This is a genomic window from Pseudomonas sp. H1_A03 (assembly GCF_054685145.1).
This window is the reverse complement of the sequence record NZ_CP162829.1, coordinates 5,210,498-5,668,169: the sequence shown is the minus strand read 5'-3', so window position 1 is coordinate 5,668,169 and position 457,672 is coordinate 5,210,498. Positions and strand designations below refer to the sequence as shown.

Annotated in this window: 412 protein-coding genes, 11 tRNA genes, 12 pseudogenes and 1 riboswitch (2 of these 436 cut by a window edge); of the genes and pseudogenes, 252 read left to right on the top strand and 183 right to left on the bottom strand. The window is 59.9% G+C overall.

Annotated features, from left to right (window positions below; genetic code table 11):
- From AB4O35_RS26190 to yegS, 36 genes and pseudogenes are all read left to right on the top strand, one after another.
- Positions 1-963 carry the 3' portion of a sigma-54-dependent transcriptional regulator gene (locus AB4O35_RS26190; protein ID WP_065873750.1) on the top strand. It extends 414 nt beyond the left edge of the window, so only the last 963 of its 1,377 coding nucleotides appear in the window; the start codon falls outside the window, past its left edge; its stop codon occupies positions 961-963.
- 144 nt (positions 964-1,107) lie between these two features.
- On the top strand, positions 1,108-1,437 hold the full coding sequence (fliE, locus tag AB4O35_RS26185) for a flagellar hook-basal body complex protein FliE (RefSeq protein WP_049712148.1): 330 nt from the start codon (positions 1,108-1,110) through the stop codon (positions 1,435-1,437).
- Positions 1,438-1,453: 16 nt separating this feature from the next.
- Entirely contained in the window at positions 1,454-3,235 is a 1,782-nt protein-coding gene (gene fliF, locus AB4O35_RS26180; protein ID WP_065873749.1) for a flagellar basal-body MS-ring/collar protein FliF, read from the top strand.
- On the top strand, positions 3,228-4,244 hold the full coding sequence (gene fliG, locus AB4O35_RS26175) for a flagellar motor switch protein FliG (protein ID WP_015885192.1): 1,017 nt from the start codon (positions 3,228-3,230) through the stop codon (positions 4,242-4,244). Before fliF ends, fliG begins: the two co-directional genes overlap by 8 nt.
- Before the next feature lie 10 nt (positions 4,245-4,254).
- A pseudogene (gene fliH / locus AB4O35_RS26170) lies at positions 4,255-5,007 on the top strand (flagellar assembly protein FliH); the annotation flags it as partial.
- Entirely contained in the window at positions 5,008-6,366 is a 1,359-nt protein-coding gene (fliI, locus tag AB4O35_RS26165) for a flagellar protein export ATPase FliI (protein ID WP_065873747.1), read from the top strand. It abuts the pseudogene before it with no gap.
- Between the two features lie 3 nt (positions 6,367-6,369).
- Complete coding sequence (gene fliJ, locus AB4O35_RS26160) at positions 6,370-6,819, top strand: flagellar export protein FliJ (RefSeq protein WP_065873746.1); 450 nt, start codon at positions 6,370-6,372, stop codon at positions 6,817-6,819.
- A 273-nt stretch (positions 6,820-7,092) separates the two neighbouring features.
- Positions 7,093-7,398: an STAS domain-containing protein gene (locus tag AB4O35_RS26155; protein ID WP_049712153.1), complete on the top strand. Its 306-nt coding sequence runs from the start codon at positions 7,093-7,095 to the stop codon at positions 7,396-7,398.
- Entirely contained in the window at positions 7,395-9,113 is a 1,719-nt protein-coding gene (locus tag AB4O35_RS26150; RefSeq protein ID WP_065873745.1) for an ATP-binding SpoIIE family protein phosphatase, read from the top strand. The genes AB4O35_RS26155 and AB4O35_RS26150 overlap by 4 nt, the downstream gene beginning before the upstream one ends.
- Before the next feature lie 30 nt (positions 9,114-9,143).
- Positions 9,144-9,491, top strand: coding sequence for an Hpt domain-containing protein (locus tag AB4O35_RS26145; protein WP_065873744.1), 348 nt, complete (start codon positions 9,144-9,146; stop codon positions 9,489-9,491).
- A gap of 540 nt (positions 9,492-10,031) precedes the next feature.
- Complete coding sequence (locus AB4O35_RS26140) at positions 10,032-11,372, top strand: flagellar hook-length control protein FliK (RefSeq protein WP_065945453.1); 1,341 nt, start codon at positions 10,032-10,034, stop codon at positions 11,370-11,372.
- Positions 11,373-11,591: 219 nt separating this feature from the next.
- The gene (gene fliL, locus AB4O35_RS26135; RefSeq protein ID WP_065873742.1) at positions 11,592-12,092 is read left to right on the top strand and encodes a flagellar basal body-associated protein FliL; all 501 of its coding nucleotides are present in this window, start codon (positions 11,592-11,594) and stop codon (positions 12,090-12,092) included.
- A gap of 9 nt (positions 12,093-12,101) precedes the next feature.
- Positions 12,102-13,070 (top strand): flagellar motor switch protein FliM, encoded by a 969-nt coding sequence (gene fliM, locus AB4O35_RS26130; protein WP_010208755.1) that lies wholly within the window; start codon positions 12,102-12,104, stop codon positions 13,068-13,070.
- Positions 13,071-13,116: 46 nt separating this feature from the next.
- Positions 13,117-13,584 (top strand): flagellar motor switch protein FliN, encoded by a 468-nt coding sequence (gene fliN, locus AB4O35_RS26125; protein ID WP_049712158.1) that lies wholly within the window; start codon positions 13,117-13,119, stop codon positions 13,582-13,584.
- Position 13,585: 1 nt separating this feature from the next.
- Positions 13,586-14,017: a flagellar biosynthetic protein FliO gene (gene fliO, locus AB4O35_RS26120; protein WP_049712159.1), complete on the top strand. Its 432-nt coding sequence runs from the start codon at positions 13,586-13,588 to the stop codon at positions 14,015-14,017.
- Complete coding sequence (gene fliP / locus AB4O35_RS26115; protein ID WP_049712160.1) at positions 14,017-14,760, top strand: flagellar type III secretion system pore protein FliP; 744 nt, start codon at positions 14,017-14,019, stop codon at positions 14,758-14,760. The genes fliO and fliP overlap by 1 nt, the downstream gene beginning before the upstream one ends.
- A gap of 4 nt (positions 14,761-14,764) precedes the next feature.
- Positions 14,765-15,034, top strand: coding sequence for a flagellar biosynthesis protein FliQ (gene fliQ / locus AB4O35_RS26110; protein WP_010208761.1), 270 nt, complete (start codon positions 14,765-14,767; stop codon positions 15,032-15,034).
- 4 nt (positions 15,035-15,038) lie between these two features.
- Positions 15,039-15,824 (top strand): flagellar biosynthetic protein FliR, encoded by a 786-nt coding sequence (fliR, locus tag AB4O35_RS26105; RefSeq protein WP_049712161.1) that lies wholly within the window; start codon positions 15,039-15,041, stop codon positions 15,822-15,824.
- 3 nt (positions 15,825-15,827) lie between these two features.
- On the top strand, positions 15,828-16,964 hold the full coding sequence (gene flhB, locus AB4O35_RS26100) for a flagellar biosynthesis protein FlhB (protein ID WP_065873741.1): 1,137 nt from the start codon (positions 15,828-15,830) through the stop codon (positions 16,962-16,964).
- Positions 16,965-17,253: 289 nt separating this feature from the next.
- Positions 17,254-17,628, top strand: a complete 375-nt coding sequence (locus AB4O35_RS26095; RefSeq protein ID WP_460149369.1) for a cold-shock protein — start codon at positions 17,254-17,256, stop codon at positions 17,626-17,628.
- A gap of 44 nt (positions 17,629-17,672) precedes the next feature.
- Complete coding sequence (locus tag AB4O35_RS26090; protein WP_065873740.1) at positions 17,673-17,876, top strand: cold-shock protein; 204 nt, start codon at positions 17,673-17,675, stop codon at positions 17,874-17,876.
- Positions 17,877-18,066: 190 nt separating this feature from the next.
- Entirely contained in the window at positions 18,067-20,181 is a 2,115-nt protein-coding gene (gene flhA, locus AB4O35_RS26085; RefSeq protein ID WP_189683241.1) for a flagellar biosynthesis protein FlhA, read from the top strand.
- Positions 20,182-20,193: 12 nt separating this feature from the next.
- Positions 20,194-21,510, top strand: coding sequence for a flagellar biosynthesis protein FlhF (gene flhF, locus AB4O35_RS26080; protein ID WP_065891081.1), 1,317 nt, complete (start codon positions 20,194-20,196; stop codon positions 21,508-21,510).
- Between the two features lie 106 nt (positions 21,511-21,616).
- Positions 21,617-22,450, top strand: a complete 834-nt coding sequence (fleN, locus tag AB4O35_RS26075; protein ID WP_003192912.1) for a flagellar synthesis regulator FleN — start codon at positions 21,617-21,619, stop codon at positions 22,448-22,450.
- A complete protein-coding gene (gene fliA, locus AB4O35_RS26070; protein ID WP_049712165.1) occupies positions 22,447-23,187 on the top strand; it encodes an RNA polymerase sigma factor FliA in 741 nt (246 codons plus the stop codon). Before fleN ends, fliA begins: the two co-directional genes overlap by 4 nt.
- Positions 23,188-23,356: 169 nt before the next feature.
- Positions 23,357-23,731, top strand: coding sequence for a chemotaxis response regulator CheY (locus tag AB4O35_RS26065; protein WP_015885173.1), 375 nt, complete (start codon positions 23,357-23,359; stop codon positions 23,729-23,731).
- An 18-nt stretch (positions 23,732-23,749) separates the two neighbouring features.
- On the top strand, positions 23,750-24,538 hold the full coding sequence (locus tag AB4O35_RS26060) for a protein phosphatase CheZ (RefSeq protein ID WP_065873738.1): 789 nt from the start codon (positions 23,750-23,752) through the stop codon (positions 24,536-24,538).
- An 11-nt stretch (positions 24,539-24,549) separates the two neighbouring features.
- On the top strand, positions 24,550-26,766 hold the full coding sequence (locus AB4O35_RS26055; protein WP_220074771.1) for a chemotaxis protein CheA: 2,217 nt from the start codon (positions 24,550-24,552) through the stop codon (positions 26,764-26,766).
- A gap of 47 nt (positions 26,767-26,813) precedes the next feature.
- Positions 26,814-27,944 (top strand): protein-glutamate methylesterase/protein-glutamine glutaminase, encoded by a 1,131-nt coding sequence (locus tag AB4O35_RS26050; RefSeq protein ID WP_065873416.1) that lies wholly within the window; start codon positions 26,814-26,816, stop codon positions 27,942-27,944.
- The gene (locus AB4O35_RS26045; protein ID WP_033900785.1) at positions 27,944-28,684 is read left to right on the top strand and encodes a flagellar motor protein; all 741 of its coding nucleotides are present in this window, start codon (positions 27,944-27,946) and stop codon (positions 28,682-28,684) included. The genes AB4O35_RS26050 and AB4O35_RS26045 overlap by 1 nt, the downstream gene beginning before the upstream one ends.
- 15 nt (positions 28,685-28,699) lie before the next feature.
- Positions 28,700-29,587 (top strand): flagellar motor protein MotD, encoded by an 888-nt coding sequence (gene motD, locus AB4O35_RS26040; RefSeq protein WP_049712169.1) that lies wholly within the window; start codon positions 28,700-28,702, stop codon positions 29,585-29,587.
- 51 nt (positions 29,588-29,638) lie between these two features.
- Entirely contained in the window at positions 29,639-30,427 is a 789-nt protein-coding gene (locus AB4O35_RS26035; protein ID WP_065873415.1) for a ParA family protein, read from the top strand.
- Positions 30,427-31,218: a CheW domain-containing protein gene (locus AB4O35_RS26030; protein WP_065873414.1), complete on the top strand. Its 792-nt coding sequence runs from the start codon at positions 30,427-30,429 to the stop codon at positions 31,216-31,218. Before AB4O35_RS26035 ends, AB4O35_RS26030 begins: the two co-directional genes overlap by 1 nt.
- Before the next feature lie 80 nt (positions 31,219-31,298).
- A complete protein-coding gene (locus AB4O35_RS26025; RefSeq protein WP_003236843.1) occupies positions 31,299-31,781 on the top strand; it encodes a chemotaxis protein CheW in 483 nt (160 codons plus the stop codon).
- Positions 31,782-32,174, top strand: coding sequence for a DUF2802 domain-containing protein (locus AB4O35_RS26020; RefSeq protein WP_065873413.1), 393 nt, complete (start codon positions 31,782-31,784; stop codon positions 32,172-32,174).
- A gap of 222 nt (positions 32,175-32,396) precedes the next feature.
- A pseudogene (yegS, locus tag AB4O35_RS26015) lies at positions 32,397-33,316 on the top strand (lipid kinase YegS).
- On the opposite strand, the gene AB4O35_RS26010 reads toward yegS, so the two are convergent.
- From AB4O35_RS26010 to AB4O35_RS26000, 3 genes are all read right to left on the bottom strand, one after another.
- Positions 33,275-33,934 carry a response regulator transcription factor gene (locus tag AB4O35_RS26010; RefSeq protein ID WP_065873411.1) on the bottom strand — a complete coding sequence of 220 codons (660 nt, stop codon included), beginning with the start codon at positions 33,932-33,934 and terminating at the stop codon, positions 33,275-33,277. The pseudogene yegS and the gene AB4O35_RS26010 overlap by 42 nt on opposite strands.
- Positions 33,931-34,824: a sensor histidine kinase gene (locus AB4O35_RS26005; RefSeq protein ID WP_065873410.1), complete on the bottom strand. Its 894-nt coding sequence runs from the start codon at positions 34,822-34,824 to the stop codon at positions 33,931-33,933. Before AB4O35_RS26005 ends, AB4O35_RS26010 begins: the two co-directional genes overlap by 4 nt.
- A 355-nt stretch (positions 34,825-35,179) precedes the next feature.
- Positions 35,180-35,629, bottom strand: coding sequence for a hypothetical protein (locus tag AB4O35_RS26000; RefSeq protein WP_175403045.1), 450 nt, complete (start codon positions 35,627-35,629; stop codon positions 35,180-35,182).
- Positions 35,630-36,168: 539 nt separating this feature from the next.
- Here AB4O35_RS26000 and AB4O35_RS25995 point away from each other — a divergent pair.
- Together AB4O35_RS25995 and AB4O35_RS25990 are read left to right on the top strand one after the other, a co-directional pair.
- A complete protein-coding gene (locus AB4O35_RS25995) occupies positions 36,169-37,107 on the top strand; it encodes a chemotaxis protein CheV (protein WP_065873409.1) in 939 nt (312 codons plus the stop codon).
- 45 nt (positions 37,108-37,152) lie between these two features.
- Positions 37,153-37,959 (top strand): MOSC domain-containing protein, encoded by an 807-nt coding sequence (locus AB4O35_RS25990; RefSeq protein WP_065873408.1) that lies wholly within the window; start codon positions 37,153-37,155, stop codon positions 37,957-37,959.
- 67 nt (positions 37,960-38,026) lie between these two features.
- Here the strand turns inward: AB4O35_RS25990 and ppnP are convergent, their stop codons facing one another.
- The 8 genes from ppnP to AB4O35_RS25950 all read right to left on the bottom strand — a co-directional run bounded on the left by ppnP (position 38,027) and on the right by AB4O35_RS25950 (position 47,488).
- The gene (gene ppnP, locus AB4O35_RS25985; RefSeq protein ID WP_058424671.1) at positions 38,027-38,311 is read right to left on the bottom strand and encodes a pyrimidine/purine nucleoside phosphorylase; all 285 of its coding nucleotides are present in this window, start codon (positions 38,309-38,311) and stop codon (positions 38,027-38,029) included.
- A gap of 63 nt (positions 38,312-38,374) precedes the next feature.
- Positions 38,375-38,917 carry a 3'-5' exonuclease gene (locus AB4O35_RS25980; protein WP_065873407.1) on the bottom strand — a complete coding sequence of 181 codons (543 nt, stop codon included), beginning with the start codon at positions 38,915-38,917 and terminating at the stop codon, positions 38,375-38,377.
- 73 nt (positions 38,918-38,990) lie between these two features.
- The gene (locus tag AB4O35_RS25975) at positions 38,991-40,874 is read right to left on the bottom strand and encodes an acetyl-CoA carboxylase biotin carboxylase subunit (RefSeq protein WP_065946141.1); all 1,884 of its coding nucleotides are present in this window, start codon (positions 40,872-40,874) and stop codon (positions 38,991-38,993) included.
- A gap of 368 nt (positions 40,875-41,242) precedes the next feature.
- Entirely contained in the window at positions 41,243-42,004 is a 762-nt protein-coding gene (locus AB4O35_RS25970; RefSeq protein WP_065873405.1) for an enoyl-CoA hydratase/isomerase family protein, read from the bottom strand.
- On the bottom strand, positions 42,001-43,158 hold the full coding sequence (gene atuD, locus AB4O35_RS25965) for a citronellyl-CoA dehydrogenase (RefSeq protein WP_065873404.1): 1,158 nt from the start codon (positions 43,156-43,158) through the stop codon (positions 42,001-42,003). Before atuD ends, AB4O35_RS25970 begins: the two co-directional genes overlap by 4 nt.
- A 44-nt stretch (positions 43,159-43,202) precedes the next feature.
- A complete protein-coding gene (gene atuC, locus AB4O35_RS25960) occupies positions 43,203-44,819 on the bottom strand; it encodes a geranyl-CoA carboxylase subunit beta (protein WP_065946140.1) in 1,617 nt (538 codons plus the stop codon).
- Between the two features lie 3 nt (positions 44,820-44,822).
- A complete protein-coding gene (locus AB4O35_RS25955; protein WP_065873402.1) occupies positions 44,823-45,695 on the bottom strand; it encodes an SDR family oxidoreductase in 873 nt (290 codons plus the stop codon).
- A 14-nt stretch (positions 45,696-45,709) separates the two neighbouring features.
- Positions 45,710-47,488, bottom strand: a complete 1,779-nt coding sequence (locus tag AB4O35_RS25950) for an acyclic terpene utilization AtuA family protein (protein ID WP_065880789.1) — start codon at positions 47,486-47,488, stop codon at positions 45,710-45,712.
- A 153-nt stretch (positions 47,489-47,641) separates the two neighbouring features.
- On the opposite strand from AB4O35_RS25950, the gene AB4O35_RS25945 reads away from it, so the two are divergent.
- Both AB4O35_RS25945 and AB4O35_RS25940 read left to right on the top strand, forming a co-directional pair.
- Positions 47,642-48,265 (top strand): TetR/AcrR family transcriptional regulator, encoded by a 624-nt coding sequence (locus AB4O35_RS25945; protein ID WP_460149368.1) that lies wholly within the window; start codon positions 47,642-47,644, stop codon positions 48,263-48,265.
- A gap of 93 nt (positions 48,266-48,358) precedes the next feature.
- A pseudogene (locus AB4O35_RS25940) lies at positions 48,359-49,148 on the top strand (substrate-binding periplasmic protein).
- 128 nt (positions 49,149-49,276) lie between these two features.
- On the opposite strand, the gene AB4O35_RS25935 reads toward AB4O35_RS25940, so the two are convergent.
- Entirely contained in the window at positions 49,277-49,828 is a 552-nt protein-coding gene (locus AB4O35_RS25935; RefSeq protein ID WP_027603895.1) for an RNA polymerase factor sigma-70, read from the bottom strand.
- Between the two features lie 302 nt (positions 49,829-50,130).
- Between AB4O35_RS25935 and AB4O35_RS25930 the strand changes: the two genes are divergently transcribed.
- The 5 genes from AB4O35_RS25930 (at position 50,131) to AB4O35_RS25910 (ending at position 72,530) form a co-directional block, all read left to right on the top strand.
- Positions 50,131-50,883, top strand: a complete 753-nt coding sequence (locus AB4O35_RS25930; RefSeq protein WP_460149366.1) for a thioesterase II family protein — start codon at positions 50,131-50,133, stop codon at positions 50,881-50,883.
- A 51-nt stretch (positions 50,884-50,934) separates the two neighbouring features.
- Positions 50,935-63,816, top strand: coding sequence for a non-ribosomal peptide synthetase (locus tag AB4O35_RS25925; protein WP_460149364.1), 12,882 nt, complete (start codon positions 50,935-50,937; stop codon positions 63,814-63,816).
- Positions 63,817-63,947: 131 nt separating this feature from the next.
- Complete coding sequence (locus tag AB4O35_RS25920; protein WP_256530425.1) at positions 63,948-66,650, top strand: hypothetical protein; 2,703 nt, start codon at positions 63,948-63,950, stop codon at positions 66,648-66,650.
- Positions 66,651-66,824: 174 nt separating this feature from the next.
- On the top strand, positions 66,825-69,542 hold the full coding sequence (locus AB4O35_RS25915; RefSeq protein WP_065880793.1) for a hypothetical protein: 2,718 nt from the start codon (positions 66,825-66,827) through the stop codon (positions 69,540-69,542).
- A 321-nt stretch (positions 69,543-69,863) separates the two neighbouring features.
- On the top strand, positions 69,864-72,530 hold the full coding sequence (locus tag AB4O35_RS25910; protein WP_065880794.1) for a hypothetical protein: 2,667 nt from the start codon (positions 69,864-69,866) through the stop codon (positions 72,528-72,530).
- A 55-nt stretch (positions 72,531-72,585) separates the two neighbouring features.
- Here the strand turns inward: AB4O35_RS25910 and dsbG are convergent, their stop codons facing one another.
- The 3 genes from dsbG to dsbD are packed head-to-tail and all read right to left on the bottom strand — an operon-like array spanning position 72,586 to position 75,896.
- Positions 72,586-73,347 (bottom strand): thiol:disulfide interchange protein DsbG, encoded by a 762-nt coding sequence (gene dsbG / locus AB4O35_RS25905; RefSeq protein ID WP_065945308.1) that lies wholly within the window; start codon positions 73,345-73,347, stop codon positions 72,586-72,588.
- On the bottom strand, positions 73,323-74,168 hold the full coding sequence (locus AB4O35_RS25900) for a TlpA disulfide reductase family protein (protein WP_065873394.1): 846 nt from the start codon (positions 74,166-74,168) through the stop codon (positions 73,323-73,325). The genes dsbG and AB4O35_RS25900 overlap by 25 nt, the downstream gene beginning before the upstream one ends.
- Positions 74,169-75,896, bottom strand: a complete 1,728-nt coding sequence (gene dsbD / locus AB4O35_RS25895) for a protein-disulfide reductase DsbD (protein ID WP_065945309.1) — start codon at positions 75,894-75,896, stop codon at positions 74,169-74,171.
- Between the two features lie 162 nt (positions 75,897-76,058).
- Here dsbD and AB4O35_RS25890 point away from each other — a divergent pair, with 162 nt between their 5' ends.
- The 5 genes from AB4O35_RS25890 to AB4O35_RS25870 all read left to right on the top strand — a co-directional run bounded on the left by AB4O35_RS25890 (position 76,059) and on the right by AB4O35_RS25870 (position 80,959).
- On the top strand, positions 76,059-76,739 hold the full coding sequence (locus tag AB4O35_RS25890; protein ID WP_065873392.1) for a response regulator: 681 nt from the start codon (positions 76,059-76,061) through the stop codon (positions 76,737-76,739).
- Positions 76,736-78,058, top strand: coding sequence for an ATP-binding protein (locus tag AB4O35_RS25885; protein ID WP_065873391.1), 1,323 nt, complete (start codon positions 76,736-76,738; stop codon positions 78,056-78,058). The genes AB4O35_RS25890 and AB4O35_RS25885 overlap by 4 nt, the downstream gene beginning before the upstream one ends.
- A 124-nt stretch (positions 78,059-78,182) precedes the next feature.
- Positions 78,183-78,950, top strand: coding sequence for an N-acetylmuramoyl-L-alanine amidase (locus tag AB4O35_RS25880; protein ID WP_065873390.1), 768 nt, complete (start codon positions 78,183-78,185; stop codon positions 78,948-78,950).
- Between the two features lie 310 nt (positions 78,951-79,260).
- Entirely contained in the window at positions 79,261-80,655 is a 1,395-nt protein-coding gene (locus AB4O35_RS25875; RefSeq protein ID WP_065891073.1) for an aspartate aminotransferase family protein, read from the top strand.
- 82 nt (positions 80,656-80,737) lie between these two features.
- Positions 80,738-80,959: an MbtH family protein gene (locus AB4O35_RS25870; protein ID WP_065873388.1), complete on the top strand. Its 222-nt coding sequence runs from the start codon at positions 80,738-80,740 to the stop codon at positions 80,957-80,959.
- Positions 80,960-81,103: 144 nt separating this feature from the next.
- Here the strand turns inward: AB4O35_RS25870 and AB4O35_RS25865 are convergent, their stop codons facing one another.
- The 8 genes from AB4O35_RS25865 to minC form a co-directional block, all read right to left on the bottom strand.
- On the bottom strand, positions 81,104-82,441 hold the full coding sequence (locus tag AB4O35_RS25865) for an amidohydrolase (RefSeq protein ID WP_065873387.1): 1,338 nt from the start codon (positions 82,439-82,441) through the stop codon (positions 81,104-81,106).
- A gap of 17 nt (positions 82,442-82,458) precedes the next feature.
- On the bottom strand, positions 82,459-84,624 hold the full coding sequence (locus AB4O35_RS25860; protein ID WP_065873386.1) for a mechanosensitive ion channel family protein: 2,166 nt from the start codon (positions 84,622-84,624) through the stop codon (positions 82,459-82,461).
- A gap of 52 nt (positions 84,625-84,676) precedes the next feature.
- Positions 84,677-84,853 carry a hypothetical protein gene (locus AB4O35_RS25855; RefSeq protein ID WP_175402976.1) on the bottom strand — a complete coding sequence of 59 codons (177 nt, stop codon included), beginning with the start codon at positions 84,851-84,853 and terminating at the stop codon, positions 84,677-84,679.
- A 146-nt stretch (positions 84,854-84,999) separates the two neighbouring features.
- Positions 85,000-86,289: a M18 family aminopeptidase gene (locus tag AB4O35_RS25850; protein ID WP_065873385.1), complete on the bottom strand. Its 1,290-nt coding sequence runs from the start codon at positions 86,287-86,289 to the stop codon at positions 85,000-85,002.
- Between the two features lie 196 nt (positions 86,290-86,485).
- Entirely contained in the window at positions 86,486-87,121 is a 636-nt protein-coding gene (locus tag AB4O35_RS25845; protein ID WP_065873384.1) for an RluA family pseudouridine synthase, read from the bottom strand.
- A 95-nt stretch (positions 87,122-87,216) separates the two neighbouring features.
- Complete coding sequence (gene minE / locus AB4O35_RS25840; protein ID WP_003175252.1) at positions 87,217-87,471, bottom strand: cell division topological specificity factor MinE; 255 nt, start codon at positions 87,469-87,471, stop codon at positions 87,217-87,219.
- Between the two features lie 3 nt (positions 87,472-87,474).
- A complete protein-coding gene (gene minD, locus AB4O35_RS25835) occupies positions 87,475-88,287 on the bottom strand; it encodes a septum site-determining protein MinD (RefSeq protein ID WP_017737535.1) in 813 nt (270 codons plus the stop codon).
- Between the two features lie 200 nt (positions 88,288-88,487).
- A complete protein-coding gene (minC, locus tag AB4O35_RS25830; RefSeq protein WP_065873383.1) occupies positions 88,488-89,225 on the bottom strand; it encodes a septum site-determining protein MinC in 738 nt (245 codons plus the stop codon).
- A 118-nt stretch (positions 89,226-89,343) separates the two neighbouring features.
- Between minC and AB4O35_RS25825 the strand changes: the two genes are divergently transcribed.
- Together AB4O35_RS25825 and AB4O35_RS25820 are read left to right on the top strand one after the other, a co-directional pair.
- Positions 89,344-90,276 (top strand): lipid A biosynthesis lauroyl acyltransferase, encoded by a 933-nt coding sequence (locus AB4O35_RS25825; RefSeq protein WP_065873382.1) that lies wholly within the window; start codon positions 89,344-89,346, stop codon positions 90,274-90,276.
- A gap of 33 nt (positions 90,277-90,309) precedes the next feature.
- A complete protein-coding gene (locus AB4O35_RS25820; RefSeq protein ID WP_065873381.1) occupies positions 90,310-91,458 on the top strand; it encodes a patatin-like phospholipase family protein in 1,149 nt (382 codons plus the stop codon).
- 48 nt (positions 91,459-91,506) lie between these two features.
- On the opposite strand, the gene AB4O35_RS25815 is transcribed toward AB4O35_RS25820, so the two are convergent.
- From AB4O35_RS25815 to puuE, 7 genes are all read right to left on the bottom strand, one after another.
- Positions 91,507-92,292: an outer membrane protein OmpK gene (locus tag AB4O35_RS25815; RefSeq protein WP_049712208.1), complete on the bottom strand. Its 786-nt coding sequence runs from the start codon at positions 92,290-92,292 to the stop codon at positions 91,507-91,509.
- Positions 92,293-92,729: 437 nt separating this feature from the next.
- Entirely contained in the window at positions 92,730-94,076 is a 1,347-nt protein-coding gene (locus tag AB4O35_RS25810; protein ID WP_065873380.1) for a nucleobase:cation symporter-2 family protein, read from the bottom strand.
- A gap of 182 nt (positions 94,077-94,258) precedes the next feature.
- Positions 94,259-95,542, bottom strand: coding sequence for a urate hydroxylase PuuD (locus tag AB4O35_RS25805; RefSeq protein WP_065880802.1), 1,284 nt, complete (start codon positions 95,540-95,542; stop codon positions 94,259-94,261).
- Between the two features lie 51 nt (positions 95,543-95,593).
- Positions 95,594-96,097 carry an ureidoglycolate lyase gene (locus AB4O35_RS25800; RefSeq protein ID WP_065873378.1) on the bottom strand — a complete coding sequence of 168 codons (504 nt, stop codon included), beginning with the start codon at positions 96,095-96,097 and terminating at the stop codon, positions 95,594-95,596.
- A 184-nt stretch (positions 96,098-96,281) separates the two neighbouring features.
- Positions 96,282-97,277, bottom strand: a complete 996-nt coding sequence (gene alc / locus AB4O35_RS25795; RefSeq protein WP_065873377.1) for an allantoicase — start codon at positions 97,275-97,277, stop codon at positions 96,282-96,284.
- A 41-nt stretch (positions 97,278-97,318) separates the two neighbouring features.
- Complete coding sequence (gene uraD / locus AB4O35_RS25790) at positions 97,319-97,834, bottom strand: 2-oxo-4-hydroxy-4-carboxy-5-ureidoimidazoline decarboxylase (RefSeq protein ID WP_065873376.1); 516 nt, start codon at positions 97,832-97,834, stop codon at positions 97,319-97,321.
- Entirely contained in the window at positions 97,831-98,757 is a 927-nt protein-coding gene (gene puuE / locus AB4O35_RS25785; protein ID WP_065873375.1) for an allantoinase PuuE, read from the bottom strand. The genes uraD and puuE overlap by 4 nt, the downstream gene beginning before the upstream one ends.
- Positions 98,758-99,143: 386 nt before the next feature.
- Between puuE and uraH the strand changes: the two genes are divergently transcribed.
- The 3 genes from uraH to AB4O35_RS25770 all read left to right on the top strand — a co-directional run bounded on the left by uraH (position 99,144) and on the right by AB4O35_RS25770 (position 104,915).
- On the top strand, positions 99,144-99,497 hold the full coding sequence (gene uraH, locus AB4O35_RS25780; protein ID WP_065873374.1) for a hydroxyisourate hydrolase: 354 nt from the start codon (positions 99,144-99,146) through the stop codon (positions 99,495-99,497).
- 155 nt (positions 99,498-99,652) lie between these two features.
- Positions 99,653-100,438, top strand: a complete 786-nt coding sequence (locus AB4O35_RS25775) for a hypothetical protein (protein WP_460149362.1) — start codon at positions 99,653-99,655, stop codon at positions 100,436-100,438.
- A gap of 454 nt (positions 100,439-100,892) precedes the next feature.
- On the top strand, positions 100,893-104,915 hold the full coding sequence (locus tag AB4O35_RS25770) for a dermonecrotic toxin domain-containing protein (protein WP_460149361.1): 4,023 nt from the start codon (positions 100,893-100,895) through the stop codon (positions 104,913-104,915).
- Here the strand turns inward: AB4O35_RS25770 and AB4O35_RS25765 are convergent.
- From AB4O35_RS25765 to AB4O35_RS25755, 3 genes are all read right to left on the bottom strand, one after another.
- The gene (locus AB4O35_RS25765; protein ID WP_065945311.1) at positions 104,902-105,537 is read right to left on the bottom strand and encodes a LysE family translocator; all 636 of its coding nucleotides are present in this window, start codon (positions 105,535-105,537) and stop codon (positions 104,902-104,904) included. The genes AB4O35_RS25770 and AB4O35_RS25765 overlap by 14 nt on opposite strands.
- A gap of 11 nt (positions 105,538-105,548) precedes the next feature.
- A complete protein-coding gene (locus AB4O35_RS25760; RefSeq protein WP_065873371.1) occupies positions 105,549-106,895 on the bottom strand; it encodes an NCS2 family permease in 1,347 nt (448 codons plus the stop codon).
- A 169-nt stretch (positions 106,896-107,064) separates the two neighbouring features.
- A complete protein-coding gene (locus AB4O35_RS25755) occupies positions 107,065-107,499 on the bottom strand; it encodes a MarR family winged helix-turn-helix transcriptional regulator (protein WP_065873370.1) in 435 nt (144 codons plus the stop codon).
- Positions 107,500-107,580: 81 nt separating this feature from the next.
- On the opposite strand from AB4O35_RS25755, the gene AB4O35_RS25750 reads away from it, so the two are divergent.
- The 7 genes from AB4O35_RS25750 (at position 107,581) to AB4O35_RS25720 (ending at position 113,765) form a co-directional block, all read left to right on the top strand.
- Positions 107,581-108,747 (top strand): aminotransferase-like domain-containing protein, encoded by a 1,167-nt coding sequence (locus AB4O35_RS25750; protein ID WP_065945312.1) that lies wholly within the window; start codon positions 107,581-107,583, stop codon positions 108,745-108,747.
- Positions 108,748-108,757: 10 nt separating this feature from the next.
- Positions 108,758-109,360, top strand: coding sequence for a glutathione S-transferase family protein (locus AB4O35_RS25745; RefSeq protein WP_065945313.1), 603 nt, complete (start codon positions 108,758-108,760; stop codon positions 109,358-109,360).
- 179 nt (positions 109,361-109,539) lie between these two features.
- Entirely contained in the window at positions 109,540-110,499 is a 960-nt protein-coding gene (locus tag AB4O35_RS25740; protein ID WP_065873367.1) for a 3-oxoacyl-[acyl-carrier-protein] synthase III C-terminal domain-containing protein, read from the top strand.
- Complete coding sequence (locus AB4O35_RS25735; RefSeq protein WP_065945314.1) at positions 110,474-110,734, top strand: acyl carrier protein; 261 nt, start codon at positions 110,474-110,476, stop codon at positions 110,732-110,734. Before AB4O35_RS25740 ends, AB4O35_RS25735 begins: the two co-directional genes overlap by 26 nt.
- Positions 110,727-111,371 (top strand): acyl-CoA dehydrogenase family protein, encoded by a 645-nt coding sequence (locus AB4O35_RS25730; protein ID WP_065873365.1) that lies wholly within the window; start codon positions 110,727-110,729, stop codon positions 111,369-111,371. The genes AB4O35_RS25735 and AB4O35_RS25730 overlap by 8 nt, the downstream gene beginning before the upstream one ends.
- On the top strand, positions 111,368-112,720 hold the full coding sequence (locus tag AB4O35_RS25725) for an MATE family efflux transporter (RefSeq protein ID WP_065873364.1): 1,353 nt from the start codon (positions 111,368-111,370) through the stop codon (positions 112,718-112,720). The genes AB4O35_RS25730 and AB4O35_RS25725 overlap by 4 nt, the downstream gene beginning before the upstream one ends.
- Positions 112,710-113,765, top strand: coding sequence for an alpha/beta hydrolase (locus AB4O35_RS25720; RefSeq protein WP_065945315.1), 1,056 nt, complete (start codon positions 112,710-112,712; stop codon positions 113,763-113,765). The genes AB4O35_RS25725 and AB4O35_RS25720 overlap by 11 nt, the downstream gene beginning before the upstream one ends.
- 243 nt (positions 113,766-114,008) lie before the next feature.
- Here AB4O35_RS25720 and AB4O35_RS25715 read toward each other — a convergent pair whose 3' ends face one another.
- The gene (locus AB4O35_RS25715; protein ID WP_065873362.1) at positions 114,009-114,554 is read right to left on the bottom strand and encodes a helix-turn-helix transcriptional regulator; all 546 of its coding nucleotides are present in this window, start codon (positions 114,552-114,554) and stop codon (positions 114,009-114,011) included.
- A gap of 427 nt (positions 114,555-114,981) precedes the next feature.
- Between AB4O35_RS25715 and AB4O35_RS25710 the strand changes: the two genes are divergently transcribed.
- Genes AB4O35_RS25710 through AB4O35_RS25695 form a run of 4 tightly spaced genes read left to right on the top strand, consistent with a single transcriptional unit; the run spans position 114,982 to position 120,885 of the window.
- The gene (locus tag AB4O35_RS25710; protein WP_065873420.1) at positions 114,982-116,232 is read left to right on the top strand and encodes an efflux RND transporter periplasmic adaptor subunit; all 1,251 of its coding nucleotides are present in this window, start codon (positions 114,982-114,984) and stop codon (positions 116,230-116,232) included.
- A gap of 44 nt (positions 116,233-116,276) precedes the next feature.
- The gene (locus tag AB4O35_RS25705; protein ID WP_065873361.1) at positions 116,277-116,993 is read left to right on the top strand and encodes an ABC transporter ATP-binding protein; all 717 of its coding nucleotides are present in this window, start codon (positions 116,277-116,279) and stop codon (positions 116,991-116,993) included.
- 1 nt (position 116,994) lies between these two features.
- On the top strand, positions 116,995-119,424 hold the full coding sequence (locus AB4O35_RS25700; RefSeq protein WP_065880805.1) for an ABC transporter permease: 2,430 nt from the start codon (positions 116,995-116,997) through the stop codon (positions 119,422-119,424).
- 48 nt (positions 119,425-119,472) lie between these two features.
- On the top strand, positions 119,473-120,885 hold the full coding sequence (locus AB4O35_RS25695; RefSeq protein WP_065873359.1) for a sigma-54-dependent transcriptional regulator: 1,413 nt from the start codon (positions 119,473-119,475) through the stop codon (positions 120,883-120,885).
- A gap of 10 nt (positions 120,886-120,895) precedes the next feature.
- Here the strand turns inward: AB4O35_RS25695 and AB4O35_RS25690 are convergent, their stop codons facing one another.
- On the bottom strand, positions 120,896-121,246 hold the full coding sequence (locus AB4O35_RS25690; protein WP_274611402.1) for a hypothetical protein: 351 nt from the start codon (positions 121,244-121,246) through the stop codon (positions 120,896-120,898).
- Here AB4O35_RS25690 and AB4O35_RS25685 point away from each other — a divergent pair.
- Complete coding sequence (locus AB4O35_RS25685; RefSeq protein WP_256534315.1) at positions 121,229-122,203, top strand: sensor histidine kinase; 975 nt, start codon at positions 121,229-121,231, stop codon at positions 122,201-122,203. The genes AB4O35_RS25690 and AB4O35_RS25685 overlap by 18 nt on opposite strands.
- Positions 122,204-122,222: 19 nt before the next feature.
- Positions 122,223-122,924 (top strand): 4'-phosphopantetheinyl transferase family protein, encoded by a 702-nt coding sequence (locus AB4O35_RS25680; RefSeq protein ID WP_225930648.1) that lies wholly within the window; start codon positions 122,223-122,225, stop codon positions 122,922-122,924.
- Here AB4O35_RS25680 and AB4O35_RS25675 read toward each other — a convergent pair.
- From AB4O35_RS25675 to AB4O35_RS25580, 20 genes are all read right to left on the bottom strand, one after another.
- A complete protein-coding gene (locus AB4O35_RS25675; protein ID WP_065873356.1) occupies positions 122,861-123,526 on the bottom strand; it encodes a GIN domain-containing protein in 666 nt (221 codons plus the stop codon). The genes AB4O35_RS25680 and AB4O35_RS25675 overlap by 64 nt on opposite strands.
- 14 nt (positions 123,527-123,540) lie before the next feature.
- Positions 123,541-124,611 carry a MupA/Atu3671 family FMN-dependent luciferase-like monooxygenase gene (locus AB4O35_RS25670; protein WP_065873355.1) on the bottom strand — a complete coding sequence of 357 codons (1,071 nt, stop codon included), beginning with the start codon at positions 124,609-124,611 and terminating at the stop codon, positions 123,541-123,543.
- Positions 124,595-125,902, bottom strand: a complete 1,308-nt coding sequence (locus tag AB4O35_RS25665; RefSeq protein ID WP_065873354.1) for a cytochrome P450 — start codon at positions 125,900-125,902, stop codon at positions 124,595-124,597. The genes AB4O35_RS25670 and AB4O35_RS25665 overlap by 17 nt, the downstream gene beginning before the upstream one ends.
- Positions 125,892-126,839, bottom strand: a complete 948-nt coding sequence (locus AB4O35_RS25660; protein WP_065873353.1) for a beta-ketoacyl-[acyl-carrier-protein] synthase family protein — start codon at positions 126,837-126,839, stop codon at positions 125,892-125,894. Before AB4O35_RS25660 ends, AB4O35_RS25665 begins: the two co-directional genes overlap by 11 nt.
- Positions 126,836-127,627, bottom strand: coding sequence for a hypothetical protein (locus AB4O35_RS25655; protein ID WP_189683649.1), 792 nt, complete (start codon positions 127,625-127,627; stop codon positions 126,836-126,838). The genes AB4O35_RS25660 and AB4O35_RS25655 overlap by 4 nt, the downstream gene beginning before the upstream one ends.
- A 59-nt stretch (positions 127,628-127,686) precedes the next feature.
- Positions 127,687-128,901 (bottom strand): acyl-CoA dehydrogenase family protein, encoded by a 1,215-nt coding sequence (locus AB4O35_RS25650; protein ID WP_225930647.1) that lies wholly within the window; start codon positions 128,899-128,901, stop codon positions 127,687-127,689.
- A complete protein-coding gene (locus AB4O35_RS25645; RefSeq protein WP_225930646.1) occupies positions 128,846-129,850 on the bottom strand; it encodes a 3-oxoacyl-[acyl-carrier-protein] synthase III C-terminal domain-containing protein in 1,005 nt (334 codons plus the stop codon). Before AB4O35_RS25645 ends, AB4O35_RS25650 begins: the two co-directional genes overlap by 56 nt.
- Positions 129,816-130,637 (bottom strand): alpha/beta fold hydrolase, encoded by an 822-nt coding sequence (locus AB4O35_RS25640; protein ID WP_065873349.1) that lies wholly within the window; start codon positions 130,635-130,637, stop codon positions 129,816-129,818. Before AB4O35_RS25640 ends, AB4O35_RS25645 begins: the two co-directional genes overlap by 35 nt.
- A gap of 9 nt (positions 130,638-130,646) precedes the next feature.
- A complete protein-coding gene (locus AB4O35_RS25635; protein ID WP_065873348.1) occupies positions 130,647-131,126 on the bottom strand; it encodes a hypothetical protein in 480 nt (159 codons plus the stop codon).
- Complete coding sequence (locus AB4O35_RS25630; RefSeq protein ID WP_065873347.1) at positions 131,123-132,250, bottom strand: acyl-CoA dehydrogenase family protein; 1,128 nt, start codon at positions 132,248-132,250, stop codon at positions 131,123-131,125. Before AB4O35_RS25630 ends, AB4O35_RS25635 begins: the two co-directional genes overlap by 4 nt.
- Positions 132,247-132,651 (bottom strand): VOC family protein, encoded by a 405-nt coding sequence (locus AB4O35_RS25625; protein WP_065873346.1) that lies wholly within the window; start codon positions 132,649-132,651, stop codon positions 132,247-132,249. The genes AB4O35_RS25630 and AB4O35_RS25625 overlap by 4 nt, the downstream gene beginning before the upstream one ends.
- A 122-nt stretch (positions 132,652-132,773) precedes the next feature.
- Complete coding sequence (locus AB4O35_RS25620) at positions 132,774-134,291, bottom strand: AMP-binding protein (protein WP_065873345.1); 1,518 nt, start codon at positions 134,289-134,291, stop codon at positions 132,774-132,776.
- A complete protein-coding gene (locus AB4O35_RS25615; RefSeq protein WP_225930708.1) occupies positions 134,260-135,780 on the bottom strand; it encodes an AMP-binding protein in 1,521 nt (506 codons plus the stop codon). Before AB4O35_RS25615 ends, AB4O35_RS25620 begins: the two co-directional genes overlap by 32 nt.
- Positions 135,781-135,813: 33 nt before the next feature.
- A complete protein-coding gene (locus AB4O35_RS25610; RefSeq protein WP_065873343.1) occupies positions 135,814-136,068 on the bottom strand; it encodes a phosphopantetheine-binding protein in 255 nt (84 codons plus the stop codon).
- Entirely contained in the window at positions 136,046-137,641 is a 1,596-nt protein-coding gene (locus AB4O35_RS25605) for a class I adenylate-forming enzyme family protein (RefSeq protein ID WP_256530426.1), read from the bottom strand. The genes AB4O35_RS25610 and AB4O35_RS25605 overlap by 23 nt, the downstream gene beginning before the upstream one ends.
- Positions 137,642-137,652: 11 nt before the next feature.
- Positions 137,653-138,630 (bottom strand): beta-ketoacyl-[acyl-carrier-protein] synthase family protein, encoded by a 978-nt coding sequence (locus AB4O35_RS25600; protein WP_065945316.1) that lies wholly within the window; start codon positions 138,628-138,630, stop codon positions 137,653-137,655.
- 1 nt (position 138,631) lies between these two features.
- Positions 138,632-139,540: a hypothetical protein gene (locus tag AB4O35_RS25595; RefSeq protein ID WP_065873340.1), complete on the bottom strand. Its 909-nt coding sequence runs from the start codon at positions 139,538-139,540 to the stop codon at positions 138,632-138,634.
- Between the two features lie 10 nt (positions 139,541-139,550).
- A complete protein-coding gene (locus AB4O35_RS25590) occupies positions 139,551-140,858 on the bottom strand; it encodes a type III PLP-dependent enzyme domain-containing protein (protein ID WP_065873339.1) in 1,308 nt (435 codons plus the stop codon).
- Complete coding sequence (locus AB4O35_RS25585) at positions 140,839-141,144, bottom strand: hypothetical protein (protein WP_065873338.1); 306 nt, start codon at positions 141,142-141,144, stop codon at positions 140,839-140,841. The genes AB4O35_RS25590 and AB4O35_RS25585 overlap by 20 nt, the downstream gene beginning before the upstream one ends.
- A gap of 193 nt (positions 141,145-141,337) precedes the next feature.
- Positions 141,338-142,225 carry a LysR family transcriptional regulator gene (locus AB4O35_RS25580; RefSeq protein WP_065880813.1) on the bottom strand — a complete coding sequence of 296 codons (888 nt, stop codon included), beginning with the start codon at positions 142,223-142,225 and terminating at the stop codon, positions 141,338-141,340.
- Positions 142,226-142,336: 111 nt separating this feature from the next.
- Here AB4O35_RS25580 and AB4O35_RS25575 point away from each other — a divergent pair, with 111 nt between their 5' ends.
- From AB4O35_RS25575 to AB4O35_RS25565, 3 genes are read left to right on the top strand one after another with little or no spacing between them, the layout of a single operon-like run.
- A complete protein-coding gene (locus tag AB4O35_RS25575; RefSeq protein WP_065880814.1) occupies positions 142,337-143,629 on the top strand; it encodes a CitMHS family transporter in 1,293 nt (430 codons plus the stop codon).
- A gap of 1 nt (position 143,630) precedes the next feature.
- Positions 143,631-144,956, top strand: a complete 1,326-nt coding sequence (locus AB4O35_RS25570) for an acyclic terpene utilization AtuA family protein (protein ID WP_065945317.1) — start codon at positions 143,631-143,633, stop codon at positions 144,954-144,956.
- Positions 144,953-145,273 carry an AtuA-related protein gene (locus AB4O35_RS25565; protein ID WP_065873334.1) on the top strand — a complete coding sequence of 107 codons (321 nt, stop codon included), beginning with the start codon at positions 144,953-144,955 and terminating at the stop codon, positions 145,271-145,273. The genes AB4O35_RS25570 and AB4O35_RS25565 overlap by 4 nt, the downstream gene beginning before the upstream one ends.
- Before the next feature lie 110 nt (positions 145,274-145,383).
- Here AB4O35_RS25565 and AB4O35_RS25560 read toward each other — a convergent pair whose 3' ends face one another.
- From AB4O35_RS25560 to AB4O35_RS25540, 5 genes are all read right to left on the bottom strand, one after another.
- On the bottom strand, positions 145,384-145,755 hold the full coding sequence (locus AB4O35_RS25560) for a glutathione S-transferase N-terminal domain-containing protein (RefSeq protein WP_065873333.1): 372 nt from the start codon (positions 145,753-145,755) through the stop codon (positions 145,384-145,386).
- Positions 145,756-145,857: 102 nt separating this feature from the next.
- Positions 145,858-146,403, bottom strand: a complete 546-nt coding sequence (gene folE / locus AB4O35_RS25555; protein ID WP_003442011.1) for a GTP cyclohydrolase I FolE — start codon at positions 146,401-146,403, stop codon at positions 145,858-145,860.
- Positions 146,404-146,481: 78 nt separating this feature from the next.
- A complete protein-coding gene (locus tag AB4O35_RS25550; RefSeq protein WP_065873332.1) occupies positions 146,482-147,039 on the bottom strand; it encodes a Smr/MutS family protein in 558 nt (185 codons plus the stop codon).
- A 75-nt stretch (positions 147,040-147,114) separates the two neighbouring features.
- Positions 147,115-147,435 (bottom strand): hypothetical protein, encoded by a 321-nt coding sequence (locus tag AB4O35_RS25545; RefSeq protein WP_065873331.1) that lies wholly within the window; start codon positions 147,433-147,435, stop codon positions 147,115-147,117.
- A 142-nt stretch (positions 147,436-147,577) separates the two neighbouring features.
- Complete coding sequence (locus AB4O35_RS25540; protein WP_065880816.1) at positions 147,578-148,168, bottom strand: cysteine hydrolase family protein; 591 nt, start codon at positions 148,166-148,168, stop codon at positions 147,578-147,580.
- 239 nt (positions 148,169-148,407) lie between these two features.
- Between AB4O35_RS25540 and prmB the strand changes: the two genes are divergently transcribed.
- Positions 148,408-149,316: a 50S ribosomal protein L3 N(5)-glutamine methyltransferase gene (gene prmB, locus AB4O35_RS25535; RefSeq protein WP_049712228.1), complete on the top strand. Its 909-nt coding sequence runs from the start codon at positions 148,408-148,410 to the stop codon at positions 149,314-149,316.
- A 72-nt stretch (positions 149,317-149,388) separates the two neighbouring features.
- Here the strand turns inward: prmB and AB4O35_RS25530 are convergent, their stop codons facing one another.
- On the bottom strand, positions 149,389-150,195 hold the full coding sequence (locus AB4O35_RS25530; protein ID WP_065880818.1) for a hypothetical protein: 807 nt from the start codon (positions 150,193-150,195) through the stop codon (positions 149,389-149,391).
- A 99-nt stretch (positions 150,196-150,294) separates the two neighbouring features.
- Positions 150,295-151,257 (bottom strand): alpha/beta hydrolase, encoded by a 963-nt coding sequence (locus tag AB4O35_RS25525; RefSeq protein WP_065910856.1) that lies wholly within the window; start codon positions 151,255-151,257, stop codon positions 150,295-150,297.
- A 143-nt stretch (positions 151,258-151,400) separates the two neighbouring features.
- Between AB4O35_RS25525 and aroC the strand changes: the two genes are divergently transcribed.
- From aroC to AB4O35_RS25505, 4 genes are all read left to right on the top strand, one after another.
- A complete protein-coding gene (gene aroC / locus AB4O35_RS25520; RefSeq protein WP_049712231.1) occupies positions 151,401-152,492 on the top strand; it encodes a chorismate synthase in 1,092 nt (363 codons plus the stop codon).
- A 55-nt stretch (positions 152,493-152,547) separates the two neighbouring features.
- The gene (locus AB4O35_RS25515) at positions 152,548-153,711 is read left to right on the top strand and encodes an MFS transporter (protein ID WP_065945330.1); all 1,164 of its coding nucleotides are present in this window, start codon (positions 152,548-152,550) and stop codon (positions 153,709-153,711) included.
- Positions 153,708-154,238, top strand: a complete 531-nt coding sequence (locus AB4O35_RS25510; RefSeq protein ID WP_065873327.1) for a 1,2-dihydroxy-3-keto-5-methylthiopentene dioxygenase — start codon at positions 153,708-153,710, stop codon at positions 154,236-154,238. Before AB4O35_RS25515 ends, AB4O35_RS25510 begins: the two co-directional genes overlap by 4 nt.
- A gap of 211 nt (positions 154,239-154,449) precedes the next feature.
- Positions 154,450-154,719: a response regulator transcription factor gene (locus tag AB4O35_RS25505; RefSeq protein ID WP_049712233.1), complete on the top strand. Its 270-nt coding sequence runs from the start codon at positions 154,450-154,452 to the stop codon at positions 154,717-154,719.
- Between the two features lie 59 nt (positions 154,720-154,778).
- On the opposite strand, the gene AB4O35_RS25500 is transcribed toward AB4O35_RS25505, so the two are convergent.
- Positions 154,779-155,057 carry a DUF3509 domain-containing protein gene (locus tag AB4O35_RS25500; RefSeq protein ID WP_010208870.1) on the bottom strand — a complete coding sequence of 93 codons (279 nt, stop codon included), beginning with the start codon at positions 155,055-155,057 and terminating at the stop codon, positions 154,779-154,781.
- A 352-nt stretch (positions 155,058-155,409) separates the two neighbouring features.
- Here AB4O35_RS25500 and AB4O35_RS25495 point away from each other — a divergent pair, with 352 nt between their 5' ends.
- The 5 genes from AB4O35_RS25495 (at position 155,410) to AB4O35_RS25475 (ending at position 161,123) form a co-directional block, all read left to right on the top strand.
- Positions 155,410-157,236 (top strand): long-chain-acyl-CoA synthetase, encoded by a 1,827-nt coding sequence (locus tag AB4O35_RS25495; RefSeq protein ID WP_065873326.1) that lies wholly within the window; start codon positions 155,410-155,412, stop codon positions 157,234-157,236.
- Between the two features lie 111 nt (positions 157,237-157,347).
- Positions 157,348-157,863, top strand: coding sequence for an ankyrin repeat domain-containing protein (locus tag AB4O35_RS25490; RefSeq protein WP_065873325.1), 516 nt, complete (start codon positions 157,348-157,350; stop codon positions 157,861-157,863).
- 42 nt (positions 157,864-157,905) lie between these two features.
- Complete coding sequence (locus tag AB4O35_RS25485) at positions 157,906-158,436, top strand: hypothetical protein (protein ID WP_065873324.1); 531 nt, start codon at positions 157,906-157,908, stop codon at positions 158,434-158,436.
- Between the two features lie 67 nt (positions 158,437-158,503).
- A complete protein-coding gene (locus AB4O35_RS25480; protein WP_003172956.1) occupies positions 158,504-158,695 on the top strand; it encodes a PLDc N-terminal domain-containing protein in 192 nt (63 codons plus the stop codon).
- 340 nt (positions 158,696-159,035) lie between these two features.
- The gene (locus AB4O35_RS25475; protein WP_065945318.1) at positions 159,036-161,123 is read left to right on the top strand and encodes an LTA synthase family protein; all 2,088 of its coding nucleotides are present in this window, start codon (positions 159,036-159,038) and stop codon (positions 161,121-161,123) included.
- A gap of 68 nt (positions 161,124-161,191) precedes the next feature.
- On the opposite strand, the gene AB4O35_RS25470 is transcribed toward AB4O35_RS25475, so the two are convergent.
- On the bottom strand, positions 161,192-161,344 hold the full coding sequence (locus AB4O35_RS25470; protein WP_065873322.1) for a DUF3309 family protein: 153 nt from the start codon (positions 161,342-161,344) through the stop codon (positions 161,192-161,194).
- Between the two features lie 328 nt (positions 161,345-161,672).
- Between AB4O35_RS25470 and AB4O35_RS25465 the strand changes: the two genes are divergently transcribed.
- Together AB4O35_RS25465 and csrA (AB4O35_RS25460) are read left to right on the top strand one after the other, a co-directional pair.
- Positions 161,673-162,488, top strand: a complete 816-nt coding sequence (locus AB4O35_RS25465; RefSeq protein ID WP_065873321.1) for an SDR family oxidoreductase — start codon at positions 161,673-161,675, stop codon at positions 162,486-162,488.
- 127 nt (positions 162,489-162,615) lie between these two features.
- Positions 162,616-162,813, top strand: coding sequence for a carbon storage regulator CsrA (gene csrA, locus AB4O35_RS25460; RefSeq protein ID WP_049712242.1), 198 nt, complete (start codon positions 162,616-162,618; stop codon positions 162,811-162,813).
- A gap of 7 nt (positions 162,814-162,820) precedes the next feature.
- On the opposite strand, the gene AB4O35_RS25455 is transcribed toward csrA (AB4O35_RS25460), so the two are convergent.
- The 5 genes from AB4O35_RS25455 to mnmC form a co-directional block, all read right to left on the bottom strand.
- A complete protein-coding gene (locus AB4O35_RS25455; RefSeq protein WP_003192759.1) occupies positions 162,821-163,048 on the bottom strand; it encodes a YheU family protein in 228 nt (75 codons plus the stop codon).
- Between the two features lie 59 nt (positions 163,049-163,107).
- Complete coding sequence (locus tag AB4O35_RS25450) at positions 163,108-164,292, bottom strand: osmoprotectant NAGGN system M42 family peptidase (protein ID WP_065873320.1); 1,185 nt, start codon at positions 164,290-164,292, stop codon at positions 163,108-163,110.
- Positions 164,293-164,437: 145 nt separating this feature from the next.
- The gene (gene ngg / locus AB4O35_RS25445) at positions 164,438-166,183 is read right to left on the bottom strand and encodes an N-acetylglutaminylglutamine synthetase (protein WP_065891058.1); all 1,746 of its coding nucleotides are present in this window, start codon (positions 166,181-166,183) and stop codon (positions 164,438-164,440) included.
- A gap of 3 nt (positions 166,184-166,186) precedes the next feature.
- Positions 166,187-167,959 (bottom strand): N-acetylglutaminylglutamine amidotransferase, encoded by a 1,773-nt coding sequence (locus tag AB4O35_RS25440; RefSeq protein WP_460149357.1) that lies wholly within the window; start codon positions 167,957-167,959, stop codon positions 166,187-166,189.
- A gap of 158 nt (positions 167,960-168,117) precedes the next feature.
- Positions 168,118-170,106, bottom strand: a complete 1,989-nt coding sequence (gene mnmC / locus AB4O35_RS25435; RefSeq protein WP_065873317.1) for a bifunctional tRNA (5-methylaminomethyl-2-thiouridine)(34)-methyltransferase MnmC2/FAD-dependent 5-carboxymethylaminomethyl-2-thiouridine(34) oxidoreductase MnmC1 — start codon at positions 170,104-170,106, stop codon at positions 168,118-168,120.
- Between the two features lie 141 nt (positions 170,107-170,247).
- Between mnmC and pap the strand changes: the two genes are divergently transcribed.
- The 3 genes from pap to AB4O35_RS25420 all read left to right on the top strand — a co-directional run bounded on the left by pap (position 170,248) and on the right by AB4O35_RS25420 (position 174,354).
- Positions 170,248-171,756 (top strand): polyphosphate:AMP phosphotransferase, encoded by a 1,509-nt coding sequence (gene pap / locus AB4O35_RS25430; RefSeq protein ID WP_065945319.1) that lies wholly within the window; start codon positions 170,248-170,250, stop codon positions 171,754-171,756.
- Positions 171,757-172,027: 271 nt separating this feature from the next.
- Positions 172,028-173,212 carry a thiolase family protein gene (locus tag AB4O35_RS25425; RefSeq protein ID WP_065873315.1) on the top strand — a complete coding sequence of 395 codons (1,185 nt, stop codon included), beginning with the start codon at positions 172,028-172,030 and terminating at the stop codon, positions 173,210-173,212.
- A gap of 185 nt (positions 173,213-173,397) precedes the next feature.
- The gene (locus AB4O35_RS25420) at positions 173,398-174,354 is read left to right on the top strand and encodes a DMT family transporter (protein ID WP_065873314.1); all 957 of its coding nucleotides are present in this window, start codon (positions 173,398-173,400) and stop codon (positions 174,352-174,354) included.
- Here the strand turns inward: AB4O35_RS25420 and AB4O35_RS25415 are convergent.
- A complete protein-coding gene (locus AB4O35_RS25415; RefSeq protein ID WP_460149356.1) occupies positions 174,351-175,733 on the bottom strand; it encodes a class II fumarate hydratase in 1,383 nt (460 codons plus the stop codon). The two genes, AB4O35_RS25420 and AB4O35_RS25415, sit on opposite strands and share 4 nt — an antisense overlap.
- Before the next feature lie 193 nt (positions 175,734-175,926).
- On the opposite strand from AB4O35_RS25415, the gene AB4O35_RS25410 reads away from it, so the two are divergent.
- The 7 genes and pseudogenes from AB4O35_RS25410 to AB4O35_RS25380 all read left to right on the top strand — a co-directional run bounded on the left by AB4O35_RS25410 (position 175,927) and on the right by AB4O35_RS25380 (position 183,649).
- Positions 175,927-176,448 (top strand): DUF2059 domain-containing protein, encoded by a 522-nt coding sequence (locus AB4O35_RS25410; protein WP_010208895.1) that lies wholly within the window; start codon positions 175,927-175,929, stop codon positions 176,446-176,448.
- Between the two features lie 12 nt (positions 176,449-176,460).
- A complete protein-coding gene (locus tag AB4O35_RS25405; RefSeq protein WP_065873312.1) occupies positions 176,461-176,757 on the top strand; it encodes a BolA family protein in 297 nt (98 codons plus the stop codon).
- 118 nt (positions 176,758-176,875) lie between these two features.
- Positions 176,876-177,817: an oxygen-dependent tRNA uridine(34) hydroxylase TrhO gene (gene trhO / locus AB4O35_RS25400; RefSeq protein WP_065873311.1), complete on the top strand. Its 942-nt coding sequence runs from the start codon at positions 176,876-176,878 to the stop codon at positions 177,815-177,817.
- Positions 177,818-177,820: 3 nt separating this feature from the next.
- Positions 177,821-178,456, top strand: a complete 636-nt coding sequence (locus AB4O35_RS25395) for a DsbA family protein (RefSeq protein ID WP_065873310.1) — start codon at positions 177,821-177,823, stop codon at positions 178,454-178,456.
- The gene (locus tag AB4O35_RS25390) at positions 178,449-180,266 is read left to right on the top strand and encodes an ABC transporter ATP-binding protein (RefSeq protein ID WP_065873309.1); all 1,818 of its coding nucleotides are present in this window, start codon (positions 178,449-178,451) and stop codon (positions 180,264-180,266) included. Before AB4O35_RS25395 ends, AB4O35_RS25390 begins: the two co-directional genes overlap by 8 nt.
- Before the next feature lie 71 nt (positions 180,267-180,337).
- Positions 180,338-182,801, top strand: a pseudogene (locus AB4O35_RS25385) (EAL domain-containing protein).
- An 80-nt stretch (positions 182,802-182,881) separates the two neighbouring features.
- The gene (locus AB4O35_RS25380) at positions 182,882-183,649 is read left to right on the top strand and encodes a TenA family transcriptional regulator (protein ID WP_258407178.1); all 768 of its coding nucleotides are present in this window, start codon (positions 182,882-182,884) and stop codon (positions 183,647-183,649) included.
- Positions 183,650-183,721: 72 nt separating this feature from the next.
- Here the strand turns inward: AB4O35_RS25380 and AB4O35_RS25375 are convergent, their stop codons facing one another.
- Both AB4O35_RS25375 and lldD read right to left on the bottom strand, forming a co-directional pair.
- Positions 183,722-184,648 (bottom strand): GGDEF domain-containing protein, encoded by a 927-nt coding sequence (locus AB4O35_RS25375; RefSeq protein WP_065873306.1) that lies wholly within the window; start codon positions 184,646-184,648, stop codon positions 183,722-183,724.
- Positions 184,649-184,944: 296 nt separating this feature from the next.
- Complete coding sequence (gene lldD / locus AB4O35_RS25370; protein WP_065945320.1) at positions 184,945-186,096, bottom strand: FMN-dependent L-lactate dehydrogenase LldD; 1,152 nt, start codon at positions 186,094-186,096, stop codon at positions 184,945-184,947.
- Between the two features lie 100 nt (positions 186,097-186,196).
- On the opposite strand from lldD, the gene AB4O35_RS25365 reads away from it, so the two are divergent.
- Positions 186,197-187,093 (top strand): LysR family transcriptional regulator, encoded by an 897-nt coding sequence (locus AB4O35_RS25365; protein WP_065873304.1) that lies wholly within the window; start codon positions 186,197-186,199, stop codon positions 187,091-187,093.
- A 60-nt stretch (positions 187,094-187,153) separates the two neighbouring features.
- Positions 187,154-187,229: transfer RNA gene (locus tag AB4O35_RS25360), tRNA-Asn, on the top strand.
- A gap of 60 nt (positions 187,230-187,289) precedes the next feature.
- Here the strand turns inward: AB4O35_RS25360 and AB4O35_RS25355 are convergent.
- The 4 genes and pseudogenes from AB4O35_RS25355 to AB4O35_RS25340 form a co-directional block, all read right to left on the bottom strand.
- Positions 187,290-187,690, bottom strand: a pseudogene (locus AB4O35_RS25355) (transposase); the annotation flags it as partial.
- A 156-nt stretch (positions 187,691-187,846) separates the two neighbouring features.
- Positions 187,847-188,368, bottom strand: coding sequence for a membrane dipeptidase (locus AB4O35_RS25350; protein WP_460149658.1), 522 nt, complete (start codon positions 188,366-188,368; stop codon positions 187,847-187,849).
- 16 nt (positions 188,369-188,384) lie between these two features.
- Positions 188,385-188,858: a membrane dipeptidase gene (locus tag AB4O35_RS25345; RefSeq protein ID WP_460149353.1), complete on the bottom strand. Its 474-nt coding sequence runs from the start codon at positions 188,856-188,858 to the stop codon at positions 188,385-188,387.
- Positions 188,859-188,888: 30 nt separating this feature from the next.
- Positions 188,889-189,836, bottom strand: a complete 948-nt coding sequence (locus AB4O35_RS25340; RefSeq protein WP_065873303.1) for an ornithine cyclodeaminase family protein — start codon at positions 189,834-189,836, stop codon at positions 188,889-188,891.
- 187 nt (positions 189,837-190,023) lie between these two features.
- Here AB4O35_RS25340 and AB4O35_RS25335 point away from each other — a divergent pair, with 187 nt between their 5' ends.
- A complete protein-coding gene (locus AB4O35_RS25335; protein ID WP_065873302.1) occupies positions 190,024-190,647 on the top strand; it encodes a helix-turn-helix transcriptional regulator in 624 nt (207 codons plus the stop codon).
- Here the strand turns inward: AB4O35_RS25335 and AB4O35_RS25330 are convergent.
- Positions 190,642-191,604, bottom strand: coding sequence for a DMT family transporter (locus AB4O35_RS25330; RefSeq protein WP_065873301.1), 963 nt, complete (start codon positions 191,602-191,604; stop codon positions 190,642-190,644). The genes AB4O35_RS25335 and AB4O35_RS25330 overlap by 6 nt on opposite strands.
- Before the next feature lie 222 nt (positions 191,605-191,826).
- Here AB4O35_RS25330 and AB4O35_RS25325 point away from each other — a divergent pair, with 222 nt between their 5' ends.
- Positions 191,827-192,714: a LysR substrate-binding domain-containing protein gene (locus AB4O35_RS25325; RefSeq protein ID WP_065945322.1), complete on the top strand. Its 888-nt coding sequence runs from the start codon at positions 191,827-191,829 to the stop codon at positions 192,712-192,714.
- 587 nt (positions 192,715-193,301) lie between these two features.
- Here AB4O35_RS25325 and AB4O35_RS25320 read toward each other — a convergent pair.
- Positions 193,302-194,192: a LysR family transcriptional regulator gene (locus tag AB4O35_RS25320; RefSeq protein ID WP_065880832.1), complete on the bottom strand. Its 891-nt coding sequence runs from the start codon at positions 194,190-194,192 to the stop codon at positions 193,302-193,304.
- Between the two features lie 169 nt (positions 194,193-194,361).
- Between AB4O35_RS25320 and AB4O35_RS25315 the strand changes: the two genes are divergently transcribed.
- Positions 194,362-195,324, top strand: coding sequence for an alpha/beta fold hydrolase (locus tag AB4O35_RS25315; RefSeq protein ID WP_083207051.1), 963 nt, complete (start codon positions 194,362-194,364; stop codon positions 195,322-195,324).
- A 299-nt stretch (positions 195,325-195,623) separates the two neighbouring features.
- Here the strand turns inward: AB4O35_RS25315 and AB4O35_RS25310 are convergent, their stop codons facing one another.
- From AB4O35_RS25310 to AB4O35_RS25295, 4 genes are all read right to left on the bottom strand, one after another.
- Positions 195,624-196,868, bottom strand: coding sequence for an OprD family porin (locus tag AB4O35_RS25310; RefSeq protein WP_371913950.1), 1,245 nt, complete (start codon positions 196,866-196,868; stop codon positions 195,624-195,626).
- Positions 196,869-196,963: 95 nt separating this feature from the next.
- Positions 196,964-198,268 (bottom strand): CitMHS family transporter, encoded by a 1,305-nt coding sequence (locus tag AB4O35_RS25305; protein ID WP_065873296.1) that lies wholly within the window; start codon positions 198,266-198,268, stop codon positions 196,964-196,966.
- Positions 198,269-198,398: 130 nt separating this feature from the next.
- Positions 198,399-199,712 carry a dicarboxylate/amino acid:cation symporter gene (locus AB4O35_RS25300; protein WP_065873295.1) on the bottom strand — a complete coding sequence of 438 codons (1,314 nt, stop codon included), beginning with the start codon at positions 199,710-199,712 and terminating at the stop codon, positions 198,399-198,401.
- 43 nt (positions 199,713-199,755) lie between these two features.
- Positions 199,756-200,838, bottom strand: coding sequence for a 4-oxalomesaconate tautomerase (locus tag AB4O35_RS25295; protein WP_065873294.1), 1,083 nt, complete (start codon positions 200,836-200,838; stop codon positions 199,756-199,758).
- A 165-nt stretch (positions 200,839-201,003) separates the two neighbouring features.
- On the opposite strand from AB4O35_RS25295, the gene AB4O35_RS25290 reads away from it, so the two are divergent.
- Positions 201,004-201,894 carry a LysR family transcriptional regulator gene (locus AB4O35_RS25290; protein WP_065873293.1) on the top strand — a complete coding sequence of 297 codons (891 nt, stop codon included), beginning with the start codon at positions 201,004-201,006 and terminating at the stop codon, positions 201,892-201,894.
- A gap of 69 nt (positions 201,895-201,963) precedes the next feature.
- On the opposite strand, the gene AB4O35_RS25285 is transcribed toward AB4O35_RS25290, so the two are convergent.
- A complete protein-coding gene (locus tag AB4O35_RS25285; RefSeq protein WP_065873292.1) occupies positions 201,964-202,869 on the bottom strand; it encodes a LysR family transcriptional regulator in 906 nt (301 codons plus the stop codon).
- 96 nt (positions 202,870-202,965) lie between these two features.
- Between AB4O35_RS25285 and AB4O35_RS25280 the strand changes: the two genes are divergently transcribed.
- The 4 genes from AB4O35_RS25280 (at position 202,966) to AB4O35_RS25265 (ending at position 207,495) form a co-directional block, all read left to right on the top strand.
- Entirely contained in the window at positions 202,966-203,751 is a 786-nt protein-coding gene (locus AB4O35_RS25280; RefSeq protein WP_065873291.1) for an SDR family NAD(P)-dependent oxidoreductase, read from the top strand.
- Between the two features lie 237 nt (positions 203,752-203,988).
- Positions 203,989-205,389, top strand: a complete 1,401-nt coding sequence (locus tag AB4O35_RS25275; RefSeq protein ID WP_065945323.1) for an aspartate aminotransferase family protein — start codon at positions 203,989-203,991, stop codon at positions 205,387-205,389.
- Between the two features lie 69 nt (positions 205,390-205,458).
- A complete protein-coding gene (locus AB4O35_RS25270; RefSeq protein ID WP_065945324.1) occupies positions 205,459-206,826 on the top strand; it encodes a glutamine synthetase family protein in 1,368 nt (455 codons plus the stop codon).
- 210 nt (positions 206,827-207,036) lie between these two features.
- Positions 207,037-207,495, top strand: coding sequence for an Hsp20 family protein (locus AB4O35_RS25265; RefSeq protein ID WP_049712265.1), 459 nt, complete (start codon positions 207,037-207,039; stop codon positions 207,493-207,495).
- Between the two features lie 51 nt (positions 207,496-207,546).
- Here AB4O35_RS25265 and AB4O35_RS25260 read toward each other — a convergent pair whose 3' ends face one another.
- The 3 genes from AB4O35_RS25260 to AB4O35_RS25250 all read right to left on the bottom strand — a co-directional run bounded on the left by AB4O35_RS25260 (position 207,547) and on the right by AB4O35_RS25250 (position 210,801).
- Positions 207,547-208,824: a cation:dicarboxylate symporter family transporter gene (locus AB4O35_RS25260; protein ID WP_065945325.1), complete on the bottom strand. Its 1,278-nt coding sequence runs from the start codon at positions 208,822-208,824 to the stop codon at positions 207,547-207,549.
- A 94-nt stretch (positions 208,825-208,918) separates the two neighbouring features.
- Positions 208,919-210,127, bottom strand: a complete 1,209-nt coding sequence (locus tag AB4O35_RS25255) for a pyridoxal phosphate-dependent aminotransferase (RefSeq protein ID WP_065945326.1) — start codon at positions 210,125-210,127, stop codon at positions 208,919-208,921.
- Between the two features lie 11 nt (positions 210,128-210,138).
- A complete protein-coding gene (locus tag AB4O35_RS25250) occupies positions 210,139-210,801 on the bottom strand; it encodes an RraA family protein (protein WP_065873286.1) in 663 nt (220 codons plus the stop codon).
- Between the two features lie 123 nt (positions 210,802-210,924).
- Between AB4O35_RS25250 and AB4O35_RS25245 the strand changes: the two genes are divergently transcribed.
- Positions 210,925-211,821 carry a LysR family transcriptional regulator gene (locus AB4O35_RS25245; RefSeq protein ID WP_065873285.1) on the top strand — a complete coding sequence of 299 codons (897 nt, stop codon included), beginning with the start codon at positions 210,925-210,927 and terminating at the stop codon, positions 211,819-211,821.
- A gap of 40 nt (positions 211,822-211,861) precedes the next feature.
- Here the strand turns inward: AB4O35_RS25245 and AB4O35_RS25240 are convergent, their stop codons facing one another.
- The 4 genes from AB4O35_RS25240 to AB4O35_RS25225 all read right to left on the bottom strand — a co-directional run bounded on the left by AB4O35_RS25240 (position 211,862) and on the right by AB4O35_RS25225 (position 216,698).
- A complete protein-coding gene (locus AB4O35_RS25240; protein ID WP_065945327.1) occupies positions 211,862-214,267 on the bottom strand; it encodes a TonB-dependent siderophore receptor in 2,406 nt (801 codons plus the stop codon).
- Positions 214,268-214,342: 75 nt separating this feature from the next.
- Positions 214,343-215,293 (bottom strand): FecR family protein, encoded by a 951-nt coding sequence (locus AB4O35_RS25235; protein ID WP_460149351.1) that lies wholly within the window; start codon positions 215,291-215,293, stop codon positions 214,343-214,345.
- Positions 215,290-215,811: a sigma-70 family RNA polymerase sigma factor gene (locus tag AB4O35_RS25230; RefSeq protein ID WP_065874236.1), complete on the bottom strand. Its 522-nt coding sequence runs from the start codon at positions 215,809-215,811 to the stop codon at positions 215,290-215,292. The genes AB4O35_RS25235 and AB4O35_RS25230 overlap by 4 nt, the downstream gene beginning before the upstream one ends.
- 182 nt (positions 215,812-215,993) lie before the next feature.
- Positions 215,994-216,698: a TetR/AcrR family transcriptional regulator gene (locus AB4O35_RS25225; protein WP_065946200.1), complete on the bottom strand. Its 705-nt coding sequence runs from the start codon at positions 216,696-216,698 to the stop codon at positions 215,994-215,996.
- Positions 216,699-216,819: 121 nt separating this feature from the next.
- Between AB4O35_RS25225 and AB4O35_RS25220 the strand changes: the two genes are divergently transcribed.
- From AB4O35_RS25220 to AB4O35_RS25200, 5 genes are all read left to right on the top strand, one after another.
- Positions 216,820-218,031 carry an MFS transporter gene (locus AB4O35_RS25220; protein ID WP_065880839.1) on the top strand — a complete coding sequence of 404 codons (1,212 nt, stop codon included), beginning with the start codon at positions 216,820-216,822 and terminating at the stop codon, positions 218,029-218,031.
- 62 nt (positions 218,032-218,093) lie between these two features.
- Entirely contained in the window at positions 218,094-218,528 is a 435-nt protein-coding gene (locus AB4O35_RS25215; protein ID WP_065874233.1) for a hypothetical protein, read from the top strand.
- Positions 218,525-219,985, top strand: coding sequence for an ATPase domain-containing protein (locus AB4O35_RS25210; protein ID WP_065946201.1), 1,461 nt, complete (start codon positions 218,525-218,527; stop codon positions 219,983-219,985). The genes AB4O35_RS25215 and AB4O35_RS25210 overlap by 4 nt, the downstream gene beginning before the upstream one ends.
- An 8-nt stretch (positions 219,986-219,993) precedes the next feature.
- Positions 219,994-221,013: a sensor histidine kinase gene (locus tag AB4O35_RS25205; protein ID WP_065946202.1), complete on the top strand. Its 1,020-nt coding sequence runs from the start codon at positions 219,994-219,996 to the stop codon at positions 221,011-221,013.
- A 133-nt stretch (positions 221,014-221,146) separates the two neighbouring features.
- Positions 221,147-221,944: a DNA/RNA non-specific endonuclease gene (locus AB4O35_RS25200; protein ID WP_065880841.1), complete on the top strand. Its 798-nt coding sequence runs from the start codon at positions 221,147-221,149 to the stop codon at positions 221,942-221,944.
- 770 nt (positions 221,945-222,714) lie between these two features.
- On the opposite strand, the gene AB4O35_RS25195 is transcribed toward AB4O35_RS25200, so the two are convergent.
- Positions 222,715-222,876 (bottom strand): DUF2986 domain-containing protein, encoded by a 162-nt coding sequence (locus AB4O35_RS25195; protein ID WP_065874229.1) that lies wholly within the window; start codon positions 222,874-222,876, stop codon positions 222,715-222,717.
- Between the two features lie 150 nt (positions 222,877-223,026).
- Between AB4O35_RS25195 and panB the strand changes: the two genes are divergently transcribed.
- Positions 223,027-223,842 (top strand): 3-methyl-2-oxobutanoate hydroxymethyltransferase, encoded by an 816-nt coding sequence (gene panB / locus AB4O35_RS25190; protein ID WP_065874228.1) that lies wholly within the window; start codon positions 223,027-223,029, stop codon positions 223,840-223,842.
- Here the strand turns inward: panB and AB4O35_RS25185 are convergent.
- From AB4O35_RS25185 to AB4O35_RS25175, 3 genes are read right to left on the bottom strand one after another with little or no spacing between them, the layout of a single operon-like run.
- Positions 223,830-225,224, bottom strand: coding sequence for an aminotransferase-like domain-containing protein (locus tag AB4O35_RS25185; RefSeq protein ID WP_065874227.1), 1,395 nt, complete (start codon positions 225,222-225,224; stop codon positions 223,830-223,832). The two genes, panB and AB4O35_RS25185, sit on opposite strands and share 13 nt — an antisense overlap.
- Positions 225,225-225,278: 54 nt before the next feature.
- Entirely contained in the window at positions 225,279-225,797 is a 519-nt protein-coding gene (locus AB4O35_RS25180) for a DUF2569 domain-containing protein (RefSeq protein WP_065874226.1), read from the bottom strand.
- 37 nt (positions 225,798-225,834) lie between these two features.
- The gene (locus AB4O35_RS25175) at positions 225,835-226,869 is read right to left on the bottom strand and encodes an alpha/beta hydrolase family protein (protein WP_065946203.1); all 1,035 of its coding nucleotides are present in this window, start codon (positions 226,867-226,869) and stop codon (positions 225,835-225,837) included.
- Positions 226,870-227,114: 245 nt separating this feature from the next.
- Between AB4O35_RS25175 and AB4O35_RS25170 the strand changes: the two genes are divergently transcribed.
- Both AB4O35_RS25170 and AB4O35_RS25165 read left to right on the top strand, forming a co-directional pair.
- Positions 227,115-227,621 (top strand): hypothetical protein, encoded by a 507-nt coding sequence (locus tag AB4O35_RS25170; RefSeq protein WP_139132525.1) that lies wholly within the window; start codon positions 227,115-227,117, stop codon positions 227,619-227,621.
- A 102-nt stretch (positions 227,622-227,723) separates the two neighbouring features.
- Complete coding sequence (locus AB4O35_RS25165) at positions 227,724-229,070, top strand: hypothetical protein (RefSeq protein ID WP_139132526.1); 1,347 nt, start codon at positions 227,724-227,726, stop codon at positions 229,068-229,070.
- 91 nt (positions 229,071-229,161) lie between these two features.
- On the opposite strand, the gene AB4O35_RS25160 is transcribed toward AB4O35_RS25165, so the two are convergent.
- Entirely contained in the window at positions 229,162-231,183 is a 2,022-nt protein-coding gene (locus AB4O35_RS25160) for a methyl-accepting chemotaxis protein (protein ID WP_065946205.1), read from the bottom strand.
- 270 nt (positions 231,184-231,453) lie between these two features.
- On the opposite strand from AB4O35_RS25160, the gene msrA reads away from it, so the two are divergent.
- Positions 231,454-231,960 (top strand): peptide-methionine (S)-S-oxide reductase MsrA, encoded by a 507-nt coding sequence (gene msrA, locus AB4O35_RS25155; protein ID WP_065874221.1) that lies wholly within the window; start codon positions 231,454-231,456, stop codon positions 231,958-231,960.
- Positions 231,961-232,097: 137 nt separating this feature from the next.
- Here msrA and AB4O35_RS25150 read toward each other — a convergent pair whose 3' ends face one another.
- Positions 232,098-232,409, bottom strand: a complete 312-nt coding sequence (locus tag AB4O35_RS25150; RefSeq protein WP_065874220.1) for a hypothetical protein — start codon at positions 232,407-232,409, stop codon at positions 232,098-232,100.
- A gap of 149 nt (positions 232,410-232,558) precedes the next feature.
- Positions 232,559-233,800, bottom strand: coding sequence for an acyl-CoA dehydrogenase family protein (locus tag AB4O35_RS25145; RefSeq protein WP_065890407.1), 1,242 nt, complete (start codon positions 233,798-233,800; stop codon positions 232,559-232,561).
- Between the two features lie 240 nt (positions 233,801-234,040).
- Between AB4O35_RS25145 and AB4O35_RS25140 the strand changes: the two genes are divergently transcribed.
- Positions 234,041-234,964, top strand: a complete 924-nt coding sequence (locus AB4O35_RS25140) for an ABC transporter substrate-binding protein (RefSeq protein WP_065874218.1) — start codon at positions 234,041-234,043, stop codon at positions 234,962-234,964.
- A 60-nt stretch (positions 234,965-235,024) separates the two neighbouring features.
- A pseudogene (locus tag AB4O35_RS25135) lies at positions 235,025-235,186 on the top strand (helix-turn-helix domain-containing transcriptional regulator); the annotation flags it as partial.
- Positions 235,187-235,331: 145 nt separating this feature from the next.
- Here the strand turns inward: AB4O35_RS25135 and gudD are convergent.
- Complete coding sequence (gudD, locus tag AB4O35_RS25130; RefSeq protein ID WP_065946206.1) at positions 235,332-236,657, bottom strand: glucarate dehydratase; 1,326 nt, start codon at positions 236,655-236,657, stop codon at positions 235,332-235,334.
- Positions 236,658-236,676: 19 nt separating this feature from the next.
- The gene (locus tag AB4O35_RS25125) at positions 236,677-238,032 is read right to left on the bottom strand and encodes an MFS transporter (protein ID WP_065946207.1); all 1,356 of its coding nucleotides are present in this window, start codon (positions 238,030-238,032) and stop codon (positions 236,677-236,679) included.
- 339 nt (positions 238,033-238,371) lie between these two features.
- Between AB4O35_RS25125 and AB4O35_RS25120 the strand changes: the two are divergent.
- The 4 genes and pseudogenes from AB4O35_RS25120 (at position 238,372) to AB4O35_RS25105 (ending at position 244,239) form a co-directional block, all read left to right on the top strand.
- Positions 238,372-239,090, top strand: a pseudogene (locus AB4O35_RS25120) (FadR/GntR family transcriptional regulator).
- On the top strand, positions 239,087-239,782 hold the full coding sequence (locus tag AB4O35_RS25115; protein ID WP_065910864.1) for a tRNA (adenine(22)-N(1))-methyltransferase: 696 nt from the start codon (positions 239,087-239,089) through the stop codon (positions 239,780-239,782). The pseudogene AB4O35_RS25120 and the gene AB4O35_RS25115 overlap by 4 nt, the downstream one beginning before the upstream one ends.
- 436 nt (positions 239,783-240,218) lie before the next feature.
- Positions 240,219-242,276 (top strand): methyl-accepting chemotaxis protein, encoded by a 2,058-nt coding sequence (locus tag AB4O35_RS25110; RefSeq protein WP_065946208.1) that lies wholly within the window; start codon positions 240,219-240,221, stop codon positions 242,274-242,276.
- A gap of 235 nt (positions 242,277-242,511) precedes the next feature.
- On the top strand, positions 242,512-244,239 hold the full coding sequence (locus AB4O35_RS25105; protein ID WP_065910865.1) for an OPT family oligopeptide transporter: 1,728 nt from the start codon (positions 242,512-242,514) through the stop codon (positions 244,237-244,239).
- 38 nt (positions 244,240-244,277) lie between these two features.
- On the opposite strand, the pseudogene AB4O35_RS25100 reads toward AB4O35_RS25105, so the two are convergent.
- Positions 244,278-244,412, bottom strand: a pseudogene (locus AB4O35_RS25100) (DUF4442 domain-containing protein); the annotation flags it as partial.
- Positions 244,413-244,575: 163 nt separating this feature from the next.
- Here AB4O35_RS25100 and AB4O35_RS25095 point away from each other — a divergent pair.
- Both AB4O35_RS25095 and AB4O35_RS25090 read left to right on the top strand, forming a co-directional pair.
- Entirely contained in the window at positions 244,576-245,202 is a 627-nt protein-coding gene (locus tag AB4O35_RS25095; protein WP_065890397.1) for a glutathione S-transferase family protein, read from the top strand.
- 315 nt (positions 245,203-245,517) lie between these two features.
- Positions 245,518-246,252, top strand: coding sequence for a BPL-N domain-containing protein (locus AB4O35_RS25090; RefSeq protein WP_460149347.1), 735 nt, complete (start codon positions 245,518-245,520; stop codon positions 246,250-246,252).
- Between the two features lie 156 nt (positions 246,253-246,408).
- On the opposite strand, the gene AB4O35_RS25085 is transcribed toward AB4O35_RS25090, so the two are convergent.
- Positions 246,409-247,272, bottom strand: a complete 864-nt coding sequence (locus AB4O35_RS25085; RefSeq protein WP_065874203.1) for a LysR family transcriptional regulator — start codon at positions 247,270-247,272, stop codon at positions 246,409-246,411.
- Positions 247,273-247,384: 112 nt separating this feature from the next.
- Between AB4O35_RS25085 and AB4O35_RS25080 the strand changes: the two genes are divergently transcribed.
- A complete protein-coding gene (locus AB4O35_RS25080) occupies positions 247,385-247,993 on the top strand; it encodes a LysE family translocator (protein ID WP_065946217.1) in 609 nt (202 codons plus the stop codon).
- A 199-nt stretch (positions 247,994-248,192) separates the two neighbouring features.
- Here the strand turns inward: AB4O35_RS25080 and AB4O35_RS25075 are convergent, their stop codons facing one another.
- Positions 248,193-248,714: a hypothetical protein gene (locus AB4O35_RS25075; RefSeq protein WP_065874202.1), complete on the bottom strand. Its 522-nt coding sequence runs from the start codon at positions 248,712-248,714 to the stop codon at positions 248,193-248,195.
- Positions 248,715-248,771: 57 nt separating this feature from the next.
- Positions 248,772-249,026 carry a hypothetical protein gene (locus AB4O35_RS25070; RefSeq protein ID WP_065874201.1) on the bottom strand — a complete coding sequence of 85 codons (255 nt, stop codon included), beginning with the start codon at positions 249,024-249,026 and terminating at the stop codon, positions 248,772-248,774.
- 343 nt (positions 249,027-249,369) lie between these two features.
- Here AB4O35_RS25070 and AB4O35_RS25065 point away from each other — a divergent pair.
- Positions 249,370-249,488: pseudogene (locus AB4O35_RS25065) on the top strand (magnesium chelatase subunit ChlI family protein); the annotation flags it as partial.
- 9 nt (positions 249,489-249,497) lie between these two features.
- Here AB4O35_RS25065 and AB4O35_RS25060 read toward each other — a convergent pair.
- From AB4O35_RS25060 to AB4O35_RS25045, 4 genes are all read right to left on the bottom strand, one after another.
- On the bottom strand, positions 249,498-250,712 hold the full coding sequence (locus AB4O35_RS25060; protein ID WP_065874200.1) for an aldose 1-epimerase family protein: 1,215 nt from the start codon (positions 250,710-250,712) through the stop codon (positions 249,498-249,500).
- Positions 250,713-250,943: 231 nt separating this feature from the next.
- Positions 250,944-251,804, bottom strand: coding sequence for an SMP-30/gluconolactonase/LRE family protein (locus AB4O35_RS25055; protein WP_065876150.1), 861 nt, complete (start codon positions 251,802-251,804; stop codon positions 250,944-250,946).
- Positions 251,805-251,843: 39 nt separating this feature from the next.
- Positions 251,844-252,317 (bottom strand): DMT family transporter, encoded by a 474-nt coding sequence (locus AB4O35_RS25050; RefSeq protein ID WP_015371102.1) that lies wholly within the window; start codon positions 252,315-252,317, stop codon positions 251,844-251,846.
- Positions 252,318-252,328: 11 nt separating this feature from the next.
- Positions 252,329-253,726, bottom strand: coding sequence for an amidohydrolase family protein (locus AB4O35_RS25045; RefSeq protein ID WP_053139078.1), 1,398 nt, complete (start codon positions 253,724-253,726; stop codon positions 252,329-252,331).
- Between the two features lie 145 nt (positions 253,727-253,871).
- Here AB4O35_RS25045 and AB4O35_RS25040 point away from each other — a divergent pair, with 145 nt between their 5' ends.
- Positions 253,872-254,783 (top strand): LysR family transcriptional regulator, encoded by a 912-nt coding sequence (locus AB4O35_RS25040; protein WP_015371104.1) that lies wholly within the window; start codon positions 253,872-253,874, stop codon positions 254,781-254,783.
- Here AB4O35_RS25040 and AB4O35_RS25035 read toward each other — a convergent pair.
- A complete protein-coding gene (locus AB4O35_RS25035) occupies positions 254,696-255,943 on the bottom strand; it encodes an MFS transporter (RefSeq protein ID WP_065881602.1) in 1,248 nt (415 codons plus the stop codon). The genes AB4O35_RS25040 and AB4O35_RS25035 overlap by 88 nt on opposite strands.
- 88 nt (positions 255,944-256,031) lie before the next feature.
- Here AB4O35_RS25035 and AB4O35_RS25030 point away from each other — a divergent pair, with 88 nt between their 5' ends.
- The 5 genes and pseudogenes from AB4O35_RS25030 (at position 256,032) to AB4O35_RS25010 (ending at position 258,746) form a co-directional block, all read left to right on the top strand.
- Positions 256,032-256,826: an AraC family transcriptional regulator gene (locus tag AB4O35_RS25030; RefSeq protein ID WP_041931406.1), complete on the top strand. Its 795-nt coding sequence runs from the start codon at positions 256,032-256,034 to the stop codon at positions 256,824-256,826.
- A gap of 117 nt (positions 256,827-256,943) precedes the next feature.
- Positions 256,944-257,564: a tyrosine-type recombinase/integrase gene (locus tag AB4O35_RS25025; RefSeq protein WP_015371100.1), complete on the top strand. Its 621-nt coding sequence runs from the start codon at positions 256,944-256,946 to the stop codon at positions 257,562-257,564.
- Positions 257,565-257,711: 147 nt separating this feature from the next.
- Positions 257,712-257,956 (top strand): annotated as a pseudogene (locus tag AB4O35_RS25020) (GNAT family N-acetyltransferase); the annotation flags it as partial.
- A gap of 55 nt (positions 257,957-258,011) precedes the next feature.
- Entirely contained in the window at positions 258,012-258,491 is a 480-nt protein-coding gene (locus tag AB4O35_RS25015) for a hypothetical protein (protein ID WP_065874198.1), read from the top strand.
- 12 nt (positions 258,492-258,503) lie between these two features.
- Entirely contained in the window at positions 258,504-258,746 is a 243-nt protein-coding gene (locus tag AB4O35_RS25010; RefSeq protein WP_065874196.1) for a hypothetical protein, read from the top strand.
- Between the two features lie 166 nt (positions 258,747-258,912).
- Here AB4O35_RS25010 and AB4O35_RS25005 read toward each other — a convergent pair whose 3' ends face one another.
- The 5 genes from AB4O35_RS25005 to AB4O35_RS24985 form a co-directional block, all read right to left on the bottom strand.
- Entirely contained in the window at positions 258,913-259,269 is a 357-nt protein-coding gene (locus AB4O35_RS25005) for an antibiotic biosynthesis monooxygenase family protein (RefSeq protein WP_065880860.1), read from the bottom strand.
- Positions 259,270-259,340: 71 nt separating this feature from the next.
- Positions 259,341-260,042 (bottom strand): glutamine amidotransferase, encoded by a 702-nt coding sequence (locus tag AB4O35_RS25000; protein WP_065874192.1) that lies wholly within the window; start codon positions 260,040-260,042, stop codon positions 259,341-259,343.
- A gap of 36 nt (positions 260,043-260,078) precedes the next feature.
- Positions 260,079-261,131, bottom strand: coding sequence for a 2Fe-2S iron-sulfur cluster-binding protein (locus tag AB4O35_RS24995; protein WP_065946210.1), 1,053 nt, complete (start codon positions 261,129-261,131; stop codon positions 260,079-260,081).
- Positions 261,128-262,090 (bottom strand): AurF N-oxygenase family protein, encoded by a 963-nt coding sequence (locus tag AB4O35_RS24990; RefSeq protein ID WP_065946211.1) that lies wholly within the window; start codon positions 262,088-262,090, stop codon positions 261,128-261,130. Before AB4O35_RS24990 ends, AB4O35_RS24995 begins: the two co-directional genes overlap by 4 nt.
- 154 nt (positions 262,091-262,244) lie before the next feature.
- Positions 262,245-263,462 (bottom strand): MFS transporter, encoded by a 1,218-nt coding sequence (locus AB4O35_RS24985; RefSeq protein ID WP_065946212.1) that lies wholly within the window; start codon positions 263,460-263,462, stop codon positions 262,245-262,247.
- A gap of 240 nt (positions 263,463-263,702) precedes the next feature.
- Here AB4O35_RS24985 and AB4O35_RS24980 point away from each other — a divergent pair, with 240 nt between their 5' ends.
- Positions 263,703-265,001 carry a serine hydroxymethyltransferase gene (locus AB4O35_RS24980; RefSeq protein WP_065874184.1) on the top strand — a complete coding sequence of 433 codons (1,299 nt, stop codon included), beginning with the start codon at positions 263,703-263,705 and terminating at the stop codon, positions 264,999-265,001.
- A gap of 10 nt (positions 265,002-265,011) precedes the next feature.
- On the opposite strand, the gene pdxR is transcribed toward AB4O35_RS24980, so the two are convergent.
- Complete coding sequence (gene pdxR / locus AB4O35_RS24975) at positions 265,012-266,508, bottom strand: MocR-like pyridoxine biosynthesis transcription factor PdxR (RefSeq protein ID WP_065874182.1); 1,497 nt, start codon at positions 266,506-266,508, stop codon at positions 265,012-265,014.
- Between the two features lie 136 nt (positions 266,509-266,644).
- On the opposite strand from pdxR, the gene serC reads away from it, so the two are divergent.
- The 6 genes from serC (at position 266,645) to AB4O35_RS24945 (ending at position 272,796) form a co-directional block, all read left to right on the top strand.
- Positions 266,645-267,727 (top strand): 3-phosphoserine/phosphohydroxythreonine transaminase, encoded by a 1,083-nt coding sequence (serC, locus tag AB4O35_RS24970; protein WP_065946213.1) that lies wholly within the window; start codon positions 266,645-266,647, stop codon positions 267,725-267,727.
- Between the two features lie 126 nt (positions 267,728-267,853).
- A complete protein-coding gene (locus AB4O35_RS24965) occupies positions 267,854-269,086 on the top strand; it encodes a benzoate/H(+) symporter BenE family transporter (protein ID WP_065890591.1) in 1,233 nt (410 codons plus the stop codon).
- The gene (locus AB4O35_RS24960) at positions 269,086-269,925 is read left to right on the top strand and encodes a YggS family pyridoxal phosphate-dependent enzyme (protein ID WP_065946214.1); all 840 of its coding nucleotides are present in this window, start codon (positions 269,086-269,088) and stop codon (positions 269,923-269,925) included. Before AB4O35_RS24965 ends, AB4O35_RS24960 begins: the two co-directional genes overlap by 1 nt.
- 29 nt (positions 269,926-269,954) lie before the next feature.
- Positions 269,955-271,136 (top strand): aspartate aminotransferase family protein, encoded by a 1,182-nt coding sequence (locus AB4O35_RS24955; protein ID WP_065946215.1) that lies wholly within the window; start codon positions 269,955-269,957, stop codon positions 271,134-271,136.
- A gap of 26 nt (positions 271,137-271,162) precedes the next feature.
- The gene (gene glyA, locus AB4O35_RS24950; protein ID WP_065874173.1) at positions 271,163-272,428 is read left to right on the top strand and encodes a serine hydroxymethyltransferase; all 1,266 of its coding nucleotides are present in this window, start codon (positions 271,163-271,165) and stop codon (positions 272,426-272,428) included.
- A 62-nt stretch (positions 272,429-272,490) separates the two neighbouring features.
- Positions 272,491-272,796 (top strand): hypothetical protein, encoded by a 306-nt coding sequence (locus AB4O35_RS24945; RefSeq protein ID WP_256532304.1) that lies wholly within the window; start codon positions 272,491-272,493, stop codon positions 272,794-272,796.
- Positions 272,797-273,041: 245 nt separating this feature from the next.
- Here AB4O35_RS24945 and AB4O35_RS24940 read toward each other — a convergent pair whose 3' ends face one another.
- Entirely contained in the window at positions 273,042-273,671 is a 630-nt protein-coding gene (locus tag AB4O35_RS24940) for a DUF3885 domain-containing protein (protein WP_065874167.1), read from the bottom strand.
- Positions 273,672-274,077: 406 nt separating this feature from the next.
- On the opposite strand from AB4O35_RS24940, the gene AB4O35_RS24935 reads away from it, so the two are divergent.
- Positions 274,078-274,533 carry a hypothetical protein gene (locus AB4O35_RS24935; protein ID WP_065890594.1) on the top strand — a complete coding sequence of 152 codons (456 nt, stop codon included), beginning with the start codon at positions 274,078-274,080 and terminating at the stop codon, positions 274,531-274,533.
- Positions 274,534-274,739: 206 nt separating this feature from the next.
- On the opposite strand, the gene AB4O35_RS24930 is transcribed toward AB4O35_RS24935, so the two are convergent.
- Together AB4O35_RS24930 and AB4O35_RS24925 are read right to left on the bottom strand one after the other, a co-directional pair.
- Positions 274,740-275,063 carry a low molecular weight protein tyrosine phosphatase family protein gene (locus AB4O35_RS24930; protein ID WP_065874164.1) on the bottom strand — a complete coding sequence of 108 codons (324 nt, stop codon included), beginning with the start codon at positions 275,061-275,063 and terminating at the stop codon, positions 274,740-274,742.
- A 219-nt stretch (positions 275,064-275,282) separates the two neighbouring features.
- Positions 275,283-275,552 carry a hypothetical protein gene (locus AB4O35_RS24925; RefSeq protein WP_065946353.1) on the bottom strand — a complete coding sequence of 90 codons (270 nt, stop codon included), beginning with the start codon at positions 275,550-275,552 and terminating at the stop codon, positions 275,283-275,285.
- A 219-nt stretch (positions 275,553-275,771) separates the two neighbouring features.
- Here AB4O35_RS24925 and AB4O35_RS24920 point away from each other — a divergent pair, with 219 nt between their 5' ends.
- The 6 genes from AB4O35_RS24920 to AB4O35_RS24895 all read left to right on the top strand — a co-directional run bounded on the left by AB4O35_RS24920 (position 275,772) and on the right by AB4O35_RS24895 (position 281,328).
- Positions 275,772-276,671, top strand: coding sequence for a LysR family transcriptional regulator (locus tag AB4O35_RS24920; RefSeq protein WP_065874163.1), 900 nt, complete (start codon positions 275,772-275,774; stop codon positions 276,669-276,671).
- 119 nt (positions 276,672-276,790) lie between these two features.
- Positions 276,791-277,720, top strand: a complete 930-nt coding sequence (locus AB4O35_RS24915) for a hydroxymethylglutaryl-CoA lyase (RefSeq protein WP_065946354.1) — start codon at positions 276,791-276,793, stop codon at positions 277,718-277,720.
- 25 nt (positions 277,721-277,745) lie between these two features.
- The gene (locus AB4O35_RS24910) at positions 277,746-278,936 is read left to right on the top strand and encodes a CaiB/BaiF CoA transferase family protein (protein WP_065874160.1); all 1,191 of its coding nucleotides are present in this window, start codon (positions 277,746-277,748) and stop codon (positions 278,934-278,936) included.
- A gap of 12 nt (positions 278,937-278,948) precedes the next feature.
- Positions 278,949-279,473: a gamma carbonic anhydrase family protein gene (locus AB4O35_RS24905; protein WP_065874159.1), complete on the top strand. Its 525-nt coding sequence runs from the start codon at positions 278,949-278,951 to the stop codon at positions 279,471-279,473.
- 66 nt (positions 279,474-279,539) lie between these two features.
- On the top strand, positions 279,540-280,856 hold the full coding sequence (locus AB4O35_RS24900; protein ID WP_065874158.1) for an MFS transporter: 1,317 nt from the start codon (positions 279,540-279,542) through the stop codon (positions 280,854-280,856).
- Positions 280,857-281,094: 238 nt separating this feature from the next.
- Positions 281,095-281,328 (top strand): hypothetical protein, encoded by a 234-nt coding sequence (locus tag AB4O35_RS24895; RefSeq protein WP_065874155.1) that lies wholly within the window; start codon positions 281,095-281,097, stop codon positions 281,326-281,328.
- Between the two features lie 3 nt (positions 281,329-281,331).
- Here the strand turns inward: AB4O35_RS24895 and AB4O35_RS24890 are convergent.
- Together AB4O35_RS24890 and AB4O35_RS24885 are read right to left on the bottom strand one after the other, a co-directional pair.
- Positions 281,332-281,457: pseudogene (locus tag AB4O35_RS24890) on the bottom strand (DUF6124 family protein); the annotation flags it as partial.
- Between the two features lie 57 nt (positions 281,458-281,514).
- Complete coding sequence (locus AB4O35_RS24885; RefSeq protein WP_065874154.1) at positions 281,515-282,120, bottom strand: hypothetical protein; 606 nt, start codon at positions 282,118-282,120, stop codon at positions 281,515-281,517.
- Positions 282,121-282,353: 233 nt separating this feature from the next.
- Here AB4O35_RS24885 and AB4O35_RS24880 point away from each other — a divergent pair, with 233 nt between their 5' ends.
- A complete protein-coding gene (locus AB4O35_RS24880; protein WP_065880867.1) occupies positions 282,354-282,926 on the top strand; it encodes a nucleotidyltransferase family protein in 573 nt (190 codons plus the stop codon).
- Here the strand turns inward: AB4O35_RS24880 and chrA are convergent.
- Positions 282,915-284,129, bottom strand: a complete 1,215-nt coding sequence (gene chrA / locus AB4O35_RS24875; RefSeq protein ID WP_065880868.1) for a chromate efflux transporter — start codon at positions 284,127-284,129, stop codon at positions 282,915-282,917. The two genes, AB4O35_RS24880 and chrA, sit on opposite strands and share 12 nt — an antisense overlap.
- Positions 284,130-284,292: 163 nt before the next feature.
- Between chrA and tspO the strand changes: the two genes are divergently transcribed.
- From tspO to AB4O35_RS24850, 5 genes are all read left to right on the top strand, one after another.
- Entirely contained in the window at positions 284,293-284,733 is a 441-nt protein-coding gene (gene tspO / locus AB4O35_RS24870; RefSeq protein WP_065874148.1) for a tryptophan-rich sensory protein TspO, read from the top strand.
- Positions 284,733-285,677, top strand: coding sequence for an alpha/beta hydrolase fold domain-containing protein (locus tag AB4O35_RS24865; protein WP_065880869.1), 945 nt, complete (start codon positions 284,733-284,735; stop codon positions 285,675-285,677). Before tspO ends, AB4O35_RS24865 begins: the two co-directional genes overlap by 1 nt.
- 35 nt (positions 285,678-285,712) lie before the next feature.
- Entirely contained in the window at positions 285,713-286,252 is a 540-nt protein-coding gene (locus AB4O35_RS24860; protein ID WP_256533076.1) for a dsRNA-binding motif domain-containing protein, read from the top strand.
- Between the two features lie 107 nt (positions 286,253-286,359).
- Positions 286,360-286,584, top strand: coding sequence for a hypothetical protein (locus AB4O35_RS24855; protein WP_065874145.1), 225 nt, complete (start codon positions 286,360-286,362; stop codon positions 286,582-286,584).
- Positions 286,581-287,078, top strand: coding sequence for a GNAT family N-acetyltransferase (locus AB4O35_RS24850; RefSeq protein ID WP_065880870.1), 498 nt, complete (start codon positions 286,581-286,583; stop codon positions 287,076-287,078). Before AB4O35_RS24855 ends, AB4O35_RS24850 begins: the two co-directional genes overlap by 4 nt.
- 68 nt (positions 287,079-287,146) lie before the next feature.
- Here AB4O35_RS24850 and AB4O35_RS24845 read toward each other — a convergent pair whose 3' ends face one another.
- From AB4O35_RS24845 to AB4O35_RS24835, 3 genes are read right to left on the bottom strand one after another with little or no spacing between them, the layout of a single operon-like run.
- Positions 287,147-287,911 (bottom strand): ABC transporter ATP-binding protein, encoded by a 765-nt coding sequence (locus tag AB4O35_RS24845; RefSeq protein ID WP_065880871.1) that lies wholly within the window; start codon positions 287,909-287,911, stop codon positions 287,147-287,149.
- The gene (locus tag AB4O35_RS24840; RefSeq protein ID WP_065880872.1) at positions 287,908-288,924 is read right to left on the bottom strand and encodes a FecCD family ABC transporter permease; all 1,017 of its coding nucleotides are present in this window, start codon (positions 288,922-288,924) and stop codon (positions 287,908-287,910) included. The genes AB4O35_RS24845 and AB4O35_RS24840 overlap by 4 nt, the downstream gene beginning before the upstream one ends.
- The gene (locus AB4O35_RS24835) at positions 288,921-289,931 is read right to left on the bottom strand and encodes an ABC transporter substrate-binding protein (protein ID WP_065874138.1); all 1,011 of its coding nucleotides are present in this window, start codon (positions 289,929-289,931) and stop codon (positions 288,921-288,923) included. The genes AB4O35_RS24840 and AB4O35_RS24835 overlap by 4 nt, the downstream gene beginning before the upstream one ends.
- A 116-nt stretch (positions 289,932-290,047) precedes the next feature.
- Positions 290,048-290,242, bottom strand: a riboswitch (cobalamin riboswitch).
- A 118-nt stretch (positions 290,243-290,360) separates the two neighbouring features.
- Between AB4O35_RS24835 and AB4O35_RS24830 the strand changes: the two genes are divergently transcribed.
- A complete protein-coding gene (locus AB4O35_RS24830) occupies positions 290,361-290,804 on the top strand; it encodes a hypothetical protein (RefSeq protein ID WP_065890602.1) in 444 nt (147 codons plus the stop codon).
- Positions 290,805-291,145: 341 nt separating this feature from the next.
- Here AB4O35_RS24830 and AB4O35_RS24825 read toward each other — a convergent pair whose 3' ends face one another.
- The gene (locus AB4O35_RS24825; protein WP_065946356.1) at positions 291,146-292,090 is read right to left on the bottom strand and encodes a DNA/RNA non-specific endonuclease; all 945 of its coding nucleotides are present in this window, start codon (positions 292,088-292,090) and stop codon (positions 291,146-291,148) included.
- Between the two features lie 127 nt (positions 292,091-292,217).
- Between AB4O35_RS24825 and AB4O35_RS24820 the strand changes: the two genes are divergently transcribed.
- Positions 292,218-293,282 carry a M4 family metallopeptidase gene (locus tag AB4O35_RS24820; RefSeq protein ID WP_065880875.1) on the top strand — a complete coding sequence of 355 codons (1,065 nt, stop codon included), beginning with the start codon at positions 292,218-292,220 and terminating at the stop codon, positions 293,280-293,282.
- Positions 293,283-293,296: 14 nt separating this feature from the next.
- Positions 293,297-293,602: a protealysin inhibitor emfourin gene (locus AB4O35_RS24815; protein ID WP_065880876.1), complete on the top strand. Its 306-nt coding sequence runs from the start codon at positions 293,297-293,299 to the stop codon at positions 293,600-293,602.
- Positions 293,603-293,667: 65 nt separating this feature from the next.
- On the opposite strand, the gene AB4O35_RS24810 is transcribed toward AB4O35_RS24815, so the two are convergent.
- Positions 293,668-295,050 carry an aldehyde dehydrogenase family protein gene (locus AB4O35_RS24810; protein WP_065874132.1) on the bottom strand — a complete coding sequence of 461 codons (1,383 nt, stop codon included), beginning with the start codon at positions 295,048-295,050 and terminating at the stop codon, positions 293,668-293,670.
- A 103-nt stretch (positions 295,051-295,153) separates the two neighbouring features.
- Here AB4O35_RS24810 and ptrR point away from each other — a divergent pair, with 103 nt between their 5' ends.
- Positions 295,154-296,026 (top strand): putrescine utilization regulator PtrR, encoded by an 873-nt coding sequence (gene ptrR / locus AB4O35_RS24805; protein ID WP_065874131.1) that lies wholly within the window; start codon positions 295,154-295,156, stop codon positions 296,024-296,026.
- A gap of 272 nt (positions 296,027-296,298) precedes the next feature.
- Here ptrR and AB4O35_RS24800 read toward each other — a convergent pair whose 3' ends face one another.
- On the bottom strand, positions 296,299-296,508 hold the full coding sequence (locus tag AB4O35_RS24800) for a hypothetical protein (RefSeq protein WP_038442076.1): 210 nt from the start codon (positions 296,506-296,508) through the stop codon (positions 296,299-296,301).
- Positions 296,509-296,618: 110 nt separating this feature from the next.
- Positions 296,619-297,815, bottom strand: a complete 1,197-nt coding sequence (locus tag AB4O35_RS24795; protein ID WP_065946357.1) for an amino acid aminotransferase — start codon at positions 297,813-297,815, stop codon at positions 296,619-296,621.
- 342 nt (positions 297,816-298,157) lie between these two features.
- Here AB4O35_RS24795 and uvrB point away from each other — a divergent pair, with 342 nt between their 5' ends.
- The 12 genes from uvrB to AB4O35_RS24735 all read left to right on the top strand — a co-directional run bounded on the left by uvrB (position 298,158) and on the right by AB4O35_RS24735 (position 308,391).
- Positions 298,158-300,173, top strand: coding sequence for an excinuclease ABC subunit UvrB (gene uvrB, locus AB4O35_RS24790; protein ID WP_065880879.1), 2,016 nt, complete (start codon positions 298,158-298,160; stop codon positions 300,171-300,173).
- Positions 300,174-300,379: 206 nt separating this feature from the next.
- Positions 300,380-301,861 carry a glutamate--tRNA ligase gene (gltX, locus tag AB4O35_RS24785; protein WP_065874127.1) on the top strand — a complete coding sequence of 494 codons (1,482 nt, stop codon included), beginning with the start codon at positions 300,380-300,382 and terminating at the stop codon, positions 301,859-301,861.
- 147 nt (positions 301,862-302,008) lie between these two features.
- A tRNA-Ala gene (locus tag AB4O35_RS24780) sits at positions 302,009-302,084 on the top strand.
- Positions 302,085-302,140: 56 nt separating this feature from the next.
- Positions 302,141-302,216: transfer RNA gene (locus AB4O35_RS24775), tRNA-Glu, on the top strand.
- Between the two features lie 50 nt (positions 302,217-302,266).
- A tRNA-Ala gene (locus AB4O35_RS24770) sits at positions 302,267-302,342 on the top strand.
- An 80-nt stretch (positions 302,343-302,422) separates the two neighbouring features.
- Positions 302,423-302,498 (top strand) — tRNA-Glu (locus AB4O35_RS24765).
- Between the two features lie 182 nt (positions 302,499-302,680).
- Positions 302,681-303,220 (top strand): TetR/AcrR family transcriptional regulator, encoded by a 540-nt coding sequence (locus AB4O35_RS24760; protein ID WP_065874125.1) that lies wholly within the window; start codon positions 302,681-302,683, stop codon positions 303,218-303,220.
- Between the two features lie 15 nt (positions 303,221-303,235).
- The gene (locus AB4O35_RS24755) at positions 303,236-304,069 is read left to right on the top strand and encodes an alpha/beta hydrolase (RefSeq protein WP_065890825.1); all 834 of its coding nucleotides are present in this window, start codon (positions 303,236-303,238) and stop codon (positions 304,067-304,069) included.
- Positions 304,070-304,108: 39 nt separating this feature from the next.
- Positions 304,109-304,543, top strand: a complete 435-nt coding sequence (locus tag AB4O35_RS24750) for an acyl-CoA thioesterase (RefSeq protein WP_015884984.1) — start codon at positions 304,109-304,111, stop codon at positions 304,541-304,543.
- A gap of 55 nt (positions 304,544-304,598) precedes the next feature.
- Positions 304,599-305,576, top strand: a complete 978-nt coding sequence (locus AB4O35_RS24745; RefSeq protein WP_065874123.1) for a tRNA dihydrouridine synthase — start codon at positions 304,599-304,601, stop codon at positions 305,574-305,576.
- 560 nt (positions 305,577-306,136) lie between these two features.
- Positions 306,137-307,360 carry a hypothetical protein gene (locus AB4O35_RS24740; protein WP_065890605.1) on the top strand — a complete coding sequence of 408 codons (1,224 nt, stop codon included), beginning with the start codon at positions 306,137-306,139 and terminating at the stop codon, positions 307,358-307,360.
- Between the two features lie 269 nt (positions 307,361-307,629).
- Positions 307,630-308,391: a hypothetical protein gene (locus tag AB4O35_RS24735; protein ID WP_371913943.1), complete on the top strand. Its 762-nt coding sequence runs from the start codon at positions 307,630-307,632 to the stop codon at positions 308,389-308,391.
- Positions 308,392-308,782: 391 nt separating this feature from the next.
- Here the strand turns inward: AB4O35_RS24735 and AB4O35_RS24730 are convergent.
- A pseudogene (locus AB4O35_RS24730) lies at positions 308,783-312,080 on the bottom strand (EAL domain-containing protein).
- Between the two features lie 67 nt (positions 312,081-312,147).
- A complete protein-coding gene (locus AB4O35_RS24725) occupies positions 312,148-313,038 on the bottom strand; it encodes a LysR family transcriptional regulator (protein ID WP_065874116.1) in 891 nt (296 codons plus the stop codon).
- Positions 313,039-313,178: 140 nt separating this feature from the next.
- Here AB4O35_RS24725 and leuC point away from each other — a divergent pair, with 140 nt between their 5' ends.
- The 19 genes from leuC to AB4O35_RS24630 all read left to right on the top strand — a co-directional run bounded on the left by leuC (position 313,179) and on the right by AB4O35_RS24630 (position 332,136).
- The gene (leuC, locus tag AB4O35_RS24720) at positions 313,179-314,597 is read left to right on the top strand and encodes a 3-isopropylmalate dehydratase large subunit (protein WP_049712328.1); all 1,419 of its coding nucleotides are present in this window, start codon (positions 313,179-313,181) and stop codon (positions 314,595-314,597) included.
- A gap of 10 nt (positions 314,598-314,607) precedes the next feature.
- Positions 314,608-315,252, top strand: a complete 645-nt coding sequence (leuD, locus tag AB4O35_RS24715) for a 3-isopropylmalate dehydratase small subunit (protein WP_065874114.1) — start codon at positions 314,608-314,610, stop codon at positions 315,250-315,252.
- Positions 315,253-315,403: 151 nt separating this feature from the next.
- Entirely contained in the window at positions 315,404-316,168 is a 765-nt protein-coding gene (locus tag AB4O35_RS24710) for a class I SAM-dependent methyltransferase (RefSeq protein ID WP_065946359.1), read from the top strand.
- A gap of 53 nt (positions 316,169-316,221) precedes the next feature.
- Positions 316,222-317,304: a 3-isopropylmalate dehydrogenase gene (leuB, locus tag AB4O35_RS24705; RefSeq protein WP_003192555.1), complete on the top strand. Its 1,083-nt coding sequence runs from the start codon at positions 316,222-316,224 to the stop codon at positions 317,302-317,304.
- Positions 317,305-317,368: 64 nt separating this feature from the next.
- Positions 317,369-318,481, top strand: a complete 1,113-nt coding sequence (gene asd, locus AB4O35_RS24700; RefSeq protein ID WP_032859466.1) for an aspartate-semialdehyde dehydrogenase — start codon at positions 317,369-317,371, stop codon at positions 318,479-318,481.
- Positions 318,482-318,730: 249 nt separating this feature from the next.
- Positions 318,731-319,741, top strand: coding sequence for an aspartate-semialdehyde dehydrogenase (locus AB4O35_RS24695; protein WP_065880884.1), 1,011 nt, complete (start codon positions 318,731-318,733; stop codon positions 319,739-319,741).
- Positions 319,742-319,902: 161 nt separating this feature from the next.
- Positions 319,903-322,449 (top strand): FimV/HubP family polar landmark protein, encoded by a 2,547-nt coding sequence (locus tag AB4O35_RS24690; protein ID WP_065910889.1) that lies wholly within the window; start codon positions 319,903-319,905, stop codon positions 322,447-322,449.
- Positions 322,450-322,590: 141 nt separating this feature from the next.
- Positions 322,591-323,415 carry a tRNA pseudouridine(38-40) synthase TruA gene (gene truA / locus AB4O35_RS24685; RefSeq protein ID WP_065946015.1) on the top strand — a complete coding sequence of 275 codons (825 nt, stop codon included), beginning with the start codon at positions 322,591-322,593 and terminating at the stop codon, positions 323,413-323,415.
- A 63-nt stretch (positions 323,416-323,478) separates the two neighbouring features.
- Entirely contained in the window at positions 323,479-324,111 is a 633-nt protein-coding gene (locus AB4O35_RS24680; RefSeq protein WP_065880885.1) for a phosphoribosylanthranilate isomerase, read from the top strand.
- A 244-nt stretch (positions 324,112-324,355) separates the two neighbouring features.
- Positions 324,356-325,276: an acetyl-CoA carboxylase, carboxyltransferase subunit beta gene (gene accD / locus AB4O35_RS24675; RefSeq protein WP_065880886.1), complete on the top strand. Its 921-nt coding sequence runs from the start codon at positions 324,356-324,358 to the stop codon at positions 325,274-325,276.
- Positions 325,273-326,580 (top strand): bifunctional tetrahydrofolate synthase/dihydrofolate synthase, encoded by a 1,308-nt coding sequence (gene folC / locus AB4O35_RS24670; protein ID WP_065880887.1) that lies wholly within the window; start codon positions 325,273-325,275, stop codon positions 326,578-326,580. Before accD ends, folC begins: the two co-directional genes overlap by 4 nt.
- The gene (locus AB4O35_RS24665) at positions 326,564-327,226 is read left to right on the top strand and encodes an SPOR domain-containing protein (protein WP_065874102.1); all 663 of its coding nucleotides are present in this window, start codon (positions 326,564-326,566) and stop codon (positions 327,224-327,226) included. The genes folC and AB4O35_RS24665 overlap by 17 nt, the downstream gene beginning before the upstream one ends.
- A gap of 256 nt (positions 327,227-327,482) precedes the next feature.
- Positions 327,483-328,040 (top strand): CvpA family protein, encoded by a 558-nt coding sequence (locus AB4O35_RS24660; protein WP_003234314.1) that lies wholly within the window; start codon positions 327,483-327,485, stop codon positions 328,038-328,040.
- 41 nt (positions 328,041-328,081) lie between these two features.
- Complete coding sequence (gene purF / locus AB4O35_RS24655) at positions 328,082-329,587, top strand: amidophosphoribosyltransferase (protein ID WP_049712337.1); 1,506 nt, start codon at positions 328,082-328,084, stop codon at positions 329,585-329,587.
- A 65-nt stretch (positions 329,588-329,652) separates the two neighbouring features.
- Positions 329,653-330,864, top strand: a complete 1,212-nt coding sequence (locus tag AB4O35_RS24650) for an O-succinylhomoserine sulfhydrylase (RefSeq protein ID WP_065880888.1) — start codon at positions 329,653-329,655, stop codon at positions 330,862-330,864.
- Between the two features lie 11 nt (positions 330,865-330,875).
- Entirely contained in the window at positions 330,876-331,640 is a 765-nt protein-coding gene (locus AB4O35_RS24645; RefSeq protein ID WP_065874099.1) for an SDR family oxidoreductase, read from the top strand.
- 107 nt (positions 331,641-331,747) lie between these two features.
- Positions 331,748-331,823 (top strand) — tRNA-Val (locus tag AB4O35_RS24640).
- Positions 331,824-331,878: 55 nt separating this feature from the next.
- Positions 331,879-331,955: transfer RNA gene (locus AB4O35_RS24635), tRNA-Asp, on the top strand.
- A gap of 104 nt (positions 331,956-332,059) precedes the next feature.
- A tRNA-Asp gene (locus AB4O35_RS24630) sits at positions 332,060-332,136 on the top strand.
- A 221-nt stretch (positions 332,137-332,357) separates the two neighbouring features.
- Here the strand turns inward: AB4O35_RS24630 and AB4O35_RS24625 are convergent.
- Positions 332,358-333,641 carry an NAD(P)/FAD-dependent oxidoreductase gene (locus AB4O35_RS24625; RefSeq protein ID WP_065880889.1) on the bottom strand — a complete coding sequence of 428 codons (1,284 nt, stop codon included), beginning with the start codon at positions 333,639-333,641 and terminating at the stop codon, positions 332,358-332,360.
- 184 nt (positions 333,642-333,825) lie between these two features.
- Here AB4O35_RS24625 and AB4O35_RS24620 point away from each other — a divergent pair.
- From AB4O35_RS24620 to AB4O35_RS24600, 5 genes are all read left to right on the top strand, one after another.
- Positions 333,826-333,902: transfer RNA gene (locus tag AB4O35_RS24620), tRNA-Val, on the top strand.
- Between the two features lie 394 nt (positions 333,903-334,296).
- Positions 334,297-335,013, top strand: a complete 717-nt coding sequence (locus AB4O35_RS24615; protein ID WP_065874096.1) for a DUF969 domain-containing protein — start codon at positions 334,297-334,299, stop codon at positions 335,011-335,013.
- Positions 335,010-335,960, top strand: coding sequence for a DUF979 domain-containing protein (locus AB4O35_RS24610; protein ID WP_065946014.1), 951 nt, complete (start codon positions 335,010-335,012; stop codon positions 335,958-335,960). The genes AB4O35_RS24615 and AB4O35_RS24610 overlap by 4 nt, the downstream gene beginning before the upstream one ends.
- A gap of 7 nt (positions 335,961-335,967) precedes the next feature.
- Positions 335,968-336,597 (top strand): pyroglutamyl-peptidase I, encoded by a 630-nt coding sequence (pcp, locus tag AB4O35_RS24605; protein WP_065946013.1) that lies wholly within the window; start codon positions 335,968-335,970, stop codon positions 336,595-336,597.
- A gap of 63 nt (positions 336,598-336,660) precedes the next feature.
- Positions 336,661-337,143, top strand: coding sequence for an anti-virulence regulator CigR family protein (locus AB4O35_RS24600; protein WP_460149338.1), 483 nt, complete (start codon positions 336,661-336,663; stop codon positions 337,141-337,143).
- Positions 337,144-337,154: 11 nt separating this feature from the next.
- Here AB4O35_RS24600 and AB4O35_RS24595 read toward each other — a convergent pair whose 3' ends face one another.
- The 4 genes from AB4O35_RS24595 to AB4O35_RS24580 all read right to left on the bottom strand — a co-directional run bounded on the left by AB4O35_RS24595 (position 337,155) and on the right by AB4O35_RS24580 (position 340,393).
- Positions 337,155-338,555, bottom strand: a complete 1,401-nt coding sequence (locus tag AB4O35_RS24595) for a heavy metal sensor histidine kinase (protein ID WP_065874091.1) — start codon at positions 338,553-338,555, stop codon at positions 337,155-337,157.
- The gene (locus AB4O35_RS24590; protein ID WP_049712399.1) at positions 338,552-339,223 is read right to left on the bottom strand and encodes a heavy metal response regulator transcription factor; all 672 of its coding nucleotides are present in this window, start codon (positions 339,221-339,223) and stop codon (positions 338,552-338,554) included. The genes AB4O35_RS24595 and AB4O35_RS24590 overlap by 4 nt, the downstream gene beginning before the upstream one ends.
- A 42-nt stretch (positions 339,224-339,265) precedes the next feature.
- Complete coding sequence (locus AB4O35_RS24585) at positions 339,266-339,511, bottom strand: DUF2790 domain-containing protein (protein WP_049712400.1); 246 nt, start codon at positions 339,509-339,511, stop codon at positions 339,266-339,268.
- A gap of 111 nt (positions 339,512-339,622) precedes the next feature.
- Positions 339,623-340,393, bottom strand: coding sequence for an alpha/beta fold hydrolase (locus AB4O35_RS24580; RefSeq protein WP_065874089.1), 771 nt, complete (start codon positions 340,391-340,393; stop codon positions 339,623-339,625).
- Positions 340,394-340,599: 206 nt separating this feature from the next.
- Here AB4O35_RS24580 and AB4O35_RS24575 point away from each other — a divergent pair, with 206 nt between their 5' ends.
- Positions 340,600-341,277, top strand: a complete 678-nt coding sequence (locus tag AB4O35_RS24575; RefSeq protein ID WP_065874088.1) for an HAD family hydrolase — start codon at positions 340,600-340,602, stop codon at positions 341,275-341,277.
- A gap of 20 nt (positions 341,278-341,297) precedes the next feature.
- On the opposite strand, the gene AB4O35_RS24570 is transcribed toward AB4O35_RS24575, so the two are convergent.
- The 3 genes from AB4O35_RS24570 to csrA (AB4O35_RS24560) all read right to left on the bottom strand — a co-directional run bounded on the left by AB4O35_RS24570 (position 341,298) and on the right by csrA (AB4O35_RS24560) (position 342,332).
- Entirely contained in the window at positions 341,298-341,591 is a 294-nt protein-coding gene (locus AB4O35_RS24570; protein WP_065874086.1) for a hypothetical protein, read from the bottom strand.
- Positions 341,592-341,686: 95 nt separating this feature from the next.
- Entirely contained in the window at positions 341,687-341,926 is a 240-nt protein-coding gene (locus AB4O35_RS24565; protein ID WP_065874085.1) for a hypothetical protein, read from the bottom strand.
- Between the two features lie 211 nt (positions 341,927-342,137).
- A complete protein-coding gene (gene csrA / locus AB4O35_RS24560; protein WP_003192511.1) occupies positions 342,138-342,332 on the bottom strand; it encodes a carbon storage regulator CsrA in 195 nt (64 codons plus the stop codon).
- 263 nt (positions 342,333-342,595) lie between these two features.
- Here csrA (AB4O35_RS24560) and AB4O35_RS24555 point away from each other — a divergent pair, with 263 nt between their 5' ends.
- Entirely contained in the window at positions 342,596-342,961 is a 366-nt protein-coding gene (locus AB4O35_RS24555) for an SPOR domain-containing protein (protein WP_065874083.1), read from the top strand.
- Positions 342,962-342,992: 31 nt separating this feature from the next.
- Here the strand turns inward: AB4O35_RS24555 and AB4O35_RS24550 are convergent, their stop codons facing one another.
- From AB4O35_RS24550 to AB4O35_RS24540, 3 genes are all read right to left on the bottom strand, one after another.
- Positions 342,993-343,682, bottom strand: a complete 690-nt coding sequence (locus tag AB4O35_RS24550; protein WP_065874081.1) for an endonuclease — start codon at positions 343,680-343,682, stop codon at positions 342,993-342,995.
- A 4-nt stretch (positions 343,683-343,686) separates the two neighbouring features.
- Positions 343,687-343,938 (bottom strand): DUF1654 domain-containing protein, encoded by a 252-nt coding sequence (locus tag AB4O35_RS24545; RefSeq protein ID WP_082224448.1) that lies wholly within the window; start codon positions 343,936-343,938, stop codon positions 343,687-343,689.
- Between the two features lie 190 nt (positions 343,939-344,128).
- Entirely contained in the window at positions 344,129-345,217 is a 1,089-nt protein-coding gene (locus AB4O35_RS24540; RefSeq protein ID WP_065880891.1) for an asparaginase, read from the bottom strand.
- A gap of 564 nt (positions 345,218-345,781) precedes the next feature.
- Here AB4O35_RS24540 and AB4O35_RS24535 point away from each other — a divergent pair.
- From AB4O35_RS24535 to AB4O35_RS24505, 7 genes are read left to right on the top strand one after another with little or no spacing between them, the layout of a single operon-like run.
- Entirely contained in the window at positions 345,782-346,741 is a 960-nt protein-coding gene (locus AB4O35_RS24535) for a sugar ABC transporter substrate-binding protein (protein WP_065874076.1), read from the top strand.
- 57 nt (positions 346,742-346,798) lie between these two features.
- Entirely contained in the window at positions 346,799-348,352 is a 1,554-nt protein-coding gene (locus AB4O35_RS24530; protein ID WP_065880892.1) for a sugar ABC transporter ATP-binding protein, read from the top strand.
- Positions 348,349-349,326 (top strand): ABC transporter permease, encoded by a 978-nt coding sequence (locus AB4O35_RS24525; RefSeq protein ID WP_015884943.1) that lies wholly within the window; start codon positions 348,349-348,351, stop codon positions 349,324-349,326. The genes AB4O35_RS24530 and AB4O35_RS24525 overlap by 4 nt, the downstream gene beginning before the upstream one ends.
- 3 nt (positions 349,327-349,329) lie before the next feature.
- Complete coding sequence (locus AB4O35_RS24520) at positions 349,330-350,352, top strand: LacI family DNA-binding transcriptional regulator (protein ID WP_065874073.1); 1,023 nt, start codon at positions 349,330-349,332, stop codon at positions 350,350-350,352.
- Positions 350,353-350,375: 23 nt separating this feature from the next.
- A complete protein-coding gene (rbsK, locus tag AB4O35_RS24515; protein WP_065874072.1) occupies positions 350,376-351,293 on the top strand; it encodes a ribokinase in 918 nt (305 codons plus the stop codon).
- Entirely contained in the window at positions 351,290-351,694 is a 405-nt protein-coding gene (gene rbsD, locus AB4O35_RS24510; protein WP_065874070.1) for a D-ribose pyranase, read from the top strand. Before rbsK ends, rbsD begins: the two co-directional genes overlap by 4 nt.
- A 25-nt stretch (positions 351,695-351,719) precedes the next feature.
- A complete protein-coding gene (locus AB4O35_RS24505; RefSeq protein ID WP_049712414.1) occupies positions 351,720-352,748 on the top strand; it encodes a nucleoside hydrolase in 1,029 nt (342 codons plus the stop codon).
- A gap of 33 nt (positions 352,749-352,781) precedes the next feature.
- On the opposite strand, the gene AB4O35_RS24500 is transcribed toward AB4O35_RS24505, so the two are convergent.
- Complete coding sequence (locus tag AB4O35_RS24500) at positions 352,782-352,994, bottom strand: hypothetical protein (RefSeq protein WP_032886978.1); 213 nt, start codon at positions 352,992-352,994, stop codon at positions 352,782-352,784.
- 171 nt (positions 352,995-353,165) lie between these two features.
- Here AB4O35_RS24500 and AB4O35_RS24495 point away from each other — a divergent pair, with 171 nt between their 5' ends.
- Complete coding sequence (locus AB4O35_RS24495) at positions 353,166-353,474, top strand: hypothetical protein (protein ID WP_065874069.1); 309 nt, start codon at positions 353,166-353,168, stop codon at positions 353,472-353,474.
- A 144-nt stretch (positions 353,475-353,618) separates the two neighbouring features.
- Positions 353,619-353,939 carry an I78 family peptidase inhibitor gene (locus AB4O35_RS24490; RefSeq protein WP_065874067.1) on the top strand — a complete coding sequence of 107 codons (321 nt, stop codon included), beginning with the start codon at positions 353,619-353,621 and terminating at the stop codon, positions 353,937-353,939.
- Between the two features lie 73 nt (positions 353,940-354,012).
- Here the strand turns inward: AB4O35_RS24490 and AB4O35_RS24485 are convergent, their stop codons facing one another.
- Together AB4O35_RS24485 and AB4O35_RS24480 are read right to left on the bottom strand one after the other, a co-directional pair.
- Complete coding sequence (locus AB4O35_RS24485) at positions 354,013-354,225, bottom strand: cold-shock protein (RefSeq protein WP_003234260.1); 213 nt, start codon at positions 354,223-354,225, stop codon at positions 354,013-354,015.
- Between the two features lie 288 nt (positions 354,226-354,513).
- Positions 354,514-354,828, bottom strand: coding sequence for a hypothetical protein (locus AB4O35_RS24480; RefSeq protein ID WP_015884935.1), 315 nt, complete (start codon positions 354,826-354,828; stop codon positions 354,514-354,516).
- Positions 354,829-355,195: 367 nt separating this feature from the next.
- On the opposite strand from AB4O35_RS24480, the gene thrS reads away from it, so the two are divergent.
- The 10 genes from thrS to AB4O35_RS24430 all read left to right on the top strand — a co-directional run bounded on the left by thrS (position 355,196) and on the right by AB4O35_RS24430 (position 364,397).
- Positions 355,196-357,118, top strand: a complete 1,923-nt coding sequence (gene thrS / locus AB4O35_RS24475; protein WP_024076468.1) for a threonine--tRNA ligase — start codon at positions 355,196-355,198, stop codon at positions 357,116-357,118.
- Positions 357,118-357,669 (top strand): translation initiation factor IF-3, encoded by a 552-nt coding sequence (infC, locus tag AB4O35_RS24470; RefSeq protein ID WP_015884933.1) that lies wholly within the window; start codon positions 357,118-357,120, stop codon positions 357,667-357,669. Before thrS ends, infC begins: the two co-directional genes overlap by 1 nt.
- 60 nt (positions 357,670-357,729) lie before the next feature.
- Complete coding sequence (gene rpmI / locus AB4O35_RS24465; RefSeq protein ID WP_002553160.1) at positions 357,730-357,924, top strand: 50S ribosomal protein L35; 195 nt, start codon at positions 357,730-357,732, stop codon at positions 357,922-357,924.
- Between the two features lie 29 nt (positions 357,925-357,953).
- Entirely contained in the window at positions 357,954-358,310 is a 357-nt protein-coding gene (gene rplT, locus AB4O35_RS24460; RefSeq protein WP_003174975.1) for a 50S ribosomal protein L20, read from the top strand.
- 109 nt (positions 358,311-358,419) lie between these two features.
- On the top strand, positions 358,420-359,436 hold the full coding sequence (gene pheS / locus AB4O35_RS24455) for a phenylalanine--tRNA ligase subunit alpha (RefSeq protein ID WP_065874065.1): 1,017 nt from the start codon (positions 358,420-358,422) through the stop codon (positions 359,434-359,436).
- A 26-nt stretch (positions 359,437-359,462) separates the two neighbouring features.
- Positions 359,463-361,841 (top strand): phenylalanine--tRNA ligase subunit beta, encoded by a 2,379-nt coding sequence (gene pheT / locus AB4O35_RS24450; protein ID WP_065874063.1) that lies wholly within the window; start codon positions 359,463-359,465, stop codon positions 361,839-361,841.
- A gap of 3 nt (positions 361,842-361,844) precedes the next feature.
- Complete coding sequence (ihfA, locus tag AB4O35_RS24445; RefSeq protein WP_002553164.1) at positions 361,845-362,147, top strand: integration host factor subunit alpha; 303 nt, start codon at positions 361,845-361,847, stop codon at positions 362,145-362,147.
- Positions 362,128-362,484 carry a MerR family transcriptional regulator gene (locus tag AB4O35_RS24440; RefSeq protein ID WP_003219935.1) on the top strand — a complete coding sequence of 119 codons (357 nt, stop codon included), beginning with the start codon at positions 362,128-362,130 and terminating at the stop codon, positions 362,482-362,484. Before ihfA ends, AB4O35_RS24440 begins: the two co-directional genes overlap by 20 nt.
- 90 nt (positions 362,485-362,574) lie before the next feature.
- Positions 362,575-362,651: transfer RNA gene (locus AB4O35_RS24435), tRNA-Pro, on the top strand.
- A 237-nt stretch (positions 362,652-362,888) separates the two neighbouring features.
- Positions 362,889-364,397, top strand: a complete 1,509-nt coding sequence (locus AB4O35_RS24430) for a hypothetical protein (protein WP_065946012.1) — start codon at positions 362,889-362,891, stop codon at positions 364,395-364,397.
- 32 nt (positions 364,398-364,429) lie between these two features.
- Here the strand turns inward: AB4O35_RS24430 and AB4O35_RS24425 are convergent, their stop codons facing one another.
- Positions 364,430-365,281 (bottom strand): lipopolysaccharide biosynthesis protein, encoded by an 852-nt coding sequence (locus AB4O35_RS24425; RefSeq protein ID WP_065890675.1) that lies wholly within the window; start codon positions 365,279-365,281, stop codon positions 364,430-364,432.
- Between the two features lie 385 nt (positions 365,282-365,666).
- Here AB4O35_RS24425 and AB4O35_RS24420 point away from each other — a divergent pair, with 385 nt between their 5' ends.
- From AB4O35_RS24420 to AB4O35_RS24395, 6 genes are all read left to right on the top strand, one after another.
- A complete protein-coding gene (locus tag AB4O35_RS24420) occupies positions 365,667-366,335 on the top strand; it encodes a GntR family transcriptional regulator (protein WP_065874059.1) in 669 nt (222 codons plus the stop codon).
- A 68-nt stretch (positions 366,336-366,403) separates the two neighbouring features.
- Positions 366,404-367,210 (top strand): ABC transporter substrate-binding protein, encoded by an 807-nt coding sequence (locus AB4O35_RS24415; protein ID WP_065874058.1) that lies wholly within the window; start codon positions 366,404-366,406, stop codon positions 367,208-367,210.
- Between the two features lie 11 nt (positions 367,211-367,221).
- Entirely contained in the window at positions 367,222-367,998 is a 777-nt protein-coding gene (locus AB4O35_RS24410) for an amino acid ABC transporter permease (RefSeq protein ID WP_065874057.1), read from the top strand.
- A gap of 2 nt (positions 367,999-368,000) precedes the next feature.
- A complete protein-coding gene (locus tag AB4O35_RS24405; protein ID WP_015884888.1) occupies positions 368,001-368,780 on the top strand; it encodes an amino acid ABC transporter ATP-binding protein in 780 nt (259 codons plus the stop codon).
- Between the two features lie 37 nt (positions 368,781-368,817).
- Complete coding sequence (locus AB4O35_RS24400) at positions 368,818-370,428, top strand: gamma-glutamyltransferase family protein (RefSeq protein WP_065880895.1); 1,611 nt, start codon at positions 368,818-368,820, stop codon at positions 370,426-370,428.
- Positions 370,429-370,512: 84 nt separating this feature from the next.
- Positions 370,513-372,903, top strand: a complete 2,391-nt coding sequence (locus AB4O35_RS24395; protein ID WP_065890678.1) for a TonB-dependent receptor — start codon at positions 370,513-370,515, stop codon at positions 372,901-372,903.
- Positions 372,904-373,034: 131 nt separating this feature from the next.
- Here the strand turns inward: AB4O35_RS24395 and AB4O35_RS24390 are convergent, their stop codons facing one another.
- Positions 373,035-373,967, bottom strand: a complete 933-nt coding sequence (locus AB4O35_RS24390; protein WP_065945948.1) for an IS110 family transposase — start codon at positions 373,965-373,967, stop codon at positions 373,035-373,037.
- A 342-nt stretch (positions 373,968-374,309) separates the two neighbouring features.
- Between AB4O35_RS24390 and AB4O35_RS24385 the strand changes: the two genes are divergently transcribed.
- A complete protein-coding gene (locus AB4O35_RS24385) occupies positions 374,310-375,593 on the top strand; it encodes a Zn-dependent hydrolase (protein ID WP_065872353.1) in 1,284 nt (427 codons plus the stop codon).
- An 11-nt stretch (positions 375,594-375,604) separates the two neighbouring features.
- Here AB4O35_RS24385 and AB4O35_RS24380 read toward each other — a convergent pair whose 3' ends face one another.
- Together AB4O35_RS24380 and AB4O35_RS24375 are read right to left on the bottom strand one after the other, a co-directional pair.
- Positions 375,605-376,102: an Lrp/AsnC family transcriptional regulator gene (locus tag AB4O35_RS24380; RefSeq protein WP_016974875.1), complete on the bottom strand. Its 498-nt coding sequence runs from the start codon at positions 376,100-376,102 to the stop codon at positions 375,605-375,607.
- A gap of 121 nt (positions 376,103-376,223) precedes the next feature.
- A complete protein-coding gene (locus AB4O35_RS24375) occupies positions 376,224-377,270 on the bottom strand; it encodes an ornithine cyclodeaminase (protein ID WP_065872352.1) in 1,047 nt (348 codons plus the stop codon).
- A 333-nt stretch (positions 377,271-377,603) separates the two neighbouring features.
- Here AB4O35_RS24375 and AB4O35_RS24370 point away from each other — a divergent pair, with 333 nt between their 5' ends.
- Entirely contained in the window at positions 377,604-378,497 is an 894-nt protein-coding gene (locus AB4O35_RS24370) for a GNAT family acetyltransferase (RefSeq protein WP_083207137.1), read from the top strand.
- 143 nt (positions 378,498-378,640) lie between these two features.
- On the opposite strand, the gene AB4O35_RS24365 is transcribed toward AB4O35_RS24370, so the two are convergent.
- The 5 genes from AB4O35_RS24365 to AB4O35_RS24345 all read right to left on the bottom strand — a co-directional run bounded on the left by AB4O35_RS24365 (position 378,641) and on the right by AB4O35_RS24345 (position 384,823).
- A complete protein-coding gene (locus AB4O35_RS24365; RefSeq protein ID WP_065872351.1) occupies positions 378,641-379,660 on the bottom strand; it encodes a branched-chain amino acid aminotransferase in 1,020 nt (339 codons plus the stop codon).
- A gap of 224 nt (positions 379,661-379,884) precedes the next feature.
- Entirely contained in the window at positions 379,885-381,264 is a 1,380-nt protein-coding gene (gene lpdA, locus AB4O35_RS24360; RefSeq protein WP_065872350.1) for a dihydrolipoyl dehydrogenase, read from the bottom strand.
- Positions 381,265-381,267: 3 nt separating this feature from the next.
- Positions 381,268-382,527, bottom strand: a complete 1,260-nt coding sequence (locus AB4O35_RS24355; RefSeq protein ID WP_065872349.1) for a dihydrolipoamide acetyltransferase family protein — start codon at positions 382,525-382,527, stop codon at positions 381,268-381,270.
- Complete coding sequence (locus AB4O35_RS24350; protein WP_049709033.1) at positions 382,528-383,586, bottom strand: alpha-ketoacid dehydrogenase subunit beta; 1,059 nt, start codon at positions 383,584-383,586, stop codon at positions 382,528-382,530.
- Between the two features lies 1 nt (position 383,587).
- Positions 383,588-384,823: a 3-methyl-2-oxobutanoate dehydrogenase (2-methylpropanoyl-transferring) subunit alpha gene (locus tag AB4O35_RS24345; RefSeq protein WP_065872348.1), complete on the bottom strand. Its 1,236-nt coding sequence runs from the start codon at positions 384,821-384,823 to the stop codon at positions 383,588-383,590.
- 195 nt (positions 384,824-385,018) lie between these two features.
- On the opposite strand from AB4O35_RS24345, the gene bkdR reads away from it, so the two are divergent.
- Positions 385,019-385,507, top strand: coding sequence for a Bkd operon transcriptional regulator BkdR (gene bkdR, locus AB4O35_RS24340; protein ID WP_065872347.1), 489 nt, complete (start codon positions 385,019-385,021; stop codon positions 385,505-385,507).
- Positions 385,508-385,644: 137 nt separating this feature from the next.
- Here bkdR and AB4O35_RS24335 read toward each other — a convergent pair whose 3' ends face one another.
- Positions 385,645-386,508 carry an MBL fold metallo-hydrolase gene (locus tag AB4O35_RS24335; protein ID WP_065872346.1) on the bottom strand — a complete coding sequence of 288 codons (864 nt, stop codon included), beginning with the start codon at positions 386,506-386,508 and terminating at the stop codon, positions 385,645-385,647.
- A gap of 168 nt (positions 386,509-386,676) precedes the next feature.
- On the opposite strand from AB4O35_RS24335, the gene AB4O35_RS24330 reads away from it, so the two are divergent.
- Both AB4O35_RS24330 and AB4O35_RS24325 read left to right on the top strand, forming a co-directional pair.
- Positions 386,677-387,921, top strand: coding sequence for an NAD(P)/FAD-dependent oxidoreductase (locus AB4O35_RS24330; protein WP_065872345.1), 1,245 nt, complete (start codon positions 386,677-386,679; stop codon positions 387,919-387,921).
- Positions 387,922-388,728: a sulfite exporter TauE/SafE family protein gene (locus AB4O35_RS24325; protein WP_065872344.1), complete on the top strand. Its 807-nt coding sequence runs from the start codon at positions 387,922-387,924 to the stop codon at positions 388,726-388,728.
- A gap of 42 nt (positions 388,729-388,770) precedes the next feature.
- Here AB4O35_RS24325 and AB4O35_RS24320 read toward each other — a convergent pair whose 3' ends face one another.
- The gene (locus tag AB4O35_RS24320; protein WP_065872343.1) at positions 388,771-389,418 is read right to left on the bottom strand and encodes a YceH family protein; all 648 of its coding nucleotides are present in this window, start codon (positions 389,416-389,418) and stop codon (positions 388,771-388,773) included.
- 115 nt (positions 389,419-389,533) lie between these two features.
- On the opposite strand from AB4O35_RS24320, the gene AB4O35_RS24315 reads away from it, so the two are divergent.
- On the top strand, positions 389,534-390,043 hold the full coding sequence (locus AB4O35_RS24315) for a DUF1993 domain-containing protein (protein WP_065872342.1): 510 nt from the start codon (positions 389,534-389,536) through the stop codon (positions 390,041-390,043).
- Positions 390,044-390,106: 63 nt separating this feature from the next.
- On the opposite strand, the gene sstT is transcribed toward AB4O35_RS24315, so the two are convergent.
- Positions 390,107-391,327, bottom strand: coding sequence for a serine/threonine transporter SstT (gene sstT, locus AB4O35_RS24310; protein WP_065872341.1), 1,221 nt, complete (start codon positions 391,325-391,327; stop codon positions 390,107-390,109).
- A 239-nt stretch (positions 391,328-391,566) separates the two neighbouring features.
- Between sstT and AB4O35_RS24305 the strand changes: the two genes are divergently transcribed.
- On the top strand, positions 391,567-392,721 hold the full coding sequence (locus AB4O35_RS24305; protein ID WP_065910695.1) for an MFS transporter: 1,155 nt from the start codon (positions 391,567-391,569) through the stop codon (positions 392,719-392,721).
- 9 nt (positions 392,722-392,730) lie between these two features.
- Here the strand turns inward: AB4O35_RS24305 and nhaR are convergent, their stop codons facing one another.
- Positions 392,731-393,633, bottom strand: a complete 903-nt coding sequence (gene nhaR / locus AB4O35_RS24300) for a transcriptional activator NhaR (RefSeq protein ID WP_065910742.1) — start codon at positions 393,631-393,633, stop codon at positions 392,731-392,733.
- Positions 393,634-393,767: 134 nt separating this feature from the next.
- Here nhaR and AB4O35_RS24295 point away from each other — a divergent pair, with 134 nt between their 5' ends.
- From AB4O35_RS24295 to mnmH, 4 genes are all read left to right on the top strand, one after another.
- Positions 393,768-394,019, top strand: coding sequence for a hypothetical protein (locus AB4O35_RS24295; protein ID WP_049709023.1), 252 nt, complete (start codon positions 393,768-393,770; stop codon positions 394,017-394,019).
- 41 nt (positions 394,020-394,060) lie between these two features.
- Positions 394,061-394,810 (top strand): TerC family protein, encoded by a 750-nt coding sequence (locus AB4O35_RS24290; RefSeq protein ID WP_065872338.1) that lies wholly within the window; start codon positions 394,061-394,063, stop codon positions 394,808-394,810.
- A gap of 94 nt (positions 394,811-394,904) precedes the next feature.
- Positions 394,905-395,939, top strand: coding sequence for a selenide, water dikinase SelD (gene selD / locus AB4O35_RS24285; protein WP_065872337.1), 1,035 nt, complete (start codon positions 394,905-394,907; stop codon positions 395,937-395,939).
- Positions 395,939-397,042 (top strand): tRNA 2-selenouridine(34) synthase MnmH, encoded by a 1,104-nt coding sequence (gene mnmH, locus AB4O35_RS24280; RefSeq protein ID WP_065872336.1) that lies wholly within the window; start codon positions 395,939-395,941, stop codon positions 397,040-397,042. The genes selD and mnmH overlap by 1 nt, the downstream gene beginning before the upstream one ends.
- Here the strand turns inward: mnmH and AB4O35_RS24275 are convergent.
- Together AB4O35_RS24275 and AB4O35_RS24270 are read right to left on the bottom strand one after the other, a co-directional pair.
- A complete protein-coding gene (locus AB4O35_RS24275) occupies positions 397,032-398,087 on the bottom strand; it encodes a permease (RefSeq protein WP_065945947.1) in 1,056 nt (351 codons plus the stop codon). The two genes, mnmH and AB4O35_RS24275, sit on opposite strands and share 11 nt — an antisense overlap.
- A 44-nt stretch (positions 398,088-398,131) precedes the next feature.
- Positions 398,132-398,836 (bottom strand): histidine phosphatase family protein, encoded by a 705-nt coding sequence (locus AB4O35_RS24270; RefSeq protein ID WP_065872334.1) that lies wholly within the window; start codon positions 398,834-398,836, stop codon positions 398,132-398,134.
- Positions 398,837-399,090: 254 nt separating this feature from the next.
- Between AB4O35_RS24270 and AB4O35_RS24265 the strand changes: the two genes are divergently transcribed.
- From AB4O35_RS24265 to hemB, 3 genes are all read left to right on the top strand, one after another.
- A complete protein-coding gene (locus AB4O35_RS24265; protein ID WP_065889272.1) occupies positions 399,091-399,789 on the top strand; it encodes a glutathione S-transferase N-terminal domain-containing protein in 699 nt (232 codons plus the stop codon).
- Between the two features lie 3 nt (positions 399,790-399,792).
- Positions 399,793-400,635 (top strand): PhzF family phenazine biosynthesis protein, encoded by an 843-nt coding sequence (locus AB4O35_RS24260; RefSeq protein ID WP_065945946.1) that lies wholly within the window; start codon positions 399,793-399,795, stop codon positions 400,633-400,635.
- 114 nt (positions 400,636-400,749) lie between these two features.
- A complete protein-coding gene (hemB, locus tag AB4O35_RS24255) occupies positions 400,750-401,724 on the top strand; it encodes a porphobilinogen synthase (RefSeq protein WP_065872331.1) in 975 nt (324 codons plus the stop codon).
- Positions 401,725-401,791: 67 nt separating this feature from the next.
- Here the strand turns inward: hemB and AB4O35_RS24250 are convergent, their stop codons facing one another.
- Positions 401,792-402,406 carry a LysE family translocator gene (locus AB4O35_RS24250; protein ID WP_065945945.1) on the bottom strand — a complete coding sequence of 205 codons (615 nt, stop codon included), beginning with the start codon at positions 402,404-402,406 and terminating at the stop codon, positions 401,792-401,794.
- Positions 402,407-402,552: 146 nt separating this feature from the next.
- On the opposite strand from AB4O35_RS24250, the gene AB4O35_RS24245 reads away from it, so the two are divergent.
- The gene (locus tag AB4O35_RS24245) at positions 402,553-403,638 is read left to right on the top strand and encodes a DUF1615 domain-containing protein (protein ID WP_065872329.1); all 1,086 of its coding nucleotides are present in this window, start codon (positions 402,553-402,555) and stop codon (positions 403,636-403,638) included.
- On the opposite strand, the gene AB4O35_RS24240 is transcribed toward AB4O35_RS24245, so the two are convergent.
- Complete coding sequence (locus tag AB4O35_RS24240) at positions 403,639-404,433, bottom strand: DUF4349 domain-containing protein (RefSeq protein ID WP_065872328.1); 795 nt, start codon at positions 404,431-404,433, stop codon at positions 403,639-403,641. It abuts the gene before it with no gap.
- Between the two features lie 158 nt (positions 404,434-404,591).
- Between AB4O35_RS24240 and AB4O35_RS24235 the strand changes: the two genes are divergently transcribed.
- The gene (locus AB4O35_RS24235) at positions 404,592-405,008 is read left to right on the top strand and encodes a PaaI family thioesterase (protein WP_065872327.1); all 417 of its coding nucleotides are present in this window, start codon (positions 404,592-404,594) and stop codon (positions 405,006-405,008) included.
- A gap of 136 nt (positions 405,009-405,144) precedes the next feature.
- Here AB4O35_RS24235 and AB4O35_RS24230 read toward each other — a convergent pair whose 3' ends face one another.
- From AB4O35_RS24230 to AB4O35_RS24220, 3 genes are read right to left on the bottom strand one after another with little or no spacing between them, the layout of a single operon-like run.
- Positions 405,145-406,326: an acetyl-CoA C-acetyltransferase gene (locus tag AB4O35_RS24230; RefSeq protein WP_065872326.1), complete on the bottom strand. Its 1,182-nt coding sequence runs from the start codon at positions 406,324-406,326 to the stop codon at positions 405,145-405,147.
- 11 nt (positions 406,327-406,337) lie between these two features.
- Positions 406,338-406,997, bottom strand: a complete 660-nt coding sequence (locus tag AB4O35_RS24225) for a CoA transferase subunit B (RefSeq protein WP_065872325.1) — start codon at positions 406,995-406,997, stop codon at positions 406,338-406,340.
- 34 nt (positions 406,998-407,031) lie between these two features.
- Positions 407,032-407,730: a CoA transferase subunit A gene (locus AB4O35_RS24220; RefSeq protein WP_010211319.1), complete on the bottom strand. Its 699-nt coding sequence runs from the start codon at positions 407,728-407,730 to the stop codon at positions 407,032-407,034.
- Positions 407,731-407,863: 133 nt separating this feature from the next.
- On the opposite strand from AB4O35_RS24220, the gene AB4O35_RS24215 reads away from it, so the two are divergent.
- The gene (locus AB4O35_RS24215) at positions 407,864-408,769 is read left to right on the top strand and encodes a LysR family transcriptional regulator (protein ID WP_065872324.1); all 906 of its coding nucleotides are present in this window, start codon (positions 407,864-407,866) and stop codon (positions 408,767-408,769) included.
- Between the two features lie 61 nt (positions 408,770-408,830).
- On the opposite strand, the gene AB4O35_RS24210 is transcribed toward AB4O35_RS24215, so the two are convergent.
- The 6 genes from AB4O35_RS24210 to AB4O35_RS24185 form a co-directional block, all read right to left on the bottom strand.
- Positions 408,831-409,160 (bottom strand): hypothetical protein, encoded by a 330-nt coding sequence (locus tag AB4O35_RS24210; protein ID WP_025854475.1) that lies wholly within the window; start codon positions 409,158-409,160, stop codon positions 408,831-408,833.
- 544 nt (positions 409,161-409,704) lie between these two features.
- A complete protein-coding gene (locus AB4O35_RS24205) occupies positions 409,705-410,550 on the bottom strand; it encodes an NAD-dependent protein deacetylase (RefSeq protein WP_065872323.1) in 846 nt (281 codons plus the stop codon).
- 8 nt (positions 410,551-410,558) lie between these two features.
- Positions 410,559-410,999: a CBS domain-containing protein gene (locus tag AB4O35_RS24200; protein ID WP_065872322.1), complete on the bottom strand. Its 441-nt coding sequence runs from the start codon at positions 410,997-410,999 to the stop codon at positions 410,559-410,561.
- Between the two features lie 130 nt (positions 411,000-411,129).
- A complete protein-coding gene (locus AB4O35_RS24195; RefSeq protein ID WP_065872321.1) occupies positions 411,130-413,079 on the bottom strand; it encodes a DNA topoisomerase III in 1,950 nt (649 codons plus the stop codon).
- 217 nt (positions 413,080-413,296) lie between these two features.
- Positions 413,297-414,922 carry an MFS transporter gene (locus tag AB4O35_RS24190; RefSeq protein WP_065872320.1) on the bottom strand — a complete coding sequence of 542 codons (1,626 nt, stop codon included), beginning with the start codon at positions 414,920-414,922 and terminating at the stop codon, positions 413,297-413,299.
- A 65-nt stretch (positions 414,923-414,987) separates the two neighbouring features.
- On the bottom strand, positions 414,988-416,634 hold the full coding sequence (locus AB4O35_RS24185) for a GMC family oxidoreductase (protein WP_065945944.1): 1,647 nt from the start codon (positions 416,632-416,634) through the stop codon (positions 414,988-414,990).
- 130 nt (positions 416,635-416,764) lie between these two features.
- Here AB4O35_RS24185 and AB4O35_RS24180 point away from each other — a divergent pair, with 130 nt between their 5' ends.
- The gene (locus AB4O35_RS24180; RefSeq protein ID WP_065872318.1) at positions 416,765-417,658 is read left to right on the top strand and encodes a LysR family transcriptional regulator; all 894 of its coding nucleotides are present in this window, start codon (positions 416,765-416,767) and stop codon (positions 417,656-417,658) included.
- Positions 417,659-417,727: 69 nt separating this feature from the next.
- Here AB4O35_RS24180 and AB4O35_RS24175 read toward each other — a convergent pair whose 3' ends face one another.
- From AB4O35_RS24175 to AB4O35_RS24165, 3 genes are read right to left on the bottom strand one after another with little or no spacing between them, the layout of a single operon-like run.
- A complete protein-coding gene (locus AB4O35_RS24175; RefSeq protein ID WP_065889281.1) occupies positions 417,728-418,825 on the bottom strand; it encodes a DNA alkylation repair protein in 1,098 nt (365 codons plus the stop codon).
- Positions 418,826-418,855: 30 nt separating this feature from the next.
- On the bottom strand, positions 418,856-420,202 hold the full coding sequence (locus AB4O35_RS24170; protein ID WP_065945943.1) for a glutamine synthetase family protein: 1,347 nt from the start codon (positions 420,200-420,202) through the stop codon (positions 418,856-418,858).
- A gap of 11 nt (positions 420,203-420,213) precedes the next feature.
- Positions 420,214-420,771, bottom strand: coding sequence for a helix-turn-helix domain-containing protein (locus tag AB4O35_RS24165; protein WP_065872392.1), 558 nt, complete (start codon positions 420,769-420,771; stop codon positions 420,214-420,216).
- Here AB4O35_RS24165 and AB4O35_RS24160 point away from each other — a divergent pair.
- The 3 genes from AB4O35_RS24160 to AB4O35_RS24150 all read left to right on the top strand — a co-directional run bounded on the left by AB4O35_RS24160 (position 420,760) and on the right by AB4O35_RS24150 (position 422,850).
- Positions 420,760-421,185 carry a nuclear transport factor 2 family protein gene (locus AB4O35_RS24160; RefSeq protein ID WP_256530454.1) on the top strand — a complete coding sequence of 142 codons (426 nt, stop codon included), beginning with the start codon at positions 420,760-420,762 and terminating at the stop codon, positions 421,183-421,185. The genes AB4O35_RS24165 and AB4O35_RS24160 overlap by 12 nt on opposite strands.
- 85 nt (positions 421,186-421,270) lie before the next feature.
- Positions 421,271-421,579 carry an RcnB family protein gene (locus AB4O35_RS24155; protein ID WP_065879977.1) on the top strand — a complete coding sequence of 103 codons (309 nt, stop codon included), beginning with the start codon at positions 421,271-421,273 and terminating at the stop codon, positions 421,577-421,579.
- Between the two features lie 77 nt (positions 421,580-421,656).
- Positions 421,657-422,850 (top strand): MFS transporter, encoded by a 1,194-nt coding sequence (locus AB4O35_RS24150; protein WP_065872313.1) that lies wholly within the window; start codon positions 421,657-421,659, stop codon positions 422,848-422,850.
- Here the strand turns inward: AB4O35_RS24150 and AB4O35_RS24145 are convergent.
- Positions 422,813-423,085 carry a DUF1652 domain-containing protein gene (locus AB4O35_RS24145; RefSeq protein ID WP_065872312.1) on the bottom strand — a complete coding sequence of 91 codons (273 nt, stop codon included), beginning with the start codon at positions 423,083-423,085 and terminating at the stop codon, positions 422,813-422,815. The two genes, AB4O35_RS24150 and AB4O35_RS24145, sit on opposite strands and share 38 nt — an antisense overlap.
- 132 nt (positions 423,086-423,217) lie before the next feature.
- Entirely contained in the window at positions 423,218-424,711 is a 1,494-nt protein-coding gene (locus AB4O35_RS24140; protein WP_065872311.1) for a PAS domain S-box protein, read from the bottom strand.
- A 196-nt stretch (positions 424,712-424,907) separates the two neighbouring features.
- Here AB4O35_RS24140 and AB4O35_RS24135 point away from each other — a divergent pair, with 196 nt between their 5' ends.
- Positions 424,908-425,876 carry a hypothetical protein gene (locus AB4O35_RS24135; protein ID WP_065872310.1) on the top strand — a complete coding sequence of 323 codons (969 nt, stop codon included), beginning with the start codon at positions 424,908-424,910 and terminating at the stop codon, positions 425,874-425,876.
- A 48-nt stretch (positions 425,877-425,924) separates the two neighbouring features.
- Here AB4O35_RS24135 and AB4O35_RS24130 read toward each other — a convergent pair whose 3' ends face one another.
- From AB4O35_RS24130 to AB4O35_RS24120, 3 genes are all read right to left on the bottom strand, one after another.
- A complete protein-coding gene (locus AB4O35_RS24130) occupies positions 425,925-427,088 on the bottom strand; it encodes a hypothetical protein (protein WP_175403024.1) in 1,164 nt (387 codons plus the stop codon).
- Between the two features lie 14 nt (positions 427,089-427,102).
- The gene (locus tag AB4O35_RS24125) at positions 427,103-427,990 is read right to left on the bottom strand and encodes a nitrilase family protein (protein ID WP_065872309.1); all 888 of its coding nucleotides are present in this window, start codon (positions 427,988-427,990) and stop codon (positions 427,103-427,105) included.
- 112 nt (positions 427,991-428,102) lie between these two features.
- The gene (locus AB4O35_RS24120; RefSeq protein ID WP_065872308.1) at positions 428,103-430,052 is read right to left on the bottom strand and encodes a flavin monoamine oxidase family protein; all 1,950 of its coding nucleotides are present in this window, start codon (positions 430,050-430,052) and stop codon (positions 428,103-428,105) included.
- Between the two features lie 261 nt (positions 430,053-430,313).
- Between AB4O35_RS24120 and AB4O35_RS24115 the strand changes: the two genes are divergently transcribed.
- The 7 genes from AB4O35_RS24115 (at position 430,314) to AB4O35_RS24085 (ending at position 440,377) form a co-directional block, all read left to right on the top strand.
- Positions 430,314-430,658: an FKBP-type peptidyl-prolyl cis-trans isomerase gene (locus AB4O35_RS24115; protein ID WP_065872307.1), complete on the top strand. Its 345-nt coding sequence runs from the start codon at positions 430,314-430,316 to the stop codon at positions 430,656-430,658.
- A gap of 12 nt (positions 430,659-430,670) precedes the next feature.
- Complete coding sequence (locus AB4O35_RS24110; protein WP_065872390.1) at positions 430,671-431,270, top strand: GNAT family N-acetyltransferase; 600 nt, start codon at positions 430,671-430,673, stop codon at positions 431,268-431,270.
- A gap of 563 nt (positions 431,271-431,833) precedes the next feature.
- On the top strand, positions 431,834-434,539 hold the full coding sequence (gene mgtA, locus AB4O35_RS24105) for a magnesium-translocating P-type ATPase (RefSeq protein WP_065879974.1): 2,706 nt from the start codon (positions 431,834-431,836) through the stop codon (positions 434,537-434,539).
- Between the two features lie 16 nt (positions 434,540-434,555).
- Complete coding sequence (locus AB4O35_RS24100) at positions 434,556-435,272, top strand: MgtC/SapB family protein (RefSeq protein ID WP_025854501.1); 717 nt, start codon at positions 434,556-434,558, stop codon at positions 435,270-435,272.
- A 293-nt stretch (positions 435,273-435,565) separates the two neighbouring features.
- On the top strand, positions 435,566-436,192 hold the full coding sequence (locus AB4O35_RS24095; RefSeq protein WP_065872305.1) for a response regulator transcription factor: 627 nt from the start codon (positions 435,566-435,568) through the stop codon (positions 436,190-436,192).
- A gap of 1 nt (position 436,193) precedes the next feature.
- Positions 436,194-439,808: a transporter substrate-binding domain-containing protein gene (locus AB4O35_RS24090; protein ID WP_065872304.1), complete on the top strand. Its 3,615-nt coding sequence runs from the start codon at positions 436,194-436,196 to the stop codon at positions 439,806-439,808.
- Positions 439,809-439,942: 134 nt separating this feature from the next.
- Positions 439,943-440,377, top strand: coding sequence for an ANTAR domain-containing protein (locus AB4O35_RS24085; RefSeq protein WP_065872303.1), 435 nt, complete (start codon positions 439,943-439,945; stop codon positions 440,375-440,377).
- Here the strand turns inward: AB4O35_RS24085 and dkgB are convergent.
- Positions 440,374-441,192 carry a 2,5-didehydrogluconate reductase DkgB gene (gene dkgB, locus AB4O35_RS24080; protein ID WP_065872302.1) on the bottom strand — a complete coding sequence of 273 codons (819 nt, stop codon included), beginning with the start codon at positions 441,190-441,192 and terminating at the stop codon, positions 440,374-440,376. The genes AB4O35_RS24085 and dkgB overlap by 4 nt on opposite strands.
- Before the next feature lie 214 nt (positions 441,193-441,406).
- Positions 441,407-442,486, bottom strand: a complete 1,080-nt coding sequence (locus AB4O35_RS24075) for a 3-deoxy-7-phosphoheptulonate synthase (protein ID WP_065872301.1) — start codon at positions 442,484-442,486, stop codon at positions 441,407-441,409.
- 608 nt (positions 442,487-443,094) lie between these two features.
- Here AB4O35_RS24075 and AB4O35_RS24070 point away from each other — a divergent pair.
- The 7 genes from AB4O35_RS24070 to AB4O35_RS24040 all read left to right on the top strand — a co-directional run bounded on the left by AB4O35_RS24070 (position 443,095) and on the right by AB4O35_RS24040 (position 448,085).
- Positions 443,095-443,844, top strand: a complete 750-nt coding sequence (locus tag AB4O35_RS24070) for a carbon-nitrogen hydrolase family protein (protein ID WP_065872300.1) — start codon at positions 443,095-443,097, stop codon at positions 443,842-443,844.
- Positions 443,845-444,276 carry a GNAT family N-acetyltransferase gene (locus tag AB4O35_RS24065; RefSeq protein ID WP_065872299.1) on the top strand — a complete coding sequence of 144 codons (432 nt, stop codon included), beginning with the start codon at positions 443,845-443,847 and terminating at the stop codon, positions 444,274-444,276.
- Positions 444,277-444,368: 92 nt separating this feature from the next.
- Positions 444,369-444,719 carry a helix-turn-helix domain-containing protein gene (locus tag AB4O35_RS24060; protein WP_065872298.1) on the top strand — a complete coding sequence of 117 codons (351 nt, stop codon included), beginning with the start codon at positions 444,369-444,371 and terminating at the stop codon, positions 444,717-444,719.
- A 166-nt stretch (positions 444,720-444,885) separates the two neighbouring features.
- Positions 444,886-445,527, top strand: coding sequence for a response regulator transcription factor GacA (gacA, locus tag AB4O35_RS24055; protein WP_003190387.1), 642 nt, complete (start codon positions 444,886-444,888; stop codon positions 445,525-445,527).
- Position 445,528: 1 nt separating this feature from the next.
- Positions 445,529-447,352 carry an excinuclease ABC subunit UvrC gene (gene uvrC / locus AB4O35_RS24050; protein ID WP_065872297.1) on the top strand — a complete coding sequence of 608 codons (1,824 nt, stop codon included), beginning with the start codon at positions 445,529-445,531 and terminating at the stop codon, positions 447,350-447,352.
- A gap of 33 nt (positions 447,353-447,385) precedes the next feature.
- Entirely contained in the window at positions 447,386-447,946 is a 561-nt protein-coding gene (gene pgsA, locus AB4O35_RS24045) for a CDP-diacylglycerol--glycerol-3-phosphate 3-phosphatidyltransferase (RefSeq protein WP_049708976.1), read from the top strand.
- A gap of 63 nt (positions 447,947-448,009) precedes the next feature.
- A tRNA-Gly gene (locus tag AB4O35_RS24040) sits at positions 448,010-448,085 on the top strand.
- Positions 448,086-448,263: 178 nt separating this feature from the next.
- Here AB4O35_RS24040 and AB4O35_RS24035 read toward each other — a convergent pair.
- The 4 genes in view from AB4O35_RS24035 to AB4O35_RS24020 are tightly spaced (at most 14 nt apart) and all read right to left on the bottom strand, a layout consistent with a single transcriptional unit that may run on beyond the window.
- Complete coding sequence (locus AB4O35_RS24035; protein WP_225930684.1) at positions 448,264-449,622, bottom strand: coiled-coil domain-containing protein; 1,359 nt, start codon at positions 449,620-449,622, stop codon at positions 448,264-448,266.
- A complete protein-coding gene (locus AB4O35_RS24030) occupies positions 449,619-455,930 on the bottom strand; it encodes an AAA domain-containing protein (protein WP_186753050.1) in 6,312 nt (2,103 codons plus the stop codon). Before AB4O35_RS24030 ends, AB4O35_RS24035 begins: the two co-directional genes overlap by 4 nt.
- A gap of 14 nt (positions 455,931-455,944) precedes the next feature.
- Positions 455,945-456,589: a 4Fe-4S single cluster domain-containing protein gene (locus AB4O35_RS24025; protein ID WP_065872295.1), complete on the bottom strand. Its 645-nt coding sequence runs from the start codon at positions 456,587-456,589 to the stop codon at positions 455,945-455,947.
- A gap of 2 nt (positions 456,590-456,591) precedes the next feature.
- Positions 456,592-457,672: the 3' portion of an AAA family ATPase gene (locus AB4O35_RS24020; protein ID WP_065872294.1), read on the bottom strand. The gene runs 752 nt beyond the window's last position; 1,081 of the gene's 1,833 nt are visible here — the last part of the coding sequence; the start codon falls outside the window, past its right edge; its stop codon occupies positions 456,592-456,594.

Here is a 457,672-nt window from a genome sequence, read left to right as displayed (position 1 = left end):
CAGTTGCTGGAGCTGGCGGCCCGCGTGGCGCGCAGTGATTCCACTGTGTTGATCTCCGGCGAGTCCGGCACCGGCAAGGAAGTGCTGGCGCGTTACATCCATCAGCAATCGACCCGCGCCAAACAACCGTTTATCGCGATCAACTGCGCGGCGATTCCTGACAACATGCTCGAAGCCACGCTGTTCGGCCATGAAAAAGGCTCGTTCACCGGCGCCATCGCGGCCCAGGCTGGCAAGTTCGAACAGGCCGACGGCGGCACCATCCTGCTCGATGAGATTTCGGAAATGCCCCTGGGCCTGCAAGCCAAGTTGCTACGGGTGCTGCAGGAGCGTGAAGTAGAGCGTGTCGGCGCACGCAAGCCGATCCAGCTGGATATCCGCGTGGTCGCCACCACCAACCGAGACCTGGCGGGCGAAGTGGCGGCGGGGCGCTTCCGTGAAGACCTGTTCTACCGCCTGTCGGTGTTCCCCCTGGCCTGGCGCCCGTTGCGCGAGCGCCCGGCGGACATCATCCCACTGGCCGAACGCCTGCTGAACAACCACGTCAAAAAAATGAAGCATGCTCAGGCACGGCTGTCCGCCGAGGCCCAGGCTTGCCTGATCAGCTATCCGTGGCCGGGCAACGTGCGGGAATTGGACAATGCCATCCAGCGCGCGCTGATCCTGCAGCAGGGCGGGCTGATCCAGCCGCAGGATTTTTGTTTGGCCATGGGCAGCGGTGTGGCGCCGCTCCCGACCTTGGCGCCTGCGCCCGTGGTGGCTGAAATCGAAACTGCCGGCGCCCTGGGCGACGACCTGCGTCGCCGCGAATTCCAGATGATTATCGACACCCTGCGTTCCGAGCGCGGCCGCCGCAAAGAGGCCGCCGAACGCCTGGGCATCAGCCCGCGCACCCTGCGTTACAAGCTGGCGCAGATGCGCGACGCCGGCATGGACGTGGAAGCGTATCTGTTCGCTACCTAGTTTGATCGCGGCCGTTGGTGTCAAGGCCGACAAGCTTTGTCGCCTTTTCTTACGAGTTGATACAGAGCTGGCACCCTTGTTGCTACTTCCCTAGTAATTGCGGCGTAGCGTCAAAAAACTGCGGGTTGTCGGAGAGAGAAGGTCATGAGCCAGGGTATTGAGTTCAATCGGTTGATGTTGGATATGCGCTCCATGCAAATGGACGCCATGGCTCAACCGAAATCCGTCGCGCCAGCGCCGGAATTGGGCCAAAGCAGTTTTGCCGACATGCTGGGTTCGGCGATTAACAAAGTCAGTAGCACCCAGCAAGCCTCCAGCCAGTTGGCCAATGCGTTCGAGATCGGCAAAAGCGGCGTGGACCTCACCGACGTGATGGTCGCTTCGCAAAAGGCCAGCGTTTCGTTCCAGGCGCTGACCCAAGTGCGTAACAAGCTGGTTCAGGCCTACCAAGACATCATGCAGATGCCGGTTTAAGGACGAGATTTAAGTCATGGCAGAAGCAGTCGTGGACAACGCACCCGCCAAGGCAGACGGCAAGCCGCCGCTGTTTGGCCTGTCGTTCCTGGAAAACCTCTCCGAAATGACCATGTTGCGTCAGGTGGGCCTGTTGGTCGGCCTGGCTGCCAGCGTGGCGATTGGTTTTGCCGTGGTGCTGTGGTCGCAGCAACCTGATTACCGGCCGCTGTACGGCAGCCTGGCGGGCATGGATTCCAAACAGATCATGGAAACCCTGGCCGCCGCCGACATCGCCTACACCGTGGAGCCCAACTCCGGGGCCCTGCTGGTCAAGGCCGACGATGTGGCCCGAGCGCGCATGAAGCTCGCGGCGGCCGGCGTGACCCCGTCCGACAGCAATATCGGTTTTGAAATCCTCGACAAGGACCAGGGCCTGGGGACCAGCCAGTTCATGGAAGCCACCCGCTACCGTCGTGGCCTGGAAGGCGAACTGGCGCGCACTATCTCCAGCCTGAATAACGTCAAGGGTGCCCGCGTGCACCTGGCCATTCCGAAAAGCTCGGTGTTTGTGCGCGATGAGCGCAAGCCAAGTGCTTCGGTATTGGTTGAGCTGTTTTCTGGCCGCTCCCTTGAGCCTGGCCAGGTCCTGGCGATCATCAACCTGGTGGCCACCAGTGTTCCTGAGCTGAGCAAGTCGCAGATCACCGTCGTTGACCAGAAGGGCAACCTGCTGTCCGACATGGCCGAAAACTCCGCGCTGACCCAGGCCGGCAAGCAGTTCGACTACAGCCGTCGCATGGAAAGCATGCTCACCCAGCGTGTGCACAACATCCTGCAACCGGTGCTGGGCAATGATCGCTACAAGGCTGAAGTGTCCGCCGACGTGGACTTCAGCGCCGTCGAGTCGACCTCCGAGCAGTTCAACCCGGACCAGCCGGCGTTGCGCAGCGAGCAGTCGACCAGCGAACAACGCACCGCCGCCAATGGCCCGCCGCAAGGCGTGCCGGGTGCCCTGAGCAACCAGCCACCGGCCCCGGCCTCGGCTCCGCAAACCACAGGTGGCGCTGCCGCTACCGCGGGTGCGATCCAGCCTGGCCAGCCATTGCTGGATGCCAACGGCCAGCAGATCATGGACCCGGCCACTGGCCAGCCGATGCTCGCACCGTACCCGGCGGACAAGCGTAACCAGTCCACCAAGAACTTCGAGCTTGACCGTTCCATCAGCCACACCAAGCAGCAACAGGGGCGCGTCAATCGCCTGTCGGTGTCGGTGGTGGTCGATGATCAAGTCAAGGTCAACGCTGCTGACGGTGCGGTAACCCGCGCCCCATGGAGCGCCGACGAATTGGCGCGCTTCACTCGCCTGGTGCAGGACGCCGTCGGTTTCGACGCCAGCCGTGGTGACAGCGTCAGCGTGATCAATATGCCGTTCTCCGCCGAACGTGGCGAAGTCATCGCCGAGGCTGCGTTCTACACGCAGCCGTGGTTCTGGGACATCGTCAAGCAAGTGCTGGGTGTGTTGTTTATCCTGGTACTGGTGTTTGGCGTGCTGCGCCCGGTGCTCAACAACATCACCGGCAACGGCAAGAAACAACTGGCTGCCTTTGGTGGCAGCGATGTCGAGTTGGGTGGCATGGGCGGCCTGGACGGCGAACTGGCCAACGACCGCGTCAGCCTGGGCGGCCCGCAAAGCATTCTGTTGCCAAGCCCGAGCGAAGGCTATGACGCTCAGTTGAACGCAATCAAGAGTCTGGTAGCAGAAGACCCGGGCCGTGTGGCCCAGGTCGTGAAAGAGTGGATTAACGCAGATGAGTGATCGAGCCGCTGTTGCCAAGCTCACCAAGGTCGATAAAGCCGCAGTCTTGCTGCTGTCCCTCGGTGAAACCGACGCCGCCCAAGTGCTGCGCCACATGGGCCCCAAAGAGGTTCAACGAGTCGGCGTGGCCATGGCGCAAATGCGCAATGTGCACCGCGAGCAAGTCGAGCAGGTGATGAGCGAGTTCGTCGAGATCGTCGGCGACCAGACCAGCCTGGGCGTCGGCTCCGACAGCTACATCCGCAAGATGCTCACCTCGGCCCTGGGCGAAGACAAAGCCAACGGCCTGATCGACCGCATCCTGCTGGGTGGCAATACCAGCGGCCTCGACAGCCTGAAATGGATGGAGCCGCGCGCCGTTGCCGACGTGATCCGCTACGAGCACCCGCAGATCCAGGCGATCGTAGTGGCGTACCTCGACCCCGACCAGGCCGGTGAAGTCCTCGGCCACTTCGACCATAAAGTGCGCCTGGATATCATCCTGCGCGTGTCGTCGCTGAACACTGTGCAGCCGGCGGCCCTCAAAGAATTGAACACCATTCTGGAGAAGCAGTTCTCCGGCAACTCGAACGCCTCGCGTACCACCTTGGGTGGTATCAAGCGCGCGGCCGACATCATGAACTTCCTCGACAGCTCGGTCGAAGGCCAGTTGATGGACTCGATCCGCGAGATCGACGACACCCTGTCCGGCCAGATCGAAGACCTCATGTTTGTGTTCAACAACCTCTCCGATGTCGACGACCGTGGCATCCAGGCGCTGCTGCGTGAAGTGTCGTCTGATGTTTTGGTGCTGGCCCTCAAGGGCTCGGACGAGGGCGTCAAGGAAAAGATCTTCAAGAACATGTCCAAGCGCGCTTCGGAACTGTTGCGCGACGACCTGGAAGCCAAAGGCCCGGTACGCGTCAGCGACGTGGAAACCGCGCAGAAAGAAATCCTCACCATTGCCCGCCGTATGGCCGAAGCCGGAGAAATCGTTCTCGGCGGGAAGGGCGGCGAAGAAATGATTTAAGGCGCTTTCCATGTCGAACAAAGATGAGGCACCCAGCGATCTGATTCGCGCACGGGATGTCGGCGGGTTCGACATCTGGTCGTTGCCCAGCTTCGACCCGCACGTGCCGGAGCCTGAACCGGAACCGGTTGTAGAAGCCCCGGTGGAAATGGAAGAAGTGCCGCTGGATGAAGTCCAGCCACTGACCCTGGAAGAGTTGGAAAGCATCCGCCAGGAGGCCTACAACGAAGGCTTCGCCGCCGGTGAAAAAGACGGTTTTCGCAGCACCACGCTCAAGGTGCGCCAGGAAGCCGAGGCAGCGCTGAGCGTCAAGCTGGCCAGCCTGGAACGCTTGATGGGCTGCCTGTTCGAGCCTATCGCTGAGCAGGATTCGCAGATCGAAAAGTCCATGGTCGACCTGGTGCAGCACATTGCCCGCCAGGTGATCCAGCGTGAGCTGGTGCTGGACTCCAGCCATATCGAAAGCGTGATGCGCGAAGCGCTCAAGCTGCTGCCCCTGGGCGTCGGCAATGTGCGGTTGTACATCAACCCGCAGGATTTCGAACAGGTCAAAGCCCTGCGCGAGCGCCATGAAGAAACCTGGCGCATCGTCGAAGATGCGGCGCTGCAACCCGGTGGCTGCCGTGTCGAGACCGAACACAGCCGCATCGACGCCACGGTGGAAACCCGCATCAGCCAGATCATGGCCAAGCTGCTGGACCAGGCCCACGAGCAGGTGTTGAACCCGGCCGAACCGGACCTGAGCGTGGACCTGGACACCCCGATGCGCCTTGATCGCACCAGCTTCGCCAAGCGCTTGAGCGGTTACGCCGACGCCACAGAGTTGCCCGGCCAGCCAATCCTTGAAGGGCGCCTGCTGCGCATGGTCGGCCTGACCCTCGAGGCCGAAGGCCTGCGCGCCGCCATGGGCAGCCGCTGCATGGTGATCAACGACGACAGTTACCACCCGGTGCAGGTCGAAGCCGAAGTGATGGGCTTTTCCGGCAACAAGATTTTCCTGATGCCCGTCGGCAGCCTGGCGGGCATTGCCCCCGGCGCTCGCGTGGTGCCATTGGCCGACACCGGCCGCCTGCCCATGGGCATGAGCATGCTCGGCCGCGTACTTGACGGTGCCGGTCGTGCGTTGGATGGCAAAGGCGGCATGAAGGCCGAAGATTGGGTGCCGATGGACGGGCCCACCATCAACCCGCTCAACCGTAACCCCATCAGCGTGCCGCTGGATGTGGGCATTCGCAGCATCAACGGATTATTGACGGTCGGTCGCGGCCAGCGCCTTGGCCTGTTCGCCGGTACCGGCGTGGGTAAGTCGGTGTTGCTGGGCATGATGACGCGCTTCACCGAAGCCGACATCATCGTGGTGGGGCTGATCGGCGAGCGGGGCCGTGAGGTGAAGGAATTCATCGAGCACAGCCTCGGCGAAGAAGGCCTCAAGCGCTCGGTTGTGGTCGCGTCGCCGGCGGATGATGCGCCGCTGATGCGTTTGCGCGCCGCCATGTACTGCACCCGCATCGCCGAATATTTTCGCGACAAGGGCAAGAACGTCCTCTTGCTGATGGATTCGCTCACACGTTTCGCCCAGGCCCAGCGGGAAATTGCCCTGGCCATTGGCGAGCCGCCTGCCACCAAGGGCTATCCGCCGTCGGTGTTCGCCAAGCTGCCCAAGCTGGTGGAGCGCGCCGGTAACGCCGAGGCCGGCGGTGGCTCGATCACCGCGTTCTACACCGTGCTGTCCGAGGGCGATGACCAGCAGGACCCGATTGCCGACTCGGCGCGGGGCGTGCTCGATGGTCACATCGTGCTGTCGCGGCGCCTGGCAGAAGAGGGGCACTACCCGGCCATCGACATCGAAGCGTCCATCAGCCGGGTTATGCCGGCGGTGGTCACGCCGGAACACATGGCCCGCGCGCAACAGTTCAAGCAATTATGGTCGCGTTATCAGCAGAGCCGCGATTTGATCAGCGTCGGCGCCTACGTGGCCGGCGGCGATCGCGAGACCGACCTGGCCATCGCCCTGCAACCTCAGTTGGTGACCTACTTGCGCCAGGGCCTCAACGACAAGATCAGCATGGGCGAAAGCGAAGCGCACCTGCAGACGATCTTTGCTCCCGCGCCGGGCGGCTAAGCCATGGCCAACAGCCGCGCTGCGCGCCTGGCTCCGGTGGTGGACATGGCCGAAAAGGCCGAAAAAACTGCCGTTCAGCGCCTGGGTTATTTCCAGGGCCAGGTCCGCCTGGCGGAAAGCAAACTGGGTGACCTGGAGCGCTTTCGCGGCGAGTACCAGCAGCAATGGATCGAGCGCGGCACCAAAGGTGTCTCGGGCCAATGGTTGATGGGCTACCAAGGCTTTCTCAACCAACTGGAAACTGCCGTCGCCCAGCAACGCCAGAGCCTGGCGTGGCACCAGAACAACCTCGACAAGGCCCGCGAGAGTTGGCAGCAGGCATTTGCCCGCGTCGAAGGCTTGCGCAAACTGGTGCAGCGCTACATTGATGAAGCGCGTGCGCTGGAAGACAAGCGCGAGCAGAAGCTGTTGGATGAACTGTCACAGCGCCTTCCACGCCAAGAACAGTATTAATGAGCGGGCTTACCTGCGATGGCCATGGGTATTTACACACTATTGTAGTAAGCGGGCTTGCCCCGCGCCGGGGGGCGAAGCCTCCCCAACAAGGCCATCGGGTTTTTCAGCTAAAACGCGGTGCCAGGTTTTAGGGCCGCTTCGCAGCCCGGCGCGGGGCAAGCCCGCTCACTACGATATTGCATCGCCCACACACATTTGATTCGTTGTGTTGCCCATAGCCGGTTCACCTGCTAAACCTTGTGTCATTGCCAATGACAAGGAAGCAGTCGCATGTCAGTTGAGTCAGAAGTATCCCTGGATGGGAAGAAATTGACGATCGTGATCAAAGGCCGGTTCGATTTCGGCAGCCATCAAACCTTTCGCGACGCCTATGAGCGGTTCTACAAAGTGCCTGAGTTGTACGTCGTCGACTTGAAGGACACCACCTACATGGACAGCTCGGCCTTGGGCATGCTCCTGCTGTTGCGTGATCACGCGGGGGGCGACGAGTCGGAGGTCCGGGTAATCAACAGCAACTCCGATGTGCGCAAGATCCTCGCTATCTCCAACTTCGACAAACTGTTCGACATCAGTTGAGCGTCCTGGCCCCCGTTCTTGAGCCGCTGACGATCCTGATCGCCGAAGACAGCGCCGCTGACCTGCTGTTGCTGGCGACCATCGTACGGCGCCAGGGCCACCACGTGCTGACGGCCACCAACGGTGCGGAGGCGGTCGAGGTGTTTATCCGTGAGCGCCCGCAGTTGGTGTTAATGGATGCGCTGATGCCGGTGATGGATGGCTTTGAGGCCGCGCGCCGGATCAAGCAGTTGGCGGGTGAAGAGCTGGTGCCGCTGATTTTCCTCACCTCCCTGCGCGAGAGCGAAGCCCTGGCCCAATGCCTGGATGCCGGCGGCGATGATTTCCTGCCCAAACCCTATAACCAACTTATTCTCGCGGCGAAGATCAATGCGATGGACCGTCTGCGGCGGTTGCAGGCCACGGTCCTGCAGCAGCGAGACCTGATCGCCAAGCATCATGACTATCTCCTGCATGAGCAGCGGGTGGCCAAGGCGGTGTTCGACAAGGTCGCGCATTCGGGCTGTATCAACGCCGCGCCGAATATTCGCTACCTGCAATCGCCCTATGCGTTATTCAACGGCGACTTGTTATTGGCCGCCTACACGCCCTCCGGCGACATGCATGTGTTGCTCGGTGATTTCACCGGCCACGGCCTGCCGGCGGCGGTGGGCGCCATGCCCCTGGCAGAAGTGTTCTACGGCATGACCGCCAAGGGCTATGGCCTGGCGCAAATCCTGGGCGAGATGAACGCTAAGCTCAAGCGCATCTTGCCGGTGGACATGTTCTGCTGCGCCACGCTGTTGTGCCTGAGCACGCAGCGGCGGGTGGTGGAGGTGTGGAACGGCGGCATGCCCGAAGGGTATGTGCATGAAGTCGCCACCGGCAAGCGTACGCCACTGGCGTCCCGACATTTGCCGTTGGGGGTGCTGGCGGCTGAGGCCTTTGATGATCGCACCGAAGTCTGGCCCATGGCCCTGGGCGACCGGGTGTTCTTGCTGTCCGATGGCGTGTTGGACACCGCTGACGCCAATGACCAGTTGTTTGGCGCAGAGCGTTTGCAGCAGGTGTTCGCTGCCAATCGCGAACCTGACCGTTTATTTGAAGATATCGAACAGGCCCTGGCGGCGTTTCGAGGTGAAGCGCGGGATGACGTGAGCATGGTGGAAATCACCCTGCAAGCCGGCCAGCAGCCGCGTGCCACCGGGCAGTTGTACGCCGACAGCGGGCAGGCATGCCCGCTGGATTGGTCGGTGAGTTTTGAATTCCGCGCCGAAACGTTAAAACGTTACAACCCTTTGCCGTACCTGCTGCAACTGCTGCTGGAAATCCATGGCCTTCGCGAGCAGAGCGGGGCGCTTTACAGCGTGATGGCCGAGCTGTACTCCAATGCGCTTGAGCATGGCGTGCTGGGCCTGGACTCCCGGCTCAAGCGCGATGCCCAAGGGTTTGCCGAGTATTACCACCTGCGCAATGACCGCCTGAACCTGCTAACCAGCGGTTATGTGCGCGTGCATGTGCAGGTGGTGCCGACGCAGGGGGGCGGTCGCCTGAGCCTGAGTATTGAAGACAGCGGCGCGGGCTTTGACGTGGAACAGGTGCTGGCGCGGCCGCTGGACATCGACCGTCTGTCTGGCCGGGGGTTGAGCTTGGTACGGCAGTTGAGCAGCGATGTACGCTGGTCCGACGGCGGGCGCAGTGTCTGCGTGGAGTTTTGCTGGGAGGCTCTGGCATAATCCGCCGATTCTTGATCAAGGAGCGAGCAAGTGGTTGATCTACATCTGGACCCGGATGTGTTGTCGGGTTTGCAGGAAGTCATGGAGGGTGAGTATCCCAAATTGCTTGATACCTTTCTCGATGATTCCCAGAAGCGTGTCGAGGCGCTGCGCAAGGCTAGGGATGATGCGAAGGCGTTGGGGCGGATTGCGCATAGCTTCAAGGGGAGCAGTGGGAACCTTGGGGCGGTGCGGTTGGCACAGTTGTGTCAGCGGTTGGAGGTTGAATCGGTTGGACCTGCGGTTGGGGATTTGGGCGAGTTGGTGGATCAGATTGATCGTGAGTTTGCTTTGGTTAAGCCGATGTATGAGTCGGAGCGGCAGCGGTTTGGGGTTTGAGTTGAGTGTGTGCATATCCGTTATTTAGGTAACGGCCACTATTGGTTCCGCTCTTACAGCGGGTCACTTTTGGAAGGACCCAAAAGTAACCAAAAGGTCCTCGCCCCAACACTCGGCACCTCGCCTAGGCTCGGTGTGCCCTCACTCCGGCTTTGGAGCGTGGGCTACCGCGATGGGCCATCCTTGGCCCAGCGCGGCTAACCCGGCGTCCTGCCGGGTTACCCACGCTCCAAAGCCTGCGTTCGGCCAGCGTGTTTGACGGGGCGCCCCAGATCAAGACCAAAAGCGCGGCGGCCTGAAAGCCGACCGGTTTCTAACTGTCGATCTCGGTTCAAATGTGGGAGCTGGCTTGCCTGCGATGGCATCACCCTGGTTTACCTGATGTACCGAGTTGCCTGCATCGCAGGCAAGCCAGCTCCCACCATTTGGCCGTTACCGAAAAAATGGATATTTACTCGGTCGATATACCAACCTGGCCCAACTCTTGCTGTACCTCCTGATACTGCATCCCCGATCCCCATGCAGTGGAGACCTTTACCTATGCCAGTCGCCCCGAATTCGCTCCTTCAGGCTGCCCCTGCGGCCAAGCCTCAAGCACCCGTCGCCAACCCACCGGCAGCGGCTGCGACCCCACGGGACACGGGCCCTGGCTTCGCTCAAGTGTTCGCCAGCCAAGGCGCCAAACCCACGGTCAAGGCCGACGATAACTCGCCCAAACCCACTGCCGGCAAGTCTTCGGATACAAGTGCCAAACCCGCAGCGGGCAACGACAAACCTGCCGCCAGCACGCCAGCAGTTGCCGATAGCGGCAAACCCTTGCCTGCCACCCCGCCGGCGAAGACCGACGACTCTGCCAGCAAAGACGATGACGCACCGGCCGACCCGACCCTCGTGCAGCAGCCTCCGGCTGATCCGGTGGTCGACCCGGCATTGATTGCCACCGTCACCCCGGTGGCTGTGCCGGTAATACCGGTAGAAACCCCGGCGCCCGTGACCACCGCCAAGGATGACAAGGCTCTGCCGGTAGTCGCGGCACCGATCGCAGCAACCGAGGAGGCCAAGCCGGCCTTCGACCCGCAAGCGGATCCCCTGGATGCCATGCCGGCCGTGCGCCTGGCGATGGAGCAGGGCGGTCATGTCTCAGCCAGCAGCCAGGCGCAGGCGAAAGCGGCCCCGGCCCCGACCCAGGATCAACCGACCGCCGCACAGAATTTCGCTGCTGGCCTGGCCACTATGGTCGACCAGCAAGCCACCAAGGACAGCACTGACCAAGGCGGCGACAAAGCGTTCAGCGGGCTGATCGAAGATGGCCTCAAGGATCTGAAGAACGCCAGCAGCGACACCCGTGTCGATGACTTCGCCAACCGCTTGGCCGCGTTGACTCAAGCCGCCACGCCGAAAACCGCGAATGCCTTGCCGCCGGTGACCAATGCGCCATTGGCCATGCACCAGAGCGGCTGGACCGACGAAATCGTCAACCGCGTGATGTACCTGTCCAGCGCCAACCTCAAGTCGGCGGAGATCCAGTTGCAACCGGCTGAGCTCGGCCGTCTGGATATCAAGGTCAACATGACCGCCGACCAGCAAGCCCAGGTCAACTTCATGAGCGCCCACCCGGTGGTGCGCGAGGCGCTGGAAAGCCAGTCGGGCCGTTTGCGGGAGATGTTTGCCCAGCAGGGCATGGGGCAGGTGGATGTGAACGTGTCTGATCAATCGCGGGGGCAGGAACAACAACAGCAGCAAGCTCAGACCCGTGGAGTGGGCGGCGCCAGCGGGCGTGGTGACAGCGGCGACAACGGCGCTCACGTTGACGTGGCTGAAGCTGTCGCGCCCGTGACCTCTACGGTGATCGGCTCCAGCGCTGTCGATTACTACGCCTGATCCCTGGTTAAAAACACTCAATGTGGGAGCTGGCTTGCCTGCGATGGCGGTGTATCAGTGCAAGAGATGCCAACTGACCCACCGCCATCGCAGGCAAGCCAGCTCCCACATTTGGTTCGCGGTGTCCCTTCTTCCCCGATTGCCAGACAACTCTGGCATAACACTTGCTCTTGCCTTTCCGTAGATCTATGAATCCCCGAATAGTGACGGATTATTGGCATGGCGAAGAGCGACGACGCAGCAAAACCACCCGCAGGCAAAGGTAAGCTCAAGCTTATCCTGTTGATAGTCGTGGGCCTGCTCCTGGCCATCGGCGCCTCGGTGGGTGGCACCTGGTACATCATGCACAGCAGCGCCGCCAAACCGGCAGCCCCCGCTGAAACCGCCAGTAACGTCAAGCAACCGGCAATCTTCGAGCCGATGCTTCCGGCCTTTGTCGCCAACTTCAATCAGAACGGTCGTCAACGCTACCTGCAGGTGAGCATCACCTTGCTGGCGCGTAACCAGTCGGACCTGGATGCCCTCAAGGTGCATATGCCAGTGATCCGCAACAACCTGGTGATGCTGTTCTCCGGCCAGAGCTTCGACACGCTCGCCACCCCGGTAGGCCAGGAAATGCTGCGCCAGAAGGTCACTGCCAGTGTGCAGGAAGTGGCCCAGAAGGAACTCGGCAAAGTCGTGATCGAACAGGCGCTCTTCACTAACTTCGTATTGCAGTAGGATCACGACATGGCCGTGCAAGACCTGCTGTCCCAGGATGAAATCGACGCGCTGCTGCATGGTGTCGACGATGGTCTGGTACAGACCGAAATGGCTGCCGAGCCCGGCAGCGTCAAAAGTTATGACCTCACCAGCCAGGATCGCATCGTCCGTGGACGCATGCCGACCCTGGAGATGATCAACGAACGTTTCGCCCGTTACACCCGCATCAGCATGTTCAACATGTTGCGCCGTTCGGCGGACGTGGCGGTGGGCGGTGTGCAGGTGATGAAGTTCGGCGAGTACGTGCATTCGCTGTACGTGCCCACCAGCCTCAACCTGGTCAAGATCAAGCCGCTGCGCGGCACTGCGCTGTTCATCCTTGACGCCAAGCTGGTGTTCAAGCTGGTGGACAACTTCTTCGGTGGCGACGGCCGTCACGCCAAGATCGAAGGCCGTGAGTTCACCCCCACCGAGCTTCGGGTGGTGCGCATGGTGCTGGAGCAAGCCTTCATCGACTTGAAGGAAGCCTGGCAGGCGATCATGGAAGTCAATTTCGAGTACATCAACTCGGAAGTGAACCCGGCCATGGCCAACATCGTCGGCCCCAGCGAAGCCATTGTGGTGTCGACGTTCCACATCGAACTCGATGGCGGCGGCGGCGACCTGCACGTGACCATGCCGTACTCGATGATCGAGCCGGTGCGCGAAATGCTCGACGCTGGCTTCCAGTCCGACCTGGACGACCAGGACGAGCGCTGGGTCAAGGCCCTGCGCGAAGACCTGCTGGACGTCGACGTACCGCTGAGCGCCACCGTGGCCCGTCGCCAGTTGCGTCTGCGCGATATTTTGCACATGCAGCCGGGGGACATCATCCCTGTCGAATTGCCGGAAGAAATGATCATGCGCGCCAACGGCGTGCCGTCGTTCAAGGTCAAGCTCGGTTCCCACAAGGGCAACCTGGCACTGCAAGTGGTCGAGCCGATCAACCGTCGCTGATTCGCCCTAATTAATTTATGAATGTTTGCTCCGCCGAGGACATGTAATGGCTACCGAACACGAAAACACTTCCGCCGAAGACCAGGCCTTGGCTGACGAATGGGCGGCTGCCCTGGAAGAAACCGGCGATGTTGGCCAAGACGATATCGATGCGCTGCTGGCCGCTGACGCCGCCACTGCACCGGCCGGCAATCGCCTGCAAATGGAAGAATTCGGCAGCGTGCCGAAGAACAACGAACCGGTGACCCTCGACGGCCCGAACCTGGATGTGATTCTCGACATTCCGGTGTCGATCTCCATGGAAGTCGGCAGCACCGAAATCAACATCCGCAACCTGCTGCAACTCAACCAGGGCTCGGTCATCGAGCTCGACCGCCTGGCCGGCGAGCCGCTGGACGTGCTGGTGAACGGCACGCTGATTGCTCACGGCGAAGTGGTCGTGGTCAACGAAAAGTTCGGTATTCGCCTGACGGACGTGATCAGCCCGAGCGAACGCATCAAGAAGTTGCGCTGATATGAAACGGCTGATCGTGGGACTGTTAGTCGCATTGCCCCTGGACGCCTGGGCTGCTGAGCCGGTGGCCCAGGCCGCCGCTGCGCCCGTGGGCAGTGTCGGCGGGCAGCTCACTCAGCTGGTGCTGGGCCTGTTGCTGGTGGTCGGCTTGATTTTTGCGCTGGCCTGGCTGATGCGCCGCGTACAGCGCGTGGGCCCGGGCAACGGCCAGGTGATCGAAATGATCGGCTCCCGCGCCCTCGGCCCGCGTGATCGGCTGGTGCTGGTGCAAGTGGGTGAGGAACAGATCCTGCTGGGCATTACCCCCGGACGTATCACCCCGCTGCACGTGCTCAAGACGCCGGTGAACGTGGATCAGTCCAAGCCCGCCACGCCAGAATTCGCCCAGCGCCTGATGGAGTTGCTGGGCAAGGATCAGAAGGATAAGAAGTAATGCGCGTTTTATTGACGCTCATGCTGTTGCTGGCCGCGCCATTGGCGTTTGGCGCCGACCCGCTGTCGATCCCGGCTATTACGCTGGGCACCAACGCGGACGGGGCGCAGGAGTATTCGGTCAGCCTGCAGATCCTGCTGATCATGACCGCGCTGAGCTTTATCCCGGCGTTTGTCATGCTGATGACCAGCTTCACGCGGATCATCATCGTGTTCTCCATCCTGCGCCAGGCCCTGGGCCTGCAACAGACGCCGTCGAACCAGATCCTGACCGGCATGGCATTGTTCTTGACGATGTTCATCATGGCGCCGGTGTTCGACAAGGTGAACCAACAAGCGCTGCAACCGTACCTGGCGGAGAAAATGACCGCCCAGGATGCGATCGACAAAGCCCAGGTCCCGATCAAGGATTTCATGCTGTCGCAGACCCGCTCCAGCGACCTTGAGCTGTTCATGCGCCTGTCCAAGCGTACCGACATCGCTACGCCGGACCAGGCGCCGCTGACCATCCTGGTGCCGGCGTTTGTCACGTCCGAGTTGAAGACCGCGTTCCAGATCGGCTTCATGATCTTTATTCCGTTCCTGATCATCGACCTGGTGGTGGCGAGCGTGCTGATGGCGATGGGTATGATGATGCTGTCGCCGCTGATCATCTCGTTGCCGTTCAAAATCATGCTGTTTGTGTTGGTGGACGGCTGGGCGCTGATTATCGGCACCCTGGCCGGCAGTTTCGGCGGGGTATAGCGCGATGACACCTGAAGTTGCCGTCGACCTGTTCCGTGAAGCGTTGTGGCTGACCACCGTGATGGTCGCCGTGCTGGTAGTCCCAAGCCTGTTGGTGGGCCTGCTGGTGGCGATGTTCCAGGCCGCGACCCAGATCAACGAGCAGACCTTGAGCTTTTTGCCGCGCCTGCTGGTGATGCTGGTCACGCTGATCGTTGCCGGCCCGTGGCTGGTACAGACCTTCATGGAATACATCCTGCAGTTGTACGGCAGTATTCCGCAGTTGATCGGCTGACCCGATGCAGTCTTTGCTGGCATTGACCGACACCCAGATCAGCACCTGGGTGGCTTCCTTCATCCTGCCACTGTTTCGCGTAACGGCGATGTTGATGGCCATGCCGGTGTTCGGCACGACCCTGGTGCCACGGCGCGTGCGCCTGTACTTTGCGGTGGCGATCACCGTGGTGATCGTGCCGGGTTTGCCGCCGATGCCGCCGGTCAATGCCATCGACCTCAGCGCACTGCTGCTGATTGCCGAGCAGGTCCTGATCGGCGCGATGTTGGGGTTCTCCCTCTCGCTGTTTTTCCAGGCCTTTGTCATTGCCGGGCAAATCATCTCGATCCAGATGGGCATGGGCTTCGCGTCCATGGTCGACCCTACCAACGGTGTGTCGGCGGCGGTGATCGGGCAGTTCCTGACCATGCTGGTGACCCTGCTGTTCCTGGCGATGAATGGGCACTTGGTGGCGTTCGAGGTGTTGACCGAGAGCTTCACCACCTTGCCGGTCGGCTCGGGGCTGGTGGTCAATCACTTCTGGGAAATCGTCGGGCGCCTCGGTTGGGTGTTGGGCGCCTCGCTGTTGCTGGTGCTGCCGGCGATCACCGCGTTGCTGGTGGTCAACATTGCGTTTGGCGTGATGACCCGCGCGGCGCCACAACTGAACATTTTCTCGATCGGTTTCCCGTTGACCCTGGTGTTGGGCATGGGGATTTTCTGGGTCGGCCTGGCTGACATTCTCAATCAGTATCAACCGCTGGCGACCGACGCCCTGCAGTTCTTACGTGATCTGGCACGGGCGCGCTGAGCCATGGCCGAGAGCGAGAGTGGTCAGGACAAAACAGAAGACCCCACGGAGAAACGTAAAAAGGACTCCAGGGAAAAGGGCGAGATTGCGCGCTCCAAAGAGCTCAACACGGTTGCGACCATGATGGCCGGCGCCGGCGCCTTGCTGATCTACGGTGGCGGCCTGGCGCTGGACTTGATGGAGTTGATGAAGCACAACTTCGCCTTGCCCCGCGAGGTGCTGCTCAACCCCGACGCCATGGGCCAGTACCTGCTGCACTCGGGGAAAATCGCGCTCCTGGCGGTGCAGCCGATCCTGATCACCTTGCTGCTGGCCGCGCTGATCGGCCCGGTCGCCCTCGGCGGCTGGCTGTTCGCCGCCGGCAGCATGGCCCCCAAATTCAGCCGCATGAACCCCGGTGCCGGGCTCAAGCGCATGTTTTCCGCCAAGGCCTTGGTGGAACTGCTCAAGGCCCTGGCCAAATTTATTCTGATCTTGTTTGTGGCGCTGATGGTGTTGTCGTCCGACATCGACGACCTGCTGCGCATCGCCCATGAACCGCTGGAGTCGGCAATCATCCACAGCGTGCAGGTGGTGGGCTGGAGCGCGCTGTGGATGGCCGCCGGGCTGATCATCATTGCCGCCGTGGATGCACCGATCCAGCTGTGGGAAAGCCACAAGAAACTGCTGATGACCAAGCAGGAAGTGCGCGACGAGCACAAGGATTCGGAAGGCCGCCCCGAGGTGAAACAGCGTATTCGCCAACTGCAACGGGAAATGTCCCAGCGCAAGATGATGGCCGCGGTGCCCGACGCCGACGTGGTCATCACCAACCCGACGCACTATGCCGTGGCCCTCAAGTACGACCCGGAGAAGGGCGGCGCGCCGATGTTGTTGGCCAAGGGCAGTGACTTTACGGCCCTTAAGATTCGTGAGATCGCGGTGGCCAACGACATCCTGTTGCTGGAGTCGCCGGAGTTGGCGCGGTCGATCTTCTACTCCACCGACCTCGACCAGGAAATCCCGGCCGGGCTGTACCTGGCCGTGGCGCAGGTATTGGCCTATGTCTATCAGATCCGCCAATACCGCGCGGGCAAGGGCAAACGCCCGGACCCGCTCAAAGACCTGCCGATTCCGCCGGATTTGCGTCGCGATTCCTGACCGTCGCGAGCCTGCAATTGTGCGGCTACCTGTCAACGTTGACAGTAGTCAATACGCCGCGCCCACGGTTTGATAGCACGATGAGGCGCGCAGCCTGCGCGGCTCGGGAGGCGGTGATGGATAGGCGTACGGTCAGTTGGTCTGATGCCGTCAAAGGCATCGGCTTTATCGCTCGGGATCGCGATGGCAACGAGGTTGCCGCTCAGTCGACCGGCATTCAGCACAGTGACGTCCCGCCAGCCCCTCCCGCGCCGCGACCCCCCCGCAAACGCAAAAGATCATCGGACGCATGAGCCGCAGAACGTGCCGTCTCCACCCCCTGGATAAGCCGCTGATTGCCACCGTGCCATTCGTCTTGAAATCTCCTCTACCTGTCAACTTTGACAGTAGTCAGTGTTGGACGCTTGCGGTTCCATGGCGCCAGACACTGCGCGCAGGTAATCAAGAGATGCAGGAGGTGATCATGGAAAGGGTGATAGGCACGATCAAATCTTATAGCCGCACCACCGGAGAAGGTCTGATCGAACCGGACGGTGAGCGAGAGCCAGTAATGTTGGATCTCAATAGTTCGGCAGGGCTGTGGTTTAGAAAGGGCCAGCGGGTGCAGTTCTCCAGAATCCACCGCCCCAAGGGCATCTACGCGTATCGCATGAAACTGATCTAGCACGCCCGGCGCAAATCCTTGGAAGTGACGGCAGGAGAACGGTGATGGAAACAGGCACGGTGAAGTGGTTTAACGCGGAAAAAGGGTTTGGCTTTATCACGCCCGAAAATGGCGGTCCGGATGTTTTTGTCCACTACTCAGCCATTCAAAATGCTGGCTATAAAAGTTTGGATGAACATCAAAAAGTGGAGTTCGAAATTACCGAGGGGCCTAAAGGACCACAGGCCGGGAACGTGCGTAAGCTCTAACTCATTCATAAGTCGAACACAGTTAAAGTGTGGAATCGGTTTACACCCTGTGAGCTCGGTCGCTTGTAAGGTTATCCACGCCCGGAACCAAAGTTGGAAGGCTTCTTGCAATACCGCCTCCAGGACGCCTCCCAGCGTCAAAACTTTGCTTCAAGGGATACGAGGAATACCGGTGGTGGATCGCTCTCAAATGCTCGGCACTGCACGTACCACCCTGACTGACCTCTCACGGGGCAATCTGGGTGTGCCGTTGTTGTTGCTGGTGATGCTGGCAATGATGATGTTGCCAATGCCGCCGTTCCTGCTGGACGTGTTCTTCACCTTCAACATTGCCCTGTCCGTCGTCGTCTTGCTGGTGTGCGTCTACGCTCTGCGCCCGCTGGATTTCGCGGTATTCCCGACGATCCTGCTGGTGGCGACCCTGCTGCGGCTGGCGCTCAACGTGGCCTCCACCCGCGTGGTCATGCTCCACGGCCAGGACGGCCACGCCGCCGCCGGTAAGGTGATCCAGGCCTTCGGTGAGGTGGTGATTGGCGGTAACTACGTGGTCGGTATCGTGGTGTTTGCGATCCTGATGATCATCAACTTCGTGGTGGTGACCAAGGGTGCCGGGCGGATTTCCGAGGTGAGCGCACGCTTTACCCTCGACGCCATGCCCGGCAAACAGATGGCCATCGACGCCGACCTCAACGCCGGCCTGATCGACCAGAACCAAGCCAAATCCCGTCGCCTGGAAGTGGCCCAAGAGGCCGAGTTCTACGGCTCCATGGACGGTGCCAGCAAATTCGTGCGCGGTGACGCCATCGCTGGCTTGCTGATCCTGTTCATCAACCTCATCGGCGGCATCGCGGTCGGCATCTTCCAGCACGGCATGACCTTTGGCGATGCGGGCAAGGTTTACGCCTTGTTGACCATCGGTGACGGTTTAGTGGCGCAATTGCCATCACTGTTGTTATCCACAGCGGCAGCGATCATGGTGACCCGTGCTTCGGGCTCCGAAGACATGGGTAAGCAGATCAGCCGGCAGATGTTTGCATCGCCCAAGGCGCTGGCCGTGGCGGCGGGCATCATGGCGATCATGGGTATCGTGCCGGGCATGCCCCACGTCTCGTTCCTGAGCATGGCGGCCCTTGCCGGTGGTGGTGCGTACCTGTTCTGGAAAAAACAAAATGCGGTCAAGGTGCAGGCCTTGCAGGACGTTGCGCGTCAGCAGGAGCTGCTGCCATCCCCGGCCCGCGCCCAGGAAACCAAGGAGTTGGGCTGGGATGACGTGACGCCGATCGACATGATCGGCCTGGAAGTGGGCTACCGCCTGATTCCGCTGGTGGACCGCAACCAGGGCGGCCAATTGCTCGCGCGGATCAAGGGTGTGCGCAAGAAGTTGTCGCAGGACTTGGGCTTTCTGATGCCTACCGTGCATATCCGCGACAACCTCGACCTGGCGCCGAGCGCCTACCGCTTGACCTTGATGGGCGTGATCCTGGCCGAAGCCGAGATTTACCCGGACCGCGAGCTGGCGATCAACCCAGGGCAGGTGTTCGGCAGCCTCAACGGCATCACCGCCAAAGATCCGGCTTTTGGCCTGGACGCGGTGTGGATCGAAATCAGCCAGCGCAGTCAGGCGCAGTCCCTCGGTTACACGGTGGTGGATGCCAGCACCGTGGTCGCCACGCACCTCAATCAGATTCTGTACAAGCACTCCCACGAGCTGATCGGCCACGAGGAAGTCCAGCAATTGATGGGTTTGCTCGGCAAAGCCTCGCCAAAACTCGCCGAAGAGCTGGTGCCGGGCATCCTCTCGCTGTCGCAATTGCTCAAGGTGTTGCAGGCGCTGCTGGCCGAACAGGTACCGGTGCGCGACATTCGCAGCATCGCCGAGGCCATCGCCAACAATGCCGCCAAGAGTCAAGATACTGCCGCCTTGGTGGCTGCGGTGCGCGTCGGATTGTCCCGCGCAATCGTGCAAAGCATTGTAGGGCTTGACTCCGAGCTGCCTGTGATCACCTTGGAACCAAGGTTGGAACAGATTTTGCTGAATAGTATTCAGAAGGCAGGGCAAGGCCAGGAAGAGGGCGTCCTGCTGGAGCCAAGCATGGCTGAGAAGCTGCAACGTTCGTTGATCGACGCCGCGCAGCGCCAGGAAATGCAGGGCCAACCAGTGATCCTGCTGGTGGCGGGCCCGGTCCGGGCGATGTTGTCGCGGTTTGGGCGCCTGGCAGTACCGAATTTGCACGTTTTGGCTTATCAGGAAATTCCTGACAATAAGCAAGTGACTATCGTCGCGACAGTAGGGCCGAACGGCTGAGGGTAGTGGGTTATGCAAGTTAAGCGTTTTTTCGCCGCCGATATGCGTCAGGCCATGAAACTGGTTCGTGATGAGCTGGGCGCCGACGCCGCGATTATCGGAAACCGTCGTATTGCCGGCGGTGTCGAGCTGACGGCTGCCCTGGATTACACCCCCTCGGCACTGGCGCCGCGCGTGCCGAACATGGAGCTCGAAGACGAGCTGCGCAAGACCGCGTCGCGCATTGTCTCGGCCCAGGCTGAACTGAGCATGCGTGGCGACAGCGATGCCACCACCAATCGCCAATTGTTCGCTGGCTTGCCGCTGACGGCTTCCGAGCCGTTGGTTGAGCCGACCTTCAAAGAACCGCCGCGTCCCGCCGCACCAGCCCCGGCTGCTGGCGTCGACCAGCGTGTGTTCGACTCGATGCGGTTTGAACTCAACGGCCTGCGCGAACTGCTCGAAGTGCAGCTAGGCTCGCTGGCCTGGACGCAGTTGCAAGGCAGCAAGCCGCTACAGGCCAACCTGTGGCGCCGCCTGCAACGCATCGGCCTGTCCGGCCCGTTGTCGCGCGACCTGCTGGCCCTGACCACCGAAATCGAAGAGCCACGCCAGGCCTGGCGCATGTTGTTGGCGCACCTGGCGCGGATGATCACCACGCCGGAAATCGAACCTCTGGAAGAGGGCGGTGTGATTGCCATGGTCGGCCCTGCCGGCATGGGCAAGACCACCACCCTGGCCAAGCTGGCGGCGCGTTATGTGCTCAAGTACGGCGCGCAGAATATCGCGCTGGTGAGCATGGACAGCTACCGTATTGGCGCCCAGGAACAGCTCAAGACCCTGGGCCGAATTCTCAATGTGCCGGTGACCCACGTCGATCCGGGCCAGTCCCTGGCCAACGCCCTCGACCCGTTGCTGCGCAAGCGCGTGGTGCTGATCGATACCGCCGGCCTGCAAGCCAGCGACCCGGCCTTGCGCATGCAGCTGGAAAGCCTCGCCGGGCGTGGCATCAAGTCGAAGAATTACCTGGTGCTTGCAACCACCAGCCAGAAACAGGTTCTTACCGCTGCGTATCATAGTTACAAGCGTTGTGGCCTGGCCGGTTGCATCCTCACCAAGCTCGATGAAACCGCGAGCCTGGGTGAAGTGCTGAGCCTGGCCATCAGTCATGAATTGCCGGTCGCCTACCTGACCGACGGGCCGCGGATTCCGGATGATCTGCATCTGCCGCGCCGTCATCAGTTGGTCAGCCGTGCAGTCAGCGTGCAAATGCAAGAAGAGCCTAGCGAGGAAGCGATGGCCGATATGTTCGCCGACCTTTACCACAGCCCCGCAAAACGGGTGGGTTGAGGTCAGGATGAACACAATGAAATGTATCTACATCGATGGTCTGCAAGCGATTCACGCGGCCAAGCCATGTAGCCTGCGTCTAAGCAAGACAAGGTAAAGAAATAAAATGGGCAGCATGCATCCCGTACAGGTGATCGCGGTGACCGGCGGCAAAGGTGGCGTCGGAAAAACTAACGTGTCAGTGAATTTGTCCCTGGCCCTGGCAGAGCTTGGCCGTCGCGTCATGCTGCTGGATGCTGACCTGGGGCTGGCGAACGTCGACGTTCTGCTGGGGCTGACGCCCAAACACACCCTTGCCGATGTGATCGAGGGCCGCTGCGAGCTGCGCGATGTGCTGCTGCAGGGCCCCGGTGGCATCCGCATCGTGCCGGCCGCCTCTGGCACCCAGAGCATGGTGCACCTGAGCCCAGCGCAGCATGCCGGCCTGATCCAGGCGTTCAGTGATATCGGCGACAACCTCGACGTGCTGGTGATCGACACCGCCGCCGGGATCGGCGAGTCAGTGGTCAGCTTCGTGCGCGCCGCGCAGGAAGTCTTGCTGGTGGTCTGCGATGAACCCACCTCGATCACCGACGCCTACGCCCTGATCAAACTGCTTAACCGCGACTACGGCATGAACCGCTTCCGCGTCCTGGCCAACATGGCCCAGAGCCCGCAGGAAGGGCGCAACCTGTTCGCCAAGTTGACCAAGGTCACGGACCGCTTCCTCGATGTCGCCTTACAATACGTTGGCGCAGTTCCCTACGACGAGTGTGTGCGCAAGGCTGTGCAAAAGCAGCGTGCAGTCTACGAAGCGTTCCCTCGTTCCAAATGCGCATTGGCGTTCAAGGCTATTGCCCAGAAGGTCGATACCTGGCCGTTGCCCGCCAACCCTCGGGGGCATCTGGAGTTTTTCGTCGAGCGATTGGTGCATCAGACGAGCGCAGGACCGGTGCTATGACAGCGAACGGCTACAACGCTTACAAGAAGTCTGCCCGTGACAGCCAGGGCGAGTTGATCGAGCGCTACGCGCCCTTGGTCAAGCGCATTGCCTATCACTTGCTGGCACGCCTGCCCGCCAGCGTCCAGGTCGAAGACTTGATCCAGGCCGGCATGATCGGTTTGCTCGAAGTGTCGACCAAATACGACGCGAGCAAGGGGGCGAGTTTCGAGACGTATGCGGGTATCCGTATCCGTGGCGCGATGCTCGATGAAGTGCGTAAAGGCGACTGGGCGCCGCGTTCGGTACACCGCAATACGCGCATGGTCAGTGACGCAATTCGCGCAATTGAAGCAAAAACCGGTCGCGACGCTAAAGATCACGAAGTTGCGGCCGAACTCCAATTGAGTCTCGACGATTATTACGGGATTTTGAACGATACCTTGGGCAGCCGCTTGTTCAGTTTCGACGACCTGTTGCAGGACGGCGAACACGAAGGGCTGCACGAAGACGGCGCGAGCGCTCATATGGAGCCATCGCGCGACTTGGAAGATGAACGCTTCCAGGGGGCGCTGGCGGAAGCGATTGCCAATTTGCCGGAGCGTGAGCGGCTGGTGTTGGCGCTGTACTACGACGAAGAGCTGAACCTCAAGGAAATCGGTGAGGTCCTGGGGGTCAGTGAATCGCGGGTCAGCCAGTTGCATAGCCAGTGCGCAGCCCGCTTGCGGGGGCGTTTGGGAGAGTGGCGAGCGCGCTGACAGGCAGTGTGGGGGGCACTGCAGACGATACCGCGACGGTGATTGACCTTCGCGGGTTCGACCCGTGGTGGCCCCGGCAGTCCTTTTTGTGTAATGCCTGTTGAATGAAATGGCGCGTCCAGGTGCTGGGCGCGTTTAAGACTGCTTGGAGGTCGAATTGGACAAGAACATGAAAATCCTCATCGTTGATGACTTCTCAACGATGCGGCGGATCATAAAAAACCTGTTGCGTGACCTTGGGTTCACTAACACGGTCGAGGCGGATGACGGCATCACAGCCATTCCGATCCTCAACAGCGGCAGCATCGACTTTCTGGTAACAGACTGGAACATGCCGGGCATGACCGGTATCGACTTGCTGCGCCACGTGCGTGCTGACGAAAAGCTGCGCAGCCTTCCTGTGCTGATGGTGACCGCCGAAGCCAAGCGTGAGCAGATCATCGAAGCCGCCCAAGCCGGGGTTAACGGTTACGTGGTCAAGCCATTCACTGCATTGGCCTTGAAAGAGAAGATCGAAAAAATCTTCGAACGCATCCACGGCTAATGCCATCGCGGGGGAGCTATGGAGCATAAAGAAACGTCACAGGGAGACTTTGAGTCGACCCTGAAAAAGCATGCTCACCAGTTGGTCGAAAGCCTTGAAAAAGGCCAGTTCGGCGACGCGGTGCAGTTGATCCATGAGCTCAACCAGACCCGTGACCGCGGCCTGTATCAGGAAGTGGGCAAGCTCACGCGCGAGCTGCACAGTGCGATCGTCAATTTCCAGATTGACCCGCATATGCCCCAGGCCGAAGAAATTTCGCAAATCACCGATGCCACCGAACGCCTGTCCTACGTGGTCAGGCTGACTGAGGCGGCGGCCAACCGCACCATGGACCTGGTGGAAAATGCCACGCCCCTGGTCAATGGCATGGCCACCGAAGCCCAGGCCCTCAGCGTTGACTGGGGCCGCTTCATGCGTCGCGAAGTCGGGGCTGAAGAGTTTCGTGAGCTGGCGCGTCGGGTCGAAGGGTTCTTGTCACGCAGCGAGCAGGAAAACCGCACGGTTTCCAGCAACCTCAACGACATTCTGCTCGCCCAGGATTACCAGGACCTCACCGGCCAGGTGATCAAGCGTGTGACCCAGTTGGTCACCGAAGTGGAAAGCAACTTGCTCAAATTAGTGCTTATGGCAGGCCAGGTAGACCGTTTTGCCGGTATCGAACATGACCGCGAAGCGATCCTCTCGGAAAAAGATCCACAAAAACATCTCGCCAAGGGTGAAGGTCCGCAGATTCATGCCGATAAACGTGAAGACGTTGTATCGGGTCAGGATGATGTTGATGACCTGTTATCCAGTTTAGGCTTCTAAGGAGCACCCACATGAGCTTCGGCGCCGATGAAGAAATCCTTCAGGATTTCCTTGTAGAGGCCGGCGAAATTTTAGAGCAGCTGTCCGAACAGCTGGTCGAGCTGGAAAGCCGACCAGATGATGCGAACCTGCTCAATGCAATTTTTCGCGGTTTTCACACTGTAAAAGGGGGCGCCGGCTTCCTCCAGCTCCATGAGCTGGTGGAGTGCTGCCACATCGCCGAGAACGTGTTCGACATCCTGCGCAAGGGTGAGCGTCACGTTGATTCGGAGTTGATGGACGTGATTCTCGAAGCACTGGATGCGGTCAACGGGATGTTCAGCGAAGTCCGCGAACGTTCCCCGATCACCGCGGCCACGCCGGAACTGTTGGCTGCGCTGGCACGTTATGCGGAGCCCGCCGACCTGTCGGCTGCGCCGGTAGCAGAAGCGGCGCCTGAGCCGTTGGCTGAGGCCGAGCCGGACGTGACCGACAGCGAGTTCGAACAGCTGCTCAACTCCCTCAGTGCCGTCAAGGCCGAGGCAGAAGCACCGGCCGCCGTTGCTCCGGCAGCGGCGCCGACCAGCGAAGACATTACCGACGCTGAGTTCGAGTCCCTGCTCGACCAGTTGCACGGCAAAGGCCAGTTCGCGGCCGACGCCGTGCCACCGGCGGCGGCTGCCGCGGCACCTGCCGCGCCCGTCAGCACTGACATTACCGACGACGAATTTGAAGCGTTGCTCGACCAACTGCATGGCAAGGGCACCTTCGCGGCCGATGCCTTGCCGGCCGTCGCCGCCACGCCTGCAGCGGCTGCCAGCAGTGCAGCGCCTGCCGCTGCTGCACCGGCAGGCGATGGGTTGATTTCCGATCACGAATTCGAATCCCTGTTGGACGAGTTGCACGGCAAGGGCAAGTTCAGCGAAGTTGCTCCGGCCGCTGCGGTGGCCACGGCTGCACCGGTTGCCGCCAAAGCCGCCGCCCCTGCACCGGCCGCCAAGCCTGCGCCCGCACCGGCCGCCGCTCCGGCGCCTGCACGTGCTGCAGCGGCACCGGTTGCCGAGAAGCCTGCCAGTGAAGCCGAAACCACCGTGCGCGTTGATACCGCACGCCTGGACGACATCATGAACATGGTCGGCGAACTGGTACTGGTGCGTAATCGCCTGGTGCGCCTGGGCCTGAGCAGCGGCGATGAAGCCATGCAAAAGGCCGTGTCGAACCTGGATGTGGTGACTGCCGACCTGCAGACCGCCGTGATGAAAACGCGGATGCAGCCGATCAAGAAAGTCTTCGGCCGCTTCCCGCGCCTGGTTCGCGACTTGGCGCGCCAGTTGAAGAAAGAGATCAACCTGGAACTGGTGGGTGAAGAAACCGACCTCGACAAGAACCTTGTCGAGGCCCTGGCCGACCCGCTGGTCCACTTGGTGCGCAACGCCGTCGACCACGGCGTCGAAACCCCGGAAGAACGCGAAGCCTCGGGCAAGTCCCGTGGCGGCAAGGTGATCCTGGCGGCGGAGCAAGAGGGCGACCACATCCTGCTGTCGATCACCGATGACGGCAAAGGCATGGACCCGGCCATATTGCGTAATATCGCAGTCAAGCGTGGCGTGATGGACAAGGACGCCGCCGACCGCCTGACCGATAGCGAATGCTACAACCTGATCTTTGCCCCGGGCTTCTCGACCAAAACCGAGATTTCCGACGTGTCTGGTCGCGGTGTGGGCATGGACGTGGTGAAGACCAAGATCAGCCAGCTCAACGGCTCGATCAACATCTACTCGACCAAGGGCCAGGGCTCGAAGATTGTCATCAAGGTGCCGTTGACCCTGGCGATCATGCCGACCCTGATGGTGATGCTGGGCAACCAGGCCTTCGCCTTCCCGCTGGTCAACGTCAACGAGATCTTCCACCTCGACCTGTCGCGCACCAACGTGGTGGACGGCCAGGAAGTGGTGATTGTGCGCGACAAGGCGTTGCCACTGTTCTACCTCAAGCGCTGGCTGGTCGCTTCGGCTGCCCATGAAGAGCAGCGCGAAGGCCATGTGGTGATTCTCTCCGTGGGCACCCAGCGTATCGGCTTTGTCGTCGATCAGTTGGTTGGCCAGGAAGAGGTGGTCATCAAGCCTTTGGGCAAAATGCTGCAGGGAACCCCGGGCATGTCGGGTGCGACCATCACCGGTGACGGTCGGATCGCGCTGATTCTCGATGTTCCGAGCATGCTCAAGCGTTACGCCGCTCGGCGTATTTGATTCTGGTGGGGCAGGGCGGTTAGCCCGCCCCGCCTAACGGAGTGTTTATGGCAGTCAAGGTCCTGGTGGTGGACGATTCGGGTTTCTTCCGTCGCCGCGTCTCGGAAATTCTTTCCGCTGATCCAACGATCCAGGTGGTCGGCACGGCCACCAACGGTAAAGAGGCGATTGATCAAGCCATTGCGTTGAAACCGGACGTGATCACCATGGACTACGAGATGCCGATGATGGATGGCATCACGGCAGTTCGGCACATCATGCAACGCTGCCCGACCCCGGTATTGATGTTCTCCTCGCTGACCCACGAAGGCGCCCGAGTGACCCTCGACGCGTTGGACGCTGGCGCAGTGGACTTCTTGCCGAAGAATTTCGAAGACATCTCGCGCAATCCTGAGAAGGTCAAGCAGATGCTGTGCGAGAAGGTGCACAGCATTTCGCGCAGTAACCGTCGCAGCTTATTCAGCGCGCCAGCGCCTGCACCGGTGGTGGCCCCTGCTGCACCCGCTAGTTCCTCATTCAGTCGCCCAGCTCCGGCCCCGGCCCCGGTTGCACGGCCTGCGGTGATGCCGGCACGTGCGTCTGCGCCAAGTGCGCATTCGCCTGCACCTAAGCGTAAAGCCTACAAGCTGGTCGCTATTGGTACGTCCACGGGCGGCCCGGTTGCCCTGCAACGCGTATTGACCCAACTGCCGGCCAATTTCCCGGCGCCGATCGTGTTGATCCAGCACATGCCTGCCGCCTTCACCAAGGCCTTTGCCGAGCGCCTGGACAAGCTGTGCCGCATCAGCGTCAAGGAAGCCGAGGATGGCGACATCCTGCGTCCTGGCCTGGCGCTGCTGGCCCCGGGTGGCAAGCAGATGATGGTGGATGGCCGTGGTGCGATCAAAATCCTGCCGGGCGATGAGCGCCTGAACTACAAGCCGTGCGTGGATATCACCTTTGGTTCGGCCGCCAAGTCCTACGGCGACAAAGTTCTGGCGGTGGTGCTCACCGGCATGGGCGCCGACGGCCGTGAAGGCGCGCGCCTGCTCAAGCAGGGCGGCAGCGCCATCTGGGCCCAGGACGAAGCCAGCTGTGTGATCTATGGCATGCCCATGGCCATCGTCAAAGCGGACCTGGCCGACGCGGTCTACAGCCTGGACGACATTGGCAAGCATCTGGTGGAGGCTTGCCTCTGATGGATGTCTTGAGCCTGATCGGCATCATCATGGCGTTTGTCGCGATTATCGGCGGCAACTACCTTGAGGGCGGCCACCTCGGCGCCCTGGCCAACGGCCCGGCGGCGCTGATCGTGATCGGTGGCACCGTGGGCGCGGCGTTGCTGCAATCGCCCATGAGCTCGTTCAAGCGCGCCATGCAGATTCTGATATGGATCATTTTCCCGCCTCGCGTGGACCTGCCAGGCGGCATCGACCGCGTGGTCAACTGGAGCCTCACCGCACGCAAGGAAGGCCTGCTGGGCCTGGAAGGCGTGGCCGATGCGGAGCCCGACAGCTACGCGCGCAAAGGCCTGCAATTACTGGTGGACGGCGCCGAGCCGGAAGCGATCCGCAGCATCCTGGAAGTGGATTTCTACACCCAGGAAAGCCGCGACATCAACGCCGCCAAAGTCTATGAAAGCATGGGCGGCTACGCGCCGACCATCGGCATCATCGGTGCGGTGATGGGCCTGATCCACGTGATGGGCAACCTCGCCGATCCGTCGCAACTGGGCAGCGGTATTGCCGTGGCATTTGTCGCCACCATCTACGGTGTGGCCAGTGCCAACCTGGTGTTGTTGCCGGTGGCCAGCAAGCTCAAGTCGATTGCCATGCGCCAGTCGCGTTACCGCGAAATGTTGCTCGAAGGCATTCTGTCGATTGCCGAGGGCGAGAACCCGCGTTCCATCGAATTGAAGCTCCAGGGCTTCATGGATTGATGGGAGATATCGATTATGAGCCGTCGTCGTCGCGAGCCTGAAGAACACGTCAACCACGAACGGTGGCTGGTGTCCTACGCGGACTTCATCACTTTGCTGTTCGCGTTTTTCGTGGTGATGTACTCGATCTCGTCGATTAACGAAGGCAAGTACAAAGTCATTTCCCAGGCGCTGATTGGCGTGTTCAACGACGCCGACCGCGCCCTCAAGCCGATCCCGATCGGCGAAGAACGGCCCAAGACCGTGACCCCGGCCAAGCCGCTGGTCAACGATAGCGATGAAACCGCTGCCGGCGTCGGTGGCACCAGCGATCCGCTGAAAAGCATCGCCGACGACATCAGTGCCGCGTTTGGCGACTTGATCAGTTCCAACCAGATGACCGTGCGTGGCAATGAGTTGTGGGTGGAGATCGAGCTTAATTCCAGCCTGCTGTTTGCCAGTGCCGATGCGATGCCCAGCGACCAGGCATTCACCATCATCGACAAGGTGGCGACGATTCTGAAGCCGTTCGAAAACCCGATCCACGTTGAAGGCTTTACCGACAATTTCCCGATCGCCACCGCGCAGTACCCGACCAACTGGGAGCTTTCGGCAGCACGGGCGTCGAGCATCGTGCGCATGCTCGCGATGCAGGGCGTGAACCCCGGGCGCCTGGCGTCGGTAGGGTACGGCGAGTTCCAGCCGGTGGCGAATAACGCCACGGTAGAAGGCCGCGCACGCAATCGTCGGGTGGTGCTGGTGGTGTCGCGCAACCTGGATGTGCGCCGCAGCCTGACCGGTACCGGCACTGCCAATGCAACTCCGGATGCGGCGTTGAAGCGGGCTGGCACACAAACTGCACCGGCACCTGCAAAGCCGCCGGTTCGTCAGAGTGCCGTCAATTCTCCGTCGCCGGCTCAATAACCCTATGCAATGTCTCGGTCGCGCCTGTGCCCGCCGGGAGGAACCAACCGAATGAGAGTCTGGGCAGTTGCCAATCAAAAAGGTGGAGTCGGCAAGACCACCACCTCCATCGCCTTAGCCGGTTTGCTCGCTGAGGCGGGCAAGCGTGTGGTCGTGGTGGACCTGGACCCTCACGGCTCCATGACCAGCTATTTCGGCTACGACCCGGATGCGCTGGAACACAGCAACTACGACCTGTTCCTGCATAAAGGCAGCGTGCCGGCCGATTTGCCGGGCCAACTGCTGCTGCCTACCAGCAACGAAAGCATTTCCCTGCTGCCCTCCAGCACCGCCCTGGCCACCCTGGAGCGCCAGTCGCCGGGGCAGAGCGGGCTGGGCCTGGTGATCGCCAAGACCCTGGCGCAACTGTGGCAAGACTTCGACTACGCGATCATCGACAGCCCGCCGTTGCTTGGCGTGTTGATGGTGAACGCCCTGGCAGCCAGCCAGCAACTGGTGATCCCGGTGCAGACTGAACACCTGGCGGTTAAAGGCCTGGAGCGCATGGTCAGCACTCTGGCGATGATCAACCGCTCGCGCAAACAGGCGCTGCCGTACAGCATCGTGCCGACCTTGTTCGACCGTCGCACCCAAGCGTCCCTCGGCACCCTGCGCGTATTGCGCGATGCCTATCCGGAGGCCATCTGGAACGGCTACATCCCGGTGGACACGCGCCTGCGTGACGCCAGCCGTGCAGGCCTCACACCGTCGCAGTTCGACGGCAAGAGCCGTGGCGTCCTTGCCTACCGCGCATTGCTCAAGCACCTGCTGTCCCAGCAGCTTGTGGCGCAGGTGGCGTGATGAACCGGCCCACCAAACTCAAGACCCGGCCGCAACTGGCACTGGAATCCTACCTGGATGCCTTGCTGCAGGATGCGACCGCGCAAGAACTGCCGGAACCGATCCTGGTGCTGGAGCCGGCTGTCGAACCAGTGGCCTTGCTGGATGAATTCCAGTTGGCGGTGCTGGAAGAGCAAGCCCGAGATGCGCAGGTCGTGGTGCCGATTACGCCGGTTGTGACCGCGCCTGTGGTGGTTGCGCCCGTCGTGCTCGAGCCGGTGGTGGAAGTGCACCTGCCACCGAGCATCACGCCGCCGCCGGTGACCGGTGATGGCCGCCCGAGCTGGGCTGCAGAGCCGTTTGAATGCCTGCTGTTCGACGTCGCCGGGTTGACCCTGGCGGTGCCGCTGGTGTGCCTGGGCTCGATTTATTCACTGGAAGGCCAGGAACTGACGCCACTGTTCGGGCAACCGGAGTGGTTTCTCGGCATCCTGCCCAGCCAGGCCGGCAACCTGAAAGTCCTCGATACCGCGCGCTGGGTCATGCCTGACCGTTACCGCGACGACTTCCGCCAGGGCTTGCAATACGTGATCTCGGTGCAGGGCTACGAGTGGGGGCTGGCCGTGCATCAAGTCAGCCGCTCGTTGCGCCTGGACCCGAACGAAATCAAATGGCGCAGCCATCGGGGTCAACGGCCTTGGCTGGCGGGCACCGTGATTGAACACATGTGCGCGTTGCTTGATGTTTCCGAACTGGCCGAGTTGATCGCCAGTGGCGCCGCCAAGTCGATGCCAATAACTAAACGCAGTTGATTGAACAATAAGGGCCGCATGTGAATGCGGTCAGCGAAGCACACACGCCGTGTAAAACGGCATTTGAAGGGGTCAGGGGTATGAACAAGTCAGCGTCCGCACAAGGTTTGGATGATCCGATCCTGCAATGGGTTACCTTCAAACTGGACAACGAGTCCTATGGCATTAACGTGATGCGCGTGCAGGAAGTGCTGCGCTACACCGAGATTGCCCCGGTACCGGGTGCACCGAGCTACGTGCTGGGCATCATCAACCTGCGCGGCAACGTGGTGACGGTGATCGACACCCGCCAGCGTTTCGGCCTGGTGCCGACCGAAGTCAACGACAATACGCGTATCGTCATCATCGAGGCCGACAAGCAAGTGGTCGGGATCATGGTCGATAGCGTGGCCGAAGTGGTCTACCTGCGCCAATCCGAAGTTGAAACCGCGCCGAACGTGGGTAACGAAGAGTCCGCCAAGTTCATCCAGGGCGTGTGCAACAAGAACGGCGAACTGCTGATTCTGGTTGAGCTGGACAAGATGATGAGCGAAGAAGAATGGTCGGATCTGGAGAACATCTGATTGTTTCTTGAAGCAGCGGTAATTGTCCTGGCCCTGTTGTGGGCCGGGACGTTGGCATTCCTGCTGCGCTATGTGCGCCAGCAACGCGAGTTGTTGTTGCAGCAGGCTGAGCGCGATGCTGTGCGTGACCGGCGCGTGCTTGAGTTGGTAAAGCGAGTCGATCATTACCAGCAGAGTGCGGTAAAGGTTGGGGATGAGGTGCATGAACTGCGCGCGATCCTTGCGCCGATCCCGGATAAGCTGGCGCAGATTGAGCAGCGGGATCCCTCGAGTCTGTCGTTTGCCCAGGCCGCCAAGTTGGTGGGGATGGGGGCTACGGTGGATGAGCTGACGCAGTCGTGTGGGTTGACGCAGGCTGAGGCGCAGTTGATGAGTAAGCTGCATAAGAGCTGACTGTGGGCTTTGCTCGGCGTACATATCCATTCCTGCGGTAACGACTACCTATGGTTCCGCTCTTACAGCGGGTCACTTTTGGAAGGATCCAAAAGTAGTGGCCGTTACCTAAAAAACGGATAGGTACTCAGTCATCCAATTATTTTCCCATTCCATGGCTTTTTTCTCCTCGCCAAAGGTCCACATCCTTCAAGCACCTTTGAATCCAGGAGTAACCCACCCATGACCACCCCCAAGGCACTGTTGATCCTCCATGGCAAGCAAGCCCTCAACGAGGATGTGCGCGATGCCGTGAAGGCCCGGCGCGAGCAGGGCGGCGAGCTGGCGGTGCGGGTGACGTGGGAGGGCGGTGACGCCCAGCGCCTGGTCAATGAAGCCCTCACCGACGGCTACACCCATATCATCGCCGGCGGCGGCGACGGTACCTTGCGTGATGTGGCCGAAGCCATGGCCCAGGCCAAAACCGACGCCAGCCTGGTGCTGATGCCCTTGGGCACCGCCAACGACTTCGCCAAGGCTGCCGGTGTGCCGCTGGAACCCGCCCAGGCCCTGGCGCTGCTGGACGTGCCGCCACGGGCCATCGACCTCGGTAAGGTGGGCGGGCAAATTTTCCTCAATATGGCCACCGGCGGTTTTGGCAGCCAGGTCACTGCCAACACTTCCGAAGACTTGAAGAAGGTGCTCGGCGGCGCCGCATACCTGTTCACCGGCCTGTCGCGTTTCAGCGAGTTGAAGGCCGCCTACGCCGAGCTGGATGGTCCCGATTTTCACTGGAAGGGCGAGTTGCTCGCCTTGGGTATCGGCAACGGTCGCCAGGCGGGGGTGGGCATGAGCTATGCCCCGGTGCAATGGCGGATGATGGCCTGCTGGACGTCAGTATCCTGCCCGCGCCGCAGGAAGTGGTCGGCACGCTGCGTGAGCTGATGACCAATGGCTGGGGCCTGGACACCATGTTTGTCCGTGCACGGCTGCCGTGGGTGAATATCAAGGTTGCGCAAGGCTTGTACATCAACTTGGATGGCGAGCCGCTGGAGGGCGACGACCTGCACTTCGAGGCCTTGCCCAAGGCCTTGCGCGTGCACCTGCCGGTAGATTCGCCGTTAGTCGTCCAGGCTGATGATCTGCTCGCGCACGGCAAATAACACCAGGCCGGCCACGTCGAAAATCTGCAGGCGTTTCATGATTTGCGAGCGGTGCGCTTCCACGGTCTTGATGCTCAAGCCCAAGCCGTGGGCGATTTCCCGGGTGGACTTGCCGCGCACGATCAAGCGCAGGATTTCCAGCTGCCGCGCCGTGAGGTTATGGCTGTGCGCGGCGGGCGTGGCGGGCCCCTGGCTACGGACCAGCGCCTGGTTGATCACCGTGTGGGCAATCGCCGGGCTCAGGTAACGTTCGTTGTTGCGCAAGGCCAGCAGCGCGTGTTCCAGCTCGTTGGCGGTGGTGTCCTTGAGCAGGTAGCCATGGGCGCCGGATTCCAGCGCGCGCATGATCAGTTCCGGGTCAGTGTGCATCGACAGGATCAGTACGCGGCTCTTGGGGTAGGCCCGCTTGAGTTGCTGCAAGGCATCCAGGCCGCCGGTGTGCTTCATCGACAGGTCCAATAACACGATATCGGGCAGCAAGGCGCTGAACTGCTCAAGTAGTTGCGCGCCATCGCTGGCTTCGCCGATGACGGTGTAGCCGGGAATGTCCTGGACCAGCGCGCGTACGCCGGCCCGGATCAAAGCGTGGTCATCCACCAGGAGTAATTTGCAGGTCACTCGATAACCTTAGGGGAACTGGCCCGTTCAAGGGCGCGGGGCGCCCAGGGGAAAAGCGCGTCGATCCGTGTCCCTTTGCCTGGCTGGCTGCTGACGGATAATGAACCGCCAAGCTGATCAACCCGCTCGGACATGCCGGCCATGCCCCGTTGGCCTTCCAGGGCAGGGTTGATGGCCGGCGAAAAACCCTGGCCGTCATCGCAGATACTCAGCGAGAGGCCCTCGGGCAGGCGTTGCAGGCGGACCAGCAGGTTACCCGCCTGGGCGTGGCGTAGCATGTTGGTCACCGCTTCTTGGGTGATGCGAAAGGCCGCTACCGCCATTTCTTCCGGAATACCGGTCAGCCGTTGCTGGCATTCCAGGCTCCAGCACACCTGGGTGTTTTCCAGGGTCTTGAGCAGGTGCGCGCGCAGGCTGGCTTCCAGGCCCAGGCTGGCCAGCTGGCGAGGGTTGAGAATGGCGGAGACGTCGCGCACCTTGGCCAGGGTTTCATTCAGGGTGTTGCACAGCACCGTGCACTGGCTTTGCAGGTCGTCCGGCAGGCGGCGCTTGAGCCATTCGCTTTGCAGCTTGGCGGCTGTGAGCAGTTGGCCGATATCGTCATGCAGCTCGCGGCTGAGGCGGTGGCGTTCGTTTTCCTGGACTTGCAGCAGGCGGTCGGCCAATTCCTGGGGCTGGAACTTGATGGATTTGCGCGAGCGCCACTGTTGCAGGCCCATCACGAGCAGGGTGGCCAGGTTGAGCACAATCACCAGCAGCGGCAAGGGCGCAGAACGGGTATAGGTCCAGAGGCTCAGCAACAGCGAGCCAAGGCACAGGGCGAGGATCAAACGGCGTGCATTGCTGCGGGACGCGGACCTTGCGATGAGTGTCTTGAGGCTGGCGTACATAGCGGATGGAGCCAATGAGGGTTCGCTGCGGGAAGACCGGTCATGGCGGCTGACAGGGCTCTGTTTGGAATGCGTTATCGAATCGTTTTCAAGCATGATGAAGTTGGGTCACTTCGAGCGGGGCATAGTACCACCACTATTACCGTTGGTCGCCTGGCTGGGTTATTAAACGTGCAAATGTTCCAGGTGGTATTCCCAGAGTTCATGAAGTGAGGGGTTATATTACTTCCGTGAATTTGTATCGTTATTACCGTTAATGGCTAATTGATATTGCGTGGGTGGGATTCAATTCCATTTGATGGGTGGCGATGTCGTTTTTAGATACCTTCAGGTTTAAACACGACCTGATATCCGCTCAAGACGTGTGGTGCATTCGCTGCTGAGGTTTAAAGCTGAAATCCTTTTGTGGAATATGCAGAGTTACCGTAGCAATCAGCGTCGTTTGCTCCGCTTCATCCAATGCCAGTTGGCCGGTTCTTACATCAATCAACTCCAGCTGCCAGGCGAGCAATTTCAAGCACTCTTCCAGGGCGTCCAAGGCTTGATCATGCAACTGCAAGGGGCTCTCGGCATTGGCGATCAGGTACTGAATATGCCGCGAGAACTCGCTGATCGCCTGCAGTGCAAGGTGATCGGCGCTCTCGGCGAGCTTGATCAGGCTGGCCTTCATGCAGTCGATGGCGTCACTGTCGTTTCGGATCAAATGCAAGTGGCTCAAGCATTCCTCCGATTTGGCCAGCAGCTTTTCCGCCTCGTGCAGGAATTCGGGAAGTGCAAGTTGCCACTCTCTACCGTTGTTCATCATGCAAGTCTCCACAACATAAGGTCGGGTGATGAGATGTCGCACCGGGTGAATGGCTTAAAAGTAGCGCTGAAATATGACTGAAATCTGTAGGTTGGTTCTGAGATTTCAGTAGGACGTTTATTAGAGTGACGGCGACGGCTGTGCGCGGCCCTCATGAATGGGGTCAATTGCACACCTTCAAGTGCCGACATCTGAGTGTCTGGAAGACCCGCGGGCTGAGGGCTTGGGATGGCAAACAAAAGCCTGACTCCATTCATGCATTGAGAATGGCGTCACATTAATGGCTATTAGATATTGCGAATATCAGGTCGGGCCTGATTGCGCATAGGGGAATCCCTTACATGGCGGAACCTTGCGTCGAACTTAATGTCGCGCAACGTCGCTGCACCGCTACTTGTAGAGCCAGAGCAGTAAACCATGATGTCAGTGTGACATCAATGCATTTACGTGGCATTTTACAGGGGTCAAGGTCTGGCGCTCGCCGCCGATAACAAACCTTATGTGAACTGCACAATCCCCTAGCGCATCAGGAGCTTTTAATGGCCGGCATTCTCGACACGGTAGATCAACGCACGCAACTGGTGGGTGAGAATCGCCTTGAGATCCTTATGTTCCGCCTGGCCGGGCGGCAGCTGTTCGCGATCAACGTGTTCAAGGTGCAGGAAGTCCTGCAACTGCCCAAGCTGACGTTGATGCCGCAACGCCACCCGTTCGTATGCGGCGTGGTCAACCTGCGGGGCCAGACGCTGCCGGTGATCGACCTGTCCCAGGCCATCGGCATGCGCCCGCTTGTGCCGGGGCCCAACAGCACCATTATTGTCACCGAGTACAACCGTTCGGTGCAGGCGTTCCTGGTGGGCGGCGTGGACCGCATCGTCAACATGAACTGGGAAGCCATCCTGCCGCCGCCAGCCAGCGCCGGGCGCCAGCATTACCTCACCGCCATCAGCAAGGTCGACGACCAGTTGGTGGAAATCATCGACGTGGAAAAAGTCCTGGCTGAGATCGTGCCGTACAACGCCAAGGTCTCCCGTGAAAAACTCGAAGACCCGGTGCTGGAACGCGCCCGTGGCCGTGAAGTGCTGCTGGTGGATGACTCCAACGTGGCCCTCTCGCAACTGCGCGACACCCTCGGCCAACTGGGCGTGAAGATGCACATCGCCAGCGATGGTCTCAAGGCCTTGAACATGCTCAAGGCCTGGGCCGACAGCGGCCAGGTGATGACCGACAAGCTGTTGATGATCTTCACCGACGCCGAAATGCCCGAAATGGACGGCTACCGCCTCACCACCGAGATCCGCAATGATCCGCGCCTGCGCAGCCTCTACGTGGTGCTGCACACCTCGTTGTCGGGCAGCTTCAACGACTCGATGGTGAAGAAGGTCGGCTGTGACAACTTCCTGTCCAAGTTCCAGCCCGACAAGCTGGTGGACGTGGTGCGCCAACGTCTGATGCTGGACGAAGTGCCCGCCATGTAGTGAGCGGTTATAGTGTGGGCTTTACTCGTTCAGGAATGCAGGCTCATGCTTCGTCTCAGCGCGTTGTACCGTTACCCTTTGAAGTCCGGCAAGGCCGAAATACTGCAACAGGTCGGCCTGGATAAGCTCGGTGTGGACGGGGATCGACGCTGGATGCTGGTGGATGAAGCCAGCGGGCGTTTCCTCACACAGCGCGCCGTGGCGAAGATGAGCCAACTGTCGGCGCTGTGGAACAGCCGCGGTGGCCTCACCCTGAGTTCGCCTGGCTACACGCCGCTGGACGTGGCGCTGCCGGCCAGCGACGACGCGTTGCGGGGTGTGACCATCTGGCGTGACACCCTGCGCGTGCCCGACGCCGGCGACGCAGCGGCTGCCTGGGTCAGTGACTTTATCGGCAAACCGACGCGACTGGTCCACATCCCCCTGGAGCGCGCGCGTACCACCCAGGCGGGTTACGGCAAGGACGATGACCAGGTCGCGTTTGCCGACGGTTACCCCTTGCTCGTGATCGGCCAGGCCTCCCTGGACGACCTCTCGCAACGCATCGGCCGCCCCATGGAAATGCTGCGCTTTCGTCCCAACCTCGTGATCGAAGGCAGCGAAGCCTTCGCCGAAGACGGCTGGAAACGCCTGCGTATTGGCGATGTGGAGTTCCGTGCGGTCAAGCCGTGCTCGCGCTGCATTCTTACCACCATCGACCCGCACACCGGCGAACGCAGCGCCGACCGCGAGCCTTTTGCGACGCTGGAGACTTATCGCAAGACTGAGGATGGCGCGATTTTCGGCCAGAACCTGGTCAATGACGGCGTTGGGCGACTGGAGATTGGAATGCCGGTGACCCTTCTCGAGTAATTCACCCGCCCATAAAAAAATGCCCGTCTCGCAGGAGACGGGCATTTTTTTGAGCCTTGGAAAACCCTTACCCGCGGTATTCGCACAGGTAAGCGGTGTCCACGGCGACCTTGAGCTGGAACTTGCTGTTGGCCGGTACGTTGAACTGGCTGCCGGCAGCGAAGGTTTCCCAGTCGCTGGCGTCAGGCAGTTTGACGGTCAGGGCGCCGGAGACCACGTGCATGATTTCACGCTGCGCCGTACCGAACTCGTATTCACCCGGGGCCATTACGCCGATGGTCGCCGGACCTTCTGCAGTGCCGAAAGCGATCGACTTGACGGTGCCGTCGAAGTACTCGTTGACTTTAAACATGGGCGATTCCTCGGAAAAGGGTCTGGAAAGGTCGGCCAGTATGCCCAAGGGCAGGGGAGCTGCCTAGACCGGCAGAATCAGCGGTAACAAGCGCGCCGTATTGCGCGCATCCTCCAGCGCCCGATGCTGCTGGCCATGGAACTGCATCCCCGCCAATTGCAGGGCGCCGTTGAGGCCCAGAGGCTTGTCCAGACGCCGGGCCTTGGCGAAGCGCTGCTTGAGGTTTACATGGGGCGTGTTGGCGAGCGCGCTGGCCAGGCCATTGCGCTGCCACTCCAGCTCCAACTGCTTGCGATCGTAATCGCCCCAACTGGCCCAGCCTTCCAGGCGCGGCTGATGCTGGCCCAGCCAGCGTTCGAACAGCGGCCACACCTCGGTGATCGGCGCCGCGCCATCGATGTTTGCCTGGGTGATGTGCGTCAGTTGGCGACAGAAAGGCGTCAGCAATGGCCGGCGCAGCGGGCGTACAAAGCGCTGGAAATGATCCAGCTCGCGCCCCTGGCGGTTGACCAGGCTCGCGCCGATCTCAATGACTTCCATCTCCGTCACGGGCCAGCCGCCTTCATCCGTTGTGGCTTCAAGGTCAATAATCAGCCAATGAGGCATCGCGCAGGTTCCCGTACTCTTCCCTTTCTGTTGGGGATAGAGCGTAGCCCGGCCGTGTAGTTCCGCCTAGGGGCTATTCGATCTCCAGTAAAACCTGACGATTACGCACTTGATCTCCGGCAATAACCTGCACGCCCTTGATCACGCCGTCGATACCGGCGGTCAGCGGATGCTCCATTTTCATGGCTTCGAGCACCAGCAGCAGTTGGCCTTTGGTCACGCTGTCGCCGGCGCAAACCCGCACATCGACGATGGCGCCGTCCATCGGTGCCTTGACGGTGCCGCTGCTGGCGTCGGCCTGGCGGCTGGCGACTTGCTGGGTGCGGTTGGTCACCGTGAGGCCGGGCAGCCACAGTTGGTTGCCGTCAAGATGATAGGCAACGCGGCGGCGGATGCCGTTGAGTACCACGGTGGCGTAGCGCCCGTCGGTGGTGAGTGGCAGAGGATCAGCGCTGACGCTGTGGATTTCGCCGTTGACTTCAAGGCGATAGGTGCAGGGGACGCTGGCGGTGTTGCGCCATCCCGCCAAGGCTTGGGGATGCTGGTCGGCGCTGTGTGTGTAAAACAGCGTGGCGGCCAGGGCGAGCTGGTCGTTTGATGCGGTCTGGGGCAGGACTTCGTTGAAGTGTTCTGCGATAAAACCGGTGCTGAAATCTCCAGCGATAAAGTCCGGGTGCTTGAGCATATCGGCCAACAGCTGCCGATTGGTCGCGACCCCCAGCAACACGGTGTCTTCAACCGCGCGCAGCAGTTTGCGCCGCGCCTCTTCACGGGTGGCGCCATGGGCGATGATTTTGCCCAGCATCGGGTCGTAGAACGGGCTGATGCGCTGGCCCTCCACCACGCCATGATCGATGCGCACGCCCACGGCCGGTTCCCAGCGCAGCACATCGCCGGTTTGCGGCAAGAAGCCCTGGGCCGGATCTTCGGCGTACAGGCGCACTTCCATGGCATGGCCGCCCAGGGTTACGTCGGCTTGGGTCAGTGGCAGTGTTTGGCCGGCGGCGATCTGCAGTTGCCAATCCACCAGGTCCAGCCCGGTGATGAGTTCGGTCACCGGGTGCTCCACCTGCAGGCGGGTGTTCATCTCCAGGAAGTAGAACTGACCGTGGCGGTCGAGCAGGAATTCCACGGTGCCCGCACCGACGTAATTCACCGCACGCCCGGCCTTCAGGGCGGCTTCGCCCATGGCTTGGCGCAGTGCTTGGGTCATGACGGGGCAGGGGGCTTCTTCGATGACTTTCTGGTGGCGGCGTTGGATTGAGCAGTCGCGTTCGCCGAGGTAGATCAGGTTGCCGTGGCTGTCGCCGAACAGTTGGATTTCGACGTGGCGTGGGTCGATCAGGGCTTGTTCGAGGATCAGTTCGTCGCTGCCGAAGGCATTTTTGGCTTCAGAGCGGGCGGTGTGCAGGTTGTTCAATAGGTCTGTTGGGTGGTGCACCAGGCGCATGCCGCGACCGCCGCCGCCGGCGCTGGCTTTGATCATGAGAGGGTAGCCGATGCGCTCGGCTTGTTGTTGCAGGGTGGTGTCGTCCTGGGCGCTGCCTTGGTAGCCGGCGATGCAGGGGACGCCGGCTTCGAGCATGGCGAGTTTGGATTGGCGTTTGCTGCCCATCAGTTCGATGGCCTCAGCGCTGGGGCCGATGAAGGTGAGGTTGGCGTCCTGGCAGGCACGGGCGAAATGGGGGTTTTCGGAGAGGAAGCCGTAGCCGGGGTGGATGGCGTCGGCGCCTGTTCGTTTGGCTGCGTCGAGGATGGCCTCGATGTTGAGGTATGACTGGTGGACCGGGGAAGGGCCGATATGGACGGCTTCGTCGGCCATCTGGACGTGCAGGGCTTGGGTATCGGCGTCGCTGTAGACCGCGACCGTGCGATAGCCCAGGGCTTGGGCGGTGCGTTGGATGCGGCAGGCGATTTCGCCGCGGTTGGCGATAAGGATTTTGGTGAGCTGTGGCATTTTTTTGCTCCGTGGGTATATCCGTTATTTAGGTAACGGCTACTTAGGGTTCCGCTCTTACAGCGGGTCACTTTTGGAAAGGCCCAAAAGTAACCAAAAGGCCTTCGCCCCAACACTCGGCACCTCGCCTAGGCTCGGTGTGCCCTCACTCCGGCTTTGGAGCGTGTGCCGCCGCGATGGGCCATCCTTGGCCCAGCGCGGCTAACCCGGCGTCCTGCCGGGTTACCCACGCTCCAAAGCCTGCGTTCGGCCAGCGTGTTTGACGGGGCGCCTCAGATCAAAAGCAAAAGCGCGGCGGCCTTAGGGCCGACCGGCTTTGTGTGTCGTATGCGGTCAAAAATGTGGGAGCTGGCTTGCCTGCGAAGGCGTCATCTGCACCACCCCGGCTTGCGCTTCTGCACAAACGCCTGCGTCCCCTCAATCCCTTCTTCGCTCCTCACCGCCTCGGCAAACCACTGCGCGCCTCGATCCAGCACGCCTTCAAGCGGTTCATCCACACTCGCCAGCAACAGCGCTTTAGTCCGCCCATTCGCGCCCGGCGCACACCGCAGCACTTGCCCCAACACCTCATCCAAACGCTCCGCCAATGCCTGCGGGTCGCGCTCGGTGAAGTGCACGACGCCCAGTCGCTCCGCTTCCATCCCATCAAACCGCGCCGCCGTCAGCGCCAGCCGTCGTGCCTGGGTCAGGCCAATGCGCTTCACCACAAACGGCGCAATCTGCGCGGGTAATAACCCCAGACTGGTCTCCGGCAAACCGAATTGCGCCTGGTGATCGGCAATCGCAATATCACTCACACACGCCAACCCGAACCCACCGCCCAGCACCGCGCCTTGCAGCACTACGATCACTACTTGCGGCACCGCTTCCACTTCTTGCAGTAACGTGCCAAACGCCCGATTCAGCGCCTGTAGTTGGTTGCCCGCAGTGACCAGGTCCTTCACATCCGCCCCGGCGCAGAAATGTCCGCCCGCGCCGCTGATCACCAGCGCGCGCACCTGGCTGTCCAGCTGTGCCAATACGGCGCGCAGTTCGTTGACCATCTCCAGGCTCATCGCATTGCGGCTTTCCGGTCGGTTGAGGGTGATGTGCAGCACGCCGTTGTGCGGTTCCAGCAGCAAGGTATTCATGATTTTTTCCCCGGCAGGGTGCCCATCAGTTTGCAGATGATGCCCAGCATGATTTCGTCGGCGCCGCCGCCAATCGATACGAGGCGCACATCGCGGTAAGCGCGGGCCACAGGGTTGTCCCACATAAAGCCCATGCCGCCCCAGTATTGCAGGCAACTGTCGCTGACTTCGCGGCCCAGACGCCCGGCCTTGAGTTTGGCCATGGAGGCCAGGCGGGTTACGTCCTTGCCTTTGACGTATTGCTCGGTGGCCTGGTAGACCAACGCGCGCAGGCATTCGATTTCGGTGGACAGTTCGGCCAGGCGAAAGTGGATGACTTGGTTGTCGATCAGCGCCTTGCCGAAGGTCTGGCGCTCTTTGCAGTAGTCGATGGTGCTGTCGATGCAATGCTCCAGGCCCTTGATCATATTGGCCGCGCCAAACAGGCGTTCTTCCTGGAATTGCAGCATCTGCATCATGAAGCCTGCGCCTTCGTGGCCGATGCGGTTGCGCTGGGGCACGCGCACGTTGTCGAAAAACACCTGCGCGGTCTCGGAGCTGTGCATGCCGAGTTTTTCCAGGGGCGGGCTGACGCTGATGCCGGGGGTGTTCATCGGCAGCATGATCAGTGATTTGTTGATGTGCGGTTTGTCGTCGGAGGTGTTGGCCAGCAAGCAGATAAAGTCGGCGCTGGGCGAGTTGGTGATCCACATTTTGCTGCCGTTGATCACGTAGTCGTCGCCGTCTTTGCGCGCATGGGTCTTGAGCCCGGCCACGTCGGAACCGGCGCCGGTTTCCGAGACGCCGATGCAGCCGACCTGTTCGCCGCTGATGGCCGGGCGCAGGAATTCGTCGCGCAGTTCATCGGAGCCGAAGCGGGCGAGGGCGGGGGTGCACATGTCGGTTTGCACGCCGATGGACATGGGGATACCGCCGCAACGGATGGTGCCGAACTCTTCGGCGGCGACGATAGAGTAGCTGTAGTCCAGGCCCATGCCGCCGAATGTCTCCGGCTTGGAAATGCCCAGCAGGCCGAGGTCGCCTGCCTTGCGGAAGATCTCGTGGATGGGAAAGCGCCCGGCTTTTTCCCATTCATCCACATGGGGGTTGATCTCGCGGTCGACGAAGGCACGGACGGTGCGGCGCAGTTCCTGGTGTTCCTGGGTGAAGATCATTTTTATTGTTCTCCTGATCGCGACGCGGAGCGTCCCGGCGAAATTTAGAGACGCGCTACACCGAAAGTATTGGCTTGCAACTCACGCACCTCGGCCTCGTGGCAGGTATCCAGCAAAAAGCCCAGCAAGGTCCGCGTATCCCGTGGATCAATCAACCCGTCGTCCCACAGGTTGGCGCTGCCGTACAGCGCGGTGGACTGGCTGTCGAGCTTCTGCGCGGTGACCTGCTCCAACATATCCAGCACTTTGGGATCCGGCACCAGGCCGTCCTTCAACTGCTTGGCCTCGGTGACAATCCGCAGCACCTTGCCCGCCTGCGCGCCACCCATGACCGCGGTGCGGCTGTTGGGCCAGGCGAAGATAAAACGCGGGTCCAGGCCGCGGCCGCACATCGCGTAGTTGCCGGCGCCATAAGAGCCGCCCACCACCACCGTGAGTTTAGGCACGCGGGCATTGGCCACCGCCTGGATCATCTTTGCGCCGTGTTTGATCACGCCTTGTTGTTCCGACTCGGTGCCCACCATGAAACCGGTGGTGTTGTGCAGGAACAATAGCGGCGTGCGGCTCTGGTCGCAGAGCTGGATGAATTGCGCGGCCTTGCTCGCGCCCTTCGGCGTGATGGGGCCATTGTTGCCAATCACGCCGACGGCGCGGCCCTGGATGTGCAGGTGGCCGCAGACAGTGTGCGCATCGAACTCGCCTTTGAACTCGAGGAACTGCGAGCCGTCTGCCAGGCGCGCGAGGATTTCGCGCACGTCGTAGGGTTTTTTCGGGTCGTCGGGGATCAGGCCCAGCAGTTCTTCGATGGGGTACAGCGGCTCTGCGAAGGCGCGTTTCGGCACCGGCGGCAGGCGATCGTCCCAAGGCAACAGGCTGACAATCTCACGAGCGATGCGTACGCCGTCGGCGTCATTTTCCGCCAAGTACTCGGCGGTGCCGGCCGTTTGTGCGTGCATCTCGGCGCCGCCCAGTTCTTCATCGGTCGCCACTTCGCCGGTCGCGGCCTTGAGCAGCGGCGGACCAGCGAGGAACAGTTTGGCGCGTCCGCGCACCACCACCACGTAATCCGACAACCCCGGCTGATACGCACCGCCCGCCGTGGCCGAGCCATGCACCACGGTGATCTGCGGCAAGCCCATGGCCGACATGCGCGCCTGGTTGGCAAAGCTGCGCGCGCCTTCGACGAAAATCTCGGCGGCATAGTTGAGGTTGGCACCGCCGCTCTCGGCCAGGGTCACCACCGGCAGTTTGTTCTCCATGGCGATCTGTTGCAGGCGCAGGGATTTCTTCAAGCCCGTGGGGGAAATGGTGCCGCCCTTGATCGCGCTGTTATTGGCCACCACCAGCATGCGCACGCCGCAGACGTAGCCGATCCCGGCGATCAACCCACCGCCGGCGGCGCTGCCGTCCTTGTCGTCGTGCAGCTTGTAGCCGGCCAGGCTAGCCAGCTCCAGAAACGGCGCGCCGGGGTCCAGCAAAAGGTTGAGGCGTTCGCGGGGCAGCAGTTGGCCGCGCTTGTCGAACTTGGGCTTGGCGTCCTGTGCCTTGCTCAGCAGGGTGTGTTCCAGTTCGCGCACGTGGGCGATGGCGGCGAGCATGGCTTCACGGTTCTGCGCGAACTGTGGGCTGTGGGTATCGATCAGGGATTCAATCACCGGCATGGCTTATTTCTCCGCCTTGAGCACATCCGGCAGGTAGGCGCGGTGGAAGCCGTTGAACGGTTCGCTCGACGGTTGCGCCTTGTGCAACGGCCAGGCGCGGCTGCCGAGGCTGGCGGCGCCGTCAATGCGCAGGGTGCTACCGCTGATAAAGGCGGCGGCGGGGCTGAGCAGGAAGACGATGGCCGCGCTGACTTCCGACTCGGTGCCGATACGCTTGAGCGGCACATGCTCGCGCAGGGTTGGAATCACTGCCTTGAACGCACCTTCGTAGGTGTCCATGCCGCTGGAAGCGATCCAGCCCGGCGCGACGGCGTTGACTCGCACGCCGGCACAACCCCACTCAAAGGCGGCGGTCTTGGTGAAGTTGTCCATGCCGGCGCGCGCCGCGCCCGAGTGGCCCATGCCGGGCATGCCGCCCCACATGTCCGCGAGCATGTTGACGATGGCACCACCGTGCTTGCTCATGGATTGGTTGAACACTTCACGGGCCATCAGGAAACCGCCGACCAGGTTGGTGCGCAGCACGGTTTCAAAGCCTTTCTGGTTGATCGAGGCCAATGGTGACGGGTACTGGCCGCCGGCGTTATTCACCAAACCGTGGATCGGGCCGTGATCACTCAGGATCTGGCTGACCAGCGTCTTCACCGCCTCCTCATCGCGAATGTCGCAGGCCTGCCAATGAGCGATGCCACCGTCTTCAGCGATTTCCGCTGCGACCGCTTGCAGCTTTTCCGGCTTGCGTCCCACCAGAATCACCTGGGCGCCCAAGGCTGCCAATTCGTGTGCAGTGCAACGGCCAATCCCGCTGCCACCGCCGGTGACAATCACGGTTTGCCCCTGAAACAGGTCGGCTTTGAAGATCGAGTCGAAGGCCACGGCAACGCTCCTGGTTATACGAGTTGATCGGCTATGTGCTGCGGCACGGCAATCGGGATTTCCAGCAGTTGCTGGGCGAAGGCTTTACCTTGTGGGTCAATGCGCAGGCTGGCGATGCCACCACCACCGAGTGCGTTTTCCAGCAAAAAGTTGAGGCTGTGGCTGCCGGGCAAATACCAGCGCTCGACGCGGCCATGCACGGGATCCAGTACGTGGCCCATCCAATCGACAATCACCTCCGGGGTCAGCGCCTCGGCGATCCACGGCAGGTAGTCGGGGTCACGGGCGATTACGCCGATGTTGCTGTGGTTACCCTTGTCGCCGGAGCGCGCCACGGCCAGTTTCACCAGAGGCACGCTGGCGTCGGCGCGGCCTTGGGGTTTGGGTGGGACGATCGGTGCAGCGGGCAGGGTGGGGGCGTCGGCAATCGGCAGTGCGCAGGTGTGGCGTTCGCCTCGGAGGTCGATTTCCAGCTCGCAGGCGGATTTGTCGATCAGGAACGAAAACAGCCGAATCAGCGGATACACCGTTGGCCGCCCGCCGACGATGCCGGTCAGCCCTGGCGCCATGCCGGTGGCGGCCTGGGCAATCTCGCGGGCGAACAGCACCAGCGCCTGTTTACTGGGGTGTCGCACCGCCAATTTCACCACCACTTCGCGGCAGTCCTGGCGCATCGCATGGGCGCCATAAGTCGCTTCGCTCCCCAGCAGTTCGATATTCACCTCGGTGTAGGGCGCCCAGCCGCGTTGGCTGAACAGCTCCGAGGTTTTGTTGATGATCGCCTGGCCGACCCGTTCGGCCTTGGCCACCGCATCGATTCCGGCGATCAGGCAACTGGCGGTGCAGCGAAAACCCTCCGGGTAGGTGGCGCTGACTTTGTACTGGTCGGTTGGGGGCGAGCCCTTGGCGCCATGCAGGCGCACCCGGTTCTTACCTTGCTGCTGCAATTTGACCTGGCTGAAATCGCAGATGACATCCGGTAGCAGGTAGGCATGCGGATCGCCGATTTCATACAGCAACTGTTCGGCCACGCTGAGTTCGCTGATCAGCCCACCGCTGCCGTCGACTTTACTCACAATAAACTGGCCGTCGGCGCTGACGTCTACGATAGGAAAGCCGATGTGCTCGTAGTCCGGTACCTCGCGCCAATCGGTGAAATTGCCGCCGGTGCACTGCGCGCCGCATTCGATGATATGCCCGGCCAGTGCGGCCTGGGCGAGGCGGTCGTAATCCTGCCAGGACCAGTTGAACGCATGCACTAACGCCGCGCTGACCACCGCGCTGTCCACCACCCTGCCGGTGATGACGATGTCCGCACCCAATGCCAGCGCCTGCGCAATGCCCGGTGAGCCGAGGTAAGCATTGGCGGACACGCACATCGGCGGCAGCGGTGCGCCATTGAACATATCGGTGATGCCGTGCAGCCGTTTGAACTGAGGCTGCAGGTCATCCCCCAGCAACACGGCGATGTTCAGTGCAACGCCCGCATGGTCACAGGCTGCTTGCAGAGCGGCGGCGCAGGCCTGGGGGTTGATGCCGCCAGCGTTGCTGATCACACGGACGCCCTGGCGTTGGATATCGCCCAGCAACGGCGTGAGCACGTCGACAAAATCCGTGGCGTAGCCGGCCTGGGGATCTTTCATCCGCGCACCGGCCAGGATCGACATCGTGACTTCCGCCAGGTAGTCGAAGACCAGGTAATCCAGCTCACCGCCGTGCACCAACTGCGCGGCAGCGGTACACGTGTCGCCCCAGAAGGCGCTGGCACAGCCGATACGAACCGTCTTGCTCATGAGAAATCCTTCCTCGAATGGCTGTTAGCGAGACTACCAAGCAAGCGCTTGGTTTGTAAACTCCATGCACAAGTTTTAGCCAAGCGCTTGCTTGGGTGGCTGTCACGGCCTAAATTGCCGGCCAAGACGTCCGTGGAAGTAGAGGAGAGAGGCATGGATGAGCATAAAGCCCTGCGGGTGATGCGCACCATGATCGACGGCGGCCAATTGACCGACCCCGAAAGCGCTCGTGGCAAGCTGCTGCAAACGGCGGCCCACCTGTTTCGCAACAAGGGCTTCGAGCGCACCACCGTGCGCGACCTGGCCAGCGCCGTGGGTATCCAGTCCGGCAGTATCTTTCATCACTTCAAGAGCAAGGACGAGATCCTGCGCGCGGTGATGGAAGAAACCATCCACTACAACACCGCGATGATGCGCGCATCTCTTGAGGAAGCCACCGACGTACGCGAACGTGTGTTGGCGCTGATCCGCTGCGAATTGCAGTCGATCATGGGCGGCAGCGGCGAAGCGATGGCGGTGCTGGTGTACGAATGGCGCTCGCTGTCGGCTGAAGGCCAGGCTCAGGTGCTGGCTCTGCGCGATGTGTACGAGGCGCTGTGGCTGCAAGTGCTGGGCGAGGCCAAGGACGCCGGCTATATCCGTGGCGATGTGTTTATCACCCGGCGCTTCCTGACCGGCGCTTTGTCCTGGACCACCACTTGGTCCCGCGCCGAGGGCAGCATGACCCTCGAGCAATTAGCCGAAGAAGCCCTGCTGATGGTTCTGAAGGCCGATTGAGGCGCAAGGTATTAATTTGCCGGAGAAAAGTTGTCTCGCCAGACAAAAACGCCTAGCTTATCGCCATTAGCGTGTTGAACGGTGTGTGCCTTGATGTTTTCGCCATGGCGGCTGGCTGCAGGACTAACTTTTTGGGCAGTGGGCGCCGCGTGGTGGATGCCGGCTTCGGCTGCCCAATTGGTCAGGATCGGCGCGGCGCATTTCCCGCCTTACACCGTGCGTCCGGAGCAGGGCGCTGACACCGGTTTGCTGCCGCAACTGGTCGAGGCCTTGAACGCCTCGCAGACCGATTATAAATTTGTGCTGGTGCCCACCTCAATTCCGCGACGTTTTCGCGATTTCGAGCAGGGCCGGATTGATATGGCCATCTTCGAAAACCCCGACTGGGGCTGGCAGGAGATCCCCCACACGACAGTCGACATGGGCCTGGAAGACGCGGAAATTTTCGTCGCCCAGCGTGAGCCTGGTCGCGACCAGGCCTATTTCGCTGACCTGAACGGCAAGCATTTGGCGGTATTCAGCGGTTACCACTACGCCTTCGCACATTTCAACCCCGATCCCAAGTACATGGCTGAGCACTTCAACGCCACGTTGACCTACTCCCATGACAGCAACCTGTTGATGGTCGCGCGCGGGCGGGCCGACATCGCCTTGGTGACCCGTTCTTACCTGAGTGATTTCATGGTGCGCAACGTGGACATGGCCGGGCAGTTCCTGGTGTCGGAGCGTATCGACCAGGTGTATCACCACTACGCATTGCTGCGCCCCAAAGCGCCGATCACGGGGGGAAGCGTTTTCCGCGTTGCTCAGGCGCTTGCGCGAAAATGGCGAGATGTTGAAGATTTTCGAGCCGTATCGGATTGATGTGACGCCGGTACCCTGAGAGGCACAACACAGATCAAAACTGTGGGAGCTGGCTTGCCTGCGATAGCGGTGTATCAGGGAAAACATGGGTAGCTGACCCACCGCTATCGCAGGCAAGCCAGCTTCCACATTGTTTACAGCGGCGTGTCAGACCCGCCGCGCAAACGTATCGCTGTGGTTGCCCGACACCTTGCGGCAATGCACCAGCGCATCCCGAATCATAAAATTCACCAAGGTCGGCGATACGCCGAGTTCCTTGGCGATATCCTTTTGCGGCACGCCATGCAGGCGGTACATCTCGAACGCGTAGCGGGTGCGCTGCGGCAACTCCGTCAGGGCGTCGGCGATGTTTTCCAGGGTATTGAAATTGATGTGCGAGGTTTCCGGTGAAGCGCCGTGAATAACCACATTCAAGCCTTCCTCTTCGGTGCCTGAGTATTTGAGCTCCAGGGCCTGCTTGCGGTAGTGATCGATCGCCAAGTTGCGCACGATCTGGAACAGATAGCTGAGCTGGGCCTTGAACGATGAGGTGATCGTCGGCGCCGACTGCAGGCGGAAGTAGGCATCCTGCACTACGTCTTCGGCCCGGGAGCGGCACCCGGTAATACGTGCCGCAATCTTCACCAGAATCAGTCGATTATCGACGAACGCCTGGAGAAGCGGTGAGTCGCACCTGCCTGTGGATACTTGTTCCGTCATGGAAATCACCTTGTCGCAAAAGAGGTTAGGGGAGGGCGTCCTTGCTGAGGCCTCCTACACATCGGGCAACAAATTATGCTGAATGATAATGATTGTCAAATGAGAAGGCGAACTAATCTTATGCTTTCTGGTTAGGTGTGAACCGCGTCTCGCTTGTACCCGACGACTAATTATTTGCCGGTGCCGTCCGTTCTTCTGGGTGACAGGTCCGTTAGTAAAACGACCAAGGATCAGCACCCGCAGGAGGACGAGATGGGTTTGCATCGTGCACACAGCGTGTTTCAGTTTGGAGTCGTCGCCTGATGAGTACGCCGGCTCGACTGCGTCTGTTCTGCCTGCCTTATTCGGGCGCCAGCGCTATGGTTTACGCGCGTTGGCGCAGGGCCCTGCCAGAGTGGTTGCACGTTTGCCCATTGGAATTGCCTGGCCGTGGCATGCGCATGGACGAACCGTTGCAGCGCGATATCAAAGCCTTGGCTGCGCAGCTCGCGGATGAAATCAGCCGTGACTTGAACGGCCCTTATGCCTTGTTCGGCCACAGCCTCGGCGGCCTGCTCGCCTTCGAACTGGCCCACGCGCTGAATGCACGCAATGTGCCTGCGCCGTTGGCGCTGTTCGCTTCCGGTACAGCCGGGCCGGCACGTCGTGACGTGAGCGAATACGCCATCGAAAAGACCGACGAACAACTGATCGCCCGCCTGCGCGAGCTGCAAGGCACCGCCGAAGAAGCCCTGGCCAACCCCGAGTTGATGCAGTTGATGCTGCCAATCCTGCGCGCCGATTTTCTCTTGTGCGGCAGCTTCACCTATGGCGAGCGGGCGCCGCTGGGCATGCCGATTCATGTATTTGGCGGCAAACAGGACAGCGTGCGCGCCGACCAGTTGCTCGACTGGCAACTCGACGCCGCCAGTGGCTTTTCCCTGGACATGTTCGACGGCCACCACTTCTTCCTCATCCAACACGAAAGCGCCGTGCTGCGCTGCGTGCGGCGCTACGCCGACGAACACCTGGCCCGCTGGCGCAACGGCGCGGCGCGGCAACTGGCCGCCGGCTAAAAGCCCCCCAATTCCCGAATTTCCCGCAAGCCGATTTCAGGCAGGAACCCCATGATGGACGCCTTCGAACTTCCCCAAACGCTGGTCCAGTCCCTTCAACGTCGCGCCGTGCAGACGCCTGACCAGGTCGCTCTGCGCTTCCTCGCTGAGTCGGCCGAGCACAGCGTTGTGCTCAGTTACCGCGACCTGGACCTGCGCGCCCGCAGCATCGCCGCTGCCTTGCAAGCCAATGCGGACCTGGGCGACCGTGCGGTGCTGTTGTTCCCCAGCGGCCCGGATTACGTCGCGGCGTTCTTTGGTTGCCTGTACGCCGGGGTCATTGCGGTGCCGGCTTACCCGCCGGAGTCGACCCGTCGACACCACCAGGAACGCCTGCTGTCGATCATCAGCGATGCCGAGCCGCGCCTGCTGCTGACCGTCGCGAGCCTTGCCGATGGCCTGGCGCAGATCGAAAACGCCCCAATGGTATTGAGCGTCGATACTCTGGAGAGTGCCGGCACTTGGATCGCCCCCGACCTGCACCCCGACGACATCGCATTCCTGCAATACACCTCCGGCTCCACCGCATTGCCCAAGGGCGTGCAAGTCAGCCATGGCAACCTGGTGGCCAACGAAGTGCTGATCCGTCGCGGCTTTGGCATCGACCTTAACCCGGATGACGTGATTGTCAGCTGGCTGCCGCTGTACCACGACATGGGCCTGATCGGCGGCCTGCTGCAACCAATCTTCAGCGGCGTGCCCTGCGTGTTGATGTCGCCGGCGTACTTCCTCGGTCGGCCATTGCGCTGGCTGGAAGCGATCAGCGAATACGGCGGTACCATCAGCGGCGGCCCGGATTTCGCCTATCGCCTGTGCAGCGAAAGGGTCAGCGAGTCGGCGTTGGAGCGCCTGGACTTGAGCCAGTGGCGCGTGGCCTATTCCGGCTCCGAACCGATCCGCCTCGACACCCTGGAACGCTTCGCCGAGAAGTTCGCGGCCTGCGGTTTTACCCCGAATAATTTCTTCGCGTCCTACGGCCTGGCTGAAGCGACCCTGTTTGTCGCTGGTGGCATTCGCGGCCATGGCATCCCGGCGCTGCGCGTCGACGAGCAGGCATTGGCTGCCAACCGTGCCGAGCCGGGGCAGGGCAGTGCGATCATGAGTTGCGGCACCAGCCAACCCGAACACGCGGTGCTGATCGCCGACCCGCACACCCTCACCGAACTGGCCGAGAATAACGTCGGCGAGCTCTGGGCCACCGGGCCGAGCATCGCCCACGGCTACTGGCGCAACCCCGAAGCCACCGCCAAGACCTTTGTGCGACACGCTGGCCGTACCTGGCTGCGCACCGGCGACCTGGGTTTTATCCGCGACGGTGAGGTGTACATCACCGGCCGCCTGAAAGACCTGCTGATCGTGCGCGGTCATAACCTGTACCCGCAGGACATCGAGCAGACCATCGAGCGCGAAGTGGAAGTGGTGCGCAAAGGCCGGGTCGCGGCATTCGCAGTGAATGACCAGGGCCTGGAAGGTATCGGCATTGCCGCCGAAATCAGCCGCAGCGTGCAGAAAATCCTGCCGCCCGATGCGCTGATCAAGGCGATCCGCCAAGCCGTCGCCGAGGCGTATCAGGAGGCGCCGAGCGTGGTGGTGCTGCTCAACCCGGGTGCCTTGCCGAAGACCTCCAGCGGCAAGGTGCAACGTGCAGCGTGTGCGCTGCGGTATGTCGATGGCAGCCTCGACAGCTATGCGCAGTTCCCTGATCTGCACGTGCAGGTCAGCGATGCAGCGTTGGGCTGCGAACTGCAAAACCAGATCGCCGCGATCTGGTGCGAGCAACTGCACGTCGCGACGGTCGCGGCCGATGACCATTTCTTCCTGCTCGGCGGCAACTCCATCACCGCCACCCAGGTGGTCGCGCGCCTGCGTGAAACACTGGGCCTGGAGCTGAACCTGCGCATGTTGTTCGAAGCGCCAACCCTGGAAGGCTTTGCCGCCAATGTTGCGCGGTTGGAGCAGGACGGCGGCGTCGCCCAAGGCGCCATCCATAGCCTGTCACGCCAGGAAGACCTGCCCCAATCCCTGGCGCAAAACCGCCTGTGGATCACCTGGCAACTGGACCCACACAGCAGCGCCTACACCATCCCCGGCGCCCTGCGCCTGCGCGGCGAGCTGGATGAAGACGCCGTGCGCTTGAGCTTCCAACACCTGGTCCAGCGCCACGAAGCCCTGCGCACCCGCTTCTACGAACGCGACGGCCAGGCCTTCCAGCGCGTCGATGCCAAGGCGGATTTCGAGCTCCAATTCATCGACCTCAGCGACCTGCCCGTGGCCGAGCGTGAAACCCGCGCGCAACAGATTCGCGAAGACGAAGCGCGCACCCAGTTCGACCTGGAAAAAGGCCCGCTGCTGTGGGTGACCCTGGTGCGCCTGGACGATGAAGATCACCAGTTGCTGGTGACGCTGCACCACATCATCGCTGATGGCTGGTCGCTGAATATCCTCATCGACGAATTCTCACGCCTGTACGCCGCCGCAACCCAGGGCGAAACCCTTGAGCTGCCGCCGCTGGCCCTGCAATACGCCGACTACGGTAGCTGGCAGCGCCAATGGCTGGCCGAAGGCGAAGGCCAGCGCCAATTGGCGTACTGGAAAGCGCAACTCGGTGAAGAACATCCAACCCTGAGCCTGGCAACCGACCACCCGCGCTCGGCGCAACACCGGAACAGCGCTTCGCGTCATACCGTACGAACTAGCGTGCACCTCAGCGAAGCGATCCGCCAGACCGCCCAGGCCAACCAATCCACCCCGTTCATGTTGTTACTGGCAGCATTCCAGAGCCTGCTCTACCGCTACAGCGGTCAGCGTGACATTCGCATCGGCGTGCCCAACGCCAACCGTCCGCGCCAGGAAACCCAAGGCCTGGTCGGCTTTTTCATCAACACGCAGGTCATGCGTGCCGAGCTGGACGGGCGTCTGCCGTTCAACGACCTGTTGGCCGCGACTCGCCAGGCTGCGTTGGGCGCTCAGGCCCATCAGGACCTGCCGTTCGAACAACTGCTGGAAGCCTTCCCGCAAGCGCGCGAACAGGGTCTGTTCCAGGTCATGTTCAACCACCAGCAACGCGACCTCAGCGCCTTGCGCCGTCTGCCGGGCATGCTCGCCGACGAGCTGCCATGGCACAGCCGCGAAGCCAAGTTCGACCTGCAACTGCACAGCGAAGAAGACCGTAACGGGCGCCTGAGCCTGTCGTTCGACTACGCCGACGAATTGTTTGACAGCGCGACCATCCAGCGCCTGGCCGAGCACTTCATCAACCTGTTGCAAGCCGTGTGTGACCAGCCGCAGCAAGCCATCGGCGATCTCAAGCTGATGCAGGAAGACGAGCAGCAACCGTGGAGTCAAGCGCCGTGCGCGCCCGCCCAGCAATGGCTGCCAGAGCTGCTCAACAGGCACACCTCGGACAGCCCCGCACTGGTCTGGGAGGGCAGCAGCCTGACCTTCGCGCAATTGCACACCCAGGCCAATCGCCTGGCTCACTATCTGCGCGACAAGGGTGTCGGCCCGGATGTGTGCGTGGCGATCGCCGCCGAGCGTTCGCCGCAACTGCTGATCGGCCTGCTGGCGATCATCAAGGCCGGTGGCGCCTACGTGCCGCTGGACCCGGATTACCCCGCCGAGCGCCTGGCCTACATGCTGGAGGACAGCGGCGTGCATCTGCTGCTGACCCAGACCGCGTTGCTGGACCACGTGCCAGTTGCCTGCGGCGTCTGCGTGATTGCGATGGACAGCCTGCACCTCGACAGCTGGCCGACCCAGCCGCCCGGCCTGCACCTGCACGGCGATAACCTCGCTTACGTGATCTACACCTCCGGTTCCACCGGCCAGCCCAAAGGCGTGGGCAATACCCATGCGGCCCTGGCCGAACGCTTGCAGTGGATGCAGGCCACCTATCAACTGAATGACACCGATGTGCTGATGCAAAAGGCACCGATCAGTTTCGACGTGTCGGTGTGGGAATGTTTCTGGCCGCTGATCACCGGTTGCCGCCTGGTGCTGGCCGGCCCTGGCGAGCATCGCGACCCGCACCGTATCGCGCAGTTGGTGCAGGAACACGGCGTGACCACGTTGCACTTTGTGCCGCCGCTGCTGCAGCTGTTCATCGACGAACCGCTGGCCGCCGAATGCACCAGCCTGCGTCGCCTGTTTTCCGGTGGCGAAGCCTTGCCCGCCGAACTGCGCAACCGCGTCCTGGCGCAGTTGCCGGCGGTGCAGCTGCACAACCGTTATGGCCCGACCGAAACCGCGATCAACGTGACCCACTGGCACTGCCGCGCGGAGGACGGCGAGCGCTCGCCGATTGGCCGCCCGCTGGGGAATGTGATCTGCCGCGTGCTGGACGATCAGCTCAACCCCGTGCCGCGGGGTGTGCCGGGTGAACTGTGCATCGGCGGTATCGGCCTGGCCCGGGGTTATCTGGGGCGCGCCGGGTTGACGGCTGAGCGCTTTGTCGCCGACCACTCGGGTGCGCGACTTTATCGCACCGGTGACCGTGCCCGTTGGAGTGCCGATGGTGTGCTTGAGTACCTGGGCCGTCTCGACCAGCAGGTCAAGCTGCGCGGTTTCCGCGTGGAGCCGGAAGAAATCGAAGCGCGCATGCTGGCCCTGGACGGCATCGCCCAAGCCGTGGTGCTGGTGCGTGACGCGCAGTTGATCGGCTACTACACCGCCCACGGCGAACGGGATGAACAGCAGGTCAAAATTGCCCTGGCCGCCGAGCTGCCGGAGTACATGGTGCCCGCGCTGCTGATGCGCCTGGACGCCATGCCCCTGAGCCCCAGCGGCAAGCTGGACCGTCGCGCGTTGCCTGAGCCGGTGTGGCAAACCCGCGAACACATTGAGCCCGAAACCCCACTGCAACAGCAGATCGCCGCCATCTGGCGCGAAGTCCTCGGCCTGCCAAAAATCGGCCTGCGCGATGACTTCTTCGCCCTCGGCGGCCACTCGTTGCTGGCCACGCAGATCATCTCCCGTACCCGCCAAGCGTGTGACGTCGAGCTGCCGTTACGCACCTTGTTTGAAGCCAGTGAGCTGGGCGCTTTTGCCGAGCAGGTCGGCCTGATCCAGGCGTCGGGCCTACGCAACCAGCAGACGGCTATCGCTAAGGTCGACCGCAGCCAACCGGTGCCGTTGTCCTATTCCCAGCAGCGCATGTGGTTCCTGTGGCAAATGGAGCCGGACAGCCCGGCCTACAACGTCGGCGGCATGGCGCGCTTGCGTGGCGTGCTCGATGTGGGGCGTTTCGAGGCAGCGTTGCAGGCCTTGATCATGCGTCACGAAACCCTGCGCACCACCTTCCCGAGCATCGACGGCGTGGCCTATCAAAAGGTCTCGCCGCAGACCGGCTTGCGCATGGATTGGCAGGATTTTTCAGGCCTGAACGAAACCGAGCGCCAGCAGCGTCTGCAGCAGTTGGCTGATCATGAAGCGCACACGCCGTTCAACCTGGAAACCGGGCCGTTGCTGCGTGCCTGCCTGGTCAAGGCCGGCGAACAGGAACACTACCTGGTGCTGACCCTGCACCACATCGTCACCGAAGGCTGGGCCATGGACATCTTTGCCCGTGAACTCAGCGCGCTGTACGAAGCCTTTATCGACGAGCGCGAATCGCCGCTGGCGCCGTTGCCGGTTCAATACCTGGATTACAGCGTGTGGCAGCGCCAGTGGCTGGAGTCCGGCGAGCGTCAGCGCCAACTCGACTACTGGACCGCGCAACTGGGCACTGAACATCCGCTGCTGGAACTGCCCGGCGACCGCCCACGGCCACCGGTGCAAAGCCATCAGGGCGAGCTGTACCGCTTCGACCTCAGCGATGACCTGGCCGCCCGCGTGCGTACCTTCAATGCCGAGCGCGGCCTGACCCTGTTCATGACCATGACCGCCACCCTGGCCGTGTTGCTCTACCGTTACAGCGGCCAGACCGACCTGCGCATCGGCGCCCCCGTCGCCAACCGCATTCGCCCGGAAAGCGAAGGGCTGATCGGCGCGTTCCTCAACACCCAGGTGCTGCGTTGCCAGCTCAATGGGCAGATGAACGTCGCTGAACTGTTCGAGCACGTGCGCCACACGGTGATCGAAGGCCAGTCCCATCAAGACCTGCCGTTCGACCACCTGGTGGAAGCCCTGCAACCGCCGCGCAGTGCGGCGTACAACCCCCTGTTCCAGGTGATGTGCAACGTGCAGCGCTGGGAATTCCAGCAAAGCCGCCAACTGGCCGGCATGACCGTCGAGTACCTGGCCAACGATGCCCGCGCGACCAAGTTCGACCTCAACCTGGAAGTCACCGACCTCGACCATCGCCTGGGTTGCTGCCTGACCTACAGCACCGACCTGTTCGACGAACCGCGTATTGCGCGCATGGCCGACCATTGGCGCAATCTGCTGGAAGCCTTGATCGCCAATCCGCAGCAACGCCTCAGCGAGTTGCCGTTGCTGAGCGCCGATGAACAGCGTGTGGTGCAAGACAGCCTGGGCGTTGAACAAGGTCAGCACCGTCTCGACCAGTGCATCCATTCACTGTTCAGCGAGCAGGCGATGCATCGCCCTGATGCCCCGGCCCTGACCTTTGCTGGTGAAACGCTCACCTACGCCGAGCTGGACGCCCGCGCCAACCGCCTGGCCTGGATGCTGCGCGAGCGTGGCGTCGGCCCGCAGGTGCGCGTCGGCCTGGCGCTGCCGCGTTCCCTGGAAATGGTCATCGGCCTGCTGGCGATCCTCAAGGCCGGTGGCGCCTATGTGCCGCTGGACCCGGAATACCCGCTGGACCGCCTGCACTACATGATCGAAGACAGCGGCATCGGCCTGCTGCTCAGCGATGCGGCGATGTTCGAAGCCCTCGGCAAGTTGCCGGAGACGGTCGCATGCTGGTGCCTAGAAGATGACTTGCCGGTGCTCGCCAACTACCCGTGCGATGCGCTGCCGTTTATCAGCCTGCCGCAACACCAGGCGTATTTGATCTACACCTCCGGCTCCACCGGCAAGCCGAAAGGCGTGGTGGTGTCCCACGGTGAAATCGCCATGCATTGCGCGGCGGTGATCGAGCGCTTTGGCATGCGTCCCGATGACTGCGAGCTGCACTTCTATTCGATCAACTTCGACGCCGCCACCGAGCGTCTGCTGGTGCCGCTACTCAGCGGTGCCCAGGTAGTGTTGCGTGCCCAGGGCCAGTGGGATGCCGAGGAAATCTGCGGATTGATCCGCACCCATGGCATCAACATCCTGGGCTTCACACCGAGCTACGGCAGCCAGTTGGCGCAGTGGTTGGCGACCCAGCAGCAGACCTTGCCGGTGCGCATGTGCATCACCGGTGGCGAAGCGCTGACCGGCGAGCACTTGCAGCGCATCCGTGCCGCATTTCTGCCTGAGGTGTTCTTCAACGCCTATGGCCCGACCGAAACCGTGGTGATGCCGCTGGCCAGTCTTGCGCCCGAGCAGTTGGAGGAGGGCGCCGCAAGCGTGCCGATCGGCAGCATCATCGGTGAGCGCGTGGCCTACATTCTCGACGCCGACCTGGCGTTGGTGCCGCAGGGTTCGACCGGCGAGTTATACGTCGGCGGCGCCGGTCTGGCGCAGGGTTATCACCAGCGCCCGGGCATGACGTCGGAGCGCTTCGTTGCGGATCCGTTTGCCACGCATGGCGGGCGTCTATATCGCACCGGCGACCTGGTGCGCCAGCGCGCCGATGGCCTGGTGGAGTACCTGGGGCGCATCGACCATCAAGTAAAAATTCGCGGTTTCCGTATTGAACTGGGCGAGATCGAAACCCGCCTGCTGGAGCACGATGGCGTGCGTGAAGCGGTGGTGCTGGCGCTGGATTCGCCAAGCGGCAAACAGTTGGTGGCGTACTTGGTCAGCGACGCAGACCATGGCGCGTTGCGCGACGCACTCAAGGCCCACCTCAAGGCGCAGCTGCCGGACTATATGGTGCCCGCGCACTTGATCGTGCTGGACAGTATGCCGCTGACCGCCAATGGCAAACTCGACCGCCGTGCCTTGCCGCAGCCCGACCCCGAGGCCAATCGCCAACAGTACGTAGCGCCCCGCAATGAGCTGGAAAGCACCTTGGCGGCGATCTGGTGCGCAGTGTTGAATGTGCAGCAAGTCGGCCTGGACGATAACTTCTTTGAACTGGGCGGCGACTCGATCCTGTCGATCCAGGTGGTCAGCCGTGCGCGGCAAGCGGGCATTCACTTCAGCCCGCGCGACCTGTTCCAGCACCAGACCGTGCAAACCCTGGCCGCTGTCGCCACGCGCGCTGAGCACATCAGCGCTGAGCAAGGCGTGCTGACGGGCAGCTCGGGCCTGACGCCGATCCAGCATTGGTTCTTCGACACCGAGATCCCGCAGCGTCAGCACTGGAATCAGGCGCTGCTGCTCAAACCGCTGCAACTGCTTGACCCGCACCGCCTTGAGCAAGCGCTGCTAGCGGTACTGGAACACCACGACGCCCTGCGCCTGAGCTTCACCCGGCGCGATGCGCAATGGCACGCCGAACACCTCGCCGTACCGCAAGGCGGCGTACTGATGCAGGCGCAAGTACGCGACATGGACCAGTGCACCGCGCTGTTCACCGAGACCCAACGCAGCCTCGACCTGGCACACGGCCCGCTGTTGCGCGCTTTGTTGGTGGATGGTCCCGAGGGCCAGCAACGCCTGCTGATCGCGATCCATCACTTGGTGGTGGACGGCGTATCGTGGCGCGTATTGCTCGAAGACCTGCAAAACGTTTACCGCCAACTGAGCGACGGCCAATCCGTCAGCCTGCCAGCCAAGACCAGTGCGCTACGTGATTGGGCCGCGCGTTTGCAGGCCTACGCCGGCAGCGAATCCCTGCGCGAAGAGTTGAGCGTCTGGCAGCACCAACTGGCCGGCCCGCAGGCCGTACTTCCTGTGGCACTCCCGCAAGGCTCGCTGCGCAACCGTGACGCCGACACCGTCAGCGTGCGCCTGGATGCCGAGCACACCCTCCAGTTGCTGCAACAGGCCCCGAGCGCCTACCGCACCCAGGTCAACGACTTGCTGCTGACCGCGTTGGCGCGCGTGTTGTGCCGCTGGAGTGGTCACGCTTCGGCGCTGATCCAGCTGGAAGGGCACGGCCGCGAAGCCCTGTTCGATGAGGTCGACCTGACCCGCAGTGTCGGCTGGTTCACCAGTGCCTATCCATTGCGCCTCACCCCGCAAGCCGGACAGGGCGATTCGATCAAGGCGATCAAGGAACAACTGCGTGCCGTGCCGCATAAAGGTGTGGGCTATGGCGTGCTGCGCTACCTGGCGGATGACGTGTGGAAACGCGCCATGGCTGCACTGCCGAGCGCGCAGATCACCTTCAACTACCTCGGCCAGTTCGACCAGAGCTTTGGCGCCGATGCACTGTTCCACCCGCTGGATGAGTCCCCGGGCCTGGCCCATGATCCGGATGCGCCGTTGCCCAACGAGTTGAGCGTGGACAGCCAGGTGTACGGCGGCGAGCTGGTGCTGCGCTGGACCTTCAGCCGTGAGCGCCACGATCAACAGACCATTCGCGAATTGGCCGATGCGTATCTGGCCGAACTGCGAAGCCTAGTCGCGCATTGCCTTGAGGACACCGCTGGCGGCCTCACACCGTCCGACTTCCCGCTGGCGCACTTGACCCAGTCACAGCTCGACAGCTTGCCGGTTCCGGCCAGTGCCATCGAAGACGTTTACCCGCTGACCCCGATGCAGGAGGGCCTGCTGCTGCACACCCTGCTGGAGCCGGGCACCGGCCTCTACTACATGCAGGACCGTTACCGCATCAACAGCGCGTTGGACCCGGAGCGTTTTGCCCAGGCCTGGCAAGCGGTGATCGCCCGCCACGAAGCCCTGCGCGCCTCGTTCTGCTGGAACGTCGGCGAAGACATGTTGCAAGTGGTCCATAAACCGGGCAGCACGCCGATTGAGTATCTGGACTGGAGCAACGATCCGGAAAGCGAACAGGAACCGCGCCTTCAAGCCTTGCTCAAGCAAGAGCGCGAAGCCGGTTTCGATCTGCTCGAGCAGGCGCCGTTCCACCTGCGCCTGATCCGTGTCGGTGCTGAGCGTTACTGGTTCATGATGAGCAACCACCACATCCTCATCGATGCCTGGTGCCGGTCGTTGCTGATGAACGACTTCTTCGAGATCTACATGGCCCTGGGCGAAGGCCGCGATGCGCAACTGGCCACGCCACCGCGCTACCGCGACTACATCGCCTGGCTGCAGCGCCAGAACCTGAATGAGGCACGCCAGTGGTGGCAGCAGAACCTGCAAGGCTTCGAGCGCACCACGCCGATTCCGAGCGACCGGCCGTTCCTGCGTGAACACGCGGGCCACAGCGGCGGCATGGTGGTGGGCGATTGCTACACCCGCCTCGATGCCTGCGACGGTGTGCAACTGCGTGAACTGGCCCAGGCCCATCAACTCACCGTCAACACGTTTGCCCAGGCCGCATGGGCGCTGGTACTGCGCCGTTTGAGCGGCGATCGCGACGTGCTGTTCGGCGTCACCGTGGCCGGACGCCCGGTGGACATGCCGCAGATGCAACGCACGGTCGGCCTGTTCATCAACAGCATCGCGCTGCGGGTGAAACTGCCCGAGGATGACCAGCGCTGCAGCGTGCGCCAGTGGTTGAGTGGCCTGCTCGACAGCAATATGCAGCTGCGCGAGTACGAATACCTGCCGCTGGTGACGATCCAGGAACACAGCGAATTGCCCAAGGGCCAGCCGCTGTTCGACAGCCTGTTCGTGTTCGAAAACGCCCCGGTGGAAGTCTCGGTGCTGGACCGCGCGCAAAGCCTGAATGCCACCTCGGACTCCGGTCGCACTCACACCAATTTCCCGCTGACGGCTGTGTGTTATCCGGGTGATGACCTCGGTTTGCATCTCTCCTATGACCAGCGTTATTTCGACGAAACCACCGTGCAAGGCATGCTCGGCGAGTTCAAGCGCCTGCTGCTGGCGCTGGTGCAGGGCTTCCATGGCGACATGGCCGACCTGCCGCTGATCGGCGAGCAGGAGCGCGCGTTCCTGGTGGACGGCTGTAATCAGAGCGAACACGCCTATCCGCTGGAGCGCAGCTATATCGAGTTGTTCGAAGAACAAGTGGCCGCGCATCCGCAGCGCATCGCCGCCAGTTGCCTCGACCAGCAGTGGACCTATGACGAACTGAACCGCCGCAGCAACGGTCTGGGTCATGCGCTGATCGCAGCAGGCGTCGACCTGGATCAACCGGTTGCCTTGCTGGCCGAACGTAACTTGGATTTGCTGGGCATGATCATCGGCAGCTTCAAGGGCGGTGCCGGCTACCTGCCGCTGGACCCGGGCCTGCCGAGCCAGCGTCTGCGCAGCATCATCGACCTGAGCCGCACGCCGTTGCTGGTGTGCACTGAGGCCTGTCGCGAGCAGGCCATCGCGTTGCTGGACGGTTTCGACTGCCAGTTGCTGGTGTGGGAAGAAATACCGGCGCGTGGCGAAAATCCTGGCATCTACAGCGGCCCGGGCAACCTCGCCTACGTGATCTACACCTCGGGCTCCACCGGCCTGCCCAAGGGCGTGATGGTCGAGCAGCGCGGCATGCTCAATAACCAACTGAGCAAGGTGCCGTACCTGGCCTTGAGCGACGCGGACGTGATCGCGCAAACCGCTTCGCAGAGCTTCGATATTTCCGTGTGGCAATTCCTCGCTGCACCGCTGTTCGGCGCACGGGTGGATATCGTGCCGAATACCATCGCGCATGATCCCCAGGGCCTGCTGGAGCATGTCCAAGCCCAAGGCATCAGCGTGCTGGAAAGCGTGCCGTCACTGATCCAGGGCATGCTGGCCCAGGACCGTATCAGCCTGGACGGCCTGCGCTGGATGCTACCCACCGGTGAAGCGATGCCGCCGGAGCTGGCGCACCAATGGCTGCTGCGCTACCCGCAGATTGGCTTGGTCAACGCGTATGGCCCGGCGGAATGCTCGGATGACGTGGCGTTCTACCGCGTCGACCTGGCGTCTACCCGCGGTACTTACCTACCGATTGGTACGCCCACCGACAACAACCGTTTGTACCTGTTGGACGGTGCGCTGGAGTTGGTGCCCCAAGGCGCTGTGGGCGAGCTGTGCGTCGCCGGCACTGGCGTCGGTCGCGGCTACGTCAGCGATCCGCTGCGCACCGCCCCGGTGTTCGTGCCCAACCCCTTCGGCGCACCGGGCGAGCGCCTGTACCGCACCGGCGACCTGGCGCGGCGTCGCAGCGATGGCGTGCTGGAGTACGTCGGGCGTGTCGACCACCAAGTGAAGATTCGCGGCTACCGCATCGAACTGGGCGAAATCGAAGCGCGCTTGCACGAACAACCGGAAATACGCGACGCGGCGGTGGGTGTGCAGGAAGGCGTCAACGGTAAGCATTTGGTTGGCTACCTGGTGGCAGCTGATGAAGCGCTCAACCCAAGCGAACGCCTGGACCGCATCAAACAACGCCTGCGCGCCGAACTGCCGGAATACATGGTGCCGCTGCACTGGCTCTGGCTCGACCGCCTGCCGCACAACGCCAACGGCAAACTCGACCGCAACGCCCTGCCGGCCCTGGAGATCGGCCAGTTGCACAACCAGGACTACCTGGCGCCACGCAACGAACTGGAAACCACCCTGGCCGCGATCTGGGCCGAGGTGCTGAAAGTCGAAAGGGTAGGGGTGCAGGACAACTTCTTTGAGCTGGGCGGGCACTCGTTGCTGGCGACGCAGATTGCCTCGCGGGTGCAGAAAACATTGCAGCGCGATGTACCGCTAAGGGCGATGTTTGAGTGCAGTACGGTGGCGGAGTTGGCTGAATATATTGAGGGGTTGGCGGGGAATGAGATCAGTGCGGAGAAGGTGGATCGGTTGAGTGATTTGATGGCGGAATTGGAGGGGCTTTGATGGGGTCGCTTGTCAGAACTGTCAATTCTGACAGTAGGCAAGTGGGCTCATACGAGGTTTAGATAACCATTGTTTCCTGGCCTGCAGAGGCGGGCCGGGTGGTTATCTTTCCTTGGATGGGAGTGCCGATCGTGGCTAAACCGACTAAACCAAACACAACAGGCTCAGCGAATACAACGGCTTCGGGCCGGGGCAGCTCGGCCGGCGTTCCCAAAAAACCAGCCAACCAATACCTGTTGCCGACTGTAAAGAACGCCACGACTAACAACACGTTGTATCCGATAGATGCAACGGCGGGGACGACGGTAACGTGCCCGTCAGCGATTCCCGCAGGCACTCAAATTACGCTGAGCGTGGCGATCAAGGGCCAAGAAGCCAATCCCGTTTTCACCGCCATGACCCAAGGCACCGGAGCGCCCAATGTCGAGGTAAATGTTCCCGCATGGGTCATTGGCTATTGCATCGGCCGGACCGTGATCATTTGGTACAAGACGGCGGCGGGTGAGTCCTTCCGGCTGGAACTCTTCATTGAAGTGATCAAGCCTGATGACATGCCTGTTCCCAGGTTCACCGACCTGTCCTTCGTTGACGGCTCCTGGTGGCTGGACATGGCCACTTTTCCAGGCGATGCCGGCGTCGAATTGTGCGATTTGCCCTTTATCGCTGCCGGGCAGCGCATATGGTTTGAAGCGGTTGGCAATGAACACCATGCACAGCCGCGTTTCTTCTGGATTCTTGAAAATCATGTCGTGACGGAAGAGGAGGCGCAGAGTGGTTTCTGTTTCCTGTTGGGCATCCTGCGCGCGTGGCTGGCTGAAAATGACGATTATTCGTCGGTCACCACGGGGGCGGGCATCATCTACTCAGATGCTGAGGCCACCGCACCTGAGGACCCGCGAATTTCCCGGCTCCCGGGGAACGCGCAGTTGTCTCGACGAGCCACGGCTAACCTGCGAGTGCGTGAGCCGGAGTTGACGCTGTATGCGCCGACTATCCGGGAAGCCGTGTATGTCGAGGGGAAAGGGTATTTGATCAACCCGGCGAATACCGTCAATGGGGCCCATGTCGTGGTGGCGTACGACGGCATTAAACCCGGTGATAAGGTATGTGTAGAGTTGGCAGGTACGCCGGGACCAGGCACTCCGGTATTGGCGTGTCAGGTCGTGCAGCAGGGGGAGACCAGCCTGTTGTTCGGCGTGCCTGCTTCGGCCATCAGTGCGAACTTCGGTAAACCCATTAAGGTGTCTTACACCGTCCTTCGTGGCAGTGTGTGGCCTTCGTCGGAGTTACTGGCTCGGGTGCTTGAACCCACCGGATTGAGCGGTATAGACGTTGATGAAAAAACCGGCGGTAAGATTTGCCTCAACACTTTTCCCGGTGACGCTACGGTCAGGGTTTCGATTTGGGATTACATTGCCTTAGGGCAAACCGTTTGTTTGTGGATAACGGGAGAACTAGGAGACGGCAGCCCATTTCACTGGGACATACTCACTGCTGAGACCGTAAAACCCGAGTGGGTGACCGCTGGCGTGAGTGCGGCACTGATTCGGGATGAGTTGGAAAAACTGGCCGACTGCCAGGTATTCCAGATTCATTTTTCAGTGAGCTTCAGCGGCTCGACCCAGATGGAGGACGCAATTGCATTCCTACCGTTGTCATTGGAAATGGTTCAGAAAGACCTCGAGCTGGTGGCGCCTTCGGTGCGAGAGGCAGTCGGTAATTTATTGACCGTCTGGAATGGCCGTGATGGCGTGACGGTGAGAGTGGCCTATGACGGCATGTGCGATCGCCACACCATCGCGTTGTGCTGGGAGCAAGCGGGTGGTTGCCTGGCGTTAGCTCCCCAGCCGGGAGACTCCGTTGCGGGCTATGTGGACTTCCATATCCCTCGCGCAGCGGTCATTCATGGGATTGGCAAAACAGTGCCGATCCGCTTCAGTGTCGTTAGCCGTTGCAAGCACGCGACGTCGCCGGATCTTGAGTTGGAGATCAGTGTGCCTGTGTGCCTGCCGACGCCGGTAGTGCCTCAAGCTACGCCGCCTGCGACGCAGGGTGGCATTCTGGATTTGGCCTCCTTTCCTGGCGATGCATCAATCACCGTTTCGGCCTGGTGGTTCGCTCTGGCGGGACACCACGCCTGGTTGAAATGCACCGGCACAAATAAGGACGGGAGCCCCCGCACGTTCTACGCGGTGCAAGGCAGACGGCTCACGCACGACGAGGTCCTGAACGGGCTGGCAGCACCTTTGATCCGAGCAGAGCTGGATGGGTTGAAACACGATTCCTCTCTGACCGTCACCTGTCTTGTCGCATCCGATGGCAGCGAGCATGAGAGCGGTGCGACCATTTTCCCAGCGCTGAAGCTGACTATCAAGCGACCTTTGATTTGTGGCATCGAGCGTTTCGAATCACTGCCGCTGGGTACTTTTGGCGTGGGTGGGAGTGTGCAGACTTCTTTGATGAAGATCACCTTTGCGTCGGGCTCTGGTGTGGCGGGTATAGTCACGTACGCTAATGATGAGTTCTATTCGGGCAAGCACTTTGTCATGTGTGAAAACGTCGACAATCAAGTTCCGCCACAACTGCACCGAATTGACTTCGTCCGGCCATTGGAGTCCGTCAAGTTTGCCTGGGCCTGGAAACAACAACCCGCGACGGTCGTCTATTATGATGAAGGCGGTAAGGTCATAACCAGTGTCGATTATCCTGACGATTGGCGAGGAGGTTTCTGGGTCGAGCATGTGACAGAACCGGGGACGGCTATCAGTTGGTTGACCATTCTTGTGCGCGACTATTCGTTTATCGATAACTTCCATGCCTGCTATCGAGACTGAAGTTATGACGTCGAAGATTTTGAGTTTGCCGTTGGTCGGGGAAGTCGTGAGTTGGCGGCAGAACTGTCAGATCTGACAGTAGCCAAGATTTCTCATCCGAGCGTTAGATAACCGAAGTTTCTGGCTGGCCTGGCCAGCCTCGACGGTTATCTAACGTTGGACAGGAGTCTTATCGTGGCTAAAAAACCGATCTCTAAAAAAACCTCCCCAGCTCAGGCTATGAGCGTTGCGCCCGCCCCATCAACCAAGGTGGCCACGGCTGAATTACCCTTTGCAATCATCCAGTACGCTACGAACAATAGTCTGCTTTACCCTCTGGATGCAGCCCAAGGTACGACCGCGACACTGGCGCTTCCCGCAGGGAGCGCGCAGGTCATTGTGCATTTCGCTATTAAAGGCCAGAGCTGCGCGACGTTCCCGCCGATCAGTGTCGCAAGCGGTGATGTAGCCGATATTCCCTGGCAATGGATCAGTACCTGTATCGGGCATACCGTGCTGATCTGGTACGAGGCCGTTGTCGGTGGTGCACACAAAGAGTCACTGGTACTGGAGCTTGAGATTCAGGACGTCCGCGAAGAGGATCTGCGTGCGTCAATGCCTGGGTTCGCGCATGCCGAATTGGAGTGGGGCACGTTGTGGTTGAACATGTTCAATTTCACGGGGAATGAAACGATCCGGGTCAAGGCCTGGCCGATGATTCGGGCGGGCTCGCGATTGTTTGTTGTTGTCGCCGGTAATGAGCAAAATGTACCACCTGAATTTTGCTGGGCAGCCTTTGATCACGTAGTAACTGACGAGGAAGCGCATGAGGACTACGTGTTTGAGTTCTTCTTGTCGCGCCCATGGTTAGCACACTTGGATGATTACACGTCCTGTACCTGCCATCTGGGGGTTATCTGGGACGGTTGTCACCCTGAGGCTCCGGTGTCGAATGTGAACCCGCTGCCTAGAAACGCTCAGGATTTCCACCAGCGTTCTACGGTGCTGCTGCGCGTCGATCCTGCGCTGGATTTGAATCCGCCTCGTCTACAGGAAGCGGTGCAGATATCCCCGGGTAACTGGCAGGTCAACCCGGCCAACACCACCCAGGGCGGCCATGCATTAGTGACCTACCCAGGCATGACCGAAGGTGATCATGTTTGTATGCAAGCCTCGGGGCCGAATTATGGGCCCTTATCGCTCGGTTGCCAGGACGTGAAGCTGGGCGATGTAAGTCTTTCATTCGAAGTCGCCCCTGAGATCTTCGCAGCCCTGTTCTGCCAAACGTTGACACTGATCTATAGCGTTCAATTTAACAATTACCTGCCTCAGAACTCTCCCGGGTGTGTAATCCAGGTGCTTGGTCCTCAGTTGACCAAGCTCTGTATCGAACAAGCAACGGGTGACACCCTCGACCTCAAGACATTCGACGACGATGCAACGGTGCTGGTGCCTATCTGGGACTACGCTGCTGTCGGGCAATGTGTCTGGGTTTGGATTAGCGGAACCCTGGAGGGCGGTAGCCCTTACCAATTCTTCATCCTGATGGATGAGCCGCTGACTGCAGGCTGGATGACTAATGGCGTCGACGCCCCCATTCCCAGGGCTGAACTGCAAAAACTAGAAGATTGCAGTGACTTTGAGCTGCATGCGGCGGTGAGCTTCGATGGCAACTGCGATCTGGCGACGGCCCTCGAATTTCCGGTTCAGACCTTCAGTATCGATCAGGTAGATTTTGCGTTGAATCCGCCTGAAGTGCGCGAAGCTGTGGGCAATCAACTGACGATTTACAACGGGCGGGACGGGGTCACCGTCCGGGTGGCCTACCCACACATGAGCAGCAGGCATCAGATCCAGTTGAACTGGAAACGATCAGATGGCACTGATGTGCCGTTACCCCCCAAACCGGGCAACTCCAATCCGGGTTATGTGGACTTCAGCGTTGCCCGCGAAGAAGTGATTCATGCCGCTGGCAAGACGCTGACGCTCAACTACACCGTTACCAGTGCGTGCAAGCTTCAGACATCGGGGGATTTGGATCTGGAGTTCAGCGTGCCTGTACGTCTGACGACGCCGGAAGTGCAGCAGGCAACGCCACCCGCCACCCAAGGCGGCATTCTGGATTTACGTACGTTTGCCGGGGACGCTCGCATAGGCGTGCCGGACTGGTGGTTCATGCTGGTCGGGCAACGGGGCTGGTTGGAGTGCTCGGGCCCGCTGTGGGATGGATCGGTCCATACCTTTAAGGTGATGGACGCCGAGGTGATTACTGCAACGGATGTCACCAACAGTTTGTCGCGTGTACTCAAACGGCTCGAATTGGATAAATACGAAACCGGCGCTAAATTGACCTTCACATTCAGGCTGACCGCGGATGGCAGCGCTAATATCGATGAGGCCATCCCTTTTCCACCGTTGAAGTTGATCTTTCGCAAGCGCTTGCTTGACCAAACGCCCTTCGATCCAAACAGGAAAGGGTGGAATGGTTGGCAGAGAGGTGCGGGCGCCACCGATCCCAGGGATCTGGTGCTCAAGTACGGTCCTTATCCTTGGGAAACGGGGATGGGTTATTGGTTGGTAGACTGGGGATATACGAATACATCCAACCCGGCAACGCAAAGTGAGAAACTGTTCAGGATTTTCACCAACCTGGAGCCGGGGAACTCCTATACGTTCCATGCATGGATTCGCGATTCTGTTGGCCTACCCTTGCCGCCTCGCATGGCACTCACAGTGAATGGGAAAGACATAACCCCAGTAATCGAACCTGGCACAAACTGGTTTTTACTGGAGGGCAAGTTTGTTGCTGATTCAAGTACGGCCAGGCTTGGCATTGATAATCGCAGGATGGGAATAGATCCCGCCAATGATTTTGATGTGACATGGATCAGGGTGTTTGAGGGAACACTCTGATTTTCCGAGACGATGTAAAGATAGGGCCTTCACTGTGTGAAGGCCCTTTTCGTAAGGCCGTTGAGTAACTTACCTCGGTTCCAAAATCTTCCCCAATTATTCCGCGAAGGCGCTCGTTGCTGATTACTCGATTCACATTGGGGGTAGCACAATAATGAAGTTATGGCGTTGTGGGATGGTCATTGATCGGAGAGCAAGGGAAATTCGTCAAAACTGTTAATTTTGACAGTAGGCGAAGAAGCGTTAAAAGTGCTCACTAATAGGAGACCTCGGCCTTAGACTGGCTTTGGGTTACAACCCTTGGAACACGGAGTTCTGACCATGGCTAAAAAAATAACGGCGCCTAATGCTTCTTTAAAACCGGTTAATACGCGCAAACCCAAGGCTATCGAGGTTTTAGCCCCAGTGGTTTACAAAGGGGAAGGCGGAAGCATATATCCGCTCGATGCGAAAGATGACCCGCACCTGACCACGGATCCGGACATGGATGGCTCGGATATTGTCGTCACAATTTGGGTTGAGGATGGCGGCGGACCCGTATTCGAAGAGATTGTGGATAGAAGTGGTATTGGTGGCGCCCGGAAAATCCCAATCCCCCTGAACATCCTTACATCGGGTATGGGTCACACGCTGTTATTCAAGTATAGAGGGAAGGTGGGAGGGAAGGCCGCAGAGTCTCGGGTAGCAGAGGTGGAAGTACGTTTTTACGATGAAATAGACCTTGAAGGTTATGTGCCCCGGTTTGTCCACTCCAAGTCTGTTCACAACACGGATACCTTGGACATGTATACGTTTACCGGGGATGAAACGATCGTGGCGTATGCCCATCCTCTCGTTAAAGCACGCGATCAACTATTCGTGAACGTAGCGGGTGATCAGGACAGCACGCCCTTTGCATTCAAGACAGTGGCTTTTTCTCGCGTTGTGACTGCTGATGAAGCGGTGCCGGGTCATGAGTTCAGACTTTCTTTGAAACGCAGTTGGATGGGACGTCGTCGACCCTGGGGGGCGTTGACGATTCATTGGGGATGGATTTGCGATGGTCGCCACCCACGCCCTCCGGCTAGTGTCGATCCTATCCATGAGACGCGTCTCCCGGAAAACGCACTTGAAGGTCGTCCTCGCCCTACCAGTGCCCTGATTGTCGATCCTCGCATGGGAAATATGCCGGCCCCTCATCTACGACAGTCGACGTTTTACAACAATGAGTGGTGCCTTAACTCTGCGCTCACCAAAGATCGCGGAAATGTAGACGTCCCCGACTTGGAAACCTATGCAGGCGACCAGATCTGTTTTTATGTGGGCGGGCCCGGTCACGAAAAAAAGCCACTCGGCTGCGTGACAATTAAAAATGACGGGGATCCGGCAACCATCGAGCTTTCTGCCTGTGATATTGCTTGTTTTTTCAGCATGTCGATGACGCTGACTTATACCGTTCAATTCGCCAGTAGCGGTGAAGCACAGCAATCACCTGAGCAGGTGGTCAACGTATTGTTGCCCCAATTCACTCATCCAGGGATTGAAGATGCAACGGGTCATATCCTGGACCTCGGCACATTTACGGAGGAAGCGACAGCTTTTGTGGCTGAATGGGATTATGCCGAGTGCTCGGAATGTCGCTGGATGTGGATCACGGGTGAGCGTGAAGACGGCAGTGCTATCCGCATTGATATTTTGGTGGATGCCCCTGTTAAGGATGCCAGAAAAACTAATGGAGTCGCTGCCTCGATACCAAGGGTCGAGCTGCAAAAGCTGGCAGACTGCAGCGAATTTGAGCTGCACTTTGCGGCGAGTTTCTGTGGCAAGTGTGAGCTGGAGGATGCCCACGAATTTCCTGTTCAGACTTTCAAAATCGAGCAGGAGCCTTTGGCACTGATCGAGCCGTCAGTGAGGGAGGCGGTGGCTGACCAATTGACCGCATACAATGGGCGCAACGGCGTACATGTTGAAGTGAAGTACACCGGCAGCAATCCCAAGCACTCCATCATTATCTGCTGGGAGAGACCGAACGGTTCTTGCTGGTTGGTGACCTCCCAACCTGGTAGCACGACGGGCGCGGTGATCTGGTTGCTGCCGTCGGAGGCCGTGATCGAGAGCTTGGGTAAAGTGGTGGAGATCACGTTTACTGTCACCACCGCCTGCAAGGTGCAGACTTCACCGCCTTTGCACTTGAATATCAGTCTGCCAGTGCGCCTGGAAACGCCGAACGTGCCGGAGGCTACGCCGCCCGAGACTCAGAATGCCTCTCTGGACCTGAGAACATTTGCTGGGAATGCCAATTCACACATGAAGGCTATGTGGTTCTTGCGGGCAGGGCAGAAGTGCTGGCTGCAGGCAGCCGGGACGAATAAAAACGGTAATCCTTACTCGTTCAATGTGTACGCGGCCAGAGCGATTAAGGTGGCAGAGGAGACCGCTGGGGTGGCGAGTCCTGTACTACGATCCGAGCTGGACAAGTTGAAGGACGAAAGCAACCTGACCTTAACTTACAGCGTAGCTACAAACGGCAGTTCGACTGCGAATGTGGTGTGCCCTCAGCGGGTGCTGCAGGTGCTTTCGCCGCTGGATGATTTCACATCGTTTGCCGGCAATAACTGGAACGGATGGATTCCCGGACCAGCAGCCCTTGGCGAGATGAGGTATGCCTCGTTTTTTGGCAAGACCTGCGTGGCAAATGGCACCGCGAGTACTGCTGGCGTGGGCAACGTCCTGTATAAAGTCTTCACGGGGCTAGTAGTCGGTGCGACGTATGATTTCAGCATTCTCGCCTGCACCTACAACGGCGCCGCTCCATTGCCAAGGTTGTCTCTGTGGGCCAGCGCAGGTGCTGTTACGCCGGTCACGACCTTTTACAACATGGCATGGACACTGCTGAGGGGCACGTTTGTTGCGAATGCACCAACGATGCAACTGGAGATACGCAGCCATGAGTCGTCAGGCGCTTCCGGCAATGACTATGCGATCACTGATATTCGAGTGAGCGGATAGTCGAAAAGTCGTTTTACCGTGAAAAATGCTCCTGCCTGTTGCAGGAGCATTTTTCTCACTTGGGCCCCATAATCTTCCCCAACTTCTCCGGCGAAGGCGCCCCTTGCTGTTGCTGTAGCCCGCCCTTGTCATCCAGATAGAAAATCGCCGGCGTCGCCGACAATTCCAGCTCCTCCATCAACTTCATATTGGCATCAAGCTTGGCCTCGATATCCGCCGGAATCTTGTCCAGTGCCTGCAACTTGCTGCCTTTACCGGCGGCTTCATGTTCTTCCAGAGCTTTTTGCGGGTCCTTGGCGGCGAGCAGCGCGGCGGATTTGCCTGGGCTGTCTTCGCGGATGATGCCGACCATGATGTGGCGCAATTGCACCTTTCCGGCTTTTACCCACGGGCGTGCCTGTTCCCAGAACATGTTGCAGTACGGGCAGTTGGGGTCGCTGAACAGGTAGACGGTGCGCGGCGCGTTGACGTCGCCGTCCTGGATCCAGCTGCTTTTTTGCATCTTGGCCCAGACTTCCTTGGCCATCGGTGCGTACACCAGTTTTTCCAGGGGCGCGGTGCTGAGGTCGTTGCCCTGGGCGTCGTACAGGTTGCCGGCGATCACGTTTTTGCCGTCGGCGGTCAGGTACAGGGCCATGCCGCGGTTCTGGTACTGCGCGGCGTAGCCGGTGAGGCCGCTGGGGGCGTCGAATTTGCCGAGGATCTTCGCGCCCCTGGCCTCGATCTGTTTGATCGGCGCCGGCCAGTCTTCGGCCTGGGCCAAGGTGGCGGCGAGCGTCAGCGGCAGCAGGGTCAGCAGGTGGCGGAGGCGGGGCATGTCGGTTTCCTTATTGGAGCGGTATCGAAGGGTTCCATGGCGCGGGCCAGGCTGGCTTGCGACAGTTCGCCCAAGTGGCTGTTGATCAGGCGTCCATCGGCTCTGTAGAACAAGGTGGTTGGCAAGGCCATCGAGCCCACGGCCTGGCCGAGGCGGCCGCTGGCGTCGAACAGCACGTTGTCGAGGGTCAGGCCCTGAGTCGCGAGGAAGGTGCTGACGCTTTGCATGTTTTCTGCCTGGTTGACGAACAGGAAGGTTACGTCGGGGCGTTGGTGTTGGGCGCGTTCCAATACCGGCATTTCGCGACGGCACGGCGGGCACCAGGTGGCCCACAGGTTGATCACCAGCGGGCCGCCCTTGTAGTCGGCCAGTTGCACCACGTCGCCGTTGGCATTGCGCAGGGTGATGTCCGGCAGTTGCGAGCCTTTGTCGTAGAGGCTCAGGGATAAACTGGTCATGCCCCAGAACACCAGGCCGGTGATCACCCCGGCACTCAGGGGCTTGCGCAGGGCCGGACGACGCCAGCCGTAGGCCAGGGCGCCGACGACCAGAGCGATCACGCCGGGCCAGGCGAGGAAACCGCCGTCGCGCAGGTCGACCATCTGCAACGGGTCGTGGCGGTAATCACTCCAGTACATCAGTACAAAGCTGACGCGAGCTACCAGCATCGCCAGCAGGAACAGGCTGAACAGCACCGATTCCGGGTTTTCACCGCCACGCTTGGCCACGCGCCAGCCCACCAGAGTGGCGAGAATCAGCGCGGTAATCAGCAGCAAGTGATTCAGGGCGATGGCGAAGGTGCCGATGGTCAGGGTCAGCATTCAGAGGGCGTCCCGGGTGTGCGTCCAGCGTTGCAGGAAGGTGACGGCATCGACTTCGCCGGTGATGCGTTGGGCGCGGCGCTCTTCACCGTCCGGGCCGATCCACACGAAGCTCGGTGGGCCAGGGACTTTGTAGCGGCCGAGCAGCGCGCGGCTGGCGGCGTTGTCGGCGGTAACGTCCAGGCGCAGCAGGCGCACGTCCTTCAGGGCGTCCATGACCTCGGGTTTGCCGAAGACCTGTTTTTCCATGATCTTGCACGACACGCACCAGTCGGCGTAGTAGTCCACCAGCACCCATTGGCCCTGAGCCTTGGCGCTGTCGAGTTGGGTTTGCAGCACGGCGGGATCGTTGATGGTCATGAACGCGTCGTGGGCGGTCGGTGCAGCGACGGTCCGCGAGCCGCTGTAGACTTTCAGCGGTTGCCACAGGTCATCGCTGCCACCGGCTGCGCCGACCATCAGCACGGCGCCCCACAGGCCCAGCACCAGGGAACCGGCGCCAAACACCTTGGCCGCGAGGCCGTATTCGCGGGCCAGCGTCCAGCCGCAGTAAGCCATCACCAGCGCGAGTACGCCCCACAGGCCGATCCACAGGCTTTCGCCAACCACCGGGCGCAGCATCAGCACGGCGGTGCCGAGGAACAGGAAGCCGAAGACACCCTTGAGCACGTTCATCCAGGTGCCTGGCTTGGGCAGGAAGCGATTACCCACGGTGACCAGCAGCAACAGTGGGATGCCGATGCCGATGCCCATGGCGAACAGGATCAGGCCACCGTGCAGCGCATTGCCGCTCTGGGCGATGTAGAGCAAGGCGCCGGCCAGCGGCGCGGTCATGCATGGGCCCACCAGCAGGCCGGACAGTGCGCCGAGAACCCCGGCGCCGACCAGGCTGCCACCGCTTTGCTGGCGGCTGACGTTGTCCAGGCGGTCGCGCAGGAAGGCGGGCAGTTGCAGTTCAAAGAAGCCGAACATCGGCAGGGCAAGGATCACGAACAAGGCGGCGAAGCTGCCGAGGATCCACGGGGTTTGCAGCAGCGCGGCTAGATTGCTGCCGAGCAGCGCGGCCAACACGCCCAGTGCGGCATACACCAGCGCCATGCACACCACATAGCTGCTGGCCAAGGCAAAACCGCGACGTGGGCTGGCGCCACTGCCGACGACCAGACCGGCGAGGATCGGCAGCATCGGCAGCGAACAGGGGGCAAACGCCAGCAACAGGCCTAGGCCGAAGAACAGCAACAGGCTCCAACCCAGGCTGCGTTGTTGCAGGCCACTGGCCAGGCTTTGGTCCTGAGCTTCGGCGGTCGCTGCGACGGCCGGGTTGCCGCCAAGGTCCACGGTGATCGACTGCGGCGGATAACACAGGCCCGCATCGGCACAGCCCTGCCAGCCGAGCTTGATCTGGCCGGTTGCGCCGGCCGGGATCTTCACTTCCAGGCCTTGGCGATACACCTCTTGGTCACCGAAGAATTCATCGCTATGGGCCTCGCCTTGCGGCAGCGTGGGCTTTTCAGCCAAGCCATCGAACTTCATGCGCTGCTTGTACAGGTAATAACCGTCGGCAATCTGCCAATACAGCTGGGTCTCGCCACTTTCAAGACGTTCGGAGGTAAAGGTGAAGGCTTTGCCCACCGGAAGGAAATCGGGTTTGGTCTCAAACGGGTTACCAGGCGCGGCCTGGGCAAACCCTGCGAACAACACCAGCAGAAAGGTAAACAGATGCCGCATGGTCAAGCCTTAGTTCGATGCAAGTAGGCACACAATGTGTGGCGTTGATTAACCGATGATTAACCGAGGCTATTCTAGAGGGAGTGTGGACCATTTAGCGGCATAATCTGCGCTTAATCCGCTGCACTTCTAATCACCCCCATCTTTCATGAAGGGTTCACCATGCACGTACTGGTCTGTGAAGACGACGAACTGATCGCCAGCGGCATCGTGGCCGGCCTTACCGCCCAGGGTTTTACCGTCGAGCGCGTGGCCTCGGCTGGCGCGGCGCGCGCCATGCTCAAGGCGGCGACATTCGACATCATGGTGCTCGACCTCGGCCTGCCGGACGAAGATGGCCTCAAGCTGCTGCAACAACTACGCAGCCAGGGCCTGGAAATCCCGGTACTGATCCTGACCGCACGGGACTCGGTGACCAACCGCGTCGACGGCCTCCAAGCCGGCGCCGACGACTACCTGCTCAAGCCCTTCGACCTGCGCGAACTTGCCGCGCGCCTGCAAACTCTGCTGCGGCGGATGGCGGGGCGCAGCGTCAACCTGATTGAGCACGGTCGCCTGGCCTACGATCCGAGCAGCCGCGAAACTTTCCTGGGCGGCCAGCCAGTGGACCTGTCACGCCGCGAACAGGCGCTGTTGCAAGCCCTGCTGCATAACAAAGGCCGTGTGCTTTCCAGCGAGCAACTCAAGGACAGCGTCTACGGCTTCAACGATGAGCTGGAAAGCAACGCGCTCAACGTGCATATCCACCACCTGCGGCGAAAATTGGGCAATGGCATTGTCGAGACCGTGCGCGGCCTCGGCTATCGCCTGGGCTCGGCCGACGGGGGCGAGGACGCGTCGTGAAAAGCCTGCGCCTGCGATTGACGTTCAAGCTGGGCGCCGCTTTTGTGCTGATCTGGGCCCTGGCGGCGGCCTGGATGCTCAGTGACCTGCGCAACCAGATGATGTTCTCCCTCGACCAACGCCTGGTGGCGTCGGCGCGCATGGTGGCGGGGCTGACCGAGCAGATGCCGGGCCTCGCCAGTGTGGGCGGCGGCGCGCATTTCCATGGGGCACAACTGAATGTGCCGGGGGGCATGGCGTGCCAGGTCAGCTCCTTGCGCGGTGAAGTACTGGCGCGTAGCCACGCCACGCCGGATGAAGGGCTGGAATCGCGCCAGAGTGGTTTTCGTGACCAGGTGATCGATGGCGTCAACTGGCGCAGTTTTACCCTGTCCCGTGGCGACCTGTTGATCACCACCGCCGACCGCCAAGTGGAACGCGAGGCGCTGAACCTGTCGATCCTGCTGGCCGCGTCGGTGCCGGTGGGTGTGGCGATGCTCGGCTGCCTGTGCTTGTTGTGGCTGGGCATCGGCCAGAGCCTGCTGCCGCTCAACCGCATGCGTGACGCCTTGATGCGGCGCAGCGCCGACTCTCTCGAACCGCTGCAGATCCACCCATTGCCCAGCGAACTCAAACCGCTGCTCGACACTCAGAATCAACTGTTGCAGCGTATCGCCAAGACCATCGAGCGCGAACGCCGCCTCACTGGCGACGCCGCCCACGAACTGCGCAGCCCCTTGACGGCGATCAAGACCCACCTGCAAGTGGCGCGCATGACCGACGGCGCGGCCCGCGATCAGTCCCTGGCCCATGCCGAGGCGGGCGCCGACCGTTTGCATCGCACCCTGGAGCAGTTGCTGTTGCTGGCCCGCGTGGAAGGCAGCCTGTCATTCGACGATGGGCTGCAGTCCAGCGCCGAAGAAGTGGCACGCCTGGCGATCCAGGATGCGAATGCCGGCGACAATTCGCGCATTGACCTGATCCTGCCGGACAACCTTTCGGCCACCCCGGTGGAAATGCCTGTGGGCCTGGCAGTCGCAGCCCTGCGCAATTTGCTGGACAACGCCTTGCGTCATACGCCTGCGGATACGCGGGTGGAACTCAGTGTATTCACCGACACCGACAACGTGGTGTTCCGCGTGCGTGACCACGGCACGCAGATTTCCGCCGATGACCTGCAATACCTGACCCAACGCTTCTGGCGTAATGGCAGCAGCGAAGGCTGCGGCCTGGGGCTGGCGATCGTGCAAGCCATTGTGCAGCGGTGTTCCTGTTCCTTGAAATTCGACAGTCAACCGGATGGCCTGCGCGTCGACCTGGGCATGCCGCTGCGGCGCTGATCACTTTTCTTTCACGTGCCAAATAGTTACCGCCTTCCTGAAGTTCAAGCCTTCAGGATGGCGGTAATTTTTTTGCGCTTGAACGGGCTGAACGACTCTGCCTGTATTGAAAAGGACGGTTCTTATGTTGGTCATCGATACCAGTTTTCCTGCTACAGGCTTCAACGAACGTAACGGCGAGCCTGTGGGGCAGGTCATCCTGCATTACACCGCGGCGCCTTTTGGCTCCTCCCTGCGCACCCTCACCCAGGACGGGGTGAGTGCGCACTACTTGCTGCCCGACCCAAAAGATCCCAGCTACCGCGCGGCTGGCTATGAAGAGTTGCGTGTCTTCCGCTTGGTGGAGGAAGACAAGCGCGCCTGGCATGCCGGGGTCAGCCATTGGGCAGGGCGCGATAACCTCAATAGCCGCTCGATTGGCATCGAGATCGTCAACCTGGCGCGGGATGTCGGCGGCGTGTTCACGTTCCCTGAGTACGGTGAGGAACAAATTGAGGTGTTGATTGCGCTAGTGCGCGACATTCTCGGGCGTTACCCACAGGTTGGGCCCACGGACATCCTCGGGCATTCGGACGTGGCATACGCGCGCAAGAGTGATCCTGGCCCCAGGTTGCCTTGGCAGCGCTTGCATGAAGCGGGGCTGGGGGCCTGGTTTGATGAGGCGACGCGGGCGATGTATCAGCGACGCTTTTGTGTCGGGTTGCCACCGGAAGCCGAGGTGGAGCGGGCGTTTCAGCGGTTCGGGTACGCACCTGCAAAGAACCGGCAGGGGTTTCAACAGCGCACGCGAGCGTTTCAGATGCACTTCAGGGCGCGGGATTATTGTGGGTTTCTGGATGGCGAGACCTGCGCGATTTTGTATGCGCTGAATGAAAAATACCGCGGGCTCTGATACTGGCTGCTCTTCTGTGGGAGCTGGCTTGCCTGCGATGGCATCGACCGGATTTTCCTGATACGCCGAGTTGACCGCATCACAGCATAGGTATCGACACCTCCAAAGCGAGCCACCCGCGTAGCAGTGAGAAATGTGTAGATACGGGTGCCCGAGCTGCGGTCTATAGGCTTTTCGCGACCGGAGGAGTAAATCCCGTCGGCGCTGGTGCGTTTCCAGAACAGTAAATCCGTTCGCACGCTCCCTCGGGGCCAGACGCCAGCGGATCGGCAGTTTGGTCACCACCATCAGCGTATTGAGGGATCGAGAAATGTCAGTCGCTACCAGCCGTATCGAAGACGCCCAGGTGCATGAAACGCTCTACCAGTTCGACGAAACCCCGCTGCTCGCCCGCCAGCGCCAGCAGGAGTCCAACGCCCGCAGTTACCCTCGACGCATTCCCCTGGCGCTCAAACGCGCCAAGGGCATTTACGTGGAAGACGTGGAAGGCCGCAGTTTCATCGATTGCCTGGCGGGCGCCGGCACCCTGGCGCTGGGGCACAACCACCCGGTGGTGATCGAAGCTATCCAGCAAGTGCTGGCCGATGAACTGCCGCTGCACACGCTGGACCTGACGACGCCGGTCAAAGACCAGTTCGTGCAGGACTTGTTCGGCCTGTTGCCACCAGCGCTGGCGCGGGAAGCGAAGATCCAGTTCTGTGGCCCCACCGGCACCGATGCCGTGGAAGCCGCGTTGAAACTGGTGCGCACCGCCACCGGTCGTAGCACCGTGTTGTCCTTCCAGGGCGGTTACCACGGCATGAGCCAGGGCGCCTTGAGCCTGATGGGCAGCCTGGGGCCGAAGAAACCTTTGGGCGCCTTGCTGGGCAACGGCGTGCAATTTTTGCCGTACCCCTACGACTACCGTTGCCCGTTCGGCCTGGGTGGCGCGCAAGGCGTGCGGGTCAACCTGCATTACCTGGAAAACCTGCTGAATGACCCAGAAGCTGGTGTGTTGCTGCCGGCGGCGGTGATTGTCGAGGTGGTGCAAGGCGAGGGCGGTGTGATTCCGGCTGATCTGGACTGGCTGCGCGGCCTGCGCCGCATCACCGAGCAAGCGGGTGTGGCGTTGATCGTCGATGAAATCCAGAGCGGTTTTGCTCGCACCGGCAAGATGTTCGCCTTCGAGCACGCCGGCATCATCCCGGATGTGGTGGTGATGTCCAAGGCCATCGGCGGCAGCCTGCCGCTGGCGGTGGTGGTCTATCGCGACTGGCTCGACACCTGGCTGCCGGGCGCGCATGCCGGGACGTTCCGTGGCAATCAGATGGCGATGGCGGCGGGTTCGGCGGTGATGCGCTATCTCAAGGACCACGACGTGGCCGGCCATGCGTCCGCCATGGGCGAGCGCCTGGGCGAACACCTGCGCATCCTGCAGCGAGACTTTCCGCACCTGGGGGATATTCGCGGTCGCGGGCTGATGCTCGGCGTGGAACTGGTTGAGCCGGATGGCGCACTGGATATCCAAGGCCACCCACCCGTCCATCGCCAACTGGCGCCGCTGGTGCAGCGCGAATGCCTCAAGCGCGGGCTGATCCTGGAACTGGGCGGTCGACATGGCAGCGTCGTGCGTTTCCTGCCGCCGCTGGTGATCACTGCCGCGGAAGTTGATCGGGTGGTGGATATCTTCGGTCGCGCGTTGGCAGCGGCGGTCGCCAGCCTCTAATTTTTTTGCAACTTGATACGTTTCTACAGATATCAGTGCTGCGTGCAGTGCGCAGCCGGCCTTTTAGCGATGGAGAACAGCAATGACCTCAGTATTTGACCGCGACGACATCCTGTTTCAGGTAGTGGTCAACCATGAAGAACAGTACTCCATCTGGCCCGACTACAAAGCCGTGCCGGAAGGCTGGCGGACCGTGGGTAAGAGCGGCATGAAGAAAGAGTGCCTGGCCTACATCGAAGAAGTCTGGACCGACATGCGCCCGCTGAGCCTGCGTCAGAAAATGGACGGTGCCACGCTCGCCTGATCTGTAGTGAGCGGGCTTGCCTCGCGCTGGGGGGCGAAGCCGCCCTAAAACCAGGCGCCTGAATTCTGTCTGGCAGAACGCGGTGGCCGGATTGGGGCGGCTTCGCCCCCCAGCGCGGGGCAAGCCCGCTCACTACAATAGCGGTCAGTTGGCGTACAGGTAATCCGTCGCCAACGACGCCAACGTCCTCACCCCTACCACCAACGCCGACTCATCCACAAAGAACCCTGGATTGTGATTCGGCGCAGCCTTGCTCATGTCCTGATCCCGCGGCGTCACTCCCAGGAACACAAACAGCCCCGGCGCCTCCTTGGCATAAAACGAGAAGTCTTCCGCGCCGCCCACCAGCGGGCCCTGCACCACATCATCCTGGGCCGCCCAGCGCAGGCTTGGCAGCATCTTCTCGGTCAGCGCCGGGTTGTTGATGGTGGGGTCGTACTTCTCGATGATGGTAACTTCAGCCTTGGCACCGCCGCTTTCGGCGATTTTCTCCACGGTCTGTCGTACGTCTGCGTGCAGTTTCTGGCGGATGCCATAGTCGTAGGAGCGAATGGTCCCGGCCATGTCCACCGACTCAGGAATGATGTTGTAGCGCGTACCGCCATTGATGGTGCCAATGCTCACCACCGACGGAAACGACGAGATGTCGGTGCGGCGGCTGACCACGGTTTGCAGGCCGACAATGGTCTGCGCGCCCACGGTAATCGGGTCAATGCCATCCCAAGGGCGACCGGCGTGGGTTTGCTTGCCGAGGATCTTGATGCGCAAGTCATCGGAGCTTGCCAGGGTCGGGCCCGGGCGATACGCAATCCGGCCGGCGGGCACACCGGCCCATACATGCAAGCCAAACACCGCGTCCGGCTTGGGCGCCTTCATCACGCCTTCCTGCACCATCATTTTGGCGCCCCAGGTGTTTTTGCCGTCGGGGATGAAATCACTCGGGCCTTCCTCGGCCGGCTGGAAGTAGAACACCACGTTACCGGGCAGGCGTTCACGCATGCCGGTCAGGATCTTTGCAGTGCTCAGCAGAATGGCAACGTGGGCGTCGTGGCCACAGGCGTGCATCACGTCGACTTCCTTGCCCAGGTAGGTGCCCTTGGCTTTTGAGGCGAAAGGCAGGTCAGCGACTTCCTTGACGGGCAGCGCGTCCATGTCGGCGCGCAGGGCGACGGTCGGGCCGGGCAGGGCACCTTTGAGCACGGCAACAACGCCGGTGCGTGCTACGCCGGTTTTCACCTCGAGGCCGAGGTCGCGCAGCTGCTTGGCGACCAGCTCGGCCGTGCGGGTTTCGGTATTGCCCAATTCAGGGTGGGCGTGAATGTCGCGGCGGGTTTCCAGCAACGCCGGTTCAAGGATTTTTGCCTGCGCGGCGATTTCCTCCCGGGCACTGTCCTGGCCGCTGCTGGCGGCAATCACGGCACTGCTGGCGACCCCGCACAGCATGCCGAAAACCCATGGGTGTGTCAGACCGGTTAAACGCATAAGGACCTCTCCTGAGTTTATTGTTGTAGCGCTTTCTCCTGCACAGTGCCGGCGGTGACCACCTGCACACTCAAGCGCGGCGTCGCCAGGTCCAGCCCGGCTTCATCCAGATGACGCTTGAGCGACAGGTTGAACGCCCGCGACACTTCCCACTGCTTGATCGGCGCCGTCTTGAAGCGCGCACGTAGAATCGCACTGCCTGACTCGAAGCTCTCCACGCCCTGAATCTCCAGCGGCGACCAGATGTTGCGGCGCTGCAGTGGGTCGTTGCGCATTTTCTGGCCGACGTCGCGCATCAGCTTGATGGCGTCGTCGATTTCCATGTTGTAGGGGATCGCCACGCGGAAGATCGCGTAGCCGAACTCCCGCGAGTAGTTCTTGATGCTCTTGATCTCGCTGAACGGGATGGTGTGCACAATGCCGTCGATATCGCGCAGGCGCACGGTGCGGATGGTCAGGCCTTCCACCGTACCGAGGTGGCCGCCGACATCGACATAGTCATCGATGGCCAGGGAGTCTTCGATGATGATGAACAGGCCGGTGATCAAGTCTGCCACCAGCGATTGCGCACCAAAGCCAATGGCCAGGCCGATCACACCGGCACCGGCCAGCAACGGCGTGACGTTCATGCCCATGTTCGCCAGGGCAACAATGGCAGCGATGATAAAGATGGTCACAAACAGCACGTTGCGGATCAACGGCATCATCGTCTGCGCGCGGGCATTGGCCAGGCCTTTGCGCGAGCGGGTGAGCGCGTGGTGGATCGCGGTGTCGCTGAGGATCCAGATCAGCCAGGCAAACAGCAGCGTGCCGCCGAGGCCGAACAGCTTGACGCTGATTTCATGCCCGTCGCCTTCGGTAAAGCGAATCAGCGACAGGCCCCAGACCCGCAGGCCCAGTTCGATAAACACCAGCCAGACCACCAGATGCGCCAGGGTATAGACGAAGCTCTTCAGCCGCTCGGAGTACAACGCATGGCGTTTGTGCCCGCGTTGCGGCTTGAGCGCATGGCGACGAACAAGGCCATTGATCACCATGCACAACACCAACAAAACGGTGCACAGCAGCGACTGGCGCAATGCCGTGCTGGTATCGCCGGCAGACACGAAGGTGGCGAACAGCGAGATGCCCACCAACAGCAAGGCCGGGATGTACCAGAAGGAGCCGATGATTTCGATGGTGTCGCTGAGGGCCCTGCGGGTCAGGCGACGGGACAGCGGCTGGTTGCGGATCAGGTGGGCGATGGGCCGGCGGAAACGCAGGATAAACACACCGGTCGACAGTGCTGCCATGACATTGGCGATCGTCGCGGCAGTGTGTGACAGGTGCTGGCCCAGAGCCAGGACGAGGCGCGGGTCGCTCAAGGCCTCACCGAAGGCGGCAAAGCTGCCGATCCACCACAGGGGGCGGAACGCTTGGTGACGCAGGATGTACAGCGCGCGATGGCGATGCGGGCCGTCGAGCACCGAAAAGGCAATCACGCAGATGGCAGAGAAGCAGGTACCGACCACCAGCGCGTAGGCCAAGACCATCGCCAGGGATTTGCCCAGGGACGAGGGCAGGGCATAGCTCAGGTAGACCGTGATCACCAGCGCGATCAGCCATGGGCCGAGCTTGCGCAGCGCGAAGCGCACCATGTCCCAGGTGCGTGGGTGTTGCGGCAATTCTTCGGGCAGGCCGAAGCGTTCGCGGACGCGGTGGCTGAGCCAGATCAGCGCGGCGGCGAGCAGGCTCCACACCGCCAGGATAAGGGCGAACCCGAAAATGATCGGCAGCCATTCGTTGGCCGGCAGCATCAGCGCACTGAGTTCTTCTTTGGCCAGGTCGACTTCGTTGGACCAACGCCCCACCGGGCTGTCTTCGCCGGAGAACTGCTGCTCAAAGCCCGACAGCGTACTGCCGATGAGCCCTAGTACGCCTTGCTCGGCGGCGGGCTGGGCTTTTTGCGTGGCGGCGCGCAGCTTTTTCAGGTCGCTCAGCAACTGAGTGCGCTGCTGGTCGTTTTCCAGGGTCTTGATCACCTCGTCCAACGACTGCCCCAGTGGCACGTCGGCCTGGGGCTGGGTTTTGCTGTTGTTACCCAATAGGCCGGGCAGGCCCACGGCTTGGGCAGGCGTGAGCGGCAGCAAGGTGAGCAGGGCAATCAGGCAATAGCAGGGCAGGGCAAACAGACGGGAAAGCACGAGGCGGTCAACCTTGAAAACGACGGGTTGAGCGAGTGTACGAGTGCAATCGTCATTCGGCCAGTTTGGCGAGGATCTTGTACACCACGGTGCCCAGGATCAGCAGCATGCCGACCCACATGCCGAAGACGCCGAGGGGCTTGTCACGAAAGTTGAAGCCTACAGCCAACAGGATCATGCCGATCAGAATCGGGATAAGCATGGCGTGGAAAGAGGACATGGAGATCATGGTGCGACGGCCTTGTCGGAGTGGGAATACTGACAAGTCTAGGTCGGATCGCAGAAAGTGCAGGTGATGCAGATCAGGTGTGCACAGAACCAAATGTGGGAGCGAGCAAGTCCGCTCCCACATTTTAAACCCCATCCGGCCCTGAATCAGGGCAGGTCACGGCTCGCATAAAACGCACCCAGTACCTTCACCAAATGCGCCAGGTCATGGCTGCCGCACAGCTCACGAATCGAGTGCATGGCAAACGTCGGCAAACCGATGTCCACGGTGCGCACGCCCAGGTGGCTGGCGGTGATCGGGCCGATGGTGGAGCCGCAACCCATGTCGCTGCGCACCACAAAGCTCTGCACTGGCACTTCCTGTGCCATGCACAAGTGACGGAAGAACCCTGCGGTTTCGCTGTTGGTGGCGTAGCGCTGGTTGCTGTTGACCTTGATCACCGGGCCCGCGTTGAGCTTGGGGCCGTGATTGGCGTCGTGCTTCTCGGCGTAGTTTGGGTGCACGCCGTGGGCGTTGTCCGCAGACACCAACAGAGATTTCTGAATGGTGCGTACGAATTCATCACCCTCTGGTAGCAGGCGACGCAGGGTCTGTTCCAGCATCGGGCCATCCGCGCCGCACGCCGAGCAGGAGCCGACTTCTTCGTGGTCGTTGCACACCAGCACGCAGGTTTCATCGGTCTCGCTGGTGAGCAAGGCTTGCAGGCCGGCGTAGCACGACAGCAGGTTGTCGAGGCGCGCGCCGGCGATGAAGTCACCGTTCAGGCCAATCACGGCGGCACTTTGGGTGTCGTAGAAGCTCAACTCGTAGTCCAGCACTACGTCGGCGTTCAGCCCGTGTTCCCGTGCCAGCTGCTCAGTGAGCACGGCACGGAAGTCTACGCGCTCGTCACCGGCAAATTGCGCGAGGATCGGCGGCAGCTCGGTCTGGGCATTGATCGGCCAACCCTGGTTGGCTTCACGGTTCAGGTGAATGGCCAGGTTGGGGATGATGGCGATGGGCAGCTTGAAATCGATCAACTGGCTTTCGACCTTGCCGTCACGGCGGAAGGTCACGCGGCCAGCCAGGGACAGATCACGGTCGAACCACGGCGCCAGCAGTGCACCGCCATAGACTTCCACACCCAACTGCCAGAAACCCTGGCGTTGCAGCTCCGGCTGAGGTTTGACGCGCAGGCATGGGCTGTCGGTGTGGGCGCCGACCAGGCGAATACCGCCCTGCAGCGGCGAATGGCGGCCAAGCTTGAAGGCAATGATCGAGGAATCGTTGCGGGTCACGTAATAGCGCCCGTTGGCTTCGGTGGTCCAGGTCTCGCGCTCGTCGAGACGCTGGAAACCGGCCGCTTCCAGGCGCTGGGCCAGGGCGGCAGTGGCATGAAAAGGAGTAGGGGAGGCCTTGAGGAAGTCGATCAGGCCTTGATTCAACGCTTCGCGCATAAATAGCTCCAGACAGCAGTGCGCGGAGTTTACCGTATTGGCTCGCGATTTGGCGTGAAGCTACCTTCTTGAGCACCACACAAAACGACTGTGGGAGCTGGCTTGCCTGCGATAGCGGAGGGTCAGCCAATACATTTGGCACAGATAGACCGCTATCGCAGGCAAGCCAGCTCCCACATTGAATGCATTTGCAGCGTTAGAACGGGGCGGAGCACTCGAAGCGCAAGCGCTCGCCGCTCTGCGGATGCGTGAAGCTCAGCATGCTCGCGTGCAGGCACAGGCGCGGCCAGGCAGCCAAGGCTTGTTCGTGGGCATAAAGACCATCACCGAGCAGCGGGTGGCCGATGGAGAGCATGTGCACACGCAACTGGTGCGAACGCCCGGTAATCGGCGTCAGCTCGACGCGGCACCAATCGCCGCAACGTTCCAGCACTTTCCAGAAGGTCAGCGCATGCTTGCCAAACTCGTGGTCGACCACATGGCGCGGCTTGGTCGGCGGGTCGTAGCGCAGGGGCAGGTCGATACTGCCGCTGTCCAGTTCCGGTTGGCCCCAGGCCAGTGCGGTGTAGGCCTTTTCGGTTTCGCGGTCGTGAAACTGGCGGGACAGTTCGCGGTGGGTATCGGCGTCCCGGGCCAGTAGGATAATCCCCGAGGTTTCCCAGTCCAGTCGATGGACGATGCGGGCTTCGGGGTAGCCGTTTTCCTGCAGGCGGGTGATCAGGCAGTCCTTGTTGTCATCGGCACGGCCAGGCACCGAGAGCAGCAGGGTCGGCTTGTTCACCACCAGGACAGCGTCGTCCTGATGGAGGATGTGGATATTGGACAACGGCATTAAACAGCCTCGCAACAAACGCCAACGGCGGCTCGCCCACCCGGCCCTTAAAAGGGATCAGGGTGAACGAGCCGCCGTGGCGGCCGCCTTTTCGATTAACGATCAGGCAGGGTGATATTGAGTTCCAGAATCGAGCAACTGCCGTCATTTTCCAGGGCGACATGCACGTCATCGTTGCCGATATTGACGTACTTGCGGATTACCTCGACCAGTTCCTTCTGCAAGGCTGGCAGATAATCCGGCGTGCTGCGTTGGCCGCGTTCGTGCGCCACGATGATCTGTAGACGCTCTTTCGCTACCGACGCGGTACTTGGCTTTTTGTTGGCGCGAAAGAAGTCGAGAAATTTCATTGTTTAGTTGCCTCCAAAGATACGCTCGAAGAATCCCTTCTTCTTCACATCGAGGAAGCGGTGTTCCACGGTCTTGCCCAGCAAGCGATCGACGGCATCGCTGTACGCCTGGCCGGCGTCGCTCTGGTCGTCAAGAATCACCGGAACGCCCTGGTTGGAAGCCTTCAGGACTGCCTGGGATTCTGGAATCACACCCAGCAGGGTCACTGCGAGGATGTCTTTCACGTCTTCAACACCGAGCATTTCGCCGTTGCTGACGCGCTCAGGGTTGTAACGGGTGAGCAGCAAGTGCTCCTTGATCGGGTCTTCGCCTTTTTCGGCGCGCTGGGACTTGCTGGCCAGCAGGCCGAGCATGCGGTCCGAGTCACGTACCGAGGAGACTTCCGGGTTGGTCACCACGATGGCCTCATCCGCGAAGTACATCGCCAGGTGAGCACCGGTTTCGATACCGGCCGGTGAGTCGCAGACCACGTATTCGAAGGTTTCCTTCAGCTCGGCCAGGACTTTGCCTACGCCTTCTTTGGTCAGCGCGTCTTTGTCGCGGGTTTGGCTGGCGGCCAGTACGTACAGGTTCTCAAGGCGCTTGTCCTTGATCAGGGCCTGTTGCAGGTTGGCTTCGCCGTTGACCACGTTGACGAAGTCGTACACCACGCGGCGCTCGCAGCCCATGATCAGGTCGAGGTTACGCAAACCGACGTCGAAGTCGACGATAACTGTCTTGTGGCCGCGCAAAGCGAGGCCGGTACCGATAGCGGCGCTGGTGGTGGTCTTACCCACACCACCCTTGCCGGATGTAACCACGAGAATCTTGGCCAAGGTGTTTCACCCCTAAGGAAAAAGGACTTTTCGGTCCCTGAAAAACATCTCTTGGAACTCGCCGCAGGCGGACAGCCTTTGCAGGAAAAAGATGTGGTTTCCGCTGGGAAACGCCAACTTCCAATTATTCCTACGCAAGTATTGCCGGTTTCGCTGTGCTATCAGAGTTTAGAGATGCTTGGAAAATGCGGCAGTATCCGTTAAAGACGGATGATGTTCAACACATCGCCCGACAGGTTGATCTGCACCGAAGCCCCCCACAGCGGATCACGGCGCAAATCTTCTGAAACCTTGTACTGGCCTGCGATGGACACTAGCTCAGCGGTCAACTGCTGGCAAAAAATACGCGCCTTGGCATCGCCCTTGATGCCGGCGAGGGCACGTCCGCGCATCGGGCCGTATACATGGATGTTGCCATCGGCAAGAAGTTCCGCCCCCGGGCTGACCGAGGAGATCACGACAAGGTCACCCCCCTGGGCGTAAATCTGCTGCCCGCCGCGTACGGGCGAGGTGATGATCTTTGTCGGCTTGATCGTCGGCTCCGGTGGTTTTTCCGGTTTTTTCTTCTCCTCACCGACCAATGGTTCAAGCGGTCGCTCGCGCGCGCCGGACGGTGGCAGTACTGGCAGTTCAATGGCGATGGCCGCAGCAATGTCTTCAATGCGGCTGGCGCGAATCGCCAACGTGCGCAGGCCATGGGAGCGACAGACGCGCATCAGGCCAGGCAGATCGATACTGCCCTGGCCGGCGGGCAGTTTGTCCAGCGCCAGCACCAGCGGGGCGTTGTTGAAAAAATTCGGCGCCAGGGCGACCTTGGCGGCGAGCTGGCGGTCCAGGGCCTCGAGGTCGTTACGGGCGAGTTCCAGCACGGTGATGGCGAGCATGCTGCCTTTCAGCTGGAACACGGGATCTTGGTCTAGCGGTTCGGTTTGGCTCATGGTCGGCAAAGCGGCTTGTCACGAAAAGTGTCGAGACTTATAACGAGAACACTCACCCGCCGCAAGCCGAGTCGAACCGTTGTAGAATGCGCGGCCCTTGTCTTTACCGGAATCTGTAATGGATCGCCCGCGTTTTCGAGCTGTTTTTTTTCACCCGCGCTTTTGGCTGTTATGGCTGGGGCTCGGCCTGCTGTGGCTGATTACCCAACTGCCATACCGCGCGCTGCTGACCATTGGTCGCCTGCTGGGTGCTGGCATGTACCGCGTGGCGGGCGAACGTCGCCGTATTGCCGCGCGAAACCTGGAACTGTGCTTCCCGGAAAAATCCGCTAAAGAGCGTAAACAATTGCTCAAGGAAAACTTTGCCTCCACCGGCATCGCCTTCTTTGAGATGGCCATGAGTTGGTGGTGGTCGCGCCAGCGCCTGGCGCGCCTGGCCCATGTCGAAGGCCTGGAACACCTCAAGCAGGCCCAACTGGATGGCAAGGGCGTGATTCTCATGGCCCTGCATTTCACCACCCTGGAAATCGGTGCGGCACTGCTTGGCCAGAAGCACACCATTGACGGCATGTACCGCGAGCACGGCAACCTGCTGTTCGACTACATCCAGCGCCGTGGTCGCGAGCGTCACAACCTCGATTCCCTGGCCGTGGAGCGCGAAGACGTGCGCGGCATGCTTAAGCTGCTGCGCGCTGGCCGCGCCATCTGGTACGCACCGGACCAAGACTACGGCGCCAAGCAAAGCATCTTTGTGCCGCTGTTCGGCATCCAGGCGGCCACCGTGCCCGCCACCAGTAAGTTCGCCAAGCTGGGCAAGGCGCTGGTCGTGCCGTTCACTCAACAGCGCCTCGCCGATGGCAGCGGTTACCGCCTGGTGATCCACCCGCCGCTGACTGACTTCCCTGGCGAAAGCGATGAAGTCGATTGCCTGCGCATCAATCAGTGGGTCGAAGCCTCGGTGCGTGAATGCCCTGAGCAATACCTGTGGACTCACCGCCGCTTCAAGAGCCGGCCACCGGGTGAACCCAAGCTGTACGAAAAACGCCGCTGATAAGACCGATTTTTTCCCACATGGAGTGAAGCAATGCGCCCAGCTGAACCGGTTACAGGCTTGATTCTTTCCGGCGGCGGGGCGCGAGCGGCTTATCAGGTGGGGGTGCTGGCGGCCATTGCAGAGTTGTTGCCGCCGGGAGCACCGAATCCTTTTCCGGTGATCGTCGGCACCTCCGCCGGCGCGATCAATGCGGTGAGCCTGGCCAGCGGCGCCATGGACTTCAGGGCCGCGATCCAACGTCTTACCGCCTTCTGGCAGGGCTTTCGTAGCCACCAGGTGTTGCGCAGCGACTGGCCGGGGGTGATTCGCCAAGCGAGCCGCTTCTTTATCCACAGCCTGCTGGGCCTGGGCGCCCGGGTGCCGGTGGCCTTGCTCAACAGCTCACCGTTACGCGACCTGTTGCAAGAGCGCTTGAACCTGGACGGCATCGACGAGGCCATCCGGCATAAACATCTGCACGCGGTAGCAGTGACGGCCTTTGGTTATGAGTCCGGGCAAGCGGTGACCTTTTATCAAGGCGGCGGCACCATCGACGCCTGGTTGCGCCATCGCCGTATCGGCATGCCCACTCAGTTGACCGTTGAACACCTGCTGGCCAGTTCGGCGATCCCTTTGCTGTTTGCGCCGGTCAAACTCGACCAGGAGTTCTTTGGCGACGGCGCCGTGCGGCAATCGGCGCCCATCAGCCCGGCCCTGCATTTGGGCGCCAATCGCGTGCTGGTGGTGGGGGTCAGCGGCAACCCGCGTGGCAATGAACCGGCCGTGCAACGCACCTACACCGGCCAGGAACCGACCCTGGCGCAGATCGGCGGGCACATGCTCAACAGCACGTTCATTGACAGCCTGGAAAGCGATATCGAATTGCTGGAGCGCTTGAACCAGTTCAGCCATTTCCAGCCGGGCGACAGCGCGGCTCAGGGCCTGGCGCCGGTTGAAGTACTGGTGATTGCGCCGAGCCAGCCCATTGATGAGATCGCCGCGCGGCATCGCCAGGAATTGCCGGCGGCGTTGCGCTTGTTTTTACGCGGGCCGGGGGCGACCAAGACCAGCGGGGCAGGGGTGTTGAGTTACTTGCTGTTCGAGGCGGGGTATTGCAGCGAGTTGATTGAATTGGGGCGGCGGGATGCGTTGGCCAAGCGTGAGGAAATCACTCGGTTTTTGAGGTTGCCCCCAAACTAAATGTGGGAGCGAGCAAGCCCGCTCCCACATTTTGTATTGCGGTGTGAGTTAGAAGTGGTACTTGACCAAGAAGCTCGCCGTATCCTGCGTCGTCTTGAACGCACCCGAATCTTCAATCCCGTACTTGTTCTTCCAGTAGTCGTATTCAAAACCGACATACAACTGCTTGTCGCCCCAGTGCAATGCCTTGCCCAAGTCATATTTGACCTGTGGGTTGAAGTGCAGGTTGGCGTGGTAAGTGCCACGGGCATTCTTGTCGTTGTCCACGACCCAGTCCATGAAGCCGTCGATCAACACGTCGGAGTTGCCCACCGGAATCGTGTACGACCAGACCGGCGTGATCTGCCAAACGCCATCACCCGGGCGATTGCCTTCGGTCTGGCGCTGGTAGAAGTTCAGCTGGAAGTAGTCGAAACCCGGAATGTTCAAATCGAAGCCAGGACCGACCAGGTACGATTCGTTATCGCCTTCACCAAACTCGTAAGTCATCGCCAGCAATACATCCTTGATCGGACCAAAGGACAGGTCCTTGTCGAGAATCTTGCCAAACGACAAACGCGGGCTGAACTCGCCGTAATAAGTATTCGGGCCGACGTTGCCATCTTCTTTGCCGTTATAAAAGATGCGGTCGAGGAAGAAGAAGTTGTCGCCGTACTTCCAGGCATCGGCATGTTCGAACGTGACGGTTTGTTGGATCTGCGGGTTGACGGTGAAGCTCTTGCCCCACAAGTAAGTCAGGCTGTTGTTCTGCCACTGCAACAGGTCACCGGCCACGGCTTGACCACCTGCCAGCAGGGATCCCGCCAGCATCAGGCCTTTGAACATAGGTTTCATTCGGTTGCTCCCGAGTTAAAATTTTATGGTTTTTCTTCTACGCAGGCGCTCTGGTGTGGCGCCTTTTGGTCAGCTGCAAAAATCGTCTGTTCGGTCAGCTTTAGTGCATTTAGCAAGAGCTGCGCCAAGGTGTTTAAAAAGCCAAAAAATCCCCGTCGGCTGCATGGGATGCAGTCGAATTCAGGGGACTTTTGCGCACATTGGCCGCAGACATAAGGCCGGGATAAGTTGGCCTTGCAGTCAGCTTTTACATTCGCTGTTTTTTTTTGAGTCGATTCGAGCGGGCGCGGAGAATACTGGCTCTTATGCCTGGGCTCAAGTGCGCTGTAACAGAGCGCGTGGGGCGAGAATGGGGCACGGCTTGTGGCCGGCCCCGGGTGAATGGCGTGCATGTCGTGGTTCCCAGTATCGTTATTGTTTTTGTAAGAACGAAGGAATCAATGCGTAGGCGCGACGGCAGGTCGTTCTGACCCGCCGAGGATGTTGAACAGGATATTCAGCGACAACGCGCTGAGGGTGGCCATGGCGATGCCACTGTGGGTGATCGGGCTCATCCACAGCGGCAGCTGCGCGAAGAACTCCGGGCGCACCACCGGGATCAGGCCCATGCCGATACTCACCGCCACCAGCAGTTGGTTGCGACGGTCGGCGATATCGGCTTCCTGCAGGATCTTGATCCCGGTGGCCGCCACCATGCCGAACATGGCAATCGCCGCACCGCCCAGCACCGCCGGTGGAATCGACGCCACCAGGTATGCCGCTTTGGGCAGCAGGCTCAGCACAATCAGAAAGGCCCCCGCCATGATCGTCACCGAGCGGCAACGCACGCCGGTCATCTGCACCAGGCCGATGTTTTGTGCGAACGAAGAGTGGGTAAATGTGTTGAAGAACCCGGCAAAGAACGACGCGCCGGCATCACACAACAAACCACGGCGCAGCATCTTTGGCGTGACGTCCTGGCCGGTGATCTTGCCCAGCGCGAGGAACATCCCGGTGGACTCGACAAAGATGATCACCACCACCAGGCACATCGAGAGGATTGGCGCCAACTCGAACTTAGGCATGCCAAAGTGCAGCGGTGTCACCACCTGCACCCACGGTGCCTGGGCCAGGCCGCTGAGGTCGACCATGCCAAGCAGGCCGCACAAGGCGTAACCCAGGCCCATGCCGACCAGTACCGAAATGTTCACCCAGAAACCGCGCATGAAGCGGTTGATCAGCAAGATGGTGGCGAGTACCAGCGCGGCAATCGCCAGGTAGATCGGCGAACCAAACGTCGCAGCGGCACTGCCGCCACCGGCCCAGTTCACGGCGACCGGAAACAGCGAGAGGCCAATCGCGGTGATCACGGTGCCGGTCACCAAGGGCGGGAAAAAGCGCACGATCTTGGACATGAACGGCGCGATCAACATACCGAAGAACCCGGCGGCGATGGTCGCGCCGAAGATACCCTGCAAGCCGATACCGGGCATGCCGGCCATGGCGACCATGCTGCCGACGGCGGCGAAACTGGCGCCCATCATCACCGGCATGCGGATGCCCACTGGGCCGATGCCGAACGACTGCACTAGGGTGGCTATGCCGGCTACCAGCAGGTCGGCGTTGATCAGGAAGGCGATTTCTTCACGGCTCAAGCCGGCGGCCTGGCCAATGATCAGGGGCACGGCGACGGCGCCGCCGTACATCAGCAAAACGTGTTGCAGGCCTACCAGAATCAGTTGCAAGAGGGGCAGCCGCACCATCGCGGGCACGGCAGGAATCTGCGGTTCGACTAACTCGGTCATGCAACACCTCGGATCTTTTTTATTTTTGTGTTGTGTGGAACGCAATCTCTACGTCACCACAAATCCCCTGTGGGAGCGGGCTTGCTCGCGAATACGGTGTGTCAGTCACTGAATGTGCTGACTGATCCAGCGCCTTCGCGAACAAGCTCGCTCCCACATTTGGATCTGTGTGAATCAGTTAATTAATTGGTGCGGGCCCCCTGGTTGATCCAGGTACCAATCAAATCCCGCTCCTGCTGGGTCATCTGGGTGATGTTGCCCAACGGCATGATCTGGCTCGCCACGGCTTGCGCTTGAATACGCGCGGCCTGCTGCTGGATCTGCGCCGGTGTGTCAAACATCACCCCGGCCGGAGCGGTGCTGAACAGCGGGCTGGTGGGCTTGGCCGAATGGCACACGGTGCAGCGTTGTTCGATCACGCTGTGCACTTGGCCAAAATCCGTCGTGGCCTGAGCCGGTGCCGGTTCAGCTGCGGGCGCTGGCGGCGCGGCGGGCTTCAAACCACCCCCCAATGCCGTTTCCGGCAGCGGCTGGTACTCAATGGCAGCCGGTGCCTTGGCCACTTCGGCGACGGGCTTGGGACCGGTCACATAGGCCAGGCAAATCATCGCCAGCGCGCCCACCGGCAAGGTCCACGCATACTTCTGGCTGTTATGCCGGGTGTTGAAGTAATGGCGCACCAACACCGCCGCCACCGCGATACCCGCCAGGATCAGCCAGTTGTATTGGCTGCCGTAGGTGCTCGGGAAATGGTTGCTGATCATGATGAACAGCACCGGCAAGGTGAAGTAGTTGTTGTGACGAGAACGCAGCAAGCCTTTGGCGGGCAGCGCCGGATCCGGCGTGCGGTTTTCCGCGATAGCCGCCACGAGCGCGCGTTGCGCCGGCATGATGATGCGGAACACGTTACCGACCATGATCGTGCCGATCACGGCACCCACGTGCAGGTACGCACCACGCCCGCTGAACACCTTGCTGAAGCCATAGGCCGCCGCAATCAACAGCACAAACAGGATGAAACCGAGCAGGGCAGGGCGTTTGCCCAGGGCCGAGTCGCAGAGGAAGGAGTAGATGAACCAGCCGGCGAACAGTGAGCCAATGCCCAGCAATACGCCTTCGGTGCCGCTGAGCGTGCTGCCGGGGGCGAGCAGGTACAGCGTCGGGTTGAGGTAGAACACCACGCACAGCAGCGCGACGCCCGACATCCAGGTGAAATAGGCCTCCCATTTGAACCAATGCAGGTTGTCCGGCATGGTCGGTGGGGCCAGTTTGTATTTTTCCAGGTGGTAGATACCGCCACCGTGGATCGCCCACAAGTCACCGGCCAGGCCGCTCTTGGGGTTGACGCGGTTGAGGTTGTTTTCCAGCCAGACGAAGTAGAAAGAAGCGCCGATCCACGCGACGCCCGTGATCATATGAACCCAGCGCACGCTCAGGTTCAGCCATTCCAACAGATGTGCTTCCACAGTCTTTACCTCTCGCCTGTCACCCTTGTTGTCGGGTGATCCGGCCTTCTCTTATTGGTGGGGGGCGAGGATCAACCGCTCATCCTCTTCAAAAAAATGCTCATCGCAGTTATTGCCTGTGCCACTGCGATCAACCACCAGGAAGTCATCCCGCTTTTCGATCGTCAGCACCGGGTGGTGCCAGACGCCGCGATGGTAATTAATGCCCTGCCTGCCGTTGGTGACGAAGGCGCGGACCAAACCTGATACAGGTGCATCGCCAAGTGGCGCGACCACGATCAGAAAGGGGTTGCCGAGCAGCGGTATGAACGCTTGGCTGCCCAGCGGGTGTCGTTCCAGCATGCACACGGTCAGCGGCATGTCCTGCGCGTCGGCGCGGAAGATGCTGATGATCGCGTTGTCCTCAGGCTGTGCGGTTTCGACCGTCGCCAGCTTATGAAAGCGCATGGTCGACCCGTTGTTGATCATGAAGTGATCGCTGCCATCGGTTTCGATAACGTCTCCGAAAGGGGCGAAGGCTTCTTTGGTCAGGGGTTCGATCATCAGTGTGCGCATGGCTGTCTTCTTATCCAGATTCTATGTGTTTGTTTTGCTTCTGTAGTGAGCGGGCTTGTCCCGCGCTGGGTGGCGAAGCCGCCCCAATCCAGCCACCGCTTTCTGCCAGACAGCACTCAGGCGCCTGGTTTTAGGGCGGCTTCGCCACCCAGCGCGGGACAAGCCCGCTCACTACAGGCAGTGTCTATTTCGCGACCTTGCCGAGGACGCGCAGGCGACTTACACCCCCATCCGGGAACACATTCAGGCGGATGTGGGTAATCGGCCCCAGTGCCTTGATCTGCTCGGCAAAGGTGTGTTCGGCGTGCATTTCCAGCTTTTGCGCCGGCAGCAGTTCGCGCCAGAACAACGATTGAGTTTCGATCTGGCTGTCGGTGCCGCCCTTGACGAACGCGCCCTGGATCGAGCAGGTGTCCGGGTAGTTGCCCTTGAAGTGCAGGGTGTCGACGATGATCTTCTCGATCTCGCCCGGGTGGCCCAGGGCGACGATCACCCAGTCATTGCCCGGTGTACGACGACGTGCGGTTTCCCAGCCGTCGCCCATGTTGATGCCACGGCCTGGGTTGAGAATGTTGCTCATGCGGCCGAAGTGTTCATCGGAGCAGGCCAGCGCGCGGCCACCGTTGAGGGCTGAGGCCAGGTCGACTTGTTCGTTGTCGCCGACCGACGACCAGTCGCGGAATGGAATGCCGTACACACGCAGACGCGCCACGCCGCCATCCGGATAGATGTTGAAGCGCAGGTGGCTGTAGGCCTGGTCGTTGTTGATCTCGTGGTAGTGGTGGCTGTTGCCTTGCAGCTCGACGGCCGACAGCACTTCCACCCACTGGGTGTTCTCATCCGGGTCGCCCGAGGCCAGGAAGCAGGCTTCCAGCGACGCCGACGGCGGGTAGTTGCCGGTGAAGAATGAAGTGTCGATGTCCACGCCTTTGATCGAGCCGGGTACGCCCAGGCGGATGACCGCGCTGTCGTAGCCTTCGAAGCGCTTGCGGCGCGACTCCCAGCCGTCCATCCACTTGCCGTTGTCATCGAAAACGCCCTCCTTCCACACGGCCGGGGTCGGCTGGAACAGGCGGTTGGCGTCAGCGAACCAGTCATCGGTCACCGAAAGGATCTTGGTGCCCAGACGGGCGTCGGCCAGGTTGACGAACTTCTCGAAAGGTACGGCGTAAGCTTTCATTCTTCTTGTCTGCCTTAGATAGAGTGGCTGGGGATGGTCGTTTAGAGGGTCAGTAATCGGAACAATGCGATCTTGTTGATCTCGGCCAGTGCGCACTTGAACTCGGCGTCTGCCGAGTGGTGGATGCGCGTTTCGAACGCGGCCAGGATCTGATGCCGGTTGCTGCCTTTTACCGCCATGATGAAGGGAAACTTGAACGTGGCCTTGTAGGCGTCGTTCAGCTCGGTGAAGCGTGAGAACTCTTCGGCCGTGCATTGGTGAATACCCGCGCCGGCTTGTTCATCGGTGCTGGCTTGGGTCAGTTGGCCCTGGACGGCGGCTTTGCCGGCCAGGTCCGGGTGAGCGTTGATCAGGGCCAGTTGACTGGCATGATCGGCGCTCAACAGGATGTCGCTCATGCGCTGGTGCAGGGTTTCGATCTCGTCGATCGAGGCGTCCTGGCCCAGGTCGAAGGCCTTCTCGGCCACCCATGGCGAATGTTCGTAGATGTCGGCGAAGGCGGCGACGAATTCATCGCGGCTCAGGGTCGATGGTTTAAGGGTTTGGAACGCAGTCATTTCGCTGCTCCCGTGTACGGGTGGGTTTCGTGCCAGTGACGGGCAATGTCCACGCGGCGGGTGAACCACACCTGTTCGTGACCTTTGGCGTACTCGATAAACCGCTTCAACGAAGCCAGGCGCGCAGGGCGGCCGATCAGGCGGCAGTGCAGGCCGATGGAAAGCATCTTCGGCGCCTCGGCCCCTTCGGCGTAGAGTACGTCGAAGGCGTCCTTGAGGTATTCGAAAAAGTCATCGCCCTTGTTGAAACCCTGCACCTGGGTAAAGCGCATGTCGTTGGTGTCCAGGGTGTAGGGGATCACCAGGTGCGGCTTGCCGGTAGGGTTGTTAGGCTCCCAGTAGGGCAGGTCGTCGTCGTAGGTGTCGCAGTCATACAGGAAACCGCCTTCCTCCATCACCAGCCGGCGGGTATTCGGGCCGGTGCGCCCGGTGTACCAGCCCAATGGGCGCTCGCCGGTGAGTTCGGTGAGGATGCGGATGGCTTCGAGCATGTGCTCGCGCTCCTGGGCCTCGTCCATGTACTGGTAGTCGATCCAGCGGTAGCCGTGGCTGCAAATTTCGTGACCGGCCTCGACCATCGCGCGGATCACGTCCGGGTGACGCTGGGCGGCCATGGCCACGGCGAAGATGGTCAGTGGAATATCAAATGCTTTAAACAGCTTGAGGATGCGCCACACGCCAGCGCGGCTGCCGTATTCGTACAGCGACTCCATGCTCATGTTGCGCGCGCCTTGCAGCGGCTGCGCCGAAACCATTTCCGACAGGAAGGCTTCAGACTCTTTGTCACCGTGCAAAATATTACGCTCGCCGCCTTCTTCGTAATTGAGTACGAAAGACAACGCGATGCGCGCCTTGCCCGGCCAGTGGGGGTGAGGAGGGTTACTGCCGTAACCGATCAGGTCGCGTGGGTAGTCAGCGCTCACTGCAGTCTTCCTTCTTGTTCGTGATCATTCATGTGGCGGCCGGGCAGTGAAAAGACTGGGTGGCGTCACGGCGATGAGTGATTGTATACAACTTATCGGCAACTTTGTAAGCCTGCATTTATGCATTTTTTCCGCAGAGCTCTGTGTAAAGGGTGTAGCAAGAAACTTGCCTGACTGGTCAGCTAATGGACAAAAGGTCGTTTAAAAGCAAGGATTACCCATCGATCAGTCTGTCGAGCATCAGCGGTGTGCTGATCCGAGGATTTGTGATTTTTATTGTGTACAATTTTTTTTAAAAGTGTCTTAATCAGTCATCGCCGGCTTTTTCGATGCCCTGAAAAAGTGCGGATCACTCTTCTACTGACCACGGGAGGCGCGTAGACGCCATGGGACGCTTGACCACACACGTTTTGGACGCCGCACACGGCTGCCCCGGCAGCGCGATCAAGGTTGAACTGTATCGCGTCGACGGCACTCAGCTTGAGCGGGTCGCTACCGCCGTGACCAACAGCGACGGCCGCTGCGACGCGCCATTGCTGCAAGGCGACGATTACCGCAGCGGTGTCTACCAGCTGCAATTCAGCGCCGGTGATTACTACCGCGCCCGTGGCGTGCAATTGCCTGAGCCGGCGTTTCTCGATGTGGTGGTGCTGCGCTTCGGCATCAGCGCCGAACAGGATCATTACCATGTCCCGCTGCTGATTTCGCCTTACAGCTACTCCACCTATCGCGGTAGCTGAGCGTCACCTCGCTTCACACCCCCAAAGCTCTTCGTTGGTTTTTCGCCCGCCCACACTGCGGGCTTTTTTTTGCCTGCAGTGGGTTCAATTATCTAGCGCCTTCTGACCGCCTGCGTTGCTTAGGCTGAGTGTTTTCCTCCACGAGAAAAAACACCATGACCTCGGCCACCGAAAGTCAGTCCGCTCCTCCCGTTTCCAGCCCTGCGTCCGACACCGACGACATTGACGACGCCAGCGATGCTGAAGAGACCGTCGACGCCGAGTTACGGGCCATTCGCAACCAGTTGAAAGTACGGATTCGCACCTCTACCCATCCCAGCCGTCTGATCAATCAGATCTGGCTGGCCGACATGCGCTGCCGCGAGTCGGCGCAGACGCTGACACATCTGCTGGGGCGCTCGCCCAAAATCTTGAAGGTGATTCGCGCCGAGCTGTACAAGGAATTCAAGGAGGAACCGGATGATCTGCTGTTTACCGTGCCTGCGAAGGGCGGTGAGCCCGAGAAAGTCGACAGCCTGACCAGTCGGGCATTGTCGTTGCTTTTTGAGCCCTGGACGGCTGCCAGTGTTTCCCCGTCAACCACCCTGACCATCAAAGGAAAGCCCGGCTCTGGATTGACGTTGACGCCGTTGGAAGCCCTTCAACGAGTGGTCGCGATGCGGCTCTATGAGCGATTAATCCACACGGCCGCTCACTATTGGGACACCTTGGCATACGGTTCCTGGCGGACGCGCCGGGAGCGCTGGGTAGCGTTGCACGAGGAACTCTTCGCCGACCGTGCTTTGATCGCGCGGCAACTGGATGAGCTGTCGAGTACCGGAATGGCCATGGTTCAGGCCGTGATTGATGCCCCGAGCGCGCAGGCGCGTCAGGTCGCGGGGGGGATTGGGCCGGTGTGCGAGTGGGCCAGTTACTCTGGCCGGGTACACCTGCGATGGTGATTCCAGGTGCCTTGCATATCTATCGCGAGGGTGACCCCAGTGGTGTGCCGCATATCATTTACCTGCCGGGTGTGGCCCGCAATCTCTACGAGTACCCTTCCTTCGTCGCGCTTCAGTGCGGTGTGCTGGAGCTGAGCAAGTCGCGGTTTGACGAGCTCTGGCAATGCTTGCCTTTAAATCGTCGCCCAGTGTTATGCCGTCCTGCGGACTTGTCCCCGGCGTCCAGCGTTGTGCGTGGCTTGGAGATTTTAGAGGATGCGTTGGCGCTGGGCGCGCAGGAGTTGCTGAGGCAGCAATGGAATAACGAGTTGGCCTGTGTTTCGGTGATTTATCACCCGCACGTATTTGCCACAGAGCGGCCGCAGCCACTTGATGCAGGTTCCTTTCTCAAGCACGTGGAGGGCAACAGGAAACAACTGGTCGGGGGGCTCGGCTCGGCGCGCTGCGTGACGAATTGCTCGATTGGGACCACCAGCGACGAAGCACAGAAATTATCTTTGCCAGTATCGCGCCCGGCTTGGCGCTGCGCACGGCAGAGCAGCAGATCAAGCGTTACGAAAAAGGCCTGGTCGCGCTGCTGGATCCGGATAATCCAAGCGCCGAGACACCGGAATATCAGGAGGTCGTCGCCTGGGTGGACCAACTCAAGGTTCACGCCCAAACCTTGCATGCCTTGTCGCTGGGTGCCGGGCAACGATTGCTTCACGTTGATTTTTGGTCTGAGCGCCCAGGTGGGGAGGGGACGCCCAGGCGGGTTGTGTCGTTTATGCACGCCCAAGCCGAGGCCTTGCGCTGCGAAGTGCAGGTGCAACACAGGCTTAAGTTGCTGAGTGCGGCGCATCGTGACTTGATGATTGAAGTGGTGGAGCAGCCTTTGCCCGCCCGGCGTCCGAACAGTCAAACCCAGGTATTGTCGATCGCCATTGGCAGCGAGCTGGATGCCTTTTATTCGCTCCATAACATCAGGGTGGTGACGACCGCCGCAGCGGTGAGGGTCCCGCTTCGCCAGCTACCCGTGGTGCTGTATGCCTTTGGCGAAGTGGGCGGAGTGATGGCTTTTGCCGGGCTGGACGCCCTCACCCGAAGTGTCAAGGCCAGCCTCGTCAGTCGGGACGATTCCGTGCTGTGGGGCTGTGTCGCGCGCGATAAACGCAATGACTTACGCACACATGCGGCGCGTGAAACCTTAGAGGTGCGCTACGTGCCTATCCCTGGCAAGCCTGCATTGGCCTCCCTCAAGAAACTCATTGGGACTTGTTATCGCTTGTACAACAGCGCCGATGACATCACGCGTATTTTCAGTGAGGTAAAGGATGCCGAGTTGAGTCGTGCGCTGTTGCTGACCGAGCTGGAGCAACACCTGCAGGTTCCCGTCAATAGCGCTCTGAGCCGCGCGCAGGCGAATGTCGAGCTGCTGCGCAAGGTAGCGCTCGAAGCGAAAAAAATGCCGGGATGGTTAACGGGGGCAACCCGTGCGCAGCGAAAACACTTCAGACGCTCGCAGAAGCTTTACATGAGCAGCACCTGGGCATTTTTAGCCCGGCTCGAGCAACGTCTGCCGGACTTGAACACCTATGCCCGCCAAAAGTTGACCGCCCGGTTGCGCCACGAGGGGCTCTCCTTGGGGGTGGAGATAGACGAGCCCTTTATGGCGATGTCCGGAGATATCCACGGCACGTATTGTGATCATAAAGACGCTTGCCGCTTGAAAGACCCGCAAAAGCTACTACCCGCGTCTTCTTCGTGCAGGGCCTTCAGTCTGTTGGAGCTGGCGCTGCACAACCTGGATCCGCTGGCACCGTGGACGAACCATAAATTGAACCGTGCTTGCCCTCTGCGACGGACGTGGCCAGACAGTCTTTCTACCGCGCATTTGAGGCAAATCATCTCTTCGCTGGATATAGGCGGCCAGTACGACGCGTTGATCAATAAGGTGTTTTATCCACCTGTTAACCCCAACCGCCCGCTCAGCGAAGGACGTATTCCCGAGTTATTGAATCGCGTGTTGCGAGCGGGTGGTAAGCATCATCTGTTTTCAGCGGTTCAACAGGGGCTGTCGGCGACAGCACAAAGCGTTTTCAGCACTGCAATGGCCGCACGGACACCGCAGGACCTGATGAAAAACCAGCATGAGTTACAACTGCACGTGGTTCATTTGGTGGGCCATACGATGCAGCATGATCGCTATGTCGCAGGGATAGTGGTCGTGCAAGACAAGCGCTCGGAGCTTTGCGTGGTCTATTGGCCCCAGGCCCCCCTCGCCTTGGTACTCACTGAGTACGGCAACCTTGAAAAGGCCAAGGCTGAATTGAACCGTCTAGGCGCATTGCCCGATAACGTTAAGACGCTGGCACGCCAGGTCGCACCCGGCTGGGCTTTTCAGGCAAAGCATCAGTCCCCGTTCGAACCAAAGGTCTTCAACCTATTTGATGTGCTTCCTGGCAGTTCCCTCGTGAGAGGGATTTGGCGGTTGACCCGCCTGTTCTCCGTCAAGCATCTGGAACCGTCGCTGTTGCTTGATGAGATTGAAGAACAGGTGCTCGAGCAGATTGCCAGTGATCCACGGGATTGGCTGGCGATTGTCGCCACGTCCAACTGCAATGCCCAGGCGTTGCTGTACCACGGCAAAGTGCACGAGTTGCAACGCCAGACACAGGCAGCCAGTTACTCCAATAAAGCGCTGAAGGAATACCGAATCCGCCGCCTTCGCGACGATAGCTTAGCCAAAACACGGATGGTGTTAAGTGCCTTTATTCCAATACTCGGAGTGTTCAGTGACATCTATGAGTTGTACGTTGCAGCGCGGCATTACAAGCGTTATGGCGACACCAGTGATAAGCGCGTGTTGGCCGATACGATTAAATTTTTTATGGTCAACCTGGTAATGACTTTCGTACCCGGCCCCAAGAGGGCGGGCGTTGCGGCAGCTTCCGCGATACGGTCTGCGCTGCCCCCGGCTTTGGGGCGGATACGCCGCTGGCGGGTGGAACCGAGTGGTGTTCCCCGTTCGGCGTCATCCGTGAGGCAACTTCCGGCCCTGGAGCGTTTCAAGACTGCATCGGTGCCGGAGGGGGCCGTGGCGTTGAGGGGGCCGGGTCGGGAAGGTGTCTACGTCAAAAATGGAGAGCTATTTGTGGCGGATGACACACACCATTATCCGGTTTACAAACGGGACAGCGGGCAAGGGTTTCGTCTGAAAAACCAGCAGTCGCCGGGTCAGGACGAACTGATTCTGGATATTCACCAGTCCAGGGAGTGGTTACTCGGCGCGGACGCGCCGCAACCGGTGGCGGGAACGAGTACGAGCCTGCTTACCCCGTGGACACCCCCGGTACCACCGCCGCCGGATTGGTGGCCACCCGTGGTGCGCAGGGCGACGGAAAGCCAGATACGCCAGTCCTCCTCCACGTCCACCCACTGGTTGGATTGGCGTGTGCAGGTTCTGAACCATCAACAATTGACGTCCCCGGCGCCCGGCGTATTTCACGTCCCGGTAGATAGTCGAGGATTTTCCTACAATGTCCTCCGGCTGGCGCCTCCCTATACGGCCCTGAACGATCCTTTGAGCGGTTATTACCGATTGCTCCCCCAGGGTGGGCAGGCACCCTTGGGTTACATAGTGTTTATCACACAGGATGAACCACTGGTTTCATTGGCTCGCGTTGATATTGAGCGTTGGGCAAGCACATCACGTGCTGAACAGCCCCTTCCTGTATCGCGCACGCCAACGGGCGGGTGGCAGCTCCATGCCCCTCTCTTTGACAGGCCGTTGGCGGAGTACGTCGGCACGGCATTCCCCACCATGACCACCAAAAGCCGAGAATTTACAGTGGCACGAATTATTGAGTTATCAGGCCCGGAACGCCCTGCAACGGCCAGTCATATGCTCAATCTCCGTGCGACGTTGAACGATTGGTTGCCAGCGGCCCCCGCGATACCAGGGCAAACGGATGATGTGTTGAGATTGCTGAGGCCTACTGACAGACAAAGTAAATCGATATTCATAGGGGTAGAAGGCAAAGCGCCAGGCTTCACCCGAGTCGACTTCCGGATATCAGGTTTAGATCTAGATCCTGCGCTTCAATTCCGCCTTCCCAAGCGCCCGGTCCAGCGCGGGGTTGCCATGCGCCAGGCGATTACACACGTGTTGCAGCAGCAAGGCTTTGACGTGCATGAAGTGCTGGTGAAGCATTTCAATAAAACCACCCGTGATTTGATCGTGACCCACCCTCTGTCCAATAAGGTTTACTACGTTTCAATCCATTGGACGTACGGTGGGACGATCGAGTTGGATACGCGACTGACGGCTCAGTGGCTCAATGAAACCATTCGCTTTAATCCGGGTGTGCTGCCACTGGTAGACGTCAGCAGCGCCATGAGCGAAAACCGTCTGGTTCTGATCGTAGCAGGCATCCAGTGGCGCGGTATGAGGGGGAGCCGACCGAGTGTCTATTTCGCCAAAGTCAGCCGGTCCTAGCCTTTATCAATGCCATCACGCCAGCGCCACCGAATAGCCCGGCGCTGATGCGGTTAAACCAACTCTGGCCCTTGCCACTGCGCAGGTAGCGAGCAGCGCCGTGGGCACCCAGGCCGTAGGCCAGCTTGCACATCAGGTCGAGCGCCGTCCAGGTGACGATCATGATCAGCAGTTGCGGCAGAAAAGGCTGTTGGCTGTTGAGGAATTGCGGCAGGAAAGCGGCAAAAAACAGGATGTCCTTGGGGTTGCTCGCGCCCAGTACGAACGCCCGGCCAAATAGCGCACGAAAGCGTGGGACGGGGGCGGCGTACGGCACCTCGGCACGCTGGGCCGGTTGCCGCGATTGCTGCCAGCTCTGCCAGGCGAGATAAAACAGGTACACCGCGCCAACAATCTTCAAGGCGCTGAACAGTTGCTCGGAAGCCAGTAACAACGCACCCAAACCCAGCGCCGAGGCGCTGAGCAGGCAGATCGAGGCAAACACCCCGCCAAGAAACGCTGGATACGAGCGGCGCAGCCCATAGTTGAGGCTGTTGCTGATCATCAGCAGGGACAGTGGCCCCGGTATGAGGATCACCACCAATGCTGCGCCGCTGAACAGTAGCCAGGTTTCCAGGTTCATCCGTTGCTCCTTTATAGAAATATGAATTTGGCGATAAAGATCGCGCACAGCACCCACAGGCTGACAGAAATCTCGCGGTACTTGCCAGTGCCAGCCTTGAGCGCCACATACGTGATAAAGCCCAAGGCGATACCGTCGGCGACCGAGAAGGTCAGCGGCATCATGATTGCGGTGACAATCGCCGGGATGCTGTCAGTGGCTTCATCCCAATTGATATGGGCCATGCTCGCCATCATCAGCATCGCGACATAAATCAGCGCACCCGCCGTGGCGTACGCTGGAATCATCCCGGCCAGCGGTGCAAAAAACATCGCCGCCACAAACAGAATGCCCACGGTCACGGCGGTCAGCCCGGTACGCCCGCCAGCGGCCACGCCGGCAGCACTTTCCACGTAGCTGGTCACCGGTGGTACACCCACCATGGCACCGAATACGCTGGAAGCACTGTCGGCTTTCAACGCACGGGACAGGTTATCGATCTTGCCATCGGCATTGACGAGGCCGGCCCGCTGGGCGACGCCCATCAGTGTACCGGCAGTGTCGAACATGTGTACAAAAAGAAATGCAAATACCACGCTGATCATGCTGACATTGAATACACCTTTTACGTCCATCGCCATCCAGGTCGGTGCCAGGCTCGGAGGTGTGGCAAGAATGCCGTTGTAGTGCACCAGGCCCAGGCCCCAACCCGCGATGGTCACGGCGATGATGCTGATCAGGATCGCGCCGAACACGCGGTGGTAGCTGAGGATCGCGATCAGCAAGAAGCACACGGCTGCCAGCAATGGCGCGGGCTCGTGCAACGAACCGAGTTTGATCAAGGTCGCCGGACTGTCGACGATGATCCCCGCAGTCTTCAGGCCGATCACCCCGAGGAACAGGCCGACACCCGCGCCCATCGCATGGCGCAAGCTGACAGGGATGCTGTTGAGCAGCCATTCGCGCACGCGGGACAGGGTCAGGCCCATGAACAGAACGCCGGAAATAAACACCGCGCCCAGCGCAGTTTCCCAGGTGTAGCCCATGGTGCCGACCACGGTGTAGGTGAAAAACGCGTTCAAGCCCATGCCCGGCGCCAGGCCTACCGGCCAGTTGGCGTAGAGGCCCATCAGCAGGCAGCCCAGCGCGGCGGCGATGCAGGTGGCGACGAATGCCGCGCCGTGATCGATGCCGGCGTCGGCCATGATGTTCGGGTTGACGAAAATGATGTAGGCCATGGTGATAAAGGTGGTGAGGCCGGCGATCAGCTCGGTCTTCACTGTGGTGCCATGCAAGCGCAGCTTAAACAGGCGTTCCAGCCAGCCGGTGCGGGTGGGTTGGAGGTCCAGGGGTGAGGCTTCGGATTTGCGGCTGTCCACAGCGAGTACTCCTCAAGCATTTTATTGTTATGGCCAGCGCTTAGGCGCTGTGAGGTACTGGCGGGTTTGTTGACCAATAGGTCAGGAACTCGCACGAGGCGAATTATGCTTTTGTATACAAATAAAGCAAATAATGTTTTCGATCGACTGCGTAAAAGTGGATGAAAGGCTAGTTCAGGCCACTTAGCGCCTGGTTCACCGCTAGCCATCCGGCCACGGCTTCAGCCCCCGCGTCACTGAAGGCGCGTTGCAACAACTTCACCTGTTCGCGGCGCAGGGATTGCTCAAAACGCAGGCCTTCTTCAGTGAGCGCCAGCAGGCGTTTGCGCTTGTCGGTTTCGGAAGCGACGCTGTCGACCAGATGCATTTCCTGCAATTGGCGCAGGGGCATGTTCAGCGCCTGCTTGCTCACACCGAGTAATTCCAGCAGTTCCTTCACGCTCAAGGCGGGGTAGCGCGCGATAAAAAATACGATGCGCTGGTGCACGCGGCTCAGGCCGCGACGTTCGAGCATTTCGTCGGCTTTGGCGGTGAAGGCCTGGTAGCCGAAAAAGAACGCCTCCATGGCCTCTTGTTGGCGGGTCTGGTTTTTAAGGTCAAGCATATTGACGTATCCACTGAAGTCGTCGTAATTTCGGTCAACCAGTTTGACGTATTTAACGCACTCTTCGCTACCGGTGACCCCATGGCCTTCTCTGAACGTGTTACGCGCCTCAAAAGCTCCCTGATCCGTGAAATCCTCGCGGCAGCCCAGCGCCCGGAAGTGATGTCGTTCGCCGGGGGCCTGCCGGCGGAGGCCATGCTGCCAGCATTGAACTGGGATGACATGCCGCTGAACATCGGCCAATACGGCATGAGCGAAGGCGAGCCACAATTGCGCGAGTTGCTCGCCGCCGAGGCCCGAGCCCTTGGCGTGCCGTGCCAGGCCAGCCAGGTGCTGGTGGTCAGCGGTTCCCAACAAACCCTGGACCTGGCGGCCAAGCTGTATATCGACAAAGGCACGCAGATCCTGTTGGAAGGCCCGACCTACCTGGCTGCCTTGCAGATCTTCCAGCTGTTCGGCGCCGAATGCCTCACCGTGTCATTGGAAGCCGATGGCCCCGACTTGGCCGCTCTGCGGGTCAACCTTGAACGCCACCGTCCGGCGTTCATTTACCTGATCCCGACGTTCCAGAACCCGTCGGCCGTACGCTACAGCGAAGTCAAGCGCGCCGCCGTCGCCGCCTTGCTCGACGAGTTTGGCGTGACCCTGATCGAAGATGAGCCCTACCGCGAACTGACGTTCGACGGCGGCAGCGCCAAACCGATTGTCGGACGCCTGAAAAAAGCCAGTTGGATCTACACCGGCACCGTGTCCAAGACCCTGTTGCCGGGCCTGCGCGTTGGCTACCTGATAGCCAGCCCGGACCTGTTCCCGCACCTGCTCAAGCTCAAGCAGTCGGCGGATTTGCACACCAACCGCGTCGGCCAGTGGCAAGCGATGCAGTGGATCGGCACGGAGAAATACCAGCATCACCTGGTGGAACTGCGCAGCTTTTACCGCGAGCGTCGCGATGCGTTCCAAGCCGCATTGGAATGTTATTTCGCCGATCTGGCCGACTGGCAAGTGCCCCAGGGCGGATTATTCTTCTGGCTGACCTTGAAACAGCCGCTCGACACCCGCACCTTGTTGGCTCAAGCGCTCGACCAGAACGTCGCGTTCATGCCCGGTGAACCGTTCTTTTCCGAGCCGGACCAGCACCACGGTTCGCTGCGACTCAATTTCAGCCATATCGACCCGGCCCGTCTCGACGAAGGTCTCAAGCGCCTGGCCGCGGTGGTCCGACAAGCACAGCACGCGAAAGCGGCATAAGGGGAGCCCCATGTACAAGGTTTATGGCGATTACAAGTCGGGCAACTGCTACAAGGTCAAATTGATGCTCAGCCTGCTGGGCATCCCGTATCAATGGATCGATGTCGATATCCTCAACGGCGATACCGAGACCCCGGAGTTCCTGGCCAAGAACCCCAACGGTAAGATCCCGGTGCTGGAACTGGAAGACGGCACCTGCCTGTGGGAGTCCAACGCGATTCTCAACTTCCTCGCCGATGGCAGTGAGTTCCTGCCCACCGAGCCACGCCTGCGCACGCAAGTGTTGCAGTGGCAGTTCTTCGAGCAATACAGCCACGAGCCGTACATTGCAGTGGCGCGGTTTATCCAGTTTTACCTGGGCTTGCCGCAAGACCGCCTCGAGGAATACCAGAAGCTGCACAAGGGCGGTTACAAGGCGCTCAAGGTCATGGAGCGCCAACTGCAACTGACGCCGTATCTGGTGGGCGACCAGTTCTCCATTGCCGATGTGGCGTTGTACGCCTACACCCACGTGGCCCATGAAGGTGGTTTTGACCTGGACGCTTATCCGGGTGTTCAGGAGTGGATGGCGCGCGTCGCCAGTCATCCCCGCCATGTGGCGATGTTGGACTGACCTGCAGGCCGCCAGCGGTCCAGCTGGCGGCCAGTTAGTTGTTAAAAATTCCATTTGTGGGACCAGCAAATGGGAAAAATCTGCCTTTTAAGCAATTTGAGGCAAAAAGCACGACGCGTTTCTGGGACGATGTGGGTAATTGATAGTTGCGTTAAACAATTACTCCATGCGGAAACTGTATGCTGCCACTTAATTATTTATGTTGGTTGCCGGATCGTATTTCTTTAGTCCCCTTGAGTTCGCTTGAGCACTCCCATGATTTAAAACCGGGGGCTGGCAAGGTACTCCAGCGCTATTATTCCTTGGCGTCGGTCGGCCTGTCTTCCACGACACATGCCGAGATGCTGGTGGAAACGTTGCGCGCACTGGTAAGTGCGAACCCCCAGGTCAAACAGTTAAACGGTTGCCTCGTGTATGCCAAGACACAAACACATAACACGTTCTTTGATAATCATTGGTTGGACGATATTGCCCACGCGTGTGGCCTAGCGCATTGGCAAGTATTCAGCGTCAGTTTGAATCATTGTTCGTCTGCCCTGTCGGCCATTCACTTGTTAAAAAGCCGATTGATTAAGAAGGGCGAGCCTATGCTCCTGCTGACGGGAGAGAAGGCTTTTCACAGTGCTGTCAGTCGACTGGATAACAGCGTCCTGGCCGAAGTGCCGGCGGCGATGCTGCTCAATGCCGGGCCAGCGCTGTGGAACTTGAAACACACCGCCGTCAGGCATTTATCGTCTTTTTATGACAATCACCGGGGTGAGTCGGCTGTACGTCGGCGCGAGTTATATGCGTCGCTGGAACAGGAATATTATGATTTTTATCGTTACGCGCTGGATAAATTCAATGTCTCGCCTGACAGCATTGATGCCATCGTTCCGAATAACCTGGATCTGCCGTTGCTGAAAAAAGTGGCCGCCAGGCTGGACTTCAAGGGCGTCATGTTTACCGAACATATTGCCAACTACGGGCATGCGTATTGTGCCGATATCTTGTTTAACTTGTCGGCGCTGTTGGAAACATTCACAGGCAACAGAATCCTCTGCATCACCATGGGCATGGGCGTTACGCTTTCATGCGTGCTAATCGAAAGAAACCACTCCAGCGAGGTTTTACATGTCACACCTTCTCTTGGCTGTTAATGAAGCGCTTAACGATATTATGTCCTCGGCCGTGTCGGTCAATCTGGAAACTGACTTTAACGAAGACCTGGATTTGGACTCGGTGCTGTTTGTGCAGTTCTTATTGACCCTCGAAGAGAAAGTGCCTGGTTTGATGTTTGAGCCTGATCAAATCGACCAGGATGCCTTCACGACGGTGGGTAAATTGATCGGTTGGATCGAGCAGCATGTGCAGTTGGAGAGCTCCTATGCCTGACGGTCTGTTTGACAGGGTTTTTCAGCTGTTTGCGGGCAATGAGCCCGCAGATGCTGTGCGGCTGTTGCGTCTTGAGTCTACCGACCCGGCTCGGTGCGCATTCAGCCAGGGTTATCAACTCGTGCCGAACGAACGAACCGTGGTAGCCGGGCAACCACCGCAGGCGGACAGGGTGCTTGCCGCCCTCGGCTTGGAGCTGAAGTTTTTCGGAGAAAAGCAGACGAGCGCCGCCGACGGCCTCCAACTCATTGTCTCTGTCGCTGCCCGCCTGGGGTTGTTGATGCGCATGCTCGGCATGAGCTGGGCGCACTTGTCCAACCGCAGGAGCTTTGGCGTGAAAGCCACCCGGCATCAGCTGATCAAGGCTGAGTTCGCGGACCTCAGCAGTCAGTGCAACCAGTTGGCTTTGCAGTGGGAAATGCGCATCGCCGCGCAGGACTACCAGGACGCCGAGGAAGACCACTGGCAGATCACGCTGCTGAACAACAGAGCGGAAAAATTGATGGGGGGGCATGGCTACCTGCTGGGTGCGACGCACACGCTGTCCTATCTCTCGATGATGCTCTACAGCCTGTATGGAAAAACGACGGGGCACTACCCCATGTCACGGCGCGACAGCCTGGGAGAGGTCATGTGAATACCTCACCCGGCATAGTTCTGTCGCAACACCAGGGCGCAGGCCGGGATATTGCAGATCTGCTGAAGCTTGCCTGGCCCATGATTGTGGTTGCCGTCGCGGTGTCTTTTTCACAAAACATACAGACTGCCATTTTGGGGCACGGCGCTGAGACAACATCGATTTACTGGCTGTCGATGATCCAGCCGTTCAGCTTTTTGTTCCTGGCGATTCTCGAATGCCTGGCCATCAGTAACCAGGTGTTCAGCGCCCGGTCTGTGAACCTTTGGTCAAAACAGAAAGTATTCAGGGCAACTTCGCTTTTATCGGTGCTGGGTGTTTTGATCGTTGCATTGCTGAGCGGCGCGATTGCGTTGACTTCGCCTTGGTTGGAGAAGTTACTTCCCGTCTCTGGTGGTCGCTTTTATCAAGAGGCACTGCCGCTGTATTTCCTTTCGATGTTGCCGTTCATTCAGTTGGAGATGTGTAACAGCGCGCTCCGGGGGCAGGGCAGGAGCGCGGTGAGCATGCTGCTTGTGATTGCCTATATCATCCTGAACGCCGGCATTTGCTACACCAGCTACCACCTCTACGGTTTGGGCTTTTATTCCATTATCGTCGCCAATGCCCTGGCGTCCGGCTTGTTGATCCCGATCGCGACCTGGCTGGTCAGGCGAGTCAGTTACCTGGAGCAGGATGACCGGCCGCAAGCGTTCATCCCGCGCTTGAAAGGTTTGCTGCAGCAGGTGGGGTTGCCGATTTTTGCGTCTTTCATTGTGGTGTTTTTCAGTTCACTGCTGGTATTTCCACTGATAGGGACCCTGGGTGAGCAATATGTCGCCGCCTTCTTGATCATTACCAAGATCAGGATGTTTGTGGTCATTCCGGCCGTGGCGTGCGGCTCTGCGTTGGCGATATTGATAAATCAGCGCCTGTCGATCAGTAGCGGTGGGGAATTGAAACGGCTACTGCACCGTGGGCTGATGTTTATCGGTGGGCTTTATCTTGTGCTGACCGTCGCGATTTACTTCAGTGAAAAGATGCTGATTGGCCTTCTTTCAGGCGATGGGGCGATCAGAGACGCCAGTAGCCAGATGATGCTGATTTTATTGCCGACGTTTTTTATCACGGCGTTTGTTGCGTCCTTGCAAGCGTTACTTGAGCAACTTGATCAGGCGCGTCGCGTGTTGATTCTGACGGTCATCATAGAGTTACTGATGGTCGTCGTCTTGTTGGTCGGATGGGAGCGGTTCTCTAACCTGAACTCAATCATGAGTATCATCATCCTGTTCAGTACCATCAACTTGTTCGCCTTTGCCAATGAGTATTGGCGGCTGGCGAGCAAGATAGGGAACGAGCATGTTCTTTAGTGTTATCTATCCGCTCTTGCTGGTCGTTTCGCTGATCCATCAGAACTATCTTCGTGTACTGGTGGTGATGCGACTACGGCCTACCTTGTTGATGAAGGCCAGGGTCAGGCCAACGACTCACTATGTTCGTGTGTGTCGTTTCATCAGGTTGTTCGATCTTTACTCGCTGGACATGATGTCTTCCTACCTATCAGCGCTGTATGCGATGCATCTGTTTGAAAAAACCCGACCGTTGCCTTACAAACCCGCAGAGATGATGCTGCTCAGCCAGTGCCGGCAGGAAAACCTCACCTGGCGGCACACGTTCGTGAAGATGTTCGTTTACCCTCAAGCCGAGCAGCAGGCAGAAAAAGTATTGCTGCTGCACGGCTGGGATGGCCGCAGCATCATGCTCAGGCACCTTGCTCAGCGCCTGCAGGCTAAAGGGTATACGGTTTTTGCACCTGACCTGCCGGCACACGGGGTGTCGCCGGGCAAGGGCGTCTCTTTTTACGATCTCTCCCGGGCAGTCATCGATATCGAGCGACAGTGCGGTCCTTTTTCAGTGGTGATCGGGCATTCGTCCGGTGGGTTGGTAGGCTGCATGGCTGCACTGCAAGGGCTGCGGTTCAAGAGAATGGTCTTGATCAGCAGTCCGTGCAGTTTTGGCGAGGTGCTGGACAACTATGTACTCAGCCATAAACTACCCCGGCATATTGCGACGTCAATGAAGAAGCTCTACCAGTTACGCTACGGTGTGAACCCCGATAAGATTGGCCCCGAACTGATCTCCAAAATACAACAGCCAGTGCTGATATTGCATGACCAGGCCGACGTCAGTATTGATTTGGAAGAGGCCATGGTACTCAACCATGTCTTGGGAAGAAGCAAACTGATAGTCACCGAAGGCATAGGACATAATGGCGCACTGCGTGATGCCACGGTGTTCAGCCGTATTTCCAGTTTCCTGGACGCTACTGCGCAAGAAGATTATGCCGCTATGGGGCATCCCGCACTGCGCTTGCGCGCCGCGATTCGTAGACGTGTCAAACATCCAAGGCATTAGCCTTATGCTCGCTGATTGCAGAAAGTCACTAGACTATTCGAGTACCCCCTGTGCACTTTCGTGCATTCCCCTCAAGTACCCATCAAACGTCCACGACGAATGTTAGAATCACTTCATCTGTCGCGCCCACTGTCTCCCGACGCTAGGGGGAGCGGCTGCACAGTGACGTTGATTGTTCTAGCCTTGCCGTATCGAATGGATGAGTGACTTGAGGTTCGTGCGTAGTCGGCTGGTTTTTATTGATCAGAGTGAGTTGATGTTGTTGATCAGCATCGTGCGTGAAAAGCCATTTCTTTGTATGCCAAAGATAAAGTCATATTCCGAAGACTCTTTCTTGGCTTCCGGTCGCGTGGACTTCATGACGCACTGCTTGAGTTTCAGCGGTGTTTCATTATAGGTTTTACTGAAACTACGCGAGAAGTGCGGCAAGGAGGAAAACCCGCAGGCATAGCTTATATCAGTCAATGACCATTCCGGGGCCAGATGAATAAACTCTTTTGCCAGTGCCAGGCGGACCCTCCACATCCATTTGATCGGTGTCACATTGTAGAACAAGTTGAACATCCGACAAATATCAAAGCGGGATTTACCACAAATCTGCTCAAGGTCCTCCAGGGTGATCTCCTCTGAAATGTTTTCCACGATATGGTTAATCACATTGACAATACACAGGGCTTTTTCCATGTGGGCATGTTTGCCGTAGATATCAAAATGACGTTTATACAAATCGTCCATTATGTGTTGTGTAAATAAGGTCTTTTCTGCGTCTGAAATTTTACGTTCCCACATACAGACTCCGTTCTGCAGCGCTCAATGGCGAAGAGATTTATTATGGGTGTTGCGTTTGTCAGCGCAGATGAACAGGCAATTGCTATGCCATTTTTTTAGCCGCCTCAAGTGGCTGTTTGTTAAGTGCTTTTTAAGTGAATCTCGATTCAGGGAAAAGCCAGTCCCATTTTCGAAAGCTTTTTACGCGGTAAGTTGTGTTGCGTCCCGATAGTGGGATCGGCGATTTACAACGGATTGTCCTTGGGAACCCGATAATAGGCGCTGGCATATCGCGTTCGTTCCGAAAGTGAGACGCCCGGCCGTGTGGGGTAGGTCGTATTAATTGGTTCTACGTTTTTACTTTATAAGTATCAATTAGTTATAGGGCTTTCTTATTCTGGCATGGAATATGCTTTTGCTTGGGCAGAACGTTAACTTTGGTGTTGTCATGGATATTTCGATCCCGCAGCCGGGAAATAAGCGCTTATTCAAGAAGCACAGTAAGGCCATTGCGGGTGGCGTGTTTTTGCTGGTGCTATTGCTGGTTATCTATACCTATCGGTTCTCGCCTTACCAGGTTGCCCGTAGCAGCGTGACGGTCGCCGAAGTCAAGTACGGTGAGTTTGCCGTCGAGGTGCGTGGTAATGGCGTACTGTTGCCCTGGGATATCAACTGGGTGGCGGCGAACGTTGATGCTCGGGTGGAGGAAGTTGTCTATAAGGCCGGGATGAAGGTCAGCAAGGGAGAGTTGCTGGTTGTCATGAGTAATCCGACGCTCGAACAGCGACTTCAGGAAAACCAGCTGGAACTTAACGCGCAACGGGCAGAAACCGAGGCAAAAAATGCCGAACTGCAAAATAAAATTCTTAATCAAGAGGCGTTGATGCTGGAGGCCAAGAGTCGCTTGCTGGGCTCGACACTTCGTCTTGCCGCCCAGAAAAAATACATCGCGGCCGTGCCCCGGCTGGAATATGAAACCACGCGCATCCTCACTGAGCAGTACACGCAACAGGTTGTGTTTGAAGAACGGCGGTTGAAGACACTTAAGCTCAGTGTCCAGGCTGATACAAAGGCGAATATCGTGCGCCTTAATAAAATGGAGTCATTGGTTGCGTTGAGTCAGCAGGAGGTTGATTCGCTCAGGGTCAAGTCTCCCATAGATGGCATTCTGCAAGATGTGAAAGTCCAGGTCGGACAACGGGTCACGATAGGCAGCGATATTGCCCGACTGGCCAAGGAGAAGGAGCTGTATGCCGAACTCAAGGTGCCCGAGTTGCAGTCGCGTGATCTGGCGGTCGGCCAGGCTGTCACGATCAACACAGGTCGAAGCCGCTTTACCGGCGTGCTGTCGAGGGTCGATCCTGCGGTTACCAACGGTACGGTCAAGGTGGATGTTACGTTTAATCAACCACTGCCTCAGGAAGCCCGTCCCGACCTGAGCGTCGACGGTTTGATCGCTGTGACGACAATCAATAATTCCTTGTATGTCGAGCGCCCGCCATTCGCGCAGAATAACTTGCCTTCTATGCTCTACCGGCTGGATGACAAAGACCGCTCAGCGACCAAAATGAAAGTGGATTTCGGGCAGGGTTCGGCTGACTACATTCAGATCACCAGCGGGCTCAAGGCTGGCGACAAAATAATTCTCAGTGACAGCACCGCTTGGCAGGGTGCCGATCACATTCAAATCGCCAATTGATGCCGCTCGCGCCGGCTGCCGGACAATGCCCTGGAGACAATAAGATGGAACCTTTGGTAGAACTGACAGATTTGAACAAGATTTTCCTGACTGATGAAATCGAAACCCATGCACTCAGCAAGATCACGCTCACCATCTCAAAAGGCGAGTACGTGGCCATATCGGGGCCTTCAGGCTGCGGGAAGTCCACGCTGCTTTCAGTACTGGGGCTGCTGGATACGGCATCGAGCGGCACTTATCAGTTGGCCGGTCACAACGTCGAGAATATTTCCAAGAAACAGCGTGCGCAGGTGCGTAATCGAGACATCGGCTTCATCTTCCAGTCGTTCAACCTCATCAGTGACTTAACCATTGAGGAAAATGTTGCGCTGCCACTGACCTACCGCAGTGATATCTCCAAGTCTGAACGGCAGCAGCGAGTCGCCGAGGCCTTGCACAAGGTCAATATGTCTCACCGCAGTCGTCACTATCCTTCTCAACTTTCCGGCGGGCAGCAGCAGCGCGTGGCGGTGGCTCGGGCCATCGTCGGTAACCCCTCGATCCTTCTCGCGGATGAACCCACGGGTAACCTGGATTCGCACAACGCCGAAGCGGTATTGAATATCCTCGATAAGTTGCATCAGGAAGGCGCCACCATCTGCATCGTGACTCACGATCCTCGCTCTGCCGAACGCGCACAGCGCAGTATCGTCCTGTCTGACGGAAAGGTCGTCGGCGATGGTGAACAGGCGCCGCAACTGACCCTGGTGAAGGAAGCATAAGATGCTTTTTGACATTCGCTATGCCTTGCGTTTACTCCTGAAAAGCCCCGGCTTTACTTTCATCACCGTGCTAATCATGTCCTGTGGGCTGGCGTTGACCCTGTATATGTTTTCGGTGATCAATACCATCATGTTCACGCCGCTCCCTTACCCGGACGGAAAAAGCATGGTGCTGATCAACCCGACCGTGAATGGTGTGAGCCTGAGCGATTCCGGGCTGAACTACATGGATTACAGCGATATCAAGGCGCGCGTGACCCAGCTCGAGGATGTGGGGTATTTCTACGCGGAGCGTGCGGATATCAGTGATGGCAGCAAGGCCGTTTCCTATATGGCCATCAGAAATACCCCACAAATGTTCTCCTATACAGCTGTTCAGCCCTTCCGCGGGCGTGTGCTAAACGAGGAAGACGTTCAGTCGGGCGCTGAGCCTGTCGCGGTGATCAGCTACGCAATGTGGCAAAACTACTTTGCTGGCGACGCGCAACTCATTGGCCGCGATATCAGGATCAATGGCGTACATACCCGCATCGTTGGCATCATGCCGGCCGATTTTGCCTTTCCTTTCTTCCATGACCTGTGGCTGCCTTCCCAGCTCGAACCTTCGCAGTACCTGGTGCGTAAAGGCGCTCCGGAAGTCTCCGTGTATGCGCGTTTGAAGCCCGGAGCGACGCTTGAAGACGCTGACCGCGACCTCAACGGTGTCATGCGTTCACTGGCGCTGGAACATCCGGAAAGTAATAAGGGACTGTCTGCCCAGGCGCTGACGTTCCAGGAAAATTTCATGGGCGAGGAGACCACACCGATCTTTATCGTCATGTTGCTCGCGGTCAGTTTTGTGCTGCTATTGGCGTGCTGTAACGTCGGGAATTTATTGCTGGCAAGAACGACCGAGCGTTCCAAGGAAATTGCCATCCGGGTCGCATTGGGCTCTCCCGCAGGCCGCCTGGTACTGCAAATGATGCTGGAAAGTCTGTTTATCTGCTTCCTGTCCGGTGTCGTGGCGGTCCTGCTGGCGGCGTGGGGCCTGGAGATCACCAATACGATACTGCCTGGCTTCGTGCCCAATAAGATCCCGTTCTGGTGGCACTTGTCGCTCGATAACCTGTTGATCGTCAATGCCCTTGTCCTCGTGATCATCACCGCTGTGCTGACCAGCGCACTGCCGGCCTGGAAAATCGTCCATGGCAACTTCAATGATGTGCTCCGTGATGGCACCCGAGGTGCGCAAAGCCGTGGCGCAGGTCGGGTTTCGCGGATCCTGGTGGTGTTTGAGGTAGGGCTCTCCTGCTCGATCCTGTGCATCAGTGCGTTGTTCGCGTTGCTGGTCTATCAGGCGACCCGCGCTGATTACGGTGTCGACACCCATAACTACCTCACCGCGCAAGTCCACCTCAACGTCAATAATTACCCTGACGATGCCAGCCGTGTGCTGTTTTACCAGCGCCTGCGCGACGCCACCGCCGCGATCCCCGGGGTTCAAAGCGCAGCATTGACCACCAGTGCTGTAGGGCAATTTACCGTGCCGCGTCAGGTGGATGTCGACTCGTCCACCAATAACACCAACGAGCGCTGGTCTTTCCCGATGGTCAATGACGTGCAGGTCATGCCCGGCAGCCTGTCGGCCATGGGTATCACACCTACAGCGGGCAGGGAGTTCGCCCACGGTGATACGCGGGACTCACAGCAGGTGGTTGTTGTCAGCCAGTCTTTTGCCGAACGGTTCTGGCCAGGAGAGCGTGATGTGATTGGCAAGCGCCTGCGCTTTCGCGATAGCGATGACCAGCGCTGGTACAACGTAGTGGGCGTGGTGCCCAGCGTCATTCATGGCCGGCCTTTCAGCGCCTTCCGCCACCGTGCCACGGTGTACCGCTCTCTGGAGCAGCAGCCCGCGTCCTCATTGATGTTGGTGCTGCACGCCCAGCATCCAGAGACGCTCGGGCCTGCGCTGATCAACGCGGTCCGTCAGGTGGACAGCAACTTGTCGGTCAATCAGATCCAGACGTTGGATGACCGCTTGGCCCGCAACACTGCCGGTTTGCATTTTATTGCCAACCTTTTCATGTTATTCGGCCTGGTAGCGATGATACTGGCGGCGACAGGTATTTATGCGGTGATGTGCAACCTGATCAATCAGCGGACCCAGGAAATTGGTTTGCGCATGGCCATGGGGGCTACCGAGAATAATTTGTTGCGTATGCTCATGCTCCAGGGCGGTAAGCAATTGTTGACCGGCCTTGCCATCGGCTTGCCCCTGGCATTCTTTGTGGCACCCAAGTTGACGAGCGTCCTGGGTAATGGAAGCACGCCCTTTGTGCTCCTGTTCTGGATGGTCGCGCTTATGATTTCGCTGGTGGTGGCGCTCGCAGTCTGGCTTCCTTCGCGACGGGCAACCAATATGTCGCCCGCCGACGCGATTCGATATGAATAAACGACCGCCGTGCTCCCCGGGCACGGCGGTACAAGCTGGATGCTTACAATGAACGATAAAAAACACATCCTTGTGATAGATGATGACGCGGGCATCCTGACCAGCCTCGATATCCTGCTGCGCATGCAAGGGTACGACGTGACCGTGGAAACCCAGGCCGATCGCCTGCTGACGCATTTGTCGGCCAGGCCTGTGGATCTGGTATTGATGGACATGAATTTCCAGAAAGACACCACCTCAGGCATGGAAGGGCTGCAGTTGCTGGCCGAGCTGAAAAAATTTGATGATTGCTTGCCGGCTGTCGCGATGACGGGGTGGGGCAGCGTCGACATCATCGTCAACGCGATGCGTTCGGGGGCCGCCGATTTTATTCAAAAGCCTTGGGACAACGAGCGTCTGCTGAGCATCGTTCAGCAGCAGATCACCCTCAGCCAGGCGCGTCGTTCCGGTGATTGCCTGCGCGAAGAAAACAAGTTGCTCAAATTGGCGCTCGAAGATGATATGGACAGCGAATGGGTTGTCCGCTCACCGGCGATGAAACGCCTGATCAGCCTGGTGGAAAAGGTTGCGGTGACCGATACCAGCGTGCTGATTCTGGGCGAGAACGGCACCGGGAAAAGCTTGCTCGCGCGGTATATCCACCAGATTTCTTCGCGGTGCGAACACAGTATTGTCGAAGTGAACATGGGGTGCATTAACGAGCAGTTGTTTGAAAGCGAGATGTTTGGCCATGTCAAAGGCGCCTTCACCGATGCGCGAGAAAACCGTATCGGGCGCTTTGAACTGGCCGACAAAGGGACGCTGTTCCTCGACGAGATCGGCAACCTGCCCCTGACGCAGCAAGTGAAATTGCTGCGGGTGCTGGAGGAGCGGCAGTTTGAGCGCGTCGGGTCGTCGCGCACCCAGACCACTCAATGCCGGATCATCGCCGCCACCAATTCCGACCTGGATAAGGCCGTGGCAGAAGGGCGTTTCCGTCAGGATCTGCTGTACCGCATGAACCTGATTCAAATCCAGCTGCCGCCGCTGCGCGAACGGCTGGAAGATATCGAGCCGCTGACCGAGCGCTTCCTGAAACGTTTTGCGCGTAAATACAACAAGCCTCGACCGGTCTTGTTGCCTCAGGCACGCCAGCGGCTGCTGGACTATTCATGGCCTGGAAACATCCGCGAACTCAGCCATTTGCTCGAGCGCGCTGTGTTGCTGTGTCGTGCCAACGTGATTGACCTGGAAGACCTCTGCCTGCCGCTTCTGGTGCCAGCCCAGGACGCAGCCGGCCAGGCCAGCGAGTTGCCGTCAGGATTGACGGACGCGTGCACGCTTGCCGAAGCGGAAGAAACCCTGCTGTTACAGCGCCTGCGTCAGTATGACGGTAACGCGGTCAGGGCAGCCGAATCGCTGGGGCTCAGCCGCAGTGCTTTTTACCGTCGGCTTGAGAAACTGAAAATCTGCCATGAGTAAGTTTTTTCAATCATTTGAACTTCGTCACTTGTTGCTCTGCAGCCTGGCCCCCATAGGCGGAATCATTGCTTACCTGCTGCTCTGGCTTTTTCCGCAGCAGTCCGTTTACCTCAAGTTCTTCACCCTGTTTATGCTGTGCGTGACGCTGGTTTATTTCTGCTATCACTTTTTTCAGCAGCTGATCTATAAAATCAACGTCATTTCCAATCTGCTCGAGGCCGTTGAACAGGAGGATTTCAGCCTGCGCGGTGTGACCAACGGGGCCGGGGCCTTTGAGGGGGTCATCGAGCAAATCAATGATATTTCCGGCCAACTGTCGCGACACCGTCAGCAGCAGCGCGAGATGGATTTCCTGCTGCAAAAAGTGATCTCCAATATCACGGTTGCGATTTATGCCCTGGACGGCAGTCATCGACTGATCTGGTGTAACAGCGCCGCCTCGCGGATGTCGGGCACATCGTTGGAAAAGTTGATTGGCAATACGGCCAGCACCTTGCAACTGGACAGTCTTTTGCACAACGCCAACACGGAGCAGCCGGTCGTGTCCGATCATGAAGGGCGACCGGGGCGCTACAAGGTGACCAGCGACACCTACATGGTGGACGGTGTGCAGAACGTGCTGTTGTTTGTCAGTGACGTTGACGACATGTTGCGTCAGGAAGAGCAGAAAGCCTGGCAGGACTTGTTGCGTGTGATAAGCCACGAAATCAACAACTCCCTCAGCCCCATCGCCTCTATCAGCCAAATGCTGCAACAGCATTACCGGCAAAACGCTGACAATTTGCCGTCCGGTTTTGCCGAAGGCATCGACCTGATCAACCGGCGGGCACGTGAGCTGATTGCGTTCATCAGCAGCTACAGGCAGTTGAGCAAACTGGCGCCGGCGATGAAGGAATGGGTGGATCTGACGGCGCTGGTGGGCGAGCTGCCGCTGCTGTTTTCGCACCGCGTGATTACCCTGAAGGGACCGCGCCCGCTGATGGCAAGCCTCGACCGGGTACAGATCCATCAGTTGCTGATCAACTTGATCAAAAATGCCGACGAGTCGATGGGTGGCAGCACCGACAGTATCGATATCGAATGGGCCGAGGAGAAAGGGCGCTTGTTGATCTCCATCCTGGATCGGGGCGTGGGGCTGACCAACCCGAAAAATCTGTTCGTGCCGTTCTACACCACCAAACCCAATGGCACCGGCATCGGCCTGATCTTGTGCCGGCAAATTGCCGAGAGCCACGGCGGCTACTTGTCTCTGGAAAATCGACATGAACAGACCGGTTGCAAGGTCACCATCAATTTACCGCTGCAATCCCCTGCCTGAGTTGATCGCAGGCAGGGCCGTGTGCCTGCTGCAGCACTTTGACGATGGGCTGCCGGAAATGACGGTTCGTCAACGTGCACAACATTGGTTGCATCAGGTGCTGTCTGATTGCCTGGCGATCCCGGTTGATCAGGTGTGCCTGGCCAGGACCGCGACCGGCAAACCCTGGCTGCCTGAGCACCCTTGGCTGCGTTTCAACTTGAGCCACAGCGGTCAGTCGGCCGCGATCGCGTTGTGCAAGGACTATGAGGTCGGGGTTGACCTGGAAAAAGTCAGCGCAAACGTGGCGGCAAAAAAAGCCATCGCCCGGCGCTTTTTTCACCCGGACGAGCAACGCTGGCTGGCGCTGGACGAAGCCAACTACCTCACGCGCTTTACCCGGCTATGGAGTATCAAGGAAGCCTGGTTAAAAGCCCGAGGCACGGGGCTGACCAAGCCGCTTGCCAGCTTTTGTGTGATCCCCCAGGCAGGCGAGAGCGGTGTGGCGCAGGTCATGGTTGAACTTGGCGTCAGCAGTGGGCAGATCCATTATTGCCAGGTGCAAGGGGAGGGGCTTTTCTGCCTGGCTTATGGCGCGATCATTACTGCGCAACGTACCCCGGTGCAATGGCAGCTCGGCTGCCATCACACTGCGAGTGACCCGTTTACACAGGCTGTTTACGAGCAATCAGAGGTTGAAATTTCGCTGGCGAAAGACCCCGTAGCACCGGTATCGACCTGAGCCGATGGGCTGACGGCCATGCGGGCACCGGCAGACAGGCTGCCGTTGATTCGTGGGATGTTGCACAAGGATGATTCAGCTCCCATGCTCATGCGCACGTTCGCCACCTCTGCAATGAAGGGCAGCGGTTTTTTGTTGAAGGTGCCGCCCATGGCCAGGTCAAGCGCCAGCTCGCCCGTCTTGCCTTCAACCTGGATGTCGGTGCCCATGCTGCCGGCAACCGCCAGTTTGGACGGGGCGACGGCACAGGCCGGCGCCACGATCTTAACCCCTGCCTTGCCGGCCAGCCCGGTCAGTGGTTCGCTGGTGTACAGCGTGATATCCAGTGCATGGGTGACGAAGCGATCATTCTCCGCCGCCGCATTGACGAGCAAAAGTGCCTTGTTGTTTGTCGTCACCTGGAGCTTGCTCAGCGTCTCGGGAGCGCCTGAAACCACCATTGAAGATGTCGCGGCGCATTTGATCGACAGGTTGATACCCTGTCGCACTTCGACGCTGTTGAACGCGGTGAGCGCAAAGGTTTTTTCTGAGGCCACCGCAGCGTAAGCGGTGGTGCCGGCCAGCAGCGCAAGTACCCATTTCATTGTGTTCATGTTGTTCATTCAACCTCCGTATTTCACAGTAATGTCGCCAGAGTGCGCAGTGTTGTTTCAACACTGTCCTGAGGCATGCCAAAGTCCACCAGCCCCGCCACCTCGTCGATGCCTTCACGCTTGAGCTGCTTGAGCTGCGTCAGGCACTCGGCTGCCGAGCCGAACAAACCGTAGTGGTGAAGGTATTTTTCCACGCCCCACTTAAGAGCGTAGTCCTGCTTCTTGTCCGTCGTTTCTTGGCCCTGCGCCGGTGGCGCATTAAGGTTTTCCGACAGCTGCATAAACGCGCGCAGGTAGCCCGCCAGCGCGGGTCGCAGGCACGGCGACAGCGATTCCCGCTCTTCTCCGGCCTGGGTATGCATCATCAGCGTGATCGTACCGCCCGCCGGATCCAGCCCAGCGTGGTGACGTGCAAGGCGATAGCTGGCGCAGTTTTCCTGCAACTGGTCACGGGTTTGTGAGATCAGGTGCGTCAGCACATTCAGGCCGCGCTTTCCCGCCTCGCTGAACAACAACGGATTGCTCCCCGTCGTGACCCAGACCGGAATCGTGGCCTGATAGGGCGGTGGCCAGGTTTGCAGCGTGACGGGTTCCGGTTGCCCCGGCCGGGACAGTTCGTGGCGTGTTACGGACTCGCCGCGCCACAGCGCCTGAATCTGCTCCAACGAAGAAAAAAGCACCGCATGACGGTCGCTGTAGTTCTGCGCATTGAGCACGAAATCGTTGCGTTGCCAGCCCGAGGAAAACGCAACGCCGGCGCGGCCGCGAGACAGGTTATCCACCAGCGCCCATTCTTCAGCGACGCGCAACGGATCATGCAGGGGCAGCACCACGCTGCCTGCGCGGATCCCGATACGCTGGGTACTCGCGGCCAGCGCAGCGCTGACCACCGAGGGGTTGGGGAACATGCCGCCAAAGGTGTGGAAGTGTCGTTCAGGCGTCCAGATAGCATGAAAGTTGAGCTCATCCGCCAGCCTGGCGGTGCTCAGCAACTGTTCATATTTTTGCGCAAAGCTGTCGCGGGCCACGTCCGAAAAACAAAACACACTAAGTTTCGGGATGGCATCTCCCGCCAGGTCAGGCGATGCATTCATGCGCAGTGGCTCTGTCTACAGATTCAAGGGTGAAACAGATAGTGCCCCTGGGCATCACATTCAGACCGTACAGCGGTGTGAGTGCGGCGGGGGCGGTCGATGGCGCCAAGCTGAAATGACAATGGCTGCACAGCGTTTCAACAGCAGTGGTGAGTTGGTCCAGCGCGAGCGCCATGCCTACGCAATTGCGCTTCCCCACGCTGAAGGGCACAAAGTGCTCCCGGGCAATTTTGCGGCCTTCAAGAAAACGTTCTGGCCTGAAACTCAGCGGCTCGGGCCAGTAAGCCGCATCGCGATGGATCAACCAGGGTGAAAACAGCACTTTGGTTCCGGCTGGCACGCTGACGCCGTCGATCTCCAGAGGGGCGAGGGTGCCGCGCTCGAAAAACGCCGTCACCGGGGTCATGCGCAACGATTCCTTGACGATGGCGCTGGCCATGTCGCGCGTTCCGTGGCGCGCCTCTTCAAGCACCTGGTTCTGGTAATGCGGGTGCTGTGACAGATGGGTCAGGCACCACAGCAGCGCGATACCGGTGTTATCCACGCTGGCAACCAGATTACCCAGCAACATGCTGATCGCCCGTTCCCGTTCCTGTGGGTTGGCCTTGATATCGAGCGCCTGGCAAAAACGTTGCAGCATGTCGACGTTCCCGCCGCCGTCTCCCGTGATCAACGGCCCGATCATGGCCTCAAGTTCCTCGCGGAACGCGGTCAGGGCCGGGTGTTGGCATAACGCGGTGTAATCCTCGGTCGGCTCGTCGACAATCAGTTGCAGGTAGATCGTGCGAAAGTGATTGATCAGGCGATCCAGCTGCAGAGGACCCAGCGTGGAGCCGACGAACCCTTGCGCAACACACATCAACGCCCATTGCAGGCAGATCTCCCGCATGGAACCTGTCTGCGGGTCCTGGAGAATGTCCACCAGCCACTGCGCGGCATGTTGGGTGCCTTGTTTGAGTAACACTGATTTGGGATTGACCAGCGGTGCGGTGAGCTTTCTGGCCAGGTGCCATTCTTCACCTTCCTGCGCGGTGATCAGCGACTGGCCCAGTAATAGCCGCCTGGCTGACTGGCCGTTGTCGAGCTCCTTGTGAAAGTGGCTTTCGTTCTCAAGGAAAAACCGGATATGTCGCGCGCCAGCCAGCAGCAGCACTTCATCCTTGCCCTCACCGATCCAGACCTTGTCCCCGTGCTGGCGCACGGCAGCCTCTGCAATTTTCAGAAAGCCCAGCTGCGCAAACTTGGCTGCGGACGGCTTGACGATCGCAATCGCATTGGGGTTATTGAGCATGGACAGCCTCCGGTAAGGCGTCTGAGGTAATGGCGGCGCAACCTACCCAGCCTCCCAGGCCCACCGATAGCAGCAGCGCAGGGCGGCCAGTATCGTGCGGGGCGTAGCGGTCGAGCAGGAGCAGAGGGTCCGCGGTATAGCAGTGCCCACATTGGCTCAGCAGGTCAGTGGCGACCGATCGGTCGCGGTTTTCTGGATGGCGCAGCCAGGTTTGCCAACTGAGGCGGTTGATGTTGTGCGGCAGCAGCCAGGCACGCTTGCGCACGTCGTCGGGGTAGGACGACAGGGCATGTTCGACCAGGTGGTTGTGGGACTGATAGAAGCGCTTGGTGTCCTCGCGAGTACCGTCCAGGCCTTGCCAGAACCCAGGATGATAAAAGCACTGGATGCCTGACACCCTGCGTTGACCGCCACCGGGTTTGAGCAGGGCGGCCACGAAGCCGTCGGCAATCATTGTGCAGCCCGGGATATAGCGCTCGGCCAGGTCAAAATCAGCGAGCGTGTCCCCCGCCAGCAGCGCCACGCAGCGGTGTCTGCCGCTTGCCAGCAATCGTTCGGCCAGCCGCAACCCCCAGAACAGGGTGGCGCAGTTTTGCTGGTTGAGCGTCAGCAGCGGTGCCTGCACGGCGATAAAGTCTGACCGTTGACGCAGGGCTGACAGGTTGACGCTTTGGCGCACGGAGGGAGAGGGCAGGCCCTGGATCAAGATGACCGCATCAATCTGCTCCCCTTCATCCAGGCTCTCGCCCAGTTGCTGGAGCAAGGCGTGAAAGCAGCCCTCGGCACTTTCCTCATCCGCCAGGGTCGATGCCTCCCGCATGCCGAACAGTTGGCCAAATGTGCGGGCTTCTGACGGACTGCCGCCGCGATGCGCGACGACCTCCTCGAGCGACACGCGAGTCGAAGGAATATAAGTGGCCAGGGAGGCAATGTTCATCGTGGACCCTCTTCGGCTGCGAGCCCGCACAGGCTGATCCCGTTATCATTTTCGCTGATCAGCAGGTAGTCACGTTGCGGCTCCCAGAAGGTACGCAGCGCAACGAAAGGGGCCGCGCACAGCAACCTAGGGTTGATGGCAAACGAGCGAGCGCCGGCATGCGCGGCCTCCAGTAGTTGGGCGGGGCCGATCAGCGTCAGGCGTTCGTGGGTCAACCCCAACTGTTCAACGGCGTGAGCAAGGTACTCGCTGGACCATTGCGCATGGCGCGCGCGCCTGAAGCCCCGGTAGCGCAAGCCACGTTGCTGCTTGTTGAACAGGCAGACGCAGGCATTGTTTTCCGGTTGCAGGGCTGCCATCAGCGGCGAGGCATACATCAGGTTTTTCTGCTCGGCAATCAGCAGTAGCCCATCCTCGTTTTTGCCGGCCAGACAATCATTGAGGCCGTCCAGCGCATACAGGCCGGCGTCCGCTCCGCGATCGCTGATCGCCAATGCCAGGCAGGCGGAGAGTCCCAATTGATGGATGGCGGCATTCACCACCGAACTGCCCATGTGCAGGTCTGGCGTCCAATGCGCCATCAGCACGGTTTTCACTCGCGCAGGCGTAATGACGTTGGCCAGCCGGGGCAGCAGCACGGCGATCATATCGCTGAAGGAGGCGCGCTCCGTGCTGGTGACCCACTCCAGCGCCCGATCGTCCTGCGGGCTGAGCGTCTCACCGTTCGCCCGAAAGAAATGCTGCGTATAAGAACGCCAGTGCGGGATATGGGGGTCTGACTCGGGCATGGCCGGATCAGTATGGTGAAACGACTGGAACACGATATCGGCAGGATCGAGGCAGAGTGTCACAGGCTGGTCCCTTGGGTTACGGGCGGACGGAAGCTATTGAGCAGGTGAATGTGGCTGGTGCCCTCCATGTACTCAAACGCAAAGCTGTCGCGATAGCGCTTGCGCAGCAAGCGATCTTCCAGCCAGTCATCGCGGTTGAGCCAGTGGGGCAGGTGGCACGCGGTTTCCTCGACCAGGCGGGTAGCATTACGCTTGAGTTGGCTGGTGAGGGCGTGCTGATGCTGGCCGTTGCTGTAGCCTTCTGCCACGGTCAGCATTTGTTGGTAGATCGCGTGGTATTTTCGCCACAGCCGCGCGACCGAGCGCCTCGCAATGGCCGGCAAGGGACGGGTGTCGAGGGCGGTAAGCAAGCCAAATGTGGTGCCCAGCGCCATGGCGGCCACCATGGGACGATGACGCTCGAATACCAGGCTCAACGCGTTGAGCCCCTGCAGGAGTTCGCGCCGCTCGTGCCCCAGAATATCGTCTTCCTGGACGCGATAATCCTTGAACGTCAGGCGTGTTAAACCCGCACCTGCCAAACCGACGGTACCCAGTGGCTCACGCAGTAAGGCGGGCTCGGTTTCATCAGGGAAAACCATCACCAGGCGCTGGCTTTGTTGATAGCGCGCAAACACAAGGCCGGCGCTTGCCAGCATCGCGCCCCCAATCAATTTTTTGGTGCCGTTGAGCCGCCAGCCCTGTTCGCTGTGCGTGAGCTCAGTGGAAATGGCCCCGGCATCTGAACCTATGTCGGGCTCCGTGACGGCAAAGAATGTCCAGGCCGGGCGTTCGGCAAAGCAGGCAAAGAAACGTGTCTGCTGCTCTTCATTGCCCAGGGTCAGGATGGCCCGGGTACTGAGGGATGCGCCCGGCAACAGCATCATGGCGCTGGCGTCCGTTCGGCTCAGGTATTCGATGATTTGCAAGTGCCAGGGATAGCTGACATTGGAAAAGACCGGCGTTTCCCAGGGGTTGAACTGTGAAGGTATGCCGATACAGGCCAGGCTTCTAAGCTCTAGGTCATCCAGATAGGCGATCGCCAGTGGGAGATTGCTTTCCTCGAGCTGTCCGGCGGCAAGAAGTCGCTCTGACAGCGCGTAAAGTTGTGGGTAGCGGCGGGTGATATCGCTCATGGGTGGCTGCGTTCGCATAGAGGAATAACTAGGCGTTAACTTAATCGGGCCGCACATCCGGGTATTGCTCGAGGTTGCAAAAAACGGGGGTTTCATTGCCGGCAGGTAACTCAAGCAACAGCGAGGAAAAGGTGGCGCCCATGCCGACGCTGACCAGCATCACTTTGGCGCCGGGAGCAAGCTGTTGCCCACGAATGAGTGCGGCGAGATTGAGGTAGGGGTCCGCGCCAAAACAATGGCCATAGCGGGGAACATTCTGCAAAAACACCTTTGTGCGGGGGATAGCGAGCGCGTCGGCTATTTTCTGCCAGGACGACAGGTTGACGTTGTGCGGGGCTATCCAGTCCAGGGCATCCAGCGCGCAGTCGAACTGCTGCGCCGCACGGCGCATGGCCGTGCTGACGAAGTCGAAATAGGCATCGGCGAATTCCGGGTTGGTCCTGGGTTCATTCCCCTTGTGTTGACTGAACTGGCCGGCCTGCTCACTGTGCCGGGCAATGACCCTGGCGCGGTCTCCTGATCGACTGAGCAGCACGGCACAGCCGGCTTCGCCCATGATGGTGGTGTCGTCCAGAAGCTCCACCTTCGGGTGGAAGGCTTTCTCGCCGATCAGCAGTAGCGCGTATTCCCCGTCCTTGAGGCGGCTGCACAGATATTCCACGCCCGACAACGAGGTTGCACAGTGGCCCATCGTCAGGCTGGCGTACTCGGTGTCGTGGGCAAACCCGCAGGCGTCGAGTACGGCCCTGCCGGTCTCGTGAAACGGCCGCAGGGTCGGCACGGTATGCGCATGCACCACATGCCGGATGCGTGCGACGACGTCAGGATGAGTGGCGACGAATTGTTCTAGGAGCTGGCGTATCAGGTCATCCACCGTACCGGGATGACGCGGGAAGCTCTCCAGGCCGTAGAAGCGTGAAAACATCCTGACATCCAGCGCGGTCAACCCAAGGGTGAGGCCGGCCTCGACCAGTGACGTGCGCTGCTCGGGAATGTGAAGGGTGATGGATTCAATATGCCCCAGCATGGGTGTTCCCTTTTTCATGATTGGCGTCTTTCGCGCCGAGAAACCCGGCCAGCACTTGCTGGGTACGCTGGTGCGAGAGAATTCCCAGGTGGCCTGTATTGTCGATGATATGCAGTTGACTATCCGGCAACTGAGCATGAATTTGCCTGGCGTCGGCAGGGTTGATTCGTTGGTCTTGCGTGCCGTGCAAGATGAGTGCACGTGCCCCGTGGAAGGTGTACGGGTGTGCGGTCTGCAAGTCGGCGGGCATGGGGTAGCGGCTCTGGTAATAGCGACCGAGCAGTGGCAGGTACTGTTCGTCTGCCTTGAGCAGCGTCAAATAATGCTGCAACAGGCTGGACAGTGATGCCGGGGCTGACAGCAGTGCTACGTGGTTGAGAGTAAAACCCAGCCAGTGCGCCATCGCCGTGATTAGCCCGCCGGCCGAGTGGGCAACCACGGTATCGAACGGGCCGTATCGGGTCTGCATTGCCAACAGTAAGGAGCACTGGCCGGGCAAATCGCAATTGGCCGGCGCGAGAGGATCATGGCCCAACAGGAAGGGGGTGTAGACCCTGTATCCCTGGGCCTGCAGCACTGCTTGCAAGTCAGACATCATCATCGGATGACCACCCCAGCCGTGCAGCAACAGTGCGCTTTTGGCCTGTGGGCCGTGGTTGTCCTCTATCAGCACCCGGCTGTGGTATTCGCCGCAGGTGAGCACCTCGGCCTTCAGGGTCGCCAGCTGTCGCGACTCACCCGGACGCATCGGCAGCAGGGTGGGTTTGGCGAGGCGCTCGATCAATGAAGCAAACTGGGTATCCATTGCTTGCCCCTAGGCTTGTGCAGAAAAGATCAGGTAGTGCAGCGTCGCCAGTTGGGGCGTCGGGTCACCACTCAGGCGCTGCAGCGGGTCATACAGATACAGCAGGCGTTGCCCGGGTTGAAGCAGGGTGTTAGCCAGAGAACCGGCGTAATGCGGATCAAATTGCCCACTGCACACGCCCCAGATTTCGATGAAGCCCGGGCATTGGGATATCAGGCTTTGCAGCAGGGGCGTTGCACCGCGCGCTGCCGGGTGCAGGCTGTCGTAAACCAACTGGGTCGGGTACGGCTCACTGATGACGCGGCGGCACAGGTCCACAGCGGCCTTGGCGTGCAGGCGCTCGCCGCAATCGATGTGTGGCCAGTGTTGATACCAGCGCGCCTGGGTCGATAGCTCCCGGGTAGCAAGAAAGTGCCGGCTGTCCGGCGTGATGGCTTCACAGGTACTGACGATATTCAGTTGACCCTGCACGAGAGGGGCGAGCGTCATCGGCACTCCTGGCTGGCTGGTCGGGGTGAAAAACGCTGGTTCAGGCGGTGGATCTGTCGTGTGCCTTCGGTGTACTCAAAGGCTTTTACATCACGAAATGCCTGCCACAGGGTTGCCGGTACAGGCTGAGCGTCTGTGGGGAACGCGTGGATCAGTTCACTGACAATTTCATCGGCGAGGATCACGCAGGCGGTTTTCACCATGCCAGGGCTTTTTTCCAGGGTGTGCTGCTCATCGACTTGCTGACAGACCCTCGACGCCTCACGGTAAGCGGCATACCAGCGGCGCTTCATATGCGACAGCCGTTGTGACTGTGCCGGGGTCGGCGTGACGCAGGCTTGCCATTCATGCAATGCGCGTCGCGCCACTCCCAGCGCCAGGGCGCCGACGCAGGGGCGCAGCGCATCGAACGTGGCCATCGCCGACTGCGCAAAACGCTGGGTCGGTTTCAAGTGTTGCCCGAGCAAATCCCCTGCCGGGATAAACAGGTTGTTGAACTCCATCAGCGCCAGGTTTGTACCGTCAAGCCCTGTCAGTTCAAGGCGGTGGCGGGTGATGGCCGGGTCTTGTGGCGAAAACACAAAAGCATTGATCCCCAATTGCCCCGGTGCGGTACGCGCAAATACCACACCGGTTTCGGCGATGACACCGTTGCCGATAAACATCTTGCGCCCGCAGATAAGGTACCCGCCGTCAACCGGTGTCGCTGTGGTCTGCATGGCCCCGGCATCGCTGCCCTGTGTAGGTTCGGTCATCGCAAAACAGGACCAGCACAATGCCTTTTGGAACTGGCCGAAGAAGGCATCCTGCTGCTGTTCGTTGCCCAGCCCGGCCACCACATAGGCGGCCATGCTCGGCCCGGGTGCGCTGAATATCAGCGCCGGGGAGAGGAAACCGATCTGCTCGTAGAGCTCATAGCGTTCAGCCAGGCTGATCACCTGACGGCTTGGCGGTACCTGGTACCTTTGCGGCAAGCCGAGATGGTTCAACGTCGCCGCGAACGACCACTGCTCCATGATCTGCCGTGTGTCGCCGAAGTTGCGCAGTTGGTCGGCAATCTGCTGGGCGTCTGCGCCCAACGGGCAGGATTGCCCGGCGAACGTGTCATCGTAGAGTTGACTCATAGCGGGCCTGACATGATTTCAATGACCCCGGCATCAGGGTGATAGAGGTGGCTGGAGCGGTGGTTGCTGTCAAAGGCGTTGAACGGGCGTGTCAGTACGATCCAGCCGGCGCTCTTCATGACGTTGAATTGCTCATCAAAGTCATCGACTTCAAAGCAGATGTGGTAGGGCAGCGACGACTTGCCGGATTTGGCCAATAGCTCGCGCAAGGGAAGATTGTTTTCCAACGGTTCGACCAACTCTATCTGGCTGTGCCCGTCATCCGTTTCCAGCAGGGTGATGAACACTTTTTGTGCGCCAACATATTCTTTGTATCGGACGATAACCGGGAAAAACGGTTTAACCGCGACAGCCGTTGCGTCGCTGTCGCCCACCACATAACCGATATGACTAAAACGCATCGCGACGCCCTTATCCTTGGGGAAAACGATTGACGCCGGCGCCTGTCCGGCGCCGGTGCGTGAGTGATGGGCATTTTCGCCGTGGTGGCGGGAAGTTTTTTATATGTGCTTGCAGGTGGCCATCAGCTGACGGACAGCGGCTCTTTGTGTTGATCCACCAGCTGTTGGCGGTCGATCTTTCCATGCAGTGTCACGGGGAAGGTCTGACAAAAGAACAGGGATTTCGGGATCATGTAGGCCGGTAATTGTTCTGCCAGGAACTGGCGCAGTGCGGCGCGGTGGGTTGCACTGTCCTCGCGCAATTGAATGAAAAGTTGCAGGTCGATGACCTTACCCTCTTCCTTGATCGGCACCGCGCAACACTGGGTCACCTCCACATAGCGGCATACACTGCTTTCAATTTCGGCCAGCTCGATACGGTTGCCGTTCAGTTTCAGTTGCCCATCATCCCGACCGTGGATAAACAGCGATTGTTCGTTATCCAAAAAACCCCGGTCACCTGTGGCGTAGTAACGTCCGAACTCGTCATGGCTGAATGCACTGTTACGTGGGTCGTCCTCAGGCAAGTAGCCCAGTGCGACTTGCGGGCCGTACAAACGCACTTCGCCTATTTCGCCTGGCGGGAGGCTCTGACCCTCGGCATCGACGATCCTGATCCCGGTCAACCCGCAGGCAGCGCCAAGGGACAGTAGGCCTGCGACGTGCTGGGGCGGCTGGCCAAGCTCGAAGGTATGGGTCATGCCGGTGGTCTCGGTCGGGCCATAACCGTGCATTACCTCCAGGCCCGGGAAACGCGTCTGCAACTGGGTCACCAACCCCAGCGAGGCGCGCTCGCCGGCCATGAAAAACCGCTTCAGGTCCGGAAACTGCTCCCCGCTGAACAAAGGGTCCTTCAACATCAAATCGACAAAGCTTGGCGTGGAGAACCAACTGGTGACCGGGCTTTGCGGATAGCGCGACATCAGGCGGATATTTTGCCGCGGCAGCATGTTGTGGCGGTGATCCAGCATCAACAGGGCTCTGCCCTCGCACAGCACCGGGAAAAGGTCGAGCAAGCCCATGTCGAAGGAGAAACAGGCGTGGCTCACATGGCATCCGTGTGCGATACCGTCACGGATCATCGGGCTGTACCAGATCGAGAATGCGGCGAAGTTCTCATAGCTGACGACGACACCCTTCGGTTCACCGGTGCTGCCCGATGTTGGGAGAATATAAAAGGCTGGCTGGGTCAAATTGGGTTCGAGTGGCAGTGATGCCGGGTCGCCGTTCTCCAGGGTGGAGGTCACCCATTGGGGCCAAGGGTCCAGACCCTCGAGCTTCTGGGGCGTCGCCGTGAGGATCAGCTCGGCGCGGGTCAGCCGGGCAATTTTTTCAATTCGCGCAATGGGGTTGGACTGGTCGGCAAAGCTAAAGCAGCAACCCTGGCTGATACACGCCAGCATGGCGGCCACGGCATCCATTTGCTTGTGGCCGTGAACCAGCACGTTACGGCCTGCCCATGGTGCGAGCACCTGCGCAATCGCGGCGGTGCGCACGCCCAGTTCGGCAAAGCTGTAGGTGCCTTGCTCGTTGATCAACGCGGTCGCTGTGCTCTGATATTTCAGCCGCTCAAACAGCGGTTTGATTTGCGATAAAAACATATTTTTCTCCGTTGTCCAAAGCCAGTTGGCGGGCAGCTGAACGATCCAGTTTGCCGTTGTGATTGAGTACGGTGCGGGGCGTGCTGTACCAGTAACGCGGGATCGCCCACGGGGGGAAATGGGCTTGCATGGCGTGGCCAAGTTGTGAAAGTTCGCAGGTTGCATTGAGGATCACGCAGGCCTGGATTGCCTCTGCGTTGCCTTTGCGCCAATACGGCTCTACCACCGCATCGGCGACCAGGTTGCGGTCGCGCAGGAAACGTTCGATTTCATGCAGGTCAATACGGTATCCCTGGATTTTGACCTCGCCATCTTCACGCCCCAGGAAGTAGTACCAGGTGCCATCAAACAGGCCGATATCTCCGGTGGCGTAAGTCGGCTGCCCATCCGCATGGCTGAAACTGGCCTGACGCGCAGGCGCTGCATTGAGGTAACCCGGGCCGACGCACTTGCCGCTGATCAACAGTTGCCCGCGGCCAGCAGCGTCCACGGGCTGGGCCAGTTGCAGCACTGCGCCGGGCCTGGCGCGACCGATCGGCAGGGGCAGTGACGAGGTCACCATGTCCTGGGTAATCAGCACTTGTGACGCCGCCACGGTACATTCGGTAGGGCCGTACGTATTGACCACCTCACTGCCTGGGAAGCGCGTCCACAGCTGGGTGACGATCGCTTTGGGCAGCGTTTCACCGCAGAAGATAAACCGGCGCAACTGCGCCAGTGTCTGCCCAGTGAAGGTCGGGTCCAGCAAGTAGAGGCGCATCATCGACGGCGTAGATACCCAGCAGGTCAATGCCATCTGTGCATGCTGGGCAATCATTTTGCGGGTGTTGATCAAGTCTCTATGGTCGAGCACCGACAGCGGTTGCAGAAACTGCCAGGCGAGCCAGATTTCAAATAGGGAGACATCGAAGCAATACCGCACATTTCCGGTGATAGCCCCATCAAGTGGAAAGTCGCTGCGTATCCACGCCACGAAATCGACTAAATTGGCCTGGCTGACCTGAATGCCCTTGGGCTCCCCGGTGGTTCCCGAGGAAAACATGATGTAAGCCAGCAGGGGGCCGCTTGCGTTGTCTATCCACTTGCGCGTGTCGTCCAGCAAATGCCGCAGCGCTGCAGGGGCATGGTGCTGCCACGGCAAGGCGGCGAGGTCAATCACCTTGGCATTGGTGGCGTACAAGGGAAGGGCGTCGGTGTTCAGAATCAAACGGGCGCCGACCGTACGGGCGATCCGTTCCAGCCGCTCGGGAGCGTTGTCAGATTCAACCGGCACAATCGGACAACCACACAGCAGGCAGGCCCACCAGGCCGCCAGGAAATCGAAGGATTTGTGGCCATAAACCAAGACCGGCGCCAGCGGCGTCTCGCTGCGTGACGGCTGGCGCACTATTTCAATGGCGATATCCTGCGCGCGGTGGGCGAGCGCCGCGTAGCTGTACGTCATTGAGTGGTGGCGCCATGCGGTATGCGCTTGATCCTCAAAGCGCATAAACACCGTTATGAGCTCAGACCAGGCGTCCATTCATGCCGCCCGGCTGGCGAGTTTGAGTTCGATGAAGTTCGACAGGCTGCCCACGGTCTCGAAGTGCTGGTATTCCAGTGTGGCCGGGTCGAGCACCAGGTCCTCGATGCGCTCCTCAAGGTACATAATGAGTTCGATATACAAACCGCTTTCAAATCCCAGGTCGCGCTCCAGGTGTGTGCGCGCACTCAGCTCCGAGAGGTTTGACGTTTCCAGAACCAGCCCGATGGCTTCAATAATGGTTGGCGTATACATGTTGGCTCCCTGTTTGTTGTGTGCTCCCGACGTTCAGGCTGTTCTCCCGGTGCGGCAGTAGGGCGGACAGCTGGCCGCGGTCAACTTTCCCGTTATTGTTTTTGGGCAAAGCCTCACTGAAGTAATAGCGGTGCGGCCGCTTATAGGCTTCAAGATGAGCCTGGCAAAAGGCTTTGAGCTGCGCGGTGTCGAGGGGCGCGACGCATTCGATACAGGCCACGATTTCGTCACCATAGACAGGGTGGGCAACACCGAGCACTGCGACCTGGAGCACTCCCGGCATGCGTTTGAGTACGCTTTCGACTTCCCGGGGAGCGACTTTTTCGCCATTGGTTTTCAGGATGTCATCGCTGCGCGAAAGGAAATACAGCAAGCCCTGCTCATCCAGCCGGCACACGTCGCCGGTGTAGAGGACCGACTCACCGGGCAATGGGCCAGGCCGCAGCTTCTTCGCGGTCTGCTCCGGGTTGCGCCAGTAGCCGCGCATCACGGTTGCCCCGCGGATCACCAGTTCACCCGTGGCATTGCTGCGGTGTGCAACGCCGCTGTCGTCCACCACCCAGAGTTCGGTGTTCGGGATGGCATAGCCCACGCTGTCTTTGTGCTGGGACAACAGGGCCGGGGGAAGCCAGGTACAGCGATGGCACTCGGTCAGCCCATACATGGAAAAAATCTCGGCTTGCGGGAAGAGCGAGACCAGTAGGTCGATGTCGCTCGCGTGCAGTGCCGCTGCGGTGTTAGTGATTTTGCGCAGGGAGGAAAAGTCATAGCGCTTGGCCAATGGCGCAATGATCGCCAGCAGTGTGGGAACGATCGGCAGGATGGTTGCTTGGTGCTTGACCAGCTGTTTGAGGGCAAACAATGGACGGCTGAAATCCTTTTCGATAATCAGCGTTGCGCCCACCTTGGTCGCCATGATCGCTTGATACAGCCCATAGTCGAAGCTCATGGGGATCGTGCAGAAAATCCGGTCGCTGGCTGCCAATTGCAAATAGGTGGCGACGGAGTCCGCCGCGCTGAGCATATTGCGCTGGGTCAACATGACCCCCTTGGGGTCGCCCGTCGAACCTGAGGTGTAGATCAGGCAGGCCAGGTCAATATCCAGTGCGCCCTCGACCACCAATGGCATCGCTGAGGTGATTGCCGCCATTTGTTGCAGGGAGAGCAGTGACGAATGACTTTCTGGCGCGTCGGGAACCTGGTCAAACAGCACGCGTAGTTCAAGGTCATTTGTCGCCGCTGCCAACGCGGCGGCTTGCCCTGACTGGGCAATCAGCAGGTGCGACGCTGCGTTGTCGAGTAACCAGCCGACTCGGGCCAGCGGCGTGTCCGGGTTTACTGGCACAAACACGGCCTGCAAATATTGCACGGCCCAAAAGCAGACGACGAAATCCACCCCGTTCGGCAGCCAGACCAATACCCGGTCGCCGCGTTCGACCTGCAGCTGGCGCAAGTAGGCGGCCGTATTGATCACGCGTTGATGGAGCGCGGCCCAGGTCACGGCATGTTCACCCTCGATCAGTGCTGTGCCCTCAGGGCACTGGTGTGCAGCGTGCACCAGCCACTGGGTCAAATGGTTTGTGCTCATGTCTGATCCTCATTATTCAATTCAAGAACGACGGCTGCAAAGGTGCCCGCGATGCCGGACGCCACGGCGAGAATAGGGCCTACGGCTACAGCGTTATCGCGGTGCGTCAGCAGGCTTTTCAGGTTGAGGAACGTGTCGCTGCAAAAGCAATGTCCCAACTGGTACAGATGACGGCGGTAAATGATGTCCCGGGAAAAGCCTGCTGCGTCGGCAATCCTGTCGAAGGTGGGTGGGCTGATGTGGTACGGGATCAGCGTACGCAGCTCTTCAGGACGTCGGCCCGCGTTCAGCAGCGCGGTGTTTACGGTTTCCAGCATGGTGGGAATGAAGGCATGATCGTAGGCGTTTTCACGTTCGCGACTGGTCTCGCGCGTCCGTGTGCCGTAGGCGGCCAGTTGCTGGACATGCATGCCACTCATGCATAAGGCGCCGGGCGAAGGACGTGCGCTGAGCAGGGTGGCGCAGAATGCTTCGCCGAAAAAGCCATTCTGATTGACGTATTGCACGGTGCCGTGGAAGCACTTTTCCCCCGTGATCAATAGGCCGCAGACGTTTTCCTGCCTGGCGTGAGCCGCTGCCAGTTTGGCATCGAGAAACTTCAGTCCGACCAGCGCCGACGCGCACGACGCTTGGGTAACAGAGAAAAACTCTACCTCTGTGCGCCCCAGAAAGCTGCGCACCTTGTTGGCCAGGACAGGCCCAAGATCAAAAGGGCTGGGGCTATTCAGAGAGTGCGCCCAGACCACATAGCCAATCTGCTCGAACAGTACCGGGTCACACTCGGCCCGGAACTGTTGCAAAAGCTGCATCATCAGGTCAGGCAAACCCCCGTGTTCAAACAGGCTGGCCGACTCCATCCGATGAAAACGGCCAAAAATTCGCGTGTTGCGCTCACCCCAGGCATATTTTTCTGCCAGCGCGGACAGCGGCGTGAGGTCTGCAGCGACCAGGCTGGTTATCGTATTGATATACATCTCAGGCTCCCGCCACAAAGCCGGCGCAGGACAGAGAGTCACCCTGTGCCAGCATCAGCAGAATACGGTGGCTGCTCGGCGCAATTTGTTCCAGCCGAGCCCAGGGGGCACAAGACAACAAAGACTCATCCCAGCTCTCGATACGGTGGCTCGCCAACGGCGCATGCTGGCGCAACTGTTCGGCAAAAACCGGCGTGGTCAGGATCAGCAGGGGCAGCCGGTCTTCGCTGGGCGTGAACATAGCCAGCGTGAGGAGTAGGGCATCCAGAGCCTGGCGCGTGGCCGGAAAAGGCACCTTGCGATAGTGTTTGAACGCGATGCTTCCAGGTTGGCCGCCGGCCCGTTCGCTCGGCACGCTGCGCAACAGTACAACGCAGGCGCTGGCTGCTGGGTTGAAACGGGCCAGGCCAGGGCAGTCATACATGATGGCGTCCTGGTCGGCGATCAACAGCAAGGCCTTTTTTTCACGGTTTTCACGGTGGCTGTCATCGAGGTAATCCTCAATGACCTGCAGTGCCAGGAACGTGCTGCTCAAGCCGTGATCGCTGAGAGCAATACCAAACGCATCATGGGCACCGGTCTCATGAATAATGGCGTTGGTTACCGAGCATCCTACCTCTACGTCCGGCGTCCAGTGGGCGAGCACCACCAGATCCAGGTCTTTGAGCAGGGCCTGGCTTGCCAGCTCGCCGACCAGCTGTTTGAGCATGACCTGGAATGCCTGGTTCTGTGCGGCGTACCAGCGAAAGGCATGGGCGTCCTGGGCCTGGCCCACATGGCCATGGGAGTGAAAAAAGCCGTTGACGAAGTCCTTCACGAGCTTCAGTTGTGCGTCGTCGACGGCGGGCGTGGTGGTTGGTTTTTCGAACTGGCGCCATACGATATGGGAACTCGCAAACTCAAGGGACATGGCGATTCCCTCAGGCCTTGGCCAAAGACAAACGCTGACACACCTGCGGAGCCAGCATGGTGTCTACGCTATCGGCTGTGCGGATCAGGAAGGCTTGGTCGTTTTCGACAAGCACTTCGGCCGGGTGACCAAAGCTCAAAAAGCCCACCGGCGACGCACTGGCACCATAGGCCCCGGAATGCGCGATACCGATCAGGTCTCCCGAACGAAGCTCAGCCAGCATGATGTTCTCGCCCAGCAGGTCCGTGGGCGTGCACAGCGGACCGGTCACTTGGTAGCGATGCAGGTCACCGGGCCGGGACGGGCCGAGGCGCGCCATCGGGAAATTTCGACGGATCAGGGAGTTGATGCCGGCAGCGCTGCCGTGGCAGTTTGCACCGCCGTCACACACCGCAAACCACTCTTCACGGGACGGTTTGAGGTAGTTGACCCGCGTCACAAAAATGCCTGCGCGTGCAATCAGGAAGCGGCCCAGCTCAATAACAATTCTGCAGTGTGGAAAGGCCTGTCGATAGTTATTCACCAGCGGAAGCAGTGCCTCGCCCAGGGCGGGCAGGTCGAGCGCTTTTTCCTTGTCGAAATAGCGCACGCCAAAGCCACCACCGACATCCACGAAGTCGAGGGCGATTTCATAGGTTTGCTGGAGTGTGGCGGCCAGTGTCAGGATATTTTGCGTATTGTTGGCAAGGGCCTGCCAATCCAGAATGCGCGTGCCAAGATAAATATGGATGCCCGCCAGGCGCAGTTGCGTCAACTGCCCGAGCAGGGCGAATGCCTGCGGCAATAGTTGCTCATCAATACCAAATTGTCGGGGCTTGCCACTCATCACCAACTTGGCTTTTTCGCCAGTGAAGTCGGGATTGATACGCAGGGCAATGTTTTGGATTACGCCCAGGCCCGCGGCAATATCATTGAGCAAGCGCATTTCTTCGATGGACTCGACCACCACGGCTTTAATGCCCGCCAGGCAACATTGCGTCAACTCGTTAATATGTTTTCCCGGTCCGACAAAAATGATATCGCTTGGTGCCACACCTTGGCGTAGTGCGATTTCCAGTTCCACCAGGGAACACACTTCACAGCCCGTCCCCGCCTCATGCAAGAGCGCAACCAAGGTTTTATTCGGGTTGGCTTTCAGGGAGTAGAAGTAATCGATGTCGTGGGGGAGCGAGCGTTTGAGCTCTGCAAAGTCTGTTTTTATCTGTGTGGCACTGTAGGCATAAAACGGCGTGGGTACGTAGTCTGCCAGCAGCTGATAGGAGATGTTTTCAATTTTGTCGGTGTGGATATAGCGACTATCAGGCGCAAAAGCTGACATGACTGAATTTCCCGTTCAATAACGATTCGATTCGATTGATATCTTTAAAGTTGTCGAACAGATCGTCATCGAGAATATCGAAGAAACTCTCGGAATTACCGGCGGTGGTGTCAACCCATTCACCAATCGCCGAGATAAGGCCAACTAAGTGGATAGAGTCCAATAGCCCCTGCGGTCCATAGATATCTGCACCGTGGTTGATGGCCTGCAACTTATCCTGAGCAACGCCCAGGTTATGCAGCGATGCAAGTATAAAAGCCCGTGCCGTGTTTTCTGATGCGCTCATGAATGTGACAACCCCTTAAACGTCGTAGGCGTGATCATAGCCATGGCGTACACGGAGATTTGCTTGAAATTGCAAGGGCGCGCGTCGCTATCTTCTTATTGATAACGCCTGTTTTCGCAACGAGTGCGAAGCCTGTTTGGACCGGTCTCTTGAAGCTTTAATATCAGTCACAGCGTGTGCGCTCCGGTCCTGTCTACGACGGCGAAAGTTGCTCACTCAGCAAATCGAAACAGCGTTGCGCCGCCGGACTCAGCCCCATCCCGCTGCGACTGATCAACCCGATCTCTCGGTTCACCCCAGGGTGATCGATATTGATACGCTTCAACCCTTCCAGACTGTCCGCCGCCGACTCCGGCAGCACACTGATCCCCAGGCCCTGGCGCACCAGCGCCAACACGGTCGACATGTAGTTGGCCTCCATCCCCGCGTTCATCGTCAGCCGTGTCTCGTCAAACAGCGCATCCACGTGCTCACGCACACTGCTGTCGCGGCCGGTGAGGATGATCGGCTGGTCCGCCAATTGTTCCAGGGTCAGTTGGCGATGGCGGGTGAGGGGATGATCCAGCGGTACAAACGCACACAAACGATCATTCAGCACCGGTACGAATTCCAGGCCGTGGCTGAGCCGTGCCCGCACGCCGATGCCGAAATCCACTTCGCCGGAACGTACTTGGGCGTGAATGCGATGGGCCACCAGGTCATGCAGGCGTACTTCGATCCCGGCAAAGCGCTCGCGAAACAGGCGCAGAACCGGCGGCAGCGAACCGGCACACACCGAGGGCAGGGCGGCGATGGTGACCACGCCTCGGCGTAAGGCGGCGAGGTCCCGGGAGCCGGTGACGATATTGTCCAGGTCCAACAGCAGTTTTTCCATGGGCCCGCGCGCCTCCAGGCCGGCGGCGGTGATACTGACGTGACGTGGGCTGCGGTCGAGCAGGGCGACGCCGAGCCAGTCTTCCAGCTGTTGCACCTGCACGGTCAGCGCGGAAGGCGACAGGTGCAGCTCATTGGCAGCCTTGGTGAAACTGCCCGTGCGGGCCACGGCAAGGAATGCCTGGATGTGTTGGATACTGTTCTTCATTTTGTTTTTCCGAACACCAGCTGGTGAATATTCCAATTTACAAAGAATAACCCGCTTCCAATACTCCAGGGAAAACAATAACCGGCCACAAAGGCCGCTCTGGAGTAACCCATGCTCGCTACCCTGGGTGTCATCACCATCCTGTGCCTGCTCGCTGCCGTCATGAGCAAACGCCTCTCGCCGCTGGTCGCCTTGATCGCTTTGCCGATCATTGCCGCGCTGCTCGGTGGGTTCGGCCTGCAAACCAGCGCCTTCATCATCACCGGTATCAAGAACGTCGCCCCTGTGGTGGGCATGTTTGTGTTTGCGATCCTGTTTTTCGGGATCATGACCGATGCCGGCATGCTCGACCCCATTATTGATCGGATCTTGCGCACGGTGGGGACGCGTCCTACAAGGATCGTCGTGGGTACCGCGACCTTAGCGTTGCTGGTGCACCTGGACGGCTCCGGCGCGGTGACCTTTCTGGTGACGGTGCCGGCGATGCTGCCGCTGTACACGCGGCTGGGCATTGATAAGCGCATCCTTGCGTGTGTCTGCGCGATGGCGGCCGGGGTCAACTTCTTGCCGTGGACCGGCCCGGTGCTGCGCTCCTCCGCGGCGTTACATGTGCCAGTGGCGGATTTGTTCCAGCCGCTGATCCCGGTGCAAATCGTCGGCCTGATCTTCGTATTTGCTTGCGCCTGGTGGCTGGGTCATCGCGAAGAAAAACGCCTGGGCCTCGGCGCCGGCTCGACCGTCGATGCGATGCCGCAGCGGGTGCTCAGTGACGACGACATCAAGCTGCGTCGCCCGCGTCTGTTCTGGGTCAACCTGGTCCTGACCGTGCTGGTGATGGTGGTGATGATTGCCGGCTGGGTCGACCCGGTAGTGATGTTTATGCTCGGCACCGTGGTGGCGCTGTGCATCAACTACCCGAACGTCGACGCCCAGCGCGCCCGCATCGATGCCCATGCCAAGACCGCGCTGACCATGGCCAGTATCCTGCTCGCCGCCGGGGTGTTCACCGGGATCATGCAAGGCACCGGCATGCTCAAAGCGATTGCCGAAGTGGCGGTGGCGCAGATTCCGGCCGGCCACGGCAAGTTGATCCCGGCGGTGGTGGGCTTTATTTCGATGCCGCTGAGCATGCTGTTTGACCCCGACTCCTACTATTTCGGCGTCATGCCGGTGATCGCTGAAGTCGGCAAGGCCTTGGGCGTCGACCCGCTGCAAGTGGCCCAAGCCTCATTGCTGGGCGTGCACACCACCGGCTTCCCGGTCAGCCCGCTGACCCCCGCGACCTTCCTGTTGGTGGGCCTGTGCAAGATCGAATTGGCCGATCACCAGCGCTTCACCATTCCGTTTCTGTTCGCCGCGTCGGTGTTGATGACCCTGACGGCGTTGCTCCTGGGAGTAATTTGAGATGAAAACCTTGCGCATCGGTTCCGGCGCCGGCTATTCCGGCGACCGTATCGAACCTGCCGTGGAACTGGCCGAGCGGGGCGACCTGGATTATCTGGTGTTCGAGTGCCTGGCTGAACGCACGATTGCCTTGGCGCAACAGGCGCGTATCAGTGATCCACAGGGTGGGTACGACCCCTTGCTGAGTGAGCGCATGCGCCGGGTGTTGCCCTTTGTTGGCCGGCCTGAAGGTCGCCGCCGCCTGCGGGTGATCACCAACATGGGCGCCGCCAATCCGGTATCCGCGGCTATTGAAGTGCGGCGGATTGCCGACGAGTTGGGCCTTGATCTTAAGGTGGTTGCGGTCGTCGGCGACGACGTGTTGCACGTGTTGCAGCCCGAGTTTCTGTTGGATAACGGCCAGACTGTCGGCTCGTTGGGCAAACGGCTGATTTCCGCCAATGCCTACCTGGGCGTAGACGGTATCCTGGAGGCGTTGCGCGCCGAAGCGGATGTGGTGATCACCGGGCGCGTGGCCGACCCGTCGTTGTTCCTGGCGCCGCAGATGTTTGAATTTGGCTGGGCGCCTGATGATTGGCGGCGTCTGGGGCGCGGCACGTTGGTGGGGCATTTGCTCGAATGCGCCGGCCAAGTCAGCGGTGGGTACTTTGCCGATCCCGGTTTCAAGGACGTGGATGACCTCGCGCGCCTGGGCTTCCCCTTGGCGGAGATCGATGCCGACGGCGACGCCTTGATCACCAAGGTTGCCGGCTCAGGTGGGCGGGTCAGCCGCGCCACCTGCGCTGAGCAACTGATCTACGAAGTACACGACCCGGCGGCGTACCTCACGCCGGATGTGACGGCCGATTTTTCCCAGGTGGGGTTTGTCGAGGAAAGCGTTGATCGCGTACGGGCCAGCGGTGCCGACGGCCGCGCGCGGCCCGAACAATTGAAGGTCAGCGTCGGCTATCTGGATGGCTGGATCGGTGAGGGGCAGATGTCCTACGGCGGCCCCGGTGCTGTCGCGCGGGCGCAGCTGGCGCGGGATGTAGTCCTCAAGCGCCTTGAGTTGATGGGTGTGAAGATGCAGGACCTGCGGGCGGAGCTGATCGGCATGGACTCGCTCCACGGCCCCCGCAGCACAGTTGAACCCTGGGAAGTGCGCCTGCGCGTGGCGGCCCGCTGTGAGGATCGCGGCGAAGCGGTGCGCGTTGGCAATGAAGTTGAAACGCTCTACACCAACGGCCCGTCCGGAGGCGGCGGCGCGAGCAAAAGCGTGCGCCAGGTGGTGGCCGTGGCGTCGTTGCTGCTGCCGCGCAATGCGGTCAACCCGAGGATCGAAGCATGAAGTTGCACACGCTGGCCCATTCCCGCACCGGGGATAAGGGCGATACGTCAAATATCTCGATCATTGCCTACCGTGCCGAAGATTATCCGCTGCTGTGCGAACAGCTCACGGCCGAACGCGTGGCTGAGTTTTTCGCTGGCTTGCGGGAACCGGGTGCGGCACCTGTGCGGCGTTATGAGTTGCCCAATGTGCAGGCGTTGAACTTTGTATTGCCGGGGATTTTGCGCGGCGGCGTAACCCGGTCACTGGCGCTGGATGCGCATGGCAAGTGCCTGGGTTCCGCGTTGCTCGATTTCGATTTGGTAATGCAGGACTAAATGTGGGAGCGGGCTTGCTCGCGAATGCGGAGTGTCAGCCAGCAAATCTGCAACTGATACACCGCATTCGCGAGCAAGCCCGCTCCCACATTTGGATCGGCGTAACCCTCTCAGACCGCTGCAAACCGCTTGTCCAGGTAATCAATGATCACCTTGGAGTCATACATCCAGGTGGTCTGGCCATTTTCTTCGATACGCAGGCACGGCACTTTGATCTTGCCGCCTTGCTCCAGCAGGGTCTGGCGGTCCTGCTCGTTGTTCTTCGCATCCTTCAATGCCACCGGCACATTCAGGCGGTGCAGGGTGCGGCGGGTCTTCACGCAGAACGGGCAGGCATGGAATTGATAGAGCGTCAGCTCCTTGGCTGCCGCATTCACCAACGCCTGCTGCTCGGCAGGGCGCTGCTTTTTGCGCGGACGGGTAAGAAAGTCGCCCGCGATGATGACGTGGCCGAGGCCCACTCGAAGTGCTTTGACGAACATGGCTGAAACCTCTTGCCCGATACAGAAGGGGCCGCAGCTTACCTCAATTTGGCAGGCGAAAAAAAACCGGCGATGAACGCCGGCTTTTTCGTATGCAGCCTGTTACTTGATCAGGCTGAGGAATTCGCTGCGGGTGGCCGCGTTTTCGCGGAACTCACCCAGCATCACCGAGGTGATCATCGACGAATTCTGTTTCTCGACACCGCGCATCATCATGCACATGTGCTTGGCTTCAATCACCACGGCCACACCCAGGGCGCCGGTCACTTGCATCACGGCATCGGCGATCTGGCGGCTGAGGTTCTCCTGGATTTGCAGGCGACGGGCGTACATGTCGACGATCCGCGCAACCTTTGACAGGCCCAGCACCTTGCCGCTCGGGATATACGCCACGTGGGCCTTGCCGATAAACGGCAGCAGGTGGTGTTCGCACAGCGAGTACAACTCGATGTCCTTGACCAGCACCATTTCGCTGTTGTCGGAGCTGAACAAGGCACCATTGGTGACTTCTTCGAGCGTCTGTTCATAGCCGCGGCAAAGGTACTGCATCGCCTTGGCGGCACGTTTTGGCGTGTCGAGCAGGCCCTCGCGGGAAACGTCCTCGCCGAGTTGGCCGAGGATCGCGGTGTAATTTTGTTCCAGGGACATGAAACTACCTGTGGGGTTTTCGCAAAGCGCAAGGTTACGGTGGCGGACACATCGCTGCAAGCCTGACGAGGGCACTTGTTACTCGTCACGCCCTTCCATCATGGTGCGCTTGAGCATCACATACACTGCCCCCGCGCCGCCGTGGCGGGCCTGGCACGAGGTAAAGCCGAGCACCTGGGCGTGCTGGCGCAGCCAGGTGTTGACGTGGCTCTTGATCATTGGCCGCTTGCCGTCCAGGCGCACGGCTTTGCCGTGGGTAACGCGCACGCAGCGGATTTCGAATTTGGTCGCTTCGGCCAGGAAGGCCCAGAGGGTTTCGCGGGCTTTTTCCACGGTCATGCCGTGCAGGTCGAGGCTGCCTTCGAAGGGGATCTGGCCGGCCTTGAGCTTGCGCATCTGGCTTTCCTGCACGCCATCGCGAGCCCACATCAGCTCGTCTTCGGGGCCGACATCGATCACGAACTGGTCCGACAGGCCATCCACGGTGGTGGCGTCGGTGCGCACGGTCGCGGCCTGGCGCAGTTTGGCGAGCTGCGCCCGGTCGGCCTTGGGTTTGCCGGTGTCGGCGCGATCGTGCTTGATCGGCTTGACGCCGCGCAGCTCGTTTTTGAACAGGGAAAAGTCGTCGTCGTGCATGTTGGCCTCCGCGAAGGGCGGGCAGTTTACCTAAATCGCGGCGGCCAGGGCGCAGGAAACGCTATCCAAGCGCCATCAGTCGTGCTTTTTCATCAGATGCGAAGCGATGTTCAGCGACAACGGCTGGCGCATTTTCCGACGGCTGCGCCGCCATAACCATACGCCCAGCCACAACACCAACAACCCGATCACCAACAGAATCGCCGAACCGCCAGGGCTGGCATTCAGCTCGCCAAGGGCCGGCGAGTGACCAAACAGACCGGCGCCACCAGCGCCAGCCAACAGCACACCAATAATCGCCAGCAGCGCGGCAATGCCGGCCACCAGGCGCAGACGCCAGTTGCTCGGGCCCTTGGGGCGCAAGCGACGAGCATCAAAACCATCGGATATCTTCATTCCGACCTTTCCTCCAGGGTATCGGCCCTTCGACCGGACAATACACAGGTTGTTCCGGGGGGAGGGGTAAATGCGCCAAATGAAAAGGCTTTGCGGATGAGCGGGGCAATAAACACTGTCGCGCCGCTCATCAAAAGGTCGATCAGATCAGATCTTTGGTCTGCGCGAGAGTGGCAAAGTTGTCGGCCATGATCGCCATTTCAGTTTGCTGCACATGCTCGGCGCTCAGGATGCCGCCTTTGTAAGGCAGGTCACGGGTGGCGCAGGCGTCTTCCACCAGGGTGCAGCGAAAGCCCAGGTTCTTGGCGGCACGCACGGTGGTGCTGACGCTGGAATGGCTCATGAAGCCGCAGACGATCAAGTCCAGGGGGCCGAGGTCTTGCAGGTGTTTTTCCAGGCCCGTGCCGTGAAAGGCGCTGGGCAGCAGCTTGCCGATGATGGTTTCGTCGCCAAGAGGCTCGAGGCCGGGAATGAACTCACCGCGCTCGCCCTGGGGGTCAAACAGGCCACCCACGGTGCCCAGATGGCGTACATGCACGATCGGTCGCCCGGCATTGCGTGCCGCTGCAACGAGTTGCTTGATGTTTTCGACAGCCGCGTCCATGCCCGAGAGGGCGAGTGGACCGCTGAGGTATTCCTTCTGGGCGTCGATGATCACGAGAGTCGCATGGGCAAGGTTCGCTGCGGCGTAACCGCGACCGCTGAGTTGAAACATCGTCTTTGGAACGGACATTCTGGGGCTCCTGTGAGGGGGGCTTTTGCGACATTGTCCACTGGCTGAGCGGTTCTGTGAATCGCTACGATCGTAAGGTACGCCGTTGTTGACGTGCAGCCATGTCAATAGGTGGGCTTGTTTAACACAATGATGGCAATTTGCATGAGTTCCGACGGGTGGCGACAGGTTTTCGTACATCGTCGGTACGGGCTAAGGCTGTTAGAATCGCCAGTCGTTTTTTCCAGGAGCTTGCCCCCGTGACCACTTCCCGCCTGCGCACCTTGCGCGACCATATCCGTTGGGCTGTCAGCCGTTTTCATGGGGAAGACCTGTTTTTTGGCCATGGCACCGACAATGCCTGGGACGATGCCCGGCAATTGGTGCTCGGTGCCTTGCACCTGCCATGGGAAATTGCCGACAGTTACCTGGATTGCAACCTGGAAGAAGAGGAAGTCGCGCACCTGCAACGGTTGCTGCACCGCCGGATCCACGAACGCGTGCCGACGCCTTATCTGATTGGCGAGGCTTGGTTCTGTGGCATGTCGTTTATCGTCGATGAGCGCGTGCTGATCCCGCGTTCGCCGATCGGCGAGCTGATCGAAAACCGCTTCGCGCCTTGGCTGGCCCAGCCACCGGCACGCATCCTAGACCTGTGCACCGGCTCCGGCTGCATCGGCATCGCCTGTGCCTACGAGTTCCAGGACGCCGAGGTGGTGCTGGGGGACTTGTCCTTCGAAGCCCTGGAAGTGGCTAACCAGAACATCGAGCGTCATGGCGTCGATGAGCGCGTGTATACCGTACAGGGCGACGGCTTCGACGGCCTGCCGGGCCAGCGCTTTGACCTGATCGTGTCCAACCCGCCGTATGTGGATGCCGAAGACTTTGCCGACATGCCTGACGAATACCAGCACGAGCCGGAGCTGGGCCTGGCTTGCGGCGATGATGGCTTGAACCTCGTGCGGCGCATGCTGGCCGAGGCGGCGGACCACTTGACCGAGAAAGGGTTGCTGATGGTTGAAGTGGGCAACAGCCAGGTCCACGTCGAAGCGTTGTACCCGGAAGTGGATTTTGCCTGGCTGGATTTCCAGCGCGGTGGGCATGGGGTGTTTATGTTGACGGCGGAGCAATGCCGCCAACATCAGGCGGTGTTTGCCGCCCGCGTTTAACCTAATCGCAAGATAGAAACGCGGTCAATGTGGGAGCCAGCTCCCACATTTTTGACCGCATTTCAGCGGCTGTCAGCGGTGCGTCGCAATCCAGATCAACAACCCCGCCTGAAACACCGTAAACGCCACTAGGCACGTGATGGTAAAACGTAACCCGCTGTCCTCACGCTTGAACTTGGTGACTTTTTCCTCTTCCTTGCGCAGCTTCACTTCCTGTTCCATCAGGTTCTGTTCGGCCTGTTGCAGCATCTGCGCTGCTTCAAGAATCTCCACGAACTGCACCTTCTCGGTGTTCCAGCTGTCCAGCACGTCGCTGACCTTGCCCGGCTGCACATTGCCCTTGAGGTGCTGCACGTCGGCGTAGGCCACATCAAAACCCTGGATGCGCAAGAAGTGATCGCGGCGCAGGCGTGTCGCTTCGTTCAATGCGTCCTTGTTGGACAGGTCCACGCCGTCGACGCGATAGTGCGACCACTTCTTCTTCGCCCACGCGGCGGCTTGGGCGACCAGGAAGCGGCCGATACCGCGGTTCGCCGGTTCGATTTCCAGGCTGTTGCCCGGGCCGAAGTGCACGCGGTGCTTGTCGTGGTCGACCCAGATATCCAGGTGATTCTGCTCACGGCGCACGCGCTGGCCCGGCAGTTGGATGACCATGCGCAGCAGGCTATGGTGCTTGTCATTGCGCTCGGCGTAACCGAATTGCACGAACCGCAACGGTCGCACGCCCGTGGCCCGGTCGGTGGCCAAGGGGGCCAGGCGCAGCATCTTGAAATGCTCGGCCTGAACATCCGCCCATGGCAGGGGCGCCGCGTCGACGGCCTCGGTTTTTTCAGCCGAGGTTTCGGCAGTAGGTTCCGGTGTTGCTTCAGTGGTTGTCATGCGGCGCGATCCTGTCCAAGCCCAGCAAACCGACAGTCTTTTTACTGTCGACCCTGGGCTTATCGGCCGTTTTTTCCAAGACTGGAGGCAAATTGCCGCTTAATGGGGTTGAAGTCCGTCGATAAAACGCACCAGGCGACTGCCCAGCTCAGCGGCAAGTGGCAATTGCGGGTCGTTGTAGGAGGCCAATTGCTGTTTCACGTCGTTGGGCACGATGCGCATCACGTGGTTCATGCCCTCGATCACCGCAAGCTGGGCGTCGGGCTTGGCCTTTTTCAGTTGCTGGGCATCGCCCACACCGACTTGGATGTCGTTGGTGCCCTGGATGATCAGCGCTGGCATGCCCAGCTTGGCGAAGGCGGCCGACGGATCGGCGCGAAACAGACTGATCAGATACGGCTGCACACTGGGTCGGAAAATGCCTTCCAGTGGGCCAGGCACATCCATATCCATTTGGCCTGCCTTGAGGTGATCGAGGATCTGATTGCTGCGCAGCAGCAGGGCAGGCGGCAGGTGATCGGCCAACTGTTGGCGGATCACCTGGTCAACCGGGCGTGCGCTGCCGGACAGGGAGATCACGCTGGCGGGGTCCAGTTGCGGCGCGGCGAGGGCTGCTACCAGGGCGCCTTCACTGTGACCGAGCACAATCAGGGGGCCCATGCGTTTGTCGGCTTTGAGCCGTTTGCCCCAGGCCACGGCGTCCGCGACATAAGCGTCCAGGGTCAGGTTGCGCTCATCCGGCGTGGCGGCCAGGCTGGCAGCCACGCCACGCTTGTCGTAGCGCACGCTGGCGATGTTATGCCGCGCCAGCACCCAGGCCAGGCGCTTGAGGCTGTCGTTGCGCGCGCCGTCGGCACTGTTGCCGTTGCGGTCGGTGGGGCCGGAGCCGGCAATGATCAGCACCACGGGTACTGGCTTGTCGGATTTGGGCAGTAGGAGTGAACCAAACAGCTCGCCGCTACCGGTGTCCAGGCTTATGGGGCGTTGCAACACAACGGGGGAGGCGGCAAAGCCAAGACTGGAAAACAGGGTAAGGGTCAACAGTAGAACTCGCAGCATCATCGCGCCATCATCAGAGAGGTGCCGGTTGGACCAAGGTCTACCGGTAAGGTTTCGAGGATGAACTAGTCGGTTGGCCTGCGTATACTGGCGGCCTTAAGTTATTACAGTTGACTTGATTCAACTGATTTCACGGAGCGCCCTGCATGTCCGGCAATACCTTCGGCAAGCTGTTCACTGTCACCACCGCGGGCGAAAGCCATGGCCCGGCGTTGGTCGCCATTGTCGACGGCTGCCCGCCTGGCCTCGAGCTGTCCGTGGCAGACTTGCAGCGTGACCTCGATCGTCGCAAACCCGGCACCAGCCGCCACACCACCCAGCGCCAGGAGCCCGACGAAGTCGAGATTCTTTCCGGCGTGTTCGAAGGGCGTACCACCGGCTGCTCCATCGGCTTGCTGATCCGCAACACCGACCAGAAGTCCAAGGACTACTCGGCGATCAAGGACCTGTTCCGCCCGGCCCACGCCGATTACACCTACCACCACAAATACGGCGAACGCGACTACCGTGGCGGTGGCCGCAGCTCGGCCCGCGAAACCGCCATGCGTGTGGCTGCCGGCGCCATTGCCAAGAAATACCTGGCGACCCAGGGCATCGTGATCCGCGGCTACATGAGCCAGCTGGGCCCGATTGAAATCCCGTTCAAGACCTGGGACAGCGTGGAAGACAACGCTTTCTTCAGCCCCGACCCGGACAAGGTGCCGGAACTGGAAGCCTACATGGACCAGTTGCGCCGCGACCAGGATTCGGTCGGCGCCAAGATCACCGTAGTTGCCGAAGGCGTTAAACCGGGCCTGGGCGAACCGATCTTCGACCGCCTCGACGCCGAACTGGCCCACGCGCTGATGAGCATCAACGCCGTCAAAGGCGTGGAAATCGGCGCCGGCTTCGCGTGCGTGTCCCAGCGCGGCACCGAGCATCGCGACGAGCTGACTCCGCAAGGTTTTCTCAGCAACAACGCGGGCGGCATCCTCGGCGGTATATCCTCCGGCCAGCCGATCGTTGCGCACCTGGCGCTCAAGGCGACCTCAAGCATCACCACACCGGGCCGTTCGATTGATGTGCACGGCAACCCGGTGGACGTGATCACCAAGGGCCGCCACGACCCCTGCGTCGGCATCCGCGCCACGCCGATTGCCGAAGCGATGATGGCCATCGTGTTGATGGACCACCTGCTGCGCAACCGTGGTCAAAATGCCGACGTCCACGTAACCACCCCGGTGCTGGGCCAGCTGTGACAGCTTGTTGTAGTGAGCGAGCTTGCTCGCGCTGGGCCGCGAAGCGGCCCCCTGCATGACATCCCCTCTCCCATACTGGCGCCTCTCCAGCTTCTACCTGTTCTACTTCGCCCTGCTTGGGGCGACAGCGCCGTTCCTCGCGTTGTACTTCGATCACCTTGGCTTCTCCAGCGCGCGCATCGGCGAGCTGGTGGCCATCCCCATGCTGATGCGCTGCATGGCGCCCAACCTGTGGGGCTGGCTGGGTGACTATACCGGCCAGCGCCTGGCCATCGTGCGCGTTGGCGCGGTGTGCACCCTGGCGAGTTTTTCGCTGATCTTCGTCAGTCATACCTACGCCTGGCTGGCGCTGGTGATGGCGCTGCATGCGTTCTTCTGGCACGCAGTGCTGCCGCAGTTTGAAGTGATCACGCTCGCACACCTGCACAAACAAACCTCGCGCTACAGCCAGATCCGCCTCTGGGGCTCTATTGGTTTTATCCTCACCGTGGTCATCATGGGCCGCCTGTTCGACTGGCTGAGCCTGGACATCTACCCGGTGGTGGTTGTGGTGATCATGGCCGGCATCATCGGCGCCAGCCTGTGGGTGCCGAACGCGCAGCCCGCGACCCAGGGTAATCGCCTGGCAGGCGAGGGGTTCCTGAAACAATTGCGCAGCCCGGGCGTCTTGGCGTTTTACGCCTGTGTGGCGTTGATGCAAATGAGCCACGGCCCGTACTACACCTTTCTCACCCTGCACCTCGAACACCTGGGTTACAGCCGTGGTGTGATCGGCCTGTTGTGGGCGTTGGGTGTCGTGGCGGAAGTGCTGATGTTCCTCGCCATGAGTCGTATCCTCTCGCGCTTTTCGGTACGCCGGGTGTTGCTCGCCAGTTTCCTGCTGGCGGCGCTGCGCTGGCTGTTGTTGGGTTCGTTTGCCGAATTTTTCTGGGTGCTGTTGCTGGCGCAGGTGATGCACGCCGCCACCTTCGGCAGCTTTCACGCGGCAGCGATTGCCTTTGTGCAGCGCAGTTTTGGCGACAAACAACAAGGCCAGGGCCAGGCACTGTATGCCGCCCTCGCCGGTACCGGCGGTGCGCTGGGCGCGCTGTATTCGGGCTACAGTTGGAACCTGTTGGGGCCGACCCTGACCTTCAGCATCGCCAGCGTGGCCGCCCTGGCCGCCGCCGTTATCATCGGTCTTCGATTGCAAGAGCAGAACCAAGGAACCCTCCAATGAGCTACGTCGCTGTCTACTCCGTCGCTACACCGGACACTCCGAACAAGGTCTTGACCCATTTCGATGACATCGCCGCGACCCTGGCCGAGCATGGCGTGCGCTTTGAGCGCTGGCAGCCGAGCCCGATTGAGCAGGGTGCCAGCGATGCTGAACTGATCGCGGCGTATCAGACGCAGATCGATGCTCTCGGCTACGGCTCTGTAGAGGTGCTGCGCGTTACCGGCGATCACGCGCAAAAGTCTGAACAGCGTGCACAGTTTTTGGACGAGCGCCGCTACAGTGAAGACGATGGGCGTTTTTTCATTGCTGGCCAGGGCCTGTTCGCCCTGCACATTGGCGACTACGTGTACGCCGTGCGTTGCGAGAAAAACGACCTGCTGGTGATTCCCGCCGGTATTGCGCACTGGTTTGACATGGGGGAGAACCCGCACGTCGTAGCGTTGCGGTTGTTCAATACGGAGAAAGGGTGGGTACCTGAATTTACAGGTGATGGTATTGCCCGGCGTTTTCCCGGTTTGGACGATTAATTGCGGCCCATCAGAAACTTCAACCCCCGTACGTTGGAAGTTCCTGTGGGAAGAAACTTAAACTTCTGTAGGGGCTTGCTGTTTATTTCCGGGCCTGCGCCTTAATACCATTCCTTATGTAACTCTCTCCGGCATTAGCGTTTATGTCACCTGTCAATAGGAGGAATCCGAAGGGTGATAAGACGTCGACCAATAACATGGAGAGAATGCAATGAGAGGCCCGAGGGAATCGTTTCTACCGCCGTATTCGGTACCCAATGCTGTCAGGCGACGCATTAACCTGGCGGGCAAGTCGCTGACCCCGACAGAATTGGAAATATTGCGCTGGGCCTCGGAAGGCAAGACTGTGTGGGAGATCAGTAAGATACGCGCCACGTCAGAAGCCACGGTAAAATTCCACTTGCGCAATATCTACGGCAAGTTGGAAGTGACCAACCGCGTGCAGGCAATGAATGAAGCCGCCCGTCAGGGGCTTTGCTGAAGGCATAAAAAAGGGCCGTGACACTCAACAGTGTCGCGGCCCTTTACTTTGTCTGAGGCTTAAGCCGAATGGTACGTCGGCAGGGCAAAGCGGTTTTGGCTCTGCAACATCGAAATCTGCGGCAGGTCGCTGGCTTGTTCGGCGAGGTCGCGGCGAATGGCGCTGATCACCCAGGTCAATTGGTCGGCAGTGTGCAACTGCTGGTAGGAGATCGAGCGTTTCACCTGTTTGCCTTCGCTGTTGCGCAGGGTCAACAGGATGCCGCCGTCAGGACGTGGCTGAGTGGTGACGTCGTAGTTGGAGAATACTGAAGCGAATTTATCTTGGATCAGGCTCATGTCTATCAGCTCCGTTGGCTCAAGTTGGCAAGCATGGAGTGATAGGTGCAGTGATTGTGCCAGCTACTAGTTTATAAAAATATCCTTATAAATCAGTTAGTTGTAAAATTTCAGAAATTTCAGTTTCGTGCAATTTGCATGAATGGCCATCATGCATCCTGCATTTTGCGTTGTTCATCAGGCCTGAACAGGGGCCCCATCAGTTTTAAAGACTGCCTGCGCGTCGCTAAATTCCATTTTTCCGCGGTCGCTCATCGGGATACAAAACTTTTCAAATCCTGCGTGTACAGCCGAAGAGGCGCTGACGTACTTTCCTGCAAGGTTTACGAAGAATAAGAAAAAGGACGTTCCCATGAGCCATCCGCGAAACGACATGATCACTTGGGGCATGATGTTGCGTAAGGTGCCTGCCATTGTTCGTGCGCTACCACGCGTGGTACGCGGCATGCGTGCCGCCAATGTCACAGACCCGCAGCAACCCTGCGGCCTGGGCTGGCACTTTGAACAAGCCACCTTGCGTAACCCGGATGGCGCCGCCTTGTTGTACGCCGACCGCGTCCTCAGCTACACCGAAGCCAACCAACGCGCCAACCGCATTGCCCATCACCTGCAAGGCCAGGGCATCGGCAAGGGTGATGTAGTCGCGATGTTTATCGAAAACCGTCCCGAACTGCTGCTTAACGTGTTGGCGGTGGCCAAGCTGGGCGGCATCTGCGCCATGCTCAATACGGCGCAAACCCAAGCGGCGCTGGTGCACAGCCTTAACCTGGTGAACCCCGTGGCGATTGTGGTGGGGGCGGAATTGGTGGCCGCCTATGAAGTCGTGCGTAATGAGGTGGCGATCGAGGCAACACGCACTTGGTATGTCGCCGAGCAACACGGCAGTACAGTGCCGCACGGTTACATCGACCTGATCGCTGCCAGCGCCGAGAGCCCGGCGACTAACCCGGCGAGCACCGCGCAGATTTTCTTCAACGACCCCTGCTTTTATATCTACACCTCCGGCACCACGGGCCTGCCCAAGGCCGGCATCATGAAGCACGGCCGCTGGACCAAGACCGCCGTCAGCTTCGGCAGCATTGCCTTGGACATGGGCCCGGACGACGTCCTCTATTGCACGCTGCCGCTCTATCACGCCACCGGCCTGTGCGTGTGCTGGGGCTCGGCGATTGTCGGAGCGTCGGGGTTTGCCATCCGGCGTAAGTTCAGTGCCAGCCAGTTCTGGGACGACGCGCGTAGATTCAAGGCGACCACCCTCGGTTATGTCGGTGAGTTGTGCCGTTACCTGCTCGACCAGCCAGCCAGCGAAAACGATCGTGATCACCGCGTGACCAAGATGGTCGGCAATGGCCTGCGTCCTGGCGTGTGGGCGCCTTTCAAGGCGCGTTACGGCGTCGATCATGTGTGCGAGTTGTATGCCGCCAGCGACGGCAATATCGGCTTCACCAACGTCTTGAACTTCGACAATACCGTCGGCTTTTGCCTGCAGCACTGGGCGCTGGTGGACTGCACCCACGATACGGGTGAGCCGCTACGCGGCAGCGATGGTTTCCTGCACAAAGTGAAGACAGGCGGACAGGGATTGTTGCTGGCCAGGATCGATGAAAAGTCGCCTTATGATGGCTACACCGACCCGGAAAAGAACCGCAAGGTGATCCTCACCGATGTGTTCGAGAAGGGCGATCGCTACTTCAACACCGGCGATCTGGTGCGCAGCATTGGCTTTGGCCATGCGCAATTCGTCGACCGTCTGGGGGATACCTATCGCTGGAAGGGCGAAAACGTCTCCACCACTGAAGTTGAGAATGTCCTGCTGCAACATCCGCAGATCGCCGAGGTCGTGGCCTATGGTGTGGAAATCGAAAACACCAACGGCCGTGCCGGCATGGTCGCCATTACCCCGAGCGAGTCCCTGGCCGCCCTCGATATGCGCGAGTTGCTGCAATTCGCCCACGGCCAGTTGCCGCACTATGCGGTGCCGTTGTTCCTGCGGATCAAGGTGAAGATGGAAACCACCGGCACCTTCAAATACCAGAAGGTGCGGCTCAAGGAGGAGGCGTTCGACCCGGACAAGGCAGGCAATGATCCGGTGTACGCCTGGCTGCCGGGTTCGGACTGCTATGTCCCGGTGACGGGGCCATTGTTGGCGCAGATCCAGGCCGGCCATTTCCGTTATTAACTGTAGCGTTATTGATTCTGCCTATGGCGCCTTTTTGACAAAAAAGCCATGACAGGTGGGAACTCCCTCGCGACACTGGCGCCTATTCAGTATCAGGACAAGGAGCCCCACATGTCAGATCAACCCAAACAAATGACCGATGATGAAGCCGCCGAATTTGCCGAGCAGGTCTTTGACGTCGCCCGCAAAGGCGACGCCGCCATGCTCGCCGCGCTGCTGGCCAAAGGCTTGCCAGCCAATTTTCGTAACCATAACGGCGACACCCTGTTGATGCTCGCGGCCTACCACGGCCATGCCGAAGCGGTAAAAGTCCTGCTGGAGTTCAAGGCTGACCCGCTGATCGCCAATGATAAGAACCAGTTGCCGATCGCCGGAGCTGCGTTCAAGGGCAACTTGCCGGTGGTTCAGGCGCTGATCGAAGGTGGCGCGCCAGTGGACGCCTCCTCCTCGGACGGCCGTACCGCCTTGATGATGGCGGCAATGTTCAACCGCGTGGAGATGGTCGACTACCTGCTCGGCCAGGGCGCCAACCCCAAGGCGACGGATGCCCAGGGCGCGACGGCGTTGGCGGCGGCGCAGACCATGGGCGCAGTGGATACGGCGGCGCAGTTGCAGAAACTGGTGTAGGCTACGCGCCCTGAAAAACCAGCCCGCTACAGGACCATGCCCATGAAAACCGCCCTCGTCGAACTCATCAGCAAAATCAGCGCCGGCGTCATGGGCGAGGACGAAGTGGCGCGTATCGCCGATGAAGCGGCCCAGGCCTACGCGGACCCGGCGGCGTTTCTGGCGGTCAACCCGGACATCAACTACGACGATACCTTCCCGATTCCTTTGGGTGAATGGATCGTGGTCGGCAGCCTGCCGGACACCGTGTTGTTCCAGGCCGACACCTACGGCGACCTGTTCGCACAGATCGTCGCTTCGTTCGGCCCAGGCGTGGCGTTCAACCTCAAGCCCAAGCAACTGGCCAAGACCGAAGACCTGACTGCACTGAACCGCATCCAGATCCAGATGAGTGCCCTCAGCCCGGAAGATGGCGGCTACGTGTTGCTCAACTTCAGCCAACTGTTGGACGACGAGATCCAGGCCGTGCTCGTCTACGGCAACGACCTGCCGCGTGTGCTGGCGTTGTGCGCCGAAGTCGGCATCAAGGGCGAGCCGTCCCTGGAAGCGCTGAAGATCGCCGTGCACGTCTGAAATAAAACGGAACCCCGGCCAGGGCTGACTATCCTACAAGGGCATGCCCTCACTTAGGAGCAACACCATGGGTTCGACTTTTAATGGCCTGATCGGGCTGATCATCCTGGCGCTGGATATCTGGGCGATCATCAATGTATTCAAAAGCGGTGCCAGCACGGGCGCCAAGGTGCTGTGGATTTTGCTGATCCTGTTGTTGCCGGTGCTGGGCTTGATCATTTGGGCAATCGCCGGGCCGCGTGGCAACGTGCGGATCTGACGGTAAAACTGCCCACTCAACATAGAGTGGCCGTAGTCAATGTGGGAGGGGGGCAAGCCCCCTCCCACATTTTTTTGTGTCGAAATATTCGCTGTACAGAATTTTCACACAGCCTTCCGGACAATTCCCTTCGCTTTGTTTCCTTGTAGGACGGCTCTGTCGCCGGCCGGCGAAAGCACTACAAAGAAGTGTTTTTCCTCAGTAATCAATAGCGTTGATGGCATTCATCGGGCACCATTTGCGCCAACGCGCTTACCCCCCCGTTCCTACACGCTTGGGCGTGGGCAGGATGCCGCAGCAATATTTCGCAACTTAAACTTCCAATGGGTCCTAAAACGACATGGCAAACCCGGACGCCCTGAATCAGCAGCGAGCTTCAAATCGCCTGCTGCAACCGACCGTCAAATCCCATCTGGCATACACGCTGCTCTGCGCACTGGTCATGATGGTGATGTTCTCCCTGCTGCGCCTGGCGCTGCTGGTGTACAACCGCGAGATGATCCTCGACACGCCGGCCTCGACCTTCCTTGAAGCGTTCGCCAACGGCCTGCGCCTAGACCTGCGCCTGGTGGTGTACCTGATCATCCCATTGCTGTTGGCACTGTTCAGCGTACGGGCGATGGCTGCTCGCGGGTTCTTCCGTTTCTGGCTGACTGTGGCGTCCAGCATCGCGCTGTTCCTGGGCCTGATGGAAATGGACTTCTATCGCGAGTTCCACCAGCGCCTCAACGGCCTGGTGTTCCAGTACGTGAAAGAAGACCCGAAAACCGTGATGAGCATGCTCTGGTACGGTTTCCCGGTGGTGCGCTACCTGCTGGCCTGGGCCGTGGGCACGCTGATCCTGAGCATCGCCTTTAAAGGTGCAGACCGTGCAACGCGCCCACGCGGGCCGTTCAGCGGTGGCAGCATCGGCACCCGCCAAGTAGCGCCGTGGTACACGCGTATTGCGGTGTTCGTGGTCTGCCTGTTGGTCGCTGTAATCGCCGCGCGTGGCACCCTGCGCCAAGGCCCGCCACTGCGTTGGGGTGACGTCTACACCACCGACTCGAACTTCGCCAACCAACTGGGCCTGAATGGCACATTGTCGCTGGTCGGCGCGGCCAAGGCACGGTTCTCAGAACATCGTGATAACACCTGGAAGGCAACGCTGGAACAGCCGTTGGCGACCCAGACGGTGCGCGACATGCTGGTGCTGCCGACGGAAAAACTGGTGGATACCGACACCGCCGCCGTGCGCCGTGAGTTCACCCCACCGGCAGAGAAAACCCTGCCGATCAAGAACGTCGTGGTGATCCTGATGGAAAGCTTCGCCGGTCACTCGGTGGGCGCCCTGGGTCGTCCGGGTAACATCACGCCGTACTTCGACAAACTGTCCAAGGAAGGCCTGTTGTTCGACCGCTTTTTCTCCAACGGCACGCACACTCACCAGGGAATGTTCGCCACCATGGCGTGTTTCCCCAACCTGCCGGCGTTCGAATACCTGATGCAGACCCCGGAAGGCAGCCACAAGCTGTCAGGCCTGCCGCAGTTGCTCAGCGCGCGCAAGTTTGACGACGTGTATGTCTACAACGGTGACTTCGCCTGGGATAACCAATCGGGCTTCTTCAGCAACCAGGGCATGACCAACTTCATTGGTCGCAACGACTTCGTTGACCCGGTGTTCTCCGACCCGACGTGGGGCGTGTCCGATCAGGACATGTTCAACCGTGGCCTGGAAGAGCTGAAAGCCCGCGAAGGTGGCAAGCCGTTCTATGCCTTGCTGCAAACCTTGTCCAACCACACGCCGTATGCCTTGCCGACGCCATTGCCGGTCGAGAAGGTCACGGGGCGTGGCAGCCTCGACGAGCATTTGACGGCGATGCGCTACTCCGACTGGGCCTTGGGCCAGTTCTTTGAAAAGGCCCGCAAGGAGCCGTACTTCAAGGAAACCTTGTTCGTGATTGTCGGCGACCACGGCTTTGGCAACGAACAGCAGATCACCGAAATGGACCTGGGTCGCTTCAATGTGCCGATGCTGATGATCGCACCGGGCATGCAGGAGAAGTTCGGCGAGCGTGACCACACCGTGGGCACCCAGATCGACATCGTGCCGACCATCATGGGCCGCCTGGGTGGCGAAACCCTCCACCAGTGCTGGGGGCGCGACCTGCTGAACCTGCCGGAAGGCGATAAAGGCTTCGGCGTGATCAAACCGTCGGGCAGCGACCAGACAGTGGCGCTGGTTACCGGCGATCGCATTCTGGTGCTGCCGAAGGAAATGCCACCCAAGCTTTGGGAATATGAGCTGGGCGCCAATCCGACCGGTAAGGTGATTCCTGAATCGCCGGACGAGGGGGCATTGAGGCAGAAACTTGAGTCGTTCCTACAGACGGCGACCAAGAGCCTGTTGGATAACACTGCCGGTGTGGTTGACGGCAAGCCGGACTAATTAACCGGCAATAAAAAAGAGGCCTTTTTCAAGGCCTCTTTTTTTGCTGTTTTTTTGCTACCAGGGCTTTATATCCGGCCGAGCAACATCAACACCAGCAGCACTACCAATACCACCCCGAGGATACCCGACGGGCCGTAACCCCAGTTACGTGAGTGAGGGAACACTGGCAGACCACCGACCAGCAGGAGGATCAGGATAATGATCAGAATGAGGCTCATGGTTTTTTCCTTATTGGCTTTCTGCAAAGACCGGTTATTTAACGGTAGGCCCGACAGCTAACTTACGGACGCCTTAACAACTCCGACTATTGCCCCTTGCGAAAAATTCAGTATTTTTTTAAAGCATTTCGCGCACGTGCTTATTTCTTTTAATGCGTTCGCAAATTGGCTTTGCTAGTTGAAAAATATTGAACTTAGGCTATAGGCAAATATTCGACCCAGCTGCCGGTTTGCCAGGGGCATTCATCACTCTGATGGTGGGTGGGTGTAGGAAAAACCTTCGCTACACTGCCGGTCACTTCTTCCGTGAACCACAAGGCTACCTCCTATGCAAAATCGCATGATGATCACTGGTGCCGGGTCCGGCCTGGGTCGCGAAATCGCTCTGCGCTGGGCCCGCGAAGGTTGGCAATTGGCCTTGTCTGACGTCAGCGAGCCGGGCTTGCAGGACACCCTCAAGCGCGTGCGCGAGGCGGGCGGCGACGGTTTTGTGCAACGCTGTGACGTGCGCGATTACAGCCAGCTCACCGCTTTTGCCCAGGCTTGCGAGGTGAAACTGGGTGGCATCGATGTGATCGTCAACAATGCAGGCGTGGCGTCGGGTGGGTTCTTCGCCGAACTGTCCCTGGAAGACTGGGACTGGCAGATCGCAATCAACCTGATGGGCGTGGTCAAGGGCTGCAAGGCGTTCCTGCCCCTGCTGGAAAAGAGCAAGGGCCGCATCATCAACATCGCGTCTATGGCGGCATTGATGCAGGGCCCGGCCATGAGTAACTACAACGTGGCCAAGGCCGGCGTGGTGGCGCTGTCGGAAAGTCTGCTGGTGGAGCTAAAGCAGCAGGAAGTCGGCGTGCACGTGGTCTGCCCGTCGTTCTTCCAGACCAACCTGCTCGACTCGTTCCGCGGGCCGACCCCGGCGATGAAGGCGCAAGTGGGCAAACTGCTTGAGAGCTCGCCGATTTCGGCGGCGGACATTGCCGATTACATTTATCAGCGCGTCGCAGCAGGCGAATTCATGATCCTGCCCCATGAGCAAGGGCGGATGGCGTGGGCGTTAAAGCAGAAGAACCCGCAGTTGCTCTATGACGAGATGACCACCATGGCCGACAAGATGCGTGCTAAGGCGCAGGCGGTTAAAGGCTGATCAGGTGGCAGTCTGTCAGGCAAGTTACCTGCGTATGTAGGGAGTGCCTGATTTCACCGCAAGGCATTGATGCACCCACAGCCAGCGCGCATGGTCGAGGTCCTGTCATTCTAAAAGGACAACCGCCATGCTGGTCTTAAGCCGCGCTGTAGGCGAAGTCATCTCCATTGGCGATGACATCGCCGTGCACATCCTCGAGTTGAACGGTAACCAAGTGAAGTTCGGTGTTGCAGCGCCGGCCGGGGTGCATGTTCATCGCGCCGAGGTCTACCAGAAAATCCTCGAACGCCAAGCCGCCGAGCTGCACGCGGCCCCCAACCCTTAGCGCATTTTCAGTCGAACAGATGCTTGGGCACGTCGTGCTTGAGCATTAACTGGCATTGCTCGCTCTCGGGGTCGAACACGATCAGCGCCTGCCCCTTGGTCAGCGCCTGGCGCACGCGCAATACGCGGGTCTCCAGGGGCGTGTCGTCGCCATTGTCGGTGCCGTCACGGGTGACGAAGTCTTCGATGAGGCGGGTCAGGGTGTCGACTTCAAGCGCGTCGTAGGGAATCAGCATACAAGCCTCAGGTGATGGGTCCCGGCGATGCTACTGCGCCGGGACCGCAGTTGCCAGTCTCAGGACTTGTTGCCCACCAGGCTGTCCACCGATGGCACCCGCGTGTCGCTCTCCATTTGTGCATCGTGTTCAATCTGATGACTGAACCGATCCAATGAACCCTGGGCCGGTTGTGCGTCGCTGGCGAACACCGGCGGGCTGAGAATATACGCGCCCAGCAGGCGGCTCAGCGCCGCAAGGCTATCGATATGGGTGCGTTCGTAGCCGTGAGTCGCGTCGCAGCCAAACGCCAGCAACGCGGTGCGGATATCATGGCCGGCGGTCACGGCCGAGTGTGCATCGCTGAAGTAGTAGCGGAACAGGTCGCGGCGCACCGGCAACTCGTTATCAGACGCCAGGCGCAGCAAATGCCGCGACAGGTGATAGTCATACGGCCCCCCCGAATCCTGCATCGCCACGCTCACCGCATGTTCACTGGAATGCTGGCCGGGGGCGACGGGGGCGATATCGATGCCGACGAACTCACTGACATCCCAAGGCAGGGCGGCCGCTGCGCCGCTGCCGGTCTCCTCGGTAATCGTGAAGAGTGGGTGGCAGTCGATCAGCAGCGGTTCGCCGCTGTCGATAATAGCCTTGAGCGCGGCGAGCAGGGCAGCGACGCCCGCCTTGTCGTCAAGGTGTCGGGCGCTGATGTGCCCACTTTCGGTAAATTCGGGCAGTGGGTCGAAGGCCACGTAGTCACCGATGCCGATCCCCAGGGAATCGCAATCGGCGCGGGTCGCGCAGTAGGCGTCCAGGCGCAGCTCCACGTGGTCCCAGCTCACCGGCATTTCGTCCACGGCGGTGTTGAAGGCGTGCCCGGAGGCCATCAACGGCAACACGCTGCCACGGATCACACCGTTATCGGTAAACAGGCTGACGCGGCTGCCTTCGGCAAATCGGCTCGACCAGCAGCCTACCGGCGCCAGGCTCAGGCGGCCGTTGTCCTTGATCGCGCGTACGGCGGCGCCGATGGTGTCCAAATGCGCGGACACCGCACGGTCTGGGCTGTTCTTCTGGCCCTTGAGGGTGGCGCGAATGGTGCCGCGCCGCGTCATTTCAAACGGAATGCCCAGTTCTTCCAGGCGCTCGGCGACGTAGCGCACGATGGTGTCGGTGAACCCGGTGGGGCTGGGGATCGCGAGCATTTCCAGCAGCACTTTTTGCAGGTAAGCAAGGTCCGGTTCGGGGATGGTTCGGGTCATAGAGACTCCTGATGAAGTGGCAGGCTTAAAGGTGTATGGCGTCTGTTACGACGCCTTCGCGAGCAAGCCCGCTCCCACATTGGAATGCGGTCTGAATGTGGGAGCGGGCTTGCTCGCGAAGACGCCAGTACAGGCAACACATCTTTCAAGCAGACGGCTGGCTGTGGGGGAACAACAAATCCACGAACTTCTCCGCCGTGGGTTGCGGTTCATGATTGGCCAGGCCGGCGCGTTCGTTGGCTTCGATAAACACGTACTCGGGTTGATCGGCGGCAGGCACCATCAGGTCCAGGCCCACCATGGGAATATCCAGGGCACGCGCAGCGCGCACGGCGGCGTCCACCAGCGTGGGGTGCAGGATGGCGGTGACGTCTTCCAGGCAACCCCCCGTGTGCAGGTTGGCGGTGCGGCGCACGGCCAGGGTCTGGCCGCGAGGCAGAATGCTGCTGTAGTCGTAGCCGGCGGCGCGCAGGGTGCGCTCGGTTTCGGCGTCGACCGGGATTTTGCTTTCACCGTCAGTGGCGGCCTGGCGGCGGCGGCTCTGGGCTTCGATCAAGGCGCCGATGGAATGCTGACCGTCGCCGGTCACTTCGGCTGGGCGTCGGATTGCAGCGGCGACAACGTCGAAACCAATCACCAGGATGCGCAGGTCCAGGCCTTCGTGGAAGCTCTCCAGCAACACCCGACTGTCAAACTGCCGCGCTGCTTCAATCGCTTGCTGCACATCTTCGATGCTTTGCAAATCCACCGCTACACCATGGCCTTGCTCGCCATCCAGCGGCTTGACGACGACGCGCTGGTGCTCGTCGAGGAACTCCAGGTTGTCATCGGCGCTGCCCGCAAGTTGTTGCGACGGCACGTTCAGCCCTGCGGCTTTCAGCGTTTTATGCGTCAGGCTTTTATCCTGGCACAGCGTCATGCTGACGGCGGTGGTCAGGTCGCTCAGGGATTCACGGCAGCGCACACGGCGGCCGCCATGACTCAGGGTGAACATGCCCGCATCAGCGTCATCCACCTGCACATCGATACCACGTCGGTGGGCCTCCTCAACGATGATTCGTGCATAGGGGTTAAACCCCGCCTGCGGGCCGGGGCCGAGGAACAACGGCTGGTTAATGCCATTCTTGCGCTTGATCGCAAAGGTGGTCAGCGCGCGAAAACCGAGCTTGGCGTAAAGGTTCTTGGCTTGGCGGTTATCGTGCAGCACCGACAAATCCAAATAGCTCAAGCCACGGCTCATGAAGTGTTCCACCAGATGGCGCACCAGCACCTCGCCTACACCGGGGCGCGTGCATTGCGGGTCAACCGCGAGGCACCACAGGCTGCAACCGTTTTCCGGGTCGTGAAACGCTTTTTGGTGATTGAGGCCCATCACGCTGCCGATCACCGCGCCGCTGTCTTCATCCTCCGCCAGCCAATACACCGGGCCACCTTGATGGCGCGGCGTGAGGCGTTCGGCGTCGACAGGCAACATGCCACGCCCTTGATAGAGCCGGTTCACCGCCAGCCAATCGGCCTCGCTCTGCACGCGGCGAATACGGAAGCCACGAAACACTCGAGTCGCTGGGCGATAGTCGCTGAACCAAAGGCGCAACGTGTCGGACGGATCAAGAAACAACTGTTGGGGATCGATCCCCAGAATTTGCTGGGGGGCCGCCACATACAGAGCGATGTCTCGCTCGCCAGCCTGCTCATTGAGCAACTCCTGGGCGAGGCTGGCAGGGTCCGGAAAGGTATGGCCGATCAACAGCCGACCCCAACCGCAATGCACGGCAATCGGTTCGGCGGCCAAGGGGCTGCCGTCTTCAGCCAGGCGGGCTTGCAGGCGCTCGTAGGTTGGCGCCTGGCCCTTCAGCAAGCGTTGGCTGTAAGCCGCTGCAAGAGGTTTCATCAATCAGATTCCTTGTTCGCTGAGCCACAGGTTCAGCGCCGCCAGTTGCCACAGCTTGGAGCCGCGCAACGGCGTCAGTTGGCCCTGCGGGTCGGTGAGCAGGCGGTCGAGCATGGCCGGGTTGAACAGGCCGCGATCCTGGCTGGGGTCCAGCAACAGTTCACGGACCCAGTTCAGGGTATCGCCCTGCAAATGCTTGAGGCCCGGCACTGGGAAATAGCCTTTCTTACGGTCGATGACTTCGCTTGGGATGACACGGCGCGCGGCTTCTTTGAGGACCTGCTTGCCGCCATCAGGCAACTTGAACTTGCCAGGTACACGGGCCGACAGTTCCACCAGGCGGTAGTCCAGGAATGGCGTACGCGCTTCCAGGCCCCAGGCCATGGTCATGTTGTCGACGCGTTTGACCGGGTCGTCCACCAGCATCACCGTGCTGTCCAGGCGTAGCGCCTTGTCCACGGCGGCATCGGCGCCTGGCATGGCGAAATGCTCGCGTACAAAGTCACCGGCAGCGTCGTTGGCCGTCAGCCATTTCGGCGCGACGGTGGCGGCGTAATCCTCGTAGCTGCGGTCAAAAAACGCATCGCGATACGCCGCATAAGGATCGCTGGCGCCGTCCACCTGTGGGTACCAGTGGTAACCGGCGAACAACTCGTCGGCGCCCTGGCCGCTCTGCACCACCTTGCAATGCTTGGCCACTTCCCGCGACAGCAGGTAGAAGGCGATGCAGTCATGACTGACCATCGGCTCGCTCATGGCGCGGAACGCCGCCGGCAGTTGCTCGATGATCTCGCTTTCAGCGATGCGCAATTGGTGGTGACGCGTGCCGTAGTGCTTGGCGATCAGGTCGGAGTACTGGAACTCGTTGCCAGCTTCGCCGCCCGCGTCTTCAAAACCGATGGAGAAGGTCGACAGGTCTTGCACGCCGACTTCTCGCAGCAGGCCGACGAGCATGCTCGAATCGACACCGCCGGACAGCAGCACGCCGACATCCACGGCGGCACGTTGGCGGATGGCCACGGCTTCGCGGGTGCTGTCGAGCACGCGATCGGTCCAATCTTCCAGGCTCAGGTTTTTCTCGTCCTCATGGGGACCGTAGGGCAGGGTCCACCAGGTTTTCTGCTCGGTCTTGCCGTTGGCTTCGACACGCATCCAGCTCGCCGGCGGCAGTTTTTCAATGCCTGCCAGCAGGGTACGCGGTGCAGGCACCACGGCGTGGAAGTTCAAGTAGTGGTTGAGCGCCACCGGATCAAGGATCGGGTTGATATCGCCGCCCTTGAGCAGCGCCGGCAATGCCGAGGCAAAGCGCAAGCGCTGGCCGGTGTGCGACAGGTACAGCGGTTTTACGCCGAGACGGTCACGCGCGATAAACAGACGCTGGGCATCGCGCTCCCAGATGGCGAAGGCAAACATGCCGTTGAGCTTGGGCAGCAGCGCTTCGCCCCAGGCGTGATAGCCCTTGAGCAGCACTTCGGTGTCGCCACCGGAATAGAAGGCGTAGCCCAGGGCTTCCAGCTCTTGGCGCAATTCCGGGAAGTTATAGATCGCGCCGTTGAAGGCCAGGCTCAGGCCGAGGTGTGAATCGACCATCGGTTGGGCCGAGCCGTCCGACAGGTCCATGATCTTCAGGCGTCTGTGGCCCAGGGCAATCGGCCCTTGGGCATGGAAGCCCCAGGCATCCGGGCCACGTGGGGCCAAGTGATGAGTGATGCGCTCAATGGCCGCCAAGTCGGCAGGTTGGACATCGAAACGTAATTCTCCAGCTAATCCGCACATAAATTCCTTACCGGTTTTTCCGTTGGGGAGGGGTCAATACTCAATACGCCGCTGAGGGCGCGTACCCAGAAACTGACCCAGTGCTATCCGTGGAGTTTTAGACCGATAAGTTATAAGGCAAATAGCCGCGATGGCTTTAATGCCCTCGTTTGCGCTGATTACGGCGTCGTTGTTTTGCCGCGAATCAATGCCCGCAAGGGAAACCGGTTGGGGTGGCAAGCTTCGGCCACACTGGCCGGTACCGGCAGCGGTTCGTCACTCAGCCAGGCGGCGATCAGTTCGCCGCACAGTGGCGCCGTGATCAGTCCGCGTGATCCGTGGCCGCTATTAATGTACACGCCCGGAAGCCACGGGCACGGCGTATCCGGGACTTGCCGGGCGTCTTTGCCGAGCACGGCATACACGCTTTGAAACGCTGTACAATCCGCCAGCGGTCCGACAATCGGCAGGTAATCAGGGCTGGTACAGCGGAATGCGGCACGCCCCTCAAGCTGTTCCGGGGCCAGTTGTGCTCCGCCCAGGCGCTGCAACAGGTCTGTGGAAATCTCGCGCAGCATATCCAGGTTGCCAGCATGTTCGGCAGCGGTGGGCGTGAGGTCGTCGTTGGTGAAGTCGAAGCTGGCGCCAAGCGTGTGTTCACCCAGCCGGGCGGGCGCGACATAGCCTTCGGCGCACACCACCGTGCCCAGCGCCTGGCTGTCTGCGGTTTGCGGCAGTCGGCTGATCTGCCCACGAATCCGCTTGAGCGGCAGGTCGGCGCTGAACGCAAACCGCTTGATGTCAGCCGCTCCCGCCAGCACCACCACTGAGGCGCTCGCCAGCACGCAATCGCCGTTGCGGGCTTGCCACTGGTCATCGACCCGGTGCAGCTCAACGGCCTCGTTATGTGTGAGTACCTCAATCAACGGATGTGCCGCCTGCCACTGGCAAAGCGCCGGCGGGTGCACCCAACCGCCTTCGGGGAAAAACAGGCCGCCCTGGGCCAGGCTGATTCCGGCGCGTTGTTGGGCCTGATCGCGGTCCAGCAGGTGCAGCAGATCCGGGGCGAACGCATCGGCGAGTTGCGCCTGGCGCTGGCCTTCCTTGGCATCAAACGCCAGTTGCAGCACGCCGCAGCCGTCCCAGTCGACGCCTCGATGTAAGTGCTCCAATAGCCGTCGGGTGTGGCCGAAACCGCTGAGAATCAGTTGCGACAAGGCCGTGCCGTGTGCGGAAAGCTTGAGGTACAGCACGCCTTGGGGGTTGCCCGACGCTTCCTGCGCCAACGCCGCATGGCGTTCCAGCAGGCTGACGCGCCAGCCCCGTGCCGCAAGGCTGGCGGCGGTGGCGCAACCGGCCAGGCCGCCGCCGATGACCATGGCATGGCGCTGGCCTGTGATGACAGGGGGGCGGGCGAACCAGGGTTTGGCTGGTGTGGGACACGGGGTATCTACGGGCCAGCCAAGAAACTCGCCGCGCAGGATCTCCCACTTGTGGCCGATGCCGGGTGTGCGCTTCATCTTGAACCCGGCCGCGTTGATCAACCGTCGTACCCAGCCGGTGCTGGTAAAGGTACTGATGGTTGAGCCGGGTGCCGCCAGGCGCGCCAGTTCGGCAAACAGCTCGGCGGTCCACATGTCGGGGTTTTTCGCCGGGGCGAAGCCGTCGAGAAACCACGCGTCGATCTGCGCATCCAGTTGTGGCAATTGTTCCAGGGCATCGCCGATCAACAGGGTCAGGGTCACGCGGCCGTTATCCAGCACCAGCCGCTGGAAGCCTTGATGGACAGCGATGTACTGCGCCAGTAGTTGCTCGGCGAAGGGCTGCAGCTCGGGCCAGAGGGCGAGGGCGCGTTGCAGGTCGACGTGGCTCAGCGGGTACTTTTCCACGCTGACAAAATGCAGGTGCGCACCGGCAACCGCGTGCTGTTCGAACAGTTGCCAGGCACACAGGAAATTCAACCCGGTGCCGAAGCCGGTTTCACCAATCACCAGTCGCCCATCCGCCGGGAGCGCCGCGAAGCGTTGCTGCAAACGGTTCTGTTCGAGGAACACGTAGCGGGTTTCTTCAAGGCCCGACTGGTCGGAAAAGTACACATCGTCGAACACCTGCGAGTGCGGGCGGCCTTGGTCATCCCAGTCGAGCTGGGCGTGGGTGATGGGGTTCATGGGCGGCTCGGTAAATTCCAGGTGGCCATTCTAGCCGATCAACCCGTGATGAATTGACCTACGGCAAGCGCGTATGGAATTTCCTCCCGCGCGCTGCTGCCCAATCCGCTAGTCTTGGTCCAACTTGAAACGGAGCTGCCCATGTTCGAATCCGCTGAAATCGGCCACGCCATCGACAAAGACACTTACGACGCCGAAGTGCCGGCACTGCGTGAAGCCCTGCTGGAAGCGCAGTACGAGCTGCAACAGCAGAAGCGCTTTCCGGTCATCATCCTGATCAATGGCATCGAAGGCGCCGGTAAAGGCGAGACCGTCAAACTGCTCAATGAATGGATGGACCCGCGCTTGATCGAAGTGCGCACCTTCGACCAGCAGACCGACGAAGAACTGGCGCGACCGCCCGCGTGGCGCTACTGGCGCCAACTGCCGGCCAAGGGCCGCATGGGGATTTTTTTCGGCAACTGGTACAGCCAGATGTTGCAAGGCCGGGTACATGGGCAGATCAAGGATGCACGCCTGGACCAGGCCATCGCCGGTGCCGAGCGCCTGGAGAAGATGCTCTGCGATGAAGGCGCGCTGATCTTCAAGTTCTGGTTCCACCTGTCCAAGAAGCAAATGAAGGCGCGGCTCAAGGCCCTGGCCGATGACCCGCTGCACAGCTGGCGCATCAGCCCGCTGGATTGGCAGCAGTCCGAGACGTACGACAAATTCGTGCATTTCGGCGAACGTGTGCTGCGCCGCACCAGCCGCGACTATGCGCCGTGGCATGTCATCGAAGGCGTTGACGCGCATTACCGTGGTCTGACCGTGGGCAAGATCCTGCTCGAAGGCCTGCAAAACGCCCTGAAGCTGCCCAAGGGCAAGGCCAGTGGCATGAACCCGGCGCCATTACCCTCGGCGGTGGACCAGATGAGCTTGCTTAACAGCCTCGACATGACGTTGCGGCTGGACAAGGACGATTACGAAGAGCAACTGATTACGGAGCAGGCGCGTTTCTCCGGCCTGATGCGCGACAAACGCATGCGCAAGCACGCCCTGGTCACGGTGTTTGAAGGCAACGATGCGGCGGGCAAGGGCGGGGCGATCCGTCGTGTCGCCGCCGCACTGGATCCGCGCCAGTACCATATCGTGCCGATTGCCGCGCCCACCGAAGACGAACGCGCCCAGCCTTACTTGTGGCGGTTCTGGCAGAAAATCCCGGCGCGGGGCAAGTTCACCGTGTTCGATCGTTCGTGGTACGGCCGCGTGCTCGTGGAGCGCATCGAGGGCTTTTGCACCACGGCGGACTGGATGCGCGCCTATGGCGAGATCAATGACTTCGAAGAGCAACTGCGCAATGCCGGCGTGATCGTGGTGAAGTTCTGGCTGGCCATCGACAAGCAGACCCAGTTGGAGCGTTTCCAGGCCCGCGAGGAAATCCCCTTCAAGCGCTTCAAGATCACCGAGGACGACTGGCGTAACCGCGACAAATGGGACGACTACCGCGCCGCCGTCGGCGATATGGTCGACCGCACCAGCACTGAAGTCTCGCCCTGGACATTGGTGGAAGCCAATGACAAGCGCTGGGCCCGGGTCAAGGTTTTGCGCACGATCAACGTTGCCTTGGAAGAGGCATTTGCCAAGTCCGACAAGCACGATAAAAAGAAATAACCCCTTTTATGGTGACTGGAATTTCTGTAGTGAGCGGGCTTGCCCCGCGCTGGGCTGCAAAGCAGCCCCAAAACCTGCCAACGAGATTTAACTGGATAAATGCGGTGCCTGGATTAGGGCTGCTTCGCAGCCAAGCGCGGGGCAAGCCCGCTCACTACAAGTTGTTTACCTGCCATGCTTTTGTATAGGCGGGGTGAATGATCGTCGCGATTGGGAGGGCCTGGATCTATCCTCGATCCAACTCCCAACAACGACAAGATCGAGGTAGCCCATGCGTGAAGTAGTGATCGTCGACAGCGTGCGAACCGGCCTGGCCAAATCCTTTCGCGGCAAGTTCAACCAGACTCGCCCGGATGACATGGCGGCCCATTGCGTCAACGCGCTGCTGAGCCGCAACGGCATCGACCCGGCGACGGTGGAAGATTGCATCGTCGGCGCCGGCTCCAACGAAGGTGCGCAGGGCTACAACATCGGACGCAATGTGGCGGTGCTGTCACAATTGGGCACCGGCACGGCGGGGATGACCCTCAATCGCTTCTGCTCGTCGGGCTTGCAGGCCATTGCGATTGCGGCGAACCAGATTGCCTCGGGTTGCAGCGACATCATCGTCGCCGGTGGTGTCGAGTCCATCAGCCTGACCATGAAAAGCGTCAACACCGACAACCTGATCAACCCACTGCTCAAAGAGCAGGTGCCGGGTATTTACTTCCCCATGGGCCAGACCGCTGAAATCGTCGCTCGTCGCTACAATGTCAGCCGCGAAGAGCAGGACCTGTACGCCCTGCAGAGCCAGCAGCGTACCGCCCAGGCTCAGGCTGATGGTTTGTTCAACGATGAAATCGTGCCCATGGCCGTCAAGTACAAGGTCGAAGACAAGAACACCGGTGAAGTGCAGGTGCTCGATGGCGTGGTTGATCGTGATGATTGCAACCGTCCGGACACCACGTTGGCCAGCCTGCAAGGGTTGAAGCCGGTATTTGCCGAGGACGGTTCGGTGACGGCGGGTAACTCGTCGCAACTGTCCGACGGGGCTTCGATGACCCTGGTGATGAGCCTGGAAAAAGCCTTGGCGTTGGGCCTCAAGCCCAAGGCTTTTTTCCGTGGGTTTACCGTGGCTGGCTGCGAGCCGGACGAGATGGGCATCGGCCCGGTGTTCTCGGTGCCCAAGCTGCTCAAGGCCAGGGGCTTGCAAGTGGCGGATATCGACCTGTGGGAGCTGAACGAAGCGTTTGCGTCGCAGTGCCTGTATGCGCGTAATCGCCTGGGCATTGATAACGCGAAGTACAACGTCAACGGTGGTTCGATTTCCATCGGGCACCCGTTCGGCATGACCGGATCGCGGCAGGTAGGGCATTTGGTGCGTGAGCTGCAGCGGCGCAATGTGCGCTATGGCATCGTCACCATGTGCGTCGGCGGCGGCATGGGCGCCACCGGCCTGTTCGAAGCCGTCCGCTAAACCCCGAAGAAACCGGCTCGAATGTGAGGGCTGGCTTGCCTGCGATAGCGGTCGATCAGTCGATTTTCTGCCTGACACACCGCCATCGCAGGCAAGCCGGATCCCACATTTGAACGGCGTCATAGCCCAACCCTTTCACTTACCCCTAGAATGCTGCACCACTTCCTCTGGCTCCTGGGGCATTCATGCACATCTCTTCCGGCCGCTGGGTCTATGGTTTTTTCCTGACCCTGCTGACCGCGCTGCTCTGGGGCATTCTGCCGATCAAACTCAAGCAGGTGTTGCAGGTGATGGACCCCATCACGGTCACCTGGTTTCGCCTGACGGTGGCCGGCGGTTGCCTGTTCTTCTACCTGGCGCTCACCCGGCGCTTGCCCAGCCGCAAGGTGCTGGGCCCCAAGGGTGGCTGGCTGGTGGGGATGGCCGTGTGCGGCCTGGTGGGCAATTACGTGCTGTACTTGGTGGGCTTGAAAATGCTCAGCCCCGGCACTGCGCAGTTAGTGGTGCAGATGGGGCCGATCTTCTTGATGGTCGCCAGCGTGTTTGTGTTCAAGGAGCGTTTCAGTCGCGGGCAAGTACTGGGGTTGTTGGTGCTGATGGTCGGTTTTGGCCTGTTCTTCAACCAACGTCTGTTGGAGTTGTTGACGTCACTTGGCACCTACACCGCCGGGGTGCTGACCGTTCTGCTCGCGACGTCGATCTGGGTGTTCTACGCCCTGGGTCAGAAGCAATTGCTCACGGTGTGGAATTCGCTGCAGGTGATGATGGTGATCTACCTGTCCTGCGCCGTGCTACTCACGCCTTGGGCGCACCCGCTGGAGGCGTTGGACCTGAGCCCGCTGCAAGGCTGGTTGCTGCTGGCGTGCTGCATGAACACCCTGGTGGCCTACGGCGCCTTTGCTGAAGCGCTCGCGCATTGGGAAGCCTCGCGGGTCAGTGCGACTCTTGCGCTCACACCGTTGGTGACCTTTGTAGCCGTCGCCCTGGCGGCGTGGCTGTGGCCTGAGTATGTGCAGGCCGAAGAAATCAACGCCCTGGGGTATGCCGGGGCGTTGGTGGTGGTGTTGGGCTCGGCGACCGTGGCGCTGGCGCCGTCGTTGCTCGCCGGGCTCAAGGCCCGGCGGGTGCGCATGGCTTCCTAGGCGCCTAGCATGTCCTGCGGGCGAACCCACTGATCAAATTCGGCATCCGTCAGATAGCCCAGCGCCAGTGCAGCCTCCCGTAGGGTGAGGCCTTCGGTGTAAGCCTTCTTGGCGATTTCTGCCGACTTGTCGTAGCCGATATGCGGATTAAGCGCAGTCACCAGCATCAGCCCACGCTCCAAGTGCGCGCCCATCTGCTCGGCGTCGGGCTCGAGACCGGCAATGCAATGTTCCTGGAAGTTGTTGCAGCCGTCGGCCAGCAGGCGGATCGACTCCAGCAGGTTGTGGATGATCACCGGCTTGTACACGTTTAACTGCAAGTGCCCTTGGCTCGCGGCCATGCCGATGGTTACGTCATTGCCCAAGACCTGGCAGGCCAGCATCGACAGCGCTTCGCATTGGGTCGGGTTGACCTTGCCCGGCATGATCGAACTGCCCGGCTCGTTGGCCGGCAACTTCACCTCGGCCAACCCGGCGCGCGGGCCGGAGCCGAGCAGGCGCAGGTCGTTGGCGATTTTCATCAAGGCCACGGCCAGGGTTTTCAGGGCGCCGTGCAGGGTCACCAACGGCTCATGGCCGGAGAGGGCGGCGAATTTGTTTGGCGCGGTCACAAACGGCAAGCCGGACAGCGCCGCCAGTTCGGCGGCAATCGCTTCGCCAAAACCCTGCGGCGCATTCAGCCCGGTGCCCACGGCCGTGCCGCCCTGGGCCAGCTCGCACACGGCGGGCAGGGCGCTGCGCACAGCGCGTTCGGCGTAGTCGAGCTGGGCGATAAATGCCGAGAGTTCCTGGCCAAAGGTGATCGGCGTGGCGTCCATCATATGGGTGCGCCCGGTCTTCACCAGGTTCATATGCCGGGCGGCCAGTTCGGCCAAGCCACCGGAAAGCGTGGCGATCGACGGCAACAATCGCTCATGTATCGCTTGTACCGCTGCGATGCTCATGGCGGTGGGGAAGCAGTCATTGGAACTCTGGGAACGGTTGACGTGATCGTTGGGGTGCACCGGGCTCTTGCCGCCGCGCTTGTTGCCAGCCAGCTCATTGGCGCGGCCGGCGATCACTTCGTTGGCGTTCATGTTGCTTTGGGTGCCGATGCCGGTTTGCCAGACCACGAGGGGGAACTGGTCGTCATGCTGGCCAGCCAGCACTTCGTCGGCGGCTTGTTCGATCAGGCGGGCGATGTCGGCAGGCAGGTCGCCATTTCGATCGTTGACCCGTGCCGCGGCCTTTTTGATCAGGGCCAGGGCGTGCAGTACCGCCAGGGGCATGCGTTGCTCGCCAATGGCAAAATTCACCAGCGAACGTTGGGTCTGAGCGCCCCAGTAAGCGTCATCCGGGACTTGGACTTCTCCCAGGCTGTCGGTTTCGATACGGCTCATCGGGCACACTCCTTCGGGTTCGTTTGCGCAGTTTAGGCCCTGATCGACCCAGCGGGTTCCATAAAAGGCTTTTCATCGGATTCATTGCCCGCAAATCCAGGCCCGACAAGGGGTGGGGTTGAGCCTTGGCGTTTTTTAGGCGCAGAATGGGCGCCCTTGGGGTCTTACCTCGCCTGCTAGAAAAGGAAACTCGATGACTCGTCTTCGTGCCATCTGTACCGCGGTTGCTCTGGTTTGCGCCAGCGGCCAGGTTTTTGCCGATACCGCCAGCCACAACGCCAGTGCCGAAGCCTTCCTTACCCTGGCCCACGCTGACAAGCTGGGTACCCCGGTGTACATGCAAGTGCAGCAAATGTTCGCCCAGCGTTTCGAACAAACCAAGGCGCCTGCCGCCAAGCAGTCCGTACTGGACAGCTACCAGGCCAAGGCCAACGCTGCCCTGGACCAGGCTATCGGCTGGCCAAAGCTGAAACCGGACATGGTCAAGCTCTACACCACCAACTTCAGCGAATCCGAACTCAAGGACCTGGTTGCCTTCTACCAGTCGCCACTGGGTAAGAAAGTCCTGGAAAAAATGCCGCAACTGACCCAGCAATCGGCCCAGATGACCCAGGCCAAGCTGGAAAGCGCCGTGCCGGTGGTGAACAAGCTGTTGGAAGACATGACCAACGAACTGGCACCGGCGAAGAAACCTGCTGCCCCTGCCAAGAAGTAAGTGGAGCCGGCAATGACCATGCAACAGCGTATCGAAGTGGCGCTCGCCGAGCTGGGCCAGGACTATTTGAGCGTGCAGGATGAAAGCCATATGCACAGCCGTGGGTTGCAGACCCACTTCAAGGCCGTGCTGGTCAGCCCGCAGTTCGAAGGCCTTAACCGCGTCAAGCGCCACCAGAAGGTCTACGCCACCTTGGGTGACCTGATGGGCGAGTTTCATGCGCTCGCGTTGCATACCTACACGCCTGAAGAATGGGCGAAAATCGACGCAGCCCCGGCCTCGCCGACCTGCGCCGGCGGGCATGACTGATGATCGGGTGTCTCTGACACCGAGCATTTGTTAGAATCCGCAACGCGCCGCTCAGACGGCGCGTTTTTTTTGCATCCGGTTCACCCTTTACGAGGGTAGCCACCTGGAGAGAACACCCGTGACTCAACCGATTGTCGTGGCGGCACTGTATAAGTTCGTCACCCTCGAAGATTACGTCGCCCTGCGCGAGCCATTGCTGCAGGCGATGGTCGACAACGGCATCAAAGGCACCTTGCTGATCGCCGAAGAAGGCATCAACGGCACCGTTTCCGGAAGCCGCGAAGGCATTGATGGCCTGATGGCCTGGCTGAAAAAAGACCCGCGCATGGTCGACATCGACCACAAAGAATCCTACTGCGACGACCAGCCGTTCTACCGCACCAAGGTCAAGCTCAAGAAAGAGATCGTGACCCTGGGCGTCGAAGGCGTCGACCCGAACAAAAAGGTCGGTACTTACGTCGAACCGCAGGACTGGAACGCGCTGATCAGCGACCCGGAAGTGCTGCTGATCGACACCCGTAACGACTACGAAGTGTCCATTGGCACCTTTGAAGGCGCGATTGACCCGAAAACCACCAGTTTTCGTGAATTTCCCGACTACATCAAAGCCAACTTCGACCCCGCCAAGCACAAGAAAGTCGCCATGTTCTGCACCGGCGGCATTCGTTGCGAGAAAGCCTCCAGCTATATGCTCAGCGAAGGCTTCGACGAGGTCTACCACCTCAAGGGCGGCATTCTGAAGTACCTCGAAGAGGTGCCGCAGGCAGAAACCAAATGGCAGGGCGACTGCTTTGTGTTCGACAATCGCGTGACCGTGCGCCACGACTTGAGCGAAGGCGACTACGATCAATGTCATGCCTGCCGCACACCCGTGAGTGTGGAAGACCGTGCATCCGAGCACTACGTGGCTGGCATCAGCTGCCCGCATTGCTGGGATAAGCTGCCCGAGAAGACCCGTCGCAGCGCGATTGATCGGCAAAAGCAGATCGAGCTGGCCAAGGCCCGCAACATGCCGCACCCGATTGGCTTCAACTATAAGCAATCACCTTCCGAGGCTTGAGCCATGTCCACGCGCCTGCTCTATGTAATGGACCCGATGTGTTCCTGGTGCTGGGGCTTTGCCCCGGTGGCCAAGGCGTTGGTGAAGCAGGCCCAGTCGGCCGGTGTGGAACTGCACCTGGTGGTGGGCGGCCTGCGCACCGGCAGTGGCGCGGCGTTGGAGCCGACGACCCGCCGCTACATCCTGGAGCACTGGCAGGCCGTCACCGACGCCACTGGCCAGCCGTTCAAGCGCGAAGGCGCATTGCCTGACGGTTTTGTGTACGACACGGAGCCCGCGTGCCGCGCCATCGTTACCGCCCGCAGCTTGGCGCCGGATTGCGCGTGGAAACTGCTGGGGCTGATCCAGCATGCGTTTTATGTCGAGGGCCGCGATGTGACCCTTGCCAGCGTCCTGGTGGAGCTGGCCGAACAAGCGGGCATTCCACGTATCGAGTTCGCCGGTGCCTTCGACCGTGCGGAGCAGCATGCTGCCACGGCTGCCGACTTCACTTGGGTACAGGACTTGGGCATCGCCGGCTTCCCGACGCTGTTGGCCGAGCGTAATGGCCAGTTGGCCCTGCTGACCAACGGTTACCAGCCGCTGTCCGAGCTGTCGCCGTTGTTGGCCCGCTGGCTGGAGCGAGCGACCTGTGCATGATCAGCCAGACAAAAATGCCGGCAAACGTGTGGACCGACTGACCTGGGCGGAAATTCGCCGCCTGGCCCTGCGTCACAAGAAATCCCTGTGGATCGCCAATGGCGTTGCCGTACTGGCAACCCTGTGCAGTGTACCCATCCCCTTGCTACTGCCGTTGCTGGTGGACGAAGTGCTGCTGGGCCATGGCGATGCCGCCCTCAACGTGATGAACCACGCCCTCCCGCTGGGTTGGCAGAAAGCGGCCGGGTATATCGGCCTCATGCTGCTGGTGACCCTGTGTCTGCGCTGCGGCGCCCTGGTGTTCAACGTGGTGCAGGCGCGGCTGTTTGCGCGGCTGGCCAAGGACATTGTGTACCGCATCCGCGTGCGCCTGATTGAGCGGCTCAAGCGTATTTCCCTGGGCGAGTACGAAAGCCTGGGCAGTGGCACGGTCACCACGCACTTGGTCACCGACCTGGATACCCTGGATAAATTCGTCGGCGAAACCCTCAGCCGCTTTTTGGTGGCCATGCTCACGCTGGTGGGCACTTCGGCGATCCTGGTGTGGATGCATTGGCAATTGGCGCTGCTGATCCTGCTGTTTAACCCGCTGGTGATCTACGCCACGGTGCAGTTGGGCAAACGCGTCAAACACTTGAAGAAGCTGGAAAACGACAGTACTTCGCGCTTCACCCAGGCCTTGACCGAGACCCTCGACGCTATCCAGGAAGTGCGCGCCGGCAACCGCCAGGGCTTTTTCCTCGGGCGCCTGGGCCAGCGTGCCCGGGAAGTGCGTGACTTTGCCATTCATTCACAGTGGAAAACCGACGCCTCCAGCCGCGCCAGTGGTTTGCTGTTCCAGTTTGGTATCGATATTTTCCGTGCGGCCGCCATGCTCACCGTGCTGTTTTCCGACCTGTCCATTGGCCAGATGCTCGCGGTGTTCAGTTACTTGTGGTTCATGATCGGGCCGGTGGAGCAGCTGTTGAACTTGCAATATGCCTATTACGCGGCGGGCGGGGCCCTGACGCGGATCAACGAACTGCTGGCGCGTGCCGACGAACCGCAGTATGCCGGGGGGGAAGACCCGTTTACCGGGCGTGAGACCGTCGGCATCGAAGTGCGCGGCCTGAACTTCGGCTACGGCGAAGACCTGGTGCTCGACCAGTTGAACCTGGTCATTGCGCCGGGCGAGAAAGTGGCAATCGTCGGCGCCAGCGGCGGCGGAAAAAGTACCTTGGTGCAACTGCTGCTCGGGCTGTATACGCCACAAGCTGGAACTATTCGCTTTGGTGGTGCCACTCAGCAGGAAATCGGGCTGGAGACCCTCCGCGAAAACGTCGCCGTGGTGCTGCAACATCCCGCGTTGTTCAACGATACTGTGCGCGCCAACCTGACCATGGGCCGCGAGCGCAGCGACCAGGCCTGCTGGCAGGCACTGGAAATCGCCCAGTTGGATGCTACCGTCAAGGCATTGCCGATGGGCTTGGACAGTGTGGTGGGGCGCTCCGGAGTGAGGTTTTCCGGCGGGCAGCGTCAACGCCTGGCGATTGCGCGCATGGTGTTGGCCGAGCCGAAAGTGGTGATCCTCGACGAAGCAACTTCCGCCCTGGACGCCGCTACCGAGTACAACCTGCACGAGGCGCTGGCGCGGTTTCTCAGTGGGCGTACTACACTGATCATCGCCCACCGCCTGTCGGCGGTTAAGCAAGCCGACCGAGTATTAGTGTTCGACGGCGGTCACATTGCTGAGGATGGTGATCATCAGCAATTGATTGCAGATGGCGGCTTGTACGCCAAACTCTACGGGCACTTACAGCAAGTACGTTGATTCAGCCTAAGCTGAGCTATCGGAAGCGGTTTTTCGCGTGCGTATCCAGCAGTGCATGTGCAAGGGACTTCATGAAGCAAAAGCGTACTCTCGGAACGCCAAGGCTATTGGGCATTGTGTGGCCTTTCATCGCCGTGGTGCTGTTTCAGGCATTGTTGGGCTGTGTCAGTCTTTTCATGCTTTCAGCTGTGCGCGGCTATGTGGCCGGCGAGAGCCTGTGGTCGAAGGGCCAGAAAGACGCCATCTACTACCTCACGCTCTACGCTGACAACCGTGACGAAGCCACGTACCTCAGATACCAGCAGGCCATAGCCGTGCCCCAGGGCGGGCATGAGCTGCGCATCGCCCTCGATCGTCCTACGCCTGATCTTACGGCTGCGCGGCTGGGCATTCTCAAGGGGGGCAACCACCCGGATGACGTCTCGAGCCTGATCTGGCTGTACCTCAATTTTCGTCACTTCAGCTACCTGGAAAAAGCCATCGAGTTGTGGACCGTGGGCGATAGCTACCTGGTGCAACTCGATGGCCTGGCCCAGGAGATGCACGGCGCAATCCTCCGCGACCACGTCAGCGCCAACGATGTGCGGCAATGGAAGGCGCATATCATCGCGATCAATGAAGGCGTAACGCCAGCTGCCAAGGCCTTCAGCGATGCCTTGGGCGAAGGCTCGCGGATGATCCTGCGGCTGCTGCTGATTACCAACCTGGCCACGGCCCTTGGCCTGATTGTGCTGGCGCTGTTGCGCACGCATAAGTTGCTGGCCCAGCGCCACGCTTTCGCCAATGCCCTGCAACAAGAGAAGGAGCGAGCGCAGATCACGTTGGAGTCGATTGGCGATGGCGTGATCACCACCGACGTCGACGGCGCCATTACCTACATGAACCCGGCAGCCGAGGCGCTGACCCACTGGCATTCGGCCCAGGCTCAGGGCCTGCCGCTGGCAGCGTTGTTCAACTTGTTGGATGACGATGCCGAGCCCGACGGGTTTACCCTGATCGAACATATCGTCAAGGGCCAGCTCAGCGGCGGCAGCGAGCATTCAAAGACCATCCAGCGGCTGGATGGCAGCACGGTCTCGGTGACTCTGGTGGGTGCGCCGATCCGCAGCGACGGCAAGGTGACGGGGGCGGTGCTGGTGTTGCATGACATGACCCAAGAGCGCCAATACATCGCCAACCTGTCCTGGCAGGCAACCCATGACGCCCTGACTGGCCTGGCCAACCGCCGCGAATTCGAATTCCGCCTGGAACAAGTGCTGCACCCGGCAGGGCAGCAGCACGGCGGGCGGCATGCATTGATGTTTCTTGACCTGGACCAGTTCAAGCTGGTCAACGACACCTGTGGTCATGCGGCCGGTGACGAACTGTTGCGACATATTTGCGCGTTGCTGCAGTCGGACCTGCGCGAGGGCGACACCCTGGCGCGCCTGGGGGGGGGATGAGTTCGGCATTTTGCTGGAAAACTGTCCGGCGGTCGTGGCGGAAAAAATCGCCGAGAGCCTGCGCCATACGGTGCAGAGCCTGCATTTTGTGTGGAAGGGCCGGCCGTTCATGACCACTGTCAGCATCGGCCTGGTGCACCTTGGGCAAACCCCGACCACCCTGGAAACCTCGCTGCGCGCCGCCGACATGGCGTGCTACATGGCCAAGGAGAAAGGTCGCAACCGTGTGCAGGTGTACCACGCCGATGATTCGGAATTGTCCCTGCGCTTTGGCGAGATGGCCTGGGTGCAGCGCCTGCACATGGCCTTGGAAGAGAACCGGTTTTGCCTCTATGCCCAGGAAATCTCGCCCCTGGGACAGACCGATGCGGGCAATGGGCATATCGAAATCCTGCTGCGCCTGCATGATGAGGCCGGCCGCATTATCTTGCCCGACAGCTTTATCCCGGCGGCCGAGCGTTACGGTCTGATGACGTCCCTGGACCGTTGGGTGGTGGAGAATGTGTTCAAGATCATCGCCCGTTGCCTGCAGGAGCGTCCGAACCGCCCGATGGCCATGTGTGCGATCAATCTGTCAGGCATAACTATTGGTGATGATGAGTTCCTCGGGTTTTTACGTGAGAAATTTCATACTTACAATATTCCGCCCGGCATGATCTGTTTTGAAATTACTGAAACCAGTGCGATTGCCAATCTGGGCAGTGCAATCCGCTTTATTAATGAACTCAAAGCCTTAGGTTGTCAGTTCTCGCTGGATGACTTTTGTGCCGGAATGTCCTCATTCGCTTATCTCAAACATTTACCTGTAGACTTCCTGAAGATCGATGGAAGTTTCGTAAAGGATATGCTGGACGACCCGATTAACCGCGCGATGGTCGAAGTGATCAATCACATCGGCCATGTCATGGGTAAGCGCACAATTGCAGAATTTGTCGAGACACCGCAAATCGAACAGGCACTACTCGAAATTGGTGTGGATTACGCTCAGGGCTACCTGATTGAACGACCGCAATTGTTTACCTTTGATAGCTTGCAGTGTCGACCTGTGCGGCCGCAGCCCCTGTTATTCAAGGCGCCTGGCACATTCCGCTGAAACATTCGCTGGTCTGTACAATCACACTTAAAAAGGAGCCTTAAACAGTGATCGACACATTCAACAGAACCGGCCCGCTTATGGAAGCCTCGAGTTACCCCGCCTGGGCACAAAAACTGATCCAGGACTGTAGCGAGAGCAAGCGTCGCGTTGTCGAACACGAACTGTACCAGCGCATGCGCGATAACACGCTCAGCGCCAAGACCATGCGCCACTACCTGATCGGTGGCTGGCCTGTGGTGGAACAGTTTGCCTTGTACATGGCACAGAACCTCACCAAGACCAAATTTGCCCGCCATCCCGGGGAGGACATGGCGCGCCGCTGGCTGATGCGCAATATTCGCGTGGAACTCAACCATGCCGACTATTGGGTGCATTGGGCCCGTGCTCACGGCGTGAGCCTAGAAGAGTTGCAGGCCCAGAACGTACCGCCGGAGTTGCACGCACTGAGCCATTGGTGCTGGCACACCAGCTCTGCCGATTCGCTGATCGTGGCGATTGCCGCGACCAACTACGCAATCGAGGGGGCAACGGGGGAATGGTCTGCGGTGGTCTGTTCTACCGGTGTCTACGCGGCGGCCTTCCCAGAGGAAGAGCGCAAGCGTGCAATGAAGTGGCTGAAGATGCACGCCCAGTACGATGACGCCCACCCGTGGGAAGCGCTGGAAATCATCTGCACCCTGGCCGGCATGAACCCGTCCCAGGAATTGCAGGTAGAGCTGCGCCAAGCCGTGTGCAAGAGCTACGACTACATGTATCTGTTCCTGGAAAGTTGCATGCGCCTGGAGAAAGAGAAGGCGCCAACGTTGGTGCGTGACCGCCAGGCGCGGGTCGCCAGCGAAGCCTGATGCAGTAGGTAATGTGGCGAGGGAGCAAGCTCCCTCGCCACAGTTATTTCATTCGCCTTTAACGGTTAGGGCTTACCCCGCCATCGCCAAGCGGTTGCGGCCTTCGCGCTTGGCCACGTACAACGCGCTGTCAGCTCGGCGCAGCAGGCTTTCGGCAGATTCTGCAGCCAGCAAGGTCGAACAACCGAGGCTCACCGTCAATTCGATCCGTTCTCCATCCGCCCGGTAATCCTGGGTCTGTGCCGCTTGGCGCAGGCGTTCGCCGACCATTGCCGCCGCGTCTCGGCCGGTGTTGGACAGCAGGATCAGAAACTCTTCCCCGCCAAATCGAAACACCATGTCCACGTTGCGCAATTGACTCTTTATAGCTGCGGCGACGGCGCGCAACACGGTATCGCCGGCGGTGTGGCCGTGGGTATCGTTGATGACCTTGAAGTGGTCGATGTCGAGCATCAGCAAGGACAGCGGGTTCAAGTGCCGGCGCGCCATGTCGATTTCCCGTTGCAAGGTCTGGTCCATGGCAATGCGGTTGCCGGTCTCAGTCAACGGGTCGCGCAGGGCGCTGCGGGTGGCGGCACGGTAAAGCAGAGCGTTGCGCATCGGGTAGAGCAGGGTGGCCAGCAGGGATTCGAGCTGGCCCAGTTCTTCTTCCACCAGGCGCTGGTTGCGGCGAAAGATTAATTCACCGAGGTGCTCGCCTTCATGGCTCAGGCTGTAGCTCGCCGTATGGTGGCCGCGATGGCCGAACTCCAGGCGCAGGTCGCTGGCTTGATGGCGGTATTGCAGTGCGTCCAGAGGCACCAGGCGTTGGATCTCTCGGAAGAAAACACCGAGGATGCGCTCCGGTTCCAGGCTGGTTTGCAGTTGCAGGCCCAGTTGCTGGCGAAGTTGAGTGATGGTGGTGGGGCGGCGTGGGACGAGGGATGGCTGACCAAACCCCAGGCGCTGCAATTTGGCACTGTCGAAGTCAATTGCGTTGGTCTGGGTAGGTGTTTTCATAAGCGATCGGCCTCTAAGCTCTTAGCTGTCTTACAGGCTCGATGAGAGTGGCGAGTGCCAAGCGTCTAACTGTTCCTTCAGTTCCGTAAAACATTGGTTACAGTTTAGACCGCTTTTCACTGGGTTATAACCCCTGGGAACCGCCGCACGTCTTGTCATCGCTTAACCTGCTTGGAGAGGTTAGAGCGATATTCATGCCAAATGGTTTAACATTATTAAATGTTCTTATAAAACAACGACCATTCTTATATGTAGAAACAGTCGTTGAATAATGGCGCCGGTTATTTGGCCGATGGTTACCCGTTTTGAAGGTGTTGGCCAACCAAGGTAGTTTGGTCAATCTGGTCAATCGACGTCACGCCCGTGAGGGTCATGGCCACGCGCATTTCCTTGGCGAAGATGTCCAGCAGGTTTTCCACGCCATGCTGGCCATTGGCGGCCAGCGCGTAGGCACTGGCGCGACCCAGCAGGCAGGCTTTGGCACCCAGGGCGAGCATGCGCACCACGTCCAGCCCGGAACGGATGCCGGAGTCGACCAGCACCGTAAGGTCGTCGCCTACCGCATCGGCAATCGGTGGCAAGGCCTTAGCGGTGGACAGCACGCCATCCAACTGACGACCACCATGGTTGGAAACCACGATGCCATCGGCGCCGAAACTCACCGCGTCCTTGGCATCCTGTGGGTCGAGGATGCCCTTGATGATCATCGGGCCCTTCCAGAATTCGCGGATCCACTCCAAGTCTTTCCAACTGATCGACGGGTCGAAGTTGTTGGCCAGCCAGCCGATGTAGTCTTCCAAGTGGGTGGGTTTGCCCAGGTACTTGGAGATATTGCCCAGGTCGTGCGGGCGGCCCATCAACCCCACATCAAAGGCCCATTGCGCCTTGGTGACAGCTTGCAACATGCGTCGCTGTGCTGCGAATGGCCCGGACATGCCCGAGTGGGCATCGCGGTAGCGCGCGCCGGGCGTGGGCATATCCACGGTGAATACCAGCGTCGTGACGCCGGCCGCCTGCGCTCGTTCCAGTGCGTTGCGCATGAAGCCACGGTCCTTGAGCACGTACAGTTGGAACCAGATCGCCTGCGCGCTTTGCGACGCCACCTCTTCAATTGGGCACACCGATACCGTCGACAGGCAGAACGGGATGCCTTTGTTCGCCGCTGCCTTGGCCGCCTGCACTTCGCCGCGTCGCGCGTACATGCCGGTCAGGCCCACCGGGCTGAGGATCACCGGCATGTCCAGTGTCTGGCCGAACACCGTGGTCTTCAGGCTCAGGTTATCCACGTTGCGCAGGACGCGCTGGCGCAGGCTGATCTCGGCCAGGTCCGAACTGTTCGCGCGCATCGTGTGTTCGGCGTAGGCGCCGCCGTCGATGTAGTCGAACAGGAAGCGCGGCAGCTTGCGCTTGGCGGCTGCGCGGTAGTCGGAGGCGGACGAGATGATCATGAACGGTGTCTCCACAAGCCAGGGCGGATCAGGATAGGCAAATATCTGGCATGATAAAAACAACTTTTATCACTTGTAGCCAGTCGCCAAAGGAATACCGATGAACCTGAGAACACTGCGTGCCTTTGTCGAAGTGGTGCGCCAAGGTGGCTTCTCCCAGGCTGCCGAGGTGGTGTCCCTGACCCAATCCACCGTGAGCAAGGCGGTCAAGACCCTCGAAGACGAACTGGGCACGCCGTTGCTCAACCGTCTCGGCCACCGCAACGAACTCACCGCCGCCGGCGAAATTGCCTACCGCCGCGCCTTGGTGCTGCTCGCCGAGCACAACGACCTGGTGGCCGAGATCAACGACCTGCGCGGCCTCAAGCGCGGCGTGCTGCGAATCGGCTTGCCGCCTGTGGGCTGCGGCGTGCTGTTCGCGACGATGTTTGCCACCTACCGCAGTCGCTATCCGGACATCGACATCGAACTCACCGAGTACGGCAGCAAAAAACTGCGCGAGTGCCTGGAAGCGGGGGAGGTCGACTTGGCGGCGCTGCTGCTGCCGGTGGACGAAGGCTTCGACTACCAACCCGTACGCAATGAACCACTGATCGCCGTGTTGCCCATCAGCCACCCATTGGCTCGGCGCAAACGCATCGACTTCACCGACTTGGCGGACTCACCTTTCATCCTGTTTGAAGCCGGCTTCGCCCTGAACGCCAAGATTCTCACTGCGTGCGAACGCAAAGGCGTCACCCCCAAGGTGACGGCACGCAGCGGCCAGATCGACTTCATCGTCGACCTTGTCGCCGCCGGTTTGGGCGTGGCCTTCCTGCCGCGCATGCTGGCGCACAAACATCAACACGCCGGCATCGCCCTGATCCCCTTGGACGAACCTCACACCGACTGGCACATCGCCCTGGCCTGGCGCGCCAGCGCCCACTTACCACCCGCCGCCCTGGCCTGGCTGGAGTTGGCCAGCGAGCACGCGGATTCAACCGGCCATCCGGTTTAATCGCAGCGAGTGCCATAGAAAGCTTGACTTCTCCTTTTCAATCAGTAACATACGGCGCATTCCGCGATAGCTCAGTTGGTAGAGCAAATGACTGTTAATCATTGGGTCCCTGGTTCGAGTCCAGGTCGTGGAGCCAGATAGAGAAAGCCTGCAGAGATGCAGGCTTTTTTTTGCTTTGGATTTCCCAGGTGATCATAAATTGACTGCCATCGATGGCGACCCGATTCTCTCCAAACAATCCCAACTGCTGACACAGCACAACGAACTGGCGACAGACGCTTCGGATGGCCTTGCTGGCGTCTTTTCGGAAGTCGGCGATAGTCTTGAAGTCCGGCATCAAACGCCCAGTCAGCCACATCAATTCGACGTTACACTAGGCTTCTTGCTCCAGGCGCCGGCTCGACTGAATTCGGTGAGATAGCCGTAGATATAGATCTTCAGCAGGATCGCAGGGTGATAACCAGGTCGGCCTGTATCAGCAGGAATAGCGTTATCAAACCCCAAGTTGACCAAGTCGAGTTCGTCGACAAAGACGTCGACTACGCGCACCGGATTGGTACCGCTGACGTAGTCGTCGAGGCTCTCAGGAAGTAAGGTGTGTCATCACGCTAATTGACACGCCGGTCAATCCGCAGTGATTACTGTGCGCCTGCGCCAGCACTCGATTGACAGCCTGGAACGGCTGCACGCTTCTGTAGCGCGTTGATTGCTCATCCAATTGATCAGACGCGTGTTCAATTAACGGGGTGCGATTCAAGTCCCAGGTTTCGGTCTTGGCCAGGTTGCCTGTGCAATACGCATGAAATTATTGCCGTAGATCGCCTGGATATCCGCATCTGAGTAACCCAAGCGCGTTAATTGTTGTGCAACCTCACCCAGTGTCTCTGGCTGCAATTGAACATGTCCGTTCATCTGGCCATAGTGCTCAATCGGCCACCAGTCTTCCTCTTTTTCACCTTCCGGCAAATCTTTATGCTCAGGGTACAACTCGGTATCCAAGCCTATCCCAATATGGCGTGTCCCGATGCGCTCTGCCAGATAGTCGATTTGTCGAATGTAAGCGTCTACAGAGGCGGATGGGTCGCCCAAGAATATGCCTAAACCTGTAAGTCCGATCACCCCACCTTGAGCCGCACACGCGAATATTTGTTCGTCGTCGATTGTTCGCGGGTGATCAAAAACCGCTTTAACGTTGGTGTGAGAAAAAATCGCAGGGAGCTGTGAAATTTCCATAATTTCAAGACTGGCGCTTTTGCTGGCGTGCGAACAGTCAATGATAATTCCTGCTGTATTAATACCCTGTACGATCTTGCGTCCCAGGGGGGGTCAATCCGGTACTTGCTCCATGGCAGCCGCCAGCGCAACTGTTGTCGCGGTTGTAGGCAAGCAACATTTGGCGAACCCCTAAGCTTGCGAACAGTGCCACCATCGCAGGATCCTGTAGCAGCATGTTTGAACCTTCGAGGTCAAAGGAGACCGCGAGCTTTCTATACTTGTGCGCCTGGTAGATATCGTCGGCGGTGGCCACCAGGACAAAGTCTTCCGGGTGATCAGCCAGCCAGCTTCTAAACCCCGCAATTGTTCGGATCACCGTTTCAAACGGGGTCATGTCCATGCCAACGTTGATCGACACATGATGGAAGCCGGCTGCTCGATACCTGTTCAGGCGGGACATATCCTGTCCGGGAATCAATGGCAAGCACGCATGGGCCTCCCATTGAATCACCGGGGGCTTGCTGACTCCTGATGGGTCAAGCTTCATCATTTAAACCCCGTCTAATCGCGTCGCTATCCATTAGTGCGCTAATGATGCCACGGCGCATTTCGCAATCTGAGCATCCTGCACGCCTAAGCCTGTAAGGTCTGCAATGGTAATCTGCGTGTCGTCCTGTCGTCCGATGGCGTGACCGCTCAATACGCTGCCGAGTGCTACAAGGCTGCCTTTGTCGATCAGGCCGGATTTGAAGGCTCCTGAAATCTCACCGAATTGGCAGCATTGCTCGATTGAGTCCACGACAATCACATCGGCACGTGCAACCAGGCGCACATCCAGCTCTTGCTTGCCAAAACTGTCTGCGCCAATAGCAGTGATGTGTGTCCCAGGGTTGACCCATTCATTCGCGATGATGGCTTCGCGAGAGGGTGTAGCCGTGATGATCAGGTTGGAGTTGGTCGCAACGTCCTTTGCATCTTGGGTAGCAACGACATCAAAGCCTAAAGCGTCGGCAAATTCACAGTATTGTTCCAAGCCTTGCCGGTTACGCCCGTAAACCGTCAAGCGTCGACATGCCGTGACGGGCATCAGGTGTTCCAGTTGCATGCGTGCCTGGTCGCCGGTACCCACCACACCGATGCCTCTCACCTGTGAGGGCGCCATGGCCCTCGCCACGATTTGCCCCGCCAGCGCTGTACGCATTGAGGTCAGCCAGCCGCCATCCCGAAGCAAAGCGACGGGTTGCCCCGTCAAGGCCGAGAAAATCAGCGTCAACCCACCGTTACTGGAAAAACCCTTCGCAGGATTGTCGTAGAAACCTGCCGAGACCCTGACTGAAAACACCTCGTCTCCTAGCATCCAAGCCGACTTCACGCAGCAGTCACCGTTGCTGGCCGGGAACTGAAAGCTTTGAACCTGAGGTAGCTGCACCCGTCCGTTAGCATGGGCAATGAATCCTTCTGCAATCAGCGCAGCAGCGTCCCTCGGGCACAAGGCACTCATGATTTGCGCTTGGGTGTAGATATTCATCGATTGCTCCATCGGCTATTGAAAGACGGGCGTTGTGCTTACCCGGCTGACTGGCGGTTACTCGCCGCCGTTAGACGGGATATGGCGCTACAATCGGGCGCTTCAGTAAAGGCGGGCATAACCATAGCACAAAAATACAATTAGTATCCTGAAGACGTTTTGTATTTTTTCGAGGCATATTTTTACCGTGAATAAACATCTGGATAATTACATCAGCAGCGCCCAGGCGATTGCGAAGCTCCTGGATCCGCACGCCGAGGTCATTATTCATGACCTGGCCTCCGGAAAGATTGCACATATCTTCAATGTGTTCTCTCAGCGGCGGGTCGGCGACAGTTCATTGACGGATATCAACGATGGGGCATCATTCGAGGGAGATGTTGCGGGCCCTTATAGAAAGGTGAATTTTGATCGCCGACAGCTAAGGTCGGTTACAGCGGTGCTCCGAGATCCTGAAGGGATCCAGATCGGGCTCTTATGCGTAAATTTTGACATCACTGTCATGAGCGGGATGGCAGAAATCGCTGCATCATTTTTAGGTTTTGAAAATACAGTTGAGAAGCCTCCGGCATTGTTTGCCACCGATTTCCAAGAGTCAGCGCACGCGATCATGGATGAATTTTTGAGGGCTCGCAGGGTGACATTGGCGTCGCTTACTTCAGAAGAAATGGTGGCACTGATTGGTGAAATGGATAAAGGCGGAGTCTTCGCGTTGCGCAATGCAACCAACTACATCTGCGAGCTGTTATCTCTATCACGGGCTACCGTCTACAAATATCTAAGGCGCTCCAGAGCAGCCACGGGTTTATAACGGTACTTTCTCCTTGCGATTTTTGGGTCTCAGATAACTGCTTTCCTCCTGAGTCTGTCCGCCCGACTTGCTGAGATTCACTACCAGCAGGCCAACAATAGTGAGGCTTGCACCCAGCAGAAATCCGTAACTTGTCTGTTCTCCAAGCCATAGGTACCCCATGAGTACGCCAAAGAGCGGACTCATGAAAGCCAGCACACCAAGGCGAGCTGCGAGGTAGCGACGAAGCATCCAGAACCAGATTAAGTAACTTGCTACTGACACAATCACTGTTTGAAAAATCAAGCTGGCCAGAGCTTGGGTTGAAAAGGTCACTGCGTTCTGGCCTAGCAGCAGGCTTAAGGGCAACAAGAGGAGAAACGCGCCCGCGAGTTGGTAGAACAGAGTCTGGGTTGCTGGTGCCTCACTGAGGCGACTGGTACGCACCGCTACGGTCGTGAACCCCCATGCAGCACCTGCGCCTAAACCCAGCAGATCGCCCAGCAGACTGTCCGTGATGGCTGGCTGAGTCGCGCCCCCATCACGCGGCATGAGAAAGGTGATGGCAATACCGGCGAATGCTAAAGACATGCCAAGCCATTGCATTGCACCAAGACGCTCCTCCGGCAGGCGCAGGTGCAGGCCGATGGCGGCGAATAACGGCGCTGTATAAAGAAAAACCGCCATATGCGAAGCACTTGTCCAGCGTAGTCCTTGCGCAACAAGCAGAAACTCAGCGGCAAATAAAACGCCCACGACTAACCCGGAGCGGCACCAAACGTTTGGTAACCATACCTCCCGCATGATCCATTTTCCTATTAGCCAGACCAGGAGTGCAGCGACTCCGGAGCGAACGGCGACCTGCATGATAGGAGCTATGTCGCCCGCAACAGCTTTGATCGCCACTTGCTGGGCACCCCATATGAGGCATAGCAGAACCATCACCGCCGTGGCGGCTCCGTCTACTGACTTCCTCATTCATCGATACCTTTTGATTGGGGCAACCCTTTATTTGCCTGCGACGACCTGCTGTTCACCTCGGGTGATTTATCGTCAAACCAGGTTGCTCGAACAATCGACATTGGCCTTTCCTTGGAAGTTAGGATCTGTTGTTGCCCTACGGCGAACGTGGATTGTGCGAAAGTAAGCAAGCCGCTACAAATCACGTGTTTTCAGCCTATAGAAGAGAAAAACTACGTTATGAGAGCTGATACGCCCCTTCGGGCCATAGCTTGTTTCGACGCGGTCATGCGAACGGGAAGCGTCAGTCTTGCGGCACGCCAGTTGTTTGTGACGCCGGGAGCAGTAGGGCAACAAATTCGCAAGCTGGAAGGTTGGCTAGGAACGCCGCTGTTTGTGCGTAACGTTCGCAGGCTACGACCAACGGCTGAAGCGCTGAGCTATTGGGAGCAAGTCAAGCCGGCGCTTCGCCAGCTAGAGACCGCCAATCTCGCCGTCCGAGGGAGTAGGGACAAGCAGGTACGTTTAAGCCTGCCGCCGGCGTTCGCCAACTCCTGGTTCGCAAAGCGCATGCCTTTGTTCACGGAACGTCATCCAGAGGTGCAACTGCACTTGAGCGCATCTACCGATGCTGTGGATTTCAATGACGCTACTTGCGACCTGGCAGTGCGGCATTTCGATGGATATGGCAGTGACGTGAACGCAGAACTGCTGTTGCCGGACGAGGTAAGGGTTTATTGCAGCCCGGCTTACCGCGAACGGCTCCAGTTGCATAGCCTTGATTGTTTGCTGGGGGCAACCTTGCTCTATACGACGTCTCATGCCCACTGGTCTCAATGGCTATCATCGGTCGGGATGTCTCCCGATAGCTTCTCCAGCAGCCTCAAATTCGACCAGTCTGAGCTGGCAATCGACGCGGCCCGGCGCGATCAAGGTCTAGTGCTCACCAGCCCTTGGCTGGTTGAGGAGGACGTACAGCGAGGCCTGCTCGTACCGGTCTTTGACGCTGTCCTAAGGACAGGTAAAGGCTATTACGTGGTGCAGGCCAACGATGTGGTGTTGGGTGAGGCAGCCCAACTGTTGCGCCGATGGCTTTGCGACGTAGCGCAGCGAGCCCAACAAAATTGATAACTTGAGCACACTCTGTCTTGGCTTTGCGGGGGGATCTGCGCAAAGGGCATCTATCAATCGTATTTGGGCGAACAGGGGGTTACGTCGTACTGTCCGGCCGCCGTATTTTTTTGCCTGGCTCAATCTTTATTGTGTAATCAGTACGCGTCTCGGTTGTTCCCGGAACGGAGCCTTCATTTCTTCGTAGATGTCCATCGTCCGTTCTTACCTGAGCGCAATTTGCCAGCGAGCCATGACAGGGCTATCGCCGGAATTGAGAGAAGGGCCGCATAGATGATACCGACGCCTAGCAACGGGGATGCACCAGAAATCGCTAAAACCACTGGGATCTGGGAGAGCATTACGACGCCACCTGCGGACCACTGTGAGCTTCTTAGTACTGCCCCGAGGATTACCGACAGCGCTAGCGCGGCGGGATAGATGATCGTCCAGTAACTGGCCAGGTCCCACGGCTCCTCAGCCCCTGTGATTACTGAAACAACAGTCCAAAAAAATAGGGACACAACGCAGGTAACAATGAATGCCATGAATAATTCCTAAACTGTCGGAGCAAACTGAGTGAGGTTCGCACGCCATTGCTGAGTTTACTGATCCAGGCGCTGACGAAACCGAGGAATCGCGAAATCCAGAAATCGCCTCATTTTCAGGGGCATATGCCCAGGTGACATGTGGATCAGGTTGATAGGCGCCGACGGAGGCTCATAGTTATCCAGCACAATCTCCAGCAGTCCCTCGCTGATCGCCTCCGCGACTTGGTAGTGCAATAACTGAACGACTCCAACGCCATCAATGGCGGCCTGCGCTGCTGCGTCAGCGGTCGTCACCGATAAGCGCGGGGGCATCCGCCTCGTTGATTCTGCCACGCCATGTTTTGAGTGTTGAAAAGGCATAGGGGCGTCAAGTCGCACGGTTGGCAAGTTCTGCAGGTCTGCGGGACATTCAGGTCTTCCATACGCTTCCAGCAGCCTAGGACTCGCGCAAATTACAGTTCTCATGGCCCCCACCTGAGTGGCGATCATGCCGCTATCAGCGAGTGTTCCAATGCGCACTGCCATGTCCACGTGGTCGTCAACGAGGTGAGCGTTGCGATCAGAAAGCAGGAGCCGGATGTTGATTTCGGAAAACTCCCCTAAAAACGCGTTGACGATCGGCAGCACCTGCAGCCGGCCGAACATGATGGGCGCGGTCAGGACCAGTTCGCCTTTGGGGGCAATGAATTCTCCGGCAGCTTCGCGTTCGGCAACCTCCAACTGCTCCAATATTCGGCGTGCAGCAGCCACATAAGCCACCCCTGCATCGGTCAACGAGAGCCTACGCGTGGTTCGAATCAATAAGCGGCTACCTATCAGCATCTCCAGGTCAGAAATTTTCCTGCTGATGGTGGGAAGAGGGATATCGGCTAGCCGTCCGGCTGCCGTCAGGCTGCCAGCATCAATCGCAGCCACGAGCAGCTTCATTGCCTCAAATCTGTCCATGGAATGTTCCAATATTTGGTAGGGAGATTACCAATATTCTCAGATTATGTTGGTTTATTGAAACAGGCAATATAGCCCTATCAAGTGGGTGCGCCTGACGCTCGACAAGCCATGAACTCATCGCCTGATAGACCACTTATCTTTTTCATTCAGTGTCCAAGGAGTTTGCATGAGCATTAAAACGTTGTTAGCCGCCACTGCCCTCAGTGCAGCGCTCGCCAGCGCGGGAGTGGAAGCAGCCGACATTAGCCACCAAAGGGCAAGCGACGTCCAACACCATTTTGTAGAGGTAAAAGGGGTCCGCATCTTTTATCGGGAAGCGGGCGACCCATCGGCGCCAACCATCGTGTTGCTTCATGGATTTCCTACCTCATCATTCATGTATCGCGACTTGATTTCGAAACTAGCGGACCGTTACCACGTGATTGCCCCTGACTTCCCAGGTTTTGGATTCTCGGACAGCCCTGATCGGGCGAAGTACTCATACACGTTCGACAACATCGCCAAAACCATGGATGGATTTACTGAAGCGCTTGCGCTGAATCGCTACGCTCTTCAAGTCTTCGACTACGGTGCGCCTGTAGGCTGGCGGATGGCCGTCGCACACCCCGATAGAATCAGCGCAATCATTAGCCAAAACGGGAATGCTTACGTTGAAGGCCTCAGCGAGGGCTGGAACCCGATTCAACGTTACTGGAACGCGCCCACTGCCCAGAACCGCAACGCATTGCGCGAGCTGCTCAAACCAGAATCAATCAAGTGGCAATACACGCATGGCGTAGCGGACCCTGACAGTATCGCACCTGAAACATACACCTTGGATTACGCGTTCGTGTCGCGTCCCGGTAACGATGAAATCCAGCTGGACCTGTTCGCAGACTATGCCACCAACGTGAAGCGCTACCCCGAGTTCCAGGCGTATTTCCGCAAATATCAGCCGCCGATGTTGGCCGTCTGGGGAAAGAACGATCCGTTTTTTCTCCCGGCAGGCGCGAACGCATTCAAGCGTGATATTCCCAAAGCTGAGGTACATCTCTACGACACCGGGCACTTCGCACTGGAAACACACTTGAACGAGATCAGTGGTGAAATCCACCGCTTCCTGGACCGGAATGTGGTGCCGCAAAAATAAGTCCTGTCGCACGTCTGCAACAGCGGGTCATGCGCCCGCTGTTGCGGGTCCTCTCTACTCGCTCGTTAGCGTCTTGCATGTTGCGTGGCGGTCACGGCATTGCTCCCCCCAACAGCGTCAAGGTCCCTATTGCCTTGGAAGCGTTGGGCCTCAACTTTCGCCAAAGCGAGCAAAAGGGCGCGGCTTTCGTACTGCATCCCCGGCTCGCGCCGCCTCGACAGCGGCATTGAGTGCCAGCATGTTGAGGGGGCCTTGCCTTAACCTGTAGGAAAGCGGCCGCATGGGCCGCAATCGTCGACTTACCAGAGGGCGATGTCGTAGGTGAGGTAGAGGCGGTTGCTGTCGCGCCCTCGGGAGAACTCCGAGCGGTACACATAGTTGCGCATGCGCACACCCAGGCCCTTGAGCGTGCCGGCCTGTACAACGTAGGCCAGTTCGGTATCGCGCTCCCATTCCTTGACCGTGGTGGTGGACTTGCCGTCATTGCCGCTCAAGTAGCGCGCAGAGAAAGTCAGGCCGGGGACGCCGACGGCGGCGAAGTTGTAGCCGTAGTTGAGCATCCAGGTCTTTTCGTCTTCCTCGATGAACTTGCCAATGCCGGCGTTACTGAACGAGTACACGGTTGCGCCACTGATGTAGGGCAAACCGGCATCGCCGCGCAGGCTCTGGTAGCCCCCGCCAACGGTATGGCCAGCGATCGCGTAGGACAATTGCCCGCTGAACATGTCGTTATCGATTTTGCCTGCGTAGGCAGAGCCGCTATCAGCGCTGTTGAAGTACCGCAGGTCGCCAGTCAGCACGCCACCGGCCAGCGGCAGGTCGTGCTGGATACCGGCGAAGTTCTGGCGGTAAAAGTTTTCCAGTTCGCCGTAGAAATAACTCAAGCGGGTGTTTTTCCCCCATTTGTATTCGGCGCCGGCGTAGTTGAAGTCGCCTGACTTTTCGCCACTGTAGCCATCCGGCACAATCGGCACGCTGTCGGTGGAGTCGCGTAATTTGAAACGGTCCAGGTGCCCGCCGGTGACCGTCAGGTTCTCGATGTCGTTACTGCTGACCTGAGTGCCCTGATAGGTCTGGGGCAACAGACGTGCGTCGTTGTAAATCAGCACCGGGGTCTTGGGCAGCAGGGTGCCGTACTTGACGGTGGTTTTGGCGAACCGGGCTTTCGCGGTGGCGCCGGCGCTGGCAAATTCGCCCGCTGCGCGGCCGTCGTCATGAATCGGCATGAGCCCGGTACCGCTGCGACCGCGTCCTGAGTCGAGCTTTACGCCGTAGAGCCCCAGGGCATCAACGCCGAAGCCGAGAGTACCCGCAGTGAATCCGGACTGATAGTCCAGCAAGAATCCCTGGGCCCATTCGGTACGTTCGCTTTTTGCCGTTCTCGCGGCACGTGCACTCATGCCGTGCTCATCGCGAAAGTTCTCGTTGAAATACACATTGCGCAGTTGCAGCTTGAGCTTGCTGTCATCAATAAAGCCTTCGGCATTGGCACCGGCGATCGGCACCAGACCCAATGCACAAAAAAGGGCCTGACGGGTATACATAGGGTTCATGGCAAACGTCTCATTGTTGTTATTTGGCGTGCAGGGCGACACGCACCCCGTGAGCGAGGCGCGTTGCAAGGCAGCAGAGAGATGAATCAGGTAAACAGGCTGATGGCCCCAGTCAACAAGGCCAGCGCGGTGACGACCAAGGAGGTCAACACCGCCCACTTGACAGTGGCTTTCTGGAAGTCACCAATGTCACGGTCGACCATCCCCACCAGCAACAGCGTCGATGCGACCAGCGGACTCATCAGATGCACGGGTTGCCCGAGGATCGAGGCACGCGCGATTTCTACCGGGTCTATGCCGTAAGCGGCGGCCGCATTGGCAAGGATCGGCACTACACCAAAATAGTAGGCGTCATTGGACAGCACGAAGGTCAGCGGCATGCTGGTGATCGCAACCACCAATGGAAACAGGTGGCCCCAGGACGGAGGGATCCAGTCGACCAGCGTCTGGGCCAGGGCATCCACCATCTTGGTGCCGGAAAAAATCCCGGCAAAAATCCCTGCGGCGAACACCAGCAACACGACCGTCATAGCGTTGCCCGAGTGCGCCAGGATGCGTTCTTTCTGAATATCCAATTGCGGGTAGTTGATCATCAGTGCGAGCACAAAGCCGATCAGGAACAGGATCGCGGAGTGCATCAGCCCCATCACCAGGGCCACCATCACCGCAATCACCAGGACCAGGTTGACGTAGGCCAGTTTGGGACGCTTGTGGGGCGTGTCCTCAAGAATCGCGTTGATGTAGCAATCGCCGCCACCGCTTTGCAGTTGCACGTTGCCAATACGCTTGCGCTCGGCTCGCCCCAGTACGAAAGCCACAAAGACCACCCACATGGCACCGCCGATCATGGTCGGCAGTAACGGCACGAAGTATGCGCCGGCATCCAGGCCCAGCGCTGCGATGGCCCGTGTCGCGGGGCCGCCCCAGGGTGTCATGCCGCTCATGATGCTCAGGGACAGCATGGAGATAGTCGCCAGGATCATCGGGTTCATGCCGATGCGTTTGTACAGCGGCAGCATCGCCGCGCAGGTAATCATGTAGGTGGTGGTGCCGTCGCCGTCGAGCGCGACCACCAGGGACAGCAAGGCGGTGCCCACCGCGATCTTCATCGGGTCGCCATTGACGCGCTTGAGGATCTTGCGGATCAGCGGGTCGAACAGGCCCGCATCGATCATCAGGCCAAAGAACAGGATCGCGAACAACAGCAATGCGGCAGACGGCGCGACCATTTTCAGGCCGTCAAGCATCATCTTGCCCGTGGTGCCGCCGAAGCCGCCAATCACGGCGAAGACGATAGGTACGACGGTGAGCGCGACGATGGGCGACAGGCGCTTCGTCATGATGAGGAAGGTGAATACGACCACCATGGCCAGGCCAAGGAAAGCGAGCATAGGACGATTCTCTTGTTGTTATCGTAAAAATGGCTGACGCCGAGGCGCACGAGCCCTGACCCGCCGGGCGGCACAACGGCGCCTGGCGGGGAGGGGGGTTCAGTCAGGAGTAGGTGTTATTCGGTTTTTGCTAGATGCGTTTGGCGACCGTCAGGTCTTCCCAGGCTTGTCCCTGTGCCGCAGAAGATTTGCCGTCGAGCATCCGGTTCAGCGTTTCGCGGTGGCAGGCGTTTTCAGACATCGAAATCACCACTGTCGCAACTGCGTTGCTGGCCAGGCTGGTCAGGGCCCGGGCTTCAGACATGAATCGGTCAACGCCGATCAGCAACGCCAGGCCGGCCAACGGGATGTCGTGAATGACCGTCAGGGTCGAGGCCAGTGCCACGAACCCGCTGCCGGTAACGCCAGCGGCGCCTTTGGAGGACAGGAGCATGATTGCCAGCATGGTGATGATTTGCGTCAGGCTCAGGTCAATGTTGCAGGCCTGGGCAATGAAAATCGCCGCCAACGACAGGTAGATGGCCGTGCCGTCCAGGTTGAACGAGTAGCCGGTGGGCAGCACCAGGCCCACGACGCCTTTCTTGCAACCCAGTGCTTCGAGTTTCTCCAGCATGCGCGGCATGACAGGTTCCGTGGAGGAGGTCCCGAGTACCACCAGGAATTCTTCGCGAAAGTAGCGCAGCAATTTCCACAGGCTGAAGCCGTTCGCACGGCAAATGCTGCCCAGTACCGCGAAGACAAAGAAACCGCAGGCGATGTACAGGGTCATGATCAGCTTTGCCAGCGAACCCAGCGAGGTGATGCCGTACTGGCCGACGGTGAACGCCAGGGCCCCAAAAGCGCCGATCGGTGCAAAGCGCATCAGGTAAGCGAAAATCTTGAAGACCATGTGCGAGGCGGACTCGAGTACGTCGAGTACCGGCTTGCCACGCTCGCCCAGCGACGACAAGGCAAAGCCGGACAACACCGCGATAAACAGAACCGGCAGCACTTCACCTTTACTGAAGGCACCGATAAAGGTTTCGGGGATGATGTGCATGAAAAACTCTACAACCCCAAGTTTCGCGGCCGACTCCGTGTACTGGGTCAGTCCCTTGGTGCTCAGTTGGCTGGGATCGATGTTCATGCCAGCGCCCGGCTGGAACACATACACCGCCACCAGGCCAATCACCAGGCTGATCACCGTCAATACGAAGAACAGCAGCATGGTTTTGCTGAGCAGGCGCCCAAGCGAGCGTTTGTCGCTCATTCCGGCGATGCCAGTGACGATGGTGCAGAACACCACTGGAGCTATCATCATCTTGATGAGTTTGATGAATGCGTCACCCAACGGTTTGAGCGCGATGGCCTGCTGGGCCCAGAAGTGTCCGACGACGATACCCAGCACCACGGCGCAGAGAATCTGGAAGTAGAGCGATTTAACAACTTTCATGGCATCACCCATTTTTAGAATTGTGCGGATGCAAAAATGCCAACGATCACCGGAATTATCCGGCGAGGCGTTGAGAGTCCGTGGCATAAACGAAGCCGGAAAAAAGCCTGCGCGCTGTGCGAACGACGGAAGCCTGAATTGTCTCACCGTTAACACCCGTGTAGGACAATACGACATCAATCCCACCGCTTGGGTGCTCGATGCGCACCGCTTCAAGGCGCGGCGTACTGATGCCGCCGAGCATTTGCGCGACGATGCTGCCGTCGATCACACACGCGGTGGCCAACCCGATCGAGCCGGTAATGGCCAGCGCGCGGTGGCAGTTGTGTGGCATGAAATAACGAACTTGGAGCGTACCGCCAGCGTTGGCGGGCGAGACCAGCACCGGCTTTGGAATCACTTTGTCGCTGACATCACCCAGGCCCATCGCCAGGCCTGCCTGAAGTCGCAATGACTCTAGGCGCCGCAGGAAGTCTTTGTCGGCGTCCAGTTCTGCCGGGCTTTCATCGCCACGCTTGCCCAGTTGGCTGGCTTCGATCAGCACCATGGGCATTGCCATGTCGATGCACGTGACCGCAATTCCATCGATCACATCTTGCGTGTTGCCAGTGGGGAGGAGTTTGCCGGTCTTGCTGCCGGCTGCATCAAGGAACGTCAGTTGCACCGGCGCCGCAGTACCCGGCACACCGTCGATCGCGGTGTCGCCCTCGTAACTGACTTTGCCATCCGGTGTGCATACCTCGGAATGGATAAAGGTCCCGGTGTTCACATTGCGAATGCGCACGCGAGTGCGCCCCGGCGTACCTTTGACCAAGCCCTGCTCGATGGCGAACGGGCCGACGGCACACAGCATGTTGCCGCAGTTGGGGGCGCTGTCGACCCGGCGCTGCGAAACCATCACCTGGACGAACAGGTAATCGACGTCCGCGTCCGGGTGCAGGGAAGGGCTGACAATAGCGACCTTGCTGGTTTGCGGGCTGCCACCGCCAATACCATCGATCTCCAGCTCATGGCCGGAGCCCATCACGTTGAGCAGCAGCTCGTCGCGTTCCGCGATGACAGCCGGCAGATCCCAGTCGAGAAACACCGGCCCCTTGGAGGTACCACCGCGCATCAGCACACAGGGAATTCTTTGCATGACTCTGACTCTTGTTGATCAATCGACGTAATTGATGCTCTTGGAGCAAGAGTCTCAAGGTTTCAAAAATGTTTCCAATGCAAAAATTGACGAGATTATTGCGTTTGACGAATGATAGATTTGCTTTAAATTACGGATCGACTTCTTCTGTTGGTGAGGCAAGACATGGATTATGAGCTTAACGATATCCGATCTTTCGTGAAGATCGCCGAACTTGGCAGCTTTCACGAAGCTGCCGATGCGCTTCACCTGTCTCAGCCTGCACTCAGTCGTCGCATTAAAAAACTCGAAGAGGGGCTGGGCACCGCGTTGCTGGATCGCACCACGCGCAAGGTCAGCCTCACGAGCGTCGGCCGGGACTTCCTGCCCAAGGCGCGCCGATTGCTGGATGATTTCGATGAGTCGATTCTCAATATCCGCGAACTTGCCCAGCGCCAGATTGGCCGAGTCACCCTGGCGTGCATCCCGACGGCCGCATTCTATTTCCTGCCGTCGGTGATCCGCCTGTACAACGAGCGCTATCCGCAAATTCGCATCCGCCTGCTGGACTTGAGCGCAAACGAGGGGCTTGAAGCGGTGCTGCGAGGGGAGGCTGATTTCGGTATCAACATGATGAGTGGGCAGCATCCTGATATCGAGTTCGTGCCCCTTGTCATAGAGCCGTTTGTTTTGGCCTGCCGGCGTGATCATGAGCTCGCTGGACGCAGTGCTGTCACATGGTCTGAGCTCAGTGATTACCGTCTTATCGGGGTGGGCCGCCTGAGCGGGAATCGCATGTTGCTTGATCACGCGTTGTCAGGCTTGAGTTGGCGTCCACAATGGTTCTACGAGGTACAGCACCTTTCTACCTCGCTGGGTCTGGTGGAAGCCGGGCTGGGGGTGTCGGCGATGCCGAGCCTGGCCATGCCGGCGCATGATCACCCCACCTTGGTCAGCGTGCCGTTGATTGAGCCGATAGTGAACCGCTCCCTGGGTCTGGTTTACCGCCGCGGCGCATCACTCTCTCCCGCGGCAGAAAAGTTTGTTTCAATACTGCTTGAACAATGGCCGCAATGAGGTATATCGCGCTATCCCTGCGCGCCAAACCGCTGGCGACCACGAAGAATGGCCAGTATTTGTGATTCCTCAAACACGACGAGGCTCACCTTCGACAATTTTGCGCATCAAGCTCAGGTAGCGACTGGCTGCAAGCCCCAGAGGTCGATTCTTCACCCAGATAATATCGACCCACAACCGCATCTGACTCGGCATGTAGTCAAACACCACCTCCGTCAATGCGCCCGAAGTGATGAGAGGTTGCACCAGGGGTTGGGGAAGATAAGCCCAGCCCAACCCTTGCTGCACCAGATCCAGCGTTGCCAGATAACTGTCGCTGAGCCAAATTCGCCGCGACAGCACAACGCGTGGGTCAGAGTCTGTAGGCCCTCCAGTAGCCACTATGATCTGCCGAATATCCACCAGTTGCTCTTCGCTTAAAGGGCTTTTTTTGCCGGCAGCCGCAGGATGATCTGGAGAGGCAACCGCCACTAACAACTGGCTTCCCGCCTCAAGAAACGTCTCCCGCTCGTCGAGCCCGGGCCGTTCAAATCCAAGTGCTAATTGCACACGCCCTTCATGGAGCATGCGAATCGCCTCCGGGTGGGAAGCCGAGCGAATCTCGATCTCAAGCGTGGGGAACTCTTTGGCAATAATGGACAATGGACGACTCCATACGCCTGTTTGCAACTCCGGCGCCATCGCCAGTATCAAGCGCCGCTCCAACCCCTGATGAAGCTGCAGGGCATGCGCGTCCAGCAGGTTTATCTGGCTCGCCACCTGTCGTGCTTGGGGCTCAAGTGCTTTGGCGGCTGCCGTAGGGACAGCTTTGCGGGTTGATCGGTCAAAAAGCAATAAATCAAGCTCTGCTTCAAGCTGTGACACAGCCATGTTGATGGCCGAGGGTACCCGGCCCAATTTCCGTGCGGCGGCAGAAAAGGATCCACTGTCGACAACCGCAAGGAAAACTTTAAGTGACTCACTGGTAAACGCCATGGTGGTTGTCAGATTTTCTGATGATGATCGTCTTTATTTATCAGGTCTACTGGCCTAATTTCTACTCTCTTTCGAATTAAATACGTGGGGCACACCATGTTGGGTACGGAATTGAGGGGGCATGTGGCACTGGTCAGTGGTGCCGGGAGTGAATCCGGGATCGGTATGGCTGTTGCTCGACGGCTAGGTGCAGCCGGGGCGAAGTTGATCATCACTGCTAGCAGCAACCGCATCGCGGATCGGGTTAAAGAGTTACGCCTTGAAGGGTTTGAAGTTGAAGGTCGGCCCACTGACCTCACCGATGAACGTCAGGTGCTTGAATTCAGCCTATGGGCAGAAACAGTCTGGGGACGGATCGATATTCTGGTAAATAACGCCGGCATGACCATGCAAGGAAGCCCTGAGGTTTTCTCGGAATTAGTAACAATGGAACTGTGTGACTGGAATCTTTCACTGGCAAGAAACTTAACGACAGCTTTTCTTCTGACTCGGGCCGTTTTACCGGGTATGCGGGCGCGACGTTACGGGCGCATTGTCAATATGAGTTCCACCACCGGAACCAGAGGAAGCAATCCGGGCGAAGCCGCTTATAGCGCCGCCAAGGCCGCAATGGTTGGCATGAATATGGGACTTGCACTTGAAGTCGCCAAGCAGGGGATTACCGTCAACAGCGTGGCTCCCGGGTGGATCACCACCGCGTCAACCACGCCCGTTGAAGCAGAGGCGGGATGTTTTACCCCAATAGGGCGGGCAGGCACGCCTCGCGAAGTGGCGGCGGCAGTTGCATTTCTGGCGTCGCCTGACGCCAGTTACATCACGGGTGAAGTCCTCGTGGTGGATGGCGGGAACTGTCTGGTCGAGAACAAAGCCCCTCAAACCTGAGTTCAGGACGCGGACGTTACGTTCTGTTTTATCCAGAAGTAAACAGCGCATTTTAACGCTTCAAGCCGGCTATTAAGTCTGACGCTCCCGCGCGATCAATCAATGATCCCGGGTGGGAGCGCGGCTGTCACTGCGATATATAAAAGTGCGACTTATCAAAGAGTAGGTGAATTCACTAAGCGGTATTCGGCCGTCATTCAGGAATAAACGTTTAATAATTAACTTAGGGTTTTGACCATGTCGAACAGTGGAATTTGTGAATCAGCGATTGCTGTTTTTACCGCCTCCGAGCGTGCCCGTTTTATAAAAAACAACCCAACGTCAATGGCACTGGCCAAGCGTGCCAAGGCGAATCTTTTCAACGGTGTTCCCATGCACTGGATGAGCGATTGGTCGATGCCTTCGCCGCTCTTCGTTCAGCGTGCCAAGGGTGCACGCTTCGTAGATGTCGATAATCATGAGTACGTTGACTTTTGCCTGGGCGACACGGGCGCCATGTTTGGCCATTCACCTGATCCTATCGCCCGTGCTATCGCAGAACAGGCGAATAACGGCTTAACGACGATGTTGCCTGGCGAAGACGCTGTGGTCTGCGGCGAGTTGTTGGCTCAGCGATTTGAGTTGCCATATTGGCAGGTCACTGCCACGGCTACTGACGCCAATCGTTATGTTCTGCGCTGGGCGCGCGCTATTACCAAGCGCAATGTCTTGCTGGTGTTCGACGGCTGCTATCACGGGACGGTGGATGACGTGATGGTGCGGTACCGCGACGGCAAAACGGTGCACCGTGCAGGCCTTGTGGGCCAAGCCTACGACTTGACCCAATACAGTCGATCTATTCCCTTCAACGATGTTGCCGCACTTGAGGCTGCTTTAGCCCAGGGGGACGTGTGTGCGCTGATGTGCGAGCCGGCGATGACGAACATAGGCATGGTCCTGCCAGATGCGGGTTTCATGCAAAAGTGCCGAGCGTTGACCCGCAAATATGGCAGCCTGTTGGTCATTGACGAAACCCACACCATTTCCACCGGCATCGGTGGATGCACTCGCCTATGGGATTTGAAACCCGACTTTTTCGTGGTGGGTAAGCCCATCGCAGGTGGCGTGCCTTGCGCGGTGTTTGGCGTCAGTGAGCACGTCGCCTTGGCCATGCAAGACGCGCAGAGGAGCGTTAGCGAAGAGAGCAGCGGGCACGGCCACAGTGGGATGGGAACGACGCTGTCCGCCAATGCACTGGCGATGCGTTGCATGCGAGTCAGCCTCGAAGAGGTCATGACAGCGTCTGCGTACCAGCACATGCTGCCCCTGGCTTCAAGACTGGCGCAGGGCTTTCGGGCGGTGTTCAAACGGCACCAACTGAACTGGTCAGTCACGGAGTTGGGCGCGCGTTGTGAGTTTCAATTCTGTGCCACCCCGCCCAGAACGGGTGCGCAAGCCGAAGCGGCTTTTCATGACAGCCTTCAAATGGCTCTGCATCTCTATCTGATCAATCGCGGAATCCTGATCACACCTTTTCACAACATGACCCTGTGCTGTCCGCAGACAAGTGATGCGGATATCGACAGGCTGATCAGTGAGTTGGATAGCGCGCTGACCACGCTGCTTGCCCTACCAGGGGCTCGGGTCATCCCTTCATAAATAGCTGTGTGACACCCCGTTTTTCTCAACTACCGCCAAGTCGCTTGAATGAGCGCTAAGAGGTTTGACATGCAATTTGCTGATAAAAAAGAGGCCGAGGATTATCTGGCCGCTCACCCTGAAGTGCTGAGCATCGAGTTGTTCCTTATCGACGCGAATGGTGTTCCACGGGGCAAACTGTTGCACCGTGATGAATTACTGGCGATCTACGAAAATGGTCGGCCGCTGCCAAGTTCCATTCTCGCCTTGACCGTGCAGGGCGAGGACGTAGAAGACACAGGCTTGGTCTGGGATGTCGCTGACGCTGATTGCTGGACCTATCCCTTACCAGGAAGCCTGACCCTGCAACCCTGGCGCAGCCGTCCCACCGGTCAAGTGCAGGTCAGCATGCACCCGACCCAAGGCATTCCCGCCGCGCCCGCCGACCCGCGCCATGTACTGGTGAACACCATCGAACGGCTGAAAGCCGATGGATTCCATCCGGTAATGGCCGTTGAATTGGAGTTTTACCTGCTGGACCAACAGCGCGACGTCAACGGTCGACCGCAGCCGGCGTTGCAGACCAATGGCGTACGCCCAGTTGCACCTCAGGTTTATGGCGTATACGAACTCGAGCAGCTTCAACCGTTTCTTGATGACCTTTACGCGGCTTGCGCGCTACAGGGGTTACCCGTGCGTACGGCGATCTCCGAGTACGCTCCGGGCCAGGTCGAGTTGACGCTGGAGCATCGTTTCGACGCACTCCAGGCCATTGATGAAGGCGTACGTTACAAACGCTTGGTCAAAGGCGTTGCCAACCAACATGGGCTGCAAGCGTGCTTCATGGCCAAGCCGTTCAGCGATCAGGCGGGCAGCGGTATGCATTTGCACGTCAGCCTGGCCGACGAGCAGGGTCACAATCTGTACGCGAGCGAAGACCCACAGGGCACACCGCTGTTGCGTCACTCCATTGGAGGGATGATGGCAACCTTGTTTGACTCGCTGGCAATATTTTGCCCCCATGCCAACTCATATCGCAGGTTCCAGACCGGCAGTTACGCGCCGCTGGCGAAAAGTTGGGGCGTCAACAATCGTACTGTGTCGCTGCGCGTGCCTGGCGGCCCTGCGATAAGTCGGCACATCGAACACCGCATTTGCGGTGCCGATGCCAACCCCTATCTCGCCGCGGCCGCCGTACTCGCGGGCATTCACTACGGCATCACGCATCAAAGCGACCCTGGCCCGGCGATTGAGGGCAATGGCTATGAACAGGCGACCGATTTTCTACCCACCGACTGGCTTACCGCGTTGCACGCATTGCAACGTTCAACGTGGGCACACGAGGCGCTGGGAGCTGAATTCCTGAAAGTGTTTCTGGCGATCAAGTGGCGCGAGTTCCGTCAATTCAATGCTGAAGTCGGAGAGCAGGACTGGCGCTGGTACCTCACTCACGCATGAATGTTGGCCCCTCAGCCTGCCTGGAAATGCTCATCCAGCTTGCCGCGTTTTTGCTTCGTGACGGATGACGGGGACTGTTCTGATGGGGCCGTTAAAAAAATTTTATGGGCGACGCTTGAAATTTTTCCTCCTGAACCTACTTAGGCTTTACGCGATGCCGAATCCGGGTCGCGTATCAAATCACTTGGAGAAAACTCAGGAGATTTTGCTATGGCTACTACTCTTTCCTTGGCCCCACTGTTCCGCCACTCTGTCGGTTTTGACCGTTTCAACGACCTTTTTGAATCGGCGCTTCGCAGCGAGGCCGGTACCACCTACCCACCCCACAACGTCGAAAAGCACGGTGATGACCATTACCGGATCGTCATCGCGGCCGCAGGCTTAGTGGAGGATGACCTGGAGATCCAGGTGGAAAAAGGCGTGTTGACCGTCGCCGGCGGCAAGCGCGAACACAATGAAGGCATCACCTACCTTCACCAGGGTATCGCCCAGCGCGCGTTCCGCTTGTCGTTCCGCCTGGTCGACCACATTGAAGTGCAGGGCGCGCAGCTCGCCAATGGTTTGCTGAGCATTGATTTGCTCAGGGTTGTACCGGAGGAAGCCAAGCCTAAGCGCATCGCGATTGGTGGTGCGGCCAAGGCTGATGTGAAATCCATCAGCGAGCAGTAACGTGAATAGAATAAAGGCGCTCCACGGAGCGCCTTTATTCGTAGGTACACGTTAGCCTGCAGGCATATTCCGAGTGCTCGGTTCATGTGCCGCTTTGGCATCATGGCCCTCCCACTTCGCAATCACCAGCGGTGCCAGCGCATTACCCAACACATTCAGCGCGGTAGTCGGCATTTCCATCAACCGATACACCCCGGCGATAAACGCGATCCCTTCCAACGGCAAACCGGCACTGGCGAGCGTCGCCGACAGGATCACAAACATAAACCCTGGCACCCCGGCAGCGCCTTTGGAGGTGAGCACCATGGTCACCACCAACAAGGCCTGATCGCCCAGGCTCAACTCTATGCCGTACAGCTGCGCGACGAACAAGGTGCCGATGCCGAGGAACAGCGAGGCACCGTCGAGATTGAACGAGTAGCCGACCGGCACCACGAAGCTCACCAGCGAAGGCGGCACGCCGTAGGTCTCGAGTTTTTTCATCAGTTGGGGCATCACCGCCGCCGAGCTGGCGGTGGAGAAGGCCAGTACCAGTTCATCCTTGATATGGCGCATCAGCGCGAACAGGTTGATCCCGCACACTCGCGCTACCAGGTTGAGCACCACCAGCACAAAAAAGGCGATAGCCACGTAACTGACCATGATCAGCTTGGCCAGCGGCAGCAATGAGCTGAAACCGAAGTTGGCGACGGTCACTGCGATCATGCCGAATACGCCGATGGGCGAGTAGGCCATGATCATCGAGGTCACTTTGAACATTGCATCGGCAACGCCGCGCAGCAGCGCAATCACGGGGTCTTTGCGCTCGGCCGGCAGGCGTGCCACGCCAAGGCCGAACATCACCGCAAAAAACAATACAGACAACAGGCTGCCCTGGGCCATGGCGTTGATCACGTTGTCGGGGATGATGCCGACGATAATCTGCCCCAGGCTATGACCGGCGCCGTTGCTGGTGGGCAGGGTGATGTTGGCGGCATGCAGGCTGGACAGTTCAGTGCCGGCGCCGGGCTTGAGCAGGTTGCCCATGACCAGGCCGATAATGATGGCCAGGGTGGTGATGCAAAAGAAATAGCTCAGGGATTTCACGCCGATTCGGCCCAGGGATTTGCCGTCACCATGGCCGGCAATGCCCACCACCATGCAGGAAAATACGATAGGCACGACGATCATCTTCATCAGCTTGATAAAGATATCGCCCGCCGGTTGCAGTAGGTTGTTCACTAGCCACGGCCGGGATTCGGGAAAGTGGTGCAGCAGGGCACCAATGGCGATACCGGCGAGCAAGCCGATCATGATTTGCCAGACCAGCGCGATACGGGGCGTGTGCATGGGAATGCCTCATTTGAGATCAATGATTTTGAGTTGTTGTTCTAGGCAGTCAATAAGCAGCCGTCCGTTGGCCGCAGGGTGTGGCAGGCAGCTGTCAGCGCAGGTCGTGGCATGCGTCTTTGAGTCGGCGGCAACCTTCTTCGATCACTTGCGGCGAGCTGGCAAAAGACAAGCGCACATACGGCGACATGCCGTACGCCGCGCCGCCGACCGTGGCCAGGCCGTAGTCGCGCAGCAGGTAGTCGACCAGTTGGCTATCGCTCTCGAGGCGATGACCCTGTGGGGTGCGTTTACCTATCAGTCCGCTCACATTGGCGAACACATAGAACGCACCGTCCGGCGGGGTACAGCTCACGCCGGGAATGCCCTCCAACCGCTCCAGCATCAATGCGCGGCGTCGCCGGTATTCCTCACGCATCGCGCCAATGGGCGCCTGCTCGCCGGCAAACGCGGCCACCGCAGCGGCCTGGCTCAACGAGCTGGGGCAGGTGGTGGTTTGCGACAGCAATTTGGCGATGGCTGCGATCAGCCAGGCAGGGCCCGCACCAAAGCCCAGGCGCCAGCCAGTCATCGCATAGCCCTTGGAGGCACCGTTGATGATCAGGGTACGCGCCTTGAGGTCGGGCGCCAGGCGCGTCAACGGCACGTGCCGGGCCTCGCCGTAGACGAAGTGTTCGTAGATCTCGTCAGCCATGATCAGCACATGGGGATGGCGGCGTAGCACCTGCGCCAGCGCGAGCAGTTCAGCCTCGTTGTACACCGCGCCACTGGGGTTGTTCGGGCTGTTGAGGATCACCCATTTGGTGCGCGCAGTGATCGCCTGTTCAAGGGCCTCGGGCGACAACTTGAAACCCAGGCTTTCATCACCGGGGATGATCACCGGGGTGGCATCGTTGAGCCGCGCTATATCCGGATACGACACCCAGTACGGCGTGTGCACGATGACTTCATCGCCGCGATTGAGCGTCGCCGCCAGCGCGTGATAAATGATGTGCTTGCCGCCACAACCGGCGACCACTTCGTCCAGGCCATAAGCCAAGTCGTTGTCGCGCGCCAGCTTGAGGCAAATCGCCTGGCGCAGCGCAAGGGTGCCAGTGGTGGCGGTGTAGTGGGTGTCGCCGCTGTGCATCGCCTGGCTGGCGGCCTCCAGAATATGCGCAGGCGTGTCGAAATCCGGCTCGCCCACGGTGAAGTTAACGATATCGCGGCCCTGGGCACGCAACTCGCTCACCAAAGCATTGGCGGCGATACTCGGGGAGGGCGCAATGCCCAGGATGCGGTCCGACAAAAATGCATGACTCATCACGGATTCCTTCACGCCAGGCCTGCGTTGTGCAGGACTTTGTCGATCCAGCTCTGGCGCACCGCGCCGCTGGCAATTTCGGCCTTGACCGTTTCTTCATGGTCGGCGTGCTGGGCGGCGCGGCGCAGCACTTCGCCAGCGTCTGCCTGGGAGAACGCGACCAGGCCATCTTCATCGCCTACCAGCAGGTCGCCCGGGTTGATGATCATGCCGCCGATGGACACTGGCACGTTCACTTCGCCGGGCCCGGTTTTGTACGGGCCGGTATGCACCACGGCGCGGGCATAGCAGGGGGTGTCCTCGAAGCTGGCGACATCACGAATCGCGCCGTCGATCACAAACCCTACGCAACCGCGTTGCTGGGCGTAGAGCTTGACCAGCTCGCCGATCACCGCGTTGTTGGTGTCGCCCTGGCCGTCCACCACCAGCACATGGCCGGGTTGCAGCATGCTCATGGCCTTGTAGATCAGCAGGTTGTCACCGGGGCGCGTCTTGACGGTGATCGCCGTGCCTACCAGCTTCCCGCTGCGGTTGTAGCGCGTGAGCCCACGGGCGCCGATGTGCCGGGCCAGGTTGTCGCTGATGTGCGGCGTGACTACGTGGGCAAATGCCTCGACCAATTCGGCCGAGGCCATGGGCGCGTTGGGAAGGATGCGAGAACCGGGCAAGGACATGGCAAATCTCCAGAGTCGTTTGGATAGCGATGGGCTATGGCCGGATCTTAGGAGCGATGAACGGAGAGTTTTAGCGATATTTTATGATGTGTTAGCATCGATTTTTTTCATGACTGGCACACCATGATCACGTTCAAGCAAATCGACGCGCTGTACTGGATCGCCGAGCTGGGCAGTTTCGAAGCCGCGGCCAACAAGCTGAACATGTCTCAGTCGGCCATCTCCAAGCGTATACAGGAGCTGGAAGACACCTTCGACGTCGAGGTATTCGACCGCAGCAAACGCAACGCCCGGCTGACGGAAAAAGGCGGTGAACTGCTTGATTACGCCCGTGACCTGCTCAAAAGCCGCGACCAATTGCTCGAGCGCGTCAGTGCCCGCGAAGTGCTGGTGCGCCGGTTTCGCCTCGGGGTCACCGAGCTGACGGCGCTGACCTGGTTGCCGGCGCTGGTCGAAGCGCTGCGCCAGGCCTACCCCAAGGTGCAGATCGAACCGTCGGTAGAGCTGAGCAGCGAGCTGTTTCGCAAATTGGAAAGCGACCAACTGGACCTGGTGATTGTGCCGGACGTCTACAGCGATCCGCGCTTCCACAGCACCGTGCTGCAATGCGTGGAAAACGCCTGGATGTGCTCCCCAGGCCTGATCCCGGACGCCGATCCCATCAGCCTGGAAACGCTCGCCAGCTACACCGTGCTCACCCAGGGTTCGCAGTCGGGTACCGGGATGATCTACGAACGCTGGCTGGCGGCGAACAATGTGCAACTGCCGCGCACCCTGACCAGCCATAACCTGTTGGTGCAGGCCGGGTTGGCGTTGTCGGGGGTGGGTGTGAGCTACCTGCCGGTGGTGTGCCTGTCCCATCTGATCGAGCAAGGCACCTTGCGCGCGTTGGTCACGCAGCCTGCGCTACCGGATATCCAATATGTGGCGTTGCATCGCGTGGACCGACAATTTGGCCTGAACCAGGACGTCGCAACGCTGGCCCAAGCCTGCTGCGACTTTTCGCGGCTGCTGTTCTAGGTCATTTTTTGCCATTTCCCGCGTCAGCCTGCTCTTAGCGCTACCAGCGATACGTCAATGAACTGACCAACTGCCGCTCATCGCCATAGCGGCAAATCGCGAATTCGCAGTAGGTGTAGCGTTTGTTGGTGACGTTGTTGGCGTTAAGCGCGACTTCCCAATGCGGATCGATTTCGTAGCTGGCGCGCGCGTCGTACAGGGTGTAGGCGGGCATTGATGACGGTACGCCGGAGGCTTGGGTCGTGCCTTTGTAGCGGGCGCCGCCGCCGATGCGCAGTTGCGGGATACCCAATGCCGCCAGGCGGTAGTCGGCCCAGAGGGCGGCCTGGTGGTAAGGCGTGTCTTCACTGCGTTGGCCGATTTCGCTGGCGATATCGCTTTTGGTAATGCGTGCATCGATATAGGCGTAGGACGAGATCAGGCTGAGGTTGGGGGTGACTTCGGTCTTGGCTTCCAGCTCGAAGCCTCGCGAGCGCACTTCGCCGACCTGCACCGAGAAGTTGAGATCGGTGCGGTCCTGGCTCAGCACGTTGCGCTGTTCCAACTGGTACACCGCTGCACTCAGCAGCGTGGCGCTGCCTTCGGGCTGATAGCGGATACCGATTTCATACTGCTTGCCCTCGGTGGGGACAAAGCTTTGCCCCGCCTTGTTGGTGCCGGCCACCGGGAAGAACGACTCGCTGTAGCTGATATAGGGCGCCAGGCCATTGTCGGCCTTGTACACCAGGCCCGCGCGCCAGGTGGTGGCTTCATCGCTCTGGCTGCTCTTGGCGGAATTGCGGAACAGTTCGGTGTCTTGGTCGGCCCAGTCATGGCGTGCGCCCAACAGCAGAATCCAACGCTCATCGAACTTGATCTGGTCCTGGAAATAGAGGCCTTTTTGCAGGGTATCGATCTGCGAACCGCGGTCGGTTGCCGGGTTGCGGTTCACCACCACCGGCTGGCCGTAGTTGTAGGTTGCCAGGTTCAGTGACGGTGCAGTGCCACGGAAGTTATGCGAGTCGTAGCTGGTGTCATAGCCGTCGAAGCCCAGCAGGAAGGTGTGCTGCCAGTCGCCGAATTGCCATTTGCTTTCGATGTTGGTGTCGCTGGCCAGGCCCCGCGAGCGCTCTTGGCGGTCGCTGTATTGGCGGCGCAGGATGCCGGTGGTCTGCGCGGCGGCGATGCCGGCGGTGTTGACTTGCAGGTACCGCCACGTCACATCCGACTGGTAGTAGCGCAGCTTGTTGCTGATGCGCGTGTGCTCATCGAAGCGGTGTTCGAATTCATAGCCCAGCGCAGACATCTCGCCATTCATTTCGTCGTAGTCCGGCTCGCCGATAAAGTCGTGGCGGCCGATCTGGAAACCGCCGCTGCCCACGCCCTTGGTCAACTGATAGGGCAGGGGCGCGGAGAAGCCCGTCTCGGTCTTCTGATAGAACGACAGCAGGGTCAGCGACGTATCGTCATCCGGTTGCCAGGTCAGGGCCGGGGCGACGTAGACCTTGTCGTTCTGGATGTGATCGGCAGCGGTGTCGCTCTTGCGGTCGAGCAGGGTCAGGCGGTAGCTCAAGGTGTCACTGTCGCCCACCGGGCCCGTGAAGTCGGCGGACAGTTGCTTGCGATCGTTCTGCCCGGCTTGCAGGTTGATCTCGTGGTAGGGCGTTTGGCTTGGGCGCTTGCTCACGGTGTTGATCAAGCCGCCCGGCGACAGTTGGCCGTACAGCACCGACGCCGCGCCGCGAATCACCTCGGCGCGTTCCAGCCCATAGGGTTCCTGCACGCCGTCGTAGGAGTTGTTTTGCAGGCGCAGTCCATCGCGCAGGGAGCCACCCGTGGCGGATTCCACGTCGAAACCGCGAATACGGAAGCGGTCCGAGGTGCGGTTGAAACTGGTGGGCTGGCTGGTGAAGCCCGGCGTGAGGTCGAGGGTTTGCGAGAGCGTTTCGGATTGGCGGTCACGGATTTCGTCATTGGTGACCACCGACAGCGATTGCGGGGTTTCGATGATCGGGGTGTCGGTCTTGGTGGCGCTGAGGTTGCGCGTGGCGACGTAACCTTTGACGTGGTCAGTGCTGCGTTCTTCGCTGAGGCCGGTGATGGCGGTGGGGCCCAGCTCCAGCGAGCCGCTGGTCGTGAGTGGCACCAGTACGTAACCGTTGGTGCCTTGCACCGCCTGCAAACCGCTGCCGCGCAGCAACTGGGCGAAGCCCTGCGCCACCGGGTAATCGCCTTGCAAACCGGCGGTGTTCAGGCCAGCGACGGTCTTGCTGTCGAACAGCAGCGCCACATGCGCCTGCTGGGCAAACAGGTTCAACGCCGGGCCCAAGGCGCCGGCGGCGATGGCATAACGCACGGTTTCTTGCGCCGCCACCGGGCTGCTGATGGCCAGGGTCAGCGCAGCCAGGCTGGCCAGGTTGATCGCCAGGGCGAGGGGCAACGCAGAACGCTTGAAGTGGCGGGGCATGGAAGAAATTCCTGTGATTGAGGTGCTTTCTTCCTTGACGCAGCAGTCGTGAAAAGCGGAACCCGGCCCGCAAGACTATTTTTCGTGACGCTCAATCTGCAACCACAGCGGGCTGAACGCGCGGATACGCACCGGCAGACCATCGGCAATCAACTGCAGGGCGCGGCGTGGGTTATCCAGCGGCAATACGGCGGAAACACGCAGGTCGGCCAGTTGCTCGCGATTGAACTGCACATGGCCGCCAAATTGGCGCGCCAGTTCGTCGAGCACCTCCGGCAATGGCCGGTCCTGCACCACCAGTTGATGGCGCTGCCAGGCATCGTCGGTGGTGCGTGGGTCGATCTTGCCGAGCAGCGTGACAGCGTTCGGCGTGATGCGCGCTTGCTCGCCAGCGCTGACGTGTACGGCGTCATGCTGGCTGGCGCCAGTCGCCGCGACTTTGGATTCAAGCAGGCTGAGCAGGGTGCCCGGCGTCTCGCGCTTTACCGTAAAGCGCGTGCCAAGGGCGCGCATTTGGCCGTCATCGGTGACCACGGTAAACGGCCGTGTCGTATCATGGGCAACCTGCACCAGGATTTCACCGCGCAGCAAACGCACCTGGCGTTGCTCGCCATTGAAGGTCAGGTCCACGGCGCTGTTGCCGCTGAGGGTCAGTTGCGAACCGTCTTCCAGGTTGACGCGTTGCCATTGCGCCGGGGCGGTGCGCTGGTCTGCCAGCAGATAGCTGGGAGGGTAAGCCCGCAACGCGAGGGCCACCGGCAAGGCCACCAACAGTCCCAGCAGCACGCGGCCCGCCGGGTTGCGCCGACGCACCCGCGCGGCCTCCAGCGCAGCCTGCACCGGCGCCTGTTGCGGGCGCATTGCCTGCAAGCGTCCGACAAAGCCTTGCAAACGCTCAAAGGCTGCACCGTGCCGTGGGTCGGCGGCTTTCCATCGTTCGAAGTGCTGTTGTTCGCGCTCGCTGAGGTGGCCTTCGTTATGGCGAATCACCCAGTTGGCGGCCTGCTGGTCGAGGTCGTCGCTCATACGTCCAACGCGTGGTTGCAATGCATCAAGGCATTCATCAGATGCTTGCGCACCATGCGCTCGGAAATGCCCAGGCGGCTGGCGATTTCGCTTTGGCGCAGGCCTTCGAGGAAGTACAGCAGGAACGCCCGCCGCGCATTCAGCGCCAGGCCGTCGAGCACGAAGGCGATCTGTTCCAATGCTTCAAGGGTGACCAGGATTTGCTCCGGCGATTGCTGGCACTGCTCCATCATCTCGATGGTCAGCGCCAGTTCCCGCAGATACGCGTCTTCCAGCTGGCGACGGCGAGCGCGGTCGATAATCAAGTGACGCGCCGTGGTCGTGAGGAACGCCCGCGGTTCACGCATCGCTCCCAGCGCGTCGCGGGAGGCGAGGATACGCAGGAACGTGTCGTGGGAGAGATCCGCCGCGTTATACGGGCAGCCGAGCTTTTTCCGCAGCCAGCCGAACAACCAGCCATGGTGCTCGGTGTAGAGCGCCTGGACCGCCTGGTTCAAGGGAAGATTGCTAGCCGACATGGAGGCTAAGTCTGCGGATAAGAATTATTCGCAATATTAGCGGTGTGTCATCAGCGAAAGCAAGCGTGAAGCGCCATTTCGAAGATTTGCAACTGGGCAGCCCCAGCAGCCTCACCGCCGAGTAAGGGTCGGTGGCAGTTTGGTGGAGGTGTTGCTGCCTTATCACGGACGCTCGCGGCCGTTTACCTTGCTGTATGCCCATGGGCGGTATGGGCCGCATCGGGTTCGGGCGATTGTGGATTTCCTGAGGCAACGTCGGGACGAATGGGCGGTGCAGTAGAGGCGGCAATATCCCAGGTCAGCAACAGTTGGTTGATCGCCGCGTCGAGGGTTGCATGGGGCACATTGTCCCGTGCCAGGATCGAAACACCCTGCAAAAAACTATCAAACACCGACGCCATCACTGCCGGGTTAACCGTGTCCGGCAATTGCCCCGTACGCCTCGCTCGCTCCACACACGCCACAATCCCCGCCCGCGTGCGCAGCCGTGACTGCGTCAACCCATCCGCCACCCGCGCATTCTCCGGGCTTGGCGCGCTCATCACCCCCAGTGCCACCATGCAGCCTTTGGGATGCCCGTCTTCACACTGCATGCGCGCCGACTGACGCAGCGCTGTCTCAACGGCCTGGCGCGGTATCAGGCTTTCGTCCCACAGGCATTCGGTGACCTGGGCGTAGGTCGCCAGGTAGCGCTGCACGCATTCGTCAAATAACGCCTCTTTGGAACCGAACGCCGCGTAAAAACTCGGCGCGGAGATTCCGCCACCCAGGCCGGCCTTGAGTTGGGCGAGGGAAGTGGCGTCGTAGCCGTGCTGCCAGAACAGGTGCATGGCCTGTTCCACAGCGTGTTCGCGATCGAAGGTACGGGGGCGGCCCATTTGCGCCATGTCAGGTCTCCGGTGGAAAGCGATATAAATACTAGTCGATACATAAGTCGTTGACAACGTGTTGCAGTCGCCGGCAACATCTATATCGATCAGTATCTAAGTCTCGCTCAAGGAGTTTACCGTGACACCCTCACTGACGTTATCTAGGTCATCCGACCGCCTGCCCATCGGCGCCTTGCTCGCCTTGGCCATGACCGGCTTTATCTGCATCGTCACCGAAACCTTGCCCGCCGGCCTCTTGCCGTTGATCAGCGACGGCTTGGCGATTTCGCCCTCTATGGCCGGGCAGATGGTCACCGCCTATGCACTGGGTTCGTTGTTGGCGGTGATTCCCATGACGATTGCTACCCGTGGCTGGCGCCGACGCAATGTGTTGCTGCTGACCATCGTCGGTTTTTTATTGTTCAACTCCATCACCGCGCTGTCGTCTCACTATGGCGTGACCCTGGTGGCACGCTTCTTCGCCGGTGTGGCGGCAGGGTTGGCCTGGAGCCTGCTGGCCGGTTACGCCCGGCGCATGGTTGCGCCGCATCAACAGGGCAGGGCGCTGGCGTTGGCGATGGTCGGCACGCCGATTGCCTTGTCGTTGGGTGTGCCGCTGGGCACGTGGCTGGGTGGGCTGCTGGGGTGGCGCACCACGTTCGGTCTGATGTCGGCGGTTAGCCTGGTGTTGATTGTGTGGGTGCTGGTGAAAGTCCCGGACTACGCGCCCCAACCCGCGCATCAACGCGTGTCGTTGGGCAAGGTGCTGACGACGCCGGGCGTGTGGCCGGTGCTGGCGGTGGTCATCAGTTGGATGCTGGCGCACAACATTCTGTACACCTACATCGCCCCGTTCGTCGCACGGGCGGGGCTGGCTGGGCGGGTGGACGTGGTGTTGCTGGTATTCGGCATTGCCGCATTGGCGGGGATTTGGTTGACGGCCAAGCTGGTCGAGCCGTTATTACGCAAGACAGTGCTGGTCAGCCTGGTGGTATTTGCGGTGATCTCGCTGGTGTTTGGCGTGTTGGGCGAGGTGCCTGGCGTGGTCTACGTCGGTGTCGCCGTGTGGGGCTTGAGTTTCGGCGGTGCCGCCACCTTGCTGCAAACGGCCCTCGCGGATGCGGCGGGTGATGGCGCGGATGTGGCGTTGTCGCTGAATGTGGTGGCGTGGAACAGCGCGATTGCCGCGAGCGGCGTGATGGGCGGGGTATTGCTGGACCACTGGGGCGTAGCGGCGTTTCCATGGGCAATGCTGGTATTGATCGGCGTGGCGCTGGTGATCGCGTGGGCGGCACGTGATCATGGTTTTAAGCCAGGGCGACGGACCCATATAGAGGCCATGGCTCATTAAACCTTCGGTCGACCGCCATAGGGTGTAGGCTGGTACCTCAATTCATCAGATATTAGCCTGTCATGTCCACGCTAAGCGAAGAGAGCCGCCAGATCGTAGCGTCTCTGGCGCACCGTGTTGGTCCCACCGCTGATATCGCAGGCATCGCCGAGGCGATCATTTCGATATTGCAGGACATGGACGCAGCACTCACGCCCATCATCGGGCAGCAAGGGGTTGTGGCGCTCTTGCGCCGCAGCCTGCTCCTCAGTGCCTCGAAGCACTCCCGGCTGGCTGGCACGTACGAACGTGTACAGGTCACGCCGGATCTGATCGGCCTCAAAACCGTATTGATCGAGCAAAGCGAAGCCGATGCGCTGTTTTTCGGTGAGGTGCTGCTGACCACTTTTTATACGTTGCTGACCTCGCTGGTCGGGCGGTCGCTGACGGCCCGGTTACTGCGCAACGTGTGGGAACCTTCTTTGAGCGACACCCCTTCGCAGGAAAATTCGCCATGAGCTCCAAAGTAACTATCAACCGCCTGGCTACCGGTGTGCCAGGTCTGGACGAGGTGCTGGGCGGAGGATTGCCGGAATTTTCGTTCAACCTGATCGCCGGCCCACCTGGCTGCGGCAAGACCACGCTGGCGCATCAAATGATGTTTGCCCTCGCGACCCCTGAACGCCCCGCGCTGTTTTTCACCGTGTTGGGCGAGCCGCCGCTGAAGATGCTGCGTTATCAGCAGCAGTTCGACTTTTTCGATAATGAAGCGATCAACCAGTCGATCCGCTATATCAACCTGGCCGATGACACCCTGGCCGGTAATCTGGATGAGGTGTTGCGGCGAATTGTCAGCGAAGTGGAGACACATTCGCCGTCGCTGGTGTTTGTCGATTCCTTCCGCTCCGTGGTGCTGGCCAGCCAGACGCAGACCAACCCCAATAACAACCTGCCGCAGTTCGTTCAGCAACTGGGCATGTTGATGACTACCTGGCAGGCGACCACCTTTCTGATCGGCGAGTATTTCACCGAAACCGACACCAACCCGATTTTCACCGTGGCCGATGGGCTGATCTGGTTGCGCCAGAGCGTCGAGCGCAATTCGATGGTGCGCAAGATGGAAATCATGAAGATGCGCGGCCAGCCGACCTTGCCGGGGCTGCACACCTTCCGTATCGAGAGCTCCGGCATCAAGGTCTTCGCGCCCGCGGCCATCGACCCGGTCGAGACACCGATGGCGCTGCCTATCCAACGCCTTAAAATGGGCGTGCCACGCCTTGACGAGATGCTCGGAGGCGGCCTGCCACGGGGCTACTCACTGTTGGTCGCGGGGCCTTCGGGGTCGGGCAAAAGCATCCTGGCGGCGACGTTCCTGGCCGAGGGTGCGCGTAATGGCGAAACCGGCGTGATTGCGGTCTTCGAGCAACGGCCCAACCGCTCGCAAAACGCCACACTGGCCGACCTGATTACCTGTGGCAACGTCAGCCTGGTGGACAGCCGGGCGCCGGACCTGTCGATCGACGAAATCGTCCAGCAGTTGCTCAGTGAAATCAGGCGCTTGAACGCCACGCGGGTGGTCATCGATTCACTGTCGGGCTTTGAGCTGGCCTTGGCGCCGACCTTCCGGGCGGACTTTCGTGAGTCGTTGTCGCGCATGGTCACGGCGTTGACCCGCGTCGGCGTCAGCGTGTTGATGACCTCGGAACTGGAAGACCGCTACACCGACCTGCGCTTCAGCCCCTACGGCACGGCGTTCCTGACCGACGCGATCATCGTGCAGCGCTACATTGAAGTGCGTAGCCGCCTGTTGCGCATCATGGCGGTGGTCAAAGTGCGTGCCAGTGCCCACTGCGATGAGTTGCGCCAATACCGCATCACTGACGATGGCCTGCAGATCGGCGAGATGCTTCCCGATCAGGAAGGACTGCTCGGCGGTCGCCCGACTACCCGGAACACAGGGAGTGACAATGTTTGAGCTGACTCATGAGTGACCGTGCTGGAGAGGAGGAGCGTAAGGTAGCCAATGCTGCCCACGAACTCTTCCTGCTTGGCCGCAAAACCGTTGAAGCCCGCGCGGTATTGGCTGCGCTGCAGGATCAGCTGAGTGACGCGAATAATCGTCTGGAAGACGCCCAGCACGTCGAGCAACTGATCGAAGCCAATCAGCAACTGGTGCTGGCAATACTCCTGACGCAATCCGACGCAATCGCGGCGCCTCAGGTCGAGGAGCTGCTGTTGTTCCAGGAGCTGCGCGAAGCGAATGCGCAATTGGTGATCGCCGCACTCAGCGCCCAGGACCTTCAGGCCACGGCCGAGCTTGCACTGGGCCAGCAGAAAAGCATCCTGGCGATGGTCGCCCATGAACTGCGTAACCCGCTGACGCCTATCAGCCTGATTGCCGAGCGCATGGTCAGGCTGCCCAGCGACCAACTGCCGCGCATGCGTGAGTTGATCGAAGGCCAGGTCCAGCATATTTCCCAACTGGTCGACGACCTGCTGGATGTCTCACGCGCCAGCACCGGTAAGCTGCGCATCCAGTGTCGCGAGGTGGACATGCTGCGCATCTTGAATGCCGCGGTCGACGCGTGCAGCCCGGTGATGATCGCGCGAAATCAGCAGTTCGACGTGGCGCTTCCCGACGCTAGCCTGATCATGAGCGGTGACCCCGTGCGGCTCGCGCAGATCCTGCACAACCTGCTGGGCAATGCGGCCAAGTACACCCAGACCGGTGGCACCGTCTCGATGGTGGTCACTGTGGAGGCCGAGCAACTGAGGATCTGCATTTCCGATAATGGCATCGGCGTGACCGCCAATGCCCTGCCGTTCATTTTTGATCCTTATGTGCAAGACGCCCACGCCATCGGGTTCAACAGCGCCGGCCTGGGCATTGGCTTGACCGTCTTGCGCGAACTGGTCGAAGCCCACGGCGGCACGGTCTCGGGCAAGAGTGACGGGCATGGCAAGGGCAGCGAATTTGTGGTGATGCTGCCCCTGTCGGTGTAATGGGGCGAACGCGCGGCACCAAAGTGACTTATGAGGGTCCATAAACCCCGCACGGCTGTCTGTGGTCGTGCGCCTGTCGGTTCCGTGCCTCGGAACCTGTCGTCCGTTTTACCCTCAGCATAAGATCTAAAGCATGTACCTACGCAACATTGCAGTCGGGCTGTCGGCCCTTGTTTTGCTCTCTACCGCTGTAGAAGCCCGCAATCTGGCAAACCCCTACACCCCCACCGAGCAACGCGCTTCATTTGAGGGTTGCGCTGAGCTTTTCCCTGCCAACACGCCGATCAAAACCGCCACCATCCCCGCGTCGATGAAACCTCTGGCGCTGTGTTCCGACACGTTTGCAGTGCTGTACTCGCAAACCAGCAAGACGCCGCTGGTGGTGGTCGAACGCCTGAATGCCGCGCAGTTGAAAGAGGCGAAAGGCGAGGAGCGTACCAACCAGTTCTACCCCGACCCACGCATCCCCAAGGCTGGGCGCGCTGAGTTGAGTGACTACCGCAGCCAGCACCCGGCTGTGGACCGCGGCCACCAGGCCCCGGCCGCCGACGCACCGGATGCCCACGCGATGGCCCAATCCTTCGCACTGTCGAACATGGTGCCGCAAGACCCCACCAACAACCGCAAGATCTGGAGCAAGGTCGAGGCCGACGTGCGCAAGTTTGCCAAGCGTGCTGGCGGCGATGTGTATGTATTCACCGGTCCGCTGTTCGACCCGGGCCACGGCACCATTGGCGACAACCACGTCTGGGTGCCGACGCGGCTGTTTAAATTGGTGTACGACGCCTCAAGCAAGCGAGCCTGGGCGTATGTGCTACCCAACGCTGAGACGCGCATCCAGAAGCCGATGGACTACGACACCTTTGTGAAGAGCACCGGCCTCAAGTTGCTGGGGAATCTTCCGGTGTCAGGGTCGGTGGGGAGGGGTTGACCGACGCATCTCCACTCTCCTGACCGGCACGGCGGGCGCAGCACCCAACCGCAGCAGAGATCAAATGTGGGAGCTGTCGAGCCCAGGCGAGGCTGCGAAGGCGGCATTGCCAACATCTCCATCGCCTGACCCACCGCTTTCGCAGCCTCTCTAAAGCTCGACAGCTCCCACAGGGGATTGGCGGTGTTGGTTGGATTTCGGTTTTGGCCGCGAGCGCAATTTCAGCAGCGATAAAGATCAAAGGTGGGAGCTGTCGAGCCCCAGCGAGGCTGCGAAGGCGGCGGCACTGCCAACATCTCCATCGCCTGACACACCGCTTTCGCAGCCTCGCTAAAGCTTGACAGCTCCCACAGGGGATTGGCGGTGTTGGTTGGATTTCGGTTTTGGCCGCGAGCGCAATTTCAGCAGCGACAAAGATCAAAGGTGGGAGCTGTCGAGCCCCAGCGAGGCTGCGAAGGCGGCGGCATTGCCAACATCTTCCTCGCCTGACCCACCGCTTTCGCAGCCTCGCTAAAGCTCGACAGCTCCCACAGGGGATTGGCGGTGTTGGTTGGATTTCGGTCTTGGCTGCGGGCGCAATTCCAGCAGCGATAAAGATCAAATGTGGGAGCTGTCGGGCCCAGGCGAGGCTGCGAAGGCGGCGGTACTGCAAACATCTCCATCGCCTGACCCACCGCTTTCGCAGCCTCGCTAAAGCTCGACAGCTCCCACAGGGGATTGGCGGTGTTGGTTGAGTTTTCGTTTGCCTGAGGTGTTGAGCGGTGGCTGAATCAGCTTTCCGGGGACACGCCTGGCTCTTGAACCGCTTCAGCCGCCAGCTTTTCCCGGTCTGCCTTGCTGACGTACGTATCCTTTTTCTTCGGCGCCAATTTGGCGCTGGCCTTTTTGGCCTTGGCCTTGAAGAGCTGCTTCAGTTTTTTCTGGCGGTTCATGTCTTTCTACCCGGGCTGTACAGGCTCGGGATGATACCAGCTTAAAAACCGACGCCATTCCCTGAGTCGCTTTTTAGCACCAATCTGTGCATTGAATCGCCCTCACTTTTGCCAATAATCGGGTCCTCCAGCGCACAACGGACGACACTGATGAGCATCCACAGCCGCACCCAACGCATGACCGTCCCGCAACTGGTCGCCATGAAGAGCCAGCAGAAAATCGTCTCCCTGACGGCTTACTCCAGCGCCATCGCCAAGCTGATCGATCCTTTGGTCGATTTCATCCTGGTCGGTGATTCCACGGCCATGGTCGGGTATGGCCGTCCCTCGACCTTGAGCATGCAACTTGAAGAAATCATCGGCCACACCCGGGCCGTGGTCGATAGCACGCGCCTGGCCTGTGTGATTGCCGACATGCCGTTTGGCAGTTATCAGGAATCCAATGAACAGGCCTTTCGCAATTGCGCCCAGGTGCTGGCGCGCACCGGCTGCGACGCCGTCAAGCTGGAAGCCAACCAGGCGTTAGCCGGCACCGTCGAGTTTCTGGTGGCGCGCGGTATTCCGGTGATGGCGCATGTGGGGCTGATGCCGCAGTTCGTCAACGTGATGGGCGGCTTCAAGGCTCAGGGGCTCACCGCCGAAACCGGTGCTCGGATTGCCGAGGATGCACGAGCCAATCTGCAGGCGGGTGCGTTCAGCCTGTTGCTCGAAGGGGTGGCAGAGGGCGTGGCCCGGCAGATTACCCTCGATTCGGCAATGCCCACGATCGGCATCGGTGCTTCACCGGCCTGCGACGGCCAGGTCCTGGTGACTGAAGATGTGCTGGGCCTGGGCGGCGAGCAGATGCCACGCTTCGTCAAACAATACGCGGACGTGGGCGCGGTGATCCGCGATGCCTGCGAGCGGTTTGCCGACGACGTGCGTCACGGTCGTTTCCCTGAGGCGCGGCACTGTTACGGGCTTTGACGGATTGCCCGGGCCAGTTGCTCCACGGCCTGGGCGATGTCCTTGCTCCAATCGAGGGTAAAGCTCAGGCGCACATGCTGCTTCCAGGCACCTTGCTGGCTGAACAGTTCGCCGGGGGCGATGACGATGCGTTCTGCCAGCAGGCGATCGAACACGCGGTGCATGTCGACCGGGTGCGTGGCTTCAAGCCAAAAGCACGCGCCGCCCTGCGGGATCTGCACCTCAAAGGCACCCTTGCCGTGTTCGTCCAGCAGGCCTTTCATCCGGGTCATACAGTCCTGCAACAAGGCCCGTAGTGTGTGCAGATGCGCGTCGATGCGCTTGGAGGTGAATAGCTTGGCAATCGCCTTCTGGCGGATCGGCGACAGACGAAATGCCCGCGCCAGGAACGCCTGCTGCAACTGCGCCCCAAACCCACGGCACAGCACATAGCCGTAGGGTGCCTCCGAGCCGATCACCTTGTCGAAAGTCGAGAACACCAGCAGTTTCTGCGGGTCGGCAACGTCGCGATAGCGGGCCGGCCGGGGTGTGAAATACAACTCGCCGTAGGTGTCGTTTTCGAACAACCAGATATCCCGCTCCGCCAGCCATTGGCAGATCTGCTGTTTATCCTCAGCCGGCATGCGGCTGCCGTGGGGGATGTTCACGGTGGACGACAGCACCGCCAGGCGAATGGGCGCGTGCTTGAGCAGGTGATTGAGCGCAGGCAGGTCGAAGCGCCCGTCGGCGTCGAGGTGCAGTTCGATCACGCGGATGTTCGCGGCTTTGAGCTGGCGCAAGATCGCCCACGAGCACGGTGACTCCACCAACGCCACTGTGCCCGCCAAGCCCAAGGCGTTCAGCGACAACTCCAGCACGCTGTGCAGGTCCGCGCCGACGTAGACCTGATCGGCCTGCCAGTAGTTGTCAGTGGCGCAGGTGTAGCGCTCGGCCAATGCAGCGCGCAGCTCCGGTTCGCCAAAGGGCAGGTACAACGGTGCCAGTGAGCGCGGGTATTGGCGGGCCATCTCCCGCTCAATCATCAACAGTGGGTTTTCCAGCGACATCAGCATGGCCGGCGCGTCGCTGCTCAGGGCCAGCATGCCCGGCTGGCGGGCGCTGGCAAAGACCTGATCGAGCAGGCAGGGTGCGCGCTCAGTCAATAAAGGCGCCTGCATCAAACAAGTGAAGTAACCGAACTTGGCCCTGGCGTAGACCCGTCCTTCATCCTCAAGGAGCGCGTAGGCGTACTTGGTGGTCGACACCGATACGCCGAGGCGCTGCGCCAACTGGCGCAGCGACGGCAACTTGTGGTCGCCTTGCGAAGGGCTTGCCTCGATCAACTCGACGAGGTAGCGGTACACCGCTTGATAGGCGAACGGGGCGCCTTTAGGTGTATCCATAACCCTTTGCGCCGCATGACTTGCCATTGCAGGGGACACGGGCAGGGTGCTCTGTTAAAGGTTGACGACGGTGCGAGTGTCAGCGCTCTCAGGCCTATGCTCTACAAACGTTGCCTGTACCCGCTTGGATACCAGCATGTAAGGCACCCAGATAAACAAGCCAAACAATGCCCGGACCATTTCTTTTAGTGTGTTGTAATCGAACAGGGGCTGATTCACCAGGACAAACGAGCAGACCCAGGCATCGAGAGGAATGAAAATCACCGAGAAAATGACCGTGGCGATATACACCTTGGGGAACAAGTAATGCTTCCTGAGGAACAGGTAGACCAAATAAGCATAGGTAGCAGCCAGTAGTACGCTGATGACTGTTTCTGAAATCAGAATCGGCGCCCATAGCGGGTTATACAAGGACGATCCCTGCGTGCTCACAGCCGTAAAAGTGCCATTTGCGAAGATGGGGTAATACACGGCGAGAACGTTATAGCTCAGGCGGATAACCGATATAAACAGGCCTATTCCAACGAGCACGAGCCAGCCTCGTAATCCTCTCAAATCTTTGCTCTCTTGCATGTTGCACTCCGTGGGTGAGTAAGGGTTCGAATTTTAATCATTTGCTGAGCGATTGCCGCAGAAACGTAGTAATCAGTCCTACCACCTGTTGTTGGATCTCTACTCTGGGTCGGGCCCCTTCACCATCGCGGCAAATCATGCCATCGCCTGGCGAGTCCTCTTCGATCAACGCCATGCCGCCCGGCTTGCAGATCGACATAAAGCTGAAGTGAGTGGCGTCGGCGATCTCTACGTAGTGCGTTGATGCTTTAGGCAACCGCTTGGCCATGTCGGCGGACTCCAGGTTGGGGTCCATATCCTCCGTTGGCACGCCCCCCGCAATCACCAGTGCCGGCACCGGCAGTGCGGCCAGGCTGGCGTCGGTGAAGCCGCGCGACAGGCCCAGGTCCAATGTCACCACGGCGCCGACGCGTGGGTCGCGCAGGGCAGCGGCCAGTTGGGCCTTCGCAGCCGGTGTCGCGGCGGGTTTTATCTGCTGGTAGCCGACGCAGCCACCCAACTTCGGATGGGCAGTGCAGTCCCGGGCGAAGAGGTCCGGGTCGAAGCGGGCACCGGCGATTTCCATGGCCGTCCATCCCCCAATAGAGTGACCCACCACGGCGATCCGGTTTTCCGCCACCGTGCCGAACTGCTTCGGCTGGGCGATCACCGCATCGATGGCCCGGCTCAGGTCTTTGGGCCGTTGCCATAACTGCGCGGCAGCCTGCGGGCTGCGGTCCTTGCTGGTGGTGCCGGGATGGTTGACCGCCGCCACGATGTAACCCCGATGGGCCAAGGCGCTGGCCAGCCACACCTGATTGCCCCAGTTACCGCCGTAACCATGGGAGAGCACCACCAGCGGGTGTTCGCCGCTTTGCGCAGGCGCGTCGGGCACCGCGAGGGCACCGAAGGACACTGCGTCGTCACGAATCAGCTCGGGTGCGGTTGTGGTGGCGGTGGGGTACCAGACGACCATTTGCAACGGGCGCTGCTTATCAAGGACGGTGATGTTTTTGAAGCCGATAGCTGTGGTATCGGCGAATACCGGCGCCGCCATGATAATCAGCAGCAGTGCGGTGAGGGTGCTTTTCACAGTTTTATCGTCTTTGATGTGAGGGCCGCATCATGCCTTGAAACAGAACGTTTTAATAGAGGGGAGGCGGGACTAGGAAGTTGCTGACGTATTCCTACTTTTAAGTATGACGGCGTTGTCCTTCGTTATTTTAGGACGTGGGTGGCTTTATTCGGTTAATTAATCGTGCAATGGTGGGGGCGTGAATCTTACAGTTGGATTGATTTGAATCTTATGTGTTAACTCCTGACGCTATGGTGATAATTATGAAAAGCTTGATTGTATATTCAGGCGGTAAGCGTGCAAGCTCGTACTCGCTTGCCTTGCTCGCTATTTTAATGATTTCTACAATAGGAACTGCATGGGCGGCGGAGTTTTCTATTACTAAGGCTGAAGCGCCAGGTCCCGTACTTGTATTGTCCAATTCCAATACTGATCCTGGTGTCGGGTTTTCGAAGTTCAGCATTCTGTACCCGGACATTCCCGCAGGAACACTCAACGATCCCAAGCAGTTGTTAGAGATTCGGTGGAGTACCACGTATTATCCCGGGACGCTCAATGATGAGGTGCGCCTGTGTTACTACCGGCCCTTCAGTTCTCAAGAAAACTGTGAACAAATCTATCCGAACTCTTCAGGCGTGTTGATGGGTTTTAACGATCAGGCCTTCGGTCATGGTTCGAAAGTCATGATTTATCACAAAGTGTTGGGTGGTACACCCCCTTACGCTCGTCCTGCTGGCGTCGACTCTGTGACATTTAAATATAGGTATTAATCAGCTGTGTGACGCCCGCGGTCAGTTCTGCTGCGGGTGTTCTATACAGGGAAGAAGTTTTTTATATGAAGATTCACACGCTGTCACGCAAGGTGAATACCAATGATCAGCATCAGTCCATATACGTCATCGCCTGACAGGCGCGTGATGAGCGATTCCCTCAACGTTGCTACTCCGACCTCTGTCTCTCCTGATAACGGCAAGATGGAGGCGCCTATTTCAACAAGTCATAACGGTATCGCCACCGTCTCGATCCTGGCGCGTCAATTGAGTGATGCGGCAACGCGGGCTGAAACGCCCATGGGCCAAAAGAACGCCGAATCGCTCGAACTGATGACCGACGACAAGTATTTCGCCAATAAAGCGCAACACGACGGGGAGATTCCAGCTACCGACGACCCTGAAGTCTTGGCACGGGCGAAACAGGCGACCGGCTTCCTCAACGGCCATGACAGCAACCCTTTCAAAGGCCTGGTGCGTGATCAACTCAACTTGATCGCCCGCGACAGCGGCGGCGTCTTCACGGTTAACGAGCGGCGTGCGGCGCTGGAAGCGATGCAGTCGATGGAGTCCCCAGTGGCCTTGGACCCGAAGCCGACTCCTGTTAACGGCCGTGAGATCATGATTTTGCGCTTGTTTCGCGGTAGCGAACCCCCCGTCGCCCTTCCACCTGCGACCTCTGAGAACGGGACCCAACGGTCCAGCGAATTCCTCACCCTTGATGATCGTGCCCTGATCTCGGATATGTACGCTTATGCGCAGTCAGAAGGTGCGGATTTACGCTACGTCGATCGATTGGTCTCAGCACTCGGCACCTATCGTCATTACAGCGACGGTCGTCAACTCATTGGCAGTAATGGCTATTACGTAGACGAGTATTGGACGACGTTCGATTTCAAGCCGGAGGACGCCATAATCGCATCAAATATCCTGACCGGTTCTGCCTTCAGCAGCACCCGTATCGATCAGGGCTTTTTGCAACACATCCTGAGCCCTGGCAACGGAGCGTTCAGCCATATTGGCGGCATACCATTCCTGGAGCAGATGGTGAAAAGATTCTCCAGTGAAGCCGTGGGTCAACCGCCACTTGGCAGTGAATTCGCCACCTTCGAATATGCCAAGACTGCGGACCATATCGTCAGCACCACGCACAAGGACATAAAACTTCCACCCTCCAAGGTGGTAGTCGAGGTCGTCAATGGCGTCTGGAGCGTCACCGAGTACGGCAAGGCCGCTGGTTATACGCTGGATGCTGCCACGCGCCGGGTGTACAAGCCGATTGAGCCCCCAGCCGATCAAGTGCAACAGCGCTCGCCCTTGAATATTCCTGCCGGCGAAGCGCCCAACAACACCCTGCTCGACGCTCTCGCAGACACCCGCGAGCAGCCAACAACACGATGGATCTGGCCCGGCCATCTGTTCAAACTGATGAAAAACTTCAAACCCTGAAGCGCGACTGTCTGCCAGGCACTGCAAGCGCATTTTGCTGATGCGCATTGCAGCCCAGCCGCCTCAGGCACCCGCGCCTCCCCGTTAAAGCCTACGCGTGCGTAAGCCCCGTCAACGTATCCGCAATGGTCTTCGTGCGTTGCGCTGTCCCCTCAGTCGCACGGCTTGACGCCTCCAGTGCATCGAGCATTTCGCGCAGCGCGCCCACCCCAGTGGACTGGTCCTCAATCTGCTGGGCAACACGCTGGATCTCGCTCGACAGCAGATCGATATCCACACCAATCTCCGCCGCATTCTTACGCGTGATCTCTGCCAGTTTGCGCACTTCGTCCGCCACCACTGCAAAGCCCCGGCCCAGGTCGCCCGCGCGCGCCGCCTCGATGGCGGCGTTGAGCGCCAGCAGGTTGGTCTGCCCGGCGATTTGCTGGATCACCTGCACAATCGACTGGATACGCAAACTTGAACCCGCCAGGGTGCGTGCGCCTTCCACTGCGACATCTGCCTGGTTCGACAGCCCCTCCACCGTCGCTCCAGCCTGGGCAGACACGCTGTTCTGCCGATCAATGGTGCCCACCAAATCATCCATCGACGCATGCAACTCACCCGAGTAATGCTTGAGCTGCGAAGCAATGTCCTCCTGCTGCCGCTCGGCTTGCGCCAACACTTGGCCCAAGTCTGCCAGGCCTTCGAACACCGGCAGGATATTGCGGTCCAGCCCACGGGTATTCAGGGTGTCGGTAAAGTCTTTGTTCTTGAACGCGTTAATCTGCTTGACCACCACATGGTTCAATCCCGCCAGTTTCTTCACCTGCCGGCGCAGGAAAAACGCCTTGAACTCGCCGTAATGGGCGATGAAATTGTCGACGTACTCGTCATTGAAACTGGCGCCTTTGGCCACCCGAAAGAAGAAAATCGCCGTCAGCGTCTGGTTCAGGTTCAGCCCCAGGATTTCACCAAAGGTCGAAAACCCCGCCAGCGGCACATCCCCAAACGTGCCGGCCATGCTGCCCAGTTCGGCGCCGTTGTTCAGCCGGCGCAAAATGCAGTCATTTAGGATACCCGCCACCGGCTGGCCACCCTTGCCGCGCAAAAATTGCTCGTAGTCCAAACGCGTTGCCTCACGCAACGGCGTACGCCGCACCATCACCAACTCTTCACCGGGCGCCACGTCGCAAAACAGCTGCACGATCTGCTGCTCATAGTCGATGCGCGCGATGGAGCGCACGAACAATTCACTGCCCACGCGGATGGCAAACGAGTAGTCCGCCAGTTTCGATTCCAGCGCCTGGGGCGTGCAGTTGAACGCATCGCACAGCGCTTGCACCATGCTCTTGATGTTGCCGCTGCTGTCGATCACCTGGTCAATCGTGCGGTCCTCTACCGACGCGGTCAGCACGCTGAAGGTCAAATCCGCCGGCTTGAAATTCTGGCTCTTGAACACGCCAAACCGCACCTGGGCTGCCGTCTTCAGGAACACAATCTGCGCATGGTTCTGATAACTGCGCTGGCCGTCGTGGATCAGCGTCTTCTGGAAGTCCGACTTGCCCCCGGCCGACCCGCCCACGAATAAACACGGAAAACGCCCGGACTCATACAGTGCCTCCATGAAAAACGACTCCGACGCCGACAGCCCGTCGAACACCACGTAAGCCAAGGTATCGCGATGATCGATCTGCGTACGCACCTGCACCCGCTTGATATTGCTCACCAACTTGGCAATCCGCTCCTGCATCCCCAGGCGCTTGCCGCCACTGCGAATGTCCTCACACTCCAACGGCACCATCACCACCTCGGCGCAAGCGATCACGCTGTCGTCGAACAGCTGCAACACAATCCGGTCCCAGCGTTCGCCAGTGGCGCAGTAGAGCGAATTGGCTGCGTTGCACAACTCGCCGGACGTGGTGCACAGGCTGATGGTGCTTTGGGGAAAGCGCCGTTTGAGCTTGGCGGCGATTGGGTCGATGTCCAGGTGCGGGGAGATGAAGCCGGTGATGAGCGTAGGGTTGATGCGCAGGGTGGCTAAGGACGGCTCCAGTTCGCTGGCTGTGCAGGTGAGCGTGGTGGTGCCTTGACGGGCGGGCCGGGCTTTTTTGAGAAGGGCGAGTGGGTTCATGGTGGGGGCTCGATCGGGAGGGGGCGCAGGGTGTAGGCATGCGGTTAGTAAGGTTATCGGCGGGTGGGGGGAGGACAGGAGGGGAGGTTGGGGGGATGCGACGGATGGCCGCACTTGGCAGTGAGAACTATGTGAAGCCGCGGGTCCTGCAATTAGTGCGTGACCTTAGAGAGTAGTGGTTTAAATCCGGGACAATCTGCCGCTCAACCTTGGTATTGGTCAATACAACCCCATAACTACCCTGTATCCATTGAACACAAGGGGCAGACCATGACCAACCAAACCGAAACCGCCATCCTCGCCGGCGGCTGCTTCTGGGGCATGCAAGACCTGCTCCGACGCTATCCCGGCGTGCTGCACACCCGTGTCGGCTATACCGGCGGTGATGTGCCGAATGCTACTTATCGCAACCACGGTAACCACGCCGAAGCGATTGAGATCGTCTTTGACCCGGCTGTAATCACTTACCGGCAGATTCTTGAGTTCTTTTTCCAGATACATGACCCGAGCACGCCTAATCGGCAGGGGAATGACCTTGGGCCCAGCTATCGTTCGGCGATTTATTACCTGAGCGAACAGCAAAGGGACATTGCCGAAGATACGGCAGCAGACGTTGATGCTTCTAAGTTATGGCCGGGGCGTGTGGTGACTGAAATTGAGCCGGCGGGGCCATTTTGGGAGGCGGAGCCTGAGCATCAGGATTATCTGGAGCGGATACCGAATGGGTATACCTGCCACTTCGTGCGGCCGAATTGGAAGCTGCCGAAGCGGGGTTGAGAGGGGGCGGCAGAGGAAGATGATTAGGCCTTAAATCGCGTGGTCGTGATTCATCTCCCAGTGAAATTATTGACTGTTCCTTGCGTCTCACGCCAGCAGTGCTGGCGCGATGCTTTCACCTGTAGATAAACGACGAATCACTTGCGGTAATGGCGTCGAAACTCGGTTTTGCCGTCATACAGGCGCTTGCAGGCTTTTCTGGACAGAATGGCGCAGGGAGTCAGCACGGCTGCAAATACGCACCACAACAGCGTGGCGTTGGTAAACAGATGGTCGTGGGCCAGCTTGGTGACATACCAGCTTGCCCCGACTGAGAGCACGATAAAAAAGATCACGCTTGCGAGAGGGGTGCCGTAGGAGATTTCTGCATGGCAGCCGCGACATACGCGGGCGCCCCATGGGACGTTGTTCATGCAGTGCGGGCAGGTGATGGTGCTGTTCGTTGACACAGGTTCATTCCTTTGAGGTTGTTCAAGGGGGCGCATTCTACGGTAAACCCTCCTGTACTACAGCCTCTCGGATTTGCGTTTGTGCCTGGAGGACTGCTGCGCAGTCCCAGCGGGAGCAAGCTCCCTCGCCACAGGCTTGGTGACCGTTGCTATCCCTTTGCTACGCCTACACGCCATTGCGCAGGTGGCAGGATTCCATTGACCAGGTAATTGCCCACAATCCGCGACTTGTACACGCGCGGGTTGTGGTTTGCCAGGGTTCGCGCGTTGCGCCACAGGCGGTCCAGCGCCTTGTTGCTGGCGGTGGCACTGGCGCCCAGGGCATCGAACAGTGCGGTGGTTGCTGCCAGCGTCGCATCCACCACCGGGTTCACGGCCAGGCACACTTCCAGCTCCGCCAATGCGACGTGCGGGTCGTCATCGTGCAACGGCTGATCGTGGGCGATCACGTACTGCGCCGTGTGCTCCAGGCGCTGCGCGGCCTGCTGGGCGATGGCTCGCGCGGCGTAGGCCTGGCTGGCGACTTCGCCGATCACTTGCAGCAGTTGCACATCCTGGCCTGCCGTGTCGGCATTGCCGGTGGTGAAGGTTCGGGCGCGTCTGCTCAGCTCTTCGGCGCCACTGAGGGCCGCGCGGCGGGCGATGCCGGCGAGGGTGCTGAGGTGGTAGAGCTGGAAGAACGATTGCCCATGGCCAAAACGCTGTTGAGTGGGGCGCACATCGTCGTCCACCACGGGCGCGTTATCGAAGAGGCAGGTGCCGCTGGCGGTGAGGCGTTGGCCGAAGCCGTTCCAGTCGTCGACGATCTGCACGCCGGGGGCTTTCAGGTCGACGACCACGCTGTAGATCGTGCCGTCTTCGCCGGTGGCGATGGTGTTGATCAAGTCGCTGTAGAGCGCGCCGGTGGTGTAGAACTTTTTGCCGGTGATGCGCAACGCGCCTGCTTCGTCACGGTGTAGGCGGGTTTCGAAATCACCGCGCGTCTGGTTGCCGACTTCGGTGCTGCCCGGGGACAGCAGGGCGCCCTGGCCGAGGCGGTCCAGCCATTTGGCGCGCCAGTCGTGGTCCTTGGCGCTGAGCACGTCTTCGCAAAAACCGAAGTGCCCGCGCAGGGCTTGTGTGATGTTGGAGTCGGCGGCGGATAATTCCGTGAGCAGCGCCAGCAGCTCGACCAGCGTTGCATCCTGGCCGCCATAGCTGGCTGGCAGGCGCCAGCGCGGCAAGCCCAATGCGTTCAGTTGCTGGATCACTGTGGCGAGGCTGCCGCGGGTCTGATCAGCCACGGCTGCCTGGGCGAGAATCTGCGCGAAGAGCGGCCGAAACGGCGCGACCAGTTGTTCGTAGCGGGCAGTGGGCGGTGTGCCCCAGATATTCAAAGCGGGAATTGGCATGCAATGGACCTTGCTGAAAGTGGTTCAGGTGCTGGGGTCCAGTGGTCTGGTGACGTCACCCTAACCCAAGGGTGGCGAAGTTTTTAATACGAAAATTAGCTAGCGAGCTGTGAGACGGTTCTATCGATAGTGCCCAACAGTATTAAGCGTCGGGCTTTTATTGCGATAGTTTCTACGGCAAACGACCAGACTGCATGCCCACAGATGGTTCAACAGCCATCTATTCCTGTGGGATTTCTTATGATCAACCGTCGCACACTGCTGTCCTTGCTGGGCTTGGCCTCTCTTGCATGTTATGGCCAATCGGCAGGGGCAGCCGGACCGCTGACCCTCACCGTGGGCGACCAGTTCTTCTCCAACCGCATCGTGCTGGAGTTGTCGGGCGAGCTGAAAGACTTGCCCTACACCATCGATTTCAAGCGCTTCAATACCGGCTCCCCGGTGGCCTCTGCCGTGGCGAGTGGCGCGCTGGATGTAGGCATCGTCGGCGATACCCCGGTGATCAGCCTGGCCGCCAATGGCGCGCCGGTCAAAGTGGTCGCCAGCACCCAGACCAGCCTCGACGGCGTGGGCATCGTGGCGCGCAAGGGGATTAAGTCGGTGGCCGACCTTAAAGGCAAGACCGTCGCTATCTGGAATGGTTCGTGGAGCCAACAACTGGCGTACAAGGCGCTGGATGAGGCGGGTGTGCCGCGCAGCAGCGTCAACTTCAAGTACCTGTTGCCGGCAGAGGCGAGCCTGGCGCTGACCCAGGGTGACATCGACGCCTTCGGTACCTGGGAACCCTACGTGTCGTTGCAGGAAAAAGAGGGCAGCACCTTGATCCGCAATGCCAAGGGCCTGATGAGCGCGCCGACCTACATCGTGGCGTACGAGCCGGCCCTGGCGCAAAAAAGCGCGATCATCAAAGACTTCATTGCGCGCCTCACCCGCGCTCGGGCGTGGAGCAGCACGCACGTTGATGAGTACGCCGAGGCGTGGTCCAAGGCCAACCAGTCGGCGCCGGACATCGCCAAAGTGTGGTTCAAGCGCGATGCGATCCAGGTGCTGCCGATCTCGCCGACGATCGTCAGCGAGGCCCAGGCCACGGCGGATTTTTTGGTGGATGCGCAGATGTTGAAGCAGCGGTATGACGTGGCGCCGTTGTTTGATCGGGTGCTTTAAAACGCGGAGTGCCGAGTCTGGAGTAGGTGTCCCCAGCCTTCCTGAAACAAAGAATCCGTAGAGGCGGCGGGGGTTAATCGCGAGAGTCTTTACAAAACGCTGAAGGGCGGATCAAAAACGCGCTATGAGACGATTCAGAAGCTGATGATGGCGTTAGGGGTTGAGCTGACTGTGCAGCCGATTGCGATCCAAAAAACACCGGCAGTCGTCCGCAAACCTTAGTACGAAAACGCGCACTTAAGCACGAAGCAGTTCGAGTGTGGGAGCTGGCTTGCCTGCGATCGCGGTGGATCAGCTAAAGGTGTACCGGCTGACAGTCCGCCATCGCAGGCAAGCCAGCTCCTACAGTTGTTTGCGTGTTTTTGCCTTACCGCACCAGGCACGGCTGCTTGTTGTTGAAGCGCCATCCCGGAATCAGGAATTGCATCGCCACGCTGTCATCCCGGGCCCCGAGGCCCATGCCTTCGTACACGTCATGGGCCTTGGCCACGGCGTCCATATCGATCTCCACACCCAGGCCTGGCTTGCTCGGCACTTTCACGTAGCCGCCTTCGATTTTCAGTGGCGCCTTGGTCAGGCGTTGACCGTCCTGCCAGATCCAGTGGGTGTCGATGGCGGTAATGTCGCCCGGCGCGGCGGCGGCGACCTGGGTGAACATCGCCAGGGAAATATCGAAGTGGTTGTTGGAGTGCGAGCCCCAAGTCAGGCCCCATTCATGGCACATTTGCGCGACGCGTACTGAGCCCTGCATTGTCCAGAAGTGTGGATCGGCAAGAGGAATATCGACGGATTGCAGCTGGATGGCGTGGCCCATTTCGCGCCAGTCGGTGGCGATCATATTCGTGGCGGTTTTCAGCCCGGTGGCCCGACGGAATTCGGCCATGACTTCGCGGCCCGAGTAGCCGTTTTCGGCACCGCAGGGGTCTTCGGCATAGGCGAGCACGTGGTGCTGGTCGCGGCACAGGCGGATGGCTTCTTTCAATGACCAGGCGCCATTTGGGTCGAGGGTGATGCGGGCATCCGGGAAGCGTTCGGCCAGGGCGGTGACGGCTTCGATTTCGGCATCGCCACTGAGCACGCCGCCTTTGAGCTTGAAGTCGTTGAAGCCGTATTTGGCTTTGGCGGCTTCAGCGAGGCGCACTACGGCGTCGGCCGTCAGGGCTTTTTCGTGGCGCAGGCGGAACCATTCATCGTCGCTGTCGGCCTCGTTGCGGTAAGCGAGGTTGGTAGCGCTGCGGTCGCCGACGTAGAACAGGTAACCGAGCATTTTCACGGCATCGCGCTGCTGCCCTTCGCCGAGCAAGGCGGCCACCGGGACGTCGAGGAATTGACCCAGCAGGTCGAGCAGCGCGGCTTCCATGGCGGTGACGGCGTGGATCGTAATGCGCAGGTCAAACGTCTGCTGGCCGCGCCCGGCAGCGTCGCGGGAAGCAAAGGTGCTGCGCATCTGGTTGAGCACGCGCTGGTACTGGCCAATGGGTTGGCCGATCACCAGGCTGCGGGCGTCTTCCAGGGTTTCGCGGATGCGCTCGCCACCGGGTACTTCGCCCACGCCGGTGTTGCCGGAGCTGTCTTTGAGAATGACGATATTGCGCGTGAAGTAAGGCCCATGGGCGCCGCTGAGGTTGAGCAGCATGCTGTCGTGGCCGGCGACGGGGATGACCTGGAAGTGGGTAATGACGGGAGTGTTCATGGCAAGTTCCTGAATGGGCTCAAAGAGGTTTGCTGAGGGCGGCGCCCGTAGGCACAGTTGGCGCCAGCACGGCGGAGGGCGACGTCTTGGCAAAAAACACCAGGATCGCGGCGAGCACCGAGGTGCCGGCCAGGCCATATAGGCCGCCCTGGATCGAACCGGTGGTCTGTTCCAGAAAGCCAAAGGTTGTCGGTGCTACGAAGCCGCCCAGGTTGCCGATCGAGTTGATCAGCGCGATCACCGCGGCGGCGATGCGCACATCCAGGTAGCCCTGGGGGATAGGCCAGAACAGCGACGACGCCGACTTGAAGCCGATGGCCGCAAAACAGATCGCCACAAAGGCAAAGATCGGCCCGCCGGTGGTGGACATGAACATGCCCGCTGCGGCAATCAATAGCGCCGCAGCGACCCAGGCTTGCTGGAACTTGAACTTGCCCGACAGCGAGGCGAAGGCGTACATGGCAATGATCGAGATCAGCCACGGGATCGAGTTGAAGAAGCCGACCTGTATATCACTCAAGTCGCCCATCTTCTTGATGATGCTCGGTAGCCAGAATGTCGCCGCGTAGATCGTCAGTTGGATGCAGAAATACAGCGCGCAAAACAGCAGGATCTGGCGGTCTTTCAGCAACTTGCCGATGGTCGGTTTGACGGTGGTGAGGGCCTCACGTTCGCGCTGTTCCCTGTCGATGGCATTGACCAATGCGTCCTGTTCTTCGCGGGTCATCCATTTGGCGTCGTGGGGTTTGGAGTCCAGCCAGAACCACACAAAGAACCCCAGCGCCACCGAGGCCAGGCCTTCAATGGCAAACATCCACTGCCAGCCGTGGAAGCCAAACCCTTCGATCTGCAACAGTGCGCCTGAGAGGGGGCCGGAAATCAGTGAGGCGACCGCCGAGCCGCTGAGGAAAATCGCGATGGCTTTACCACGCTCCACGCCGGGCAGCCAGCGGGTGAAGTAGTAGATCACCCCAGGGAAGAAGCCGGCTTCGGCCACGCCCAGCAGGAAACGCAGGATGTAGAAGTGGGTTTCGTTCTGGATGAACGCCATCATCGTCGCGACGATGCCCCAGGTGAACATGATGCGGGTCAGCCAGATTCGCGCCCCGACCTTTTGCAGCAGCATGTTGGAGGGCACTTCGAAGAGGGCGTAGCCGATGAAGAACAGGCCGGCGCCAAAGCCATAGGCTGCGGCGCCAATGCCCAGGTCATGCTCCATGTGCGTGCGCACAAAGCCGATATTGACCCGGTCGATGTAGTTGAGGATGAACATGATCACGAACAGTGGGAGCACGTGGCCCTTCACTTTGCTCACGGCGCGCGCGAGGACTGGATCACTTTCTGGTGCGGCAGATGCATGGCTTGAATTGTTCACAATTCAAAACTCCCCCTGATTATTTTTATGCGGGTTTGCGTGTCTTGTTGATAGACATCATACAAGTAGGTTTCTTGAGATCGCAATGCGTTGGTCGGTGTTTTTGTTCTTCTAACGCCCTGCGTAGATCAGGTGTTTTGGTTATTTGTAAAGGTTTTGTTGGGTTTTATGCGGTTTTTTGAGCGGTCGGGTTGTCTGGATTAGTCGCAATGGCTCGAGTGAGCAATGTGAATGCTATGATTGGTTGTCATACAAGTTGAGGGTTTTTTGAATCAACCTGAGCCCCTCTCCGGGTGGGGTGTTAAGCTCCCTCCAGCTCAACCCCGTGGACTTGTAGCAATGCCCATTGAAAGTGGACCCCCCTCCGTAGACGCTCCACCAACCTCGCCCAAGGCGTGGTCGATGCGCTGACCCAGCGCATCCTGCTTGGCCAATTGAAGCCCGGTGAGAAACTGCCATCGGAATCCACCATCGTGCTTGAGCATGGCGTGAGCCGAACCGTCGTGCGCGAAGCGCTCTCGAAGCTGCAGGCGTCTGGCCTGGTGGAAACCCGTCACGGCATCGGCACCTTTGTATTGGCGCTCCACGCCCAGCAGGGTTTGCGCCTGCATGTGGACACGGTGGCCAGCGTGCGCAATATGCTCGAGTTGCGTCTGGGCCTGGAGGTACAGGCCGTAGCGCTGGCAGCGGTGCGTCGAACCGACGCTCAATTGGCCCACATGCGCCAGGCGCTTGACGATTACCAGGCGTCCCTGGCGAACAACGACAATTGCGTGGAAGAAGACAAACGCTTTCACCAACTGATCGCCGAGGCCACCGGCAACACGTTTTTTACCGAGATCATGCTGCATTTGGGGAACGCGATGATCCCGCGCACCCAGCTCAAGGGGGACGAGCGTGGCGGTGCCGACTTTGCCCAATTGGGGCAACTGGCGAACCTGGAGCACGAGGCGATCTTCAACGCGATCAAACGCCGGGACCCGGACGCCGCACGCGCCGCCATGGTGCTGCACTTGACCAACAGTCGGGACCGTTTTTCGGGGGAGCAGGGCCGATGAACGAACACACGTTATCCATGCGCCTGGAGCGCGTGGGGGCGAACGTACCTACTGGCGCGCGCCTGGCCGATATTGGCTCCGACCACGGCTATTTGCCGGTGGCGTTGATGCGCCGTGGCTTGATTGTGGCGGCGGTAGCGGGGGAGGTGGCTGCTACGCCATTCCATGCGGCGCAGCGCACCGTGCGTGACAATGGCCTGGAGCAGCAGATTACGGTGCGCCTGGCCGATGGCTTGGCCGCCATCGAACCCCGCGACGGCATCACCGCGATCAGCGTTTGCGGTATGGGTGGCGAGACGATTCGCGACATTCTCGAAAACGGCAAACCTTACCTGAGCGGCCAGGAACGGCTGATCCTGCAACCCAACGGCGGCGAGCAACCCTTGCGTCAATGGCTGATGGATAACGGTTATTCCATCCTCAGTGAAGAGCTGCTGTGGGAGAACCGCTTCTTCTACGAAATCATTGTCGCCGAGCGCGCTGGGCCGGTGGCTTATAGCGCCGAACAGCTGTACTTCGGCCCGCTGCAGATGCAGGCGCGCAGTCCGGCGTTCCTGGCCAAGTGGCAGCGCATCTTGCATCAAAAGCAAAAGACCCTGGCCAGCCTTGAGCGCGCGCGGCAGGCGGTGCCTGAAGAGACGCGGCAGGAGATTTCCCAGCAGGCCAGGTGGATCGCTGCGCTACTGGCTTGATACGCCTTTATTCAAACCTGATGACCTGGGGCACGCTTTACGATCAAACCTTTCAGCCGGGAGGTCGCGGGGTTGAGGGGCGGAGTGAGGTCAAAAATGTGGGAGCTGGCTTGCCTGCGATGGCGGTGGGTCAGTTGGCGCATGTGTGTCGGGTACGCCGCTTTCGCAGGCAAGCCAGCTCCCACAGGGGATGAGTGTTGTTTGGGGAATTTGCGCCATTAGTTACAGGGGCAGCTTTGGGATGAGTGTTTCTGCCCCATTTCCGTGCGTTTCTCGTTGTTTATTTGGTGCGAGCCCGCCTATTTCGGGGCGTTCCTCCACAGGCCCATTTTTTGCTTGTGCCTTCCCAATCAATGACATGGCATTTTGCCGTTAGTCATTTCAAGGCTTCACCCAGCGGTGCACCGCGTGGGTCGTTTTTGGAGAGTGGTCGGACATGCACAGCCTTTTATCACCGGGTATCCGCCTGCTGGGTCGTTTCGGCTTTGCGCGCAAGTTCCAGATCCTGTTCTTCCTGTTCATGCTGCCCCTGGCGGGTAGCCTATGGATGATTGGCTCGGACTATCGCGACAAATTAACCGTGATCTCGAGCGAGCAGTCCGGCGTTCGGCAATTACTAGCCTTGGACTCGTTGGATGGCCAATTGACGGCCCAGCGCAACCTGGCCGCGCGGTGGAAAGCGGCAGACATCCTGCACGCTCCGACGCCGGCAGCGAAGGCGGCGATGGACAAGGTGGACGCGAATTTCCCCGTGATCCTGCAAAGCCTGCAAGCGTTGGGCGATTCACTTAAATCGCAGAACGCCAGCGCCGATATCCTGGCCCGCTTCGAAGCGTTGCAGGCCACGGTCAAGGGCATGGATTCCCAATCCCTGCGCACCGTGGGCTGGTGGCCGGACGGCTACGACCGTTTCACCTCGGCCCTGACCGCGATGCAAACCCTGCGCGAGCAGATCACCCAGGATGCCGGCTTGATCCTCGACCCGTGGTTGGAGACCTACCTGTTGATGCAGATTTCCACCCAGCACACGCCTGACCTGATTGAGCGGATCGGCCGCATGGCCAGTGTGGGTCAGTCATCCATCGCCTCGGGGCAGTTCACCCTGCAAAGCCGTTTGCAGATGCGTGACTTGCGGAGCCGCATCGGCGATGCGCGGGACCAGTTGGTCAAGGCCGCCGCCTCCCTTAGAGCCAAGCAATACGCGGGTCTGGAGCCCTGGGCCACGCAGTACGACAACAGCCTGCAACGGCTGGACAACGAACTCAAAGTGCTCGACGACGGCGTGTTCGGAGGCACCATCAAGCTCGATACGGCGGCCTTCGAAACCGGTGTCGACGGCATGCTCGACGGTTTGGCCGCACTGCGTAAGCAGTCGCTGACCTCGCTGGATGCGCGCTTGGGCCATTACCACACGCGTTCCATCCAGCAGTTTATCCCGGTGGCGGCGACCTTCAGCCTGCTGGCGTTGGCAGCGTTGTATCTGTTCATTTGCCTGCAGGCCTCGATTCGCCGTAGCGCCAGTGGCATCACCACCCTGGCCGAATCCTTGCGCGACGGCAATCTGTGTGTGGAAGTGGCCGTTGAGGGGCGCGACGAACTCGCCGCGATCAGCGCGGCCTTGAACGTTGCAGTGGTGCAATTGCGCACCAGTCTGCTAGGCGTCAATCACGAAACCCAGCAGCTTGGCTCGGCGGTACAGACCCTCAACGCGCAATCGGGCAGTACCCTTAACGAGGTCGAAGACCAGCAACACCAGATCAGCCAGATTGCCGCCGCTGCTACCCAATTGGCCGCCACCTCCATGGGCGTTGCCCGCAGTTGCGAACAAGCCTCGAGCAGCGCCCAACAAACCCGGCGCATTGCCGAGGACAGTAGTCGCGACAGCCAACGCACCACGGCCAGCATCCAGCAGCTCAATCAACGCCTGACTGACACCGCCAATGCGCTGGAGCAAGTCAACCAGCAGGGCCAGCAGATTCAATCGGTGGTCGATACCATTCGTGGCATCGCCGAACAGACCAATCTGCTGGCACTTAACGCCGCCATCGAAGCCGCCCGTGCCGGCGAGCAGGGCCGGGGGTTTGCCGTGGTCGCTGATGAAGTGCGCAGTCTGTCACAGCGCACCCAGGCCTCGACCGCACAGATCGCCGGCACTGTCGACAGCTTGCGCGCGACGGTCAGTCAGGCAGTCACGCTGATGGGCGTCGCCTGCGAACAAGCGCTGACGGATGCGCAATCGGTCACCGGGCTTGGCGTTCGATTGGGCGAGATTGCCGGTGCGGTGCAGAACGTTACTGACACCTTGGCGCAAATCGCCACGGCAGTGGAGGAGCAGGCCACGACGGCGGATGAAGTGAGCGGCAATATCCAGCAGGTCGACCAGGCCGCCGGGCGCTTGCTCGACGGCGCAAGGGCAGTCAACCGAGCGGCCGACACCCTGAGCAAGGGCAGCCAGGCGCTGAGCGACAACACCGCGCGGTTTCGCCTGGGCTGAGCTGATACCCCATCATTTTTACAGGCTGACGCACCCCCCTGTGGGAGCGGGCTTGCTCGCGAATGCGGTTTATCAGTCACCAGATGGATTGACTGATCCACCGCATTCGCGAGCAAGCCCGCACACATTTGATTTCCGGTGTTTTCGGTAGCCAATCAGGCCCTCCACCTGAACCTTCGGCCGCTACAGCGCTCACTTACTAAGTCGCCCTGTTCCCCTGCCGAAAGGAATCCGCATGCCTGCAACGACCTTCCCGCACGGCCCCGTTACCCGAGAACTCAGCCTGCGCGCCGTTATCATCGGCAGCGTGCTCGGCATCTTGTTGACGCCTTCTAACGTGTATGCCGGGCTGAAGATCGGCTGGTCGTTCAACATGTCGATCATCGCGCTGTTGATCGGCTACGCCATCTTTCAGGGCGTGGCCAAGCGTTCCACCGACCACCTGCCGTGGACCTTGCACGAAAGCAACATCAACCAGACCGTCGCATCGGCCGCCGCTTCGATCATTTCCGGTGGATTGGTGGCGCCGATCCCGGCCTACACATTGCTGACGGGCAACCAGTTGGACGCCGTCCCGATGATCGCCTGGGTGTTCTCGGTGAGTTTCCTGGGCATCTGGATCGCCTGGTATCTACGGCCCTCACTGCTCAATGACAATGCGCTGAAATTCCCCGAAGGCATGGCCACTCTGGAAACCCTGCTGCACATCTACAACCACGGTCGTGAAGCCGCTACGCGCTTGAAGGTATTACTTAGCGCCGCGTTGCTCTCCGGGCTGGTCAAGTGGGTGGACACCTTTGCGTGGGCCTTCCCGCGCTGGTCGCCGAGCGTACAGCTGGAGCGTCTGACCTTCACCGCCGACCCTTCGCTGTTGCTGGTGGGCTTCGGCGGCATTATTGGTATTCGCGTGGGCCTGACCCTGTTGCTCGGTGCGCTGATCGCCTGGGGCGGCCTGGGCCCGTGGCTGTTGGCTCAACACTTGGTGGCCTTGCCTGCGGGCAGCAGCGGGCCGCAGTTCGCCGCGTTGGTGGAGTGGTTGTTGTGGCCGGGTGTGAGCCTGATGGTGTGTTCCACCCTGGCGTCGCTGGCGATTCGTTTGTGGGCGTTGTACAGGTCTACGCGGTCCAGCTGCGGTTCGACCTGGACGGTGCCCAAGCCAGGTCCGGCCGCCGGTTTTGCGCTGGCGATTGCGCTGGTGGTGAGCCTGCAGGCGCTGCTGTTCGGCATCCATCTGGGCATGGCATTGCTCACTATCCCCCTGGCGATCTGCCTGGCCGCCGTCGCCGCGCGCGTGGTGGGCGCAACGGGCATTCCACCTATCGGCGCTATCGGGCAACTCTCCCAACTGAGCTTCGGCATCATCGCGCCGGGGCAGGTGCCGATCAACCTGATGAGCGCCAACACAGCCGGCGGTTCGGCCGGGCAATGCACGGACTTGATGAATGATTTCAAGGTGGGCAAGGCCATTGGCGCCACACCGCATAAGCAAGTGATCGCGCAGATCCTGGGAATTTTCATCGGCAGCATCGTCGGCGTATTCGCCTACCTGGCGTTGATCCCTGATCCACAGACCATGCTGCTCACCGAAGAATGGCCTGCACCGGCGGTCGCCACCTGGAAAGCCGTGGCGCAAACCCTCACCCATGGGCTGGGTTCACTGTCCACCAGCATCCGCTGGGCGATTGTCATTGGCGGCTTGGTCGGCGTGGTGCTCGGTGTGCTGGACAGCACGTTGCCTGCTCATCGCGCCCGTTTCCTCCCGAGTGCGGCCGCCCTGGGCCTGGCCTTTGTACTGCCGGCCTCGGTTTCGCTGATGATGGCCCTGGGCGCCATACTGACCTGGCTGGTGAGCTGCCGCTGGCCGAGCCTCACCGAGCGCTTTGCGATCACCGTCGCCGCCGGCCTGATTGCGGGGGAGAGCATCACCGGCGTGGGAGCTTCACTGTGGTCGATGGTGAACTGACGTGTGGTTCGACAAAGGCCGAGCCTGCCGCCATGGCCTCAGGCGATCTTCACATTCATGGTGATCTTCGCGGTGAACACCTTTACGTCGCCCTCATCGAAAATATCCACCGGCACGATCTTGTCCCCAGCGGTTGACCAATCAACGCCGCTGCCATCCGCCAGTGCGTGGATGCGCAACCCGAGTGGGCGCGCTTTGTGTTCCAGAGCCGTTTTGCCGTGGCCAACGGCCCGCACAGCCACACGCCACCTCGACACCCAGAAATTTAATTGTCGGCACTCCCGGGCGCTGGCGTAGTCTGTTTCCAAGACACCCTGTCGCCCAGCGGAGCATTCAATGATCATCGTCCACCACCTCAATAACTCACGCTCGCAACGCATCCTGTGGCTGCTCGAAGAGCTCGGCCTGCCCTACGAAATCAAGCGCTACCAGCGCGACCCCAAAACCAACCTCGCGCCGCCTGAGCTCAAGGCCATCCATCCGCTGGGCAAATCCCCGGTAATCGAAGACGGTGGCCAGGTACTGATCGAATCTGCCGCCATCATTGACTACCTGATCCGCCACCACGGCCAGGGCCGCCTGCAACCGGATCCGGCCAGCGCCACCTACGACAGCTACGTGCAATGGCTGCACTTCGCCGAAGGCTCGGCCATGCTGCCGTTGATGCTCAACCTCTATGTCGGCCGCCTCGGCGACGCAGGCGCGCCGTTGCACCCGCGTATCGAATCGGAAGTGGCCAATTATTTGGGTTACTTGAACGACGTGCTGGGGCAGACGCCTTATCTGGTCGGCAATGAATTGAGCGGCGCGGATATCCAGATGAGCTTTATCGGCGAAGTTGCCGGGGCCCAGGGCAAGTTGCAGGCCTACCCGAACCTGACCGCGTGGGTGAAAAAATTCCAGGCGCGGCCTGCTTATCGCAAAGCGGTGGAGCAGGGCGGGGAGTATGCGTTTGCCAAGTAAATTGAAATAAACGAGGCAGGCCACGTCTATCATCGACGTGGTCCGGCCCAGAGGTCTCGGTCAATCATCCCGACCAGCAACACCGTCGCTATCGCCAGTGGCACAGTTGCTGTTTGACGTGCTGATGGCAGTAAAAAAATAGCTTTATCGCTGTTGCAACGAACCCTTTGGTCCCAGGCTTCAGAAGAGGAATAGCGGCCGCTCGCTTGAAGGGCACGGCTGCGCGTTATCCTCCGCTGAACATTGTTTACAACTGTTTACGGATTGGATGACGCGACCGCTATAGGCTATGGGTATCCATAAGAGCCCCCAGCCATGAATCAGCACGCCCTCGTCGCCACATTGTTTGCATTTGCCTTTTTGCTGGCGCCACCGGCCGAGGCTGCGACGCCCATCACCCATGTCGCCATCTACCGTGGCCCGGCAGGCTGCGATGACTGCTCTGAAAACGTGGCAAAGGCCCTGCACCGCCTCAACCCCAGTTATCACATCGACTTTGTCGGTGCCGATGAGCAGGTCGATATCACACCGCAAACCCTGGCGCGCTATGACCTCTATGTGCAACCCGGCGGTGGTCAGGATATTCCCGGCGCGCTCCGCAGCCTGGGTGATGCGCGCATCGATGCCATCCGTGGCTATGTCGCCGGCGGTGGGCGTTACCTGGGTTTGTGCATGGGGGCCTACCTGGCGGATGACAGCAACTTCGGCCTGATCCCCCTGGATCTCGACTCCGAAGCTGGCCGCCCCGGCTTTGAAGTGTCCGGCATCGCCGACGCCGCCGTGCAGGTCACGTGGAAGGGCAATGTCGACCATGTTTTCTACCAGGACGGTCCTTACTTCCCCAGCGCCCATACGTCCGTGCCCTACGAGGTCATTGCGACCTACCGCAACGGCGACGTGGCGGCGGCGCGGTATACCTATGAGAAGGGCGTGGTGGTGCTGAGCGGACCGCATCCCGAGGCCGGGCGCGAATGGTTCGAGAATGCCGAGATCCCGTTGAGCAAAATGCCCCGAGGCGATCTGTTCGGCTCGTTGATACGCAGCTTCTGAAGCCCACGCCGTCCTCTGTAGTGAGCGGGCTTGCCCCGCGCTGGGTTACGAAGGTATCACTTCGGTCCCCCAGTAAACCGCAGCGTCTGTATCGCTCCCGCTCCCCAGCCCGCTATTAGGATCTGAACCTCCTTTTTGACGGCCGTCTACCAGAACCTACGCCTGAACTCTAAGCGCACTGATGATAAACGCATGCAGACTATTAACCGCCTTGGACCCACGAGACGCTCGGCTACGTAGAATCGAAACCTCCATCGGTTCGATATTCCCCAAGCCGTGCTCGCTACTCAAGACCTGAAGTGACGGCTGCACAGTGCACTGCGTAATCGCGGCAATCGCGAGTCCGCCTTCAACGGCAGCCACTTGGCCCGCCAAGCTGGAGCTGTTGTACACCACCTTGAATTGGCGACCCTGCTGCGCCAGTGAATTCACCGCATACCGTCGCGCTAGGCTCTCGCTTTCGTAGACGGCGATAGGCACCGGGTCGCGCCGCCACAACTCGAACTGGGGCGACCCCACCCACACCATCGGCTCCTTGAACAAAAAGGTGCCGCTGTGCGGCGAGTCCCTGGACACCAGCGCCAGATCAAGGTCGCCGTTGCGCAAGCGTGGGATCAGTGCGGTCGACTGTTCACAGGTCAGTTCTATGTCCACCCCCGCGTAACGCGGTGCAAAACGTTTCAGAACCGGCGTGAGGTACCTTGCCGCGTAATCCTCCGCGACACCCAGCCGGATGCGGCCAGTCAACGCTTCACCATGAAAAGCCGCCTGAGTCTCGGCGTGAAGCGCCAGCATGCGACGGGCGTAGCTCAGCAGCGTCTGGCCGTCATCCGTGAGTTGCAGGTGCCGCGGGCCTCGGTTCAACAGGGAGCGTCCCAGCGCGGCCTCGAGTTTCTTCATCTGCATGCTCACGGCGGACTGCGATCGGTTCACCTCATGGGCCGCGCCCGACAGCGAACCGGCGTCCACCACCGCCACAAAGCACTTGAGCCAATCGATCTGCAAATCGCTGGAGGACATTGCACGTACCTTTATTCGTTAATCGAATGACTGCGACGTGAATTATGCGCTTTTAACGAAGCGAGTTCATTCGCAAGATGCTGGCTTGAACCCAGCCATTGCGGACCTGATCATGCCATTCGAGACCTGGTTGCTCTACCTGATTACCTGCTGCGGCATTGCCGTAGTGCCAGGCCCGAACGCGCTATTGGCACTGACCCATGGCGCGATCCACGGCAGCCGCAGAACACTGTTCACCATCAGCGGTGGCGTGCTTGGTTTTGCCCTGGTGCTGACACTGTGCGCGTTGGGCCTGGGGGCACTGATTCAGGCCTCGGCCACCTGGTTCATGGCGTTGAAGATTGCCGGCGGGCTCTATCTGATCTGGTTGGGGTTCGGCCTATGGCGCTCAGCCCCCGTCAGCCTTGATACACCCGGTAAAACAGGCCTGCGACGCTGGTCGCTGTTCCGCCAAGGGCTGGTATCGGCCCTATCAAACCCTAAGGCATTGCTGCTGTTCACCGCGTTTATTCCACCGTTCCTGGACCCGCACAGGAGCCTCATCGCGCAGACGGCCGCCATCGCGCTGACCTACGCCGTCGTGGAGTTTTTTGTTGAATACATGGTGGCCAGCGCAGCGCACCGAGTCCGGCCGTGGTTGGCGCGAACCGGGCGGCGGTTCAATAAAGTCTGCGGTGGGTTCTTTGTACTGTTTGGGTTGGCATTACCCATTCATAGCTGAACGTAAGCTCGCTTGCGAGGGCCCCCGCGTTATTTTTTGCGGTCTTCGCAAACAGCTTTCAGGCCTAGATAGTCAGTCACTGAGCGCTCGCGAAGCCTTAGTAAAAATCATAAGAGAGCGCCCATTCCCCAGTCTCGATTTTCAAGAGGCCGCTCCATGCCGATGGCGGCTTCTGATTTTGGAAACTACGCGGCGATCACTAACGGCATGCCTTCGCGGTGTAGCTGGTAACAGGTTCACGGCTTACAGCTCCCGTTGTGCCGTTCTTGACGATTTTGCTGATCCAAATCCCGCACGGCTCTGAACTGGATTCATAGTCTGCGCCGGGCTCAGGCACAAAATAGAGACCGGTGACGCACTGATATTTCCGCGTAGCACCTGCATACACCAGGGTGATCGGTATGTTCGGGCTTACATAAACTTCGGCGCTATTTTGCACGCCGCCGCCCCCTGGAATGCCAAGGCTCCTGTCGTTGAATTTGTGATTGTTCAACGGCGCCAAGGACCTTGAATTGACTATTCCTGAGTCGGGTAAGTGCCAGTCAATGCATTGGCTGTTGGGAACCAGCCTGACGGTTTGATCAGTGATGACCCTTAGCCTGCTGGACGTGGCGGGCTGTGGTTCGTTATACGCGGTGGTATAGGACTTAAGCCCTGTGACCGTAGAACATCCGGAAAAGAGTGGGATTGATAGCAGCATCAATAAGAAGGTTTTGTTCACGGTATCGATTCCATTCGTAGAGGGCGCGAGTCGCGCCGTTTCGGTCGCGGCGACGCTTTAGAGGGGGCTTGTTTGAATATCGAGGCGCACCCGTTGCCACTCATTCCAGCAGTCTTCGGCAACGATATCCGGATAACCGCGCTGTTCTTCCATCTCCAACGCGGTGCTGAAGGTGAGCGCAACACAGGTGGCTTGGTCGCGGATATTACACACCTCAAGCTCCGTAAGCGGCAGGCCCTTTTTGTTCTCGGCGGCGGTGAGCAAGACCACGAGGGCGGGCACGAAGACCAGGCATAGCGGATCGGTAGGCATCGATTTCTTCCCTGATGATTTGGGTAAAAGCGCCAGTGTAAACGTGTGGGGATGGGTGCGCATGTGTTCTGGTTTCTACTCACGGATCAGCGCGGTGCGCTCGAAGCGATGGCCGATCAACATGCAGGTCTCCGTATGCACTGCTTTTAAGATTGCTCGAAGGGCTGTGACGGGCGGTCGTTCGTCGCAGGCCAGGATCTTGTTTCACGCAGCGGAGAATACCTAATGCCGAGGATACCGCGTGTTGGGATGCAGAGTTCTCTCCAGGATTTCATCGGGTGCAATCGCCTTGATGGGACTATTAGCGCTGGCAGGATTCGGCCAACTGCGGACAGTGACCGAATCGTTGCGAGCAGCCCATCGCCGCTCAAGGTCGCGCGCTCGCTGGTGGACCTTGAACAAGCCGACGGGATCAGACGCGAACACAGGGCCGAGGGGCTGCAATATCGGCCAACAATGCTCCAGCCCGTTTCACCCCTTGGTAAGATCAACCAACGGCGTCTGCCGCACCTCAGTCTCCCGCCCATCCTGAATCTCGCTAACCTGCTTCAAGGCTCTATCCACCGCCGCCTTATCCGCCAACAAGCTATAGCTGATGCGGAACTGCTTGTGTTCCTTGGGCCCAATTGTCGGTACTAGATTCAGTGGCCGCTGATAACGGCGGTTGTAGGAAAAACTTGTCCCCGGCTCCAGCCCTGTGACGTAGCCCTGGCCTTCGGTGTCGGTGTTTTTCCACAGGGAAAACACGGGCAGTGTCTGGGTATTGAAGCCGACCGAAACGCCCAGGCTGCCGGCCTTGTTATGCAACACGGTCAACGTATCGCCCTTGGCATCGGCATACGGCACCACGTTGTACACCGTTTCGTCGTAGTCCCTGGTCGGTGCGCGGTAGGTTTGCCAGTCGGGCAGATCGTCCTTGGCCTTGTCGTTGAACGGCGACACCTGTTTCACCGGCGCGGCGAAACGAGCGCCCTGCTCCAGGAACGGGGTGCTGAAGTTGCTGTGATACAGCGCTTGGTATTCCTTCGGATAGTCGCCGTTGTTGGTCAGAGTGTCGTTGAGGGCGAACACGACGCTGCCGGGTTCGGTCACCAGTTCGGTCGCGACCGAGAAGTCGACCTTTTTGAACGCCTGCTCTTTCAGCTCGCCGCGCAGGGTAATGGCGTACGGTGGTTTTTCATCGATATGCAGCGTGACTTTATTCGCAGGAATGTTGGCGGCTCGACCGTGCAGGGTCAGCAGTTCGCCGTTGTCGACGCCGGGGTGGCCGACCCATTCGTATCCACAGCGGGTGACCAGCTCATTGAAACCCTCCAACCAGCCCAGACCACCGCGGCCATTGAGTTCGATAAAAGACGGATTGACCACTTCCTTGACCGGCGAATCCCAGCCCATGCGTACATTGCCAACTGAAGCCTGCAAGACGTTCATTCCGCGAGTCGGCACTACCGAGAGTTTCATCGTGCCGTTATCGATGTCGACGATGCTGACGCCCTCCTGCCGACCGCCGTGCAAGGTGCGCAAGGTAACGCTGAAGGGTTTGTCGGTTTTTATTCCGAGTTGCTGACTGGTGATCTGCCAGCCCTGCGCGGCTTTGTCAGTGTCGAGCAGAACGTAATCCCAGGCCATGGCGTGGGAGGCAGCGGACAGTGCGCTGATGGCAACAAAAAGTTTGAGCGGGGTCATGGCGGCAGCCTTTCTTGGAGTTGTGCCATTTTTATAAATGGGATGAAACGTTTCAGCAAGCTAAAAGATCGACACGGTGATGTCGCTGATAGCCCATTTCTGCATTCTGTGACCGGCTAAAATCGACCCCAAGATGTTCTTCGCGAAAGGCGGCAATCGGCCAGAAGCGGTCATTCATACGCGTCTACCAAGTTGGCATTCAGAACGGCGCGACAGGCTAGAACCTACTATTCAGTGCAGTCGTCCTGTAAATCGCTCTTCAGGGGATCCGGCAGCTAAAACGGCTTCGGCTTTTATCAGCGTGCCATCGAAATCTGCCGGCTTATCCAGCCCTATCCGTGCGCTGGTGCAGTAAAGCGTTTCATAACCAAGTCCCGCTAACACCGGACAAGTGGTCTGAATACACGGGGAGTCGATCACGCTGTCAACTTTGCCGTCAGTCGCGTAACGCACGACTCTGCTACCGCCCCATTCCGCATTCCAGAGAAAGCCCTGCGCATCAATACAAGAACCGTCTGGAGCACCCTGACCGTTGACTGTAGTGAATACACGCTGGTTTTCTAGCGACGGGTAATCGCAGCAGAAAATGCATCCTTGCAGGGAGTCCGCGTAATACATGGTGGAACCGTCCGGGCTAAAACAGATGCTGTTCGGGATCGCCACTTCGGGAAGGTCCAGCGTTTCAGTCTTGAGCGTCGCGGCATTGAACCGGTGAAATCGCCCTATAGTTTGCACCGCCTCACCGGCATCCATAGTGCTAAACACAAAGTTGCCCATACGGTCGCAGCGGCCATCATTGACCCGGGTTCCGGGTACTCCAGGCGTGATGGTAATTTTGGTGAAGGGAAGAGTACTCAGGTTGTAATAACCTAGGCAGGAGGCCAATCCCATTAGCAATACGTCTGTATTGGTCGTAAGGGCGAACGACCCCAGCGGCTCGGGCACTCGCCAGTGCTGTACTTCACCGCTCACGGGGTCCAGAGCAAGCAGTTCGCAACCAGGGATATCGGTCCAGAACAGGCGTTCCGTTCTTTCACACCAGACAGGGCACTCGCCAAGAAGACTGGTGGTGCCGCTTAGGGTTTTAAACATGGTTGCGTCCTACGAAACAGGATGGGGCAAACAAGGCAGTCAGTTGGAGAAAAGCGCTGACCACCTGTCACCGAACAGGGCGATGGCCAGTCCTGCGAGCATCACCATCGACCCGGCCAACTTGATGAGAGACACCGGCCTTTCCGATGCCCCCATCAATCCGAAATGATCGATAACCAGTGAGGAGATAATCTGACCTGCGATAGCGAGGCCCAGCAGGGCTGACAGGCCGATTTTTGGCGCAAGCACCACATAACTAAGCAAGGCACCGGCACCCAGCAGACCGCCCAGCAGGCTCCACCAGGGCTGGGCAGGTATAGCCGCCAGTGAGGCCACTATCCCGCCACGCATCAATGAAAAGACGCCCAGGCACACCGCTCCGGCAGTAAATGAGAACAGCGCCGCCGCTACGGAATCTCCACCCACACCTTTAGCGAGTTGACCATTCAGCGTGGTCTGCAGGGTAATGCCAAGCCCCGCGGCGATGGCCAGCAGGTAGTAAGCTGCGTTCATTTCGCGCCTCCTTACTTGGCTGACTCAAGCGGCATGAATGTCTCGGCAAAAATATCCGGCTGGTAGCCTGCGGCAGCAAACAGATGCTCACGGGATTCGTCGATTGCTGCACGCAGCCTTTCGCTGTCCACGCCCAGCACCTTGCCGCCGCGCTTGACGATGCGCCCGCCAATCATGACCGTGTCGACATTGCTGCGTTCGGCCGCGTGTACCACGGTGCCGAATGCGTTACCCGACGGGTAAAGGTTGATGTCCTGCGCATTGATAAGGATCAGGTCGGCCTGTTTGCCGGGGGTCAGGGTGCCGACTTTGTCCTGCAATCCTGCACAGGTGGCGCCGTCAAGAGTGGCGGCTTTGAGCAGGCCATGAGCCGGCAGGGTCACCGGATGATGCTCTGCGCCGCAGCAGCGCTGCTGGTGCATGCCCATGACGCGTTGCAGGTAGAACGCCACCCGCATCTCCATGAACATGTCACCGCTATAGGAGGTTTCGTTATCGACACTCAGCCCCGGGCTGATGCCGTGACGCTGGGCCGACTGCATGGCGAACATTCCATCTTCAATGCCGTAGTGGGCATCTGAACGCGGGCATACGTTGACCCGCACGCCAGCCTCGCGAATGATTTTCCAGCCGGCGTCCGGCAGCGCTGTGCAGTGGTTGAAGATGTTATCGGGGCGCAGCAGACCCTCGCGATGCAAACCCTCCAACTCAGCTGCCATGTCCCCGCCGAAGAATTCGGTAATGATAGGCAGCCCCAAGCGCCGGGCCTCAGCCCATAGCTCAGGCTCCAGCTGCGCCATTACCGCCAGCGAGAGCAGCGGGTTGTCACCGTTCTTGACGTATTTCCCCTGGAGACGCTCCAGGTTGCCGGGCCAGTGGGCTTTGTCCCACTCACCAGAAACTGGCGCACCGGAGGCGTGTACAGACCGGATACCAGCATCGAGCAGCGCCTCGACCGCGGCGTCGGAGTGCGCGCCGGTGCGGCTGTTGTGCGAGTTATCGACCACGGTCGTGATGCCCGCATCGATGCACCCCAATGCAGTCAGTAGATTGCCAATATACATGTCAGCCGGGCGATAGTATTTGGCGAACGAGAAGTGCGTTGCGTTGCAGTAGTCTTCCAGGGTTTCGGCATTCGGATTGATTCGACGCAGTTGGCCCTCCCAGGAGTGACGATGCGTATCGACCATGCCGGGCATGGCAATCATGCCGGATGCCTCGATAACCATAGCGTCGCCGGCCTCGATGTTTTCACCTATGGCCGTGATGGTGCTGCCTTCGATAAGGATATCGCCGCGCGCCAGATTGCCGATATCACCGTCCATGCTCAGCACAGTGGCGCCGCGGATAAGGGTGCGGGCGGCCTGAGCGGTCGGGGCCTGCACAATGCTGCGGTTATATTCAGCCATTTTCTGTACACCTCTTCAAATTTCGTTGGAAGCAATGTACGCAATGCGATACTGCGGGAAAAAGATGGTTAAACTGTTTTTATTATTCAATATCTACGAATAATAACGACTTTACCCGATCACTGCTTTGAGGCTGCTAACAGTCATGGACCGTATTCAAGCGATGCAGGTTTTCGTACGTGTGGCTGAAGCAGGAAGCTTTATCCAGGCGGCGCAGACGCTCTCTCTGCCGGCCTCCACAGTTACCAGCAGCGTTAAAAATCTTGAGAAGTACTTGCAGGTACGCCTGCTGAACAGAACAACGCGTCGGGTCAGCCTGACCTCTGAGGGCGCACAATATCTGGCGCAATGCCGGGAAATATTGGAGCTGATCGAACACACAGAGACCAGCCTGACGGATTCCGTAAAACGGCCACAGGGGCGTTTGCGTGTCGATATGCCGGGTGGCATTGCACACTTCATCGTCATGCCAAACCTGCAAGACTTCTACAGGCGCTACCCGGATATCTACCTGATGATAGGCGTCAACGATCGGCAGGTTGATCTGGTTCAAGAGGGTGTCGATTGCGTTATTCGTACAGGCGAGCTCGATGACTCAACGCTCGTTGCGCGCCCACTCGGTCGGTTTCGCTGGGTAACCTGTGCGTCTGCCGCCTATCTCGAAGAGAACGGCACTCCGCAAAATCCGCAAGATTTGTCTCACCACCGGGCCATCCATTACTTCTCGGGCCGCGCAAGGCAAGCAGGTGAAATGCGCTTTGCCCGTGGTACCGAAAAAATCTCAGTCCCGGTGAACGGCACAGCGGCCGTCAACGAGACTGGGCTTTACATCAAAATGTGCCTTGAAGGCTTCGGGCTGGTGCAGCTCGCTGAGAACGTGGTCAGCGAGCATCTGCGAGAAGGGCGACTGGTCGAAGTGCTTGCTGACTGGCAGCCCGCATCGGTTCCTGTTCACCTGCTATACCCGCATCAGCGCTTTTTATCGCCAGCTGTGAGCGCATTCGCTGACTGGATTGCTGGGCTTGTTCGCGACGATGATTCAGCAGATTCAAGTTGAACGTTGCGCCCGGCCAGCATGCCGGTGAATGCTCCGGCTACGGAGATTGCGGCTGTGATCAGCAGCGGTCCTGTCCAGCCACCGGTCCAGTCGTGCAGTTGGCCCAGCAGCAAGGGGCCTGCGGCTGCCATCAGGTAGCCGACGCACTGCGCCATTCCTGAAAGTGCCGCCGTGTCACCGGCATTTTTTGTGCGCAAGCCGATGAAGGTCAGGCCGAGCATCATGCTGGCACCAGAGCCGAAGCCCAGGACCGCGGCCCACAACATGGCGTATTCTGGCGCGTAAATGAGCCCGATCAGGGATGAGGCGGTTAACAGGCTGACGGTAGCGGCTGCCAGTTTCTGGTCTTTGAGACGACGAAGCGTGGCCGCCAGAATCAAGCCGGGAATGGCCGTCGTCAGTTGAAGCGTGCCGTGTACCGTGCCTGCTTGCTCCGGGGATATGCCATGGTCCATCAGAATGGTCGGCAGCCAGCCGACGGCGACATAAAAAGGCATCGCGTTCAGCCCCATGAACAGTGTGACCTGCCATGCCAGCGGCGAACGCCAGACGGCCACGGTTGGCGCTTGTTTCGGACCTGACAGATTTACGTGTTCGTGTTTTTTCAACTGCGGCAGCCACACCACCAGCGCCAACAACGGGGCTGCGACCAACAAACTCAGGGCAATCGGCCATCCCCATGATTGGGTCAGCGGAACTATTACGGCTGAACCGACAGCGCCCGCTGCACCCATGGTGATGGAATAAGCGCCGGTCATGGACGCCATTTTTGTCGAGAAGTCGCGTTTGATCAGGCCGGGCAGCAGCACGTTGCCCAGGGCGATCCCAGTGCCTATCAATATCGTACCGGCGTACAACACCCATGCGCTGCCTGCGGAGCGGAGCAGGATGCCCGCTGAAATGACCAACAGTGCACCGAAAAGCGTGCGCTCGATGCCGAACCTGCGGGCGACCGATGCGCTGAGCGGGGAGAAGGCTGCAAAGGCAAGTAATGGCAGTGAAGTAAGCAGGCCTAGAGCTGAGGCGCTCAAGCCAAAATCATTCTGGATCAGCGGCAAAACGGGCGCGATGCTGGTAAAGGGAACGCGCAGGTTCACGGCGATAAGCAGAATGCCTGCGACGAGCGCGATGGCATGCCACTTGTTTTTTGTATCTGACATATTCTTTATCTGTCCTCTTAAAAGAAGACAACTGTAGAGAACTTCAGAACCGGCTAATATAGATATCAAGACACCTGATATCTAAATTATGCCAAGCTCAAAAAATGTCGTTTCCTCGCCGGAAGATTTCGATTCAGACCTTTTCGCCCAGGCAGCGATTGCCCTCAAGGTTGCGCCTGACCTCAATGATTCGGGTGCCCGTCCGCATGATCATCGCAAAGGCCAGCTCATCCTGTCTTTGCATGGCGCAGTGAGCTGTGAGGTGCAAAATGCACTCTGGCTTGTCCCTCCCCAGCACGCCGTATGGATCCCGGGCGGCACGCCGCACAGTTGCCGAGTGACCGAAAACGCCCGGACCTGCTTTCTGTTCGTTGAGCCCGGTGCGGCAGCCATGCCTGAAGAATGCTGCACGGTTGCCATTACGCCCCTTGTTCGGGAGATGGTCCTGCATCTCGCTGAACAGGAACCTGCTTACCATTCCGAGGGCAAGACAGCTCGGCTGGTTGCAGTGCTGCTTGAGCAGCTTTCCGATGCCCCGCTGAAAGAGCTGCATTTGCCGATATCAGACCACCCCAAGATCAAACAAATCGCGGATACGCTCTTCTCAGATCCAGGCGACCGAACCACGTTGCGCGAGTGGGCCACTCGGCTTGCAACCAGTGAACGAACGCTGGCCAGGCTTGTAGAAAGCACGACCGGGCTGAGCTTCGGACGCTGGCGTCAACAATTGCATTTGATGATCGCACTGAGTCATTTGGCGGAGGGGGTATCCGTGCAACGTGTGGCGGGCATCCTGGGATATGACTCTGTTAATGCATTCATCACTATGTTCAAGAAAGCACTGGGTAAACCGCCTACTCAGTATTTTTCCTCTCTGCGCTAGTGCTCTGCTGGCTGATACAAAGCGCCGAGGCTGTAGAACGATCTGTCTGCTATTGGCCGGTTAGCGACCGTCGCTCTGATTAGCCATCCTTGTCTTTCCACACGTGGAGGACTTGTCATGAACATCATCGCTACCTGCGGCCGTCAGCCCTGGAACAAAGGAAAACTAGTCGGGCAGAAAGCCCCACTCCGACTGAGAGATATCTGGGCCATCCGAGTAAGGCTTCAAATTGCGAAAAGAACCCGGGATCTGGCTCTCTTCGATCTGGCCATCGACAGTAAGCTTCGAGCCTGCGACTTAACCAAGCTCCGCGTGCGTGATGTCGCCCATGGCGAGCACGTATCATCACGAGCCATGGTGATGCAGCAGAAAACGCAGCGACCAGTGCAGTTTGAGATCACTGAGCAAACACGGTCAGCTCTCGTGGCCTGGATACATCAGGCACAACTTCGCAGCGAGGACTGCCTTTTTCCTAGCCGGCTACATACCTCAGACCATCTATCCACTCGTCAATACGCTCGTATCGTCAAAGGCTGGGTGAAAGCCGTAGGCCTTGATCCAGCCATGTATGGCACTCACACAATGAGACGTACGAAGGCATCACTAATCTATCGCAGAACGAAGAACCTACGGGCGGTTCAGTTGCTGCTCGGCCATACGAAGCTGGAGAGCACTGTTCGATATCTGGGTATTGAGGTCGATGACGCCCTGGAGATGGCGGAACAGACTGAGGTTTGATCATGCATAGCGACGGTCGAAGTCAGGCCGTCGCTAACCGGCCAAGAGCCGCCAGTCGACGTCCCTTAAATAAGCGCTAAGCAGGGTAAATTTCGCGATGAAAAGCGGGATAGCTCATACGAAAATTAATGCGCTGCTAGGGGCTAGCACCTATACGTGAGGCCGAGCGCGCAGGGTTCTGGGATCGGCTCGGTTGTACTCGCACAGATTTTCGAAGCAGCGGATGCAGCTGCACTGCCGATCACAGTAGGTGCCCTCAAAGAAAGTGCCTCGAACCGTTTTACATCCGCCATGGCTTCGTGTTCGTCGAAAGCAGTAAATTCGACAATTATTATGACCGTCAGCACCTTACGCCGCGCTGTGCACCTTGCCAGCCAGGTGAAATGATTTGAATCCAGCGCCCGCCTTCTAGACAATCCCCGCCTTTGGCTCGAAAGGATGCGTGCGATGAAGTTCGAAGGGACTTTCCAATACATGGGCAATCACGGGATCGTGTTCAACGTCTCGCAGATCACCCTCACTGACAGCGAACGCGGGCGGCTGCGCGAGCTGCATTTTGGTGAGGCGAAGAGCGCGCACTACGAGGTCAACCGCAAGGTCGTCGAGGTGTACGACAAGATGCTGGCCAAGAACCTGCCGTGCCTGATGATGATCGGCATCTCCAAGCCGCTGACCCGGCAGCAGGGCGATGTGCTCAACGCCCAGCGCACCAGAATCGCCAACCTGGCGGCCTCGGCGTTCGCGGGCGCCACCTCTTACGTTGCCTCCCCCTACGTGGGGGCCCCCGTCGGCGCCGGTGTGCGCATGTACGTGAATGAAACCCTGCCCACCTATCATGCAGGCGACATACTGGTGAGCATCGAGGCGCAGGTGAACGGCGGTATCGGCCCGCAACGTACCGCCTCGACACTGATCATCAAGACCTGACGGGAGAAACCCATGTCTGACATTACCCAGCTGGTCGCTGCTCTGGTGCTGTTCTTTCTGCTCGATCGGTTTCTGAAGTCGTACCCGCTTCGCAAGTGGTTAGGGGTACTGCTGGTGGCGATGGGGGCGGTCGGCTGCGTTGCGGCGAGCCACATCCGCTTGCTTGGATTTGACCTGGGGTTGCTGTCGATCTTTGCCGTTGCACTGGGGGTGGGGTTGTTCCTAAAGCGGCGGCGGTTCGAACAGATGGGTTGAAGGTGGCAGGGGTTCTCCGCGGTTTAGTGCTCCAATGCCTGTCATACAGGAAGCAGCGGCGCAAACATTTGTTGTGATGCTTACGGCAGCGCTCTCTCTGCGACAGCCCTCCAGCGCCCAACCCATGATCGTTCCCAAGCACCGCGTGGGAACGATCAGCATGGCGTTACGCCGTGGCGTGTGCTCCATCCACAACGACGTTATACGGCGCTTGCTCACGATCCCGCAGGCCGTAGTCACGAATGACCGAAGTCACGCGAACGCGGTAATCGTCGAAGATCTTGTCGCGCCCGGCGCGTTGTGCAGACAGGTGCGCGGTGACGTTGCGCCACTGCACCACGGCTTCCTCATCGCGCCAGGTGGTCACCGACATCACCTTCTTGGGGTTCAGCGTACTCTGAAAACACTCGACGGAGATAAACCCGTCCATGGGTTCCAGCAACGGGGTCAGCTTATTGACCAGGTCCACATAGGTCTCGCCCTGACCGGGCAGTGCCTGCAATTCGAATAACACGACGATCATATTTGACTCCTCATCCTTGACGGTTTTTTTCAGGTGGTCTTAAACGGCGGCGGTTGCCCGCCGCCAGTGGGTTAACGGGGGCCCAGGTTGTTCAGCCAGGCGCGCATCACGTTGCCAGCGGCGCGGGTCAGGCGATCGCCCAGGCCAGCGGCCGTGGCGCGCAGTGCGACGACGTCGATGCCGGCGTGGGCGAGTTCGCTGGCGTGGCCAACCAGCCACTGTTCGATGTGGGGGGTGTTGGCTTCGAGATGAAACTGCAGGCCCAGAATCGTGCGGCCCACGGCAAACGCCTGGTGGGCGCCCACTGGTGTGCTGGCCAGCAATACGGCACCGTCGGGCACATCGAACTGGTCGCCGTGCCAGTGCAACACGGGCGTGTCCATCAGCGCGGCGAGCGGTGAGTCCTGGCCGGCCGGAGTCAAGGTCAACGCGGAAAAACCGATCTCCTTGACGCCCATCGGGTAGACCTTGGCATGCATGGCGCGGGCGATCAGCTGTGCGCCCAGGCAGATGCCCAACAACGGTTTGCCGGACGCCACGCGCTGGCGCACCAGCTCCAGTTCGTCGTGCAGAAACGGGTACAGGTCCTCGTCATACGCGCCAATCGGGCCGCCGAGCACAATCAGCAAGTCGGCCTGCAGCACCTGCTCCCTGTAGATGGTGTCCACGGTGGGGTCGAGGTAAATCAGGGTGTAGCCTTCATCGGCCAGCACCACATCCAGGGTGCCCACGTCTTCAAAATGAATGTGGCGCAGTGCAATAGCAGTTTTCATGGAAACACTCAGCGGTTGAAATAAGGGCCTGACGGTTTATGCAGTGGGGTTGAGGTCGACCTTGATCGTCCCCGATTGCGGGAAGGTGCAGCAGGCCAACGCAAAGCCTTCGCCCTTGTCCTTATCGGTCAGGCAAAAGTCGGGCTCGAGGGTGTATTCGCCCTCGGACAATTTGATCCGACAGTGGCCGCAGATCCCGGCGCGGCACAGGCTGCGCACTGCAATGCCGCTGGATTCGAGCATCTCCAGCAGGCTCTTGCCGGCGGGCGGTTCCAGCAACTCGTCGGTGTGGCTTATGTGCAGGCGCAGCGCAGCGCTGGTCGCAGGTTGCGCCTGCGCGGCCCTGACCGGCGGGGTGAAGGATTCGATCAGCAATTGGCTGTCCGGAAACAGCGCCAGCGTTTGCTCGCGCAAGCCTTGGGCGAAACGGTGACTGCCGCAGATCACCACCGTGTCCGGGTTACCCAGCAGGTTCAGGTCGGCGGCGGTGGGGCGGCCGGCCCTGAAATGGCCGTTGCTGCGCACCGCTTCGCGGGTAATGAAGACCTGCAGCGAAAACCAGCGGGTGTTCAGTTCCAGGTCCAGCAACTCATGCAGGAAGGGAATGTCGGCCACCGTCGGCACACATAACAGCAGGCTTACCTCGGGCACCGCCAGGCCGCGTCGTGCGCGTTCCAGCAGGCCGCGCAGCAAGGCGATTGGCAAGGTGATGCCGATGCCGCCAGCGAGCATGCCGACGTGCTTGCAGCCGATGATCGACCCCAGGCTGATGTCCCCGGCCACAAACTCCACCGCGACCTGCGAGCCCTCCTGCAAGGTAGCGTGCAACTGGTCCGAGACCCCGCCATGGCCTTCGCGCTTGACCGCAATCTCGAACCCGTCGGCGCCTTGCCTGCGAGTGATCGAATACAGCCGTTGCTGCGGCGTGCCCGTAGTGTCCGGAAAGCGCAGCGCCACGTGCTTGCCGGGTTCCAGGCGGTCAAGGAACTCGGCGTGGGCGCCCACGGCGCGCAGGCTGAAGACGTTGATCGCAGCGGTTTCAATGGTCACGCGTTCGCAACGGGCCTGCAGTGGGGTCATGGCGTTCATGCGCGGGCCTTCTCGCTCAAGGTTTCGATGGCGTGTTCGGCGCTGCTCAGGCCTTTGCCGGTCAGGCCGATACGGTCGATCAGGGCCTGGAGCGAGTCGGTGTATACGCTGATTTCGTTGTTGTCGCCCACGTCATGCAGGATCTCGCTGGCATGCGGCATCTGCAGTATCGAGAACACCTTGGCCCATGCGCCCATTTCGTTGTTGGCGAACATCTGCACGGTGCGCAGGATGATTGAGCGCAGGTACTCGCGCTCGGTGCGGCTCAGGCCATGAACGATGTCGGAGGCGACGAAACTGAACACGCTGGAATGGCTCCATTCATCGATGGCGTGGGTGCGTGTGACCTCGTGGCACACCGCCTGGATGCTGGTGTCTTCGGCCATGGTCTTGAGGTAATCGGTGATCAGCGTTTCACTCGCGCACGCCACACCAAAACGGGTCAGGCGGCGCTCCCATTCGGCCGTGCAGTTGGCCAGCAGGGCTTCGCGCCAGGTCACCAGGTTGAACGCGCTGAAATCCAGCGGGGTCAGTTTGCGCATGTCGTAGATGTAGTTGCAGGCCATGCTCGACATGCGCGTGTGCAGGGCTTCGTCCAGCAGTGCCTGGGACATCACGTCCTGCAGCAGGGCGCGGTTCTGGCTGTGTGGCGGGGTCTTGATGATGTCCTCGCAGGCGGGCACCACCACGTCGCATTCGATGTAGATCGTCTTGAGGTTGTAGATGCCCCACGCGTAGGACAGGCACTTGGATTGCAGGTCCTGCGGTGCTTCGAGCCAGGCCTGGTGATGACGGAACGGCAGCAGCGACAGGCTGAAATCCTGCTTCTTCGGGTCAAAGGCCAGGCCCCAGTAATCCGGTTGCGGATTGTTCACGGCAGCGCGGGTTTTCCAGAGCCCGGACAACTTGGCGAGCATGTTTTGTACCACGTCATCGGTACCACAATTCAAACGGTCCATGTTTTAACTCCAAAGAAAACAGCTATTGGTGTTCGGGTTATGAGTGCAGTCCTTTGCAAACATGACGGGGCCGCAAAAGCGGGTTGCCGCGTAATAAATGCGGGACGTTGCCCTTCAAGTTTGCGCCAAAAAAAGCGGGGGATATTGCTCCAGGTCAGTTGAATTGCGGGTGTAATGCGGGCATTTTCCGGGCTTTGGCCAAGTGCCGTTCCTGCATCAGGGTCAGCGCGACCGTCAGGCCCATAAAGGCAGCACTGGCCCAGAAAATCGAGTTGTGGTGGCCTTGGTCGAGTAGCCAGGCGAACCCGACCGGGCCGAGGGTGCCGCCGATATTGAAGCCGGTGGAGACAATGCCGAAGGTCTTGCCTTCCGCGCCTTTCGGCGACGCTGCGCGCACCAGCATGTCGCGGGACGGCGCGATCACCCCGGTCAGGAATCCCGCTACACCGAGTACCAGCAGCAGTGCCAGCTCGCTCAAGTGCGCCGTGGCGACCAACAGTATCAACCCGCAGGCCAGGGCAAACGCGCTGGCGGCCACCACGCCATGGCGACGGGTGCGGTCGGCCAGTGCGCCGCCTGCCAGCACGCCAAAGGCGCTGGCAAACAGGAACGCGGTGAGTGCCGAGTTGGCCCAGGTCAAGGCCACGCCCTGGCCTTGCATAAGGGCCGCGACCGAGAATTTTTCAATTGCGCCGGTGCTCAGGTTCAGCAGCACGAATAACAACGTCAGGCTCAGCACCATGGGCGACAGCAACGAGCGCCGACGCGTGTCGAGGGGCGCCGGGTCGGCCGCTGGCGACACATAATTGACTTGGGCCAGTGCCGCGCCAGGTATCGACAACACCGCCAGCGCGACAAACCCTACGCCTGCGGCGGCGGCAAACGCCATGGCCGGCGTGCTCGCCACGGCGATGCTCAACAAAAACACCGGGGCCACGGCGGCGCCGAGGAAGCCGGCGAAGGTGTGCACGGAGAATGCTTTGCCAATGTGGGCAGGGTCAATATGGCGGGACAGCAGGGCATAGTCGGCCGGGTGGTAAACCGCGTTGGCGACGCCGGCCAGCGCCATGCCGATCAGCAAGCAAAGGTAGTTGGGCACGAGTGCAATCAACAGGAAACTGCTACTGCCCACTGCCAGCGCGGCTAACAGAAGGCGCCGTGCGCCGAAACGGTCCACGGCAAATCCCATAGGCGCCTGCACCAGCGCGGTGACGATGTTGAACAGGCTCAGGGCCAGGCCCAACTGCACGTAATCGACGTCGAAAAAAGCCGCGAGGAGGGGAAACAACGCCGCCAGCACCATGATGTGTAGATGACTGACAAAGTGCGCGGCTGAGACCTGCGGCAGCAGTCCGATACGAAAAGACGTCATGGCAGAACCTGTGGAAATGGGGGTGACAAAACCGGCGCAGAGCTTAGTGGGGCGTTGGTCTTGCGGGATAGTCCAATGTTCAAAGGTTCACCAGACCACTTTGCAGCGCTACTGGTCTCGCGCCGTGGCGCCGCGCCGCGCAGTGGTCTGCAACGCTGGCGCAAACTGGTATACCGGCGCGGGCCGTGTGCCGCTAGGGTAGACGCCGTTTGCCAATCGACGTTTTCACAGGGAGTGACCATGCCGCATTTCGCTTATCGAGACGGGCACGCGCTGCCGGTGCTCAGTGGCGTCGCACTGGCCCAGGCGGACGGGGATGTGTGGCGTGCCATCGACGCCGAGCGCCAGCGCCAGATGCAGTCAATCGAGCTGATTGCTGCCGAGAATTTTGTCAGCCGTGCAGTGCTTGAAGCCCAGGGCTCGGTGCTCACCAACAAGCATGCCGAAGGGTATCCGGGACGCCGTTATTACGCCGGCTGCTGCAACGTCGACGCGGTAGAAGAGCTGGCCAACGAGCGCGCCCGGCGGTTGTTCAACTGTGCCTACGCCAACCTGCAACCCCACTCGGGCAGCCAGGCCAATCAGGCGGTGTTTCTGGCGCTGCTGGCACCGGGCGACAAGATCCTCGGCCTGGACCTCAAGTCCGGCGGGCACCTGTCCCACGGTGCGGCGTTCAATATGTCCGGGCGCTGGTTTCAGGCCCTCAGTTATGGCGTGCATCCCCTGACCCATCGGGTCGACATGGACCAGGTCGAGCAGATGGCCCGCCAGGAACGCCCGCGATTGATCATCGTCGGCGCTTCGGCCTATTCACGGGCGCTGGACTTCGCGCGCTTTCGCGCAATTGCCGACGAAGTCGGGGCCTTCCTGATGGCCGACATTGCCCACGTCGCCGGACTGGTAGCGGGCGGTGCGTACCCGTCGCCGGTGCCGTTCGCCCACGTCACCACCATCAGCACCCACACCACACTGCGCGGGCCGCGCGGCGGGATGATCCTGTGCAACGAGCCGGGCATTGCGCAGAAAATCAATGCGGCGGTGTTTCCCGGCCTGCAAGGCGCGCCGCTGATGCACACGCTGGCGGCCAAGGCAGTGGCGCTCGGCGAAGCCTTGCAACCGGCGTTCAGCACCTACGCGCATGCGGTGATTGCGAACGCCCAGGCCTTGTGCGGGCGTTTGGCCGAAGGCGGGTTGTCGGTGGTCTCGGGCGGCACCGACTGTCACCTTGGCGTGATTGACCTGCGGCCGTGGGGCCTGGTCGGCAATGTCGCCGAACAGGCGCTGGAAGCGATCGGGATTACCGTGAACAAAAATATCGTGCCGGGCGACGAGGTCAAACCCAGTGTCACCTCCGGCATTCGCATCGGCAGCGCGGCCTGCACGTCGCGGGGCATGGGCGTGGATGAATTTCGCGAGATCGGCGACATGATCCTCGCCATGCTCGGCGGCGTGCGCAGCGGCGCCCTCGACAGTCGCACCGAGCGCTCGATTCGCGAAGGCATCGGCGAACTGACCAAGCGTTTCAAGCTGCCTTACTGAGCGGCTGCCTCTAGATTTTCAGCGCATTGGCCAGGCGCAGCATGGCGGCTTCGATTTCATACGCGGTCAACGACGAGTAGCCCAGCAGCCAGCCGTATTGCTGCGGTTCGCCTGCGTACAGCTTGCTGAGTCCGGACAATTGCACGCCGGCGGTGGCCGCCTGGCGGATGGTTTTTTCTTCGCTCCAGCCCGCTTTCAGCAGACAGGGAATCTGCAACCCGCCCGGCGGCAACTGGGCGGTGACGACCTCGCCCAGGTACTTGCCAATGGCGTCATGCATGATCGAGCGGCGCCCGGCATAGAGCTTGCGCATGGCCCGCACGTGGGCGTTGTAATGGCCGTCTTCCATAAACCGCGCCAGGGTCAGTTGCAGCACTTGCGGCGTATGCCCGTCCATCATGCTGCGTGCGTAGGCAAAGGGCTTGACCAGTTCGTGGGGCAGCACCATGTAGCCCATGCGCAAGCCGGGGTAGAGCGTCTTGCTGAACGTGCCGATGTAGAGCGTGCGCTGATACTTGTCCAGACCCTGCACGCAGGCGGTGGGTTGTCCGTCGTAATGGAACTCGCTGTCGTAGTCGTCCTCGATCAGCCACTTGCTTTTTTCCGCTGCCCAGTTGATCAACTCAAGGCGCCGTTCCAGCGGCAGCGTCACGCCGGTGGGGTATTGGTGCGACGGTGTGACGTACACGCAGTTGGCGCCGCTGCGGTCGGCGTACAACAGGTCGGTGCGGATGCCGCGTTCATCGACATCGATGGGCAGCACCTTGGCTTCAGCGATCTCGAAGGCTTTGCGTGCGCCGTAATAGCCAGGGTTTTCCAGCAGGATCGGCTTGCCGGCATCCACCAGCAGCTGCGCGCAGAGGTACAAGGCCTGGCGCGTGCTGCTCAGCACCAGCACCTGATCGGGCGAACACTTGGCCCCGCGCTCTAGGTTCAGGTAGGTGGCAATCGCCTTGCGCAGCGGCTCGGCGCCTTGCGGGTCGCCGTGCAAGAGCACGTTGGCGCGATAGTCCTTCATCACCTGGCGTTGCAGGCGTTCCCAGACATCCGTGGGGAAACTGCGGGTTTCCGGCAAACCGGTGGCGAAGGCCTTGATGACTTGCTGGTCGCTGACGCCGCCCGTTTCGAAGATCATCCGCCCTCGCTGGCTCAGCTCGGCGCCGGGTGCGGCGGCGTTGCTGCGCACTTCCTGGGCCTTGATGCGCCGGCGTGTGGCGCCGCGCAATTCGACGCCGACCGTGTCGCAGACGTAACTGCCAGCACCCTCGCGGCGTACGATAAACCCGTCCCGATGCAACTGCACGTAGGCGTTCTCGACGGTGTCGCGGGCGCACCCCAGTGACGTTGCCAAGACCCGTGTGGCAGGCAGTTTCAGGCCGGGGCCGAGGGCGCCGTCGAGGATCAGTGCGCGCAACGCCCGCTGGATGCGCTGGTGCAAGTCCAGCAGCTGAAACTCCACGTCGTTGAGGCGCATTTTCAGGGTTTCGAGCTCGAAGGTTTTTGCCATGCGGTCTGCTCCGTCCTTTGGAATTGGCCTGTAATGGCAGGCCAGTCTATCCGTAGAATCCAGCCCTCGCCAGCCCGGCCCCGGCGCGTGGCAAGCCCGCACGATGCGAGTGTTCTTGAACAGGAGTTACGCGACGATGGCCAGATCCCACAACTTCAGCGCCGGCCCCACGGCGGTGCCGCTGGAAGTGCTCACCCAGGCACACGAAGAATTTTTTGATTTTGCCGGCACCGGTATGTCGGTGATGGAGATCAGCCATCGCTCCCGCGTGTTCATGGACGTTGCCCGCCAGGCGGAGCAGGACCTGCGCAACATTCTCGGCGTGCCGGACGCATACAAAGTGTTGTTTTTGCAAGGCGGCGCCTCGCTGCAGTTCGCCCAGGTGCCGATGAACCTGTTGGGCGACAAAGGCACGGCGGACTACCTGCACACCGGCCTCTGGTCGGGTAAGGCGATTGAAGCGGCGCGGCGTTATTGCGATGTGCGAATCGCGGCCAGTGCCCGCGCAACCGGCTTCGACCGCGTGCCTGACGCAGCGAGCTGGCACCTCAATCCTGACGCCGCCTTCCTGCATTACACCGAGAATGAGACGGTCCACGGCGTGCAATTCATCGCCCCGCCCGACAGCGCCGCGCCGCTGGTGTGTGATGCCTGTTCAAGCCTTTTGTCCAAGCCGATGGACGTCGCCCGGCATGACCTGGTGTATGCCGCCGCGCAGAAAAACATGGGGGTGGCCGGGTTGACGGTGGTCATCGTCGACCCCGCATTACTGGAACGCTCCCATGCCTTCACTCCGGACATTCTCAACTACGCCCACATCAGCGATGCGCAGTCGATGCTCAATACCCCGGCGACGTTTCCCTGGTACCTCACCGGCCTGACGCTCAAGTGGATCAAGCACAACGGCGGCCTGCCGGCCTTGCATGAGCGTAACCAGGCCAAGGCGCACCGGCTCTATCGCGCCATCGACGAGAGCGGCGGGTTCTACCGCAATCGGGTGCAGCCGGCGTACCGCTCGATCAACAACGTGCCGTTCGTGCTGGCGGATTCGACGCTGGAGAAGACCTTCTTGCGCCGCGCCGAAGCCGCCGGCCTTAACGGCTTGAAAGGCCACGCCAGTGTCGGCGGCCTGCGCGCCAGCCTCTACAACGCCGTCTCGTTAACCGCAGTCGAGGCGCTGACTGACTTTATGGCTGACTTCGCACGCGCACATGGGTAACCGCTCCTGCGCGAAAAGTGGTCTGGTCTGCTGCGCACAAGCGTAGGGGCAAACCCCACCATTCAACGGCTATAAATGACCGCCTGGCCACGGCCTGATCCATTGTCCAGCAAGGAGCCAAGACTTATGCCCTCTACTCAATCCCAGTCGTCCCTGCGTCTGCGGGATGTGCTGCACCCGGTGGTTGCCGGGCTGATTTCGGTGATCGTCAATTACGGCGGCACCTTCATTCTAGTGTTCCAGGCCGCCAAGGTTGCCGGTCTCAGCCCTGAGCTGACGGCGTCGTGGGTCTGGTCGGTGTCGATTGGCGTCGGTGTGACAGGGTTGTTCCTCAGTTGGGTGAGCCGCGAGCCGATCATCACCGCCTGGTCGACCCCGGCGGCGGCGTTCTTGATCGTTGCCCTGGCGACCACGCCCTACGCCGAGGCGATTGGTGCGTATTTGATTTCAGCGGCGGCGTTCGTGCTGCTGGGGGTATCCGGCTATTTTGAAAGGGCTGTGCGCCTGATCCCGCCTGGCGTTGCGGCGGGCCTGCTGGGCGGCATTCTCTTGCAGTTCGGCATCGGTGCATTCGCGAGCATGACGGTCGACCCGCTGTTGGTGGGGCTGCTGATCGGCGCCTACATCGTGTTCAAACGCTTGAGCGCACGCTACGCGGTGGTCGGCATTCTGGTGCTGGGGCTGGGCTTTTTGCTGATGCAGGGGCGAGTGGATTTTTCCGGACTGGCGCTGGCGTTCGCCACACCGGTATTCACGCGGCCCGAGTTCTCGCTCAATGCGTTGCTGAGCGTGGCGTTGCCGCTTTTTTTGATTACCCTCACGGGGCAGTACATGCCGGGCATGCTGGTGCTGCGCAATGACGGCTTCAAGACCAGCGCCAACCCGATTCTCAGCGTGACCGGGCTGGGTTCGCTGCTGATGGCGCCGTTCGGCTCCCATGCGTTCAATATCGCGGCAATCACGGCGGCGATCTGCACCGGCAAGGAAGCGTCCGAAGACCCTTCCAAACGCTGGATCGCCGGGGTAGCGGCAGGGGTGTTCTACATCCTGGTGGGGATTTTTGGCGTAACCCTGGCGGCGGTGTTCATGGCCTTTCCGGCGACGTTCATTACCACCCTGGCCGGGCTGGCGCTGCTCGGCACCATCGGCGGCAGCCTGGCCAATGCCATGGCGGACGTCAAATCCCGTGAAGCCTCGCTGATCACCTTTCTGGCGTGCGCCGCCAACATCACCTTGCTTGGCATTGGCGGCGCGTTCTGGGGCTTGCTCATCGGCCTCGCGGCGTATGCGGTACTCAATGGGCAACTGCCACGTCGTGAAAAAAACACTGCGGTGACCACCAAGGGAGCGACCCGCTGATGACTGGGCAAGCCGAACACCTCACCACGCTCCACGCCGACCATGGTCGCTATCCGCAGGCGGTCAGCGTCGAGGACTTTCGTCGCAATCTTACCGCTGTGCAGCAACGCATCATTGATGCCTGCCACCGCGTCGGGCGTGACCCGGCCACCGTGCGGTTGCTGCCGGTCAGCAAGACCTTCGACGAAGCCCATCTGCGCCTGGCCTATGCCGCCGGTTGCCGCCTGCTCGGCGAAAACAAGGTGCAGGAGGCCCAGCGCAAGGCGCAAGCCATGAGCGACCTGCACGACCTGCAATGGTCAGTCATCGGCCACCTGCAAACCAACAAGGCCAAGCAGGTTGCGCGTTTTGCCAGCGAATTCCAGGCGCTCGACAGCCTGCGCGTGGCCGAAGTGCTGAACCATCGCCTGCAGCTCGAAGGTCGGCAGATGGATGTGTTCGTGCAGGTCAACACCTCGGGCGAAGCCAGCAAGTACGGCCTGGCTCCCGAGGATGTGGCGGCGTTCATCGCGGCGCTGCCGGCATTCCCGGCGCTACGGGTTCGCGGGCTGATGACCCTGGCGCTGTTTTGCGCCGACGTGGTGCGGGTGCGCCCCTGCTTCGTGCGCTTGCGTGAATTGCGCGACCGCTTGCTCGCGCAGGTGCCCGAGGGCGTGTCGCTGCAGGAGTTGTCGATGGGCATGTCGGGCGACTTTGAAATTGCCATTGAAGAGGGTGCAACCGTGGTACGCGTCGGCCAAGCCATCTTCGGTGCCCGCGCCATGCCAGATGCCTATTACTGGCCCACGGCCGACGCCAGACCGCGCAACGACGACGAGTTGCCGGCGCTCGCCCCTTAACGTTGATTGATCTCTATAGGAGGCCTGCAATGTCCGCAGCACCCGCTTACCTGATGCACACCTCGTCCCGTCAGCCGGTCTCGTTCAGCCGAGGCCTGGGCGCTCGTCTGTGGGACACCGACGGCGTTGAATACCTGGATGCCATCGCCGGCGTGGCCGTGACGAGCCTGGGGCACGCCAACCCGGAAATTGCCGCCGCCATCGCCGAGCAGTCCACGCAGTTGCTGCACACCACCAACATGTTTCGCATCCCGTGGCAGGAGCAACTGGGCGAGCGGTTGTGCCTGTTGTCCGGCATGGAGCGCGCGTTTTTCTGCAACTCCGGCGCCGAGGCCAATGAAGCCGCGCTGAAACTGGCGCGGTTGCACGCCCATGCTCGAGGCGTGGCCCAGCCGCAGGTGCTGGTGATGGACAACAGCTTCCACGGGCGCACTCTCGCCACGCTGGCGGCCACCGGCAACCCGGCGGTGCACGCCGGTTTCGAACCGTTGATGCCCGGCTTTGTGCGCGTGCCGTACAACGACATCGAGGAGATTCGGGCGGTTGCGGCGCAGTCACCCAACATCGTTGCCGTGCTGGTCGAACCGGTGCAGGGCGAGGGTGGGGTGCATGCGGCGTTCGCGGGCTACCTGCAAGGGTTGCGCGCCCTGTGCGATGAACACGACTGGCTGATGATGATTGATGAAGTGCAAACCGGCATGGGCCGCACCGGCGCCTGGTTTGGCTTTCAACACGCGGGCATCGAGCCGGATGTCATCACCCTGGCCAAGGCACTTGGCAACGGCTACCCGATAGGCGCATGCCTGGCGCGGGGCAAGGCCGCCGAGCTGTTTTCCCCCGGTCACCATGCGTCCACGTTTGGCGGTAACCCGCTGGCCTGCCGCGTGGGGTGCACGGTGCTGGACATCATGCAGCGTGAGCACCTGCCACAACGCGCCGCCGCCAGCGGCCGACGCCTGCTGGCCGCGCTCAAGCTGGCGCTGGGCAACCATCCCGAGGTGGTGGCCATTCGTGGTATCGGCTTGATGGTCGGCGTCGAACTCAACCGCCCGTGCGGCGAGCTGGTCGACCGCGCCCGTGAAGAACAACGCCTGCTGATCACCGTCACCCGTGGCACCACCATGCGCCTGTTGCCCGCACTGATCTGCGATGACACACAGATCGACGAGATCGCCGCACGTGTCATTCGCCTGCTGTCGCCCGCTGTTTGAATTTGTTAACCAAGGACGCCCCCACCATGTATGACTCAACGCTCACCCTGGATGCTTTCGACCCTGAACTGCGTGAGGCGATTCATAACGAAGCGCATCGCCAGGAAGACCACATTGAGCTGATCGCGTCGGAGAACTACGCCAGCCCGCTGGTCATGCAGACCCAGAGCACGGTACTCACCAACAAGTACGCCGAGGGCTATCCCGGCAAGCGCTACTACAGTGGTTGTGAATACGTCGATGTAGCCGAGCGGCTGGCGATTGAGCGGGTCAAGACCCTGTTCAACTGCGACTACGCCAACGTGCAGCCTCACGCGGGTGCGCAGGCCAACGCGGCGGTGTTCCTCGCGTTGATCAACCCCGGTGACACGGTGATGGGCATGAACCTGGCCCAGGGCGGCCACCTGACCCACGGTAACCCGGCGAACTTTTCGGGCCGGCATTACAAGATCGTGCCCTACGGGCTGGACCCGAAAACCGGTTTTCTCGACTACGACGAGATGGAACGAATTGCCCTGCAGACGCGACCGAAAATGTTGATCGGCGGTTTCTCGGCGTACTCGCGCTACAAGGACTGGGCACGCATGCGCACCATCGCCGACAAGGTCGGCGCCATATTCTGGGTCGACATGGCCCACGTCGCCGGGTTGGTCGCCGCCGGCGAATACCCGGACCCGCTGCCCCATGCGCATGTGGTCACCAGCACCACGCACAAAACCCTGCGCGGCCCACGGGGCGGTTTGATTCTGTCGAAGGGCCAGGACGAAGCCTTCTACAAAAAACTCGATTCGGCAGTGTTTCCCGGCGTGCAGGGCGGCCCGCTTATGCACCAGATTGCAGCCAAGGCCGTGGCGTTCAAGGAAGCGCTGACGCCCGAGTTCCGCGTCTACCAGGCCCAAGTGGTGATCAACGCCCGCGCCATGGCGGCGGTGCTGCAAAAGCGCGGCTACAAGATCGTCTCGGGCGGAACCGACAACCACATGATGCTGATCGACCTGTCCGACAAGCCCTACACCGGCAAGGACGCCGATGCGGCATTGAGCAGCGCCTACATCACCGCGAATAAAAACTCGGTGCCGAATGACCCACGCTCACCCTTCGTGACCTCCGGCCTGCGCATCGGCAGCCCGGCGGTGACGACGCGGGGCTTCGGTGTCGAGGCCTGCGAGCAAGTGGCAGGGTGGTTGTGCGACGTACTCGACGCCCTGGAATATGGCGACAGTGACAAGGTCGGCCACCACGTGCGCGAACAGGTTGTCGCACTGTGCCGGCGTTATCCGGTTTATCGCTGAATGGGTTTGGGGGGGCCGTGTGGACGGCCCCTGATTCACGCCTTTACCCGAAAAGGACGCTCATGCAGCCTGCTTCCAGCGTTATCAGGCGTTCGATCTGGGGGCGTGGGTGCGTCGTGATGATCTGCCGGAGACTGATCCCGGTGAGCCCGAAAGTCACAGCCCAGGGTACGCCCCAAAAAATGATCTCGATTTGCTGGCTCACCGGGTCCTGCCGCTTCAACTGCGTGTTGGAAGTGGAATCAACTTTTCATGTGATCGTAATGGCGGGTGGTCAGGGTTACATCGTGCACGTTCGTAACGGACTGCTCTTAAAGCACTTCGGTGGTGATATTGAGAATTTGATCCGCATCCCGGATGCTGCGTAGCACCCTCGTTTCACATGGGCTGTGGCTTAGGCTTTTCAAAGGAGAGGCTGAGGTCTGGTGCACTGAGCGTTAGTCTTTAGATGGGATTAGGAATATCCAAGTCTCGCTCGCGGATGGGTTATTACGGGGGAGGGGTGGTACTCACCCAAAAAAGTAGTCAGGAATGACGGGCAGTAAGCGGCCAAAAAGAGACGGTGGCCATGTGGGCTGTGGGCACGATTTCAGCCCCAATGTAAGCAATGAGGCTAGCGCGCAGCCCCTGCAAATGTGGTGTCCATCGTATGTCGGTCGTATTCCAGCAGGTATGTATGATGCAGACGATACAACTGTGAAAGCAGATTTTTGTTGGGGCCGACCACATCCATACCTCTGTCGTCGTAGGGGAAAACCATAACGTGCCTCTTCAAATTGAAGAGGTATAAAACGCAGTTGGGTTTAGGCTGAATTGCGGCAAAGTCCCTAGCCAAAGCACACCAAAGAAATGCTTGAAGCAGAGTCGCAGGCGCTTCAAATGCGATGTTGATCCAATATTCCGGCTCCCTTTCGCAAAACCATTCCTCCGGATCTATTTCCTCACTCCAGACTGAGCACTCCGTGGGTATGTTAATGCCGGCAGATCGAAGGGCGTGAATCAGGGGCCGATGAGCAAATCGGTTGCTGCCAGAATGAATGCGCAGACAAGCAACAAGCGTCGCGTCCTCAAGAAAGATATCGCTACAGATCTTTGTTGATTTTCGTAGTGCTGATAGAAATTGCTCAATCACTCCACCAGTTTCAGAGAGCTCAAAACGCAGACCTCCTGGATAGGAATAGAAAAGTGGCCTGTCAAATGCTTTACCCCCAAAGATCCTCTCAATTTCAAGTTGTAGATTCACTTGATCCCTTCATGGCTAATAGCCCGGCTCCATAGTTTGGGCGGTGCAGACGGATATTACTGTATACGTAAGATCTGAGCTAAGCCGCGAGCGTCCGCTTTTGGCCGTTTTCTACCTGTGGCTACTGGTTGAAAACGACCCATAGCGTCCGGTTAGCATTTACTGAAATCGAGCGGCTATTGCCTGTCGCTGCTATGCAATCTGCTGCTAAGCGAATTTGCCGACCGTCGTCAAGCTAGCCCGAGCACACACAGGTTCACGTCGCGAGCGCACTGCCAGCAAGCGTAGAGGTTCGCAAAGTCGTAAACCCCGTACTCCATTTTAATTTACCATTCGCAGGCGTTCCGTTCCGGCGCCGCTCAGCCCACGTCTGCACTCCGAATTTCCAATGGAAGGATCCCGCTTCATGTCCAATACTTTGTTCCGTACACTCGCCTTATCCAGCCTGTTAGTCCTCGCCAGCTGCTCCACTGCAACACCAAGCGTATCGACGCCTGTCACCTCCAAGGCGATCGAAGCCTTCGTCGAAATCTGTCTGAAGACCGCCCCCTCGTTCGCCGGTTCTGCTGAAGCGGCCAAGCGCTTCGGCATCAACGACCTCCAGGACATGGGTTTCACGCGCATCGGCTTCACCGCGGACAAAAACCTCTCCGTGCAACTTTCCGAAAAGGAATGCGTCGTTACCACTCCGAAGCAACCCGACGACAGTCTGACCCGCCAACTGCTGAGCGCCGCGCAGACTTACTCGCAAACGTCGGTAGCAGATCGCGTGCCATCGAAGGTGCGCATCCAGGACAACAACTTTATTCTTCAGCATGATCGCAACGGCGGTGAAGCGTATGTGCTACTGCGGAACAAGTAATTAGCACTTTTACCCCGCGTACGAAAGGGCCCGCAAAGGGGCTTTTCTCGAAGAAGAACAGGGGTCAGACCACTATTATTAATCGTGGTCTGATCCCATTTTCACAGGCGGTTACCTTGGCTAAGCGAGTACGATTTTTCAGCAGAATCGGCCAAGAGCGGTCAGTCGACTGATCAGGTGGAGACGGCCCACAGGCGGACATAACATCAGGAGGATAAATAACGCTCGACTCTCGCTTCCAGCAGCTTGATCAAAGCAGGTGCCATATATTCGTAATCATCCGAAATATTCAGACAGATGATACGTTTATTGGCCAATGCCGAGGTGAAGCGAGCAGTCAGTTTCTTTCGATGGATTTGCTCCATAACAAAAATGAGATCGGCCCACCCTAGAAGCTCCTGGCTTACAGGCACATCCGCATCGTTATTGACACCAGCCGATGCTGTATCAACTCCCGACCAATCAGCAAAAATTTGCTCGGCGGTCGGACTACGTAGGCGGTTTTTGCCGCAGATGAACAACACATTCAAAGTGGGTTAGCTCCAAACTGTTCCGGAGATCCGAAGCTCAGGTTCGGATACGTTGGCGTACTCACAGCGTAGCTTCTGGGAATAAAAGGAATGTGTCCGTTCTGGCCGATTATTGCCTGACAACAAGGGCTGCTATCGACGTTCTCTGCCAGTCGCGCGAGATAGAAAGCGATCCAATATAGATAGTCCACGTCGAGCGCAACAAACTGTCGGGATGAATTACTCCCCGGATTGCAAGCGCTCGATAGCTTCGAGAAGCTGGCCGTCGAAGTACTCGGTTTCATCTCGTTCCTGATCTTTCATGTGGCGCTTCGCTTCAATCAGCAAGTGTTCCGTCGCGATATTCTGATTCAAAAAAGTAGCGACCATAAGATCATTCAAACTCTCTAAAGGTGTGTCCCATGCCTCCCTGCAACGCTGAATGATTCCTGTGGGGGTATCGCCACTCCATGGACCTAAAATATCCGACACTGCCAGGGTAGAGGTCATGAGGCTGCCTTTGAGAGAAATTGCAGAGCTGGTAATTTCGCACGCTCGGGAGATTGATGAATAGCGAAATCGGCCAGAAGCAGCCCTCCGATGCGTCTGCAAAACTCGAAGCCATTCCAGCGGCGATTGCGTATATCCAGAATATTTGCGAAAACCTCAGTAGATTGAACGCGGAGAAATGTATCTTCGCGCCACATTGCTATTTGATGGACGGACGTAATGCAGCACCTGGATCACTTATCCTTGCACTTGTTCATTCTGGTCTGTGAAGAGGGCACGATTGCAAGCGCCAGTGAGCGAGCATTTATGGCGCCCTCGGCGGTCAGCAAACGTATTTCCGACATTGAGGCGCGATTTGGTACGGCGCTACTAAAGCGCAGCAAACGCGGGGTTGAACCGACCCCGGCGGGGTTGGCGCTGCTTCGGCATGCTCGGTCTCTGACACGGGCGATGGAGCGGCTCGATAGCGAGCTTGGCGAATACGCTGAAGGCGCCCGAGGGCATGTACGGGTGTTGGCAAACATCTCGTCAATTATGGAGTTTCTACCCGAAGAGCTGTCTGACTTCATGCTTAAGCACCCTGGAATCCAGGCCGACATCGAAGAACGTTTCAGTCCCGATGTGGTACGAGGTGTGGCTGAAGGCAATGCCGATTTGGGCATTTGTCGACGATCAATGGCCATGGGCGATCTGGAGTTTCTACCTTATCGTCGGGATCATCTGGCCGTCGTCGTAGGCTCGAACCATTCCTTGGCCAATCGCCCCCGTATTGCGTTCGCAGAGACCCTGGCCTTTGATCATTTGGGGTTGTCCGCTTTCGCCACGTTGAATAACTTCATGCGTAATGAAGCGACTAAGGACGGACATGAGCTGCGGTTTCGCTCCTATGTTTCGTCGTTCGACGCCGCATTCCGCCTGGTGCAATTCGGCTTGGGACTTGCTGTATTTCCACTGGAGGCCGTGGCGCGGTATGCCCAGTTGTTTGACTTGCGCATTATTCCGCTGACCGACGATTGGGCACTGGGTGAGTTTGTTATCTGTGTGCGTGATCGGGATGCACTGTCGCTGTCCGCACGGCGCTTGCTGGATCATCTGCTTTTGCGCGCAAACACCGGTTGAGCCTTGGGGCTGATTGAATCCATCGCGGTTGACGATGGATCACCGCGTAAATGACGTCTTTTTGCTAAGCCAGCGGCTCTTTAATCTGAAGTTGCGCTTCAGCCTGTGAGAGCTTTTTCATGACAACAATAACAATCAATGAAGTCGGCATGCGTGATGGTTTGCAAAGCCTTCAAACCGTAATGCCTACCTCTGCCAAACGACAATGGATCGATGCCGCCTATGCTGCCGGCATGCGTTATATGGAAGTCGCGTCCTTTGTTCCCGCCAAACTGCTGCCGCAGATGGCCGATGCAAAGGAAGTCGTCGCCCACGCCTTGAGTTTTCCAGATCTGGTCGTAACGGTCCTGGCGCCTAACCTGCGCGGCTGTCGTGATGCGCTGGAGTCCGGCGCTCACCGTATCATTGCGCCTGTCTCCGTCAGCGCTGCCCATAGCCTGGCCAATGTGCGGCGTACGCCGCTGGAAATGGTCGAGGAACTGGCGCGGATGTGCGAACTACGGACCCAAATGGGTTTGCACAACGTTCAAATAATCGCCGGGATGTCGGTTGCATTTGGCTGCACCCGCCAGGGCGATGTGCCATTGAGCGACCTCTGCGAATTGACCGGTCGGGTGCTGGAAGCCGGCTGCGATCTGGTTTCGCTTGGCGACACCACCGGCTATGCCAATCCCGGCCAAGTGGCGACCACGTTGCAGGCGGTTCGCGCTATTGCCGGTGACAAACTCCGGGCTGCGCATTTTCATGACACCCGAGGTCTGGCGCTGGCCAACAGCCTGGTGGCGGTGCAGCAAGGCATCACCGAGCTTGATTCTTCCCTGGCAGGGCTGGGTGGTTGCCCGTTCGCGCCGGGCGCGTCCGGCAACACCGTGACCGAAGACCTGGTGTTCATGCTGCAAAGCATGGGCTATGACACCGGCGTTGATCTGCCCGCACTGATCGCTTCAAGGGATCTGCTGCGCGCCGCCTTACCGGACGAAACGCTTTACGGCTGCATTGCCCGCGCTGGCCTTCCACTCAATTACACGCCAGTCGCCAACCGCGCTTGAGCCTGCTTGATCGAGGAAAACGCTAATGTCCAGACTTCCATTGGACGGCATTCGTGTCGTCGAAATTTCTCATATGGTGATGGGGCCGACCTGCGGGATGATCCTGGGTGACCTCGGTGCCGAGGTGATCAAGATCGAGCCGATCCAGGGCGACGGCACGCGCCGCCTGCTGGGCGCGGGTGCCGGTTTTTTTCGCACCTTCAACCGCAACAAACAGTGCATCGCCATTGACGTCAACACCCCTCAGGGGCGCGACGCTGTGCTGGAACTTATCGACACCGCCGACGTATTCATCGAGAACTTCAAACCTGGCCGCATGCAGGCGCTCGGCTTTGGCTACGCTGCGATTCGGGAGCGTAACCCGCGCATTATTTATGCCTCACACAAAGGCTTTCTGAACGGTCCTTACGACAATCGCCTGGCCCTGGATGAAGTGGTGCAGATGATGGCCGGTCTGGCCTACATGACAGGCCCTGTCGGTAGACCGCTACGTGCTGGCAGTTCCGTGAACGACATCATGGGCGGGATGTTCGGTGCCATCGGCGTGCTTGCCGCGCTCAACGAGCGCAACGTCACTGGGGCCGGTCGTGAGGTGCAAAGCGCGCTTTACGAAAACTGCGTGTTGCTCGCCGCCCAACATATGCAGCAATACGCGGTGACCGGGCAGGCAGCCGCGCCAATGCCGAACCGCATCAGCGCCTGGGCCATCTATGACGTGTTCGAGTTCGCTGGCGGTGAGCAGATGTTCGTTGCTGCCACCGGTGAAGGCCAGTGGAACGCCTTGTGCCAGCTGCTGGGCCAGACGGTGTTGCTCGACGATCAGACTCTTGCCACCAACAACGACCGCGTTCTACAACGACCACGGCTGCTAGCCCATCTGGCTGAAGTCTTCGCGACCATGGATGCTCAGGCTCTGGCGCTACAACTCGAAGCCCACGGCATTCCATTCGCGCCGATTCGTCGTCCGGAAGAGTTGTTTGAAGATCCTCACCTGCTGAAAAGCGGTGGACTGGCAAATCTTGAACTCGAAGACGGATCGTTCACCGCCATGCCACTGCTGCCGTTGTCCCTGGATGGCGAGCGTCTTCAACCCCGTCGATCAATTCCACGCATCGGCGAGCACACCCACAAAGTCATGTGCGAACTGGGCTACAGCGACGAACACATTGCCGAGCTGTGTGCTGCCGGTGTGCTGAAAACTGATGCTCAGGCCTGAGGAGGAGCTGCCGTGGCTATCTATCAATATGACACGCTTATCCCCGCCATCCACGCCGAAACCTTCGTCGCGCAAGACGCTACCGTCATCGGCAATGTCACGCTGCAGCAGGGCGTCAGTATCTGGCCACATGCTGTTCTGCGCGGTGACAACGAGCCGATTTTCATCGGTCAGCACAGCAATGTGCAGGAAGGTGCGGTGCTGCATGCCGATCCGGGATTTGCGCTGACGGTAGGCAAGGGCGTCACCATCGGCCACCAGGCCATGTTGCATGGCTGCACCATTGGCGATGGTGCGCTTATCGGGATTCAGGCGGTTGTCCTCAATGGTGCGGTCATCGGCAAGAACTGCCTGGTTGGCGCCGGTGCGATTGTCACCGAAGGCAAGGTGTTCCCGGATAACTCCCTGATCCTGGGCGCACCTGCCAAAGTCGTGCGCGAACTGACGCCTGAAGCGATTGCCGGCATGCACCGAAACGCCGAGGACTATGTCGTCAAGGGTCAGGTTTACAAGGAAAAACTGATCCTGATCAGCTAAACCCGTTGAGCAAAGTTCCTGAAGGAACTTGCCTCTCTCCAATAATTACAAGAATGGAGAAACATCATGGTTGCCATGACTGGCGAAATCGCCCTTGCGCGCAGCGAAGAAACGATCAACGAATTGCTGCTGTATCGGCGCGTGGCCTGGCGCATCATGCCGCTGGCCATTATCTGCTTTCTGTTTTCCTATTTTGATCGGATCAACATCAGCTTCGCCAAGACCCAAATGCAGCATGAATTGGGTCTGAGCGACGCGGCATACGGTTTGGCCGCGAGCATGTTTTTTTTCGGCTACGTGCTATTCGAAGTGCCTAGCAGTCTTGGTCTCAAACGCTACGGGGCGCCGGCCTGGATCTGTCGGATCATGATCTCCTGGGGACTGGCGACGGCGGCTTTGATGTTCGCCTACACGCAATACACCCTGTACTTCCTGCGTTTTCTGATCGGCGTGATGGAAGCCGGTTTTGGCCCGGCGATCCTGTTCTACCTGGCGTGCTGGTTTCCCAAGAAGCACCTGGCAAAGATGAATGGCCTTTGGTTCCTGGCGGTACCTCTGGCAGGCGCCGTCGGTGGGCCGGCGGCGGGGATCCTGTTGGGCACGATGGACGGGGTGTTCGGGCTGGCAGGTTGGCACTGGCTGTTCCTGATGTCCGGACTGCCCTGTGTGGTACTCGGCCTGCTGGTGTTGTGGAAACTGGACCGAGACATCGAATCGGCCAAATGGCTAAGCCGTAGCGAGAAGGACCTGCTGGCGGCCAACCTGGCGCATGACAAAGTCAACCAGAAGCCGGTATTGGGATCGTTGTGGCGTGTGTTGCTGACCCGGGAAGTGGCGCTCATGGCGTTCATCTACTTTGTGATCAAGACCGCTGCTTATGGCCTCAACTTCTGGATGCCACACCTGATCAAATCCTCCGGTGTGCAGAGTCTATTCTGGATAGGGATGCTTTCGGCGTTGCCTTACATCGTGGCCTGTATCGGCATGATATGGCTGACCCGGCGTTCTGATCGTACAGGTGAACGCAAGACTTACCTTGTGTGGTGCCTGGTGGCGGCGGCAGTAGGCTACGTGTTGGCCTGCCTGTTCTCCGACTCGTCATGGGCGATGATGGCAGCACTCGTACTCGCTACTGCGGGCACCTTTATTGCGATCCCGATTTTCTGGACCATCCCGCAGTCGACCTTCTCCGGCCTGGCTATTGCTACCGGGACAGCAGCAATCAACTCCATCGGCCAATTGAGCGGCATGGTTGCACCTGTGATGGTGGGCAAAATCAACGATCTGTCCGGCTCTACCTACATGGGCATGCTCTCCATTGCACCGCTGATTCTAGTCGCTTGTTTCGTCGTCATGCGCTACGTCAAGAATCCCAGGTCCTGACGAAATTCTCACGAATGACCGAACTTGCTGATTGTTGAAGGGGTTGAATCGCGCAAGCGCTCTTGAACCGCCTTCACCCGTGGGGGCCTCTTTCCATTCCGAGAGCGTTCGTCGTTACAGACGCATAGGGCAAAGTCTATTTCGGCCGAAAGCGCCCCCTTTCTTTCACAACCGGTCTACCATGCCACCCCCGGCAGTGGTTCACGCGCTACCGACCTCATTCTTAAAAGGTACCGCAATGTCCATCGACCAAATCTCCCTTCCCAAAGGCGTAGGCCCTCACGCCATCAAGCTCCTCGAAGCCATCACTGGCGCTTCAACCCATGAAGAGCTCAATCGCGCCGGCGGCAAAGCTGAGGGGTTTGTGTTGGGGCTTGAGTCCACCAAAGCCATCAAGAGCCAAATCGCCGAGTCGTTGTATGTGGCCTACGACGATGCGGCGAGTAACCGGGCGGGTGAGTTGAAGGGCTAACCATCAGCCGGGGCAGGGTGCTTCGCGGTCAAGGAGTTTGGCCGTGAGCAACACGCCCAGTTCGCTCAGTTGGTGGATCGCCAGGACGACGTCGCGGTGTTTGCCGGACAGGTCGAGCAGCAGCGTGTTTTGGGCTGCTGCGCAGCCCAACGGGAGCAAGCTCCCTCGCCACAGGGGTTAGGGGCGTTAGTAGCCTTGGCTCACGCTCACGCCGCGCATGATCGAGAAGCGCGGGTCGAGCAGTTTCAAGCCTTGTTCACCTTTCACCCGGCCCACGGTCACGTGGTAAGTCTTCGGCACGTCGGAGAGGTTTTCCGGGTTGCGCGCCAGTTTTTCTATCGCTGGGGTTTTGGCCCAGGCGGCGATGGGTTTCTGGCGGATGTCCACCGTCACGATCCAGGATTTATCCACGGCGGCGCCCATTGGGCCGGTGTTGGGGGCGATGTCCTTGATTTTGGCGATTTCATAGCCTTGTGAGTAACAAAAGCCAGATGCTTGTTCCACGTAGGCGGCGCGGCCAGGGTCGGTGAGGCTGTAGGTCTTGTCGCTTTTGGCGAGCAGGCCGGCGTCTGTCAGCGCATCGAAGGCGGGCGCGTTGCCGCTGGAGACGCCGGTGCTGAAGGTTGAGCTCAGCGTGACCGGAAAGCTTTTGAACATCGCTGCCGTCACGCAGGAAGCCCCTTCCAGCCGGGGTTGCAGTGCGGCGTGGATGTCGGTGTCCGAAGGGCTGTCGCTGCAAGCGGTGAGCAGCAGGGCGCTGGTGGCGGCGAGGGCCAGGGCGTTGATTCGCATCGTTTTATCCTTGACGATTGGGAGGGGGTGGCACTGAGACATTAACGTCGAGCAGATGTTTCCAGGCTGATGCCTTTGCCTTACCTTGACCTGCATCTGCCCACCTTGGGCATGGGGATGACGAATCAGGCGCGAGCAATGGGAGGCGTTTTTCCCGCGTTCAGGACCAGAACCGCCCTCCAATACGCTATAGAATTGCCTCCTGGAACAGGCCTCACAACGAAGGATTGAGCATGACATTGACTGTCGAAACCCTACTCCAACTGGCCATGGCCAACCCCATCAACGCCGAAATCACCGCACGCCTGCCCGACCTCGGCGTGGACCAATGCATGCTCACCGCCGGCTGTCTGTTCCAGGCAGTGTGGAACCATCAAGCGAATCTTCCCGCCGCTCAGAGCGTGAAAGACTACGACGTCTTTTACTTCGACACAGACATGTCCTACGAGGCGGAAGATGTGGTGATTCGTTCGGCCGAGGCGCTGTTCCAGGACCTGGGCGTGAATGTGGAGGTGAAGAACCAGGCGCGGGTGCACCTTTGGTACGGCGAGCGGTTTGGTCGGCCCTATCCGCAGTTGCACTCGGCCAAGCAGGGCGTGGATCGTTACCTGGTGGCAGGTACGTGCATCGGCTTGGATATCGCGACGGGCGAGGTGTACGCGCCCTATGGGTTGGATGACGTGGAACACGGCGTGCTGCGCATCAACCCGCTGCATGCGGAGCCGGCGTTGTTCATGCACAAGGCCAAGAGTTATCAAGCGCGTTGGCCGTGGCTGAAGATTGTGGCGCCGGGTTCACCCCAGTAACCCTCCCAGCACGGCGCTGGCGGCCACCACCAACCAGGGCGGCAGCTTCCAGACCATCAGCGCCACCAAGGCGGCCAGTGCCAAGCTGAAGTCCAGCGCAGTGAAGATCGCGCTGGTCCACACCGGCTGATACAGCGCCGCCAGCAATAACCCCACCACTGCCGCGTTCACTCCGGCCAGCGCGGCCTGGGTGCGTGGGCTGCGGCGCAGGGTTGCCCAGAACGGCAGTGCACCCATCACCAGCAAAAAGGACGGGGCAAATATAGCCAGCAGCGCAATCACGCCACCCAGCCAGCCGTTCGGGGCATGGTTCATCGAGGCGCCAAGGAACGCGGCAAAGGTGAACAGCGGGCCGGGCACGGCTTGCGTGGCGCCGTAGCCCGCGAGGAATACGTCATTGTTCACCCAGTGCGGTGGCACCACTTCGGCTTGCAGCAACGGCAGCACCACATGGCCGCCGCCGAAGACCAGCGAGCCGGTGCGGTAGAAGGCATCTACCAAGGCCAGCGTGGGATTGGGCAACCAGCCGGCTAGAATCGGCAGGCCCGCCAGCAACACGAGGAACAGCCCTAGCCACAGGGCGCCCGCGCGACGGCTGATGGCGACCGGCAGCGCGTCAGGCTCGGCGCTCGGCTCACGTTTGAACAGCAGCAGGCCGGCCACGCCTGCGGTGCAGATCACCCCGACCTGGGCCCAGGCGGACGGTTCCAGCAGCGCCAAACACGCCGCAATCAGCATCAGTATCACACGCGCCAGGCCTTGGCACAGGGAACGCGCCATGCCCCAGACGGCTTGGGCGACCACCGCCACGGCGACCACTTTGAGGCCATGCAGCGCGCCGTCGGGGAGGGCGCTGCCATCGTGGGACAGGCCCAGGGCGAACAGGATCAGCGCGATGGCTGACGGCAGTGTAAACCCGGCCCAGGCAGCAGCGGCGCCACGGTAACCGGCGCGGGACAGGCCCAGCGCGATGCCGACCTGGCTGCTGGCCGGGCCAGGGAGGAATTGGCACAACGCGACCAATTCCGCGTAACTGCGCTCGCTCAGCCAGCGTCGCCGTGTGACGAACTCCTCGCGAAAATAACCCAGGTGCGCAATCGGGCCGCCGAACGAGGTGAGGCCCAGGCGCAGGAAGATCAGGAATACCGACCAGGGGCTGCCGGGATGATCAGCACAGGAATGGGCCAAGGGGTTAGGTCTCATGAGGGGTTGCGCCACCTTAGCGAATTTTGATGACGTGAAGAAGAGGCCTCTGTTTACGCCAATTGCAACGCGTGATGGAATTTTTGCGCGCGCATTTGAGTCATTGAAAGATGCACGGAGAAAGCCTTCCCATCACTGATACTGACGACAGCAAGGACAGACGATGACCTTTTTTATTTTCCTGCTGGCCTGCGCGGCGGCTGCCAGCACCGGCATCATTTTCAAACCAGGCGCCTGGTACGAATCCCTCGTGAAACCCAGCTTCACACCGCCCAATTGGTTGTTCCCGGTGGCGTGGACGATCATATACCTGCTGCTGGCCTGGGCCGGTTACCGCCTCAGCCTGATCCCAGGCAGCGAAATGGTGTTGGCCCTGTGGGCGGCGCAGATTGCGTTGAACACGTTGTGGACGCCGGTGTTCTTCGGCGCCCATCGCATCTTGGCCGGGATGGTGATTATTACCGTGCTGTGGCTCACCGTAGCGGCGATGGTGGTGTTGGCGGTGCGCCTGGACTTGATCACCGGCTTGATCCTGTTCCCCTACTTGGCGTGGCTGTGTGTCGCGGCGGCGTTGAATTTCTCGATCCTGCGGAATAACCGCTGATGGCCCATACGCTCTGGCCCGCCAGTGAGCCTGAACTGGCCGAGATGCGCCGTTTCAATCAAAAGCTCGCGTGGATGCCGCGCTTTAAAATCCGCAATCGGGTTACACCGCGTCTGATTCAGGTGCTGTTGCGCGTCAGCCAAAAGGTCAGGAAAGGGCCGGATGCTGAGTGCAAGGTGGTCGATTCAGTGCCCGTGCGCATCCTGCGGCCGAGCGGCAAACCCAAAGGCGTGGTGCTGGATATCCACGGCGGCGGCTGGGTGATTGGCAATGCGCAGATGGATGACGACCTCAATCTGGGTATGGTCAACGCGTGTGACGTGGCGGTGGTGTCGGTGGATTATCGGCTGGCGGTCGACACACCGGTCGAGGGGCTAATGGACGACTGCCTCGCGGCCGCGCGATGGTTGCTGGCCACGGATGAGTTTGCCGACCTGCCGGTGTTCGTCGTCGGCGAATCGGCGGGCGGGCACTTGGCGGCGGCGACACTACTGGCGTTGAAGCAGTGGCCCGATTTGCTCAAACGGGTAAGCGGGGCGGTGTTGTACTACGGCGTTTACGATTTGGCCGGCACCCCCAGCGTGCGCGCGGCGGGGCCCGAAACCTTGTTGCTGGATGGGCCTGGCATGGTCGAGGCACTGCGCATGCTGACGCCGGGGTTGAGTGATGACGAGCGTCGGCAGGCGCCGTTGTCACCGCTGTATGGCGACTTCGGCGGGTTGCCGCCGGCGTTGATGTTTGTGGGCGAGTTGGACCCGTTGAAAGATGACACCTTGTTGATCGCTGAGCAGTGGCCGGGGGCTGAGGCGCATCTGTTGCCGGAGTCGGCCCATGGGTTTATCCATTTTCCGGTGGTGATGGGGGCGGGCGTGCTTGCCTACAGCCGCCAGTGGATCAGTCAAAGAATGGACGGGGGAGTACTCAATCTTTCTTCGTCCGGGTAACCTTGCGCTCCCCCCATTCAAGCCAAGGACAGCACGTGAAGGTTCTTCAAGGATTCATCGGGTTATCGGCGCTGTATCTGCTGGCCGGCTGTGAGCAAGTCACCGAGAAGACACTGCGCTTCGACGCGCCCTACGGCTACTACGAGACGGCCTTCCGCCAGGACGTCACGGGCAAAGGCCAGTTGACCTGCAAGGTCGCCACCGACACCCAGGACCGTGGCGAAAAGTGGGTGCCTTCGGTCATTCTTGCGGCCGCCGAGGATGCTGCGGAAGACGATACGCTGTTCCTGTCCAGCTATACGCCCGCCGACAGCGACGAGCGGCTATTCGAGCTGCGCACGTTCAACAAGGCAAAGCCAGTCATCGATACCTTCTTCCATCGAGCTCCCGACCATAACGGCGTGTACACCCTACGGCTGACTTGGCAAGCAGATGGCACGATCGGCTATCAAGTCGAAAACGGCGGTGTCTGGGAAGAGAAGAAGCTTGTCGAGAAACCAGGGTTTGCCGTACGCCACGTGAGCGTGCATGCGTCGGGGATGAAGGGCAGTGCAGTCTGTGAGTTGCGCCAGTGAGTGGTACCTGTGACGTGAGGCCGTTGAAAGGCTGATTCATTGAACTAAAAACTTGATCAATGAGTCAGGTTAATCAGCTGCTCTTCTCTCATCATGAGGACTCCACCATGCGCCAATACACACTCAACTACCGATTCAACGAAGAATTGCGCACCCATGTGTTCGAATTCAAGCAGCCCGAATTGCCGGTGCATGAGGCGGCGTTGCACTTGCTGCAATTGCATTTCGGCGATGCCGAGAATGGCTTGATCCTGCCGCCTGCGGATGCGACGCCGGAGGAGATTCTGGAACAGGCGCAGGTGGTGGGAATCACGCAGATTGAGGTTGTATGAGCGAAAACCCTCGGATTCAGGCGGTCACGACTGCGGATATTCCTGACGTACTGAGGTTTGTGCTGCAGGCCCGCGCCGAGCTGTTCCCGAAGCTCAGTGCGGCGGGAATGCCAGCGGACCTGGCGCAATTCGAGGCGATCTATCTACAGGGCGATGGGCAGTTTCTAATCGCTCGGGAGGCGGGCCGGATTGTTGCGGCCATTGGTTACTTGCCTTACGACGGGCGTTTTGCGCAGTTGAATTACCAGGGCCGCAATACGGTGGAAGTGGTGCGTCTGTTTGTGCTGCCTGCCTATCGCCGCTTTGGTCTGGCGGGGGCGTTGTATGGGGCGCTGGAGGCAATGGCGAAAGCGGAGGGGGTTGAGGTGGTTTACCTGCATACCCACCCGTTTTTGCCGGGGGCGATTGATTTTTGGGTGCGGCAGGGGTTTGAAGTGGTGGATGTAGACGCGGACCCGGTGTGGCAGACGACGCACATGCAGCGACTGTTGTAGACGTGAAACGCCGCAAATCAATGTGGGAGCAGGCAAGCCAGCTCCCACATGTGTATTGTGTGAAGCCTCTAGTTCGGGCGCAACCGCAGTATCTGCACGCCATCAAACGGGTCTGTCAGGTAGTGCGCCTGCACCCCAAACGTCTCCTGCAAGCGCTGCGGCGTCAGCACTTCCATCGGCTTGCCCAGCGCCACCAACTGTCCACGATCCAGTACCGCCAGCCGATCACAGGTCAGCGCTTGATTCAGGTCATGCAGCGCAATCAATGTGGTCACCGGCAGCCCTTGCACCCCCTTCAAGATCGCCAACTGGTGCTGGATATCCAAATGATTGGTCGGCTCATCCAGTAGCAATATCTGTGGCCGTTGCGCCAATGCGCGGGCGATGTGCACGCGTTGGCGTTCACCGCCCGAGAGGCTGCGCCAGGCGCGTTTGCTCAGGTGAGTGGCGTCGACGTCATGCAAGGCCTGGTTCACGATGGCATCGTCTTCGCTGGACCACGGGCTCAGCGCCGACAACCACGGCGTACGGCCCAGCGCCACGGCGTCGAACACGCGGATGGCATCGTCCGTGTCAGCCTGTTGCTCAACCACGGCCAGTTGCTGTGCGATGGCGCGGCGGGACAGGTCGCCCAAAGGCTGGCCGCCCAACAATACTTCGCCAGATGCCGGCGCGCGCAAGCCTGCCAGCAGTTTGAGCAAGGTGGATTTACCGGAACCGTTTGGCCCGACAATCCCCAAGGTTTCACCCAGCTGCACGTCCAGGTGAATATCGCGTAATAACTCAGCCTCACGCACCTTGAAGCCCAACCCCGTGCAGCTTAAAACGCTCATCGCGCGTTCCTCCGGCCAATGAGGATCAGCGCAAACACCGGCGCACCGACCAGCGCCGTGACCACGCCGACCGGAATCACCTGGCCTTTGATCAGCGTGCGCGACAGCACATCCGCTGCAATCAAAAACAGCGCGCCGCCGAGCGCGCTGGCCGGCAGCAAGCGTGAGTGCCCGGTGCCGAGCAACAGACGCACGGCGTGGGGGATCACCAGCCCGACAAAGCCGATGGCGCCGACAATCGACACCATCACCGCCGTCACCAGTGCCGCGCAGCCCACCAACACAAACTGCACGCGGCGCACGGGGATACCGAGTGACGCCGCCGAGTCACTGCCAAAGGTGAACGCATCCAGCGCCCGACGATGCCACAGGCACACCGCCAAGCCCACGACCGCCACCGGCACCGCCAACCACACCGACGGCCAGCGCACGCCGCTGAGGTTGCCCAACAGCCAGAACATGATGCCGCGCGCCTGTTCGGAGCTGGCCGACTTGGTGATCAGGAACGCGGTAAGCGCATTGAACAGCTGCGATCCGGCAATGCCGGCGAGGATGATCTGGCCGGTGCCGCTCGACGAACCGCTGGCGCGCGCCAGCAGAATCACCAGGGCAAACGCCGCCACCGCGCCGACAAACGCACCCGCCGACAACGAAATCAGCCCGCCGCCCACGCCCATCAGCGCCACCAGCACCGCGCCAGTCGAGGCGCCGGCGCTGATGCCGAGCAAGTACGGATCGGCCAACGGGTTGCGCAATAACGACTGCAGGATCACCCCGCACGTCGCCAGCCCCGCACCGCACGCGGCGGCTACCAGGGCACGCGTGAGGCGGTAGTTCCACACCACGCCCTCATCGATCGGGTCCAGCACATAGCCGGCCGCCCACAGTTTGTTGGCGAGTACCTGGAGCACGACCTGCGGCGAGATGGCGGTTTCACCGATGGCCACGCCGGCGAGCAGGGCGATCAGTAGCAAGGCCAGGGCAACTAGGGTCCGGATCAGGCTGGCAGTCATTTGTGCAGGTCGTAGCCGTCGATGGCGGCCGCCAGTTGTTCAAGGCCGTCGAACGTACGAATGCTGGCCTGCAGCGCCATGGCGTCGAGGATGATGATGCGGTTGTTTTTCACCGCGTCCATGTTGCGCGTGACCGGGTCGCTGCGCAAAAAGGCCAGTTTCTTTTCATGGTCGTCAGCCGGGTAACGGCGCCGGTCCATGCGTGCGATGACCAAAAAGGTCGGGTTGGCCTTGGCGATGGTTTCCCAGCCGACGGCGGGCCACTCTTCATCGGACTGCACCACGTTGGAAAGGCCGAGGGTTTGCAGCATGAACTCGGGAATGCCTTTGTGGCCGGCCACGTACGGGTCGCTGGCCATCTCGGAACTGGAGAACCACACCAACGCGCTGGCGTGCTTGAGGCCTTTGCTTTGCACAGTGGCGACCGACTTGGCCAGGCGCGCCTTGAGTTCGTCGTTCAATTGTTCGCCGCGGTCCTGTACGTCGAAAATCTGCGCCAGTTGGCTGATGCTTTTATAGATCGTCGCGATGCGGAAAGGCTCCAGCCGCGTGCCATCGGCGCCCACCAGGTTGTCTTTGCCTTCGCAGTCGGAGGGCAGCAGGTAGGTAGGGATCTTCAGCTCATGGAATTGCTCGCGGGTGCCGACCACGCCTTGTGGCCCGACCACCCATTCCAGCTCGGCGGCTACCAGTTGCGGGCGCTTGGCGATCACCGCTTCGAAGCTCGGCTCGTTGTTGGCCAGGCGCTCGATGCTGTCGTTCTGCGCCTTGAACTGCGGCAATACGCTGTTGAACCACAACGAAGTGCCCACCACCTTATCGCCCACGCCCAGCGCGTAAAGCATCTCGGTAGCCGCCTGGCCAATCGTCACGCTGCGCGCGGGGGCCTGCTGGAAGGTCAGGCGGCTGCCGCAGTTTTCCACGGTCAGTGGGTAGTGGGTGGGCGCGGCTTGGGCCAGGGCACAGAAGCTGACGCCGGCGAGCAGGGCGGTGACGCGTGGCAGCATGGGGCAATCTCCGAGTGAACCGTACGTGGAACTGGGGAGGTACGGTTCGGAAACACACCCTTGGGCACTGTGGTGGAGACAGGCAAGCGTGTCCTTCCCGGACACCCCGCCGGTTAGTGATTGAGCTTAAGCCGGCAGGTCTCCTGACTGATGCGTCGTCGCCACGCTCCAGCCTTCCCGGACGTGATCCAGTGGCATTAAGGAGCAGGCTCAGCACCTACAGTTGCGGGGGCAGTTCCGATTGGCGCGGGTGTAGCGCGCTTCGGATTCCCTATTAGTCCCGTTTGGGAACCGGCGCGGTATGGTAGTCGATCAGGCACCTTAGCGGGAGCTCCAAATACTCGAGGCGTGAACACGGTGGTAGCTCTCGCGGAGTTCGTCATCCTATGATGCGCATCCCATGGATAGTCTTCACACAAGGAAAGCACAGTGAAATCATTAATCGTCCTCGCCCTTATCGCCACGCTCGCCGGTTGCGCCACGCAGGGCAAATCTGAAAAGCAGATTCTTGACGAGGCCGCCACCGCGTACGTCAAGTCGATGCCCGCCGGCTCGGACAAGCTCCGTTTGCACACGATGAGCATCCCCAAAACCGGTTTGTTTGGCGATACGCTGGCGATTGCCATGGCCAGTGATCAGAACGCCGCCCACCTCAGGGGCGAATTGCTGAATGCAAAACGCATGGGCGATGTGTTCTTTTTGATTATCGGCGCCGGCAGCCCAGTTGACGTTGCTGTGATCAGCAAAGCGGTCGAAGGGCAGGATTTGAACGGGATGCAGATTTACTACTCGGGCACCGATGCACAAAGAGACACAGTGCGTGCGGCCGTTGAAAAGACCCAGGCGCAATTTCATTACATCAATGCGCAATGACTACTCGCACTTAGAGCCGTCTGGGCAAACTGGCGCTGTTGTTCCGCGTCTAGGCCGATGTTGGACGGAGTCGGCCAATCACCGCAGATCAAAATGTGGGTGTTGGCTTGTCGAACCGCTGCGATAGCCAGAAGTATCTACACATCTTGAGCGAGCGCTCTGCGTAGCAGCTGTCGAGCCCTGGCGAGGCTGCGTCAGCGGTGTGTCAGACAGACCGCAAACGCAGCCTCGCCAGGGCTCGACAGCTGCTACGCACTTTCACATTGAAAATATGTAGATACCTGTGCCGCCGTCTTCGCAGGCAAGCCAGCTCCCACACTTGATGTACGTCGTCCGTTCGGTCAGAGACGAATGTCTTCCGGACCTTGTATCAGCGCTTCAATCCGCGTGCCGGTGGCGCGTTCTTCGTTGCTGAAGCCGTCGTAGTCGGCGAGGTTGGCAAAACGGATGCCGGTCAGCCGTTCTATCTGGACCACACTGCGTTGGTAGGTCCTGAGCTGGCCAAACACCAGCTCGAGCTGGCCCAATTCGCGGTTCTGGTCAATCATGTAGGCACTCGTGCGAGGCTTGCCGTCGTCACCGAGGTAGGCGACGACTTTCCAGAAGGCCTTGGGAATTTTAACGCTCCGGTACACACGGTCGTCGTCGGCAAACACCGGCCCGGTAAACACGGTGGCGCGGGCTTTCCAGCGTTGGGTGTTATCGAGAATATAGTCTTCGAGCTCCAGCCAGGTCTTCTGGTTGAACCCACTCATCTGCGGCGAGCAGTTGGTGAAGTGGAATGTGTCGAAGTTGGCGATTTTCGCCTCGTCGCCCCAATTGGGGTCCTGTCGGCGTACCAGGTGGCCGCGATCAAGGCCATTGCTGGCGTAGAGGTCTTCGCCCACCTGCGCGTCGATGGGCAGGCGGCCATCGTAGGCCCAGATGTCGTTGCTACGGGCAACGTCCACATGCAGCCCCCCGTCGATATTGGCGCCCACGTACAGCGCGAGGCGCCTTGAGCGTGACATCGTCACCGAGAAGTGCGTGTAGTCCAGGCGGTCGCCGCCCTCTTTCAGCGTCTGTACATCATCCGCAATCGCGTCCTCAACGGTGGGCCAGGGCACCACGAAGCTGCCGAGAAAATCCTCGGCGTAGCCGCTCCGGTCCTTGAAATCCTTGGCCGCAGTGACGCGTGGCGTCGCCGCCCTGGCCTCCAGCAGAGTGGGGCTCGGCGCGAGCAGCGGGCGCAGGTAGGCGAGCCGTGGGCGGTACGAAAGGTCGATTTTGGTTTTGCGTGCGGGCATCGGTCAGTCCTCCTTGGATAAACACGACTGCAACATAGGTTAATGACAATTGATGACACGCGTTGATCCCAGGGGGCTATCCTGAGTCGATACCCGGACGTTGTCACATGCCAAATGGAGCCAGCCAATGTGTGTTCGCCAGCAGCATCGCAATCCGATTTTCTGCCTGATCCCGCCCTACATGCTCGACCAGATCGCCCGCAACGGTGATAAAGCGCAGCGGGAAATCGCGTTGCGCACCCGCGCCAAAGACAGCACGTTTCGCTCGCTGCGTATGGTCGCGGTGCCCGCCAAAGGGCCCGCTCACATGGCCCTGGCCATGGGCGCAGGCAAGCGGCGTTCGATCTACAGCGCCGAGGGCACCGACAGCCTGCCGGGAACGCTGGTCCGTGGCGAAGGGCAGCCCGCCAGCGGTGATGCGGCGGTGGACGAGGCCTACGATGGCTTGGGCGCCACCTTTGATTTTTTCGAGCAGGTCTTCGACCGCAACTCCATCGATGATGCCGGCATGGCATTGGACGCGACCGTTCATTTTGGCCAGAACTACAACAATGCGTTCTGGAACTCGGCCCAGATGGTGTTTGGTGATGGCGATGAGCAGTTGTTCAATCGCTTCACAGTGGCGCTCGACGTGATTGGCCATGAGTTGGCCCATGGCGTCACCGAGGATGAGGCCAAGCTGATGTACTTCAATCAGTCCGGCGCGTTGAACGAGTCGCTGTCGGACGTGTTCGGCTCACTGATCAAGCAATATGCACTGCAGCAATCGGCACAAGACGCCGACTGGCTGATCGGCAAGGGGCTGTTTACGCCAAAGATCAAAGGCACCGCCCTGCGCTCGATGAAAGCCCCCGGTACCGCGTTTGACGACGAACTGCTGGGCAAGGACCCTCAGCCTGGGCACATGGATGATTTTGTGCAGACCTACGAGGACAATGGTGGGGTGCATATCAATTCCGGCATCCCCAACCATGCGTTCTACCAAGTGGCGACGAAGTTGGGCGGGTTCGCCTGGGAGCGCGCCGGGCGTATCTGGTATGACGCGTTGCGCGATGCGCGGCTGCGGCCCAACTCGGGGTTTCTGCGCTTTGCGCGCATCACCTACGATATTGCCGGCCGACTCTACGGCGCGAACAAGGATGAGCAGAAGGCGGTCAAGGAAGGTTGGAAAGCGGTCGGCATTTCGGTCTGACGTGAGGAACAACCATGCAGATTTCGATCAAGGAAAACGGCGGACCGGCGTTTTTTCCCGGCTTGGCCCAGCCTCGTACGGTAAAGCTGGACGCTCTGCCTGAGCAGGATCAGCAGGAGTTGCGGCAACTGATCGCGGCTTCAGACTTTTTTCAGTTGCCGCAGAGCACCGTTCCGGAGTCCGGGAAGCCAGGCCAGGTGCATTACACCCTGACCGTGACAGAGGGCCAGCGCGAGCACACGGTGTGCGTGCTGGCGCCGGTGAAGTCCCAGGCACTGGACGGGCTGGTGCAGTGCGTGCGCAGGCATATTCGGTGTTGAGGCCGTTTTAGGTCTGCTGCGCAGTCCAGCGGGAGCAAGCGCCTTCGCCACAGGGAGTGCTCGGCTTATTTGCGGTCCAGCCACACGGTTTGCGCGTTGCAGAATTCGCGTACGCCGAAGTGCGACAATTCGCGGCCGAACCCACTTTTTTTCACGCCGCCGAACGCCACCCGAGGGTCGGAAACGCTGAAGGCGTTGACGAAGATCCCGCCGGTTTCCAACTGGTTGGCGATATCGCGTGCCTTCGCCGGGTCGGTGGTGAAGATGCTGGCGGTGAGGCCGAACTCGCTGTCATTGGCCAGGGCCACGGCGTGGTCGGCGTCGCGGGCGGTGATGATCGAGGCCACGGGGCCGAACAGTTCCTGCTTGAACGAGGTCATCTGGTCGGTGACGTCAGCCAGTACGGTCGGTTCGTAGAAGTTGCCGGCGCCGGGTACTTTGTGACCGCCCAGCAATAGGGTTGCGCCTTCTTCCAGGGTGGCCTGGACCTGGCCGTGCAGCTCGTCGCGCAAGTCAAAGCGGGCCATCGGGCCAATATAAGTGGCGGCTGAGGTGGGGTCGCCCATCGCCAAGGCGCGGCTGGCCTCCAGGAATTTGGCGGTGAATGTTTCCACCACGCCGGCCTCGATGATCAGGCGCTTGGCGGCGGCGCAGACTTGGCCGCTGTTCTGGAAGCGGCCGATCAGGGCGGCTTGCACGGCGGCGTCGAGGTCGGCGTCGTTGAGTACGATGAACGGGTCGGAGCCGCCGAGTTCCAGCACGCATTTTTTCAGTGCAGCGCCGGCCTGGGAGCCAATGGCGATGCCGGCACGCACGCTGCCGGTCAGGGTAACGGCGGCGATGCGTGGGTCGGCGATGGCTTTGGACACGCCTTCGTTGGCCACGTTGATCACTTCGAACAGCCCTTCGGCGAAGCCAGCCTTTTTAAACGCTTGTTGGATCAGATAGGCGCTGCCCATTACGTTCGGTGCGTGTTTGAGCACGTAGGTGTTGCCGGCAAGCATGGTCGGCACGGCGCCGCGCAGCACTTGCCATACGGGGAAGTTCCACGGCATGACGGCCAGGATAGGGCCGAGCGGGCGGTATTCGATCTGGGCGCTGCCGTTGTCCACCAACGTCGGTTCCGGGGCGAGCATGGCCGGACCGTGGGCGGCGTACCATTCGCTGAGTTGCGCGCATTTTTCGATTTCGGCACGGGCTTGGGCGATGGGTTTGCCCATTTCCAGGGTGATGGTCTGGGCCATTTCTTCGGCTTGGTCACGCAGGGCGTTGGCCAGGCTCAGCAGCAACTCGGCGCGCTGGCTCACTGGCTGGCGGCGCCAGGTGCGGAACGCGCTGGTGGCCCGATCGAGGGCGGCGTCCAGTTGCTGATGGGTTTCGTAGGGATAGCTGCCAACGGTTTCGCCGTTGGCCGGGTTAATCGAGAGGGCATGGGTGGTTGCGTTCATGGCGCCGTCCTGCTGAATGAATACGTTGAGTTCAGCCTACGGGGCTATCTCTTTTCTGGAAACTGAATAATATTAAGCAATACGTTCACGATTGGAGAATGATGTGGATCTGGTGCAGCTGGAAATCTTCAAGGCCGTTGCCGAGCAAGGCAGCATCAGCGCCGCCGCGCAGTTGATTCATCGGGTGCCGTCGAACCTGACCACGCGCATCAAGCAACTGGAGCAGGACCTGGGCGTGGAATTGTTTATCCGCGAGAAAAGCCGCTTGCGCCTGTCGCCGGCCGGCTGGAATTTCCTCGGCTATACGCGGCGCATCCTCGACCTGGTGCAGGAAGCCCGCGCGACGGTGGCGGGGGAGGAGCCCCAGGGCGCGTTTGCCCTCGGCTCGCTGGAGAGCACCGCGGCGGTGCGTATCCCGGCGTTGCTGGCGGCGTATAACCAGAAGCACACCAAGGTTGAGTTGGACCTGAGCACCGGGCCATCGGGCACGATGATTGAAGGCGTGCTGTCGGGACGGTTGACGGCGGCGTTTGTTGATGGCCCGGTGCTGCACAGCACCCTTGAGGGCGTAGCGGTATTTGAAGAAGAGATGGTGGTGATTGCGCCGCTGCATCACGCGCCGATTACCCGGGGGCAAGAGGTGAACGGCGAGAACATCTACACCTTTCGCTCGAACTGCTCGTACCGACACCACTTTGAGCGCTGGTTCTCACAGGACGGCGCGGTACCGGGCAAGATCTTTGAGATCGAGTCCTACCACGGCATGCTTGCCTGCGTCAGCGCCGGGGCCGGGGTGGCGCTGATGCCGCGCAGCATGCTGGAAAGCATGCCGGGGTTTGCGGCGGTGAGTGTGTGGCCGCTGACGGAGAGTTTCCGGATCTTGCACACCTGGCTGATCTGGCGCCGGGGCACGGTGTCGCAGAGTTTGAACAGCTTTGTGAAGTTGCTGGAGGAACGCGCTTTGGTAACGCAGTAGATCGAATGTGGGAGCTGGCTTGCCTGCGATAGCCACAGATATCTACACATTTTCAATGTGATAGTGCGTAGCAGCTGTCGAGCCCTGGCGAGGCTGCGTTTGCGGTCTGTCTGACACACCGCTGACGCAGCCTCGCCAGGGCTCGACAGCTGCTACGCAGAGGGCTCGCTCAAGATGTGTAGATACTTATGCTGCGATAGCATCAACTCGTTTTGCCTGATACACCGAGGTGCTGGCATCGCAGGCAAGCCAGCTCCCACATTTGATCGCTATCAGCCGCCGAATTGCAGGGTGCCCATCGCCAGTTTTGCCATTAACGCGGTCGCACCCAATTGCACCAGCCACAGTGCCAGGCCTCCGAGGAACACGCCGAGCGCTACCTGCAACACCAAGCTCTTCTGGCGCTTGGCTTGCGGCGCGCGTGGGGTGAAGTGGTCCAGCTCGTCGCGGTCGGCACGCAGGTCCAGGTCATCGTTTCTCATAAGGCTCTCACAGCAAAGGGGCAATCAGGGTTCAGTCTAGGGGAGCAGGGCATTTTCTGACAGGCATTAAAAAGGGAAGCCGTAGCTTCCCTTCTTGCGGCGCCGCCAGGTTATAGAACCTGAACAATCGCCGTTGTGACCGCATCAATGTTCGACTGGTTCAGCGCCGCCACACAGATACGCCCGGTATCCAGTGCGTAGATCCCAAACTCGGTGCGCAAGCGGGTGACTTGCTCAACGGTCAGGCCGGAGTAGGAGAACATCCCGCGCTGGCGGCCGACAAAGCTGAAGTCCTTGCCCGGAGCAGCCTTGGCCAGCTCGGCGACCATCTGCTCGCGCATGCCACGGATGCGCAGGCGCATTTCCGCCAGTTCGGCTTCCCACTGGGCGCGCAGCTCAGGGTTGTTCAGCACCGCTGCAACAATCGCCGCGCCGTGGGTCGGCGGGTTGGAGTAGTTGGTGCGGATCACACGCTTGACCTGGGACAGGATGCGCGCGCTTTCTTCCTTGGAGTCGCCAACGATGGACAGCGCGCCCACACGTTCGCCGTACAGCGAGAACGACTTGGAGAACGAGCTGGACACAAAGAAGGTCAGGCCCGAATCAGCGAACAGACGTACGGCAGCGGCGTCTTCGTGGATGCCGTCGCCAAAGCCCTGGTAGGCCATGTCGAGGAACGGCACCAGGTTCTTGGCCTTGACCACGTCCAGCACGTTCTGCCAGTCGGCCGGGCTCAGGTCGACGCCGGTCGGGTTGTGGCAGCAGGCGTGCAGCACCACGATGGACTGTGGCGGCAGGGCGTTGAGGTCTTCGAGCAGGCCGGCACGGTTTACGTCGTGGGTGGCGGCGTCGTAGTAGCGGTAGTTCTGCACCGGGAAACCTGCGGTTTCGAACAGGGCGCGGTGGTTTTCCCAGCTTGGGTCGCTGATGGCGACAACGGCGTCTGGCAGCAGTTGCTTGAGGAAGTCGGCGCCAATTTTCAGGGCGCCGGTGCCGCCAACGGCCTGGACGGTCACAACGCGACCCGCAGCCAGCAGTGGCGACTCAGCACCAAACAGCAGGGTTTGCACGGCCTTGTCATACGCCGCGATGCCGTCGATCGGCAAGTAGCCACGGGCGGCGTGTTGCGCCACGCGAATGGCTTCCGCTTCGGCAACGGCACGCAAGAGTGGAATCTTCCCCTCTTCGTTGCAGTAAACGCCCACGCCAAGGTTGACCTTGGTGGTTCGTGTATCGGCGTTGAATGCTTCGTTGAGGCCCAGGATAGGATCGCGTGGTGCCATTTCGACAGCGGAGAACAGGCTCATTTTGCGGCAGCTCTATGGGGGAAGGGAGGGACGTGTCGCGCTCCAGCCGAATGCACTAGAGCGGTGCACAAACGGGGAGCTAGTATAGAGGCCATCACGGCTGAGGGCGACAGCCGAAACGGCTTTTCGGCCAAGTTTTTCGGTTTATTTGCTGACCGTTAGTCTTATTGCAACAGGGATCGGAAGGGTCGCGTAGGACGATTGCCTTGAAACCCGGCGCACTCGCCACCACTTCTATGGCTATCATGGTTTTTTCCTACTATCCGCTCTGAATCTTCGCGGGTGGTGGTCTATTTCGTCCTCGACGGGTTTACAGTCTGGGGTGACTACACGAGGTATGTTATGTCGGATTTCCAACTCGTCACCCGCTTTGAACCCGCTGGCGATCAGCCGGAAGCCATCCGCCAGATGGTCGAGGGCATCGAAGCCGGCCTGGCCCACCAGACGCTGCTCGGGGTGACAGGTTCGGGCAAGACCTTCAGCATCGCCAACGTGATCGCGCAGATCAACCGGCCCACCCTGGTACTGGCGCCCAACAAGACCCTGGCCGCGCAGTTGTATGGCGAGTTCAAGGCGTTCTTCCCGAATAACGCGGTGGAATACTTCGTTTCCTACTACGACTACTACCAGCCCGAAGCCTATGTGCCGTCCTCCGATACCTTTATCGAGAAGGACGCGTCGATCAACGACCACATTGAGCAGATGCGGCTGTCGGCGACCAAGGCGCTGCTGGAGCGCAAAGACGCGATCATCGTCACCACGGTGTCGTGCATCTACGGCCTGGGCAGCCCGGAAACCTATTTGAAGATGGTGTTGCACGTTGATCGCGGCGACAAACTCGACCAGCGCGAGTTGCTGCGTCGCCTGACGAGCCTGCAATACACGCGCAACGACATGGACTTTGCCCGTGCCACCTTCCGCGTGCGCGGCGATGTGATCGATATTTACCCGGCGGAATCCGACCTGGAAGCGATCCGCATCGAACTGTTTGACGATGAAGTCGAGAGCCTGTCGGCCTTCGATCCGTTGACCGGCGAGGTAATCCGCAAGCTGCCGCGCTTCACGTTCTATCCGAAAAGCCACTACGTGACCCCGCGCGAAACCCTGATGGGCGCCATCGAGGGCATCAAGACCGAGTTGGCCGAGCGCCTGGAGTACCTGCGTTCCAATAACAAGCTGGTGGAAGCCCAGCGTCTTGAGCAGCGCACCCGCTTCGACCTGGAGATGATCCTGGAGCTGGGCTACTGCAATGGTATCGAAAACTACTCGCGCTATCTCTCGGGTCGTGATTCCGGGCAGGCGCCGCCCACACTATTTGATTACTTGCCGGACGACGCGCTGTTGGTGATCGACGAGTCGCACGTCAGCGTGCCGCAGGTCGGCGCGATGTACAAAGGTGACCGCTCGCGTAAAGAAACCTTGGTGGAATACGGTTTCCGTCTGCCGTCGGCGCTGGATAACCGGCCAATGCGTTTTGACGAGTTTGAGAGCATCAGCCCGCAGACGATTTTTGTCTCGGCCACGCCGGGTAATTACGAGGCCGAGCATGCGGGCCGTGTGGTTGAGCAGTTGGTGCGCCCGACGGGGCTCGTCGACCCGCAAATCGAAATCCGCCCGGCGCTGACCCAGGTCGATGACTTGCTCTCGGAGATCGGCAAACGCGTGGCCCTGGAAGAGCGGGTGCTGGTCACTACGCTGACCAAGCGCATGTCTGAAGACTTGACCGACTACCTGGCTGACCACGGCGTGCGCGTGCGTTACCTGCACTCGGACATCGATACGGTGGAGCGCGTGGAGATCATCCGCGACCTGCGCCTGGGCACCTTTGATGTGCTGGTGGGGATCAACCTGCTGCGTGAAGGTCTGGACATGCCGGAAGTGTCGCTGGTGGCGATCCTCGATGCGGACAAGGAGGGCTTCCTGCGTTCCGAACGCTCGCTGATCCAGACCATCGGCCGCGCGGCACGTAACCTCAATGGGCGGGCGATTCTCTACGCGGACCGCATTACCGGTTCCATGGAGCGGGCGATTGGCGAGACCGAGCGCCGCCGCGACAAACAGATTGCTTTTAACTTGGAGCATGGCATCACGCCCAAGGGCGTGTTCAAGGACGTTGCCGACATCATGGAAGGCGCCGTGGTACCGGGCTCGCGCAGCAAGAAGCGCAAGGGCATGGCCAAGGCTGCCGAGGAAAGCGCCAAGTACGAGAACGAACTGCGCTCGCCGAGTGAGATCACCAAGCGCATTCGGCAATTGGAAGAGAAGATGTACCAGTTGGCGCGGGACCTGGAGTTTGAGGCGGCGGCGCAGATGCGGGATGAGATTGGTAAGTTGCGTGAGCGTCTTTTGGCTGTTTGATCTGCGCTGACAGGACTGGCCTCATCGCAGGCAAGCCAGCTCCCATATTTTGATTTGTGAATACAGTCAAATGTGGGAGCTGGCTTGCCTGCGATGGCCGCGCCTCGGTCTCCCTGATTCACCCAGGCTGGAGCCCAACCACCCCAGGCTGTTACCATTCCCCCCTTGTTTCAATTTTCAGCTTTATCGCCCATTCGAGACCTGCCATGACCACCGTCCGCACGCGCATTGCGCCATCGCCTACTGGGGATCCCCACGTCGGCACTGCTTACATCGCCTTGTTCAACTACTGCTTTGCCAAGCAGCACGGCGGTGAATTCATCCTGCGGATCGAAGACACCGATCAACTGCGCTCTACCCGTGAGTCGGAACAGCAGATTTTCGATGCCCTGCGCTGGTTGGGCATTACCTGGGCGGAAGGCCCGGACGTTGGTGGCCCCCATGGCCCGTATCGCCAGAGCGAGCGCAGCGACATCTACAAGCAGTACACCCAGCAATTGGTCGACATGGGTCATGCGTTCCCGTGCTTCTGCACCGCCGAAGAACTGGACCAGATGCGCGCCGAGCAACAGGCCCGCGGCGAAACCCCGCGCTACGACGGCCGTGCGCTGCTGCTGTCGAAAGAAGAAGTCGCCCGCCGCCTGGCCGCTGGCGAACCGCACGTTATCCGCATGAAAGTGCCGAGCGAAGGCGTGTGCGTGGTGCCGGACATGCTGCGCGGTGACGTCGAAATCCCGTGGGACCGCATGGACATGCAAGTGCTGATGAAGACCGACGGCTTGCCGACGTACTTCCTCGCAAACGTGGTCGACGACCACCTGATGGGCATCACTCACGTGCTGCGCGGTGAAGAATGGCTGCCGTCGGCGCCGAAACTGATCCTGCTCTACGAGTACTTCGGCTGGGAACAGCCGCAGCTGTGCTACATGCCGCTGCTGCGTAACCCGGACAAGAGCAAGCTGTCCAAGCGCAAGAACCCGACCTCGGTGACCTTCTACGAGCGCATGGGCTTCATGCCGGAAGCCATGCTCAACTACTTGGGTCGCATGGGCTGGTCGATGCCGGACGAGCGCGAGAAGTTCTCGCTGCAGGAAATGGTCGACAACTTCGACCTTTCCCGCGTGTCTCTGGGCGGGCCGATCTTCGATATCGAGAAGCTGTCGTGGCTTAATGGCCAATGGCTGCGTGACTTGCCGGTGGAAGAGTTCGCCAGCCGCGTGCAGCAGTGGGCGTTGAACCCTGAGTACATGATGAAGATCGCGCCGCTGGTGCAGGGCAGGGTGGAAACATTCAGCCAGGTCGCACCGTTGGCCAGCTTCTTTTTCGCGGGTGGCGTGAACCCGGATGCCAAGCTGTTTGAGTCCAAGAAACTCTCCGGTGATCAGGTTCGCCAGTTGATGCAATTAATCCTGTGGAAGCTCGAAAGCCTGCGCCAATGGGAGAAGGATGCGATCACCGCGACCATCCAGGCGGTGGTGGAGTCCCTGGAATTGAAGCTGCGCGACGCCATGCCTTTGATGTTTGCCGCGATCACCGGGCAGGCCAGTTCGGTGTCGGTACTCGATGCGATGGAAATTCTCGGCCCGGACCTGACGCGTTTCCGTCTACGCCAAGCCCTTGATTTGCTTGGTGGTGTGTCGAAGAAAGAAAACAAAGAGTGGGAAAAACTGCTGGCTGCTATCGCCTAAGCAGGCTGCTGTAACGGTGAAACCCCGGTTTTCCGGGGTTTCACCGGTAAGTGATTGTTATCCCGGCAAAAAACTTTGGAAATTGTTGAAAATAAATTTGACACACTTCTAAACCGCCATTAAGATTCGCCCCGTCCTCACCGATGAGGGGCTATAGCTCAGCTGGGAGAGCGCTTGCATGGCATGCAAGAGGTCAACGGTTCGATCCCGTTTAGCTCCACCAATTTACAGGTTCAAGGTCTGGCCACACCGTCCTTGAGTTGATGTACAGAAGGTTTTGTCCCCTTCGTCTAGTGGCCTAGGACACCGCCCTTTCACGGCGGTAACAGGGGTTCGAGTCCCCTAGGGGACGCCAGTTTCAACAAGCAGTTCGAAAGGTCTGCTACGTCGAGAGACGAAAAATCCGGGGCTATAGCTCAGCTGGGAGAGCGCTTGCATGGCATGCAAGAGGTCAACGGTTCGATCCCGTTTAGCTCCACCAATTTTACAGGTTCAAGGTTGCGGTCACTCGGCCCTTGAATCGATCAGTTCTCAGCGCTGATCAGTGTATAGAAGGTTTGTGTCCCCTTCGTCTAGTGGCCTAGGACACCGCCCTTTCACGGCGGTAACAGGGGTTCGAGTCCCCTAGGGGACGCCACGATTACCCGCTCTGCGGGATTTTTAAGGGTCATTCAATTATTGAATGGCCCTTTTGTTTGTCTGGCGTTTGGCCAATTCCTCTCTCAATTCCCTTTATATCTTCTGACCAATGGTCACGCCTGTCGCTTGCCAAATATTATTATGGTAATAATATTCAACCCATGAACATCGGAGGCAATGATGAGCGATAAAAAAGCGCAAACCCGCGAACGCATTCTGCAGGCTGCCAGCGCCGCGTTGATCCAGCGTGGCCCGGCAGAACCAAGTGTGGGTGAGGTCATGGGGGCCGCGGGGCTGACCGTCGGTGGTTTCTACGCGCACTTCGAAAGCAAGGACGCGCTGATGCTGGAGGCCTTTACACAGTTGCTGGCCAAGCGTCGCGCCTCGATCGACGACATCGATCCACAGCTGACCGGGGAAGAGCGCAGAAGCCTGGTGGCGGCGTTCTACTTGTCGCGCAAGCACCGTGACTCAACCGCCCAGGCATGCCCGATCCCGGCCACGGTGGGCGAAATGAGCCGTCTGCCGGATGAGTTCCGCCAGGCACTTAATGAGCACTGCGAGTTGATGGCTGCGCAGCTCGCCGCCAGCCCTGAAGACACTGACAAAGCCCTGGCTGACATGGCGCTGATGATCGGTGGCCTGGCCCTGGCCCGCGCGCTGGGTCCTGGTGAATTGTCTGACCGTGTGCTGCGCGCCGCCAAGTCGGCGGTGCGCTAGAAGAGGGCTCTCATGATGGGCACGCTAACCTGGACTCGTCGCTTCAACGGTACGCTGGGACACCTCGCTCCGCAAATGGTGGCCAATAAGATGCGTCGCGCCTTCATGACGCCGCGCCATCTACCGCCGCGCGATTGGGAGCTGCCGCTGCTGGCGCAATCGGAGCGCATTACCTTGCGTTTCGGTTTGTCTGCCTTGCGTTGGGGCCAGGGGCCTGCGGTGTTGTTGATGCACGGTTGGGAAGGGCGGCCCACTCAGTTCGCGAGCCTGATCACTGCGTTGGTCGACAATGGTTATTCGGTGATTGCCCTGGACGGTCCCGCCCATGGCCGTTCGCCGGGGCGCGAAGCCCATGTGCTGCTCTTTGCTCGCGCCATGCTTGAGGCGGCGGCAGAGTTGCCGCCGCTGCATGCCGTGATCGGCCATTCAATGGGCGGTGCCAGTGCGATGCTGGCAGTGCAGTTGGGCTTGCGTACCGAGGCGTTGGTGAGTATTGCCGCGCCGTCACGCTTTCTGGATGCGCTACGCGGCTTTACCAAGATGGTCGGTTTGCCAGCGCGGGCGCGGTCGGCGTTTATCCAGGAGGTCGAGTTGACGTTCGGCATGCCGCTCAAACACTTGGATGTGGCCCACTACCAGATGAATATCCCCGGCCTGATCGTGCATGCCGAAGACGATACGTTCGTCCCGGTCAAGGCGTCGCAAGCCATTCACGAAGCCTGGTTCGACAGCCGCCTGCTGCGCCTGGAGCAGGGCGGTCACCAGAAAGTGCTGGCCGATCCACGGGTGATCGACGGTGTGCTGGCATTGCTGGCCGGCTGCTGTCTACAGGAGCGGCAAAGCGCCTGATACACTCCTCCCGCCGACATTAATCGACTGGAGCAAGGCATGGGCTGGGATTTGGCAACGCCGTTTATCATCGATCTGCAGGTCGCCCCTGAAGACATCGACGGCCTGGGGCACGCCAATAACGCGGTGTATGTGTCTTGGCTGGAGCGCTGCGCCTGGCGCCATTCCCAGCGCCTGGGGCTGGACCTGACCGAATATCGTCGACTTGACCGCGCCATGGCCGTGGTGCGGCACGAGATCGATTACCTGGCCGCAGGCTACGAAGGCGATGAGCTGCAACTGGCCACCTGGATCGTCGACTGGGACCAACGCCTGAAGATGACCCGGCGCTTCCAACTGGTACGCCCGCGTGACGGCGTCACTTTGTTGCGCGCACACACCACCTTTGTCTGCATCGAGCTGTCCAGCGGCAAGCCCAAGCGCATGCCCGCGGAGTTTCTCGACGGTTATGGCCCCGCCCTGACAGGGGGTTAACGGTTGCTGTGGGAAACCCAGTAAACTGCGCCACGATTTTTGTTGAGTGTTTTCCATGCAAATTGCTTTGGCGCCCATGGAGGGGTTGGTCGACAACATCCTGCGGGACGTGCTGACCCGAGTCGGCGGTATTGACTGGTGCGTGACCGAGTTCATCCGCGTCAATGACCGCCTGCTCACCCCTGCGTATTTCCACAAGCTCGCCCCGGAACTGCTGCACGGTGCCCACACCGCCGCGGGCGTACCGCTGCGCGTGCAATTGCTCGGCTCCGACCCGGTGTGCCTGGCCGAAAATGCGGCCTTGGCCTGCGAATTGGGTTCGCAGGTCATAGACCTGAATTTCGGCTGCCCAGCCAAGACCGTCAACAAGTCGCGCGGTGGTGCGGTGCTGCTCAAGGAACCGGAGCTGCTCAACCAGATTGTCGAACACGTCCGTCGCGCTGTGCCTGCCCATATCCCGGTAACCGCCAAGATGCGCCTGGGCTTCGACAGCCCGGACGGCGCCCTGGTTTGCGCCACGGCCCTGGCGGAAGGCGGCGCTGCGCATATCGTGGTGCATGCACGCACCAAGACCGATGGCTACAAACCGCCCGCCCACTGGGAGTGGATCCCGCGGGTGCAGGACGTGGTCAAGGTGCCGGTGTTCGCCAATGGCGATATCTGGAGTGTCGACGACTGGAAGCGTTGCCGCGAAATCAGCGGCGCCGAAGACATCATGCTGGGCCGCGGCCTGGTCGCGCGTCCTGACCTGGCACGGCAGATCGCTGCGGCGCGGGCGGGCGAGGACGTGGTTGAGATGACTTGGGCAGACATGCAGCCCATGCTCCAAGACTTCTGGACCCAGTCAGTGGCGCAACTGACCGAGCGCCAAGCGCCGGGGCGTTTGAAGCAATGGCTAGCGATGCTCACCCGCAATTACCCTGAAGCGGTGGAGTTGTTTACGTTGATGCGTAGGGAAACTGATCTGGAGCAGGTCGGACGTTTGCTGGGTATGCCCAGCCAGCGTGAGCGGTCGATGGCGTTGCAAGATTAGGTTTACATATATAAGTGTTTCATCTTTTGCTGTAAGGGGCGCCGAAAGGCGCCTTTTTTTGTCTGAAAAATAACGGTGTAGCGACAATGCGCCCTGTTCAGGGCAGTGTTCAGCCTGGATGGCGCTTGGAGGGTTGCCATGTTGTCGCGAGATATATGCAAATAAGCATGAGTGTAGGGTTCGACTGCTACGAGGTTTTAACAGGTTGGCCTTGATGGAAGGGTGTTGAAGTACTTGCGTGCGCGTTAGTTAGCATAAGTTGCGCGCATCAAAAAGGTTTGTTGTTTTCCTGAAGTTACTTTCTGTCAGGGTGTTGCCTTTAGTGTCATATCTTGAGGCGCGCAGGCCGTACACCTTCGCGGTTTTATACTGGATGTCCATAGGCTAAATGCTCGACTGGTTATTTGGTTTCCTTATATAAGCCTCGATTTTTCGGAACTCGTTGCCGTTTCGCCCCACGAATCTTTCGAGTTTGTCGAACTCACCGTTGATTCACACTCCACATCAATAACTCGCTCTCCTGTCAGCGCAGGGTTGAGCGTGGTCTAAGGAATAGAAATATGTCTAATGTATCGACCAAACCGTTTGTGCCAATGAACGCAGAATATGCACACCTTAGTCAGCCGTCCGTACAGGTGAATAAACCGCTCGAACTATCTCCGGCGGCGGACAATGTAAGTAAGTTTCTGAAAGACAGCAGCCCGGCGCCAAAAGAAAATAATCTGACCGTTAATAAAGAATCGCTGGAAAAGTTGTTCGCCATGTTTGAGTTTGCGGTCAAGGCGATGCGAAGCATGCTTGCGGGTATGGGCGTACTGCCCAAGATGCCCGGTGAACTGGATGCTCAATCCCAACTGAAGCCTGGCCCTGATCCAAAGGTCGTTGCAGATACAAATGGTAAACCCAAGATCGAGCCGCAAACGGATGCCAGGACGCCGGTGAAGCCTGGCTCTGATCCTAAAGTCATTGCAGATACAAGCGTTAAACCCAAGATGGAACCGCAAACGGATGCCAGGACGCCGGTGAAGCCTAGCTCTGATCCTAAAGTCATTGCAGATAAAAGCGTTAAACCCAAGATGGAACCGCAAGTGGATGCCAGGACGCCGGTGAAGCCTGGTCCTGATCTTAAAGTCGTTGCGGATACGAACGTTAAACCTGGGATCGAGCCGCTTGCGGATGCCAAGACACCGGTCAAGCCGGGCCCGGACGTGAAGGTAAAGCCGGATGGGCAGACCCAGATGACCATGACACCTGACGGCAAGCTCGCCGCAAAACCGACTATGACTTCAGTCACTGATACTGCGCAAAATAATAAGTTGTCTTCCGAAATCAATGTGACGGTGCAGGTCCAGGGCTGTCACTGCCCCCATACAGGCGAAAAAATTGCGCCACAGCCCGTGCTCATCCCTAAGGTCGATGTGCAGCCCGCGCTACCGGCATTGGTCACGCCAAAGGTCGATGCCCAACCCCAGTCGCCAACAGTGGTGAACCCGAAGGTCGATAAACAACCGTCGCTGACATCAACGGTCATTCCGAAGCTCGATACCTCGCCGTTGCTACAGCCTCAAGTCACTCCGGCGACCGTTAACAAACCCGAACCCAAAGCGCCTGCAACGCCGGTCGAACCTAACACTACCACGGCTGATCCGAAGCCTGAGACCCGGCCTGCTCCGGACCTTACAGCCCCCGCACCGGATGACTTGGTGAACGATTCCAGCAGGCACTCCCGGAGCCGATTCGACGACCATCGCGCTGCCAGGCCAAGCCTGCGTTCACGTTTCTGAGCCTGCTGTCTTGAAGCGTTGAACATAAATGTCCGTTCCCTGACCCGTTAGGTCAGGGAACACTCAAAGAGATTTGAAGCATGTCATCAATAAGCCATAGCCACGCTACGCAACCCACTATCAATCCTTACCGGGCACCTGACTATTCTGTTCGTGCCTCGTGTGATTCAGGGCTCCAGAATAACGTTCGTACCGCACCACCAGCCCCCCGCACAGAGATCAAGCCCGGTAGCTTCGCAAATAACCCCACCCCAATTGCCTTGATGGGCATGCTGACCGAACTGTTCAAGCAGCTCTTCAGCCAATTGCAGAGTCTTCTGCAGGGAGACGTGCGCCCGCCGGAGCCAAAAAGCAACGACTTACCTCTACCTCAGCCGCGTGTGCAGCCCGCTCCCGATACGACACCCGTCAACAAGCCAAAAGAGCCCATTCCCGAACTGTCTAATAAGCGTAACGGTGCAAAACCCAACAACATCTGGAATGGCTTTAGGCAGGGAAGCAAAGGTAACTGCGTAACGGTCTCGGCGATCAAGGCGGCGATGGCGAAGTTTGGCCAAAGCCCAACGGACATCTATAAGTCTGTTGAGAAGGTTGCAGACGCTTATAAAGTTGTTATGCGCGATGGGTTCGCGTTGACGTTGAAAGAATCTGAGTTGGACAGCGCTATTCGCGGTGCCGACTTTGTTCGCATGAATGATCGGGAAATGCTCAAGGATGCACACTTCCTTTTTGCGTGCTCTGCCAAGCGTGCGCAAATAGAGAATAACGATGGATTCGCGAACAGAAGCTTTGATGCAGCCATAAGAAGTCTTAACGATCGAGAGGATGAAAGTGGGCCGGGGGAGGGCCTTAAGCGTTTGGGGTTAAAGGATCATATGCAACGCGTGTCGGCGCGTGACTTGGCCGACAGGTCGTTGATCGGTATGGTCAACAGACGCGGGCACTCGGTTGCGGTGGTGGATGGAAGTGAAGAGTATTACGGGCGCAGAGGTGGCCGGCCCACCGGTGGGCAGGCGATTGCGCTGGTCTGATAACGCCGATAACTGTCCGATTTGACCCATGTAGCCGCAAAGGGCTCACCACGGAATGTTCGCATGGATGCCACTTTAACTGTAGTTCGTGGTTTAGCACGTTGACCTGTATGCACGCTTTGAAAGGTTGAACGACTACGCACTTGTGAAGGCTTAGTTGTGTGATTCAACTGGCCGATTAATCTGCCGCAGGATCAACGTGCTTTTTTATTTCAGACACTGCTTTATAAAGTTTTAGCGTTTTTCGCTGTGGACGCATCCACCTATTTCATTAAGCGTTAATGATATGAGTACGTCTGCCATTGAACCTTCTCCTCGCTTAATGCCCATGGTCACGACGAGTGTCCGCCCCCAGGCCGCCGCGGTGTTGCAGGGTTTCACTGAAACTGGTTTAAACCCGACCCTTGTCGGCGGTCAACAGCTCCCTGAATCCGATCATCGGCAGTGGTCGGCTGTGCCAATAGCCTTGGTACAGATGGCAACCCAAGCCCTGCAGAAATGTCAGTTGATCCTGGGTTTCCACACCCTCGGCGATCACCACCAGGTTCAGGCTGCGAGCCATCGCCACAATGGCGCGGATGATCTCGGCGTCGTTGGGGTCGTGAGTGGCGTCACGCACAAAGGATTGGTCGATCTTCAGCGCATCCACCGGCAGGCGCTTGAGGTAAGTGAGCGATGAGTAACCGGTGCCGAAGTCATCCATCGCAAAGCTCACGCCGAGTTTTTTTAAGCGGCGCATTTTGCTGATGGTGTCGTCCAGGTTCTGAATCACGATGCCTTCGGTGATTTCCAGTTTCAGCAGGCTGAACGGCAATTGGTGCTGCTTGAGGCTGCGCTCCACCCGCTCCACAAAATCGTTCTGGCGAAACTGCCGAGGGCTGATGTTCACGCATAGGCTGAAGTTCAACGGGTCTACCAGGCCTTCCGCGATCAGTTGTTGAAAGGCCGCGCAGGCTTCATCAAGGATCCAGGTGCCGACTTCAAGGATCAGGCCGCTGTCCTCCAGTACCTTGATGAATTCGGACGGCGACTGCGCGCCCAGCTGCGGGTGCTGCCAGCGCACCAACGCCTCGGCGCCGACGATCTTGTTGCCGCGTGCATCCACTTGCGGCTGGTAATGCACGCTGAACTCACCGCGCGACAGCGCCAGGCGTAAGTCGGTCTCCATGCGCAGGCGTTCGCTGGCGGTTTTTTGCATGCTGTTATAGGAACATCTGCGTGGTGTTGCGCCCTGAGTCCTTGGCGCGATACAGGGCGATGTCGGCGCGCTTGAGCAAGTCCGCCGGCGTGGTGCCATGGTCGGGAATCAGCGCCACGCCAATACTCGGCGTGACCTGCAAACGATGGCCATCGAGGAACATCGGCTCCGAGAGTAATTCGCGCAGGGTGTCGGCCAGTTCTTGCACCTGATTGCTGACTTCCATGCGCGAACCGTCCAGCCCACTGAGCAGCACCACGAACTCATCGCCGCCCAGGCGCGCCACGGTGTCTTCCATGCGCACGCTGGCCTCCAGGCGTGCGGTGACGATCTTCAGCACCGAGTCGCCGACCGGATGGCCGAGGGAGTCGTTGATGTGCTTGAAGTGGTCAAGGTCCAGGAACAGCAGCGCACCGCGCAAATTGTGGCGCTTGAGCAGGGCAATCTGCTGGCTCAGGCGGTCCATCAGTAGGGCGCGATTGGGCAGGTTGGTCAACGGGTCGTGGTAGGCCAGGTGGCGGATCTGTGCCTGGGCGTTTTTCAGCAGGCTCACGTCCCGCGCCGTCAGCAGCAGGCACGGGGTTTCATTCAGGGTGATGGGCTCCACCGAGACTTCCACCGCCAGTAACTCGCCGCGCTTGTTGTGCCAGAGCATTTCCAGGTGGTGGATGCGCCCTTTGATCTGCAATTCGGCCAATAGCGCCGCGCGTTGGTTTTCATCGGCCCAGATACCGATCTGGTAAAGGGTCAGGCCTATGGCGTCCTCGGCGCGATAGCCGGTCAGGCGGCAGAAACCGTCGTTGACCTCCACATAACGGCCGGTGTCGCGCTCGGTGATGGAAATCGCGTCGGGGCTGGAGTGGAAGGCCTTGGCGAACTTCTCCTCGCTGGCTTTGAGTGCAGCTTCCGAGCGTTGTTGCTGAGTGATGTCCCGCAGCGTGGTGACGATGCATGGCTGGTCGCCGACCTTGATCAAACGGCTGGAAATCACGCACGTCAGGCTCTGTCCGTTTTTGTGATGCGCCACAATCGCCACATTGCTCAGCGTTTGCTCGCGGATTACCCGCTCGATTCGCTGCAGGCGTTTGCTCGACTCGTCCCACAGGCCGATCTGCTCGGCACTTTTGTCGATCACCTCGGCGGCGGTCCAGCCAAAGGTTTGGGTAAAGGCAGGGTTGATCTCCATAAACACGCCGCTGTCCAGGCAGGTCACGCAGATGGGGTCCGGGCTGGCCTGGAACAGGCTGGCGAATTTTTCTTCGGAGGCGGTCAGGCGTTGTTCGCGTTCCACTTGGTCGGTGATGTCCAGCAAGGTGCCGGCCATCCGCAGCGGCGCGCCTTTATCATCGCGGTACAGGCGGGCACGGCTTTCAAGGTAGCGCGAGCTGCCGTCTTCCATGGGCACGCGGTAGGTCAGTTGATAGTTGCCGGCCGGCCCCTCGCGCAGGGTGCGGTAGGCGTTGCGCATGCTTTCGCGTTCTTCATTGGGCATGCCTTCGAAAAACGCGTCGAAAGACTCATGGAACGGTTCGGGCGGCAGGCCGTGCAGTTGGGCGGCGCGCGCCGAGCCATAGAGCATGCCGGTGGGGATGTGCCAGTCCCAGGTGCCCAGTTGCGCCGAGTCCAGCGCGAGGTCGAGGCGTTCCTGGCTGTCCTTGAGGGCTTGCTCGGCGTTTTTGCGCTCGGTGGTATCGAGAAAGGTGCTGAGTAAATACGCCTCACCCTCCAGCTCGACCTTTTGCGCGCTGAGGGTGCCATCGTGGACCTGGCCGTTGCTGGCACAAAATTGCACCTCCATGGTGATGGGCCGGCCCTTGCGCTGCGTGGCCTTGACCAGCAACGCACGTTGCTCCGGGTGGCGCCACAGGCCGAGCTCCAGGGTGCTGCGGCCGATGGCATCGGCCAGCGGCCAGCCAAAGAGCATTTCGAAATACTGGTTGGCCTCGCTGATCAAGCCGTCGGACTGGCGGGTCAGCAATACCATGTTGGGGCACAGGTGGAACAAGGTGGCAAAGCGTTTTTCGGAGTGGCTGAGCGCGTGCTCGCGTTCGCGCTGGCGGGTGGTCTCGCGGATCACCCCGATCATGCGGCGCCGACCGGCTTTGTCTGGCGCCAGGCTGCCGTTGATCTCCAGCCAGTGATGGGTGCCGTCCGGCCACTGGATGTGGTGGTGCATGGCCTGCTCGAATGGCTCGCCGGCCAGTACGGCGTGAAAGGCCCGCACTACACGGGCGCGATCCTGCGGCGCCAGCAGGTCGAGATAGTCCAGGTCCTTGGCCAACGGTTGGCGCGGGTCAAAGCCGAACAGCGCCTGGGTGCCCCGCGACCAGCTTATCCTGCCGCTGTCGATCTCCCAGCACCATGCACCCAGCCTGGCGGCATTGAGCGCTGCCAGCAGTTGTGGGGCACTGTCCCAGCTTTGCTCCGCCTCTTGAGGATCAAGGGCGTAGATGCGGGGCAGGGGTGGCAGGGAATCGACGGGGTTGCGCATTATCAAAGGGCCTTGGCTCGATGGGCGTATAAGCGCGGTTTCTTTCAGACCTTGAGGCCGCACAGTGTCATGCCGGTATCCCTGGCAGATCGACCTGTGCATCCAATAGGCTCATGAAAGCCCGCGCAGCGTTCGACAGCGTCCTTTCGGTGTGCACGATATAGCCTAGCTGGCGACTGAGCTGTATGCCCGGCAAAGCGATACTTGCCACCTGCTCATCGAGCATGGTGCGCGGTAAAACGCTCCAAGCCAGGCCGATCGACACCATCATCTTGATAGTTTCCAAATAGTTAGTGCTCATTGCGATATTCGGCGTGAGGCCCTGGGCCTCGAATAGCCGGCTGACAATATGGTGAGTAAAGGTGTTGCCGCCCGGGAAAACCGCGGGGTGGCCGGCGATATCGGCCAGGTTGACGCGGCCATTGCTGATCAGGCTGTGCTCCGGCGCCACCACGAAATCCAGCGGGTCGTCCCACACCGGGGTAGCACGTACGAGATTGTGCGGATCGGGCGCCAGGGTAATGACCGCCACTTCGGCGCGGCCGTGGAGGATTTCTTCGTAGGCCACTTCCGAATCGAGGAACTGAATATCCAGCGCCACATTCGGGTATTCCCGGGTAAAGGTGCGCAGCACAGGCGGCAGGCGGTGCAGGCCGATATGGTGACTGGTGGCCAGGGTCAGGCGGCCGCTGACTTCGCCGGTCAGGTTAGTGAGTGCGCGGCGCGTGTCGTCTAGCACATTGAGGATCTGATAGGCGCGCGGCAGCAGGGCCCGTCCAGCTTCCGTCAGGCCGACTTCTCGGCCCAGGCGGTCGAACAATCGTACCTTTAGTTGTTGCTCCAGGCCGGCAATGCGTTTGCTGATGGCGGGTTGGGTCAGGTGCAGGCGTTCACCGGCGCCGGAGAAGCTGCCAGTCTCGGCGATGGCGATAAAAGCATTGAGGTTGGCCAGGTCCATGGTGGTATTCCAGTTGGTAATCCAAAGCATAAAAAATATGAATTTGAGTTATTTAATGTAGCGCCATACCATCAGCCTCACAAGCCAAAGGGTTATTGAAAAGCCCGGCGTATAGAAGCACCGATGATGAGGACCGACTGATGGCCGGCAAAACGCTTTACGACAAGCTTTGGGATTCCCATGAAGTGAAACGGCGCGACGATGGTTCGTCGCTGATCTATATCGACCGTCACATCATCCATGAAGTGACCTCGCCCCAAGCGTTCGAAGGCCTGCGACTGGCCGGGCGCAAGCCCTGGCGCGTCGACTCGATCATCGCTACCCCGGACCACAACGTACCGACCACCCCTGAGCGCAAGGGCGGCATCGACGCCATCGTCGACACCGTGTCGCGTTTGCAGGTGCAGACCCTCGACGATTACTGCGACGAATATGGCATCACCGAATTCAAGATGAATGACGTGCGTCAAGGCATCGTCCACGTGATCGGCCCGGAGCAGGGCGCGACTTTGCCGGGCATGACCGTGGTGTGCGGCGACTCCCATACCTCCACTCACGGCGCGTTTGGCGCCCTGGCCCACGGCATCGGCACGTCCGAGGTGGAGCATGTGTTCGCCACCCAGTGCCTGGTCGCCAAAAAGATGAAGAACATGCTGGTGCGCGTTGAGGGCAAATTGCCGTTCGGCGTGACCGCTAAAGACATCGTGCTGGCGGTAATCGGCAAGATCGGCACCGCCGGCGGTAACGGCCATGCCATCGAGTTCGCTGGCAGTGCGATTCGCGACCTGTCCATCGAAGGCCGCATGACCATCTGCAACATGTCCATCGAAGCCGGTGCCCGCGTGGGCATGGTGGCGGCGGACGAGAAGACCGTCGAATACGTCAAAGGCCGTCCGTTCGCACCAGCAGGTGCTGACTGGGACGCTGCGGTCGAAGCCTGGAAAGACCTGGTGTCCGACGCCGATGCAGTGTTCGACACTGTGGTTGAGCTCGACGCTGCCCAGATCAAGCCGCAAGTCAGCTGGGGCACTTCGCCGGAAATGGTTCTGGCCGTCGATCAGAACGTGCCAGACCCGGCCAAAGAAGCCGACCTGGTCAAGCGCGGTTCCATCGAGCGCGCCTTGAAGTACATGGGTCTGAAAGCCAACCAGGCGATTACCGATATTCAGCTGGATCGCGTGTTTATCGGTTCCTGCACCAACTCTCGGATCGAAGACTTGCGCGCCGCAGCGGTGATCGCCAAAGGCCGCAAAGTCGCTTCGACCATCAAGCAAGCCATCGTGGTGCCAGGTTCGGGCCTGGTGAAGGCGCAAGCCGAGGCGGAAGGCCTGGACAAGATCTTCCTCGAGGCCGGCTTTGAATGGCGTGAGCCGGGCTGTTCGATGTGCCTGGCGATGAACCCGGACCGTTTGGAGTCGGGCGAGCATTGCGCGTCCACCTCCAACCGTAACTTCGAAGGGCGCCAGGGTGCCGGTGGGCGCACCCACCTGGTCAGCCCGGCCATGGCCGCTGCGGCTGCCGTCAACGGTCGTTTCATCGACGTTCGCGAATTGATCTGAGGAATACCCGATGCGTGCTTTTACACAACACACAGGTTTAGTCGCGCCGTTGGACCGTGCCAACGTGGACACCGACCAGATCATCCCCAAGCAGTTCTTGAAGTCGATCAAGCGCACCGGTTTCGGCCCGAACCTGTTCGACGAGTGGCGCTACCTGGACGTGGGCTATGCCTACCAGGACAACTCCAAGCGTCCGTTGAACAAGGACTTCGTGCTCAACGCCGAACGCTACCAAGGCGCCAGCGTGTTGCTCGCCCGGGAAAACTTCGGCTGCGGCTCCAGCCGTGAGCACGCGCCGTGGGCGCTGGAAGAATATGGCTTTCGCAGCATCATCGCGCCGAGCTATGCCGACATCTTCTTCAATAACAGCTTCAAGAACGGCTTGTTGCCGATCATCCTCACCGATGACGAAGTCGACGAACTGTTCAAACAAGTGGAAGCCGAGGAGGGCTACCAGCTGACCGTCGACCTGGCCGCGCAAACCGTGACCCGTCCGGACGGCAAGGTGTATCACTTTGAAGTCGACGCGTTCCGTAAGCACTGCCTGATCAACGGCCTGGATGACATTGGCCTGACCTTGCAGGACGGGGATGCGATTGCGGCGTTTGAGGCCAAGCACCGGGCTAGCCAGCCTTGGTTGTTTCGTGATGCCTGATATGAGGTAGGCCGTGCGGGCCCCATCGCGGGCAAGCCCGCTCCCACATTTTGACCTGTGAACACGGTCAAGTGTGGGAGCTGGCTTGTCGGGTCGCCGCATCGCTGCGATAGCGCCCGTACCAACACCCCAAAACCCAAGGAAAACCACCATGACCACCACCGCCCACACCCAAGTCGTGCAAAAACAATTCGGCGAGCAAGCCTCGGCCTACCTGAGCAGTGCCGTGCACGCCCAAGGCACCGAATTCGCGCTGCTCCAGGCCGAACTGGCCGGGCAGGGCAGTGCGCGACTGCTGGATTTGGGCTGCGGCGCCGGTCATGTGAGTTTCAATGTGGCGCCGCTGGTCAAAGAAGTCGTGGCCTACGACCTTTCCCAGCAGATGCTCGACGTAGTTGCCGGCGCAGCTGTAGATCGCGGCCTGGACAACATCCGCACCGTACAGGGCGCCGCTGAACGCCTGCCGTTCGCCGACGGCGAGTTCGACTTCGTGTTCAGCCGCTATTCGGCCCACCACTGGAGCGACCTTGGCCTGGCCCTGCGTGAAGTGCGCCGGGTGCTCAAGCCAGGCGGCGTGGTGGCCTTCGTGGACGTCTTGTCACCGGGCAGCCCGCTGTTGGACACTTACCTGCAAACCGTCGAAGTACTTCGCGACACCAGCCACGTGCGCGATTACTCCGCCGCCGAATGGATGCGCCAGCTCAGCGAAGCCGGTTTGCACGTACGCAACAGCAGCCGTCAGCGCCTGGGCCTGGAATACACCTCGTGGGTCGAGCGCATGCGCACGCCAGAGGTATTGCGCGCCGCAATCCTTGAGCTGCAAACGGCGATGGGCCAGGAAGTGCGCGACTATTACGAAATTCAAGCCGACGGCACCTTCAGCACCGACGTGCTGGTGGTCTGGGCCGAACGCTGATTGATTTTTCCCGACCTGCCCACGGGCGGGTCGCTTGATGAAATGAGGAACGCATGAGCAAGCAGATTCTGATTCTCCCTGGCGACGGTATTGGTCCGGAAATCATGGCCGAAGCGGTCAAGGTCCTGGAACTCGCCAACAGCAAGTACAGCCTGGGCTTTGAGCTGAGCCACGACGTGATCGGCGGCGCGGCCATCGACAAGCACGGCGTGCCGCTGGCCGACGAAACCCTGGACCGCGCCCGCGCGGCTGACGCCGTACTGCTCGGTGCCGTGGGTGGCCCGAAATGGGACAAGATCGAACGTGACATCCGCCCTGAGCGCGGCCTGCTGAAAATCCGCGCGCAACTGGGCCTGTTCGGCAACCTGCGCCCGGCGATCCTCTATCCGCAACTGGCCGATGCCTCGAGCCTCAAACCGGAAGTGGTGGCGGGCCTGGATATCCTGATCGTGCGTGAGCTGACCGGCGGTATCTATTTCGGCTCGCCACGCGGCGTGCGTGAGTTGGAGAATGGTGAGCGCCAGGCCTACGACACACTGCCGTACAGCGAGAGCGAAATCCGCCGTATCGCCCGTGTCGGCTTCGACATGGCCCGCGTGCGTGGCAAAAAGGTTTGCTCGGTGGATAAAGCCAACGTATTGGCTTCCAGCCAGCTGTGGCGCGAAATCGTCGAAGAAGTGGCCAAGGACTACCCGGACGTCGAACTGAGCCACATGTACGTCGACAACGCCGCCATGCAACTGGTGCGCGCGCCGAAGCAGTTCGACGTGATCGTCACCGACAACCTGTTCGGCGACATCCTGTCCGACCAGGCGTCGATGCTCACCGGTTCCATCGGCATGCTGCCGTCGGCGTCCCTGGACACCAACAACAAGGGCATGTACGAGCCTTGCCACGGCTCGGCGCCGGACATCGCGGGCCAGGGCATTGCCAACCCGCTGGCGACGATTCTGTCGGTGTCGATGATGCTGCGTTACAGCTTCAACCTGGGCGACGCCGCAGACGCCATCGAGAAAGCCGTGAGCCTGGTGCTGGACCAGGGTTTACGCACTGGCGACATCTGGTCGCAGGGTTGCACCAAGGTGGGTACGCAAGAAATGGGCGACGCAGTAGTCGCCGCGCTGCGGAATCTGTAATCTCTCGGGCCCGCTTGCAGTTGTTGCTGCAAGGCGGCCCACTTTTTAACAAGGTGTAGTTGCGATGAAACGTGTAGGTCTGATCGGTTGGCGCGGTATGGTCGGTTCCGTGCTCATGCAGCGGATGCTGGAAGAGCAGGATTTCGATCTTATTGAGCCGGTGTTTTTCACCACTTCGAACGTGGGTGGCCAAGGGCCGTCCGTGGGCAAGGATATTGCCCCGCTCAAAGACGCCTACAACATTGAAGAGCTGAAGACCCTCGACGTGATTCTGACCTGTCAGGGTGGCGACTACACCAGCGAAGTCTTCCCCAAGCTGCGCGAAGCCGGCTGGCAGGGTTACTGGATCGACGCCGCCTCGAGCCTGCGGATGCAGGATGATGCGGTAATCGTCCTGGACCCAGTGAACCGCAAGGTCATCGACCAGCAACTGGACGCCGGCACCAAGAACTACATCGGCGGCAATTGCACCGTCAGCCTGATGCTGATGGGCCTGGGCGGTTTGTTTGAAGCCGGCCTGGTCGAGTGGATGAGTGCCATGACCTATCAGGCGGCCTCCGGTGCCGGCGCGCAGAACATGCGTGAACTGATCAAGCAAATGGGCGCCACCCACGCAGCCGTCGCCGATCAACTGGCGGACCCGGCCAGTGCGATCCTCGATATCGACCGTCGTGTGGCCGAAGCCATGCGCAGCGATGCGTACCCGACCGAGAACTTCGGCGTGCCATTGGCTGGCAGCCTGATCCCATGGATCGACAAAGAACTGCCGAACGGCCAGAGCCGCGAAGAGTGGAAGGCCCAAGCCGAGACCAACAAGATCCTCGGTCGCTTCAAGAGCCCGATCCCGGTGGATGGCATCTGCGTGCGTATCGGCGCGATGCGCTGCCACAGCCAGGCGCTGACCATCAAACTGAACAAAGACGTGCCGATTGCCGATATCGAAGGGCTGATCAGCCAGCACAACCCATGGGTCAAGCTGGTGCCGAACAACCGTGATATCAGCATGCAGGAGCTGAGCCCGACCAAGGTCACCGGCACCCTGAATGTACCGGTGGGGCGTCTGCGTAAGCTGAACATGGGTACCCAGTACCTGGGCGCGTTCACCGTTGGTGACCAACTGCTGTGGGGCGCGGCTGAGCCGTTGCGTCGTATGTTGCGGATTTTGCTGGAGCGTTGATCGCTTGAGGCAAGATGAGAAACCCGCGTTCTGGTGACAGGCGCGGGTTTTTTATTGTTCTTTCGGGCGCTATCGCAGGCAAGCCAGCTCCCACATTTGATTGCATTTCAACTGACGAAACTCGGTCGAATGTTGGAGCGGGCTTGCTCGCGAAGGGGTCATCAGCCACACCACAAAAGCTGGGTTAATTGCCTCACCCCCCACCACCCGGTAAAGTGCCGCTCCCCCGCAATGCCCGAGGCAGCCCCCATGACCCAGACCTTTGATATCGCCGTAATCGGCGCCACCGGCACCGTTGGCGAAACCCTGGTGCAGATCCTTGAAGAGTTGAGCTTCCCGGTGGGCACCCTGCATTTGCTGGCGGGCAACAACTCGGCTGGCGCGTCCGTGCCGTTTCGCGGCAAGAACGTGCGGGTGAGGGAGGTCGATGAGTTCGACTTCAGCAAAGTGCAGCTGGCGTTTTTTGCGGCGGGGCCGGCGGTGACCTTGAGTTTCGCGCCGCGTGCCACCGCGGCGGGTTGCTCGGTGATCGACTTGTCTGGCGCCTTGCCGGCCGCGCAAGCGCCGCAAGTGGTGCCGGAAGCCAACGCCCATGTGCTTGATGGCCTGGTAAAACCGTTCCAACTCGGCAGCCCAAGCCCGTCGGCGACCAACCTGGCGGTGGTCCTGGCGCCCTTGCGTGGCCTGCTGGATATCCAGCGCGTGAGCGTCACCGCCAACCTGGCGATGTCGGCCCAGGGGCGTGAGGCGGTCAGCGAGCTGGCACGGCAAACCGCCGAGCTGCTGAACATGCGCCCGCTGGAACCGACGTTCTTTGATCGTCAGGTGGCCTTCAATGTGTTGGCGCAAGTCGGCACGCCAGACGCCCAGGGTCATACAGCCTTGGAAAAGCGCCTGGTCCATGAACTGCGTGCAGTGCTGGAATTACCTTTGCTAAAGATTTCCGCAACGTGCGTTCAAGCCCCGGTGTTTTTTGGCGATAGCCTGACTGTGTCTCTGCAACTGGGCGCAGCGGTCGATCTCGCCGCCGTGACCCGCGCACTCGACGCAGCGCCAGGTATAGAGCTTGTGGACGAGGGCGACTATCCCACCGCAGTGGGCGACGCAGTAGGCCAGGATGTTATTTATGTAGGGCGGGTCCGCAGGGGCGTGGATGACCCGGCGGAACTAAATCTGTGGCTGACGTCAGATAACGTACGCAAAGGCGCCGCACTGAACGCCGTACAGCTGGCGCAGTTGTTGATAAAAGACCTTGTGTAAAAGATACTTGGCGGCAATTTGTAGATTGATTCTAGCCAGGCGCTATGCTTGGCCCAAAGCAGAACAGAAGCGCGTCGGTAACCTATCGGCTCGCCATGCCTTATGGCAGCGGTTACCAACCTTCTCGCAGGCCGGGGAGTGTTCAAACAAAGGATGAGGCTATGGTTCAAGTTCGCAAACTGGTGTTAGCAATAGCGGCCGCCTCGGCGCTGTCCTCCGGTATGGCGCAGGCGCTGCAGCTGGGGGAGATGACCCTCAAGTCGAAGTTGAACCAGCCGTTGGCGGTGGAGATCGAATTGCTCGATGTCGGTGGCCTCACGGCTTCCGAGATCACGCCGAGCCTGGCCTCATCCCAGGCGTTTGTGGATGCGGGCGTCGATCGCCAGGCGTTCCTCAATGACCTGACGTTTACCCCGGTGGTCAATCCCAACGGCCGCAGCGTGGTGCGTGTCACCTCAAGCAAGCCGCTGCCGGACTCCTACGTACGCTTCCTGCTGCAGGTGCAATGGCCCAATGGCCGTTTGATGCGCGATTACAGCGTATTGCTCGACCCGGCCAAGTTCGACCAGCCGGCACCGACGGCCGCCGCGCCTGCCCCGCGTGTGGCGGCGCCGGCCAGCACCGCGCCAGCCGTGAGCAAAGCGGCGCAGCACACCACCACCCCCCGCGACACCTTGTGGGAAATTGCCGCGAAGAATCGCAATGGCGGCTCGGTCCAGCAGACCATGCTGGCGATCCAGGCGCTCAACCCGGACGCGTTTATCGACGGCAATATCAACCGCCTGAAAACCGGCCAGGTCCTGCGCCTGCCGGATACCGTAGAAAGCACCGCGCTGCCACAACCTCAGGCGATAGCCGAAGTCCGCGCGCAGAATGCCGCCTGGCGCCAGGGCCGGCGCGTCGCCACCAACCCTGCGGCGGGCAAGCAGCAACTGGACGCCACCAAGCGCACCCAAGCTGGCAACGCGCCAGCGAGTACCAACGCTAAGGACAACCTGAGCCTGGTTTCGGCCGAAGCGGCCAAGAAGGGCGCCAAAGGCAAGGCTGGCGACAGCGCGGTACTGAGCGACAAACTGGCGATGACCCAGGAGCAACTGGACACTACCCGTCGCGACAACGAAGAGCTGAAAAGCCGCGCGGCCGACCTGCAAAGCCAGTTGGACAAGCTGCAAAAACTGATTCAACTGAAAAACGATCAGCTTGCCCGTTTACAGGCTGAAAAGGGCGCTCCGGTCGCTCCGGCCACTGCAGCAATGCCCGCTCAGTTGGCAGGTGAGCCGGCTGCTGCCCCGGCAGTGCCCGATGCAGCGACAGCAGCGCCTGTGCCAGCGGCTGAACCAGTCAAGACGGATGCTGCGCCTGCCACCACCGAGGGCAAATTCAACGACTTGCTGACGAACCCTGTCGTGCTCGGCGTGCTCGGCGGTGCGGCTATTTTGTTGGTGCTGTTGCTTCTGCTGCTGTGGGCGCGCCATCGCAATGCTCGCCGCGAAGAGGAAAAGCACCTGCGCATGGCGCGGGCCCTGGCTGAAGAGCCGGAGTTCACCTCCAACATTGACCACGACCTGCCGCCGGACAGTTTCGAAGGCCTGGAAGTGCCGCCGCCAAGCGTCAAGTTGGCCGCTGCTCCAGCGGCGGCCCCAGTCGTTGAGCCGGCAGTTGTTGTGCCGACCGTTGCCTCTGTACTTGCGCCGCTGGCTGTTGCTGTCGCCCCGGCAAACTCCAGCGATTCGCTGGCCCAGGCCCAATCCCATATCGACCGTGGCCACCTGAACCAGGCCGCCGATGTGCTGCAGCAGGCAATCAAGCATGAGCCCAAGCGCAGCGACCTGCGTTTGAAGCTGATGGAAGTCTACGGCCTGCAAAACGACAAGGACGGCTTCGTCACCCAAGAGCGTCAGCTGGTAGCCAATGGTGAAAACCACGCCCAGGTCGAGCAGCTCAAAAGCCGCTTCCCGGCCATGGCCGTGTTGGCGGCAGGCGTCAGCGCTGCGGTTGCTGCCGCCGCTCTGGACGCTCAATACGTCAAGGATTTGCTCGAAGACAAGCCGACTGAGCCTGCGCCAGAGGCCTTCGACACCGATTTCGATTTGAGCCTGGACGATCTGGAAGAGGCATCCCCGGCTGAGGTCAAGGGCGATCAGCAGACATTCGAGTCGCTCCTGCAGCAACAGACCGAAGCCAACGCCGCTCCGGATGACCTTTCGGACTTTGACCTGGACCTGCAACCTGATGCACCGGCTTCGGCGCAATCCGATGATGACTTCCTCTCGGGCCTGGAAGAGCAGATGAAGGACGTGCCTGCTGTCGAGCCGCCGACCCTGACCCCTGCGGCGCTGGACGATTTCGATCTGCCGGAAGATTTCGACCTGTCCCTGGCCGATGAGCCGCAAGCAAGCGCCAAGCCTGATGCTTTTGCGTCGGAGCTCGATGATGTCAATGCCGAGCTGGATCGCCTGTCCCAGAGCCTGGAACATCCGTCCATCGAGCCGTCCTTTACTGCGGAAGACGCTGCGCTGGGCGACGATGAGCCGGAATTCGACTTCCTCTCCGGCACGGATGAGGTGGCGACCAAGCTCGACCTGGCCCAAGCCTATATCGACATGGGCGATGCGGACGGCGCGCGGGACATCCTCTCTGAAGTGCTGACCGAAGGTGATGAGACCCAGCGTGGCGAGGCCAAGGAAATGCTCGGCCGGCTGGCGTGATCGTCAATTGTTAAAGCAGCGGCGCCCTTCGGGGCGCCGTTTTGCTTTTGTGGGCTCCCGCACAAACCGGCATAATGACCCCCTCTGCGCAACTCATCAGGCTCTCAGTTCTTGGCAAATATAGATAACGCGGCCGCCGAAATGGCGGCCGCAGGCTTTTACCGCATCGCCCTTGGCGTGGAATACAAAGGCTCGCGCTATCGCGGCTGGCAGCGCCAGGCCTCCGGTGTGCTGACGGTGCAGGAAACCCTGGAAAAGGCCCTGTCCAAAGTCGCCGATTCACCGGTATCGCTGATGTGCGCCGGGCGCACCGACGCAGGCGTGCACGCCTGCGGCCAGGTGGTGCACTTCGACACCCAGGCTGAACGGTCAATGAAAGCGTGGGTGATGGGCGCCAACATCAATCTGCCCCATGACGTCAGTGTCAGCTGGGCCAAGGTGATGCCGGCGCACTTTCATGCGCGCTTCAAGGCGATCGCCCGGCGTTATCGCTACGTGATCTACAACGATCAGATCCGCCCGGCGCACCTCAACGAAGAAATTACCTGGAACCACCGCCCGCTGGACGCTGAGTGCATGGCCGAAGCTGCGCAGCACCTGGTGGGCGTGCATGACTTCAGTGCCTTTCGTGCCGGCCAGTGCCAGGCCAAGTCGCCGATCAAGGAAGTCCACCACCTGCGGGTGACCCGACACGGCAAGATGATTGTGCTGGATATCCGCGCCGGGGCCTTCCTGCACCATATGGTTCGAAACATTGCCGGGGTGCTGATGACCATCGGCACGGGCGAGCGCCCGGTGGAGTGGGCCAAGGAAGTACTGGAAAGCCGCATCCGCCGCACGGGCGGGGTCACGGCACATCCGTTCGGCCTGTACCTGGTGGATGTGGAGTACCGCGACGAGTTCGAATTGCCGGAACGTTTCATCGGGCCACACTTCCTCACAGGTTTCAGCGAACTTGGCGGCTGACGCCCGGAAAAGCTTTTGTTACCATCCGGGACTTTCTGGTTCCAACCCCGAGGTTTTCACGACATGTCAGCCGTTCGCAGCAAGATTTGCGGGATTACCCGCATAGAAGACGCGCTGGCGGCAGTCGAGGCAGGCGCGGATGCCATCGGTTTCGTGTTTTACGCCAAGAGCCCGCGGGCGGTGAATGTGTTGCAGGCGCGGGCGATCATTGCCGCATTGCCGCCGTTCGTGACCACCGTGGGTCTGTTCGTCAACGCCAGCCGGTGTGAGCTCAACGAAACCCTGGATGCCGTACCGTTGGACATGTTGCAGTTCCATGGCGACGAAACGGCGGAAGAATGTGAAAGCTACCAGCGCCCGTATATCAAGGCGTTGCGGGTCAAGGCCGGGGATGACATCGCGGCGGCGTGTGCCGACTATGATGGCGCTCGCGGGATTCTGCTCGACACCTACGTCGAAGGCGTGCCCGGCGGTACCGGCGAAGCGTTTGATTGGTCGCTGATTCCCGAAGGTTTGAGCAAGCCGATCATCCTGGCTGGCGGGCTCAACCCTGCGAATATCGCGGCCGCGATCGAACAGGTTCGGCCTTATGCCGTGGATGTCAGTGGTGGGGTAGAGCAGGCCAAGGGCATCAAGGATCACAACAAGATTCGCGCATTCATGCGGGCCGTGCGCAACAGCGGTGGTGGGATGTGACGGCTGGCAGTCTGCCGCCGTCCATAACTACCACTGTGTAAAACAGCCCGGCGCCGCCTGTGGGTGGCTCGGAAATAAAGTGGCAACCCTGCGCTGGCAGGTTGTCTGGAAGGCTGAGGGTACATGCGGGAAATGGCCGGTCGAACGTCTGACCCCGTCCAGCATGTGTCATCGCCACTTATGAATTTAGCTCAAGGGCATACGCGGGGCTGTGTTCAAGCCACCGGTACTGGAGAAAGAAAGCATGAGCAACTGGTTAGTAGACAAACTGATCCCTTCGATCATGCGTTCCGAGGTGAAGAAAAGCTCGGTTCCTGAAGGTCTGTGGCACAAGTGCCCATCCTGCGACGCGGTGCTGTATCGCCCCGAGCTTGAAAAGACCCTGGACGTTTGCCCCAAGTGCAACCACCACATGCGTATCGGCGCGCGCGCCCGCATCGACATTTTCCTGGATGCTGATGGCCGCAACGAGCTGGGCGCTGACCTGGAGCCGGTTGACCGTCTCAAGTTCCGTGACAGCAAGAAGTACAAGGACCGCTTGGTCGGTGCGCAGAAGCAGACCGGCGAGAAAGACGCGCTGATTTCCGTCAGCGGCAAATTGCTCGGAATGCCAGTCGTGGTGTCGGCGTTTGAGTTCTCCTTCATGGGCGGGTCCATGGGTGCCATCGTCGGTGAGCGCTTTGTCCGCGCGGCCAACTATGCCCTGGAAAACCGTTGCCCGATGATCTGCTTCGCCGCCTCCGGTGGGGCTCGTATGCAGGAAGCCTTGATTTCTCTGATGCAAATGGCCAAGACCTCCGCGGTACTGGCGCGTCTTCGCGAAGAAGGCATCCCGTTCATCTCCGTGCTCACTGACCCGGTCTATGGCGGTGTTTCCGCCAGCCTGGCAATGCTGGGTGATGTGATCGTTGGCGAGCCAAAGGCCCTGATCGGCTTTGCCGGCCCGCGCGTGATCGAGCAAACCGTACGCGAAAAGCTGCCGGAAGGTTTCCAGCGCAGCGAGTTCCTGCTGGAGCACGGTGCTATCGACCTGATCATCCCACGCAGTGAGCTGCGCCCGCGCCTGGGCAACCTGCTGGCGCAAATGATGGGCCTGCCGACGCCTGTCTACGTCGCGCCTAAAGTCGAGCCGATCGTGGTGCCGCCGGTGCCAGCAAACCTATGACCCAGCGCACCCTGGGCGAATGGCTTGCCTACCTTGAGCAGTTGCATCCGTCCGCCATCGACATGGGTCTGGGGCGCTCGCAACAGGTAGCGGCCCGCCTCGGGTTGGGCCGTCCGGCACCGCGCGTGATTACGGTAACCGGCACCAACGGCAAAGGCTCTACCTGTGCCTTTGTCGCGGCGCTGCTGCAGGCCCAAGGGCTGAAAGTCGGCGTCTACAGTTCCCCGCACCTGCTGCGTTACAACGAGCGGGTGCAACTCAATGGCGTCGAAGCCACTGATGCGCAACTCTGCGAAGCCTTCGCTGCACTCGATGCGGGCCGAGGCGAAACTTCCCTGACTTACTTCGAGATGGGCACCCTGGCGGCGTTCTGGCTGTTTGAGCGTGCGCAACTGGATGTGGTGGTGCTGGAAGTCGGTCTGGGCGGGCGTCTGGACACGGTTAACGTGGTGGATGCTGACCTGGCGCTGGTTACCAGCATTGGCGTGGATCACGCCGACTACCTGGGAAACACTCGTGAGTCTGTGGCTTATGAAAAAGCCGGGATCTTCCGCCAGGGCAAGCCTGCGCTGTGTGGTGACCTGGATCCGCCGCACACCTTGCTGGACAAGGTGCGCGAGCTGGATTGCCCGTTCTTCCTGTGCGGCCGCGAATTCAATCTTGAGATCGGTGAACAGCACTGGCAATGGCGTGGGCGCGATGCCCGTGGCCAGGCGGTGGAACTGCGTGACCTGCCGCTATTGAACCTGCCAATGGAAAACGCCGCGCTCGCGCTGCAAGCCTATCTGCTGCTGGATCTGCCGTGGAATGCCGAGCAGATTGCTGCCACATTGCTGGCTACCCGCGTGGTAGGGCGCCTGGATCGTCGTGCGTTCGAATGGCAGGGCAAGCGCCTGAACTTGCTGTTGGATGTGGGACATAACCCCCATGCGGCCGAGTACCTGGCGCGGCGCCTGTCACGCACGCCGCCGGTCGGTCGTCGCCTTGCCGTATTCGGTCTGCTGGCGGATAAGGACCTGGATGGCGTGGTCGCGCCCTTGTTGGGCAGTGTCCAGGCCTGGGCTGTGGCGCCGCTGGATACTTCGCGCAGTCGCCCGGCTGCTGAGCTGGAACTGGCCTTGCAGAACCTTGGTGCACCTGTGGCGTCATATGCAAGCGTCACCGAGGCCCTTGAAGCGCAGTGCGCCGTTGCCACACCCGACGATGAAATTCTATTGTTCGGGTCATTTTATTGCGTTGCCGAGGCGCTTGAGTGGTTAGCCCGGCGCTCCACGGAGGAAGCTGCACATGGCATTACTGGATAGCGCATACAAGCAGCGAATGGTCGGAGCCTTGGTTCTGGTAGCGCTGGCGGTGATTTTCCTGCCGATGCTGTTTTCTCGCCAGGACGAAGAGCGTCAGGTGGTGGTTGAGGCTCCGGCCGCGCCACAAGCCCCGGCGGTGCCGCAGGTTCAGGTTGAGCCGGTGGTCGTGCCTGAGCCTCAGGCGTTGCCGGAAGAAGAACCTGTGCCGACGGATGATGAAGTGGCTGCGCAGCAAGCACCGTCAATGCCGGTGCAACCCAGCGTGCCAGTGGTCAAGCCAGCACCCGCTGCGCCGGTCGCGGCTGCCAAGCCCGTCGCGCCTGCACCCGCGCCCAAGCCGGTAGCACCGCAACCCGCCGCACCAGGCAAGCCTGATGTGGGCCAGAGTCGTATCGACCCGAATGGCTTGCCGATCAGTTGGTCGATTCAAGTGGCCAGCCTGGGCAACCGCGAAGGCGCCGACGCGTTGCAAAAAAAGCTGCGTAGCCAGGGCTATAACGCCTATATCCGCAGCGCCGACGGCAAGAACCGCGTGTTTATCGGGCCGCTGATCGAGCGTGCAGAGGCGGATCGCCTGCGGGACTTGCTGGATCGCCAGCAGAACCTGAAGGGTTTTGTCACCCGTTTCCAGCCTGAGCGCGGCTGATACCGCCAGCCTCTGGTTGGAATGCAAGCCAAGTGTGGGGGCTGGCTTGCCTGCGATGACGGTGGGCTAATCAACAGAGATGTTGAATGTGCCGGCCCCATCGCAGGCAAGCCAGCTCCCACATTTGTTTTGTGGTGGCTTGAAATCGCGTTGGCTTGCCACAAACTATTGATTTGCAAAGCAGCCGCAATCACAGCTTACCGACAGCCCAGCGCTCTGCTAAAATGCGCCGCCTCATCTGTCCGTAGGCTGCACTGTGCCATTTACCTGGGTTGATTGGGCGATTGTTGCAATTGTCGCCATCTCCGCTTTGATCAGTCTAAGCCGCGGCTTCGTAAAAGAAGCGCTGTCGTTGCTGACCTGGATCATCGCAGGAGTCGTAGCCTGGATGTTCGGCGGCTCATTGTCGGTCTACCTGGCCGGATACATCGAGACACCTTCGGCTCGCGTCATCGCGGGCTGCGCCATCATGTTCATCGCCACGCTGCTGGTGGGGGCAATGGTCAATTATCTTATTGGCGAGTTGATACGTGTCACCGGCCTCTCCGGGACCGATCGATTTCTCGGCATGGCCTTCGGCGCTGCCCGTGGCGCGTTGCTGGTGGTCGTGGCGGTCGGGCTGTTGAGCCTGGGGCCGGTACAGCAGGATGCATGGTGGCAGGAGTCGGTACTCGTGCCAAAATTTCTATTGGTTGCAGATTGGTCCAAGAACCTCATTCTGGGGTGGAGCAGTCAGTGGCTGGCCAGCGGAATCAGCGTACCCGCTGATCTTCCGTTCAAGGAACACCTCTTACCGGCCAAAACGCCTCAGTAAGTTGTGTTCAGTCAAGATTCATTAAGTAGGGGTTGCGTCGCATGTGTGGCATCGTCGGTATCGTCGGTAAGTCGAACGTCAATCAGGCGCTGTATGACGCGCTAACCGTCCTCCAGCACCGCGGCCAGGACGCTGCCGGTATTGTGACCAGCCACGACGGCCGGTTATTCCTGCGCAAGGACAATGGCCTGGTACGTGACGTGTTCCACCAGCGTCACATGCAGCGCCTGGTCGGGCACATGGGCATTGGCCATGTGCGTTACCCGACTGCCGGCAGCTCGACGTCGGCCGAAGCTCAGCCGTTTTACGTCAACTCGCCTTACGGCATCACGCTGGCGCACAACGGTAACCTGACCAACGTTGAACAGTTGGCCAAGGAGATTTACGAATCTGACCTGCGCCACGTCAACACCAACTCCGACTCGGAAGTGCTGCTCAACGTGTTTGCCCACGAGCTGGCCCAGCGTGGCAAGCTGCAGCCGACCGAAGAAGATGTGTTCGCTGCCGTGACTGACGTGCACAACCGTTGCGTCGGTGGTTACGCCGTGGTCGCCATGATCACCGGTTATGGCATCGTCGGCTTCCGCGACCCGCACGGCATTCGCCCGATTGTGTTCGGCCAGCGTCACACCGACGAAGGCGTCGAGTACATGATCGCCTCCGAAAGCGTGTCCCTGGATGTGCTGGGCTTCACCTTGATTCGCGACCTCGCGCCAGGTGAAGCGGTGTACATCACCGAAGACGGCAAGCTGCACACCCGCCAGTGCGCCGTGGCGCCGAAACTCACCCCGTGCATTTTCGAACACGTCTACCTGGCGCGTCCGGACTCGATCATCGACGGTGTTTCGGTGTACAAGGCACGCCTGCGCATGGGCGAGAAGCTCGCCGAGAAGATCCTGCGCGAGCGTCCTGAGCATGACATCGACGTGGTAATCCCGATTCCGGACACCAGCCGTACCGCTGCGCTGGAATTGGCCAACCACCTGGGCGTCAAGTTCCGCGAAGGCTTCGTGAAAAACCGCTACATCGGCCGTACCTTCATCATGCCGGGCCAGGCGGCGCGCAAGAAGTCGGTTCGCCAGAAGCTCAATGCGATCGAGCTGGAGTTCCGCGGCAAGAACGTGATGCTGGTGGATGACTCCATCGTGCGTGGCACCACCTGCAAGCAGATCATCCAGATGGCCCGCGAAGCCGGCGCGAAGAACGTGTACTTCTGTTCCGCCGCGCCTGCCGTGCGTTACCCGAACGTGTACGGTATCGACATGCCGAGCGCCCATGAATTGATCGCCCACAACCGTTCGACCCAGGACGTTGCCGACCTGATCGGCGCGGATTGGCTGATCTATCAGGACCTGCCGGACCTGATCGAAGCGGTCGGCGGTGGCAAGATCAAGATCGACCAGTTCGACTGCGCCGTGTTCGACGGCAAGTACGTGACCGGGGATGTCGACGAGGCCTACCTGAACAAGATCGAGCAGGCGCGTAATGACTCGTCGAAGATCAAGACGCAGGCGGTCAGCGCGATCATCGATCTGTACAACAACTGAGTGACAACCGGCCCTGAGGGGCCGGTTTTGTATCTTAAATAAAGAATTGAGTAAGGAGTGGCAGCATGAGTCAGGAATGGGATGCCGGTCGGTTGGACAGCGACCTCGATGGCGTAGCTTTCGATACCCTGGCTGTGCGCGCCGGCCAACACCGCACGCCGGAAGGTGAGCACGGTGATCCGATGTTTTTCACGTCCAGCTACGTGTTCCGCACGGCGGCCGACGCCGCTGCGCGCTTTGCTGGCGAAGTGCCGGGTAACGTCTATTCGCGTTACACCAACCCGACCGTGCGCGCGTTCGAAGAACGTATCGCGGCGCTTGAAGGTGCTGAGCAGGCGGTGGCCACGGCGACCGGCATGGCGGCAATCCTGGCGGTGGTGATGAGCCTGTGCAGTGCTGGCGACCACGTGCTGGTGTCGCGCAGCGTGTTTGGCTCGACCATCAGCCTGTTCGAAAAGTACTTCAAACGTTTTGGCATCGAAGTGGACTACGTGCCTCTGGCGGACCTGTCCGGCTGGGACGCGGCGATCAAGGCCAACACCAAGTTGCTGTTCGTCGAGTCGCCATCCAACCCTTTGGCTGAGCTGGTGGATATCGCCGCGTTGGCCGAAGTCGCTCACGCCAAGGGCGCGATGCTGGTGGTCGACAATTGCTTCTGCACCCCGGCGTTGCAACAGCCGTTGAAGCTGGGCGCGGACATTGTCGTGCACTCGGCCACCAAGTTCATCGACGGCCAGGGTCGTTGCATGGGCGGTGTGGTCGCCGGTCGCAGTGAGCAGATGAAAGAAGTCGTCGGCTTCCTGCGCACCGCTGGCCCGACCTTGAGCCCGTTCAATGCCTGGATCTTCCTCAAAGGCCTGGAAACCCTCAGCCTGCGTATGAAGGCCCATTGCGCCAACGCCCAAGCGCTGGCCGAGTGGCTGGAGCAACAGGACGGTATCGAGAAAGTGCACTACGCCGGTCTCAAGAGCCACCCGCAACACGAGTTGGCCCAGCGCCAGCAGCGTGGTTTCGGTGCCGTGGTGAGCTTCGAAGTGAAGGGCGGCAAAGACGGCGCCTGGCGCTTTATCGATGCCACTCGCCTGATCTCCATCACTGCCAACCTGGGTGACAGCAAGACCACCATTACTCACCCGAGCACCACCTCCCATGGGCGCCTGGCGCCACAGGAGCGCGAGGCGGCGGGTATCCGTGACAGCCTGATCCGCGTTGCGGTGGGCCTGGAAGACGTTGCCGACTTGCAGGCTGACCTGGCTCGCGGGCTGGCGGCCTTGTGATCGAGTGGTCCATGGACACGGCGGCAGCCAGTAACGGGCGTGTCGCGCTGGTGACAGGCGCGGCGCGGGGCATTGGCCTCGGGATTGCCGCGTGGCTGATCAGCGAAGGCTGGCAAGTCGTGTTGACCGACCTGGACCGCGAGCGTGGTTCCAGGGTGTCCAAGGTGCTGGGCGAAAACGCCTGGTTTATCACCATGGATGTGGCCGACGAGAAGCAAGTGGCCCAAGGCGTCGCCGAAGTGCTCGGGCAGTTCGGGCGCCTGGACGCACTGGTGTGCAATGCGGCGGTCGCCGACCCGCGCAACATTACCCTGGAAAGCCTGGATCTGGCCTACTGGAATCGAGTGTTGGCCGTGAATCTCAGTGGGCCGATGCTGTTGGCCAAGCACTGCGCTCCGTATCTTCGTGCGCATGGTGGCGCCATCGTCAACCTGGCGTCGACCCGGGCGCGTCAATCGGAGCCGGACACCGAAGCCTATGCGGCGAGCAAGGGTGGCCTGCTGGCGCTGACTCACGCCCTGGCCATGAGCCTTGGGCCGGAAGTGCGGGTCAATGCGGTCAGCCCAGGCTGGATCGATGCGCGTGATCCCGCAGCCCGTCGCGCCGAGCCGCTGAGTGATACCGATCACGCCCAGCATCCGGCGGGCAGGGTGGGTACGGTCGAGGACGTGGCGGCGATGGTGGCATGGTTGCTGTCGCGCCAAGCGGGGTTTGTCACCGGGCAAGAGTTTGTGGTGGACGGTGGCATGAGCAAGAAGATGATTTACAGCGAGTAGGGCCGGTAGCTGTCTTGAAGCAATTTTGTCTTTTTCAGAAAAACTTCAAGCGGGCTATTGACTTAGGTCCGCTATCTGCGTAAATTTCGCGGCCTCAACGAAGCAAAGGGTGATTAGCTCAGCTGGGAGAGCATCTGCCTTACAAGCAGAGGGTCGGCGGTTCGATCCCGTCATCACCCACCACTTCTTGAGAGTTTTGCCCCAGGGCAAGACGCAACGTTAAAGGTTGCACCGACGCGCAGCGGTAGTTCAGTCGGTTAGAATACCGGCCTGTCACGCCGGGGGTCGCGGGTTCGAGTCCCGTCCGCTGCGCCATATTTCCAGGCTTGATTTATCAGGCTTGAGATTGAACAGCCAAGGCTGATCGATCAGATGTTTAAAGACAGTTGAGGGTTTACGTTCAACTGGTCAAGCGATACGCAGCGGTAGTTCAGTCGGTTAGAATACCGGCCTGTCACGCCGGGGGTCGCGGGTTCGAGTCCCGTCCGCTGCGCCATATCTGCCTCAAGGCCCACTGAACGCCTTGGAGCACAAAGAAAGCCTCTGGCTACTTTGATCCGATAGCAAAGACCCTGGTCGAAAGGCCGGGGTTTTTTGTGTCTGGGATTTGGCTTATGTGGGAAGCGGGCTTGCTCGCGAAGGCGGTTCGTCAGTCAATATTTCCAGTGACTGAACCACCGCATTCGCGAGCAAGCCCGCTCCCACAGTTGGATAGCGTTAGAAGCCCAACTTGTCGCGCAGCCCGTAATACCAGGCCCCGAGCGCCGCAAACGGCGTGCGTAACAGTTGCCCACCCGGGAACGGGTAGTGCGGCAGGTCCGCAAACGCATCAAAACGCTCTGCCTGGCCTCTCAGCGCCTCCGCCAGTACCTTGCCCGCCAGGTGCGTGTACGTCACGCCATGGCCGCTGCAGCCTTGCGAGTAGTAAATGTTGTCACCCAGCCGACCGACTTGCGGCAAGCGCGATAAGGTCAGCAGGAAATTGCCGGTCCAGGCGTAATCGATTTTCACGTCTTTGAGCTGCGGAAAGGCCTTGAGCATCTTCGGACGGATGATTGCCTCGATGTTTGCCGGGTCGCGTGCGCCATACACCACGCCACCCCCGAAGATCAGGCGCTTGTCGCGGGTGAGGCGGTAGTAGTCGAGCAGATAGTTACAGTCTTCGACGCAGTAATCCTGTGGCAGCAACGTCTTCGCCAAGTCATCGCCCAGCGGCGCCGTGGTGATGACTTGCGTGCCACATGGCATTGATTTGGCGGCCAGTTCCGGTACCAGGTTGCCCAGGTAGGCATTGCCCGCGACGATGATGAACTTGGCCCTGACCTTGCCCTCGGCGGTATGCACCACTGGGTTTGCGCCGCGCTCGATGCGCACTGCTGCCGATTGCTCGTAGATCGTTCCGCCCAGCGATTCAACCGCTGCTGCTTCGCCCAAGGCCAGGTTGAGCGGGTGGATGTGCCCGCCACTCATGTCCAGCAAACCGCCGACGTAGTTGTCACAGGCCACCACTTCGCGGATGCGGCGTTCGTCCAGCAACTCCAGCTGCGTGTGGCCGTAGCGTTCCCACAGGCGCTTTTGCGACTCCAGGTGGCCCATGTGCTTGCTGTTAAGCGCGGCGAATACCCCGCCGTCCTTCAGGTCGCACTGGATCTGATACTTGGCGACGCGTTCACGAATGATCCTGCCGCCCTCAAACGCCATCTGCCCCAGCAATTGCGCCTGCTGCGGCCCGACGCTACGCTCGATCACGTCGATATCACGGCTGTAGCTGTTAACGATCTGCCCGCCGTTGCGGCCCGAGGCGCCAAACCCCACCTTGGCGGCTTCCAGTACCGTCACGCGAAAACCGTTCTCCAGCAGAAACAGCGCGCTGGAAAGGCCGGTATAGCCGGCGCCAATCACGCACACATCGGTTTCGACTTCGCCTTGCAGTGCCGGGCGAGGTGGAACGGTATTCGCGGAAGCGGCGTAATACGACTGGGGATAGGGGGTGTTCGCCATCCTGGAACCTCTGTTTTATATTTTTTACGAGTGCGCCGATCCTACCTGAGTTGAAAATTGCCTGCCAGCCACCCGAAATTCACGGGTGGGCTCCACGCCAATAAAAAATTCGCATATTCATAGGGTTAGCTGCAAAAAAGATGTTGACACCCCTCCGGAATTCCGTAGAATGCCGCCTCACAGCAGGCACGTAGCTCAGTTGGTTAGAGCACCACCTTGACATGGTGGGGGTCGTTGGTTCGAGTCCAATCGCGCCTACCAAACAAAATCCGCTCTGCTGGGCGGTCTAGAAGGGCTCACCGAAAGGTGGGCCCTTTTTTGTTGCCTGTGATTTTTGCCCATGGCCGTGCAGGACGCGTCCCGCTGCGTGAAGGACGAAGGGAAGCTGGAAAACGGAGCGCTAGCGTCAGGCGCTACCGCCAAGGAAATCTGAAGCAGCAACAGGTCAGTCACCCACAAAATTTATTGGTTTGCAGCAACAATTTTTCTTGTTGGACACCTCCCGCCCCAGGCAGCAAAGTTGCCGCCACTGACGCTCGACCTTCCGGGTCAACAATAAAAAACCGAGCCGACTGCACGCCGCTTCTTGCTGTGAACCCTTTGTTCACATCCTGCTGTAATGGCGCCGCAGCGCGCACTAAAGGACCTCCTCGCCATGCAAACTGTTGTGAACTTATGGCCGTTGATCGGCGTACTTGTGATCGTGGTTGGCTTTGTCTTGCGCATCAACCCTCTGCTGGTGGTCACCGCCGCCGCTATCGCCACCGGTTTCGCCGCCCATTTCCCACTGGAAAAAATCCTTGCCACCATGGGCGATGGCTTTCTTCAGACCCGAGCCCTGCAGTTGATTCTGTTGTTGCCCCTGGCGGTCATCGGCCTATTGGAGCGCCATGGGCTGCGCCTGCATGCGCAGAACTGGATTGCACGGTTCGAGCGCGCCACGGTCGGGCGCTTGTTGATCATCTACCTGTTTGTGCGCGAATCCACCGCCGCCATGGGCTTGACCAGTCTGGGCGGGCACCCGCAGATGGTGCGCCCGTTACTGGCTCCAATGGCCGAGGGTGCCGCCGAAAAACGCTACGGCAAGCTACCAGACAAATTGCGCCACAAAGTGTTAGCTATGTGCGCCGCGACAGACAACGTCGGGCTGTTTTTTGGTGAAGACATCTTTGTCGCCTTTGGCGCCATCGCATTGATGCACACCTTCCTGCTCGGCTCAGGGATTGATGTGGAACCTCTGCACATCGCGGTGTGGGGCATTCCTACGGCGATCTGCGCGTTTATCATCCATGCGATCCGCCTGCACCGGTTTGACCGAAGGCTCACCCGTGAGATGACGCCTGCCGCCACACCCGTGGAGGTCGCGCAATGATCATTTCCATTCAATACCTCTACTGGCTGGCCGGCGTTCTGCTGCTGATCACGGCGGGCATGATCGTGATGGACAAAACCCATCCCAAGCGCTGGTCCAGTGCATTGTTCTGGTTGTTGTTCGCCATTCCGTTCCTGATCGGTGAGCGTTTGCCGTCGGTGGTTATCGGTGTCGGCGTCGTGGTCATGGCATTGATCGCCGGCATGGGCGGCGTCGGCCGTGGCAAGCATGCCGAGCTGCATGACAAGGCTTCGCGTGCCAGTGCCGGTCGGCTGGGTCACAAACTGTTTATCCCGGCGCTGGCCATCCCCTTGACCACGGTGATCGGCTCGGTGTTGCTCAAACACACCGAAATCGGCGGCGTACCGCTGCTGGACCCGAAAAACACCACCTTCGTCTCCCTCGGTATCGGCTGCCTGATCGCCCTTGGCCTTGCCTGCTGGCTGACCCGCGATACGCCAGTACAAGCCTTGCGCGAATCCCGCCGCCTCACAGAAGCCCTGGGCTGGGCCATGGTGCTGCCGCAAATGCTGGCGATGCTCGGCTTGCTGTTTAACGAAGCTGGGGTCGGCACGGCTGTAGCGCATGTCACTACCACCTATATCAACCTGGATTTCAAGTTGGTGGCGGTGATGGTCTACGTGTTGGGCATGGCCTTGTTTACGGTGATCATGGGGAACGGCTTTGCGGCGTTCCCGGTGATGACCGGCGGCGTCGGCGTGCCGGTACTGGTGGGAATCTACGGCGGTAACCCGGAGGTGATGGCAGCGATCGGCATGTTCTCCGGCTACTGCGGGACCTTGATGACGCCCATGGCCGCCAACTTCAATATTGTGCCGGCTGCGTTACTGGAGTTGCCGGACAAGAACGCTGTAATCAAGGCCCAGTTGCCGACCGCGTTGATGATGCTGGTGGTCAATATCGTACTGCTTTACCTGTTGATGTGAGGTCGAGATGCAAACTGTACTGCTGACGGGCTTCGAGCCCTTTGATCAAGACCCGGTGAATCCGTCCTGGGAAGCTGTGCGCCAACTGGATGGCGTGCTGCTGGAAGGCGATGTGCAGATTGTTGCGCGCCGCCTGCCTTGCGCGTTTGCGACCGCTGGCGAGTGCCTGACCCAGTTGATCGATGAGCTGCACCCAGCGATGGTGATCGCCACCGGCCTGGCGCCGGGGCGTAGCACTATCTCGATGGAGCGGGTGGCGATCAACATCAACGATGCACGCATCCCCGATAATCTGGGTGAGCAGCCAATTGATACGGCAGTCGTGGCTGGCGGCCCGGCAGCCTACTTCACGACGCTGCCGATCAAGGCGATGGTCAAGGCTGTGGGCAAAGCGGGAATTGCGGCATCGGTATCGCAAACGGCGGGCACCTTTGTGTGCAACCAGGTGTTCTATCGGTTGCAACACCAGTTGGCGGGATCGGGCGTGCGCAGTGGCTTTATCCACGTCCCCGATGTTTACGGGGCATGCCAGCCGCCGATGGTGCTGTCGACCCTGGTCGAGGGGTTGCGCATCGCGGTGTCTGCGGCATGGCAAACCCCGATGGATATCGTCGAAGTGGGCGGTCAGGTCAGTTGAGGGCAGGGCGTGAGCGCCAACCTTCAACTACAGTTCAGGGACACCCATTCCACGGTAATTGCGATGATCAACTCTCTGAAGTGCGTGTCTGTCGTGCTTTCGCTTGTCTTGTTTGCTGGCAGTGGTATGGCCCTGGCCGATCCTGGTAATGGCAAGGGGCAGGGCAACGATAAAGGCAACGGCAACGGCAACGGCAACGGCAACGGCAACGGCAACGGCTCGGGTGGGCAGGGGCATGACAAACCCAAAGGCAAAGGCGCATCGGGTAATCACGGCCCCAGCGTCGATCGCGGCAGGGTACTGAATGTATTGGGTGGCTACCGCAACTACTGGAGCCCGGGGCCAGCGTTGCCCCCTGGTATCCAGAAGAACCTCGCACGCGGTAAGCCATTGCCGCCGGGCATCGCCAAAAAGCTGGATGGCCGTTTATTGGGCCAGTTGCCCCGTTATGATGGGTATGAATGGCAGCAAGCAGGTACCGATCTGATATTGGTGACCATCGCGTCGGGCATCATTTACGAAGTACTCAGTGGGGCCTTTGACTGACGGGGCAAACGTTACGCCACGCGTCCTGGGAAAAACAGCTCAAAGCAGGTCACGCCGTCGTGGCTACTCACGCTGTACCGCCCGGTGTGCAACTGCATGATGGTCGCCACAATCGACAAGCCCAACCCATTGGACTGCGCCGAGCGTTCCCGTGACTCATCCACCCGGTAAAACCGTTCGAACAGTCGCGGCAGATGTTCGGCCGCTATGGTTTCGCCCTGGTTGCTGACCCTCAGGTAAATGCCCTCGGCATCAGGAACCGCCTGAATCACCAACTCAGTCCCCGGCGCACCATATTTGATGGCATTGGCGCATAGGTTCGCCAGGGCCCTGCGCAACAACATTGGCTCAGCCCAGATCACCCCTTCACCTCTAGCCTGAATGCTGATGTCCACATCGCCCGCCAAGCCTTCAAAGTACTCGGCAATGCGTTCAACCTCATCCGTGGCACTGAGCTCCTGGCGTTGGCGCAGGGCGCTGGCCGGGTCGGTGCGGGCCAGGAATAGCATGTTGTCGAGCATCCGCGCCAGGCGTTCAAGTTCTTCGACATTGGACGCCAGCAGTTGCTGATAGCTTTCGATGCTGCGGTTCTGTTGCAGGGCGACTTGGGTTTCGCCCAGTAGGTTATTGATCGGCGTGCGCAGTTCGTGGGCCATGTCGGTGGACACCTGGCCCAGTTGCACAAAGCCCTTGGCCAGCCGCTCAAGCATGGTGTTGAACGAATCAATCATCGGCAGCAGTTCTTTCGGTGCGCCATGGCTGTCGAGGCGTTCGGCGAGGTTGCCGACACCAATGCCCTGGGCGTGCCGGGCCAGGCGGCGCAACGGTAAAAGCCCGCGATGAACAAGCAGGTAACCGACCACTGCCAGGAGGATTGCGGCAATACTCGCCAAGATATAAACGCTCAAGCGATAGCTGGCGAGCACCGCGGTGCGCTCGGTCATCAGGCGCCCGCTGGTGACTTGCAGGCTGCCCAGGTCGCCGGAGTCGATGGAGGCGGCGACGGTGGAGAAGGGCACGCCATTGACGCCAGGCAGATGGTGCACGTCGGCGAGTCCCAGCGCGTGATCCTTCGCGACGGGGGGCACGGACGGCAAATCGATATTACCCGGGTTCACCAGCAGCAGCGGTTTCTGTCCCGGCGCGGCGATGCTCAATACCGACTCGTGGTTACCCAGCATGTTCTGGAACAGTTCCGGCTTGGTCTTGATCAGGTCGAGCGTGTTGCTGTCGTTGAGCAAGTTGCGCAGTTGATCGACACGGGAAATCAATGCGGCATCGTCGCGCATGATCAGTTCCCGTTCGAGCTCGCGGTACAGCGCCACGCCAAGGGTAGCCAGCAGGGCGAAGGCGAGCAGCGCGAAGATCAGCGCCAGGCGCAGGGTCAAGGAATAATGACTGCGCCCGCTCATGGCTGGGTATCGAAGCGGTAGCCGATGCCCCGCACACTGTGGATCAGCTTGAGCTGGAACGGGTCGTCGATTTTCAAGCGCAGGCGCCGCACGGCCACGTCGACTACGTTGGTGTCGCTGTCGAAGTTCATGTCCCACACGCGCGAGGCGATCAGCGAACGGGACAGCACCTGGTCCTGATGGGTCGCGAACAGGTGCAGCAGGGCGAACTCTTTGTTGGTCAGGGTGATGCGTGTGCCGGCGCGGGTGACGCGGCGCTTCAGTACGTCGATGTGCAGGTCGGCGATCTGTAGCTGCTCCTCTTCCCGGCTCGGGCCGCGGCGCGTCAGGGTACGCAAGCGTGCCACCAGTTCAGCGAAGGAAAACGGCTTGATCAGGTAATCATCGGCGCCCAGTTCCAGGCCTTTGATACGGTCGGCAATGTCGTCGCGGGCTGTAAGAAAAAGCACCGGTGTGTCGGCTTCCTTGCGCAGGCGGCGCAGCACTTCCCAGCCGTCCATTTTCGGCATCATCACATCCAGCACGATGACGTCGAACGGCGTCTCCAGGGCCTGGTGCAGGCCGTCCACGCCATCACGGGCAAGGCTGACGGAGTAACCCAATTCCTGAAGGCCATTGAGCAAGTAATTGCCGGCTTTGGGTTCGTCTTCGACTACAAGAATGTTCATGGGAAGTGCCTTGTCTCTATGCGTGGCGCAAGTGTAGCCCGATCAATTATCACTGGGGCAACCGATGGCCTGGACTTGGTAGTCCAACACGTGTTCACGGCCTTGGCTGTCCAGGTAGTTGAGTTGCGCCGGGACGATGCCGCATTGGCCGTAGGTGTCGGTGCTTGACAGTACTTTGGCCACATCCAGGTGCACGAAGAAGCCGGTTTTGTCGTGGATCACGGGTTCGGCGGCAAACACGGAACCGGTTGCGAGCAGAGCGGCAAAGCCGAGGATAAACAGTTTCATGACGGTATCTCTCTAAAAGGGTTGGCTGTCACGTCGTGGCAGTGGGTACACGGTAACCAGCCGTCCCGAACAGCCCACCAACAGGATGATGACAAGTTTGTAATGCGGGGCTCAGGGTTGGCGGCCGGAGGCCTCGAGGATCAGGTCGGTGATTTCCTTGGCGTGGGACACCAGTGACAAGTGGCTCGAAGGCAACTCGATGGTGGTGGCGTTCATACGTTTGGCAAGAAAGCGCTCAAGATCCGGGTTGATGGTCTGGTCATTCGTCGACACCGCGTACCAGGACGGCTTGGTGTGCCAGGCGGCATTGACGGTGCGACCGTTGAACAGGGTTTTAGTGATGGGTTGCTGCACGGCATACAGCTCAAGGGCCTTGGCGTGTGGCACATCGGCGGCGAAGTACTTGAGGAAGGCATCCTGGCTCAGGGTGAGGTAACCGTCGTGGTCTTCGACACCGGACCGTACCGGCATGGTCGGGAACTTGGCCGAAAGTGCGACGAAGTCTTCATTGGCGTCCGGCGCGCGCGCGGCGACGTACACCAGCGAGCTGACCTTCGGGTTGACCCCGGCGTCGCTGACCACCGTGCCAGCGTAGGAATGACCGACCAGCACGGTAGGGCCGTCTTGTTGGTCCAGCACGCGGTTGGTGGCGGCGACGTCGTCGGCCACCGAGGTCAGCGGGTTCTGCACGGCGGTGACGTGCAAACCGGCGGCCTGAAGCCGGGTGATTACCTCGGACCAGCTCGAACCGTCAGCCCATGAGCCGTGTACCAGCACCACGTTATTGGCTTTGATCGGTGCGACCGTGCCGGCCATGGCGGTGCCAGTACCCAGCATCAGCAGGCTGGCGGCGATCAGGCAGAGTTTGCTTGCAGGTTTCATGGTGGGACCCTTTTCATCAGTAGGAAGTGGCGTCATCCGGCGTGGGTGACTGACGACTTCACTGTATGAAGTGAGGGTGCTGCCAACACTTACGGCTGCATTACAAACCTGTAATGCATTCGACGTCGGTTGCGTTTACAAGCGCCGAGGTGATCCGTAGATTGCATTGGGCCGATATTTGTTAAAACCGATGAGGAAACCAAGCAGTGTCCATCCGAGGTTCAGCTGTATTCAACCGCCGTTACCGTGCCTTTCTGTTTGATATGGATGGGACGTTGCTCAATTCCATTGCCGCTGCCGAACGGGTGTGGAGCATCTGGGCTGAACGCCATGGCCTGGATGTGGCAGCGTTTTTGAAGACCATTCACGGTGCTCGAGCGATCGATACCATCACACGCCAGGCATTGCCCGGCGTCGATCCTGAGGTGGAGGCGCAATGGATTACCGAGGCTGAAATCAATGATGTGGACGGTGTTGTTGCGATTCCCGGCGCGGTCACGTTTTTGAACAGCCTGCCGGGTGATCAGTGGGCGCTGGTCACCTCCGCACCCAGGGAACTGGCGTTGCGTCGGCTGCAAGCGGCAGGTATTGCGCCGCCGGCGGTGCTGGTGACGGCTGAAGATGTTGCCCTCGGCAAGCCGAACCCCGCGTGTTACGTGCTGGGCGCGCAACGCCTGGGTGTGCCGGTGAAGGATTGCCTGGTATTTGAAGACGCGACGGTAGGCATCCGGGCGGCAGAGGCAGCAGGGGCGGATGTGATGGTCGTGACGTCGACACATCACACGCCTATGGTCACCGAGCATCCTTCGATTGACGGGTATGAACCGTTGAAGGTGCAGTGCGACACGGACGGCTTGTTGTATGTGCAGAGCGGGGCGGCCTGATATAAAAAAAGCCGAGCCCGTTAACGGCCTCGGCCTTGTTCGGCATTGGCTTGATCGGGGGGCTGCATCCGATTATTCCTCATGCCTTGGCGTGACAGCACCATCTCCCGAAGAATTTCATTGGCCAGCCGCGCGATTGCCTCGGCGCCCCGATAATGGGCGCGCACGATCCCGGTAATTGCAAAGTGGTCGGTTTCCGGGCCGCTGAGCACTGCCGAAAGCGTTCCGTCCGCGTGCAGCGTGCAGGTCACCTGGTAGCTGGGCAGACGGGCTGCCAGTGCGGACTCGATTTGCGATTTACTCAGGGTGTCCATCTTGCTTCAGGCCCTTTTACTGATCATGCACGCCCAAGCATAGGTCGAGTTGTGGCGCTGTAAATACCGGCGATCTGATAGCAAGGAATGCGGTATCAGCGTGTCATTTGTCGGCACAACCGACGTTGCACGGCCCGCTGGATAGGTTTGAGGCAGAACAGGAACAGGTAGCCGCCGAGCAGCAGCGTCAGGTCCAGCCACGAATGGGGATCGGTGGAGCCAGTGCCTTCGATTGCGTACCTCAAGCCATAGGCCAGCCCGACGAAGACCAACCCTATCAATAGGGCGATCAACCAAGACCTGTAGGCAAATGGGTGTGTGGTCGTAGGCCTCATCGACGTGCTCCTGAATGCACACGAATGGCTGAGAGTCAGTCAGGAGATTCGGCCGTGAATGAAACAACAAGTTCCAAGCGTGAAGACAGTTTCATCTTTCCACGAAGATGAACACATTGGCGACGTCACTCACGCAATAAAGACAAAAGCAGTTCCAAGGAGTTTTCGCCAGCCGTTACAGTGAACGAAAGGGCTGGCTACTGGAGGCACTTCAAGGCGTCTGGTTTTTGTCCGGAGCCGTCAGGCCGGCCTGGATGCGCTGGTAGATCTCCTCGCGATGCACGGCAACATCCTTAGGGGCGTTGATGCCGATTCGTACTTGCTGGCCGCTGACGCCCAGGATGGTGATCGTGATGTCATCACCGATGTTTATGCTTTCACCAACTTTGCGGGTGAGTATAAGCATGGACTTCTCCTTGATTACTTTTAAGGACACATGTTTCAGACAGGGCAGGTGTCGGATGTGTGTAGCGTACTGCTTAGCGCTTCCCTGTGACTGCCTCTTTTTAGGACGCATAGAGGCGACATTAATTCCCATGGCGGCATCATACAGGTCTGCGATACATCATTCGCATTGTTTAAGCCAATGTTTATGACGGCCAGAATAGACAGTGAATGATAAAGTCGCCTCTTTATCTTTAAAGGAGCAGGGCAGTGCGTAAAGTAGCGATGGCAATTGCGGTGTTGGCATTGGCCGGTTGCGGTGAAGGCAAAAGCGTCGATGCGCCCAAGGCCAAGCCTGTCGTGACCGAAAGCCAGCCCCAGACCGGCGCGATTGCCGCCCAGGAATGGGACGTGCGGGTTGGCCCGCCGGACCACAAGTTGCAGGCGATCACCGACCTCACCGCCTGGTTGCTGGAACATGGTTTCAATTTTTATATCGTGAAGGTCGACGGCAAGGACGAAGTCCTGTTGGGGCCGTTCGCAACCAAGGCTGAGGCTGAGGCCAAGCAAACGTTGCTCAACGAGAAAATGGCCCGTGCCAAGAAAACCGATACTGTTTCAGAAATCATTGAACACAAGGCTGCGCAGTAACAACTTGGATGGGCGGGGTTTCCGCCCTTTTTCAACCGCAGGCTTTAAGGTTCACCGGGCCGACAAACTCATTGCCGCGTCCCATTACGCATGCCACGGTCTGGTTACGCTGACGTTCCCAGGCCTGTACCGGGTAGGTCTTGTTCCAGGCTTCGTATAACTGGCGATCCTGTTTCGACAGGCGCAAGCCGTATCGCTTGCTCATGTAGAAGTACGTGCGAGCGATCATTCCCCGAATAGAAGGGCGTGGCATCACCTTCTTTGCTTTGAAGTCCACCTGGGTCAAGCATGAGCCGTACTGCCCGCTTTGCACGGGCAGCCAGCCAAAACTGAAGTTATTACGGTCACCATTGACCTCGCCGATGCTCGGTACCAGGTTGTGCAGGTCGGCTTCGGCGCGTTTGAACACGTCATCATGGCGCGTGCAGTTCTTGCGCCCGCCGTCCTGCCAGCACTGGCGCTGATGCCCGATTTGCCAGGCCGGAACGATGTGCTCCCACTCGATCCGCGCGGCACGGTTGGCGTTCTTGCGTGGGATGTAGCCACAGGCTTTCAGGTCCACGCGGTTGCCGGTGTATTTGCAGCCGCAATAAAACTCGGTGGATTGTGGGGCGTACAGTTTCCACGCGACTTTCTTGGCTTCGCTGAAGGTTCGAGGCGCTTGGGCGTGGGCGGTAACGGCGAAAAACAGGCAACACACAGCGATAAAACGGACACTCATTGAATCAATCTTCCTTCGGCACAACCCAGAAAATCTGCACACCGCCATCGTCGCGATAGGCGAGGGTGACGTTGTCGTTCTCCGCGATTTCCTCCAGCAAGCGCGCCCACTCATCCTCCGGCTCTTCCGGCAAACGAAAAATCAAAGCCGCCTTGGCTTTCTGGGCGTTGGTCGAATTGATGATTTTTTGCACACGAATGGCCAGGCGTTCGTAGGCACCAGGTGGGGTTGGCACTGCAGGAGAGGACTTTGCCACGGAATATTCCTTAGTTTGCTGTACGCACATACAGTATTTAACTGTAGGCGATTTCGCAACTGCTTAAACTTCAAGAAGTCCGTCTGACAGCAGTTCAGGCAATTTGGTGTAGGGCGCAGGTATTTTTATCGAAGGGTTTTGCGAGGAGGCAGGGGCGGGCAAACCGACCCTGCCGAGGTATCACCGGGAATCAATACTCCCAGAACATCCGTTGCAGCTCTTTGCTGTCCTGAGTCTTGGTCAGGGCGACCATCGCCAGGATGCGCGCTTTCTGCGGGTTCAGGTCGAGTGCTGCGACCCAGTCGTACTTGTCGTCAGGCTGTTCGGCGTTACGCAAAACCATGCCGCCGGCATTGACGTGGGAAGAGCGAATGATCTGCACGCCTTGCTTGCGCAGCTCCACCAGTGCAGGTACGACTTTGGACGATACCGAGCCGTTGCCGGTACCGGCGTGGATGATGGCTTTGGCGCCCGCTTGAGCCAGGGCCTTGTAGGCGGTGTCGCTCACATTGCCATAGCCATAGGCGATCTCAACATCGGGCAGGCTCTTGATGTTTTTGATATCGAATTCCGAATCCATGGTGTGACGCTTGGCTGGCAAGCGGAACCAGTAGGATTTGCCTTCAACCACCATGCCCAGTGGACCCCATGGGCTCTTGAACGCTTCTGTCTTGATATTGATCATCTTGCTGACGTCGCGACCCGACTGGATCTCGTCGTTCATGGTTACCAGCACGCCTTTACCGCGTGCCTCTTTGCTGCTGGCCACGGCCACGGCGTTGTACAGGTTGAGCATGCCGTCTGCCGACATCGCGGTGCCTGGACGCATGGAGCCGACCACCACGATGGGCTTGTCGGTTTTTTCTACCAGGTTCAGGAAGTAAGCGGTTTCTTCCAAGGTGTCGGTACCGTGAGTGATCACGATGCCATCCACGTCCTTGCTGTCCGCCAGTTCGGCGACGCGACGACCCAGTTGCAGCAGGTTTTCGTTGTTGATGCTTTCGGACGCAATTTGCATTACTTGCTCGCCGCGTACATTGGCGATCTGGCTAAGCTCAGGAACACCGGCGATCAATTGCTCGATGCCGACCTTGGCGGCCTGGTAGGTGGCGCTGTTGGCGGCGGAGGCGCCAGCACCGGCAATCGTGCCGCCGGTGGCGAGGATCACCACGTTGGACAGTTTGGTCTTGGTTTCAACTTCCTTTGCCTGGACGGCAACGGGGAACAGCAGCAGGAGGGCCAACGCGCCCGGAACAAAAGTCTTCAGTACAGATTTCATTATTTTTCTCTCTGGTTTTTGATGAGTGCTGTAGCAGGTTCATCTAGAACACCCGGGCAGTTCTGAATGCCACGAGGTGGTTGAGTAGAGCAGGATCTGTACCAGGCCGATTGTGCGCGCGAACATAAAATAACTTATTGATTTATAACGATTTATATTATTTTTGTAGCCTGTTATGCCCAAGTGCGCGTCCGGCTTTCCGAACATCGGGCTGTATTGCGTTCGGTTGTCCGAAAAAAGTTGGCGGTCGGGCCTTTGAGTTGGTAGGCGTGGCGCGGCACGGCCTGTCGTTTTAGAGAACGGCCGGGGGAGAGCGATGTTTAATCACATCCTTTGTCAGGCGCGAGCGAGGTGCTGTATGGCTTGAATGAAAGGCTGCTTTCAACCGTTGACAAATCTCGACAAGGTTCTCATAGTTTGGATAACGCAAACGTTTGCGAGATGTTTCACGTAACACGCCTGAAGTGTCGTGACAGCTCGTATCAGCCACCCGGGTGGGAAGGCTGCCGAAGCACTCTTCGGTGCAAGCGTTGCTCACAATAATCATAAGATCGGAGTGAACCCATGAAGCTGCCATTCGCTGGACGTCTTCTTGCTGTCGCTGTGCTTGCTGCCGCATCCGCCGCTTTGCCTCTTTCCTCTGCATTTGCTGATGACGCCGCCGCCAAACCCAAGGTCGGCCTGGTGATGAAGTCCCTCGCCAACGAATTTTTCGTGACCATGCAAGATGGCGCCAAGGCCTATCAGAAAGATCACGCCGCCGAGTTCGACATGATCACCAACGGCATCAAGAACGAAACCGACACCAGCGCGCAGATCGACATCGTCAACCAGATGATCCTCGCCAAGGTCAACGCTATCGTCATCGCACCCGCCGACTCCAAGGCGTTGGTGACCGTGCTGAAGAAGGCTTCGGATGCCGGTATCAAGGTCGTCAACATCGACAACCGCCTGGACCCGGACGTGCTCAAAAGCAAAAACCTCAATATTCCATTCGTAGGCCCGGACAACCGCAAAGGTTCCAAGCTGGTGGGCGACTACCTGGCCAAGCAACTGGCCTCGGGTGACAAGGTCGGCATCATTGAAGGTGTACCGACCACCACCAACGCCCAGCAACGTACCGCGGGCTACAAGGACGCGATGGATGCTGCCGGCATGAAGATCGTCTCCACCCAATCCGGCAACTGGGAAATCGACCAGGGCCAGAAAGTGGCGTCCGCCATGCTGAGCGAGTACCCGGACCTCAAGGCCCTGTTGGCCGGTAACGACAACATGGCCCTGGGCGCTGTCTCCGCCGTACGTGCGGCAGGCAAGGCCGGCAAGGTGTTGGTCGTGGGTTACGACAATATCGAAGCCATCAAGCCGATGCTGCAGGACGGTCGTGTGCTGGCGACCGCTGACCAGGCCGCTGCTCAGCAAGCCGTGTTCGGTATCCAGAACGCGCTCAAGCTGGTCAAGGGTGAGAAAGTCGATTCCAAAGACGGCGTGATCGAAACCCCGGTCGAACTCGTCCTCAAGAAGTAATCCTGGCAGCACCCAACAGCGTCCGCTCGTCCTGAGCGGGCGCCTGGAGATTTTCCTATGTCATCTTCCGCCCCGAACGCTGTCCTCTCGGTCAGCGGTATCGGCAAGACCTATGCCCAACCGGTTCTGTCCGACATCACCCTGACGCTCAATCGCGGCGAAGTGCTGGCGCTGACCGGTGAAAACGGCGCAGGCAAAAGTACCTTGTCGAAGATCATCGGCGGGCTGGTCACACCCACCACCGGGCACATGCAGTTCAATGGCCAGGACTACCGTCCAGGCAGCCGCACCCAGGCCGAAGAGCTGGGCGTGCGCATGGTTATGCAGGAACTCAACCTGCTGCCCACGTTGACCGTGGCCGAAAATCTTTTTCTGGATAACCTGCCCAGCCAGTGTGGCTGGATCAGCCGCAAGCAACTGCGCAAGGCTGCGATTGAGGCCATGGCCCAGGTCGGCCTGGACGCCATCGACCCGGATACCTTGGTCGGCACCCTGGGCATTGGCCATCAGCAAATGGTCGAGATCGCCCGCAACCTGATCGGCGATTGCCACGTATTGATCCTCGACGAACCCACGGCGATGCTTACCGCCCGTGAAGTCGAGATGCTGTTTGAACAAATCACCCGTCTGCAGGCCCGGGGCGTGGCGATCATTTACATTTCACACCGGCTGGAAGAGCTGGCCCGTGTCGCCCAGCGCATCGCGGTATTGCGCGACGGCAAGCTGGTGTGTGTCGAGCCGATGGCCAACTACAACAGCGAGCAACTGGTCACCTTGATGGTCGGCCGTGAGTTGGGCGAACACATTGACCTGGGCCCACGCACCATAGGTGGCCCGGCCCTGACGGTAAAAGGCTTGACCCGCTCGGACAAAGTCCGCGACGTGTCCTTTGAAGTGCGCGCAGGTGAGATTTACGGCATCTCCGGCCTGATCGGCGCCGGTCGTACCGAATTGCTGCGTCTGATCTTCGGCGCCGACCTGGCCGACAGCGGCACTGTGGCACTCGGTTCGCCGGCTCAAGTGGTGAGCATCCGCTCGCCGGCGGACGCGGTGGGCCATGGCATTGCTTTGATCACCGAGGACCGCAAGGGCGAAGGCCTGCTGCTGACCCAGTCCATCAGCGCCAACATTGCCCTGGGCAACATGCCGGAAATTTCCGGTGGCGGCGTGGTCAACAGCCGCAACGAAACCGCACTGGCCAAGCGCCAGATCGATGCCATGCGCATTCGCAGTTCCAGCCCGGCGCAGTTGGTGTCCGAGTTGTCTGGCGGTAACCAGCAGAAAGTGGTGATTGGCCGCTGGCTGGAGCGCGATTGCTCGGTAATGCTGTTCGATGAGCCGACTCGCGGTATCGATGTCGGTGCCAAATTCGACATCTATGCCTTGCTCGGCGAATTGACCCGCCAGGGCAAAGCGCTGGTGGTGGTGTCCAGCGATCTGCGTGAACTCATGCTGATCTGTGATCGTATCGGTGTGTTGTCCGCCGGGCGTCTGATCGACACCTTCGAGCGTGACAGCTGGACTCAGGACGAATTGCTCGCCGCCGCCTTTGCCGGCTATCAAAAACGTGATGCGCTGCTCAACGACGCAGTGCTTAGGGATACCCCATGAAAACCACCACTTCACCCGGTAAAACCGGCGGCAACTTCTATGGTCTGGGCACTTACCTGGGCCTGGCGGGTGCTTTGCTGGCGATGATTGCGCTGTTTTCGGTGCTCAGCGACCACTTCCTGTCCTACGACACCTTCAGCACCCTGGCCAACCAGATTCCGGACCTGATGGTTCTGGCGGTGGGCATGACCTTCATCCTGATCATCGGCGGTATCGACCTGTCAGTGGGCTCGGTGCTGGCACTGGCGGCATCGGCCGTCAGCGTGGCAATTCTCAGTTGGGGCTGGAGTGTATTGCCGGCCGCTGTGCTGGGCATGGGCTGCGCGGCATTGGCCGGCACCATCACCGGCTCGATCACCGTGGCCTGGCGTATTCCTTCATTTATCGTGTCCCTCGGCGTGTTGGAAATGGCCCGTGGTGTGGCGTACCAGATGACCGGATCGCGCACGGCTTACATCGGTGATTCGTTTGCCTGGCTGTCCAACCCGATTGCCTTTGGTATCTCGCCGTCGTTCATCATTGCCTTGCTGGTGATCATCGCCGCGCAGCTTGTACTGACGCGTACTGTGTTTGGTCGCTACCTGATCGGTATCGGCACCAACGAAGAAGCCGTACGCCTGGCCGGGATCAATCCCAAGCCCTACAAGATCCTGGTGTTCAGCCTTATGGGCCTGCTGGCCGGTGTGGCGGCGTTGTTCCAGATCTCGCGCCTTGAAGCGGCGGACCCGAACGCGGGTTCCGGCCTGGAGCTGCAAGTGATCGCTGCGGTAGTCATCGGTGGTACCAGCCTGATGGGTGGACGTGGTTCGGTGATCAGTACTTTTTTTGGTGTGTTGATTATTTCGGTATTGGCCGCTGGCCTGGCGCAGATCGGTGCCACGGAACCCACTAAGCGCATTATCACCGGTGCCGTGATCGTGATTGCCGTGGTTCTGGATACCTACCGCAGCCAGCGCGCCAGTCGACGAGGCTGAACCATGGCAACGATCAAGGATGTGGCCGCGCTTGCCGGTATTTCCTACACCACGGTGTCCCATGTGGTGAACAAGACTCGCCCGGTCAGCGAGCCGGTACGCATCAAGGTCGAGGCGGCCATCAAGCAGCTCGACTATGTGCCCAGCGCTGTCGCGCGTTCGCTCAAAGCCAAGACCACGGCCACCATCGGTTTGCTGGTGCCCAATAGCCTTAACCCCTATTTTGCGGAGCTGGCCCGGGGCATCGAGGATTACTGCGAGCGCAATGGCTATTGCGTGATCCTCTGTAACTCCGACGACAACGCTGAAAAGCAGCGCAGCTATCTGCGCGTGTTGCTGGAGAAGCGTATCGACGGCTTGATCGTGACGTCGGTGGGTGGCGACGACAGTGGCCTCGCCGCAGGCTTGAGCGCGGTGCGTACGCCCATGGTGATTGTTGACCGGGCGCTGGATGGCATTGACGTGGACTTGGTGCGTATCGATCACGAGGAGGGCGCCTACCTGGCGACCCGGCACTTGCTCGAGCTGGGCCATCGCGATATCGCCTGCATCGGCGGCCCGGCCCATACCCGCGTCGCGCAGATGCGTCTGGCGGGTTATCACCGCGCGTTGAGCGAGGCGGGCGTGGCGGTGGCGGCCAATCGCACCCAAGAAAGTGATTTCACCAGCACTGGCGGTTATGCCGCCGCCGTGCAATTACTGGCGCAAAATCCGCCCAGCGCCATTTTTGCCAGCAACGACATGATTGGTTTCGGCGTGTTGCGCGCAGCGGCGGAGCGTAATATCCGCGTGCCGGGCGAGCTGTCGGTAATCGGTTTCGATGACATTCAAATGGGCCGCTACGTCTATCCGGCGCTGACCACGGTGGGGCAATCGATCGTGCAACTGGGCGAAACAGCGGCCGAGCTTTTACTGCAAAGAATTGCAACACCCCAACTGCCGATCGATCAACGGATCGTGACGCCGAGCATCGTATTGCGTGAGTCGACGGCGCCCGTCGCCGGTACGTTCGCGCAATACCGCTGAACCGAATTGATGAGTACTGATGTATGCCAGCAAAAGTAGTGGTAGTGGGCAGTTTGAACATGGACCTGGTCACCCGCGCCAGCCGGTTGCCGCGTGCCGGTGAAACACTCATCGGCCAAACGTTTTCCACAGTGCCTGGCGGTAAGGGTGCGAACCAGGCTGTAGCGTCGGCGCGACTGGGCGCCGATGTTTCGATGATAGGTTGTGTCGGTACCGATGCCTATGGCGCCCAATTGCGTGACGCGCTGTTGGTGGAAGGCATCGACTGCCAGGCCGTCAGCAGCGTGGACGGCTCCAGTGGCGTGGCGTTGATCGTGGTGGATGACAGCAGCCAGAACGCGATTGTGATTGTCGCGGGCAGTAACGGCGAACTCACGCCGGCCTCGTTACAGGCGTTCGACGCGGTCCTGCAAGCGGCCGAAGTGATCATCTGCCAGCTGGAAGTGCCGATGGACACTGTGGGCTATACCCTCAAGCGCGGGCATGAATTGGGCAAGACGGTGATCCTCAACCCAGCTCCGGCCAGCGGCCCATTGCCGGCTGAGTGGTATGCCTCGATCGACTACCTGATCCCCAATGAAAGCGAAGCCACCGCTCTGAGCGGTGTGACGGTCGACTCCATTGAGAGTGCCAGGGTGGCGGCGACCCGGCTGATTCAGGCGGGCGCCGGCAAGGTCATCATTACGCTGGGCTCTCAGGGCGCGCTGTTTGCCGACGGCCAGGGCTTTGAGCATCTGCTGGCGCCGAAGGTCAAGGCGGTGGATACCACGGCGGCTGGCGATACCTTTGTCGGTGGTTTTGCCGCGGCGTTGGCCAGTGGCAAAAGCGAGGCCGAGGCGATTCGTTTTGGTCAGGTCGCGGCGGCGTTGTCGGTCACCCGCGCCGGTGCGCAACCCTCTATTCCAACGCTGCACGACGTACAAGGTTTTGTACCCTCATGAAAAAGACACCTCTGCTGAATATCGCACTGTCGCGTGTGATCGCCTCCCTGGGGCATGGCGACATCCTGGTGATTGGCGATGCCGGCCTGCCGGTGCCGCCGGGCGTCGAACTGATTGACCTGGCGTTGACCCAGGGCATCCCGGACTTCATCAGCACCTTGCGTATCGTGCTCAGCGAAATGCAGGTGGAAAGCCATGTGCTGGCCGAAGAAATCCTGCTCAAGCAGCCGCCGGCGCTGGCCGACCTCAATGCGCTCACAGAGCAGGCAGCCCTTGGTGAGCGGCGCCTGGCCAGCCATGAAGAATTCAAGCTGCTCAGCCGCAAGGCGCGCGCCGTGGTGCGCACCGGCGAATGCCAGCCTTACTGCAATATCGCGCTGGTGTCCGGCGTAACCTTCTAGAGTTCCCAACGACAAGGAGTGTTTTATGCAACGTGGTCTCCCAACCCTGAAAAATCTGTTCCGGAGTGTCCTGCTTTTGTCCGCACTCACAGCCGCCAGCGCCCACGCGGCGGAAAAAATCGACCTGATCATCGACACCGACCCAGGCGCCGATGATGTGGTGGCATTGCTCTTCGCCATGGCTTCGCCGGAGGAGCTGAACATTCGTGCGCTGACCACCGTCGCTGGTAACGTGCGCCTGGACAAGACCTCCCGCAACGCACGCCTGGCCCGCGAGTGGGCAGGGCGCGAGGAAATCCCGGTCTACGCCGGTGCGCCAGCGCCGCTGCTGCGTACGCCGATCTACGCTGAGAATATCCATGGCAAGGAAGGTATTTCCGGCGTCACCGTGCACGAGCCCAAAAAAGGCCTGGCTGACGGCAATGCCGTTGATTACCTGATCAAGACCCTGAGCACTGCCAAGCCTCACAGCATCACTATCGCCATGCTCGGCCCGCAGACCAACCTGGCGCTGGCACTGACCCAGGCGCCGGAAATCACCCAAGGCATCAAGGAAGTAGTGGTGATGGGCGGGGCGCACTTCAATGGCGGCAATATCACGCCGGTGGCAGAGTTCAACCTGTTCGCTGACCCGGTCGCGGCCGAGATTGTGCTCAAAAGTGGCGTCAAGCTGACCTACCTGCCGCTGGACGTGACTCACAAGGTACTGACCAGCGAGGCGCGCCTGAAAAAGATTGCCGACATCAATAACAACGCGAGCAAGGTTGTCGGCGACATTCTTAACGAGTACGTCAAGGGCGACATGGAGCACTACGGCATCCCAGGCGGCCCGGTGCATGACGCTACCGTCATTGCGTACCTGCTCAAGCCTTCGCTGTTCAGCGGTCGTCAGGCCAATGTGGTGGTGGACAGCCGAGAAGGCCCGACCTTCGGCCAGACCATCGTCGACTGGTACGACGGCCTGAAGCAGGAGAAGAACGTGTTCTGGGTTGAGAACGGTGATGCGCAGGGCTTTTTCGATCTGTTGACCGAGCGTCTCGCGCGTCTGAAGTAATGTGTTGACTGGTCGGCGTTCGGCGGCCGGTTCTTATTCACGTTCGGGGTTGTGTGCCCCCATGTGATCGGCCGGGTATTTCTCGAATACCTGGCCGATGAACGCTTGCGCCGCTTGTGTGCCCAGTTCCTTGACCAGCAGGTCGATACCGATGATCGCCAATTCCTCCGGGCTGCCGGGGCTGTAGGAGCTCTGTCCCTGGGGCCACTTGGCTTTGATGTCGGCTTGGAGCGTTACGGTGGTCATGACTATCTCGCGGGGCTGAAAGTGCTGTGTAGTGCGCTGGAACGCGGTTCTTACCGGGGCAGTTAACCATCTTACGTTGCGTTTGGCACTGATACTTAGGCATGAGGCGCCTCGGAATGAGGTCGGCGCTGTGCGACACTGTCGGCCTGTTTAATTGCCGGGGAACACCACGTGCAGATCGACCTGAACAACCCCGAGAACCTGACCCTGGCGAATGTGCGCCAACTGCTCGCCAGTGCCAGTGACGACGAGCATACCCAGTTGCGGGTGACCAAAGCCGGAATCGCTTTTATCTCTTCAGGCAGCGCTGTAGGCGGTGCGGATATCGACGGGCTGCTGTTTCGCCTGGAGACTTGGGCCAAAGGTTCCGGATACGTAGGGAATGTGGCCGCCAGCGACGAGGTCTGGGTGACGCAGATTTTCAACGCGTTAAAACAGAACTGGCCAGAGCCAGAATTCGCCTACATCGACATCTACTGATTTCATTCATATCTGGTCACGATTGACCGGGCGAATGCCTGTCGAGACTCAGGCAGACTTGCCTGGCGGCGGTTTACGTCTTGAAACCAATCCGCCCAATCGCTGTCGCACGATCTCTGTCCATTTTTTATCATAGGAGGCTTCATGCCTTGGAAGCTCGCATCATTCGGTACTTTGTTGGCAGCACTCGCGTTGGCGGGTTGCAGCACCCCGGGTGCCTCTGAGCCAGCCAAAGACGCCGCCGTGGCCGATGCCGGTCACAGCCGCTGTGAGTCGAAGGCCGCCGAATTCACCGTAGGCCAGAAAGCCTCGCCCCAGTTGCTGGAGCAGGCGCGTACCCGTGCCGGTGCGCAGAACGCACGAATCCTCAAGCCGAACGACATGATTACCCTGGAATACCGCTCCGACCGCTTGAACCTGAACACCGACGACAACCTGGTGATCACACGGGTCAATTGCGGCTAAGCCTCTCCTGGTTTTTGCAGCGCCCACAAAAAACCCCGTCACATGGACGGGGTTTTTTTAGCTCAGCGGAGAATTACTCGCCGCGAACTTGTGCTGCTTGCATACCCTTTTGGCCTTTCTCAGCCACGAAGGAAACGGTTTGGCCTTCTTTCAGGCTTTTGAAACCGTCGCTTTCGATAGCTTTGAAGTGTACGAACAGGTCGTCACCGCCACCTTGAGGAGTGATGAAGCCGAAGCCTTTTTCATCGTTGAACCATTTAACGGTGCCGGTTTGGCGATTAGACATGGTGTATCTCCAAGAAACATATATTTTCAGTAGTGCTGTGCTGCTCAGGCCAACTGGGCACACAGGGCTATCATAGTCGAAATGTTCGGCTTGGGAGCCCCCCAAGGCATTGTTTGCTAATCAATAGCGTTACGTTTGATGCTCTGATCGGCTGAAAGCCCCGGTTTACGGGGCTTTAGCTCGAAATATCAGCTCGTAAAAAAAGCCGTAAAAGCTGCGTAATTTGTGAGAAACGGCAGTTTTCGGGCCGTTTTTCCGGCAAAACAGGCATGTGATCGGACGAAAATCTTACTTTTTCTTCACGACTTTGCAGGACGAAATAGCCGCGACTGCTTTGTTTTTGAGCTCCGGGCTGGCGTTCTGGTTGGTCATGAGTTCCTTGATCTCTGCAGTGCTCAATTCGGCGTTGATCTTGTCAGCGCCACATTCGCAATGGGCTTTGGCAGTTTTGGCATCCACGTTCTGGCTGGCAGCTGCGCTGCAATCGCTGACGAAGCTGTCGCGAGCACCGGCTGGCCAGTTCGACGGGGCAGCTGCCTGTGCGCCGAGGGAAAGGAGGGTCAGGGAAGCGGCGAGAGCGAGGGTAGAGGTGAAACGCATCATGAGGATGCTCCTTTGGGTCGAGGACGAACGGCGATTCTCAGTGGGTTTGAGGCATTGCGTACAGCTCAAGTTCACTTTTGCAGCTATAAAGGCCGGAATTTGTGTTTAGGCAAGATGGCGGCGGCGCGATGACCGTTCATCTGTGCTAGCATCCTCGTCCTGGCTATTTCCAGGCGCGCCATTTGCCGTCTTGCCATGTTCTTTTTAGCTCACTCCAGTCACTCTGGTCTGATTATCGGTTGGCCGAAAGGCTCCTGCCGCTGTAAGGCAGGCGTTCATTATTGAACGGCCTGGTGTTGGATCTTGTACTGGCTCATCCCAACCCACGTGACCTTTGGTAGGGGTCACCACTAGGAGAGGAGGCGCCATGCCAACTATTACTCTTCCCGATGGCAGTCAACGTTCTTTCGATCATTCGGTATCCGTAGCCGAGGTCGCCGCATCCATTGGTGCTGGCCTGGCCAAGGCCACTGTGGCCGGTAAAGTCGACGGCAAGCTGGTTGACGCCAGCGACCTGATCACCTCCGATGCCAGCCTGCAAATCATCACGCCCAAGGACCAAGAGGGGCTCGAGATCATTCGCCACTCTTGCGCTCACCTGATTGGCCATGCGGTCAAGCAGCTGTACCCCACCGCGAAAATGGTGATCGGCCCGGTCATTGACGAAGGTTTCTATTACGACATCGCCTACGAGCGTCCTTTTACGCCGGACGACCTGGCGGCCATCGAGCAGCGTATGCACGCGCTGATCGAAAAAGATTACGACGTGATCAAGAAGGTCACGCCGCGCGCCGAAGTGATCGACGTGTTCACCGCCCGTGGCGAGGACTACAAGCTGCGTCTGGTGGAAGACATGCCGGACGAGCAGGCCATGGGCCTGTACTACCACGAAGAATATGTCGACATGTGCCGCGGCCCGCACGTGCCGAACACGCGCTTCCTCAAGTCGTTCAAGCTGACCAAGCTGTCCGGCGCCTACTGGCGCGGCGACGCGAAGAACGAGCAACTGCAGCGGATCTACGGCACCGCTTGGGCTGACAAGAAGCAGCTGGCTGCCTACATTCAGCGCATCGAGGAAGCCGAAAAACGTGACCACCGTAAGATTGGCAAGCGCCTGAACCTGTTCCACCTCCAGGAAGAAGCGCCGGGGATGGTGTTCTGGCACCCGAACGGCTGGACCCTGTACCAAGTGCTTGAGCAGTACATGCGCAAGGTGCAGCGCGAGAACGGCTACCTGGAGATCAAGACGCCTCAGGTTGTTGACCGTAGCCTGTGGGAGAAATCCGGGCACTGGGCCAACTATGCCGACAATATGTTCACCACCCAGTCGGAAAACCGCGACTACGCCATCAAGCCAATGAACTGCCCATGCCACGTGCAGGTGTTCAACCAGGGCCTGAAGAGCTACCGCGAGTTGCCAATGCGCCTGGCCGAGTTCGGTGCCTGCCACCGTAACGAGCCATCGGGTGCGCTGCACGGCATCATGCGCGTGCGCGGCTTCACTCAGGACGATGCCCACATCTTCTGCACCGAAGAGCAGATGCAGGCTGAATCCGCTGCTTTCATCAAGCTGACCATGGACGTTTACCGCGATTTCGGCTTCACCGAAGTCGAAATGAAGCTGTCCACTCGTCCGGAAAAACGCGTTGGCTCCGACGAACTATGGGATCGCGCCGAAGCTGCACTGGCCGCAGCGCTCGACAGCGCGGGCCTTGCGTACGATCTGCAGCCGGGTGAGGGGGCGTTCTACGGTCCGAAGATCGAGTTCTCACTGAAAGATTGCCTTGGCCGCGTCTGGCAGTGTGGTACCCTGCAGCTCGATTTTAACCTGCCGATCCGTCTGGGAGCCGAATATGTCTCCGAAGACAACAGCCGTAAACACCCGGTTATGCTGCACCGGGCGATCCTCGGCTCGTTCGAGCGGTTCGTCGGGATCCTGATCGAGCACTACGAGGGTGCATTCCCCGCGTGGTTGGCTCCGACCCAGGCAGTGATCATGAATATCACTGATAAACAGGCAGATTTTGCCGCTGAAGTTGAAAAAACTCTCAACGAAAGCGGATTTCGTGCCAAGTCCGACTTGAGAAATGAAAAGATCGGCTTTAAAATCCGCGAGCATACTTTGCTCAAGGTTCCCTATCTTTTGGTTATTGGAGATCGGGAAGTCGAGATGCAGACTGTCGCTGTGCGTACTCGTGAAGGTGCTGACCTGGGCTCGATGCCCGTCGCCCAGTTCGCTGAGTTCCTCGCGCAAGCGGTTTCCCGGCGTGGTCGCCCAGATTCGGAGTAATTATTATTAAGCGTGAAATGAGACAAGATAAACGAGCTGCACCGAAAGCCCCGATCAACGAGAATATCTCGGCACGCGAGGTTCGGTTAATTGGCGCTGATGGCGAGCAGATTGGCATCGTCTCGATTGATGAAGCGCTTCGTATTGCAGAAGAGTCCAAGCTGGACCTGGTGGAAATTTCCGCCGATGCAATCCCACCTGTTTGTCGGGTGATGGACTACGGCAAATCTATCTTCGAAAAGAAGAAGCAGGTTGCCGCAGCGAAGAAGAACCAGAAGCAGATTCAAGTAAAAGAAATCAAGTTTCGTCCAGGGACGGAGGAAGGGGATTACCAGGTAAAACTGCGCAACCTGGTACGTTTCCTGAGTGATGGGGACAGGGCCAAGGTATCCTTGCGATTCCGCGGCCGTGAGATGGCCCACCAGGAGCTGGGGATGGAACTCCTCAAGCGGGTTGAAGCTGACCTGCTCGAGTACGGTTCGGTCGAACAGCATCCTAAGATGGAAGGACGCCAACTGATCATGGTCATCGCCCCGAAAAAGAAGAAGTAATCAACAGGGCACGGCAGGCCTTCTGATTATGTTTATCAACTGAATGCGGAGTATCCGAACATGCCAAAGATGAAGACTAAAAGTGGTGCTGCTAAGCGGTTTCTGAAAACTGCTAACGGTATCAAGCACAAGCACGCTTTCAAGAGCCACATCCTGACCAAAATGTCGACCAAGCGTAAGCGTCAACTGCGCGGTAGCAGCTTGCTGCATCCGTCTGACGTGGCAAAAGTCGAGCGCATGCTGCGCCTTCGTTAATTTTTGGATCAAGATAGAGGAAGTAACTCATGGCTCGTGTAAAGCGTGGCGTCATTGCCCGTAAACGTCACAAAAAAATTCTGAAACTCGCTAAAGGCTACTACGGCGCGCGTTCACGCGTATTCCGTGTTGCCAAGCAAGCGGTAATCAAGGCAGGCCAATACGCCTACCGTGACCGTCGTCAGAAAAAACGTCAGTTCCGCGCTCTGTGGATCGCTCGTATCAACGCTGGTGCACGTGTTAACGGTCTGTCCTACAGCCGTTTCATCGCTGGCCTGAAAAAAGCGTCCATCGAAATCGACCGTAAGGTTCTGGCTGAACTGGCCGTGAACGAAAAAGCGGTGTTTGCTGCGATTGTCGAGAAAGCTAAAGCCACCTTGGCTTAAGTACCCCCGACAGTCACCCTGGGTTGCTCCTGCAGCCCTAGGTGGTAAACGTCATAAATAGGGGAAGAGCCTTCAAGCTCTTCCCCTATTTTGTATCTGGAGTCTGTACATGGAAAACCTGGACGCGCTCGTCGCTCAAGCTCTCGAGGCTGTGCAAAGCGCTGAAGATATCAATGCCCTGGAGCAAATCCGGGTTCACTACCTTGGCAAAAAGGGTGAATTGACTCAGGTGATGAAGACCCTGGGGAATTTGCCGGCAGAAGAGCGCCCGCAAGTCGGCGCGCTGATCAACGTCGCCAAGGAGCGTGTCACAGAGGTTCTCAATGCGCGCAAGGCGTCGCTCGAGGAGGCCGATCTTGCGGCCAAGCTCGCGGCCGAGTCCATTGACGTCACCCTGCCTGGCCGTGGCCAGACCTCGGGCGGTCTGCACCCGATCACCCGGACTCTGGAACGTATCGAGCAGTTCTTCACCCACATCGGCTACGGCATCGCCGAAGGCCCTGAGGTCGAAGACGACTATCACAACTTCGAGGCGCTCAACATCCCAGGTCATCACCCGGCCCGGTCGATGCACGACACCTTCTATTTCAACGCGAACATGCTGTTGCGCACCCATACCTCGCCGGTACAGGTCCGCACCATGGAAGCGAACAAGCCGCCGATCCGCATTGTCTGCCCAGGCCGTGTGTACCGCAGCGACTCGGATATCACCCACTCGCCGATGTTCCACCAGGTCGAAGGCCTGCTGGTTGATCGCGACATCAACTTCGCTGACCTCAAAGGCACCATCGAAGAATTCCTCCGCGTGTTCTTCGAGAAGGAGCTGGCGGTGCGTTTCCGTCCATCGTTTTTCCCGTTCACCGAGCCGTCCGCTGAAGTCGACATGGAATGCGTGATGTGCAGCGGTAAAGGCTGCCGCGTCTGCAAGCAGACTGGCTGGCTGGAAGTGATGGGCTGCGGCATGGTTCACCCCAACGTGCTGCGCATGTCCGGCATCGATCCGGAAGAGTTCTCGGGCTTTGCCTTCGGCATGGGCGTTGAGCGTCTGGCCATGCTGCGTTACGGCGTGAACGACTTGCGTCTGTTCTTCGACAACGACTTGCGGTTCCTCGCGCAATTTCGCTAGTCGTAACGAATCTTTAGGAGAGCAGGATGAAATTCAGTGAACAATGGCTGCGCGGCTGGGTAAGCCCGCAGGTAGATCGCGACGAGCTGGTTGCTCGTCTGTCGATGGCCGGTCTTGAGGTCGATAGCGTCACTCCGGCCGCCGGTGTTTTCAGCGGCGTCGTAGTGGGCGAGGTGCTGAGCACCGAGCAGCACCCTGATGCTGACAAGTTGCGTGTGTGCCAGGTCAGCAATGGCGCGGAAACCTTCCAGGTCGTGTGCGGAGCGCCTAACGTGCGCCCGGGCCTGAAGATCCCATTCGCCATGATCGGTGCCGAGCTGCCAGGCGACTTCAAGATCAAGAAAGCCAAGCTGCGTGGTGTCGAGTCCAACGGCATGCTGTGCTCCCAGGCGGAGCTGCAGGTCGGCGAGGGCAATGATGGCCTGATGGAATTGCCGGCCGACGCACCAGTGGGCGAGGACATCCGCGTTTACCTGGAACTGGAAGACGCCAGCATCGAGGTCGACCTGACCCCGAACCGTGGCGACTGCCTGTCCCTGGCCGGCCTGGCCCGTGAAGTGGGCGCGTTGTACAACGCTCCGGTCACCCGCCCTGTGGTTGCCGCTGTGCCTGCGGTACACGATGAAGTACGCCCGATCGACGTGCTGGCGCCAAACGCCTGCCCGCGTTACCTGGGTCGTGTGATCCGTAACGTCGACCTGTCCAAGCCAACCCCGTTGTGGATGGTTGAACGCCTGCGCCGTGCTGACGTGCGCAGCATCGACGCGGCTGTCGACATTACCAACTATGTGATGCTGGAGCTGGGCCAACCGCTGCATGCGTTCGACCTCGCCGAAATCAACGGCGGCATCCGCGTACGCATGGCGGAAGAAGGTGAGAAGCTGGTGCTGCTCGACGGCCAGGAAGTCAGCCTGCGTGCCGACACCCTGGTCATCGCCGACCACTCCCGCGCCCTGGCGATTGCCGGCGTGATGGGTGGCGAGCACAGCGGTGTGTCCGAGACCACCCGCGACGTATTCCTTGAGAGTGCCTTCTTCGACCAGATCGCCATCGCCGGCAAGGCCCGTTCCTACGGCCTGCACACCGATGCCTCGCACCGCTACGAGCGTGGTGTGGACTGGAAACTCGCCCGTGAAGCCATGGAGCGCGCCACGGGCCTGCTGCTGGAAATCACCGGCGGCGAAGCGGGTCCGATCACCGAAACCGTCAACGAACAGTACCTGCCGTCCGTTGCCCCGATCACCCTGCGCGCGAAGAGCGTTGAGCAAATGCTCGGCCTGGTGATCGCGCCGGCTGAAATCGAACAACTGCTGTCGGCCCTCGGCCTGGGTATTTCCTCGAGCGGGGAAGGGCAGTGGAACGTTGAGGTGCCAAGTCACCGCTTCGACATCAGCCTGGAAGTCGACCTTATCGAAGAACTGGCCCGCCTTTACGGCTACAACCGTCTGCCGGTTCGTTACCCGCAAGCGCGCCTGGCACCGCAACCCAAGGCTGAGGCGCGTGCGCACCTGCCTGAGCTGCGCCGCCTGCTGGTTGCCCGTGGCTACCAGGAAGCGGTGACCTACAGCTTCATCGATCCAAAGCAGTTCGAACTGTTCAATCCCGGTGTCGAGCCGCTGCTGCTGGCCAATCCGATCTCCAATGACATGGCCGCCATGCGCTCGTCATTGTGGCCAGGCCTGGTGAAAGCCCTTTCCCATAACCTGAACCGTCAGCAAGACCGCGTGCGCATGTTCGAAAGCGGCCTGCGTTTTGTCGGCCAACTCGACGGCCTGAAACAAGAGCCAATGCTCGCTGGCGTGGTGTGCGGTAGCCGTCTGCCGGAAGGCTGGGCGCAGGGCCGCGATGCCGTGGACTTCTTCGACGTCAAGGCTGACGTAGAAGCGGTGCTGGGCTTTGCCGGTGCTCTGGATGCCTTCACCTTCGTTCCTGGTAGCCATCCGGCATTGCACCCGGGCCAGACGGCACGTATCGAGCGCGACGGGCGTTTGGTGGGCTTCGTCGGTGCCATTCACCCTGAACTGTCGAAAACCCTCGGTCTCGACCGTCCGGTCTTCGTGTTCGAACTGGTCCTGGCTGAAGTCGCCTCGGGCAAAATGCCTAAATTCAGCGAGCTGTCACGCTTCCCTGAAGTGCGCCGCGACCTGGCGCTGATTGCCGACCGTGAAGTGGCCGCCACTGCGGTTCTGGATGTAATCCGTGAAAATGCAGGGGAATGGCTGACAGACCTCAGGCTATTTGACGTCTATCAGGGTAAAGGTATTGATCCGCATAGAAAAAGCCTAGCAGTTGGCTTGACCTGGCAGCATCCATCGCGCACTCTTAATGACGATGAGGTGAATACCACGACACAAAATATCCTCACCTCGCTCGAACAAAGGTTGAACGCCACGTTAAGGAAGTGACGTATGGGGGCTTTGACGAAAGCTGAGATGGCGGAACGTCTGTACGAAGAGTTGGGTCTGAACAAGCGCGAGGCCAAGGAATTGGTCGAGCTGTTTTTTGAAGAAATCAGACACGCTCTGGAAGACAACGAACAGGTCAAATTGTCCGGTTTCGGCAATTTTGACCTGCGGGACAAACGCCAGCGGCCTGGCCGCAATCCAAAAACGGGAGAAGAAATCCCGATCACGGCTCGCCGTGTGGTCACCTTTCGTCCAGGGCAGAAGTTGAAGGCCCGAGTTGAGGCTTATGCTGGAACCAAGTCATAACGACGAGCTACCCGTCATCCCAGGCAAACGCTACTTCACCATAGGTGAAGTCAGCGAGCTCTGTGCGGTAAAACCGCACGTGTTGCGCTATTGGGAGCAGGAGTTTCCTCAACTCAACCCCGTCAAACGCACCGGGAACCGTCGGTATTATCAGCGCCAGGATGTGCTGATGATCCGACAGATCCGCGCGTTGCTGTACGACCAGGGGTTCACCATCAGCGGTGCGCGCCAGCGTATGTCCGGTGATGAAGCCAAAGACGACACGACCCAATACAAGCAAATGATCCGCCAGATGATCTCCGAACTCGAAGATGTACTGGTGGTTTTGAAGAAGTGATTCCGGCTTTTAAAATACTTCCACATTTCAAAAGCTTGCGGTATATTCCGGTTCGCTTCGTTAAGAAGCGAACCCAGTAACACGCCTAGTCGGGGCGTAGCGCAGTCCGGTAGCGCACTAGCATGGGGTGCTAGGGGTCGAGTGTTCGAATCACTCCGTCCCGACCATATAATTCAAAGGGGTCGCGAGATTAATCTCGCGGCCCCTTTTTGTTTTTAACGTGTCTACCTTTACAAGCCATTCCGGGCCTCTTGAACCTTTCGAGTCGGATGATTATGCCCCTGAGGTTGATCCTTCAGGACCTGTGCGTCGTCAGCGTGCTCGATGACACGGCTATGGCGCTTGTTTTCTCGGCTTACGGTTAAGATGACGCAGGTAAAACATCACAGGGGAAGGCACTCGCGATGGCAGCTCGTTTTGATCCATGGGTCCATATCGATTGGAAAACCCCCGGCGGCGAGTTGCTTGTGCTGCTCCAGCATTACTATCCCGATATCAGTGTGTTTTCCGGCGCGCCATTCGAGGCGCTGTTGGATGAGCTCTCCAACGAAATGCCGGAGGTCTGCTTTGAGGCGTTGGCAGCCGTGTTGGCGCGCCACGGCTTCGACCTGTGGAATCTGGACGCCGGTGGCGATGATTACCGACCGGTCATTTTTCCGACCGATCAGCGCCAGGCTTTTGCACAGCATTGGCAACAACAAAACGCAGAACCACAATTCACCCCAACGTTGATTGGGCTGAAAAAGCCTCTTGCCACTGAACGCAAACCCACCAAGCCCAAGCGCAGCAAATTGAAATGGCTGCAGGACGTCCATGACTATCCCGGGCCCACCTATGTGGATGAATACAACTATCGCAACGGTTGGGCCGCCATTACCGAGCAGGACGAAGACCAGTGGCTGTGCTTTCTGATTGATTACAATCGATGGCCGCCCACCGAGCAGGACATGCTTGAGCGCCGGAGCGACGGTGTAGACGGCGCTGACTTGCAACTCATCGATGCCAACGCTCAGCGCAGCCTGTGGAAGCGTCGGGCTACAAGCGGTGCTTACCCTTCGGATGATCGTTACCGGTACGAAATTCATCAAGGCGATGACATTCAGGGCTTCGGCGCCGCCGAGATGGAATGGCCGGAATTCGAAGACCCCTGCGTGGTGGTCGATGCGCAGGTTTTCGAACGTCAACGCCTCTACCAGCCCGAGCAGTTGACGCGGATCTGGCGGATCACGATGCATGCCAGCGAGGTCATTTTCGAGCACTCGGATGAACTGACAATCCTGCCCATCGGCCCGCGCCGTTTGCTGTTCATGCAGCACAACGGTGCGCTGTGCTGGATTTGGAATCAAGACGCAGCACACCAGGCTGTTGCTGCCCAACCGATGCCGGCTCATGCTTATAAATTACGGGCGTCTACTGCGTACCTGGGAGGTGACGAGGTCCTGTTGTTCAGCGAAGGCGAGCGGCAGAACCCTGAGCACACGGGCTACCAGGAGACTGTGCTGTTGGCGTGGCGCTTCAACTTCATCACGGGTGCCACGACAAAGGCGGTGTTGGACGGCTTTGGCAGCGAGCTGTGCCAGGACACCCGCCTGCTCGTCACACAGCCCAAGCAGGTCATCACGTTGCGTACGTTTCATGGGCAGCTTCAGGTTGCCCGTGGACATGGGGATTGGTGGGTGTGGAATTACCGGACTCATAGTTCTGGCACGCAGACGTTGGCGTGGTTTTGGAATCAGGTCAGCAATGAAGTGGTGAAACTGTCTTCCAAGGATATTGTGCGGGTGAAACCGCAGATTCGTTACCTCAGGGCGCAGGATCGGTATCTGGCGTTTGAAACAGCGTTTGTAGCGCGGATGCCGGAGTTTGCGCAGATCATTGAGGCTAAGGGGTGTGAGGTTTTGGTTTTTGAGTGAGGGCGGGCACCTGACCATAAACCTGGCGCCTGCTACCCGAGCATCGCCTCAACCTCTGCAAGCGTGACCTGCGGGACCACACTGTCCGGAATTCTTGAAATGTCAGACAGGTTATAAACCATGAAGTCCTCGCCCATGACCTTTTTGGACATCAACTCAAGCGACGGCAGTATGCGTGTGAAGTAGTGTTGGTCCAGTCCGCAGGGAGAGTTTTTCGATTCCTGGGTCTCGTAAAACCTTCCAGCGTTTTGGTCCAGATCCACCCCGACAAGAAAAACCTTGTTGAATCCAACGTGGAATGCCAACTGTATCGCCAGATAGGCCACGGTTCGTGCATCAAAAAAGCCCTGGCTCATGTCTTTACTGAATCCCAGCGGTCTTTTGCGATGGGGCAGCAAGGGATGATTGACGACCAGCGTGCGGCGTCTACCCAGTATCGAATCCAGCCAGGAAGGTCTTTTAGCTTTGGTCAGCGGGTATAACCGTCCTGCTGGGAGAGCACGCGACGATCGCGCGTGGTCTTCCCAAAGCGCGACCCTCTGGCTGATCGCCATGGCGTGTTTGAATAATTCCGGCTGCTGTTCGGAAAAACTTCTATCCGTGCAGGCATAAAAATACGGTTTGACGTCGGTGTCCTGAAACATGGAGATAGCGCCATTCATCGTGATCATCGGCACGTGCGCAAATTTCTCGAGAGGAAACGACTTTGCCGATGCGCCTGAAGCAATGATGAAAACGGCACCTGTCTCAATGTGCCGACAAGAACCGAAATCCTGCGTAGTCAGGCAACGTTTGTTTGAACGCTGTCGCGCTGAATCTGGCGTGTGCAAAGCCTGCTTGATGTTGCCCACAGGCTTCGCATTGACGAGGGACGTCTGTTTCATCGGGCCCTACCTTGCGGCTAAATGTAAGTACGTATATCAGCCGACCCGATGACGGCTACTGAGTTCCCTTTACACCGTGCCCACCTCTCAGAACACTGAGGTGCGCACCGATTTGTTGTCCTTGATACGGCACCGGAAATACGTTTCCGTGCCACCGGTGATCAGGATGTTGCCATCCAACCGTACGTGTTACTTGTGCCCACGGATGGGGCGTTCATGAGCCATTTCGTAGCAATTTCCTACGTAAGCCTTCCTTTTATCCTTCGGCATTTCCAATCTATTCACTCTGAATCAATCACTTGGCTCATCTCGGCAAAGTTGGCACACATTCTGCTTTTTTTGTATCCGTGGATAATTGGATACAAAAATTCAAAAGGTACTGCCGATGCAATTTGCCCCTGCTTATGTTGACCGTCAGCCTCTCACCGCGGAGGAGGAGGCCTACAACTTCCTGCTCGATGCTATTTGTGGTGGTCGCTATCGCAAAGGCGACCGGCTGATCGCCGAAGACATCGCCAGCGAGATCGGCATGAGCCGCATGCCGGTACGCGAAGCCTTCCGCCGCCTGGATGCACAGGGCCTGGTGACGTTGCGACCGAACCGTGGCGCCATCGTCAGCGGGCTGGATATCGACGAATTGCACGAGGTGTTCGAAATGCGCAGTGCCCTCGAAGGCCTGGCAGTGCGCGTGGCGGTGGGGCGTATCGGCGAGCGTCAGTTGGCGGCGCTGGAGCGCATGCTCGATGAGATGGACGACTACCGCGACGAAAGCGCCGCGTGGGTCAGCCGCCACCGCGCCTTCCACGAATACCTGTGCAGCCTCAGCGGCCGGCCGCGCCTGTTAAAGCAGATATCGGCGCTCTATTCCCTGGTGGAAGCGCCCATGCGCCTGTGGCTGCAACACGGCGAAAAACCCCTCAGCGCACGCCAGGAACACGCGGTGATCCTCGATGCGATTCGCGCCGGTGACGCCGCTCGCGCCGAAGCCGTGGTGCGCGAGCACATCGAAGGCACCGTGCCGGCGCTGATCCAGTTCCTGCAAGCCGAAAAATAACAAAGACCTGCTGTGTTTTGACGTTGAGTCCTGCCCCCCGTTGTACCCACGAATTGGAGTGTCTGGTCATGCATAAACGCCGCGCCTTGCTGGTGGCTGTCTCCCTCGGTCTCTGTAGCCAATGGGCCTGCGCTGCACCGCAGGTGCCGGATCGCCTGTTAACGGTCGACAAACTCACCTACTGCTCGGGGATGGATTCTCCGCCCCTGGTGTCCTTCGACGAAGCGCAGAAACCGCGTGGGCTCACGGTCGACCTCGGCCTGGAGATCGCCAAGCGCCTGGGCGATAAAAAGGTGCAGTGGCGGGTCATCCCTTTCTCCGGGCTGGTGCCGGCGCTGCTCGCCCAGCAGTGCGACATGATCGTCGACCAGCTGTTCGACAAGCCCGAACGCCGCCAAGTGATCGACATCGTCAACTACATGTATTCCAGCCAGTCGGTAGTGGTGCCCAAGGGTAATCCCAAAGGCATCAAGACCCTCGATGACCTGTCCGGGCACAAGGTTGCCGTACTCAACGGTTCTACCATCAAGACCCTGCTGGACACGCAAAACGACAACCTGGCCAAGGCCGGCAAGCCGCCGATGAAACTGGTGGTCTACAACACCGACACCGATGCGTTCCAGGCCCTGCGCATCAGCCAAGTGGACGCCTACGGCACCACCGTGGAAACGGCCGGCTACTACGCCGCGATGGCCCCGGACCTGTTCCAGGAAGGCGTGCCGGCGTTCAGCCGGATCCTCACTGGCCTGGGCGTGCGCAAGGACGACCCGCAACTGACCGCCGCCGTGCAGCAAGTGATCAGCGACATGCGCAGCGATGGCAGCTACGTCGCGTTGCTGAATAAATGGCATGTCAGCAGCGACACTCTCGACTGAGGTTTCCCGCAATGAACTTCAATTGGGATGTGTTCTGGCAGTACCTGTTGCAGCCCAGCGGGGTGTACCTCACCGGGCTTTGGCTGACCTGCCTGATCGCCGTGTCGGCGATGCTGCTGGGCTGCGCGCTGGGGCTGGCGGCGGCGTTGTTGCGCTTGTCAAAGAACCCGCTGCTGCACCTGCCGGTGCGTTTTTATGTGTGGTTGATGCGCGGCACGCCGTTGCTGGTGCAGATTGTGTTCCTGTACACGGCGCTGGCGGCGGGCGGGATTTTCCGCTTTGAGGATATCGATCTGTTTGGCCTGGTTGTCCCCGGCAACATCCAGGCGGCGATCATTGCGTTGGGCCTGAATGAAGGAGCGTACATGGCTGAGATCATCCGGGCCGGCATCGGCGCGGTGGACAAGGGCCAGTACGAGGCCGGACGTTCACTCGGCATGGGTTTCGCCAAGCTGATGCGGCGCATTGTGCTGCCCCAGGCGTTCCGGGTGATCGTGCCGCCGCTGGGCAACGAGTTCAACGTGATGCTCAAGAACACCACCCTGGTCAGCGTGATCGGCGTGCAGGAGCTGCTGCTCAGCACTCAAATGGTCACCTCGGCAACGTTCCGCGTGTTCGAGCTGTACCTGGTGGTGGCGATCTACTTCCTGATGCTCACCACGCTGTGGGGCTTTTTCCAGCGCTGGCTGGAGGCGCGTTTCGGCCAGTCCGATCGGCCTTCCGCGCCACCGCCGGCAGCCAGCCGCATGTTCGGGCGCAACACCCTTAAATTGCTGAGGGGACGCTAACCATGGCGCACCAAAGTGAAGAACTGATCATTGAAGCGCTGGATATCCACAAGTCGTTTGGCACGCTGCAGATCCTCAAGGGCATCTCGCTGCAAGTACGGCGCGGCGAAGTGGTAGTGCTGATCGGCGCCTCGGGCTCTGGCAAGACCACCTTTATCCGTTGCATCAACCTGCTGGAAGACATCCAGGGCGGGCGCATCCGCGTCAACGGCCGCGCCATGGGCTATCGCGAGCGCAGCGACGGCAGCCTGGTACGCGATTCGGAGCGCAACATTGCCCGCCAGCGCCGCGACATTGGCATGGTATTCCAGCGCTTCAACTTGTTCCCCCATATGACTGCGCTGGAAAACATCATCGAAGCGCCGATCCAGGTCCTCGGCACGCCACGTGCCGAAGCGCTGGAACAGGCGCGTGGCCTGCTGGCGCGAGTAGGCTTGGCGGACAAGGCCAGCCACTACCCATCGATGCTTTCCGGCGGCCAGCAGCAACGGGTCGCCATCGCCCGCGCCCTGGCGATGAAACCCCAGGCCATGTTGTTCGACGAACCCACCAGCGCCCTCGACCCTGAAACCGTCGGCGAAGTGCTGCAGGTGATGAAGGAGCTTGCCGAGGAGGGCATGACCATGGTGGTGGTCACCCATGAAATGGGCTTTGCCCGTGAAGTGGCGGACCGCGTGGTGGTGCTCGACCAGGGCGAACTCATCGAACAAGGGCCGCCGGAACAGATTTTCAGCCACCCCAGCCACCCCCGTACCCGGGCCTTTCTCAGCCGCGTGTTATGAGCCCGCTAATAAACCTTTGTGTTGAAGAGCCTTTGCCATGTTGAAATTCTCCGCTCACGAGTACCCCTATCCCTCGCAACGCCAAAGCGTGTTTGCCAAGCGTGGCATGGTCGCGGCGTCCCAGCCCCTGGCCGCCCAGGCCGGCATCGAGATCATGCAAAAGGGCGGCAACGCTATTGATGCCGCCATCGCCACGGCGGCCGCGTTGACGGTGGTCGAGCCCACTGGCTGCGGCCTGGGCGGCGATGCGTTTGCCCTGGTCTGGTGCAAAGGCCAGTTGCACGGCCTGAACGGCAACGGCCATGCGCCGGCGGCCCTGAGTATCGAGACGGTCAAGGCGGCGGGGCACGATCAAATGCCGCTGTACGGGTGGACCCCCGTCACCGTACCGGGCTGCCCATCGGCTTGGGCCGAGCTGTCGCAACGCTTCGGCAAGTTACCGTTTGCCGAGTTGCTGCAACCGGCGATCAGCCTGGCGCGGGACGGTTTCCCGCTGTCGCCGGTGGTTGCTCATCAATGGCAGATTGCGCTGGATGAGTTCACGCCTCATCGCGACCCAGTGCTGGCTGCCTGGTTCGACACCTTCCTGATCGACGGTTGCGCGCCGCGAGCGGGGGAGATTTTCCGCAACCCGGCCCAGGCCCGCACCCTGGAAGAACTCGCCGCCACTCGCTGCGAAAGCCTGTATCGCGGCGCCCTGGCCGAACGCCTGGACGCCCACTCCCGCGCCAGCGGCGGCTACCTGCGCGCCAGCGACCTCAAGGACTACCGCGCCCAGTGGGTGGAGCCGATCCACATCAACTACCGGGGCGTGGATGTCTGGGAAATCCCACCCAGCGGCCAGGGCCTTGTGGCGCTGATGGCGCTGAATATCCTCGAAGGCTTCTGCTTCGATCACCGCGACAGTCAACAAACCTGGCACCGCCAGTTGGAGGCGATGAAACTCGCCTACAGCGACGGCCTGCACTACATCACCGACCCGCTGCACATGCGCTTGGCCGTCGCCGATCTGCTCAGCGATGACTACAGCACCCGTCGCCGTAGCCAGATCGGTGAACAAGCCCAGCCCCCGAAACCCGGTGACCCCCACGCCAGTGGCACGGTCTATCTGGCCACGGCGGACGCCGAAGGCAATATGGTCTCGTTCATCCAGAGCAACTACCACGGCTTTGGCTCCGGTGTGGTGCTGCCCGACAGCGGCATCGCCCTGCAGAACCGTGGCCAGGAATTCAGCCTCGATCCTGCCCACGCCAACTGCCTGGCGCCGGGCAAGAAAACCTTCCACACCATCATTCCCGGCTTCCTCACCAAGGACGGCCAGGCGCTCGGCCCGTTCGGTGTGATGGGCGGCTATATGCAGCCCCAGGGCCATGTGCAGATGGTGATGAACCTGGTGGACTTCGGCCTCAACCCGCAAGCGGCCTTGGACGCGCCGCGCTGGCAATGGCTGGGCGACATGAAAGTCGGCATCGAGCAGGGCGCCTCCCGCGACCTGGCCAATGCCCTGGCGCGGCGCGGGCATCAGGTACAAGTCGCCAGCGACCTCACCGACTTCGGGCGCGGGCAGATCATCCTGCGTGATCCGGTCAGTGGTGTATTGTGCGGCGGCACCGAGCCCAGGGCGGATTCAACGATCGCAGTGTGGTAAGCGAAAAAAATTGGCGGAGCTTGTCCCTTTTTTTCATCTCGCCTGTCATTCCAGGCAAGTGAACAATATCGAGAGCTTCCGCCAATGCCTGTAGTCCGCCCCTTGCTGAAACTGAGCCTGCTGCTGAGCCTCAGTGCCAGCCCGTTATTCGCTGCCGTCAGCTATGCCGAAGACACTGCCGCCCGCCGCAGCTACCAGGTGCCGGCCGGCAGCCTGAGCGCGGCACTCACCCGGTTTGCCGGGTTGGCAGGCGTCAACCTGTCGGTAGACCCGGCCCTGGTCAGCGGTCGCACCAGCAGTGGTTTGTCCGGTGAGTACGCCGTAGAGGAGGGCTTCGCCCGCTTGCTGCAAGGCTCCGGCCTGCAACTGCAACCCATGGGGGCACAGGCCTACATGTTGGTGCCGGTGCCGGATGGCAGCAGCCTGGAACTGGCGCCGACCTCAATCCTTGGCACCACCGGCCTGTATGACGGCGACACTTACGCCGGTGGGCAAGTGGCGCGCCGTGGCTCGCAGGGTTTGCTGGGCACGCGGGACTTTATGGAAACCCCGTTCAGCATGACCACCTACACCGCTGACGCGGTGAAAAACCAGCAGGCGCGCACCTTGGGCGACCTGATCGCCAGCGACCCGTCGGTACGCGCCACCAACCCGGCCGGTGGGCGTTATGAGCAGTTCACCATTCGCGGTTTCAGCCTGTTCAACAGCGATGTGTCGTACAACGGTCTCTATGGCGTACTGCCGACCTACACCATCGACATGGAAATGGCCGACCGCGTCGACATCTTCAAAGGCCCCACCCAGTTGATCAACGGCATCTCACCGCGCGGCAGCGTCGGTGGCGGCATCAACGTAGTGCCCAAGCGCGCCACCGACAAGGACATCAACTCGTTTACCGGCAACTGGGCCTCCGACAGCCAGGCTGGCGGCGCGGTGGATGTGGGCAGACGCTTCGGTGAGGACAACAAGTTCGGCATCCGCTTCAACGGCGTGAAGCAGTCCGGCGACACCGAGTGGGACCACCAGAGCGTCGACCGCGAAATGGCTGTGTTGGGCCTGGACTTTCGCGGCGAGCGCCTGCGCCTTTCCACCGATATCGGCCACACCGAACGCGACACCGATGCACCGCAAGAGCGCGTGCAGGTGGCGGCCGCAGCGCCGGTGCCCAGCGCCAACGATGTGCGCCGCAACTACGCGCAATCCTGGAGCAAGGCCAGCACCAACGACACCTTTGGCACGGTCAACGCTGAGTACGACCTCAGCGATAACGTGATGCTGTATGGCGGCATGGGCGCGCGTAAAAGCAACCACGACTTCCTGCGTCATGCGGTGTCCGTCACCAATGCGGCTGGCGCGTTCACTGTGCAGCCGCGGGATTTCACCCGCGATGAAAACGTACGCACCTACACCGCCGGCGTGCGCAACTGGTTCCATACCGGGCCGGTGAGCCATGAGGTCAACCTGGCGGCCAGCTACTTCGACATGGACTTCACCAACGGCGGCGCCCGCTACGGGACGGCGACGAGCAACCTCTACAACCCGGTGCAAACGCCGACGCCGTCCACGGCGATACGCCAGGACGCCAAGGTCTACACCGAAAACAAATTCAGCGGCGTGGCCTTGTCCGACACCCTGGGGTTCTTCGACGACCGCCTGCTGCTGACCCTCGGCGCGCGTTGGCAGCGCGTCAAGGTGGATGACTGGAGCGACGGTGTCAAAGGCGACACCGCCTACGACGAAGAAAAGGTCTCGCCGTCCGGTGGACTTCTGTTCAAGGCCACCGACAAGCTGTCGCTGTACGCCAACTACATGGAAGGCCTGAGCCAGGGCAAGATCGCGCCGTCGACCTCGAGCAACGAGGACGAAATCTTCCCGCCGTTCATCAGCCGCCAGGTGGAAGTGGGCGCCAAATACGACGCCGGCGCCTTTGCCGTGACCGCCGCTGTGTTTCGCATCAAGCAGCCGGCCTATGAAACCAACACCGCCTCGCGGTTGTTCGGCCCCAACGGCAAGCGTCAGAACTCCGGTGTGGAGCTGAGTGTATTCGGCGAGCCGCTCAAGGGCGTGCGCCTGCTGGGCGGGGTGATGTACATCGACAGCGAGCTGAAGGACACCACCAACGGCGCCTGGGACGGCAACCGCGCCCCGGCGACGCCTAAATACAACGTTAACCTGGGCGCCGAATGGGATGTGCCGGGCCTTGAAGGCCTGACGTTGACCAGCCGTGGCATCTATTCCAGCTCGCAGTACCTGGACCAGTCCAACGTCAAGGAAATCGATGCGTGGAACCGCGTCGATGTCGGCGCGCGGTATGGGTTCAAAGTGGATGACAAGCACATCACCTTGCGGGCGAATGTGGAGAACGTCGCCGATAAGCGCTACTGGAGCTCGGCCGGGGCGTCGGATGACAGTGAGCCGGGGTTGACCTTGTCGACACCGCGTACCTACCTGCTGTCAGCCACCGTCGACTTCTAGCGGGTGTACACCGATCAAAATGTGGGAGCAACTGTCTTGATGGTTTTCATCAAGCCATTTTTTCCAGAGGCGGCAACGCTCCCACGGCTGTACTCCGTGTAACTGCTTTAGGAAATAGCTACCGCAGGATTTTAGGCGGCGTGCTCTTTCCATTCAGATCCATCACGGATCATTGCGTTTAGGCGTACCAGCAAAACACGCATACACGCGATGAGTGCCACTTTGGCGCATTTTCCTTTCTCGCGCAGCGCCTTATATCGCGCGGCAAACTCAGGCTGAAACCGGATCACTGACCAACAGGCCATATACAGTGAACGCCTCGCGGCGAACCTGCCGCCGCTGATATGACGCTTGCCTTTGTGCTTGCCGCTATCGTCGTTGTAGGGCGCAGTGCCGCTCAATGCTGCAATCTGATGTCTACCCACCTCGCCTAGCTCCGGAAGATAGGACATCAAGCTGGCCGCTGTAACAAGTCCTATGCCTTTGACTGAGCACAGAAGAGCTACTTTTTTACGATCCAGACGTTCTGTACTTTGGCGGATCAGGCTTTCCAGCTCCTTCAGCACTTTTTGCAAATAGTCGATATGACTCTGCAGCGCAGGCTTGACCACGTCAGAGGAGGCCGTTTTAAGCCGCCGTTTGTCGTCATCTCTTTGCTGAACAAAGTGCTCTCGCTGTTGGACTAGGGCGCGCAAATCATCCTGCTCGGCGCTGGTAACCCGGCTATCGGGCGATTTGATGACCGCTGCGAACTGCGCAAGAAGGCGTGCATCTATCGGATCGGTTTTGGCTTGTTGCCCCATAGCCCGGGCAAAGCTTTTGGCTCGGCCAGGGTTGATCCGTATGACTTCAAAGCCCGCAGCTTGAAGCGCTTTCATGACTTTGCGCTCGTAACCGCCAGTGGCCTCCAGCAACACTCGACCCACGCGATGCAGGGTTAGCCATCCAATTAACCCAGGAAAATCACTCTGCGAATTGGAACAACTCATCGCTACATCCAGTTGATCAACCCGAATCTCGAGGCTACCGCTGGAGACATCAATACCTGCTGGATAGGAAAACATAGCCAAATCCTCTTACACTCAAGGTGAGAGCGCTCTGGCTTGGCCCACGCTTGTAACTGTTCGAGGTGGGCTCGTTCAACTGTTCGGGCTCAATGACCAGAGTGGAGAGGTGAGTGACAGCATGGGCTCCCACACGTGCTTTAAGCACTTCGGGCATTCAGCTTGTCACTCACCGCTCTCACCTTCAGTTTAAGCCTGGTTCAAGACACAAGCGGGCTTGCTCGCGAATGCGGTGTGTCAATCACCGCATTTATCAACTGACAGACTGCATTCGCGAGCAAGCCCGCTCCCACATTTTTGACCGCATTCCAATCATAAGAAATATTGCCTGAGGAGATCCCCATGAACGCTGCCCTCGACGTTCTGCAATCCACCCATCAGCACATCAACCGCGACCGCCTGTGGCAGTCGTTGATGGACCTGGCCAGACTCGGCGCCACCCCCAAGGGCGGTGTGTGTCGCCTGGCGCTCACCGACCTTGATCGCAAGGCCCGCGACCTGTTTGTGCAGTGGTGCGAAGAGGCGGGTTGCACCGTGACCGTCGACGGCATCGGCAACATCTTCGCCCGTCGCCCGGGACGCAACCCCAACCTGCCGCCAGTGATGACTGGCAGCCATATCGACACCCAGCCCACCGGCGGTAAGTTCGACGGTTGCTTCGGTGTGCTGGCGGGTGTGGAGGTGCTGCGTACGCTCAATGACCTCAACGTTGAGACCGAGGCGCCATTGGAAGTGGTGGTGTGGACCAACGAAGAGGGTTCGCGCTTTCCGCCCTGCATGATGGGCTCGGGGGTGTTTGCCGAGAAATTCACCCTGGCGGACACCCTGGCCAAGGTGGACGTGGACGGCGTCAGCGTGGGCGACGCGCTGAACGCGATTGGCTATGCGGGTTCGCGGCCGGTCAGTGGGCACAAGGTAGGCGCCTATTTCGAGGCGCATATCGAACAGGGGCCGATTCTTGAAGACGAGAAAAAGACCATTGGCGTGGTGCTGGGCGCCCTTGGGCAAAAGTGGTTTGACCTGAAACTGCGCGGGGTCGAAGCGCACGCGGGACCGACACCGATGCACCTGCGCAAGGATGCCCTGGTGGGCGCGGCGGCGGTGGTGGCGGCGGTCAATGCGGCGGCGCTTGGGCATCAACCGCATGCGTGCGGCACCGTTGGCTGCCTGCAGGCTTACCCCGGTTCGCGCAACGTCATTCCGGGGGAAGTGCGCATGACCCTGGACTTCCGTCACCTGGAGCCGGCGCGGCTGGACTCGATGATTGCCGAAGTACGCAAGGTGATCGATGAAACGTGCGCCAAGCACGGTTTGAGTTTCGAGATGGAACCTACGGCAGATTTTCCACCACTGTATTTCGACAAGGGCTGCGTGGACGCTGTGCGTGATGCCGCGAATGGGCTGGGGTTGTCGAACATGGACATCGTCAGCGGGGCAGGGCATGACGCGATCTTTGTTGCCGAACTGGGCCCGGCGGGGATGATTTTTGTGCCCTGTGAAGGCGGCATCAGCCATAACGAAATCGAAAACGCCGCACCGGATGACTTGGCGGCGGGGTGTGCGGTGCTGCTAAGGGCGATGGTGGCCGCGTCGGCGGCCATCGCCAGCGGCAAACTGGCGGCCTGAATGGCGTCCGCTCAGGCCAATTCGGTGGCGGTGTTTTTCACCACCGCCAACTCCGGATGCGCCACCAATTTATCAATGTGCAACTCGTCATTGTTCAACCAGGTCTCGGTCAGCACCCGGTAGTGCTCCATGTCCCGGCAGCGCATGCGCAGGCTGTAGTCAAACGGGCCGCTGATCAGCTGGCACTCGAACACCTGCGGGCAGGCCTTCACACACGCTTCGAAGGCTTTTTGCGCCGAACGCCCGCTCTGGTTGGACAAGGCCACCAACACCAGCAACGACAGGCCTGGTGAGACCATCTGCACATCAATGATCGCCCCATACCCACGGATCACCCCGCGTCGCTCCAGCTTGCGCACCCGCTCCAGGCACGGCCGAGGCGTGAGGTGCACCAGCGACGAGAGCTTTTCGTAGGTGATACGCCCCTGGTGCCGCAGCACTTCGATGATGGCTTCATCGATGCGGTCCAGCGCGGGGGAAGAATGGGGTCCGTTGGCCTTGGTATCCATGGGGTTCACTTCAAACGGTTGAGAAAAAATGGCGGCAAACGTCTCGCGTTTGCCGGACCCGTCACATGGTACGGCCTTCCTCCGTCAACGTCTGTATGCGGTTGAGGGCTTGCAACACGCCTCAGGCGCGCTTTTTCTGTTGCACGCGTGGTTGCTGCGCCAGGCGTGCGAACAGGTCTTTCGGGTCGGCCAGGTCCGGCACCAGCTCCAGGTCGCTGCCCACGTCCAGCGCCTTGGCCACGTCCAGCACGTAGCGCAGGGCCGAGTAATCTTCGATGGCAAACCCCACCGAATCGAACAGGGTCACTTGGTGCGTATTTTCGCGGCCGGGCTGCTGGCCGTTGATCACTTGCCAGAGTTCGGTCACCGGCGAATTGTCCGGCATGTGCTGGATTTCACCTTCGATGCGGCTTTGCGGTTCGTACTCAACGATCACCCGGGCGCGCTCGACGATACGTCGGTCCAGCTCGGTCTTGCCAGGGCAGTCGCCACCGACCGCGTTAAGGTGCATGCCGGGTTCGATCATGTCATCGGTGAGGATAGTGGCATAGGCCTTGTCGGCGGTGACGGTGGTGACGATGTCCGCACCTTTCACGGCTTCGGCCACGCTGCCGGCCAGGATCACCTTGATCGCCGGGAACGCCTTGAGGTTGGCCGCCAGTTTGGCGGTGGCCTTGGCATCGATATCGAACAGGCGGATCTCATTGATGCCAAGCATGGCATGGAAGGCCAGGGCCTGGAATTCGCTCTGCGAGCCGTTGCCGATCAGCGCCATGCTGCGGCTGTTGTCGCGGGCCAGGTAGCGGGCGACCAGGGCCGAGGTGGCGGCAGTGCGAATCGCGGTAGTCAGGGTCATTTCCGCCAGCAGCACCGGTTTGCCCGTGTCGACATCGCCCAGCGCGCCGAAAGCCATCACGGTGAGCATGCCGGCCAGGGTGTTCTTAGGATGGCCATTGACGTACTTGAAGGCATACAGCGACGCGTCGGATACCGGCATCAGTTCGATCACGCCATCCGGCGAGTGGTTGGCCAGGCGCGCGCATTTTTCGAAGTCCTGCCAGCGCAGGTAGTCAGCGCGGATGTACTCGGCCATCTCGGTGATGCAGGTGGACAGGCTTTTTTGCGAGACCAGGTAGCAGAGGTCGTTGACGTCGATGTAGCGGGTCATGTGAGGCTCCTTGTTATTCGAGGGGGCATTCAGCGTTTTCTGCTGCGCGTGAGGCGGCACCGCAGGCAAGTACAGTCGGGTTATTGTGTGGGTTATCGGCGGATTATCCCGGCTGAAACGCAGGGATGGCTCAGCCGGGAAAGCTGAAAAGGACAGTGGCGCAGCCGAATCGGCTGTTTAGTCTGAAGTGCACTAAAAATGTGGGAGCTGGCTCGCCTGCGATGGCGCTGGGTCAGTGCCGCAGATGTCGACTGACGGACCGCCATCGCAGGCAAGCAAGCTCTCACATTGGTATGGTGGTGGTTGTTATAGCTGTGTCAGTCAGGAGGAATCATGTCGACCGCCGTACGTCTTGCCCAACCCGCCGATGCCGAGGGGATCAGCCAGGTCATCCTGGCGGCTTTGCACAGCAGCAATGCACGGGATTACCCGGCGGATGTGATTGCGCGGGTTGCGACCCATTTTACCCCGGAGGCCGTGCTGGCGCTGCTCACGCGCCGGGTGGTGCTGGTGGCGATCAAGGATCAGGTGATCGTTGCCACGGCGGCCCTGGACGCCAATGTAGTGCGCTCGGTGTTCGTCAATCCGGCGCTGCAAGGGCAGGGCATTGGCCGGCTGTTGATGATCGAGATCGAACTGCGCGCCCGTGAGGCCGGGGTGACGGTACTGAGTGTGCCGTCATCGCTGACCGCCGAGCCGTTCTATACCAAACTGGGGTTTCACACCGTGCGCGATGTTTACCATGGCAACGAGCGCACGTTGGTGATGGAAAAGGCGCTGCTGTCCCGGCATCCCATCGGCCCGTATCGCGACCGTCAGCATCGGGCGCAGGTGGTTGCGTTATGGCAGGAGGCTTTTGGTTACGAGACGGCGCATAACGTGCCAAGCCTGGCGATCGATAAAAAGCTGGCGGTCAACGATGGGCTGTTTTTCGTCGCGACGGATAAAAAGGCCGTGATCGGTACTGTGCTTGCCGGGTATGACGGGCATCGTGGGTGGCTGTATTCGGTGGCGGTGCACGCGGATTATCGGCGGCATGGCCTGGGTTCCTCGCTGGTGAGGCATGCGGAACAGGCGTTGACTGCCTTGGGTTGTATGAAGATCAACCTGCAGATCACCGGGGGGAATGATGCGGTTGTGGGGTTTTATGAGGCGCTGGGGTATGGGGTGGAGCCGAGGATAAGTATGGGGAAGAAGCTTTTGGGGAATATTCCGGCTCAATCCTGAGAACACCGGAAACAAATGTGGGAGCTGGCTTGCCTGCGATAGCGGTGTGTCAGTCAATATTGACAGTGACTGATCTACTGCTATCGCAGGCAAGCCAGCTCCCACAGGGTTTTGTGGTGTAGCGTGTGTAGCGGGTGTTCTGGTTAGACCTTGACGATCCAGCCTGCTGGGGCTTCGACTTCGCCGGTCTGTACGCCGGTCAGCTCTTTGTAGAGCTTCTGGGTGATCGGGCCGACTTCGGTTTCGCTGTGAAACACGTGCAGCTTGCCGTTGTACTGGATGCCGCCGATTGGCGAGATGACCGCAGCAGTACCGCAGGCGCCGGCTTCCTTGAACTGGTCCAGCTTATCGATGAGCACTTCGCCCTCGACCACTTTCAGGCCCAGGCGGGTCTGTGCCAGTTCGATCAGCGACAGGCGGGTGATGCCTGGCAGCACCGAAGGCGACTTCGGCGTGATGAACTGGTTGTCGTGGGTGATCCCGAAGAAGTTGGCCGAGCCGACTTCTTCGATTTTCGAGTGAGTCATCGGGTCCAGGTAGATCGCATCGGCGAAACCGGCTTTTTTCGCTTCCGAACCTGGCATCAGGCTGGCGGCGTAGTTGCCACCGACCTTGGCGGCACCGGTGCCTTGTGGCGCGGCGCGGTCGAAGGTGGAGATCTGGAAGTTGTGTGGCACCAGGCCACCTTTGAAGTAGGCGCCGACCGGTATCGCGAACACCGAGAAGATGAACTCCGGTGCGGTACGTACGCCGATGTTTTCACCAGTGCCGATCACGAATGGGCGCAGGTACAGCGCGCCGCCACTGCCGTACGGCGGGATGAACCGCTCGTTGGCCTTGACCACTTGTTTGCAGGCGTCGATGAACACGTCGGTCGGCACATGCGGCATCAGCAGACGGGCGCAGCTGCGCTGCATCCGGGCGGCGTTCTGGTCCGGGCGGAACAGGTTGATCGAGCCGTCCTTGCAGCGGTAGGCCTTGAGGCCTTCGAAGCATTGCTGACCGTAGTGCAGGGCGGTGGAGCCTTCGCTGATGTGCAGCACGTTGTCGTCGGTCAGGGTGCCTTCTTGCCATTCGCCGTTTTTCCAGACCTGGAGAAACCGCTTGTCGGTCTTGATGTAGTCAAAACCCAGCTTGTCCCAATTGATGCTTTCGTTACCCATGACACCCTCTATCTCTGGTCAACCGCCTGGTCAGAAGCAGGCTTGTCGGTTTTTTACTGGATGGGCGCAACAATACTTCATTCTTGGCCGGTGTGGGAGCAGGTGGGTGGGCCATTCAGCCTGTGTATTGGCTGATCCGCCGCTATCGCAGGCAAGCCAGCTCCCACATTTGGATTGCATTCTCCTGTGGGAGCTGGCTTGCCTGCAATCGCCTCGCTGCGGTTTTACAGGTGTAGCGCGTGGCCCAGGGCCCTTAAGGCGGCTTCCTGCACGGCCTCGCCGAGGGTCGGGTGGGCGTGGATGGTGCCGGCAACGTCTTCCAGGCGTGCGCCCATTTCCAGGCTCAGGCCGAACGCGGTGGACAGTTCCGAGACGCCAACGCCAACCGCTTGCCAGCCGACGATCAGATGATTGTCACGGCGTGCAACGACGCGCACGAAGCCGGTTTTAGACTCCAGGGTCATGGCCCGGCCATTGGCGGCGAACGGGAAGCTCGACACGATGCAGTCCAGGCCGGCAGCCGTGGCCTCGTCTGGGGTCTTGCCGACCACCACCAGCTCCGGGTCGGTAAAGCACACCGCCGGGATCGCGGCCGGGTTGAATTCGCGGGATTGACCGCTGATCAGTTCGGCCACCATTTCGCCCTGAGCCATGGCGCGGTGCGCAAGCATCGGTTCGCCGCTCAGGTCGCCGATGGCCCATACGTTGCGCATGCTGGTCTGGCAGTGGTTGTCGATCTTGATCGCCGCACCGTTCATGTCCAGGTTCAGCGCTTCGAGGTTCCAGCCTTGGGTATTGGGTTTGCGGCCTACGGCGACCAGCACCTGGTCCGTTTCCAGCGACAACGTGTCGCCATTCGGATCGCGCACTTGCAGGCAGTTGTCCGCAAAACCGGTGACGCTGTGCTTGAGGTACAGTTTTACCCCCAGTTGCTTGAGGGATTCATTCACAGGTTGGGTCAGTTCGGCGTCATAGGCTGGCAGGATGCGGTCCTGGGCCTCGACCACACTGACCTCGGCGCCGAGCTTGCGGTAGGCAATGCCCAGCTCCAGCCCGATATAACCCCCACCTACCACGATCAGCCGCTTGGGCACGCGTGTTGGCGCCAGGGCTTCGGTGGAGGAGATGATCGGCCCGCCAATCGGCAGCATCGGCAAGTTGACGCTTTTCGAACCGGTGGCCAGCAATAGATGTTCGCACTGAATGCGTTGGTCGCCGACGTCGACGGTCTTGCCGTCCACCACCGTGGCCCAGCCGTGGATCACTTGCACCTTGTGTTTCTTCAATAGCGCAGCGACGCCCGTGGTCAGGCGGTCGACGATGCCGTCTTTCCATTCCACGCTTTTGCGGATGTCCAGGGTCGGCACATCCACTTCAATGCCCAGTTTCGAGCTCTGGCTGTGGTGGATGGTTTGCTGGAATTGCTCGGCCACGTGGATCAAGGCCTTGGACGGAATGCAGCCGATATTCAGGCAGGTGCCGCCGAGCGCCTGGCCTTCCACCAGGATGGTTTGGATGCCCAGTTGGCCGGCGCGAATCGCTGCCACATAACCGCCAGGGCCGCCGCCGATAATCAGCAGCGTGGTATTCAAGGTCTGAGACATGCCTTACTCCAGAAACAGGCTGGCGGGTTGTTCGAGCAGGCCACGAATGGCCTGGATGAATTGCGCCGCGTCCATGCCATCGACCACGCGGTGATCGAAGGAGCTGGAGAGGTTCATCATCTTGCGCACCACGATCTGGCCCTTGATCACCATTGGCCGTTCGACGATGCGATTGACGCCAACGATGGCCACTTCTGGCAGGTTCAAGACCGGCGTGCTGACGATGCCGCCGAGTGCACCCAGGCTGGTCAACGTGATAGTGGAACCTGACAGCTCATCGCGGCTGGCCTTGCCATTGCGCGCGGCGGTGGCCAGGCGTGCGATTTCCTCGGCATTGCCCCACAGGCTGCGGGCTTCGGCGTGACGTACCACCGGCACCATCAAGCCGACGTCGCTCTGGGTGGCGACGCCCACATGCACCGCGCCGAGGCGGGTGATGACCTGGGCTTCGTCGTCGTAGCGCGCATTGATCTGCGGGAAGTCACGCAGGGCCACAACCATGGCGCGGACGATGAATGGCAGCAACGTCAGCTTGCCGCGCGTGGCGCCGTGTTTTTCGTTGAGGTGCACACGCAGCTCGTCGAGGGCGGTGACGTCGATCTCTTCCACATAGCTGAAATGCGCGGCGCGCCGGGTGGCGTCCTGCATGCGCTGGGCGATCTTGCGGCGCATGCCGATCACTGGGATCTGTTCCTCGTTGTTGCGTTCGGCGTAGGGGTTGGCTGCGTTTTTATTTTGCGTCGGACCCTGGAGCAAGTAAGCGTCCACATCTTCGTGCAGAATCCGGCCCGCCGGGCCCGAGCCCTGGACCAGGCGCAGCTGAATCCCGGCGTCCAATGCGTGTTTGCGCACAGCCGGGGAGGCCAGCGGGCGGTCGTCGGCTTCACGTGCAACAGGCGCCGGGGCCGCGATCACCGGTACAGGTTTGCTCTCAACCGCCACCGGCGCAGGCTTGGCCTCCACCACAGGGGCGGCCTTCGGCGCTTCCTTCGCGGCGGGCGCTTCCTTGGCGTTGCCGGCACCTTCCACTTCAATACTGATCAAGATACTGCCCACGGCCATGACTTCGCCTGGCTCGCCGCCGAGGGAAATCACCTTGCCATGCACCGGCGAGGGGATATCCACCATCGCCTTGTCGGTCATGACATCCGCCAGCACCTGGTCTTCGACGACCATGTCGCCGACCTTCACGTGCCAAACCGACAATTCAACTTCTGCGATGCCTTCGCCAATGTCCGGCATCTTGATAACGTGCGTGCCCATTCAGACCTCCATGACCCGTTTCAACGCCGCGCCCACTCGGGACGGGCCTGGGAAATACGCCCACTCCTGCGCGTGCGGGTAGGGGGTGTCCCAACCGGTCACGCGTTCGATCGGCGCTTCCAGGTGGTGGAAGCAATGCTCCTGAACCAGCGCTACCAGCTCGGCGCCAAAGCCGCAGGTACGGGTGGCTTCGTGCACCACCACACAACGACCGGTCTTTTTCACCGACTTGACGATGGTTTCCAGGTCCAGTGGCCATAGGCTGCGCAGGTCGATGACTTCGGCGTCGATGCCGGTTTCTTCGGCGGCGACTTGCGACACATACACGGTGGTGCCGTAGGTCAGCACGGTGACGGCCGAGCCGGGACGCACGATGGCGGCCACGTCCAGCGGCACGGTGTAATAACCGTCCGGGACTTGCGCTTGCGGGTGTTTCGACCACGGGGTTACCGGGCGGTCGTGATGGCCATCGAACGGGCCGTTGTACAGGCGTTTTGGCTCAAGGAAGATCACCGGGTCATCGTTTTCGATGGAGGCGATCAGCAAACCCTTGGCGTCATACGGGTTGGACGGCATGACCGTGCGCAACCCACAGACTTGGGTGAACACCGCTTCGATACTTTGGCTGTGGGTCTGACCACCGTAGATACCGCCGCCACACGGCATGCGCATGGTCAACGGTGCGGTGAACTGGCCGGCCGAGCGATAACGCAGACGTGCGGCTTCGGAGATGATCTGGTCGGTGGCGGGGTAGACATAGTCGGCGAACTGGATCTCGGCGACCGGGCGCAGGCCGTAGGCACCCATGCCCACCGCCACGCCGATAATGCCGCTTTCGGAGATCGGCGCGTCAAACACGCGCGAGCTGCCGTATTTGGTCTGCAAGCCTTCGGTGCAACGGAATACGCCGCCGAAATAGCCCACGTCCTGACCGAAAACCACCACGTTGTTATCACGCTCAAGCATCACGTCCATGGCTGAGCGCAGCGCCTGGATCATGGTCATGGTAGTGGTGGTCATGGCGGTTTCCACTTCAATACTGTTGTTGTGATCGTTCATGTCAGATCCCCAACTCTTGACGCTGGCGCTTCAAGTGCTCCGGCATCTCTTTATAAACGTCTTCGAACATGGTCGCGGCGCTTGGAATCTGGCCGCCGGCGAGGGTGCCGTACTGTTCGGCTTCTTTCTGCGCCTTGACCACTTCGGCCTCAAGTTCGGCACTGATTACCGCGTGTTCCTCTTCGGACCACTGGCCAATGCGGATCAGGTGCTGCTTGAGGCGGGCAATCGGGTCGCCCAGGGGGAAGTGGCTCCAGTCATCGGCTGGACGGTATTTCGACGGATCATCAGAGGTGGAGTGCGGCCCCGCGCGGTAGGTGACCCACTCGATCAGCGTCGGCCCGAGGTTGCGGCGCGCACGCTCGGCGGCCCAGGCGGAAGCGGCGTACACCGCGATGAAGTCGTTACCGTCCACGCGCAGGGAGGCGATACCGCAACCCACGCCGCGTCCGGCGAACGTTGTGGCTTCACCGCCGGCAATGGCCTGGAAGGTGGAGATGGCCCACTGGTTATTCACCACGTTGAGAATCACCGGCGCCCGGTACACGTGGGCGAAGGTGAGGGCCGTGTGGAAGTCGGACTCGGCGGTGGCACCGTCGCCGATCCAGGCGGAGGCGATCTTGGTATCGCCCTTGATCGCCGAGGCCATGCCCCAGCCCACGCCTTGGACGAATTGGGTGGCGAGGTTGCCGGAAATGGTGAAGAAACCGGCGTCTTTTACCGAATACATGATCGGCAACTGGCGACCCTTGAGCGGGTCACGCTCGTTGGACAGCAGTTGGCAGATCAGGTCCACCAGTGGCACGTCGCGGGCCATCAGGATGCTTTGCTGGCGGTAGGTGGGGAAGCACATGTCGTCGATGTTCAAGGCCAGGGCCTGGGCGCTGCCGATGGCTTCTTCGCCAAGGCTTTGCATGTAGAACGACATTTTTTTCTGACGCTGGGCGACCACCATGCGGTTGTCGAAGATCCGCGTCTTGAGCATGGCGCGCATGCCTTTGCGCAAGATCTCGACGGGGACACCTTCGGCCCACGGGCCCAGGGCCTGGCCCTGGTCGTCGAGCACGCGGATCAGGCCTTTGGCGAGGTCGGCGGTGTCGGCAGGTTCTACGTCGATGGCGGGTTTGCGCACCAGGCCCGCGTCGGTCAGGCGCAGGTAGGTAAAGTCGGTCTTGCAGCCTGGGCGGCCCGAGGGTTCAGGGACGTGCAGGCGCAGTGGTTCATACTGCTGGGTCATGGCTTTCTACGCTCTATCTTGTGAATTTCTTGTAGTGGGCGCGCTAGCTGACAGTCAGTCTCCGGATAGGAGAAATCTTGTCCTACAACAATCATAGGCGGGGCGTAGAAGAATATTTATCTGTGTTTCATTGCGCTCGGGATCATTTGCGGATAAAAAAACTGCATAACCATAATAAACAGGTGATTTTGTCTCATGCGCAAACTGGACCGTACTGATATCGGCATTCTCAACGCCTTGCAGGAGAACGCCCGCATCACCAACGCCGACCTGGCCCGCTCGGTCAACCTGTCGCCCACGCCGTGTTTCAACCGGGTGAAGGCGATGGAGGAATTGGGCTTGATTCGCGAGCAGGTGACCTTGCTGGACGCCGACCTGCTGGGGCTGCACGTCAACGTGTTCATCCACGTCAGCCTGGAAAAACAGAATGAGCTGGCGTTGCAACAGTTCGAAGGCGCAATCGCCGACCGCCCTGAAGTGATGGAGTGCTACCTGATGGCCGGCGACCCGGACTACCTGATTCGCGTGCTGGTACCGACGATCCAGTCACTGGAACGCTTCATGATGGACTTCCTGACCAAAGTGCCAGGCGTCGCCAACATCCGCTCCAGCTTTGCCCTCAAGCAAGTGCGTTACAAAACCGCACTGCCGCTACCCGCCAACGGCATCAACCTGGGTTCCTGAACACCACCGATCTCACTGACCAAACACAGTCCAAAATGTGGGAGCTGGCTTGCCTGCGAAAGCGGTGTGTCAGTAGCAAGTGAGCCAACTGGCCCACCGCTATCGCAGGCAAACCAGCTCCCAGAGGGTTAAACATTTCAAAGTTGATTGAGTGGGATCTTCAGGTAAGTCACCCCATTGCTCTCTGCCGGCGGCATATTCCCCGCTCGCACGTTCACCTGGATCGCCGGCAACAGCAACGTCGGCATCCCCAGCCCCGCATCGCGCGTTGTACGCATCTCTACAAATGCCGCCTCATCCACCCCGTCATGCACATGAATGTTACCCGCGCGCTGCTCAGCCACGGTTGTCAGGCATTTCGCCTCACGCCCCTCAGGCGGGTAGTCGTGGCATACGTACAATTCAGTCTCCAAAGGAAAGGCTAGCAACGTGCGCATCGACGCATACAGCTGCCGCGCATCCCCACCGGGAAAATCACACCGCGCCGTACCCACATCCGGCATGAACAACGTGTCACCCACCAGAATCATTCGATCGTCGATCAAATAGGCCATGTCCGCCGGCGTATGCCCAGGCACGTGCAGGGCCTGTGCCTTGATGTTGCCGATATAAAAGATTTCATCCGGCGCAAACAAGTGATCGAACTGCGAGCCGTCGGCACGAAACTCCGGTTCGAGGTTGAACAGGTTCTTGAACACGCCCTGCACTTTGCTGATGGACTGACCGATGGCGATCTTGCCGCCCAGCGTGCGGCGCAAGTACGGCGCGGCGGACAGGTGATCGGCATGGGCATGGGTTTCCAGCAGCCATTGCACCTGCAAGCGATGTTCACGCACATAGGCGATTACTTTGTCGGCCTGGCGTGTGTCGGTGCGCCCGGAGGCCGGGTCGTAATTGAGCACCGAGTCGACGATGGCACAGGGGCCATCATCCGCTTCATGTAGGACATAGGTGTAGGTCGACGATGCCTCATCCAGAAAGGCTTGAATCAACGCGGGCATGGCGGCGGTCCTTGGTAGCGGATTGCGGCTTACATTCGAGATGTTTTCCACATAGGCTTGCGAGCTTAAGGGAAAAAAACGGTCCGAGGCAAAGGATCGACCTGTAACGGGACGTGACGCCATACGGCAACGCCCCTTGTGTGCATTGACGATAAAAGGCGATAGACCATGACCGAACAACACTGGGGCCCAACCATCAGTGGCGATATCGTTGTCATCGGCGGCGGCTCGGCGGGCATCGGCCTGGTGGCCAGCTTGCTCAAGCGCGACTCCCAGCTGAATATCACGCTGATCGAACCGAGCGAATACCATTGCTACCAGCCTGCCTGGACGTTGGTCGGCGGCGGCGCATACGACGTCAAAAAGACCCGCCGGCCCCTGGCCGACGTACTGCCCAATGGCGTCACCTGGGTTCAAGCCGCCGTCACCGAACTGCTGCCGGACGAGCAAACCCTGGTCCTCGACAGCGGCCAGCGCGTCAGCTGGAACAACCTGATCGTCTGCCCCGGCCTGCGCCTGGCCTGGGAAAAAGTCGAAGGGCTGCAGGACACCCTCGGCCAGCATGGCGTGACGTCCAACTACAGCTACGAGCACGCGGCCTACACCTGGCAGCTGGTGCAGCAACTCAAGGGCGGCAAGGCGATCTTCACCCAGCCGGCCATGCCGATCAAATGCGCGGGTGCACCGCAAAAGGCCATGTACCTGTCCTGCGATCACTGGCTAAAACAGGGCACTCTGAACAACATCGACGTGGAATTCAACTTGGCCGGTGCAGCACTGTTTGGCGTGGCGACCTTTGTGCCGCCGTTGATGAAGTACGTGGAAAAATACAACGCCCGCCTGGCGTTCAACGCCAACCTGGTGAAAGTCGACGGCCCGGCCCGCAAGGCCTGGTTCGAAGTGAAAGACGCCGAAGGCAGTGTCAGCGTTGAAGAAAAATCCTTCGACTTGCTGCACGTGGTCCCACCGCAAGTGTCCCCGGATTTCATCCGCCAAAGCCCACTGGCTGACGCTGCCGGCTGGTGCGAAGTGAACCCCCATAGCCTGCAACACTTGCGCTACCCGCACATCTTCGGCCTGGGTGATGTATGTGGCACCACCAACGCCAAGACCGCCGCCGCCGTGCGCAAGCAGATCGTGGTGGTCGCCGAGAATCTGCTGGCCCTGCGCAAGCAGGCGCCTCTGCCGCTCAAATACGACGGCTACGGCTCGTGCCCGTTGACGGTGGAGAAGGGCAAGGTGGTGCTGGCCGAGTTCGGCTACGGCGGCAAGTTGCTGCCGACCTTTCCCCTGGACCCGACCCAGGCCCGACGTTCGATGTGGTTCCTCAAGGCCACCTTGCTGCCGTGGTTCTACTGGAACGGCATGCTCAAGGGCCGCGAGTGGCTGACCCGTTTGAGCAAGGTGGACTGAATGCTGCTGGCCAGTGTGTTGGGATTATTGATGGGCCTGGTCATGGGCCTGACGGGGGCGGGTGGCGGCATCCTTGGCGTGCCGGCGCTGGTGCTGGGCTTGGGCATGAGCATGACCCAGGCTGCGCCGGTGTCGCTGCTTGCCGTCGGCGCGGCGGCAGCGGTGGGGGCGATCGACGGTTTGCGCCATGGCTTGGTGCGCTACCGCGCCGCGTTGCTGATTGCCTTGCTCGGCGCGCTGTTTTCGCCAGTGGGGGTGTTTCTCGCCCACCAGTTGCCGGAAGCGGTGTTGATGGGCCTGTTCAGCGCGTTGATGGTGCTGGTGGCCTGGCGCATGTTGCAGCGCGAGAAGCGCGAGGCCGGGCCGAGTGACCATGGCACTGCGTCCTGGGGCCAGAAGAACTGCATGCTCAACCAGCAGACCGGGCGCTTCGCCTGGACCGCCAAATGCAGCGCGACCCTGGCCGCCCTCGGCGCTGTCACAGGGGCTGTATCGGGCTTGCTCGGCGTGGGCGGCGGCTTCCTCATCGTGCCGGCGTTCAAGCAACTGACCGATGTGCAGATGCGCGGGATTGTCGCCACCTCCCTGATGGTGATCAGCCTGCTCTCACTGGTCGGTGTGGCTGGCGCGTTTCATGCTGGAGTGCGTATCGAGCCTGTGGGCTGGGTATTTATCGGCGCAAGCATCGTCGGCATGTTGGCGGGTCGACGCCTGTGTTCGGTCATCCCTGCGCGCACCTTGCAGGTCGGGTTTGCCAGCCTGTGCGTACTGGTGGCCGCCGGGATGCTATTTAACGCCTTGCGCTGAACCTGTGATGAGGGAGCAGGCTCCCTCACACCGAGGATGCCGTCAGGCCTTTTCTAACTGAGCCAGCCGTTCTTCAAGCGCCGCGATCCGCGCTTCAAGTTCTTCAAGGCGGTCTACCGAAACCCCAGCCCCGCGCTCCACCGGACTGCCACGCGCCGCGAGTATCAATTCGATATCGGCCGGATCACCCAGCGCATGGGTGTAGCGATCTTCGCGCTGGCCCGCCTGACGCGGCACCAACACCGCCAGCCCTCGCGCAATCAGGCGCTCAAGTTGATGCACCACCTGTTCGGCATCTTCAAAATCATGCATGCGCCCGCTGCGGGTGAGCAGTTCATTGACGGTCTGCGGCCCGCGCAAAAACAGCAGCCCGGTCAGGATCACCTGGGCCGGCACCAGTTCCAGCGCCTTGTCCACGCGATGCTCCCAGCGGTCGGCGCGGCTGCCCATCACCAGGCGGGTAAAACCTTGGCCTTCCAGCACGCGCAGGCTTTGGCCGACCTGGCCCTGGCTCAGGTTCATCACCGGCTCGCGGCTGGTCTTCTGGTTACAGGCCAGGACCAAGGCATTGAGGGTCAGGGGATAGGTTTCCGGGTTGGTCGCCTGTTTTTCGATCAGGCAGCCCAAGACGCGGATTTCCGTGCTGTTCAGGCGCGGCTCAGGGGTGTCGGTGTCGTGCTCGGCGGTCATCGCGCTTTCCCTATGCAGTGAACTGCCTAGCCTAATCCTGAAAAAATAAAAGACAAGCGACGGGCATGGCTATAATCGCCGCTGGTTCCAATCCTGCCATTACCGCGAGACAGCCATGACTATTTCCCTGTACGCCGCTTCCATCCCAGTCTTCAAGCAAATGCTCACCGCCCTGAGCGGCGTGTTGACCAAAGCCGAAGCCCACGCCACCGCCAAGAACATCGAGCCCAACGCCTTGCTGCAAGCGCGCCTGTTCCCGGACATGTTCCAACTGGTACGCCAGGTGCAGATCGCCGTCGACTTCGCCAAGGGCGTTTCCGCGCGCCTGGCCGAGATTGAAGTGCCGAAATATGAAGATAACGAAGTCACCTTCGCCGACCTGCAAGCGCTGATCGCCAAGGTCCTGGCGTTTATCGACACCCTCAAGCCTGAGCAAATCGACGGCAAGGAAGGCATCGAGATCATCACTCGCCCAGGCACGCCTAAAGAGAAGCGCTTCAGCGGCCAGTCCTACCTGCTGACCTATGGCCTGCCGCAGTTCTTCTTCCACGTCACCACGGCTTACGCCTTGCTGCGTCACAACGGTGTGGAAGTGGGCAAGCGCGACTACATGGGCGCGTTCTAAACACCCATAAAAAAACCGGGGCGGTTCATTCAAGAATCGCCCCGGTTTTTTTATACGCGGCGTTTAAGCCGGTTGTTCTTCTTTGCCCAGGCATGCAGCTGCGGTGAACAGCACATCAGTGGACGAATTGAGGGCTGTTTCCGCCGAATCCTGCAGCACGCCGATGATGAAGCCTACGGCCACTACCTGCATGGCGATTTCACTGGGAATGCCAAACAGGCTGCACGCCAGCGGGATCAACAGCAACGAACCGCCCGCGACGCCGGATGCGCCGCAGGCGCAGATGGCTGCAACCACGCTGAGCAGCACGGCGGTGGGCAGGTCGACGGCGATGCCCAAGGTGTGCACGGCGGCCAGGGTCAGCACGGTGATGGTGATCGCGGCACCGGCCATGTTGATGGTGGCACCGAGCGGGATCGACACCGAGTAGGTGTCTTCATGCAGGCCCAGGCGCTTGCTCAACGCCAGGTTGACCGGGATATTCGCTGCCGAGCTGCGGGTGAAGAACGCGGTGATGCCGCTTTCGCGCAGGCACAGCAGCACCAGCGGGTAAGGGTTGCGGCGCAGTTTCCAGAAGACGATGGCCGGGTTGATCACCAGCGCCACAAACAGCATGCAGCCGATCAGCACCACCAGCAGGTGGGCATAGCCGAGCAGGGCGCCGAAACCGGAAGTGGCCAGGGTCGAGGCCACCAGGCCAAAAATGCCCAGCGGCGCAAAGCGGATCACCACGCGTACGATCAGCGTGACGCCGTTGGACAAGTCATCCAGTACCGTGCGGGTGGTTTCGCCCGCATGGCGAATGGCAATGCCCATGCCGATGGCCCAGGCCAGGATGCCGATGAAGTTGGCATTCATCAGTGCGCTGATCGGGTTGTCCACCACACTCAGCAACAAACTTTGCAACACCTCGCCGATACCACCAGGGGCACTGACCGTCGCATCGTGGGTAGCGAGCACCAGCGGCGAGGGGAACAGTGTGCTGGCGATCACGGCGACCACGGCGGCGGCAAACGTGCCCAGCAGGTACAGGAACAGAATCGGTTTGATATGGGTTTCCTGGCCATGCTTATGGTTGGCGATCGACGCCATCACCAGTACAAACACCAGGATCGGTGCCACAGCCTTGAGCGCCGCGACGAACACCTTGCCGATAAACCCGGTGGTTTTCGCCGCCTCGGGCAGCAGCAAGGCCAGCAGAATGCCCGCGATCAGGCCAATGACGATTTGCGTGACCAGGCTGACGCGCGCGAGTCGTTGCAGGAGGGAAGGGGCAGCAGTCATAAGCAGTTGTCTCTAGTTTTTTTAGTAGGGCGCAGCATTGCAAGCAGGAAGGGTATGGGAAGCAGGTGCGGAGTCTAACATGCTGTAGGAAATGTCCCTGCCGGTGCGGCATTCCGTCACCCGCGTTCTCAGGTTTTCGCCTGGCCGGACAGACTCTGTTAAGATTCTCGCCTCTCACGTTTCCTATCCTTCAGCGAGCCCTTCGGGTTGTCGTTGATGTCGTTGTTTCTGGAGTTTTCATGTTGTTTCCTATCCTGCTGCTGTCGGCTGCCGGCTTCACTGTGCTGACCACAGAATTCGTCATTGTCGGCCTGTTGCCGTCCATTGCCCGCGACCTGAATGTCAGCGTGTCCCAGGCCGGGCTGCTGGTGACGTTGTTTGCGTTCACCGTGGCGGCGTTCGGCCCGTTTCTGACGGCCTATTGCGCGCGTTTCCCACGCAAGCGGCTGTTTATCAGCATTTTGATCATGTTTGGCGTGGCGAATACCGTGGCGGCACTGGCACCGAACATCTGGGTGATGGCGGTGGCGCGTTTGATTCCGGCGCTGGGTTTGCCGGTGTTCTGGGCCCTGGCCAGTGAAACGGCGGTGGACATCGTCGGCCCCGAGTTCGCTGGGCGCGCCATCGAGAAGATTGGTTTCGGTATCGTCTGCGCCACGGTGTTCGGCATTCCGGTGGGCACGCTGATTTCCGACATGTTCGGCTGGCGCAGCGCGTTTGCCATTCTCGCGGTGGTGGCGGTGGCCAAGGCCTTGTTGTTGTTTATCTACCTGCCAGTGACGGCGCCGAAGAACGATGAAGTGACGTTGCGCTCGCAATTCAAGATATTGCGCAACCCGCTGATGCAGGGCCATATCCTGCTGTCGATCCTGGTATTCAGCGGCATGTTCACCGCTTACACCTACCTGGCAGACATCCTTGAGCGCCTGGCCGGGTTCGATGGCACGTTGGTGGGCTGGTGCTTGATGGGCTTTGGCGCGGTCGGTCTGATTGGCAATTCATTGGGTGGGCGCGCGGTGGATCGCCATCCGTTGATCGCGTCCATGGTGTTCTGCGGCTTCATGATCGCCGGCATGGTGGCACTGGTGCCGGCGATTCACTCCACTGTCGGCCTGGCGGCAGCGATGGCGGTGTGGGGCGTGACCCAGGCGGCGATGTTCCTGGTCAGCCATGTACGGCTGATGAAAGCCGCGCCCCATGCGCCTGCGTTTGCTGCATCGCTGAATATTGCCGGGGCCAATCTGGGGATCGGGCTGGGGGCGCTGGTCGGCGGCCATGTGATCGACACACTCGGCCTGGGCAGCCTGGGTTTTGCGGCGTCCGGGTTTATCCTGGTGTCGATCCTGCTGGCATTGTGGCTGATGACGGCGAAATCGGTGTCGACCTGTGCCTGATTCATGTGGTCAGGGCAGGGTGGTAAACAACTCGCGTCTGGCCCCCTCGGTAATCGCCACGATACCGGGGTGCTTGACCTTGCGTTCCACCGAGATCGCGTAGAAGGATTCGGTCACCGCGACGGTCTGGCCAATCAGTGCAACGCCATACTGGCGCACCACCTCATCGGCGATCACGCTGGGAGCGATAAAGATCCCGCTGCCGGACTGGCCAAACGCCTGCATCAAGGCGCTGTCATCGAACTCACCGATGATCCGTGGTTGAATCTGTTGCTCGGCAAACCAGCGCTGCAAACGGCTGCGGACGACGGTTTCCGCCCCCGGAATCAATAGCGGTGCGCCGTGCAGGCACTGTGGAAAATCGCCGCCATATCTGTCAGCCAAGGCTTGGGTGGCGAAAAAACTGATGCCACATTCTCCCAGCTTCTGGCTGTAGCCTTTGATATCCAGGTGCGTCGGCATGGGGCTGTCGGAAATCACCAGGTCCAGGCGCTGGATCGCCAGGTCAGCCAGCAGGCGTTCGAGTTTGTCCTCGCGGCAGGTGATGCGGATCGGCTCGCTCAGCTCCATGGTCGGCGCGATCAGCCGGTAGACGATGGATTTGGGCACCACGTCCGCCACCCCGACGCGAAACTGGATCTGTTGTTCGTCGGGTTGTGCGCGCAGCATGGCTTCCAATTCATTACCGGTCTGGAACATCTGCTCGGCATACGGCAAAGCCTGGCGCCCGGCTTCAGTCAGCTCCAACTGGCGACCGACGCGCTGAAACAGCGCGACACCAAAGGTCTGCTCAAGCAGGCTGATCTGCCCGCTGATGGTCTGGGGCGTGAGGTTAAGCTGCTCACAGGCGCGCACGATGCTGCCAGTCTTGGCCACCACCCAGAAGTAGTGCAGTTGTCGGTAATTGAGCATGGCGGCCATCACTTCGTAAAAACCGAAGTATACTCGAGAAAAATACGAATTTTCCTGAACTGTTCTCCTGCATAGAATGCCTCGCTATCGCGGGGCCACTATTTGGACCCAATGGTTCTAACGAGGAATACATCATGAAACTCAATTCTCTGGGCGCGGCATCGTTGCTTGCGCTTTCATTGGTAGTGATCAGTGGGTGTGATCAGGTCGAAAAAAGCGCACAGCAAGTGTTGGGCAAGGCTACCGAGTCGGCCAAGCAAGCGATCGATGACACCCACAAAGCCGCCGAACAGGCATTGAGTGAAGCGACAAACGGCCTGATCACCCCGCAGAAGAAGGATGATCAGCAAGAGAAAGAATCAGAATCGAACAGTAAAGAAGCCTAACTTCCCGCACTTAATTTCCCGCACAACGTCAGGACTGACCTATGGATTACCTGTTACAGCTGGCTGCCAGCCCCACCGCCTGGGTTGCCCTGGCCACCTTGATCGTCATGGAAATCGTGCTCGGCATCGATAACCTGATCTTTATCTCGATCCTCACCAACAAGCTGCCGGAGAAGCATCGGGCCAAGGCACGGCGCATTGGTATCAGCATGGCGTTGATATTGCGCCTGGGCTTGTTGAGCACCATCGCGTTTATCGTGCAACTGACCACGCCGGTATTCGAAGTACTCGGCCAGGGTTTCTCGTGGAAGGACATGATCCTGATCGCCGGTGGCCTGTTCCTGGTGTGGAAGGCGACCACCGAGATCCACCACAGCATGGACCCCGAGCCAGAAGAGAAGGCCAGCGTCGGCAATACGGTAGCCATCGGTTTCGCCGCGGCCATCGGGCAGATCCTGTTGCTTGACCTGGTGTTCTCCATCGACAGCATCATCACCGCCGTGGGCATGACCGAGCACTTGCCGATCATGATCATTGCCGTGGTGACCTCGGTGATCGTGATGCTGGTGGCGGCCGAGCCGTTGGCCAAGTTCATCAATGACAACCCGACCGTGGTGATGTTGGCCCTGGGCTTCCTGATCATGATCGGTATGACGTTGATCGCCGAAGGCTTCGGTGCCCATGTGCCTAAAGGCTACGTGTACGCGGCCATGGCGTTCTCGGCGGCAATCGAGTGCTTGAACATCGCCCGACGCAACCGCCACAAGCGCCTGCTCGCCGCGCGGCAATAACGGCTGACACGTAAAGGCCGGCTGTGCTCACAAGAGCCCAGCCGGCTTTTTGCTGTCTGTTAGAATCCGCGCACTTGATAGCGTGAGGTCCACCATGAACGAGCCGATTCGCCTTACCCAGTACAGCCACGGCGCAGGGTGTGGCTGCAAGATTTCGCCGCAGGTCCTGGAAGTGATCCTCGCCGGCAGCGGCGCACAGAACCTCGACCCCAACCTGTGGGTGGGCAACGCCTCCCGGGACGACGCAGCGGTGTACGCCATCGACGACGAGCGCGGCGTGGTCTCCACCACTGATTTTTTCATGCCGATTGTCGATGATCCTTTCGACTTCGGCCGCATCGCCGCCACCAATGCGATCAGCGACATCTATGCCATGGGCGGCGACCCATTGATGGCCATCGCGATCCTCGGCTGGCCGGTCAATGTCCTGGCGCCGGAAGTTGCCCGGGAAGTGATCCGGGGTGGCCGTTCCGTGTGCGACGAAGCCGGCATTCCCCTGGCCGGCGGCCACTCCATCGATGCCCCGGAACCGATCTTCGGGCTGGCCGTGACCGGCATCGTGCAAAAGCGCCATATGAAGCGCAATGACACCGCCACCGCGGGTTGCCGGTTGTACCTGACCAAGCCCCTGGGCATCGGCATCCTCACCACCGCCGAAAAAAAGGGCAAGCTGCGCGAGGCGGACATCGGCCTGGCCCGCGACTGGATGTGCACCCTCAATAAGCCGGGTAGCCGTTTCGGTAAATTGGCGGGTGTCACCGCCATGACCGATGTCACCGGTTTCGGTCTTTTAGGTCATTTGGTGGAAATGGCTGACGGCAGTGGCGTGACTGCCCGTATCGAATACAACAAAGTCCCACGCCTGCCGGGGATCGAGGACTACCTCGACCAGGGCTGCATGCCCGGTGGCACCTTGCGCAACTTTGACAGCTATTCAAGCAAGCTCGGGCGCCTGCAGGAATTGCACAAGCGAGTGCTGTGCGACCCACAGACCAGTGGGGGGCTGTTGATTGCCGTGACCCCGCAAGGCGATGCCGAATTTCACACGGTAGCTGCCGAACTGGGCTTGAACCTTGAGCCGATCGGCGAATTGGTTGAGCGACAGACCCACGCGGTAGAGGTGTTCTGATGGCAATGGATATCACCGACTACCGCGACATCTTTCTGAGTGACCGGCCGATGATGGACACCCGCGCGCCGGTCGAATTCGCCAAGGGGGCATTCCCTGGCGTGATCAACCTGCCGTTGATGACCGACGACGAGCGCCAGCAGGTCGGCACCTGCTACAAGCAGCAGGGTCAGCAGGCGGCAATTGTGCTGGGCCACGCATTGGTGTCCGGGGCGATCAAGGCCGAACGCATCGAACAATGGGCACGGTTCGCCCAGGCCAATCCCGATGGGTACCTGTACTGCTTTCGTGGCGGGCTGCGCTCGCAGATCGTGCAGCAATGGCTGAAAACCGAAGCCGGTATCGAGTATCCGCGCGTCGGCGGCGGCTACAAGGCCATGCGTAGCTTTCTTTTGGAGACGGTCGAACAGGCCACCGCGCAGTGTGATTTCGTGCTGCTGGGCGGCATGACCGGCACCGGCAAGACCGAAGTCCTGGGCCAGTTGCGCAACGCCCTGGACCTGGAAGGCCACGCCAACCACCGCGGCTCAAGCTTCGGCAAACGGGCCACGGCGCAACCGTCCAACATCGATTTCGAAAACCGCCTGGCCGTGGACGTGTTGAAAAAACGTGCGGCAGGTATCGAGCAGTTTGTGGTCGAGGACGAGAGCCGCATGATCGGCAGTTGTGCGTTGCCCTTGCCGTTGCACAAGGGCATGCAGACATTCCCGATGGTGTGGCTGCAAGACAGCGTCGAAGGACGGGTCGAACGGATCCTGCGCGATTACGTGGTCGACCTGTGCGCCGAATTCATCGCAGTGTTCGGCGAGCGGGGCCAGGCGTTGTTTGCCGAACGCCTGACCCAGAGCCTCGCCAATATCCACAAGCGCCTGGGGGGCGAGCGGTTCCAACGGTTGCAGGTACTTTTGCAGCACGCCCTGGCGGAACAGGCGCGCAGTGGTTCGGTGGACCTGCATCGCGGTTGGATCGAAGGCTTATTGCGCGAATATTACGACCCGATGTACGCCTTCCAGCGGGAAAGCAAAGGCGCACGCATCGAGTTCGCCGGGGATCAGGACGCCGTCGTGGCGTATTTGCGCGAGCGCGCCCTGATCACAAGATAAGCGCCCCGATCAGCCCACACACCACGCCCACCAGCATGGTCAGCCCGGCCACCGTCACCAGCACCCGCGCGTCGAAATCCTTGCGCAGCATCAGCAGTGACGGCAGGCTCACGCTCGGCAGGGTCATCAGCAGCGCCACGGCCGGGCCGGTGCCCATGCCCAGGGCCATCATTGTTTGTACGATGGGGATCTCTGCTGCTGTAGGAATTACGAACAGCGTGCCGACAATCGCCAGGGGCACCAGCCATACCAGGCTGTTGGCCATGGCGCCGTCCACATGGGGGAACAACCACACCCGCGCTGCGCCGAGCACCAGCACCGCCAGGATATACACCGGGATTGTGCTCCAGAACAATTGCCACAGCGTGCGCAACCATCGGCTGAAGAAGGGTTGCGATTCAACCACGCTGGCCTCGGCCACGGCGCCCAGTGCCAAGTCCGGCACCTGCTCCGGGCGCGCAATGCGTTGCGCTACCAGCGACACGCCCACCACCAGCACGATACCCGCCACCAGCCGCAACGCGGTAAAGCCCCAACCCAACACAAAGCCCATGAACACCAGGGTCGCCGGGTTCAGCACCGGGTTGGCGATCCAGAAGGCCAGCGCCGCACCTACCGACACCTGCTGGCGTCGCATGCCCGCGGCCACCGGGGCCGCGCAGCAACTGCACATCATCCCCGGCAAGGCGAACAGCCCGCCGCGCAAGGTCGAACCCAGCCCGGCGCGACCGAACAGACGCAGCAGCCAATCGCGGGGGATCAGCACTTGCAGCAATGAGCCGAGGATCACCGCCAGCACGGCGGCTTTCCAGATTGCCAGGAAGTAAACCTGGGCATAGGCCAGCGCGGACGCCAGTGGCGAGCTTTGTTGATCGTTGAGAATCGAGGCGCCGATGCTGTGGTTATCCGCCGCGACAAACGCCTTGAGGTAGTAGGGCGACCATTTAACGTAGTAGAGGCCGACGCAGGCCACCAGCAGAAACAGCGCAGGCTTGTACCAGAAGGACCAACCCCGGGCGGGCTGGGTAGGGGAAAGATGAGGCATGGTGATGATCCGCAGGTGAGTCAGTAGCGGCGCATCATACGCTGTCAGCTGTTATCGGCACTCACCTGCGTCGACGGCGGGCAGGATTCTTCACCGTGGTTCAAGCCCTGCTTGTAGTTGCGACTGAGCAGCGAGGCCTTGCCGTTGTGCCAGGTCAGCGTCAGTACATACAAGGTGTCGTAGTCACTGCCGGACCAGTCGTCGGTGATGGTGTGTTTTTCGCCGGAAGCTTCACTCGCCACCTTGTTGATCAACTCCGGCAGGTAGCCGTGGGACCAGGCCGTGTAGATCGTGGCGTTGTGATACTTGTCTTCTACCAACTCATCGGCCAGGTCACTGGTGTCATTCGCCGAGAAGTTGATATTGACCGGCAGGCCGAGCTTGATTGCACTGGGGCTGATGGTCATCAGCGGGCGGATGTAGCTGTAGGAGTTGTCTTGCTCGCCTTCCTCGACGTTGCGCGTCGGGTTGGCGGCAAACACAAAGTCGGCATTGCCGAATTTTTCCGGCAACAGGGTGGCCAGGTTCATTGCCCGGTTCAGGCCCTGGCAATTGAGTTGGCCCAGGCCGCCGGCGGGTTTTTCGGCGTGGCGCAGGAACACCAGGGTTTGCACGCCATCCACCGGTTGGGCGCGGCTTTCGCGGGCATCGAGGGCCGCGACCAGAGCGCCGCTGACCAGCAGCATCGGTAATACGGTGAAGGAGTAGCGTTTGAGTTGTTGCATAAGGCGCAGAGGCTTGATCGTCATTATAGTTCGAGTCTTCGTGCGTCACGTTAAGGCGGACAAGCCTGGCCCCAATGACGCCGTGGGCGCCTTGTGGGGGATTCCTTGTCGATATAGCCAGGTGCCTCCATTCACCGTAAGCGCGCACTTAAGAGTGCACGCGGGCGTATTGGTTCGCCCATGCGGGATAATAGCCAGCAGATGTTGCGCATTGATGACCCATGCAGGACACCGGGTAGGTGTCTATCATGGGGGCTTTCTGCAAGGGGAAGAACCCGATGAACCCGCTCGCCGCCTTTCCGATCAACCGCAAATGGCCCGCTCAGCATCCAGAGCGCTTGCAACTGTACTCGCTGCCTACGCCCAATGGGGTAAAAGTCTCGATCATGCTCGAGGAATTGGGGCTGCCCTACGAGGCGCACAAGGTCAGTTTCGAGACCCAGGACCAGTTGTCCCCCGAGTTCCTGTCCCTGAATCCCAACAACAAGATCCCCGCGATCATCGACCCCAACGGCCCGGCCGGTCAGCCTCTGGCGCTGTTTGAGTCGGGTGCGATCCTGATCTACCTGGCGGAAAAAACCAGCCAGTTGCTCTCCGAAGATCCGGCGACACGTTATGAAACTATTCAATGGCTGATGTTCCAGGTGGGCGGTATCGGCCCAATGTTTGGCCAACTGGGTTTCTTCAATAAATTCGCCGGCAAGGCTTACGAAGACAAACGCCCTCGTGACCGTTACGCCGCCGAGTCCAGACGCCTGCTGGATGTGCTGGAAAAACGCCTGCTGGGCCGTACCTGGGTCATGGGCGACGAGTACAGCATCGCCGACATCGCCACGTTCCCCTGGGTGCGCAACCTCATCGGGTTTTATGAGTCCGGCGACCTGGTTGGCATCGCCGACTTCCCCAATGTACTGCGCGCGCTGGATGGCTTTGTGGCCCGGCCGGCGGTGATCCGTGGTCTCAACATACCGAGCTGAAGCATGCCGACTTTCGATTTCAAACAACTGGATGTGTTCAGCAGCGTACCGCTCAAAGGCAACCCGCTCGCGGTGGTATTGGGCGCTGACAGCCTGACCGACCAACAGATGGCCGACTTCGCTCGGTGGACCAACCTCAGTGAAACCACATTTTTGCTGACACCCCGCGATCCCCAGGCGGACTACCGGGTGCGAATTTTCACCACCTTGAAGGAGCTGCCTTTTGCCGGGCACCCGACGTTGGGCAGTTGCCATGCCTGGTTACAGGCTGGCGGCGTGCCACGAGGCGCGGAGATTGTCCAGGAGTGCGAAATCGGCCTGGTGCGTATCCGTCACCAAGGTGATGAGTTGGCCTTTATCGCGCCGCCGTTGTTGCGCTCAGGTGCCGTGGACGCGCCGTTGTTGGAGCGTGTGCGCCTGGGGTTGGGCCTGGCACAGGGCGCCATTGTGCGCAGCCAGTGGGTCGATAACGGCGCCGGTTGGCTCGCGGTCATGTTGCCCAGCCGTGAGCAGGTCCTGGCGTTGCAGCCGGATTATTCGCAACTGCTGGGGTTGGCCGTGGGCGTGATTGCCCCCTGCGACCCTGCTCGCGACGACGTCGACGCGCAATTTGAAGTGCGTGCCTTTGTCGCAGGCGACGGCGCCCAGGAAGATCCGGCCACCGGCAGTCTGAATGCCGGTGTCGCGCAATGGCTGCTGGCCGAAGGCCTGTCGCCTGAGCGCTATGTGGTCAGCCAGGGCACTGCGTTGGGGCGTGCGGGGCGTATTCGCATTGAACGCCAGGGCGAGGAAATCTGGGTGGGTGGTGCTGTGGCGGTGTGTATCGAAGGGCGCCTACAGCTCTAGATCAATAAATTGTTACGGCCCTCGCAATACACTATTGGGCCCTCCGGGTTTGTGTTGCCGGGGCCGGGGGGCATAAGCTTCGCCCCAAAGTGTTGACCTTTATCCAGGATTGCCATGACCAGCCAGTTCCCCCAAGCCCGTCCACGCCGCCTGCGCCGCTCCCCGGAGCTGCGTGGCTTGTTCCAGGAAAGCGAGTTCACCCTCAACGACTTGGTGCTGCCGATTTTCGTCGAAGAAGAAATCGACGACTTCGTGCCCATCACCAGCATGCCGGGCGTGTTACGCATCCCCGAGAAAAAACTCGCCGGTGAAATCGAGCGCTATGCGCGTGCCGGCATCAAGTCGGTGATGACCTTTGGCGTGTCCCACCACTTGGACGCCAACGGCAGCGACACCTGGAAAGAACGCGGCCTGGTTTCGCGCATGTCCTCGATCATCAAGGACGCGGTGCCGGAAATGATCGTGATGTCCGACACGTGCTTCTGTGAATACACCGACCATGGCCACTGCGGCGTGATGCACGGTGCGCATGTCGACAATGACGCGACGCTGGTCAACCTCGGCAAGCAAGCCGTGGCCGCTGCCCGTGCGGGCGCTGATGTGATCGCCCCTTCGGCAGCGATGGACGGTCAGGTCCAGGCCATCCGCCACGCCTTGGACGACGCCGGTTTCACCCACATCCCGATCATGGCTTACTCCACCAAATTCGCCTCGGCCCTCTACGGCCCGTTCCGCGAAGCCGGCGGCAGCGCGCTCAAGGGTGACCGCAAAAGCTACCAGATGAACCCAATGAACCGCCGCGAAGCCGTGCGCGAATCGCTGCTGGACGAACAGGAAGGTGCCGATGCGCTGATGGTGAAGCCGGCCGGTGCCTACCTCGACATCATCCGTGATATCCGCGAAGCCTCGCGTTTGCCGGTGGCGGCGTATCAGGTCAGTGGCGAGTACGCGATGATCAAGTTCGGCGCCCAGGCCGGTGCGATTGATGAGGACCGTGTGGTGCGTGAGACCTTGGGCTCGATCAAGCGCGCGGGCGCGGACTTGATCTTCACCTACTTCGCGATGGACCTGGCACTGGCCGGGATCTAGAAAACACCGCAAGTCTAAATGTAGGAGCGGGCTTGCCCGTTCCCACATTATTTGATTGCAGTGTTTATCAGCGTTGCGCAAACGCCAGGTTCAAGCCCAACCCCGCAAAGGCCGCCGCAAAACTGCGGCGCAGCCAGTTCTGCACCCGTGGCGACTCGATCACTGCGCGGCGAAACACATTGGCCAGCAAGCCATACATCACGAACACCGCAAACGTCATTGCCATGAATACAGCGCTCAGCACCAGCATTTGCAGGGCAGGGGCCGTGCTGCCTGGCGTGACGAACTGGGGCAGGAAGGCCAGGAAGAAAATGGTCAGCTTCGGGTTGAGAATGTTCATCAACAGGCCGCGCAACATCAGGGTCCGTGCACTTGAAAGCGCAGGGGTTTCGCTGACCGCAAATGCCGAGCGATCCCGCCAGGTGGCGTATGCCACGTACAACAGGTAGGCGACGCCTGCGTACTTCAGCATATCGAACGCTAATGCACTGGTGTGCAATAGGGCGGACAGACCAAGAATCGACGCCAGTAAGTGTGGAATGATCCCGGCGGTACAGCCCAGCGCGGCGAACACAGTGGCGCGCTTGCCGGCGGTGAGGCCTGTGGACACGGTAAAAATCACGCCGGTACCGGGAATCAGCACGACGATCAGGCAGGTGATGAGGAAGTTCAGGCTGAGCATGGCATTCAAACTCCGTGTACGAATGGTCGATGACAGATCCTGTCACGTTTGTGATTGACTGGCGAGCACGCCAGGCCGGCGAACCCTGGTTAGACTTACCGGTCGATATCTGCAGCGCCCGGCCCGCCGTCATCCAAGGAAACCCCATGTATTCAAGCCGCCTGATCCTGTGCCTTGCCACTTTGTTGGTGCTGGCCGGTTGCTCTACAACACGCAACCCGCAACAGCCGGAGCGCAGCGAGGCCGAGGTGAAGGCGCAGATCGTGCGCCTGCTGCCGGCTAACGTCTCGGACCGCAACGGTTGGGCCCAGGACATCTACACCGCCTTCGACACCCAGAAAATCTACCCCAGTACGGAAAATATCTGCGCCGTGCTGGCGGTGACCGAACAGGAATCCACTTACCAAGTCGACCCGCCCGTGCCAAACATGGGCAAGATCGCCCAGGATGAAATCCTGCGGCGTGCCGGTAAGGTCCATGTGCCAGCCTTTGTCGTACGCAGCGCACTGCAATTGCGCTCGCCCACAGGCAGGACTTACGCCGATCGCCTGAACGCCGCACGCACGGAGAGGGACCTGAGCGGCATCTTTGATGACTTCATCAGCATGGTGCCCCTGGGCAACACGTTATTCGGTGGTTTCAACCCGGTGCATACCGCAGGCCCGATGCAGGTCAGCATCGACTTTGCACAGAAACAGGCACGGGGTTATCCCTACACGGTGGACGGCACCATTCGCCGCGAAGTCTTCACCCGCCGTGGCGGCATGTACTTCGGTATCGCGCATTTGCTGGGTTACCCGGTGAACTATGACCAGCCTCTGTACCGCTTCGCCGACTTCAATGCCGGTTGGTACGCCAGCCGCAACGCCGCGTTCCAGGCCGCCGTCAGCCGTGCCTCGGGCACCGAGTTGGCGCTGGATGGGGATTTGATTCGGTACGGTTCATTGCTGCCCGGCACCACCGAGCTGGCAGTGCGTTCCTTGGGGGCGAAGCTGGATATGCGCAACCCGAGCATCCGCAGCCAGCTGGAGCAGGGTGAGCAACTGGATTTTGAAGAGACCACCCTCTACAAACGCGTGTTTGCACTGGCGGACAAAGCCGCTGGCAAGCCGATGCCACGGGCGATCCTGCCGGGCATCGTGCTCAAGAGTCCCAAGATCACCCGCAACCTGACGACGGCGTGGTTTGCCAAGCGGGTGGATGAGCGGTATCAGCGTTGCATGAAGCGCTGATCAGGTGCGGCGTTTGACAAAGCGGCGCCACAGCCACACCCACAACCACACCACTGGGAACGCCAGGATCACGAACGGCAGCACATAGCTTGAGCGTTCCAGGGCGTCGGCAGTGCCCTCGACCATATTGTCCCCCAGGTTGCTGAACATCCGACTGAACCGTGACGGCTGGTTCGCGCCGTCAGAGGAACGGAAGTTCAGGGTCACGCGGTTGGTGTCGAGACGGCGTTGCTGGCCGGCAGCGACTTGGGCGAGCTCCTGCAATTCGTTCTCTATACCCGCCTGTTCCTTGCTCAGGGCGATCAGGTCACTGACCGTGATGTCCTTGCGTTTGGCCAATTCATCCAGGCGTTGTTGCTGGGCCAGCAGGCGGTCCTGGCGGCGGCGTACGTCGGCGACCGCATCGGCCAGGTCCTCGGCGGTGGTGATGCGTTGGCCGAGTTTGCCGCCTTCAGCGGCCATCGCGACCATCGGCTCCACGCCCGTCGGCGCGATACGCAGGATGATCTGGCCACCGTTGCCGTCTTCGGTGATGCCCAGGATATTGCACGCGCCAAAGCGTGCTGTTTCGCAGGCCTCGCGTGTCGCCTGCATGCGCGGCGCGAGCAGGGCGCCGGGCAGGGCCAGGCTCAGCTCGTGCTCGTAGGCCAATTGTGCGCCGGCGCGGCCTTTTTCGCCGTTGATCACCGTGGCGCGGTTGTGGTCCTTGGGCGAGCAGCCGACCAGGGCCAGGCCGGTGATCAAGATCATTAAGCCGGTGCGAAGCGGATGGGGCTTGCCGTCCAGATGGCGCATTGCTGTTCCTTGCGGGGGTGCGGGGGAATTTGACGGCGATTAAAGCGGGTCTGGTGGATTAACGCAAAGCATCGTGGGGGATTTGCGTGGTTGATGGTAATGGCCGCTGCGTGTGGCGTGGCGTACATCTCACTCTTCACTTCAAGGAAGAGAGCGCCATGATCGCCCACGCCGTGCCCGAAGGTTTCGTTTCGCTGCCCCGCAGCAGCCCTTTGCTTGATCTGCTTGGCCCGGCGTATTGCCGGGGTGAGGGCGTGCACCTGGAAATCGCCCTGCGTGCCGACAATCGCCACGCCAATGGGCGCGGCACGGTGCACGGCGGCGTGCTGGCGACCCTGGCGGATGTCGGCATGGGCTACGCGATGGCGTTTTCCAGTGAGCCGCCACTGCCGCTGATTACCGCGAGCATGACCATGGATTACCTGGGGGCGGTGCAGGTGGGGGAGTGGATTGTGGTGCGCTTGGAGCATCACAAACGCGGGCGGCAGATGGCGTTTGCTACGGTGAGCCTGCAGGTGGGGGAGAAGGTGGTGGCGCGGGCGAGTGCTGTGTTTGCGGTGCCGCGTTCTGACTGACCTGTAGTGAGCGGGCTTGTCCCGCGCTGGGGTGCGAAGCAGCCCCAATAGGGCCGCCGCGTTTTTCAAGTAAAGCGCGGCGTCAGGTTTTGGGGCCGCTTCGCAGCCCAGCGCGGGACAAGCCCGCTCACTACAATCAGCTGCGTTCGAGAGCGAGGGCCACGCCCTGGCCGCCGCCGATGCACAGCGTTGCCAGGCCTTTCTTGGCGTCGCGTTTGATCATTTCATGCAGCAGGGTCACCAGCACGCGGCAACCTGAGGCACCAATCGGATGGCCGATGGCGATGGCGCCGCCGTTGACGTTGACCTTGTTGGCGTCCCATTCCAGCTCTTTGCCTACCGCCAGGGATTGCGCGGCGAAGGCTTCGTTGGCTTCGATCAGGTCCAGGTCGCCCAGGCTCCAACCGGCTTTGTCCAGGCAGCGGCGGGTGGCCGAGACTGGGCCGATGCCCATGATGGCCGGGTCGACGCCGGCGTTGGCGTAGCTGGCGATGCGCGCCAAGACCGGAAGGCCGAGGGTGCGGGCCTTGTCGGCACTCATCAGCAGCACCGCAGCGGCGCCATCATTCAGGCTGGACGCGTTGCCGGCGGTGACGCTGCCGTCTTTCTTGAAAGCAGGTTTGAGCTTGGCCAGGGACTCGGCGGTGGTGCCGGCGCGCGGCTGTTCGTCTACGGCGAAGGCTACCGGGTCGCCTTTGCGCTGGGGAATCAGGATCGGGGTGATCTCCTCCACAAAGCGGCCGGCTTCGATCGCAGCAGTCGCTTTCTGCTGGGAGGCGGCGGCGAACGCATCCTGGGCTTCACGGCTGATGCCGTACTTATCGACCAGATTCTCGGCGGTAATGCCCATGTGGTAGTCGTTGAACGCATCCCACAGGCCGTCGGTGATCATGCTATCGATCATCTTGGCATGGCCCATGCGCAAACCAGTGCGCGCGGCAGGCAGTACGTACGGGGCCAAACTCATGTTCTCCATGCCGCCGGCAATGATGACCTCGGCGTCACCGCAACGGATGGCTTGGGCGCCCAGGTGCAGGGCCTTGAGGCCAGAGCCGCAGACCTTGTTCAAGGTCAGGCTTGGCACCGCATGGGGCAGGCCGGCGAGGATCGAGGCCTGGCGCGCCGGGTTCTGGCCGCTGCCAGCGGTCAGCACCTGGCCGAGGATCACCTCATCCACTTCGGCCGGGTCCAAGCCGGTCTGTTCCAATAAACGACGAATCACGGCGGCGCCCAGTTCAGGTGCCGGGATATTGGCCAGCGAACCCTGGAAGCTGCCCACGGCGGTGCGGGTGGCAGCAACAATCACGACGTCTTGCATGGGATCTGTCCTCACTGGAAGTGCATTTCTGGAACGTGGTCCGGGACGATCAGTTTACCGGCGGTCTTGCTCACAATCTCTTCAACGCTGACGCCAGGTGCGCGTTCCTTGAGGACAAAAGCGCCATTTTCGATTTCCAGGTACGCCAGGTCAGTCAGCACACGCTTTATGCAGTTCGCACCGGTCAGCGGCAGGCTGCACTGGCTGAGCAGCTTGGACTCACCGTCCTTGGACGCGTGGGTCATGATCACGATGATGTTTTCTGCACCGGCCACCAGGTCCATGGCGCCGCCCATGCCTTTGACCAGCTTGCCGGGGATCATCCACGAGGCGATGTTGCCCTGTACGTCCACTTCAAACGCGCCGAGCACAGTGAGGTCGACGTGGCCGCCGCGAATCATCGCGAAGGACTCGGCGGAGGAGAAGATCGACGCACCGATGCGTGCGGTGACGGTTTGCTTGCCGGCGTTGATCATGTCGGCATCAATAGTGTCTTCGGTCGGAAACGGGCCCATGCCGAGCAGGCCGTTTTCCGATTGCAGCATCACTTCCATGCCTTCGGGGATGTAGTTGGCCACCAGGGTCGGAATGCCGATGCCAAGGTTGACGTAGAAACCGTCCTGCATTTCGCGGGCGACGCGTTGAGCCATTTGTTCGCGGGTAAGAGCCATTTTATGAGTCCTTATTGTTCGGGCTGGAGGCGGATTATTTGCGCACGGTGCGCTGTTCAATGCGCTTCTCGAACGTGCCGCAGATGATCCGGTCGACGTAGATGCCAGGGGTGTGGATCTGCGCCGGGTCCAGCTCGCCCGGTTCGACGATTTCCTCGACTTCGACCACGGTGATCTTGCCCGCAGTGGCGGCCAGCGGGTTGAAGTTCTGGGCGGTGTGGCGGTAGATGACGTTGCCGAAGTGGTCGGCTTTCCAGCCTTTGACGATGGCAAAGTCACCGGTGATGGATTCTTCCATCAGGTACGGGCGACCGTTGAACTCGCGGGTTTCCTTGCCTTCGGCAACCGGGGTGCCGACGCCGGTTGCGGTAAAGAAGGCTGGGATGCCGGCGCCGCCGGCGCGCATTTTCTCGGCCAGGGTGCCTTGGGGGGTCAGCACCACTTCGATTTCGCCGCTGAGTAATTGCTTCTCGAACAGGGCGTTTTCACCGACGTAGGACGCGATCACTTTGCTGATCTGCTTTTCTTCCAGCAGCACGCCCAGGCCAAAACCGTCGACGCCGCAGTTATTCGAAACCACGGTCAGGTCGCGGGTGCCTTTGCGCTTGATCTCGGCGATGAGGTTTTCCGGAATGCCACACAGGCCAAAACCGCCGGAGAGGACGGTCATGCCGTCTTCCAGGCCTGCCAGTGCTTCCTCGTAGGACGCCACGCGCTTATCGAAACCTGCCATATGCACCTCTATTATTGTTTGTGGGCCAGCCAATGAACCGAGTGTTGCTCCGACGGATTGATTTGTTAAGTTGTTTTTTAAGGTTGATTGATTTAAAAAACAGCATAGTCGCCCAGCCGTTTGGAGTTGCGTCATGACAGTTAAACAGATGAGGGCGTTTCTCGCCGTGGCCCAAAGCCTGAGTTTTGCCGCCGCCTGCGAGCGCCTGCATCTTTCCCAATCGGCGCTGAGCCTGACCATCAAGGGGCTGGAAGAAGGGTTGGGCGGGCGTCTGTTCAGCCGCAATACGCGTAACGTCGCGTTGACCCCTGAAGGCGAATCCCTGTTGCCCCTGGCGCGTCGACTGATGGCCGACTGGGACAACGCCGAAGACGAACTGCGCCAACGCTTCACCTTGCAGCGCGGGCGCGTCACGGTGGCGGCGATGCCATCGTTTGCCGGCAATTTGCTGCCGCCGATCCTGAAAATATTCCGCGCGCGTTACCCTCAGGTAAATGTGACCGTACATGACTTGATCAATGAGCAGGTGCTGGAGATGGTTCGCGATCGCCAAGTGGAACTGGGCGTGGCATTCGAGCCCTCTGAAGGATCATCGCTGGCGTTTACGCCGCTGTACCTGGACCGGTTTATTGCGGTTGTGCCGGGTGACTCAGTCTTGGCGCAATGCAACGAAATCGATTGGAAAACCCTGCTGGAGCAGCCGTTCATTACGCTGCAACGGCCTTCGACGGTGCGGGTGATGCTGGAAGAACACCTGGGCGCCCTGCAGATGAAGTTGCCGGTAGCACTGGAGAGCCATCAACTGGCGACAGTGGGCAAGATGGTGGCGAATGGTTTGGGGGTCAGTGCCGTACCTGCATTGTGCGCGCGGCAGATGATCGAGGCGGGGGCCCATTGCATCACCTTGAGCAATCCGGTGATTGAACGGCCGATTGGGGTGCTGACCAAGCCTGGGCATGAACTTTCGGCGGCCGCTCAGGTGCTGTTTGATATCTTTTGCGACGAGGCGGGTAAGGGACGGTTACCCGCGTTGTTGTAAAACACCTATTAAAAAGCCCGCTCGAATTAACGAGCGGGCTTAAATGTTTAAGGCCGTGTTATCAGCAGTATCTATCAATCACTTTAACCTGCGATTGGCCTTTGAGGTTCTGCCATTCGGTATTAAGTGTGTGGAAGACCTGTTCGATAAAGTTGCGATCGGCAGCAGCCTTCTTACCCACATAACCTTGGCCACGGCGGTACATCTTCAGGCGCGCCGCCAGTTCACGGTTATTGCGGTCGAACTCGGCTTCTTCGGTATGGGGCGCCAGGCAGTCAATTTGGACTTCGCCCGATTTGCCAATCCACAGGATATGGTCGTCGAGTGTGTCTTTTTGCGCTGCGAACATCTCAGCCAATTCATCGATAGTTGGTTGGTTGTTCAGATTCATGTATAAGCCCCTTGACCAGTTGGCGATCTATCAATTGATTCGTTAAAACTGCTTAGTTGTCTCCGGTCTTGAATACCGGGCGTCAGCGACTGTCTGCCGAATACGGGCAGGGTCTTGAACCTGATGCATGTAGTCTTGCTGATGAACTGCTACGCAATGCTTTCTCAACGAAGACAAGCAGCATTTGCGCTCCTTGTACCGATCCTCTCGGGCCGGTCAGCTTCATCAATCCGCCTTGTGGGCAGTGCACATCCGGAAAAAACAGCTCGGCGGTCAGACGAGCTCTTTCAAAACGCTTGTTGCCAACGCTCCCGATCTGGGAGACGTCTCGATAATGCAAGGACAAAAACGTTACGTCAACGATTATGTAGTGATTATTTTTGGTCACTACATAATTTGTTGTGGGGGCAGGGGAATGCGGAGAAACGTGACTTGGGCGTCATTTTTTGGAGGGGTGGGTCGTGAGGGCGCGATGGGCAATCCAACACGAACCCTTGTGGGAGCTGGCAAGCCAGCTCCCACATTTTGATTTGTGGCGTTCTTTCTATCCTAGCCGCTCAACCAGCAACGGCAACAAACGCTCGCAGGACGCCTCGATCTTCACCTGCAGCAGCTCATCCCCCCGAGTCTTGCCCAGGTTGATGGCGATCACCGGTTTGCCTTGCTCGACCATCGCTTTGCACAGACGAAACGCCGAATAGGCCATGAGCGACGAACCCACTACCAGCAAACCTTCCGCATGCTCCACCGCAGCCATTGCCTTGGACGCTGTCGGCGGGGCTACGTTTTCGCCAAAAAACACCACGTCCGGCTTCAGGCGTTCGCCGTTGCAATGGGGGCAGCGGGGGACCTGGAAGCGCTCTTCGAACGCCGGGTCCAGCAAGGTGTCGCCATCGGGCGCTTGCACGGCATCGACGCCGGCCAGGTAGGGATTTTCGATTTCCATCACGTGCTGGATCACGTCACGCTCGCTGCGCTGCAGGCAATCCAGGCACAGCACCCGGTGCAGGCTGCCGTGCAGTTCGATCACTTCATCGCTTCCGGCTTGATCATGCAGCGTATCGACGTTTTGTGTGATCAGCCCGCTGATGCGCTCGCGATGCTGCAGTGTCGCCAGCGCCAGGTGGGCCTTGTTCGGTTGCGCAATGCGTACCCTCGGCCACCCGAGCATCGCCCGCGCCCAATAACGGCGCCGCGCCTGCGGGGTAGCAAGGAACTCTTGATACATCATTGGCGCTTTACCTCGACGCACGCCTTCGCTGTCGCGGTAGTCGGGGATGCCCGACGACGTGCTGATCCCCGCACCGGTCAGCACCACAAAGCGCCGTTCGGCCATGGCTCGGTGCAGGGTGTCGAGGTGATCCTCTTGATGTTCCAGCGTGTCGAGCATGGGTTCCCCTATTCGCCGCGGATGTATTGCTCCAGCTGCTTGATCAGGTCAGCCTGTTCGGCAATGGCTTCTTTCACCAAGTCACCGATGGACAGCAGGCCCAGCAGTTTGCCTTCTTCCACTACAGGCAAGTGGCGCAGGTGACTGTCGGTCATGATGTTCATGCATTCATCGACGCTCTTGTGGGTGTCGACGGTTATCACCGGAGAGCTCATCACCTCATGGACTTTTGTGGTGACCGACGATAGTCCCTTAAGCATGATTTTGCGTGCGTAATCACGTTCACTGATGATGCCTACCACCGCGCCATCCTGGACGACCGGCAAGGCCCCGACGTTTTTCTCCGACATCCGGACCAGTGCTTCAAACACGGTATGGTCATGTTTGATGGTATGGACGTCCTGGTTTTTCTGGTCCTTGGCTTTGAGCAGTTGTGCAACGGTTTTCATGGCGGCCACTCCGGTGTTGTTGTTAGGTAGTCGAGCTCCCCTACAGAATCCTAGACGGCCCGCGCCGGAGCAAGGACCAAAGCGGCGTTAAAACCGTCGAAAAACGTCATCCGCTGGATTTTTTCAGTGTTTACCCGGCATTTGTCGGCTTTTTAGCTCGCTTGGGGCTGGCGGTTGTCTTGCGTGGCGCGCTCTTGCGTTTCTTTTTCCACGGCGCGGCGCCTTGACCCGCCGGGCTGGCCGGGCCGGTGATGGTCATGCGCATACCATTGCAGCGCGCCACTTGCTTGCTCATCCAGGCTGCTTGTTTGGCGACGAATTCCTCCAGGCTCATCTCGCCGCTTTGCACCATATCCAGGGCCTGCTCCCAGATTGCGGTGGTGCCCGGATCTGCGATGGCACGTGGCACCGCGTCAATCAGGCTGAATGCCGCCGGGGTAGCCGACAGCGACTTGCCATTCTTCACCAGGTAACCACGGTCCAGCAGCCCCTGGATAATCCCGGCGCGGGTGGCTTCGGTGCCAATACCGGTAGTGTCCTTGAGCTTTTGCTTGAGCAGCGGGTCCTCCACCAGCTTGGCGACGTTTTTCATTGCCTTGATCAGGTCGCCTTCGGTAAAGGGCTTGGGCGGTTGGGTCCACAAGTCCTTGAGGTTGACCTTGGCCACCGCGTAATCCTGGCCCTGCACCAATGTCGGCAGCGCTTGGGGGACTGGCGCCTCACGCCCCTTGGCTGGCGCGAGCGCTTCGGGCAAGGCGCGTTTCCAGCCCGGTGCGATCACCACTTTGCCCACTGCGCGCAACGCTTGGCCGGCACATTCAAAATCCGCCTGGGTACGATCGTATTCATGGTTGGGCAGAAACTGCGCCAGGTAACGTGCGCGAATAAAGGTGTAGACCGCACGATGCTTGCCGGTGAGTTGCCCGACATCCTTGCCGGCGCCGGTAGGAATGATGCCGTGGTGGGCGCTCACCTTGGCGTCGTTCCAGGCCCGCGAGCGCCGCTGGGCATCGATATGCGGCATCAACTCGTTCACCGCTGCATCGGCGCGCGCCAGTGCGGCAAGGATCTTCGGTGCTTCACTGTGCTGACTCACCGGCAGGTAGCCGCAATCGCTGCGCGGATAGGTGATGACTTTGTGCGTTTCATACAGCGACTGAGCGATATCCAGGGTTTCCTGCGCGCCGAGCCCGAGTTTCTTGGAGCAGATTTCCTGCAGGGTGCCGAGGTCGAAGGGCAGGGGTGCCACTTCGCGCATGCGCTCGGTACGCAACTTCACCAACCGTGCGGTGGCGGCATTGCGCATGGCATCAGCCGCGTCCCGCGCCAGTTGCGGGTTGAGGCAGCGGCCCTGGTCATCACAGGCGTCCTCGGCCGCGCGCCATTGGGCGGTGAAGGTCATGCGCTCATGGTGCAGGTCGACATCGATGGCCCAATAAGCCACCGGCACGAAGTCAGCGATGCTGCGGTCGCGGTCCACCACCAGGCGCAAGGTCGGTGTTTGCACGCGGCCAACTGGCAGCACGCCTTGATAACCCGACTGGCGCCCAAGCAATGTGAACAGACGGCTCATGTTCATGCCGATCAGCCAGTCGGCGCGGGAGCGGCCCAAGGCCGAGTGATACAGGCTGAACGTCTCGGCGCCTGGCTTGAGTGCCGCCAGGGCCTTGCGAATGGAGGCATCATCCAGCGCCGACAGCCACAGCCGCTGGATCGGCCCGCGATAGCGGCAATGCTCCACCAGCTCGCGCGCAATCATCTCGCCTTCACGGTCGGCGTCGGTCGCAATTACCAACTCCTGCGCTTCCCCCAGTAGACGCTTGACCGCCTTGAATTGGCTGGCGGTCTTGGGCTTGACCCGCATCTTCCATTTTTCCGGGACGATCGGCAGGTCGGCCAGCACCCAGCGCTTGTACTTGGCGTCGTAGGCATCCGGCGGGGCGGTTTCCAGAAGGTGGCCGATGCACCAGGTGACGGTGACCCCATTGCCCAGCCAGCACCCATCGCCGCGCCGGCTGGCGCCGAGCACGGCCGCAATATCCTTGGCCTGGGAGGGTTTTTCACAGAGGTACAGCCGCATGGTCGTCACATCAGATCGGGTTGATGCTGTGCAGGATGCTTAGTCAGCGGCGTTCAGGCAACCATTATCTGTATGGATGTACAGCAAATTGTGTGGGCAGCACAAAACAAATGTGGGCTTGCTCGCGAAGACGGTGGATCAGTCAATTCAACTGTGACTGATCCACCGCATTCGCGAGCAAGCCCGCTCCCACAGGGGATCTCCGGCGTGTTGAAGATCAGTTGTTATCGATATCCACGTGCCGCGTTTCCTTGAGGCAGATCATCCCCACAATCAGGCTCACCCCGGTCACCACCACCGGGTACCACAGGCCGTAGAAGATATCGCCGGTGTACACCACCAGGGCAAACGACACGGTCGGCAGGAACCCGCCAAACCAGCCGTTACCGATGTGGTAGGGCAGCGACATCGAGGTGTAGCGGATACGCGTCGGGAACAGTTCCACCATCAGCGCTGCCAGCGGGCCGTAGCACATGGCGGCGATCAGGATCAGCGCCACGATCAGCACCACCACCATGGTCTTGTTGACCTGGGCCACATCCGCCGAAGACGGGTAGCCGGCCAGGGTCACGGCGCCACGCAGGGCTTTTTCGTCAAACCCGTCGATACGCACGTCACCCACGCTTACCTGCACCGGGCTGCCGGCAGGTGCCACGGCGCTGCTGTAGGGCAGGCCTTGCTTGACCAGGAAGGTCTTGACCTTGTCGCATGGGCTGTCAAATTTCGCCTTGCCCACCGGGTCGAACTGGAAGGTGCAGGTCGCCGGATCGGCCAGTACGGTGATCGGTGCCTGGCGACTGGCCTGGTCCATCGCCGGGTTGGTGTAGTGCGCCAGGCTCTTGAAGATCGGGAAGTACAGCACGGTGGCCAGCAGCAGGCCGAGCATCAGCACCGGCTTGCGGCCCACTTTGTCCGAGAGCCAGCCAAAGAAGATAAAGAACGGTGCGCCGATCACCACGCTGATGATCAACAGCATGTTGGCCAGGGCAGGGTCCATTTTCAGGAACTGCGTGAGGAAGAACAGCACATAGAATTGCGCCGCGTAGAAGGTCACCGCCTGGCCGCCGTTGATGCTGAACAGGGCGATCAGCACGATCTTGAGGTTCTCCCATTTGCCGAAGGACTCGCGGATCGGCGCCTTGCTGACCTTGCCTTCCTCTTTCATTTTCAGGAACGCCGGCGACTCATGCAGGCTCATGCGGATCCAAGTGGAAATACCCAGCAGCACAATGGAAAACAGGAACGGAATCCGCCAGCCCCACACTTCGAACTGGTCACCGGTAAAGTAACGGCAGGCCAGCACCACCAGCAGCGACAGCAGCAAGCCGATGGTCGCGGTGGATTGAATCCAACTGGTGTGGAAGCCACGTTTGCCGGCGGGTGCATGCTCGGCCACATAAGTCGCCGCGCCGCCGTATTCGCCGCCCAGTGCCAGGCCTTGCAGCATGCGCAGCACGATCAGAATGATCGGTGCCGCAATGCCAATGCTGGCGTAAGTCGGCAGCAGCCCGACGCAGAAGGTCGCCACGCCCATCAAAATAATGGTGACGAGGAAGGTATATTTACGCCCGATCATGTCGCCCAACCGGCCAAATACCAACGCACCAAACGGCCGCACCACAAAGCCGGCCGCAAAGGCCATCAAGGCAAAGATGAACGCCGTGGTGTCGTTGACCCCGGCAAAGAACTGCTTGCTGATCACCGCCGCCAGGGCGCCGTAGAGGAAAAAGTCATACCACTCGAACACCGTCCCAAGGGACGAGGCGAAGATGACTTTCTTTGAGTCGTTGCTGGTGCTGGCGGTGGTGACCGCCGAGCCCAGGGGTTGAGCACGTTCTGACATCGGGTAGCCCTCACAGTGATTATTTATTGTTGTTCCACTGTCGGCGCCAGTTTCAGCGCCGCTATTCAGATTGCATGAACCAGTTCTTTCTCCGGGGCGAGACTCCTTGTATTCGGCGAAAGGATCAGCTGAGCGGCCTTCTCCGCGATCATCAGCGTAGGTGAACAGGTGTTGCCGGACGTAATGCGCGGCATGATCGACGCATCGGCAATGCGCAATCCAGGCACGCCATGCACGCGCAGCTGGGCATCGACCACCGCGTCTTTATCGCTGCCCATGCGACAGGTGCCAACCGGGTGGAAGATAGTCGTGCCGATGCGCGCGGCGGCTTCGTGCAGTTCGTCCTCGGTTTGCAGTGAATCGCCCGGCAGGTATTCCACTGGCTTGAATTGGCTCAGGGCCGGGGCTGCGACGATGCGGCGCGTCAGGCGGATGGCATCGGCGGCCACGCGCAAATCTTGCGGATGGCTGAGGTAGTTAGGGCGGATCAGCGGTGCGTCCGCCGGGTTGGCCGAGCGAATGTCGATACGTCCGCGACTTTGCGGGCGCAGGTCGCAGACCGACGCGGTAAACGCCGGGAACGCGTGCAGCGGTTCGCCAAAGCGCTCAAGCGACAGCGGTTGCACATGGTATTCAAGGTTGGCCGAGGTTTGCTCCGGCCCCGAGCGGGCAAATGCGCCGAGCTGGCTGGGCGCCATCGACAGTGGGCCGCTGCGGTCGTACAGGTAGCGCAGGCCCATGCCCATCTTGCCCCATACGGTGCCAGCGATCTGGTTGAGGGTGCGGGCGTTTTCCAGCTTGTAGATCAGCCGTAATTGCAGGTGATCCTGCAGGTTACCGCCCACGCCCGGCAGTTCATGCAGCACGTCGATGCCCAGCGGCTTGAGCACGCTGGAAGGCCCTATTCCCGAGCGCTGCAAAATCCCCGGCGAGCCGACGGAGCCGGCGCACAGCACAATCTCTTTGCGCGCCTTCCAGCTCATCTGCTGGCCCTGCTGACGACCAACCACCTGGGAGGCCCGGCCGTTTTCCAGCAGCACGCGGTCCACTTCCACTTCGGTCAGCACGGTGAGATTGGGGCGCTGACGGATCGGCTTGAGAAATGCCTTGGCCGCGTTCCAGCGCACACCGGCCTTCTGGTTGACCTGGAAATAGCCGCAGCCTTCGTTGTCGCCCTGATTGAAGTCGCTGATCGGCGCGATGCCACTTTGCGCCGCCGCGTCACGGAAGGCGTCTAGGATCGGCCAGTGCAGGCGCTGTTGTTCGACTCGCCACTCGCCCCCATTGCTATGGAATTCGGAGCCACCGGCAAAATGATTTTCGCTCTGCTTGAACAACGGCAGCACGTCTTTCCAGGCCCAGCCGGCGTTGCCTTCTGCCGCCCAGCCGTCGTAATCCTGGGCCTGGCCGCGCATGTAGATCATGCCGTTGATCGATGAGCAGCCGCCCAGCACCTTGCCGCGTGGATAGCTCAGTGCACGGCCTTGCAGGCCTTCCTGGGCTTCGGTCTTGAAGCACCAGTCGGTGCGCGGGTTGCCGATGCAGAACAGGTAGCCGACGGGGATATGGATCCAGGGGTAATTGTCGCGGCCGCCGGCTTCAAGCAGCAGCACGCGGTGAGCGGGGTTGGCGGACAGACGATTGGCGAGCAGACAGCCCGCGGGGCCGGCGCCTACGACGATGTAATCGTATTCAGCAGTTGCAATGGGCATCTGAAGGTCTCGCTTGTTTTTCTTATTGGTTCCATCCTAGTTGTTAGTTTTCGTCTTAAAAATGTTAGTTTTTACCCAGCTGCTGTGCGTTTTTAAACAGCACGACCCAGGGGCACGGAATGGAGGCGTCATGTTCGATTGGAATGACCTGCGGTACTTTCTCGAGTTGCAGCGTAGCGGCCGCCTGCTCACCGCCGCGCAACGCCTGAAAACCACGCACGCTACTGTGGCCCGGCATATCGAGGCGATCGAGAAAAGCCTCGGCACCGCGCTGTTTGTGCAGCATGCCCAGGGCTACGAACTGACCCCTGCCGGCGAAGCCTTGCTCAAACACGCCGAAGCCATGGAAAACGTCGCGCTGCTGGCCGAGGACGAACTGACCCACTCCGCCGCGCCTTTGGGCAAGATCCGCCTGGGCGTCGCCGAAGGGTTGGGCGTGATGTTCCTGGCCAGCCGCATGGGCGGGCTGTTCGAACGCTACCCCGGGCTGGAAGTGGAGCTGGTGGCCGTGCCGCGCTTTGTCAGCATCCTCAACCGCGAGGCGGAAATCAGCATCCACCTTGAACGGCCCAGCGTCGATCAATTGGTCACGCGCAAACTCACCGACTACCGCCTGGCCCTCTACGCCAGCCGCGCCTACCTGGACCGTAACCCGCCGGTCGAAAAGCGCGAAGACCTTGCGGTGCATGCGTGGATCGATTACGTCGACGACCTGCTGTTCAGCCAGGAGCTGAAATTCCTCAGCAGCTTCTGCCGCAACCCCAAAGTGGTGTTCCACAGCACCAGCGTGATCGCCCAGCACCAGGCGGCACGCTCAGGGTTGGGCATTGCGGTGTTGCCGTGTTTCATGGCCTCGGCTGATCCGGAGCTGGTGGCGTTGCTGCCGGGGGAGGGGATTCAGCGCAGCTACTGGATCAGTTCGCGGCGGGAGTTGCACAAGTCAGTGCGGCTGCGGGTGTTGTGGGATTACGTGGTGGAGTTGTGCGCGCGGGAGCAGGGGTTACTCCTCGGTGAATCCAGCTGAAACCGGATTAACTAGGTAGGAGAGGCAAGCCAGCTCCCACATTGGATCTACGGTATTTCTGAAACCAAGTCAGGCGCGCAATTCGAACTCCGCGCTGCCCAACCGCTCTCCATTCACCAACACGTGCACGCTATGCCTGCCGGGGTAATGCCTGCGCGTGGTCAGCTCGCGGATATGTTGCTCGCGCCGGATGCTGAGATGTTCCCCCGCGCCGAGAGTAAACGCCTTGAGCTTGAACACCTTTGCCGCGCTGTGCCCGGCACTTTTCACATAGTCGATGGCGTAATCCACCACCAGTTTTTGCGCAGTGTCGGCGGTAGATTCCAGGCTGAAGGACAACTCGATCCGTTCCCCCAGGTTGATCACCGCCGGCGTCACCTTAAGGTCATGGATCGTCACCTCGGCCCTGGCCCCGGCGCCCATGATCGTCAGCGCCCGGGTATTGCCTTGCTTGATCAGGCTGCGCAAGGCGTGGCGGGCGATCCAGGCGGTGTGCGGGTTGTCCAGGTTCCAGCCCTCGATCAGGCTGAGCACCCACTCCGGGTGGTCCTTGGTGATGTCGTTGAGGTGGTTGGCCACGGACTTGCGCACATAAAGGCTGCCGTCAGCCTTGAGGTTGTCGAGGATTGACGCGCACAGTTCGGGATTCGCCTGGACTTCGGCTAGGCGGAACGACCACGGCAGACGCGGCCGCGAGCCTTCGCTGGCGAGGCGGCGCACGTGTTCGTTGTCATCCAGCGACCATGCCTGCATCACCGCCAACGTGCGCTGGAAGTCATCCAGCAGGAAGTGGCGGATGGCGAATTCGGCGGAGCCAAAGGTGGTGAAGTATTTGAGTGCAGCCATGGAGCGCTTGAAGTCATCCCGCCCGTAATTCGCCACGAAGTGCGGCAGGAACAGGCTGACGAACGCGCTGTTCAGGCGCGGGGCGAGGGCGTAAAGCAGCTTGAGGGTTTGCGCATAATCCAGCGGGATCACTGCATGCAGGCTCTCGCTGACCCGCGCCATGCGCTGCATCACCGACAACTCCGTCAGCCCGGACTTGGCGTGCTGGAGGAAGCCCTTGGCGTCGAACGCCGGGTACACCGCCGTCATTTCCGTGGCGATGTGGTGCAGGCGTTCGAGGTTGAAGATTTCCTTGAGCGCCGGGGCGCTTTGTTCGGTCATCGGTGATTCCATGCAGGTGTATGGGCAGATTCAGAGAAACCAGCGGTATTCCCGCGCAGGGATCTCCTGCTGGAAAGCCAAGTGGTCCTGGCGTTTGTTCTCGCAGTACACGTCGATAAATTCGGCGCCCAGCTTATCGCGCAATACCGGTTGATGCTGCATGGCGCGCACGGCGTCGAGCATTTCCACGGGGAAGTCGGTGCCGCTGTTGCGGTCCTCGTTCAATGGGGCGATGGGTTCGCGCTTGGCTTCCAGGCCGTGCTCCAAGCCCACCAAAATCGCCGCCAGCACCAGGTACGGGTTGGCATCCGCACTGGCCAGGCGGTGCTCAATGCGCAGGTTGCGCGGGTCGGACTCGGGAATGCGCACGCACGCATCACGGTCTTCAAAGCCCCAACTTGCGCGCGTTGCCGCGTTGACCGCGCCGCCCAGGCGGCGAAAGGCGTTGTGGTTGGGCGAAAAGATCGGCATGCAGTGCGGCAGCAATTCCAGGCAACCCGCCACGGCGTGGCGCAGCGGTTGTTGCTGGTGCGCCGCCAGCAAATTATTGCCCGCGCCGTCATACAGGCTGACATGCACGTGCATGCCGCTACCGGGGAATTGAAGATAGGGTTTGGCCATGAAGCTCGCACGGTAACCGTGCTTGAGCGCTACGCCGCGGGTGCTGCGACAGAACAGGGCGGCCCAGTCGGCGGCGCGCATACCGTCGTCGAGGTGACCGAAGTTGATTTCGAACTGGCCGGGGCCGATTTCGGCGGTGATCACTGTGATGTCGATGCCTTGGTCCTTGGCGGATTGCGCCATGTCGTCGAGCACTTCGCTGAAGCGTGACAGCCGTTCGATATGCAGGTTGGGTTGGTCGTCAGGGTCATCACTCAGTGGGTCGCGGGCGCATTGCGGCAGGCCATTGTCGAGTTTCTTATCGAACAGGTAGAACTCCAACTCGAACGCCACCACCGGGTGAATGCCCTTTTCTTGCAGGCGTTCCAGCACCCTCGCCAGCACTTCACGGGGTTCGAATTTGATGGGGGCTTCGGTGCCGTCTGAGGTGATCAGCATCTGGCCCAGCGGCTGCGACTCCCAGCTCACCGGCTTGAGCGTGCCCGGCACCAGACGGCGGTTGGCATCCGGGTCGCCGTCGTTGAAGCAATAGTCACCAATCTTGAACAGCCCTCCCTGAACCCCCAGCAGCACGGCGTTCTGCGGCAGCTTCAGCGGGCTGCCGGCGGCGACTTTTTCCAGCATCTCGATGGGGTAACGCTTGCCGTAGAAGTGCCCTGGAATGTCCAAGGCGATCAGGTCTACGTACCGCACGTCGGGATGGTTTTGGCGAAAGGTCCGTACTTCGGCCAGTAACGTGGTGGCATGGCTTTTCACGGGTGCAGCTCCTAGTTGTAAACCCACAACACGCGGGCGGGCAGGTCGGTCAGATTGGCGTAGCGGCAATGGGCGAAGCTGGCCAGGTGGAAGCTGTCGCCGGGGCCGAGGGTGACCGGATCGGTCTCACCTTCGACCCACAGCGTCAATTCGCCCTCCAGTACAAAACCCGCCTGCTCGGCGCGGTCGCTCATGGTTTGTTCACCGCTGTTGGCGCCGGGAGCCAACAGACTGTCGAGCATCGAAAAGGCGCCATTCATGCTTGGCGAGACGAGGATGTCGGTGATGCCATTGGCGTAATACACCGTGCGCCGCTCGTTGGGCCGGGTGATCCAGTCCACCGCCTTGGGTTTAGGTTGGCTGTAGAAGTACGTGGTGGGGACGTCGAGGGCATGGCTGATGGCGGTCAAATCGGCCACGGTCGGGCGTGACAGACCGCGTTCGACCTGGGACAGGAAACCCACGGAACGCTCGATTTTTTGCGCGAGCTGGGCGAGGGTGAGCTTCTTGTGCTTGCGCAGGTCGTGGATCAGTGCGGCCAGGGTGGCGAGTTCTTCTTGTGGGGTCATGAAATTTATTTCGATAAATTTCATGAAAAATTACAGGATTTATTTCATGGAGGCAATGAAATGGATTTAGGCGCGCACTTGTTTGAGCTTGAACAGGAGCTACAGCATACGGCTACCCGTTCGAATGCGGCCCGGTTGGCGCAGCTGTTGGCGGATGATTTTGTTGAGTTTGGTGCCACTGGAAATGTATGGGGCAGTAAGGCAGAGGTGATTTCCGGACTGCAGGATGAGGTGTTTTCTGCGCGCCGTATAACTGATTTCACGGTGAAAAGGCTGACTGAAGGTGTGGCTCTTGTGACCTATCGCTCTCATCGGGACGCAGGTGGGGCTTCGCTGCGCAGCTCGGTATGGCGAGTAGAAGAAGGGCAGTGGCGGATGGTGTTCCATCAAGGCACACCTGTGGCAGTTGCCTAGCTCACTCCGAGGCAAGGCTTGATTGAATGATCAGACGCGCCAGCGGTCCGAACCTGGGTAAGCGCCATTAATTGAAGGAGCACCCATGAAGTCCAAGTCCCTAATCGCCTGCCTGCTGGTTGCCGCCAGCCTGTCCACCGCCAGCTTTGTCGTGCAAGCCGGTGATACCCCCCAGGAAACCGTGCAGCCTTCGACTATCAACGCCCGTGACTTGAAAGAGGGCGACCGCGCGCCGGATATGTTGATGCGCAAGGAATCAGCCGTCAGCGACTGGAAAAAACGTGGCCTCAAGCAGCCTGAAGAAGACAGCCAGTGGGCGCGGGTGGGCGATAAATTCGTCCTGCTCAAGACCACCAACGGCACCATCCTTGAGATCACTCCCGTCAAGAAATGACCTTGCATTTTTGCCCTGTTCCTGAGTTAAGGTAGCCGGCCGTAATGGCCGCGTTACCTTCCAGGAAAGAGAGCAGGATGCTTGCCACAATAAGAAATTACCCCCGCACCGTTAACCTGTTGCTGTCCGCCACGTTGATGCTCACGTTGGCCAAGGCGATCACATTTCCGTACCTGGTGATCTACCTCACCAGCCACTTTGCCCTCGATATCACTCAGGTCGGCCTGGTGATCGGCAGTTCGCTGATTGTCGGCTCGCTGCTCAGTGTGTATGGCGGCTTCCTGGTCGACCGTATCAACAGCTACCGACTGTTGCTCGGCATGAGCGTGCTGTTTGTACTGGGCTTTATCGGCACGCTGCTCGCGCAGGATATCTGGACGTTCTACAGCTGCCTGATCCTGATCAACCTGGCTTACGCGGTGATCGATATTGCGGTCAAAGCCGGTTTTGCCAGCTTGTTGCCCGAAGAGGCACGCAGCGAAGTGTTTTCCATCAAGTACACCCTGACCAATATCGGTTATGCCGTAGGGCCTTTTTTCGGGGCGATGATTGCCAAGCTGGACATCAGTTTGCCGTTTATCCTTTCGGCGCTATTGGGTGTAGGGTTTTTCCTGCTGTATTGGCGTTGGGGTGACCGTACGCTGGCGACCGTCGATGCCACGCAAAAGCCGGTGCCCTTTCTTGCCGTTGGCCGCGTGCTGTTGCGCGATCGTCGCCTGGTCTGCTTCACCGTTGGCGGCGTGCTCAGTGCCGTGGTATTTGGTCAGTTCACCGCATGGCTGTCACAATATTTGGTCACCACCACCACCGCCGAATACACCTACACCGTGGTCAGCGCCGTGCTGACCACCAACGCCGTGTTGGTGATTGCCCTGCAGTATGTGATTGGTCGGCGCATCTCGCATCGCTACTTGGGCCAGTGGCTGATCGCAGGACTGGGCATGTTCATGCTGGGGATCATTGGTTTTGCGCTGTCCACCAGCGTGCTGTGGTGGGTATTGGCAATGGCGGTGTTCACGGTGGGGGAGATCATCGTGTTTCCGGCCGAGTACATGTTTATCGACCGCATCGCTCCGGACCACCTGCGCGGCATGTACTACGGGGCGCAGAACCTGTCCAATCTGGGGGCCGCCCTGGGGCCGGTGTTGTGTGGGCTGGTGCTGGCCAGCCTGCCGGCCCACTACATGTTTTACATGCTGGGGGCGTTTATCGTTGGGGGCGGGGTGTTCTATTTCATTGGTGCGTCGCTGAAGGCAAGTCATCCAGCGTGAGCTTGCCGACGGTGTTGCATTGCAGTTCGTAACGCAGCTCTTCCACCATTTTTTCAACTTCTTGCGGGGTCTGCAGCCGGTTCGTGCTGATCCCGGTGACGACCAGATCAACCCGGCCGGTCTCCGCGTCGTAGACCTTGAGGGTCAGCGAAGCGTCCCGGCACAGGGTGAATTCGCACGTCAGTGGCGACAGACCTTCTTCGATGCAATTGCGCAGTTGAGAGAGGGTAAACATGGGGGTTCCTTCAGGGTGTAAATGCGGTGGCACACGATCAAAGCCTTGTGCCCACGCCCTGAAGGTTAGGGTTTACTTGCCCGCGTCATAAGTTGAATTCGCACTAGCCGCACTAGTGCATTTGCACCGCGTTCACTTGTTCTTGAGCCGCAACTCGCCGGCAAACAGTCCGCGTTCGCGGGCCCAAACGATCGCTGCACTACGACTATGCACCCCCAGCTTGGAGTACACCGTGGCCACATGGTTACGCACCGTGTTGGGCGCCAGTTTGAGGCGCGAGGCAATTTCCTTGTCAGCCAGCCCTTCGCAGATCAACCCCAAAACATCCCGTTCGCGGGCCGTGAGGTCGGTGAACGCGACATTCGGCAGGTTCGGGCTGTTGACGCTTTTGGCGTTCGCCAGTTTCTCGATCAGTGTCTGGCTGAACCATGAAGCGTCTTGCATGACTTCCTCGATGGCGGCCACCAGTTCCAGCTCCGAGCGCTTGCGTTCGGTGATGTTCATCAGCACCAGCAGGTAGCAGGGCACATCCTGAATGATCACGGTGTCCGCGGACACGACACAGTCGATAACCTCATCGCCTTTCTTGCGCACCTTCAAATCCTGGCCGTCAAAGCTTCCGGCTTTTTCCAGGGTGGTGAACAACAGGGCGCCAGCCGGTGCGCTGTCGATAAAGCCAATTTCTTCGATGGCCTTGCCGATCAATTCTTCGCTGGTGTACCCCGTGATCGTCATGAACGCCTCATTCACATCCACCACTTGACGGTTCGCGGCGCTGCAGACCAACGTCGGCACCGGGGTCAGGCGAAATGATTTGGCAAACCGTTCTTCACTCTGGCGCAGCGCGGTTTCGGCCTTGCGCCGAGGCTCCAGGTCCGTGAAGGAGAACAGCATGCAGGCCTCTTCGTTCATGTCCAGCGGCTGGCCGGCGACGATCACCAGTTTGCTGCCGCCTTCGGGCAATCTCAGTTCGGCCTGCATCTGCGGTATGGTCGCGCCATCGCCCAGGCGCTGGATCGCCAGGTCCTTGCGCTCGGCCTGCTCCAGCACGTCCAGCTCATAGACGGACTTGCCGATGACTTGGTCGCGGTTGTAACCGGTCATCTCCAGAAAGCCTTGGTTGACCTTGATATAGCGCAAGTCGCTCAGACGGCAGATCACCGCAGGCGCCGGGTTGGCATTGAAGGTTTTCTCGAAGCGCTGCTCGGCACTGGCCCATTCGGTGGCGTCGCTGAGGATCAGTACCAGCAGCTCCGGTTCGCCACGCGAGTCGGTGATCACCAGACTGCGCAGGCGGTGCACCCAGGTTTTGTCCGAATCGGCGTTTGGAATCACCTCCACCACGACGTCGCTGAATTCGTCGCCAGCAGCAGCACGGGCCAGGGGATAGTTTTCCAGCGTCAGTGGGTGATTGTTGCGATAGCGCAGCGTGAAGCGCTCGGCATACTCCTGCGCATTCGCGCCTAGCCCCATCACGTCGCCCACGCCGTGCATGTTCAGTGCGGCTTCGTTGGCCCACAGGATGGTCTGGTCGACCTCGGCGAGAATGATCCCATCGGATAGTCCGGAAATGATCTGCTGCAGTTGGCGGCGGTTGGTTTCTTTGGCGAGGACGTCCTGGCTCATGATTTCTCCGGATAAAAGCGTATAAAAACTCCGACATCCACGCTTCAGGATAGTGCAGAGAATGTGAGGGGGCCCAAGTGCGAATGCATCAGGCGATCTGGTGCATTTGCGCCACGACCGAACGGATGTCGTTTCGCCACACTCCCACTCAACAAGGCACATTGCCTTGCTCCCATAACTTGTGAAGGACCTCTGTATGACCACTGTCTATGAAACCAATCGCTCGCTGTTTCGCGTGTCCTGGAGCTCGGTATTGGCCGGTAGTGCAATTGCCCTGGTGACCTACCTGGTCCTCAGCGTGCTCGGCACTGCCATTGGCGCCAGTGCAGTTGAACCAATGGAAGCGGGCAACCCATTGAGCGGTTTCGGCACGGGCGCGGGCATCTGGCTGTTTGTCTCCACCCTTGTAGCGATCGGCGTCGGCGCCTTTGTCGCCGGCCGTACTGCACCGGATCGCGGTGGCCTGCACGGCGTGTTGACCTGGACCGTCACCACCTTGCTCACCACTTGGCTACTCGCGGGTCTGGCTGCCAGTGTGGTTGGCACCGCCGGCAACATGGTGGGTAAAGGCTTGTCGGCTGCCGGTAGCGGTATTGCCGCGGCGGCGCCTGGCATTGGCGACAGCGTCAAGCAGCAACTGAACGAACAAGGTATTCAACTGGACTGGAACAGCCTGCAGGGCGAACTCGATACGTTGCTCAAGCAGAGCGGAAAACCAGAATTGGACCCTGCGAACGTCGAGCAAAAAGCTGACCAAGCCAGCGCTGATGGCAAGCAAGCCGCGACGGATGCAGCGACCAATCCCGCACAGGCTGGCGACCAGTTGAAGCAGTGGTTTGAACGCGTGAAAGCGTCCGGTGAACCTGCGCTGAACGCGGCGGATAAAGAAGCACTGGTCAACATCGTGGCGGCGCGTACCGGCAAGAGCAAGGAAGAGGCCACGCAGATCGTCGATAACTACGCCCAGGCTTATCAGCAAGCCATGCAGAAGGTCGAAGAGCTGAAGCAACAGGCTGAACAGAAAGCCCGTGAAGCGTCTGAAGTGGCTGCCAAGCAGATTTCCCGTGCGGCCTGGAGCGCCTTGGCGATGCTGCTGTTGGGTGCGGCGCTGAGCTTCTTTGTGGGGCGTATGGCGCTGACTAATCGTCGTGTGCCGTTGGCCTGACTTCTTGTGATGAGGGTGGTGAGAGGGGGACCTCTCACCACGCTTTTGCTAAACCACTAACCCTCCCACGACTGGCACGATGATCAGCGTACTCAACGCCATAGAAAGCACGTTACCGATGTAGGGGTGGAAGTGAGCCGGCAACTTTCCCGCGATGGCGCACGCTAAAGGCGGAGCAATCAATGCACCGAGCAGCGCACTTGAACCCATCACCATCCAACTTCCTCCATGGGTCAACACGGCAGCCGGTACCACTGACACCAAGGGAACATAGGTGGGATACCATCCTCGCTTGATCCACTCATGTCGCCAGATGACCACGCCCAGCGCAGACGTCAATGCTTGCGCGCCTATCAGGTGCAATATGAGGCCTGAGCCGTACGCCGGGCTCACGGGATTCAGGGCGTACGCCAATAGGACTCCCGCCAACAGACCCAGACTGGCTAGCTCGTTGCCGAAAAAAGGGGCTTCGGAGAAATCTGCCAGCACCCGGCGCAGGCTCCAAGTCACGCCATAAGTGGGAAGAGCGGCAGGCTTCGGTTTGGCCGGTGGGGTAAAGTCCGAGCGCACCATAGAGGGCATCCAACGACATAGCATAAACGCGATCACGCTACCGATAGCCATGCCCATCACGTTGCCAATCACCGCCGGCAACCCCAGCGGCACGCAGACGACGTTGACGATCAACAGGCACATCGGCGTAACCAGCACTGCGCCGAGTGCTGCGCCAGTGAGGGTGACCTTCCACCCGCCGCCAAACATCAGCACCATGGCTGCCGGCAACGAGACGAACGCCGCGAACGTCGGTTGCCATGTCTCAGCGGTGACAGCCCATCCCCACAGCAAGTTGCTGAGTAGCAGGCCGAGCAACGAGCTGGTTATCAGCCAAGGCCATAATCCGGTCCCATAGGAAATGGAGAAACCTTGCCAGGCCTTCCCCTTCCGGCTGGCCCACCAGGCCAGGTAGGCACCTCCCAGCAGGCCGAGCGACGCCAGTTCATGTTTGTAGAAAGCGACCTCGCTGATATCGCCAAGTACCCAGCGCAGCCAGGCAACGGGGTGTGGAAGGCTTTGCACCATATCGGTGTAGCCAGGCCAGGGCTCGGTGAACGCTAACCACACAATGATCAGAGCGCTGGTCAGCGCAATCACAACAACAGTCCTGTCAATGTTGGGCCAGGGGGTTCGTGGTTTTTCTAAGAGGTTACCCATAGTCAACCCTCCAATCAGCGCGGCAGGGCAGGGTGTTGGGCGTAACCGAGCATTTGATCGTAGAGATCATTGCGTCGATCGCGTTGCAGGTCGTTGAGGCTGTTCCAGATCGGTGCACTGCGGGCGCTGGTGATATCAATGTCGGCGAACAAAATCTCCTGGCGATTGGCCGAAGCGACAGCGCCAATCGGCCAGCCATTGGTTCCGGCAATCAATGAGCATCCGAGGTAACGGGCGTTTCGCTCCTCGCCAATGCGGCTGGCGGCAGCGATAAACACGTTGTTGACGTGGGCGGCGGTCATCGTCAGGTATGACGCCATGCATTTGCCCGCTTCATCGAATAGCGGCGGTGGTGTCCACACCCAGTTGTTCAGGCTACAAATAATATCTGCGCCTTGTTGGCTGAGAATGCGTGGCACCTCCGGGAACCAGATGTCCCAGCAAATCAGCAAGCCAATACGGCCGATCGGCGTTTCAAATACCGGAAAGCCTGTATCGCCGGGGGTGAACCAAAGCTTTTCCAGGTTCCACAAATGCGCTTTGCGGTATTTTCCGATGTAGCCTTCGGGCCCTAACAGCACGGCCGTATTGAATAGCTGCATACCGTCTATTTCACACAGGCCTGCTACCAGATACACCTGGTGCCTGCAGGCAAACTCTATCCACGCTTGCACGCTGGTACCGTCTGGCACTCGCTCTGCGTGATCAAAAGCATCCTGGCGGCTGCTGAAGAAATACCCGCAATTGGTGAGCTCGGGCAACACGATCAGGTTGGCTCCGCCGCTCGCGGCTTCGGCCGCCAGTGCGAGGCTCTGACTCAGGTTATTGGCGCGGTTGGCCATGCCGACCTGTGGATCAAGTTGAATGACCGCTACGCGTGCAGGGCTTACTGGTTCGCTCATTGAGGTGACCTCTTATTGTTATACAACCGGAAGATGGTTGGATGTTTATAAGAGGCGACAATATGTTTAATTAAAAGTCAGACGGTTCTCGTTGCTACGTAGTCTATTTCCTTTATTGCTCGGTTTTGTATTCTGGGTAGTCCTGCATATCAAAGCCGCCGTTGAAGTTGGCGCGTGTTTTATTGCAGATGTTTATCACTGTGTCGACGGCGCCTCTGAAGCAAGGCTCAGTCCAGCCAGCATCAACGGAAAACGACTCGCCGCAGAGATAAAGTCCCGACTTATGAGAGAAGTCCCTGTTGTATTTCATTAAGGACACCGCGTGGTAGTAGGTGCCTGCGCGATAGAGCTTTGCACAACCCAGCGAGTGTTTGTCGTTCATCCAGCGTTGAACGACTGCCTGTTTACGGCCTATATACGGTGAGATTTTTTCTTTGATGTTTGTGGACTTCAAGAGGATTCGGTCTAGCTCCTTTATGCATTTATCGACCAGTTGTTCGTCGTCAAATACCGATAGCTTGGTAGCGTCGTCTTCCCACGTGTAGCTGAGCAGGATGCAGTCATAGGTATTATTATTGTGGTAGCGGTAGGTATATACATCATGTAGCCAGCTGTCCGTAATGATCGCTTGAGGTATGTTTTTGTTATCTGAAAGAAACGACTTTTTCAGTGGGGCGTAGACTTTGCAGCTGGTTTCCCAGTGGGCGGTTTTATAGGCTTCTATAATGTCGAATGGGAGTGTTTTCTGGTTGAAGTTTTCAATTGGTATTTGTGTCTCGATCAGCCAGGAGGGGAGTGTCATTACGACAGAGTCACAATCGATAAATACGTTTTCCGTTTGATCTTTTTGTGTGGCGTTCCAGCTGTAATACACGCGTATTTTTCCGTCCTTGAGTTTTTTCAGTTTTGTCACTGCACTGCGGGTCAGTAAACCGGATGGGCTCTTTAAAAGGTGTTCGTACAAAGATTCATCAGTCTCGTCGGGCTTTATGAATAGCAGCGATTCCGCCAGCGATCCAAGGCCAATATAGTGTGGTTTGTTAAATTTAAGCCCTCTGGAGTCCAGGGTCTCTTTAGCATCCAGGTACGGTGCGTCCATGGGGGTACCGTCTGCGTCAACCCGACCGTGAATCAACTGCAGATGACTGCTGAATCCAAATATCGCCGTGCGCAGAGGGTAAAGCGCGCATACGTCATAGAAGGCGCCCCAACTACCATCACCAATTCCGATGGCGTAGAAAACCGCAGATTCCTGGGCACTCATACCCAGGCCGCCAAAGTTTCCAGGATCACTGTGGTGCCACGTATCAATACTTGGCAGCTTGACCAGGTCCCGAAAGGACATACCTTCGTATTTTCTTACTATCGATGCCCACATGTCCTCCCAGCGTTCGGATCCGTAATATTCGGAGACGCACAGCGTCATACGCTCGGCAAATGTCTTCCATTTCGCGAAAACGTTACCCAGCGTTTGCCCTGGCGGGGCTGTTTTTCCATCGGCGTTTTTCCATATCAGTAGGGTGGGTTCACTGCTGTTATCTATGCTCCCTTCTCTTAGGAATATACCGGTTGAGCGGACTGCCGGGCTGCCCGGGTTTGGAAAGTCTGAATGGCGCAAATCGAATTCGTTAGCGTAATAGGCCATCAGTGAACGACCGTCTTTGGGCGGCTCATTTGTCTTGTTGAAGAACGGCATCCTCATTGCACCCATCTCGAAAGGGGGCCTGCCTGGCGTGTTGGTGTGATTGCTCCCAAGGGCGGTAAGGTGTCGGCCGCCAATACGCTTGGATTTTTCAAGTAAGGTAATGTTTGTGAACCCGCACCTGTAAAGCTCGCGCGCAGTCGTCAGGCCGGTAATGCCAGCGCCAATAACGCAGATTTTATGATCGGGTTCAGTGGCGTGGGCAATCCCGTTTACCTGTTCAACCAACGCGCGATAGTCAAAGCACAGGTCGGGTGGATTGGGGAATGTTGCCCTCCATTTGTTCTCGGTAGAGCGCTTTTCTCGATGCTGCCGCTGGGCAATGTCTGCGGGGTAGTTGAAGCCGGAACCGATGGTCATTCTGATATTCCCTATTCAGAGTAATGAACGCTTCATAGGTTGAGCGTTGGCACTGGACGCGAGAAATAGTCTGAAGGTGTTTTTGGGGGAGGGAGCGTCGTGTTTTTTTGTAAGTGCATTTCAAGCAGCAAGCGCAGAGAGAACCCTCTCCCCCTGAAAGGCGCTGCGGCGTGTCGCAACTATCAGTGTTGCGTTTGAAGCTTGCCAAACCCGTTTGATTCTGGGAAAAACGCCATCCTTTGCGTCCTAATGAGACCCCCCATGAGCCACGACGAACTCCAGATCACCGACATCCGCCTCGGCACCGGCAAAGCCGTGGTCAAGGGCGCGTTGATTAACACCCAATACACCGGCACCCTGGAGGACGGCACGGTATTCGATTCGTCCTGGGAGCGCGGCAAGCCGTTCCAGTGTGTGATCGGCACCGGGCGGGTGATCAAGGGCTGGGACCAGGGTTTGATGGGTATGCAGGTGGGCGGTGTTCGCACCTTGTTCGTGCCGGCGCATCTGGCGTATGGCGAACGGTCGATGGGCGCGCATATCAAGCCCAACAGCAACCTGCGTTTTGAGATTGAGTTGTTGGAAGTGCTGACGCGAGATGATTGAGGGCGGATGAACATGGATGTTGATGAGCACGTGTTGCCCGCTTGCTCTGTTGCAGGTATTCGGGTGGTTGAGCTGTGCGCTAGCGACGAGGCCGATCTGCAACGGTTTTTCGAGCGAGCGCCGGATTATTTCATTGCGGTGAACGGCGAGCCGGCCACGCCGACTGAGGCGTGCGAGGAGTTGCACGGGCAACTGCCCACAGGATGGACCTGCCGCCGGATGTATTGGCTGGGTTATCGCGATGCTGACGACCGATTGGTCGCGGTGGTGAACATTGCCGCTGACTTGCTGGCGAGCGGGGTGTGGCATATCGGGCTGCTGCTGGTCGATTCGTGCCTGCATGGCACTGGCCTTGCGCAACGACTGCATGCGGACCTTGAAGTATGGGCTGCGAAGAAGGGCGCCCAATGGCTGCGGTTGACGGTGGTTATCGGCAATATCAAAGCCGAGCGTTTCTGGCCCAGGCTTGGGTATGTGCAGGTACGTACGCGGGAGGGCGTGACGATGGGACGGCAGGTGAACCGGGTGTCGATTCAGGTCAAGGCGCTGGCGGGTGGGGCGGTTGAGGATTACTTGAGGCGGGTGGCGAGGGATCGACCGGGTACGCCATAGCAACGGATGTACGCCAATCGGTGTGGGAGCTGGCTTGCCTGCGATGGCGGCCTTTCAGCATAGCCCCATTGCCTGACACTGCGCCATCGCAGGCAAGCCAGCTCCCACATTTGATCTTCAGCGTATCCGGGAAAACGGCTTTCCTGAACCCACCCTGAAGAATCTTCTCATTCCCCATCGGGAAACTTTCCTACGGTTTACTCTCCTGAAGTCGGGGCGTAAGCTTCGCGCGTTTTCATCAATAGCGGAGACCCTCAGTGGGTACTTGTTCGAGTGACAGTAGTCGGCCGGTTCTGGTAACCGGCACAGGCTTGGCAAGGTAACGCGCATTCTTCCGATGCCGTTGTCTCGCCAATAAAAGCGAGAAGCGGCATCCCGGCAGTAGCCAGTCCTGGCGCCTGCCCGAATCCCTCTCATCGACGCTGACCAGCACCTGACTCACCTCGGGATGCTACGGACGCGCCTGCCTTTACGGTGGGCGGGCCAAGCTGACTGTGCCTGTAAAATGGCGCGGGGCAGACGGCCGTACCTGCACGAGTGTTTCCTCGCGCAGGAGTAACACCATGAACTTCACGCTGCTCAAAGAGTTCTTCGCCGGCTTCCTGCGGACCCGGCATATTGCCCGGCATTTCCGCCGCCTGGCGATGCTCGAAACCGTGACCGACGCCAGTGTCAGCCGCGAAGTACCACCGACCCTGGCACAAACCCTGGTGGTCTCGGCCAACAACAGCGCCGTGCAATTGCTAGGCACGCTAGGCAGTCATTCCGAAGGTTTGAACACCCAAGAGGCCGATGCCCTGCGCGTGCAATACGGCTTCAACGAAGTCGAGCATGAGCAGCCGCTGCCCTGGTGGGTGCACCTGTGGCACTGCTACAAGAACCCGTTCAACCTCTTGCTGACCCTGTTGGCAGTCATCTCCTGGCTGACCGAAGACATGAAGGCCGCCACGGTGATTTTCTCCATGGTAGTGCTGTCGACGCTGCTGCGTTTCTGGCAGGAGGCCAAATCCAACAAGGCCGCCGATGCACTGAAGGCCATGGTGAGCAACACCGCCACGGTGCTGCGTCGCGATGAGGCCAAGCGCATCGAGTTACCGATCAAGCAGTTGGTGCCCGGCGACCTCATTGTGCTTTCGGCCGGCGACATGATCCCGGCCGACTGCCGTGTGCTCAGCGCAAAGGACCTGTTCGTCAGCCAAGCGGCGATGACCGGGGAATCGATGCCGGTGGAGAAGTTCGCCCAGCAGCAGGACGCCAACACCCGCAACCCGCTGGACCTGGAGAATATTCTGTTCATGGGCACCAACGTGGTGTCCGGCGCGGCGACGGCGGTGATCCTGACCACCGGTAACAGCACCTATTTCGGCGCGTTGGCCCAGCGTGTGACGGCCACCGACCGCGCGACCACGTCGTTCCAGCACGGCGTTAACAAAGTCAGCTGGTTGCTCATTCGGTTCATGTTCGTGATGGCGCCACTGGTGCTGTTCATCAACGGTTTCACCAAGGGTGACTGGACTGAGGCGCTGCTGTTTGCATTGTCGATTGCCGTGGGCCTCACCCCGGAAATGTTGCCGATGATCGTCACCTCCACCCTGGCCAAGGGCGCGGTGTTTCTGTCGCGCAAAAAGGTCATCGTCAAGCGCCTGGACGCGATCCAGAATTTCGGCGCCATGGATGTGCTGTGCACCGACAAGACCGGCACGCTGACCCAGGACAGGATTTTCCTGGCGCGCCATGTGGACGTGTGGGGCGAAGAGTCCGACGATGTGCTGGAAATGGCCTACCTCAACAGCTACTACCAGACGGGTCTGAAAAACCTGCTGGACGTGGCGGTGCTGGAGCACGTGGAGGTGCATCGCGAGCTGAAAGTCGGCACCGCGTTCCACAAGGTCGATGAGATCCCGTTCGATTTCAATCGTCGCCGCATGTCGGTGGTAGTGGCCGAGGAAGGCTTGCCGCACCTGTTAATTTGCAAGGGTGCCGTGGAGGAAATCCTCTCGGTGTGCAACAACGTGCGCCATGGCGACACCAACGAGGCGCTGACCGATGAACTGCTGGCACGTATTCGCCAGGTCACCGCTGCGTTCAACGAAGAAGGCTTGCGCGTGGTGGCCGTGGCCGCGCAACCGATGGCACCGGGGCGCGACACCTACAGCCTGGCGGATGAGCAAAACCTCACGCTGATCGGCTACGTGGCTTTCCTCGACCCACCGAAGGAAAGCACCGCACCCGCCCTCAAGGCGCTCAAAGCCCATGGCGTCGCGGTAAAAGTGCTGACCGGTGACAACGAGCTGGTCACCGCCAAAATCTGCCGCGAAGTGGGCCTGGAGCAACAAGGCCTGCTGATGGGCAACGACATCGAGGACATGACCGACGCCGAGCTGGCAGAGGCTGTGGAAACCACCAACGTGTTCGCCAAGCTGACGCCGAGCCACAAGGAGCGCATCGTGCGCCTGCTCAAGGCTAACGGACATGTGGTGGGCTTTATGGGCGATGGCATCAACGATGCGCCGGCGTTGCGTACCGCTGACATCGGTATTTCGGTGGACAGCGCGGTGGATATTGCCAAGGAAGCCGCCGACATCATCCTGCTGGAAAAGAGCCTGATGATCCTGGAGGAGGGCGTGCTGGAGGGGCGGCGTACCTTCGCCAACATGCTCAAGTACATCAAGATGACCGCCAGTTCCAACTTTGGCAACGTGTTCTCGGTGCTGGTGGCCAGTGCATTTATCCCGTTCCTGCCGATGCTGCCGATGCATTTGCTGGTGCAGAACCTGCTGTATGACATTTCGCAGATCGCGATTCCGTTCGATAACGTCGATGAAGAAATGCTCGCCAAGCCACAACGCTGGCAACCGGGCGATGTCGGCCGTTTCATGCTGTTTTTCGGGCCGATCAGTTCGATCTTTGACATCACCACGTTTGCACTCATGTGGTATGTCTTCGATGCCAACACCCCCGACCACCAGACCCTGTTCCAGTCCGGCTGGTTTGTGGTGGGGCTGCTGACCCAGACGCTGATCGTGCACATGATCCGCACCCCGAAAATCCCCTTCCTGCAAAGCCGTGCGGCGATGCCGTTGATGGTGATGACCGGCGTGATCATGGCCGTGGGGATTTTCCTGCCGATGGGACCGTTGGCGCATTACTTTAAATTGCAGGCGCTGCCATCGCTGTACTTTGTGTTCCTGCCCGTGATCCTGCTGGCGTACATGGCCCTGACCCAGGCGGTGAAGGGTTACTACATCCGTAAGTTTGGCTGGCAATAAACAGGGACGATTTCCTATGCAAGCAATCAATAATATCAACCTCAATTCCCTGATCGACACCCTGGTCAGCCTCACTGCGGCATTCATCCTCGGTGGCCTGATCGGTTTCGAACGTCAATACCGCCAGCGCACCGCAGGTCTGCGCACCAACGTGCTGGTGGCGGTGGGCGCGGCGATTTTCGTCGACATGGCCAACCGTCTCGGCGGTGCAGAAGGCGCGGTGCGCGTAGTGGCGTATGTCGTGTCGGGTATCGGCTTTCTCGGCGCCGGTGTGATCATGCGTGAAGAGGGCAATGTGCGCGGGCTCAACACCGCCGCCACGCTCTGGGCGTCGGCGGCGGTGGGGGCTTGCGCGGGTGCCGACCTGATCCTCGAAGCGCTGCTGGGCACGCTGTTCGTGCTGGCGGCCAACACCTTGCTGCGGCCGATCGTCAACAATATCAACCGCCAGCCGCTGGATGTGGTGTCGGCAGAGGTGACCAATATCTTGTATGTGATCGCCCGGCGTACCCAGCAGAAAGCCGTGCTGGCGTTGCTGGAGGCCGAGCTGGCGCGTTGCAATTACCCAGCCAGCGATGTTGACGTGCGCCCCTTTGGCACGGAGGAAGTAGAAATCGAAGCTACCCTGGCCGTGACATCGGTCGACGGTGACGAGTTGGACGCCCTGGTGGCAAGGATATCGATGTCGACTCTGGTGGTGCAGGCGTTCTGGAGTCCGAGTACCACCGAGTAATCTCCAGCTGTAGGGATTTATCCCGCGCAAAGTTGACTATGCTAGGAAAAGTCCCACAAGCAATCAGGACTATCCCTTCATTTGATAAGGCGCCACGTTGCTAAGGTTGCGCGCTTGCGCCTCAGGAACAAGGGCGCGGTTCGACGTGTTTACTGTGCTTTATCAAAAGGAGGGGGTCTGTACTGCCTGAAGTGTCATGCAGAGTAATCAGCACCGTTTGTCGGAACTGTTACTTTTCACAGGTAGATAGGTCCCGTGTGATATGTAAGCGTACCGATCCCTCGGGGAGTCTTATGAGCAAAGCTTTAATTGTGGATGATCACCCTTTCATACGCTCAACCGTGAAGTTTCTGTTGAAGCAGGAAGGCTTCGACAAAATATTTGAAGCAGGCAACGGTGCTGACGCCATGCAGATTGCGCGTGAGGAACGCCCCGATCTGGTCATCCTCGACTTGGCAATGCCCAAGCTCGGCGGCCTGGAGGTGATCAGCCGGATCAAGGCACTGGAACTGCCTTGCAAAATTCTGGTGCTGACTTCGTACTTGGCAGTGTTCTTCTCTACCCGCTGCATGCGCGCCGGAGCCATGGGCTTTGTTGCCAAGACGGGTGAACTCGACGAGTTGCAAAAGGCTATCAGGGCGATCAGGTCCGGTTACAGCTGCTTCCCCAGCGTGGCCACCAGTTCGGTGCGCCGTGATGATTTGCAGACCACCGAGCAAGAACTGGTGGACGCGCTGTCGGATCGCGAATTGACGGTATTGCAAAAACTGGCGCTGGGCCTGGGCAACAAGGAAATCGCTGAGGACATGTTGTTGAGCCACAAGACCATCAGCACCTATAAGACGCGACTCAAGGAGAAGCTGCGTATGTCCTCGGTGGTGCACCTGTCCAAGTTCGCCCAGCGCAATCATCTGATCTGAAATGACCATCTCCCGGCTGTTGATATTCACGGCCTTCCTGCTGATGGGGCTGTTGCCCTGCGCGGCGATGGCCCTGGATGAGCCACATACACTGCGACTGTTCGGCCATTCCACGCTTGAAAACCCACGCCTGGAACTTGAGGAAAGTGACTGGCGTTGGCTGCGCGAGCGACGGGTGTTGGTGATGGGAGTGTCAGCGCCCGACTACATACCTTTCGACCAATCCAACGAAAACGACTTTGAAGGCATCACGGCTGACTATACGTGGCTGATCAGCCTTATTTTAAACATACCTATCGAGGTTCGACGCTACGACACCCGTGATGAAGTCATCGAAGCGCTCAAACGGGGCGAGGTGGATTTAGTCGGGTCTGCCAACGGTTACGAAGCGGCCGATAAGGAACTGATACTGTCGCGTTCCTACGCCAATGATCAACCCGTGTTGGTGACTCGCACGGGTGACAGCCATTCATTGAGCGTCGACCTGGCTGGCAAGCGCGTAGCGATGCTTTACCACTATATGCAGCCTGACGCTGTCCAGGCCTTTTATCCCCAGGCGCAACTGCAGCTGTACGGCTCGACTCACCAGGCGATCGGTGCCGTGGCGTTCGGTCAGGCGGATGTCTACTTGGGCGACGCCATCAGCACTCGCTATCTGATCAACAAGAACCACCTCAATAACGTCCGCATGGCAGATTTTTCCGCACTGGAGGTCAACCCGTTCGGGTTCGCTTTCAACCAGGACAACATCCGTCTGCTGAACATCATCAATGCAGCGCTGGGCATTATCACGCCCAGCCAGCAGATGGAAATCCTGCGCCGCTGGAGTGCAGGCGACAGCGGTTCCCTGGCCGCTGACCGGTTGCGTTTGAGTGAGAGTGAGCAGCGCTGGCTGATAAAGCACCCACGCGTAACAGTGGCTGTGCTCGACAAGTTCATGCCGCTGTCATTTTTCAATGAGCAAGGCCAACCGGTGGGTTTGAGCGACGAGGTGTTGTCGCGGATCAGCTTGCGTACGGGTTTGAAGTTCGAAGTGGTGCAAGGCAGCTCGTTGCCTCAGCAAGTTGACGACGTCAGCACCGGCAAAGTGGACATGCTGGCGGTGATCACGCCCAGCGTCGAGCGTGCCGAAAAGCTGCGCTTTACCCGACCCTATCTGTCCAATCCTTATGTATTGGTGGCGCGCGCCGGCGACGAACGTTTGGTTACGCTCGAAGACATGCCCGGAAAACGCCTGGCGTTTATTGGCGGCAACAGCCTCGCCGCGCAAATTGCCCGCGACTATCCAGGTATCGAATTTGTCGACGTCGCAAACCCGGAGGACGCCATGGATTTGGTCGCCAAGGGCAGTGTCGATGCGACCGTTATTTCGCTGATCAGTGCACGCTACATGATTGCGCGCCATTACCGTGATCGCTTGCGTATCACCAGCACCGTCGGTACGGAGCCAGCGCGGATTGCTTTCGGTGTCAATCGCAGCCAACTGGAGCTGTATTCGATCCTCGAGAAGGCGCTGTTGAGTATCACGCCTGAAGAAATGGACGAGCTGACCAACCGTTGGCGCAGTGAGATCATCATCGAAGACAGCTATTGGATCAGTCATCGCAACGTGATTATCCAAGGATTTGGCGTGGCCGCGTTGCTGCTGCTGATCACCCTGGGCTGGGTGCTCTACCTGCGCAACCTGATTCACAAGCGAACACAGGCCGAACGGGCCCTGAGCGACCAGATGCGGTTCATGAGCGTTCTGATCGACGGCACTCCGCACCCAATTTACGTGCGCGATCGCCAGGGCCGGTTAATGGCCTGCAATAACGCTTACCTCGATGTATTTGGCTTTAAGTTGGAGGATGTGATCGGCAAGACCGTGGTGCAAACCGATACGGGCAACCCGCCCCAGGCACAGTCGTTCCACGCCGAATACTTGAGCTTGATGGCGCGGGGTGAGCCGCAGATCCAGGATCGCGTACTCAAGGTTCCCGATGGCAGTGTGCTAACCATCTACCAATGGATGCTGCCGTACCGAGATAGCAATAGCCACGTTGTAGGCATGATTGCGGGTTGGGTGGATGTGAGCGAGCGCCAGCGGCTGTTGAGCCAGTTGCAGGCAGCCAAGGAGGACGCAGACTCGGCAAACCGCGCCAAGACCACATTCCTCGCGACCATGAGCCATGAGATCCGCACGCCGATGAATGCCGTGATCGGCATGATCGAATTGGCCCAGAAAAACGCCGAGCAGGGCCGCGTCGATCAGGATGCGCTGGAGGTGGCGTCGATGGCCTCGCGAAGCATGCTGGAATTGATCGGCGATATTCTGGACATTGCGAAGATAGAATCCGGCCACCTATCCCTGACCTTGGCGCCGGCCAATCTCCACGAGTTGTTGGCATCTGTGGCGCGTGTGTTTGAGGGGCTGGCGCGGGACAAAGGCTTGCAGCTGCAAGTGGAGCTCGATCCGATGACTGCCCGCTCGGTGCTCATCGACCCTTTGCGCTTCAAGCAAGTGGTGTCCAATCTGCTGGGGAATGCCATCAAGTTTACCGCCACCGGTCAGGTTCGCCTGGGTGCACAGTGCGCCCCGGCGTTGGCCGGTGACCACTTGAACCTACGGTTGTATGTCGAAGACACGGGGGTTGGCATCAGTGCTGAAGATCAGCAGCGTTTGTTCAACCCATTTATCCAAGGGAGTAATAACGAACAGTCGGCGCGCAGTGGTTCCGGCCTCGGGTTAGTGATCAGTCGCAACCTGTGCGAGATGATGGGCGGTCAACTGCGCTTGAGCAGTGTGCTGGGCAAGGGGACGCGGGTGGACGTGACGTTGGCGCTGGCGTTGACCAGCGCAGCACAGGTTTCGACTCCCGTCGCACGTGTTCCACCGACGCAGGCGTTGAACCTCCTGGTGGTCGACGACTACCCGGCCAACCGCTTGTTGCTGACTCGTCAGCTGAGCTTCCTTGGGCATCACATCGTCACGGCCGAAGATGGCGCCGAGGGCTTTGCACTGTGGCAGGCCGGGCATTTTGATGGCGTCATCACGGATAGCAACATGCCGGTTATGGACGGTTACACGCTGGCACGTAATATCCGTGCCCAAGAGCGTCAGCGTGGTCTGGTGCCGTGCCTGCTGCTGGGGTTCACTGCCAACGCCCAGCCGGAGGAAACCGAACGCTGCAGGCAGGCGGGCATGGATGGTTGCCTGTTCAAACCGACCGGCCTTGATGATTTGCGTGCGGCGCTGGCACCTCGCAGCGCAGCAGCCGTGACGGGTGAGGTCGAGCCGGCGTACGACCTCAGTACGCTGACTACGCTGACAGGCGGTGACACTGCCGCGCTTAACGAGTTACTCGTGCCATTGCTCATCAGTCTTGCAGAAGATCGCCTGCTGCTGCCGACGCTGCAAAATCACGCGGATATCGCCAAGTTGCATGACCTGGCTCATCGCGTGAAAGGGGGCGCTCGCATGGTCAAGGCCCACAGGTTGGTCGCCTGTTGCGAAACCTTGGAAGGGGTGTGTGAAAGACATGACCACCAGGCATTGGCGGCCGCGATACAGGCGCTGGACGCGGCCATCGATGGTTTGCATCACAGCCTGAGCCGGCACAGCAAGCAGGCTTGACTGAGGTGGATAGCCATTCGGCGGATTTGGGAGAACTCCTACATGGAAGGGGAACAAGCCTGATTTTGTCTTCGGCATATGTCTGGAAAATGGGCCTCGCTCACTGACGAGCACTGCCTGCCCAGGGGTTTGCCATGCCAAACAAAGCACTGACTATCCTGATTGCCGATGAGCAACACCTGCAACGCCTGTACATCGAGAAAATGCTCAACAAGCTGGGGTATCACCGGATCGTACCGGTGCAAACCTTCGAAGAGGTCCAGCTACTCACTGCTATCCCGGCCCAACCCTTTGACGTGCTGATCATCAATGCGGGGCTGGCGGTCCACGCTTGCGGGCTTCAACCTCAGGCGCATCATGTGCTGGTCTACGATCACCAGGACCTGAGCCTGGATATGGACGCCACCGCCGACGCAACGCCGGCGGTGCTGGTGCGGCTGCCCGGCGTGCCGGATAGCGTCAACCTCGAACACTTCATGGACATCATCGACCCACCCGCAGCCACCACCGGCCTGCGGGTGTTACCGTGGCTGCGGGAGTTATCGCGCGCGCCCGTGGCCGGGGCCTAGTCCCACTCTGGTGCGATACCTTTCGGGCTGGTCAGGCGGTGGCCGCGCTCCAGCTCGGCAATCTGCGCCATGTCGGCAGCACTCAAGGTCAGTTGCAGGGCCCTGAGGTTGCTTTCCAGATTGGCACGTTTGGTCGACGATGGGATGACCGCGTAGCCCAGTTGCATGGCCCAAGCCAGCGTCACTTGCGCCGGGGTAGCCTGATGGCGCTCGGCGATTTGCTCGATCACCGGGTCTTTGAGCACTTCGCCGTAGGCCAGGGTCATGTAGGAGGTGATCTGGATACCGTGAGCGGTGGCAAAATCCACGACCTTGCGATTTTGCAGGTAGGGGTGCAGTTCGATCTGGTTAGTGGCGATGTTCTCGGCACCAACGGCAGCAATCGCTTGCTTCATCAGGTCGACGGTGAAGTTGGAGATGCCGATCTGGCGGGTCAGGCCCAGGCGTTTGGCTTCCAGCAGTTGGCCCATGAATTCGGTGACAGATACCTGGTCTTCCGGCGATGGCCAGTGGATCAGGGTGAGGTCCAGATAGTCGGTTTTCAGTTTGCTCAGGCTTTCGCGCAGGCTTGGGATCAACTGGCCTCTGGCGAAATTGGCGATCCAGATTTTGCTGGTGATAAACAGCTCATCGCGCGGGATGCCGCTGGCGGCAATGGCTTGGCCGACGTCTGCTTCGTTCTCATAGATCTGCGCGGTGTCGATGACGCGGTAGCCCAGTTCCAGGCCGGTGCTGACAGAATCGATCACCACCTGGCCTTGCAAGCGGAAGGTGCCTAGGCCGAAGGCCGGAACGTTTTGCGTTGGGATAGACATCAGTAACTCCAGAAGGGGTGTAAACAATGGAGTCGAGTATCCGCTCGTCGTTCCTCTGGAAAAACCGCCGAATCCGAAAAGGACTTTTTACCCCACGTCACGAATAGCGCCTGGGAGCTGGCTTGCCTGCGATGGCTGCGTGTCAGGCTAAAAGTCTGTAGCTGATGTACCGCGATCGCAGGCAAGCCAGCTCCCACATTTTTATCTCCATCCGTCAGTTGGCTTTGTGTTGTTCGCGCAACCGCTCCGCCGCACTGCGCAGCAGTTGCTCGGTGCCGCTCCAGCCCAGGCAACCATCGGTCACCGACACACCGTACTTCATCGACGCGCTCAACGGCTGGCAACCTTCGAACAGATGACTTTCGAGCATCATGCCGATCAGCGCGGTGTCGCCCTGCAGGCGTTGCTCCAGTACGTCGTTGAATACGGCCGGTTGACGCAACGGGTCCTTGCCGCTGTTGGCATGGCTGCAGTCGACCATGATCCGCGCCGCCACCTTGGATTTGGCCAAGTCGTGCTTCACCTGCGCCACGCTTTGCGCATCGTAGTTCGGCCCACGGTGACCGCCGCGCAGTACCAAATGAGTATCGGGGTTGCCCGGGGTCTGGATGATCGCCGGGTGGCCCTGGCTGTCGACGCCGAAATGGCGGTGCGGGTGTGAAGCCGAGCGCATCGCGTCACAGGCAATCGCCACACCGCCGTCGGTGCCGTTCTTGAAACCCACGGGCATGCCCAGGCCACTGGCCATTTCGCGGTGGATCTGCGATTCGGTGGTGCGCGCGCCAATCGCGACCCAACTGAGCAGGTCATCGAAGTAGCCGGCGGCCATGGGTTGCAGCAACTCGGTGGCTACCGGCAGGCCCAGGCGCAGCATTTCGCGCATCAGTTCGCGCGACAGCGTGAGGCCGGCAGCCATGTCATCGCTGCCATCCAAATGGGGGTCGTAGGCCAGTCCTTTCCAGCCGATGGTGGTGCGCGGTTTTTCGACGTAGGCGCGGATCACCAGCAGCATCTGGTCGCTGACTTCAAGCGCGAGCTTCTTCAGGTTGCGCGCGTATTCCATGGCCGATTTCGGATCGTGGATCGAGCACGGGCCGACAATCACCAGCAACCGTGAATCGTCGCCATTGAGGATGGCGCGCACAGCTTGGCGATGGGCGTGGACTTGCTCGTTGAGGAACGGGCTGAGCGGCAGCTTGTGTTTCAACTCAAGCGCACTGGGCAGGCGCTGGGTCAGGGCTTCATTGGCGCTGGTCAGGGCAGAGAGGGGCAGGGCGGCGGTGGCAGTGTTCATATTCAAGGCTTCCTGGGCAAGCGGCGGGCTATTCCCGCGCGCTCTGCCCTACTGGGGTGTTCGACAATTGGCCGTATCGGCTACGTGCGCTGGTGTGCCACCAATAGGTGACCGATCGGAGGCGGCAGGCTGTCCCGAGCGGAGCTTGCTAAATCGCCATGCAGTGGAAGTGTCGTAGCGGTAATAGGTGGCGTAGTTCATGTCATGAGTCCTTTAAGTGTTCTTGCAAAATTGATGGAGGCCTGAAAAAACAAAACCCCCGGTCGGGGAGCCGACCGGGGGTTAGATTTCTCTGGTAGGCGACCCCTTGAGTAGTGGGCGCCGATTTCAGGTATCAGGCGCGCCAGTGGCTAAACCAATACCCAAAATAAAAGCATACCGCTGCGCTCGAACCGTTCACGCGGGTAGCCGATACCAGGCGCGGGGCGCTGGCAGCAGGGCAAACCTGAGTGTGGGTGAGTTGCAACACGGTATGTCTCCAAATAATGGGGGCAGCTTACTAGAGGCACGCGGGGGGATTCAATCAGAAATTTCTATCGTGCCGGGGTACTTACTGCTATCGGCCGGGATATGCTTGTAACACTTCAATAATTTGCTTGGACGCGACCATGACTGCCCTGACCCTTGCTGCGGCTCAATCCATTTCCATTGCGGGTGATGTGCCGGCCAATATCGAACGGCACGTGGCGTTCATGCACGTGGCGGCCGAACATAATGTGCAATTACTTGTATTTCCCGAGCTGTCGTTGACCGGGTACGAGCCGTCATTGGCTGCCGGTTTGGCGATTACGCCAGATGACCCAGTCTTGGCGCCGCTGCGTGAAATAGCCCGGGCGTTGCGATTGACGGCGGTAGTGGGAATGCCTGTCCGCCTCGCACCCGATGCCGGTGTGTTGATTGGCGCGCTGGTACTGGGCGCGGATGGCTCCCTGGCGCTCTATACCAAGCAGCATTTGCACCCAGGCGAAGAGGTTGCGTTCGTCCCGGGCCAGGGCGGTGCGGCCCTCGAGTGGGAGGATGAGCAGATAGCATTGGCCGTGTGCGCGGACTTCTCCCACGCCAGTCATCCGCGCCTGGCGGCGGAGGCGGGCGCCACTGTCTACGCCGCTGGCGTGCTGGTGAGCGAGGGCGGCTACGCAACGGACAGCGCGTTACTCCAGGGCTATGCGGCTGAGCATGGCCTGCTGGTGTTGATGGCCAACCATGGCGGTCCGTCCGGTGGCTATGTTTGCGCCGGTCGCAGCGCCATCTGGGCGGCTGATGGCGGTTTGCTGGCCGCCGCTCCCGGTGTTGGCGACGCGCTGGTGATTGCCCGTCGTGTTGACGACGTGTGGGCTGGCCAAGTGGTTGCTCTCTAAATGGCGTTCCACTTGCGCGCGGCGACGGACCACGACCTGGCGTTCGCGCGGACGTTGACTTTTGAAGCCATGAGCCGCTACTACGTGCAATACGGCCTGGTGTGGTCCAACGATGGCTTTGATGTTGCCTGGGCGGGCCGTGAAAACTGGCTGATCTGCAATGATGACGTCGTGCTGGGTTTTATCAGCCTGAGCCGCGACAGTCGCGCGCTCTATATCCGTGAGTTGCATATGCTCGAGGCGTGTCGCGGGCTGGGCGCGGGCAGTTGGGTATTGGAGCAGATGGCAATCAAGGCTCAAGCCTTGGGTTTGTTACGCTTGACGGTGTTCAAGGGTAATCCTGCCAGGCAGCTCTATCAGCGCAGTGGGCTGAACGTTGTGGGTGAAGAGGATTGCTTCTGGCGCATGGAGCGTGCCTGTCAATCGAGCTAATCCCTGTGGTCCATTCTAATAAGCGCATACTGGGTACAGCAGGCGACTTTCTTGTTGTCGCTTCAACGTGTCAAACAGGAATATGCATTCAAATGAGTGGAATTGGTTCGCGTTTGAGACAAGAAAGGGAGCGACTTGGCCTGTCGCAAAAAGTGTTTGGTGAAATTGGCGGTGTTGAAGCCAACGCACAGGGTAAGTACGAAAGCGGAGGGCGAGCGCCCAAGGCCGACTACTTGTCGCGTGTCGCCGAAAGAGGTGTAGACGTGTTGTACGTGCTGACCGGTGAAACCACGCCGCTTCAACTGGAGAATCTCAGCCAGATTGAAGAAAAAGTACTGGGGGACTACCGCGCGATGTTCAAGGAAGACCAGGCTGCAATCCGTCGTTTGACGTCTAGCCTTGCCGAGCATTGTGTGACGCATAACGGTAAAACCACGCCGTAGCCCCGGGATTCCTGACCTGTTGCCCAGAAAATTGAGCCGTCCGGCCCACGCTGGGCGGCTACTGTGTGTGCTAACGCTATATATATGACGCTTGCAGCTAGGTCTGCGCCTAGGTTTTTTGCTAAGGTGTTCAGCAACCTATAAGACCATATCGCGAGGTGTCTGCTTGATTAGGGTGCTAGTAGTCGATGACCATGATCTCGTTCGTACAGGCATTACACGAATGCTGGCTGACATCGATGGCCTGCAAGTAGTCGGCCAGGCCGAGTCCGGGGAAGAGTCCCTGATCAAGGCCCGGGAGTTGAAACCCGATGTGGTGCTGATGGACGTCAAGATGCCTGGTATCGGTGGTCTTGGCGCCACGACCAAGTTGTTGCGCAGCCACCCGGACATCAAAGTCGTGGTGGTGACCGTGTGTGAAGAGGACCCGTTCCCGACACGCCTGTTGCAGGCGGGTGCGGCCGGTTACCTGACCAAGGGCGCAGGCCTGGCGGAGATGGTGCAAGCGATTCGCCTGGTATTTGCGGGCCAGCGTTACATCAGTCCGCAGATTGCCCAGCAACTGGCCATCAAATCCTTCCAGCCCACCAGCGACTCGCCATTTGATGCGCTGTCGGAACGGGAAATCCAGATCGCCTTGATGATTGTCGGTTGCCAGAAGGTGCAGACGATTTCAGACAAGCTGTGCCTGTCGCCCAAGACCGTCAACACCTACCGCTATCGCATTTTCGAGAAGCTCGCCATCAGCAGTGATGTTGAATTGACCCTGCTCGCGGTGCGCCACGGCATGGTGGACGCCAGCGCCTGACATGACCACATTGTTTGATCCAAGTGCTTTCCTCTCGACCTGCAGTGGCCGCCCCGGCGTGTACCGCATGTTCGACAGTGAGGCGCGCCTGCTGTATGTCGGCAAAGCCAAGAACCTGAAGAACCGTCTGGCGAGCTACTTTCGCAAGAGCGGTCTTGCGCCCAAGACCGCTGCGCTGGTGGCGCGTATCGCCCAGGTCGAAACCACCATCACCGCCAATGAAACCGAGGCGTTGCTGCTCGAGCAGACGCTGATCAAGGAATGGCGGCCGCCGTACAACATTCTGCTGCGTGACGATAAATCCTACCCCTACGTGTATTTATCCGACGGTAATTTCCCACGCCTGAGCATTCATCGTGGCGCGAAGAAGTCGAAGGGCAAGTATTTCGGACCCTATCCCAGCGCCGGCGCGATCCGCGAAAGCCTGAGCCTGCTGCAAAAGACCTTTTTTGTGCGCCAGTGCGAAGACAGCTTCTACAAGAACCGCACCCGGCCGTGTCTGCAGTACCAGATCAAACGCTGCAAGGCACCCTGCGTGGGACTGGTTGAGCCGGCCGAGTACGCCGAGGATGTGCGCCATTCGGTGATGTTCCTCGAAGGACGCAGCAATGCGCTCACCGACGAACTCTCCAGCGCCATGGAGCAAGCTGCCAGCACCCTGGATTTCGAGAAGGCCGCCGAACTGCGCGATCAGATCTCCCTGCTGCGTCGCGTGCAGGACCAGCAGAGCATGGAAGGCGGCACCGGCGACGTCGACGTGATCGCAGCCTTCGTTAACCCGGGTGGTGCGTGTGTGCACCTGATCAGCGTGCGTGGCGGGCGGGTGTTGGGCAGTAAGAATTTCTTCCCGCAGACCGGTATCGACGAGGAGGTCGCCGAAGTCATGGCGGCGTTCCTTGGCCAGTACTACGTCAGCAGCCCCGAGCGCGACCTGCCAGCGGAGCTGATCGTCAACGTGGTGCATGAAGACTTCCCCACGTTGATCGAGGCGATCCACGAACTGCGCGGCCGCGAGCTGGATATCAGCCACCGCGTACGCGGCACCCGCGCGCGCTGGCAGCAATTGGCCGTGACCAATGCCGAACAGGCCCTGGGAGCGCGCCTGGCCAATCGACAGCATGTCGCAGCACGCTTCGATGCCCTGGCCGAAGTCCTCAACCTGGACGAGCCGCCACAGCGTCTTGAGTGCTACGACATAAGCCACTCCAGCGGCGAGGCCACCGTGGCGTCCTGCGTGGTGTTCGGGCCGGAAGGGCCGATCAAATCCGATTACCGGCGCTATAACATTGAAGGTGTCACCGCTGGCGATGACTATGCGGCCATGCACCAGGCCCTCACGCGACGGTTCAGCAAGCTGAAGGACGGCGAGGGCAAACTGCCCGATATCCTGCTGGTGGACGGTGGCAAAGGCCAGCTGTCCATGGCTCGCGACGTGCTCAACGAACTGGCCGTGCCCGACCTGATCCTGCTCGGCGTGGCCAAGGGCGCCACACGCAAAGCCGGTTTCGAAACGTTGTACTTGAATGATGCCGCCCACGAGTTCACCTTGAAAGGCGACTCGCCTGCGTTGCATTTGATTCAGCAGATCCGCGACGAAGCCCACCGTTTCGCCATTACCGGCCACCGTGCCCGCCGAGGTAAAACCCGGCGAACGTCAACCCTGGAAGGGGTGGCGGGGGTTGGGCCGACACGGCGTCGCGACTTGCTAAAACATTTTGGTGGCTTGCAGGAGCTGTCCCGTGCCAGCATTGACGAAATAGCCAAAGCACCCGGTATCAGTAAAAAGCTCGCTGAGTTGATTTATGCGAACCTGCATAGCGAATAGAATGCCCTTTCCACCTCGTAGCCAGTTGTGCCGATGAATATCCCTAATCTGATCACCGTTCTACGCGTCCTGCTTATCCCTATTTTCATTCTGTTGTTCTATTTGCCGTACGAATGGAGCTATATGGCCTCCAGCTCGGTGTTTGCGTTTGCCGCCGCCACCGACTGGCTCGACGGCTACCTGGCACGTCGCCTGGAGCAGAGCACCCCGTTCGGCGCGTTCCTCGACCCCGTGGCCGACAAGCTCATGGTGGCCGTCGCCCTGGTCCTGCTGGTGCAGGAACACGGCAACCTGTGGCTGACCCTGCCGGCTGCGGTGATCATCGGCCGCGAGATCGTGGTGTCGGCCCTACGCGAATGGATGGCTGAAATCGGCGCCCGCGCCCACGTGGCCGTCTCCAACATGGGCAAATGGAAAACCGCCGCGCAAATGCTCGCATTGGTGATTCTGCTGGCCAACCCGTCGGATTTCTCTTTCTGGGTCCTGACCGGCTATGCCTTGCTGCTCATCGCCGCCGGCCTGACCTTGTGGTCCATGCTCCAGTATTTGCGCGCCGCCTGGCCGCATCTGCGTACCACTGTTGAAAAGAAATAAAACTTTTTTGAATCAAGGGGTTGACGGGTTCTGATATTTCTATAGAATGCGCACCACCAAGACGCGGGAATAGCTCAGTTGGTAGAGCACGACCTTGCCAAGGTCGGGGTCGCGAGTTCGAGTCTCGTTTCCCGCTCCAACATTCAGAAAAAGCCACTCAAATGAGTGGCTTTTTTTGTGCCTGAGAAATACCCGCACTCATTTCGATAGGATGCTTTTGGCCAAAAAACGGACCCTGTCTTGGACGTTCAGTTTCCAAGAAGGACACCCTCAAGGGCTGGAGTTCGATTGAGGTCAAGGCGCCTGTAGTTAGCGGTTCATTTATGAAGTGTCTTTTGCTGAGCAGTAATTGTTTCTACGCCCGGCTCGGAAATATTCGTTTCTTTAAGTGGGACTTCGCCTACCGAAAGCGCACGCTCTATGAGTAACTCGCTGCCTTTGTCTTTCAATAAGTCCTGCAGTCGCTGGAATTCGCCGCACCAGATGGTTTCAATGTCGCGATCCCGTGCCCTATCGCGATCGCTGCTGAGGGCTACAGCGCGAACCTGCAGGCGGCCATTGTCGGCTTTTCCACCCACTTCCACTCCATAACCGGGGGTAGCGGCTTTGCGCAGTACGATCTTGCCGGTTTCTGCCCAGGCAGTCGCCATGCCTTCGCGCACTTCGTAGCCGAGGCTGGCCAAGCCGCTGAGCACGGCTTCGCGGCGGGCGAGGGCGGCCTGGTCCTGTAAGTGGGAAGCGATAAGCGCTTTACACTGCTCGATCAATCCGGTGGTTATCGAAAGCTCGGTGTCGGTTGTAAAAGCGCCAATATGATCGAGCAGGGTCGCGTGTTCGATGCCTGTGTAGGTTTTGACTTCGCTGGCCAGATCCTGCAGTTGTTCGAGACACTCGCGTTGGCGTCGGAAGTTTCGGGTGGACGCGGCGAGGTCGAGTACTAGGCTGTCAAGCAGCAGGTTGCGTCGCTTAGCATCGGTTTGCGTTTCAGCTCTTTCCAGTGCCAAGAGGAACGGCGCGGCACATTCAGCGCCTTGCAACAGTTGCAGCTCCACGATGTGGCGGTCAATGCGTAGCAGCCGTGCGTCGCGCGTTGCATCCGGTTCCCGGGCCGCAATCCATTCGCGCAGGGAAACCTCGGGTTCGTCGACCTTGAGTTGCTGCGCCAGGGCGCGTTGGGTATCGCTCAGAGCTGGCTCCTCGCTTGCCTTGCTCAAGTGGGCGAAACCCTCGGCTAGCAGACGTTCGGCATCTTCCCGACTGGCACCGCTGGCCAGTCGTAAGAGAGACTCCAGCAAGGCCTTATCGACGTTTTCGGGGTTGGCTTGCAAGGCGTCAAGCAGGGTTTTTGCGTTTTCCTGGACGCGTCGGTCGCGTTGGCGTCGCTCGGCGGCACGAATTATCGCGCGTTCTTCGCGGTCCTCCAGGTCACGGCGCAGGTGCTCGATTTCCACTGGTACGGCCTTCTGCAGTTCCGCCAATCGGTCTTCTGCCAGCAGAGTGCGAAGGCGAGTGTGTCGCTCCAGGAAGGCTGAGCGCTCCTGGTCACTAAGTTCGCCCAGCCTTGTGGCCTGTGTCTGCCAGCGGTCCACGGCGCGTTCCAGGCGTTGCATGTGGCCCTCACAAATGGCGATGATTTCTTCGCGGGTAACAATGCGAACGACCTTGGGACCACTCATTGGCAGATTTCCGTATCAACTGAAGTAGGGCTGGGTTGCGGCGGTTGCTCGGCTTGCATGGCGTATTCGATTGCTTCACGCAGTCGTGAGCGTTCGCTGTCGCCGCTGTGATACCAGGCTTGCGACGACACACGATGGATGTGCGGGATGGCGCGGTGCAGCACGGACGGGCGCCAAATTTCCCGGGCGCGGGCACGTTCCAACAGATTATGGCAAGGCGCATCGCACTCGATGCCTATTGCGTACAGGCCCGTGCTTGGATTCTCGATGGCGAAATCGAGCCCGAAAGCGTCGCCTTCACTGGCGGGAGCCGCCTGCCATCCCAGGGAATGAATGAATTCACCGACCAGCCTGACAAAACCATCACTTTGCTGACCTTGCTCACGACGCTGGCTGCTGCTGCGGTCGGTCTGCAGGCGCTCCAGCAACTTGGTGCTGTTGCTGAACTCGCCCGAGGAGAGCGCGCGAGCATATTCCAGATAGCCTTGCAGATAGTCTCTCGGGCTGTTGGGCGCGCGGTGCGTGTTTAGCATGTCCGAGATATCGGCGATTGGCATCGACGTGATCATCACCACCTTGCGACGCGCGCGGGTCACCGCCACGTTCAGGCGTCGTTCGCCCCCCGTCTGCCCCAGTACGCCGAAGCTACGGCGGAATGTGCCTTGGCTGTTGCGCCCAAAGGTGGAGGAGAAGACGATGATGTCGCGTTCATCCCCCTGCACGTTCTCCACGTTCTTGACGAACACCGACATATCCTCGCCGTCTTCGCTGCGCTCGCGCTCCTGGGCGTAGGCGGCGCGGAACAGTTCATCCTGCTCTGCACGCTGCTCCAAGTGCTCCTCGATGAGGTCAGCCTGCTTGCGGTTGAAGGTGACGACACCCACCGAAGGGCGCTGGTCGTAGGGCTTCTGCCACAATTCGCTCAGGTACTCGACGACCCGTTCGGCTTCCTGGGCGTTACTCTGGTTCTGATACAGCCCGCCGACCTGGATCAGCTCCAGCGGCTTAATGCGTTGGATGTTCGCCTGCGGGTGACGGACCGGAACGTTCAGGCGATTGCCATAGAACGAAGCGTTGGAAAAGCCGATCAGTTCACGGTAGGCCGAACGGTAGTGGATCTGCAATGTGGTGCTGGGCAGGGCGTTGCGCGCCAGCTGCAGCAGGTCGGGACAATCCTTGATCTCACGACGGTTCCAAGTGTCTTCGAACGCTTCGCGCTGTTCCTCATCCGCGTCGTCGTCAGGTTCGTCGCCGTCAAACACTTCGGCTTCGTCGCTTTCGATGCGACTGGAAAAGAATGCCGTCGGCGGCATTTGCTTTTCATCGCCGCTGACAACAGTGACCTGACCGCGGAACAGGGTCGGCAGGGCGAACTCAACCGGCATCTGCGAGGCTTCGTCATAGATGACTGTATCGAACAGGCCTGCCTTGAGCGGCAGTACACGACTGGCGACGTCCGGGTTCATCAGCCACACCGGACGCAGGCTCATCAAACCGAGGTTACTACCCAGTTCGATGAATTCACGCAGGCGCCGCGAGCGTTTGCCAGTCAGGCGGGTAACATCCTCCCATTGTTTGCGATTGCCCAGGTTATCGAGGTTGATGCCTTTGGCCAGCAGCTCACGATTGAGCAGCCGCATCTGTGCGTCGGCTTGCGCGAGGCTGCCGACTTTGGCGCGGGCTTCGTCCTGGCTGAGCAGCAGTTCGGGATTGGTTTGCTCTACGCGGTGTTTCCAGCCCAGTCGGGCTTCGCGGTTGAGCAGGCGCCGCACTTCGGCTTCAAGTTGCTCGGGCGCAATGTTGTCCAACTGTTCCTGGCGTTGGCGCAGCAATGCGAGCAGCTCCAGGTCGGCTGCTGTCAACTGAGCGGCGCGCCCGCGGAATGCCTGGTAGGCGGCCAGGAAGGGCAGCGCTTCATGCAGCCGATCAAGAGACAGTTGATTGCTCAGATTGTGCTCGATGGCGTGCTGCAGTTGCTGCACCAGTTCTTCGCCCAGCCAGTCGCCGAGTATCTTGAGTTGCTCGAGGCTGGATTGGCGAACGCCATGGCGCATCAGCGAAGCATCGAGATCGCTGAGCAGCGCCTCGAGATGGTGTTTGTCGCCGGCGAGGGCGGCCTCGTCGGCCTGCCGAGCGCGAGGCGATTGCGCCAGCGCCATGGCCAGAGCCTGGATTTCCAGCAGGTGGCGGATGTCGCTCTTCACGAAGCTGATCAATTCCAGGCAGGCTTGCTGACTCACAGCTTCCAGTTCCAACGCCTGGTGCAGCGTACTCAACTCGGCGCGCAATGGTCGCCACTGGCTTTCAAGGCGGATGGCTGCCTGTAGGGTTGGTAGTGCTTCAATAACACGGCTTTCTCCCTGGCCCTGAAGGAAATTGCGCAGTCGGTTGCGCCGCAACAGATTCATCGGGTTGATGTTCGCCAACCAGGACCGGGTTGCCATGACCTTGGTGCAGTCTTGATCCAGATGCCTGAGGGCCTTGTTTTCGAGCAGGCAGAGGGCCGGTGACAAGGCGGGGGCGTAGTGGTCCTGATCCAGTTGGCCGAGTTGCTGATCCAGTTGCTGTAGTTCACCGAGAATCGACTCTCCCCGTGGAGGTTGGTCCGCTTCGCGGCTGCGGAAAAGCGGTAGCCAGCGCGCAAGGCGCAGACGTTGCTCTTGCTTCAGGTCGAGCAGGGCAGCGACATGGGCCGCTATCCAGTTACGGTACGGCGCCGGGTCGTCGATTTCGAAGCTGGCAGGGTGTGCTTGCAGCGTGGCCTGACGGTTGTGTTCGGCTTGGGTGAAACTGTGCAGATTGTCGGTGAAAGCCTGCAAAGTCGCCCGGTCGGCGGCGAACGACTGCAACTGGGCCAATGGGCTGCCTTCGTAGCGTGCGGGTAACCACAGGCGAATCAGAGGGGCGCAGCTTTCTTCCAAGCGTGTCAGGCTGGCGAGGTCCAAGGAGGCCAGGCGTTGGCGCAGGGCCGGAAACTCGAGCGGGGCCGGGCCGGATTCCAATTCAATTAACTCGCCGAGCAGCCTGCGATAGCTGAGGCCGGTATTCTCATCCAGGCGATGCAGGCTCTGGTGGAAGCGGTCGAGCTCGCCCTCCAGGGCCTCGATGCGGGCCGCGACCTGCTCGCGCTGGCGCTGCCAACCCTGAGCCTGGCTGCCGTTCGTGAACAGGCTTTCCAGTTGTTCGCGAATACCGCGGATGACGGGCTCGCGGTCTCGGTTCACGTCATTGAGCATGACGATGCGTTGGCCAAGGCCCTCGGCGACCAGGCGTTTGTACACCACCTCGAGCGCCGCATGCTTCTGGCAGACGATAAGCAAGCTGCGCTGGCGGCCGATGGCGTCGGCGACCATGTTGACGATGGTCTGGCTCTTGCCGGTTCCAGGCGGCCCCTCGACCAGCAGTCCCGGGCTTTGTCGGGCCTGGATCACGGCCGCTTCCTGGGAGGGGTCGCTGGCCACGGTGAAATAGCGTTGCAGCTCGCCTGGAGGTGTCTCGTGCGTGGTTTCATCGGCGGTCTTGAGGCGCAACGCCGTTTCCAGGCCGGTACCGGCGGGCGACAGGGTTTTCAGTTGGCGCAGGTCCTCCCCGATGGCTTGTCCCATGAAGGTCACGTGAAACAGCACCGCCGCGCAGTCCAGCTCGTCTTGGTAGGGCGCGATCTCCACGCTGCTGGCGGGCAGGTTGCCAAGGGCGCGTGAGCGAATGGTGGCGAGCATGCCGAAGGCGTCCATCACATCCGTCGCACGAATTGACGAGCGGCCCAGCAGTTCATCGACGGTCTTGCGCCAACGTTTGCAGGTTTCGGCGCCGAGCACGCTTTCCAACGCGGGGTTGAGCCGCACTTCCTCGCGCTCACTGTCAAACGCCAAGGCGGCGTGACCACGAGAACCCAGTTCCAGCAGCAGCTTCACTGGCCATAGCAGCAGCGGGATAATCCGTGTGCGCGTGGTGCCGCGAGGGTCGCGATTGAGCAGGAAAGGGAAGCCCAGGTACAGGCCGTCGATGCCGGTGTCGCGTTTGTACAGCGCGCTTTGCCGGTACAGGGCATGCAGGCGCGATTCCAGCTGGCCGTTGAGCTGAAAACTCTCTGGGTCGAGGCTCACTGCCCGGGCATTACGTTGCAGCAGGTGATCGAGCAAAGCCGCGGCCGGACTGCGCTCGCTGTTCAGTTCACTGATGTCGACCCGTGCGGTGGTCTTGCCGATGCTCATACGCACCAGTGGCCCGCGCATCACTGCGGTCACCACCTTCTTCTCGAAGAAGTCGAGGATCTGTGAGACGTACTGCTGTTTCTGTGGTTCCAGCCAATGACTGGACGGGATGGCCAGCAACACCAGTGCCTGGGCCAACGGCATACGTCGCTCCAGGCGGAACTGCTCGGCCCACTCGTCCACTGCCGGCACGCCACACCGGGCAAAGCCTTGGATGCGTTCATCGACACTGCGGTACAGCTCAAGTCGCGAATGCAACAGCAGTTGGGTTGCCGCTTCGGAGTCGAACCAACCGACATCGGCAGCCCTGGCCAGCTCGGCGGCGGCCTCTACGATTGAGGCCCCCGAACGGAACTGACTGATCGCCGCGCTGAGCAGCACGATCAGGTCTTCTTCGGCGATCACCCGGCGCTCCGACAGAGAGCTCAGTCCCGGATGGTCGGTGTCTGGAAACAGGCGTTGGCGCTCTTGCCATTGCGTGGACAGCTTGGCTCGCGAGGTCGATAGCAGGAATATCCGCAGTTGTTCTTCGACCAACTCGATGTGTTGGTGCAGGGCACGCTGACGTACGTTTTCGGCGCGGGATTTGAGACGCGACAGCCAGTTGTCGGTCTGCAATTGCTCAAGCAGGTCCGGGACCGACCCGCTGATCAGACGATAGCCTTCCAGTGGGTGCTCCAGTAGCCATCCTGGTGTGACGATGTCGCCACGATGAATCAACGGGATTTCCGGATTGAGGATTCTCAGCGCCAGCATTAGACGGAAATCGTCCTCGATCCCTTCGTGCTGAACGACCTGACGCAAGCCGGCGACTAGAGAGGGGGCGAGACTGACCTGCTCGGCCCAGGTCACGATCACACCGCGCAGCAAATGGTCCAGAGCCTGTTGCCAGTTATCCGCCTGGGCTGCCGCCAGGGCGAATACGCCGGGCTTGTGGAAGCGGCGCTCGCCCAGCAGCAGGGTCGCACCTTCACCTTCGTCCGTTTGCTGGACGGAAGAGGCCGGAGCCTCGACCGTAATACCGTTGAGCCAGCCTTCGACCTGTGGCCATTGCCAGCGTTGATGACGGTCGCGCGCCAACAGACCTCGCAGCAGCAGGTGCAGGCGCGGGTCGAGGTCGTTGGGGATCGGTACTCCGTTGGCCAGCACGTGAATAAGAAATGCATTGGCATTGATGCCGTCGAAGCAGGCGCCCTGGGTCAGTTGCTCAAGCAGGATCATGCCCAGGCTCCACCAGTCCGAGGCAGCCGCAACGCCGCCTGCGATGGCTTCGGGCGCCATGTAGCGGCTGGTTTCCAGTGGCGATACGATGTCCAGGTCGAACTCGGACAGGCGTGCCGAGCCGAAGCCGCTGATGACCAGGTCCAGCGGTTCGCGGGAACGTACCAGCAGGCTGGCTGGGCGCAGGTCACGATGGCGCAGGCCAGCCTCGTTGAAAGCGTGCAGCGCCAGGCCCAGTTCGTTGACCACATGGTGCACGCTGTCGCTGTCGCGGATCACGCTGCCAAGTTCTGCCAGGCTCCCGCCGGTGAGTTCTTCAATGACCTCATAGGCACGGTCATCCCAGCGGCCGGTGGCAATGATTTCGGGGACGTGCTCGCGTGGCAGTCGGCGGATCACATCATAGATCGCCGGGTCCGGTTCGGCGCCAGGTCGATACAGGGTCAGGACCGCTTGTTGCGCGGTTTCCTCGTGCTTGGCGAGGTATCGTTCTCGCACGCCGTCGGTACTGCTGATCTGACGAATCAGCCGCCAACCATCGATCAGGGTCTGGGCGATGCCCTCTGGTTCGCTGCTGTCTGGCTGGGCGTCGTAGGACGTTACTTGCGCAAGTGAGCTGCCACATTCAAGGCACATCAGGTCGCCATCGACCATCGGGTGACCATTTTCGCAGAGCAGGTCAGGGACATTCCCTTGAGCCGGACTGACTGGCGGGAGGGTTTCCTCAGTGAAGACGGCTTGCGGCCGCCAGCCGGCGGCACGAATGGGTTCGCCAGCGAGGTCCCAGCCGCAGGGTTGTTCCTGAATGAGCCCTTCGCAGAACATTTCCTGGAGGGCGCGCTCGGTTTTGCAGTTAGGGCAGAAACGTATCATGGGGTGTGCTCCACTCAGCGGCGTCGCGACGCGTGTGCGCTGATCTGTAAATGATGGCCTTGTTCATGCAGCAGATCGCGTAAGCGCAATAGATCGTCACGTCGTGGGATGCCGGCCATCCAGACGCTGCCACTTTCGTCAAACATCAGGTCGAGCGCCTTGTCGGCGGGTTCGAGCGGGCGTTCGTAATGACCCAGGCGTGCCCGGCCCAGTGGCGTGAGCAGGCTCAGGCGTTGATTGTCACTGCCGCGCAAGGCCATGGTCTGACTGAGTGCTTCGATATAAGGGTCGCTGATCAAGGCATCTATCAAGCCCTTGGTCTGGAGCAACGACTCATTGAGTTGCTCCAGGGAGTAGCCACTGTAGACCAGGATGTCGAGCTCGCTGAGCCGACGCAGGCCTTCGAGCAGTGATCGCAGGGCGTCGAACTGGTCAAACGGTTCCCCTCCGGAAATGGTGATTCCTTCGGCCTCGTGCAGCCAGGGGGTTATCTGTTCAAGCAGTTGCTCCAGCGACAAGCGTCTGTGCCCTGGCCCCCAGGTATCGGCAGAGATGCATCCTGGACAGCGGATGCTGCAGCCCTGGAACCAGATACCAATACGCCGCCCCGGGCCGAGGGTAGTGACCGGAAAATGCATGCGCGACAGGCTAAGGTCCATGTTCAGCGACGTTCCATCTTCAGTCCAGTGATGTCCAACTCGGTGATCGTGAAGTGCTCGCCCGGTTGCGCGTCCTGATCGAACAGTGCCCGCGATAGGGGATTGAGCAGGCGTGCCTCTAACTGGTTGCGGATGCCCCGGCCACCGTTGGACAGGTCCTGCAGACAGAGGCTGTGCAGTGTCTGGCGTGCCTGGGGGGCCAATTCGATAAACAGGTTCTGTCCCTGCAGGTCGTCGAAGGTGGCGTTGACCATTTGTTCGAAGATCTGCACTGCAACGCCTTCGCGAATGAAGTCGAAGACGATGATGTTTTCGCCGATTCGATTGAGGATTTCTGGACGATTGAGCACGAGCTTGAAATACCGGTCGATCTCGCTGTGCACCTTCTCCTGGACTTGCTCGAAGGCTTCGTCAGGCAGGACGTTGGCAACGCGTTCGCCATTGTCGCCCTGGCGATAGATTCCCAGGTTGGAAGTGAACACGATCAGGGCCTCCGAAAAGTACACCCGATCACCGCGGCCTGAAGTCAGCACCCCGTCGTCGAGGATCTGCAGGAACTTGTCGAGAATCCGTGGGTGGGCTTTTTCGATTTCATCGAATAACACCACGCTGAACGGTTTCTCGCGGATAGCATTGGTCAGCTCACCGCCGACGTCATAGCCGACGTAGCCGGGCGGTGCGCCGATAAGGCGTTGATCGGCATGCTCGGCGCTGAACTCCGACATGTCGAAGCGGATATATGCACTTTCGTCGCCGAACAGCAGGCTGGTAATCGTTTTGGCGAGTTCGGTCTTGCCTACGCCGGTCGGTCCCGCGAGAAAGGCTACGCCCCGTGGACGGTTGCCCTTGCGACTGGCGCCGACGCCTGTCATCGCACGCTTGACGATGTCGAGCATGTGCGTCACCGCATGCTCCTGGCCTTTGACACGCTGATGGACGACCGCGTCCGCATGCCGGATACGCTGACGGTCGATCTTCAGCCACGGGTCCTCGGTGACACCGATCTTGTAGCGGCGCACCGCATCGGCAATCTGTTCCATGGCTACACCCTCGACCCGCGCCAGTTGCGCAATGGCGCTGAGA

Excerpts from the sequence above, each read along its gene's own strand:
- AB4O35_RS25530 (WP_065880818.1), bottom strand. The coding sequence starts at position 150,195 with ATGACAACCACTGAAGCAACACCGGAACCTACTGCCGAAACCTCGGCT.
- AB4O35_RS25375 (WP_065873306.1), bottom strand. The coding sequence starts at position 184,648 with ATGAAAACACCTACCCAGACCAACGCAATTGACTTCGACAGTGCCAAA.
- fliQ (WP_010208761.1), top strand. The coding sequence starts at position 14,765 with ATGACACCTGAAGTTGCCGTCGACCTGTTCCGTGAAGCGTTGTGGCTG.
- AB4O35_RS25450 (WP_065873320.1), bottom strand. The coding sequence starts at position 164,292 with ATGACCCGAACCATCCCCGAACCGGACCTTGCTTACCTGCAAAAAGTG.
- AB4O35_RS24725 (WP_065874116.1), bottom strand. The coding sequence starts at position 313,038 with ATGGACCTGGCCAACCTCAATGCTTTTATCGCCATCGCCGAGACTGGC.
- AB4O35_RS24965 (WP_065890591.1), top strand. The coding sequence starts at position 267,854 with ATGCCCTCTACTCAATCCCAGTCGTCCCTGCGTCTGCGGGATGTGCTG.
- AB4O35_RS24375 (WP_065872352.1), bottom strand. The coding sequence starts at position 377,270 with ATGACCCGCTACATCGACGTCAACGACCTCTGCTACCTGGTCTCGCAA.
- AB4O35_RS25850 (WP_065873385.1), bottom strand. The coding sequence starts at position 86,289 with ATGCGCGAAGCGTTGAATCAAGGCCTGATCGACTTCCTCAAGGCCTCC.
- AB4O35_RS24755 (WP_065890825.1), top strand. The coding sequence starts at position 303,236 with ATGGGCACGCTAACCTGGACTCGTCGCTTCAACGGTACGCTGGGACAC.
- AB4O35_RS24915 (WP_065946354.1), top strand. The coding sequence starts at position 276,791 with ATGACAACAATAACAATCAATGAAGTCGGCATGCGTGATGGTTTGCAA.
- AB4O35_RS24065 (WP_065872299.1), top strand. The coding sequence starts at position 443,845 with ATGGCGTTCCACTTGCGCGCGGCGACGGACCACGACCTGGCGTTCGCG.
- AB4O35_RS24825 (WP_065946356.1), bottom strand. The coding sequence starts at position 292,090 with ATGCCCGCACGCAAAACCAAAATCGACCTTTCGTACCGCCCACGGCTC.
- AB4O35_RS24610 (WP_065946014.1), top strand. The coding sequence starts at position 335,010 with ATGATCATTTCCATTCAATACCTCTACTGGCTGGCCGGCGTTCTGCTG.
- AB4O35_RS25735 (WP_065945314.1), top strand. The coding sequence starts at position 110,474 with ATGTCACACCTTCTCTTGGCTGTTAATGAAGCGCTTAACGATATTATG.
- AB4O35_RS25620 (WP_065873345.1), bottom strand. The coding sequence starts at position 134,291 with ATGTTTTTATCGCAAATCAAACCGCTGTTTGAGCGGCTGAAATATCAG.
- AB4O35_RS24235 (WP_065872327.1), top strand. The coding sequence starts at position 404,592 with ATGATCGCCCACGCCGTGCCCGAAGGTTTCGTTTCGCTGCCCCGCAGC.
- atuD (WP_065873404.1), bottom strand. The coding sequence starts at position 43,158 with ATGATCTTCACCCAGGAACACCAGGAACTGCGCCGCACCGTCCGTGCC.
- mgtA (WP_065879974.1), top strand. The coding sequence starts at position 431,834 with ATGAACTTCACGCTGCTCAAAGAGTTCTTCGCCGGCTTCCTGCGGACC.
- AB4O35_RS25010 (WP_065874196.1), top strand. The coding sequence starts at position 258,504 with ATGTCTGACATTACCCAGCTGGTCGCTGCTCTGGTGCTGTTCTTTCTG.
- AB4O35_RS24880 (WP_065880867.1), top strand. The coding sequence starts at position 282,354 with ATGACATTGACTGTCGAAACCCTACTCCAACTGGCCATGGCCAACCCC.
- fliP (WP_049712160.1), top strand. The coding sequence starts at position 14,017 with ATGCGCGTTTTATTGACGCTCATGCTGTTGCTGGCCGCGCCATTGGCG.
- AB4O35_RS25515 (WP_065945330.1), top strand. The coding sequence starts at position 152,548 with ATGACATCCCCTCTCCCATACTGGCGCCTCTCCAGCTTCTACCTGTTC.
- minE (WP_003175252.1), bottom strand. The coding sequence starts at position 87,471 with ATGAAATTTCTCGACTTCTTTCGCGCCAACAAAAAGCCAAGTACCGCG.
- AB4O35_RS26025 (WP_003236843.1), top strand. The coding sequence starts at position 31,299 with ATGAACAAGTCAGCGTCCGCACAAGGTTTGGATGATCCGATCCTGCAA.
- selD (WP_065872337.1), top strand. The coding sequence starts at position 394,905 with ATGAACGAGCCGATTCGCCTTACCCAGTACAGCCACGGCGCAGGGTGT.
- purF (WP_049712337.1), top strand. The coding sequence starts at position 328,082 with ATGTGTGGCATCGTCGGTATCGTCGGTAAGTCGAACGTCAATCAGGCG.
- AB4O35_RS25755 (WP_065873370.1), bottom strand. The coding sequence starts at position 107,499 with ATGCTTGACCTTAAAAACCAGACCCGCCAACAAGAGGCCATGGAGGCG.
- AB4O35_RS24520 (WP_065874073.1), top strand. The coding sequence starts at position 349,330 with ATGGCAACGATCAAGGATGTGGCCGCGCTTGCCGGTATTTCCTACACC.
- AB4O35_RS24315 (WP_065872342.1), top strand. The coding sequence starts at position 389,534 with ATGACTATTTCCCTGTACGCCGCTTCCATCCCAGTCTTCAAGCAAATG.
- bkdR (WP_065872347.1), top strand. The coding sequence starts at position 385,019 with ATGCGCAAACTGGACCGTACTGATATCGGCATTCTCAACGCCTTGCAG.
- pdxR (WP_065874182.1), bottom strand. The coding sequence starts at position 266,508 with ATGGCAAAAACCTTCGAGCTCGAAACCCTGAAAATGCGCCTCAACGAC.
- AB4O35_RS24145 (WP_065872312.1), bottom strand. The coding sequence starts at position 423,085 with ATGTTTACCCTCTCTCAACTGCGCAATTGCATCGAAGAAGGTCTGTCG.
- AB4O35_RS24835 (WP_065874138.1), bottom strand. The coding sequence starts at position 289,931 with ATGCTGCCACGCGTCACCGCCCTGCTCGCCGGCGTCAGCTTCTGTGCC.
- csrA (WP_003192511.1), bottom strand. The coding sequence starts at position 342,332 with ATGCTTATACTCACCCGCAAAGTTGGTGAAAGCATAAACATCGGTGAT.
- AB4O35_RS24070 (WP_065872300.1), top strand. The coding sequence starts at position 443,095 with ATGACTGCCCTGACCCTTGCTGCGGCTCAATCCATTTCCATTGCGGGT.
- fliL (WP_065873742.1), top strand. The coding sequence starts at position 11,592 with ATGGCGAAGAGCGACGACGCAGCAAAACCACCCGCAGGCAAAGGTAAG.
- hemB (WP_065872331.1), top strand. The coding sequence starts at position 400,750 with ATGACCAGCCAGTTCCCCCAAGCCCGTCCACGCCGCCTGCGCCGCTCC.
- AB4O35_RS24415 (WP_065874058.1), top strand. The coding sequence starts at position 366,404 with ATGCATAAACGCCGCGCCTTGCTGGTGGCTGTCTCCCTCGGTCTCTGT.
- AB4O35_RS25705 (WP_065873361.1), top strand. The coding sequence starts at position 116,277 with ATGGAACCTTTGGTAGAACTGACAGATTTGAACAAGATTTTCCTGACT.
- lldD (WP_065945320.1), bottom strand. The coding sequence starts at position 186,096 with ATGATCATCTCGTCCGCCTCCGACTACCGCGCAGCCGCCAAGCGCAAG.
- AB4O35_RS24215 (WP_065872324.1), top strand. The coding sequence starts at position 407,864 with ATGACAGTTAAACAGATGAGGGCGTTTCTCGCCGTGGCCCAAAGCCTG.
- AB4O35_RS25325 (WP_065945322.1), top strand. The coding sequence starts at position 191,827 with ATGAGAGCTGATACGCCCCTTCGGGCCATAGCTTGTTTCGACGCGGTC.
- AB4O35_RS24665 (WP_065874102.1), top strand. The coding sequence starts at position 326,564 with ATGGCATTACTGGATAGCGCATACAAGCAGCGAATGGTCGGAGCCTTG.
- AB4O35_RS24945 (WP_256532304.1), top strand. The coding sequence starts at position 272,491 with ATGCAGCCTGCTTCCAGCGTTATCAGGCGTTCGATCTGGGGGCGTGGG.
- rpmI (WP_002553160.1), top strand. The coding sequence starts at position 357,730 with ATGCCAAAGATGAAGACTAAAAGTGGTGCTGCTAAGCGGTTTCTGAAA.
- AB4O35_RS25855 (WP_175402976.1), bottom strand. The coding sequence starts at position 84,853 with ATGATCTCCATGTCCTCTTTCCACGCCATGCTTATCCCGATTCTGATC.
- AB4O35_RS26000 (WP_175403045.1), bottom strand. The coding sequence starts at position 35,629 with ATGATGAACAACGGTAGAGAGTGGCAACTTGCACTTCCCGAATTCCTG.
- AB4O35_RS25565 (WP_065873334.1), top strand. The coding sequence starts at position 144,953 with ATGAAGTTGCACACGCTGGCCCATTCCCGCACCGGGGATAAGGGCGAT.
- AB4O35_RS25995 (WP_065873409.1), top strand. The coding sequence starts at position 36,169 with ATGGCCGGCATTCTCGACACGGTAGATCAACGCACGCAACTGGTGGGT.
- AB4O35_RS24425 (WP_065890675.1), bottom strand. The coding sequence starts at position 365,281 with ATGAAACAGACGTCCCTCGTCAATGCGAAGCCTGTGGGCAACATCAAG.
- AB4O35_RS24250 (WP_065945945.1), bottom strand. The coding sequence starts at position 402,406 with ATGCTCAGCCTGAACTTCCTCATCACCTGCCTGATCGTCGTGCTGATT.
- AB4O35_RS24385 (WP_065872353.1), top strand. The coding sequence starts at position 374,310 with ATGAACGCTGCCCTCGACGTTCTGCAATCCACCCATCAGCACATCAAC.
- AB4O35_RS24955 (WP_065946215.1), top strand. The coding sequence starts at position 269,955 with ATGTCCGCAGCACCCGCTTACCTGATGCACACCTCGTCCCGTCAGCCG.
- AB4O35_RS24530 (WP_065880892.1), top strand. The coding sequence starts at position 346,799 with ATGTCATCTTCCGCCCCGAACGCTGTCCTCTCGGTCAGCGGTATCGGC.
- AB4O35_RS25240 (WP_065945327.1), bottom strand. The coding sequence starts at position 214,267 with ATGCCCCGCCACTTCAAGCGTTCTGCGTTGCCCCTCGCCCTGGCGATC.
- AB4O35_RS25245 (WP_065873285.1), top strand. The coding sequence starts at position 210,925 with ATGATCACGTTCAAGCAAATCGACGCGCTGTACTGGATCGCCGAGCTG.
- AB4O35_RS24380 (WP_016974875.1), bottom strand. The coding sequence starts at position 376,102 with ATGGATACCAAGGCCAACGGACCCCATTCTTCCCCCGCGCTGGACCGC.
- AB4O35_RS25275 (WP_065945323.1), top strand. The coding sequence starts at position 203,989 with ATGTCGAACAGTGGAATTTGTGAATCAGCGATTGCTGTTTTTACCGCC.
- AB4O35_RS25505 (WP_049712233.1), top strand. The coding sequence starts at position 154,450 with ATGAGAGGCCCGAGGGAATCGTTTCTACCGCCGTATTCGGTACCCAAT.
- AB4O35_RS25675 (WP_065873356.1), bottom strand. The coding sequence starts at position 123,526 with ATGAACAACATGAACACAATGAAATGGGTACTTGCGCTGCTGGCCGGC.
- AB4O35_RS24395 (WP_065890678.1), top strand. The coding sequence starts at position 370,513 with ATGCCTGTAGTCCGCCCCTTGCTGAAACTGAGCCTGCTGCTGAGCCTC.
- serC (WP_065946213.1), top strand. The coding sequence starts at position 266,645 with ATGGCCAGATCCCACAACTTCAGCGCCGGCCCCACGGCGGTGCCGCTG.
- AB4O35_RS25545 (WP_065873331.1), bottom strand. The coding sequence starts at position 147,435 with ATGAAGATATCCGATGGTTTTGATGCTCGTCGCTTGCGCCCCAAGGGC.
- csrA (WP_049712242.1), top strand. The coding sequence starts at position 162,616 with ATGCTGGTCTTAAGCCGCGCTGTAGGCGAAGTCATCTCCATTGGCGAT.
- AB4O35_RS25650 (WP_225930647.1), bottom strand. The coding sequence starts at position 128,901 with ATGAAACCCCCGTTTTTTGCAACCTCGAGCAATACCCGGATGTGCGGC.
- pheT (WP_065874063.1), top strand. The coding sequence starts at position 359,463 with ATGAAATTCAGTGAACAATGGCTGCGCGGCTGGGTAAGCCCGCAGGTA.
- AB4O35_RS24895 (WP_065874155.1), top strand. The coding sequence starts at position 281,095 with ATGTCCATCGACCAAATCTCCCTTCCCAAAGGCGTAGGCCCTCACGCC.
- AB4O35_RS25880 (WP_065873390.1), top strand. The coding sequence starts at position 78,183 with ATGTTGGTCATCGATACCAGTTTTCCTGCTACAGGCTTCAACGAACGT.
- AB4O35_RS25495 (WP_065873326.1), top strand. The coding sequence starts at position 155,410 with ATGAGCCATCCGCGAAACGACATGATCACTTGGGGCATGATGTTGCGT.
- AB4O35_RS25455 (WP_003192759.1), bottom strand. The coding sequence starts at position 163,048 with ATGCTGATTCCCTACGACGCGCTTGAAGTCGACACCCTGACCCGCCTC.
- ihfA (WP_002553164.1), top strand. The coding sequence starts at position 361,845 with ATGGGGGCTTTGACGAAAGCTGAGATGGCGGAACGTCTGTACGAAGAG.
- AB4O35_RS24120 (WP_065872308.1), bottom strand. The coding sequence starts at position 430,052 with ATGACCATCGGTTCCGGCTTCAACTACCCCGCAGACATTGCCCAGCGG.
- AB4O35_RS25500 (WP_010208870.1), bottom strand. The coding sequence starts at position 155,057 with ATGAGCCTGATCCAAGATAAATTCGCTTCAGTATTCTCCAACTACGAC.
- AB4O35_RS25720 (WP_065945315.1), top strand. The coding sequence starts at position 112,710 with ATGTTCTTTAGTGTTATCTATCCGCTCTTGCTGGTCGTTTCGCTGATC.
- AB4O35_RS24810 (WP_065874132.1), bottom strand. The coding sequence starts at position 295,050 with ATGAACGCAACCACCCATGCCCTCTCGATTAACCCGGCCAACGGCGAA.
- AB4O35_RS24180 (WP_065872318.1), top strand. The coding sequence starts at position 416,765 with ATGTTCGATTGGAATGACCTGCGGTACTTTCTCGAGTTGCAGCGTAGC.
- AB4O35_RS25165 (WP_139132526.1), top strand. The coding sequence starts at position 227,724 with ATGATCAGCATCAGTCCATATACGTCATCGCCTGACAGGCGCGTGATG.
- AB4O35_RS25035 (WP_065881602.1), bottom strand. The coding sequence starts at position 255,943 with ATGTCAGATACAAAAAACAAGTGGCATGCCATCGCGCTCGTCGCAGGC.
- AB4O35_RS24925 (WP_065946353.1), bottom strand. The coding sequence starts at position 275,552 with ATGACCTCTACCCTGGCAGTGTCGGATATTTTAGGTCCATGGAGTGGC.
- lpdA (WP_065872350.1), bottom strand. The coding sequence starts at position 381,264 with ATGTCTCAGACCTTGAATACCACGCTGCTGATTATCGGCGGCGGCCCT.
- AB4O35_RS25060 (WP_065874200.1), bottom strand. The coding sequence starts at position 250,712 with ATGACCCCGCTCAAACTTTTTGTTGCCATCAGCGCACTGTCCGCTGCC.
- asd (WP_032859466.1), top strand. The coding sequence starts at position 317,369 with ATGAAACGTGTAGGTCTGATCGGTTGGCGCGGTATGGTCGGTTCCGTG.
- AB4O35_RS25580 (WP_065880813.1), bottom strand. The coding sequence starts at position 142,225 with ATGAAGAACAGTATCCAACACATCCAGGCATTCCTTGCCGTGGCCCGC.
- AB4O35_RS25270 (WP_065945324.1), top strand. The coding sequence starts at position 205,459 with ATGCAATTTGCTGATAAAAAAGAGGCCGAGGATTATCTGGCCGCTCAC.
- AB4O35_RS25030 (WP_041931406.1), top strand. The coding sequence starts at position 256,032 with ATGCCAAGCTCAAAAAATGTCGTTTCCTCGCCGGAAGATTTCGATTCA.
- atuC (WP_065946140.1), bottom strand. The coding sequence starts at position 44,819 with ATGCCGGTGATTGAATCCCTGATCGATACCCACAGCCCACAGTTCGCG.
- AB4O35_RS25745 (WP_065945313.1), top strand. The coding sequence starts at position 108,758 with ATGTACAAGGTTTATGGCGATTACAAGTCGGGCAACTGCTACAAGGTC.
- AB4O35_RS25815 (WP_049712208.1), bottom strand. The coding sequence starts at position 92,292 with ATGAAACCTATGTTCAAAGGCCTGATGCTGGCGGGATCCCTGCTGGCA.
- AB4O35_RS25055 (WP_065876150.1), bottom strand. The coding sequence starts at position 251,804 with ATGTTTAAAACCCTAAGCGGCACCACCAGTCTTCTTGGCGAGTGCCCT.
- AB4O35_RS24645 (WP_065874099.1), top strand. The coding sequence starts at position 330,876 with ATGGACACGGCGGCAGCCAGTAACGGGCGTGTCGCGCTGGTGACAGGC.
- AB4O35_RS26045 (WP_033900785.1), top strand. The coding sequence starts at position 27,944 with ATGGATGTCTTGAGCCTGATCGGCATCATCATGGCGTTTGTCGCGATT.
- AB4O35_RS25845 (WP_065873384.1), bottom strand. The coding sequence starts at position 87,121 with ATGCCGTTGTCCAATATCCACATCCTCCATCAGGACGACGCTGTCCTG.
- uraH (WP_065873374.1), top strand. The coding sequence starts at position 99,144 with ATGGGACGCTTGACCACACACGTTTTGGACGCCGCACACGGCTGCCCC.
- AB4O35_RS25290 (WP_065873293.1), top strand. The coding sequence starts at position 201,004 with ATGGATTATGAGCTTAACGATATCCGATCTTTCGTGAAGATCGCCGAA.
- pap (WP_065945319.1), top strand. The coding sequence starts at position 170,248 with ATGTTCGAATCCGCTGAAATCGGCCACGCCATCGACAAAGACACTTAC.
- AB4O35_RS24025 (WP_065872295.1), bottom strand. The coding sequence starts at position 456,589 with ATGGACCTTAGCCTGTCGCGCATGCATTTTCCGGTCACTACCCTCGGC.
- AB4O35_RS24390 (WP_065945948.1), bottom strand. The coding sequence starts at position 373,967 with ATGTTTTCCTATCCAGCAGGTATTGATGTCTCCAGCGGTAGCCTCGAG.
- AB4O35_RS26140 (WP_065945453.1), top strand. The coding sequence starts at position 10,032 with ATGCCAGTCGCCCCGAATTCGCTCCTTCAGGCTGCCCCTGCGGCCAAG.
- AB4O35_RS24745 (WP_065874123.1), top strand. The coding sequence starts at position 304,599 with ATGCAAATTGCTTTGGCGCCCATGGAGGGGTTGGTCGACAACATCCTG.
- AB4O35_RS24290 (WP_065872338.1), top strand. The coding sequence starts at position 394,061 with ATGGATTACCTGTTACAGCTGGCTGCCAGCCCCACCGCCTGGGTTGCC.
- AB4O35_RS25470 (WP_065873322.1), bottom strand. The coding sequence starts at position 161,344 with ATGAGCCTCATTCTGATCATTATCCTGATCCTCCTGCTGGTCGGTGGT.
- AB4O35_RS25685 (WP_256534315.1), top strand. The coding sequence starts at position 121,229 with ATGGATTTCCTGCTGCAAAAAGTGATCTCCAATATCACGGTTGCGATT.
- AB4O35_RS25170 (WP_139132525.1), top strand. The coding sequence starts at position 227,115 with ATGAAAAGCTTGATTGTATATTCAGGCGGTAAGCGTGCAAGCTCGTAC.
- AB4O35_RS24960 (WP_065946214.1), top strand. The coding sequence starts at position 269,086 with ATGACTGGGCAAGCCGAACACCTCACCACGCTCCACGCCGACCATGGT.
- AB4O35_RS24175 (WP_065889281.1), bottom strand. The coding sequence starts at position 418,825 with ATGACCGAACAAAGCGCCCCGGCGCTCAAGGAAATCTTCAACCTCGAA.
- AB4O35_RS24260 (WP_065945946.1), top strand. The coding sequence starts at position 399,793 with ATGCCGACTTTCGATTTCAAACAACTGGATGTGTTCAGCAGCGTACCG.
- AB4O35_RS24820 (WP_065880875.1), top strand. The coding sequence starts at position 292,218 with ATGTGTGTTCGCCAGCAGCATCGCAATCCGATTTTCTGCCTGATCCCG.
- AB4O35_RS25465 (WP_065873321.1), top strand. The coding sequence starts at position 161,673 with ATGCAAAATCGCATGATGATCACTGGTGCCGGGTCCGGCCTGGGTCGC.
- mnmH (WP_065872336.1), top strand. The coding sequence starts at position 395,939 with ATGGCAATGGATATCACCGACTACCGCGACATCTTTCTGAGTGACCGG.
- AB4O35_RS24185 (WP_065945944.1), bottom strand. The coding sequence starts at position 416,634 with ATGCCCATTGCAACTGCTGAATACGATTACATCGTCGTAGGCGCCGGC.
- AB4O35_RS24165 (WP_065872392.1), bottom strand. The coding sequence starts at position 420,771 with ATGACCCCACAAGAAGAACTCGCCACCCTGGCCGCACTGATCCACGAC.
- aroC (WP_049712231.1), top strand. The coding sequence starts at position 151,401 with ATGTCCGGCAATACCTTCGGCAAGCTGTTCACTGTCACCACCGCGGGC.
- AB4O35_RS24035 (WP_225930684.1), bottom strand. The coding sequence starts at position 449,622 with ATGAGTGGTCCCAAGGTCGTTCGCATTGTTACCCGCGAAGAAATCATC.
- AB4O35_RS24150 (WP_065872313.1), top strand. The coding sequence starts at position 421,657 with ATGCTTGCCACAATAAGAAATTACCCCCGCACCGTTAACCTGTTGCTG.
- AB4O35_RS24550 (WP_065874081.1), bottom strand. The coding sequence starts at position 343,682 with ATGAGTGTCCGTTTTATCGCTGTGTGTTGCCTGTTTTTCGCCGTTACC.
- accD (WP_065880886.1), top strand. The coding sequence starts at position 324,356 with ATGAGCAACTGGTTAGTAGACAAACTGATCCCTTCGATCATGCGTTCC.
- AB4O35_RS25440 (WP_460149357.1), bottom strand. The coding sequence starts at position 167,959 with ATGTGCGGATTAGCTGGAGAATTACGTTTCGATGTCCAACCTGCCGAC.
- AB4O35_RS24325 (WP_065872344.1), top strand. The coding sequence starts at position 387,922 with ATGCTGCTGGCCAGTGTGTTGGGATTATTGATGGGCCTGGTCATGGGC.
- AB4O35_RS24195 (WP_065872321.1), bottom strand. The coding sequence starts at position 413,079 with ATGCGGCTGTACCTCTGTGAAAAACCCTCCCAGGCCAAGGATATTGCG.
- AB4O35_RS25315 (WP_083207051.1), top strand. The coding sequence starts at position 194,362 with ATGAGCATTAAAACGTTGTTAGCCGCCACTGCCCTCAGTGCAGCGCTC.
- AB4O35_RS24140 (WP_065872311.1), bottom strand. The coding sequence starts at position 424,711 with ATGAGCCAGGACGTCCTCGCCAAAGAAACCAACCGCCGCCAACTGCAG.
- AB4O35_RS25015 (WP_065874198.1), top strand. The coding sequence starts at position 258,012 with ATGAAGTTCGAAGGGACTTTCCAATACATGGGCAATCACGGGATCGTG.
- AB4O35_RS24085 (WP_065872303.1), top strand. The coding sequence starts at position 439,943 with ATGCCAAACAAAGCACTGACTATCCTGATTGCCGATGAGCAACACCTG.
- AB4O35_RS25105 (WP_065910865.1), top strand. The coding sequence starts at position 242,512 with ATGCCTGCAACGACCTTCCCGCACGGCCCCGTTACCCGAGAACTCAGC.
- AB4O35_RS24135 (WP_065872310.1), top strand. The coding sequence starts at position 424,908 with ATGACCACTGTCTATGAAACCAATCGCTCGCTGTTTCGCGTGTCCTGG.
- AB4O35_RS24690 (WP_065910889.1), top strand. The coding sequence starts at position 319,903 with ATGGTTCAAGTTCGCAAACTGGTGTTAGCAATAGCGGCCGCCTCGGCG.
- AB4O35_RS25320 (WP_065880832.1), bottom strand. The coding sequence starts at position 194,192 with ATGGACAGATTTGAGGCAATGAAGCTGCTCGTGGCTGCGATTGATGCT.
- flhF (WP_065891081.1), top strand. The coding sequence starts at position 20,194 with ATGCAAGTTAAGCGTTTTTTCGCCGCCGATATGCGTCAGGCCATGAAA.
- AB4O35_RS24815 (WP_065880876.1), top strand. The coding sequence starts at position 293,297 with ATGCAGATTTCGATCAAGGAAAACGGCGGACCGGCGTTTTTTCCCGGC.
- AB4O35_RS25415 (WP_460149356.1), bottom strand. The coding sequence starts at position 175,733 with ATGAGCCGTATCGAAACCGACAGCCTGGGAGAAGTCCAAGTCCCGGAT.
- AB4O35_RS24795 (WP_065946357.1), bottom strand. The coding sequence starts at position 297,815 with ATGAGCCTGTTCTCCGCTGTCGAAATGGCACCACGCGATCCTATCCTG.
- AB4O35_RS24590 (WP_049712399.1), bottom strand. The coding sequence starts at position 339,223 with ATGAACATTCTTGTAGTCGAAGACGAACCCAAAGCCGGCAATTACTTG.
- AB4O35_RS25730 (WP_065873365.1), top strand. The coding sequence starts at position 110,727 with ATGCCTGACGGTCTGTTTGACAGGGTTTTTCAGCTGTTTGCGGGCAAT.
- AB4O35_RS25305 (WP_065873296.1), bottom strand. The coding sequence starts at position 198,268 with ATGCTCGCTTTCCTTGGCCTGGCCATGGTGGTCGTATTCACCTTCCTC.
- AB4O35_RS24760 (WP_065874125.1), top strand. The coding sequence starts at position 302,681 with ATGAGCGATAAAAAAGCGCAAACCCGCGAACGCATTCTGCAGGCTGCC.
- AB4O35_RS25295 (WP_065873294.1), bottom strand. The coding sequence starts at position 200,838 with ATGCAAAGAATTCCCTGTGTGCTGATGCGCGGTGGTACCTCCAAGGGG.
- AB4O35_RS24100 (WP_025854501.1), top strand. The coding sequence starts at position 434,556 with ATGCAAGCAATCAATAATATCAACCTCAATTCCCTGATCGACACCCTG.
- AB4O35_RS24095 (WP_065872305.1), top strand. The coding sequence starts at position 435,566 with ATGAGCAAAGCTTTAATTGTGGATGATCACCCTTTCATACGCTCAACC.
- AB4O35_RS25610 (WP_065873343.1), bottom strand. The coding sequence starts at position 136,068 with ATGTATACGCCAACCATTATTGAAGCCATCGGGCTGGTTCTGGAAACG.
- ngg (WP_065891058.1), bottom strand. The coding sequence starts at position 166,183 with ATGAAACCTCTTGCAGCGGCTTACAGCCAACGCTTGCTGAAGGGCCAG.
- AB4O35_RS25510 (WP_065873327.1), top strand. The coding sequence starts at position 153,708 with ATGAGCTACGTCGCTGTCTACTCCGTCGCTACACCGGACACTCCGAAC.
- thrS (WP_024076468.1), top strand. The coding sequence starts at position 355,196 with ATGCCAACTATTACTCTTCCCGATGGCAGTCAACGTTCTTTCGATCAT.
- AB4O35_RS25865 (WP_065873387.1), bottom strand. The coding sequence starts at position 82,441 with ATGCGTTTAACCGGTCTGACACACCCATGGGTTTTCGGCATGCTGTGC.
- pheS (WP_065874065.1), top strand. The coding sequence starts at position 358,420 with ATGGAAAACCTGGACGCGCTCGTCGCTCAAGCTCTCGAGGCTGTGCAA.
- AB4O35_RS26055 (WP_220074771.1), top strand. The coding sequence starts at position 24,550 with ATGAGCTTCGGCGCCGATGAAGAAATCCTTCAGGATTTCCTTGTAGAG.
- AB4O35_RS25900 (WP_065873394.1), bottom strand. The coding sequence starts at position 74,168 with ATGCTGACCCTGACCATCGGCACCTTCGCCATCGCCCTGAATCACTTG.
- AB4O35_RS26060 (WP_065873738.1), top strand. The coding sequence starts at position 23,750 with ATGGAGCATAAAGAAACGTCACAGGGAGACTTTGAGTCGACCCTGAAA.
- fliO (WP_049712159.1), top strand. The coding sequence starts at position 13,586 with ATGAAACGGCTGATCGTGGGACTGTTAGTCGCATTGCCCCTGGACGCC.
- AB4O35_RS26155 (WP_049712153.1), top strand. The coding sequence starts at position 7,093 with ATGTCAGTTGAGTCAGAAGTATCCCTGGATGGGAAGAAATTGACGATC.
- AB4O35_RS24440 (WP_003219935.1), top strand. The coding sequence starts at position 362,128 with ATGCTGGAACCAAGTCATAACGACGAGCTACCCGTCATCCCAGGCAAA.
- dsbD (WP_065945309.1), bottom strand. The coding sequence starts at position 75,896 with ATGCGGCATCTGTTTACCTTTCTGCTGGTGTTGTTCGCAGGGTTTGCC.
- AB4O35_RS24740 (WP_065890605.1), top strand. The coding sequence starts at position 306,137 with ATGTCTAATGTATCGACCAAACCGTTTGTGCCAATGAACGCAGAATAT.
- fliM (WP_010208755.1), top strand. The coding sequence starts at position 12,102 with ATGGCCGTGCAAGACCTGCTGTCCCAGGATGAAATCGACGCGCTGCTG.
- fliI (WP_065873747.1), top strand. The coding sequence starts at position 5,008 with ATGCGCCTTGATCGCACCAGCTTCGCCAAGCGCTTGAGCGGTTACGCC.
- AB4O35_RS24125 (WP_065872309.1), bottom strand. The coding sequence starts at position 427,990 with ATGAGCGAACCAGTAAGCCCTGCACGCGTAGCGGTCATTCAACTTGAT.
- motD (WP_049712169.1), top strand. The coding sequence starts at position 28,700 with ATGAGCCGTCGTCGTCGCGAGCCTGAAGAACACGTCAACCACGAACGG.
- AB4O35_RS24115 (WP_065872307.1), top strand. The coding sequence starts at position 430,314 with ATGAGCCACGACGAACTCCAGATCACCGACATCCGCCTCGGCACCGGC.
- rbsK (WP_065874072.1), top strand. The coding sequence starts at position 350,376 with ATGCCAGCAAAAGTAGTGGTAGTGGGCAGTTTGAACATGGACCTGGTC.
- AB4O35_RS24345 (WP_065872348.1), bottom strand. The coding sequence starts at position 384,823 with ATGACCCAGCAGTATGAACCACTGCGCCTGCACGTCCCTGAACCCTCG.
- AB4O35_RS24490 (WP_065874067.1), top strand. The coding sequence starts at position 353,619 with ATGCCTTGGAAGCTCGCATCATTCGGTACTTTGTTGGCAGCACTCGCG.
- AB4O35_RS25255 (WP_065945326.1), bottom strand. The coding sequence starts at position 210,127 with ATGAGTCATGCATTTTTGTCGGACCGCATCCTGGGCATTGCGCCCTCC.
- AB4O35_RS25485 (WP_065873324.1), top strand. The coding sequence starts at position 157,906 with ATGAAAACCGCCCTCGTCGAACTCATCAGCAAAATCAGCGCCGGCGTC.
- AB4O35_RS24265 (WP_065889272.1), top strand. The coding sequence starts at position 399,091 with ATGAACCCGCTCGCCGCCTTTCCGATCAACCGCAAATGGCCCGCTCAG.
- AB4O35_RS25575 (WP_065880814.1), top strand. The coding sequence starts at position 142,337 with ATGCTCGCTACCCTGGGTGTCATCACCATCCTGTGCCTGCTCGCTGCC.
- AB4O35_RS24220 (WP_010211319.1), bottom strand. The coding sequence starts at position 407,730 with ATGGCAGGTTTCGATAAGCGCGTGGCGTCCTACGAGGAAGCACTGGCA.
- AB4O35_RS25945 (WP_460149368.1), top strand. The coding sequence starts at position 47,642 with ATGGATGAGCATAAAGCCCTGCGGGTGATGCGCACCATGATCGACGGC.
- glyA (WP_065874173.1), top strand. The coding sequence starts at position 271,163 with ATGTATGACTCAACGCTCACCCTGGATGCTTTCGACCCTGAACTGCGT.
- AB4O35_RS24585 (WP_049712400.1), bottom strand. The coding sequence starts at position 339,511 with ATGAAACTGTTTATCCTCGGCTTTGCCGCTCTGCTCGCAACCGGTTCC.
- AB4O35_RS24540 (WP_065880891.1), bottom strand. The coding sequence starts at position 345,217 with ATGAAATCTGTACTGAAGACTTTTGTTCCGGGCGCGTTGGCCCTCCTG.
- AB4O35_RS25890 (WP_065873392.1), top strand. The coding sequence starts at position 76,059 with ATGCACGTACTGGTCTGTGAAGACGACGAACTGATCGCCAGCGGCATC.
- AB4O35_RS24420 (WP_065874059.1), top strand. The coding sequence starts at position 365,667 with ATGCAATTTGCCCCTGCTTATGTTGACCGTCAGCCTCTCACCGCGGAG.
- panB (WP_065874228.1), top strand. The coding sequence starts at position 223,027 with ATGAGCATCCACAGCCGCACCCAACGCATGACCGTCCCGCAACTGGTC.
- fliN (WP_049712158.1), top strand. The coding sequence starts at position 13,117 with ATGGCTACCGAACACGAAAACACTTCCGCCGAAGACCAGGCCTTGGCT.
- mnmC (WP_065873317.1), bottom strand. The coding sequence starts at position 170,106 with ATGAACCCCATCACCCACGCCCAGCTCGACTGGGATGACCAAGGCCGC.
- AB4O35_RS25280 (WP_065873291.1), top strand. The coding sequence starts at position 202,966 with ATGTTGGGTACGGAATTGAGGGGGCATGTGGCACTGGTCAGTGGTGCC.
- AB4O35_RS25475 (WP_065945318.1), top strand. The coding sequence starts at position 159,036 with ATGGCAAACCCGGACGCCCTGAATCAGCAGCGAGCTTCAAATCGCCTG.
- folC (WP_065880887.1), top strand. The coding sequence starts at position 325,273 with ATGACCCAGCGCACCCTGGGCGAATGGCTTGCCTACCTTGAGCAGTTG.
- AB4O35_RS25590 (WP_065873339.1), bottom strand. The coding sequence starts at position 140,858 with ATGTCAGCTTTTGCGCCTGATAGTCGCTATATCCACACCGACAAAATT.
- AB4O35_RS25090 (WP_460149347.1), top strand. The coding sequence starts at position 245,518 with ATGAATCAGCACGCCCTCGTCGCCACATTGTTTGCATTTGCCTTTTTG.
- flhB (WP_065873741.1), top strand. The coding sequence starts at position 15,828 with ATGGCCGAGAGCGAGAGTGGTCAGGACAAAACAGAAGACCCCACGGAG.
- AB4O35_RS24110 (WP_065872390.1), top strand. The coding sequence starts at position 430,671 with ATGGATGTTGATGAGCACGTGTTGCCCGCTTGCTCTGTTGCAGGTATT.
- AB4O35_RS25140 (WP_065874218.1), top strand. The coding sequence starts at position 234,041 with ATGATCAACCGTCGCACACTGCTGTCCTTGCTGGGCTTGGCCTCTCTT.
- fliR (WP_049712161.1), top strand. The coding sequence starts at position 15,039 with ATGCAGTCTTTGCTGGCATTGACCGACACCCAGATCAGCACCTGGGTG.
- AB4O35_RS25200 (WP_065880841.1), top strand. The coding sequence starts at position 221,147 with ATGTACCTACGCAACATTGCAGTCGGGCTGTCGGCCCTTGTTTTGCTC.
- AB4O35_RS25490 (WP_065873325.1), top strand. The coding sequence starts at position 157,348 with ATGTCAGATCAACCCAAACAAATGACCGATGATGAAGCCGCCGAATTT.
- AB4O35_RS25225 (WP_065946200.1), bottom strand. The coding sequence starts at position 216,698 with ATGGCGCAAATGGGCCGCCCCCGTACCTTCGATCGCGAACACGCTGTG.
- fliA (WP_049712165.1), top strand. The coding sequence starts at position 22,447 with ATGACAGCGAACGGCTACAACGCTTACAAGAAGTCTGCCCGTGACAGC.
- AB4O35_RS25365 (WP_065873304.1), top strand. The coding sequence starts at position 186,197 with ATGAACCTGAGAACACTGCGTGCCTTTGTCGAAGTGGTGCGCCAAGGT.
- AB4O35_RS25570 (WP_065945317.1), top strand. The coding sequence starts at position 143,631 with ATGAAAACCTTGCGCATCGGTTCCGGCGCCGGCTATTCCGGCGACCGT.
- AB4O35_RS25655 (WP_189683649.1), bottom strand. The coding sequence starts at position 127,627 with ATGCCCGAGTCAGACCCCCATATCCCGCACTGGCGTTCTTATACGCAG.
- AB4O35_RS24480 (WP_015884935.1), bottom strand. The coding sequence starts at position 354,828 with ATGATGCGTTTCACCTCTACCCTCGCTCTCGCCGCTTCCCTGACCCTC.
- AB4O35_RS25345 (WP_460149353.1), bottom strand. The coding sequence starts at position 188,858 with ATGATGAAGCTTGACCCATCAGGAGTCAGCAAGCCCCCGGTGATTCAA.
- AB4O35_RS24335 (WP_065872346.1), bottom strand. The coding sequence starts at position 386,508 with ATGCCCGCGTTGATTCAAGCCTTTCTGGATGAGGCATCGTCGACCTAC.
- AB4O35_RS25205 (WP_065946202.1), top strand. The coding sequence starts at position 219,994 with ATGAGTGACCGTGCTGGAGAGGAGGAGCGTAAGGTAGCCAATGCTGCC.
- AB4O35_RS24030 (WP_186753050.1), bottom strand. The coding sequence starts at position 455,930 with ATGATACGTTTCTGCCCTAACTGCAAAACCGAGCGCGCCCTCCAGGAA.
- AB4O35_RS24230 (WP_065872326.1), bottom strand. The coding sequence starts at position 406,326 with ATGCAAGACGTCGTGATTGTTGCTGCCACCCGCACCGCCGTGGGCAGC.
- AB4O35_RS24580 (WP_065874089.1), bottom strand. The coding sequence starts at position 340,393 with ATGAAACCTGCAAGCAAACTCTGCCTGATCGCCGCCAGCCTGCTGATG.
- AB4O35_RS24430 (WP_065946012.1), top strand. The coding sequence starts at position 362,889 with ATGGCAGCTCGTTTTGATCCATGGGTCCATATCGATTGGAAAACCCCC.
- AB4O35_RS25040 (WP_015371104.1), top strand. The coding sequence starts at position 253,872 with ATGGACCGTATTCAAGCGATGCAGGTTTTCGTACGTGTGGCTGAAGCA.
- AB4O35_RS25330 (WP_065873301.1), bottom strand. The coding sequence starts at position 191,604 with ATGAGGAAGTCAGTAGACGGAGCCGCCACGGCGGTGATGGTTCTGCTA.
- AB4O35_RS24365 (WP_065872351.1), bottom strand. The coding sequence starts at position 379,660 with ATGGGTAACGAAAGCATCAATTGGGACAAGCTGGGTTTTGACTACATC.
- AB4O35_RS24625 (WP_065880889.1), bottom strand. The coding sequence starts at position 333,641 with ATGGCGAACACCCCCTATCCCCAGTCGTATTACGCCGCTTCCGCGAAT.
- gltX (WP_065874127.1), top strand. The coding sequence starts at position 300,380 with ATGACCACCGTCCGCACGCGCATTGCGCCATCGCCTACTGGGGATCCC.
- AB4O35_RS25970 (WP_065873405.1), bottom strand. The coding sequence starts at position 42,004 with ATGAATACCTTGCTGCTGGAACCGCACAACGGCGTGCTGCACATCACC.
- sstT (WP_065872341.1), bottom strand. The coding sequence starts at position 391,327 with ATGACTGCTGCCCCTTCCCTCCTGCAACGACTCGCGCGCGTCAGCCTG.
- AB4O35_RS24845 (WP_065880871.1), bottom strand. The coding sequence starts at position 287,911 with ATGAGCGTTTTAAGCTGCACGGGGTTGGGCTTCAAGGTGCGTGAGGCT.
- AB4O35_RS24570 (WP_065874086.1), bottom strand. The coding sequence starts at position 341,591 with ATGGACACCCTGAGTAAATCGCAAATCGAGTCCGCACTGGCAGCCCGT.
- AB4O35_RS25670 (WP_065873355.1), bottom strand. The coding sequence starts at position 124,611 with ATGAATGCATCGCCTGACCTGGCGGGAGATGCCATCCCGAAACTTAGT.
- AB4O35_RS25600 (WP_065945316.1), bottom strand. The coding sequence starts at position 138,630 with ATGTATATCAATACGATAACCAGCCTGGTCGCTGCAGACCTCACGCCG.
- pgsA (WP_049708976.1), top strand. The coding sequence starts at position 447,386 with ATGAATATCCCTAATCTGATCACCGTTCTACGCGTCCTGCTTATCCCT.
- fliF (WP_065873749.1), top strand. The coding sequence starts at position 1,454 with ATGGCAGAAGCAGTCGTGGACAACGCACCCGCCAAGGCAGACGGCAAG.
- AB4O35_RS25630 (WP_065873347.1), bottom strand. The coding sequence starts at position 132,250 with ATGAGTCAACTCTACGATGACACGTTCGCCGGGCAATCCTGCCCGTTG.
- AB4O35_RS25395 (WP_065873310.1), top strand. The coding sequence starts at position 177,821 with ATGTCCACGCGCCTGCTCTATGTAATGGACCCGATGTGTTCCTGGTGC.
- AB4O35_RS25340 (WP_065873303.1), bottom strand. The coding sequence starts at position 189,836 with ATGAATATCTACACCCAAGCGCAAATCATGAGTGCCTTGTGCCCGAGG.
- AB4O35_RS24695 (WP_065880884.1), top strand. The coding sequence starts at position 318,731 with ATGACCCAGACCTTTGATATCGCCGTAATCGGCGCCACCGGCACCGTT.
- truA (WP_065946015.1), top strand. The coding sequence starts at position 322,591 with ATGGCGGCCGCAGGCTTTTACCGCATCGCCCTTGGCGTGGAATACAAA.
- flhA (WP_189683241.1), top strand. The coding sequence starts at position 18,067 with ATGCTCGGCACTGCACGTACCACCCTGACTGACCTCTCACGGGGCAAT.
- AB4O35_RS25025 (WP_015371100.1), top strand. The coding sequence starts at position 256,944 with ATGAACATCATCGCTACCTGCGGCCGTCAGCCCTGGAACAAAGGAAAA.
- AB4O35_RS26030 (WP_065873414.1), top strand. The coding sequence starts at position 30,427 with ATGAACCGGCCCACCAAACTCAAGACCCGGCCGCAACTGGCACTGGAA.
- AB4O35_RS25405 (WP_065873312.1), top strand. The coding sequence starts at position 176,461 with ATGACCATGCAACAGCGTATCGAAGTGGCGCTCGCCGAGCTGGGCCAG.
- AB4O35_RS24485 (WP_003234260.1), bottom strand. The coding sequence starts at position 354,225 with ATGTCTAATCGCCAAACCGGCACCGTTAAATGGTTCAACGATGAAAAA.
- AB4O35_RS24555 (WP_065874083.1), top strand. The coding sequence starts at position 342,596 with ATGGCAATTGCGGTGTTGGCATTGGCCGGTTGCGGTGAAGGCAAAAGC.
- AB4O35_RS25660 (WP_065873353.1), bottom strand. The coding sequence starts at position 126,839 with ATGAACATTGCCTCCCTGGCCACTTATATTCCTTCGACTCGCGTGTCG.
- AB4O35_RS25000 (WP_065874192.1), bottom strand. The coding sequence starts at position 260,042 with ATGAAAACTGCTATTGCACTGCGCCACATTCATTTTGAAGACGTGGGC.
- AB4O35_RS25925 (WP_460149364.1), top strand. The coding sequence starts at position 50,935 with ATGATGGACGCCTTCGAACTTCCCCAAACGCTGGTCCAGTCCCTTCAA.
- AB4O35_RS25265 (WP_049712265.1), top strand. The coding sequence starts at position 207,037 with ATGGCTACTACTCTTTCCTTGGCCCCACTGTTCCGCCACTCTGTCGGT.
- AB4O35_RS24370 (WP_083207137.1), top strand. The coding sequence starts at position 377,604 with ATGTCGACCGCCGTACGTCTTGCCCAACCCGCCGATGCCGAGGGGATC.
- rbsD (WP_065874070.1), top strand. The coding sequence starts at position 351,290 with ATGAAAAAGACACCTCTGCTGAATATCGCACTGTCGCGTGTGATCGCC.
- AB4O35_RS25185 (WP_065874227.1), bottom strand. The coding sequence starts at position 225,224 with ATGGATACACCTAAAGGCGCCCCGTTCGCCTATCAAGCGGTGTACCGC.
- AB4O35_RS25050 (WP_015371102.1), bottom strand. The coding sequence starts at position 252,317 with ATGAACGCAGCTTACTACCTGCTGGCCATCGCCGCGGGGCTTGGCATT.
- AB4O35_RS24350 (WP_049709033.1), bottom strand. The coding sequence starts at position 383,586 with ATGAACGATCACAACAACAGTATTGAAGTGGAAACCGCCATGACCACC.
- AB4O35_RS24650 (WP_065880888.1), top strand. The coding sequence starts at position 329,653 with ATGAGTCAGGAATGGGATGCCGGTCGGTTGGACAGCGACCTCGATGGC.
- AB4O35_RS25615 (WP_225930708.1), bottom strand. The coding sequence starts at position 135,780 with ATGCGCTTTGAGGATCAAGCGCATACCGCATGGCGCCACCACTCAATG.
- AB4O35_RS25550 (WP_065873332.1), bottom strand. The coding sequence starts at position 147,039 with ATGCACGACGACGACTTTTCCCTGTTCAAAAACGAGCTGCGCGGCGTC.
- leuB (WP_003192555.1), top strand. The coding sequence starts at position 316,222 with ATGAGCAAGCAGATTCTGATTCTCCCTGGCGACGGTATTGGTCCGGAA.
- AB4O35_RS25540 (WP_065880816.1), bottom strand. The coding sequence starts at position 148,168 with ATGTCCGTTCCAAAGACGATGTTTCAACTCAGCGGTCGCGGTTACGCC.
- AB4O35_RS24885 (WP_065874154.1), bottom strand. The coding sequence starts at position 282,120 with ATGCGAATCAACGCCCTGGCCCTCGCCGCCACCAGCGCCCTGCTGCTC.
- AB4O35_RS25425 (WP_065873315.1), top strand. The coding sequence starts at position 172,028 with ATGCGTGAAGTAGTGATCGTCGACAGCGTGCGAACCGGCCTGGCCAAA.
- AB4O35_RS24210 (WP_025854475.1), bottom strand. The coding sequence starts at position 409,160 with ATGAATCTGAACAACCAACCAACTATCGATGAATTGGCTGAGATGTTC.
- AB4O35_RS26050 (WP_065873416.1), top strand. The coding sequence starts at position 26,814 with ATGGCAGTCAAGGTCCTGGTGGTGGACGATTCGGGTTTCTTCCGTCGC.
- alc (WP_065873377.1), bottom strand. The coding sequence starts at position 97,277 with ATGAAAGCTTACGCCGTACCTTTCGAGAAGTTCGTCAACCTGGCCGAC.
- AB4O35_RS24330 (WP_065872345.1), top strand. The coding sequence starts at position 386,677 with ATGACCGAACAACACTGGGGCCCAACCATCAGTGGCGATATCGTTGTC.
- msrA (WP_065874221.1), top strand. The coding sequence starts at position 231,454 with ATGACCAACCAAACCGAAACCGCCATCCTCGCCGGCGGCTGCTTCTGG.
- chrA (WP_065880868.1), bottom strand. The coding sequence starts at position 284,129 with ATGAGACCTAACCCCTTGGCCCATTCCTGTGCTGATCATCCCGGCAGC.
- AB4O35_RS24400 (WP_065880895.1), top strand. The coding sequence starts at position 368,818 with ATGTTGAAATTCTCCGCTCACGAGTACCCCTATCCCTCGCAACGCCAA.
- uvrC (WP_065872297.1), top strand. The coding sequence starts at position 445,529 with ATGACCACATTGTTTGATCCAAGTGCTTTCCTCTCGACCTGCAGTGGC.
- AB4O35_RS26035 (WP_065873415.1), top strand. The coding sequence starts at position 29,639 with ATGAGAGTCTGGGCAGTTGCCAATCAAAAAGGTGGAGTCGGCAAGACC.
- AB4O35_RS25115 (WP_065910864.1), top strand. The coding sequence starts at position 239,087 with ATGAACGAACACACGTTATCCATGCGCCTGGAGCGCGTGGGGGCGAAC.
- AB4O35_RS25480 (WP_003172956.1), top strand. The coding sequence starts at position 158,504 with ATGGGTTCGACTTTTAATGGCCTGATCGGGCTGATCATCCTGGCGCTG.
- AB4O35_RS25145 (WP_065890407.1), bottom strand. The coding sequence starts at position 233,800 with ATGCCAATTCCCGCTTTGAATATCTGGGGCACACCGCCCACTGCCCGC.
- AB4O35_RS25005 (WP_065880860.1), bottom strand. The coding sequence starts at position 259,269 with ATGATCGTCGTGTTATTCGAATTGCAGGCACTGCCCGGTCAGGGCGAG.
- AB4O35_RS25070 (WP_065874201.1), bottom strand. The coding sequence starts at position 249,026 with ATGCCTACCGATCCGCTATGCCTGGTCTTCGTGCCCGCCCTCGTGGTC.
- AB4O35_RS25180 (WP_065874226.1), bottom strand. The coding sequence starts at position 225,797 with ATGCAAGAGAGCAAAGATTTGAGAGGATTACGAGGCTGGCTCGTGCTC.
- nhaR (WP_065910742.1), bottom strand. The coding sequence starts at position 393,633 with ATGCTCAATTACCGACAACTGCACTACTTCTGGGTGGTGGCCAAGACT.
- AB4O35_RS24985 (WP_065946212.1), bottom strand. The coding sequence starts at position 263,462 with ATGACGTCTTTTCGTATCGGACTGCTGCCGCAGGTCTCAGCCGCGCAC.
- AB4O35_RS25870 (WP_065873388.1), top strand. The coding sequence starts at position 80,738 with ATGACCTCAGTATTTGACCGCGACGACATCCTGTTTCAGGTAGTGGTC.
- AB4O35_RS25975 (WP_065946141.1), bottom strand. The coding sequence starts at position 40,874 with ATGCCACAGCTCACCAAAATCCTTATCGCCAACCGCGGCGAAATCGCC.
- AB4O35_RS24865 (WP_065880869.1), top strand. The coding sequence starts at position 284,733 with ATGGCCCATACGCTCTGGCCCGCCAGTGAGCCTGAACTGGCCGAGATG.
- fliG (WP_015885192.1), top strand. The coding sequence starts at position 3,228 with ATGAGTGATCGAGCCGCTGTTGCCAAGCTCACCAAGGTCGATAAAGCC.
- AB4O35_RS24920 (WP_065874163.1), top strand. The coding sequence starts at position 275,772 with ATGCAGCACCTGGATCACTTATCCTTGCACTTGTTCATTCTGGTCTGT.
- AB4O35_RS24275 (WP_065945947.1), bottom strand. The coding sequence starts at position 398,087 with ATGCCTCATCTTTCCCCTACCCAGCCCGCCCGGGGTTGGTCCTTCTGG.
- AB4O35_RS24190 (WP_065872320.1), bottom strand. The coding sequence starts at position 414,922 with ATGTCAGAACGTGCTCAACCCCTGGGCTCGGCGGTCACCACCGCCAGC.
- AB4O35_RS25980 (WP_065873407.1), bottom strand. The coding sequence starts at position 38,917 with ATGCCTCATTGGCTGATTATTGACCTTGAAGCCACAACGGATGAAGGC.
- fliE (WP_049712148.1), top strand. The coding sequence starts at position 1,108 with ATGAGCCAGGGTATTGAGTTCAATCGGTTGATGTTGGATATGCGCTCC.
- AB4O35_RS24900 (WP_065874158.1), top strand. The coding sequence starts at position 279,540 with ATGGTTGCCATGACTGGCGAAATCGCCCTTGCGCGCAGCGAAGAAACG.
- AB4O35_RS24355 (WP_065872349.1), bottom strand. The coding sequence starts at position 382,527 with ATGGGCACGCACGTTATCAAGATGCCGGACATTGGCGAAGGCATCGCA.
- AB4O35_RS25800 (WP_065873378.1), bottom strand. The coding sequence starts at position 96,097 with ATGCGCACACTGATGATCGAACCCCTGACCAAAGAAGCCTTCGCCCCT.
- AB4O35_RS25410 (WP_010208895.1), top strand. The coding sequence starts at position 175,927 with ATGACTCGTCTTCGTGCCATCTGTACCGCGGTTGCTCTGGTTTGCGCC.
- AB4O35_RS25045 (WP_053139078.1), bottom strand. The coding sequence starts at position 253,726 with ATGGCTGAATATAACCGCAGCATTGTGCAGGCCCCGACCGCTCAGGCC.
- AB4O35_RS25585 (WP_065873338.1), bottom strand. The coding sequence starts at position 141,144 with ATGAGCGCATCAGAAAACACGGCACGGGCTTTTATACTTGCATCGCTG.
- AB4O35_RS24935 (WP_065890594.1), top strand. The coding sequence starts at position 274,078 with ATGTCCAATACTTTGTTCCGTACACTCGCCTTATCCAGCCTGTTAGTC.
- gudD (WP_065946206.1), bottom strand. The coding sequence starts at position 236,657 with ATGAACACTCCCGTCATTACCCACTTCCAGGTCATCCCCGTCGCCGGC.
- AB4O35_RS24750 (WP_015884984.1), top strand. The coding sequence starts at position 304,109 with ATGGGCTGGGATTTGGCAACGCCGTTTATCATCGATCTGCAGGTCGCC.
- AB4O35_RS24245 (WP_065872329.1), top strand. The coding sequence starts at position 402,553 with ATGTATTCAAGCCGCCTGATCCTGTGCCTTGCCACTTTGTTGGTGCTG.
- AB4O35_RS25260 (WP_065945325.1), bottom strand. The coding sequence starts at position 208,824 with ATGCACACGCCCCGTATCGCGCTGGTCTGGCAAATCATGATCGGCTTG.
- leuD (WP_065874114.1), top strand. The coding sequence starts at position 314,608 with ATGCGTGCTTTTACACAACACACAGGTTTAGTCGCGCCGTTGGACCGT.
- AB4O35_RS25715 (WP_065873362.1), bottom strand. The coding sequence starts at position 114,554 with ATGTGGGAACGTAAAATTTCAGACGCAGAAAAGACCTTATTTACACAA.
- AB4O35_RS24295 (WP_049709023.1), top strand. The coding sequence starts at position 393,768 with ATGAAACTCAATTCTCTGGGCGCGGCATCGTTGCTTGCGCTTTCATTG.
- AB4O35_RS25250 (WP_065873286.1), bottom strand. The coding sequence starts at position 210,801 with ATGTCCTTGCCCGGTTCTCGCATCCTTCCCAACGCGCCCATGGCCTCG.
- AB4O35_RS25160 (WP_065946205.1), bottom strand. The coding sequence starts at position 231,183 with ATGAACCCACTCGCCCTTCTCAAAAAAGCCCGGCCCGCCCGTCAAGGC.
- AB4O35_RS25640 (WP_065873349.1), bottom strand. The coding sequence starts at position 130,637 with ATGGATACCCAGTTTGCTTCATTGATCGAGCGCCTCGCCAAACCCACC.
- AB4O35_RS25935 (WP_027603895.1), bottom strand. The coding sequence starts at position 49,828 with ATGACGGAACAAGTATCCACAGGCAGGTGCGACTCACCGCTTCTCCAG.
- AB4O35_RS25645 (WP_225930646.1), bottom strand. The coding sequence starts at position 129,850 with ATGAAAAAGGGAACACCCATGCTGGGGCATATTGAATCCATCACCCTT.
- AB4O35_RS25085 (WP_065874203.1), bottom strand. The coding sequence starts at position 247,272 with ATGTCCTCCAGCGATTTGCAGATCGATTGGCTCAAGTGCTTTGTGGCG.
- AB4O35_RS24850 (WP_065880870.1), top strand. The coding sequence starts at position 286,581 with ATGAGCGAAAACCCTCGGATTCAGGCGGTCACGACTGCGGATATTCCT.
- AB4O35_RS25625 (WP_065873346.1), bottom strand. The coding sequence starts at position 132,651 with ATGCGTTTTAGTCATATCGGTTATGTGGTGGGCGACAGCGACGCAACG.
- AB4O35_RS26005 (WP_065873410.1), bottom strand. The coding sequence starts at position 34,824 with ATGTACGCCAGCCTCAAGACACTCATCGCAAGGTCCGCGTCCCGCAGC.
- AB4O35_RS24535 (WP_065874076.1), top strand. The coding sequence starts at position 345,782 with ATGAAGCTGCCATTCGCTGGACGTCTTCTTGCTGTCGCTGTGCTTGCT.
- AB4O35_RS25775 (WP_460149362.1), top strand. The coding sequence starts at position 99,653 with ATGACCTCGGCCACCGAAAGTCAGTCCGCTCCTCCCGTTTCCAGCCCT.
- ppnP (WP_058424671.1), bottom strand. The coding sequence starts at position 38,311 with ATGTTTAAAGTCAACGAGTACTTCGACGGCACCGTCAAGTCGATCGCT.
- AB4O35_RS24090 (WP_065872304.1), top strand. The coding sequence starts at position 436,194 with ATGACCATCTCCCGGCTGTTGATATTCACGGCCTTCCTGCTGATGGGG.
- AB4O35_RS24075 (WP_065872301.1), bottom strand. The coding sequence starts at position 442,486 with ATGAACACTGCCACCGCCGCCCTGCCCCTCTCTGCCCTGACCAGCGCC.
- pcp (WP_065946013.1), top strand. The coding sequence starts at position 335,968 with ATGCAAACTGTACTGCTGACGGGCTTCGAGCCCTTTGATCAAGACCCG.
- AB4O35_RS25765 (WP_065945311.1), bottom strand. The coding sequence starts at position 105,537 with ATGAACCTGGAAACCTGGCTACTGTTCAGCGGCGCAGCATTGGTGGTG.
- AB4O35_RS25595 (WP_065873340.1), bottom strand. The coding sequence starts at position 139,540 with ATGTCCCTTGAGTTTGCGAGTTCCCATATCGTATGGCGCCAGTTCGAA.
- AB4O35_RS24840 (WP_065880872.1), bottom strand. The coding sequence starts at position 288,924 with ATGACTGCCAGCCTGATCCGGACCCTAGTTGCCCTGGCCTTGCTACTG.
- AB4O35_RS24735 (WP_371913943.1), top strand. The coding sequence starts at position 307,630 with ATGCTGACCGAACTGTTCAAGCAGCTCTTCAGCCAATTGCAGAGTCTT.
- AB4O35_RS25695 (WP_065873359.1), top strand. The coding sequence starts at position 119,473 with ATGAACGATAAAAAACACATCCTTGTGATAGATGATGACGCGGGCATC.
- AB4O35_RS25310 (WP_371913950.1), bottom strand. The coding sequence starts at position 196,868 with ATGTATACCCGTCAGGCCCTTTTTTGTGCATTGGGTCTGGTGCCGATC.
- AB4O35_RS25825 (WP_065873382.1), top strand. The coding sequence starts at position 89,344 with ATGGATCGCCCGCGTTTTCGAGCTGTTTTTTTTCACCCGCGCTTTTGG.
- AB4O35_RS24130 (WP_175403024.1), bottom strand. The coding sequence starts at position 427,088 with ATGGGTAACCTCTTAGAAAAACCACGAACCCCCTGGCCCAACATTGAC.
- uraD (WP_065873376.1), bottom strand. The coding sequence starts at position 97,834 with ATGACTGCGTTCCAAACCCTTAAACCATCGACCCTGAGCCGCGATGAA.
- AB4O35_RS24405 (WP_015884888.1), top strand. The coding sequence starts at position 368,001 with ATGGCGCACCAAAGTGAAGAACTGATCATTGAAGCGCTGGATATCCAC.
- AB4O35_RS25235 (WP_460149351.1), bottom strand. The coding sequence starts at position 215,293 with ATGAGCGACGACCTCGACCAGCAGGCCGCCAACTGGGTGATTCGCCAT.
- AB4O35_RS24990 (WP_065946211.1), bottom strand. The coding sequence starts at position 262,090 with ATGGACCGTTTGAATTGTGGTACCGATGACGTGGTACAAAACATGCTC.
- AB4O35_RS25380 (WP_258407178.1), top strand. The coding sequence starts at position 182,882 with ATGGAAGCCTCGAGTTACCCCGCCTGGGCACAAAAACTGATCCAGGAC.
- AB4O35_RS25525 (WP_065910856.1), bottom strand. The coding sequence starts at position 151,257 with ATGATGCTGCGAGTTCTACTGTTGACCCTTACCCTGTTTTCCAGTCTT.
- AB4O35_RS24225 (WP_065872325.1), bottom strand. The coding sequence starts at position 406,997 with ATGGCTCTTACCCGCGAACAAATGGCTCAACGCGTCGCCCGCGAAATG.
- AB4O35_RS26065 (WP_015885173.1), top strand. The coding sequence starts at position 23,357 with ATGAAAATCCTCATCGTTGATGACTTCTCAACGATGCGGCGGATCATA.
- fleN (WP_003192912.1), top strand. The coding sequence starts at position 21,617 with ATGGGCAGCATGCATCCCGTACAGGTGATCGCGGTGACCGGCGGCAAA.
- rplT (WP_003174975.1), top strand. The coding sequence starts at position 357,954 with ATGGCTCGTGTAAAGCGTGGCGTCATTGCCCGTAAACGTCACAAAAAA.
- AB4O35_RS25950 (WP_065880789.1), bottom strand. The coding sequence starts at position 47,488 with ATGAGCAAGACGGTTCGTATCGGCTGTGCCAGCGCCTTCTGGGGCGAC.
- AB4O35_RS24980 (WP_065874184.1), top strand. The coding sequence starts at position 263,703 with ATGCCGCATTTCGCTTATCGAGACGGGCACGCGCTGCCGGTGCTCAGT.
- AB4O35_RS24910 (WP_065874160.1), top strand. The coding sequence starts at position 277,746 with ATGTCCAGACTTCCATTGGACGGCATTCGTGTCGTCGAAATTTCTCAT.
- AB4O35_RS24155 (WP_065879977.1), top strand. The coding sequence starts at position 421,271 with ATGAAGTCCAAGTCCCTAATCGCCTGCCTGCTGGTTGCCGCCAGCCTG.
- AB4O35_RS26090 (WP_065873740.1), top strand. The coding sequence starts at position 17,673 with ATGGAAACAGGCACGGTGAAGTGGTTTAACGCGGAAAAAGGGTTTGGC.
- AB4O35_RS24710 (WP_065946359.1), top strand. The coding sequence starts at position 315,404 with ATGACCACCACCGCCCACACCCAAGTCGTGCAAAAACAATTCGGCGAG.
- AB4O35_RS25230 (WP_065874236.1), bottom strand. The coding sequence starts at position 215,811 with ATGTCGGCTAGCAATCTTCCCTTGAACCAGGCGGTCCAGGCGCTCTAC.
- AB4O35_RS25300 (WP_065873295.1), bottom strand. The coding sequence starts at position 199,712 with ATGGGTGATGCCATGAAAGTTGTTAAATCGCTCTACTTCCAGATTCTC.
- AB4O35_RS25195 (WP_065874229.1), bottom strand. The coding sequence starts at position 222,876 with ATGAACCGCCAGAAAAAACTGAAGCAGCTCTTCAAGGCCAAGGCCAAA.
- AB4O35_RS25285 (WP_065873292.1), bottom strand. The coding sequence starts at position 202,869 with ATGGCGTTTACCAGTGAGTCACTTAAAGTTTTCCTTGCGGTTGTCGAC.
- AB4O35_RS24060 (WP_065872298.1), top strand. The coding sequence starts at position 444,369 with ATGAGTGGAATTGGTTCGCGTTTGAGACAAGAAAGGGAGCGACTTGGC.
- AB4O35_RS25910 (WP_065880794.1), top strand. The coding sequence starts at position 69,864 with ATGGCTAAAAAAATAACGGCGCCTAATGCTTCTTTAAAACCGGTTAAT.
- AB4O35_RS26095 (WP_460149369.1), top strand. The coding sequence starts at position 17,254 with ATGAGCCGCAGAACGTGCCGTCTCCACCCCCTGGATAAGCCGCTGATT.
- AB4O35_RS25710 (WP_065873420.1), top strand. The coding sequence starts at position 114,982 with ATGGATATTTCGATCCCGCAGCCGGGAAATAAGCGCTTATTCAAGAAG.
- AB4O35_RS24240 (WP_065872328.1), bottom strand. The coding sequence starts at position 404,433 with ATGCGCCATCTGGACGGCAAGCCCCATCCGCTTCGCACCGGCTTAATG.
- AB4O35_RS25665 (WP_065873354.1), bottom strand. The coding sequence starts at position 125,902 with ATGCTCAATAACCCCAATGCGATTGCGATCGTCAAGCCGTCCGCAGCC.
- AB4O35_RS24595 (WP_065874091.1), bottom strand. The coding sequence starts at position 338,555 with ATGAGCGGGCGCAGTCATTATTCCTTGACCCTGCGCCTGGCGCTGATC.
- uvrB (WP_065880879.1), top strand. The coding sequence starts at position 298,158 with ATGTCGGATTTCCAACTCGTCACCCGCTTTGAACCCGCTGGCGATCAG.
- AB4O35_RS25095 (WP_065890397.1), top strand. The coding sequence starts at position 244,576 with ATGATCATCGTCCACCACCTCAATAACTCACGCTCGCAACGCATCCTG.
- AB4O35_RS25810 (WP_065873380.1), bottom strand. The coding sequence starts at position 94,076 with ATGACCGAGTTAGTCGAACCGCAGATTCCTGCCGTGCCCGCGATGGTG.
- AB4O35_RS24525 (WP_015884943.1), top strand. The coding sequence starts at position 348,349 with ATGAAAACCACCACTTCACCCGGTAAAACCGGCGGCAACTTCTATGGT.
- AB4O35_RS24680 (WP_065880885.1), top strand. The coding sequence starts at position 323,479 with ATGTCAGCCGTTCGCAGCAAGATTTGCGGGATTACCCGCATAGAAGAC.
- AB4O35_RS24500 (WP_032886978.1), bottom strand. The coding sequence starts at position 352,994 with ATGACCACCGTAACGCTCCAAGCCGACATCAAAGCCAAGTGGCCCCAG.
- AB4O35_RS24855 (WP_065874145.1), top strand. The coding sequence starts at position 286,360 with ATGCGCCAATACACACTCAACTACCGATTCAACGAAGAATTGCGCACC.
- AB4O35_RS24995 (WP_065946210.1), bottom strand. The coding sequence starts at position 261,131 with ATGAACGCCATGACCCCACTGCAGGCCCGTTGCGAACGCGTGACCATT.
- AB4O35_RS24600 (WP_460149338.1), top strand. The coding sequence starts at position 336,661 with ATGATCAACTCTCTGAAGTGCGTGTCTGTCGTGCTTTCGCTTGTCTTG.
- AB4O35_RS25635 (WP_065873348.1), bottom strand. The coding sequence starts at position 131,126 with ATGACGCTCGCCCCTCTCGTGCAGGGTCAACTGAATATCGTCAGTACC.
- AB4O35_RS24270 (WP_065872334.1), bottom strand. The coding sequence starts at position 398,836 with ATGACGATCAAGCCTCTGCGCCTTATGCAACAACTCAAACGCTACTCC.
- AB4O35_RS25700 (WP_065880805.1), top strand. The coding sequence starts at position 116,995 with ATGCTTTTTGACATTCGCTATGCCTTGCGTTTACTCCTGAAAAGCCCC.
- tspO (WP_065874148.1), top strand. The coding sequence starts at position 284,293 with ATGACCTTTTTTATTTTCCTGCTGGCCTGCGCGGCGGCTGCCAGCACC.
- AB4O35_RS24205 (WP_065872323.1), bottom strand. The coding sequence starts at position 410,550 with ATGCTCGACACGCTGGAACATCAAGAGGATCACCTCGACACCCTGCAC.
- AB4O35_RS24305 (WP_065910695.1), top strand. The coding sequence starts at position 391,567 with ATGTTGTTTCCTATCCTGCTGCTGTCGGCTGCCGGCTTCACTGTGCTG.
- AB4O35_RS25110 (WP_065946208.1), top strand. The coding sequence starts at position 240,219 with ATGCACAGCCTTTTATCACCGGGTATCCGCCTGCTGGGTCGTTTCGGC.
- AB4O35_RS25990 (WP_065873408.1), top strand. The coding sequence starts at position 37,153 with ATGCTTCGTCTCAGCGCGTTGTACCGTTACCCTTTGAAGTCCGGCAAG.
- AB4O35_RS25750 (WP_065945312.1), top strand. The coding sequence starts at position 107,581 with ATGGCCTTCTCTGAACGTGTTACGCGCCTCAAAAGCTCCCTGATCCGT.
- leuC (WP_049712328.1), top strand. The coding sequence starts at position 313,179 with ATGGCCGGCAAAACGCTTTACGACAAGCTTTGGGATTCCCATGAAGTG.
- AB4O35_RS24800 (WP_038442076.1), bottom strand. The coding sequence starts at position 296,508 with ATGAGAAACGATGACCTGGACCTGCGTGCCGACCGCGACGAGCTGGAC.
- AB4O35_RS25420 (WP_065873314.1), top strand. The coding sequence starts at position 173,398 with ATGCACATCTCTTCCGGCCGCTGGGTCTATGGTTTTTTCCTGACCCTG.
- AB4O35_RS25820 (WP_065873381.1), top strand. The coding sequence starts at position 90,310 with ATGCGCCCAGCTGAACCGGTTACAGGCTTGATTCTTTCCGGCGGCGGG.
- AB4O35_RS24200 (WP_065872322.1), bottom strand. The coding sequence starts at position 410,999 with ATGAAAACCGTTGCACAACTGCTCAAAGCCAAGGACCAGAAAAACCAG.
- AB4O35_RS25930 (WP_460149366.1), top strand. The coding sequence starts at position 50,131 with ATGAGTACGCCGGCTCGACTGCGTCTGTTCTGCCTGCCTTATTCGGGC.
- AB4O35_RS24320 (WP_065872343.1), bottom strand. The coding sequence starts at position 389,418 with ATGACCGCCGAGCACGACACCGACACCCCTGAGCCGCGCCTGAACAGC.
- AB4O35_RS25740 (WP_065873367.1), top strand. The coding sequence starts at position 109,540 with ATGCTGCCACTTAATTATTTATGTTGGTTGCCGGATCGTATTTCTTTA.
- dkgB (WP_065872302.1), bottom strand. The coding sequence starts at position 441,192 with ATGTCTATCCCAACGCAAAACGTTCCGGCCTTCGGCCTAGGCACCTTC.
- minC (WP_065873383.1), bottom strand. The coding sequence starts at position 89,225 with ATGAGCCAAACCGAACCGCTAGACCAAGATCCCGTGTTCCAGCTGAAA.
- AB4O35_RS24410 (WP_065874057.1), top strand. The coding sequence starts at position 367,222 with ATGAACTTCAATTGGGATGTGTTCTGGCAGTACCTGTTGCAGCCCAGC.
- AB4O35_RS25560 (WP_065873333.1), bottom strand. The coding sequence starts at position 145,755 with ATGTTCGTCAAAGCACTTCGAGTGGGCCTCGGCCACGTCATCATCGCG.
- AB4O35_RS24615 (WP_065874096.1), top strand. The coding sequence starts at position 334,297 with ATGCAAACTGTTGTGAACTTATGGCCGTTGATCGGCGTACTTGTGATC.
- dsbG (WP_065945308.1), bottom strand. The coding sequence starts at position 73,347 with ATGCCCCGCCTCCGCCACCTGCTGACCCTGCTGCCGCTGACGCTCGCC.
- AB4O35_RS24565 (WP_065874085.1), bottom strand. The coding sequence starts at position 341,926 with ATGAGGCCTACGACCACACACCCATTTGCCTACAGGTCTTGGTTGATC.
- fliJ (WP_065873746.1), top strand. The coding sequence starts at position 6,370 with ATGGCCAACAGCCGCGCTGCGCGCCTGGCTCCGGTGGTGGACATGGCC.
- AB4O35_RS25080 (WP_065946217.1), top strand. The coding sequence starts at position 247,385 with ATGCCATTCGAGACCTGGTTGCTCTACCTGATTACCTGCTGCGGCATT.
- folE (WP_003442011.1), bottom strand. The coding sequence starts at position 146,403 with ATGTCCCTGGAACAAAATTACACCGCGATCCTCGGCCAACTCGGCGAG.
- AB4O35_RS25875 (WP_065891073.1), top strand. The coding sequence starts at position 79,261 with ATGTCAGTCGCTACCAGCCGTATCGAAGACGCCCAGGTGCATGAAACG.
- AB4O35_RS24505 (WP_049712414.1), top strand. The coding sequence starts at position 351,720 with ATGCAACGTGGTCTCCCAACCCTGAAAAATCTGTTCCGGAGTGTCCTG.
- AB4O35_RS25210 (WP_065946201.1), top strand. The coding sequence starts at position 218,525 with ATGAGCTCCAAAGTAACTATCAACCGCCTGGCTACCGGTGTGCCAGGT.
- AB4O35_RS25215 (WP_065874233.1), top strand. The coding sequence starts at position 218,094 with ATGTCCACGCTAAGCGAAGAGAGCCGCCAGATCGTAGCGTCTCTGGCG.